This window comes from Cupriavidus necator, assembly GCF_016127575.1.
In the GTDB taxonomy this organism is placed as follows: domain Bacteria; phylum Pseudomonadota; class Gammaproteobacteria; order Burkholderiales; family Burkholderiaceae; genus Cupriavidus; species Cupriavidus necator_D.
In genome coordinates this window covers 3554812-4009535 of record NZ_CP066018.1, presented here as the reverse complement: position 1 = coordinate 4009535, position 454724 = coordinate 3554812, and the positions used below count along the sequence as shown (strand labels likewise).

The following is a 454724-nucleotide window of genomic DNA, read 5'->3' as shown; positions in this document are numbered from 1 at the left end:
AGTCTGCGCCGTGATGACGGCGGATTGCCTGCCGGTGCTGCTATGCGATGCGCAGGGGACGGTGGTGGGCGCCGCGCATGCGGGCTGGCGCGGCCTGTGCAGCGGCGTGATCGAAGCCACGCTGTCACGGATGCAGGCCGCTGCCGGTGCCGCGCGCTGGCTGGCATGGCTGGGCCCGGCCATCGGCCCCGATGCGTTCGAGGTGGGTGCCGAAGTGCGCGATGCCTTCCTGGCCCAGGCACGCGCCGATGAACAGGTCGCGGTTGCCGCAGCCTTCCGCCCTGGTGCCCCGGGCAAGTACCTTGCCGACATCTATGCGCTGGCGCGCACGCGCCTGGCGCGCGCCGGCTGTACCGAGGTCTACGGCGGCGACGCCTGCACCGTGGCCGACGCCGGTCGCTTCTACTCCTATCGGCGCGATGGCGTGACCGGCCGCATGGCCAGCCTGGTCTGGCTGGCGGACTGAGCCCGCCGCTGCCTCACTCGTCCTTGCCCCTGGCCGCCTGCGCGCGCTCGGCTTCAGCCTTGCGTCGGCGGCGGCCGGGCGTGCCCATGATGTAGAGCACCAGCGCCACCGGCGCCATGCCATACATCAGGAAGGTGGCAACGCCTGCCACCACGTTGTGCTCGGTGATCGCCATCATCAGCGCCACGTAGAGCCAGCCAATGGCCACGATGTACATCAAAAATTCATCCTTCTCGCCTATGCTCTGGGGCCTCGGCAGATGCGAGCGCTGCATACCGTCCGGTAGGTCGGGAAGCGTGCAGTGCCGAGGCGGATTCCCGCATTGACAGCGCGTGCGTTGCAAGGCAACAATGGACTCAAATGTCTCGGAATCGCTGACGATTCCCAGGTTTCTCCGGCAAGCATAGCGCATGGCGTCTCCATGCGAGAATGTCGCGCTTGCCGGATAAAAGGGGAGCCGCTATCGGAATGGACGCAAGCCACGGCCGCAGCAGGTGCGGTCGAGGGCTTCCAGCCAGTTCCAGGGCAGATGTGCCGGCAGACCCTCCCGCTTTGGGGGAGGCGCAAGCCGGGTCCATTCGGATAGCATCTCCCCATGCAAAGTGCCGGCCAGGGCAATGCCCGGAGCCGGTTCGAATAGTGACGGCAGAGAGACAATCAAATCATGGCGACCGGCAAAGGCGCGGCAGCTTCCACGCAGGAAGGCAAGTCCCAACCATTCAAGGTCACGCCGGGGCCATTCGATCCAGCCACATGGCTGGAATGGTCCCGCCAGTGGCAGGGCACTGAAGGCAACGGCCACGCGGCCGCGTCCGGCATTCCGGGCCTGGATGCGCTGGCAGGCGTCAAGATCGCGCCGGCGCAGCTGGGTGATATCCAGCAGCGCTACATGAAGGACTTCTCAGCGCTGTGGCAGGCCATGGCCGAGGGCAAGGCCGAGGCCACCGGTCCGCTGCACGACCGGCGCTTCGCCGGCGACGCATGGCGCACCAACCTCCCATATCGCTTCGCTGCCGCGTTCTACCTGCTCAATGCGCGCGCCTTGACCGAGCTGGCCGATGCCGTCGAGGCCGATGCCAAGACCCGCCAGCGCATCCGCTTCGCGATCTCGCAATGGGTCGATGCGATGTCGCCCGCCAACTTCCTTGCCACCAATCCCGAGGCGCAGCGCCTGCTGATCGAGTCGGGCGGCGAATCGCTGCGTGCCGGCGTGCGCAACATGATGGAAGACCTGACACGCGGCAAGATCTCGCAGACCGACGAGAGCGCGTTTGAGGTCGGCCGCAATGTCGCGGTGACCGAAGGCGCCGTGGTCTTCGAGAACGAGTACTTCCAGCTGTTGCAGTACAAGCCGCTGACCGACAAGGTGCACGCGCGCCCGCTGCTGATGGTGCCGCCGTGCATCAACAAGTACTACATCCTGGACCTGCAGCCGGAGAGCTCGCTGGTGCGCCATGTGGTGGAGCAGGGACATACGGTGTTTCTGGTGTCGTGGCGCAATCCGGACGCCAGCATGGCCGGCAGCACCTGGGACGACTACATCGAGCACGCGGCCATCCGCGCCATCGAAGTCGCGCGCGACATCAGCGGCCAGGACAAGATCAACGTGCTCGGCTTCTGCGTGGGCGGCACCATTGTCTCGACCGCGCTGGCGGTGCTGGCCGCGCGCGGCGAGCACCCGGCCGCCAGCGTCACGCTGCTGACCACGCTGCTGGACTTTGCCGACACGGGCATCCTCGACGTCTTTGTCGACGAGGGCCATGTGCAGTTGCGCGAGGCCACGCTGGGCGGCGGCGCCGGCGCGCCGTGCGCGCTGCTGCGCGGCCTTGAGCTGGCCAATACCTTCTCGTTCTTGCGCCCGAACGACCTGGTGTGGAACTACGTGGTCGACAACTACCTGAAGGGCAACACGCCGGTGCCGTTCGACCTGCTGTTCTGGAACGGCGACGCCACCAACCTGCCGGGGCCGTGGTACTGCTGGTACCTGCGCCACACCTACCTGCAGAACGAGCTCAAGGTACCGGGCAAGCTGACCGTGTGCGGCGTGCCGGTGGACCTGGCCAGCATCGACGTGCCGACCTATATCTACGGCTCGCGCGAAGACCATATCGTGCCGTGGACCGCGGCCTATGCCTCGACCGCGCTGCTGGCGAACAAGCTGCGCTTCGTGCTGGGTGCGTCGGGCCATATCGCCGGTGTGATCAACCCGCCGGCCAAGAACAAGCGCAGCCACTGGACTAACGATGCGCTGCCGGAGTCGCCGCAGCAATGGCTGGCCGGCGCCATCGAGCATCACGGCAGCTGGTGGCCGGACTGGACCGCATGGCTGGCCGGGCAGGCCGGCGCGAAACGCGCCGCGCCCGCCAACTATGGCAATGCGCGCTATCGCGCAATCGAACCCGCGCCTGGGCGATACGTCAAAGCCAAGGCATGACGCTTGCATGAGTGCCGGCGTGCGTCATGCACGGCGCCGGCAGGCCTGCAGGTTCCCTCCCGTTTCCATTGAAAGGACTACACAATGACTGACGTTGTCATCGTATCCGCCGCCCGCACCGCGGTCGGCAAGTTTGGCGGCTCGCTGGCCAAGATCCCGGCACCGGAACTGGGTGCCGTGGTCATCAAGGCCGCGCTGGAGCGCGCCGGCGTCAAGCCGGAGCAGGTGAGCGAAGTCATCATGGGCCAGGTGCTGACCGCCGGTTCGGGCCAGAACCCCGCACGCCAGGCCGCGATCAAGGCCGGCCTGCCGGCGATGGTGCCGGCCATGACCATCAACAAGGTGTGCGGCTCGGGCCTGAAGGCCGTGATGCTGGCCGCCAACGCGATCATGGCGGGCGACGCCGAGATCGTGGTGGCCGGCGGCCAGGAAAACATGAGCGCCGCCCCGCACGTGCTGCCGGGCTCGCGCGATGGTTTCCGCATGGGCGATGCCAAGCTGGTCGACACCATGATCGTCGACGGCCTGTGGGACGTGTACAACCAGTACCACATGGGCATCACCGCCGAGAACGTGGCCAAGGAATACGGCATCACACGCGAGGCGCAGGATGAGTTCGCCGTCGGCTCGCAGAACAAGGCCGAAGCCGCGCAGAAGGCCGGCAAGTTTGACGAAGAGATCGTCCCGGTGCTGATCCCGCAGCGCAAGGGCGACCCGGTGGCCTTCAAGACCGACGAGTTCGTGCGCCAGGGCGCCACGCTGGACAGCATGTCCGGCCTCAAGCCCGCCTTCGACAAGGCCGGCACGGTGACCGCGGCCAACGCCTCGGGCCTGAACGACGGCGCCGCCGCGGTGGTGGTGATGTCGGCGGCCAAGGCCAAGGAACTGGGCCTGACCCCGCTGGCCACGATCAAGAGCTATGCCAACGCCGGTGTCGATCCCAAGGTGATGGGCATGGGCCCGGTGCCGGCCTCCAAGCGCGCCCTGTCGCGCGCCGAGTGGACCCCGCAAGACCTGGACCTGATGGAGATCAACGAGGCCTTTGCCGCGCAGGCGCTGGCGGTGCACCAGCAGATGGGCTGGGACACCTCCAAGGTCAATGTGAACGGCGGCGCCATCGCCATCGGCCACCCGATCGGCGCGTCGGGCTGCCGTATCCTGGTGACGCTGCTGCACGAGATGAAGCGCCGTGACGCGAAGAAGGGCCTGGCCTCGCTGTGCATCGGCGGCGGCATGGGCGTGGCGCTGGCAGTCGAGCGCAAATAAGGAAGGGGTTTTCCGGGGCCGCGCGCGGTTGGCGCGGACCCGGCGACGATAACGAAGCCAATCAAGGAGTGGACATGACTCAGCGCATTGCGTATGTGACCGGCGGCATGGGTGGTATCGGAACCGCCATTTGCCAGCGGCTGGCCAAGGATGGCTTTCGTGTGGTGGCCGGTTGCGGCCCCAACTCGCCGCGCCGCGAAAAGTGGCTGGAGCAGCAGAAGGCCCTGGGCTTCGATTTCATTGCCTCGGAAGGCAATGTGGCTGACTGGGACTCGACCAAGACCGCATTCGACAAGGTCAAGTCCGAGGTCGGCGAGGTTGATGTGCTGATCAACAACGCCGGTATCACCCGCGACGTGGTGTTCCGCAAGATGACCCGCGCCGACTGGGATGCGGTGATCGACACCAACCTGACCTCGCTGTTCAACGTCACCAAGCAGGTGATCGACGGCATGGCCGACCGTGGCTGGGGCCGCATCGTCAACATCTCGTCGGTGAACGGGCAGAAGGGCCAGTTCGGCCAGACCAACTACTCCACCGCCAAGGCCGGCCTGCATGGCTTCACCATGGCACTGGCGCAGGAAGTGGCGACCAAGGGCGTGACCGTCAACACGGTCTCTCCGGGCTATATCGCCACCGACATGGTCAAGGCGATCCGCCAGGACGTGCTCGACAAGATCGTCGCGACGATCCCGGTCAAGCGCCTGGGCCTGCCGGAAGAGATCGCCTCGATCTGCGCCTGGTTGTCGTCGGAGGAGTCCGGTTTCTCGACCGGCGCCGACTTCTCGCTCAACGGCGGCCTGCATATGGGCTGACCTGCCGGCCTGGTTCAACCAGTCGGCAGCCGGCGCTGGCGCCCGCGTATTGCGGTGCAGCCAGCGCGGCGCACAAGGCGGCGGGCGTTTCGTTTCGCCGCCCGTTTCGCGGGCCGTCAAGGCCCGCGAATCGTTTCTGCCCGCGCGGCATTCCTCGCTTTTTGCGCCAATTCACCGGGTTTTCCTTAAGCCCCGTCGCTTTTCTTAGTGCCTTGTTGGGCATAGAATCAGGGCAGCGGCGCAGCCAGCACCATGTTCGTGCAGCGCGGCCCTCGCGGGGGCGAGGCTGCAGGCCGCCACGCGCAGCCATGCGCGAACGGGCCACCAGATGGCCGGCACGACAACAAGCAGATGGCGCGGGCGATACCGATTTGCGCACTGCACCCCATGCGGTGCAGCAGCGCGCAAACAGCGATGACACAAGGACAGAGCACCGATGGCCACGACCAAAAAAGGCGCAGAGCGACTGATCAAAAAGTATCCGAACCGTAGGCTCTACGACACCCAGACCAGCACCTACATCACCCTGGCCGACGTCAAGCAGCTGGTCATGGATTCAGAAGAATTCAAGGTCGTCGACGCCAAGTCTGGTGACGAACTGACCCGCAGCATCTTGCTGCAGATCATCCTGGAAGAAGAAACGGGCGGCGTGCCGATGTTCTCCAGCGCGATGCTGTCGCAGATCATCCGCTTCTACGGCCATGCCATGCAGGGCATGATGGGCACCTACCTGGAAAAGAACATCCAGGCCTTCATCGACATCCAGAACAAGCTGGCCGAGAACTCCAAGGGCCTGTATTCCGGCGAAACCTTCAGCCCCGACATGTGGTCGCAGTTCATGAACATGCAGGGCCCGATGATGCAGGGCATGATGAGCAACTACATCGAGCAGAGCAAGAACCTGTTCGTGCAGATGCAGGAGCAGATGCAAAGCCAGGCCAAAAATATGTTCGGGACGTTCCCGTTCAACCAGCCGGACAAGAAGTAAGACACTGGCAGCGGCGGGCGCTACACCCGCCGCATATCCCGCACGCTGGCTGGCACTCAGCCAGCGCTCGCATGCAGGCGGATGCCCAGCGCCCGCATCACCTTCCAGATCGTCCCGAACTCCGGATTGCCTTCGCCTGAGAGCGAGCGGTAGAGGCTTTCGCGCGAAAGGCCCGTTTCGCGGGCCAGTCGCGTCATGCCGCGCGCACGCGCCACCACCCCGAGTGCGTAGGCAATGAATCGATCGTCGTCGCCGGCCTCGGCCAGGCAGGCATCCAGGTAGGCGGCGATCTCCTGATCGTTCCTCAGATGCTCGGCGGAGTCCCAGGGGCGGGTTGGTTCCTTCATGGCTCACTCCAGATCAAGATTGGCCGCCAGACTGCGTGCTCTTTCGATATCAGCGTGCTGGGTCGACTTGTTGCCTCCGCAGAGCAGGATCACAATTACCTGGCCGCGTTGCTGAAAGTAGATGCGGTAGCCCGGGCCGTGGTCCACGCGCATTTCGCTGACTCCACCGCCAAGGGCTTTAGCGTCGCCGGGATTCCCGTTCAGTAAGCGGTCGACGCGGACCTGGATGCGAATCCTGGCGACGTGGTCGCGCAAGGCCGAATACCAGCGGTCGGAAATTTGGGTTGTCCGGATGCTGAGCATACCTTACCGTAGCCTGTGGGCTACGGTAAGAGAATCGCCGATCCCTGAAAACCGTGCTGATGCAAAGCAGGTAGAATGCGCGGTCTGCGTCCCCGGGCGCACGCAATCACGCAACTCTCTCCAGCGGCGGCTCAGTGTGGACTCGCCTTTTGTGCGCGAAAACCCATGCCCTCCGTTATCCAATATGCTCGTCCGCCCCTTAAGGCCCGGCTCTCTGCTTCGATGAAGGCTTCGCCATGAGCCGGCTGTTCCTGGCCCCCATGGAAGGGCTTGCCGACTACGTCTTGCGCGACGTGCTGACCGACACTGGCGGCTACGACGGCTGTGTGTCCGAGTTCGTCCGGGTGACCGGTTCGTTGCTTCCCGCCCGCGTCTACGAGCGCGAAACGCCCGAAATCCTCGCCGGCGGCTATACCCGCAGCGGCACGCCGATGGTGATCCAGTTGCTCGGCAGCGATCCGGAATGGCTGGCGCGCAATGCCGCCTATGCCGCGACCTTGTCGCCGCATGGCATCGACCTGAACTTCGGCTGCCCCGCCAAGGTCGTCAACCGGCATGGCGGCGGTGCCATGCTGCTGACGAATCCTGAGTTGTTGAACCGGATCGTCGCGTCCGTGCGCGCGGCGGTGCCGGCCCATATCGCCGTGACGGCAAAAATGCGGCTGGGCGTTTCCGATGCCTCGCTGGCCATTGATTGCGCCACGGCGCTGGCCGAAGGCGGCGCGGCTTCGCTCGTCGTGCATGCCCGGACGCGGGACCATGGCTACCGGCCGCCGGCCCACTGGGACTGGATCGCGCGCATTGCGGCGGCGGTGGACGTGCCGGTGATTGCCAACGGAGATGTCTGGACCGTCGCCGACTGGGAGCGTTGCCGGGCCGTCAGCGGTTGCGCCGACGTGATGATCGGGCGCGGCGCCGTGTCCGATCCTTTCCTGGCCTTGCGCATTCGCGGGCTGATGGACGGTTCGCCGTCGGACCAGGAGTGGCCGCTGGTGCTGCGCCAGATCGCCACCTACCTGAAAAAGCTGCATGCCCGTATCGCGTCGTGCCATGAGCATGGGCGCGTGAAACTGTGGCTCAGCTATCTCAAGCGGACCTGGCCACAGGCCGCCGAACTGCATGCGGCCATCCGGCGCATGCAGGACTCGCTGGAGATAGAGCGGGTCCTGGAAGGCCTGCCGGGAGCCGCGACCGCGCCGGAATGACGCAGCCTGGGCCACATGTATGGTGTCAGGCGCCGAGAATTCATGGCAAACGGTTAAAATGCGCGATTGGCTCACCGGCTGCCGGCCTTGTCCCCGCATATTCGCCGCGCCCGCCCCCACATTCGGATTGCACTGTGAAAAACCCTTCAGAATCAACGACCCAGAAAGACCATAGTCCGCGTGTGGGATTCGTTTCCCTTGGCTGCCCCAAGGCCCTGGTCGACTCCGAGCAGATCATCACCCAGCTGCGCGCCGAGGGCTATGCCATCAGCGGCACCTATGACGGCGCTGACCTGGTCGTGGTCAATACCTGCGGCTTTATCGACGAGGCCGTGCAGGAGAGCCTGGACGCCATCGGCGAGGCCCTGACCGAGAACGGCAAGGTCATCGTTACCGGCTGCCTGGGTGCGAAGAAGGATGCGGCGGGCCACGACATCGTGTCGTCGGTGCACCCCAAGGTGCTGGCCGTGACCGGCCCGCATGCGCTGGGCGAGGTGATGCAGGCGGTGCACACGCACCTGCCCAAGCCGCATGACCCGTTCACCGACCTGGTGCCGGCCGCCGGCATCAAGCTGACGCCCAAGCATTACGCCTACCTGAAGATTTCCGAGGGCTGCAACCACCGTTGCTCGTTCTGCATCATCCCGTCGATGCGCGGCGACCTGGTGTCGCGCCCGGTGGCCGAGGTCATGCTGGAGGCCGAGAACCTGTTCAAGGCCGGCGTCAAGGAGCTGCTGGTGATCTCGCAGGACACCAGTGCCTATGGCGTCGACGTCAAGTACCGCACCGGCTTCTGGAACGGCCGCCCGCTCAAGACCCGCATGACCGAGCTGGTGGCGGCGCTGGGCGAGCTGGCCGCGCAGTACGGTGCCTGGGTGCGCCTGCATTATGTCTACCCGTACCCGCACGTCGACGAGATCATCCCGCTGATGTCGCAGGGCCATGTGCTGCCGTACCTCGATGTGCCGCTGCAGCACGCGCACCCGGACGTGCTCAAGCGCATGAAGCGCCCGGCCAATGCCGAGAAGACCATGGACCGCATCCGCGCCTGGCGCGAGATCTGCCCTGAGCTGACCATCCGCAGCACCTTTATCGCCGGCTTCCCGGGCGAGACCGAGGCGGAGTTCCAGACCCTGCTCGACTTTATCGCCGAAGCCGAACTGGACCGCGTCGGCTGCTTCGCCTACTCGCCGGTGGAGGGCGCCACCGCCAATGACCTGCCGGGCGCGCTGCCCGACGAGGTGCGCGAGGAACGCCGCGCCCGCTTCATGGAAGTGGCCGAAGAGGTCTCGGCGCGCCGCCTGCAGCGCAAGGTCGGCCAGACCCTGCGCGTGCTGGTGGACGAGGTCAACCAGGATGGCGGCATCGGCCGTTCGTCCGCGGATGCGCCGGAAATCGACGGCCTCGTCTATATCGCGCCGCCGGAACGCCACGCCCAGCGCTATCGCGCCGGCGAGTTCGTCGACGTGAAGATCACCGGCGCCGATGGCCACGACCTGTGGGGCGCGGTCTGAAACGGGTTGATTAGGTAAAAGTACGCTCGTTCGATTTCGTCCGCGTCCCGCTATACTGTGCGGTGCAACATAACCTCATGGAGACAAAGTCATGACGCGTGAAGTGGTAGTGGTAAGCGGTGTCCGTACCGCGATCGGGACCTTTGGCGGCAGCCTGAAGGATGTGGCACCGGCGGAGCTGGGCGCACTGGTGGTGCGCGAGGCGCTGGCGCGCGCGCAGGTGTCGGGCGACGATGTCGGCCACGTGGTATTCGGCAACGTGATCCAGACCGAGCCGCGCGACATGTATCTGGGCCGCGTCGCGGCCGTCAACGGCGGGGTGACGATCAACGCCCCCGCGCTGACCGTGAACCGCCTGTGCGGCTCGGGCCTGCAGGCCATTGTCAGCGCCGCGCAGACCATCCTGCTGGGCGATACCGACGTCGCCATCGGCGGCGGCGCGGAAAGCATGAGCCGCGCACCGTACCTGGCGCCGGCAGCGCGCTGGGGCGCACGCATGGGCGACGCCGGCCTGGTCGACATGATGCTGGGTGCGCTGCACGATCCCTTCCATCGCATCCACATGGGCGTGACCGCCGAGAATGTCGCCAAGGAATACGACATCTCGCGCGCGCAGCAGGACGAGGCCGCGCTGGAATCGCACCGCCGCGCTTCGGCAGCGATCAAGGCCGGCTACTTCAAGGACCAGATCGTCCCGGTGGTGAGCAAGGGCCGCAAGGGCGACGTGACCTTCGACACCGACGAGCACGTGCGCCATGACGCCACCATCGACGACATGACCAAGCTCAGGCCGGTCTTCGTCAAGGAAAACGGCACGGTCACGGCCGGCAATGCCTCGGGCCTGAACGACGCCGCCGCCGCGGTGGTGATGATGGAGCGCGCCGAAGCCGAGCGCCGCGGCCTGAAGCCGCTGGCCCGCCTGGTGTCGTACGGCCATGCCGGCGTGGACCCGAAGGCCATGGGCATCGGCCCGGTGCCGGCGACGAAGATCGCGCTGGAGCGCGCCGGCCTGCAGGTGTCGGACCTGGACGTGATCGAAGCCAACGAAGCCTTTGCCGCACAGGCGTGCGCCGTGACCAAGGCGCTCGGTCTGGACCCGGCCAAGGTTAACCCGAACGGCTCGGGCATCTCGCTGGGCCACCCGATCGGCGCCACCGGTGCCCTGATCACGGTGAAGGCGCTGCATGAGCTGAACCGCGTGCAGGGCCGCTACGCGCTGGTGACGATGTGCATCGGCGGCGGGCAGGGCATTGCCGCCATCTTCGAGCGTATCTGAGGTTAGCCTTGCGCCTTGCTTCGCTGACGAAGAACCTCTGCGCGCTCGGCCTGGCCGCCGTGCTCGCGCTGGCGGGCACGGCGCAGGCAGCGCCGGCGACCGAGCTGTCGACCGGCCCGGTTAACACCGGGCCAGCCGGCGGCGAAGGCCTGGGCATCAACCAGGCCATTCGCGACGGCGAAGCCCGGCGCGGCGGCACCTCGCTTTCCACTGGCGCGCCAAAACCCCTGGCGCCGCGGCCGGAATATGCGTCGCTGCCGGTCTACGTCGGCAAGGTCGGCGACCAGCCGGTGCGGCTGCGCCTGGGCCCCAAGCCTGACGAGCGCGACAGCGTGCGTGGCGAATACGCCGGCCGTGGCGCCGGTGTGCGCCTGCTGGCAGGCGAGTGGGAGGACGGCGCCTTCCTGATGGAGGAGTCCGACGACGGCACCCGCGTATCGGGCAACTGGGAAGGCAGCATCGACGCCAGCGGCGCCGTGCGCGGCACCTGGACCGACGCGTTCAACCCGGCCATCGTGCTGCCGTTCTTTATCCGCCCTCTGGGCGTGCTGGTGATCCCCCCGTTCGACATGAGGCCCAACAGCGGCGTCACTTACGCGCCGCCGCCGCCGAAGTCCTCGATTTCCGGCTGGTAAGCCGCTTACTAGTGTCCGCCGTTGCCATCGCCGGTGGCGCGGCCGGCATTTGCTGGTAAGCTCGGAGGCTCATCGAGTCTCATTCCTGACCGTGCCACGCTTCTGCCCGGGCGATACCGCCGGGGCAGCGCGCCGTGTCCGGCCAGCAGCCAGCAAGGAAACCGCCGTGTCCGATTCGCCATCCGACAAGCCCGCGTCGCCCGCCCATTACCTGCAAACCGTTGCGGTCCAGCCCGAGCTGGAGATCGCGCCCGGCTTTGCCTCGTTCTCTCCCGCCACGCACCGCGGCTCCACCGTGGTGTTCCGCAACCTCGCCGAACTGCGCGCCCATGGCGACGGTGCCACCACCTACTGGCGCTATGGCCTGCACGCCACGCCCACCAGCGAGGCGCTGTGCCAGCACCTGGCGCTGCTGGAGGGCGCGCGCCACACGCTGCTGCAGCCGTCGGGGCTGGCGGCGATCTCGCTGGTCTACTTCGCGCTGCTCAAGAGCGGCGACGACGTGCTGGTGCCGCACAACGTCTACGGCCCCAACCGCGACCACGGCGAGTGGCTGGCACGCGAATTCGGCGTGACCGTGCGCTACTACGACCCGATGGACGCTGCTGCGATGGCGGCGATGATCCGGCCGAATACGCGCCTGATCTGGATGGAGTCGCCCGGTTCGGTGACCATGGAAGTGCCCGACAGCGACGCCATCGTCGCCGCGGCCAGGGCGCACGGCGTGCTGACCGCGATCGACAATACCTGGTCTGCCGGCATCTACTTCCGCCCGTTCGACAAGGGCATCGACATCTCGGTGCAGGCGCTGACCAAGTACCAGTCCGGCGGCAGCGACGTGCTGATGGGCGCGGTGCTGACCTGCGACGATGCGCTGCATGACCGCCTCAAGCGCACCCGCATGCTGATGGGCTGGGGTGTTTCCGCCGATGACTGCCACCTGGTGCTGCGCGGGCTGCCGAGCCTGCCGGTGCGCCTGGCCGCGCATGACCGTGCGGCCCGCGAAGTGGCGGAGTGGCTGCGCCAGCGGCCCGAGGTTGCGCGCGTGCTGCATCCTGCGCTGCCGGACTGCCCCGGCCACGCCAGCTGGCGGCGCGATTTCACCGGTGCCAGCGGGCTCTTTGCCATCATCCTGCGGGCACGCTATACACGCCAGCAGGTGGATGCCTTGGTCGAGGCGCTGCAGCTGTTTGCGATCGGCTGGTCCTGGGGCGGTGCCCACAGCCTGGCCGTGCCGTACCACGTGCAGGGCATGCGCCCGGCGGGCACCTGGCCGCCGGCCGGCTGGCAGGATGCCGGCGAACTGGTGCGGCTTTATATCGGCCTGGAAGACACGCGCGACCTGATCGCCGACCTGCGCCAGGCGCTGGAGGCTACGCTGGCCGCGTAAGCGGCCTCAGGCCGGCTGTCTCAGGGCGAGATTGAGCTGGTCGACGACCTCGGCCCAGTCGGCGTCGTCCAGCAGTTCGTCGCGCAGCAGCGTGGCCTGGGCGGGGGTCCAGAACGGTGCCTCGGCCAGCTCGACATCGTCGGGCAGCGGGGCGTGCGTGCCGATAAAGCTGCGGATGCTGGCTTCGTCGGAGGCCAGGCCGAGCTGGGCGAACAGTTCGGAAAACTGGTGGAAGGTCGATTCCATGGCGGTAGGCTCGATGTTGTTGGCCTGAGATAGTGTAGGGCAGGGGCCGGGCTGGTGCTGCCCAGGAAACAAAAACGGACGCTGCTGCGTCCGTTCTTGCGTGCGGGCGCCATGCGCTCAGGGCGTATCCGTGCTGGGCATCGCCTTGGCGCCCGCGGTGGGCCTGGCGGTCTGGGCGGCTTGGGCTGCCCGCGGCATCGCCCAGACCGACTCCGCCGGCCCACTGCGCGCGCGGCGCTGCGTGGCGCGGGCCAGGGCGACAAAGCCCGTGGCCAGCGCGATCGCGCCGATATCGAAGCCGGCGATGATCCAGTGCCCGCTGGGGATGCTGTGCAGCAGGTGGTCGCCGGTCAGGATCGCATTCGCCAGCGGCACCGTCAGCCACGCCAGCGCGGCGGCGTAGAGCAGTTCCACCGCGGCGCGCACCGGCGGGCGCAGCAGCGCCCAGGCACAGGCCAGGACAAACACCGTGAAATACGTGTAGCTCACCGCGCGCTCCGGCCACAGCAGCGCCGCCGGGAAGCACAGCGCCACGCCGATGCAGCAGCCGATGCACACGCCGACCGTGCCCTGCGCCAGCAGCCGGTGCACGCGAGGCTGCTCGGCCTGGCGCAGCTTGCGCCGTGACTCGATCCACAGCAGGTTGCCTGAATAGAACAGGAAGGCGCCGGCGAGCCCGGCCAGCAGGTAGACCAGCCGCACCGGCAGCTCGCCGAAAGTGCCGAAATGCAGTGCGTACAGCGCGCTGTAGAGCCCGTGGTTGCTGTCGCGCGTGCCGGCGGTCTGGTTGGCGGTCAGCTGGCCCGCGTTGGGCTCGCCGCTGGCGGCATGGATGCCGACCGAGCCCAGGTTGCCGAGTGCCTGCGTGCTGGTGCCGCGCACCTCCACCACGGCGTTGGCGTCGCCATAGCGCTGGAAGCGGAACGACTCGGGCGTGAATCGCTCGCCGCCGTGCTCGCGCGCGATCTGCATCAGCGTTGCCGTGGGCATGGTCGGCACCGCGCGGTTGGCCGCGGCCACTTCCGGCACGGCGGTGGTGGCGCGGGGCACCGCCTCGAACAGGCGGCCATCGAAGGTCAGTGTGTTGAACGCCATCATCAGCACCAGCGACAGGCAGAACAGCGCGCCGGTGATGGCAAAGACCAGGTGGAAAGGCAGGCTGAACAGGCCCAGCACATTGTGGGTGTCCATCCAGAAGCGCTTCAGGTTGCGCCCGGGGCGCACTGCAAACAGGTCCTTCTTCAGCCGTGGCAGGTGCAGCAGCACGCCCGATACCAGTGCCAGCCCGTACAGCACCGAGATCGCGCCCATGAAATAGATGCCGCCGACCGGGATCCCCAGCGAGTAGTGCAGGCTGTTCAGGAATGCCGACAGTTCGCCGATCACCTGGTCGCGCGAGGTGTCGCGCTGCATCGCGGCGCCGCCGGCCAGGCGGGCGTCGGTGGTCATCTGCCACTCGCCGGCCTGGTCCTGCCAGTAGGCCGCGATATTGGGCTCTCCCTCCGACGGCATGATCACGTATGAGCTGGCCGCGGCCTCGGGGTGGATCGCGACCAGCTTCTGCATGAAGCGGTCGACCGCGGCCGGGTCGGTACTGGCCTCGAACTGCGCATTGCCTTTCAGCCGCGACGGCGACTGCCAAACGTGCAGCTCATGGTGGAACACGGTGACCGCCCCGGCAAAGAAGGCGATAAACAGGGCCCAGCCGGCCATCAGGCCGACCCAGGTATGCAGCGTCTGGTACAGGCGCAGGGTTGCGGTTTTCATGATGGCGTTCTCAGGAGGCGGCCAGTGCCGTCGGCGCCAGCCTGGCCAGGCGCAGCAGCCAGAGCGCGCCGAAGCAGAGCAGGTTGGCGCCGCCCAGCCAGACCCAGGCAGTGCGGCTGGAACGGAACAGCAGGCTGGCGCTGATGATGGCCACCCACACCGGCAGGCAGGCCACCACGGCCGCGACGATGCCGGTTTCCCAGCCGCCCGGCAGCCACAGGATCAACAGCGTGCACAGCGCCACCGCCAGCGGCAGCCCGAGCAGCGCACCGGCAAGCCATTTGGTGCCCATTGCGGAGCGGTCTGCGCTCATGCCCGTTGCTCCCGTGCTGCCCGGCGCTTGCGCGCGGCATAGGTGGCGATAAAGGGCCATACCGACAGCGCGCAGGGCACGGTCACCAGGCTGGCGGCAATGGCTGCGGGCCAGCCATCGGTGTTGCTCCACAGCCAGGTGCTGACGACGACCAGGACCAGGCCCAGCCAGCCCAGCATACGCGGTTGCGTGACCCTGCCGGGCGGCAGCAGGACCTGGTTGGGCGCGGCCAGGTACAGGCACGCAGCCGCAGCCAGGCCAAGAAGGACGGCCAGAACTTGCATGGGGAAATGTCAGATAAACGAAACATTAATGGTAATGATTCGCATTTGAAGAGGCAAGCGCTAAGTAGACGTTGCGTCTCAGTGGGGATTCATCTGCACTTGGGGGAGGGACTTGCGCTGGCTGTGGCGACGAGTCGCAGGCGGCCCGCGCGGGTGGGGCCGGCCGGGCGCTTGCCGCCCGGCGCGCATTGCCGCGTTGTCTGCGGCCCGGGATCAGTGCGGGAACAGCGCCAGCAGGCCGTCCAGGCCGACGTGGTTGAACGCGACGCTGGCTTGCGTGCGCACCACCGGCTTGGCCCGGAATGCCACCGACAGGCCGGCCACGGCCATCATCTTCAGGTCGTTGGAGCCATCGCCCATGACGATGGCCTGGTCCGGCGTGGCTCCGATCCGGGCGCAGACTTCCTGCACGGTGCGGGCCTTGACGTCGGCGTTGACGATCTCGCCGACGACATTGCCGGTCAGCTTGCCGTCGACGATCTCCAGCGTATTGGCGCGGGTCACGTCGAGCTGGAGCCGTGCCTTGAGCTTCTCGGTGAAATGCACGAAGCCGCCCGACACCAGCAGCGTGCGCAGGCCCAGCGCCTGCACGGTCTGCAGCATGCGCTCGGCGCCCGGCGACAGCCGCAGGCGCTCTTCATAGACGCGGTCCAGCACGCTGGCGTCCAGGCCCTTGAGCAGGGCCACGCGGCGGCGCAGGCTTTCGTTGAAATCGGTGATCTCGCCGCGCATGGCGGCTTCGGTGATGGCCGAGACCTCGGCCTTGAGGCCGCAGAAATCTGCGATCTCGTCGATGCACTCGATCGTGATCAGGGTCGAGTCCATGTCCATCGCCACCAGGTGGAAGTCGGACAGCTTGCGCCCCGCGGGCACCACTGCCCAGTCGATCGCGCGCGGGCCGCAGAAATCGTCCAGCGCATCGCGCAGCGCCGGCGTCAGCGGCGCGCATTCCTCGGCGGCGGCGACGGTCTCGCTGCGCAGCACCAGTTCAGAGGCGCGGGCCAGGGTGCGGGCGGTGTCGAGGTCGGCTGGGGAAAGCGGGGCGGTGCTCTGGAGGATCAGGGGCATGGCGGATGAAGGTCGGGCGCTTGCCGCGCGGGGCTGCAACGCGGCAAAAGCGCTATTGTAGCCCCGCCGCAGCGCCCCGGGCGAGCCGCTCAGCGCTGCGCCATCACCATGTAGTCCACGGTCAGGCTGGACAGGGCGCGCACGCCGTTGATCAGCGCCGGCTCGTCCACATAGAACTCAGGCGAGTGGTTGGAAGGCGCCTTGGTCACATCCTGGCCCTTGGGCGTCACCCCGAGGTTGAAGAACAGGCCCGGGACCTTCTCCTGGTAGAACGAGAAGTCCTCCGACGCGGTCGCCTTGGGCGTGATCATCCAGTTGCCTTCGCCGGCCACGCGCTGCAGCGTGGGCGCCATCTTCTCGGTCAGGGCCGGCTGGTTGATGGTGGCGTTGTACAACTCCACCACGCGGAAGCTGGCCTCGGCGCCGGCGCTGGTGGCGATGGCCTCGGTGGTGCGCTTCATGCGGGCATGGATGTCCTTCTTCATGCCTTCGTCATAGGTGCGCACGGTGCCCATCATCTCGACCTTCTCCGGCACGATGTTCATGCGGTTGCCGCCGTGGATGGTGCCCACGGTAATCACCGACGGCTCCAGCATGGCGTTGACCTGGCGGCTCTGGATGGTCTGCAGGCCCATCACGATCTGCGACGCCACCACGATCGGGTCGATCCCGCCCCACGGCCGCGCGCCGTGGGTCTGGCGGCCCTTGACGTCGATCCAGAACTGGTCGGCCGCCGCCATCGAGGGGCCGCTGCGCCAGCCCAGCTTGCCCGATTCGATGCCGCTGCTCACGTGCAGGCCGAAGATCGCATCGACCTTGGGATTGTCCAGCACGCCCTCGGACACCATCTGCTTGGCGCCCCAGGTGTTGGAGCCATTCGGTTCGAAGTCGGCCGGGCTTTCCTCGGCCGGCTGGAAGATGAACTTGACCGTGCCGGGCAGCTGGTCCTTCATGCCGGCCAGCACCTCGGCGGTGGCCATCAAAATCGCCACGTGCGTGTCATGGCCGCAGGCGTGCATCACGTCCACTTCCTTGCCCAGGTACTGGCCCTTGGCCTTCGACGCGAACGGCACGTCCACGCGTTCCTTGACCGGCAGCGCATCCATGTCGGCGCGCAGCGCCACTACCGGGCCGGGCTTGCCGCCCTTGAGCACGCCGACCACGCCGGTCTTGGCCACGCCCGTCTTCACTTCCATGCCGAGCTTGCGCAGCTGGTCGGCCACGAGCTTGGCGGTGCGCGTCTCGTAGTTGCCCAGTTCCGGATGCTGGTGGATATCGCGGCGCCACGCGATGAGTTGTTTCTCGACGGCCTTGGCGCGGGTTTCGATCTGGGCGTGCAGGGTTTCGGCGCCTTGCGTCTGGGCCTGCGCGGTGTTGCAGAGCAGGCCGGTGGCGAGCGCCAGGGTGGCGAGCGCGAAGCGGGTGGTGGGACGGGATGCGGAATCACGGACAGCCATGCAAGGTCTCCTTCGTTGTTGTTGGTGTGATGCAGGCGGTGTGGCGGCGCGCGGCAAGTGCAAAGCGCCGGGAAAAGCGGATTGGTTGCTCCCCTCTCCCGCAAGCGGGAGAGGGGAGCAAAGCTCTGGCATGCCCGGCAGTCAGCTCACGCGCAAGCTGTCGACCACCTTGTGCAGGAACGCCTCGCAAGCAGCCAACTGCTCCAGCGCAACAAACTCATCCGGCTTGTGCGCCTGCTGGATATCGCCAGGCCCGCACACCACGGCCGGAATGCCGGCGCGCTGGAACAGGCCGGCCTCGGTGCCGTAGGCCACCTTGTTGGTGTCGCGGTCGGCGGTCAGCGCGCGCACCAGCTGCGTGATGGCTTCCTGTTCGGCCACGTCCAGCGACGGCGCGGCGGCGATCTTGCTCAGCGTCAGGCCGGCGTCGGCATGCTCGGCGCGCATCTTCGGCAGCAGCACGTCGTTGGCGTAGGCCTGGATGCGGGCGTAGATGGCTTCGGGATCCACGCCGGGCAGGTTGCGGAACTCGAACACGAACTCGCACAGTGCCGGGATGGTGTTCAGCGCGATGCCGCCCTGGATGGTGCCGGTCTGCGCGGTGGTGTAGGGCACGTCGAAGGCCTGGTCGTAGGGGCCGTTGGCCTTGAACTCATCGGCGATGTCGCGGATGAAGCAGATCAGGCGCGCGGCGTATTCGATCGCATTGACGCCGCGCGGCGTCAGCGACGAGTGCGCGGCCTGGCCCCTGACGCAGCAACGGTAGGCGTTGATGCCCTTGTGCGCCACGATCACGCGCATGCTGGTGGGTTCGCCGACGATGCAGCCGCCGGGCGTCACGCCGCGGTCGCGCAGTTCGGCCAGCAGGTAGGGCGCGCCCATGCAGCCGATCTCTTCGTCGAAGGACAGCGCGTAGTGGACCGGCTCGCGCAGCCTGGCCTGCAGGATGGCCGGCAGCAGCGACAGGCTGGTGCCGATAAAGCCTTTCATGTCGCAGGTGCCGCGGCCGTAGAGCTTGCCGTCGCGCACCACCGGCTTGAACGGGTCGGTGGTCCAGTCCTGGCCGTCCACCGGCACCACGTCGGTATGGCCGGAGAGCACGATGCCGCCGTTGGTATTGCCGTCGGCGGCGGGCACGGTGACGAACAGGTTGGCCTTGTCCTGCTGCGGGTTGTAGCTCAGATGCGGCTTCAGCCCCTTGGCCAGGAAATGGTCGCGCACCGACTCGATCAGGCCCAGGTTGGAGTTGCGGCTGGTGGTGTCGTACGCGACCAGCCGCTGGGTCCATTCAAGCGCGCTGCCGCGCGCGGCGGTTTCGGTGACGGGCTGACGGGAAGAAGCGGCTTGGGCGGGCATGGGGGCGTTATCGCTAACTTGTTAAGGAATCGATGCTACACCCGGCCGCGCGCCGCGTCCATGCAGGATACGCATGACCCCTACGCCAGTTGCCGCAACGTATGCTTGATGGTCTGCGCGCGGATCGCCACGTCCGGCATCTTGGCCTCGATGCGCAGCTTGTCCTGCCCGGCCAGCTTGATATGGCGGTTCTTCTGCACCAGGTCGATGATGCGCATCGCGTCGATCGGCGGGTTGGGCACGAACTGCACGCTGATGGTGGCCTCGCCCGCGTCGATCTTGCGCACGCCCAGCGGTGCCGCGGCGATGCGCAGCCGGTGGGTCTCGACCAGCGCCTGCGCCTGCGCCGGCAGTCGGCCGAAGCGGTCGATCAGCTCTTCCTGGATATCGTCCACGCGCTCGGCGGTCTCGCAGTTGGCCAGTCGCTTGTACAGCGACAGCCGCTCGTGCACGTCGGCGCAGTAGTCGTTGGGCAGCAGCGCCGGCGTGCCCAGGTTGATCTCGGTGGTCGCGGCCAGCGGCGCCATCAGGTCGGGTTCCTTGCCGGCCTTGAGCGCCTTGACCGCGGCGTTGAGCATGTCAGTGTAGAGCTGGAAGCCGATCTCGTGGATCTCGCCCGACTGCTTGTCGCCCAGCACCTCGCCCGCGCCGCGGATTTCCAGGTCATGCATGGCCAGGTAGAAGCCCGAGCCCAGTTCCTCCATCTGCTGGATCGCTTCGAGCCGGCGCTGCGCCTGCTTGGTCAGGCCCTCGACATCATGCACCAGCAGGTAGGCATAGGCCTGGTGGTGCGAGCGCCCGACCCGGCCGCGCAGCTGGTGCAGCTGCGCCAGGCCGAACTTGTCCGAGCGGTGGATCAGGATGGTGTTGGCGGTCGGCACGTCGATGCCGGTCTCGATGATGGTGGTGCACAGCAGGATGTTGTCGCGGCGCGCGACGAAGTCGCGCATCACGCGCTCCAGCTCGCGCTCATGCATCTGGCCGTGCGCGACGGCAATGCGCGCTTCGGGCACCAGCTCGGCCAGCCGCGCGCGCTTGTTCTCGATGGTCTCGACCTCGTTGTGCAGGAAGTAGACCTGGCCGCCGCGCTTGAGCTCGCGCAGGATGGCCTCGCGGATCACGCCGTCTTCCTCGCGCCGCACGAAGGTCTTGATCGCCAGCCGCTTCTGCGGCGCGGTCGCGATCACCGAGAAGTCGCGCAGGCCTTCCAGCGCCATGCCCAGCGTGCGCGGGATCGGCGTGGCGGTCAGGGTCAGCACGTCGACCTCGGCGCGCAGGGTCTTCAGCGCCTCCTTCTGGCGCACGCCGAAGCGGTGTTCCTCGTCGATGATGACCAGCCCCAGGCGCTCGAACCTGACCTGGTCGGACAGGATCTTGTGGGTGCCGATGACGATGTCGACGGTGCCTTCGTTGATCTGCCTGATGGCCGCGTCGATTTCCTTCTTGGTCTTGAAGCGCGACAGCTCGACGATGCGCACCGGCCATTCGGCGAAGCGGTCGGACAGCGTCTGGAAGTGCTGCTCGGCCAGCAGCGTGGTCGGCGCCAGCATCGCCACCTGCTTGCCGCCCAGCACCGCGACAAAGGCCGCGCGCAGCGCCACCTCGGTCTTGCCGAAGCCCACGTCGCCGCACACCAGCCGGTCCATCGGCTTGCCCGAGGTCATGTCGGCGATCACCGCGGCAATCGCGGCGGCCTGGTCCGGCGTTTCCTCGAAGCCGAAGCTTTCGGCGAAGGTCTCGTAGTCCTTGGGCGAGAGCGGGAAGGCAAAGCCCTCGCGCGCGGCGCGGCGCGCGTACAGGTTGAGCAGCTCGGCGGCGGTGTCGCGGATCTGCTGGGCTGCCTTGCGCTTGGCCTTGTCCCACTGGCCCGAGCCCAGGTGGTGCAGCGGCGCGGTATCGGGATCGGCGCCGGAATAGCGCGAGATTACATGCAACTGGTGCACCGGCACATACAGCTTGCTGCCCTTGTCGTAGTCCAGGTGCAGGAATTCCTCGTCGCCCTGGCCCATGTCGAGCGTGACCAGGCCCTGATAGCGGCCGATGCCGTGCTCGCTGTGCACCACCGGGTCGCCGATCTTCAACTCGGCCAGGTCGCGCACCATCGAGTCGACGGCGGAGGCCTGCTCCTGCTTGCGGCGGCCGGTGCGGCGCGCGGTGCCGGCGTACAGCTCGGCCTCGGTGACAAAGGCGATCTGCCCCTGCGGCAGCGCAAAGCCGCTCTGCAGCGGCGCCACCGCGATCGAGAAATGCGCTTCGCCGGCCAGGAACGCGGCAAAGTCGTCCACCGGCTGCGGGCGCAGGCCGCTTTCGGCAAAGAGCTGCAGCAGGGTCTCGCGCCGCCCGGCCGAGTCGGCGCACATCAGCACGCGGGTCTGCTGGTCGAGTAGCAGCGCTTCCAGGTTGACCAGCGGATCATCGGCGCGGCGGTTCACCGCGACGTCGGGCAGGATGGCCGAGAACGCGGCCTGGTCCGCGTTCGCTTCGGCCTGCAGCACCAGGCGCGCCATCGGCTTGGCGGCGACGAAGAACTGCTCCTCGGACAGGAACAGGTCCGCTGGCGGCAGCAGCGGGCGCTCGCGGTCGTGCCGCATGAAGTTGTAGCGCTGCGTGGTGTCGGCCCAGAAGCGGCGGATGGCCTCGTCGACATTGCCGGCGAACGCGAGCTGCGTATCGGCGGGCAGGTAGTCGAACACGGTCGCGCTCTGCTCGAAGAACAGCGGCAGGTAGTACTCGATGCCGGCCGACGGCACGCCGTTGCCGATGTCCTTGTAGATCGGCGACTTGGTTGGGTCGCCTTCGAACAGCTCGCGCCAGCGGCCGCGGAAGGCGGTGCGCGCGGCTTCGTCGAGCGGGAACTCGCGCCCGGGCAGCAGCCGCACCTCCTTGACCGGGTACAGGCTGCGCTGGGTGTCGGGGTCGAAGGCGCGGATGGTCTCGATCTCGTCGCCGAACAGGTCGATCCGGTACGGCAGCGCCGAGCCCATCGGGTACAGGTCGATCAGGCCGCCGCGCACGCTGTATTCGCCGGGGCGCATCACCGCGCTGACGTGCTCGTAGCCCGCCAGCGTGAACTGGGCCTTGAGCGCCGCTTCATCCAGCCGCTCGCCCTGCTTGAAGAAGAAGGTGTAGGCGGCCAGGAACGCGGGCGGCGCCAGCCGGTACAGCGCGGTGGTGGCCGGCACCAGCATCACGTCGCATTGCCCGGTCTGGATGTCGTGCAGCGTGGCCAGGCGCTCTGATACCAGGTCCTGGTGCGGCGAGAAGCTGTCGTAGGGCAGGGTTTCCCAGTCGGGCAGCAGGCGCACGCGCAGTTCGGGCGCGAACCAGGGGATTTCCTCGGCCAGGCGCTGGGCATCGACCGCGTGGGAGCAGACTACGGCCAGCATCGGCGCGCGCTCGCGGTGCTGCCGAGCGTACGCGGCCACAGCCAGCGCATCGGCCGAGCCGCGCAGGCCCGCCACGCTGTGGCGCAGCCCCGGCTTGACCAGCGGCAGGTTGACAAAGGGGAAGGCGGGCTTGGCGTCAGGCATGTCGGCAGCGGGGCGTTCAAAACGACGACACCCCGCCGGCATTGCGGGCGGGGGTCGGGGCAGGGGACCTCAACGGCCCGTGGCGCCTGCCGGGCACGCGTCAATGCGGAATGGCGCGGCATGGCGACGGGCAAGGGCCGTATTATAGAATGCGCACCGGTTGTCCCGCTGGCCATGCCGGCCAGCAGGCGCCCGCGCCTCTTTCACTCAACGCCGATCCTGTGCCCGCTCGCCGCTTTGCCCTGATTCCCTGTGCCGGTACCGGCAGCCGCGCCGGCGGCGCCGTTCCCAAGCAATACCAGACCGTGGCCGGCCGGCCGATGATCTGGTACGCGCTGGCGGCGTTCTCGGCGTGCGACGCCATCAACGCCACCGCGCTGGTGCTGGCGCCCGACGACATGCCGCTGGAATCGCGCTTCGGCGCGGCCGCCTTTGCCGGGCTGCGCTTCGATACCGCCTTTGTCGGCGGCGAGACCCGCCATGCCTCGGTGCTGGCCGGGCTGCACCACCTGGCGCAGCTGGGCGCGACCGACAGCGACTGGGTGCTGGTGCACGATGCCGCGCGCCCGGGCCTGACCCCGGCAATGATCCATGCGCTGGTGCGCGCGGTGGAAAGCGACGGCGACGACGACCCGGACGCCGCCATCGGCGGCATCCTGGCGGTGCCGGTGCCAGACACGCTCAAGCGCGCCCAGGACGACGCCCGTATCGGCGCCACGGTGCCGCGCGAGGGCCTGTGGCAGGCGCAGACGCCGCAGATGTTCCGCCTGGGCGTGCTGCGCCAGGCGCTGCAGGACGCCATGGCGGCCGGCGCGGTGGTGACCGACGAGGCCAGCGCGATCGAGCGTCTTGGGCTGCATCCGCGGCTGGTCAACGGCTCGCTGCGCAATTTCAAGGTGACCTACCCGGAGGACTTCGCACTGGCCGAAGTGCTGCTGGGCAACGATGGCAAAGGAGCCTGACCGCATGATGCCTTTCGATATCCGGGTGGGACAGGGCTATGACGTCCACGCGCTGGTGCCCGGCCGCAAGCTGATCCTGGGCGGGGTCGAGATTCCGCACGACCGCGGCCTGCTGGGCCATTCCGATGCGGATGCGCTGCTGCACGCGGTCACCGACGCGCTCTTCGGCGCGGCCGCGCTGGGCGATATCGGCCGCCATTTCCCCGACACCGACGCGCAGTTCGCCGGCGCCGACAGCCGCGTGCTGCTGCGCGAGGCCGCGCGCCGCGTGCGCGAGGCGGGCTATGAAATCGGCAATGTCGATGCCACCGTGATCGCGCAGGCGCCCAAGCTGGCGCCGCATATCGGGGCGATGGTGGCGAACCTGGCGGAGGACCTGGGGATTGCGCGCGGGCGTTGCAACGTCAAGGCCAAGACCAACGAGAAGCTGGGCTTCGAAGGGCGCCAGGAGGGCATCGTGGCGCAGGCCGCGGTGCTGCTCTGGCGCGCCTCGGTGGGCGACGCGCAGGACTGATCAGGGGCGCGCCGCGTCTGGCGCCGTGGCGTTTTCCGGCGGGATGGCGTAGGTATAGTCGATCAGGCGGGCCATTGCGCCGGTGCGCGCACCGGCTTCGGTGCGCTTGGTGAAGCCCATCTGCTGGCACAGCCGGATGGCCGATGCCATTTCCGGCATGGTGCGCACCACCAGCGTTGACGCGCCGATATCGCGCGCGCGCTGGATGCAGATCTGCATCAGCGTGCGGCCCAGGCCCAGGCCGCGCGCCTGCGGGCTGACCGACAGCAGCCGGGCTTCCGGCTGGGTCAGGGTGATGGTGCTGCCGTCCAGTGCCGGCAGCGTGGCGCCCGGATGGCAGAACAGCACGGCGCCCATGATGCCGTGATCGGTCTCCGCCACCCACCATTCCATATCCGGATGGCTGGTCGCCAGCACTGCCTGCATGCCGCGCTGGAACGACGCGCGGCAGTCTTCCATGATGGCCAGCTCATATTGCCCGTAGGCTTGTTGCGTGACGGCGGCGATGTCGCCCCAGTCATGCACCGCCGCGAGGCGGTAGTGGAAACGGGGGGAAGTCGGCGAAGGCAGGGTCATGGCAGCCTGAAAGTGCGTGTCCTGCCTGGATTGTAGGCTGATCGCCGCACCTGTGCAGCCCTGGCGCGGGGCGGTTGCAGGATGGGAACAGCCGGCAACTCCTGATGGGAAGCTGCCGGCTGCTGTGCTACGGCGCCCGTGGCAGGGCGCCGCGGAGGGCGCGGGGGCGCGCTGTGGCGGGGCTTATTACGCGGCGATCACGTTGGCGGCGGCCACGATCACGGCGGCAATGCGGCCGACATCGCGCAGTTGCTGCGCGGTCATGCCCTGTTCATTCTTCAGCAGCTGGTAGTGCGACTTCACGCAGAAGTGGCACTTGCCCACGATCGAGGCGGCCAGTGCGTACATCTCGAAACGGCGCTTGTCCACGCCGCCATGGGTGGCATAGGCGTTCATGCGCAGGCCGGCCGGCTGGCTGGCCAGGTCGGGATCGTCGGCCATTTCGACGTACGGGTACCAGGTGTTGTTCATGCCCATCAGCGCGGCCGCGGTCTGCGCGCCGTTGGTTTCCTCGGGCGACAGCACGCCGGCGTTGCGGATGGCATCCACCAGCACCTTGCTCTGCGCCGCAAATGCCGCCGCCAGTGCCACGCCGACCGCATCGTTGCCTTCCAGCGAAGAGCGCGCGATGGTGCCGTCCACGTTCAGGCGGATGTCCTTGGCGTAATCGGGGATGAGATTCTTAATCGTGCTGATGAATTCCATTTATTTCTCCTATCGATACGGGCCCAAAAAACCCGCGCAAGCGGGTTTTGATGCGGAGGGCAGCGCCCTCCGCGAATCGCCAAGGTGTGTCTGGCGACTGATAGCAAATTACAGCGTGGCGCCACCAACGGCACGGTTGCACGGGCACAGCTCGTCCGTTTGCAGGCCGTCCAGGATACGCAGGACTTCTTCCGGGTTGCGGCCCACGTTCAGGTTGTTCACCGACACATGCTGGATCACGTTGTCCGGGTCGACGATGAAGGTCGCGCGCAGGGCAACGCCGGCAGCGTGGTCACGCACGCCCAGCTGGTCGATCAGCGAACCGGTCACGTCGGCGAACTGCCACTGGTTCAGCTTGTTCAGGTCCTTGTGTTCGCGGCGCCATGCCAGCTTGACGAATTCGTTGTCGGTCGAGCCGCCCAGCACGATCGCGTCGCGGTCGGCGAAGTCGCCGTTCAGCTTGGCGAAGGCAACGATTTCGGTCGGGCAGACGAAGGTGAAGTCCTTCGGGTAGAAGTAGATGATCTTCCACTTGCCTTCGAACGACTTTTCGGTGATGTCTTCGAAAGCCGACTGGCCGTTCTCTTCGTGATTGTTGAAACCCGGCTTGACACCGACGACGTGGAAGGCTTCGAGCTTGTCACCAACGGTCTTCATAGACTATCTCCTGATACGGTTGCAATGAGAGCGGTGCTGCTGCCGCGCGGCTGGCGTGGGCCGGCTACGCGGCTTACCGCGACAAAACGTGATTATGCGTCATCACCAGGTGCCGGGCTAATTGATATTCTCAAAGAGCCCGATAGGCAAGCCATGTGACGCCTGGAGCGAATCCCGGCATGGGAAGCCGCGGCATCAGCCAGGCGGCTTCGATGCGGAAGGGCAAGTATGCCATGCGCGCTGGGCCCGCTTATGGCAAGTTGGTGACGATTGCGGCGAGTTCAACCAGCCGTGTTCAGGCCGGATGCATGACGGGCTCCACTCGTTGCGCCCGGAAGATCACCAGCGTGGCAACCAGTCCGCACAGCGCGGCGAACATCAGCCACAGCCCCGGCGCCGCCTTGTTGCCGGTGGCGTGGATCAGCCAGGTCGAGATTGCCGGGGTGAAGCCGCCGAACAGCGCCGTGGCCAGGCTGTAGGCCAGCGAGAAGCCGGTGGTGCGCACCGCGGGCGGCATGATCTCGGTCAGCGCCACCACCATGGCGCCGTTATAACTGCCGTACAGGAACGACAGCCACAGCTCCACCATCAGCAGCCGCGAGAACGACGGCTCGGCCACCAGCCATGACACGGCGGGGTACGCGGTCAGCAGCGTTGCCACGGTGAAGAACACCAGCAGTGGCTTGCGTCCGATGCGGTCCGACAGCGCGCCCATCAGCGGCAGCCAGATGAAGTTGGACAGGCCCACGCACATGGTGACGATCAGGTTGTCGGTGTCGTCCAGCTTCAGCACGGTCTTGCCGAAGGTCGGCGTGTATGCGGTGATCATGTAGAACGACACCGTGGTCATCACCACCATCATGCAGCCGGCCAGGATGATGCGCCAGTTGTCCAGCATCGAGCGGTAGATCTCGTCGATGGCGGGGCGGTGCTTGCGCGCCTTGAAGGCCTCGGTCTCTTCCAGCGAACGGCGGATCAGGAACAGGAACGGCACGATCAGGCAGCCCACCAGGAAGGGAATGCGCCAGCCCCATTCATCCATTTGCGCCGGAGCCAGCGTGGCGTGCAGGATCACGCCCAGCAGGCCGGCGAAGATCACCGCCACCTGCTGGCTGCCCGATTGCCACGCGACATAGAAGCCCTTGCGGCCAGGCCTGGCGATTTCCGACAGGTAGACCGAGACGCCGCCCAGCTCAACACCCGCGGAGAAGCCCTGCAGCAGGCGCCCGGCCAATACCAGCAGCGGCGCGGCCACGCCAATGGTGGCGTAGCCCGGCACGCAGGCAATCAGCAACGTGCCCATGGCCATCAGCGCCAGCGTCATGATCAGGCCCTTGCGGCGGCCATGGCGGTCGATGTAGGCGCCCAGCACGATCGCACCCAGCGGCCGCATCAGGAAGCCCGCTCCAAAGGTGGCGAGCGAAAGCATCAGCGAGGCGAACTCGTTGCCGCTGGGAAAGAAGGTCCTGGCGATGGCGGCCGCGTAGAAGCCGTACACCATGAAGTCATACATTTCCAGGAAGTTGCCGCTGACGACGCGGAACACGGTGCGGAACCCGTGCTGCCCGGCGGGGGTAGCTGCGGAGGTATCTGACATGGCTGTCTCTCAGGCACCGCCGGCGGTCCCGGCGGCATGATGGTTCGGAGAAGTCAGCCAGGCGTGCGCGGGTCACGCCGTGTGGGAAGGATTTCGCCGCGCGCCTGATGACGGGCGCCAGTGTGCGCCGCGACCCTGTCATTGCCCTGACGAATGCCTTTCAGAAGGCTATCAAATGCTGTCGAAAACCTGTCAATGCGCCGCGGATGGCGCTCAGGCCGCGCTCAGCTGACGCTCAGGCGCGCCGGAAGCAGGCGCTGACCACCAGCCCCGTGGCCGGGGCGGGGCGGTTGGCCAGCAGCAGCCGGCCGCCGTTGCGCTGCATGATGCGGTTGACGATGGACATGCCCAGCCCGGCGCCCTTGGCCTCGCTGCGCGCGGCGTCGAGCCGGTAGAAGGGCCGCGTCAGCAGCGACAGCTGGCCGTCGGGCACGCCGTTGCCGTGGTCGGCCACGGTCAGCACGGCTTCCTTGTCGTCCACGCGCGTCGAGATCTCGACCACGGCCATGCCGCTTTGCTCGTCCTTGGCATAGCGGCGCGCGTTCTCGACCAGGTTGTCCAGGATGCGCTGCACTTCCATGCGGTTGGCCACGGCCATCACCGGCTCATTGGCGCGCACGTGCACGCGCACGTCGTCGTGCGCGGCGTAGACGCCCACGGCATCGTGCACCAGCGCCGACAGGTCAACCGGTTCCACGGTTTCCAGCGGCGGGCGCGCGTAGTTGAGGAACTGTCCGATGATAGCGTCCATCTGCTCGATGTCGGCGATCATGGCGTCGCGCGTGGGGGTGTCCATCGGCGACATCTCGGTTTCCAGGCGCAGGCGCGTCAGCGGCGTGCGCAGGTCGTGCGAGATGCCGGCCAGCATCACCACGCGGTCGTCGTCGAGCTGGCGCAGGTCGCGCACCATCTGATTGAAGCTGTGGTTGGCCAGCGCCACCTCACTGGCGCCGTGCTCGGGCAGCGGCGGCGGGTCGCCGCCGGCGCCGATCGCGCGGGCGGCGTTGGCCAGCCGCTTGAGCGGGTAGTTGACGCGCGCGGTGATAAAGGCCGCGCCGATGATCGACAGCAGCAGCGCGGCAATACTCCACCACAGCCACTGGATGCCGGGCACGCGCTCGAAGCGCTCGGGGCTGATCGCCACCCAGTAGTCGTCGCCCTCGATCTCGAAGCTGACCCACACGCCGGGAATGTCGTTGACGGTGGTGGCCAGCACCGTGTCCTCGCCCAGGCGGCTGCGGATCTCCTGCTGCACCAGGGTGGTCAGGAACGGGTTGGCGGTGGGCGCGGCGAAGTCGTCGTCCTTCTCGCGCGGATAGACCTTGATGCCTTCGTTCTGCACCAGGTCGAGCAGCAGGAAGCGCCGCCGCGCGGGGTCGGAATAGAGCAGCGCGGCGCGCGTGAGCTTGACCACGCTGACCACCTGCATGGCGATCTGCTGCGCGCGCGGGGCGCGTTCGAACAGCCGGTAGCTCTGGAACCAGATGCCCAGCGAAATCGCCAGCAGCAGGGCGATAAGCATGAAGGTTCGCCAGAACAGCGAACCAAAGAACCGCGTTGCGGTTCTGCCGATAACGGTCGCCACGATGGGAACAGCGGCCGTAATCGGTTACTTCACGCCATCGGGGATGAAGACGTAGCCCAGGCCCCACACCGTCTGGATAAAACGGGGGTTGCTCGGGTCCGGCTCGATCAGCTTGCGCAGGCGCGAGATCTGCACGTCCAGGCTGCGGTCGAAGACTTCATATTCACGGCCGCGCGCCATTTCCATCAGCTTCTCGCGCGACAGCGGCTGGCGCGGATGGCGGGCGAACACCTTGAGGACCGAGAACTCGCCGGTGGTCAGCGTGATTTCCTCGTCGTTCTTGGTCAGCGTGCGCGTGGCCAGGTTCAGCACGAAGTCGCCGAAGGCGAAGGTCTCGGGCGTTTCCGACGGGGCGCCGGGCACTTCGGCCGGGCCCTTGCGGCGCAGCACCGCGTGGATGCGCGCAATCAGTTCGCGCGGGTTGAAGGGTTTGGGCAGGTAGTCGTCGGCGCCCATCTCCAGGCCGACGATGCGGTCCACGTCCTCGCCCTTGGCGGTGAGCATGATGATCGGGGTCTGGTCATTGGCCCCGCGCAGCCGGCGGCAGATCGACAGGCCGTCTTCACCCGGCATCATCAGGTCCAGCACCAGCAGGTCGAAACGCTCGCGCAGCCAGAGCTTGTTCATCGCGGTGGCGTTTTCCGCCACCAACACGGTGAAACCCTGTTCGCCCAGATAGCGGCGCAGCAAATCGCGCAGACGCGGGTCATCGTCGACGACAAGAATCTTGTGGCTGGTATTTTCCATGGCGGTATCTTAGCGACTATCGCTTTCGCTCAAAATGGCTTAACAAAACGTTACATACTTTACCCCGTGGTATGGCAGTGTGCACCAATCGTGCGATTACACTGCGCAATCCGTCTTTTTGGGCGCCATGCGCGGCAGATTTCCACGCATTTGCACCAGACGAGCCACTGCCTCGCCCAGCCTGCCTCGCCCGCGCTGGCGCGATGCTTGCAGAGGGTGCGGCGCCGGACGGGGTACCGGAATTCCCGGCTTCAGGGCAGTCCGTCCAGTCTGTCCAAAGACTGCTTTTTCCCGAAGCCAAAGATCGCCATTATCAATGAAAGTGAACCGAACCCGGCACGGGCATCCGCAGCATGGTATCGCCGGCGCCTGCCTTGCGCTGGCGCTGGCCGTGCTGGCGCTGTGCATTCCGGCCGGGACGGTGCAGGCGCAATCGGCCGGCATGGCCAACCTGCTCAAGCGCCACCCGTCGACCCAGGCCAGCGATCCCGGCAACAGCCAGCGCGAGGCGCGGGCCCGTGCCGAGCGCCATCGCGCCGAGCAGCGCGACGCCGAGCGCCGGCGCGGTGACGAACGCGGCGGCTCGCGCCTGTCGCCGGACGAGCGCCGCAAGCTGCGCAAGAACCTTTACGACTTCGGGCGCGATATCTACCAGGGCGGCTGATCCGTTCTTATCGTGCCGCGCCCTCCATGGTACGCCACTGTGGCGCTTAGCCGCGCGGCTGGAAGTGCCGCAGGAAATCCACGAAGACCTCCGCCGCCAGCTGGGCATCCTCCGCCGTGATGGTTTCCAGCGGGTTGTGGCTGATGCCGCCGTTGCCGCAACGCACGAACAGCATGGCCACGTCGGTGATGCGCTGCATCATCATGGCGTCGTGGCCGGCGCCGGAGGGCAGCTCGAAGGCCTGCAGCCCGCGCTTCTTCAGCACCGCCCCGAACTGGTCCATCAGCCAGCGCGCGCACGGCGCGTTGTTGACCGGCGGCACGCGCTCCACCTGGGCGGCCAGCCCGCGCCGTTCCGCGATCTGGCCGATGCCGGCCACGATGTCGGCGATGGCGGCCTCGCGGATGCTATCCTCGCCGGCGCGAATATCCATCGAGAAGGTGCAGGCCGCCGGGATGACATTGCTCGACCCGTTGGGCACCTGCAGCTGACCCACCGTACCGACCAGCGTCGGCGCCGCCGTGCAGCGCTGCTCCACCAGCAGGATCATCTCCGCCGCGCCCGCGGCGGCGTCGCGGCGCATGCCCATCGGCGTGGTGCCGGCGTGGCTGGCCAGGCCTTCGACCCGCACCGCAAAGCGGCTGCTGCCCGCGATCTGGGTGACCACGCCCAGCGGCAGGCCGTGGTGCAGCAGCACCGGGCCCTGCTCGATATGCACTTCGACAAAGCCCAGCAGCGACGCCGGATCGACCGCGGCGGCGCGCAGGGCCTGCAGATCGCCCGCGCCGGGCAGGTCCGATGCCGCCAGCGCCTCGCGCAGCGTGATGCCGTCCGCGTCCTGGCGCTCCAGCAGGGTGGGATCGAAGCGGCCCGCCAACACGCTGCTGGCCAGGAAGCTGGTCTTGAAGCGCAGGCCTTCCTCTTCGGCGAACCCCACCACTTCAAAGTGATAGGGCAGGCGGATGCCGGCCTGGTTGAGCGCGCCGACCACGGCGATCGGCAGCACGATGCCAAGCCGTCCGTCATAGCGCCCGCCATTGCGCACGGTGTCGAAGTGCGAGCCGGTCATCAGCACGCGCGCGTCGGGCACGGCCGGGTCGGCCGCATAGCGGCCGATGACGTTGCCGATGGCGTCGATCCGCACCTGCATGCCGGCCGCCTCCATCCACTGCGCAAGCCGGGCCTGCGCGGCGCGGTGGGCCGGGGTCAGGTAGGCGCAGGTGAGGCCGCCTTCCATGTCGGAGAAACTGGCGAGCTGGTCGGCGTGGGCAAGGATGGTGTCGCCGAGGGAGGCGGATGTCTGCGTCATGGCGGTACGGCTTGGCGGGTCGGACAGAAAAGAGAGCAGGACGCTAGCTGTTGCGCACCCAGGTCTTCCAGGCAATCCACAGCTTGCGCAGCGGGGTCAGCGCGATGCGCTGGTTCAGCACCTGGAACTGGCTGGCTTCCAGTTCGTCGAGCAGCGCGTGGTAGATCGCGCCCATCAGCAGGCCGGCACGCTGGGCGCGGCGGTCCTGCTTCGGCAGCAGCGCCAGTGCCTCATGGTACAGCGCGCGGGCACGGCCGGCGTGGTACTGCATCAGCGCGACAAAGCGCTCGGAATGCTGACCCTTCAGGATCTCGGATGCAGGCACCTGGAACTGCTGCAGGGTATTGACCGGCAGGTAGATGCGCCCGCGCCGCGCGTCCTCGCCGACGTCGCGCAGGATATTGACCAGTTGCAGCGACTGGCCAAGCCTCTCGGCAAACACCAGCGTCTGCGGGTCGGTATAGCCGAACAGCCGCGCGCTGAGCGTGCCGACCACGCCGGCCACGCAATGGCAGTAGCGGGCCAGCCCGGGCTCGTCCAGGTAGCGGGTCTGGGTCAGGTCCATTTCCATGCCTTCCAGCACTTCGGACATCTCGCCCTGGGGCAGGCCGGCGCTGCGCACATGCGGCTGCAGGGCCTTGGTGGTCGGGTGGGTCGGCTCGCCCTCGAACAGGCGGCGCAGTTCGGCGCGCCACCAGTCCAGCTGCTGGTGGGCCAGGCCTGCGTCATGGCTGTCGTCGACCACGTCGTCGACTTCGCGGCACCAGGCGTACAGCGCGGTGATGGCGCGGCGGCGCTCGGCCGGCAGGAACAGGAAGCTGTAATAGAAGCTCGAGCCGCTCTGGGCGACTTTCTCTTGGCAATACTGATCGGGCGTCACGCCGGTCTCGGGTCGAAGATGTGGGGGGAAGCGCCAGCGGCGCGGCGGATTGTAGCATCGCGCCGGGCAGGGTATGGTCGCGCATGCCGAAGCCTGTCGGCGCAGTTCACCAGCCCGGAACGGCAACTGAGTCTTCATTCCAGCGGTTTCGTCGCCTGCCGTTTGACGCACCCGGGGGTCGTCGTTATATTACTGACCGGAAAGTTATTTATTGCCGATGCCGGCTGCGCGCGGCCATTCCGCGCGCCCCGACGACTTCCCGGGCGCAGGGGATTTGCGGTCACCGGCCAGTCTTGTCAGTTGTTCCATCCGACTCGTTGCCTACCGATGCCAGTGCTTTGCCAAGTGCCGGAAGTTGCGGCTGCAGATTCTCCTGTTGTTACGATGCCGCCGCGCCACCTCGGTCGAGGCGTGACCGTAGCCGCACTTTTGATGGCCAGCCTGCTGGCCCTGACCGGCTGCGGCAAGAAGGCCGAGCCGGCGCCGGAGGTGCGCCCGGTGCGCCTGATGCAGCTGAGCCCGCACAACGGCAAGACCGCCTTCGAGTTCTCCGGCGACGTGCGCCCGCGCGTGGAGTCGCGGCTGGGCTTCCGCGTCGGGGGCAAGATCGCCGCCAGGCTGGTGGATGTGGGCGCGGTGGTCAGCAAGGGCCAGCCGCTGGCGCGCCTGGATCCCACCGACCTGTCGCTGGCCGAGGCCGGCTCACGCGCCCAGTTCGAGGCCGCGAAGACTGACCGCGACCTGGCCGCCGCCGACCTGAAGCGCTACAACGACCTGTTCGCCAAGGGCTTCATCAGCGCTGCCGAGCAGCACCGGCGCCAGGCCAACTATGACGCCGCCGAATCGCGGCTGCGCCAGGCCCAGGCCGGGCTGCGCAGCCAGTCCAACCAGACCGGCTACTCGGTCCTGCATGCCGATGCCGACGGCGTGGTCACGGCGATCGATGCCGAGGTGGGCCAGGTGGTGACGCCCGGCCAGCCGGTGGTGCGCGTGGCGCAGACGGCAGAGAAGGAAGTCGCGATCGGCCTGCCCGAAGACCAGGTCGACCTGCTGCGCGGCATTACCGACGTGACCATCCATACCTGGGCCGAGCCGCAGCGCACGCTGCCTGGCCGCGTGCGCGAGATTGCCGCGGCGGCCGACCCGGTCACCCGCACCTATGCCACCCGCGTGACGGTGCCGAACCCGCCCGCCGACCTCAAGCTCGGCATGACCGCGGTGGTGACCTTCATGCGCAGCGGCGCCACCGCGGCCATCCGGGTGCCGCTGACCGCGCTGCTGCAGGAGCAGGGCCGCAACCAGGTCTGGATCTATGACGCCGCCGCCGGCACGGTCAAGCCGGTGCCGGTGACGCTGGGCGAGGCCATCGGCAACGAGGTGGAGGTGCGCCAGGGCCTGGCCCCGGGCCAGACCATCGTCACCGCCGGGGTGCACCTGTTGCGCGCGGGCCAGAAGGTGCGCCCGCTGCAGACGGTTGCGCCTGCGGGAGGGCCTGCATCGGCCCCGGCATCGGCACCGGCCGCCACCCCGAAACAGGGGTGAGCGGATGGATCATTCCCGCTTCAACCTGTCGCGCTGGGCACTCGAGCACCAGCCGCTGACCCGCTACCTGCTGGTGGTGCTGCTGCTTGGCGGCATGCTGGCATTCTTCCAGCTGGGCCAGGACGAGGATCCGCCCTTTACCTTCCGCGTGATGGTGGTGCAGGCCTTCTGGCCCGGCGCCACCGCCGAGCAGATCGCCGTCCAGGTGACGGACAAGATCGAGCGCCAGCTGCAGGAAGTGCCCTATGCGGACAAGATCCGCAGCTTCTCCAAGCCGGGCGAGACCACGGTGATCTTCCAGCTCAAGGACACCTCGCCGGCAAAGGAGACCGCGCAGGTCTGGTACACCGCGCGCAAGAAGATCGGCGATATCCAGCAGACGCTGCCCGCGGGCGTGCGCGGGCCGTTCTTCAATGATGAGTTTGGCGACGTGTACGGCACCATCTACGCGCTCTCGGCCGACGGCTTCAACTACAAGGAGCTGCGCGAGTACGCCGACCTGGTGCGCCAGGAACTGCTGCGCGTGCCGTCGGTGGCCAAGGTGTCGCTGATCGGCCTGCAGGACGAGAAGGTCTTCATCGAGTTCAACCAGGCGCGCTTCGCCCAGCTGGGGCTGGATATCAACGCCATCGCCGACCAGATCTCGCAGCAGAACAACCTGACCGGCAGCGGCGTGCTGGTCACCCCGACCGACAACCTGCAGGTGCGCCTGTCCGGCCAGTTCGCCAGCGTGGAGGACCTGGAGAACCTGGTGCTGCGCGGGCCCAACGGCATCGCCAATATCCGCCTGGGCGACATCGCGCACGTCTACCGCGGCTATGTCGACCCGACCCAGACGCGCATGCGCTTCAACGGCAAGGACGTGATCGGGCTGGGCATTTCGATGCAGAAGGGCGGCGACATCATCGAACTGGGCAAGAACCTGCGCGCCGCGTTCGACCGGCTGCGCACGCAGTTGCCGGTGGGAATCGAGATGGACCAGGTGCAGGACCAGCCGAAGGCGGTCCAGCGTTCGGTGGGCGAGTTCGTGCACGTGCTGATCGAGGCGGTGGTGATCGTGCTGGCGGTCAGTTTCGTCTCGCTGGGGCTGCACACCAAACCGCTGCGGCTGGACGCGCGCCCGGGCCTGGTGGTGGCGCTGACGATCCCGCTGGTGCTGGCGGTGACCTTCCTGTTCATGAATATCTTCGGCATCGGGCTGCACAAGATATCGCTCGGCGCGCTGATCGTGGCGCTTGGGCTGCTGGTGGACGACGCCATCATTGCGGTCGAGATGATGGTGCGCAAGCTGGAAGAGGGCTTTTCCAAGATGGAGGCGGCCACCTTCGCCTATACCTCCACCGCGATGCCGATGCTGACCGGCACGCTGATCACCGCGGCCGGCTTCCTGCCGGTGGGCCTGGCGCGCTCGACGGTGGGCGAATACACCTTCGCGATCTTTGCGGTGACGGCGCTGGCGCTGGTGCTGTCGTGGCTGGCCGCGGTCTATTTCACGCCCTACCTGGGCTACCTGCTGCTCAAGACCCGCGGCCCCGGCGCGGGCGAGGCCCACGAGGTCTTCGACACGCCGTTCTATGCGCGCTTCCGCCGGCTGGTGGACTGGTGCGTGAGCTGGCGCAAGGTGGTGATCGCGATCACGCTGGTGGCCTTCGGGCTGGGCATCTACGCCTTCAAGTTTGTCGAGAAGCAGTTCTTCCCGGATTCCAGCCGCCCCGAGCTGATGGTGGAGCTGTGGATGCCCGAGGGCACCAGCTTCGCCCAGATGGAAACCGAGGCCAAGCGCTTCGAGCAGCTGGTCGGCAAGGACAAGGAAGTCGAGAGCCTGACCACCTTCGTCGGCACCGGCGCGCCGCGCTTCTACCTGCCGCTGGACCAGATCTTCCCGCAGACCAATGTGGCGCAGGTGATCGTGATGCCGGTCAGCACCGAGGTGCGCGATGCGCTGCGCCGCCGCATCATCAAGCTGATGGATGCCGAATTCCCGTACCTGCGAGGCCGCGTCAAGCTGTTGCCCAACGGGCCTCCGGTGGCCTATCCTGTGCAGTTCCGCGTGATCGGGCCGGACGCAGCCGGGGTACGCCAGCTGGCCGACCAGGTCAAGGCCGAGATGCGCGCCAACCCCAATACCGTCGGGGTCAACGACAACTGGAATGAGAACGTCAAGATGCTGCGCCTGGAGATCGACCAGGACAAGGCGCGCGCACTGGGCGTGACCACCAATGCCATCGCCCGCGTCACGCAGACCGTGCTCAGCGGCGTGCCGGTGGGCCAGTACCGCGACGGCGACAAGCTGATCGACATCCTGATGCGCACCCCGCGCAATGAGCGCGATGCGATCTCGGACCTGAACAACATGCTGGTGCCGACCAACACCGGGCGCATGGTGCCGCTGACGCAGGTGGCGCGCGTGACGCTGCGCTCGGAGCCGGGCGTGGTGTGGCGCGAGAACCGCGACTTCGGCGTGACCGTGCAGGCCGATGTGGTCGACGGCATCCAGGGCCCGACGGTGACCGCGCAGATCAACCCGAAGCTGGACCAGCTGCGCGCGCAGCTGCCGCCGGGCTACCGCATCACCGTGGCCGGCGCGGAGGAAGAGAGCGGCAAGGCGGGCGCCTCCATCGCGGCGCAGTTGCCGCTGTGCATCTTCATCATCTTCACGCTGCTGATGCTGCAGCTGCACAGCTTCTCGCGCGCGACCATGGTGTTCCTGACCGGCCCGCTGGGCCTGATCGGCGCCGCCGCCACGCTGTTGCTGCTGCGCGCGCCGATGGGGTTTGTGGCGCAGCTGGGCATCACCGCGCTGCTGGGCATGATCATCCGCAACTCGGTGATCCTGGTCGACCAGATCGAGCAGGACATCAGCGCCGGCGTGCCGCAGTGGACCGCCATCGTCGAGGCCGCGGTGCGCCGCTTCCGCCCGATCATCCTGACCGCCGCCGCGGCGGTGCTGGCGATGATCCCGCTGTCGCGCTCGATGTTCTGGGGGCCGATGGCGGTGGCGATCATGGGCGGGCTGATCATTGCCACGGTGCTGACGCTGCTGTTCCTGCCGGCGCTGTATGCGGCGTGGTTCCGCGTCAAGCGGCCGGGGAACGGGGTGTCGGCGCTGGCGAGTTGAGGTGCGGCGCGGTTCAGGCTGTGGCTTCGCGGAAGCCGCGGGCCGGTCCTGGCGAAACGATGCCGGCATCGACCTCGCCGTCGGCATGCCGCGTGCCCCTTGCCTTACTGGTTCACGCCTTGTGCGCCATGATCCGCTCCGCCAGTGCCACCAGGCTGCGGTCACTGCCCGCCGGCCCCAGCAGCGAGATGCCGAGCGGTGCGCCGTCGCGGCCGGCCAGCGGCAGGTTCAGCTGCGGGAAGCCGCTCAGCGGCGTCAGGCACAACGTCTGGGCGGCGAGGTTGCGGTAGGTCTCCAGGGACTCGATCGGTTCGGCGCGCAGCGGCGCGATATCGGGCATGGTCGGCAGCACCAGCACGCCGTCCGGCCCCAGCAGGCGGCCCAGGTGCGCGGTGAAGTCGCGGCGTACGGCACTGGCTTCGTCGAACTGGCTGCGGGTGACGGCCTTCGAGAAGGCGAAGCGTGCCGCGACATCGGCACCCAGCTCCAGCCCGTGTTGCTCGATCAGTTCGCCGTCGCTGCGCCACGCCTCCCAGCCCTGCACGTAGCGGAACGCCCACCACAGGTCGGACAGCGGCCGGTCGGCCACGGTGGCAGGCGCGGCCCGGCCCAGCGCGGTTTCGATCCGGGCGACAGCCGGCGCCAGCGCGTCGCGGGCCTCCGGGGTCGGCTGGGCGAACAGGTCGGTGGCAAACAGCAGCCGCGGCGCGGCCGGCAGCGGCGCCGGGTCCGCGCCGAACAGCACCTCGGCCACGCGCGCGAAGGTGCCGATGTCGCGCGCAAAGAAGCCGCAGGTGTCCAGGCTTTCGGACAGCGGCAGGCAGCGTTCCAGCGAAATGCGCCCATGCGTGGGCCGGATGCCGAACAGGCCGCAATGGCTGGCCGGCGCGCGCACCGAGCCGCCGGTGTCGGAGCCCAGCGCAAAGTCGCACAAGCCGTTCGATACCGCCGAGGCCGAGCCCGACGACGAGCCGCCGGTGATGCGCTCCGGTGCCGCGCCGTTGACCGGGCGCCCGTAGTGGGCGTTCTGGCCGTTCATGGAGAAGGCCAGCTCGTCAGTGTGGGTCTTGCCGACGAAGGCGGCGCCGGCGTCCAGCAGCCGCTGCACCGCCGGTGCGGTCGCGGCCTTGATGCCCGAGCGCGCCAGCACGTGCGGATTGCCGCCGCCGGTCGGATAGCCAGCTACGTCGAACAGGTCCTTCACGGCAAAGCTCAGGCCCCGCAGCGGGCCGCTGGCGGCGTGCGGGACGGCGATCTGTGGGTACGGCATGAAGGCACGGGCAGGATGGGTGGCAAGCGTCATGGGTGGCCTGGAATACGTTGGGGTTCTGGGATGGGGGTCATGCCGCGGTGGCGACCGCGGGCTCGGCGGCCAGCACGCAACTGACGCGGTGCCCGGTGCCGACGGTGACCGCCTGCGGCACCTCGGCCAGGCATTGCGGGCGCGCATGCGGGCAGCGCGGTGCAAAGGTGCAGCCTGGCGGCAGCGCGGCCAGGTCGGGCGGGGCGCCGCCGATGGCCTGCAGCCGCTGGCCGCGGTCCATGCCATGCTGGCGGCTCTGCAGCAGGGCGATGGTGTAGGGGTGGCGCGCCGCGCGCAGCAGGGTGCGGATCGGGCCTTCTTCGACAATGCGCCCGCCGTACATCACCGCGACGCGGTCGGCGATCTCCACCGCGGCGCCGATATCGTGGGTGACGAAGACGATGGACAGCCCCAGTTCGCGCTGCAGCTCGCGCAGCAGGATCAGCACCTGGATCTGCACGGTGGCGTCCAGCGCGGTGGTAGGCTCGTCGGCCAGCAGGATCCTGGGCCGCGCCGACAGTGCCAGCGCGATCATCGCGCGCTGGCGCATGCCGCCCGACAACTCGTGCGGATACGCTGCCATCCGCCGCTCCGGGCTGGGAATGCGCACGGACTCGAGCGCCTGCAGCGCGCGCGAGCGCGCCTCGGCGGCCGAGACCTTGTCGTGGGTGCGGATGCATTCGACGATCTGCTGGCCCACGGTGTAGACCGGGTCCAGCGCCAGCAGCGGCTCCTGGAACACCATCGCCATGGTGCCGCCGCGCAGCCGGGCCAGCGCGCGCTGGTCGAGCGCCATCACCTCGGCGCCGTCGACGCGGATCTGGCCTGCCATGCGGGTGCGGCGCGGCGGGTGCAGACGCATCAGCGCGCGCAGCGTGACGCTCTTGCCGGAGCCGGATTCGCCGATCAGGGCCACGGCCTCGCCGGCGCCCACGTCGAGCGAAACGCCGTTGACGGCGCGGATGGTCTTGCCGCCGCCGGAGAAGGTGACGTGCAGGTCCCGCACCGAGATCATCGGCGCGCCGGGTGTGCCTTGCGGGTTGGTGGACATGGTGGGCTCCTCAGGGTGCGGCGGCCAGCAGGCAGGCGACCGGATGCCCGGCCACCAGGTCGGTCAGCTGCGGCTCGCGCCGCGCGCACACGTCCTGCGCCATGGCGCAGCGCGGATGGAAGCTGCAGCCGGACGGCGGGTTGATCGGGTTGGGCGGGTCGCCCGCCAGCGGCGCGACCGCGGTGCGGCGGTCGGGGTCCATCGACGGCATCGACGCCAGCAGCGCGCGCGTGTACGGGTGCGCCGGGTGCCGATAAAGGGTCTCGGTATCCGCGATCTCCACCACCTTGCCCAGGTACATCACCATCACGCGGTCGCACAGGTAGCGGATCACGTTGAGGTCGTGGCTGATGAAGACGTAGGTCAGGTCGAACTCGGCCTTCAGGTCCAGCAGCAGGTTCAGCACCTGCGCCTCCACCGACTTGTCCAGTGCCGAGACCGCCTCGTCCAGGATCACCAGCCGCGGGCGCAGCGCCAGCGCGCGGGCAATGTTGACGCGCTGGCGCTGCCCGCCCGACAGCTCGTGCGGGTAGCGCCCGGCAAAGCGTGCCGGATCGAGCCCGACGCGCTGCAGCAGGTAGCGGGCGCGCTCGGTGGCTTCGCGCGCCGGCACGCCATGGACGCGTGGCGTGAAAGCGATCGACTCCTCGATGGTCAGGCGCGGGTTCAGCGACGAATAGCTGTCCTGGAACACCATCTGCACCTGGCTGCGGAACTGCTTCATCGGCAGCTGGGCCGAGCCCACGCCCTGCGCGTCGAAGATCAGCTCGCCGCGGTCCTGCTGCGTCAGCTGCATCAGCAGCCGCGCGGTGGTGGACTTGCCGCAGCCGGACTCGCCGACCACGCCCAGGGTCTCGCCCTTGAGCACGTCGAAGCTGACGCCATCGACCGCGCGCACGGACGCGGCGCGCGCGCGCAGGCCGGGCAGGCCGGACTTGATGGGAAAGTGCTTGACCAGCTGGTGGGCGATCACCAGCGGCTGCGCCGGGCCGCCGACATCGCGGCCGGCCTGTGGCGAAGGGGCCTGCATCAGTGCTGGCATGGTTCAGTCCTTGATTTCCATGGCCGAGCGGATGCCGTCGGCCAGCAGGTTGAACGAGACCGAGGTCAGGAAGATCATGGCGCCGGGCAGGGCGGCAACCCACGGCTGGGTGTAGATGGCCGTGCGCAGCGTGTTGAGCATCAGGCCCCACTCCGGCTCCGGCGGCTTGACGCCCAGGCCCAGGAAGGACAGCCCGGAGGCCAGGATCATCGACACCGAGATCAGGCTGGTGGCATAGACGAAGATCGGTCCAAGCACGTTGTTGAGCACATGGGCGCGCACGATGGTCAGCGACGATGCCCCGGAAGCACGCGCCGCATCGACAAACTCGCGGTTGCGCACCTGGGTGGTCACGCTCTCGGCCACGCGCACGATCTGCGGGATAAAGACGATGGTCAGCGACAGCAGCGCATTGCCCACGCCCGCGCCCAGCGTGCCCGACAGCGCGATCGCCAGCAGCACCGACGGGAAGGCGTACAGGATGTCGGTGAGCCGCATGATCACGGTGTTGGTCCAGCCGCCGGCATAGCCTGCGACGATGCCGAGTGCGCTGCCGATGACAAAGGCCAGCAGCACCGGCGTGATGCCCATGAACAGCGACAGCCGCGCGCCCAGCATCAGCCGCGACAGCATGTCGCGTCCCAGCTCGTCGGTGCCGAGCGGGAAGTGCTCGGTGCCGATCGGCTTGAGGCGCTTGAGGATCGATGCCGCGTACGGGTCCGCCGGCATCAGCACCGGGGCGAACAGCGCCATCAGCACCAGCCCCAGCAGCACCAGCGCGGCCAGCATGGCCAGCCGGTTGCGCAGCAGGCGCCGGCCCACCGTGGTCCAGTAGCCGGGCGAGCGCTGCACCGCGGCGGCGGCCGGTGATTGATCGACAGTCATGTCCATGGCGGTCTCCTCAGTTGCGCTGGATGCGCGGGTCGAACAGCGTCTGCAGCGCATCGACCAGCAGGTTGAGCAGCACGAAGAACACCGCCAGCACCAGGATGGTCCCCTGCAGCAGCGGGAAGTCGCGCTGGAAGATGGCGGAGTTGAGCAGGAAGCCGGTGCCGGGCCACGAGAACACGGTCTCGATCAGGATCGAGCCGCCCAGCAGGTAGCCCAGCTGCAGGCCCATCACCGACAGCGCGGTCGGCGCCACGTTCTTGAGCACATGGCGGAACACTGCCAGGTCGGACAGGCCGCGCGCGCGCAGGCCGACGATGAACTCGTTGGCCAGGATCTCGGCCACCAGCGCGCGCACCGTGCGTGCCACGATGCCCATCGGGATCACCGACATGGTCACCGCCGGCAGCAGCATGTACTGCATGTGCTCCCAGTCCCATGCCCAGTCGCCCGAACCGCCCGGCCCGGCGCCGGTAGCCGGCAGCCAGCCCAGCAGCACCGAGAATGCGATCACCAGCACCATGCCGAGCCAGTAGTGCGGGATGCTGACGCCCAGCACCGACAGCAGCGAAGCGGTGCGGTCGGCCACGGAGTCGCGCAGGTAGCCGGCGACAAAGCCGAACAGGCAGCCGAAGCTGAAGCCGATCAGCGTGGCCACGGTGGCCAGGCGCAGGGAATTGACCACGGCGGCGCCGACTTCGGCCATCACCGGGCGGCTGGTGGCGATGGACGTGCCCAGGTCGCCTTGCAGCGCGCGGCCCAGCCAGTGCACGAATTGCTCCAGGAAGGGCTTGTCGAAGCCATAGAGTGCGGTCAGCTGGCGGCGCAGCTCTTCCGAGGCGTCGGGCGGCAGCACCGACACCAGCGGATCGCCGGGGGCGATATGGACCAGCGAGAAGCACAGCAGCGCCACCCCGAGCAGGATGGGGATGGCATAGAGGATGCGGCGGAACAGGTATTGCATGGGAGGATCCGGCAAGTTGGGGCGTGCGTGCGCCGTGCGCGGCACGCGGGGAAGACCGGGCGGGATTGCCGGGCCGCGCGGCGGCGGGGCTGCCGCGCGGCGTCCGTCGGGCGCGGCCGGGATCAGTCCATCGACATCGTCGCGATATCGATAAACCAGCTCTGCGGCTGCACCACGCCCTTGACCTTCTTCGAAATCGCGCGCGGGCCGACGTCGTGCGCGATCAGCACGAACGGCGACTCCTCGACGATGCGGGCATGCAGCCTGGCCAGCGCCGCGTCGCGCGATTTCTCGTCAAACGAGGTGCGCGCGTTCTCGATCAGCTTGTCGAACTCGGCATTGCCGAAGTAGCCCCAGTTGTTCGAGACCGGCGGCTGGGTCTTGGTGCTGACAAAGCGCACCATGGCGAAGAACGGGTCCATTGCCGCAAAGCTGACGTTGATGGCATTGGCGCCGTGCGCGCTGGCGTCCTTGGCGCCGACGCGCCAGTTGGTGAAGAGGGTGTTCCACTCGACCACGTCGAAGTCGACGTCGATAAAGCACTCCTTCAGGTTCTGCTGCACGTATTCGTTCATCGGCAGCGGCTGCATCTGGCCGGAACCCGACGCCGACACCTGCACCTTCACCTTGACCGGTTTGGCGGCGGAGTAGCCGGCCTCCTGCATCAGCTTTTTGGCAGCGGCCGGGTCGTACTTGATATCGAACTTGGGATTGCCCCACCACGGGTTGCCGGCTTCGACGATGCCCTTGGCCTCGGCCATGTAGCCGCCCAGCAGCGTCTTCAGCCCGCTGCGGTTGACGCACAGGTTGGCGGCCTGGCGCACGCGCTTGTCCAGCCATGGCGAGCCGGGCGCGAACGACAGCTGCCACGGCCACATATGCGGCTGCGCATTGGCATAGACCTGGAAGCCGCGGCTCTTGATCTGGGCGATGGCGTCGGGTGCCGGGGCTTCGATCCAGTCGACCTGGCCCGACAGCAGCGCGGCGGTGCGCGCGTTGGCCTCGGGCATCGGCACCATCACCACCTTGTCGATCTTTGGCACGCGCTTCGTGTCCCAGTATTGCGCATTGCGCACCACTTCCAGGCGCTCGCGCGGCACGAAGCGGCTCATCCTGAACGGCCCGGTGCCGGCGGCATCGGCGGCAAACGCGACCCAGGCCTGCTTGGAGCGCTCGACCGGATCGGTGACCGAGGCCGGCACCGCAGCGAATTTCTTCTCCCACTGCGTGGGCGAGGCCATGAACAGGTTGGTCAGGTTGTAGGGCAGGAACGAATCCGGCTCGGAGGTGACCAGCTCCACGGTGAAGTCGTCGATCTTCTTGGCCGTGCGCAGCGTCGGCATGCGCGAGGCGGTCACGCCGACCTGGCTGGGATCGAACTGCCTGGCGGTCTTGTCCAGCACTTTGCCGACGTTCCAGACCACGGCATCGGCGTTGAACGGGGTGCCGTCGTGGAACTTGACGCCGGGGCGCAGCTTGAACACCCATCTGGTCTTGTCGGCGGCGTCGACCTTCCATTCGGTGGCCAGGCCCGGGATCAGCAGGCTGGGGCCGTTGCCCCGGGACAGGTCCCATTGGGTGAGGCCGTCGTACATCGGGATGCCGGAGAAGCGGTTGCCCTCGAAGCCCTGGTCGGGCTGGCCGAGCGTGCGCGGGATGTCGGCGGCGGTCATGCCGATGCGCAGCACCTTGTCGGCATGGGCGGCACCGGGCAGCGCGAGCAGCGACAGCACGGCGGCGCTCATGACCGAGGCAGCTGACTTGAGACCTTTCGCGAGAAGGGAGGGATCGTGGTGCACAGGCTTGCTCCTGGGTTGGCTTGAGGGGACGGATGTCTGCAAAGCAAGTCATGTGCCACGGTGGCAGGGCCGGGAATGCGGGCCGAAGTGCCGGCTACGGTGGTCTGCTTCTTGCTGAACCTGCTGCCGTTTCCTCTCCCTCACCCCACCCGCAACCAGACATGGACCAGCTACACCTTCCCCGCATCAATGGCGCCCGCCTGTGGCAATCGCTGATGGACCTCGCCGCGATCGGCGCCACGCCCAGGGGCGGCGTGTGCCGCATCGCGCTGACCGAAGCCGACCGCAAGGGGCGCGACCTGGTGGTGCAGTGGTGCCGCGAGGCCGGGCTCGACGTGCGCGTCGACGAGATCGGCAACGTCTTCGCGCGCCGCGCCGGCAGCGACCCCGACGCGCGCGCCGTGGCCACCGGCAGCCATATCGACACCCAGCCCTCGGGCGGCAAGTTCGACGGCAACTTCGGCGTGCTGGCCGGCCTGGAAGTCATGCGCACGCTCGACGACCTGGGCATCGTCACGCGCGCGCCGCTGGAGGTCGCGTTCTGGACCAACGAGGAGGGCACGCGCTTCACGCCGGTGATGATGGGCTCGGGCGTATTTGCCGGAGAGTTCGACGCGGCTTTTGCGCGCGCCCAGACCGATGTGGATGGCGTCAGCGTGGGCGACGCGCTGGCGGCGATCGGCTACCGCGGCGCGCAGCCGGCGGGCGCGGTGCCGGGCGGCATGTTCGCGGCCTACTTCGAGGCGCATATCGAGCAGGGGCCGGTGCTGGAGGCGGCCGGCCTGCCGATCGGCGTGGTCTCGGGCGCGCTGGGCCAGCAGTGGTACGACGTGACCGTGACCGGCATGGACGCGCACGCCGGCCCGACGCCGCTGGCGCTGCGCCACGACGCGATGCTGGCGGCCGCGCGCATGGTCGAGGCGGTCAACCGGATCGCGCGCGACGAGGCGCCGCACGGGCGCGGCACGGTCGGCTATCTGCAGGTCACGCCGAACTCGCGCAACGTGATTCCGGGCCGGGTCGATTTCTCGGTCGACTTCCGCAACCTGTCGCAGGCCGGGCTGGACCGCATGCACGCGGCCATGCAGGCGGCATTCGAAGGCATTGCTGTGGCCGCCGGCGTGGAGGTCGAGATCCGCCAGGTGGTGAAGTTCGAGCCGTGCGTGTTCGCGCCCGAATGCGTTGACAGCGTGCGGCGCGCGGCCACGGCGCTGGGCCTGCCGCATATGGACGTGGTCAGCGGCGCCGGCCACGACGCGGTCTACGTCGCGCGGCGCGCGCCCACCGGCATGATCTTCGTGCCGTGCAAGGACGGCATCAGCCATAACGAGCTGGAAGACGCGCTGCCCGAGCATGTCGAGGCGGGCGCCAACGTGCTGCTGCAGGCCATGCTGGCGCACGCGCGCTAGGCGCCCGCGCCAGATCCAGAGGCTAGTTGCAGATCGTGCCGGGAACCGGCTTGCCCGAGGCGGTCAGCCCCTGGCACGCATCGCCGCTCGCCAGGCTGGTATCCGAGGCCGCGGCCGGTGACAGCTTGAGCTTGCCTGCCACGGTGCAGCACCCGCGGGCTGGCGGCGGCGCTGGCGTGCGCTTGGTCGCCGGCAGCGGCGCCGGCCCACCGGCTTCCGCGGTTTCTTCCGCGTCAGGAAAGACGCACTGCCCTTGCTGGCAGATCCGCTCTCCTTTGCACTGCATGTCGTACTGGCATCCGGCAGCATAGGCGAGCGATGACCAGCCAGCGGCCATCGACGCTGCCAACAGCAAGGCAGGGAATTTCATATGCCCTCCGATCAGGGCTGAGGTGAAGATGCCGGAACGGCTCGGTGCCGCTCCGACACCTTCAGCATAGATCGCGGCAAGGGTCCGCGAAAGGCACTGGCACTCAGGTGTTCTACCACCCCTGCGCGAGTTGGCCGGCCTTCGCCGTGCCGGGCCTCAGTGTGCGATCGAATGCGAGATCGCCCGCGCGCATTCCATCACCAGTGGCGCCAGCTTTTTCTGCGCCTCGGCCATGCTCCAGCGGCTGGCCGGCGGCGACACGTGCACCGCGCCGACCGCAACGCCCTGGCTGTTGACGATGGGCGCGGCCAGGCCCATGTCGCCGATGAACAGTTCCTCTTCATTGCTGGCGTAGCCCAGCCGGCGGCACGCCGCCACGCGCTCGAAGATCGCATCCACGCCGGTCAGCGTCGCGGGCGTGCGCGCCACGCGTGCCGACTGCTCCAGCATCGCCAGGACCTGCTCGTCGGGCAGCGTGCTGAGGTAGGCCCGGCCGGAGCTGGTGCAATACATCGGGATGCGCATGCCCACCGGCGTCAGCACCGGCATGTGCTTGGCGGTCATCAGCTGGGCCACGTAGACCATGTCCAGCCCGACCGGCTCGGTCAGGTTGGCGGTCTCGCCGCTGGCCGCGGCCAGCTGCGACAGGTAGGGGCTGGCCACCGGGATCAGCGCATCGGCCGCCAGATAGTTGTAGCCGATCTCCATCACCCGCGGCGTCAACCGGAAGCGCCGCGTCTGCGGGTGCTTGTCGACATAGCCCAGCGCTTCCAGGGTATGGATGGTGCGCTGCGCCGAGCTCTTGTTCATGCCGGTCAGCGCGGCCAGTTCCGACAGGGTCAGCGTACGGTGGACGCCGTTGAAGGCGCGCAGGACTTCGAGGCCTTTTTCGAGCGACTGGTTGAACAGCGGGTTGTCGCGGTCGGGCGCGGGTGGCGGGACGGGTTTTGACGGCATAGTTGCGTCGCGGGCGAAGGGACCGGGCGGCACCATCCACGGGATGGCTGCACCACGATGAGTGAGTATTGCACCAATATACATATATATCGATTATCGATACGATGGCGAAATGATACCGTCACTGGCGCAGGCTGGAAAGTGCCGCGGCGCGGGGGTGCCTGCCGGAAAAAGCGTGCCGAAGGGGATTGGGAAACGGAAGTTGTCAGCCCGCCACTAGAAGGGCGGGTGGTGCGAGGGAGGGGACTCGAACCCCTACACCATTGCTGGCGTCAGGACCTAAACCTGGTGCGTCTACCAATTTCGCCACCCTCGCGGTCCTTGCGGCGCTGCCCGGGCGGGCGGCCGCGATGCTCGCTGGCTTGCGCCGGACAGGAAAGCAAAAAAGGCGGCTGGAACTGCCCGCCTTTCTTCTGTCCGCTCTGCCGGCTCTGGCCGCCGAACCGTGGTGTCGGCATGGCTTGCGCCTGTAGTGCAACGAGGCTGCGGATTGTAGCGCAAGGCGCGGGGGGAATCCAGCCCCGCCGGGGGCTCCGGTGCCTGCGGCAGGCGGCAGGGATATATTGTCGGCTTTCCAGATGACGCACACATGCCGATGATTGCCGTCCCGACCCTGACCCCGCTGCGCTGGCGCCTGCTGTTCTGGGGCTGCGCGGCCGCGGTGCTGGCGCTGTCGCTGATGCCGCCGACGCAGCCCCTGCCGACCACCGGCTGGGACAAGGCCAACCATATGCTGGCGTTCGCGGTGCTGGGCGTGCTGGGCCGGCGCGCCTACAGCGGCCGTGGCTGGGCCGTCTTGCTGGGGCTGGTGGCGTACGGCGCGCTGATCGAACTGCTGCAGGGGCAGACCGGCTACCGCGAGGCCGACTGGCTCGACCTGCTGGCCGACAGCGTCGGCCTGGCCGCGGGCATGGCGCTGGACTGGCTGGTGCGCCGCCTCAGTTCTCCTCGGCTTCGAGCGTGAACCTTGCGCCATCGTCCTGGCCGAGCAGGTCGGTCAGCACCGGCATGGCCTGCTGCAGCGATTCCTTCAGCCGCCACGGCGGATTGACGATGAACATGCCGCTGCCATGCAGGCCCAGGCCGCCCTCGACCGGATGCCTGACGGTCAGGGTCACGTGCAGCCAGCTTTTGAGCGGCAGGCCCTTGAGCTGCACCGACAGCTGCGCCGATTCGCGCCGCTGCACCTGCGGGTACCAGACCGCATAGACGCCGGTGGCAAAACGCTCCAGCCCGTCGCGGATGGTCTGCACGGTGCGGGCGTAGTCCTGCTTGTCCTCGTAGGACGGGTCGACCAGCACCAGCGCGCGGCGCGGCGGCGGAGGCAGGATGGCCTTGATGCCGCCGAAGCCGTCGCCGTCGTACAGCATGACGCGGCGCCCGGCGCCGCGGAAGTTGTCGCGCAGCACCTGGATCTCGGTGCTGTGCAGCTCGAACAGCCGCAGCCGGTCGTGCTCGCGCAGCATCTGCCAGGCCAGCCAGGGCGAGCCGGGGTAGTGGCGCAGGTTGCCGTCCGGGTTGAGCGCGCGCACCTGGTCCAGGTATTCGTCCAGCATCGCCGGCAGCTGGGTGCCGCTGGCGGCGGCACGCCACAGCGGTGCGATCCCGGTTTCGAATTCGGCCTTCTTCTGCGCGTAGGCGTGATCCAGCGCGTAAAGGCCGGCACCGGCATGGGTGTCGATATACCAGAACGCCTTGTCCTTCTGCGCCAGGTGCTCAAGCAGTTGCACCACGACGGCGTGTTTGAGGACATCGGCATGGTTGCCGGCGTGGAAGGCGTGACGGTAGCTGAGCATGTGGAGCGGGGCGCCTGGACGGCGCAAATCAAGGGGCAGGGCGATGCGGTCTGCGGGAAGGCCGCTATGCTACCATCCGGCGCGAATTACCAAGCCCGCTCCCACGCCCCGGCGAATCCGCCCGGGCATTTTGCTTTTCGCCGAATTTCCTGTCCCATGCCGCGCGCACTAGAGCCCGCCGAGCCGATCCTTTCTGCCGAAGGCATCCCGTATTCGCCCCGCTACGACGACGTCTACCACAGCACCGAAGGCGGGCTGGCGCAGGCCGCCCATGTCTTCCTGGGTGGCAACGGCCTGCCGCAGGCGTGGGCCGGTCAGCGCCAGTTCGTCATCGTCGAGACCGGCTTCGGCCTGGGGCTGAATTTCCTGGCTACCTGGCAGGCGTGGCGCGCTGATCCCCAGCGCTGCGGCACGCTGCATTTCGTCTCGATCGAAAAGCACCCGTTCACCCGCGAAGGGCTGGCGCAGTTGCACGCCGGGCTGGACGGGCTGCAGCCGCTGGCGCAGGCGCTGCAGGCGCAATGGCCGCTGGCGCTGCCGGGCCTGCACCGCCTGGCCTTCGACGGCGGGCGCGTGGTGCTGACGCTGGCACTGGGCGATATCGAGCAGATGCTGCCGCGGCTGGCGGCCGGCGCGGATGCCTTTTACCTGGACGGTTTCGCGCCGGCGCGCAATACGGAGATGTGGTCGCCGCAAGTGTTCCGCGGCCTGGCGCGGCTGGCCCGGCCAGGCGCCAGGCTGGCCACGTGGGCGGCCGCGGGCTTTGTGCGGCGCGGGCTCAAGGAGGTCGGTTTCGAAGTCAGCAGGGCGCCCGGCTTTGGCGGCAAGTGGCAAATGACCGTCGCGAGCTTCCGCCCGCAATGGAAAGCGCGCCGCCATGCGCCGCCACTGCCGGCCCAATGGGCCGAGCGCCATGCCATCGTGATCGGCGCCGGCCTGGCCGGCTGCGCCGTGACCGAACGGCTGGCCGCGCGCGGCTGGCGCGTGACACTGTTCGATGGCCACGACGGGCCGGCGCGGCAGACCTCGGCGCATCGCGCGGCGGCCATGCACGCACATTTGTCCGCCGACGACAGCCTGCTGTCGCGGCTGTCGCGCACCGGCAACCAGTACGCGCTGCGTGCCTGGGCGGAGTTGGCCGAGGCCGGCCATGCGGTCGGCTGGCATGGCTGCGGCGTGCTGCAGATCGGCGAGGACGAAGCCGAGGGCGAGGCCCAGCGCGCCGCGCTGGCGGCGATGCGCTTGCCGGAAGGGTTCGTGCGCTGGATGAGCGCTGAAGAGGCGGCAGCGGCCCACCATGCCGGCGTGCCGCGTGGCGGCCTGTGGTTCCCGCAAGGCGGCTGGGTGGCGCCGCCTGACATCTGCTCGGCGCAGCTGGCGCAAGCGGGCGCTGCGGTGACGGCACGTTTCGGCTGCCGGGTTGCTGCAATCGCGCGCGTCGACGGGCAATGGCAGGCGCTCGGGCAGGACGGCGAAGTGCTGGCATCGGCGCCGGTGCTGGTACTGGCCAACGCGCATGAGGCGCAGCAACTGCTGCCGCAGCAGCACTGGACCATGCGGCGCGTGCGCGGGCAGCTGACCACGCTGGCATCCGCGCAGGTGGATGCGCTCGGCGGCTGGCCGGATTGCGTGGTGACTGGTGCCGGCTACCTGCTGCCGCGCACCGCGGACGGCGCTGGCCGGGTCGGCTCCAGCTACGACGCCGACGAGGGCCCGCTGGTGGAGCAGCCGGCGGTCCACGCGGCCAACCTGGCGCGCCTGTCCGGCATGCTGCCGCGCCAGGCCGATGCCGTGGCCGCCATCGATCCCGCGACGCTCTCCGGCTATGTCGGCGTGCGCACGGTCACGCACAACCGGCTGCCGCTGGTCGGCCAGGTGCCTGACGAGGCCGCCGCGCTGGCGCAGGCCGCATCGCTGCGCGGCGCGCACTTGCGGGACCTGCCGCGCATGCCCGGGCTCTACGCCGCCCTTGCATATGGCTCGCGCGGCCTCACCTGGGCAGCGCTGGGCGCGGAACTGCTGGCCAGCCAGATCGAGGGCGAGCCGCTGCCGCTGGAGTCGGACCTGGCCGATGCGATGGATCCGGCACGCCTGCTGCTGCGCGCGCTGCGTCACGGGCACACGGGATAGCGCCGCGGGTCCGGCGGGCGGTTCCAGGCCCGTTCCGGGCAAAATCTGCCGGAAGCGAATGAAAACCGTGCGATAATCCTCGTTTTCCGTTTGCGCGGAGCTGCCCGTTCGCCGGTGCGCCGCCCCGGCCGTCCTGTCGTGACGGCGCCGTGGCGGTAAAGCGGGCGGTACATGCGCAAGCGGTAGCACCTACGAACACAACTACATTTTCTGGATTGGATCTACGACCATGTCGAACGTGATTGAGAACCTCGGCAAGCTGGACCGCAAGGTGACCCTGGCCATCCCCAAGGCCGAAGTGGAGAAGGAAAAGCAGGAGCGCCTGGTTCGCCTGTCGAAGACCGTGAAGATGTCGGGCTTCCGTCCGGGCAAGGTGCCGATGAAGATGGTCGAGAAGCAGTACGGCCAGCAGGTCGAGTTCGAAGTGCGCTTCGACAAGGCCGCGCGCAAGTTCTTCGACATCACCAAGGAACAGGACGTCAAGGTTGCCGGCCAGCCCAAGTTCGAGATCAAGAACGAAGGCGTGGGCGAGGACGAAGTCGCCTTCGACGCCACCTTCGAGGTGTACCCGGAAGTGACCATCGGCGACCTGTCGGCTGCCGAAGTCACCCGCACCGGCACTGAAATCACCGATGCCGAAGTCGACAAGACCATCGACATCCTGCGCAAGCAGCGCGTGCACTACCACGCCCGCGGCGAAGCCGGCGAGCATGGCGACGGCGGTGCCGACGTCGCCGCCCAGAACGGCGACCGCGTGACGCTGGACTTCGTCGGCAAGATCGACGGTGAAGAGTTCGCCGGCGGCAAGGCCGAGGACTTCCCGTTCGTGCTGGGCGAAGGCCGCATGCTGCCCGAGTTCGAGCAGGCCGCGCTGGGCCTGAAGGTCGGCGAAAGCAAGACCTTCCCGCTGGCCTTCCCGGAGGACTACCACGGCAAGGAAGTGGCCGGCAAGACCGCCGAGTTCACCGTGACGCTGAAGAAGATCGAGTGGGCGCACCTGCCGGAAGTCAATGATGCCTTCGCCAAGTCGCTGGGCATCGCCGACGGCAGCGTCGAGAAGATGCGCGCCGACATCCGCGAGAACCTCGAGCGCGAAGTGAAGCGCCGCACGCACTCCATGCTGAAGGACCAGGTCATGGAAGCGCTGCTGAAGGCCAGCGAGCTGGAGGTGCCCAAGGCCCTGATCGAGCAGGACCAGGAACGCCTGGTGGAAATGGCCCGCCGCGACCTGGAGCAGCGTGGCATGCCCAACGCCAAGGACATGCCGATCCCGGCCGAGATGTTCGCGCAGCAGGCCGAGCGCCGCGTCAAGCTGGGCCTGATCCTGGCCGAGATCGTCAAGGCCAACGGCCTGGAAGCCAAGGCTGACCAGATCAAGGCCGAGATCGAGGACTTCGCCAAGAGCTACGAAGACCCGAAGGAAGTCATGCGCTGGTACTACGGCGACCAGCAGCGCCTGGCCGAAATGGAAGCCTACGTGCTCGAAAACAACGTGGTAAATTTCGTATGCGGCAAGGCCAAGGTCACCGACAAGAAGGTGTCCTTCGAGGAACTCACCGCCGAAGGCAACCAGCAGCAAGCCTGAGGCCGGAAGTGACCCGCAGCCCCGCGCCACGGCGTGGGGCGGGGGCAGCTTCCCGAGTTACCCCGGATTGCCTTGCGATCCGACGAATCCATGGAGAACATGCATGACCCGCAATGATTTGCTTGACCGTCTCGCCACCACGCAGGCTTCGGCACTGGAAACCCAGGGCCTGGGGCTGGTGCCGATGGTCGTCGAGCAGTCCGGCCGGGGCGAGCGCGCTTATGACATCTACTCGCGCCTGCTGAAGGAGCGCGTGGTGTTCATGGTGGGCGAGGTCAACGACCAGACCGCCAACCTGGTGGTGGCCCAGCTGCTGTTCCTCGAGAGCGAGAACCCCGACAAGGACGTGTCGCTGTACATCAACTCGCCGGGCGGTTCCGTATCGGCGGGGCTGGCGATCTACGACACCATGCAGTTCATCAAGCCGGACGTGTCCACGCTGTGCATGGGCATGGCGGCAAGCATGGGCGCGTTCCTGCTGGCGGCTGGCGCCAAGGGCAAGCGTTCGGCGCTGCCCAACTCGCGCATCATGATCCACCAGCCGCTGGGCGGCGCGCGCGGCCAGGCCTCTGACATCGAGATCCAGGCGCGCGAGATCCTGTACCTGCGCGAGCGGCTCAACACCATCCTGTCCGAGGTGACGGGCCAGCCGGTCGAGAAGATTGCGCGCGATACCGATCGCGACAACTTCATGAGCGGCGACCAGGCAGTTGACTACGGCCTGATCGACAAGGTCCTCGCCCGCCGCGGCTGATGCAGCGGGCCGCCGTGGCGCAATCCGCAGCGGCGGCCGGCCAGGCTGGCACGGGCTCAAATGGCGAAGGCTACACCGGAACGAGGCCCCGTGCCTCGTTTTTTGCTTTTGCCCCACAGCCGGGGGGAACCGCCGGTGGTGCCAATTGTTTTGGCGTATGATGCGTTTGAAGCGTATCGCTGGGGAGCCTGTCGCCCCGCGGTGTGCGCCCTGCATAAGTGACTGATTCCTATGGCGGACAAAAAAGGTTCATCCAGCGAAAAGCTTCTGTACTGCTCCTTCTGCGGCAAGAGCCAGCATGAGGTCAAGAAGCTGATTGCCGGCCCGTCGGTGTTCATTTGCGACGAATGCATCGATCTGTGCAATGAGATCATTCGCGACGAGGCCACGGCATCCGAGAAAGACGCCGCCGCGGCCGCGCGCTCGGACCTCCCCACGCCCCACGAGATCCGCGAAAGCCTGGACCAGTATGTGATCGGCCAGGAACAGGCCAAGAAGATCCTGGCCGTGGCGGTCTACAACCACTACAAGCGCCTCAAGCACCTCGGCAAGAAGGACGATGTCGAGCTGTCCAAGAGCAACATCCTGCTGATCGGGCCGACCGGCTCGGGCAAGACGCTGCTCGCGCAGACGCTGGCGCGCCTGCTCAACGTGCCGTTCGTGATCGCCGACGCGACTACGCTGACCGAAGCCGGCTACGTGGGCGAGGACGTCGAGAACATCATCCAGAAGCTGCTGCAGAACTGCAACTACGAAGTCGAGAAGGCGCAGCGCGGCATCGTCTACATCGATGAGATCGACAAGATCTCGCGCAAGTCCGACAACCCGTCGATCACCCGCGACGTGTCGGGCGAGGGCGTGCAGCAGGCACTGCTCAAGCTGATCGAAGGCACCATGGCATCGGTGCCGCCGCAGGGTGGCCGCAAGCATCCGAACCAGGACTTCCTGCAGGTGGACACGACCAATATCCTGTTCATCTGCGGCGGCGCCTTCGATGGCCTGGAGAAGGTCATCATGCAGCGCTCGGACAAGACCGGCATCGGCTTTGCCGCGCAGGTCAAGAGCAAGGAAGAGCGCGACGCCAGCGAAGTGCTGCCGCAGACCGAGCCGGAAGACCTGATCAAGTTCGGCCTGATCCCCGAACTGATCGGCCGCCTGCCGGTGGTCGCCACGCTGTCCAAGCTGGACGAGGCCGCGCTGATGCAGATCCTGGTCGAGCCCAAGAACGCGCTGGTCAAGCAATACCAGAAGCTGCTGGCTATGGAAGGCGTCGAGCTGGAAATCCGCCCGGGTGCGCTGAGCGCCATCGCCCGCAAGGCGATCCGCCGCAAGACCGGCGCCCGTGGCCTGCGTTCGATCCTGGAGCAGTCGCTGATGGACGTCATGTACGACCTGCCCAACTACAAGGGCGTGCAGAAGGTGGTGATCGATGAAAATACGATCAACGGCGATGCACCTCCGCTGCTGATGTACGAAGAGCAGCAGCCCAAGGTGGCGGGGTCCAACTGACGCGAGGGCTGCCAGACGTGGTAAGTGGTCGGGACCACACCGGCAGCCGGGCGAAAAGGCCGTTCGCGTAGAAGCGAGCGGCTTTTTTTGTTTATTTCTACCGACGAGAGGGAGGAAACGCGGGTATGCTGTTTCAGAGGGGCCAGCAAGTGCAGGGAGCGGCATCTGCCTGCCTTGATGAATCGATTGGCACGTATCTTGTAATCGATTCGGGCGGCCCAATTTACGCCTTAAATGACTGACTTGGGGAAAATGATGTCCGGAACACAACTCCTCCCGGCCGAGCCGATTCGCCTCCCACTGTTGCCGCTGCGCGACGTGGTGGTGTTTCCGCACATGGTGATCCCGCTGTTCGTGGGACGCCCGAAGTCCATCAAGGCGCTTGAGACTGCGATGGAGGCGGGCAAGAGCATCATGCTCGTGGCCCAGAAGACGGCGGCCAAGGACGAGCCGACCGCCGACGACCTGTATGAGGTCGGCTGCATCGCCAATATCCTGCAAATGCTGAAACTGCCCGACGGTACCGTGAAGGTGCTGGTCGAGGGTACCCAGCGCGCGAATATCCGCGAGGTGAGCGAGGACGATGCGCACTTTATGTGCGAAGCCGTGCCCGTGCCGCCCGCACCTGGCGAAAGCGCCGAGACCGAGGCCCTGCGCCGCGCGATCGTGTCGCAGTTCGACCAGTACGTGAAGCTCAACAAGAAGATCCCGCCCGAGATCCTGACCTCGCTGTCGGGCATCGACGAGGCAGGCCGCCTGGCGGACACCATCGCCGCGCACCTGCCGATCAAGCTCGAGCAGAAGCAGAAGATCCTGGAGATGGTCAATGTGACCGAACGCCTGGAAAGCCTGCTGTCGCAGCTCGAGGGCGAGATCGACATCCTCCAGGTTGAAAAGCGCATCCGTGGCCGCGTCAAGCGCCAGATGGAGAAGAGCCAGCGCGAGTACTACCTGAACGAGCAGGTCAAGGCCATCCAGAAGGAACTCGGCGAGGGCGAAGAAGGCGCCGACCTGGAAGAACTCGACAAGCGCATCAAGGCTGCGCGGATGCCGAAGGAAGCCAAGAAGAAGGCCGACGCCGAATTCAAGAAGCTCAAGCTGATGTCGCCGATGTCGGCCGAAGCCACCGTCGTGCGCAACTACATCGACACGCTGGTGAACCTGCCATGGCGCAAGAAGAGCAAGGTCAACAACGACCTCGCCAACGCCGAGCGCGTGCTGGATGAAGACCACTACGGCCTGGAGAAGGTCAAGGAACGCATTCTCGAGTACCTCGCGGTGCAACAGCGCGTGGACAAGGTGAAGGCACCTATCCTCTGCCTGGTCGGGCCTCCCGGCGTGGGCAAGACCTCGCTCGGCCAGTCGGTGGCGCGCGCGACGAACCGCAAGTTCGTGCGCATGGCACTGGGTGGCGTGCGTGACGAGGCCGAAATCCGCGGCCACCGCAGGACCTATATCGGCTCGATGCCGGGCAAGATCCTGCAGAGCCTGTCCAAGGTCGGCGTGCGCAATCCGCTCTTCCTGCTCGACGAGATCGACAAGATGGGCATGGATTTCCGCGGCGATCCGTCGTCGGCGCTGCTCGAGGTGCTGGACCCGGAACAGAACCACACGTTCCAGGACCACTACATCGAAGTGGATTTCGACCTGTCCGACGTGATGTTCGTGGCCACGTCGAACTCGCTCAACATCCCGCCGCCGCTGCTCGATCGTATGGAGGTGATCCGCCTGTCGGGTTACACCGAGGACGAGAAGGTCAATATCGCGCAGCGCTACCTGTTGCCCAAGCAGATCAAGAACAACGGTCTGAAGGCAGGCGAGATCGAGGTTGCCGAAAGCGCGATCCGCGACATCATCCGCTACTACACACGTGAAGCGGGGGTGCGTTCGCTGGAACGCGAGGTCTCCAAGATCGCGCGCAAGGTGGTCAAGCTGCTGCTGCTGAAGAAGGAGTCGGGCACGATCAAGGTCGATTCCGAGAACCTGGACAAATTCCTCGGCGTGCGCAAGTACGATTTCGGCCTGGCCGGCAAGGAAAACCAGGTTGGCCAGGTCACCGGTCTGGCGTGGACCGAGGTGGGCGGCGATCTGCTGACCATCGAAGCCGCGATCATGCCGGGCAAGGGCAACATCACGCGTACCGGTTCGCTGGGCGATGTGATGAAGGAGTCGGTCGAGGCCGCACGTTCGGTGGTGCGTTCGCGGGCACGTCGCCTGGGTATCACGGATGAGATGTTCGAGAAGCGCGACATCCACATCCACGTGCCTGAAGGCGCCACGCCCAAGGACGGCCCGTCCGCAGGCGGTGCCATGACCACGGCGCTGGTGTCGGTGCTGACCGGCATCCCGGTGCGCGCGGATGTCGCCATGACCGGCGAGATCACGCTGCGCGGCGAGGTGCTGCCGATCGGGGGCCTCAAGGAGAAGCTGCTGGCGGCCCACCGGGGCGGCATCAAGCTGGTGCTGATCCCGGAGGAAAACGTCAAGGATCTGGCCGAGATCCCCGACAACGTGAAGAACGCCATCGAGATCGTGCCGGTCCGCTGGATCGACAAGGTGCTGGAACTGGCGCTCGAGCGCAAGCCCGAGGCGTTGCCTGAAGAAGATGCCAAGCCCGCCGAAGTGGCGGACAAGGCCACGGCCAAGGTTGAGCGTCTGCATCACTGACACAGCTTTGGCCGCATGAACGAAACGCCGCGGGGTAGCGATGCCCGGCGGCGTTTTTTTGCGCGCACAGGCCTTGGCAAACCGAAATCACCTGTATTACACTTGCGCCCTCGCAACGCAAACCACGGCAACTGCCGCGAGGTGTGGAGCGATCAGCAAGTTGCAGGCAGCCAGCCTGTGATGGTCGAGCGGGTGCTTAGCTCAGTTGGTAGAGCGGCGCCCTTACAAGGCGTAGGTCGGGGGTTCGAACCCCTCAGCACCCACCACGCTTGACTAACAAAATCAAGGACTTAGAGCGATCTAAGTCCTTTTTTGTTGGTATTTTCATCTCCCTCCGGCCGAGCCGCGCGCTAAATTGCTGTTCCGCCGTTGCTCGGCATGGCGCTCCCGGCCGGTGTTTTCCGGCGTCCCACAGATAAGCGCTATTCGCTCCCGATGTTGCGCGCGCTCTGCGCAGTTTTTTCAGGCCTGGCCCGGCACTGCACGTACGATTTCCCCGCATTCCCGCGCGAATGAGCGCATATGGGACGTGCACGGCAGCACGGCCCAGTGTCGTGAGCCTGGCGCGGAACTTGCGGAACCAGTCAGGAAATCGACTGCGGACGCCGACATGGACAGCGTGGAAGTGATCGTCGATGCGATGCGCAAGCTCGTGGGCGAAGGTGACGACCTGGCGTGGTGGCAAGGCGCCGTGCGTGCCGCCATCATCTTCGCCGGCACCTGGGCGATGCTGCGGTTGGCCGGCAGGCGGGCCTTCGCGCAAAAGACATCGTTCGACCTGTGCATCATGTTGCTGCTGGGCGCGGTGTTGTCGCGCGCCGTGGTCGGGGCCACTTCGTTCGCGGTGGCGTTTTCCGCCGGGCTGGCATTGGTGCTTCTGCACCGGGTGGTGGGCTGGCTGTCGAGCCGTTCTCCGGCATTCGACCGCGCCACTGGCGGCCACGCGCTGGACCTGCTGCGCGAGGGGGAACTGGACCGGGAGCGCGTGAGCCACGCAATGCTGACCGAGGAGGACCTCAAGGCCAACCTGCGTGCGACACTTCAGACCGACAGCTTCGACGACCTTACCCGGGTGGTGCTGGAGCGCGACGGCAAGGTGACGTTCGTGAAGGGCCGCGGCGGCGACGGCCGCGTACCCGCAGCACCGGCCACGCATGCTGTCTCGCGCAGCAACGGAGTGTCTGTGCAGGCGTCGGAGGCGCAGCGATGACGCTTGGGGAAAACGGCAGCGACAACGGCAGCATTGCGCGCTATTTGCTGCGCCACCATTTGCATGTGGTCACGGCGGAGTCCTGTACCGCGGGGCTGATCGCCTCGCGCATCGCCGAGGTGCCGGGTTGCGGAGATGTCTTGCACTGCGCCATCGTGGCGTATTCGCCCTCGGCCAAGGAACAGTTGCTGCACGTGCCGCCTGAGACCATCAGGCAACACGGACTGACCAGCGAGGCGGTCTCGCTGGCGATGGCGCTGGGCGCCATGGAGATGACCGGCGCCGACCTCGCGATCGCCAACACCGGCGTCGCCGATGATGGCGGCGATGGCGATATCCCGGCGGGCACGCAGTGCTTTGCCTGGGTGTTCCGCCGCCACGGCCATGCGGCGCGTGATGTGCTGCGGAGCACCGGGGGTATTGCCGCGTTCACGGAAACGCGGCGCTTTCCGGGGACGCGTAACGCCGTACGCGAAGCCGCTGCCGACTGGGCGCTGGCTCGCATTTGCCATTACCACGAACAGGCGCAGCGCGGGCAAGGCCACTGTGGCCCGCACGCATAAAGCGCCGGAAGACCCGGACGGCGCGCTGGCAGCCCCGGAAAGAGACCCAGCCTTGGATAGTGCCCTCCCGACTAATGGTGCCGACAAAGCGTTGCGTACGGTATTGCGCGAGGCCGGGTTGCGTTATGTCGATGACAGTATGCCGGGCATCGGGCGCCGCCGTCAGGGCGGCGGCTTTGCCTACATCGACGCCAACGGCAAGCGCGTGGACGATGCCGCCACGCTGGCACGCATTGCTGCGCTGGCGATTCCTCCTGCCTACGAGGAAGTGTGGATCTGTGCGAACCCTGCGGGCCACCTGCAGGCGACCGGGCGCGATGCGCGCGGCCGCAAGCAGTATGTCTACCACCCTGAGTGGAGCGCGCAGCGCGATTCGGACAAATACGCGCGGTTGCCGGCCTTCGGCAGCGTACTGCCCCGCTTGCGGGCGCGCGTCGCGCGCGACCTGCGCCGCAACGGCATGCCGCGCGAAAAAGTGGTCGCGGCGGTGGTGCAACTGCTCGACGCCACGCTTGTGCGCGTGGGTAGTCCGCAATATGCGCGGCAGAACCGCACCTACGGCCTCACCACGCTGCGCCGCCGCCATGTCACCGTGCGCGGCAGCCGGCTGCGTTTCCAGTTCACTGGCAAGAGCGGCATCACCCACGACGTATCGGTCAACGATCCGCGCCTGGCCCGCATCGTGCGCAATTGTGCCGACCTGCCAGGCCAGTGCCTGTTCAAGTATCGCGACAGCGACGGCGAGATCCGCGAGGTCGGATCCGCCGACGTCAACGCCTACCTGCAACAGGCGACCGGCGGCGACTTCACTGCCAAGGACTTCCGCACCTGGGCGGGCAGCGTGCATGCGCTCGCGCTGCTGCGCGCGGCCGGCGCGGACGGCGAAGCAGCGCGCAGGAAGTGCGTGGCCGAGGTCATCAAGTCAGTGGCCCAGCGCCTGCGCAACACCGTGGCGGTGTGCCGCAAGTGCTATGTCCATCCGGCGGTGATCGAGGCCTTCATCGACGACGGATTGCAGGACTGCGCGCGCGTCGCCATCGTCAGCCGCCTGCGTGCCGACGAGGCACGGCTGCTGAAGCTGCTTGCAGAACGGGCCAGGACTGCATAGGGCGTCCCGCGGTGAGCCTCGAGCGTCGAAAGGCTGACGGAAGAACCAGGGCTGGACGTCCGGCCGGAGGATGGCGACCCAGTATGAGAACGGCCCAGCAGCCACAGGACAGGGCGCTCCGATTCAGCGCTGCGAAGGAATGTTGCCGCCGTCGACGATGAGCTCGGTGCCGGTGACGTAGCTGGCCTCGTCCGACAGAAGGAAACGGACCACTCGCCCGATCTCCGCGGGGGTGCCGAGGCGGCCCAGCTGGATGCGTCGCTCGAAGGTGCCTTCGGGCAGGGCATCGATGGCAGGTTGAAGCATCGGTGTGTGGATCTGTCCGGGAGAGACGGCGTTGATGCGGATGCCGTCGCGGCCCAGGCTGTCCGCGAGCGAGCGCACCAGCGAGAGCAGGCCGCCCTTGGAGGCGGAGTAAGCCGGAATCAGGGCGTTGCCCAGCGTGGCATTGATCGACGCGATGCCGACGACTGCCGCGCCAGGTTGCGCGCGCAGGTCAGGCAGCATGGCTTGCACCAGCAGGGCCATGGCGCGCAGGTTGACATCAAGCACCGCGTCCCAGCGCGCCTGTGTAAGGCCGTCGATCCCGCTCTGGTCCACCACGCCGGCAGCATGCACCATGCCGCCCAGCGCCGGCAGGGCGGCGCGGGTGCGGACCAGCGCGTGTTCCAGGCCGGCGGGGGCGCGCAGGTCGATGCCGAGCCCGAAGGTGGGCACGTCATAACGTTCGGCGAGCGCCGCGGCGACGGCACGCGCCTTGTCCTCCTGGATATCCCAGATGGCGACCGGCCGGCCGATGGCGGACAGGGCCGCTGCACAAGCCTCGCCAATGCCGGACGCGCCGCCGGTAACCACGACCGCGCTGGCCGGCGTGTTGAGGGTCACGCGAAAATCGTCGGTGACAGGGTGTTGGGTCGTCACTGGATGTCTCTCCCGGATGTCATGGTTGGTCGCGCAGCGGCGACATGTCGGCCGATATTCGCGGCTGATAGGCGCATTGTTTCCGGTCACGCGGGGTGCGACATAGTCCAAATGGACCAAAACAACCGCGCCCGAGACGATTTTTTCGCCATGGCACCCTCCGGCCAGGGCGATGCGTCTGCTCATCGTACCGTCAGCTCGCTGAGTGGCGGTGACCCGGGCGAAGTGTGGATCCGCGGCTACACCGTCATGCGTGGGTACTTCGACGGCGAGGCCGCCACACGCGAGGCCATCGACGACGCGGGGTGGCTGCATACAGGCGACATCGGCAGCGTCGACGCCGCCGGAAACCTGTGTATCACCGGCCGGCTCAAGGACATGTTCATCGTGGGCGGCTTCAACTGCTATCCCGCGGAGATCGAGCACCTGATTGGCACGCATCCGGCGGTGGCGCAGGTCGCGGTGGTCGGCGTACCCGATACGCGCCTGGGCGAGGTTGGCCGCACCTTCGTGGTGTTGCGCGAAGGCGAGAGCATGAGCGGGGAGGTATTGCTGGAATGGTGCAAAGCCCGCCTGGCAAACTATAAGGTGCCACGTTCCGTGGCCTTCATGGCGGCCCTGCCGACCAATGCCGCGGGCAAGGTCGTCAAGCATGAGCTGATGGCGCTCCAGGCGCGCATGTGCGCCTGAGCGTGCAGGCGGAATTGGCAGCCGAGTGGCAGGCCCACGCCGTGATGCAGGCGCGGCTCGAGGCGGGGCGGGTCGAGCTGTTGCAGATCGTAAAATAGCCATATGCAACAGTGGGAACAGCAAGCGCCGGTGTCAGGCATGCGTATCAGCGCATCATCCTGGCGAAGGATCGGCCACGCGCGCTGCGGAACAGTCGACTCAATGCGGCATCGCCACTGTCTCCGGCCTTGCGCTCGCAATGTCGCCACAGATCCTGGGAAACAACCGCGTGTAGCTCCACCGCGGCAGCGAGGCAGATGATCTGACGTTCGATGTCGTCAGCCAGGATGGCATCCTGCAGCAAGGTAATGGCCTGATCCCGGTCGAGAGGGCTGACAAGAGGCTCTAAGGGTGCGGCATCGAGAATCGCCTCGCGAATTCGTGCCATCAAGTTCTGGGTCATAGCATTTCCGGATCGTATCCGCCGTCTGCAGGACCATGCGGGTTGCCCCGGAGTATTGGCGAAACCGCGTAATACGGGCAACTGAGTAATAATCAACAACTAATGCAATCTGAGTAAGCAAGACGTGGATGTGAGCCATGAGACGTAAGATTCCAAGCACGATCGCCCTGGCGGTCTTCGAGGCGGCAGCAAGGCAAGGCAGTTTTGCCCGTGCGGCAAGCGAGGTGTGCCTGACCGAGAGCGCCGTGAGCAGGCAGATCGCGACACTGGAAACATATCTGGGCGTCAAGCTCTTCACGCGGGTCCGCAAGCAGGTCGTTCTCAATGATGCCGGCCGCCTGTATCTGAAGAATATTGCGCGTAACCTTGCGGAGATAGAGGCACACACCTCCGCTCTGATGGCGCACAAGGGCGTTGGCGGCGTGCTTGAACTGGCGGTGATCCCCACGTTTGCAAACAGGTGGCTGCTGCCGCGCCTGCGCGATTTCCGTGAGCGTCATCCGGACATTATTCTCAATCTCTCAGAGCGCCCACTGCCCTTTAGCTTTGACGAAACCAACTTCGATGCGGCGCTCAATTTCGAGCATCCGGCCTGGACCAATGTGGTAAGGGTCGACCTGTTTGACGAAGAACTGGTCCCGATCGTGAGCCCCCGCTACTTTGACACCCAGCTCTTGGGTGCGCCGGCAGACTTGGCGGAACTGCCGCTCTTGCACAAGTCCACCCGGCCAGAAGCATGGCGGCACTGGTTTGCGATGGCCGCGGTGGCGGACTTTACACCGGTTTCGAGCATGCATTTCGAGTTGTACGGCATGGTCATCGAAGCTGCGCGAGCAGGGTTAGGCGCTGGCCTGGTTCCCCGCATGTATGTACAAGATGAGATCGAGCGCAACGATCTTGTCGTGCCGTTCGATCTGTCTCTTAAGCACGAGAAGCGCTATTGCCTCGTGTATCCGGAACGGAAGAAGGACTCGGCGCTCGTGCAGCTATTTCGAGACTGGGTGGTCGGGATCGAAGCGGAGTGGAAATCCCGGCTAAAGTAGGGTCGATAAGTTGCGTTCGCGTAACTTTTTGGGGGCTACTTGCGCCAGGCGCATCAGTACTGGAGAAAAACTCGTTTTACTGCCGTTCCAGGCGACACGGAGAATGACTCGCTCCCACCAAGTAGAGCGAGTTCAAGATGTTTCTGACGTCCCTTCCAATGGCTCCCAGGGATCCAATCCTTGGCCTGAACGAGCAATTTGCACACGATCCGCGTCCTGAGAAGGTGAACCTTGCGGTAGGTGTCTACCACGACGATGGTGGCCGGATTCCCCTGCTCGAATGCATTGCAAACGCTGAGGCTGACCTGGTAGCGGCGAGGCTGCCGCGCGGTTATCAGCCTATCGACGGCACTGTGGCCTTCCAGCATGCAGTTCTTCCCATCGTCTTCGGTATCGACGCGGACTCGGCGCTGGCCAGGCGCGTTGCCACGGTGCAAACGGTGGGCGGAACCAGTGCGCTGCGCCTTGGCGCAGAATTCGCGAGACGATGGGGGGCGCCTGCGCGTGCCCTGATTAGCGAGCCGACTTGGGAAAACCACCGCGGAGTACTGTCAAGGGCGGGTTACCAGGTTCATACGTATCGCTACCTTCCGCGCGATGCGGAGCAGCCAGACCTGAGCGGCATGCTGACCGACCTGTCGCATGCAAGTGCCGGGACGGTTGTGGTCTTGCATGCCTGCTGTCACAACCCGACCGGGTACGACCTGCCCCAGGATGCCTGGCCGGCGATCATCGATATCATCGCGCAGCGACGTCTGATACCACTGATTGACATGGCATATCAGGGCTTCGGGGATGGCCTCGACGCCGATGCGCGTGTGGCTCGCGCATTTGTGGAGGCAGGATTGCCATGCATGGTGGCCACGTCATTCTCAAAGAACTTCTCGCTGTACGGCGAGCGAGTCGGGGCCCTCTCTGTGGTTTGTCCGACAGAAGATGTGGCTGTGCGCGTGCGCTCGCAGTTGAAACTCCTGATCCGTACGAATTACTCGAATCCGCCATCCCATGGCGGGCGGCTGGTCACGCAGGTCCTGACCACGCCATTGCTGCGAGAGCATTGGCAGGCAGAGCTCGAAGCGATTCGCCTGCGGATCTGCCGCATGCGCACAGAGTTAAGTGAAGCGCTCAAGGCCCGAGGTGTCGATAAGGATTTCGCCTTCATCGAACGCCAGAAGGGCATGTTCAGCTATTCCGGTCTCAAACAAGCCCAAATGGAGTACTTGCGCGAAGAGTGCGCCATCTACGGGGCTGACTCGGGTCGCATCTGCATCGCTGCGCTCAACAGCCAAAACCTTGCGCGTGTGGCAGACGCGCTGGCGGCTGCATTCCGGCTGAATCTTGCGGCCTCCAGATCGTGAGAAAACCTCATCAAGTCCACAGTTCTTCTCGTTTGCCGTCGCGCGTTGTGGCCGCCAGAATATCCCCACAATACAGCGCTTTTCGCTGGCCTTACTCACCTCAGGAGACATAGATGCAGCCGCGATACCAACTCTTCATCAATAACGAATGGGTTGATCCGAGCCGAGGTCAATGGTTTGAATCGCTCGATCCGTTCACCGGCGAAGCATGGGCCGAGATTCCGCGCGGAACACGCGAAGACGTCGATCGCGCGGCTCAGGCTGCCGCCGCAGCGATGAAAGGGCCATGGTCCAAAATGTCGGCGACTAACCGCGGGATGCTGCTGTACAAGCTGGCCGGACTGATCGAAGAGAACATCGATCTGCTGACGGAAGTGGAAGCGCGTGACAATGGCAAATTGCGCAGCGAAGTACGAGGCCAGGTCGGCTATGTCGCCAAGTACTTCTATTACTATGCGGGCATGGCGGACAAGATTCAGGGCGCGGTCGTGCCGATGGACAAGCCGAAGGTGTTTAACTACACCCGACTGGAGCCGGTGGGCGTCGTTGGCACGATCACGCCGTGGAATTCTTCCCTGCTGCTGACAGCCTGGAAGGTTGCGCCTGCCCTTTGTGCGGGCAATGCGATCGTAGCCAAGCCGTCCGAGCACACCTCGGCATCCCTGCTGGAACTGGCCAGGCTGTTCGTCAAGGCGGGCTTTCCGCCGGGTGTCTTCAATGTGGTGACGGGATTCGGCAGGGATGTCGGCGAGCCGCTGGTCGAGCATCCGCTAGTGCCCATGATCGCCTTTACCGGGGGGGATGAAGGAGGCCGACGCGTCAATCTTGCCGCGGCGGCACACTTCAAGAAGGTCACCCTGGAACTTGGCGGAAAATCACCGAATATCGTCTTCGACGATGCCGACCTCACCAACGCAGCAAATGGGGTCATCACCGGGATCTTCTCGGCAGGTGGCCAGACTTGCATGGCCGGCTCGCGATTGCTGCTGCAGGAGAGCATTCACGACGAGTTCGTCGATCGGCTGGTTGCAATCACGAGCAAGGCGAAGCTCGGTGATCCCGCGCGTTCGGATGTGCAGATGGGGCCTGTGGCGACCCGTCCGCAGTTTGAGAAGGTGGTCGACTACATCCGCATTGCTCGGGAAGACGGGGCGACCTGTGCTTTCGGTGGCAAGACGCGCAGCGGCGCGGACTACGGCGCGGGTCAGTTCGTCGAGCCGACAATTTTTACCAATGTGACCAACGACATGCGCATTGCGCAGGAAGAGGTCTTTGGCCCTGTACTGTCTGTGCTTAAGTTCAAGGATGAAGACGATGCGCTGCGCATCGCGAACGATATCCGGTTCGGCCTCGCGGCCGGCGTATGGACCAAGAGTCTGCACCGAGCCATGTACATGTCTGAGCGCTTGCAAGCAGGAACGGTCTGGATCAACAACTACCGCTCCACGAGTTTCACCACGCCATTTGGCGGCTACAAGGATAGCGGTCTAGGGCGTGAGGGTGGCACAGAGGCGGTCAAGGAGTTCATGGAGACCAAGAGCGTATGGGTATCCACCGATCTCGAGATGCCGGATCCGTTTGTCCGGAAGTACTAAAAGCAAAAAAGAGGAGACGCACGATGAGCGCTGCACACAGTGCCGCCTACTACGATGTCGTCGTTATCGGTTGCGGCATCTCCGGCTTGTCGGCGGCCGTGGCTGCCGCGGGGAAGGGTGCTCGCGTGGCCGTGCTTGAGCGCGCCACGCGAGCAGAGTATGGCGGCAACACGCGATGGACCGAGGCGTACTTCCGCATGAAGAGCGATACCGAGGTCAGCGACGATTTCGATGACTTGCTGAGCGCCAATGCGGGCGACAATCTCGATCCCAACGTTGTTCGCAGCATGGCCGCACCGTATGCAGAGTGGCCCGCGTACGTGAAGGCACATGGCATGCCGGACCCCGAACTGCTGTCGACGCTTTCGTGCGAAGCTGGCCCGACGGTGCAGTGGCTCCAGACCTTTGGCATTCGCTTTGACGCGCTGCCCACTTACTTCGTCACGGCGGCGGCACCTCGGCTAATGCCGGTTGGCGGAGGCCTGGCCATGATCGAGGCATTGCATGCGCGTGCTGGCGATCTTGGCGTCAAGTTCTACTACGAGACGACAGCAAACTCGCTGTCCCGGCGCGACGCCAATGGCCAGCTTCGACTGGGTCTGGTTGGCGCCGATGGGAATGCATTCGAACTCCTCGGCCGCTCGGTTGTGATTGCGTCGGGTGGATTTGAAGGCAATCCGGAAATGCTGACGCAGTACATGGGGCCCGCGGCGCGCTATATCCGTCCTGTCGCACGCGGCGGCTACTACAACAAGGGCGAAGGAATCCGCATGGCGCTGAACCTGGGTGCGGCACCAGCCGGAGATTTCAGCTCGTTTCACGCCGAGCCGCTGGATCCCCGATCCGCACAGGTCGAAGCGCTTGTGATGAATTTTCCGTATGGGATCCTGGTGAACAAGCTCGGTCTACGCTTTACGGATGAGGCGCCGGGACCGGTCGACGTGCATTACGATCATATCTCCCGTGCGATCAAGGACCAGCCAGACGGCATCGCTTACGTCATCTTCGACGAGCGGATCAACGATGTGCCGAACTGGAGAAAAGGCATTCGCACAGATCAGCCCCCCCTCCAGGCAGGAACGCTGGCAGAGTTGGCGCAGCGTTGCGGCATTTCCGCTGAGGGCCTTGAAGGGACTGTGCGAGGGTTCAACGCGGCTTGCCCTACCGGGACTTTCATGCCGCTCGAAGAGGACCATCTTGCGACCTCAGGCATTCTCCCCAGGAAGTCCAATTGGGCACGCCCCATTGCCAGCGCACCCTACTATGCCTATCCGATCATGCCTGGCATTTGTTTCACGTTCGGAGGCATCAAGATCAATCGGGACGCTCAGGTTGTGGACGCCGACGGCAAGGCTATCCCCGGACTGTATGCCGCGGGCGAAGCATCGGGCCTTTACTACCAGGTCTACACGGGGGCTACGTCGGTAATGCGAGGCGCGGTATTCGGAAAGCTTGCCGGCGAGCATGCAGCGCAGCAGGCAGTCCACAGATGACTGCGAACCACACGATGGCACATTAGAACAGTCAGGAGACAACATGAACTTCATGGTATCAGTGGGGCGCTTTGCTGGAAGCGCCAAGGGAGGCGTTCGCCTTGTGGGCGCCGCTGCGACGCTGTTCGCCGCAATGTGGGCGGCCAATCCGGCAAACGCTCAACCGGGGTGGACGCCCACTAAACCGATTCGGCTGGTCGTTCCGTATGCGCCAGGCGGGGGAACGGATGTACTCGCCCGCCTTGTCGTGGCGGGCATTGGTAACGGACTTGGCCAACCCATCGTGGTGGAGAACCGGCCGGGTGCCAACGGCGTGATTGGTGCCAATGTCGCTTATGCATCGCCACCGGATGGGTACACGTTGCTGTTTGCGGCCGCCGACTTTATTTCAGTCGCACCGTATATTCACAAGAAGGTCGTCCAGTTTCAGCCCAATGGCTTCCGGCCCGTTGCTCCCGTAGCCAAGATGGGCTTCGTTCTGGCAAGTCGTCCAGATGCCGAGACCAGGACTGTCCAGGACATCGTCGCGAAGGCAAAAGCCAGCTCACTTTCCTATGGTCATTGGGGGCCGGGGAGCATGGCGCAAATGGGCATGGAATTGCTCAAGACCAAGGCGCACATCAACAACATGCTCGAAGTGCCGTTCGGCGGCGCTGCACCGGTCATGACAGCTGTCATGGGTGGTCAAGTTGACTATGCATTCATTCCCACACCTTTGGCGGTCGCCAACAAGACCAAACTGCGGCTTTATGCATTGGGATCTCCTGAGCGCTTCCCGTCAATCAAGGAGATTCCTACGCTCACCGAAAGTGGCTATGCCATCGACGCTGACACCTGGTTTGGCGTGCTCGCTCCGCCAAATACGCCGCAAGTGGTGGTTGATGCCATCCAGGCGCAGGTGACTCGCGCCACGTCCCAACCAGAGTTCCGTGCACGCCTCGCCGACATGGGCTATACGCCAATCACGATTGACCCCAAGAAGTTCGGTGAATTTGTCCAGGCTGAGAATCAACGATGGGGCGCGGCTGTCAAGGCGGCAAGGATACGGATTGAGGAGTAAGGAGTTTGCGCTGAACGCCACCTCATCGGGCAGAGCGGCGAGGGTACAAGGTTGAGTCATCCGGGTATTGCGCAGATGATGAACACGAGCTATAGTTCGGCCTCTTGCAGCAGGGCACGGTCGGCAAGGGAAGGTTGGTAGGCGTTGTAGGCTTATGATTTGTAAGGAAATTCGATTCCCTTGCAAGGCGTCCTCAGCACCCGCTACTCGCCATCGCAAGGGCATGTGCATCGCCAGCAGCAAGCGCCGACACAGGAGTGGTAGTTCAGTCGGTTAGAATACCGGCCTGTCACGCCGGGGGTCGCGGGTTCGAGTCCCGTCCACTCCGCCAGTTTTACGGAAACGCCCGCATTAGCGGGCGTTTTTCATTTGCTCCCCCATGTTTCCCACCCTGCACAAGGGTGCGTGCCCAGCGGCTCCTGATAGAATTGTGGAGTTTGTCTTTCGTGCCAATCCACTACCCGAATCCGCATGCTTGATTTCGTACGCAACAACCGGCGCCTGATGCTCTTGCTGCTGCTGGTGCTTGTTTTCCCGTCGTTCGTGTTCTTCGGCGTGGAAAGCTATTCGCGCTTCATGGACAGCTCGCACGATGCCGCCAAGGTCGACGGCCGCGCCATCAGCGTGCAGGAGATCGATAACGTCGTGCGCGACCAGAGCGAACGCGCGCGCCAGGTCCTGGGCGCCAGCTATGACCCGCGCCAGTTCGAAGGCCCGGACGCCCGCAAGGCCGTGCTGGACCAGCTGATCCTGCAGCGCGTGATGGCCAGTGCCGTGGCGCGTGAGCACCTGACCGTGTCCGACGCCAAGCTGCTCGAGGAAATCAGCAACCTGCCGGCGATCGCGCAGTTGCCGCGCACCAAGGACGGCAAGGTCGACGACAAGGCCTACCTGCAGCTGCTGCAGTCGCAGGGCATGACGCCCGAGCAGTTCGATGCCCGCATGCGCTTCGAGCTGGCCACGCAGCAGCTGGGCGCATCGGTCGCCGCGACGGCATTCGTGCCCAAGTCGCTGCTCGATCGCCTGATCGCCGTGCGCGATCAGCAGCGCGATGTGCAGGCGCTGCTGTTCAAGCCGGCCGGCTACACCGCCAAGGTGCAGCCCGATGCAGCCGCGCTGAAGGCCTACTACGACAGCCACCAGCAGGCCTTCTCGGTGCCGGAACAAGCCAAGGTCGAGTACCTGCTGCTGTCGGGCGAGGCCCTGGCCGCGACGCAGGCGGTCACGCCCGAAGAGCTGAAGTCCTACTACGACAGCAATATCGCGCGCTTCCGCATCGACGAGCAGCGCCGCGCCAGCCATATCCTGATCAGCGCGCCGAAGGATGCGCCGGCCGCCCAGCGCCAGGCCGCGAAGGACAAGGCCACCAAGCTGCTGGAGGACCTGCGCAAGCACCCTGACACCTTCGCCGACGTGGCGCGCAAGAACTCGCAGGACCCGGGCTCGGCCGAGAAGGGCGGCGACCTGGGCTTCATGGGCCGCGGCGCGCTGGTCAAGCCGTTCGAGGACGCCATGTACGCGCTCAAGGATGGCCAGGTCAGCGACGTGGTGGAAACCGACTACGGCTATCACATCATCAAGCTGACTGGCATCAAGCCCGCCGAGACCAAGCCGCTGGAAGCCGTGCGCACGGAACTCGAAGCTGAGCTGCGCAAGCAGTTCGCCGACAAGAAGTTTGCCGAGCAGGCCGATGCCTTCGGCAACACCGTCTATGAGCAGGCTGACAGCCTCAAGCCCGCCGCCGACAAGTTCAAGCTGACCATCCAGACCGCCGACAACGTCACGCGCCAGCCGAACCCGGCGCTGGGCGCGCAGAGCCCGCTCAACAACGACAAGCTGCTCAAGGCGCTGTTCAGCGACGACGCGATCAAGAATAAGCGCAACACCGAGGCCGTCCAGGTGGCCCCGAACACGCTGGTGGCCGCGCGCATCGTCGAGTACCGCCCGGCGGCCGTGCGCAAGTTCGAGGAAGTCGAAGCCAAGGTGCGCGAGGGCTATATCGCCCAGCAGGCGGCCGAACTGGCGCGCAAGGACGGCGAGGCCCGGCTTGCCGCACTGAAGAAGGCAGACAGCGCCGACGGCTTTGGCGCGGTGCAGACCGTGTCGCGCGCCAAGGCCGAGGGTATGCCGCCGAAGGCGGTCGAAGCGGTGCTGCGCGCCGATGCGAACAAGCTGCCCGCGGTGGTGGGTGTCGACCTGGGGGCCGAAGGCTACGCGGTCTACCGTATCACCAAGGTCAGCCAGCCGACGCAGGCCAACCCGGCGCAACGCCAGGCCGAAGCGCAGCAGCTGTCGCAGCTCGCCGGCCAGACCGACCTGCAGGCATTCTATGAAAGCCTGAAGGCACGCTCGAAGGTCAAGATGCTGACGCCGGTGGGTGCCACGCAGCCGCAAGGCGCCGAGTAAGCGCCAGATCAGCCCCGGCAGCCCCGCTGCCAGCAAGGACCCCTGCCAGGCGGCAGGGGTTTTTTTTATTCTTACTTCGCGCCGCTGCGCCTGAGCATCGGCTTGAGCTGCGGCCACACCGTATCGAGCAGCACTGGCTGTGCCGCGGCGGTCGGGTGGATGCGGTCGGGCTGGAACCAGTCCTGCCGCGCGATGACATTGTCGAGGAAGAACGGCACCAGCCGCACCTTGTACTCGCCGGCCAGCTTCGGATACAGCGAGACGAACTTCTCGGTGTAGTCCTGCCCGTAGTTGGGCGGGATGCGCATGCCGATCAGCAGCACGCCCGCGCCGGCCTTCTGTGCCATGCTGACGATGTTGCGCAGGTTGGCCTCAGTGGTCTGCAGCGGCAATCCGCGCAGCGCGTCGTTGGCGCCAAGCTCCACCACCACGATGGCCGGGCGGTGCCGCGACAGCAGCTCCGGCAGCCGCGTCTTGCCGCCGATGGTGGTCTCGCCGCTGATGCTGGCATTGACAACGCTATAATCGAAGCGCTCCTGCCGCAGGCGGTCCTGCAGCAGCGTGACCCAGCCCGCGCCGCGCGCGATGCCGTACTCGGCGGAGAGGCTGTCGCCAAGCACCAGCAGTGCCGGCGCCGCAGCCTGGGCTGAGGCCCCGGCCGATATCGTCAGTGCCATGCCGGTTGCCAGCAGCAGCCGGCGCCATTTGCCTCGGATCCCAATATCCATGTCTTCTTCCATTCTCGCTGTCGAGTCCCTCGGAAAGACCGTTGCCGACACGACCGGTTCGCTGACGATTTTGCACGACGTGACCTTTTCCGTCACGCCGGGCGAAACGCTCGCCATCGTGGGGGCGTCCGGATCGGGCAAGTCGACGCTGCTCGGGCTGCTGGCGGGGCTGGACCTGCCCAGCACGGGCACGGTACGGCTGCAGGGCCAGGACCTGTTCGCGCTGGACGAGGACCAGCGCGCCGCCGTGCGGGGCCGCCATGTCGGCTTTGTGTTCCAGTCGTTCCAGCTGGTCGGCCACCTGACCGCGCTGGAAAACGTGATGCTGCCGCTGGAGCTGCGCGGCGAAACGTCGCAGGTGCGCGAGCGCGCCCTGGACATGCTGCTGCGCGTGGGCCTGGGCGCGCGGCTGGGGCACTATCCGCGCACGCTGTCGGGCGGCGAGCAGCAGCGCGTGGCGCTGGCGCGCGCGTTCGTGGCGCGCCCGGACATCCTGTTTGCCGACGAGCCCACCGGCAGCCTCGATACCGCCACTGGCGAAGCCGTGATCGCGCTGATGTTCGAGCTTAACCGCGATGCCGGCTCAACGCTGGTGCTGGTAACGCATGACCGCTCGGTGGCGGCGCGCTGTGGCCGTATCCTGACCATCGACGCCGGCCGCGTGGCCAGCGATGAATGGATGGGCGCGGAGGTCTAGCTGGCGGCGCCCGCCTTCAGCACCGCGCGGGCGCGCTCGATCAGCGACGTGGTGGAGGCATCGTGCTGGCCGACGGCATTCCCGGTCAGCTCGGCCTCGATCGGACGGGCCAGGATCTTGCCCAGCTCGACGCCCCACTGGTCGAAGGAATTGATCTTCCAGACCACGCCCTGCACGAAGGTGCGGTGCTCATACAGCGCAATCAGCGCACCCAGCACATGCGGCGTCAGGTTTTCCATCAGCAAGGTGTTGCTGGGGCGATTGCCCTCGAACACCATATGGGCGATACGGACTTCGTCCTTCAGGCCGGCGGCACGCAGCTCATCGGCGCTGCGCCCGCGCATCAGCGCCTCGGCCTGCGCAAAGCAGTTGGCCAGCAGCTTGGCGTGATGGCCTGCCAGCCGGCGCGGCGGCACCAGCGGCGCGACAAAATCCACCGGCACCACCTGCGAGCCCTGGTGGATCTGCTGGAAATAGGCATGCTGCCCGTTGGTGCCGGCCGTGCCCCACACCACCGGCGAGGTATGCGTGCGCACGGGCTGCCCGTCAAGCTGCACCGACTTGCCGTTGCTCTCCATCTCCAGCTGCTGCAGGAAGGCGGGAAACAGCTCCAGCGAGGTGGAGTAGGGCGCCATGCAGCTGGTGGGCAAATGCCAGAAATTGCGGTACCAGATGCCCAGCATGCCCAGGACCACCGGCATGTTGCGTTCCAGCGGCGCGGTGCGGAAATGCTCGTCCATGGCGCGCGCGCCGGCCAGCAAGTCGGCGAAGGCGTTGAAGCCCACGGCCAGCGTGATCGACAGGCCGACCGACGACCACAGCGAGAAGCGTCCGCCGATCCAGTCCCAGAACTCGAACATATTGGCCGGGTCGATGCCGAACTCGCGCACCGCTTCGGTATTGGTCGAGACTGCGACGAAATGCTTGGCAAGGTCATGCTCGGCCACGCCGTTGGCGACAAACCAGGCGCGCGCGCTGCGCGCGTTGGCCATGGTTTCCAGCGTGGTGAAGGTCTTGGAGCAGACGATCACCAGCGTCCGTTGCGGGTCGAGCCGCACCAGCGTCTCGGCCAGGTCGGTGCCGTCGACATTGGAAACAAAGTGCATGCGCGGCGCGGCATTGCCATCGGCATCGGCCAGGTGCGACAGCGCGCGGCACACCATGCGCGGTCCCAGGTCGGAGCCGCCGATGCCGATATTGATGACATCGGTGATGCGCTCGCCGGTGACACCCTTCCAGGCGCCGCTGCGCACGCGTTCCGAGAAATCGCGCATGCGTACCAGCACCTTCCGGATTGCCGGCATGACCTGCTCGCCGTCGACCTTGTAGCCGGCGCCGGCAGTCGCGCGCAGCGCTACGTGCAGTGCCGCGCGGTCTTCAGTCGTATTGATATGCTCGCCCGTGAACATCGCGTCGCGGCGTCTGGTCACGCCGGCCTCGGCTGCCAGCTGTACCAGCAGGCGCATGGTTTCGGGCGTGATCCGGTTCTTCGAATAGTCGAGATAGAGCCCGGCGGCTTCCAGCGAGAATTGTGCGACGCGCTGCGCGCCTTCGCGATCGAACCCGTCGCGCATCTGGGCGTCGCGAAGGGTGTCGTGGTGCCGCAGCAGGGCGTTCCAGGCGTGAAGGTCAGTGGGCATGCAGGACAATCGAGGTTGCGCGAGCCGCGTGGCGTTGCCGGCTCACAAGACAGAGATGCAAGTATATCGTCAGCGCTGCCGGGATCCGGCCTGGCAGCGGCGTCATATCGTTACCACTTGCAACATACCAGCGTGGGCGCAGGCTAAGTATCGGACATTGTCTGACGGCGCGCGCCGCCGAGCCGGGCCGCGATGGCGCGTAGCACGGGTTCTCCCCCAGCGACGCACAAGCCTCCCAGACAGATGATGCCGATGCCGATTGCGGTGGTCCAGTCGGGCAACTGGCCGAAGGCCAGGTAGCCGATTACCGTCGCGGACAGGATCTGCAGGTAGAGGAAGGGGCTCAGGAAAGACGCATCCGCGTACTGGAAGGCCCGGATGACGAAATAATGGCCAAGTGATCCGGTGATCCCCGCGGACAACAGCAGCGCACATTGCATCGGCGTAGGCCAGGCGCTGAACCAGAAGAAGGGCACGATCAGCGTGGTCAGGCAGGCGCCGGTTACGCCGCTCTGGATCAGCGTGGTCATCGGTGTGTCGTGCGCGGCAATGCGGCGTGTCAGCATCTGCATCAGCGCGAACACCAGCGCCGACACCAGGCCCAGGCCGACACCGAGCGGACTGAGCTGGCCCCCCGGGCGCACCACCACCAGCATGCCGGCAAAGCCGACCACCACACCGGTCCAGCGCATCCAGCGGGCATGGCGCCCGGGGCGCTCGCCCAGCAGCCACGGCGATAGTGCCACCACGAACAGCGGCGCGCAGAAATTCAGCGCCGTGGCCTGCGCCAGCGGCATCAGCATCAGCACGCTGAAGAACACCAGCGTCGAGACCAGCATCAGCGCGCCCCGCAGCCACTGCAGCCCTGGCCTTGCCGCCCGCCACTGGTGCCGCCAGCCGGCGGGGCCGAGCAGCAGGAAGATCGCGACCACATGGCCGACATAGCGCACCCATGCCACGGCCACCAGCGGCAGTCCTTGCTGCGTCAGGGTCTTGCTGGTGGCATCGAGCAGGCTGAGGATCCATTGCCCGATGACCAGCAGGGCGATGCCGGTGAGCAGGTGGCGGCGGTCGGCGGGATCGCGCAGCATCGCGCCGCGCGTCATGCGCGGGCCCCGGCCAGCAACTGGTTGAAGATGGTGCGCGCGGGCGCGTACAGTTCGCTTGCGGTGACGCCGGCCGGCCCGGTGCCCTGGGCGACAAGGGCATCGGCGGCGCGTCCATGGATCCACACCGCCGCCCGGGCCGCGGCCAGCGGCGCCATGCCTTGCGCCAGCAGCGCCCCCAGCATGCCGGCCAGCACGTCGCCGGTGCCGGCGCTGGCAAGTGCGGCATTGCCGCTCGGGTTGAGCGTGCATGGGCTGCCGTCAGGCGCCGCGATCACTGTGCCCGATCCCTTCAGCACGACCACGGCCTGCCATTGCGCAGCCAGTGCTGCGGCAGCAGCGGGCCGGTCGCGCTGCACCTCGGCGACGGGAACGCCCATCAGCCGGGCGGCTTCGAGCGGGTGCGGCGTTATCACGCAGGCCGCGCCGCTGGCGGCCAGTGCCCCGGCCAGCGCCGGATCGGCAGCCAGCAGGTTCAGGGCATCGGCATCCAGCACAAGCGGCAGCGGCGCGGCTTGCAGCAGCCGCGCAAACTGCTTGTGTGCGTTGGCGTCCGTGCCCATGCCAGGACCGATCACCAGCGCCGACATGGCAGCGAGGGCCAGTGCGTCCACGGCATGCAGCATCAGCTCCGGATGCAGCGGATCGAACAGCGGTGCGGGCTGCGCCAGGAAGCCGATATGCACCTTGCCCGCGCCGAGGAACTGCGCGGCCCTGGCGCCCAGCAGCGGCGCCCCGGTCATGCCCAGGTTGCCGCCGATGAGCGCCAGCGAGCCATGCGTGCCCTTGTTGCTGGCATGGTGGCGGCGCGGCAGCGCCGTGCTGAACAGCGCCGGGCCGTTTACCAGGCAATGGGGCGTTTCGTCCGGCGGATAGTCAAGGCCGATCGGCGCGATATCGACCTCGCCGGCGCAGTCGCGCCCGTCGAGCGTCAGCAGCCCGGGCTTGGCGGCGATAAAGGTCAGCGTGCGCTGCGCGCGCACGGCCGGCGCGCCCGCGCCGGTGTCGGCGAACAGGCCGCTGGGGATGTCCAGCGCAAACACCGGCAGCGCGCTGCGGTTGATTTGTCCGATCCACCACGCCATGGTGCCGTCGGCGGGGCGGTTCAGGCCGATGCCGAGCAGGCCGTCGACGAGCGCAGCGGTGCCCGCGGGCCAGTCCGCGTCATGCGAGGCAGCGATGCCTGCGACCACGCTGACCGGGACGCCGGCTGCGTGCGCTTGCTGCCAGGCGGTCGCGGCGTCGGCGGGCAGGTGCTGCGGGTCCGCCGTCAGCCATACCTGCACGGCACGGCCGGCGCTGTGCAATTGCGTGGCGGCCACCAGCGCATCGCCGCCGTTATTGCCGGGGCCGGCCAGGAACAGCAGCGGGCCGGCGGGTGCATGGCAGGCCAGCCAGCGCGCGGCCGCGGCGCCGGCGCGCGACATCAGCGTAAAGGCGGGCAGTTGCGTGAAGGCGGCGTTCTCGATGCGGCGGATGGCGGCGACGTCGTACAGCGGAACCGGTTCGGAGGCAGCGGCATCGAGTGCAAACCAGCCGTCGCCGTTTGCGTGCGAGGTGGCGGTAGAGGCAGAGGGTGTCATGTGTGGTTATCTGGCGGGCCCCAGGCCGTAGCGGTCGGGCAGCAGGCCCTCCATGTCGATGTCCGGGCCGCCATGGGTGCCGGCGCTGGCGGCGATCTGGTCAGCGGCAATCTTGCCCGATCCGCAGCTCATCGCCCAGCCCGTCGAGCCATGGCCGAGGTTGAGGAACAGGCCGGGCACGGCTGTTGGGCCGATCAGCGGCGGCCCGTCCGGCAGCATCGGCCGCGCGCCCACCCATTGCGTGGCTTCCTGGTAGTTGCCTGCCACCGGGAACCAGTCGCGCGCGACCTTGACCAGGGTGTTCAGGGCGGCCGGCCGCAGATCAAGCTTGCGTGAGCCCAGCTCGGCCGTACCCGCCACGCGCAGGCGGTTGCCCATGCGCGTGATCGCGACCTTGTAGGACTCATCCATCAGCGCGCCCAGCGGCGCCTGCAGTTCGTCGCGGACCATCACCGTCACCGAGTAGCCCTTGACCGGATACAGCGGCATGCGCAGGCCCAGCGGGCGCAGCAGCGCGGTGCTGTCGGCGCCGGCCGCGACCAGCACGCGGTCGGCGCTCAGCACCTGGCCAGGGCGCTTCTTGTCGGAGTGCTGCAGCTCGACCTGCAGCTTGCCCGCGTTGTCGGGCCTGACGCGCGCCACCCGGGTGTCGAAGCGGAACGATACGCCTGCGGCCTCGGCATGCCGGTGCAGCGCGCGCACGAACATCGGGCAGTTGCCGGACTCGTCTTCCGGCAGGTGCAGCCCGCCAGCCAGCGGCGTGTCGGCCGCCAGGCCCGGTTCGATACGGCGGCATTCCTGCGCGCTGACCAGCCGGTGCGGCACGTTGTTCTCGCGCAGCAGGGCCACGGCGGGCGCGGCCAGGTCGAGGTCGCGCGCGGTGCGGAACAGCTGCAGGTAGCCTTGCGACTGCTCGTAGTCGATCTCCAGCTCGCTACGCAGCCGGTGCAGGCACCCGCGGCTGTAGAACGCCAGCCGCTGCATGCGCAGCTTGTTGGCGCGGTAGCGCTCCAGCCGGCATTCGCGCAGCCAGCGCGCGATCCAGCGCCACATGGCCGGGTCGGCGGAAGGGCGGAACAGGACCGGCGCCTCGCGCGCAAAGAGCGTGCGCAGGATCTTGCCGGGCATTCCCGGCGCCGCCCATGGCGTGACATAGCCGGGCGCGATCACGCCGGCATTGCCGAAGCTGGCTTCCTGCGCCGGCGCGGCGCGGCGTTCGAGCACGGTCACGTCGAAACCGGCCTGCCGCAGGTACCAGGCGGAACTGACGCCGATCGCGCCGGCGCCGATGACGATCACATGCATCGGACTGGGACCCTCCATATTGCCGGGCCGGCGGCAAATGGCCGCGGGCGGGGCCGGCCAATGCTATTTGACTTCCTGCTGCATGACAATGTCCGGCAGCCAGGTGACCACGCCCGGCCAGATCGTGACGATGGCGATCGCCACCACCATCATCATGAAAAAGGGCAGCGAGACCCTTGCTATGTAATTGCTGTCCTTGCCTGTCATGCTCTGCAGCACGAACAGGTTGAAGCCCACGGGCGGCGTCACCTCGGCGATCTCCACCAGCAGCACGATGAAGATGCCGAACCAGACCAGGTCGAAGCCGGCCGCCTGCACCATCGGCAGCACCGTCGCGGTGGTCAGCGCGATCATCGAGATGCCGTCCAGCGCCGTGCCCAGCACGATGTAGATCACTGTCAGCACGGCGATCAGCGCCCACGGCGACAGGTGCATCGCCGCCACCCATTCCGCCAGCGCGCGCGGGATGCCGGTAAAGCTCATGGTAACCGACAGGAACGAGGTCGCGCCCAGCACGAACATGATCATCGCGGTCAGCCGCGTGGCCGACATCAGGCTGTCCCAGAACGCCGCGCGCGTGAGCGAGCCGCCCGCCCACGCCAGCGCCAGCGAAGCCACCACGCCATAGGCTGCGGCTTCGGTCGCGGTGGAGTAGCCGGTCACCATGATCACGGTGATAAAGGCGATCAGCACGATGCACGGCAGCAGCTGGCGGATCGATGCCAGCCGCGCACGCCAGTTGAAGTGCTCCGACGGCGGGGTTTTGTCCGGGTTGGCCAGTGCCCAGACCACGATATAGCCGGAGAACAGCAGCATCAGCAGCAGGCCGGGTATGAAGCCCGCCAGGAACACGCGGATGATCGACACGTCCGCCGACACCGCGTACACCACCATCGTGATCGACGGCGGGATCAGGATGCCGAGCGTGCCGGCGCAGGACAGCGAGCCGAGCGTAGTGCGCTCGTCGTAGCCGCGCCGCGTGAGTTCCGGCAGCGCCGATTTGGCGATGGTGGCGCAGGTGGCCGCCGACGACCCCGACACCGAGCCAAAAATGCCGCAGCCAAGGATATTGACGTGCATCAGCCGCCCGGGCAGCCAGCTCAGCCACGGCGACAGCCCGCTGAACATCTGCTCGGACAGCTTGGTGCGGAACAGGATCTCGCCCATCCAGACAAAGAGGGGCAGCGATGCCAGCGTGTATGAGGCGCTCGACGACCACCATGCGTTGGCCAGGCTGACCAGCGCCTCGCGGTCCGAGAACACCACCAGACCGACCCATGAGGTGACCGCAATGGCCACGGGGATCCACGCGCCGATCGCCAGGAAGACGATCATCACCAGCAGCAGGATCAGTGCAACCACGACTGTGCTCATCAGACCGTCTCCCCGAAATCGCCGGCGGCGAGCTTTTCTTCATGGGCCACCTGGTAGCGCGGCTTGTGTCCGCGCACCACGCGCAGCCATTCATCGGCGACCGCCAGCAGGAAGCCGACGCAGCCAAGCACCGCGAAGCTCTGCGGAATCCACAGCGGGATCACGATCTGGCCCTGGGAGACATCGCCGATTTCCCAGCTCTGCCACGCAAAGGTGCCAAGCGCCCAGGCCGCGTAGGCGGCAAACGCCAGGCAGACGGTCAGCGAGACCAGCTCCAGCACCCGGCGCCGGCGCGGGCCCACGGCCCCCAGCAGCATCTCGACGCGCACGATGCCGCCATGCTGGAAGGTCTGGCCAAGGATCAGGAAGGCGGACGCCGCGCACAGCCAGGCGACGATGTCATCGCCACCCTTGAAGATCACCGAGGTCTCCCGCGACAGCGACATCAGGATCATGATCACGCAGACGGCGAGGATGCACAGCGCGCCGAGCACGGCAAAGAGGTCAAGCAGGCGGTCGAGCCAGCGCTTGGAGGAGGGGGCAGTTGGCATGATGGGCAGCAGTTGAGGCAAGCGGGCAGCAGGCTTGCTGACGAACATCGATCAGGCAGGTTTGCTCCCCTCTCCCGCTGAGGGGAGAGGGAGCGCACATCAGCCTACTTGCGGTAGGCGTCCAGGATAGCCTTGCCGTCCTCGCCCGCGCCCTTGGCCCAGTCATCCACCATGACCTTGCCCACCTTCTGCATGTCGGCCTTGAGCTGCGGCGAAGGCGGCTGCACCGTCATGCCGTTGCGCGACAGGGTGGCCAGGTACTCCTTGGTCTTTTGCTCCGAGACCTGCCAGCCGCGCTTCTCGGCGTCGGCGACGGCCTTGAGCAGGGCCTCCTGGGTCGGCTTGTCCAGTGCCGCGAACGCTTTCTTGCTGACCACCAGCATGTTCTTGGGCAGCCAGGCGTCCACCGTGTAGAAGTACTTCACGCTCTCCCACACCTTGGTGTCGACGCCGGTTGCGCCCGACGACATGAAGGAGTTGACCGTGCCAGTGGCCAGCGCCTGTGCCAGGTCGGCAGCCTGGATGGTCACCGGCTGGGCGCTGACCAGCTCGGCGATGCGCGAGGTGGCCGGGTTGTACGCGCGCCATTTCAGGCCCTTCATGTCCGCGGCGGAATTGATCGGCTTGTTGGCATAGATGCCCTGCGGCGGCCAGGCCACCGCGTACAGCAGCTTCATGCCCTGCTTGTCGAGCACCTTCTCGGTGACCGGGCGCGAGGCCTGCCACAGCTTGTAGGCGTCGGCATAGCTGGTGGCCAGGAACGGCACCGCATCGACGCCGAACACCGGATTCTCGTTGGCCAGCAAGGACATCAGGATCTCGCCCATCTGCACCTGGCCGGTCTGCACGCCGCGCTTGATCTCGTTGGCCTTGAGCAGCGAGCCATTGGGGTGCAGCACGATCTTGAGCTTGCCGCCGGTGGCCTTGTCCACGTCGTTGGCCATCTGTTGCAGGTTCTCGGTGTGCAGGTTGCTGGCCGGATAACCGGTCGGCAGGTCCCACTTGGTATCCGCCTGTGCCGCCACGGCGGCCAGCATCAGGCCGGCCGCAACGATTGCCTTGACTCGCATCTCGATCTCTCCTGGTGTGCGCGCGGGGGCGCGGTGGTACTGCTGGTTGCGTACTACCTGGTGCCGGTCGTGCCCGCATTGGCGGGCACGCCGGCGCAAGATCAACGGCGCGGCGGCAGGGCTCAGTCGTCGCGCTGTGAAGGTTGCACGATGCGTTCCAACGCAAGGGCCGTGCCCAGCAGGCCGGCATCGCGCATCGGGCCGTGCGACAGCATCAGGCCCACGGGCAGCTCGTCCGGCGCGTGGCAGGGCAGCGAGATCGAGCAGCCGTCAAGGAAATTGAAGGCCGAGGTATTGCGCAGCAGCAGGGCATTGACGCGGAAGAACTGCGCATCATCGGTGCGCAGCGGCGCAATCTCGGGCGCGACCATCGGCACGGTCGGGCAGACCACGGCGTCGAAGCGGGCCAGGCGCGCTTCCATGCGGGCGATCCAGTCCAGCCGGGCGCGGCCCAGGTCGATATAGTCGGCGGCGCTGACATTGGCGCCGCGGTCGATGCGCGAGGCCACGCGCGGGTCGTACAGGTCGCGCCGGGCGGCCAGCAGGTGGCGGTGGATGGCAAAGGCTTCGGCCGAGCTGAAGCCGCCCTGGGCGTTCAGGCCCGCCAGTTCGCCGAGCTCGGGCAGGTCGACATGCTCCAGTTGCACGCCGGCGGCCGACAGCCGGCCCAGCGCGCGGTCAAAGGCGCGCGCCACCACCGGGTCGAGGTCGTCCAGCAGGACCTGGCGCGGGATCGCCAGCCGCGTCGCGGCGGGGTTGGTGACGCGCGGGATCACTGCGCTGTCCGCGATCACGCTGTCCACGGCAATGCAGTCGCTGACCGTGCGCGCCATCGCGCAGGCGGTGTCGAGCGTGTAGGACAGAGGAAAGGCCCCCGTCAGCGGCACGCGCCGCGCGGTGGGCTTGAAGCCGGTGATGCCGCATAGCGCGGCGGGGATGCGGATGGAGCCGCCGGTGTCGCTGCCAAGCGCCGCGACCGCCAGCCCCAGCGCCACCGAAACGGCCGCACCCGACGACGAGCCGCCCGGGATGCGCGCCACGCCATCGGTGCCGGCTGGGTTGGCCGGCGTGCCGTAGTGGGGATTGATGCCCACGCCCGAGAACGCGAACTCCGTCATGTTGGTGCGCCCGACCAGGGCTGCCCCTGCAGCGCGCAGGCGGGCGACCACGGTGGCGTCCGCGGTGGCCGGCGCGGCATCCTTGCGCACCAGCGAGGCTGCGCTGGTGACTTCGCCGGCCACGTCGTAAAGGTCCTTGACTGAAACCGGCAGCCCCGCCAGCGGATGCAGCGCCTTGCCGGCGCGGCCGGCGGCATCGGCAGCGCGCGCGACCTGGGCCGCGGCCTCGAAGGTGCTGTGCAGGAACACGGCCTCGGCAGCCGGCGTGGCGGCAAGCGCGGCCGCCTGCTCGATGATCTGCGCACGGCTGGTGGCGCCGTCGCGCAGGCGGGTGTTCAGGGTGTCGAGGTCGGGAAGCATGGATGGCATGGGGTCTGCAAACGGGGTGCGAGGGCGGGGCGGGCACCGCCATGGTGGCGGCCGCCTGCCGGCACGGGGAAGGGCGCGGTGCACATGCGCAGGGCCAGTCGTGGCCGGCGTCCTCCCTCATGCTTTACCTGTATTTATTAGGTGTTCATGCTCATAATTCGCCAATAAACTGTCAAGCTAAAATTGCCGGGGCGCGCTCCGGGCTTATACCTAGCACGCCAGCGCCGTCCCATCGAAAGGAGTCTCCCGCATGCCACGCAAGCCAGCCGAGAGCGGGCATACCGCCGCCGCCGTGGCCGATGCCTCTGCCGTTGCCGATAAGGCAAGGCCGGCCACCGCGCTGTCGCGCGCGGCCGGGGCCAATATCGTGTCGTCCTCGCACCTGGTGTCGGTGCGCAGCCCCGAGCTGTCCGAGTTCGAGTTCGGGCTGAACACCGCCTACAATGCCTACAGCCGCTGGGTGGTGCGCTGCATGGGGGCGGCGGGGGTGCGCGACCTGACCTTCCTGGACGTGCTGGTGCTGCATCACGTGAACCATCGCGGCCGGCCCAAGCGGCTGGCCGATATCTGCTTCGTGCTGAACGTGGAAGACACCCACCTGGTGACCTACGCATTGAAGAAGCTGCAGGGGCTGGGGCTGGTGAGCGGGGAGCGGGTCGGCAAGGAGGCCACTTATTCGACCACCCCGGCCGGTGCCGAGGCCTGCGCACGCTATCGCGAGATCCGCGAACAATGCCTGACCAGCAACTTCACCGAAGGCAGCGAAGAGAATGCCGAGATCGGGGAGCTCGCCCGGCTGATGCGGGTGCTGACCGGCCTGTACGAGCAGGCCGCGCGCTCGGCGACGTCACTCTGAGCCGTCCATTCGGTAAAAGTGACGCATAAGCATTATCAGGATGGGCGGTAACACGGCCCCGTCGTGATGTCGCAGTGCAAAATCCGGGTGCCGGCAAGGTACAATAGCGGTTTCCCGCCAGTCGGCACCCCATGCAGCGGTGCCGGCTAAGCAGCAGCCCCTACCTCACCGCCTCCCGACCGCTACGATCATGGCGCATTTCTCGTGCTTCCCCGGCGCTTTGGCGCTTTCCGCCTTCCGTCAGCAACGCCTGCTCACCGCCCTGCGGCAGATCGACGCCGATATTGAATCGGTGCATGGCCAGTTCCTGCACTTTGTCGACGCACAGACGCCGCTGTCGGCCGAAGAGCAGTCCCGCGTGGCGGCGCTGCTGACCTACGGCGCACCGTTCGCCGATCAGCCCGACGGCGACCGCTTCGTGGTGATCCCGCGCTTCGGCACGATCTCGCCGTGGGCCAGCAAGGCCACCGACATCGCCCATAACTGCGGCCTCACGCATATCCACCGCATCGAGCGCGGTATCGAAATCACGGTCATCTGCAAGAAGGGCCTGCTGCGCGGCCGCAAGACGCTGGACGCGGATACCCGCGCCGCCGTCGCCGCGCACCTGTTCGACCGCATGACCGAGACCGTGGTCGCCTCGCGTGACGATGCCGCCGGCCTGTTCCAGGAACTGCCGGCCAAGCCGCTGCGCTTTATCGACATCTCGGCCGGACGCAGCGCGCTGGCCGCGGCCAACGTCGAGATGGGCCTGGCGCTGTCCGAGGACGAGATCGACTACCTGGTCGATGCCTACGGCAAGCTGGAGCGCAACCCGACCGACGTCGAGCTGATGATGTTCGCGCAGGCCAACAGCGAGCACTGCCGCCACAAGATCTTCAACGCCACCTGGACCATCGACGGCGTGCAGCAGGACAAGTCGCTGTTCGCGATGATCCGCAATACGCACCAGCTCAATCCGCAAGGCTCGATCGTGGCCTACTCGGACAACTCGGCGGTGATGGAAGGGGACGTGGCCGAGCGCTGGTTCCCGCGCGGCGATGACCACAAGTACGGCCGCCACGAGGCGCTGACCCACACGCTGATGAAGGTGGAGACGCACAACCACCCGACCGCGATCTCGCCGTTCCCGGGTGCCTCCACCGGCGCCGGCGGTGAAATCCGCGACGAGGGCGCGACCGGCCGCGGCGCCAAGCCCAAGGCCGGCCTGACCGGCTTCACGGTGTCCAACCTGATGCTGCCCGAGGCCGTCGAGTCCTGGGAAAACGACCGCGACGCCGCCCAGCCGGTGGCGCACCGCAACCCGGAAGACAAGCCCGGCGTGACCGGCAAGCCGGACCGCATCGCCTCGCCGCTGCAGATCATGATCGACGGCCCGCTCGGCGGCGCCGCCTTCAACAACGAATTCGGCCGTGCCAACCTGGGCGGCTATTTCCGCGTCTACGAGCAGAACGTCGGCGGCACCGTGCGCGGCTACCACAAGCCGATCATGATCGCGGGCGGGATCGGCAATATCGACGCCGCGCACACGCACAAGAACCCGCTGCCGGCCGGCACGCTGCTGATCCAGCTGGGCGGCCCGGGCATGCGCATCGGCATGGGCGGCGGCGCCGCCAGCTCGATGGCGACCGGCACCAACACCGCCGATCTGGACTTCGATTCGGTCCAGCGCGGCAACCCCGAGATGGAGCGCCGCGCGCAGGAAGTGATCAACGCCTGCTGGCAGCTCGGCGACGCCAACCCGATCCTGTCGATCCATGACGTCGGCGCGGGCGGCATCTCCAACGCCTTCCCCGAACTGGTGGACGGCGCCGACCGCGGGGCACGCTTCGACCTGCGCCAGGTGCACCTGGAAGAGTCCGGCCTGTCGCCGGCCGAGATCTGGTGCAACGAGTCGCAGGAACGCTATGTGCTGGCGATCGCGCCGGACAGCTTCCCGCAATTCCAGGCCATGTGCCAGCGCGAGCGCTCGCCGTTCGCGGTGGTTGGCATTGCCACGGAAGAAAAGCAGCTGCAACTGGTCGACGCCAGCGTCGACGCCGCGCTCAAGGAGCACTACGCCGTCGACATGCCGATGGACGTGCTGCTGGGCAAGCCGCCGCGCATGCATCGCGACGTCAAGCGCGTCGAGCAGGAACTGCCGGCGGTGGACGTGACCGGCATCAGTCTGGAGCAGGCCGTGCGCGACGTGCTGCGCCATCCGACCGTGGCCAGCAAGTCGTTCCTGATTTCGATCGGCGACCGTACCGTCGGCGGCATGAACGCGCGCGACCAGATGGTCGGCCCGTGGCAGGTGCCGGTTGCCGACGTGGCCGTGACCACGCTCGACTACCAGGGCAAGGCCGGCGAAGCGATGACCATGGGTGAGCGCACCCCGCTGGCCGTGATCAATGCGCCGGCCTCCGGCCGCATGGCGATCGGCGAGGCGCTGACCAACCTGGCCGCCGCGCCGGTCAAGGACCTGGGCAAGGTCAAGCTGTCGGCCAACTGGATGGCGGCCTGCGGCGTGGAAGGCGAAGACGCGAAGCTGTATGACACCGTGCACGCCGTCGGCATGGAACTGTGCCCGGCGCTTGGCATCAGCATCCCGGTGGGCAAGGATTCGCTGTCGATGCGCACCAAGTGGCAGGACGACGGCGTCAACAAGGAAGTGGTCGCGCCGGTGTCGCTGATCATCTCGGCCTTTGCCGCGGTGGACGACGTCAATCGCACGCTGACCCCGCAACTGCGCACCGACGCCGGCGACACCGTGCTGATCGCCGTCGACCTGGGCCGTGGCAAGAACCGCATGGCCGGCAGCATCCTGGCGCAGGTGACGCAGCAGGTCGGCGACAGCGCCCCCGACGTCGATAACGCCGAAGACCTGAAGAACTTCTTCAACGTGATCCAGCGCCTGAACCGCGAAGGCAAGCTGCTGGCCTATCACGACCGCTCGGATGGCGGCTTCATGGCCGCGCTGGCGGAAATGGCCTTTGCCGGCCACTGCGGCATCTCGCTCAACGTCGACATGCTGGCGCTGGACCCGCAGCAGGAGCAGGACTACGGCGACGCCAAGAACTGGGCGCAGCAGATCGCCGAGCGCCGCAACGACCAGACCTTGCGCGCGCTGTTCTCGGAAGAGCTCGGCGCGGTGGTGCAGGTGCGCATGGAAGACCGCGACACGGTCTTTGCCGTGCTGCGCGAAGCCGGCCTGTCGGCCTGCAGCCATGTGGTGGGCAAGCCCAACGCGACCGACCAGATCGAGGTCTATCGCGATGCCAAGAAGGTCTTCGGCGCCTCGCGCACCGACCTGCAGCGCAACTGGAGCGAAGTCAGCTGGCGCATCGCGCGCCTGCGCGACAACCCGGCCTGCGCCGACAGCGAATACGACCGCCTGCTCGACGCCGCCGACCCCGGCATCAGCCCGGTGCTGACCTTCGATGCGGCCGAAGACATCGCCGCGCCGTTCATCGCCACCGGCGCCCGCCCGCGCGTGGCGATCCTGCGCGAGCAGGGCGTCAACTCGCAGATCGAGATGGCGTACAGCATGGATCGCGCCGGCTTCGATACGCACGACGTGCACATGAGCGACCTGATCGCAGGCCGCGCCAATCTGGCCGACTTCAGCGGCTTTGTCGCGTGCGGCGGCTTCAGCTACGGCGACGTGCTGGGCGCGGGCGAGGGCTGGGCCAAGACCATCCTGTTCAACGCGCAGATGGCCGAGCAGTTCGCTGCCTTCTTCAACCGCCAGGACACTTTTGCGCTGGGCGTTTGCAACGGCTGCCAGATGATGAGCAACCTGGCCCCGATCATCCCGGGCGCAGGCGCCTGGCCGAAGTTCACGCGCAACCAGTCGGAGCAGTACGAGGCGCGCTTTGTCACGGTCGAGGTGCAGTCGTCGCCGTCGATCTTCTTCGCCGGCATGGAAGGCAGCCGCATTCCGATCGTGGTTGCCCACGGCGAAGGGTTTGCCGACTTCTCGCAGCAGGGCAATATCGACCAGGCCCACGTGGCGCTGCGCTTTGTCGACAACTACGGCTCGGTCACGCAGACCTATCCGCTCAACCCGAACGGCTCGCCCGACGGCATCACCTCGGTGACCACCGTCGATGGCCGCTTCACCGTGCTGATGCCGCACCCGGAGCGTGTGTTCCGTGCCGCGACCATGAGCTGGGCCCCGGACGCGTGGAAGCAGGTTGCCGATGGCGGCAGCCCGTGGATGCGGATGTTCCGCAATGCGCGGAAGTGGGTGGGGTAAGCAGCAGCCCAGGGCTTGCGCCCTTCGTCCCAAGCAAGAGCCACCGGCAGCGCCGGTGGCTTTTTAGTTTTTCGGCCAAAGCCCAAATGGCGACGGCCATTTCGCTCCGCATCTTGGAATCTTCCGCATTTCCTGCCGCTTTCGCACTGTTACTCTCGCGCTGACTCATGATCGGATGCAGGGCTGGTCCGCTTGCATCCGGGTCGCTCGAACCCGGAACGGCTGATTCGGAGATCCCACCATGAATCAGAAGGCGCAGTCGTCCCCGGCAGTCGATGCAGACTATATGTTCGCCACGGTCCCGCCCGGTGCGCGCAGGCCAACCTGGAAGCAGGTGATGGTATGGGTCGGGTTTGGCTATGTTGCCACCGGCCTGTTTATCGGCGGCACCCTGGCCGGGCCCGCGGGCGGAGCGGGCGTTTCTTTCTCCATGGCGTTGCTGGCCATCGCCATCGCCATCGGCATGGGCATGGGCATCCTGTTCGTGCTGACAGCCCTGCTCGGCATCATCGCCCAACGCACCGGCCTGAGCCTGGCGTTGTTGTGCCGCTATGCCTACGGCGCCAGGGGCATGAACGCGCAGCTCATCAATTACCTCGGCATCATGGCGCCGCCGCTGGCCGGCCCGCTGCTGGCGGATTTCTATATCCGGCACAAAGGCCGCTATGACGTTCGCGAACTCGACCGGCAGCCCGCATTCAACCGGGCCGGCATCGGCGCCGCGCTGGTCGGCATGGCACTGGGGCTCGGCCTCGAGCTGAACCGCTGGCTGCCCGAGTGGCCCAACGGGCTGGTGGCGCTGCTGGCCACGGTGCTGGTGTACCTGCTGTTGCATCCGGTCCTGAACGTGAAAGTGCAGCCGCTGGCGGAGAACGCATCATGAAGAAAGTCTTGCTGAACGAGGTTTCCACGGCCGAACTGGAGGCCAGTTTGCCGCTGGCGGCATAGACAGCGCCATCGGGAAAAGGGCAGCAAGATGCTGGACGCGCTGGTCGGACTGGTTGCCGACAGTATCAGGCAGCTCGACGAAACCGGGTGGCGCTACGACCTGCGCCGGTGAAGGCAGGTTTCAGCCGGCAAGCGGAGGGAGCAGGCGTGAACTCCACGACGCATAGGCATAAGTCAGCATCCGCCCGGCTTCAAAACCAGGGGGCGCCCTGATCTCGCCGCGAGCCTCCTTGTAAGCCACCACGGCGTGCAGGATCTTCTCGGGCGCGTAACGGTCACGCAACGGGAGATAGGGGTGGAGCTGGCGCCAGCCGGGGGCGGCGCCGTCCAGGGTCGCCCAGGCCAGTGCGCAATAGCACATGCCCCGGGACGAGAGATGCCAGAGTTGCCAGTAGCGGCCAGTCGACTCCACGCGCTGCATCCTTGAATCTTGCAGGACCGGCGGGGGCGACCGGACCGTGCCTTACTGGATCTTGGCCTTGTCCTTGAGTGACTTCATCATGGCCTGGAACTGCTCGCGCTGCCAGTTCTGGTCCCCCATCAGCATCTGCGTGAGCTGCGGTTTGACCTCTTCGAACGACGGGATCTTGGCGTCGCGCACGTCGACCAGTTCGATGATATGCCAGCCGAACTGGGTCTTGACCGGGGTATCGGTCAGCTGGCCCTTTTTCAGGCCGGTCATGGCAGCCGAGAACTCAGGGACGTAGCTGCTGCTGTTGGCCCAGTCCAGGTCGCCGCCGTTGGCGGCCGAGCCCGGGTCCTTGGACGAGGCCTTGGCCATGTCCTCGAACTTGGCGCCGCCCTTGATCTTGGCGATGATCGCCTTGGCGTCGGCTTCCTTTTCCACCAGGATATGGCGGGCGTGGTATTCCTTGCCGTTGCCGAACTGCGACTTGATCTTGTCGTACTGCTTGCGCAGCTCGGCGTCGCTGGCGCCGTGGGTCTTAACGTAGTCTTCGAACACTGCGCCGGCCAGCACGTTCAGGCGGGCCTGTTCCAGTTGTTCCTGCACGTCGTCGCGCTGGGTCAGGCCGCGCTTGTTGGCTTCCTGCACGAGCAGTTCGCGGTCGATCAGCATGTTGCGCGCGCGCGAGCGCAGCTCCGGGTTGTCGGGCTGGCCGGTGCCGGCGATCAACTTGTCCAGCTTTGCCGATGAAATGGCCTTGCCATTCACGACGGCGGCATTCTGGGCGATGGCCGGCAGGCTGCCGGCAGCAAGCACAGCCGCCAGGCTGAACGAGAGGACGGTGGTCTTCATGGAATCAGGTCTGAGAGTTGCTGGAAGAATCGCGTGATGATGCGCGGGATTGGTACTCTTGGTCGGTGAACGCAGTCACGGCAAGTGCGTGGATCTGCGCGGGGAACAGACCGCGCAGCGCATCATACACCATGCGGTGTCGCGCAACCCGGCTGTGACCCGTAAAGCGCTCGCTGACGATTGTCACGTCGTAATGTCCGCCGCCGGATGCGGCGCCGGCATGTCCGGCGTGCAGCGCGCTGTCGTCGCGCACGGCCAGGTGGCTGGGGGCGAGCGCTTCGCGCAGCATCGCCTCGATAGTGGCGGGATCGGCTGCCATCAATGGTTTCCTTCGATTCGGGGGGGCGGGGGCGGGGCCGTCAGTCCTGGCTGTTCTCGGGCATGTGGCGCGACAGCCAGACACTCTGGGCGACGATGAACACCAGCATCAGCCCCATGCTGCCGAACAACTTGAAGTTGACCCAGGCCTCGGTCGAGAACTGGTAGGCCACGTACAGGTTCAGCACGCCCATGGCGGCAAAGAAGCCGGCCCAGGCGGCGTTCAGGCGCGCCCACACCGGGTCGGGCAGGGTCACCTGTTTTTCCATCATGGCGCGGATCAGGTTCTTGCGCCAGCCGATCACCGAGCCCAGCAGCCCCACCGCGAACATCCAGTAGAGCACGGTCGGCTTCCACTTGATGAAGGTCTCGTTGTGCAGCACCAGCGTGGCACCGCCGAACACCGCGATGATCAGCAGGCTGACCCACTGCATCGGCTCGACCTTGCGGTGGCGGAACCAGACCCAGCCGATCTGCAGCACGGTGGCGCCAATGGCCACGGCGGTGGCGGTGTAGATATCAGCCAGCTTGAAGGCGGCAAAAAACAGGATGACCGGGAACAGGTCGAACAGGAATTTCATGCGGTACCAGGTTGTGTCCGGCGTGCTTGCCGGAGCATTCAGCGCTGCGGGTCGCGCCGGGGGTTGTCGTCGCTGCCGGCGGCGTGGGCATCATCCGCCGCACGCTGTGCCGGGTCGCGATCATCGAATTTTAGCGCAGCCGAGTTGATGCAATAGCGCAGGCCGGTCGGGGCGGGGCCATCCTCGAAGACATGGCCGAGATGGCTGCCGCATTCCTTGCAGCGTACCTCCACCCGCGTCATGCCGTGGCTGTGGTCGACGTGCTCGGCAATCACCTCGCCGTTGATGGCGCGGAAATAGCTGGGCCAGCCGCAGCCGGCATCGAACTTGGTGGCGGATTCGAACAGCGGCGTGCCGCAGCCCACGCAGTGGTAGATGCCGTTGTCCCAGTGGTCCCAGTAGCGGCCGGTGAACGGGCGCTCGGTGGCGGCCTCGCGGGTCACGCGGTATTCGATGTCGGAGAGTTGTTCACGCCACTCGGCGTCGGTCTTGGTGGTGGTCATGGTCTTGTCCTCGCAGGGCTTCCTCGGATGGGTTCCTCAGTTAAGGCATTGGTCGTGCGAACTGCGCGAACCTTACACCGGCAGGCGCCGGCGTGCAGGGCACGGATCACATGACGTCACGACGAGCAACTGACTTCCAGGCCGGAGGCCCAGTCCGGCGGCAGCGCCGCGTAGTGCTCTGCTTCCGGCTGCTCGTCGAAGGGGCGCGACAGCACTGCCAGCAGGCGGTCCACTTCGGTGAAGTCCTTCTCGCGTGCGTGCCGGATCGCGGTTTCGGCCAGGTGGTTGCGCAGCACGTACTTGGGGTTGACTGCCAGCATTTCCAGTTCGCGCGCGGCATCGTGCGACTGCTCGGCGCGCAGGCGCACGCGATAGTCGGCCACCCATGCGTCGAAGGCGGCGCGGTCCAGGAACAGGTCGCGCACCGGCGCGTCGCGCGAGGCATCGGTGGACGAAATGCCGCACAGCTTGCGCCAGAACAGCGTGTAGTCCACGCGCTGGCCGTGCAGCAGCTGGAACAGGCTGGTCAGCAGCGGCTCATCGCTCTTGTCATCGCCGCCGGCGGGCGGGCGCAGGCCCAGCTTGGCGCGGTAGTGGCGGAAGAATGCCGCGGCATAGCGGTCGCGGAACGGGTCAAGCGCCGCGCGCGCGGCTGCCACGGCAGCGTCGCGCGCGCCTTCCTGGTCGGCATCCTCTGGCGGCAGCCACAGCGGCAGCAGCGCCTGCGCCAGGCAGTGCAGGTTCCAGAATGCCACCTGCGGCTGCTGGCTGTAGGCGTAGCGGCCCTGCGTGTCGGAGTGGTTGCAGATATGGTTGGCGTCGAACGCGTCGAGGAAGCCAAATGGGCCGTAGTCGATGGTCAGGCCCAGGATCGACATATTGTCGGTGTTCATCACGCCGTGGCAGAAGCCCACCGCCTGCCAGTGCGCGATCAGGTCGGCGGTGCGCAGCGAGACCTCGCGCAGCAGCGCCTGGTAGGGCTGGGCGTCGTCGCGGCACGCGGGCATGAAGTTGTCGATGACGAAATCCGCCAGCTTGCGCAGCGCGGCGACGTCGTCGTGCGCGGCGAAATGCTCGAAGTGCCCGAAGCGGATAAAGGTCGGCGACAGCCTGGTCACCACCGCGGAGGTTTCGATGGTCTCGCGCCGCACCGGCGCGTCCGAGCCCATGATAGACAGCGCGCGCGTGGTCGGCACGCCCAGTGCGGCCATGGCTTCGGAGCAGAGGTACTCGCGGATCGACGAGCGCAGCACCGCGCGGCCATCGGCCATGCGCGAGTAGGGCGTCAGGCCCGCGCCCTTGAGCTGGATTTCCCACGGGCCGGTGGCGGTCTCGGCCTGCGCCAGGCGGATGGCGCGGCCGTCGCCGAGCTGGCCAGCCCAGACCCCGAACTGGTGCCCGGAATAGACCGTGGCGAGCGGGTCGGCCCAGTCCGGCACCTGGTTGCCGATAAAGGTCTCGATGAAGTCCTGCTGGCTGCCGATGCCGGCATCCCAGCCGAGCAGGGCCGCAGCGGCCGGCGCCACCCCCACCAGGTAGGGCGCTGGCAGCGGCGTCGGGCGCAGCCGCGTGAAGAACTGCGCGCCGAGTTCGGCAAAGCCGGGCGCGGTGCGCCAGGGCGCGGACAGCGTTGCCGGCGTGGCTGCGTCGGAGGGCTGCGGAGCTTGTGACTGGGGCGTGTCTGGCATCGCGTAGGGGCGCCTCGGGGCGCAAGGGGCGGTGCGAATTCCGTGCGCTCGTCCATGTGCGGCGAACCGCGTAAAAGGCGGTGCGGCGCGGCATGCCGGGGGCACGAAAATGCGGTGGTGGCTAGGGAAAACGACATGTTGAGGTGCAACATGCCACGCAGTATTGTACGTCCTCAACGGCACTCGACCGCTCGACCGAGTTAATGCCGCCATGCACCGCACGGTTATTTTCCTCCTTCAGTGCGCACATGAATCCGGTGCATGGGCTTTTCGCAGAATTGCGGCCCCGAATTCGATGGCAATGCCGGCGGCAACCCCGACGGCAATACACAACAACAGTACGGCAGTGCACAACGAGATCGGCCGGACGCCGATTTGGTGCATGGAAACGACCGACAAAAAATAGTACGGTTGTTCGTTTTCAGGCGAATCACACAAGACTTTCAGGAGGCAGGTTCATGGCATTGATGGGTCAAATGATGAGCGCGCCGCTGCTCATTTCCTCCATCATCAAACACGCCGCGCGTTATTACGGCAGCACCGAGATCGTCTCGCGGCGCACGGAGGGCGACCTGCATCGCTACACGTACCGCGATTGCGAACTGCGCGCCCGCAAGCTGGCGCAGGCGCTCGGCGCACTGGGCGTGAAGCAGGGCGAGCGCGTCGGCACGCTGGCCTGGAACGGCTACCGCCACCTCGAGATCTACTACGGCGTGTCCGGCATGGGCGCCGTCTGCCATACCATCAACCCGCGCCTGTTTCCCGAGCAGATTGCCTATATCGTCAACCATGCGGAGGACGGCTATGTCTTCTTCGACCTGACCTTCCTGCCGCTGGTGGAAGGCGTGGCGCCGCATTGCCCCAACGTCAGGGGCTGGGTGGCGATGACCGACCGCGCGCATATGCCGGCCGAATCCAAGGTGCCGCTGCTGTGCTACGAGGAGCTGGTCGACGCGCAGGACGGCGACTACGAATGGCCGCAGTTCGACGAGAATCTGGCGTCGAGCCTGTGCTACACCTCGGGCACCACCGGCAACCCCAAGGGCGCGCTGTACTCGCACCGCTCGACGGTGCTGCACTCGTACGCGTCGGCACTGCCCGACGCGCTGGGCTGCTCCGCCAGCGACGTGATCCTGCCCGTGGTGCCGATGTTCCACGTCAATGCCTGGGGCCTGCCGTACTCGGTGCCGCTGGTCGGCGCCAAGCTGGTGCTGCCCGGTGCCAAGCTGGACGGGGCGTCGATCTATGAACTGTTCGAGCAGGAGAAGGTGACCTTCTCCGCCGGCGTGCCGACGGTGTGGCTCGGCCTGCTCCAGCACGTGCAGTCGAACAAGCTGAAATTCTCCAGCTTCCGTCGCACCGTGATCGGCGGCTCGGCTGTGCCGCCCGCGATGACCCGTGCGTTCGAGGCGCTGAACGTCGAAGTGATCCATGCCTGGGGCATGACCGAGATGTCACCACTTGGCACGGCGTGCAAGCTGCTAGCCAGGCACGAAGCTCTCTCTGACGCGGATCGCCACAAAATCCAGGAAAAGCAGGGCCGCGTGATCTTCGGTGTGGACATGAAGATTGTCGACGGCGAAGGCAAGGAGCTGCCGTGGGACGGCAAGGCCTTCGGCGACCTGATGGTGCGCGGCCCATGGGTCATCGAGCAGTATTACCGCAATGGCATCAGCCCCCTGGCCGACGGCTGGTTCCCGACCGGCGACGTGGCCACCATCGACGCCGATGGCTTCATGCAGATCACCGACCGCAGCAAGGATGTGATCAAGTCCGGCGGCGAATGGATCTCGTCGATCGATATCGAGAACGTCGCCGCCGCGCACCCCGCGGTGCATATGGCGGCCTGCATCTCGGCCTACCACCCCAAGTGGGATGAACGCCCGCTGCTGGTGGTGGTGAAGAAGCCCGGCGCCGAAGTCACCCGCGAAGAACTGCTGCAGTTCTTCGATGGCAAGGTCGCCAAGTGGTGGATCCCGGACGACGTGGCCTTTGTCACCGAGATCCCGCTGACCGCCACCGGCAAGATGCAGAAGCTCAAGCTGCGCGAGCAGTTCAAGGACTACAAGCTGCCGACTGCCTGACGCCGGCACGCGCTTTCCGGTGCGCCATGCCTGCTTGCGGCATGGCGTGTTCGGGGCGGCTGCAAGGCGTGGCATGGAGGACGCCGCGCAGCCAGCCAAATTCGACGACAAGCCAACGACAAGAGTGAAGGAGACAGGTATGACCAAAATGCGTCCGCTGGTGGCCGGTGTGGCCGTGTTTGCCGCACTGGGTTCTGCGCTGGTTTCAGGTACCGCACTCGCGGATACGGTGAAGATTGCCTTCATTGACCCGCTATCGGGGCTGATGGCTCCCGTTGGGCAGAACCAGCTCAAGAGCTGGCAGTATGTCGCCGACATCGCCAACCAGAAGAACTGGGCCGGCGCGCACAAGTTCGAGGTGGTGGGTTTCGACAACAAGCTGTCGCCGCAGGAAAGCCTGACCATCCTCAAGCAGGCGGTCGACCAGGGCATCCGCTATATCGTGCAGGGCAACGGCTCGTCGGTCGGGCTGGCGCTGCAGGACGCGGTGGCCAAGCACAACGAGCGCAATCCGGGCAAGGAAATCGTCTACCTGAACTACGCCGCGGTGGACCCGGACATGACCAATTCCAAATGCAACTTCTGGCATTTCCGGCTCGACGCCAACTCGGACATGAAGATGGAGGCGCTGACCACCTTCCTGGCCAAGGACCCGAACGTCAAGAAGGTCTACCTGATCAACCAGAACTACTCGTTCGGCCACCAGGTGGCGCGCGCCGCCAAGGACTACCTGAAGCGCAAGCGCCCGGACATCCAGATCGTCGGTGAAGACCTGCACCCGCTGGCCCAGGTCAAGGACTTTGCCCCGTACGCGGCCAAGATCAAGGCCTCCGGCGCCGATACCGTGATCACCGGCAACTGGGGCAGCGACCTGGCGCTGCTGATCAAGGCGGGCAAGGATGCCGGCCTGACCACCAACTACTACACCTACTACGCCGGCACCACCGGCGTGCCCACGGCGATGGGCGCCACCGGTGCCGAGCACGTCAAGTATGTCGGCTACTACAACCCCAACAACAAGGGGTTCAAGGGGGCTGATGTCATCGAGGGCTTCAAGAAGAAGTACAACGACGACTTCTACGTGATGGCCTCCTACACCGGCATTGCCATGCTGTCCAAGGCCTTCAAGGACACCGGCTCGACCGATCCGATCAAGGTTGCCAAGGCGCTCGAGGGCATCAAGGTCGACAGCATGAACGGCACGGTCGAGATGCGCAACTCGGACCACCAGGCGCAGCAGCCGCTGGTGGTCGCCACCTGGACCAAGGTGGATGGCAAGGAAATCAAGTACGACCAGGAAAACACCGGCTACGGCTGGAAGACCAACGCGCTGATGGACCAGTACGTGTCGGCCCAGCCGACCTCCTGCCAGATGAAGCGGCCCGGCTGATCCTGTCCGTGACGGGCCGGCCACGCTGACAAAGTGGCCGCCCGATCCTGCATACTTTCAGTCTTTTTCGGTCGATACCGGGGAGCGTCCGGGGCGGGTAACCGCCCCCGGAGGGGGACGCTCACCCTCAATCCAACCGGACGGACGCCGGCATGCCCACGCATGGCGGCGCCAGCTTGAAGGACACGCTGTGGAATTCTTCGTCATCTCACTGCTGAACGGCATCAGCTACGGGCTGCTGCTGTTCATGCTGTCATCGGGCCTTACGCTGATCTTCAGCATGATGGGCGTGCTCAACTTTGCCCATGCCAGCTTCTACATGCTGGGCGCCTACTTCGCCTACACCATCGCCAGCAAGGTCGGGTTCTGGCCGGCGCTGATCTTCGCGCCGCTGCTGGTGGCCGGCGCGGGCGCGCTGGTGGAGCGCTTCGGCCTGCGCACGGTGCACAAGTACGGCCACGTGGCCGAGCTGCTGTTCACCTTCGGCCTGGCCTACCTGATGGAAGAGGGCGTCAAGCTGGTGTGGGGCCTGGCGGCGGTGCCGTACCGGATCCCCGCGGAGCTGGACGGGCCGCTGTTCACGGTGTTCACCTCGTCCTTCCCCAAGTACCGCGCCTTCATGATGCTGGTGTCGCTGGGCATGCTGGTGGCGATCTACCTGGTGCTGACGCGTACCCGCATCGGGCTGGTGATCCAGGCCGCGCTGACGCACCCGGAAATGGTCGAGGCGCTGGGCCACAACGTGCCGCGCGTGTTCATGATGGTGTTTGGCGGCGGCGCCGCGCTGGCCGGGCTGGCGGGAGTGATCGGCGGCAATGCCTTTGTCACCGAGCCATCGATGGCCGCGGCGGTCGGGTCGATCGTGTTCGTGGTGGCGGTGGTGGGCGGCATGGGATCGCTGGTGGGCGCCTTCATTGCGTCGATCCTGATCGGCGTGCTGCAGACCTTCGCGGTCACCATCGACGCCTCGCTGGCGGGCCTGATGACCAGCCTGGGGCTGGCGGTCAGCGAGGCCACGCCGTTCTATTCCTTGTGGAAGCTCACGGTCGCCCAGGTGGCGCCGGTGCTGCCGTACCTGCTGCTGGTGGTGATGCTGATCTTCCGCCCGCGTGGACTGATGGGAACCCGGGAGAGCTGACACCATGGAGCAAGCGATGCAACAACCCCGCGAGCCGGTGGTGACCGGCCGCACCCTGCGCTACCGCCCGCTGAACCTGGCGCGCTGGATCATCTGGAGCCTGACCGTGCTGGTCATGCTGGTGCTGCCGCTGATCTTCACCGGGGGCTTCGCCATCACGCTGATGTCGCAGATGGGCATCATGATCATTTTTGCGCTGTCGTACAACATGCTGCTCGGGCAGACCGGCATGCTGTCGTTCGGCCACGCGGTCTACTCCGGCCTGGGCGCGTTTATCGCCGTGCATGTGCTGAACATGGTCGGGGCGGGCAAGGTCTGGCTGCCGGTGTCGATGCTGCCGCTGGTGGGCGGCCTGGCCGGCGCCTTCTTCGGCGTGATCTTCGGCTACGTCACCACCAAGAAGTCCGGCACCACCTTTGCCATGATCACCATGGGCATCGGCGAGATGGTGTTCGCCAGCTCGCTGATGTTTCCGGAGTTCTTCGGCGGCGAGGGTGGCATCTCCACCAACCGCGTGGTCGGCGATCCGTTCCTGGGCATCACCTTCGGGCCCGGGCGCCAGGTCTACTACCTGATCGCGGCGTGGTGCCTGCTGTCGATGGTGGCGATGTACGCCTGGACGCAGACGCCGCTGGGCCGCATCGCCAACGCCGTGCGCGACAACCCCGAGCGGGTCGAGTTCATCGGCTACAACACCCAGCGCGTGCGCTACCTGGTGCTGATCCTGTCGGCATTCTTCGCCGGTATCGCCGGGGCGCTGGGCGCCATCAACTTCGAGATCGTCTCGGCCGAGAACGTCAGCGCGGTGCGCTCCGGCGGCGTGCTGCTGGCGGTGTTCATCGGTGGCGCGGGCGTGTTCTTCGGGCCCATCATCGGCGCGGTGGTGTTCGTGCTGTTCGCGGTGGCGCTGTCGGACCTGACCAAGGCCTGGCTGCTGTACCTGGGCCTGTTCTTCGTGCTGATGGTGATGTTCGTGCCGGGCGGGCTGGCCAGCCTGCTGCTGATGCAGGTGCCGCTGCTGGGCAAGGGCAAGCTGGGCCGCATGCTGCCGTCCTACGCGCGTGCCGGCGGCGCCGCCGTGGTGCTGCTGCTGGCCATGATCCTGACGGTCGAGCTGGTCTACAAGGTGCAGGTCGACAGCGCCAACGGCACCACGATGTCGCTGTTCGGCGTCGGCTTCGATGCCGCAACCTGGACGCCATGGCTGGCGGCGGCCGCGCTGTGGGCGGCTGGCCTGTTCGCGTGGCGGCTGGCGGCGGCGCGGGTGCGCAGCGCGTGGGACAAGGTACAGATGGAAATCGCAGGAGGCAGGCCATGACAGCGGCACTGGAACTGACCGATGTACGCAAGAAGTTCGGCCAGACGGAAATCATCCGCGGCGTGAACCTGAGCATCCCGAAGGGCGAGCGCCATGCGCTGATCGGGCCCAATGGCGCAGGGAAGTCGACGACCTTCAACCTGATTTCCGGCCGGTTTGCGCCGAGCAGCGGGACCGTGCGGCTCAATGGCGCGGAGATCGGCGGGCTGCAGCCGTTCGTGATCAACCGCATGGGGCTGTCGCGCAGCTTCCAGATCACCAACATCTTCCATCGGCTGTCGGTGTTCGAGAACCTGCGCTGCGCGGTGCTGTGGTCGCTCGGCTACAAGTATTCGTTCTGGCACCGGCTCAAGGGCCTGCGCGACACGCGCGAGCGCGCGGAGGAGGTGCTGGAGCTGATCGGCATGCAGCACCGCCGCGACAGCCAGGCGGGCCTGCTGACCTATGCCGAGCAGCGTGCGCTGGAGATCGGCATCACCATCGCCGGCGGCGCCGAGGTGATCCTGCTGGACGAGCCCACCGCGGGCATGAGCCGCTCCGAGTCCGATCACGCGGTGGAGCTGATCCGCAAGGTCACCGTCGGCAAGACGCTGGTGATGGTGGAGCACGACATGAGCGTGGTATTCGGCCTGGCCGACCGCATCTCTGTGCTGGTCTACGGCGAAGTGATCGCCACGGACACCCCGCAGGCCATCCGCAACAACCGCAAGGTCAAGGAAGCCTACCTGGGCACAACCCTCGACGAGGAAGCCACCGAAGGAGCGCACTGATGGGCAAGCGCATGCTGAACGTCCAGGGCCTGCACGCCTACTACGGCAAGAGCCATATCCTCCACGGCGTGGACGCGCATATCGACGAAGGCGAGATCGTCGCGCTGCTGGGCCGCAACGGGGTGGGGCGCTCGACCATGGCCAAGGCCATCCTCGGCATGGTCAAGGCCGAGGGCTCGGTGCGGTTTCGCGACGAAGAGATCCTGGGGCGGCGCACCTTCGAGATCGCGCACCTCGGGATCGGCTATGTGCCGGAGAACCGGGATATCTTTCCGACGCTGACCGTGCGGCAGAACTTGCTGCTGGGCGAGAAGCGCAACCCACGGCAGGCCAGGCCGCGCTGGACCGTCGAGGACATGTTCAACATGTTCCCGCGGCTGAAGGAGCGCGAGAACACCTCGGCCGGCGTGCTCTCCGGCGGCGAGCAGCAGATGCTGACGTTGTGCCGCACGCTGATGGGCGACCCCGACCTGGTGCTGATCGACGAACCGACCGAAGGCCTGGCGCCGATGATCGTGGCCCTGGTCGGGGACTACCTGAAGACGCTGAAGGAGCGGGGTATTTCCGTGCTGCTGATCGAGCAGAAGCTGGCGATCGCGCTGGATATTTCCCAGCGCGTCTACGTGATGGGGCACGGGCATATTGTGTTCGAGGGGACGCCCGCGGAACTGAAGGCCAACTCGCAGATCAGGAAGGAGTGGCTGGAGGTATGACTTCGGCCACTGTGCGCTCCCCTTGCCAACTGTGTGCTCCCTCTCCCGCTTGCGGGAGAGGGCCGAAAACTGCCGGCTTTGGCAAGTCAAACGGCATATCCTCATAGTCGATCAGCCGCGACTTCTTCACCGCCCGGTACCCCCACCACAGCGCCAGGAACGCCGGCACGCCGATATAGGTCGCCACGATCTCCGGCCACCGGTTCGGAATATCCGCAAACGCCTGGTAGTTCTGCCCGGCCACGATCACCACGCACAGCACCACGGTAAAAATGGGGCCGAAGGGATAGAGCGGCGAGCGGTAGGCCAGCATGCCAACGTCATAGCCCTGGTGCACCAGCCCGCGACGGAAGCGGTAATGGCTGATGGCAATGCCCAGCCAGGCAAAGAAGCCGGTCATGGCCGAGGTGTTGAGCAGCCACAGGTAGACCGCCTTGTCCCCGAACAGCGAACTGAAGAAACACAGCGCGCCCACGGCGGTGGTGGCCAGCAGCGCATTGAACGGCACGCCGCTCACGGTCAGCTTGCCGAACGCGCGCGGCGCGCGGCCGCTGACGGCGAGGCCGTAGAGGATCCGGGTCGATACATACATGCTGGAGCTGCCGGCCGAGAGCAGCGCGGTCAGCACCACCGCGTTCATCAGCCCCGCAGCAAAGGCCAGGCCGGCGTGGCGGAACACCAGTGCAAACGGACTCACGCCCACGTCGGTGACGTCGTTGCGCAGCAGGCTGGGATCGGTATAGGGAATCAGCACCCCGATGATCAGGATCGCGACCACATAGAACAGCAGGATGCGCCAGAAGGTCTGCCGGATCGCGCGCGGGATGGTCCTGGCCGGGTTCTCCGCTTCGCCGGCGGCCACGCCCACCGTTTCCGTGCCCTGGAAGGAGAAGCCCGCGATCATCGCCACGCCGATCATGGCCGGGATGCCGCCGACAAAGGGCGCGTCACCCATGGTGAAGTTGTGCCAGCCAGACTGCGGGCCGCCTTTCATGATGCCGAAGATCATCAGCAGGCCCACGCCCAGGAACACGATCACGGTCACCACCTTGATCAGCGCGAACCAGTACTCGGCCTCGCCGAAGCCGCGCACCGAGAACGCATTGAGCCCGAACATCAGCAGCAGGAACGCGGCGCTCCAGACCACGCCGGGCATTTCGGGGAACCAGTACTGCATCACCAGCTGCGCCGCGGTCAGTTCCACGGCGATGGTCACCGCCAGGCTGAACCAGTAGTTCCAGCCCAGCGCGAAGCCGAAGCCTTCGTCGACATAGAGCGCGCTGTAGGTGACGAAGGAGCCGGCCACCGGCATATGCACCGCCAGCTCGCCCAGGCTGGTCATCAGGCAATAGACCATCAGCCCGAGCAGCATATACATCAGCAGCGCGCCGCCGGGGCCGGCCTGCGCGATCGAGGCGCCCGAGGCCACGAACAGCCCGGTGCCGACCGCGCCGCCGATGGCAATCATGCTCAGGTGGCGGGCCTTGAGCCTGCGCTTGAGGTGGTCGTGCTCGACCACCGGGTGCTGGTGCTCGTGGGCGTGGGAATGTGAGGGGGAAGACATCAGGGTCGCTGGACCTTCCGCCGATCCGGCATCTTGTGGAACCCGGACGGCAAAAAACGAAAAGCCGCGAGTTTACAGGGTCGGCCCGCGCGATTTGTCCGTGTCGGCCAAATAAAGTCCGATACTGGTTTAGAGGCGGCACTCAGTCGCACTCGGCAAGTGCTTTATCCGCCATGGCGGGACGATTTGGCACCGCGTCAGGCGCCCCGCCATGCATCGCGGTCAGGGGCGGCATTAGCGCCGCGCATGTCGCCGGAAAAGTCCGAAAATTAAAATTGAACGACCGTGCTATTTTGTGTATGCTTGTTTCGCCCAGGCGCCGGAAGGCGTTGCGGGACGCGGGAAAGCGGCAGGTCGGGCGGAGGGTTTACCCGCTCATGACGGCAGCCTCCCGCAGCAGTCGCCGGCCGCTGCCGGCCGCGCCGTGCAGTAAAAATTGAATTCGAGAATTCGAATCCCGAGACAACTTTTGACACCAAAGGAACCAGCATGACAGCGCAGTATCAGGTTCAGGACGGCGTAGCCGTCATCACGCTCGACAATCCCCCTGTCAACGGCCTGGGTCACAGCACCCGGCTTGGCATCGTCGAAGGCATGACCCGTGCGCTGGACGATGCCGCCGTCAAGGCCATCGTCATCACCGGCGCTGGCAAGGCTTTCTCGGGCGGCGCCGACATCCGTGAATTCAATACGCCCAAGGCCATGCAGGAGCCGACGCTGCACTCGGTGATCCGCGTGCTGGAAGGCTCGTCCAAGCCGGTCGTGGCCGCCGTGCACTCGGTCGCCATGGGTGGCGGCCTGGAGCTGGCGCTGGGCTGCAACTACCGCGTGGCGTCCAAGGGCGCCCAGATCGCGCTGCCGGAAGTGAAGCTGGGCCTGCTGCCGGGCGCCGGCGGCACGCAGCGCCTGCCGCGCGTGATCGGCCTGGAGGCCGCGGCCAACATGATCGTGTCGGGCACCCCGGTGCTGTCCGAGAAGTTTGCCGGCACCAAGCTGTTCGATGAAATCGTCGACGGCGACGTGCTGCCCGCCGCGGTCAAGTTCGCGCAGAACGTTGGCGCCGCCACCGGCCCGCATCCGAAGGTGCGCGACCTGAAGGTGCGCCACGAGAACCCCGAAGGCTACCTGGGCTTTGCCCGCAATACCGTGGCCGCGATGGCCAAGAACTTCCCGGCGCCGCTGAAGTGCCTGGAAGCGGTGGCCGGCTCGCTCAAGCCGTTCGAACAGGGCCTGAAGCAAGAGCGCGAGGGCTTCCTCTACCTGGTTACCACGCCGGAATCGCGCGCGCTGCGCCACGCCTTCTTTGGCGAGCGTGCCGCCAGCAAGATCCCCGATGTGCCCGAAGGCACGCCGACCCGCAAGATCGAGAAGGTCGCCGTGATCGGCGCCGGCACCATGGGCGGCGGCATCAGCATGAACTTCCTCAACGCGGGCATCCCGGTCACCATCCTGGAAACCAAGCAGGAAGCGCTCGACCGCGGCGTCGGCATCATCCGCAAGAACTACGAGAACAGCGCCAAGAAGGGCAAGCTCACGCAAGAGAAGGTCGAGCAGCGCATGGGCCTGCTCAGCACCACGCTGTCCTATGACGACCTCAAGGACGCCGACCTGATCATCGAGGCCGTGTTCGAAGAGATGGGCGTCAAGGAGACCGTGTTCAAGAAGCTGGATGAAGTCGCCAAGCAAGGCGCGATCCTGGCCTCGAACACCTCCACGCTGGACGTCAACAAGATCGCCTCGTTCACCAAGCGTCCGCAGGACGTGGTCGGCATGCATTTCTTCAGCCCGGCCAATGTGATGAAGCTGCTGGAAGTGGTGCGCGGCGAGAAGACCGGCAAGGACGTGCTGGCCACGGTCATGCAGGTCGGCAAGAAGATCAAGAAGACCGCGGTGGTGTCGGGCGTTTGCGACGGCTTTATCGGCAACCGCATGATCGAGCAGTACAGCCGCCAGGCTGGCTACCTGCTGGACGAAGGCGCGCTGCCGGAGCAGGTCGACAAGGCCATCGAGAAGTTCGGCTTTGCCATGGGCCCGTTCCGCATGGGCGACCTGGCCGGCAACGACATCGGCTGGGCCATCCGCAAGCGCCGCGCGGTGGACAAGCCGGAGATCCAGTATTCCAAGACCGCGGACCTGCTGTGCGAGATGGGCCGCTTCGGCCAGAAGACCGGCGCGGGCTGGTACGACTACAAGGCGGGCGACCGCAAGCCGTACCCGAACCAGCAGGTCAACGACATGATCGTGCAGCACTCGAAGGACCTGGGCATCACGCGCCGCAAGATCTCTGACGAAGAGATCGTCGAGCGCCTGGTGTTCGCGCTGGTCAACGAAGGCGCCAGGATCCTGGAGGAAGGCATTGCTTCCAAGGCCTCGGATATCGACATGGTGTACCTGACCGGCTACGGCTTCCCGCTGTTCCGCGGCGGCCCGATGCTGTACGCGGACCAGGTCGGCCTGTACAACGTGGCGCTGTCGATGAAGCGCTACGCCAAGGGCTACCACGGTGAAGCGTGGCAGGTCGCGCCGCTGCTGCAGAAGCTGGCGGACGAAGGCAAGGGCTTCAACGGTTAATACCGCCACATGGTTCAGCCTGGAGCTGAGATGAACACCACCATCGGACCGGACGATTGCCTGCTGGTGATCGACGTGCAGAACGACTTCATGCCGGGCGGCGCGCTTGCCGTGCCCCACGGCGATGAAGTGGTGCCCGTCATCAACCGGCTGGCGCGTGCGTTCGGTCATGTGGTGCTGACGCAGGACTGGCATCCCGTCAGCCACGTCTCGTTCGCGGCCAACCATGCGGGCACGCAGCCGTTCCAGACGCTGGCGCTGCCGTATGGCGAGCAGGTGCTGTGGCCGGTGCACTGCGTGCAGGGCACGCCCGGCGCTGCGCTGCATGCGGGCTTGCACGTGCCGCATGCGCGGCTGGTGATCCGCAAGGGCCACCATGCCGACGTGGACAGCTACTCCGCCTTCCTGGAGGCGGACCGCACCACGCGCACCGGGCTGGCCGGCTACCTGCGCGAGCATGGCGTCAGGCGCGTGTTCTGCGCGGGTCTGGCGACGGACTACTGCGTGGCCTGGAGCGCGCTCGATGCACGCGCCGCGGGCTTCGCGGCCGCGGTGATCGAGGATGCCTGCCGCGCCATCGACCTGGAAGGGTCGCTGGCCAAAGCATGGCAGGACCTCGGCGCCGCCGGCGTTGCGCGCGTCACGTCCGCTGAACTGCTCAAGGGCCAGGGCTGAACCGAACCACCGAACTGAACGACACAAGAGAATCCGAGGAGCAAGACATGAACGAAGCAGTCATCGTATCCACCGCGCGGACCCCGCTGGCCAAGAGCTGGAAGGGCGCCTTCAACATGACCCACGGCGCCACGCTCGGCGGTCATGCCGTCCAGCACGCCATTGCCCGCGCCAAGATCGAGGCCGCCGAAGTGGAAGACGTGCTGATGGGCTGCGCCAACCCGGAAGGTGCCACCGGCGCCAACATCGCACGCCAGATCGCACTGCGCGCCGGCTGCCCGGTGACCGTGCCCGGCGCCACCGTCAACCGCTTCTGCTCGTCCGGCCTGCAGACCATCGCCATGGCCGCGCAGCGCGTGATCGCTGATGAGGGCGACATCTTCGTCGCCGGCGGCGTGGAAAGCATCTCGTGCGTGCAGCAGGAGATGAACCGCCATATGGTCCAGGAAAGCTGGCTGCTGAAGAACAAGCCGGAAATCTACTGGAACATGCTGCAGACCGCCGAGAACGTGGCCAAGCGCTACAACATCTCGAAGGAGCGCCAGGACGAGTACGGCGTGCGCAGCCAGCAACGCGCCGCCGCCGGGCAGGAAGCCGGCAAGTTCAAGGACGAGATCGTGCCGATGACGGTGCTGGCGGGCGTGGCCGACAAGTCGACCGGCCAGCTGGTGACCAAGGAAGTCACCGTCTCCGCCGACGAGGGCATCCGCGCCGATACCACGCTGGAAGGCGTCTCCAAGATCCGCAGCGCGGTGCCGGGTGGCGTGATCACCGCCGGCAATGCCTCGCAGTTCTCGGACGGCGCTTCGGCAGCGGTGGTGATGAATGCGCGCGTCGCCGAGGCCCGCGGCCTGCAGCCGCTGGGCGTGTTCCGCGGCTTTGCCGTGGCTGGCTGCGAGCCGGACGAGATGGGTATCGGCCCGGTCTTTGCTGTGCCCAAGCTGCTGAAGAAGGCCGGCCTGAAGGTCGACGACATCGGCCTGTGGGAGCTGAACGAAGCCTTCGCCGTGCAGGTGCTGTACTGCGCCGACACGCTCGGCATCCCGATGGACCGGCTGAACGTCAACGGCGGCGCCATCGCCGTGGGCCACCCCTACGGTGTGTCGGGCGCGCGCCTGGTCGGCCATGCGCTGATCGAAGGCAAGCGCCGCGGCGTCAAGTACGTGGTGGTGACCATGTGCATCGGCGGCGGCCAGGGCGCGGCCGGCCTGTTCGAAGTGCTCTGATGTCGGCTGCGGGCACCGCGCGGGCCACGCCCGCCGACATGCTCGCCTGGGGCCGGGAGGTGCTGGCCAGCCAGCCCTTCTCGGTCCTGGTCGGCACCGAACTGGCGGCGTTGTCGCCGGGCAAGGCTGAGTTGCGCCTGCCGATCCGTCAGGACCTGCGGCAGCAGCACGGCTTCCTGCACGGCGGCGTGGTCAGCTACCTGGCCGACAATGCGCTGACCTACGCGGGCGGCGCGGCCATGGCGGTGCCGGTCGTGACATCCGAGTACAAGATCAACTACGTGCGCCCGGCGATCGGCGAGCTGCTGGTCGCCCGCGCCGAATGCGTCAGCGCCGGCCGCCAGCAGGCGGTGGTGCGCTGCGACGTGTACGTCGTCAGGGATGGCGAGGAGAGGCTCTGCGCGGTGGCGCAGGGAACGATCGCGCGCCTTGGCGAAGGCGCCTGAGCGGCACGCAGGGAAGGGCGCGGCAGCGCCCTTTTTTGACCGCGCCCGGCGCCTCCCACGCTAGCAAAAAGAACTCGCGGCACGCCACGCAGTGCGCCGCATGGAGACACCATGTCGATGATCCTATCCCGCCGCGACCTGAATTTCGTGCTGTACGAATGGCTCAAGGTCGACGAGCTCACGCGCATCCCGCGCTATGCCGACCACTCGCGCGAGACTTTCGACGCCGCGCTGGACACCTGCGAGAAAATCGCCACCGACCTGTTCGCGCCGCACAACAAGAAGAACGACCAGCAAGAGCCGCATTTCGACGGCGAGACCGTCAGCATCATCCCCGAGGTCAGCACCGCGCTGAAGGCCTTCTGCGAGGCCGGCTTGATGGCCGCCGGCCAGGACTATGAACTGGGCGGCATGCAACTGCCGGTGGTGGTCGAGAAGGCTGGCTTTGCCTACTTCAAGGGTGCCAACGTCGGCACCAGCTCGTACCCGTTCCTGACCATCGGCAACGCCAACCTGCTGCTGACGCACGGCACGCCGGCGCAGGTCGAGACCTTCGTCAAGCCGGAGATGGACGGTCGCTTCTTCGGCACCATGTGCCTGTCCGAGCCGCAGGCGGGCTCGTCGCTGTCGGACATCACCACGCGCGCCGAGTACGAGGGCGAATCGCCGCTGGGCGCGCAGTACCGGCTGCGCGGCAACAAGATGTGGATCTCTGCCGGCGAGCACGAGCTGTCGGAAAATATCGTCCACCTGGTGCTGGCCAAGATCCCCGGCCCGGACGGCAAGCTGATCCCGGGCGTGAAGGGCATCTCGCTCTTCATCGTGCCCAAGTACCTGGTCAATGAAGACGGCTCGCTGGGCGAGCACAACGACGTGGTGCTGGCCGGCCTGAACCACAAGATGGGCTACCGCGGCACCACCAACTGCCTGCTCAACTTCGGCGAAGGCATGAAGTACCGGCCGGGCGGCAAGGCCGGCGCGATCGGCTACCTGGTGGGCGAGCCGCACAAGGGCCTGGCCTGCATGTTCCACATGATGAACGAGGCGCGCATCGGCGTGGGCCTGGGCGCGGTGATGCTGGGCTATACCGGCTACCTGCACGCGCTGGACTACGCGCGCAACCGCCCGCAAGGCCGCGCGGTCGGCCCCGGCGGCAAGGATGCGGCCAGCCCGCAGGTGAAGCTGGTCGAGCACGCCGATATCCGCCGCATGCTGCTGGCGCAGAAGAGCTATGTCGAAGGCGGCCTGGCGCTGAACCTCTATTGCGCGCGCCTGGTCGACGAGGAAGAGGCCGCTGCGGCCGCCGGCGACCAAGCCGCGCATGCGCGCCTGGCGCTATTGCTCGATATCCTGACCCCGATCGCCAAGAGCTGGCCGTCGCAATGGTGCCTGGAGGCCAACAACCTGGCGATCCAGGTGCATGGCGGCTACGGCTATACGCGCGAGTACAACGTCGAGCAGTTCTACCGCGACAACCGCCTCAACCCGATCCACGAAGGCACGCACGGCATCCAGGGCCTGGACCTGCTGGGCCGCAAGGTGGTGATGAAGGACGGCGCCGCCTTCAAGCTGCTGGGCGAGCGCGTGCAGGACACCATCACCCGCGCGCTCGCCGCCGGCAATGCCGAGTTGTCGCAGCAGGCAGGCGCCCTCGGCACCGCCACCAAGCGCCTGGCCGAGGTCACGCAGGCGCTGTGGAGCGCGGGCGACCCCAACGTGACGCTGGCCAATGCCTCGGTCTACCTGGAGGCCTTCGGGCACGTGGTGGTGGCGTGGATCTGGCTGGAACAGGCACTGCTGGCGCAAGCCGCGCTGCCGCGCGCGAACGGCAAGGAAGACGAGGACTTCTACCGCGGCAAGCTGGCCGCGGCGGCCTACTTCTTCCGCTGGGAGCTGCCCAAGGTCGGCCCGCAGCTGGCGCTGCTCGAGTCGCTCGACCGCACCACGCTCGACATGCAGGACGCGTGGTTCTGAGCGGCGCTTGCCCATCCCCGAACCCTACAGAACGAAGGAAGACAATATGCGTACCATCCAGCAACTGTTTGACCTGAAGGGCAAGACCGCGCTGATCACCGGCGGCTCGCGCGGGCTTGGCCTGCAGATTGCCGAGGCGCTGGGCGAGCAGGGCGCGCGCCTGGTGCTGTCGGCGCGCAAGGCCGACGAGCTGCAGGCGGCGCAGGCGCACCTGAAGTCGCTCGGCATCGAGGCCGACTGGATCGCCGCCGACGGCTCGCAGGAGTCGGAAATCGCGCGCCTGGCCGACGAGGCCATCGCGAAGCTGGGCCACGTCGACATCCTGGTCAACAACGCCGGCGCCACCTGGGGCGCCCCGGCCGAAGACCATCCGGTCGAAGCCTGGGACAAGGTGATGAACCTGAACATCCGCGGCCTGTTCCTGCTGAGCCAGCGCATCGGCAAGCTGTCGATGATCCCGCGCCGCTACGGCCGCATCATCAACGTGGCGTCGATCGCGGGGCTGGCCGGCAACCCGCCGGGCAGCATGGAGACCATTGCCTACAACACCTCCAAGGGTGCGGTGGTCAACTTCACGCGCACGCTGGCGGCCGAGTGGGGCGAGCACAACATCACCGTCAACGCGCTCGCGCCGGGCTTCTTCCCGTCGAAGATGACCAAGGGCTCGCTCGAGCGCATGGGCGTTGAGGCCATGTGCGCCGGCGTGCCGCTGCACCGCCTGGGCGACGACGAGGACCTGAAGGGCGCCGCGCTGCTGTTTGCCAGCGACGCCGGCAAACACATCACCGGCCAGATCCTGGCGGTGGACGGCGGCGTCAGCGCGGTCTGAGCCGGGCAGGGCGCATTCCGGGCAAGCCGCACCGTGCGGCTTGGCGGAATCCCGGATTGCCCTCAAACTTGGGGCCGGCGCAAGGCCTCGGCCTCGCCGGCACCTAATTCTCGGACTCGCAATTGCCATGAACCAGTTCAAAGGCCCCCTGACCCACATTCCCTTCCTCGCCGACCTCGGCGTGACCTGCAACCTCGCCGAAGGCGGCCGCAGCGAGATCGCACTGCCGATCGAGAAGCGCCACCAGAACAGCTGGGACATGGCCCACGGCGGCGTAATCATGACGCTGCTCGACGTGGCCATGGCGGTGGCCGGCCGCAGCAGCGACGCGGATGGCCGGGGCGTGGTCACCATCGAGATGAAGACCAGCTTCATGGCGCCGGGGCGCGGCGCGCTGACCGCGCGCGGCACCACCGTGCACCGCACCACCACCATGGTGTTCTGCGAAGCCGAGATCGTCGACGCCGACGGCAAGACCGTGGCGCGCGGCTCGGGCACCTTCAAGTACATCCGGCGCATGCCGCCGCAGCGCCCGGGTGAGACCGATACCGGTGCCGACGGCTGAGCGCCGGCACCGATGCAGCAGACGGGGCAGCGCGGCTGTCCCTTCCCGACGCAGTATTCAAGCCGTTCCATATTCCTACTGAAAGGAATCGACCATGTCCAAAACGTTCAAGCGCATCGTCCTGGCCTCGCGTCCCGAAGGCGCGGTGACGCCGGCCAATTTCCGCCTGGAAGAAGTGCCCGTGCCGCAGATCGCCGACGGCCAGGTGCTGGTGCGCAACCACTACCTGTCGCTGGACCCGTACATGCGCGGCCGCATGAACGACAGCAAGTCCTACGCCGCGCCGCAGCCGCTCGATGAGGTCATGATCGGCGGCACCGTGGGCGAAGTGGTGGAAAGCAGGAACAGCAAGTTCAAGCCAGGCGACAAGGTGGTCGGCATGTTCGGCTGGCAGGAGATGGGCGTCAGCGACGGCACCGGCCTGCAGCCGGTCGACACCACGCATATCCCGCTGTCGGCCTACCTCGGTTCGGTCGGCATGCCGGGCGTGACCGCCTGGTATGGCCTGAACAAGATCATCCTGCCCAAGCCGGGCAAGACCATCGCGGTCAGCGCTGCCTCCGGCGCAGTGGGCAGCGTGGTCGGGCAGCTGGCCAAGCTGGCCGGCTGCCGCGCGGTCGGCTTTGCCGGCGGCAAGGACAAGTGCGACTACGTGGTCAATGAGCTGGGCTTCGATGCCTGCATCGACTACAAGGCGGCCAAGGATCCCAAGGAGCTCTACAAGATGCTCAAGGAAGCCACCCCGGACGGCATCGACGGCTATTTCGAGAATGTCGGCGGCGATATCCTGGACGCCGTGCTGACGCGCATGAACGCCTTCGGCCGCATCGCCATGTGCGGCATGATCGCGGGCTATGACGGCCAGCCGCTGCCGCTGAAGAACCCGCAGCTGATCCTGGTGTCGCGCCTGACCATCGAAGGCTTTATCGTCTCCGAGCATATGGAGGTCTGGCCGCAGGCGCTGAAGGAACTGGGCACCGCCGTCGCCCAGGGCAAGCTCAAGTTCCGCGAGAGCATTGCCGAAGGCCTGGCCAGCGCGCCTGAAGCCTTTATCGGCCTGCTCAAGGGCAAGAACTTCGGCAAGCAGCTGGTCAAGCTGGTCTGACCGGCGCATGCAGGGCCGCGGCGCGCCTGCCGGGCGCGCCGCGGGCAACGGATTTCACCAAAAAGATGGAGACACCGATGAATGCCCCGCAAGCCCCGCAAATCCAGAGCGGCGACGAGATCGGCGCCGGCCTGCCCGAAGAGGTCAAGGCCCGCTACCGCAACCTGCCGCGCCCGCCGCAGTTCGCCACCGCCGCCGCAGAGCGCCTGCACCGCAAGCAGCGCCTGGCCGCGGCCTTCCGGCTGTTTTCCAGGTTCGGTTTCGACGAAGGCGTGGCCGGCCATATCACCGCGCGCGACCCGGAGTTTCCCGATACCTTCTGGGTCAATCCCTTCGGCGTCCATTTCAGCCAGGTCAAGGTCTCCAACCTGATCCGCTGCGACCACCACGGCGACGTGGTCGAGGGCGACTACCCGGTCAATGCCGCGGCCTTCGCCATCCATTCGCGCGTGCACCAGACCCGCTCCGACGCGGTCGCGGCAGCGCATTCGCACAGCACCCATGGCCGCGCGTGGTCCACGCTGGGCCGCCCGCTCGATCCGCTCACGCAGGACGTGTGCGCGTTCTACCAGGATCATGCGGTCTATGACGATTTCGGCGGCGTGGTGGTGGAGCTCGACGAAGGCCAGCGCATCGCCAATGCGCTGGGCCAGAACAAGGCCGCGATCCTGCAGAACCATGGCCTGCTGACGGTCGGCAAGACCGTGGACGAAGCCGCCTGGTGGTTCATCACCATGGAGCGCTCCTGCCAGGTCCAGCTGCTGGCCGAAGCCGCCGCGGCGCGCACCCAGGCGCCGCTCAAGCTGATCTCCGATGCGGCCGCGCGCCAGGCCTATTCGATCGTCGGCACGGCGCAGGCGGGCTGGTTCCAGTTCCAGCCGCTCTATGCCCGCATCGTCAAGGAGCAGCCGGACCTGCTGGACTGAACCGCACGGCACCCGCTGGCAAACATGGAGTTGGATCGCATGGCCGACATCATTCTTCACCAGTACGCAACTTCGCCATTCTCCGAGAAGGTCCGCCTGCTGCTGGGCGCCAAGGGACTGGCCTGGCACGCGGTGGAAATCCCCGCCATCCTGCCCAAGCCTGACCTGCTGGCGCTGACCGGCGGCTACCGCCGCACGCCGGTGCTGCAGGTCGGTGCCGATATCTACTGCGATACCGCGCTGATCTGCGAGGTGCTGGACGCGCTGGCGCCCGCGCCGGCGCTGTATCCGCCGGCCCAGGCCGCGGCGGCGCGGGTCGCGGCAGCCTGGTTCGATGCGGCGCTGTTCACGGCATCGGTGACCTATGTGTTCCAGCCGGCCGGCGTTGCCAGCATGCTGGGCCACCTGTCGCCGGCGCAGGTCCAGGCCTTCAGCGCGGACCGCAAGGCCATGCGTGGCGACACCAATGCGCTGCGCATGCCGTTGCCCGAAGCCACCGCGCTGCTGCATGAAACGTTCGGCCAACTGGAAACGCAGTTCGCTGCCGGGATCGGGCATGTGGCCGGGCCGGCGCTGTCGGTTGCCGATTTCTCGCTGTACCACAACCTCTGGTTTATCCGCCGCGCCGGCGCGCTGGCGCAGCTGCTGGAGGCTTATCCGCGCTTGCAGGCCTGGTATGCGCGCATGAACACCTTCGGCCATGGCCGGCCGCGCGTGATCGACAGCGAGGACGCGATCGGCGCCGCGCGCAGTGCCGATCCGCTGGCGCTGGATGAGGGCGTGGTCGTGGATGCCGGCCTGCAGGCCGGCGACGCCGTCACCGTCACGCCGACCGACTATGCGCGCGACCCGGTGGCCGGCGTGCTGCTGGCGCTGAGCGCGCGCCGCGTCACGCTGCGCCGCCAGGACCCGCGCGCCGGCGCGCTCAATGTGCATTTCCCGCGGCAGGGCTACCAGGTGCAGCGCGCCGCCTGAGCGCGCATGGCACACGGCCCGCCGTTTCCCAAAACGAATCACGCGACAGGACAGACGATATGAAGGACTTCTCCAACAAGGTGGCTGTCATTACCGGCGGCGCCTCGGGTTTCGGCAAGGAGTTTGCCCACATTGCCGCCGACCTCGGCATGAAGCTGGTGCTGGCGGATGTGCAGGAAGACGCGCTGGACGCGACCGTGGCGGAATTCAAGGCACGCAATGTGCCGGTGATCGGGTTGCGCACGGACGTCTCGCGTGCCGACCAGGTGCAGGCGCTGGCCGATGCCGCCATCGAGGCCTTCGGCCAGGTCAACCTGCTGTTCAATAACGCCGGCGTGGGCGCGGGCGGCCTGATCTGGGAGAACTCCGAGAAGGACTGGGAGTGGGTGCTGGGCGTCAACCTGTACGGCGTCGTGCACGGCGTGCGCATCTTCACGCCGCTGATGCTGGCCGCGGCGGAGAAGGATCCGGCCTACCAGGGCCATATCGTCAACACGGCGTCGATGGCGGGCTTGCTGAACCCGCCGGCAATGGGCGTGTACAACGTGTCCAAGCACGCGGTGGTGGCGTTGACCGAAACCCTGTACCAGGACCTGGGCCTGGTGACGGAGCAGGTGCGCTGCTCGGTGCTGTGCCCGTACTTTGTGCCCACCGGCATCAACCAGTCCCAGCGCAACCGGCCCGCCGACCTGGCCAACCAGGCGCCGCCGACGCGTTCGCAGCTGGTGTCGCAGGCCTTGTCGGACAAGGCCGTCGGCTCCGGCAAGGTGACCGCCGCCGAGGTCGCGCAGCTGACCTTCGATGCCATCCGCGACGAAAGCTTCTATATTTATTCCCACCCCCAGGCGCTCGCCCCCGTGCGCCAGCGCTTCGAGGACATCGTCGGGCAGCGCAATCCCGGCGATCCGTTTGCCGACAAGCCCGAGGTCCGCGCGGGCCTCGTTGCCGCGCTGCGCGGCTGACGCCAGCACAACGCCACAACGAGGAGGACCGCATATGGAGAACAACATGGCTGCCCCCGCCGCCGTGATCCGCCACCTGCAGTACGCCACGCTGCCCAACGGCACCCGCCTGCACTACGCCAGCGCGGGCGAGCGCGGCAAGCCGCTGATGCTGTTCGTGCACGGCTTTCCTGAATTCTGGTTCGAATGGGAGGCCCAGCTGGCCGAGTTCGGACGCACGCATTTTGCCGTGGCGCCGGACCTGCGCGGCTACAACCTGTCGAGCAAGCCCGCCGAGGTCGAGGCCTACCGGCCGCGCCATATCGTCGAAGACCTGGTGCAGCTGGTCAGCGCGCTGGGCTATGACCAGGCCGTGGTGGTGGCGCACGACTGGGGCGGGGCGATCTGCTGGAACCTGGCGATCCAGTTCCCGCAGCTGGTGCGCCAGCTCGTCATCGTCAACTCGCCGCATCCGTACCTGTTTGCGCGCGCGCTGGCCACCGATCCCGAGCAGCAGGCCGCTTCCGCCTACATGAACTGGCTGCGCAAGCCGGGCTCGGAAAAGGCGCTGGCCGCCAACGACTTCGCGCTGCTGGACCGGATGCTTGCCGATGCCGACGGCAAGCCGGCGGCATGGTACACGCCGGAGACGCGCGCCAGGTACCACGCGGCATGGTCCCAGCCGGGCGAAGGCCAGGACGCCGGCGTCCATCCGCTCACCGGCGGCGTCAATTTCTACCGCGCCTCGCCCATGCACCCGCCGGGCGAGGGCGAGCCGCCGCCCGATATCTCGCGCCTGGATCCGGCCGCGTTTGTGGTCAAGGTCCCCACGCTGGTGATCTGGGGCGAACGCGACCGCGCGCTGCCGAAGTCGCTGGTGGACGGGCTGGGCGACTTCGTGCCTGACCTGCGCCTGGAACGCATCCCCGAGGGCACGCACTGGGTGATCCATGAGCAGCCGGAACGCGTCAACCTGCTGATCCGGAGTGCGCTGCCGGGGTAGCTGCCAGATGTCGTTCGGGCCGCCAACGAAACCCCAGTCAGCAGCTTTCAGCCCCGCCTTGATGGCGGGGCTTTTTGTTGGTGCGCCATGCCTGGCGCTGTCCGGCTCGCGCTGGTGTTTCCGGAACGTCTGAAGCATTTACTGAGTAATCCGGACGACCCCTGACTTTTTATTAAGGGCTGGCTTTCATTCCATGTCTCATTGGGGAAAATATCTACGATGTCCTATTAGTTGTCCTATTGAAGCGACAATAATACTGATATATCTTTCGGTCCATGCTTCAGAGCCGATATTCCCTTGACTAATTGGCCTGAACGGGAAGTATCCGATGTCGGTGAACCGATAAATTTCAACGGGTCGAAAGATAGCAGCCGCCATTTATGGGAAACCAAAATTCGCCGATGCCGCGGTATCACCGCATTTACCTGGTGCTGCGGCAGAAAATCCTGAACGGGTTATACGACGAGAGCGGGCTGCCGGCCGAGTTCCGCTTGATGGAGCAGTATCGCGTGGCGCGGGTGACGGTGCGGCGGGCGTTAGCCGAGCTGCTCCAGGAAGGCCTGATCTACCGGCGGCCCGGGCAGGGGACATTCGTCAATATCGAGCAGGTTCGGCTGAACAGGCCACCAGCGCAGATGTGCGGCCTGCTCGACAGCCTGCTCGAAGTCGTCGCCGGCACCTCGGTGCGGGTGGTCGATTTCGGCATGCGGAGCTGCCCCACGCACGTCCGGGAGGCGCTGCGGCTGGCGGAGCGGGACGAAGCCCTGCACGTGATGCGCGTGCGCCTGCACCGGGACGAACCGGTCTCGCTGATCACGACATGGTCGCCGCCGCACGTGGCGCTGTTGCTGACACCGGGCGCGCTGCAGCAGCAGCCCATGCTGGCGCTGCTGGAAGACGGCGGGGTTCGCATCGGCCACGCCGACCAGACGCTGTCCTGCTGCCTGGCCGACGCGCAGGCCGCGGCGCTGCTGGACGAGCCGGTGGGTGCGGCGCTGCTGTCGGTGGTGCGCGTGGTGCGCGATGTCGACGGCAACCCGGTCCAGTGGCTCAGCGGCCTGTATCGCCCGCAATGCTACGACTACCGCATGGCGCTGACGCGCGCTGGCGAAGACAAGGCGCGTATCTGGCTTGCGCGCGACCTATCCACCGCGACGCGGTGATCCAAGAAATCGGGAGGAGACAGAAATGACCAAGACTTATCCGGCAAGACGCCGGTTCCTGGGCCAGGCCGCGCTGCTTGGCGCCGGTGCGCTGGCGCCGCAGATCGGACGGGCCCAGCCCAGGCCGGTGCGCATCGGCGTGCTGCATCCGGTCACCGGAGCGCTGGCGTTTTCCGGCACGCAATGCCGTGCCGGCGCGCTGCTGGCGATCGCCGACATCAACGCCGCCGGCGGTATCAAGTCGCTGGGCGGCGCCAGGCTGGAAGCGGTGCTGGGCGATGCCCAGTCGCAGCCGGAGATCGGCGCGGCCGAAGTCGAGAAGATGAACGAGGCCGGCGTCAGCGCCGTGGTCGGCGCCTATGCCAGCGCGATCTGCCTGGCCACCACGCAGGCGGCGGCGCGGCATGGCCTGGCGCATGTGGTCGACGTGGGCGTGGCCGATGCCATCGTCGAGCGCGGCCTGACCAACACGTTCCGCTTCGGCCCCGGCTACAAGGTCGCCACCGAAACCGCGATGAGCAACCTGCGCACGCTCAACCAGCTCAGCGGCAACCGCGCGCGCACGGCGATGATCATCCACGAGGAATCGCTGTTCGGCAGTGGCACGGCCAAGCTGCTGAGCCAGCGCCTGCCGGAGTTCGGTTTCGAGGTGAAGGAGGTGGTCAAGCACGCCAACCCGACGCGCGACTTCAGCAATATCGTGCTACGCATGAAGGCGGCCGATCCGGACATCGTGATCGCGGCCAACTACTACAACGAGTACGCCCTGCTGATGCGCACCATGCAGCAGCAGAAGTTCCGGCCCAAGGCGGTCTACTCGGTGCTGGGCGGCGCGGCGTCGAGCTTCAAGTTCATCAAGGAGTTCCCGGCGGCGGCGCAGCATGTGCTGGACTGCAACCACTGGTACAACCCCAGGGATCCTCGCGCCATTGCGCTGCGCAAGCGCGTTGAGGCCAGCGGCCTGTTCTTTACCTACGAGGTTTTCTGCACCTATGCGTCCACCATGCTGCTGGCCGACAGCATTGAGCGCGCCGGCTCGGCGCAGCGCGAGCGCGTGATCGAAGCGCTCGCCAGCAGCAGCTTCAGCAGCCACTTCATGCCGTACGGGCCGACGCGCTTCGTCAACGGCCAGAACACCGGCGCGCAGCCGCTGCTGACGCAGGTGGTGGATGGCGACATCAAGGTGGTCTTCCCCAACGCCTACCGGCAGGTCGACGCGGTGTTCCCGCTGCCGGCCAGCTAAGCGCTTCACGCCGGTCGCGCCGGTACGCCGTTTATCCCTAGTCGCTACGGTCGGGAAGCCCGCTTCCCGACGCTGGACTCCTGTTGCCGCGAGGAACGCATTACATGTTCGATATCCCGATACTCTGGGCCTCCTGGCTCAACGGCCTGACCACCGGGGCGATCTATGCCCTGGTCGCGCTGGGCCTGACGCTGATCTACGGCGTGCTCCATATCGTCAACTTCGCCCACGGCGCCGCGCTGATGGCGGCGCTGTATGGCGTCTATTTCCTCTTTACCCGGCTCCATGTCGATCCCTACGCGGCGCTGCTGGTGATGCTGCCGGCCATGTTCGCCGCGGGCTACCTGCTGCAGCGCCACCTGATCGCGCGGGCAAGTCGCGGCAACGAGCAGAACGTGCTGCTGGTCACGCTGGGCATCTCGATCGTGCTGGAGAACCTGGCGCTGTACCTGTTCCGCTCCGACACCTACACCATCGACACGCCCTATGCGCTGTCCACCGTCGAGCTGCTGGGTGCATCGATCGCGCTGCCCAAGGTGATCGCCTTCGCCGGCGCACTGTTGGCCTGCGGCCTGCTGATGCTGATGATCCGGCGCACCACGCTGGGCCGCGCCATCCGCGCGGTGGCCAGGGAAAAGCAGGGCGCGCGCGTGGTCGGCATCGATGTCGAGCGCGTCTATGCGCTCAGTTTCGGCATCGGCCTGGCCTGCCTGGGCGCGGCCGCCTGCTTCCTGCTGCCGGCCTACTACGTCAATCCGCGCGTCGGCGACGGCTTCGTGCTGATCGCCTTCACCGTGGTCGTGCTGGGTGGCATGGGCAGCTTCGCCGGGGCGCTGTGGGGCGGCCTGCTGATCGGCGTGGTCGAGTCACTGGGCGGCCTGTGGCTGGGCGACAGCCTGGGCCAGGTCGGCATTTTCCTGATCTTCATCCTGGTGCTGCTGTTCCGTCCGCAGGGCCTGTTCGGCGCGAAGGCGTGACTCGAGGAGCCTGACATGAATCGAATTTCTTCTCTTCCCACGCTCGGCTGGATCGCCATCGTTCTGGCCGGCTTTGCCGCGGCGCCGCTGTGGCTGTCCTCCGGCTTCGCGCTGAACCTGCTGGTGATGGTGCTGCTGATGACGCTGATGGCGCAGTCGTGGAACATCCTCGGCGGCTTTGGCGGGCAGTTCTCGTTCGGCCACGCGGCGTTCTTCGGCACCGGCGCCTATGCCATGGCGATCTTGCAGGTCGCGTTCGGCATGAATGCGTGGCTGGCGCTGGTGCTGGCGACCGGCGTCGGCGCGCTCGCCGGCGTCGGCGTGGGCGTGCTGTCGTTCCGCTACGGGCTCAAGGGTTCGTACTTCTCGCTGGCGACGCTGGCGGTGGCCGAGGTGCTGCGCATCGTGGCCAATGCGGTCGGTTTTACCGGTGCCGGTGCAGGCATGCAGTTGCCGTTGCAGCCCGGTGCCTTGCATCTCCAGTTTGCCGGCAAGGCTGGCTACCTCTGGTTCATCCTGACGTTCGTCGCCGCGGGCCTTCTCCTCTCGTGGTGGCTGCGCAGGTCGCGCTTCGGTGCCTGTCTGATGGCGGTGCGGGACAGTGAGGACGCGGCGAAGGCGCTCGGCATCGACGTGCTGCGCGTCAAGTTGGTAGCCATTGCCATGTCCGCGGCGCTGATGGCGGCGGCCGGCGTTTTTTATACGCAGTACCTGCAATACCTCGATCCGCATATCGCCTACGGTCCGGCCTTTTCGGTGGCCGCGCTGGTTGGGGCGGTGATCGGCGGCACCGCCACGGTGTTCGGCCCGCTGCTCGGCGCGCTGGCGCTGCAGCTGCTCAACGAGCTGACGCGCAATGCGCTGGGCGATGTGCCGGGCGTGAGCCTGGTGATCTACGGCGCGCTGCTGGTGCTGATGGTGATGTTCCTGCCGCAGGGCCTGGCCGGGGCGGCCGGATCGGTGCGCAAGGCGAGGGCATAAGGCAAGGGAAATGACGATGCAGACCATACTTTCGACCCACGGACTGTCGATCCGCTTCGGCGGCCTGGCGGCGGTGCAGGACGTGAACCTGTCCATTGCGCGCGGCCGCATCACCGGCCTGATCGGCCCCAACGGCGCCGGCAAGTCGACCCTGTTCGGCATGCTGTCCGGCTTCCTCGCGCCCACGCAGGGCACGGTGGAGCTGGAAGGCCGCACCCTCAACGGGCTCGCGCCTCATGTCATCTGCCGGCTCGGGCTGGCGCGCACCTTCCAGATCGTGCAGCCGTTTGCCGGGCAGACCGTGCGCGAGAACATCGCGGTCGGCGCGCACCTGCATGTGCGCGGCCGCAATGTGGCGCTGGCACACGCCGATGAAGTGGCCCGCCGGGTCGGGCTGGAAGACCAGCTGCACAAGAGCGCTTCGAGCCTGACCGTGGCCGGGCGCAAGCGCCTGGAGCTGGCGCGCGCACTGGCCACGCGGCCGCGCGTGCTGCTGCTGGACGAGGTGCTGGCCGGGCTCAACCCCGGCGAAATCGCCGCGATGATCCCGGTGGTGCGCGGCATCTGCGACGACGGCGTGACCGTCGTGATGATCGAGCACGTGATGCAGGCGGTGATGAACCTGGCGCAGGACGTATTCGTGCTGGCCGGCGGCCGGCTGATCGCGCAGGGTTCGCCCGCGCAGGTGACGCGCGACCCGCAGGTGATCGAGGCCTACCTGGGCCACGGCATGGCGCAGCGCATCGGCGCGCAGCAGGAGGCGGCCGCCCATGCCTGAGACCCTGTTGTCGGTGCAAGGGCTGCACAGCGGCTACGGCGAGGTGCAGGTGCTGCACGGCGTCAGCGTGGAGGTGAATCGCGGCGAGATCGTGGCCCTGCTGGGCGCCAACGGCGCCGGCAAATCGACGCTGATCAACACGGCCTGCCGCCTGGTGTCCGGCACCTCCGGCACGGTCCGCTTCGACGGGCGGGACGTCAGCCGGGCCCGGCCGCAGGACATCGTCGGCGCCGGACTGATCCAGGTGCCCGAAGGGCGCCGCATCTTCCCCAACCTGACCGTGCTGGAGAACCTGGAGCTGGGCGCCTGCCGCCGCGCCACGCGCCAGCTCAAGGCCAACCTGGAATGGGTGCTCGATACCTTCCCGCGCCTGCGCGAACGGCTGGGCCAGCGCGCCGGCACCATGTCCGGCGGCGAGCAGCAGATGCTGGCCATCGGCCGCGGCCTGATGGGCGATCCGCGCCTGCTGATCCTGGACGAGCCCTCGCTCGGGCTGTCGCCGCTGATGGTCGAGGAGATGTTCGGCCTGGTCCGCCGCCTGCACAAGGAAGGACTGTCGATCCTGCTGGTCGAGCAGAACGTGGCGCTGTCGCTGGAAATCGCCTCGCGGGCCTACGTGCTGGAAAACGGCGAAGTCAGGTTCTCCGGTACGCCCGGGACGCTGCTGGCAGCCCCTGAACTGCGGGCCGCTTACCTGGGCGTGTGAGCGTACCCATCCAGCAATCAGAGAAGCAAAGAACGGAGTCAAACCGATGGAATTGTCAGACAAGACCGCGCGCCAGATCTGGCAGGAGGTCAGGGCCAACCCCAGCCGGGCGCGCTTCGGCTTCGGGCGCAAGGCGGTGCTGGTCAATATCGACCTGCAGAACGCCTACACCTGCACCGACCGCTTCAAGACCGCGTACGAGACCGATCCCGCGCAGCTGGCGCATATCAACGGGCTGGCGCGGCGCTTCCGGGCGCTGGGCTGGCCGGTGGTGTGGACGCGGGTGGCGTACATGGCGTCCGGCGAGGATGCGGGCATCTGGGGCACCCGCACCGATACGCCGGATTCGCTGCAGAACATCAAGCATGGGTCGGAGCGCGCGCAGTTCGACAGCCGCGTCGACGTCGATCCGGTGCGCGACGTGGTCTATTGCAAGAAGATGCCGTCGGCGTTCTTCGAGACCCAGCTGCAGTCGTTGCTGGTGTGGCACCAGGTGGATACCGTGGTCATCACCGGCGGCTCCACCTCGGGCTGCGTGCGCGCCACGGCGGTGGATTCGCTGTCACGCGGGTATCGCACCATCGTGCCGGAGCAGTGCGTGGCCGACAAGCATGAGAGCTACCACTTCGCCAACCTGACCGACCTGATGCTGAAATACGCCGACGTGCTCGACGTGCTCGAGGTGCAGAACTGGCTCGAAGACCAGCATGCCATGCTGCACACCGCGAAGGGGGACTGACATGCGTGAAAGCCCCGGCTACTACGACTACTGGCCCTACCAGGACCGCCCCAGGATCAGCTGGCCGGGCGGGGCACGGCTGGCCTTCTGGGTCGCGCCCAACATCGAGTTCTACGAACTCGACCCGCCAGGCAATCCGCACCGGCGCGCATGGCCCCATCCGTACCCCGCGGTGCCGGGCTACTCGATCCGCGACTACGGCAACCGCGTCGGCCATCAGCGCCAGATGCGGCTGCTGGACAAGTACGGCATCCGCGGCTCGGTGTCGCTGTCGGCGGCGCTGTGCGTGCATCACCCCGAGATCGTGGCGATGTGCATGGAGCGCGAGTGGGAGTTCTTCTCGCACGGCATCTACAACACGCGCTACACCTACGGCATGTCCGAGGAACAGGAGCGCGAGATGATCCGCGAGTCGATGCAGATCATCGAGGACTGCACCGGCAGCAAGCCGGCCGGCTACCTGGCGCCAGCGCTGTCGCACAGCGAATCGACTCTGGACTTGTTCGCCGAACTGGGCGGCCGCTATACCTGCGACCTGTTCCATGACGACCAGCCCACGCCGGTGCGCGTGCGCGGCGGCCAGCGCTTTATCTCGCTGCCGTACTCGCTGGAGATGAACGACACCATCGCCTACGTGGTGAACAAGGCCGAGCCGCGCCGCTACGGGCAGATGCTGAAGGACTGCTTCGACCGGCTCTATGCGGAAGGGGCCGAGTCCGGCACCGTGATGTGCATCCCGACCCATAACTACCAGGTCAGCTGCCCGCACCGGCTGCGCGCCTTCGAGGAAGCGCTGGAATACATCACTGGCCACGCGGATGTCTGGGTCACCACCGGCCGCGAGATCGCCGATTACTACCTCGAACATTGCTACGACACGGCCGCGGCTGCGATTGCCGCAGCCAACCCGGTGCGGAGGGCGTGCTGATGCCACGCGACCATCAAGCCCCGCAATACCCGCACCGCCGCGCCGGCATGGACCACGACCGCTATGACTGGTCGATGCTGGCAAGCCGCGCGCCGGTGCGCTGGCCAGGCGGCAAGACGCTGGCCCTGTGGGTCAACGTCAGCCTGCAGTTCTTCCCGCTGAACCCGACCGGCAAACCGGTGGCGGTGCCGGGCAACATGACCATGCCGTATCCGGACCTGCGCCACTACACGCTGCGCGACTACGGCAACCGCATCGGCATCCACCGGATGCTGCGCGGCTTCGACCGCTACGGCGTGCGCCCGACCTTTGCCATCAATGCGCGGCTGGCCGAGCTGTATCCGTCGCTGCTCGCCACGGTGAGCGAGCGCGGCGACGAGATCATCGGCCATTCATGGAGCATGGACACCGCACACGCCGGCGGCCTGGATGAAGCCGTCGAGGCGGAAGTCGTCCGGCGTTCGCTGGACCGGCTGCGTACGCTCAGCGGGCAAGACGTCCGCGGCTGGCTCAGCCCCGGCAAGCTGCAGAGCGCCAATACGCCGGAGCTGCTGCGCGCCAACGGCATCGAGTACCTGTGCGACTGGGTCAACGACGACATGCCTTACCCGTTCCGCACGCGCCACGGCAAGTTGTGGGCGATGCCGCTGTCGACCGAGCTGGAGGACCGCTTCGTGCTGATGGAGAACCTGCACCCGGAAGCATCGTGGGCGCGGCAGGTGAAAGACGCCTGCGACCTGCTGCTCGACGAAGCGCGCGAACAGGGCGGGCGCATCCTCGCGCTGTCCGTGCACCCGTGGGTGCTGGGGCAGCCGCACCGGATCCGCTACCTGGAAGCCGCGCTCGAATACGTGATGGCAAGACCTGAAGTCTGGAGCGCGGGCGCGGGCGAGATTCTCGCGGCGTTCGCGGCACAGGATTCCCAACCACAGGAAAACCCATGACAGCAAACATGCAGAACATCGACGTACTGGTCAGCGAAGTCGGCCCGCGCGACGGCCTGCAGATGACCCGGCGCGTGATGGCGACCGCGGCCAAGAAGGCCTGGATCAGCGCGGAAGCCGCCGCCGGCGTGCGCGAGATCGAGGTCGGCTCGTTCGTTCCGGCCACGGTGCTGCCGCAGATGGCGGACACGGCCGAGGTGGTGGCGCACGCGCTCGGCATCGGCGGGCTCACGGTGGCGGCACTGGTGCCCAACTACGTGGGCGCCGAGCGCGCCATCGGCGCCGGCGTGCACAAGCTCACCATCCCGGTGTCGGTCAGCGAGACGCACAGCCTGCGCAACGTCAACCGCACCCATGAGCAGATGCTGCGCGAGGTCCGGCGCATTGCCGAACGCATCCGCGCCTTGCCGGCCCATGCGCGGCCGCGCTTCGAGGCGGGGCTGTCGACCGCATTCGGCTGCACGCTGGAAGGCCCGGTCGCCGAGGCGCGCGTGGTCGGGCTGGCCGAAGCGCTGATGGACGCGGGCTGCGACGAAGTCGGCTTGTCCGACACCACCGGCTACGGCAATCCGCGCCAGGTGCGCAGCCTGACGCTGGCGGTATGGCGCGCGATCGGGCAGCAGCACCTGAGCGGCATCCACCTGCACAACACGCGCGGGCAGGGGCTGGCCAATGTGCTGGCGGCGATCGACGTGGGCCTGACCACGGTCGATGCCTCGCTGGGCGGGCTCGGCGGCTGTCCGTTCGCGCCCGGCGCGAGCGGCAATGTGGTGACGGAGGACCTGGTGTTCCTGCTCGAGTCGATGGGGCTGCGCACCGGCATCGACCTGGAGGCGCTGTTCCGCGTGCGCGACATCGTCAGGGCCAACCTGGCGGACGAACCGCTTTACGGGCACACGCCGGAGGCCGGCCTGCCCAAGGGCTTCGTGCCTGCCGTCCTGGCGGCGTGGCAATGATCAGCAGGAGCGACGGATGACAACAATGGAAAGGCCGCTGGTTGGCCTGAAGGTAGTCGAATTCACCCACATGGTGATGGGGCCGGCGATCGGCATGATCCTCGCCGACATGGGCGCGGAGGTGACCAAGGTCGAGCCGCCCGGCGGCGACAACACGCGCCGGCTGGGGGGCTCGGGCGCGGGCTACTTCGCCATGTACAACCGCAACAAGCAGAGCCTGTGCGCGGACCTGAAGTCGGCAGCGGGCAGGGACGCCGTGCGCAGGCTGGTGGACAGCGCCGACGTGGTGATCGAGAACTTCCGTGCCGGGGCGATGGACGAGAACGGCTTCGGCTACGGCGTGCTGGCGGCGCACAACCCCGGCCTGATCTACTGCTCGGCCAAGGGCTTTCTTGCCGGCCCCTACGACCGGCGCGTGGCACTGGACGAAGTCACCCAGATGATGGGCGGGCTGGCCTATATGACGGGCCTGCCGGGCAAGCCGATGCGCGCCGGCGCCTCGGTGATCGACGTCACCGGCGCGATGTTCGGCGTGATCGCCATTCTCGGCGCGCTGCAGGAACGGCACCGGACCGGACGCGGGCAGCATGTGTGCAGCTCGCTGTTCGAGACCACGGCCTTCCTGGTCGGCCAGCACATGGCACAGCAGGCCGTGACGGGCACGCCCGCTCCGCCGATGACGGTGCGCAGTTCGGCGTGGGGGGTTTATGACACCTTCGAGACCATGGAAGGCGCCCCGGTCTTTGTCGGCATCGTCAGCGACACGCAGTGGCGCAAGTTCTGCGAGGCGTTTGCACTGGCCGACTTCATCGGCGACCCCACCCTGGACCGCAACGACGGACGCGTGCGGCAGCGGCCGCGCGTGCTGGGCGCGCTGGCGCCGATGTTCCGCAGCTTCGGCAAGCAGGAACTGATGGCGAAGCTGGAAGCGTGTGGCCTGCCGTTCGCGCCGATTTCCCGGCCCGAAGACCTGTTCGACGATCCGCACCTGAACGCGGGCGGCGGGCTGGTGCCGGTGACGCTGCCCTCGGGCCAGCAGGTGCGGCTGCCGGCGCTGCCGATTGCGATGGACGGGCGGCGCTTCGACGTCTACCGCGACCTGCCGCGCGCCGGCGAGCATTCGCGCACGGCACTGCTGGCCGCGGGCATGAGCGGCGACGCCATCGACACGCTGGAGAGTGAGCGCGCGATCGGAGCGCAGCGATGAGCGCCATGTCCCAGGGCCGGACCCTGTTCGACAAGATTTGGCAGGCGCATGCCATTGCCGAACTGGACGGCGCCAGCCTGCTGCATATAGACCGCGTCTTCCTGCACGAGCGCACCGGCAGCATCGCGCTGAGCTCGCTGCGCGCGGCCGGGCGGCGCGTGCGCGCGCCGGCGCTGGCGTTCTGCACCATGGACCATATCGTCGATACGCGGCCCGGGCGCAACGACAGCACGCTGATGCCGGGCGGCGAGGCCTTTATCACCAGCACGCGCGACAGCGCCAGGCGCGAGGCCATCCGGCTGTTCGATATCGGCGATCCCGGCCAGGGCATCGTCCATGTGGTGTCGCCGGAACAGGGCATTGCCTTGCCCGGCACCACCGTGGTCTGTCCCGACAGCCATACCTGCACGCAGGGCGGCCTGGGCGCGCTGGCCTGGGGCATCGGCTCGTCCGAGGCGGAACATGCGCTGGCGACGCAGACGCTGCGCGTGACGCGGCCGCGCACCATGCGGGTGTCGTTCGACGGCGCGCTGCCAGCGGGCGTCGGCGCCAAGGACCTGATGCTGTGGCTGATCGCACGCTACTCGGCGGCGGGCGCCGGCGGCCATATGCTCGAATTCGGCGGCAGCGCGGTGCGCAGCCTGCCGGTCGAGGCGCGCCTGACGCTGTGCAACCTGGCGGTGGAGTTCTCGGCGTTCTCGGGCATTGTCGCGCCCGACGACACGGTCTTCGAATACCTCGCCGGCCGGCCGTATGCGCCCGCCGGTGCGCAGTGGGAACCAGCGCTGTGGCACTGGCGCAGCCTGTACAGCGACGCCGACGCCGTGTTCGACCGCGAGCTGTCGGTGGATTGCAGGCAGCTGGCGCCGATGGTGACCTGGGGCACCAGCCCGCAGCACGGCGTGGCCGTCGACGGCGCCGTGCCCAACCCCGCCATGGCGATCGATGCCGATACGCGCCAGGCCATGGAGCGCGCACTGTCCTACATGGACCTGCGTCCCGGGCAGCGGATGGCGGACATCGCCATCGATGCCGCATTTATCGGCTCCTGCACCAACAGCCGGCTGTCGGACCTGCGCAGCGCGGCCGGTGTGCTGGCCGGGCGTAAGGTGGCGCCCGGCGTGACGGCCATCTGCGTGCCGGTTTCCAGCGCCGTCAAGCGCGCCGCCGAGGCCGAAGGGCTGGATCGCGTGTTCCGTGAAGCGGGATTCGAGTGGCGTGAATCGGGTTGCTCGATGTGCTTCTACGCCGGCGGCGAAAGCTTCGGCCACCGGCAGCGCGTGATCAGCAGCACCAACCGCAATTTTGAAAGCCGCCAGGGCCCGCAGACCCGCACCCACCTTGCCGGCCCGGCCACGGTGGCGGCATCGGCCGTGCTGGGGCGCATCGCCGACCCGCGCCGGCCGCCAGGAGCCTGAGATGGAGCCGTTTACCATGCATCGCGGCGTGGCCGCGCCGCTGCTGCGCATCAACATCGACACCGACGCCATCATCCCGTCGCGGGAAATGAAGCGCGTCTCCAGGCACGGGCTGGCCGAGGGCCTGTTCGCCGGCTGGCGCTACCTGGCGGGGACGGACCGCAGCCCCGATCCCTTGTTCGTGCTGAACCAGCCGGAGTACACCGGGGCGTCGATCCTGCTGGCCGGAAGCAATTTTGGCTGCGGCTCCTCGCGCGAGCATGCGGTGTGGGCGCTGAAGGAGTTCGGCATCCGCGCCATCGTTGCGCCCGGCTTCGGTGCCATCTTCCACAACAACTGCGTGCGCAACGGCCTGCTTCCGGTGGTGCTGCCGATGGCAACGGTGCAGGCACTCGCCGACGACTGCGCCGCAGCGCCGGCCACGCGGCAGGTGACGGTCGACCTCCGGCAGCTGGAAGTGGTGTCGCCAGCGGGCGCGCGGTACGGCTTCACGCTGGGCAGCGAGCAGCGGCAGATGCTGCTTGAAGGGCTGGACCCGATCGCGCTGACGCTGAAGCTGGCGTCAAGCATCGACGCGTTCCAGGGCGCGGACCGGTTGCGCCGGCCCTGGATCCATTTCGATGGCTAAGGCGCGGCGGCTGTCGGGCGGGACGGCCTGACGCGCATTCCTGCCTGCGTCTCGTCGTTTTCAAAACGCGCGGCGGTTCTTGGTTCTGATTTTTCCAGGGGTGGATGTTCGGCTTTGCGCCAGCGGCGCAAAGCCGTGCTCACGGCGTGAGCGGCTTTGTCACGCCCATCGCCAGCGAAACGCGGGCGGAATCCCTCAGCAGGTGTCGTTGCAGTGGTTTTCGAAGGCAGTTCCGGGAGGGCCCGCACCCAGTCGGCGCATATGCGAGGGACGCGAATCAACAGGTGCGGCAACAAATTCAAAGACGGAGGAAACAGAATGAAAAAGCAGCTTGCAGGTTTTGCATTGATCGGCGGATTCGCGCAGATGGCTTGCGCACAGGGCAGCGTGACCCTCTATGGCGTCGTCGATGAAGGCCTGACCTACAACAACAACGCCGGTGGCCATCACCAGTTTGGCCTGGTCAGCGGCGTGATCCAGGCCAGCCGCTTCGGCCTGCGCGGCAGTGAGGACCTGGGCGGTGGCATGAAGGCGCTGTTCGTGCTGGAAAACGGCTTCGACGCCAGCAGCGGCAAGCTGGGGCAGGGCGGCCTGATATTCGGGCGCCAGGCGTACGTCGGCCTGTCCGGCAACTACGGCACGGTGACCATGGGCCGCCAGTACGACTCGGTGGTGGATTTTGTCGGTCCGCTCAACATCGGCGCGCAATGGGGCGGCTTCTACAACGCCCACCCCGGCGATATCGACAACCTGAACAACTCCGCCCGGGTCAACAACGCCATCAAGTTCCGCAGCCAGAACTACGGCGGCCTGAGTTTTGGCGGGGTCTACAGCCTGGGCGGCGTGGCGGGCAGCCCGGCGCGCAACCAGATCTGGTCGCTGGGCGCGGGCTATGGCAGCGGGCCGTTGCTGCTCGGCATCGGCTACCTGAACGTCAGGAACCCCAATACCTCGTTCTACGGCACCGGTGTCACGGCCAACACCACCGGCTCGGCACCGTTGAACACGCTGACCAATATCGGCTCGCCGGTGCAGTCGGGCTACGCGTCGGCGCGCTCGCAGGAAGTCTTTGCCGCGGGCGCAGCGTACAGCTTCGGCGCGGCCACGGTCGGGACCACGTACTCCAACACGCGCTTCAAGGACCTGGGAGACCTGTCGTCCGGCCCGAATCCGTTCGGCTATCGCGGCACCGCGACCTTCAACAATGTGGAAGTCAGCTTCAAGTACCAGGTGACGCCGGCATTGCTGATGGGCGTGGCCGCGGACTATGCCAGGGGCAGCGGCATCAATGACGCCAGCTACCGGCAGTTCGTGCTGGGGGCGGACTACAGCCTGTCCAGGCGCACCGATGTCTACGCGATGGCGATCTACCAGAAGGCCTCGGGAATCGATTCCACCGGCAAGCGCGCGGTGGCCGCGATCAACGGCGTGCGTCCGTCGGCCGATGACAGCCAGGCGGTGTTGCGCGTGGGCCTGCGCCACAAGTTCTGACGCAGGCGGTGGAGATCGCGGGGCATGCCCCGCGATCCGTCTCAGGACAAGCGCTCGCGGTACAGGCGGTAGTTCTCGTCGTCGAAGCAGACGAAGGTGACCTGCTCGATCTCCGGCGCCGCGGCCAGCGCCTCGCGCACCGCGGCGATGGCGATATCCGCCGCGCGCTCGCGCGGGAAGGCGTAGATGCCGGTGCTGATATTGGGAAAGGCCAGCCTGCGCAGGTGGTGCTGCGCCGCCAGCCGGATGCTGTTGCGGTAGGCGTTGGCGAGCAGTTCGTCCTCGCCCTGGTCGCCGCCTTGCCAGACCGGCCCGACCGCGTGGATCACGTATGGCGCCGGCAGGTGGCCGCCGGTAGTGATCACCGCCTCGCCGGTGGGGCAGCCGCCCTGCGTGTCGCGGATCGCGCGGCAGGCCTCCTTGATCGCGGAGCCGCCTGCCCCGTGGATGGCCCCGTCGACGCCGCCGCCGCCCAACAGGCCGCTATTGGCCGCGTTGACGATGGCATCGACTTCCATCCGGGTGATATCGCCATGGACTACCTGCAAGTGCTCGCCGCTCATGTTGTCTCCTGCGCTGTGGAGGGAGGGCCGCCGGACAGCCGCTTGGTCGGTCTGACCGGCGGGAAGCCGCTGTGTGCTACATGGACTGCTCAAGCATACGCCGATAATCCGCGGCGCTGGCTTCTTTCGGGTTGGTCTTGTGGCAATGGTCGACCAGCGCACCGGCAATCACCTTGTCGAACATGTCCTCGGTGACACCCATCTGACGCAGCCCGGTGGGCAGGCCCAGGCGCACGGTCATGTCGTGCACGGCCTGCGCGATATCGGCGCCGTCGGGCAGGTGCATGGCGCGGCGCAGGCGTGCGTAGCGGTCGTCGCGCACCACCGTGGGCGCATCGGCGTTGAAGCGCAGCACCGCCGGCATCACCACCGCGTTGAGCGTGCCGTGGTGCAGGCCGGTGCGGCCGTCGATCTTCAGCCCGCCCAGCGGGTGCGACAGCGAATGCACGCAGCCCAGCCCCTTCTGGAACGCCATTGCGCCCTGCATCGACGCGCTCATCATGTTCAGGCGTGCGTCGCGGTCCTGACCGTCGCGGGTGGCGCGTTCGATATGGCCCCAGCCGCGCTCCAGCCCGTCCAGCGCAATGCCGTCCGCGGGCGGGTTGAAGGCGGGGGCCAGGAAGGTCTCGATGCAGTGCGCGATCGCATCCATGCCGGTGGCCGCGGTCAGCCCGGCCGGCAGCCCCAGCGTCAGTTCCGGGTCGCAGACGGCGGACTTGGGCAGCAAATGCCAGGAATGGAAGCCCAGCTTGCGGCCGTCGTCCAGGATGATGATGGCGCCGCGCGCCACCTCGCTGCCGGTGCCCGAGGTGGTGGGCACCGCGATCAGCGGCGCCGCCTTGTCGGTGATCCTGGCGCTGCCGCCTTCGATGGTGGCATAGGTGGTCAGCTCGCCCTCATGCGTGGCCAGGATGGCGATGCCCTTGGCGAGGTCGATCGACGAGCCGCCGCCCACTGCCACCAGCCCGTCGCAGCCGGCCTCGCGGTATTGTGCGGCGGCCTTGCGCACCATGGCCTCGGTCGGGTTCGACGGGGTTTCATCGAATACCGCAACCTGCAGGCCCTGCATTGCATCGATGGCACGCTGCGCCACTCCCGCGGCGACCACGCCCTTGTCGGTCACCAGCAACGGGCGGCGGATGCCGATGCGCTCGCATTCGGACTTGAGCAGGCTTACCGCGCCGAAATCCAGGTGGATGTGGGTCAGATAGTAGATAAACGCCATGTTTGCTTGTCTCCTGCCGGGATCTGCCGCCAAATTGTCTTTTGCACGGGCCTGGAGCGGATGCTCGCCAGGCCCGCTGTCTTGGGTTTCAATGGACCTGCACTACTGCGTTTCCGGAGCCCTCGGGACCGCTTCAGCCGATCATCGCGCAAAAACTTGCCGCGTGGCAGGCTGACAGCGACTTTTCGGGGTTATCTCGTACTGCCGGGCACCTGGAACATCTGGCATCATACTAAAATCGAACGATCGTTCACAATTCGAACTTGTCCCGATGCGGGCGACGCGCAGAACTTCTGCACGCCGCTGGCACCGGCTCCGGATCCGCGTCATTCCCTATGTCCGCCGCACCGTCTTCCAGCCCTGATGCGCCCGCCACGCCCGGCCTGCCGTCCAGCCCGCTCGACCCGCAGGTGGCCGCGCTGCTGGAGCTGATCGCGCGCGCCAAGCGGCCGCCGATCCACGCGATGGAGCCCGAGGACGCCAAGATCGCCTACGAGAAAAGCGCGCCGATCCTCGATATCAACCCGCCGCCCGTGTATATGGCGGAAGACCTGCTGGCGCCGGCGCGCGACGGCCACGCCATCCCGCTCAGGCTGTACACCCCGCGCGAGGCCAGCTGGACCGAGCCGCTGCCCTTGCTGGTGTATTTCCATGGCGGCGGCTTCACGGTCGGCAGCGTCGATTCGCACGATCCGCTGTGCCGGCTGCTGTGTGGCCAGGCGGACTGCATGGTGCTGTCGGTGGACTACCGGCTCGGGCCGCAATGGCGTTTCCCGACGGCGGCCAACGACGCCTTCGATGTGCTGCACTGGGTCTTCGCCGAAGCCGGCCGGCTCGGTGCCGACCCGGCGCGCATCGCCGTGGGTGGCGACAGCGCCGGCGGCACGCTGGCCGCGGCGTGTGCCGTGGAGGCCCGCAATGCGGGCCTGGCGCCCGTGCTGCAGTTGCTGATCTATCCCGGCACCTGTGCACGCCAGGACACGCCGTCGCACCGCGCGCTGGCCGATGGCTACCTGCTGACGGCGGACATGATCCGCTGGTTCTTTGCCCAGTACCTGGACCAGGAAGCCAGCCGCGACGACTGGCGTTTCGCCCCGCTGGATGGCGGCGGCGCCGGCGCCGAGGTGCGCGGCACATGCCCGGCCTGGATCGCCGTGGCCGGCTACGATCCGCTGCATGACGAGGGTGTGGCCTACGCGGAGAAGCTGCGCGCCGCCGGCGTGGCCGCCACGCTGGCGGACTACCCCGGCATGATCCATGATTTCTTCAAGCTGGGCCGGTTCGTGCCGGCGGTGGCGCAGGCACATGCCGAGGCCGTTGCCGCGCTGCGCGCCGCGTTCGGCACACCGCACAACTAGACCAGCAGCCACGGTCAGGGCCGCACCGGCCCCGGCCTTCCATTTTCAGCAGTGACTTGCAGCACAAGGAGACATAGTCAAATGCAACGCCGCCACTTCATCGCCCGCGCGGGCATCGCCGCCGCCACCGCGGCACTGGGCCTTGCCGCCATGCCCGCCCAGGCACAGGCCGACAAGTTCCCGCAGCGCCCGATCCGCCTGGTGATCGGCTACACCGCCGGCGGCTCCACGGATATCCCGTTCCGCGTGCTCGCCGACAACGCCTCCAAGATCCTGGGCCAGCCCGTGATCGTCGAGAACAAGCCCGGCGCGGGTGGCGTGCTGCCCGCGCAGATGATGCAGTCCACCGCGCCGGACGGCTACACGCTGGCCCAGGTCGCCATGCCGGTCTACCGCCTGCCGTACACCACCAAGATCAACTGGGACCCGGTCAAGGACCTGAACTACATCATCAACCTCGCCGGCTATTCGTTCGGCCTGGTGGTGCCGGCCGATTCGCCGATCAAGACGATGCAGGAGTACATTGCCTACGCCAAGGCCAATCCGGGCAAGCTGACCTACGGTTCGCCGGGCTCGATGACCACGCTGCACCTGACCATGGAAGAGCTGGCGATGAAGCAGGGCGTGCAGTTCTCGCACATCCCCTACAAGGGCAATTCCGAGTCGATGCAGGCGCTGCTGGGCGGCCACGTGATGTCGGTGGCCGACACGCCGGCATGGGCACCGTACGTTGAGCAGGGCAAGCTGCGCCTGCTGTCGACCTGGGGCGAGAAGCGCTCGGCGCGCTTCCCCAGCGTGCCGACGCTGAAGGAACTGGGCATCGGCATCGTGCAGACCTCGCCGTTCGGCCTGGTCGCGCCCAAGGGCACCGATCCGAAGATCGTGCAGAAGCTGCATGACGCCTTCAAGAAGGCCATGGACATGCCCAACTACCGCGAATCGCTGGCCAAGTTCGACATGGAGCCGTACTACATGAACAGCCAGCAATACGCGCAGTTTGCGGCCGAGACCGTCAAGAAGGAAAAGGCGATCATCGAGAAGCTGGGGCTGGCCAAGGCACAGTAAGCGCAATCAGCCTGCCGCCGCCATCATCGATCCAGGCCGCCGCGCCTGCCGGTCCTGTCCGGCGGGCCGGCGGCCTGGTGCTTTGACAAGCCACGACAAACAAGGAGACCAGGCCGATGGCCAAAGAGGATTTTCGCCACAGCATCCCGCTGCGCGTGCGCTGGGCCGAAGTCGATCCGCAGTCGATCGTCTTCAACGCGCACTACCTGACGTACTGCGATATCTGCGTGACCGAGTACTGGCGCGCGCTGGGCATCCGCTATCCGGAAGATGTGCTGCACGCGCATGGCGTGGACATCTTCGTGGTCAAGTCCACGCTGGAATACCACGCCTCGGCGCGCTTTGACGACGAGCTGGAAATCCGCGGCCGCATGTCGCGCCTGGGGCGCTCGAGCATGCTGTTCCGGGTGGAGATGTTCCGCGGCGACGAACACCTGATTACCGGTGAGATCGTCTATGTGTGCGCGGACCCGGCCACGCAGAAATCGGCGGCGATTCCGGGGCCGGTGCGGGAGATTATCGAGGGGTATGAGGTGGTGAAGCCGGCGGGGTGATTCCGTGCCGACGAGTCTTCAAATCCCGCTTGTTTGCTCCCCTCTCCCGCAAGCGGGAGAGGGGAGCGGCTCTCAGCAAATATTAGGGCCGTCGCAGCAGGGAGGCGAGATTCGCTTACTTGGCCAGCCCCGCATCTTCCATATAGGCGCGAATCACCTCATCAAAGCTCGCGTCGCTCTGGAACCCCAGCGCCAGCGCACGCTCCGCGTTCCACGCCGCCGGCCAGGTGCCGACGATGTTCTCCACGCGCGCTTCGCGCTCCCACGTCACGCGGTCCGCCACGGCATTGCCCGCCACGCGGCGCAGGGCTTCGATCATGCCGGCAGCCGTGACCGACAACCCCGGCAAGTTCACCACGCGGCGGTTGCCCAGCCGTTCGCCGGCCAGTTCGATGCCATTGACCAGTGCCGCGACGGCCGCTCGCGGCGACAGCAGCCACAGCGGCGTTTCCGGTGCCACCGGGCAGTTGGCAGCAACACCAGACAGCGGCTCACGGATGATGCCGCTGGCGAACGACGAGGCCGCCGCATTGGGTTTGCCGGGGCGCACGCTGATGGTCGGCAGGCGCAGCACGCGGCCGTCGACAAAGCCGCGGCGGCTGTAGTCCGACAGCAGCAGCTCGCCGATGGCCTTCTGCACGCCGTATGACGATTGCGGGTTCAGCGCGGTATCGTCCTGCACCACCGGCGGCAACTGGCCCCCGTAGACCGCGACCGAGCTGGTGAACAGCACGCGCGGCTGGTGGCCCAGCTCGCGGCAGGTTTCCAGCAGCGCGCGCGAGGCGTCCAGGTTGACGCGCATGCCCAGGTCGAAGTCGGCCTCGGCCTGGCCGCTGACCACGGCCGCCAGGTGGAACACGGCGCCAGTGTCGGTGTCGATGGCCTGGCGCAGCACGGCCGGGTCGGACAGGTCGCCGGTGACCACGCGCACGCGCGCATCGTCCAGGCCTTGCGGCGCCACCACGTCCAGCAGCGTCAGGCGCTTGATGGCCACGGGCTGGCCGTCCAGGTTCAGGGTGCCGCGTTGCAGCAGCAGGCGGGCGAGTTGCAGGCCGAGGAAGCCGGCGCCGCCGGTAATCAGTACGTTCATGGCAGGATGGGAGCGGTTGTTCTTGGGGTTGGTCGCGATCAGCGGCCCAGGTAGGGCTTGAGCCAGCCCAGGCCGGCCGAGGTGCCGGCGCGCGGGCGGTATTCGCAGCCGATCCAGCCGTCGTAGCCGAGCGTGTCCATGACCTCGAACAGGTAGGGATAGTTCAGCTCGCCCACGTCCGGCTCATGGCGCTCGGGCACGCCGGCGATCTGGATATGGCCGATGCCCGCGATGTCGCGCTTGAGCTTCATCGCGACATCGCCTTCGACGATCTGGCAGTGGTAGCAGTCGAACTGCACCTTCAGGTTGGCCGCGCCGACTTCCTTGCAGATAGCCTGGCCGTCGTCCTGGCGGTTCAGGAAATAGCCCGGCATGTCGCGCGTGTTGATCGGCTCGATCAGCACGGTCACGCCCTGGGCGGCGGCAGCGTTGGCAGCAAAGGCGAGGTTCTCGAGGTATGTGGCGCGGCAGCGCGCGCGGTCGGCATCGGCAGGGATCAGGCCCGCCATCACGTGGATGCGGTCATTGCCGATCACGCCGGCGTATTCCAGCGCGCGGCCGATGGTGCCGCGGAAATCCGCCTCGCGCCCGGGCAGGGCGGCCAGGCCGCGTTCGCCTGCTGCCCAGTCGCCCGGCGCCGCGTTGAACAGTGCCTGTGTGAGGCCGTTCGCGTCCAGGCGCGCGCGCAGCTCGGCGGCGGCGTGCTCGTACGGGAACAGGAACTCCACCGCCCGGAAGCCGTCGGCCGCGGCTGCGGCAAAGCGGTCCAGGAAGGCGTGCTCGTTGTACATCATCGAGAGGTTTGCGGCGAAGCGCGGCATTCGGAACTCCAAAGCGGTGGTACGGATCCGGCCCGATCGAGACTACGTCGAAAGCGGGCCGGCCAGGATCAGCGGTTGACCAGTTTAGCGGGCGTCAGCCACACCAGCACTGCGCCGACGACCAGGATCGCGGACAGCACGTACATGGGCAGCTGCGTACTTTGCGTCATGTCCTTCAGCGCGCCGACCATGTACGGCGACACGAAACCGGCCAGGTTGCCCACCGAATTCACCACGGCAATACCGGAAGCGGCGGCAATGCCCGACAGGAACGAGGTCGGCAGCGACCAGAACAGCGGCGCGCAGGTCAGCACCCCGGCGGCGGCCAGCGACAGCGCGGCGATGGCCACCGTTGTATTGTTGGTGAACGAGGCCGCAATGGCAAAGCCCGTGGCACCCATCAGCGCCGGCACGATCAGGTGCCAGCGGCGCTCGCGGCGTGCGTCGGCGCTGTGGCCCAGGATGTTCATGACGATCACGGCGCAGATGAACGGGATCGCCGACAGCAGGCCGATGTTCAGGTTGCCGGTCACGCCGCTGGCCTTCACCAGCGTCGGCATCCAGAAGGTCAGCGCGTACTGGCCGGTGACGAAGCAGAAGTAGATCAGGCACATCCACCACACGCGGCGGTCGGAGAACACCGCGCCCAGCGAGTGGCCGTGGGCCTTGCCGGCGGCGCTGGCGGCGTTATGGGCGCCGCGCTGGTCTTCCTCGATATTGCGCTTGAGCACGCGCTTTTCATCGGCGTCGAGCCACGGCGCCTTGTCGATGCCGTCGCGCAGCACGAACACCGTCACCACGCCGATCACAAGCGCGGGCAGGGCCTCGAGCAGGAACATCCATTGCCAGCCGCGCATGCCGTGCGTGCCGTTGAACGCGTCCATGATCCAGCCCGACAGCGGATTGCCGAACATGCCCGCGATGGGGATGCCCGACATGAACAGCGCGATCATCTTGCCGCGGCGGTTGGCCGGGAACCAGTAGGTCAGGTACAGGATCACGCCGGGATAGAAACCCGCTTCGGCGAGGCCGAGCAGGAAGCGCATCACGTAGAACTGGGTCGGCGTCTTCACGAACAGGAACAGCGCCGAGATGATGCCCCACGTGATCATGATGCGCGCGATCCAGATGCGCGCGCCGATACGATGCATCAGCAGGTTGCTGGGCACCTCGAACAGGAAGTAGCCGATAAAGAACAGGCCGGCGCCGAGGCCGAACACGGTTTCGGAGAAGGCCAGGTCCTGGCCCATCTGCAGCTTGGCGAAGCCGACATTGACGCGGTCCAGGTAGGCGACCACGTAGCACAGCATCAGGAACGGCATGACGCGCCAGAACACCTTGCTGTAGGCGCGTTTTTCGATCTGGGCTTCGGTGTCCAGCCGGGCGTTGCCGCCCAGGCTGTCAAGGGCGGGCACGCTTGCCGCCGGTTGGTTTGGATTCACGGTGGTCTCCGGGTATGGTGGTGGGTCTAATGCGGCGGCGCGCGGACTGCAGGCATGCGCGTCCCCCGCACGGTGGCCGCAAGGCAACCGCGCCGGGTGAAGCCGTCGTTTATCGGGGAAAAGCGGTTGTTACCAGCGCGCCTGGAAGGCGTCGCGCAGCTCAGTCAGTGCGCCGTCGGGCAGCGCAGCGCGGGCGGCGAAGCCCGGCGTGTCTTTCATCGTCATCCATAGCTTGGCGGTTTCCTCCAGTTCTTCCAGCGCGAACGCGGCGCGCGAGACGCTGGATTCCCACACTACCGGACCAAGGCGCTCCAGCAGCACGCCACGCACCTGCGCGGCCAGCGTGGCCACGCGCGCGGCCACGGCCGGATCGCCGGGGCGATGGTAGGGAATCAGCGGGATATGGCCGACCTTCATCACGTAGTAGGGCGTGAGCGGCGGCAGTACGTCGTCCGGTTGCCAGACACCGGCCAGCGTCAGGGCCACGAGGTGCGTCGAGTGCGTATGCACCACGGCGTGCGCCTCGCGGTTGTTGTCGTAGATCGCGCGATGCAGCATCAGCGTCTTGGACGGCTTGTCGCCGGAGACCCAGCTGCCATCGGTGGCCACCTTGGCGACCGCGGCCGGGTCCATCATCCCCAGGCAGGCATCGGTCGGCGTGATCAGCCAGCCGTCGTCCAGCCGCGCGCTGATATTGCCGGCCGAGCCCACGGTATAGCCGCGCTGGTACAGGCTGGCGCCGATGCGGCAGATCTCTTCGCGCAGCTTGCTTTCGGTGCTCATCAGTGACCTCCAAGCTGGCGCAGCGCTTCGTCAAAGAAATCCGGGCCGCCGAAGTTGCCCGACTTGAGCGCCAGTGCCAGCGGCTTGGCATCCAGCGTGACGGTGGCCGGCACGCCCGGTGCAATCTGCGCGCCGATACGCAAGGCGCGCACGCCCAGCGCCTGCACCACCGCGCCGGAGGTTTCGCCGCCGGCCACGACGAAGCGGCGCGTGCCGCGTGCCAGCAGCCCGGCGGCAACCGTGGCCAGGCACTGTTCGACCAGGTGTCCGGCGCGCTCGACGCCCAGTTCGGCCTGCACGGCCTTGACTTCGTCGGGGCTGGAGGTGGCGTAGATCAGCACCGGTTCGCCATGACCGGCGGCAAAGGCCAGCGCCGCGTCGGCAACGGCTTCGCCGCGTGCCAGCGCGAGCGGGTCGATGCGCAGCGCCGGGCGGCCTTGCTCCAGCCAGCGTGCTACCTGGCCATTGGTCGCGCGCGAGGCGCTGCCGGCCAGCACCACGCCCGGGCCGTCGATGGCCGGCACCGAGGCCGCGTCACCGCGCTGCGGTAGCAGGCCGGCGCGGCGGAAATTCTCGGGCAGTCCCAGCGCGATGCCGGAGCCGCCGGTGATCAGCGGCAGGTTGGCGCAGGCCTCGCCCAGCGTGAACAGGTCCGCGTCGGACACCGCATCGGCAATCGCCATGCGCACGCCGTCGCTGCGCAGCGCAGCGATGCGCTCGGCGGTGGCATGCGCGCCGCGCGCAACCGCGTCGTAGCGCAGCAGCCCGACCTTGTTCTTGCTCTGGCGCTGCAGTACGCGCACCAGGCTGGCATCGGTCATCGGCGTCAGCGGATGGTGCTCCATGCCCGATTCATTGAGCAGCGCATCGCCCACGAACAGGTGGCCGCGAAAGATGGTGCGGCCGTTTTCGGGGAAGGCCGGGCAGGCGATGGTGAAGTCGCTGTCCAGTGCCGCCAGCAGCGCCTCGGCCACCGGGCCGATATTGCCGGCATCGGTCGAGTCGAAGGTGGAGCAGTACTTGAATACGAACTGGCGGCAGCCCTGCGCGCGCAGCCATTGCAGCGCGGCCAGCGACTGGGCCACGGCCTCGACGGCCGGGATGGTGCGGGACTTGAGCGCCACCACCAGCGCATCGGCTTCGCCAATGTCCTGCACGGCGCCCACGTCGGGCAGGCCGATGGTCTGCACGGTGCGCATGCCATTGCGCACCAGCGTGTTGGCGAGGTCGGTGGCGCCGGTGAAATCGTCGGCGATGCAGCCCAACAGCGGGCGATGGGCGAGGGTGCCTGCGGTCATCTTCGCTTCTCCCTTATTCAGCCTTGCCCGGCAGTTCGATGCCCGGGAAGATCTTGATCACGGCCGAGTCGTCCTCGCCGCCATGGCCGGCGGTCGACGCCATCATGAACATCTGGTGCGCGGCGGCCGACAGCGGCAGCGGGAATTTGCTGTGGCGCGCGGTGTCGAGCACCATGCCCAGGTCCTTGACGAAGATGTCGACCGCCGACAGCGGCGTGTAGTCGCCCTTCAGGATATGGGGCACGCGGTTCTCGAACATCCACGAGTTGCCCGCGCTGTGCGTGATCACGTCATAGAGCGCATCGGGGTCCACGCCTTCGCGCAGGCCCAGCGCCATCGCTTCGGCGGCCGCGGCGATATGCACGCCGGCCAGCAGCTGGTTGATGATCTTGACCTTGGAGCCCGCGCCATGCGCGGCACCCAGGCGATACACCTTGCCGGCGATGGCGGCCAGCACGTCCTCGGCCAGCGAGTAGGCTTCGGCCGGGCCGGAAGTCATCATGGTCATTTCGCCGCTGGCGGCGCGCGCGGCGCCGCCGGAGACCGGTGCGTCCAGCATCAGCAGGCCCTGTTCCGCCAGCCGGCGGCCTAGCGCCTCGGCAAAGCCCGGCGGCACGGTGGCGCTGGCGATCACCAGCTTGCCCGGCTGCATCGCGGCCGCGGCACCGTTGGCGCCGAACAGCACGGCCTCGGTCTGCTGCGCGTTGACCACCAGCGTCAGCACCACGTCGCAACGGCTGCCCAGCTCGGCGGGCGAGGCGCACGGCACGCCGCCGGCATCGGCAAAGCGCTGCAGCACTTCGGGGCGCAGGTCGCACGCGTGCACGTTGAAGCCGGCACGCAGCAGCGACTGCGCGACACCAAAGCCCATGGCACCAAGGCCGATGACGCCGATATTCCTGGACATGAAGGGACTCCTGAAACAGATACGGATAATTCGATGGTTCGGGCTTGCGCGCGCGTCAGTTGGCGGCGCCGTGCGCTTCGCCGCTCTCGTCCGCACCCAGCTGGGCGAGACGGTGCGCGGCGTTGTACATATGGTTCTGCGCGGCATTGCGCGCGGCCAGCGGGTCGCCGGCGCGGATGGCGGCGACGATGGCCTGGTGTTCTTCACGCACCTGGCGCGAAAAGTCCGCGCGGCGCGCCTCGTTGGTGCGGGTCACGCGCGTGGCCGCTTCCAGGTACTGGCTGAGGAAGGCCAGCGTCTTCAGGAAATACGGGTTGCCGGTGGCCTCGGCGATGGCGCGGTGGAAGGCCACGTCTTCGGCCACGCCGTCGCCGCCTTGCGCAACCTCTTCGTCGAGCCGGGCCAGTGCGGCGTCGATGGCCGCCATCGACGCATCGGTGCGGCGGCGGGCGGCCTGCGCGGCCACCTCGGCCTCGATCGCGCGGCGCAGTTCGACGATCTGCAGCACCGATTCCAGCGTGCCGGTTTCGGTGTAGTCGATGCGCAGCGGCCGGATGCCGGCCTGTAGCGTCACGAACACGCCGCTGCCCTGGCGCGACTCCACCACGCCTTCGTACTTGAGCCGGGAGATGGCTTCGCGCACCACGGTGCGGCTGACGCCGAATTCCCCGGACAGCACCGCCTCGGTCGGCAGCTTGTCGCCGCGGGCAAAGGCGCCGCTCTGGATCTTGTCCAGCAGTTGTTCGGCGACATTGTCGGTGAGGGCGCGGGCAGGGACTTTCTGGAACACGGCAGCTTCCCGGGTTATTCGGTAATCAGGTCATCATACAAATTTGCTAGGACGCTGCCGACCCCGGGCAAACCCTGATATGGTGCAACTTCAAGAGCGGAGATGCGGCGAGTGATCCGCTTTGGTGCATCGACGGTCACTGCGACACTGGCGTATCATGGGCGCCCGTCCGCATCCCCTGCCCGACGCAATCGTTCTCCAAGCGCCTGATTCCACACGCCATGTCCATCACTGTCCTGATCTGCCCCTGGTCCGAAGCGCGCGAACGCGCGCGCGCCATCCGTTACACCGTCTTCGTCGAAGAGCAATGCGTGCCGGTGGAACTGGAATGGGATGAGTGGGACGAGCCGAGCTGGCACGCGCTGGCGCTGGCCGAGGATGGCACGCCGGTGGCCACCGGACGGCTGCTGCCGGATGGCCATATCGGGCGCATGGCGGTGCTGCAGTCCGTGCGTGGCACCGGTGTCGGTGCAATGGTGCTGGACGCGCTGATGCGCAAGGCTGAAGCGCTTGGCTACCCGGAACTGGTGCTCAATGCGCAGACGCACGCGGCGCCATTCTATGCGCGCGTGGGCTTTGCGCAGGTGGGGCCGGAATTCGAAGAGGCGGGCATCCCGCACGTGGAGATGCGCAAGCGGCTGGCCGGCTGAGCGCCGGAATCCTCGGTTCCAGCGGGCCTCAGCGCGGCGCTGGCACGATGCCGGTGTCGCGTTGCAGGTTCAGCTTGCCGTGGAAGTTGACGTCGCCGATGCGGCCGTCGGCGTCGAAGCTGCGCTCGCTCAGGTCGAAACGGCCATCGTGGCGCACGCGCAGCACCGTGCTGGCGCGCGTGCCGTACAGCGGCGAGCGGATGAAGGCCGACGACAGCAGCTTTTCCCATTCCGGTGCCACGCCCGTGGCAGGCAGTTCGAAATCCGCCGCCTGGCGCTCGTCGGCGAGCATTTGCAGGTAGGGCTCGGCGCTGGCGTTGGCCTGGCCGCTGTCGGCGGCCAGCACTTCGGCCAGCGCGCCCACGCGGCTGCGCACCTTGGGCCAGGGCGTGTCGAGCAGGGCGTTGGACAGGCCGTACAGCCCCGGGCGCAGCCGTTGCGGCTGGCGCGAGGCGGCGCGGTTGCTGTACCACCAGAGTTCACGCAGGTCGCTCGCCAGCAGGTTGAAGCCGTTGTAGCGGCCGTCTTCGCCGGCGAGGCCGTCCAGGTAGTCGAACGGCGCCTCGCGTCCGCGCAGGAAACCGGCCACCAGCTCGCCGCGCGAGCGCGCGTCGGTGCGTTTTTCGGACGGGGCGCGGTAGTTGGTCAGTGCCGCGAAGCGGCCGTCGGCGTTGACGCCCATCCAGGTGCCGGGCTCGCCGATGACTTCCGCCAGGTCGCGCCCGGCCAGCACCTGCGGTGCATCCTGCCACCAGTGCGCGGCCGCCGCGGGGCGGACATAGAATTCATCGCGGTTGCCGGCGACGACCAGGGCATAGTCGGGGTGGGATTGCCAGGCAACCAGGATCAGACACATCGCTTTGCTTCCTTTGCCGCCGGGGTGGCTGCAGTGGCACCCGGCGTACTTCAGTCCAACGGCATCCTGGACGCCTACAGCACGTCCAGGTCGACAAAGTGCTCGGCCCGCCGCTCGCCATCGACCCATTGGTCCAGCCCGCTCTGCCGCCACAGGCCTTCCAGCGTGGCATCGAACGCGGGCGGCACGTCGGGATAGCACTCCATCCAGGTCTGCACGCCGGCGCGGGTTTCCGGCCTGCGCATCAGCGTACCACCAATTCCGGTTGCTTCGGCGACAGTCTCCATCCAGCGGTGCCAGTGCGGCAGCGCCTCGGCGGCAACGGCTTCCGGGACGCGGAAATAGACGTAGAGGTGATCGCTCATGGCAGGTCCTGTGGGTTTCAGCCAGCGGCCTGGGCGGCCTCGCCCAGCGGCACCTCGTAGGGCAGGGTGGCCGTAGCCACTGCCGCGCCCTCGGCGCTGCCCAGGCGCAGCGCACTGGCGGCGGCATCGATCTTCAGCTCGGCCAGCCCGGCCCAGCCGCCCTGGGGCGCCGGTGCGGCGTTGACGATCATGCCGCACGGCTGGCCCGGATCTTCCGGACGGTAGATTTCAGCCGCGGGCGCCGGCACTTCGCCTTCACCCTGCACCAGCCACATGCGGCGCTTGAGCGTGCCGCGGTACTGGCTGCGCGCCACGATTTCCTGGCCGGGATAGCAGCCCTTGCGGAAATTGACCCCGCCCACCAGTTCGAAATTGATCATCTGCGGCACGAACTGCTCTTGCGTGGCCGCGACGATGCGCGGCAGGCCCGACTGCACTTCCAGCCAGTCCCACAGCGCGGGCGTCGCATCCTGCAGCGAGGCGGCAAGTGCCGCGCGCACCGCCTCGGCGCGCTCGGCCGGCAGCACCAGCTGCCAGCGCGGCTGGCCGGCGCCATCCGGCAGGCGGATCACGGTGATGCCGTCGGCTTCGGCCACGGCAAAGGCGACCTCCGGCACGGGCAGGCCCGCAGCGGCCAGGGCCTTGGCAGCGCCGGCCCCGGCGAGGCCGAGGATCGCATGGGTGGGGGTGATGTCGGACAATTTGGCCTTGGCGCGCAGCACGAACATCGACAGGCGCTTCTGCACCGGGGCCTGGATGTCGGCCGACAGCTGCAGCACGATGCCTTCGACATCGCGCCACATCAGGAAGGTGGCGAGCAGGCGCCCCTTGGGCGAGCAATAGCCCGCCAGGCGGGCCGCGCCGGCCTTCAGGTCTTCGACCGCATTGGTCAGCTGGGTGTGCAGGAAGCTGCCGGCATCGTCGCCGGCCACACGGACCAGGCCAAGCCCGGGCAGACTGCAGACGATGCCGCTGCCGCTCAAGGCTTCAAGGTTTGCGGCGAGTTCCTGGGCTTGGGCATTCATCACTGGCATTGCGTGGCAATCGTTGAGGCAATTCGGGAGAGGGAAGGCGCCGGTCGTGCGCCGTGCCGGGCGGGCCGTCAAGCGGCGCCGGCGCCGCGGCGCATGGTCGGTGCGAGGCTGCCGGTTATTATATGGGGCTATGAGATTTTCGGCCGGCGCCGGCAGCACGTGGCGGCAAGCGGTGGCGCGCAAGCCCTCCGACGGATCCGGTCAGCCGCCCCTATCCCTGATACATGAAACGATTTTTCCTTAGTCTTGGCCTGGCCATCCTGGTGTTCGCGCTGGCGGCCGCGGGCGCGTTCGCGTGGTGGGCCAATCACCCGCTGCCCCTCAGCAAGTCACCCGTGGAAGTGGTGATCAAGCCCAATTCCGGCGTCGCCAGCGTCGGCCGCCAGATCCAGCGCGGCGGCGTCGGCATGGACCCGCGGCTGTTCATGCTGCTGGTGCGCCTGACCGGCCACGGGCCTGACCTGAAGGCCGGCGGCTATGAATTCGCGACCGGCGCCACGCCGCTGTCGATCATCGGCAAGCTGGCGCGCGGCGAGGTCACGCACTATGTGGTCACGGTGATCGAGGGCTGGGAATTCCGCAAGATGCGCGCCGCCGTGGACGCCAGCCCGGCGCTGCGGCACGACACCCGGGACATGTCCGATGCGGAGCTGATGAAGGCAATCGGCGCGGCCGAGACCTCGCCCGAAGGCATGTTCTTCCCGGACACCTACCTGTTCGCGCGCGGCAGCAGCGATATCGACCTGTACAAGCACGCCTACCGTGCCATGCAGCGGCGCCTGAACGAGGCCTGGAACGCACGCTCGCCCGACCTGCCGTACAAGACCCCGTACGAGGCCCTGGTGATGGCATCGATCGTCGAGAAAGAAACCGGCCAGGCCGCCGAACGCCCGATGATCGCCGCCGTGTTCATCAACCGGCTGCGCAAGAACATGATGCTGCAGACCGACCCGACCGTGATCTACGGCCTGGGCGATGGCTTCGACGGCGACCTGCGCAAACGCGACCTGCAGGCCGACAACCCGTACAATACCTACACCCGTACCGGCCTGCCGCCCACGCCGATTGCGCTGCCGGGGCTGGCCTCGCTGGCGGCGGCCACCACGCCGGCGCCATCCGACGCACTGTACTTCGTCGCCCGCGGCGACGGCAGCAGCCATTTCTCCAACTCGCTTCCCGAACACAACCGCGCGGTCGACAAGTACCAGCGCGGCAAATAGGCATTCCATGCGCGGAAAATTCATCACGTTTGAAGGCATCGACGGCGCCGGCAAGAGCACCCATATCGACTGGGTCGCCGACCGCCTGCGCGCACGCAGCGACATTGCCGGCGTCGTCACCACCCGCGAGCCCGGCGGCACCTCGCTGGGCGAAGACCTGCGCCAGATCCTGCTGCATCGCAAGATGCACCTGGAAACCGAGGCGCTGCTGATGTTCGCGGCCCGGCGCGAACATATCGCCGAGGTCATCGCACCCGCGCTGGAGCGCGGCAAGTGGGTGATTTCCGACCGCTTCACCGACGCCACCTTCGCCTACCAGGGCGGGGGCAGGGGCCTGGCCACCGAGCGCCTGGAAGTGCTGGAAGACTGGGTGCAGGGCGGCCTGCAGCCGGACCTGACGCTGCTGTTCGACGTGCCGCTGGAAACCGCCAGCGAGCGCCTGGCCGGCGCACGCGCGCCTGACAGGTTCGAATCCGAATCGCGCGCGTTCTTCCAGCGCACCCGCGATGAATACCTGCGCCGCGCGGCCCAGTCGCCGCAGCGCTTCCGGGTGATCGACGCCACGCGCAGCATTGCCGACATTCGCGATGAACTTGAAAAAATCATCGCAACTATCTGATTTTTGGCCGATATATGGCTGACGTGATAGGTGTGAATGCCGCGCCATTGCGTAATTCGCAATCGCATGGTTATCACAGGTAAAACTTGAAGTTAGATCGCTAACCCACTGATTCACATGCTATATCCCTGGCAGAAGGAAGACTGGCAACGGCTTGGCGCGCTGCGTGAACGGCTGCCGCATGCCTTGCTGATCCATGGCCAGCAAGGCATCGGCAAGCGCGACCTGGCCCTGCATTTCGCGCAGGGGCTGTTGTGCGAGGCGCCGCTGCCGGACGGCCAGCCCTGCGGCCAGTGCGCCGCCTGCCACTGGTTCAGCCAGGGCAACCACCCGGACTTCACCGTGGTGCGGCCCGAGGCGCTGGACGCCGCGGCCGAGGCCGAGACCGACGAGGGCGGCAAGAAGAAGGCGCCCAGCAAGATCATCCGCATGGAGCAGGTGCGCGCGCTGATCGAGGCCGTGGGCGTGGGCACGCACCGGGCCGGGCTGCGCGTGGTGGTGGTCTATCCGCTCGATGCGCTGCAGACCGAGGGCGCCAACGCACTGCTGAAGACGCTGGAAGAGCCGCCGCCGTCCACCGTATTCCTGCTGGTGACCGACCGCCTCGACCGCATCCTGCCGACTATCCTGTCGCGCTGCCGCCAGTTCTCGGCCCAGCGCCCGACGCCGGAGGCCGCGCTGGCCTGGCTGCGCGGCCAGGGCGTGGCCGATGCCGAGGCCCAGCTGGCGCTGGCCGGCGGCTCGCCGCTGACCGCGCTGCATGCGGCCGAGGCCGAGGAGCAGCCGCTGCAGCGCTGGCTGGTCGGCCAGCTCGGCGCCGCCGCCGCCTTCGACGCTTCCGCGGCGGCCGAGCAACTGCAGAAGCTGCCGGTGCCTGCCGTGCTTGGCATCCTGCAGCGCTGGACGTACGATCTGCTGACGCTGCGCCTGGACGGCAGCGCCACGCCGCGGTACCTGCCCAAGGAACGGGCGGTGCTGGCGCGCTGCGCCGGGGCCACCGACGCGCACCGCCTGCAGGCCTTTGCCACCCGGTTGACCGCGCATCGCCGCAGCGAGAACCATCCGCTGGCGGCCCGGCTGGTGATGGAAGCGGTATTCCTGGAATACCGCCAGCTGTTCCGGTAGTACGCCTGGCAGTCAAAATAATGCATAACAACAAGCAGCACCGTCATTCAGGGGGTCAACCATGAACACAGCAGTCGCCGGCGCACCGCCCGCTGCGCCAACCGGCAGCGGGGCGGCATCGCGCCCCAATGTGCTGTCCTTGTCGATCAAGGACCAGGCCGGGCTGTATGCGGCCTATATGCCGTTCCTGGCGCGCGGCGGCATCTTCGTGCCGTCGAACCGGCCGTTCCGACTGGGCGAGCAGGTGTTCCTGGTGCTGTCGCTGCTGGACCGGCCGCAGAAATACCAGATCGCGGGCCATGTGGCCTGGATCACCCCGGCGGGCACGCCGATGAAGACCCCCGGCGTCGGCGTGCATTTCCCCGACGACGACAACGGGCGCAACCTGCGCCGCGCGGTGGAGGAGATCCTGGGCAAGATGCTGGAGTCCGGGCGCCCCACGCAAACTTTATGAACGTTGTGAGGTTGTTCTCACAATATATTGATTTTCAATGAATTTTTCACTTCGCATTGCCGAGCCCCGCGACCTGCCGGGCATCGTCGCCATCTATAACAGCACCGTGCCCTCGCGCATGGTCACCGCCGATACCGAACCGGTCACCGTGGCCTCGCGCCAGGCCTGGTTCGATTCCCACCAGCCTGAACGCCGCCCGCTGTGGGTGTGCGAGGATGCCGACGGCCGCATGGCCGGCTGGATGAGCTTTTCAGACTTCTACGGCCGCCCGGCCTACGGCGCCACCGCCGAGGTGTCGATCTACCTGGACGCGCAGCGCCGCGGCCAGGGGCTGGGCCGCTACCTGCTGCAACAGGCCATCGACCATGCGCCCAGGGTCGGGGTGAACACGCTGCTCGGCTTTATCTTCGGCCACAATGCGCCCAGCCTGGGCCTGTTCGCGTCGCTGGGCTTTACGCGCTGGGGCGACCTGCCGCGCGTTGCCGTGCTCGACGGTGTCGAGCGCGACCTGATCATCGTCGGCCGCCGCGTGGACTGAGCCACCCGCCAACAGAGATTCCCCATGTTTGTCGATTCCCACTGCCATATCGATTTCCCCGAGTTGGCCGCGCGCCTGCCGGAACTGCTGGAGAACATGCGCGCCAACCAGGTCACGCATGCGCTGTGCATCTCGGTCACGCTGGAAGACTTCCCGCGCGTGCTGGCGCTGGCCGAGCAGCATCCCAACCTGTACGCCTCGGTCGGCGTGCACCCGGACTACGAAGGGGGCGAGGAACCCACGCTGGAGCGCCTGGTGGAGCTGTCCGCCCACCCGCGCGTGGTCGGCACCGGCGAGACCGGGCTGGACTACTACCGCCTGAACGGCCGCAGCATCGCCGACATGGAATGGCAGCGCGAGCGCTTCCGCACCCATATCCGCGCCGCGCGCCAGACCGGCAAGCCGCTGATCATCCATACCCGCTCGTCCGCCGACGACACGCTGCGCCTGATGCGCGAAGAGAACGCGCGCGAGGCCGGCGGCGTGATGCACTGCTTCACCGAGACCTGGGACGTCGCCCGCCAGGCGCTGGATGAGGGTTTCCATATCTCGTTCTCGGGCATCGTCACCTTCAAGAGCGCGGCCGACCTGCAGGAAACCGCGCGCAAGGTGCCGCTGGAGCGCATGCTGATCGAGACCGATTCGCCCTACCTGGCGCCGGTGCCATACCGCGGCAAGACCAACGAACCTGCCTGGGTGCGCCATGTGGGCGAGTTCATCGCGCAGCTGCGCGGGATCCCTGTGGAACAGGTCGCGGAACAGACGACGGAAAATTTCTTCAAGCTATTCAAGCATATTGACAGGGAATCGCATGTTTGACATGAAGTTTGCCCGACGCGCTGCCGGCGCCCTTGCGCTGGCCGCCGCCACGCTGGCGCAGGCCGCGCCTGCCGACGACATGCGCAAGGCCGTCGAATTCGACGACGCCAACACCGTCAAGAAGCTGCTGGCCAAGGGCGTCGATCCCAATCTGGTGGACAGCCGCGGCAACCCGGCGCTGGTGCTGGCGCTGCGCGAGAAGTCGCTGAAGGCGGCCACGGTGCTGATCCGCGCCAAGGACATCGATTTCGACAAGGCCAACCCGGCCGGCGAGACCCCGCTGATGATGGCCGCGCTGCAGGGTGAGCTGGACATGGTCAAGCTGATGGTCGACGAGATGGAGGCCGAGATCAACAAGACCGGCTGGACCCCGCTGCACTATGCGGCCACCAATGGCCACAACGACGTAGTCAAGTACCTGGTCGACCATGCCGCCTATATCGACGCTGAAAGCCCCAACGGCACCACGCCGCTGATGATGGCCGCGCGCGGCGGCCATATCGAGACCGTCAAGCTGCTGCTGGACGAGGGCGCCGACATGCGCCTGAAGAACCAGCAGGGCATGACCGTGATCGACTTTGCCGAGCGCTACAACCAGGCAGAGATCGCCAAGGGCCTGAAGGCGCGCTGGCAGAAGCTGTACCCGCAGACGCCGATCGCGGCGGCGCCGCCGCTGAAGGCGCCCACCGGCGAGCCGGGCGGGCAGCGGCCTGCGGCCCAGCAACCCGCGGCGCAGCAGCCCAAGACCAAGGGCTGGTAAGCGCTGATGCCGGCGATGGCCGTCGGCGCACGCCTGCGCCAGTGGGCGCGCGGGCTCAAGGCGAGCCTGCTGATGCTGTGGTTCTGCAGCCGCCACCCCGGCACGCCGTGGAGCGCGCGGCTGCTGGCCGCGCTGGTGGTGGCCTATGCCTTCAGCCCGATCGACCTGATCCCCGATTTCATCCCGGTGCTGGGCTATGTCGATGACGTGCTGCTGGTGCCGCTGGGTATCTGGCTGACGCTGCGGATGATTCCGCCGGCGGTCAAGGATGAATGCCGCGGCCGGGCCCAGGCGTGGCAGGCCACGCATGCAAAACGGCCGCGCAATCGCGCGGCCGCCGTGGTCATCGTGCTGGTGTGGGTGTTGCTGGCCTGGCTGGCGTGGCGCTGGCTGGCGCCGGGCTAGACATCGTCCGCCAGCCGCACCCCGGTGAACTGCCAGCGCTGGTGCGGATAGAAGAAGTTGCGGTACGTCGCCCGGATATGCGATTCGGGCGTGACGCAAGACCCGCCGCGCAGCACCATCTGGCCGCTCATGAACTTGCCGTTGTACTCGCCCACCGCACCGCCGTTCGGGCGGAAGCCCGGATACGGCAGGAAGGCGCTGCCGGTCCATTCCCACACATCGCCGAACATCTGGCGCAGCACGCCCGAGGTGTTCTGCCGGTCCGGCAACGGCCGCAGCGCGCGGCCTTCAACAAAATTCCCGGTGGCCGGCAGGCTGCGCGCCGCGTGCTCCCATTCGGCCTCGGTCGGCAGCCGGCGTTCGGCCCAGCGCGCGAATGCCTCGGCCTCATAGAAGCTGACGTGGGTGACGGGGCTGTCCGGGTCGACCGGATGCATCCCGCGCAGCGTCATCTGCCACCACGTGCCTTCGCGTTCTTCCCAGTAGAGCGGGGCCAGGATGCCTTGCTCGCACACCCAGCGCCAGCCGTCGGACAACCACAGCCCCGCCGTCTGGTAGCCGCCATCCTCGATGAATTCAAACCATTGCCGGTTGCTGACCGGGTGCGAGCACAGCGTGAACGGTGCCAGGTAGGCCTTGTGCCGCGGGCTTTCACAGTCAAAGGCAAAGGTCTCGCCGCGGTGGCCGATCTCCACCAGGCCGCCGTCAAAGCCGATCCAGTCCGGCGCGGGCCGAGGGTCGGCGATCACCGGCTCGGGCAGTTCCGGGGCAAAGGCGGGGCGCAGCGGGTTCTGCGCGAACAGATGCAGGATGTCGGCCAGCAGCAGTTCCTGGTGCTGCTGTTCATGCTGCAGGCCAAGCATGATCAGCGCTGCCTCGTCATCGGTCTGGGCGCTGCCCAGCAGCGTCAGCATCGATTCGTCCACGGCCTCGCGGTAGGCCAGCACCTCGTCCAGCGAGGGGCGGGTCAGCAGCCCGCGCTGCGGCCGCGGGTGGCGCGGTCCGACCGCTTCGTAGTACGAGTTGAAGAGGTAGCGGTAGTCCGGGTCCACCAGCTCGTAGTCCGGGATCCGCGCAGCCAGCACGAATTCCTCGAAGAACCATGTGGTGTGCGCCAGGTGCCATTTTGCCGGGCTGGCGTCGTCCATGGACTGCACGGTGGCATCGGCATCGGACAGGTCGGCCACCAGGGTCTCGGTGGCCGTGCGTACGTGGCGATACTGTGAAAGCAGGGCGGGTTCGTGCGGCGGATGGAGGGCGGCGGCTGGCAACAGGGCTGAAGTCATGCGGGCTCCCGGGAGTGGATCGGTCGATGACTGCAGGCGGCACGACAGCCGCGGGCAAATAGCCGGGGCCGGCGCGCCGCCCATGGCACGCGGGGCGCCATAGCGCCCCGATCCATCATAGACCCGATCCGTCCGCGGGGCGAGCCGGCGCCGTCCTGCAGCGCCGGCCGTCCACAGGACTTCAGGCGGCCAGGCGGCTGGCGTCGTTCAGCGCCGCGATTTCGGTGCGGGCGCTGGCCAGGCCGGCTTCGCGGAACTGCGGACCCATGGCCAGGCCGTGGGCACGCACGTAGGTGATGTCGGTGATGCCCAGGAAGCGGAACACGATGTCGACGGTCTTTTCGTGCAGGTCCAGTTCATTGGCATCCTGGCGCACGCCGCCGCGCGACGACACCACGATCACGCGCTTGCCGCCGGCCAGGCCCACCGGGCCGTTCTCGGTGTACTTGAAGGTGCGGCCAGCCTGCGCGATGCGGTCGATCCAGGCCTTGAGCTGGCTGGGGATGCTGAAGTTGTACTGAGGCACGCCCACCACCAGTACGTCGGCGGCCAGGAATTCGGCCAGCCATTGCTCGGTGCGCTGCAGCTCGGCTTCCTGGATGGCGCTCAGGCCTTCCTTCGGGCCGCCCAGCACGGGCAGCAGGTTGCCGGACAGGTGTGCCGGAGCGTCCTGGTCCAGATCGCGCACGGTGACCTTGGCGTCCGGGGTGGCGGCGACCAGGTCGGCCACCACGCTGGCGGTCAGGCTGCGCGAAACGGAGTTGTCGCCAAGTACGCTGGAATCGATCTGCAGGATGTTCATGTCTATCTCCACAAGGTGTGCGGTTGCGATGGATGAAAGATAGCGGCTGGCCATTGGTATCGGTAGTGAGGCAAAATGCAAATGATTGTTCTGCCGGCGCAACGCCAGCCTGGCGGCCGCACGTGATCCCGGAGCCATCCATGCAAGACCTCAACGACTTGTCCCTGTTTGCCCAGGTGGTCGAACACGGCAGTTTTTCCGCGGCCAGCCGCGCCTCAGGCGTGCCCAAGTCGCGCCTGAGCCGGCGCATCGCCCAGCTGGAACGCGACCTGGGCGTGCAGCTGCTGCGCCGCACGACACGGCAGGTGCGCGTTACGCCGCTTGGTGAATCCTTCTACGAACGCTGCCGCGCCATGCTCAATGAGGCCAAGGCGGCCCGCGAGGTCATCGAGCAGGCGCGCGAGCAGCCTGGCGGCACGCTGCGCGTGAGCTGCCCGATCGCCATCGCCCAGATCCTGCTGGCGCCGGCCATCGGCCATTTCATGCGCGCCAACCCGGCCGTGCGGATCGAGCTGGAGACCACCAACCGGCGCGTGGACGTGATCGGCGAAGGCTTCGACCTGGCCCTGCGCGTGCGCGAGTCCATGGAGGACTCCAGCCTGGCCGTGCGCACCTTCGGTGAAAGCCAGCTGATGCTGGTGGCCAGCCCCGCGCTGCTGGACAGCATCGGCCGCCCGCGCACACCGCAGGCGCTGGATGGCATGCCCGGCGTGGGCCAGCCGCCGCACGACGGCAAGCATGTCTGGACCCTGCGCTGCAAGACCAACGACTCGATCCAGATTGCCTATGAACCGCGCCTGGTCACCGAAGACTTCGTGCTGCTGCGCGAGGCGGCGATCGCCGGCGCGGGCGTGGCCATGCTGCCGCGGATGTATTGCCGCGATGCGCTGGAAAGCGGCGAGCTGGAACTGGTGTTGCCGCAGTACGACATGCCGGTCGGCACGCTGCACGCGGTGTTCCCCTCCCGCAAGGGCGTGACGCCTGCCACCCGGCGCTTTCTCGACTTTCTGGGCGAGGTCCTGCCCGAATGCGCATACAAGGTCGGCATGCTTGAGCCGCGGCAGCCAGCGATGCACCGGGTGGTGTAGCGCAGGCCTTCCGGATACGGCATGGCGGGATTGGCGAGGTGGTGTGCCGGTCGCATCCCGGCCACCAGGCAGTCTCGTATTTGCGGCTTTACCTTCACGCCGCCTCGCACTAAGGTACAGGGGGCGAACCTTGCGCGTGAGGGTAAAGGCGCTTGGCTTCGACAACCAACTCGACAGACAACGGCAAGGAGAACGGCCATGGGTGGCTCTCAGGGTTCCCAGGACTTGGGCAAGGCGCTGCTGCGCATCGTGCTTGGCGTGTTGATCCTGATGCACGGCATCGCCAAGCTGACCGGTGCGTCCGGCATGGGCTTTGTGGGGAAGGTGGTCGCCGACGCCGGCTTGCCGGCATGGCTGGCCTACGGCGTCTACATTGGGGAAGTCGTGGCCCCGATCCTGCTGATCATCGGGCTGTGGAGCCGGCTGGCGGCGCTGATCGTTGCCATCAACATGGTGTTTGCGGTGGCGCTGGTGCATACCAAGCAGCTCGGCATGCTGTCCGATACCGGCGGCTGGGCGCTTGAGTTGCAGGGGATGTTCCTGGCCGCGGCGCTGGCGGTGGCCCTGCTGGGGGCGGGCCGGTTCAGCGTGGGCGGCATCAATGGCAAGCTGAACTAGTGCCCTGTTCCGCAAATACCTTGCCATGAAATCGCCCAGTTGGCCGCCATGCGTCGTTGCTCGTCGTTGCCATAGCTACGGCTATGGCGCCTCCTCGCGTTTAGCCTGACGATCAACTGGACGATTTCATTTTGGCAAGCCATCTGCGGAACAGGACACTAGCCCATCGGGTCAGATGGCGTACGGTGCGCCGGCGTTCCGGCGCCGGTGGCGCTTGCGCGTGGCTGCATGTGCGCGCTGCCGCGGACATCATGGAGATGTATCGTGAAACCCTTCCGGCAGCTCTTTCCCGTCGTGGCCGCGGCGCTGGTCCTGTCAGGCTGCGCCAGCGTGCCCGACATCAAGACTGACTACAATCGCAGCACTGACTTCAGTGCCTACCGCAGCTTTGGCTTCGTCGAGCATCTCGGCACCGACCGCCAGGGCTATGAAAGCCTGACCACCCAGTACTTCAAGTCTGCCGTGCAGCGGGAACTGACCGCGCGCGGCTACCGCTATGCGGCGCAGTCGCCGGACTTGCTGGTCAACTTCAATGCCCGGCTGCAGGAGAAGGTCCAGGTCAGCCCGGCGCCGACGCCGATGATGGGGTATTACGGTTATCGCGGCGGGCTGTATGCGCCGTGGCCGGGCTACGGCTTCTATAACGACGTCTATACCTACACCGAAGGCACGGTCAACATCGACCTGGTCGACCGGCGCCAGATGAAGCTGGTCTGGGAAGGCGTGGCGGTGGGCAGCGTGGACACCAGCGACAAGACCAGTGCCCAGCAGCGCATCGACAAGACCGTGGCGCAGATCTTTGCCAAGTATCCGTTCCGGGCCGCGCAGTAGGGCCAGCTCACGCCGCCGGCGTGACTGCCGCCCGGTCGATGGCATCCGCGATGAAGACCTCGGCCGGCTTGGGCGCGGACCACAGGTAGCCCTGGCCCAGCGGGCAGCGCAGCGCCAGCAGCGCTGCGCGCTGGGCGTCGGTCTCGACGCCTTCGGCCACGCACTCCAGGCCCAGCTCGCGCGCCAGGTTGATCATGTTGCGGCAGATCGCGGCACGCTGGCCATGCCCGTCGACCTCGACAACGAACGAGCGGTCGAGCTTCAACTGCGTGAAAGGCAGGTCCGCCAGCAGCCTGAGCGTGGCGATGCCAACGCCGAAATCGTCGATCGCCACGCCGTAGCCGAGCAGCCGCAAGCGGTTCAGCGCGACCGACAGCGCCAGCGTATCGGGCACCGGATAGCCCTCGGTCAATTCCACCGTCAGCGCGTGCCGCGGCACGCCGCTGGCGGTCACCAGGGCATCGAACGTCTCCAGCACACCGGGCCGGCACAGGGTTTGCGCCGAGGCATTGATGCCCAGCGTGATGTGGATGCCCGCCGCGCGCAGCCGCTGCTGCGCTGCCAGGCACTGGCGGGCCACGAAGAAGAACACCGGGTCGGCCGCGTCGAGCGCTTCGAGCCGTGGGATAAAGAGGTCGGGCTGCACCAGACCGTGTTCGGGATGGCGCCAGCGCACCAGTGCCTCGGCACCGGCCAGCCGGCCACTGGCAATCTCGTGCTGGGGCTGCAGCATGACCAGCAGGTCCGTGCCCGAGCGGGTGGCGGGGACCAGTTCTGCGTCGTCGGGCGACCACGCCGGCGTGGTGGATTCGCTAACAGGCTGGCGCACCAGCGCATCGGCCAGGATCTCTTCCACCGCATCGCGCGACAGCGGCTTGCGCAGCGCGTGCACGCGCGGGATGCCGGCGGCGTGCGCCAGGCCGCGGTTTGAATCCAGGATGTCCTCCGCCAGCGCCGTCACCCAGACCCATACCGGCGCCGTCCCGGCAAAGGCATGCTGCCCGCGCCGGTGCAGTTCGGCAATCAGCTCGGGGCCGTTGCCGCCAGGCATTTCGATGTCGCAGAACACGATGTCGAACGGTTGGCGTGCAAGGATCTCGGCCGCCTGCGTGCCGTTTTCAGCTGAAACCAGGGTCTGCACGCCCAGATACCGCAGCAGCCCCTTGGCCGCGACGCGCTGGAACGGATGGTCTTCGACGACAAGAATGCGCAGCCTGGCGTAGCGGATCGGCATGGGGGAGGGGAAGGCGGCGGGCCGCCGGAGTGCAATTCGATTGGGGGTTGCCGCATGGTAGCGCGGCGCCGCTGCGCCAACCACCGGATGGCGCAAAGTCTGGCGCCGCTGGCATGCGGAATCGCACAGGGGATCGTTGCGCAATCGCCCCGGAAACGCGCTGCGTTACGAATATTTGCGCTTTCCGATTCAATCGCCGCCTGCCATAACCGCTACAATCGCTGCCCGTAGTTTTGAACATGGCATGTCGATAATGGGTTTTGGCTGGTTCGGATTTTCGACTTTCTGGATAGTGCCGCTGGTCTGGCGGCTGGTGACGCGCTGGCTCGCCGGCGAGCGCCGGCTGGCAGGGCCCGGCTCATTGCGCGTCTGGCTCGGCACGCTCGCCGTGCTGTGCGCGAGCGCCTGCCTCGAAGCGCTGACCAGCGGCACCGATCCGGAATCGAGCGCTGGCGGTTCGGCCGGCCGCGCGCTGGCCGGCATGATGGGCAACCTGTTCGGCTGGACCGGTGCCTTGCTGTTGATGCTGGGCGTGCTGGCGCTGGCCGCGCCGATGGTGTTCGGTGAAACCTGGCGCAGCCTGTTCTCGCGCAAGCCGCGCCGCGCCGCCGCGCCTGACGCGGCGCCGGAAGAGCCGCCGGTTTCCTTTGCTGCCACCCAGCCGATGCGCGACGCAGAGCGCCGCGATGCGCCGGCGGCAGGCACCCCCGGCTGGACCGCGCCCGCCACGCGCCATCGCAGCTTTGAGGCGGTCTCGGCGCGCCGCCAGCCCGCCTGGCAACCGCCGCGCCGCACGCGTGAATCCCCGCCGCAGCCGGGCGAGATCTGGCTGCACCACGCCGAGTCGCCGGGCGCGGTCAAGCCGGCGCGCGCCGCGCCGCCCGCACCCGTGGCGGCGGCACCGGCGCCGCGTCCGGCCCAGCCGGCGGCGCGCAGGCCGGCCCCGACGGCAGCCCCTTCACCGGCTCCGGCTCCGGCGCCGCGGCCGGCGCAGTCCCTGCGCGGCACGGTCGTCAGCAGCCCGTTCCGCCAGCCGCAGCCGCTGGTGCGTTCGGCGATTACGACGCTGCCCGAGGCTTCCGGCAAGAGTATCGCCGCGGCCGCTGCTTCAGTCACCGTAGCTGCCGCCGTATCCGCGCCGGCCGAAGCCGAAGCCGAAGCCGCCGCCGCTGCGCCGGCGCCCACTGGCGCCACGCAAGCCGTGGCCGCTCCCGCGCAGCCGGCTACCAGCCCGGAACCTGAGGTAGTGGCAGTGCCCGAAGCGCCTGCCATGGAACCAGTGTCCGCAGACACCGATATCGTTGGCGATATTGCGCCGGAAGCCGTGCCGGCCGAAGCCGACGAAGCCACGCTTGCCGCGATCCGGCAGGAAGCCCTTGACCTGCTGGCCGAGTTGCAGGCGCTGGCCGGCAAGCCGGTAGTGCCGCAAGCGGCTGCGCCGCAACCGCAACAACTGGACGCGGCTGTGCCGGATTCGGCGCCGGACATTGCCGGCGACGCAGAACCGCAAGCACTGGCTACCGTCACCCTGCCAGCCGAAGCCGAAGCCGAAGCCGAAGCCGAAGCCGAAGCCGAAGCCGAAGCCGAAGCGAGGAGCGGAGATCACGCCGTTGTCATTGGGGAACCCGAAGCGCTGGCAGCAGCCGTGCCCGCACTGGATATCACCGGCGCCGAGGCAGTAGCCCAGGCCGTGGCAAGCTCCGCGATGGAAGAGGGCAGCGCTCTCGATGCCAGCACCCCGGCACCCGCGGAGGACAGCGAACCGGACGGATTGATGGACGGCAACGGCCTGATCGCCGAGGAGGCGGAACCCGATGCGGCCGAGCCTGCCGAGGCAGCAGCACTGCCTGAAGCGACCGAGGCCCCGGAAGTCCCTGAGCCCGCTGAGGCGCCTGCACTGAACCAGGCTCCGGTCCCGGCCGCCAAGCCGCGCATCGTGCTGCCCGCCGTGGTCGGCCGCACCGTGCCGCTGGCTACCGCCCAGCCTGCGCCCGTGCCGGTGCCGGTCGCGCCGCCGCCGCCGCGCCCCATCGTTGACTACCGCCTGCCACCGGCCGACCTGCTGGAGACCGGTGTCGACAGCGCCGAACAGGTGTCGGAAGAACGCCTGCGCGAAACCGGCGAGCTGATCGCCCAGCGGCTGGCCGAGTTCAAGGTGCCAGTCGCCGTGGTCGGCGCCGGCGCCGGCCCGGTGATCACCCGCTTCGAGGTCGAGCCCGCCATGGGCGTGCGCGGCGCCCAGGTGGTCGGACTGATGAAGGACCTGGCGCGCGCGCTGGGCGTGACCTCGATCCGCGTGGTCGAGACCATTCCCGGCAAGACCTGCATGGGGCTGGAGCTGCCCAATGCGCGCCGGCAGATGATCCGGCTGTCGGAGATCGTCAACGCGGCCTCGTTCCAGGCGCACCATTCGCGGCTGGTGCTGGCCATGGGCAAGGACATCACCGGCAATCCGGTGGTGACCGACCTGGCACGCGCGCCGCACCTGCTGGTGGCCGGCACCACCGGCTCGGGCAAGTCGGTGGCGGTCAATGCCATGATCCTGTCGATGCTGTACAAGGCCACGCCCGAAGATGTGCGCCTGATCATGATCGACCCCAAGATGCTGGAACTGTCGGTCTATGAGGGCATCCCCCACCTGCTGGCGCCGGTGGTCACCGACATGAAGCAGGCCGCGCACGCGCTCAACTGGTGCGTCGGCGAGATGGAAAAGCGCTACAAGCTGATGTCGGCTCTGGGCGTGCGCAACCTGGCCGGCTACAACCAGAAGATCCGCGCCGCGGAGGCCGCCGAGCGCAAAGTGCCGAACCCGTTCTCGCTGACGCCGGACGCGCCCGAGCCGCTGTCGCGCCTGCCGATGATCGTGGTGGTGATCGACGAACTGGCCGACCTGATGATGGTCGCCGGCAAGAAGATCGAGGAACTGATCGCGCGCCTGGCGCAGAAGGCGCGCGCCGCCGGCATCCACCTGATCCTGGCCACGCAGCGCCCCTCGGTGGACGTGATCACCGGCCTGATCAAGGCCAATATCCCGACGCGCGTGGCGTTCCAGGTCTCGTCCAAGATCGATTCGCGCACCATCCTTGACCAGATGGGCGCCGAGAGCCTGCTCGGCCAGGGCGACATGCTGTTCCTGCCGCCTGGCACCGGCTATCCGCAGCGCGTGCATGGCGCTTTTGTTGCCGACGACGAAGTGCACCGCGTGGTGGAACACTGGAAGCAGTTCGGCGAGCCGGACTACGATGAAACCATCCTTGCCGGCGACCCGGCCGAGGCCGGCAGCACCGACCTGTTCGGCGACAGCGGCGGCGACGGCGAGGCCGACCCGCTCTACGACGAAGCCGCCAGCTTTGTGCTGACCAGCCGCCGCGCCTCGATCTCCGCCGTGCAGCGCCAGCTGCGCATCGGCTACAACCGCGCGGCACGCCTGATCGAGCAGATGGAGGTGGCCGGATTGGTGTCGCCGATGGGCCGCAACGGCGCGCGCGACGTACTGGCGCCGGGGCCGGGTAACTGACCGGGGTCGGCAACCACGACTTCCCTTCCAGGAGGCAGCATGCAGCCTGAACACGGAAACCTGCTGGCGGACGTCCCGGCCGGCGCGGCGCAGGAACTTTTCCAGCCGCTGCTGGAACGGCCCGGGCTGCGGATCGAGCGCATCGTCTCCAACGGGCAGGCCAGTCCTGAGGGCTTCTGGTACGACAGCGCAGAGGCGGAATGGGTGCTGCTGGTCAGCGGCAGCGCCGCCATCGAGATCGAAGGCCAGTCCGGCTTGTATCCCATGAAGCCGGGGGATTGGCTGCATCTTCCGGCCCACTGCCGCCACCGGGTGGCGTGGACCGATGCCAGCCAGCCCAGTGTCTGGCTGGCGGTGCATCACAGCGCGGGCTGAGCGCCCGCGCGCATTGCGGCTGGCGCCTGACGGCTTACTCCCCGGATTGCTCCGGAAACACCGGCTCGCCCAGGTTCAGCATCAGCCGGTTCGCCCAGGCAAAGATGGCGATCGAGTGGATCAGGTCCAGGATTTCCGCATCCGTGACGCCCGCTTCCCGCAACGGCTTGAGCTGCTCGGCAGTGACTTCGGCGGGCCGCTCGGTCAGTTCGATCGAGAACTTCGCGATTGCCTGTTCGCGCGCAGTCGTGCCGGCGGTATGGGGATCGTCGAACACCTGGCGGATCACGTCGTTGCGCTTGGCCAGTTGTTCGAAGCGCTGCGCATGCACCGATGCGCAGTAGACGCAGCCATTGATGCGCGATACCACCGTGGTGGAGAGCTCGCGTTCGGCACGCGGCATGCCGCCGGGGGCGTACATGATGGCGTTGAAGGCGGTGGAGCGCTGGCGCAGGATTTCGGGCTGGTGCACCAGGAAGCGGTAGTAATCCTGGACCTTGGCCTTGGGGTGGCTCTCTTCGAGTACGGCGACCTGCTCGGGCGTGGCCTGGTCGAGTTCGACCACGTCCAGCCAGGCCTTCCAGTCGAGGACTTCATTGGTGAAGCCGTGGGATTTGATGATCTCGCTCATGCCTGGGCTCCTGCGGCGTTGTCGTTCAGTGCTTTCAGCGCATCCAAGCCGGCCACCAGCCGGACCTGGTACGACAGGAAGGCGATCAGTTGCGCCAGCGTGACCACTGCCGGGGTGCTCAGGCCGGCGGCGGGCAGGGCCTGCAGCGCGGCCTTGTCGCCCTCAACGGGCTTTTCGATCAGCTTGCGGGTGAACTCCAGCATGGCGTGCAGGCGCGTGTCGGCAATATCCTCCGGCTGGCCTTCGGCCGCGGCGCGGACCTGGCTGACATCTGCGCCGGCCTGCTCAAGGCGCGCGCGATAGTGTGCCGCCAGCGCCGTCGACGGCGTCAGGCGTGCCGCGTACAGCGCAACCAGCAGGCGCTCTGCCAGCGACAGGCCAGGCAGGGCGGGGTCGAACAGGGCGTCGTAGCTGCCTTGCGTGGCGGCCACGACCTTGTTGCGCTGGTGGCGCAGCGCGTATGTCGCGCTACCCGGCGCGAGGCCGGTGAGCTGGTCGATCAGGTCGACCGTGGAAGTCGGGGGCTGGGTCATCGGACTCTCCAGGTTCAGGTCGGGGTGGGATTCAGGCCTTGGCTGCGCGCAGCGCCGGCGGCGGGGCCGGCACCCATTCGTCGCCGAAGACTTCGGGTTCGGCATAGGCCTGCAGCGCGGCGTAGTGCAGCTCAACGTCTTCCCGGTACAGCAGCGCGGCAATGCCCTGGCCGAGCCGGCGTGCGCCGTCGCTGATCGCCGGGATGTCGCCGGACACGGTGCCGTGCGACAGCGCCGCCGGATAGCAGAAGCAGTGGATGCGCGTGACGCCGGGGCAGGCGCCGGGCGTTTTCTCCTGGAATTCGAAGGCTGCGCCGAGATCGGGAGAGTCGGACAGCTCGCGCTCTTCCTGGCCCGCGGGCGGCGCATGGCGGTCGCGCCAGAAGCGGATATGCGGGGCGAAGGCGGCGAACTCCGGCCGTGTTTCCAGCGCGATGCGGAAGCCCGTCGAGAAGATCAGGAAGTCCAGCTCGAACGTGCCCTGCGGTGTCTGCACGTGCAGGACATCGCCTTGCGCCTCGATCGCTTCCAGCGCTGCGCCCAGGTTGAAGTAGGCATTGGCATGGCGCGACACGCGCAGCGTGCTGCCGCGCGGCGGCGGCACCTGCTGGGTGTTGATGTAATGGCGCAGCCGCCATTTCCAGGCATCGGGCAGCCCGTAGTGGCCGAAGGTCAGGCCAGGGTTGCCGGCGCCCTTGCTCTTGTTGACGCGCGGAATGTCCGGGCGGCGGATCAGCATTTCGACGCTGGCGGCGCCCGCCTCCAGCGCGGTCGCGGCGCTGTCCATGCCCGAGGCGCCTGCGCCGACCACGCCCACGCGCTTGCCGCGCAGCTTGGCGTAGTCCATCTCGTCCGACGAGTGCGCCCACAGGTGGCGCGGCAGCGTGTCCGCGACCGGCGGCACGTAGGCACCGCCCAGGCCGTCACGGCCGGTGGCCAGCACCACGCGGCGCGCCAGCACGGTGTGCGGGCCGTCCGGGGTCTGCATCGACAGCGCCACCAGGCCGTCCGCGCGCGGCACGATGGCATCGACCTGGTGCTGGTTGCGGATATCCAGCGCCAGCACCTGGCGGTACCAGCGCAGGTAGTCCATCCATTGCAGGCGCGGGATCTTGTCCAGCGTTTGCCAGGCGGCCTCGCCGAACTGCGCCTCGAACCAGGCGCGGAAGGTCAGGGCCGGCAGGCCCAGCGCGGGGCCGGTCAGCTGCTTGGGCGAGCGCAGCGTCTCCATGCGCGCGGTGGTGGCCCACGGGCCTTCGAAGCCCGCCGGGGCGCGGTCAAAGGCGCGCACGCGGATGCCCAGGTGCGTCAGCGTGGCGCAGGCTGCGAGTCCCGCCATGCCGCCGCCGATGACGGCGACGTCGAGCACGTCCTGGCCATCGTGGCTGCGCGGCATGGTCCAGGCCTTGGCGGGCAGGTCCAGCCAGGACAGGTCCTGGCGCAGGCGCGCTTCAAGCGCGGCCAGGCCGGCGGCGGGGGTAAGGGCGGGGGCGGATAGGTCAGTCATGGCTTGGAAGTCCGGCATCTTGCGTGAGCGTGTCAGCGTCGTCGCTGGCATCGCCATAGAGCGATTGCAGCAGCGCGCCGTGTTCGGCGGGATCGCGCCGCACCAGGTCGGGCAACAGCGCGGCGGCGGCGTCGGCCACGGCCTGCACCAGCCCCAGCACCGCCGTGCTGGCCGGGCGGGCCTGTGGCGTGATCACGCCGAAGTAGAAAGGGATATCGGCATCGATGGGCCGCACGGCGATATCGGCCAGCGGCAGGCCGCGGGCGGTCACCGGCTCCAGCACGGCGATGCCCAGCCCGGCGCGCACCAGGGTCAGCGCGCTGATCGAGGTGTTGGTGTCGATCACGCCCGCTTCGGGCACGCCGGCGCCAGCCAGGGCCCGGTCGACGCGGCGGCGCAGCCGGTACGGGTTCTGCATGGTCACGATGCGGCGCCCGCGGCAGTCCTGCAGCGCGATCGCAGGCTGTGCGGCCAGTGCGTCGTCGGCACGCACGGCTGCGACGCACGCGGACTGGCCGATCCAGTGCACGGTCACGCCGCGGTGTTCCAGCGGCAGGCTGTTCAGACCGATGTCGGCGGCGCCGGTCAGCACCGCGTGCACCACCTGTTCGGGCGACACACTCTGCACCGCGACGCGTTCCGGCGCGCACAGCCCGCGCTCAAAGGCCAGCGCCAGCGCCGGCGGCAGCAGGCCGGCCGCCAGCGCCGGGGTCGCGGCAATGCGCAGGGGCCGGCCATCGCCGCGCGCCAGCGCCGCGGCGCGGGTGCGGATCTGCTGCATGCCGGCCAGCGTCTGCTCGACTTCGTCATAGAGCAGGAAGCCTTGCTCGGTCGGGCTGACGCGCGGGCCGCTGCGGGTGAACAGGGCAAAGCCCAGCTCGGCCTCCAGCTCCTGGATCAGCCGCGTGATGGCCGGCTGCGAGCGGCCGAGCAGGCGCCCGGCGGCGGTGACGCTGCCGGTGGTGACGACTGCGGCGAAGGCTTCCAGTTGCCGGATTTCCATGGCGGGCTGGGTCTCGGGATTAATGTATGTGTAATCCGGATTCTGATGCCTTCATCATGCAAATAGCAAATACTATTTCGGGATAAGGACATGCGGCAGCTATGATGTAGCGATGCCGGGCGCACACCGGCCCCATATCGGGACAGACGTTTTGGCTTGGATCCGCGGCAGTCGGGAGATCGGGAGAACAGGGCGCGCGTTGTGGCGGGCAGTGGCCTGGGTGCTGGCTGCCGCACTCGCGGGCGCGATGCCGGCGCGCGCGGCAGATCCGCTGCGTATCGGCTCCAAGCGCTTCACCGAGTCGTACATCCTTGGCGAACTGCTGACCCAGGCCGCGGGGCCGCCCGGCGCCGCGCAGCACCAGCCAGGGCTGGGCAATACCGCGATCGTCTTCGAGGCGCTGAAGGCCGGCGGCATCGACCTCTATCCCGACTACACCGGCACGCTCGCCGCCGAAATCCTCAAACTGCCCCCGGGGGCCGGCCTCGATGCCATCCAGCGGGCACTGGCGCCGATGGGGCTGGGCGCGGCAATTCCGCTTGGTTTCGAGAACACCTACGCGCTGGCCGTGTCCGATGCCCGCGCCGGTGCGCTGCGCCGGCTGAGCGACCTCGCCGCGCAGCCGCAGTTCAGGCTCGGCCTGTCCCACGAGTTCCTGGGGCGCGCCGACGGCTGGCCGGGGCTGGCCAGCCGCTATGGACTGCCGCAACGCCCGGTCGGGCTGGACCATGGCGTCGCCTACGAGGCCTTGGCCGCGGGGCAGGTCGATGCCATCGACATCTATTCCACCGACGCCAAGATCCGCAAGTACAAGCTGCGCGTGCTGGAAGACGACCGGCACTACTTCCCGCGCTACGACGCAGTAGTGGTCTACCGCCTTGACGTACCGCAGCGCTTCCCGCAGGCCTGGCAGGCATTGGAGCGGCTGGCCGGGCGCGTCAGCGCCGACGACATGATCGCCATGAATGCGGCGGCGGAGATCGATGGCCAGTCATTCGATGCAATCGCGCGCGCGTTCCTGGCCGGCACTGCGGGGCAAAGGGCAACGCATGACGGTGCCGAACCGCGCAGCCGGCTGGCTGCCGCGCTGTTCGGGCCCGACACCACGCGCCTGGCGCTGCGCCATGTCGGCCTGGTGGCGGGGGCGGTCGGCGCGGCAACGCTGGTCGGCGTGCCGCTGGGGATGCTGGCGGCGCGGCGGCGGCGCACCGGACAGGCTGTGCTGGGCGTGGTCAACGTGCTGCAGACGGTGCCGTCGCTGGCATTGCTGGCGATGCTGATCCCGCTGCTGGGCCGCATCGGCGTCTGGCCGGCCATGGTGGCGCTGTTTCTCTATGCCTTGCTGCCGATCGTGCGCAATACCGCGACCGGGCTGGAGCAGGTGCCGCAGGGCATGCGCGATGCGGGGCGGGCGCTCGGGCTGCGCGGCGGACAGGTGCTGCGCTATGTAGAGCTGCCGCTGGCCTTGCCGGTGCTGCTGGCCGGGGTCAAGACCGCGGCCATCATCAGCGTCGGCACGGCCACAATCGCGGCCTTTGTCGGCGCCGGTGGTTTCGGCGAGCGCATTGCCACCGGGCTGGCGCTCAACGACACAGCGCTGCTGCTGGCCGGCGCAATCCCGGCGGCCGTGCTGGCACTGGTGGTACAGGCAGCGTTCGAGACCCTGGAGTGGGCGCTGCGCCGCCATCGCGATGCGCGCTAGCTGCCTTGCTGCTGCACGATGAGCCGGCCGAGGGTGGCTACCGCAGCCTCGGCCTCATCGCTCCACAGGTGCCCGTAGTTGAGCCGGATGCAGTTGCGGTAACCCTGCCGCGCCGAGAAGATCGGACCCGGCGCCAGCCCGATGCCTGCCTCCAGTGCGGCATGGTGCAATGCCAATGCATCGAAGCCGGGCGCAAACTCGACCCACAGGAAATACCCGCCCTCCGGCCGGGACACGCGCACATCTTCCGGGAAGTGCTGGCCGATGGCATCGATCATGCGCCCCTGCTGCATCTCCAGCACATGGCGCAGCTTGCGCAGGTGCTTGTCGTAGCCGCCGTGCTGCAGGTATTCGGCCAGCGCCACCTGCGTGGGCACACCGGCAGACAGCGTGGTCATCAGCTTGAGCCGCTGGATGGCTTCGCCAAAGCGGCCCGGCGCCACCCAGCCGATGCGGAAGCCCGGCGCCAGCGTCTTCGAGAACGAACTGCAGTGCATCACCAGGCCCTGCGTATCGAAGGCCTTGGCGGGCAGCGGGCAGCGGTTGCCGAAGTAGAGCTCGCCATAGACATCGTCCTCGATCAGCGGCACCTGGTGGCGCGCCAGCAAGGCCACCAGTGCCTTCTTCTTGTCTTCCGACATGCTGGCGCCGAGCGGATTCTGGAACTGCGTCATGAACCAGCACGCCTTGACCGGGTGCCGTGACAGTGCGGTGTCGAGCGCGCCCAGGTCGATGCCTTCGGCGGGGTCGACCGGGATCTCAACGGCCTTGAGCCGCAGCCGCTCCAGTGCCTGCAGCGAGGCATAGAAGCCGGGCGATTCGATTGCCACCACGTCGCCCGGCTGCGTCACCGCCATCAGGCACAGGTTGAGCGCCTCGAGCGCGCCGTTGGTGACGATCAGGTCCTCGGCCGGCTGCGGCGCGCCCGCGCCCAGGTAGCGCAGCGCGATCTGGCGGCGCAGCGCGGTATTGCCCGGCGGCAGGTCGTTGACCGAGTACCACGGGTCGAGCGCGCGGCCGGCGCGCGCCAGCGACTTGCCCAGCCGCTCCCACGGGAACAGCTCGGGCGAGGGAAAGGCCGAGCCGAACTGCACCAGCTCGCGGTCTCGCGCGCCTTCCAGCACGGCGAAGACCAGCTTGGAGATGTCGACCTGCGTCGACACCTGGCGCGACGGCCGCGCCTGCGGCTGGGGCAGCTCGCGCCGCGCCGGTCCCGCCACGTAGTAGCCGGAGCGCTCGCGCGCCCGCACCAGCCCGCGCTCTTCCAGCCGGTAATAGGCCTGGAAGGCGGTCGAGGGGCTGACGCCATACTGGGCCACGGTCTTGCGGATCGACGGCAGGCGCGTGCCCGGCGGCAGGCTGCCGTTGCGGATATCGGCAGCCAGGGTCTCGGCAAGGGCTTCGTAGCGTTTCATGGCGGGCGGGCGGGGGCGGGGCGGGTGAGCGCATTATCTCCCGGACAGGCAAACTGATACGTAAAATTTCCTGCTATCTGATGCTGTTATGGATGGCACGGACGGCCCATAATCGGCACTGGTACACAAAGGCGTTGTGCAAGGAGATGCCATGAACCCGTTGAGGCTGTTGCGGACCGTGCTGTGGGGCTTCTTTGGCCTGCGCCAGGGGCAGGAGCACCAGCGCGACCTGGACACCTTGCGCCCGGTACCGCTGATCCTGACTGGCGTGGCCGTGGCCGCCGGGCTGGTGGTGTGCCTGGTGCTTGCGGCAAACTGGGCGGTATCGGCTGCCTGACCTGAAACTGCTCCCATGCATTTCCTGCCCCAAGGACCTGGTATCGCCACAGCCCGTGCGCTGCGCAAGCTGGCCTGCCTGACGCTGGCGGTGCTGCTGCCCGTGGGCATGGCGCTGGCCGCCACCGACACGCAACAGATCGAACGCGGCCGCTACCTGGCGCGCATCGCCAACTGCGCCGCGTGCCATACCAGCGAAGGCGGCAAGCCGTTTGCCGGCGGGCTGCCGATCCGCACGGCGGTCGGCACGGTTCATTCGACCAATATCACGCCCGATGCCGGCAGCGGCATCGGCGCCTATACGCTGGCCGAGTTCGACCGCGCCTTGCGGCACGGCGTGGCGCGCGATGGCAAGCGGCTCTATCCGGCGATGCCGTATCCCTCGTACGCGCGCATGCGTGCCGAGGACGTGGCGGCGCTGTACGCCTACCTGCGTGCCGAGGTGGCGCCGGTCACGCAGCGCAACCCCGCGCCGCAGATGCGTTGGCCGTTCAGCATGCGCAGCCTGCTGGCCGCGTGGAACGTCCTGTTCGTCGATGACGACCCGGTCCGCACCGACCCCGCGCGCGGCGCAGCCTGGAACCGCGGTGCCTACCTGGTGCAGGCGGTGGCGCACTGTGGCGCCTGCCATACGCCGCGCGGCAACCTGTTCGCCGAGAAGGGGCTGGACGAGCGCAGCCGCCATTTCCTGTCCGGGGCGAGCGTGGAGGGCTGGTCCGCCACCAACCTGACCGGTGACCAGGTCACCGGCCTGGGCGCGTGGTCGCGCGCGGATATCGCCGAGTTCCTGCGCACCGGGCGCAACGGGCACGCGACCTCGTTCGGGCCGATGTCCACGGTGATCTCCACCGCCACCCAGTACATGAGCGCGCCCGACCTCGATGCCGTGGCCGCCTACCTGAAATCCCTGCCCGGCGCGCGCGGCGAGGACAAGCCGTTCCGGCATGATGCCGCCACCGCGCAGCAACTGCGGCAGGGCCGCTTCGATGTGCCCGGTGCGCGCCAGTACGCGGTGTTCTGCATGCCTTGCCACGGCGCCGACGGCAAGGGCTTTGCCCGCGTGTTCCCGCCGCTGGCCGGCAACCCCACCGTGGCCGATCCCGACCCGGCCTCGCTGGTGAACCTGCTGCTCGACGGCGCCGTGACCGCGCGCGTGGGCACCGCACCGGCGGATTACCACATGCCCGGCTATGGCTGGACGCTGGACGACCAGGAACTGGCCAATGTGCTGACCTTTATCCGCGGCAGCTGGGGCAACCGCGCGGCGCCGGTGCCGGAAGCCGCCGTGGCGGCACGGCGCAAAGAGCTGGCCGCGCAGCACCCGGCCGCGGCAGGCGACGCATCCCGATGAGCACCCGATGACGATTACGCGCAGAGACTTCCTCAACGGAACCGCCCTGACCATTGCCGCCGGCCTTGCGCCGGTGCAGTTGCTGCACGCGCAGCAGGGCGGGGCAGGCGTGGCGTATCCGCCCGCGCTGACCGGTCTGCGCGGCAACCATGCCGGCACCTACACGCTGGCGCACAGCCTGGCGCGCGAGGGCGCGAAATACCCGGTCGTGCTGGCGCGCGAGGCTTTCGACCTGGTGGTGGTCGGCGGCGGCCTGAGCGGCCTGGCGGCGGCGTGGTTCTACCGGCGCCGTTTCGGCGCCAACCGGCGCATCCTGATCCTGGACAACCACGACGACTTCGGCGGTCATGCCAAGCGCAACGAGTTCACGGTGCGCGGCAAGCGGCTGGTGACCTATGGCGGCAGTGCAGAAATGCCGGCAGGCGCTGCCAGCGACGCCGCGGTGCGCGAACTGCTGGCGGGGATCGGGCTCGATGCCACGCGCCCGCCTGGCACTGTGCCTGCGGATCCCTATGGCGCGCTCGGCATGGGCCGCGCCGTGTTCTTCGATGCCGAGCATTTCGGGCGCGACCAGTGGGTGGCTGGCGATCCGTTCGGCGAGCTGATCGATGTTCGCAGCGGGCAGCAGGCCGGTGCCCCGGACGCGGCTGCCCTGTCGCGCTTCCTGGACAACACGCCTTTGCCTGTGGCGGACCGCGCCGCGCTGGCGCGGCTGGCCGCCGGCACCACCGATTACCTGCCGGCGCTGTCCGGCACCGAGCGCGCGGCTGCGCTGCGCTCCATGCGTTACGCCAGCTTCCTGCGTGACAAGGCCGGCATCGGCCTGGCCGGGCAGCGCTTCCTGCGCAGCCGCAGCAACGATGCCTATGCGCTCGATGTCGATGGGATTTCGGTTGCCGACGCCATCGCCATCGGCCTGCCTGCAGGCGCCAACATGCCCGCGCCGGCGGGCAATGTGCGGCTTGGCAAGTCGCCGGCATCGCGCCTGTGGTTTCCGGATGGCAATGCCTCGCTGGCACGGCTGCTGGTGCAGAGCCTGATCCCGGGCGTGGCGTCGATCGCCCGGCCGGCCGATGTGGTGTCGGCCGCGTTCGACTACAGCCGGCTGGACCGCGACGGGCAGCCGGTGCGCCTGCGCCTGAACAGCACCGCGATCGCGGTCGAGCCCGACGGCAATATCACGCGCGTGACCTACGGGTTCAGCGGCAACCTGCATCGCGTCGAGGCGCGCCACGTGGTGCTGGCCGGCTACAACATGATGATCCCGTACCTGCTGCCGTCGCTGCCGGCCAAGCAGAAAGAGGTGCTGCACAACGAGGCCAAGGCGCCGCTGGTCTACACCAAGGTGGCGCTCGACCACTGGCAGGCGTTCGCCGCGCTGCGCACGCGCCGCATCCACGCGCCGGCCATGGCCTATACCGACCTGTGGCTGGAACCGCCGGCGGGCAGGCAGCCCTCCGATCCGGCCGTGCTGCACATGCTCTATGTGCCGACCGTGCCTGACAGCGGCATGCAGGCGCGCGACCGCTTCCGCGCGGGCCGCGCCTTGCTGCTGGGCACGCCGTTCGACACGCTGGAGCGCGACATCCGCGCGCAGCTTGACCGCATGCTCGGGCACAAGGGCTTTGCTTCGAAGGACGTGATCCGCGGCATCACCGTCAACCGCTGGGCGCATGGCTACAGCTATATGCCCGACAGCCTGGCCGCTGAGAACGTGGCGCCCGACGCGGTGTGGCCCGGGCTGGCCGGCGTCGGCAATATCAGCATCGCCAACAGCGACAATGCCGGCAGCCCTTCGCTGACCGCGGCGGTGGGACAGGGGAAGCGGGCAGTCGAGCGGCTGCCCGGGTAGCAGGGCTTCAGCCTTCGCGCGGCGGCGTCAGCGCATCGATCTCGGCGTCCTTGGCTTCCCACTGGCGTGCCAGCCAGTTGTGGAATTCCGTGCGGAAGGCCTTGTCGCTGCCGTAGTCGGCCTCGCAGAAGGCCGGCGGCACCGGCAACTGCCGCATGCGCACCAGCACCGGGCCGGCGCGTCCGCAGGCCAGGTCCCAGAAGCCTGGCGCGCCTTCCGGGTACACGATGGTGACGTCGAGCAGGGAGCGGAACTTGTTGCCCATCGCATTCAGCGCCACCGCCAGCCCGCCGGCCTTGGGCTTGAGCAGATGGCGGTACGGTGAGTCCTGGGCCGCGCGCTTGGCCTCGGTGAAGCGGGTACCTTCGGCAAACACCATCACGCTGGTCGGCACCAGCGAAAACTTCGCGCAGGCGCGCTTGGCCGTTTCCTGGTCCTGGCGCCGCAACGCCGGATTGCGCCGCAGCTGCGCCTTGCCGTGTCGCTTCATGAACGGAAAGTCCAGCGCCCACCACGCCAGCCCGATAACCGGCACATAGATCAGCTGCTGCTTCAGGAAAAACTTCAGCAGCGGGATGCGCCGGTTCAGCGAGCGCTGCAGCACGAAGATATCGGCCCACGACTGGTGGTTGCAGTTGACCAGGTACCAGTCGGCATAGCGCAGTCCCTCATTGCCCTGGACGTCCCACGGCTCACGCTGGATCCACGCGAACCAGCCGGTGTTGCCGGAGATCCAGGCGGTGGCGATGCCGTTGAGCATCGGATCGATGCGCCGCCTGGCGGGGGCAAACGGCAGCACCAGCTTGAGCAGCGCGAGCGGAAACAGCAGCGCGCACCAGAACAGCGTGCTGGCAATCAGAAGCGTCCAGCTCAGGATACCAGTCAGCCACGCGAAACGGCCCCGCGGCACAAGAGCCGGGCGGCGTGCAGCCACGGAGGGGGGCGGGGGCTTGGGTTGGCCCGCGTCAGCGGCGACGGGCGGAGAAGAGGGCAGTGTGGTCATGGGCGCCAGTGTGCAGGCTTGTAATGGATCGGGGCTTGAGCCTGATCAACGCGGACGTTGGCGCGTGGATCCCTCAAGTTGACGCTGCTACCCCGTTCGGCTGACGCAGCAGGCTTAATACAGCCTACCAAATGTTTCACTGGTGCGCAGATTGCCGGTTCCCGAGAATGCAACAAAAATCCTACAAAGGAGATCACTGTGCGAGTTGCGGGACCAGGCATGCAGCACGGTGCCATCATCAAGCGGCGACGCAACCACGCCCTGCGGCCGATTGCCGCGCTGATCGCTTACTGGCTTGCGCCGGCCGGAACCATGGCCCTGGCAACGCTCGAAGTCCGCGCACAGACCGCCTGCGGCACGATTGCCAGCGGCACTTATACGGCACTGTCCTGTACGCCTGCATCGGGCAACGCCGAGATGGAGACCGTGTCAGGCACCACCTTCAATACGAACACAGGCGCGAGCCTGCGCGCGCTCGCGAGGGGGGCGAATGCCTCGGTGACCCTGACCGGGACCACCATCACGAATACCACCGCCACGGCTGCCAGTGGCGTGGCGTCACAAGTCATCACCAACCCGGGCGATGCCAGCGTGACGTTCAATGGCGGCACCAGCGCCATCACGATGCAAGGGGCCGGCATGGACGGCGTTGCCGTCACCAACAGCACGGCCGGCGGGTCGGCTATCACCGTCAATGCGGGCACGACGCTGAACCTCAACAACCTGGTTGGCGGCAACGAGCGCGACGGGTTCGATATCAATGCCACCGGGGGCGGCAACGCCAGTGCAGGACAAGCCGCGCAGCGGCTGGCTGCGCGCAGTGGGCAAGTGGGAGGGCAGCCGCAGCAAGGACGGCAACTTCCGCACCCGCACCGACAGCTTCCTGCTGCACGGCGGTGCCGAGCTGGCCAGGTGGCGTGTTGCCAGCGAGACCGACCGCCTGCATGTCGGCGTAACGGGCAGCTATGGCAACGCCAGCACCGACGCGGATGCCGCCGGCAACCCCACGCGGGCCAGGGGCAAAGTGGAAGGGTGGGCTGCGGGTGTCTACGGCGCCTGGTACCAGAACGACGAGAACAAGCTGGGCGCCTATGTCGATGCCTGGTTCCAGTATGGCTGGTTCACCAACCGCGTTGAAGGCGACCAGTTGCCGACGGTGCGATACCACGCGCAGGGACTAGGGCTGTCGGGGGAAGTCGGCTATGCCATCCCACTGCCGCGCGACTGGGTGATCGAGCCGCAGGCGCAGCTCATCTATGTCAACTACAGCGAGGACGACATTGCCGAGCCCAACGGCACGCGCGTCAGCGGGGCGGATTCCAGCGGGATCATCGCGCGGCTGGGCGTACGCACGCATCGGACCTTCGTGCGCGAGGACGGCCGCAAACTGCAGCCGTATGCGACGGTGAACTGGTGGTATTCCGATACCGACACCAATATCTCGTTCAACCAGTTGCCGATCGGCGGGCTGTATCCGCATAACCGCTTCGAACTGAAGCTGGGGCTGAACGCCGATCTCGGCAAGCGCTGGACCGGCTGGACCAATGTGTCGGGTTCCTGGGGCCAGCAATCCTTTTACCAGTACGCGCTGAGGGCAGGGGTGAAGTACACGTGGTGAGCGGGCTCACCGCGCGCGCGGCCATCAGAACACGACAGTCGCTGTCCCCATGAACGTGTTCGTGCTCTTCAGGCGGTTCTTGCCGGCAACGGTCGGCACCCAGCGCAAGCCCAGCGACAGCAGGCTCTTCGCGCCGATCTTGGTGTCGTAGGTGACGATCGGGCCCACCGCCCAGTCATGGCCGCGGAAGCCGTTCAGGCGGTCGGCCAGCGGGCCGCTGTCGTCGCCGAGCTGCTGCGTCGTGCCCGCGATCAACCCGAGGCCCGCGCCGTTGGCAAAGCGCTTGAGCAGCATGGTGTCGAGCGTGAACAGCGGTGCGTTCTGGTAGTCGGTGGCGTTGTTGCGGGTGTAGAACTGGACCCCGGCGACGGCATCGAACTCGAGCCCGTGTTCGGGGAACAGCTTGGTGTAGGCCACTTGCGGAATAAACGTCCAGTTGTTCAGGCTGGGGTTGGCCAGTGCGTTGGGATCGTACTTGCCGGTCGGCGCCCACACATTCAGGCTCAGAGCCACATGCTCGGTCTTTGAGAAATGGTAGCCCGCGATGATCGGCGCGAAGGTGATGTCGAACAGGTTCGATGCAGTGTCCTGGGTGCTGGCGCCCCGGCCGCCGGCGCTGATGTTGGCCGTGACCTTGGTCCAGACATAGGGCAGCGTGAAGCTGGAGGCAAAGTTCCAGGGGCCGGTATCGGTGTCCCATACCTTCATCACCGTTGCCAGGGTGAACGCGACCTTGCCGTCCACGCCCAGCGCCGTCTTGCCTGCGATGGGCACGTTTCGGCTGCCGCCGATCGAGCCATCCAGGTAGATCTCGCCGACATTCACGATGAGCGCGGGTTCCGGCGACACGATCCCTACATTGGGGAGCACGCTGGTGCCGGTCACGGGTCGCCCCAGGGCGCCTTCAGTCGCGTTCGCACCTGCACAGGCAAAGAGGAAGGAAGCAGCAATGGCCAGCCGGTTTGCGATGGTCGTTGACATATTCAAGGAACAAGGAATGCAAGGCCGGCCAGGCGCTTGCCGGAATGCCGGCCTCTGGCGCATGCCTGCCCGCGCCAGCTATAGTGAAATTACACAGTAAGGCAATGCCCCACCCTCATATTTTTGTGACATTGCATGCTACCAGCAAAGACCCCTGTCACTGCCAGCGCGCAAGCCGACGAAAATCTTCATCACGGCATCGCAAATATTTACTTCACAGGCCTTGAGGCGGTCTGCGATGATGGAAGCGCCGATATTCAATCGGCGGGCGTTACCAATTTCATTCAGGGCAACGATTCCAAATGAATTCAGTCATGCAGGGATTAAGGCTTGCTGCGGGCAGCGTGGCAGCAACATTGCCGGCGCTTGCCTGTGCGGCAGGGCCCTCGACGGATGACATGAATGCGTCAAATAATCCGCTGAGCCCGACCATTACCCTGAATCTGCAGGACCAGTACGTGGGACGCTATTACGGACTCGGCGACGAGGACGGAAACAGCGTCCTGCTGCGCGGCACCATTCCGCACAAGCTGTTCGGGTTGCCGCAGATCGTCGGTTCACGATGCCCGTCGTCACCACGCCGAATGTCGCGCCGGATGGCAGCAAGACCGGACTGGGCGACCTGAACCTGTTCAACCTGGTGTTGCTCAAGGGCCTGGGCATGGAATGGGGCATTGGCCCCCAACTCACCATTCCCACGGCATCGCGCGACCAGACCGGCACCGGGAAATGGCAGGCCGGCCTGGCCGGCGTGGGTATTTCCCCGCAGAAATGGGGCATGATCGGCGGGCTCGTGACCTGGCAGCATTCATTTGCCGGGGAAAGCGACCGGCCCACCCAGGACAACCTGACCGCGCAGCCGTTCGTGATCTATAACCTGCCGCAAGGCAGGTACCTGCGCAGCACCGCAACCTGGAATTTCGACCTCAAGCGTGGGAATTACTACATCCCCCTCGGTATCGGCGCGGGCAAGATCTGGAAAATCGGCAAGGAAATCTACAACCTGTTTGCCGAGCCGCAATGGACGGTGGGGCACGAGGGAGTCGGGGTGCCCAAATTCCGGGTGTTCATGGGCTTGAATATCCAGTTCCCGCTGTAGCCATAAGCAGGGACCTTTCATAACTTGCTGATGACCCGCTCCCAGGCAAGCCAGCGCATTGCATCGCTGCTAAGCGCACTGGCCTTGCTCTGGTGCGACGCCGCCTTCGGCCAGGCTGAAGCGCCGGCTGAAAAGAAACCGCTGTCGTTCTTCGATCCTGAGGACGGCAAGCTGGACATGAGCGACTTCCTGCTCAATCACAAGGGCGCGCTGCCGGTGCCGGTCGTTATCACGGAACCAGCCGTTGGCTACGGCGGCGGGCTGGGGCTGATGTTCTTCTCGGAATCCATGGCGGATGCGGCGGCCAGCGCCAAGGCCAGTGGAAAGGGGCCCGCACCGCCGAACATTACAGCCATCGGCGGTGCGTATACGGAAAACGGCACCTGGGGCGCAGGCGTGGCGCACTTCCACACGTGGGACGGCGACCGCTACCGTTATCTTGGGGGCATCGCCAAGGTCAATGCAAACCTGGACTACTTCGGCTTGCTGAACCAGCCCCGTGCCTACGAACTCAGAGGCGTGGCATTGGTGCAGCAACTGCTCGTGCGGGTTGCCGATACGCGTTGGTACGTGGGGCCGCGCTACGTGTATTTCGATTCGACCGCGACCTTCAAGGTTGGCGATGCGGGTGAAGTCGGCAGCTTCGACAAGACCCAGCGCATCGGCAAGGCCGGGTTGGTGGTCGACTACGACTCGCGCGACAACATCTTCTATCCCAGCCGCGGCAGCTATGCCGAGCTGGAGGCGCAGTTCGCGCGCGGCGGCTTCGGCAGCACGCAGTCATTCAATATGTATAACGCGCGCGGCTTCACCTGGCTGCCGCTGGCGCGCACCGTGATCCTGGGGCTGCGCGCCGATACGCGCTTTTCCACCGGCGACGTGCCGTTCTACGCGCAGCCGTTCGTGGACCTGCGCGGGGTACAGAAGGGGCGCTGCCAGGACCGCAATGCGCTGGCGGCAGAAATGGAGCTGCGCTGGGACGTGACGCCGCGCTGGTCGCTGCTGGGCTTCACCGGCTTGGGCAAGGCATATGGGCGCTGGCATGATTTTTCCGATGCATCGACCATCTACAGCGTAGGCGCGGGCTTTCGCTACATGATTGCGCGCAAGCTGGGGGTGTCGATCGGTCTCGATGTGGCCCACAGCAAGGGCCAGAACGCCTTCTATATCCAGGTGGGGAGCGCATGGCACTGAGTTGCGAGGTCCGCCCGATGTGCCGGTAGGCTGTCCGGGCGCCCACGCGCCCAACCTGCTCGCTACGCTATGGCAATCAAGAAGATCAAGGACAGGCGGGGCATGATGGCCAGGCTGTCCGCCTCCGATGAGACGTCCAGCCGGAACTACCTGCGCGAAGCGGTGCTGCTGTGCGAAACGCATCTGGCCGGGCTGCCGGATGTCTCCAAGCCTTACTTCGGCGGGCACTTCGTCTGGCAAAACCGCGTTCACTACTATGTGGCAGGCCAGGAGAACGGCGGCCGCAGCCGCTTGATCGAGGTGTTCGTGATCGACGCTGGCGAAAACCTGGAGCCGCTGCACGCCTTTCAGTATCCGCCACCGCTGGCAGCGCTGTTTCCGGCGGACTACGGCATCCTCAATGAGGGTGAGGAAGATCCGGCGGCCCTGACGAAGATGGTGCCAAGGGCAGATAGCGAGCGATGAGCAGGGCGCCAGTGGCAGTGCGCGCAAGAAAAACTTAATTCACTTGGCCCCCGAACGAGAAAAAGCTGACTTCTGATAACCGTAGCCATCTGAGATCATGGTTTGCGCTGAATCAGCATGATTTTTGTATACAAAGAGGCGGAGTGAATGAGCGGACGACGTAAAGGCAGCAATCCCGGCGCGGGCGCGGGGCGTTCCGGCTCGGTTGCGCTTGCCGCGGGACGGCGCAGCGGGCAGAGGGCACTGATCCTGGTGCTGCTGGGTCTCGGGGTCGCAGCAGGCCTCGGCGCCAGCTACTGGTACATGAAGGGGCGGACGCCAACGGCGCCCGCCATCGTCATCGGCGATGGCAAGCGCGGACCCGCTGGCATGGTGCGCGTGCCCGGCGGTGAGTTCCTGATGGGCAGCGACAGCAAGATGGCGCAGCCCAACGAAAAGCCGGCCCACAAGGTGCGCGTGCACGCCTTCTGGATGGACCAGCACCACGTCACCAACGCGGAATTCCGCAAGTTCGTCGAAGCCACGGGCTACGTCTCGACCGCGGAACGGGCACCTGACTGGGAAACCCTGCGGGTCCAGCTGCCGCCCGGCACGCCGCGCCCGCCCGACAGCGCCATGGTGGCCGGCGGCATGGTCTTCGTGGGCACGCCGCGGCCGGTGCCGCTGCAGGACTACTCGCGCTGGTGGCGTTATGTGCCCGGTGCCGACTGGCGCCATCCGACCGGTCCTGGCAGCTCGATCGAAGGCAAGGACAACCACCCGGTGGTCCAGGTCTCGTATGAAGACGCGCAGGCCTACGCCAAGTGGGCCGGCAAGCGCCTGCCCACCGAGGCGGAATGGGAGTTTGCCGCGCGCGGCGGGCTGGAGCAGGCCACCTATGCCTGGGGCGAGCAGTTCGCCCCCGACGGCAAGCAGATGGCCAATGTCTGGCAGGGCCAGCAGAACCAGCCGTTCCCGGTGGTCAGCCCCAAGGCGGGCGGGGCGCTCGGCACCAGCCCGGTTGGCACTTTCCCGCCCAACGGCTATGGCCTGGCCGACATGACCGGCAATGCCTGGCAGTGGGTGTCCGACTGGTATCGGGCCGACCAGTTCCGGCGCGAGGCCGGCAAGGCCCAGCCGATCGAAAACCCGGTCGGCCCGATGGCCTCGTGGGATCCGGCCGAGCCCGGCGTCCCGGTGAATGCGCCCAAGCGCGTCACGCGCGGCGGCTCCTTCCTCTGCAACGAGGATTTCTGCCTCAGTTACCGCCCCAGCGCGCGGCGCGGGACCGACCCGTACAACAGCATGTCGCACCTCGGTTTCCGGCTGGTGATGGACGAGGGCCGCTGGGCGGAACGGCAACGGCAGGCGCCGGTGGCCTTGGCCGGCCAGTCCGGGCAGGCGGCTCGATAGCGCTGCGCCCGCGCGAACCAAAGCACAACGACGAGCACGACAGCACGCGACAGGAGTGAACCATATGGACATCGCTGCCACCCGCGGATTCCTAGCCAGCCCCTCGCGCAGGGCCATTGCCGCGCTGGTGCTGGCCGGCCTTGCGCTTGCGGGCTGTTCGACGCCCGCCACGGCGCCCGAGTCTCAGGCCGCCGTCACCCAGGCGGCGCAGCCGGCCGCGCAGGCTTTGGCGTCGTGGCGCGACGGTGCGGCACGGCAGGCACTGCTGAAGTTTGTTGCCGACGTGACGCGCAAGGGCTCGCCGACATTCGTGCCGCCCGAGGAGCGCGTCGCAGTGTTCGACAACGACGGCACGCTGTGGAGCGAGCAGCCGCTGTACTTCCAGTTCTTCTTCCTGCTCGACCAGATCCGCGCCGCCGCGCCGCAACACCCGGAGTGGCGCAACAACCCCGCCTTCAAGGCGCTGATGGCCAACGACATGGAGGGCCTGATGCGCAACGAGAAGCAGCTGGCCGGCCTGGTCGTCACGGCCAACAGCGGCATGACCACGGACGAGTATGACCGCACCATCCGCGACTGGCTGGCGAAATCGCGGCATCCCAGGTTCAACCGGCCCTATACCGAGCTGGTCTATCAACCGCAGCTGGAACTGCTGTCCTACCTGCGCGCCAACGGCTTCAAGACCTACATCGTCTCCGGCGGCACCATCGAGTTCATGCGCCCCTGGAGCCAGGCTGTCTATGGCATTCCGCCCGAGCAGGTGATCGGCTCCTCGCAGGCCGTGCGCTACCTGGTGCGCGACGGCAAGCCGGTGCTGGTGCGCGACCCCAAGCTGGAATTCGTGGATGACGGGCCGGGCAAGCCGGTCGGCATCTACCGCCATATCGGCCGCCGGCCGATCCTCGCCGTGGGCAACTCCGACGGCGACCTGCAGATGCTGGAGTACACCACCGGCGGCGACGGTCCGCGCATGGGCGTGCTGGTGCATCACGACGATGCCGAGCGCGAGTTCGCCTATGACCGCCAGTCAAAGGTGGGCAAGCTCGACAAGGCACTGGACGCTGCCCGCGCCAAGGGCTGGACGGTGGTCAGCATGAAGCAGGACTGGCAGCAGGTTTACCCCACGGCTGGTGCGAAGTAGGCAGAAGAGGGAGCCGGCATGCCAGGCGTGCCGGACGCAGGTTGAAGCTGTTTGACTATCGGGAGCAGCAATGCAACGAATGACAGAGTCCACCCCGGCAAGGCGCGGCGCGCGCTTTGCCATGGCCGCAATGGCGATCGCCATCGCGGCGATCGCCGGCTGCAAGAAGGCAGACGAGCCCAAACAGCAGGCGCCTGCCGCGCAGCAGCCGGCGACCCCGGCCCCGGCTGCGGCGGCGCCGGACACGTCCGCGACGCCGGCACAGCCGCCGGCGCAGTCCAACCTGCCGGTTGCACCTGAAGCCGCTTCCGCGCCAGTGGCTGTCAATACGTCGGGCAAGAAGCCCAACATCCTGGTGATCTTCGGCGACGACATCGGCCAGACCAACATCAGCGCCTACAGCATGGGCGTGGTGGGCCATCGCACGCCGAACATCGACCGCATCGCCCGTGAGGGGATGATCTTCACCGACTACTACGCCGAGAACAGCTGCACGGCGGGCCGCTCGTCGTTCATCACGGGCCAGTCGCCGCTGCGCACCGGCCTGTCGAAGGTAGGCGCGCCGGGGGCGACCGTGGGCTTGCAAGCCCGCGATGTGACCATTGCCGAGGCCCTCAAGCCGCTCGGCTACGCCACCGGCCAGTTCGGCAAGAACCACCTGGGCGACCGCGACGAGTACCTGCCGACCAAGCACGGTTTCGACGAATTCTACGGCAACCTCTATCACCTGAATGCCGAAGAAGAACCGCAGCGCCCGTACTGGCCGAAGGACAAGAACGATCCATTCGTGAAGAACTTCTCGCCGCGTGGCGTGCTGCACTCCACGGCCGACGGCAAGATCGAGGATACCGGTGCACTGACTACCAAGCGCATGGAGACCATCGACGACGAGACCACCGACGCGGCGCAGAAGTTCATTACCAAGCAGGTCCAGGCCGACAAGCCGTTCTTTGTCTGGATGAACACAACCCGCATGCACGCGTTCACCCATGTGCGTCCGTCCATGCAGGGCCAGAGCGGCATGCCCGGCAACGATTACGCCGACGGCATGATCGAGCACGACGGCGACGTCGGCAAGCTGCTCAAGACGCTCGATGACCTGAAGATCGCGGACAACACCATCGTCATCTACACCACCGACAACGGCCCCAACCAGTGGTCCTGGCCTGATGCGGCAAGCACGCCGTTCCGCAGCGAGAAAAACACCAACTGGGAAGGCGCGTTCCGCGTACCGGCGATGATCCGCTGGCCGGGCAAGATCAAGGCGGGCACCGTCAGCAACGAGATGTTCTCCGGGCTTGACTGGTTCCCGACGCTGCTGGCTGCCGTTGGCGACGGCGATATCAAGGAGCGGCTGCTAAAGGGTACGTCGCTTGGCAGCAAGAACGCCAAGGTACACCTCGACGGCTACAACCAGTTGGCGTACCTGACGGGGCAGACCAACAAGGGCGCGCGCAAGGAGTTCTATTACTTCAACGACGACGGCGTGCTCGTGGCGATGCGCTATGACGACTGGAAGGTCGTCTTCTGCGAGCAGACTACACCGGGCGGGTTCCAGGTCTGGCAGGATCCGTTCAAGTGCCTGCGGGTGCCGAAGATCTTCAACCTGCGCATGGATCCGTATGAACGCGCAGACATCGTTTCTGACCAGTACAACGACTGGCTGGGCAAGAACGCGTACCTGACCGAGATCGGGACGATGAAGGCTGCGGCGTTCCTCCAGACCTTCGTCAACTACCCGCCGAGCCAGCGCCCGGCCAGCTTCAGCATCGACCAGGTGCGCGAGCAGGTCGACAAGAAGATTGAAGAATCGATGAAGAAGAAGTAATGCAGTCAGTCATCAGCGCCGTCCGCCTGTGACGGCAGTTGAAACCGGCGAAGGCCCGCGTACGCGCGGGCCTTCGCGCCAACGGTCCAGTTCATGATCGAATCTCATGCCGCCCCGGGCGGCAATGGTGGCAAGGACGGGCGCCGGGCGCGCTCCGTGAAGACCGAATATTCCGCATCCGCCTTGGCGCTGCGGGGCAACACGGCCGACCAGACGTGGCTTTGGGCGGCCGTGTTGCTGTTCATATCCGGCACGGCCGGACTGGTTTACCAGATCGTCTGGATCCGCCAGCTGTCGCTGGTGGTTGGCGTCGACGTGCACGCGGTCACCACCGCGGTCAGCGCCTTTTTTGGCGGGCTGGCCCTGGGCGGCTGGCTGTTCGGCCGCGTGGCCGACCGCCACGGCAATCCGCTGCGCCTGTATGCGTGGCTCGAAATCGGCGTCCTGGTGCTGGGCATCGGCGCCACCGTGGCGCTGGCGCATGCGGCAGCGCCGTTCGCCTGGCTGGAGCAGCGCACCGGATGGCTGGCGTGGGCCTTGCCCTTTGTGCTGGTGATCCTGCCTGCAGCCGCCATGGGCGGCACCTTGCCGGTGCTGATGCGCGTGCTGACGCCAGGTGCCGGCCGTGTGGGCGTGCATGGCGGGCGGCTGTATGCCGCCAATACGGCCGGCGCCATCGCCGGCACGCTGCTGGCTGGATTCGTGCTGGTGCCGCTGCTGGGCATCCTGGGCAGTGCGGTCACGGCAGGCATGCTCAATGGCGCCGCGGCGCTGGTGGCCTGGCTGCTGGCTGCGCGCACGCAAGCTGCGGCCGAGCCGGTTGCCGCCGCTGCCGGGCAAGGCGCCGCTGCCGGCGGCGATGCCGCCAACGGCCGGCTGGCGCTGGTGCTGTATGCCGCTGCCGGCGGCATTGCCCTCGGCTACGAAGTGGTCTGGTCGCAGGCCATCGTGCAGTTCCTCAGCACGCGTACCTTCGCCTTTACCGTGGTGTTGGCAACGTACCTTGCCGGCCTGGCTATCGGCAGCGCGCTGGCTGCGCGCCATGCCGACCGGGTGCGCGACCCCTGGGGCGCCTTCGGCCTGCTGGTGACGGGGGCGGGGCTGGTGGCGTTGCTTGAATTCGTGCTGCTGGGCGAATGGCTGCTGCGGGCGCAGGGCAGCCTGTCCGCCTGGGTGCAGGGGCTGACGTCCAGCCCGCTGGTGGCGGCCTGTGCCAGCTTTGCGCTGGCGGCGCTGTCGGTCGTGTTCGTGCCCACGCTGTTGCTGGGCGCGGCGTTCCCCTTCGTGCTCCGCGTGAGCGTCGATAGCCGGCACGTCGGCGCCGGCGTCGGCAGCGTGGTGGCGCTCAATACTCTGGGCGGCATCGCCGGCACGGCGCTGGCCGGCTTTGTGCTGGTGCCATACCTGGGGCTGGTGCATACGCTGTCTCTGCTGGCAGTGAGCGCTGGCGTGGTCGGCGTGGTGGCGGTGGCGCTGGGTAGTGGTGTGCGCCGCGTAGCGCGCTGGGCGGTGCCGATGGTCAGTGTGCTGGCCGTGATCGCCGCCGCGCTGGCGCCTGCGGACCGGCTCGCCACGCTGCTGGCGCGCGCCCGCGGCGGCGACCTGGTGTTCTACGAGGAGGGCCGCGGCGCGACCGTGGCCGTGGTGGAGCAGACCTCGTCCAGCAACCGCTTCCGACGCCTGTATATCCAGGGCGTCTCCAATTCGGGCGATGCCATGACCTCGCAGCGCTATATGCGGCTGCAGGCGCTGCTGCCGTTGATCGTGCACAACGGCACGCCCAAATCCACCCTGGTCATCGGCCTTGGCACCGGTATCACGGCCGGCGCCACGCTGGCCTGGCCTGGCCTTGAACACCGCGTGGTGGCGGAACTGCTGCCGCCGGTGGCGCGCGCCGTGCCCAACTTCGAGGGCAATTTCGGCGTGGCCACCGACAAGCGCATGGACATCCGCCTGCGCGACGGCCGGCGTGAACTGCTGCAAAGCACGCAGCAGTACGACCTGATCACCCTGGAGCCGCCGCCTCCGTCGGCGGCTGGCGTGGTCAACCTGTATTCGACCGATTTCTACCGCCTCGCGGCAGCGCGGCTGCAACCCGGCGGGCTGGTGGCGCAGTGGCTGCCGCTGCCGACGCAGAACGACGAAGACACCCGCATGCTGGTGCGCAGCTTCCTGGACGTGTTCCCGCACGCCATGCTGTGGACCACCGAGCTGCACGAGATGATGCTGGTGGGTTCGCTGTCGCCGCTGGCGCTGGATGCCGCGCGCATCCGCACGCGCTTTGAACAGCCGGAAGTTGCTGCCGCGCTGCAGGCCGTGGGCGTGCGCTCGCCGGCGGCGCTGATGGCGACCTGGGTCACCGACCGCGCCGGCCTGGACTGGTATGCGGCCGATGCGCCGGCCGTCACCGATGACCGCCCGCGCATCGAATACGCCGGCTGGGTCCGCCGCGACGCCTTCCCGGAAACCTTGTCCAGGCTGCTGTCGCTGCAAAGCGAACCCCCGCTGGCGGGCGCCGATGACGCATTCTGGCGCGACTTGCGCCGCGAGCGCGAAGTGCTGCACACCTTCTACCGCGCCGGCCTCGATGCCTACCGCGGTGACCGCGAAGCCTGGGCCAGCCATATCACGCAGGCCATGCGCGCCGATCCCGACAATCCCTACTACGCCTGGTTCGTCGGCGGCCAGTCAGCTCGCCCCGCCCGCCGCGCACCTGCTGAACCAAGGAACACGCCATGAGCGCACGCGACGACGTCCTGGCCCTGCAGCAGCGCATGGGCGAATCGATTGTGGGGCAGCAGCGCATGATCGAACGCTTGCTGCTTGGCCTGTTGGCCGATGGCCACCTGCTGGTGGAAGGGTTGCCTGGGCTGGCCAAGACGCGGGCCATCAAGATGCTGGCGCGCAACCTGGATGCGCGGCTGTCGCGGATCCAGTTCACGCCGGACCTGCTGCCCGCCGACATCACGGGTTCAGAGGTGTACTTCACCGAAGGCGGCAAGGGCGAGTTCCGATTCCAGGCCGGCCCGGTGTTCGCCAACCTGGTGCTGGCGGACGAGGTCAACCGCTCGCCGGCCAAGGTGCAGGCGGCTCTGCTGGAAGCCATGGAGGAGCGCCAGGTCACCGTCGGCGGCACCACCCACAAGCTGGAGCCGCTGTTCCTGGTGATGGCCACGCAGAACCCGATCGAGCAGGAGGGCACCTATCCGCTGCCCGAGGCCCAGATGGATCGCTTCCTGATGCATGTCAGCGTGGGCTATCCCGAGGCGGACGCCGAGGCCGACATCGTCAAGCTGGCCCGCGAGGAAGAGGCCGGCGGCGGGGCGGTGGGTGGGGCGCAGGCAGTGCGGCTGGCGCCCGAAGCGATCTTCGCCGCGCGGGCGGAGATCCATGGCATCCATGTCAGCGATGCGGTGGAGCGCTACATCGTGACGCTGGTGCAAGCCACGCGCGCCCCCAAGCCCGTGGACGACGACCTCGACAAGTGGATCCAGATCGGCGTGAGCCCGCGCGGCTCGATCGGGCTGGACAAGGTGGCGCGCGCGCACGCCTGGCTGCATGGGCGCGATTTCGTCACACCCGAGGATGTGCAGGCGGTGGTGCACGACGTGTTCCGCCACCGGCTGATCCTGTCGTACGAGGCGCATGCGGCCGGCATCGGTGCCGATGCCGCAATCGACCGCCTGGTGCAGCGGGTGGCGGTGGCTTGACGGCGCGCGAGGGCTAGCCGATGCGTCTGCCGTTCCGCGCCATGGCCCGCGCCGCGCCATCTGCGGTGCAGGCGCCGGCTGCCGCGACCGTTGCCGGCGTCAGCGTGGACGCGGCGGCGCTGGCCGCGCTGGAAGTGGCCGCGCGCGACTTCCACTTCCTGCCGCGCCAGCCGGTGCACAGCGTGCTGGCCGGCCGCCACGCCTCCAAGGTGCGCGGACGCGGACTGACCTTCGAGGAACTGCGCCTGTATCTGCCCGGCGACGATATCCGCAGCATGGACTGGCGCGTGACCGCGCGCACCGGCAAGCCGCACGTGCGCGTCTACACCGAGGAAAAGGACCGTCCCGTGCTGCTGGTGGTGGACCAGCGCATCAATATGTTCTTCGGCAGCCGGCGCGCGATGAAGTCGGTCAGCGCGGCCGAGGCGGCAGCGCTGGCCGCCTGGCGCGTGCTGGCCGAAGGCGACCGCGTCGGCGGCGTGGTGTTCGGCGACGCGAAGGCCGAGGAGTTCACCCCGCGCCGCAGCCGCGAAGCCGTGCAGCAGCTGCTGGGCGCCATCGCGCGCTTCAACCAGGCCTTGCGCGCCGATGCGCCGGCGCGGCGCGCCGCGGGGAAGCTGAACGCGGCGCTGGAGCGCGCCGCGCGCACGGCGCGCCATGACTGCCTGGTTATCGTCATCAGCGATTTCGACGGCCATGACGACCGCACCCGCGACCTGATGCTGGAAATGGCGGCGCGCAACGACGTGCTGACCATCCTGGTCCACGATCCCTTCCTGAGCGAGTTGCCGGAGTCCGGCCAACTGGTGGTCAGCGACGGCGAACTGCAGGTGGAGCTGGGCTTCGGCCACGCGGCCACGCGGCGCAGCATTGCGGAGTTTGTCGATACGCACGCCAAGGCGCTGCTGGACTGGCACCACGCCATCGGCGTGCCGCTGCTGCCGCTGTCGGCGGCAGAGGAAACGGCGCTGCAGCTGCGCCGGCTGCTGGGCCGCCCGCTGCAGCAGACGCCGGTGCGGCAACGCGCAGGAGCGGCGCGATGAGCCTCACGCACAGCACCGCAGCGGGCGTCGAAGACAGCACGGGCGTGGCTACGCTGGCCACCCTTGCCGACGTAGCCGTGCCGCCGCCCCCATCCTGGGCGCCGCAGACCATCGGCTGGCCGATCGCCGGCGCCTTGCTGCTGCTGGCGCTGGCCTGGGCAGGCTGGCGCGCGTGGCGGCGCTACCGCGCCAACCGCTACCGGCGCGAGGCGCTGGCCGAACTGGCAGGACTGCCGCTGGGCGCTGACCCCGCGCACCGCGTCGCCGCGCTGCGGCAGATGGCGGCGCTGCTCAAGCGCACGGCGCTGGCCGCGTGGCCGCGCGCCCAGGTTGCCAGCCTGGCCGGCGCCGGCTGGGCCGAATTCCTGCAGGCACACGCCGGGCGCGCACAAGACGCCGCGCCGCTGCTGGCTGCGCTGGTGCAGGACGCCGAATACCGCGACGACGCGGTGCTGGCGCAATGGCCCGAGACGCAGGTGCAGGCGGTGGCCGGCACGTGCCGGCGCTGGATCGCGGAGCACCATGTACCAGTTTGAATACCCCTGGCTCTTCGTGCTGCTGCCGCTGCCGTTGCTGCTGTGGTGGTGGCTGCCGCCGTACCGCGAGGAAAGCCCGTCGGTGCGCCTGCCGTTCTTTGGCGAGGTGGCCAGCGCCGCCGGCCTGACCCCGGCCACCGGGGCCGTGGTGTCGCGCCGCAACCGGCTGCAATGGGTGCTGGCGCCGCTGGCGTGGGCGCTGGTGGTGACGGCGCTGGCGCGGCCGCAGTTCCTGGAGGCACCGATCCAGAAGGTACAGCCGGCGCGCGACCTGCTGATCGCGCTGGACCTGTCGCAGTCGATGGACACACGCGACTTCGGCGACCCGTCCGGCGCGCTGATCCCGCGCGTGCAGGCGGTGCGGCAGGTGGTGAGCGGTTTTGTCGCCAGGCGCCCGGGCGACCGCATCGGCCTGATCGTGTTTGGCGACGCGCCGTACCCGCTGGCACCGTTCACGCTGGATCACCAGTTGGTGCAGACGCTGATCACCGGCCTGCTGCCGGGCATGGCCGGGCCGAGCACGGCGCTGGGCGATGCCATCGGGCTCGGCATCAAGATGTTCGAGCACAGCGAAGCGCCCGAGAAAGTGCTGATCGTGCTGACCGACGGCAACGACACCGCCAGCCGGATGCCGCCCGAGCGCGCGGGGGGGATCGCCAAGGAGCGCAAGGTGGTGGTACATACCATCGGCATCGGCGATCCCAATGCTTCGGGCGAGGAGAAGGTCGATCTCGGCGTACTGCAGCGGCTGGCCGCGCAGACCGGGGGGCGCTACTTCTTCGGCGCCGACCAGGCCGGGCTGGAGACCATCTACGCGACGCTGGACCGGATCACGCCGCACAACCAGAAGACCTTGTCATGGCGGCCGCGGCGCGAGCTGTTCATGTGGCCGCTGGGGGCGGCGCTGGCGCTGGTGCTGGCGTACCAGTTGCTGATGCTCGGCTACTCGGCGTGGTTGTCGCGCCGGCGTGGCACGGCCAAAGGAGCTGACGAGATCGCGAATGCCGCCGGGGAGGGGCGCTGATGCAGGCCCTCGACACGCTTGCGCACTTCCATTTCCTGCGCCCGTGGTGGCTGCTGGTGCTGGTGCCGGCCGCGCTGCTGGTGTGGGCGGTGCAGCGCCGCGGCGATGTGCGGCGGCGCTGGCGCCAGACCATCGCGCCGCACCTGCTCGACGCGCTGGTGATCGGCGAACGCCGCCGCGTGGCGCTGCGCCCGGTGCACCTGACCGCGCTGCTGCTGGCACTCGGCGCCATCGCGCTGGCAGGGCCGAGCTGGCGGCAGGAGCGCCCGCCGTTCCTGGATGACAAGGCACCGCTGGCGATCGCCGTGGACCTGTCGCGCACCATGGACGCGGTGGACGTCACGCCCACGCGGCTGGAGCGCGCCAAGCTCAAGATCAAGGCGCTGCTGGCGCGCCGCGGCGGCGGCCGCACGGCGATCTATGCCTATGCCGGCTCCACTCACCTGGTGCTGCCGCTGACGGACGACACCAACCTGCTGCAGACCTTTGTCGATGCGCTGCAGACCCGCATCATGCCGGTGCCGGGGCGCGACATGGCACAGGCGCTGCGCACCATTGACGCCGACCTGGCGCGTGAGCCGGTGCCCGGCACCATCCTGTTCCTGACCGACGGCGTGGACCCCGCCGCCGCCAGGGCCTTCCGCGCGCAGGCGGACAGCGGCCGCAGCCAGCCGGTGGTGCTGGCCATCGGCACGGAACAGGGCGGGCCGCTGCGCAATGCAGCGGGCGGCTATGTCGAACAGGACGGCGCACGTGTGTTCGCGCGGCTGGATGTCGCGGCGTTCAAGCGCTTCGGCGACGACAGCGGCACACCGCTCGCCACCTTCACGCCCGGCAGCGACGACGACGTGGCGTGGGTGCAGCGCCATGTGCAGTCGCACCTCGAACAGATGCAGGCTGGCGACCGCACGCGCTGGAAGGATGAAGGCTGGTGGCTGGTGCTGCCGGTCACGCTGCTGGCCATGCTGTGGTTCCGCAAGGGATGGACCGTGCGCTGGACCGCCGGCCTGCTGCTGGCGCTGGCGTTCGCTGCGCCGCAGCCGGGCTTGCGCGCACAGCAGGCCGATGGCGCGCGCCCGTGGCGCTTTGCCGACCTGTGGCTGACGCATGACCAGCAAGGCCGCCGCGCCTTCGAGCAGGGCGACTTCGCGCGCGCCGCGACCCTGTTCGACGATGCGATGTGGCGCGGCATCGCCCAGTATCGCGCCGGCCAGTACGCGCAGGCGGTGCAGAGCTTCGCGCTGGTCGATTCACCGCAGGCCGACTACAACCAGGGCAATGCGCTGGCGCGGCAGGGCCAGTACCAGCAAGCCGCCGCGCGCTACCGTCAGGCGCTCAGGCGCCAGCCGCAATGGCCGGCGGCCACGGCCAACCTGGCGCTGATGGAAAAGCTGCTGGCGCAGCAGAAGCCAAAAGACAAGCCAGACCCCGACGACCAGGAAGAGCCCCCCGACGTGCCGCCGGATGAAATCAAGTACGACGCCGCGAAGCCGCCGGAGCAGGGCGGCCAGTCCATGCATATCGGCCTGACGCAGGACGCCGAGATGTGGATGCGCGCGATCCGGACCACGCCGACCGACCTGTTGCAGCGCAAGTTCGCGCTGCAGCGCGGGCAGGCCGCACCGCAGCAGGGGCAGCGATGAGCGGCCGCGCCGTGTGTCAGCGCGGGTGGCTGCGGCGGCTTGCGCCGCTGGTCATCTTGCTGATGGCGGCGTTGCTGCTGCCCTTGCTCGCGCGTGCCGCCGAGCCCATCGTGCGCGTGGAAGTGGGCGCGAAGCAGCCGGTGCTGGTCGGCCAGCAGATCAGCATCGACGTCACTATCCTGGCGCCCAACTTCTTCATGTCGGCGCCGGCCTTCCCGGTGCTCCAGGTGCCGGGCGCCGTCGTCACCATGCCTGACCAGCGCGCGTTGAACTCGACCGAAACCATCGATGGGGTTGGCTACGCCGGCATCCGCAAGACCTATGCCTTTACCGCCGAGCAGGACGGCGACTTCGAGCTGCCAACCGCGACCGTGCGCTTCACTTATGCGGGCGACGACGGCGCGCCGCGCGAGGGCAGCGTGACCTTCCCGCCCACGCGGATCCGCGCGGGAGCCGGCGGCGCGGTGAAGGCCGGCGCCGGAACCGGACGGCCCTTGCTGCCGGTGGCCCGGCTCACCGTGACACAGGCGCTGGACCACGCCTCCGACGAAGGCACCGTGCGGCTGCGCGCGGGCGATGCCCTGGTGCGCACCGTCACCACCTTTGCGCCGCAGACCCAGGCCATGATGATCCATCCGCCGCACGCCGCGGCGCCGCGCGGGGTGCGTGTCTTCAGCGCCGATGCGCGGCTGTCCGATCACGCCCAGGACGCGCCCGGGCCGGGCGGCACGCGCGTGGATGCCATCACCTACGTGTTCGAGCGGACCGGTACCTACACGCTGCCGGCGGTGACAGTGGATTGGGTCGATCCGGCCACACGCAAGCCGGCAAAGTCCGAAGCGCCCGCGATCAGGGTGGTAGTGGCTGCCGCGCGCGCGGACAGCGCGCTGGCCCCGGGCGGTCCGTCTGCCGGCGCGCTGCCGGGCGAGGGCGGCTTGCCCTGGCGGACATTGCTGTGGGGGGCAGTGGGGCTGGTGGCTGTGCTGGCAGCCGGGCTGTCGTGGTGGCGTATGCGGCCGGCGCTGGCCCGGCTGCGCCAGCGGCTGGCCGAGCGCAAGCGCGCCCGCGCCGAAGGTGCCGACGCGCAGCTGGAAGCAACGCTGCAAGCCTGCCAGGCAGGCAATGCCGCTGCCGCCAGCCAGGCGCTGGGCGCATGGACGCGCGCCGCCCACGGCACCACCCCCGCAGTGTGGGCAGAGTCGGTCGGCGATGCCGCCCTTGCCGATGCCGTGACCGACCTGCAACGCCATCTCTACGGCGCGATGCCGGCCCAGGCCGCCTGGAATGGCACCCCGTTGGCCCAGGGCCTGCGCCGCCATACTGCCAGGGCGCCGGTGCGACGGCACCGGCAAGCCATGCCCGCTCTGCCTCCGCTCAATCCCTGACAATCAAGTCCCCCAAACGACGCCCCCCTATGAAATGCTCCGTTGATCTGTTTGCAGGCAACCCGTTGATGGTGCTCTTCATCACCGTGGGCCTGGGTTACTTCATCGGCAAGGCACGCGTGGGCCCGATCCAGCTAGGGGGAGTCTGCGGCACGCTGGTCGTCGCGCTGTTCATGGGGCAGACCGGTTGCCAGATGCACGGCGAGCTCAAGGACATGGCCTTCGCGTTGTTTATCTTCGCCATGGGCTACTCCGGCGGGCCGCAGTTCTTTGCCAACCTGAACCGGTCGAGCCTGCGCTATATGCTCCTGCCGGTGGTGGAAGCCATCGTCGTGCTCGCCATCGCCGTCGGTGCGGCGGCCTACCTGGGCTTCGATCCCGGCACCGCCGCCGGCCTGGCCGCGGGTGCGGCGACGGAATCGGCCGTGGTCGGCACCGCCGCCGAGGCGCTGAAGCACCTCGGCCTGGACGCCGCCACCGCGAGCCGCTACGAGGCCAATATCGCCACGGCATATACGCTGACCTACCTGGTCGGCCTGATCAGCATCGTGTTCTTCACCAGCCAGATCGCGCCGGCCTTGCTGGGCATCGATCTGCGCAAGGCCGCCAGGGAAGTCGCCGCGAAGATGGATGCCGCGTCCGAGGACGACGTCGCGACGCAACCCGCGCTGCCGCGCCTGATCGGGCGCGCTTATTCCGTGCACCAGGCCGCCGGAATGACGGTGAGCGAGCTGCAGCAACAGGTGGGTGGCCGGGCGTCTATCGTCAAGGTGCTGCGCGACGGCACCAGTATCGAGCTTGGCGATGACGACAAGGTCCAGGCCAGCGATATCCTGGCCATGGTCGGGATCCGCAGCAACCTGCTGAAGGCGGCAGCCCTGATCGGGCCCGAAGTCCTGCTGCCCGAGGCCCACACCGATGCCATCCAGCTGGTCGAAAAGCAGGTCATCGTGAACAAGCCCAGGGTCAACGGCAAGACCATCGGCGAACTGGCTCGCCTGGCCGGCGCACGCCGTCTGCGTGAAGTCTGGATCCTGCAGGTGCGGCGCTCGGGGATGTCGCTGCCGATCACGCGTTCCACGCCGCTGCAGCATGGCGATGTGGTCACCATCGTCGGCCTGGAGCCGTCGCTGTCCGAAGCCATTGCCGGAATCGGCGTGGAAGCGAAGGCAACCGAGGTCACCGACCTGGTCTTCCTGTGCGTGGGCATCCTGGCGGGCCTGCTGGTGGGAACCCTGAGCCTGAGCCCTGGCGGCATGCATATTTCGCTTGGCAGCGGGGGCGGGGCGCTGCTCAGCGGCCTGGTGTTCGGATGGATCAATTCAAGAAGGCCGTCGCTCGGCACCTTCCCGAGGTCGGTCGTGCAGATCCTGAAGGACCTGGGCCTGGCGCTCTTTGTCGCATGCGTCGGCTTGTCCGCCGGGCCGGATGCGATCTCGCTGATCCGCGAGCACGGCGCGGTGCTGCCGCTGATCGGGCTGGCCGTGTCGCTGGGGCCGGCGTGCCTGTCCTTATGGATCGGTCACAAGCTCCTGAAGATCGAAGGCCCGCTGCTGGTTGGTGCGATTGCCGGGCAGCACGTGAGCACCCCGGCGATCAGCGCCATCCTGGCCGCCAGCCACAGCTCGGTGCAGTTGCTGGGGTACACCATTACCTATGCCATTGCCAACGTGCTGCTGCCGGTGCTGGGGCCGATCATTATTTCGCTGGCGTTCAGGTTCACTTAGGGAAATGCGGCCTGCTTCTCTCACATTACGAATGCCGAGGTCTGGATTACCTGCGCCAGCTCACTGATCAGCATTTTCCTAGTGTCCGCGAGGGCGCTCCGCCGGTGCCGGATCTGGCCCAAACACACTGCCGCTATATCGTTTCGCTCAGGCGCCGCCGGTCTCCGCCGGGCGATCGCCAAGTCAGCGGACGGAAGCGCTGGCACAAGCGTTTCTGTGCGCGCCGTGGCGTCGCTCGCGAGCCACGCAATGTGAGCAAGTGTCAATGCGCGGGATTGCCGATATGCCCGCCATTAACCTGGGCGAGATTGCTCCGATTGGCCCCATAAGCGGTTCGATGCTTGCGGATCGGATGGAGCAGATTTCGCCCGGCAAGGCACTGATGCTGGCATGCAACGACCCGCTGGCGATTATCGAGGACCTGAGCATCCTGACCAATCCCAAGATGCACCCGAAGGCGAACAACGCGGTCATCTGGGATCAGTCTACGGACTTTTTGCTGGATCGTCTTGAATCGAACATCCGGGCCAGCGCCGAGGCGCAGCACACAAAAGAGGCGGAGGCCGCGGCGGCCGAGGCTGAGCGCATGAAGACCACGCCGGATGGATTTCCGGCTTACGAACTCATGTCGGTTCTGTTTAATGGAAAAGCGACGGCCGAGCGATGGAAGCGCGAAGATGCGGAGCGTGAAGCGACTCGCCTTGCGAGGAAAAAGGCAGCCGGCGATGCGGCTTGGGCGCCCTATGAAGCCGTGCTGGACAAGAGTAAGCGACACCAGCACCGCCGCGCTAATCTCTGCAGAACTAATTCTCGTTGGCACTCCGGTTTGGCCTCTCCTGGTCGTACTCTTCGCGGTGAACGTGAGGATCGCGATCCTGGACGACCCGGCCACGCTCAAATGGGCCACGCGCTGCCATTTCAGCAAGCAAGCGAATGGCGAACGCTACACCACCATGGAGAAGGAATGGGCAGAGTTTCTTCAACTTGACATTAAGGTTAGCGAGGATGCCAAGAAATGAAGCTCCCGACCAAGGATGAACGCATTCCACTTTACTTTCGCGAGAAGGGAAGACCGCCTGGAACATGGCAGTTGCAGCACCGCTTGTACATCGATAGGCCGTCCAGCGAAGTCGCCGATGAAATCGGCAACGTCTACAGCATAGGTTCGACCTGTTTGGAAATCATCGATGAGTCGCAAAAAAGAATCCAGATGATCGGTCAGAGTTGGGTCTTGGGCCTAGCTTTTGCGACGCTCAGTTTCCTCGGCTTCGCGATGATCATTTCCGGGTTCAAGAATGACTCACCAGAAGTGGTAGGACGCCCGGGGTACTGGCCTGCTATGTTGATTGGTCTCATCATGATGGCTTCGGCAACCGGCTTCTTTGGCTTCATCGCCGCTGAGTCGATGCGACGAAACCTCTTCACGTTGAAGCGGCGTCCGATCCGGCTGAACCGAAGAACCCACCGCATCTATGCCATGCGCACGAAAGGGGGGACGGTGTATGGGAGGTGCCATGGAGCAACGAAGAGTTCTTCTGCGTGGGCGTCAGCAAGATGGGTGGCTTGTCGCGTAGCTATGAGATGTATGACATACGCCATTACAAGTTGGACGCGGACGGTAATGTGGTTCGTGCCTTCGTTCTCGGGCAGCAGATGTTCATGCTGGAACAGGCCCAGCAGCAGTGGGAATACTACCGACGTTATATGCAAGACGGTCCCGCCAACCTGCCTGAACCGAAGTTTTTTTGGGCTCCACGAGAGGGCTTTTGGGAGGGCTTCAAGATCTGCAGGGGCGACCTCAGGTCTGCTGGTGATCTGATCTTCCTGCCGATGATCTTGCTGGATGCGACATTCCGATGGCTCACGCTGGTAACTTGCAGCGATCCCGTGTGGCCTCCCGAGATTGAGGCGGCGTGCAGGCCCACACCCAACGACCCTTATGCGCGTCCCCATGCCGACGAGTTCATCGGTGTGCCGAACGGCCCGGATGCCAGGCCTGGCATTGAAGACGGCAACCACCATGTCTAAGTCATGGGACGTGGAGGAAGTTGCGAATGAAGCGAAGGAAACATCAGCATCCAGTCAAAGGAACTGACAATGCGAGCCAACGAAACAAGCCCGATGGCAACGCCCTCGGATACGTCGGCACTAAGAGTCTTGCTCAGGGAGTTACCCTCACCAACCCCTGGGGGACGGATGATACTGGGATTCATGCCTGGGCGAGTGGGCTTCCCATCGACCGCCTGGAAGCCGCTGAGCTTGACTACCTCCACGAGCATGCGGGCCTCTTCGCATGGCGCGAAATACTTCATTACTTTGCCAGCAACTGGGACCAGGCGCGTTGGACCGAGCAGTGACACAAGCCTTTCACACTGCCTGCGATGTACAACGTAGCCGGTCGTTGACGCGAGTTCCGGCATGGATGTCGATGGGCAACCCGCAGCACTGCATGGGGACCGCACCCGGTGCGGTGCCACGCTAATCGGCGGTGGCAGCGCGAACGTGGCTTAGCTGGCCGGTGCCGGCCTACGCATAATCGAGCGGCAGCGCCGTGGTGTACTTGATCTGCTCCATCGCAAAGCTGGAACTGACGTCGGCCAGCTCGGCGCCCTGGATCAGCTTCTTGTAGACGCGGTCGTAGGCGGCAATATCCGGCACCACCACGCGCAGCAGGTAGTCCGTATCGCCGGCCATGCGGTAGAACTCGGTCACTTCCGGGATCGATGCCACCAGCCCGTGGAACTGCGCCAGCCATTTCACGTTGTGCTGGCTGGTGCGGACCGAGACAAAGACCGTGACCCCGGCATTGAGCTTGTCGGCGTCGAGCAGTGCCACGCGTTTGCGGATCAGGCCGGCGTCTTCCAGCCGCTGGATCCGGCGCCAGCATGGCGTCGAGGTCAGGCCGACGCGTTCGCCGATCTCTGCCACCGGCACGGTGGCGTCTTCCTGCAGGATGGCGAGAATCTGTTTGTCGTAGCGGTCCATGGCGCGTAGCGGTTCAGGTGAGGGTGGGCCGGCGCCCGCATGCGGCGCGGCTACGCGCGGCAAAACCTAGGCGTCGGCGGTCGGCACCAGCAGGTTCACGCCGGTGGCAATGTGGTCGCGGTGCACGCCATAGAGGTGCAGGGACACGGCGATCTCGTCGCTGGCATTGCCCAGCGCATGGATATGCTGCAGCCCGGCCGGCACGCTGAAGGTATCGCCGGCCGTGCGCGCGACGGTGTTGGCATGGCGCGCCTGCCGGCTGGCGGGATCCCACCGGTAGTGCTGCTCGCTTAGCGTGCCGCGCAGCACGCGGTAGGCACACCAGGTGCGATGGCCGTGCACGGGGCTGGCCTGGCCCGGGCGCCAGACCAGCACCATCGCCGAGAAGCGCTCCAGCGGGTCGGCATGGACCAGGTGGCGGGCATAGGAATCCGGCTTGCCGAGCAGGGCGCCTGGCGGCAGTGTTGCAAGCAGCGTGTCGGTGTCCGGCAGGTGCGTGGCGATGTGGCCGGCCACCATGCGCGCGCTGTGGGCGAAGGTGGCCTCGAGGTTGAGCGCCAGCTGGTCGAGCGGCGCGGCTGGCGGGGGCAGATGCGGGAGAGTTGCCGGAGGGGCGGCAGTCAGGGGAGATCCGGTCGGCATGGCAGGCACCTTGGTCTTGTTCTGGGTACGTGTCCATGATATTTGCGGGCCGGAGCACAGGCATGCGAATTGTCGTTCAATGTCGCCGGAGATTGTAATTCTATTCCTGGATTGGTTGAATTTTGAGAATCATATGCTCACATCAGGCCGGGCAGGGTGAATGGGTGCTCGCCAACGACGCCACGGCCGGGCCAGGGTGGCGTACCCCGTGCGCTGTGCAGCGAACGCATATATGCTGATATGGGCAGGCAGCCCGAGTAGCCGGGTCACGGACGACGGTGCGGCAAAGGAGCATGATCGATGCGCTCGCCAGCGAGGGACGCCACGCGCCTGGGACGCCTTGCGACCTGGGTTGTTGCCGTCATCGTCGCGCTGATCGCCGTCAGTCGCGTCACCGGCCTCGTTGTTGACTGGATGTGGTTTGCCTCGGTTGGCTACGCCGGGGTTTTCCGCACGATCTTCCTCACCCAGGCGCTGCTGTTCCTTGCCGTATTCGCCGTTTCGGCAGGCGCGCTCTGGCTATCGGGCTGGCTGGCGCACCGCAGCGCGAGCCAGGCGCAGGCCTGGAGGCCGGAGGTCCTGGGCCAGCCGGTTGGCGAGATTGCGGCGCGCGTCCCCTGGCGCGCCGCCATTGCCGGCGTCGCCGTCCTGGTGGGGCTGCTCATGGCCGTCGGTGAACTGTCGAGCTGGGCCATTGCGCTGCGCTATTTTCATCAGGTGCCTTTCGGCAAGACCGATCCGATCTTCGCCAAGGACATCGGTTTCTACTTCTTCACGCTGCCGGCGTATCTTGCACTGAGGAACTGGCTGCTTCTGCTGCTGGGCTGCAGCGCAGTGCTTGCCGGCGTGGTCTATGGCTTGCGCGGCGACATCGCGCTGGTCCGGTCGCCGCGCGGGCTTTCGCCGGCGGCCGCTACCCATGGATCGGCATTGCTCGGCTTGTTCTTCGCGCTGCAGGCGTGGTCCTACTGGCTCGACCGCTTCATGCTGCTCTACGGCGACAACGGCGTCGTGGTCGGCGCGAGCTATACCGATGTCCATGTCGGGCTGCCGGTCCTGTGGCTGCAAGTCGGCCTGGCTGCCGCGGCTGCCGCCGCTTCGTGGGCCAATATGCGCTGGCGGGACTACCGGGTGCCTGCGGCCGCGGCGCTGCTGGTGGTCGGTAGCGCAATCGTGCTCGGCACGATCTGGCCGGCACTGTTCCAGCGTTTCTATGTCAAGCCGAACGAGCTGCAACTCGAGACACCGTATCTCCAACACAATATTGCGCTGACGCGCGAGGCCTATGGCTTGACGCAGATCGAGGTAAAGCCGTTTCCGGTCGAACAGAACCTGAATCTCGCCGCGCTCCAGGCCAATCGGCCGACCATCGACAACATCCGCCTGTGGGACCTGCAGCCGCTGCGCGATACCTATGCGCAGCTGCAGGAGATCAGGACCTATTACAAGTTCCTCGCGACGGACATCGACCGCTACCAGCTCGGCGCTGGCTACCAGCAGGTCATGCTGTCGGCGCGGGAGCTTGAGCCGGCACTGATTCCGGCCAATGCCCAGACCTGGGTGAACCTGCATCTGTTGTTCACCCATGGCAATGGCGTGGTGATGTCGCCGGTCACCGAGAAATCCGCCGAAGGCCTGCCCTCGCTCTATCTGCATGACATTCCCCCGCTCTCCGACGGCGGCCCGGTCATCCAGGAGCCGCGCCTCTATTTCGGTGAAGGCGGCAAAGGCTATGTCATCGTCAAAGGCAGCGTGCCCGAGTTCGACTACCCCAAGGGCAAGGACAACGTCTATACGGCCTATCGCGGGCGCGACGGCATCGGAATCGGCGGCATTGCGCGCCGGACCCTGTTCGCCTGGCATCTCGGCGATCCCAATATCCTGCTGAGCGGCTACATCACGCAGGAAAGCCGCATCCTGCTCCATCGCAATATCCGGAACCGCGTGCGCACGATTGCGCCGTTCCTCAGCCTCGACCATGACCCCTATGTGGTCGTGAGCGATGGTCGCCTCTACTGGATCCAGGACGCCTACACTACCAGCCGCTGGTTCCCTTATTCGCAGCCCGGCACCGGTGGCGGCGCCAACTACATCCGCAACGCCGTCAAGGTCGTGATCGATGCGTACAACGGCACGGTCGACTTCTACACCAGCGACCCGGCCGATCCGATCGTGCAGGTGTACCAGCGCATCTTCCCGGGCATGTTCAGGCCGCTGGGCGCCATGTCGCAGGACCTGCAGCGGCATATCCGCTACCCTGAGGACCTGTTCCTGATCCAGGCGCGGATCTACCGCGCCTACCACATGGAAGCGGCAGAAGTCTTCTATAACCGCGAGGATCTGTGGGAGTTTCCTCGCCAGCTGACCGGCATGAGCACAGGGAACACGCCCGCCGCGCGGATGATGCCCTACTACATGATCCTGCGGCTGCCGGACGAACCGCGCGCCGAGTTCGTCCTGATGCTGCCGATGGTGCCGAGCCAGCGCGAGAACATGATCGCCTGGCTGGCTGCGCGCTCCGATCCCCCCAACTACGGCAAGCTCGTCGCCTACACCTTCCCCAAGGAAAAGCTGGTCTACGGGCCGTTCCAGATCGAGGCGCGCATCCAGCAGAATACCGAGATCTCGCAGCAGATTTCGCTGTGGAACCAGATGGGCTCGCGCGTCATCCGCGGCCATCTGCAGGTCGTGCCGATCGAGAACTCCATCCTCTATGTCTCGCCGCTCTACCTGCGTGCGGAGTCCGGCCAGTTGCCCGAACTCAAGCGGGTGATCGCCGCCTATGGCGATCGCGTGGTCATGGAGGACACCCTGGGCGCAGCGCTTGCGGCCCTGTTCAAGGAATCCGCGCCGGCGGCGATTCCGGCGCAGGGCGCAGCGAACGCCCGCGCGCGCGAAGCACTCGCGCACTATGACCGCGCCGTCGAGCGTTTGAAGGCGGGGGACTGGAGCGGCTTTGGCGCGGAGCTCGATGCCTTGCGGCCGCTGCTCGAGGCGCTCGGGGCAGGGGCTGCCGATGAGCGGAAGTGAGCGGCGTGCCGTCCTATGTCGCCAGCTCCCTGATCTTCTCGACGACCTCCGGATTGGCAAGCGTGGATACGTCGCCAGGCTCCTGGTGGTTGGAGATCGCCGCCAGCACGCGGCGCATGATCTTGCCCGAGCGTGTCTTGGGCATGTCGGGGACGATCACGACCCGATGCGGACGCGCAATCGCGCCAATCTGGGATACCACCGCGGCCGAGACCTTGTTCGCGATCTTGATGGAGGGCGACAGTCCCGGCTTGAGCGATACATAGAGATCAGGCACCTTGCCCTTGACCTCGTCGGCCACCGGCACCACCGCCGCCTCGGCGACGTCCGGCACCAGCAGTGCTGCGGATTCGATCTCCTTGGTGCCGAGGCGATGGCCGGAAACATTGATCACGTCGTCGATGCGGCCAAGGATGCGAAAGTAGCCGTCCGCCGCCTGCATTGCGCCATCGCCCGCCATATACGGCCAGTCGTGCCAGTCCTTGCTGTCGGGATTCTTGCAATAGCGCGCATAGTACTGGCGCACGTAGCGGTCCGGATCCTTCCAGACGGTCTGGAATATGCCCGGCCAGGGATTGCGGATGCAGATGTTGCCCGCCTTGCCCGAGCCGGCCGGGACCTCATTGCCTTCCTCGTCAAAGATCACCGGATGAATGCCCGGGATTCCCGGGCCAGTGCTGCCGGGCTTCATCGGGTGGATGCCCGGCAGCGTGCTGCAGAGGAAGCCGCCATTCTCGGTTTGCCACCAGGTGTCCACGATCACCGCCTCGCCTTTGCCGACTTCACGGTGGTACCACTTCCAGACTTCGGGCTCGATCGGCTCGCCCACCGTGGTCATGTGCTTGAAATGGCAGTCGTACTTCGCCGGCTCGTCGGGCCCGTTGCGCCGCAGCGCGCGGATTGCGGTGGGCGAGGTGTGGAAGATATTGACGCCAAGGCTTTCCGCAATACGCCAGGGCCGGCCGGCGTCGGGCCAGGTCGGCACGCCTTCATAGACGACAGACGAAGCGGCGAGCGCGAGCGGGCCATAGACGATGTAGGAATGCCCGGTGATCCAGCCAATATCGGCCATGCACCAGTAGACGTCCTCGGGGTGGATATCCTGGATGTACTTAGAGGTCCACGCCACATAGGACAGATAGCCGCCAGTGGAATGCTGGCAGCCCTTGGGCCGGCCCGTGGTGCCGCTCGTGTACATCAGGAACAGCGGCGCCTCCGCCGGCATCGGCTCGGGCTCGACACGCCTGCCGCGGAACCCGGCGAGCACGTCATTGAGAATGACATCGCGGCCCTTCACCAGTAGGGCGGCACTGGAATACTTGCCCGGGTAGCGCTGCCAGATCAGGACCTTCTCGACCTGCTGACCGGCGCTGGCGGCTTCTGCCACGGCGATGTCGGCCTTTTCCTTGTGATCGAGCAATTCACCGCCGCGGTGATAGGCGTCCATGGTGATCAGCAGCCGGCTCTCGGAGTCCGCGATGCGCTCGGCGCAGGCCTTGCCGCTGAAGCCGCTGAATACCTGCGAATGAATCACGCCGATGCGGGCGCAGGCGAGCATGGTGATGGGCAGTTCGGCCACCATCGGCATATGCAGCGTGACGCGGTCGCCGGCCTTCAGGCCGCAGAACTCGCGCAGCAGGGCGGCCAGCTCATTGACGCGAACGAAGAGCTCCTGGTAGGTGAGGTGATGCACCGCCTCATCCTCCGGCTCGGGCACGAAATGAATCGCGGTCTTGTTCCTGTATGCAGCGAGGTGGCGATCCACGCAATTGTGGCAGGCGTTGATCCTGCCGCCGACGAACCAGCGCCAGAAAGGCGGGTTGCTGGTATCCAGGGTCGTTTCCCAGTATTTGTACCAGTCCAGCAGGTCTGCGAACTCCTTGAAGCACTCGGGGAAACGTTCGAGGGAGAAGCGCTCGAAAATATGGGGATCGGTCAGATTGGCCTGCGCAATGAACTGGCCGGCCGGCGGGACATAGTCCTCCTCGGGCCAATGGACCGCGATTTCGGCCTCGGACACATCGGCCAATTCCTGCTGGGCAGCATGGCGTGGCGCTTTGCCTTCAGACATGACGATCCCCCTTCACTTTCATGGCATCCATCCAGGGATGGTCGGTGCCACTATCCTGCGATAGCTGCCTGAAACGACTAGTCCATATTAAGTCCGGGCACGGGGAGTTTCCAGGAATTCGCCCTGCCGCTGTCCGCCGAGCCCGGAGCTTGCCTGGCGGCCGCCATGAGCTAGATTCGTAGGAGGGCATTGGAGGAATGAGCAATGACCAACGATCTTCTCGTGGAACGCGTGGACGTGTGGGCGGCAACCATACCGGACCGTCCCGGCGGCCTCGCCGAGGTACTGGAGACCTTGCGCGATGCCGGTGCGGACCTGCAATTCGCGATTGCGCGCCGCACGCCGGAGGACCCCGGCAAGGGTGTCGTGTTCGTGACACCGCTGCAGAATGACAGGGAAATCCGTGCCGCTGCCCAGGTCGGCTTCAACGTCACGCACAGCCTGCATTCGGTGCGAATCATGGGCGGGGACCGGCCCGGCATCGTGGCGGAACTGACCCGAAAGCTGGCGGAAGGCGGAATCAACCTGCGCGGATTCTCTGCCTCCGTCATCGGGATACAGTTTGTCGCGTACGTGTCGGTGGACTCGCTCGACGATGCGAACAAGGCAATGGCAATCCTGGGCAAGGGCTGAAGCGAGGTTCAGCCATCTCCTATCATGGAATCACGCCTTGCCTCTGAACGGGCAGGCAGATGGGGCCCGGCGCGAACCGGCTGATTCATGTTGATGGCGTCTCCGACGTTCCCCTCGCGGCCGGTTGCGCCGTGGCGGTCCGTCCGTTGGCGAGACCTGGCGACTTGCGCCGAAGTTGCGCATCGCTGGCATGCAAATTGGGAGAATTCCATGGGCAACAACCAGCAACAAGCTGTCTTGGCGCTGAACCAGCTGATCGAGGCTGGCAAGGACAGCGAACTGGCCTGCATGAGCGGAGCCAGCGAAGTGCGCGATGCAGCGCTGCGCGACATTCTGACCAGCACCGCGGAATCGTACCGGGCGTCGGTGAAGGAACTGCAGTCGATGGTCAGCGCCATGGGCGGCGCGCCAGCTGACCGGGGCAGCATGAATGGCATGCTGTACCGCCGCTGGATGGCATTCCGCCACATGCTGTCGCCGAACAACGACGACGCCGTGCTGGGCATGTGCGAGCACGAGGAAGATGCCGCCAGGCGCGAGTATCAGTCCGTCATGATGAAGCCGCTGCCGCCAGAGGCCAGCGCGGCGCTGCAGCGCCAGTATGAGGCGTTGACGCAGCATCATGGCCGGATTCATGCCATGCGCGGGATGCAGATTCACTGAGGGGCCGGCTTCGCGCGATGGGAGTAAGCAATGGCAACCTACGAGTTCAAGGACAAGGATCTACAGTTCCTTGCCCAGGGCGCCGACTCCTGTTTCCCGTCCCCTGACGCTGCTTTCGTTGAGTGCGCGGACAGCCATCCGGCGTTCCTGGTGACATGGCCGGAGAGTGGACCGACGACGATGCATCTCAAGGTGCAGATTCGGGCAAGCCAGTACGCCAGTTACCTGACGGATCCGTTCAGGGGACGCGAAGTCCTGCGCAAGGCGGTTGAAGATCGCCTTGCGCTGATCCATACGGTGAAAAGCGGGCTCCTGGTCGCCCCCGACATCTAGGAGCGGATGCCGAACAAGCCGTGCCAGAACGAATCGAAGGCGCCGGCATGACGCCTGGGCCGCGTTTCCTCGTCGGGGTTTGACGCTGCCGCCCCGTCGGGCGCCTGGGCGGCCTCGGTGTCCGGCGCGTGCGCGTCCCGCGCACTTGCCCGCCGCGACTCCTGCAGCGCCCATATGCTGTCCGCGATGCGTGACGCCAGTTCCGCCTCGCAGTCGCGGCCGAGCAGCACGCCGAAGATGACGTCGCGGTTGTGGCCGTCGTCGGCAAAGCGCATCGCGATACCGAGCATTTTCTCGTAGTGTTCCTGCGCGATGCGCTGGCTCTCGCGTTGCGCCTCGCGCTCCTGCTCTTCCTGGGCCTCGCGCTCGGCCTGCCAGCGCCGCATCTCCCGCTCGAATACCTCGTCGTAGATCTGGCGCTGCCCGGCATCGGAGAGAATGGTGTAGGCGTCGCGGATTTCCTGGAATGCCGCATGCGCCTCAGTCTCGCGGCCAAGGTTGCGGTCGGGGTGCCACTTCATCGCGGCGCGGCGGTAGGCGCGCTTGATCTCGTCCAGGGTGGCGTCCGGTGCCACGCCGAGGGTTGTGTAGAGGGTGGTCATGGGCCGATTGGGCGTCTTTCTGCCGGGCGGGCATTCATCCTAGCACGGGGTGACCCGCAGCCATGGCATGCGAGATCGATCCCGGCCCCGGTTCATGGGCACGCAAGCGCCGCGGCAGCGTACAGGAGCAGCGCCAGCAGCACCACCGCGGTGAATCCGACATGGATCGCGACCAGCGTGGCAAGGACCGCCGCCACCACCGAGGCGCAGGCGTTGATGCCCCATGCCCAGGGCACCAGCGTTTCGTCGCGCGCCGCGATCCGGGCCAGGCCGAGCGGGAACGGCATTCCCATCAGAAACGCCAGCGGCGCGATCAGCAGCACTGAGACACCTATCCTGGCCGGGTCCGGCAACCCGATCAGCAGCCTGAACACCGTCGGCAGCGCCGCCAGGTAGACCAGCGCGGCCACGCAGATGCCGTTGACGGCCAGCGCCGCCTGCCGCCGGCCGCGGTCATCGCCAGCGCGCGCGGGCATGCGCTGGGCGTATCGGCTACCCAGTCCCGCAAAGCAGAGAAAGGCGCACAGCACCACCGCGACCGCGTAGAGCGGGTGGCTCAGGAACAGGATGAATTTCTGGATAAAGGCGATCTCCACGAACATGAAGCCGAGGCCGACCGCGAGGAAGTAGAAGCCGGCTCGCCATTCGGGCAAGCGCCGCACGGCTGCGCCATTGCCGCCAGGCCCCGCGGCGGGCTGCGGCCGGGGGCGCCGCCGCAGAATCCAGAGCGGGACCACGATCAGCAGCCATGCCAGGGCGGTGGCCTGCAGCAGCGTCGCCACCAGCACCGGATAGCCCCATTCCAGCAAGGGCAGGCCACCCTGCGCCTTGAGCGACAGCAGTTCAGGCAGCGTGCGCCATTTGAAGAAATGGAAGAAATACGGCCTGTCGTCGGTGGCGGGCCGCACATCGAACTTGTAGCGGGACAGGAACCGGTCGTGTTCGGGGCCGAGCAGGGCCTGCGCGGCGTCGAAGAAGTAGGGCTGGTCCAGCACGTTGTAGCGATTCGCCTGGCCGGGCTGGATGCCGGGATAGTATTCGACGTCGAAGGAACGGGCGCGGCAGAAGTCGGCGAGGGCGGCAAGGTCCGCTGCACTGAATTCCCCGTTCTTGACCACCAGCGTGGCCGTCTTCCAGCCACGGATCAGTGCCAGCCGCCGGGACGGATCGGGCACGCCCGCGCCTTCCATGGCGGCCACGGCGGTGGCGAGCAGTTTGGGTATGTCGCGCGGCGGCAGCGTGACCCAGCGCGTGATCGCAAGCAGGCCGCCGGGCCGAAGATGGCGCAGGTAGCCCTGGAAGGCCTCAACGGTATAGAGATAGCTCTCGGAGAGCGCGTACAGTCCGGCCGATGAGGTGCTGAATGAATCCAGCAGGGCCACCTGGATCAGGTCGTAGCGTGCCGTGCTGGCCGCCAGGAAGCCGCGCGCCTCGCCGGCAAAGACACGCACGCCGGCGGCACTGTACGGCTTGCCGGAAAACGCAGCGAAGCGGCCCTGCACCAGGTCGATCACCTGCGGATTCAGTTCCACGGCATCGACCGCGCTGGCCTGGTGATAGACCGCCTGCAACACGTCCGCCCCCGCACCGCTGCCCAGCACCAGCACCTTCGGATTGCGCAGCAAGTGGTAGGGCAGGGCAGAGGTCAGGTCGCCCAGGTAGGCAAGCGGTTCGCGCCGGCCGTCATGGCGATTGAGCGCACTGAGCCCGTCGCCATCGGTAAATACGGCCAGTTGTGCTGGCGGCTCCTGGCTGGCATTCAGGCTCAGCCCGGGTGCGTGCCGCAACGGGATCGAAGGGCTCTCGACCACCGTGACCAGGCCGAGGGGACTCGAGCGCTGCGCCACCACGCGCGCGTTGCCGATGCGCAGGGCCTGGCTCAACTCCTTGTACTCGGACGGCCGCAGCGCAATCCAGTCACCTGGCACGCCGGCCGGAACGATTGCCGCCAACAGCAGCAGCGCCGGCAGCCAGGGCCGGTGCCAGCGGCATTCCACGCATGCCAGCGCCGCCGCCGCCATGCCTGCCATGCCGACCAGCCGCAGCGCATCGACCGGATGCAGCGCGAACAGCGCCACGATGATGCCCAGGCAGCCCAGCCCGGCGCCAAGGATATCGAAGCTGTAGATGCGCGGAACCTGCCCGGTGAAGCGGGAAAAGCTCAGGCAGATACTGGTCGCGGCGCAAAAGAACGGCACGAACAGCAGCAGGTAGATCAGCAACAGGCGCAGCGGCTGCGATGGCTCCCACAGGATCTCCAGGGGGTTGAACGCCACGTGCTGAGCCAGGGCGAAGCAACCCATCGCGCTGACGCCGAACAGCAGGGCCCCGCCCGCGAACACTGGCACGAAATGGCGGACCAGCGTTCGCTGCGCCAGCGCCACCAGCGCACCCGCCGCGCCATAGCCCAGCAGTGCCACGCTGATCATCATGTAGGCGAAGTGATGCCACTGGATGATGGAAAGCAGCCGCATCAGCAGGATCTCGTAGCCCAGCGCGGCGGCAGAGAGCAAGGCCAGGGCGAACAGCGGGGGGCGTGGCATGGCGTCAGCTGGCCGGGCTGATGTGCCGCGCTTCAGTGCTTGCCAACCAGCGGCACGAACCTGACCGGCAGGATCTGCCTGGTGGAAACGGTGCCGTCCTCGGACTTTTCGACCAGCAGCAGGTACTGCGTCAGGAACTGGGCGCCCACCGGGATCACCATGCGCCCGCCTGGCTTCAGTTGCCGGATCAGCGGCGGCGGCACGTGGCTGGCCGCCGCGGTGACGACAATGGCGTCATAGGGCGCGTGTTCGTCCCAGCCGTAGTAGCCGTCGCCCACCTTGCACGCCACCTGCCGGTAGGCCAGCCGCTTCAGGCGGTCGCAGGCGTGCCGTCCCAGCGGCTCGATGATCTCGATGGTATAGACCGCGCGCGCCAGCCCGGTCAGCACCGCGGCCTGGTAGCCGGATCCGGTGCCGATTTCCAACACGGTGTCGCCAGGCTTGACCATCATCAGGTCGGTCATCAGGGCGACGATATACGGCTGCGAAATGGTCTGGCCATGGCCTATCGGCAGCGGCCGGTTCTCATAGGCGTGCGGCTTCTGCGCGTCCGGCACAAACTCGTGGCGAGGCACTTGCCCCATCACGGCCATGACGCGCGGGTCGATGGCATGCCTGCCGCTCTGGGCGGCGGCCGCTGCCGCGACCGCGGCGATCTCCCTGACCATGTCGGCGCGCTGCGGGGCAAGGGCGTCGTCGGCGGCGGTGATCGAGCAGGGCAAGGCCAGCGCGATGGCGGCGACCAGGATTGGGAGGAGTGGGCGGGGCGCTGATGGCTTCACGAGTGGGGCAGGCAAGGAGCCTACCGTCATCGTAGATCATCGGCCTGGCTGGCGCAGATAAGTGGCAAATGAGGCGCCTGCCAGTCGCTTCGCGCTGGTCTGCTACCCCGCGATCAACTTGAGCCCGGCGGGCAGCGCCTCCCCAAACACCCGCCCCTCGTCCGCGGTATTGAGTTCCACCACTTCGCGCACCATGGCAATCCAGCTTGGCGGCGCGTTGGCGGCTTCCAGCCGGCGCACCACGGTTGCCCGGATCTCGTCGGGCAGGTCGCGGCTGCGATCGCCGGTCATGCGCGCGATCTGCACGGCGGCGAACGCTGCCGGCTCGACCTTTTTCCAGTCGAGGGCCAGGATCGCGTCCACCCATTGGGCGGCGGTCCCGGCCGGCACCACGCTGTGCGCGCTGCCGTAGAACGGCCGGCGCGCGCCGATGCGGCCCACGGCCCACCAGCCCTGGCTGTTTTCGGATGGCTTGCGCAGCCGGGCCAGCAGCCATTCGGCCAGTTCGATCTTGGCGTCGGCGGGAATGCGCTCGAGCGAGCCGGCAAGGCGCACCATATCGGCATAGCCGCCCCTGGCGGGCCCGGCGGGCTTCTTGTAGCGGGTGCTGCCGGGTGGCTGCAGGTAGAAGGCCATGTCTTCCAGCAGGCGCAGTTGCGCGCTTTCGTCCAGCCCGCCTGCCGCGCGCCGCCACAGCGTCCACCACTCGGACCAGTTCTGGCTTTCGTTGACGTACTGGATGCCCTGGTCGTACTGCGACCAGAGTTGCCCGACGCGCCATTCGTCGAGCGGATAGCCGAATCCCGGGCGCACGCAATAGCCGGCCAGGTTCAGCCACAGGCGTTCATGGTCGGCAGTGCGCCGCCTGCGCCGGGCGCGTTCCCAGAAGGCGCCGAACAGCTCGCGCAGCACGGCGCTGTCCCATTGCTCGCGCGCACCCAGCAGCTGTTCCAGCTGCGCACGCAGGCGCTTGACCTCCTTGGGGCCGACGTCCTGCGAGCGCGCGCCAAAGGTGCGGTCAATCGCCTCCAGGGCCTGGGGCAGGGACGGGTGTGCCGTATCGGGCGCTGGTGCCGCCTGGGTGTCATTGCCACGCAACTGGAACTCAAGGCGCCATCGCTGCGAGGCATCCGCGATGTCGATGCAGTGGACCTCGAGCGTGCCGACCTCGGTCAGCGAGGCGGTGATCTGCACCGGCGTTTCCCGCGGGCCGCTGGCGCCGCGCGGCGGCACGACGGTGGCGATCGGCGGCAGGCGGATGAAGTCGCCCGCCGACAGGTCGGTCAGCTGACCGGGCTGATAGGCCGTGTCGGCGACGGAGGATGCCAGGTGGAATTGCACCGGATGGCCGAGCCGCAAGGCGAAAGTGCGGTCGCTGAGGTGAATCTCGTGGCCTTCCTCAGTGCCGCGCGGCAGCAGGCAGATCCCTTGCGGCCCCGACGCGCCATCATCGAGGACCAGAAAGTAGCTGCGCGGCGAGCCGCCGCCGATGCGCGGGGCCTGCCCGGCACGGGCCCGGGCATACGCAACCGCGCCCCGGGCCACGGCAACGTCGGGATTGTCGTTGTGCAGGACCTGCAGCGGCGCGCCGCGCCACGTGCCCAGCGTGTCGGCGATGCGGCCGGCCAGCGCCTGCGCCCTGAATACGCCGCCGTTGAGGAGCAGGGTATCGGGCATCGGCAAGGCATCGGCCGGCGCCTGTGGTGCGTCCAGTGCCGCCCGCGACTGCGCCGCGTGCTGGCTCAGGAACGCCGCAACGTGCCGGGTCACGGCGGGGTCGGACGCATACGGCAGGCCGAACTCGACAATCGCGCCCCGTGCGCGCCCCGGCCTTTCACTGGCCGGCACCTTGGGGAAGAAGCCGTCGACGATCAGCTGTTCGACCTCCTGCCGCGTCACTTCCACCGAGCGTGCGCCGCCGATCAGCCTGGCGCCCGCGCCCAGCAGCGTCACCGCGACCGAGTCCGGCGCCTGCGCGCCGAGCAGCTGTTCCTTGGCGGCGCGGCAGCGCGCGACCAGCTGCGACAGGCCGGCCGCCGACAGCCGCGGCTGCGCGGCCCCGCCGGCCCCGAGGCGCGCCTCGACCAGATGCGCCAGGCCAAGATCCATGTTGTCGCCGCCGAGCATCAGGTGGTTGCCCACGCCGATGCGGGTCAGCTGCGGCTGCCCGTCCTGCATGTCCACCCGGATCAGGGTGAGGTCGGTGGTGCCGCCGCCCACGTCGCAGATCAGCACCAGGCGGGTTTGCGCCAGGTCGGTGTCCAGGCTCTGGCGATGATGGAACAGCCAGTCGTAGAGCGCGGCTTGCGGCTCCTCGAGCAGGCGCAGCGCGGGCAGACCGGCCAGGCGCGCCGCCTCAAGCGTCAGCGCGCGCGCGCCCTCGTCGAACGAGGCGGGCACGGTGAGTACCACGTCCTGGTCCTCGATCCGCGCATCGGGAAAACGGTGGTTCCACGCCGCGCATACATAGCCCAGGTAGCTGGCGCTGGCGACGACGGGCGAGATCTTGTCGAGATCGTCATTCCCGCCCCAAGGCAGGATGGCCGCGGTGCGGTCGACCGAAGCATGCGACAGCCAGCTCTTTGCGCTGGCTACGAGCCTGCCGGGCACTTGCGCGCCGAGCGTGGCCGCCAGGCGGCCGAACACGGTCCGGCGCGCGGCGGCGCTGGCGGCGGATTGCCAGGGCAGCTGCAGGTCGTCGCCGCTGAGCTCGCCCGGTGCCGCGTGGTAGCGCACCGAGGGCAGCAGGGGACGGGCCGCGACCTCGCCCGGGCTGACCAGCTGGTCGATATCGAAGACGCGGATATCGTCGGACCCGGCCTTCGCGTAGGCGACGACGGTGTTGCTGGTGCCGAGGTCGATGCCGACGACGTATTGCTTCGTCGCCGGCCCGGCCGCTTGCTCAGGCATCGGCGCTGCCGCGCACATCGAACTCGACCTTCCAGCGCTCAGCGCTGCCGCCGGGCACGGCTTCGAGTTCCAGGGTGCCGGCCTCGGTCACCCGCGCATGCAGCCTGACCGGTACCACTTCGCCCGCGGTGCGGCCTTCGGCCGGCAGGGTCGCCTGGATTTCTTCCAGCTCCTGCAGTTCCTCCGGCCCCCAGTAGTCCAGCAGGGTGCCGACCTGGTCCTGGCGGCGCACCGACGAGCCGAAGAAGCGGAAGTGCACGGGTTCGCCCACCACCAGGCCGAATTCCTGCGGCGGCAGCGCGGCCTCGGTGCCTTCCTCCATGCCGAACGGCGCCACGCACAGGGCCTGGATCGGCGGTTCGAAGCCAGGCACGGCGGGCATCGACGATTCCACGGCGATATAGTAGGCGCGCGCGGTGCCGCCACGAATCCGCACCCCCTTGCCGCGCCGCACGTAGCCGTAATAGGCGGCGCCGCGTGCCACGGCCAGGTCCAGCTCGGCGCCGTCAAGCAGGCGGGCAGGGGCCGCGCCTTCCGCGGCGAGCCAGCCGTTCAGCGTCTGCAGGATGCGGTCCGCCAGCAGGCCGGACTTGAACACGCCGCCGTTGAACAGGACGGCGGTCGGGTGCAGCAAGGTCGCGCCTTCCGGCTGTGCGCTCTGCAAGCCTTCGATTTCGGCCAGCGCCGCCACCTGCCGGCCCAGGAACGCGGCCAGGTGCCGCGTGATGGCCGCATCCTGCGCATAGGGCAAGCCAAGCTGCGTCAGGCCGGCGCGCGCGCGGCTCACCGGGCGGGCCGAGGCCTCGACTTGCGGGAAGAAGCCTTCCAGGATGGTCTGGGTCAGCTCGGCGCGGGTCAGGTCCGTGCGGATCGAGCCGCCGATCAGCCTGGAGCCGCGGCTGGGCACGACCAGGGGCACGGTATCGGTATCCGGGTCGGTCAGCAGCGTTTCCTTGGCCGCGCGGCAGGCATAGGTCAGCGCGCGCAGTTGCCACGGATCGGCCTGCGTGCCCTGGGCCGCCAGCTTGCGCGCCACCACGTGGGCCAGCGCCAGATCCATGTTGTCGCCGCCGAGCAGGATATGGTCGCCGACCGCAATACGGTGCAGCTCAAGGTTGCCTTCGCGCTCGATCACGGCGATCAGCGAAAGGTCGGTGGTGCCGCCACCCACATCGACGACGAGGATGATGTCGCCGACCTTGACCTGCTTGCGCCATTGGCCGCCGCTTTTCTGGATCCAGCTATAGAGCGCGGCCTGGGGTTCCTCGAGCAGGGTCATGCGGGCATAGCCGGCCGCGGCGGCCGCCTCGGCCGTCAGCTCCCGTGCGGCCGGGTCGAACGATGCGGGAATCGTCACGGTGACGTCCTGCTCGCCAAACGGCGCTTCGGGGTGGGCCTGGTCCCAGGCTTCACGCAGGTGCGTGAGATAGCGCACGGAAGCCTCCAGCGGCGACACGCGCGTCACCTCGGGCGGTGCGTCGTTGGGCAGGACCGGCGCGCGGCGGTCGATGCCGGGATGGCACAGCCAGCTCTTCGCGCTCGACACCAGGCGGATCGGCGTGGCCGCGCCGCGGCTGCGCGCCAGCTCGCCCACGGCGAAGTCGCGCGCGGCGTTCCACGGCAGCGCCAGGTCGCCCGGGGCGAGTTCGCTGGCGTGTGGCAGGTACAGGAAGGAGGGCAGCAGGTCCAGGTCTTCGACGGCCCCCGGCGCGGTCAGCTGCGTGATGGGCAGGACGCGCTGGCTGGTCTTCTCGCCATCGCTGGCGGCCAGGTCGACGTAGGAGACCGCGCCATGGGTGGTGCCCAGGTCGATGCCGATGGCATAGCGTGCTTCGCTCATCAAAGCTCCACCTCGGCGGGGGCAATCACGGTGGCGTCATGGCGTTCGGCCACGCGCGGCAGGCGGACTTCCTCGACCTTCCAGCCGCGGTGGCTGATGCTGCCATGGAACGGCGCGCTGCCTACCACGTTGCCGGTCAGGCGGATGGCGGTGGCATCGAAGCCGTCGGCCAGCGTGACACGGCTGCCCTCGGCTTCCTCGCGCACCGGCCGGATGGTGAAGTGCTCGCGCAGCACCCCGCGGCAGCCATCGTGCACCAGGCGCGCGGCGGCACCGATCTCCGTGTCGGAATAGCGCGCGATATCTTCCTCGACGAAGTCGATGAAGCGTGCATCGCGCTGGAGCAGTCCGAGCAACTGCAGCGCCGCCACCGGGCTGGCTTCCTTCAGCACGGGTGCGGCAGCCTCCGCCACCGGGGCGGGAGCAGGTGCTGATACAGCCGCGGGCGCCGGCGCCGCGGCGAATCCCTCGCCGTCACGCAGGCGCTTGACACCGGCCGCGAGTTCGCGGTTGCCAAGGATGGCGAAGAAGGTGCCCATGGCAAGCGAGACCCTGCCGAAGAAAGATAGGTTCGAGTCAGTCATCCGAAAGCTCCTGTCTGCTCTGTGTCAGTCGGCCAAGCGGCTGTTGCCGGCAAGTATCAGGCGTCGCGCAGATAGGTGATCAGCTGGTCTGCCCGGCTGGGATGCCTCAGCTTCTTCATTGCCTTGCTTTCAATCTGGCGGATCCGCTCGCGCGTGACATCGAACTGCTTGCCGACTTCTTCCAGCGTGTAGTCGGTGGACATATCGATGCCAAAGCGCATCCGCAGCACCTTGGCTTCACGCGGCGTGAGCTCGTCGAGCATTTCGCGCACGACGGCGCGCAGGCCCGCCTGCAATGCGGCGTCGGCGGGCGTGGCCGTGTCCGAGTCGGCAATCATGTCGCCCAGGCTGGTATCGCCATCCTCGCCGACCGGGGTTTCCATCGAGACCGGCTCTTTCGCGATTTTCATGATCGAGCGAACCTTGTCTTCGGTCATGTCCAGGCGCTCGGCCAGCACCGCCGGATCGGGTTCCTTGCCGGTCTGCTGCATGATCTCGCGCGACAGGCGATTGAGCTTGTTGATCTGCTCGATCATGTGCACCGGGACGCGGATGGTGCGGGCCTGGTCGGCAATCGCCCGCGTCACGGCCTGGCGCACCCACCACGTCGCGTAGGTGGAGAATTTCCAGCCGCGGCGATATTCGAACTTGTCGACCGCCTTCATCAGGCCGATGTTGCCTTCCTGGATCAGATCCAGGAACAGCATCCCGCGGTTGGTGTACTTCTTGGCAATCGAGATCACCAGCCGCAGGTTGGCCTGCGTCATCTCGTGCTTGGCCTGGCGCATCTGCCGCTCGGCAGCCAGCATCTTGCGGTTGACGCCCTTCAGGTCGGGCAGCGACAGCGCCGCCCGGGCCTGGATGTCGATCAGCTTTTGCTGGTGCGCCTCGAGGTCCGGCAGGGCCCGCGCGACCGCCGCGCTGTACGGACGGGACTGGGCGACCAGCTCCTGCCCCCAGGCCAGGTTGGTTTCATTGCCGGGGAAGCGGGCGATGACCTCCTCGCGCTCCATCCCGCAGCGCTCGACCAGCAGCTGGACCACCTGGCGCTCGACCGTGCGCACCTCGTCGACCATGGCCTGGACGTTGGCGCACAGGCGCTCGATGGTCTTCGCGGTAAAGCGGATCGTGCGCAGTTCTTCGCGCACCGCATCCCTTGCGGCCAGGAAGGCTGCCGAGCCCGCGCCATTTGCGGCGCTTTCCTGGCACATCAGCTCGAATTGCGCGGTGACGCGCGCGAACCGCTTCAGGCATTCCTCACGCAGTTGGGCCAGGGCTTTTTCGTTGCTTTGCTGGGTCGAGCCTTCGTCGTCGGAGTCTTCGGAATCGTCATCGGCCTCGTCGGCACTATCGACGCTGTCGTCGGTCTCGTCAGCTGCCGCCGCCACGGCTGCTTCGGCAATACTCTCGTCGCTCAGGCCATCGACCAGGTCGTCGATGCTGATTTCATTGCTGGCGACCTTGCCCGACAGCTCGAGAATCGCGGCGATGGTGAACGGGCAGGCCGAGATGGCATGCACCATATTGTTCAGGCCTTCCTCGATGCGCTTGGCGATCTCGACTTCCTGCTTGCGCGTGAGCAGCGTTGCCGAGCTCATTTCGCGCATGTACATGCGCACCGGGTCGGTGGTCCGGCCGAACTCGGAGTCCACAGTCGCAAGCGCTACCTCGGCCTCTTCATCGGCCTGGTCGTCCGAGGCCACCACCGGGCCATCGCTCAGGAGCAGCGTCTCGGCATCCGGCGTCTGCTCATAGATCTTCACGCCCATCTCGGCGAACGTGCTGACGATGCTTTCCATCGCCGCCGTGTCAGTGAAGTTCTCCGGCAGGTGGTCGCTGATATCCGCGTGGGTCAGGTAGCCGCGCTGCCTGCCCAGCTGGATCAGCGCACGCAATTGCTGGCTACGCGCGGCGGCTTCCGTCGATGGATCAGGCTGCGCCGTCGACCCTGCGCTGGTCTGGCCAGGGTCCTTGATTGCGCCTGTTTCTCGTGTTTTAGCTGCCGTTCGTTGTACGCCGCTTGTCATTTACTACTGTTTCCTTCGTGAATCGCGTTTCGACAGCAGCGCGCACGCTGTGCGTGCGCTATCGGGCCTGCTGTCAAGGCTCGTGAGGTACCGGTGCGGCGCGGGCCGATATCGGACGCCGTGACCATTGGAATCGGGGAGGACGCGTATTCTACAGCCATTGCTGCTTCGCAGCGTCAACTCGCCGTATCCCGGTGGAGCCGGCGTACAGTTGAGGGTAGCCGGTGCGCCACAGCTGCGCGTGCTTTGCGTTCGCGCGTTGTCGTCCTACAACTGGAAGTGTGGGCCGGAAGCCACCGGGCCGCACCGGTCAAGGAGGAGCATCATGTGCCGCTGGCTGGCTTACTCGGGCAAATCCGTTCCGCTGGAAACGGTGCTGTTCCAGCCGGAACACTCGCTGATCGACCAGAGCCTGAATTCGCGGCTGGGTCATACCACGACCAATGGCGACGGGTTCGGCGTCGGGTGGTATGGACGTCACTCGGAGGTGCCGTTCCGCTACCGCTGCCTGCACCCGGCCTGGAGCGACACCAACCTGCGCGAGACCGCGCGGGCGGTGAGAGCGCCACTTTTCGTTGCCCACGTGCGCGCAGCCACCGGCACCCCGACGCAGGAGACCAACTGCCATCCGTTCCGCTTCGGCCGCTGGCTGTTCGTCCACAACGGCCTGATCCGCGAATACCCGCTGTTGCGGCGCGACCTGATGTTGGCCGTGGCGCCGCACCTGTTCCGCTGGATCGAGGGGTCGACCGACTCCGAGGTGATGTTCTTCCTGGCCCTGAGTTTCGGCCTGGAGCGCGATCCGGGCGGCGCGCTGGAACAGATGGCCGGGCTGATCGAGGACGTTGGCCACCGTTACGATGTGCAGTTTCCGCTCAACATGACCGTCTGCGTGACCGACGGCCAGCAGATCGTGGCGGTGCGCTATTCGAGCGAGACGGACTCGCGCTCGCTGTTCCACAGCACCTCGTTCCGGCAATTGCGCGCGCTTTACCCGGACGATCCGCGCATCATCGCCGCCGGCGACAACGCCTTCCTGGTGCTGTCCGAGCCGCTGATCGAGGTGCAGGGGGTATGGGAGGAAATTCCCGAGGCGACCACCCTGGTGGCCCGGGGTGGCGAGATCGAGCGCCGCCGCTTCGTGCCGCGGATGCCTTCCCAGTCGGCCTGAGGGCGTAAAGGAGCAAGGGAGCGCGGCAGGATCCGGCTCCGCAGGACAAGTCCTTACTCGTGACCCTTCACGGCCCTCTTGGTCGCGCGATAGCCCTGTTTAGTGGTATCGGCAATCGCATGGCCGGCCGCCTTCGCGCCGCGGCCAATGGCATGCGCGCCGTCGCGCACCGCATGCCCGGCCTGCTTGCCAGCCGATTTGACGCCGTTCTTGAACCCGCGCGCGTCCTCGGCCACCCCCGCGTGCGCCATCGGAGTGGCCAGGGTCACCAATACGAATGCAATGATCGAGGCTCTTGCCTTCATCGCGACAACCTCTTCGATTCTGACTGAACCGGGGTCGGGGCCTGGGAGTGATCCCGACGTGGTTCCCATGAATACATTCTAGCCGTGCCCGCGCCTGTCCCCGGAGCGCTGCCCGCCGGGCCGCGCCGGCCTGGGGAATCAGTTCCGGTCCGCGATGGACAGCCCGACCGGCGACGCAGGCAGCCCGGCGCTCATTTCGTCGTAGCGGGCCGATGCCGAGCGCCTGTGATCGATCAGCAGGACCGCGCCCATGCCAATCACCGCCGGAATGGCGATCGCGATGAAGTTCTGCTGCAGCGGGAGTTCCATGGCGACGAGTACCCCGATGACGATTGGGGCGAGGATGGCCCCGCTGCGGCCGATGCCCAGGGCCCAGCCAAGACCGGTGGAACGGATGGCGGTCGGGTAGAACTGCCCGGTGTAGGCATTGGCGACGATCTGCGTGCCGATCGTCGACGCACCGGCCAGGCCCACCACGACGAACAGCAGTTCAGTCGGCATCCTGAATCCGAGCAGCGTGATCGAGACCGCGGCCAGCGCGTACATGGCGGCGAGCACGTACTTGATGTGGTAGCGGTCGGCGAGCCAGCCGCCGCCCACGGCGCCGATCATCGCCCCGAGGTTGAGGACCAGCACGAAGGTCAGCGCGGAACCCAGGCTGTAGCCGGCGCCCGCCATCAGCCTGGTCAGCCATGAACTGAGCGCGTACACCATGAACAGGCACATGAAGAACGCGATCCAGAACATGATGGTGCTGAAGCCACGGCCCTCGTGGAACAGGTGCCGGATTGGCGCGCTGGCGGCCTTGTCCTGCGCCGGCACGGCGAAGCGGTCGGTGGCCGACCACCGTTGCTCCGGCGCAAGCCTGGAGACGATGCGCCGCAACGCTTCGTGGTCGCCCCTGGCCAGCAGGAACGGCATCGATTCTGGCAGCGACCCGAGAATGACAGGAATGAGGAGCACGGGCAGGCCGGCCGCCAGGAAGACCGACTGCCAGCCGTAGGCCTCGATCAGGCTCTTGCCGAGCAGCGCCGCCAGGACCCCGCCCACGGCATAGCCGCTGAACATCACGGTGACCAGGGTCGCCCGGATTTTCTTCGGCGCGTACTCGGTCATTTGCGCGACCACATTCGGCATCACGCCGCCGATGCCGAGCCCGGCCAGGAAGCGGGCCATGCTGAACAGCAGCGGGTCCTTGACCAGCCCGGCCGCAGCGGTGAAGACGCTGAACAGGGCGACGCAGATCGCGATCGTCCAGCGGCGGCCGATCCTGTCGGCCATGGTGCCGAGGAAGATCGCGCCGAACACCATGCCGAACAGCGCGGAGCTGACCATGAGCCCCGCCTGGGTCGGGGCGACGCCGAGGTCCTTCATGATCGAAGGCAGCGCGATGCCCACGACCGCGAGGTCATAGCCGTCGAAGATGATGATGAGTGCGCACCAGAACAGCACGAGCGCATGGAAGCGGTTGAAGCGGGCCGTGTCGGCCAGCTTGTGGATGTCGATTTGCTGCATGGGGGCTTGTCTCCGGTCGGTCTGTTCTTATGGCTGGGCTTACTGCCTGGACATCGGCACGTTCGGGTCGGCCAGGCGGCTGGCATCGACCGGCTTGCACTGCTCGATGTGGCGGCGCGCGAAGCGCAGGTCGCGCGCGGCGTTGGACCCTAGCGTGGCCTTGACCACGTCGCCGTCGAGGTAGAACAGCACGAAGCTGTCCGCGCCGGGCGTGCCGCGCGCCACCACGCGGTGCGAGGGAAGGGGGATGCCATGGATCTGCAGGTTCATGCCGTACTGGTCTGACCAGAACCAAGGCAGCGGCTGATAGTCGACCGCGAGACCGAGCGCCGCGCGCGCGGCGGCAATGCCCTGTTCCTGGGCGTTCTGCCAGGATTCCAGCCGCAGGCGCCGGCCGGCCCACGGGTTGGGCGTGACCGCGACGTCGCCCGCGGCGAAGATGTCGGGGTCGGACGTGCGGCAACCCGCGTCGACGACCACGCCGCCGTCGCACTCCAATCCGGCTTCCCAGGCAAGCTCGTCGTTCGGCACGAGACCGACACCCGCAACGATGGCGTGGCAAGCCAGCGTGCTGCCATCGGCCAGCTTCACGACGGACCGGCCGCCGGTACCGGGGGCGATGCCGGCGATATTGGCGCCGAGCATGACACGGGTGCCATGCGAGGCATGCAGCCCGAGCAGGTGCTCCGAGACTTCCGGCGGCACGGTGCGCTCGCACAGCCGGCTCTGGGCTTCGAGCACGGTGACCTCGGCACCTTTGCGGCGTGCCGTGGCGGCGACTTCGAGGCCGATCCAGCCGCCGCCGATCACCACGATGCTGCGCCCGGGCCGCAACGCCGGCGCCAGCGCCAGGGCATCGCCAATCGTGCGCAATGTATGCACGGCAGCCGTGTCGACGCCCGGAACGGTGAGCGCGCGGGCCCTGCCGCCGGTGCACAGGATCAGCTTGTCGTAAGGCAGCATCTCTCCGTTGGCTATCTCCAGGCGCTTCGCGGCCCGGTCTATGCGGGTGACGCGCGTGTCCAGCCACCACTCCAGCCCGAGCGCAGCGAACGCTTCAGGCTTGAGCAGCCACGTGCTGGCGGGTGCGGCCTCGCCGGCCAGCACGGCCTTGGATAACGGCGGCCGCTCATGCGGTGGATGGGCCTCGTCCCCGATCAGCACGAGCCGACCGGTGAAGCCCTCGTTGCGCAGCGTCTGGGCGGCCCAGCCGCCAGCCTGGCCGGCACCGACGATGACGATGGTGGCGGTTGGCGAAATGGGAGTCGCGGTGTCTGAGCGCTCGGAATCCATGGCTGTCTCCTCTGGTTGGTGACGCGACCTCTCAGCCGAGATCGAGGTACACCTTGTCGCCGTCGATCCGGACCGGGTAGGTGCGAATGTTCTCGGTCAGCGGGGCGCACTTCGCAGCGCCGTCGCGGATATCGAACCTGCCCTGGTGAAGCGGGCACTCGATCTCATGTCCCTCCAGGAAGCCTTCGCACAGGCGCGCATGACCATGGGTGCAGATGTTGTCGGTCGCGTAGACGTCGCCGTCCACGCCGTACAAGGCGATCTCCTGGCCTTGCACGGCCACGGCGATGACATCGTCCTGCGGGACGTCGGACAGCAGCGCTGCCTCGATCCAGGTTTCGGTCATGAATCACTCCTGCTAGATGGGGTAGATCAGCGAGTTGGGGATCATCTCGCTATCGAATACGCAGATGCGCGAGGCGAAGCGCAAGCCCGCCGGCGTCCGGACGACGGTGTCGAGGTAGCGGCCAACGTTGTAGACATCGGTCATCTGGTCCGGCTTGGTGCGCAGCACCGCGTAGTTGGTCTCGGCCACGATCCTGTCGCCGTCGGCCTCCCTGATCAGCGGCGCGCCGACAATGTGGCGCTGGTAGTAGGGATCGTGGAACAGGGTCTCGCGAATGCCGTAGATGCGGTCCTTGAGCATGCCCTTGCTTTCGAGCGAGAGCGTTGCCAGCGGCAGGCCACGCTCGTGGTTCTCGCGGGGCTGGACCCGGTAGAGGCAGTCTTCGGTGAAGAATTCCGGCCAGCGGTCCCAGTCGCCGTTGTCCACGGCGCCGGTGTAGTCGGCGAACAGGGAGAGCAGGGCGTAGTAGTCAGTGAAGTCCATGGCGTCAGACCTCCATCATCTTGCGCCAATAGGCGTACATGCCGCGGATCAGGGTTTCGGTCACCATGTGGTCCGTGTTCTCCGCGGTCTTGCCGCCCAGTTCGGCGAGCACGCGATGCCAGGGTTTCTGGGAGAAGCCTTCCTGCGAGCATTCGATGGCTTCGCCATCGTCGGCCGACACGAAGCCGGCGGGGCCGAAGAGATTGGCCTGGCGCAGGCGGCGCCGCGTCATCTCCTCGGTGTCGTCCTCGAAGCCGAAGTGCGTCCAGACGAAATCGAAGGAATCCGGGCCATGGGGCTGGATATGGCGCGTGGAGACCGAGTTGACCTGCTGCTGGAAGATCACGCTCGGGAACACCGTCATCATCACGGCGGTAGGCTCTCCCCACCACGGCTCGTGGACGATGTCGAGGACGCGGTCGTCGTGCAGCGCCATCTGGTCCTTGAAGCTGGATACACCGGAGGTCACGTCGCTCTTGCCGCCCTGGCCGCGGGTCGACACCATGGCGGCATGCCGGAAGTGCGGGTCCATCACCAGGCGTGCCTTGTTGTCGGCGCGCCAGAGGCCGAAGGTGACAAACCAGGTATGCAGCAGGCCGGGGTGGTAGGGGTCCTTGATGTTCTCCTGCATGAGCTTCCAGTTGCCCGGAATGCGCTGCTTGTTGTAGCCGAGGACCTTCAGCTTGCGGCCGTTGAAGAGCCGGTCGAAGTAGCCGAGGATATCCGGCCCGAGGTATTCCTCGAGTGATGGAACCTCATGGTCGAACGAGGCAAACACGACACCACCGCGTGTCGCGACCTTCAGTTGCGTGAGCCCGTGCTCCTGCGGCCTGAAGTCGGCGGGCATGCCGCCATTGACCTTGCCGTCCTGCTTGACCCCGCGACGCAGCGGCACGCCTTGCAGGTTGCCCTTCAGGTCATAGTTCCACTGGTGGTAGGGGCAGTGGAAGTCCTTCCGGTTGCCGCTGCGTTCCCGGCAGAACTTCATGCCGCGATGGGCGCACACGTTTTCGACGACGTTGATCTCGCCGTCCTGGTCGCGCACCAGGATCACGGAACGCTCGCCAAGCGTGGTGCGCTTGAAGTCACCGGGATTCGGGATCTCCGCCTCGAGCCCGACGTAGTTCCAATGACCGCGGTAGAAGCAGCGTTCGAGTTCACGCTGGTATAGCTGTGCATCCGTATACACGCGGAACGGGATGCGGCTGATGCTGTCGTCGGCCCACACCGGGCCGGCTTGCGGGGGGATTGCCATGCTTGTCTCCGGCTATGTCTCTTCGTATGGGAAGGATCATGGTGCACGGAGGAAAATTAACCAATAGAATTCTGGCTATAATGAACATTCATAAAATCAATAATAGACGGCACCATGGAGCTCAAGGACGTCGATCTGAACCTGCTGGTCGTGTTCGATAACCTGCTGCGGCAGGGCACCGTTTCCGGCGCCGCGAAGACCCTGAATCTGAGCCAGCCCGCGGTCAGCAATGCGCTGGCCCGCTTGCGCACCTTGTTCGGCGACCCGCTGTTTGTACGAAGCAGCAAGGGCATGCTGCCGACACCCCTTGCCGAGGAACTGGCGGAACCGGTTGCCTATGCGCTGGAGTCGCTGCAGACGGCGCTCAGCCACAAGGTGTCGTTCGATCCGCTGCGCAGCGTGCGCGCATTCCGGATCGCCATGACGGATATCGGCGAGGTGCACTTCATCCCGCCGCTAATGGGCGCGCTTGGCGACCGCGCCCCGGGTGTCACGGTAACGACAGTGCGTAATACGGCAGTGGACCTGGCGGCGGAGATGAGCCAGGGAAAGATCGACCTGGCGGTTGGCCATCTTCCTGAACTCGGCACGACGTTCTTTCAACGGCGGCTATTTCGCCAGCGATACGTTTGCCTGTTCCGGCCCGGTCATGCCATGGACAAGAAGACGGTCAGCATGCGCGACTTCGAGGCGGCGGAGCACATCGTGGTCACGGCGGCGGGGACGGGGCATGCCCGGGTCGACGAGATCCTCGCCCAGCACGGCGTACAGCGCAAGATCCGGCTGCGTGTCCCCCATTTCGTCGCACTGGCGGACATCATTGCCACCACCGACCTGGTCGCCACGGTGACCTTGACGTTTGCGGAGCGATGCGCCAGGTACTTCGGGCTCAGGTACGTCAAGCATCCGTTCGCGTTGCCGGAAATCCAGATCAACCTGTTCTGGCATGCCCGGTATCATCGCGATCCGGCGAATCAGTGGCTGCGCGACCAGTTCGTCGGCTTGTTTTCGGATTAGGCGCAGCACTGCTGCTGCGTGGATAAGCTCGCCTCAGCCGCGATCTGCTTGCGTAGTGTCGCGAAGCGCGCTTGCACTTCTTCCCCGAACATAGGATCAGAGCTTTCGGGAGCCGCGTCGGCAATAGCTGCCCAGTCCTCTTGTGTCAGCAACTGGGCAGCGCGCGGCATTGCCTGTCTCTCCTCGGTAGAGAGATGGTTACGGCAGTACACAAGGTACATGGCTGCGGCTGCCTCCAGCGCCGCTCGCGAACTTATAGCGTCTCCCTCCCTGGTGGAATACGCATACCTGCTCTTCCAGTAGGTCGAGCAGACGAGAGAAATTGAGGTGCTCGGCATGCCATACGGCAAGTTGGGTGGACATGGCGCGCTCCTTGGGAACGGGCAAGCACAGGGCTTGTTCGAAGGCCGATTGATCTCAGTCAGCCTTAAGCAGGACAGTAGTCTCCAATTTCCGAGTAGGTCGGATATAGCTCAAGGGATCAGTTCACGGATGCGGGTGCAGCACCTGTCTGCGCGTCATCAGGCAGCTCAGGTTCCCCGACAGGAAAGCCGCCAGCAGCAAGGCACCGGCACTCCAGGCCACGGCCGGAAGCCATGGCAGCAGGTTTGCCAGCACGGGGGTCTTGCTGGCGCCCGATGACACCAGGGCAATGCGCATGAACGCGGCAACCGCCAAAGCGGCAAATACCAGCCCGGTGTACATCCCTTCGCGGCCGACGTGACCGGCGTCGAGCGCCGCACTGGCCGTCGCGGCGAACATGATTCCCCACAGGCCGCCGGCAAGACACTGCACGGCGAGGATGGCCCCGAGCGAGCCCGCAACTGTGAAGCCGAACAACGACAGGGCGCCAAGGGCCGCGGCGGTCAACAGCAGCGTATAGGGCGGATAGCGCCGCAGCAACGACGTCGCGGGCAGCAGCGTGCCCAGCGCGAAGCTAATCCAGAACACCGGCGTCACGCGCTCCAGCTCGGCAGCCGTGACAAAGCGCAGGTACGCCGGCGCGGAGTTGACGGTGGTGTGGATCTGGAAGCCGAGCGCAAGCACCCAGACCGCGGCAAACAGCAGCCAGACGCGCTTGAGCGCAACGCCGGCTGCCGGCGCGGCGTCGGCATCGTGGCGCGCCGGGCCGGATTCGATCCATCGCAGCGCGGCCACGGCCACCACCAGCCCCACGCTTGCGGCCAGGAACGGCAGCATGGGCGACGCATCGCGCAGCCGGGCCGTCAGCAGCGGCGCCACGGCTCCGGCAAGGCCGACGCCGAGCAGCGAGCATCCCACCAGGAATGACGACGCGGTCGCCGGCAGCCGCCGGGCAATGATTACCATGGGCGGCGCCCGCAACGCCGAAGAGGTGGCTGCCCAGAGCGCGGTCAGGCCCAGCAGCAGCGCTGGTGAAGTTGCCCGGGGCAGCAGCACGAAAGCCAGTGCGGAGATGACCGACAGCCCCAGCATCCAGCCTCCCAGCCTGCGCATCGCGTTGGCGACACGGTCGGCCGCGACGCCCACCGTGAAATCCATGGCGACAAAGATCAACTGGTCCATCAGCAGGATCAAGGCGACGTGCGCGCGCGCGATGCCGGCCTGCGCGGCCAGCTGGGGCAGGAAGGCCACATAGAGGGTCCATGTCACCGCCAACAGGAACTGCACAGAGCAGAAGACCAACGCGCGCATGCCGCCCTCCCGCCTGGATTGACCAACAGCCTATTCCTGTGCTCGACGGCTGGACTGCCGCGCTGAGCCTCCCATAGCAAGGATAGGGCAGCGTCTTGCCATGGGAGTGGCGGATTGTGCAGGTGCGATTGGGCCTCGCGAGTCGCCTGCGGTCCAACAGTCCACTGGAAGTGGCGGGGCGGTACCAACACTAGACCATTTGGCGGCGCACCGGCGCCCACTGCCGCTCCCGCGGCCAAATGAGGGCGCAGTGTCATAAGCGGCCTGTAAGCTGCACTTTTGGCATGACCTGGCCAAGAACTTGCTAGGTCAATGCGTAAGGTCGCAAGCCGGCAGCCATCAGTTGGGAGGAACCATGCAGCACGCACGCATCACCGCGCACAGGGGGATTCTGGTCGTCGAGCTGTTACCTGACGAGGCAAACGACGAGGCCACCCCGACCAACAAGCTCCGCAACCTGGCCACGGTCATTCATGACACAGGGCGGCACCTGGGTGTTTCAGAGGAAGCCCTGGCGCTGCTGAAGCTGGTGAAGCGCGGCCTGGACGCCATCGGCGACTTCGCGTGGTTCAGTAGTGACGATGGAAAAGATCATTTTGCGTGGCTGGGCGGCCCGAAGCGGCTTGTGAATCCCACTGCAGTGGCGGCTGCCCGGAGCTACGCCATACTTGCGCACCGCGTCATACCGAACGAGGTGCCAGAGGGCGCCAGGAAGGCCATCGAAGCCAATTTTTGAACGTGCGGCATCGCTCCGGGCCGGGCCGATCTTTCGAGTGATCCGCGCTGCTAGAACGAGGAGAGTGTCGAGCGATACCTTTCCCAGAGCTCTTGCAGCATGGACTCCGAAGGCGGTGTGATGTCAAAACCGGCGACGTTTCCGAAAACACCGAGAATGCGCGCCCTGAACGAAGCCATATCCGTCGTCGCCTTTGGTGAGCGCTGTGCGATATCGATAATCGTATGCAGCTGCTTGCCCGAGAGTTCGGCGACAGCGGACCACAAGCTATCAGGCCTTGCGCAGGGCTGGACGGGTATGTTTCGTATCGGCGCCCGGCGGCGCTTGCTATCGGCTTGCGGGTCCATAGCTGCGCTGGTACGACGACGAGAACGTGGCCAGCGCGCGCAATGCCGCTGCCGGGTCGTGCCCGGGCTTGAGCGCAAAGCTGTTGAAGCCGCAACGTGCCAGGTAGTGCACGGTGTCGATCATCACGTCACCCACGGCGCGCAGCTCTCCGGTCCAGCCTAGCTGGTGCCGGAGCAGCTGTGCGATCGAATAGCCACGACCATCCGTGTAGACCGGGAAATCGATGGCAATCATCGCGATGCCTGTCGGATCAACGGCCGTGGCACCGGGTTCCAGCAGGGTCTGGGGCTCCGCATCCGGCGACAGGTAGACCGCGAGCGGATACTGTCGAAGCCGATACCGCTGGCGGTGGGTGGTCCAGTTCTCCAGTGTCACCAGGTAGCCGGGCTCGTCGGGGGGGCAGGTGTTGTCGGCGTCTTGCGCATCCCCGATGTGAGCGAGCCAGCTATCCGCGACCAGTTGTCCGTCACGGATGACGTTGCGCCGGTCCTGCCCGGCTAAATGGTCATGGTCAGGCATTCACCGCCTCCTGGCGAGCTCGCCGCGCGCCGCTGTCAGAGTCCGGGTACACGGCGCGCTGGAAGGGTTCTATGCCGATTCGGCCAACCACGTCGACAAAGCGTTCGGCTTCGCTGTCCCGATGCAGCAAATAGGTCTCGATCAGCCGCTCCACCACATCCGGAACCTGCTCCTGTGCAAAGGACGGCCCGATGATGCGGCCGATGGCCGCGCCGCCGGCCGCCACGCCATCGGGGCGGCCCAGGCCGTCGGCGCCGTTCTGCCGGCCGCCGATGGTGATCTGGTACCAGGCCTCGCCGGCCTTGTCGACGCCGAGGATGCCGATGTGGCCGATATGGTGGTGGCCGCAGGAGTTGATGCAGCCGGAGATGTTCAGGTCCAGTTCGCCGATGTCGTGCACATGGTCGAGGTCGTCGAAGCGCTCCTGGATGGCCTGCGCAAGCGGGATCGAGACCGCATTGGCCAGCGAGCAGAAGTCGCCCCCGGGGCAGGCGATGATGTTGGTGATCAGGCCGACGTTTGGCGTGGCCAGCCCGGCGGCGTCCAGCGCCTGCCACAAGGCGTGCAGCCCGCTGCGGCGGACATCGGCGAGGATCAGGTTCTGCTCATGCGACACGCGCAGCTCGCCGAAGCCGTGGCGCTCGGCCAGGTCGGCCATGATTTCCATCTGCTCGGCAGTGATGTCGCCGGGCGCCTGGCCCGCGGCTTTCAGCGATGCCGTGACGGCGGCGTAGCCAGGCACCCGGTGCCGGTGCACATTGCTTTTCAGCCAGAGGCGGAAGGCGCGGTCGGTCTTGGCCAGGTCGGCTGACTGGTCCGGCTCGTCGGCGGCCGCGGCTTCATACGGCGGGATCGTGAAGCGCTCGGCGATGGACGCGACAAAGCCCTCGGACACGGTGTCCGGGCCCCCGCGGATGCGTTGCCACTGCTCGTCCACCTGCGCCCGGAACACCTCCGGGGTCAGGTCCTTTACCAGGATCTTGATGCGCGCCTTGTACTTGTTGTCGCGGCGGCCGTGCAGGTTGTAGACGCGCAGTGTGGCCTGCAGGTAGGTCAGCAGGTCCTGCCAGGGGACGAAGGGGTTGATCAGCTTGCCCACCATCGGCGTGCGGCCCATGCCGCCACCGACCCAGACCTTGAAGCCGGCCTGGCCGTCCTGTTCAACCGCCTGGAGCCCGATGTCATGGACGCCGACCGCGGCCCGGTCCGTCCGCGCGCCACTGATGGCAATCTTGAACTTGCGCGGCAGGAAGGCGAACTCGGGATGCAGCATCGACCATTGCCTGACGATCTCGCACCACACCAGGGGGTTCACCAGTTCGTCGGGAGCAATGCCGGCAAAGTGGTCGGTGGTGGTATTGCGGATGCAGTTGCCGCTGGTCTGGATCGCGTGCATCTGCACCGTGGCCAGCTCGGCGAGAATGGCAGGGGCATCCTCGAGCCGCGGCCAGTTGAACTGCAGGTTCTGGCGCGTGCTGAAATGCCCGTAGCCGCGATCCCAGCGGCGCGCGATCTCCGCGAGCTTGCGCAATTGCCGGGACGCCAGCATGCCGTACGGAATCGCCACGCGCAGCATCGGCGCATGGCGCTGGATATAGAGGCCGTTCTGCAGCCGCAGCACGCGGAACTCATCCTCGGTGAGCTGGCCGCCCAGGAAGCGGCGGGTCTGGTCGGCGAACTGCACGACCCGTTCGTCGACGAGCTTCTGGTCAATGGCGTCATAGACATACATGGTGGAAAGCCTCCTTGCGCGCGAGCGCTAGTCTTTTGCCCGGGCCCGTTCGATGGACATGTCGGTCGGCATCATGTTGATATCGGCGTTGTGCATCACCCACAGCGAGCCGGCCACGACGATGACGATCAGGAAGCCGGTACAGGCAAAGATGGCGGTGTTGCCGCGCTGGCCGGGACCGGTGCCCAGGTGCAGGAAGTACACCAGCTGCACCAGCAGTTGCGCGACACAAAGGCCGACAACCAGCGCGATCGCTGCCTGCGTTGACAGGGATCCGGTCATCACTGCCGCAAACGACGCCATCGTCAGCGCGACCGACAGCAGCAGTCCGATGGTGTAGCTGCGCACGCTGCCGTGCGCGGCCGGCTGGTCCGCGTGCACGGAATGTAGATGGGACGGCTTCATCAAGCGAACTCCCGCAGGTAGACAAAGGTGAAGACACAGATCCAGACCAGGTCCAGGAAGTGCCAGAACAGGCTCAGGCAGGCCAGGCGGCGGCGCACGATGTCGTCCAGCCCGAAATGCCGGATCTGGTGGATCATCACCGCCAGCCACAGCAGGCCAGACGTGACATGCAGCCCGTGCGTGCCGACCAGCGTGAAGAAGGCCGACAGGTAGGCGCTGACGCCGGGGCCCGCGCCCTGGTGCAGCAGGTGCGCGAACTCGTAGACCTCCATGGCGATGAACAGTGCGCCGAGCGCGAAGGTCACCGCCAGCCAGCGGATCATCCGCGGCGCGTCGTCAGTGCCCTGCCTGAGCATGGCCAGGCCGAAGGTATAGCTGCTCAGCAGCAGCACCATGGTCTCGGCGAACACGAACGGCAGCTCGAACAGTTGCCGCCCGCCGGGGCCGCCGGCAGTGTTGCCGGACAGCACGCCGAAGGTGGCGAACAGCACCGCGAAGATCAGGCAGTCGCTCATCAGGTAAAGCCAGAACCCCAGCGGCGTGTGCGCGCCGGCTTCGTGATGGTGGTGCGCCGCGTCGTGGGCCGCCTCGTGCCCGGGATGATGCAGGGGGGGGGAGAGAGTCGGGTTCATGGTCAGGCAGCTTCCTGCAGTTGTGCAAAGCGCGCGCGCTCGATGCGCTCGACTTCGGCGGCCGGCACGTAATAGTCGACGTCGCGGTCATAGCTGCGCACGACGAAGGTCGCGATGGCGCCGACCAGGCCGGCGACGGCGACCAGCCACATGTGCCAGACCAGCGCGAAGCAGCACAGCAGCCCGAACGCCGACACGATGAAGCCTGCCGAGGTGTTGCGGGGCATGTGGATGTCTTCGTAGCGGGCCGGCTGGCGCCATGCGCGCCCGGCTTCCTTGTCGTCCCAGTGCTGTTCCAGCGAGGTGATATGCGGCACGTGGGCGAAGTTGTAGAACGGCGCGGGCGAGGCCGTCGACCACTCCAGGCTGCGGCCATCCCACGGATCGCCAGTCAGGTCGCGGTTCTGCTTGCGGTCGCGGATACTGACCGCGAACTGCACCAACATCGCCAGGATGCCGGCGCCGATGACGAAGGCACCGACCAGCGCCACCACCAGGTAGGGATGCCAGTCGACGTTGGCATAGTGGTTCATCCGGCGGGTCATGCCCTTGAAGCCCAGTACGTAGAGCGGCATGAAGGCCAGGAAGAAGCCGGCCAGCCAGCACCAGAACGACACCTTGCCCCAGAACTCATTGAGCGTGAAGCCGAACACCTTCGGGAACCAGAAAGTGATTGCGGCCAGGCAGCCGAAGAGCACGCCGCCGATGATGACGTTATGGAAATGCGCAACCAGGAACAGGCTGTTGTGCAGGACAAAGTCGGCCCCGGGAATGGCGAGCAGCACGCCGGTCATGCCGCCGACCGCGAACGTCACCATAAAGCCGATGGTCCACATGGTCGAGGTATGGAAGCGGATCCGGCCCCGGTACATGGTGAACAGCCAGTTGAACAGCTTGACGCCGGTGGGGATCGAGATGATCGAGGTCATGATGCCGAAGAAGGCATTGACGTTCGCGCCCGAGCCCATGGTGAAGAAGTGGTGCAGCCAGACGAAGAACGACAGCACGCCGATCGAGGAGGTGGCGTACACCATCGACTTGTAGCCGAACAGGGGCTTGCGCGAGAACGTGGCGATGATCTCGGAGAAGGCGCCGAACGCCGGCAGGATCAGCACGTAGACCTCAGGGTGGCCCCAGATCCAGATCAGGTTCACGTACATCATGGCGTTGCCGCCGAGCTCGTTGGTGAAGAAATGCATGCCGAGGTAGCGGTCGGCGGTGAGCAGGGCGAGCGTGGCGGTCAGCACGGGGAAGATCGCCACGATCAGGATGTTGGTGATCAGCGCGGTCCAGGTGAAGACCGGCATCTTCATCAGGTTCAGGCCCGGCGCGCGCATGCGCAGGATCGTGACGATGAAGTTGATGCCCGTCAGCGTGGTGCCAAGCCCGGATATCTGCAGCGACCAGATGTAGTAGTCAACCCCTGGCGTGGGGCTGTAGCCGAGCTCGGACAGCGGCGGGTAGGCGACCCAGCCGGTGGCCGCGAAGTCGCCGACGAACATCGACAGCATCACCAGCACCGCGCCCATTGCCGACATCCAGAAGCTCAGCGAATTGACGAACGGGAAGGCGACGTCGCGCGCGCCGATCTGCAGCGGCACGATCACGTTCATCAGCCCGAGCACCAGCGGCGTCGCGACAAAGAAGATCATGATCACGCCGTGCGCCGTGAAGATCTGGTCGTAGTGGTGCGGCGGCAGGTAGCCCGCGCCATCGCCATAGGCGATCGCCTGCTGGGCGCGCATCATGATGGCGTCGGCAAAGCCGCGCAGCAGCATCACCAGCGCCAGGATGATGTACATCACGCCGACCTTCTTGTGGTCGACCGAGCAGATCCATTCGTTCCACAGGTATTTCCATTTGCCGTAGTACGTAATGGCGCCCATCAGCGCGATGCCCAGCACGATTACGACGGCCAGCGTCCCCATGATGATCGGCTCATGGAGAGGGATGGCGTCCAGGTTGAGTTTTCCAAGCATTCTTATTGCTCCATGCGGCCAGCGGGCGCCGTCGGGACGCGCTGGAAGGCCTGCAGAGATTCCGGGGTGTCCGCGCGGCAGATCTGGCCGTTTTCCAGCATGTATTTGTCGACGACCTGGTCGAACAGCTTCGGCGCGACGGCGGCGTAAAGCGTCACGGGATCCTTGCTGCTGGGCAGTTCAAGCGTGCGGTAGGTCTTCAGGTCGAGCGCCTGGGACGAAGCGCGGGCAGCCTGGATCCAGGCATCGAACTCCTTGCGCGAAGTGGCCAGGGTCTTGAAGTGCATGTCCGAGAAGCCGGGGCCGCTGTAGGCAGCGGACTGGCCGAGATAGACGCCCGGCGTGTCGGCGATCAGGTGCAGGCGCGTCTGCATCCCCGCCATGGCGTAGACCATGCTGCCGAGCTGCGGGATGAAGAACGAGTTCATCATCGATTCCGCGGTCAGCCGGAAATTGACCGGCGTGCCGACCGGGATCGCAAGCTGGTTCAGCGACGCGACGCCGTATTCCGGATAAATGAACAGCCATTTCCAGTTCAGCGCGATCACATCGACCTGGACCGGCTTGACCTGCGATTCCAGCGGCCGATAGGGATCGAGCTTGTGCGTCGAATCCCAGATCAGCACGGCCAGGCAGGCCACGATGACGCAGGGAATGCCCCAGACCACGACCTCGATCCTGGTGGAGTGCGCCCATTTGGGGGCATAGGTGGCGCTCGTATTGGTTTCGCGGTAGCGCCACGCGAACCACAGCGTCAGGACGATCACGGGGATGACGACCATCAGCATGACGAACAGGGAGATCAGGATCAGTGACTTCTCCTGTTCCCCGATGCTGCCCTTGGGGTTGAGCAGTTCCAGGTTGCAGCCGCTCAGCAGCGCGCTCAGGCAGGCGCTCAGCAACAGTGTGGGAAGACGGCGCTGCGGGCCGGGGGACGGGCGGGGGAGCGGGCCTTGTCGATTCTTGTCTGCCGGCCCGGCAATAGGTTTGAGCATTTCGGACACCTTGGTTACGGATCACCGAAGGCTCCCGGCCACGCGCTCCGATTCAAGTGCTGGCTCAGCCCCGCGCGGGCGTGGTTTGTATGGATTCCCTCGGTGATGTCTGGCATGCTAATGCAAGACAAAACCCATACATCGAAGAAATCTACCGGATGAAATCCATGCAAGGAACCGATATCCGCGCCAAAGCCAGTGCCAAATGGGATCTTGAGATCACAACAGGTGGCGGCGCGCGCTACTTGCAGATCGTGGATTTCATCGAGCGGGCGATCGGCGAAGGCCGCCTGGTAGCCGGCGACCGCGTGCCGCCGCAGCGCAGCCTGGCCAAGTCCCTCCGCGTGGACCTGACCACCGTGACGCGTGCCTACAACGAGGCCAAGCGGCGGCATCTGATCGATGCCCGCGGGGCCCTCGGCACTTTCATTGCCGCGCCGCGGGCGGAGCTGGCGCGGGTGATCGACATGAGCATGAACGTGCCGCCGCCACCGGCGGGGCTGGATTTCCAGGACCTGTTGCGGCGCGGCCTGTCGCAGGTGCTGCTGCACAGCGACCCGCACCTGCTGATGACCTACCAGCTCGGCGGCGGCAGTGCTGCCGACCGGTCGGCCGGCACCCTCTGGCTCGCGCAGATATTCGGGCAGGTCGCTACTGCGCGGCTCGTGGTGTGCCCGGGCGCCCAGGCTGCGCTGGCCGCCGTGATCCTGGCCCGGACCCGGCCTGGCGATGCGATCGTGAGTGAGCCGCTGGCCTACCCAGGCATTCGCGCGGCCGCGGCACAGCTCGGGCGGCGCGTGATCATCGCGCCGGTCGACGCCGACGGGATGCTCCCCGACGCCCTCGAGGCGGTCCGTGCCGACGGTGCCACGCTGGCCTACCTCAATCCGACCGCCCAGAATCCAACTACGCACACCATGCCGGCCTCACGCCGGGAGGCTATCGCCAGGGCCGCGGCGCACTGTGATGTCACCTTGCTGGAGGATGATCCCTACTGGCTGCTGACGCCGTCAGCGCCGCCGCCGCTGTCCAGCTTCGCTCCCGAGCGCACGTACTATGTCTCGACCCTGTCCAAGACCCTCAGTCCGGGGCTGCGGACCGCGTATGTCATGCTGCCGGAGGGCAGGCGCGGCGACGATCTGCTGGCATCGCTGCGGGCCTTCGCGCTGATGGCGGCACCGATGACCGCCGCCCTGGCGACCCAATGGATCCACGATGGCTCGGCCATGCATCTGCTCGACGGCATCAGGACCGAAGCGTTGGCCAGATGCGCGCTGGCAAGCCGGTGGCTGAGCGGGATCGGCCAGCTCCCGCCCAGCGCCATCCACGCATGGCACCGCTTGCCGGAGCACTGGTCGGCGCAGCAGCTCACCCGGGCCGCGCTGGCGGAGGACCTGCGCGTGACGCCGTCCGACGCGTTCTGGGAGGGGCCCAACGCGCCGACTGCCATCCGCATCTCGCTCGGTGGCGTGGAGGACCGCGCGCAACTATCGGCCGCGCTGCGCAGGCTGGCCGCATTGCTGGAACGCCGGCCGACGCCGGGGCTGGAAATGGTGGTGTGAGTTGCGGCGTGAGTCGGCTGGCTACTTGCCCGCATCGTCCGCAGTCGCGGACTGCCTTGTCGCAAACTCGCCCGCGGCTTCCAGCAGCCACTCGCGCAGCCGCTGCATCGCCTCGCTCATCGGCCGGGTATCCGGCGAGACCAGGTGATACGCGCTCGTGGAGCGCTGCGAATGGGCGACGGGCATGACCAGCTGGCGGTTTGCCAGGTATTCCCCCACGAGGAAGCGCGGCACCAGGCCAACGCCCAGCCTGGCGCGTGCGGCGGCGATGACCATGGAATGGTGGTCGAAGCGTGCGCCGCGCATGGCGTTGACGTCGTCGATGCCGGCCGCTTCCATCCATTGCTTCCAGCCGAGAATGCGTGTGGCGAGGTGCAGCAGCGGCGACCGGGCGATGTCATGTGGGCTGATCCGCTTTCTGCCGCCGAAGAAGTCCGGATGGCAGACCGCCACCGATTCTTCGTCGAACATCCGGTCGGCACGCGCGCCGGGATAGACCGCCTCGCCAAAGTGAATCGCCGCGTCGTAGGGGGTGCCGTCGAACAGGAAGATGTCTGACTGCGCGCTGATATTGACCACGATCCCCGGATGCCGCGCATAGAAGGCCGGCAGCCGCGGAATCAGCCACTCGACCGCCAGCGTGGGCACGCAGGCCAGCTCGACGGTGCCGCCCGCGCCCTCGTGCGCCATCAGGTCGAGCGTGTCGCGCTGCAGCTTGCGCAGCAACTCCCGCACCTGTCCGCTGTAGAGCGTGCCGGCCGCCGTCAGCGTGATGCGCTGGTTGGCGCGGTGGAACAGCTGCACGCCCAGCAGCGCTTCCAGCGACGCAATCTGGCGCGACACCGCGCTCTCGGTGATAAACAGGTCCGCCGCCGCGCGGCGCAGGTTCAGGTGCAGCGCGGCGGCCTCGAAGGCGCGCAGGCTGGACAGGCTGGGAAGTCGTTGCCGCATCGGGGAAGGGCTGGGTTGATGATTTTAGGTCATCATCCTATACGGAAATCTCGCTTGAAAGCTTGGAGTTGATGAGAAATCATTCGATCCTTGCGTTGCCGCCTCCTCCCGGCATCGTCATCACGACAACCTCATAACGACAACCATCAGGTAGACAGGAGACTGCATGAAACACTTGTTCAGCGCGCTCGCCGCCGGCACCCTTGCATTCGGCGCGACCATGCCCGGCATCGCCGGCGCGCTCGAGTTCCCGGCCAAGCCGGTGCGCATCATCGTGCCGTACCCGCCGGGCGGCACCACCGACATGGTGGCCCGGCTGATCGGCGAGCAACTGGCCACGCAATGGAAGCAGTCGGTGGTGGTCGACAACCGCCCCGGCGCGGGCGGCATCGTCGGCACCGGCACGGCCGCCAAGTCCACGGCGGACGGCTACACCCTGCTGATGGGCTCGGTGGGCGAGTTCGGCATCAACCCGGCCTTGTACAAGAAGCTGCCCTATGATGCCGACGCCGACTTCGCGCCGGTCGCGATGGTGGCGCGCGTACCCAACGTGGTGGTGCTGTCGCCGGCGTTTGCGGAACGCGCGCGCGTGCAGACGCTGCCCGAGTTCATCGCCTACCTGAAAGCCAATCCCAAGCGCGTCAACATGGCGTCGGCCGGAAATGGCACGTCCACGCACCTCGCGGGCGAGCTGTTCCAGCGCATGACCAGCACGGAGATGAGCCACGTCGCCTACAAGGGCAGCAGCCCGGCCATCGCCGACCTGATGGGCGGCAGCGTCGACGTGATGTTCGACAACCTGCCGGCGTCGCTGCCGTTTATCCGCTCGGGCAAGCTCAGGCCGCTGGCCGTGACCACGCCGGCGCGCTCGTCGGCGCTTCCGAATGTGCCGACGGTCGCCGCCGCGGGCCCCGTCCCCGGCTTTGATGCCAGCCCTTGGTTCGGCCTGCTTGCGCCGCGCGGGGTGCCCACGGCGGTGGCGCAGAAGATCAGCCAGGACCTGACGCGCGTGCTCAACGAGCCAGGCGTGCAGGCGAAAATGCGCGAGCTGGGCGCGGAACCGGCGCCCAGCTCGCCGGAGGCATTTGCCGACGTGTTGAAGAAGGACCGCCAGAAGTGGGGCGAGATCGTTCGCCTGTCCGGTGCTTCGGTGGACTGAAGCACGCCCATGTCCAGCACGTTCTGCATCCGCTCATGACTTCCGACGCCGCTTATCCCTTCGTCCCCGCGCTGCGCAACCCGGCTGGCTCTCCGATCCGGGAACTGTTCAAGTACCTGTCCGACCCCGGGATGATCTCGTTCGCCGGCGGCTACCCGTCCGCCGCGCTGTTCGATGTCGACGGCATTGGCGCGGCCTCGGCGGCGGTGCTGCGCGAGCGGCCCGCCGAATGCCTGCAGTACGGCGCCACCGAAGGCGCGCCGGCGCTGCGCCAGGTGCTGGCGTCGTTGATGGCCGGGCGCGGCGCGCCCGTGGCCCAGGACGAACTGCTCGTGACCAGCGGCTCGCAGCAGGGCTTCGATTTCCTCGCGCGCGCGCTGGTCGAGCCCGGCAGCGTGGTGCTGGTCGAGGAGCCGACTTATTCCGCCACGCTGCAGGCATTGCGGCTGGCTGGCGCCGACATACGCGGCGTGCAGTCTGATCACGACGGCATGGACGTGGCTGCGCTCGAAGCCATGCTGGCCGACCCGTCGTTGCGGCCCCGGCTGATCTATACGGTGCCAACCTTCGCCAACCCCTCCGGGGCAACGCTGTCGTCCGCTCGCCGGCTGCAGCTGCTGAAGCTGGTAGCACGGCACCGCGTGGTGCTGGTCGAGGACGATCCCTACGGGGCGCTCAGCTTCGATGGCGCACCGCCGCCTTCGCTGCTGGCGCTGTGCGCGTCGGTACCCGAGGCGCGGCCGTGGCTGGTGCATCTGGCCAGCCTGTCGAAGACGCTGGCCCCCGGCCTGAGGATCGGCTGGATGGTCGCCGCGCCCGAGATCGTGCGCCGCGCGGTGATTGCCAAGCAGGTATCCGACCTGTGCACGCCGCCATGGCTCCAGCTGGCCGCGGCCCAGTATCTGGAAGCGGGCCGGCTGCCGGCACAGGTCGCGCGGGAAGTCGCAGCCTATCGCGACAAGCGCGACCAGCTGGCGGCGGCGCTGGGCCAGGCCTTTGGTGACCGCATCCGTTTCGCATTGCCGGCGGGAGGGATGTTCCTCTGGGCCGCGCTGGATGGCATCGACGATGCTGCCGCACTGCTGCCGCACGCGATCGCGGAAAAGGTGCTGTTCGTGCCGGGTGCCGGATTCTATGTGGAGCAGCGCCAGCGCGCCACATTCCGGCTGTCGTTCGCGAGCACGAACCTGGCGCAGATCGGGGAGGGCGTCGCACGGCTCGCGCGGGCGGTCGAGCGGGCCGGGTGAGGGCTTCCACAACGGAAGCGGTTCGTGGCAGCCGGCGGATGCTATCCTGCGGCGGTCGAAACCACACGGCCGAACGCGGCAGGAGGACAGTATGACCATGACGCTCTACTACAACCCCCAGAGCCGCGCCTCGGTGGCGCGCTGGATGCTGGAGGAGGTCGGGGCTGAGTACAAGCTGCAGCACATCGATTTCACCAAGGGCGAGAGCCGCGCGCCGGAGTTCCTGGCGGTCAACCCGATGGGGAAGATTCCAACGCTGGTCTTGCATGACGGCACGGTCCTGACCGAGAACGGCGCGATCATCGCCTGGCTGGGGGATGCCTTTCCGCAGGCCGGGTTGATGCCGCCTGCAGGCTCGTCCGCGCGCGGCACGGTGCTGCGGTGGCTGTTCTTCTGCGGCAGTTGCTTCGAACCCGCGCTGACTGACCGGATGATGCGCAAAGAGGCGCCGCTGCCGAAGCAGGCGGTCGGCTGGGGCGACTATGACGATGTGATCGACGCCATCGAGCAAGCCCTGACGCCCGGCCCCTTCGTGCTCGGCGCGACCTTCAGCGCGGCGGACATCTATCTCGGTGCCTCGCTGGCATGGGCGGGCCGATTCGGTGCGCCGCGCATCAGCGAGAGCGCGTGCATCCAGGACTACGTCAAGCGGATCACCGCGCGCGACGCGTTCGTGCGCGCGGCGGAGGCCCAGTGAGACGCGAGAAGTCCTGCGGCATCAGCCCAGCGCGATGTTCGCCTTGCTGATCAACTCGCCCCGGCGCTGGGTCTCGAAGCGCACCAGCCTGGCATAGTCGGCACTGGCGCCGGGCAGCGGCGACGCCCCTTGGACAGAGGCCGCCGGCGGCTCCTCAGCTCGCCCTTTGCGCGGCCTGCGCCCGCCACCGGAATATGAGACATTGGAGTCCCGGTGGCGGATTCCCGGTGCTCGACTTTCCAGGAGACACATCATGCAAAGCAAGAACACGATCTGCTTGTGGTACGACCGCGACGCCCTTGATGCCGCAAACTTCTATGCCGAGACATTCCCCGACAGCGCAGTCAGCGCCGTCCACCGTGCGCCGGGCGACTATCCCGACGGCAAGCAGGGCGATGTCCTGACGGTCGAGTTCACCGTCGCCGGCATTCCCTGCCTCGGGCTGAACGGCGGCCCGCATTTCAAGCACAACGAGGCCTTCTCTTTTCAGATTGCGACGGACGACCAGGCCGAAACCGACCGCTTGTGGAATGCGATCGTCGGCAATGGCGGCCAGGAAAGCGAATGCGGCTGGTGCAAGGACCGCTGGGGACTGTCATGGCAGATCACCCCGCGCGCGCTCAGCGCGGCGATAACCGACCCCGACCGTGCGGCGGCCAAGCGCGCATTCGACGCCATGATGACGATGAAAAAGATTGATATCGCCGCGATCGAGGCGGCACGGCAGGGCAAAAGCCCATCCTAGAATTAAGGTAGGGCGTCTCAGTGCCAACCGCAAAGGGGGCTGGGGCAGGGCCGCTCCTCCATCGACTGGGAGAGACCATCATGAGTCGTTTGCTGCTAGGCAACATCGAACCTGGCACCTCGGACGAGGAAATCGCGGCCTTCCTGGAAAAGTACGGGTTTCCTCCGTTCGACAGCCTCGAACATGAGGAGGGCGATGGCTCGCAGCCTGCCGTGCTGCTGACCTATGGCAGCCTCGACCCCATGGTGCTGGGCAAATTGCAGCAGCGTATCCACCATATGTACTGGAAGAAGCGCGAATTGACCGCCGCTATCCTGCACGACCGTTTTGCGTGAGCCGAAGATGCCGCGGGGTGGCTTACGCGGCTCACGCGCCTGGCCCATCGGCTAGAATCCCGACCGGTAGCCGTTTCCCAATGTACCTAACGTGGCACTTCAGCAGGGTTTCATCCTGACCCGACATTGGCGCGATACGCCGGCCGGCACCGAAGTCGAATTCTGGCTGGCGACCGATGATGGTCCGCGCCACCTGCACCTGTCCTGTCAGCCGTCAGTCGCGTTTATCCCCGAGTCGCAGCGCGAGCGTGCCGAGGCGCTGCTGCGCCGCGAGCGCGAGGTCGAGCTGCGCCCGCTCAAGCTCCAGGATTTCCAGCGCCGGCCCGTACTGGGCCTGTACTGCCGCCAGCATCGGCAACTGATCCAGCTCAGCCGCTCATTGCGCGACGCCGGCGTGGATGTCTACGAAGCCGATATCCGCCCGCCCGAACGCTACCTGATGGAGCGCTTCATCACCGCCCCGGTCTGGTTCGACGGCGAGCCGGACCCCGGCGGCGCGCTGCGCAATGCCCAGATGAAGCCGTCGGAGTGCTACCGGCCCAAGTTGCGCCTGGTCTCGCTCGATATCGAGACCAACGCGTTCGGCGAACTCTATTCGATTGGGCTCGAAGGCTGCGGCCAGCGCCAGGTCTACATGCTGGGTGCGGCGCCGCAAATGCCCGCCGACGTCGATTTCTCGCTCGAGTACTGCGCCACGCGGCCCGAGTTGCTGGAAAAGCTGAACCAGTGGCTGGCCGATCACGATCCCGACGCGATCATCGGCTGGAATCTGGTCCAGTTCGACCTGCGCGTGCTGCACGAGCATGCGCGCAAGTTCCAGCTTCCGCTGCGCCTCGGCCGCGGCGGTGCCGAGATGGAATGGCGCGAGCACAACGCCCAGCAGCACTATTTCGCCAGCGCACCAGGCCGGTTAATCATCGACGGCATCGAGGCGCTGCGTTCCGCCACGTGGAGCTTCCCGTCGTTCAGCCTCGAATCGGTGGCGCAGACGCTGCTGGGCGAGGGCAAGGCGGTCGACAACCCGTACGACCGCATGGACGCCATCGACCGCATGTTCGAGCAGGACAAGCCGGCGCTGGCGCGCTATAACCTGCGCGATTGCGAACTGGTCACGCGGATCTTCGAAAAGACGGAGCTGTTGCCGTTCCTGCTGGAGCGCGCCACGGTCACGGGCCTGCCGGCCGACCGGAATGGCGGCTCGGTCGCCGCCTTCACGCATCTCTACATGCCGCTGATGCACCGCCAGGGGTATGTCGCGCCCAACCTCGGCGAGAAGGCGCCCGAGGCCAGCCCGGGCGGCTTCGTCATGGACTCGCGGCCGGGGCTCTACGAATCGGTGCTTGTGCTGGACTACAAGAGCCTCTACCCGTCGATCATCCGGACCTTCCTGATCGACCCGATCGGGCTGGTCGAGGGCCTGGCGCATCCGGACGATGCCGATTCGCTGCCTGGCTTCCGCGGTGCGCGGTTTTCCCGGACGAAGCACTGCCTGCCGGCGATCGTGGCCAGAGTCTGGCAAGGCCGCGAGGCCGCCAAGCGCGACCGGAACAAGCCGCTCTCGCAGGCGCTCAAGATCATCATGAACGCGTTCTACGGCGTGCTCGGGTCCAGCGGTTGCCGGTTCTTCGACGCGCGGCTGGCGTCGTCGATCACCATGCGCGGGCACGAGATCATGCGGCAGACCCGCGCGCTGATCGAGGCCCGCGGCTATGAGGTGATCTATGGCGACACGGATTCCACATTCGTCTGGCTGCGCCGCGCGCGAACGGAAGCCGATGCCAGGCAGATCGGCCGTAGCCTGGTCGCCTACGTCAACGACTGGTGGCGCGACCACCTCTGGCAGACCTATGGACTGGAAAGCGCGCTGGAACTCCAGTTCGAAACGCACTTCCGGCGCTTCCTGATGCCGACCATCCGCGGCACGGACCTTGGCAGCAAGAAGCGCTATGCCGGCCAGGTAGAACGGCCCGACGGGAAGATCGAGATGGTGTTCAAGGGGCTTGAGACGGTGCGCACGGACTGGTCGCCGCTCGCCCAGCGTTTCCAGCAGACCCTTTACGAAAAGATCTTCAACCGCGAGCCGTACGCGGATTATGTGCGGGACATCGTGCGCCGCACCCTGGCCGGCGAGCTCGACGAGCAACTGGTCTATCGCAAGCGGCTGCGCCGCAAGCTCGATGATTACCAGCGCAACGTGCCGCCGCACGTCCGCGCCGCCCGTATCGCCGATGCCTATAACGAGCGCCAGGGACGTCCGCGCCAGTATCAGCATGGCGGCTGGATCAGCTACGTGATGACCGTTTCAGGGCCGGAGCCGCTTGAGACCCGGTCGGCGCCGGTCGACTATGGCCACTACGTCAACAAGCAGTTGCAGCCGATCGCCGATGCGATCCTGCCCTTCCTGGACGACGATTTCGAGACGCTGCTGGCTGGGCAGATGGCGCTCTTTCCGCAGTAGCATAAGCTGCTGATTCTAATGGAAAACTGTTCGATGGCTGGGGCTGCGGCAGTCGATCAGTTGCTTGTTCCCAAGCTCAAGGATCTGCCGGAACACGGGCACCCGTCACGGAGCAGTTCGACCTGCGCCGGCAGGCGGCATCAGCGCGGCATGTCCGTGTCGGGTGTTGCGCGATTGCGCCAACCACGTGCTCGCATTCGCGCTGCGGCACTTCCCGACCTAATATAGGCCATGCCATCGGCGGCACGGGGCCTTCCTATGATGATCGATCCGCCAGTCTTGCCATGTTGACGCGCAGAGCCTTCCTGCTCGGCGGTGCGGGCGCTGCCGGTGCGCTGGTGATCGGATGGGCCTGGCTGCCGCCGCGCCAGCGCCTGGCGAGCGGCGAGCCGCTGGCGGCGCGCGACGGGCAATTCGCGCTGAACGGCTGGATCAAGGTGGCGTCCGACAACACCGTCACGGTGGTCATGAACAAGGCCGAGATGGGGCAGGGCGTGCATACCGGCGCGGCGATGCTGCTGGCCGAGGAGATGGAGGCCGACTGGTCGCAGATCCGGGTCGAGCCGTCGCCCATCGACAACCTGTACAACAACATCGAGGGCGTGGTCGCCAACCTGCCGTTCCGGCCGGACGACAAGGGGTGGCCCAGGCGTGCCGCCGAATGGTTCACGCGCAAGGGCGTGCGCGAGGTGGGCCTGATGTTCACCGGCGGCTCTACCAGCATCAGGGACCTGTGGCATCCGATGCGCGAGGCCGGCGCCGCCGCCCGCATGATGCTGTGCGCGGCAGCGGCGAAGCAGTGGGACGTCAAGGCCGAAGCCTGCCGCGCGCAGGCCGGCAAGGTGGTGCATCCGTCGGGGCGCAGCGCCACCTTCGGCGAACTTGCCGCGGCTGCCGCGCGTGAGCCTTTGCCTCGCAAGGTTGAACTGAAGGATCCGGCCAGCTACAGGCTCATCGGCACCCGCGCGGCGCGCCTTGATGCCGCTGCCAAGCTCCACGGCACAGCCAGTTTCGGTATCGACGTGGTGGCGGACGCGATGGTCTACGCCAGCGTGCAGATGTGTCCGACGCTGGGCGGCACGCTGCGGGGATCCCCGCCCGACGACGTAAAGAAGTTGCCCGGCGTGCTCGACCTGGTCGCGCTGCCTCCGCTCCAGGGCGGCAGCGGCGGCGTGGCGGTGATCGCCAGCGATGCGTGGATCGCCATGCAGGCGGTGGAGAAGGTCCAGTGCAAGTGGGACGAGGGCGAAGCGGCGAAGCTGTCGAGCGACGGCATCCGCGATACGCTGGTGAAGGCGCTCGACGCCGCCGACCCACGCGTCTGGTACGAGCATGGCAACGGGCGCGCCATGAAGCAGGGCAAGCCCGCCATCCAGGTCCTGTACTCGGCGCCTTATCTCGCTCACGCCGCGCTGGAGCCGGTCAACTGCACGGTGCTGGTCCAGGAGGACCGCGCCATCGTGTGGGCTGCCACGCAGATGCCCGGGCTGGCTCGCCGCTGCGTGGCGAAGACGCTCAGGCTGGACACCGACAAGGTCGAACTGCGCCAGCAATTCATCGGCGGTGCCTTCGGGCGCCGGCTCGAAGTCGACTTCATCTGCCAGGCGGCCACCATTGCCGCCAGGCGCAAGGGCGTGCCGGTGCAGACGATCTGGTCGCGCCCCGAGGACATGCGGCATGACTTCTACCGTCCGGCCAGCGTGTCGCGCTTCGAGGCCTGGCTCGACGAAAACCGAAAGGTCATCGCCGTGCGCAATGTCTCGGCCAGCCAGTCAGTGCTGGAGGGCGTCGCGAAACGCAACTTCGGCCTGCCCGACATCTTCCTGTCGCGGCTGGACAAGTCCACGGCGGAGGGCGCCTTCGACCAGGCCTATGACTGGCCGGACGTGTGGGTCGGCCACCAGACCGTGGACCTCGCCATCCCCGTGGGCTACTGGCGCTCGGTGGGGCACTCGCACCACGCCTTCTTCATGGAGAGCTTTGTCGATGAGCTGGCGGTGGCGGTCGGGGTGGACCCGCTCGACTACCGCATGAGCCTGCTCAGGGATGAGCGCCAGCGCGCGGTGCTGGAGCAGGCAAGAAAGATGTCGGGCTGGGGCCAGCCCTTGCGCAAGCAGCCTGGCGTGGCGAAGATGGGGCGCGGCGTGGCCCTGCACGAGTCGTTCGGCAGCGTGGTGGCGCAGGTCGCCGAGGTGTCGGTAGGCAACATGGGGCAGGTCCGCGTGGATCGCGTGTTCTGCGCCATCGATTGCGGCATGCCGGTCAACCCGACCCTGATCGAGCAGCAGGTCGAGGGCGGCATTGTGTTCGGGCTGTCGGCAGCGCTGTGGCAGAAGATCACGCTGGAGCGAGGCAAGGTGAAGGAGGACTACTACACCGCCTTTCCGGCCATGCGCCTGCGAGACTGCCCGGACATCCAGGTACACGTGATGCCTTCGACGCGCCCGCCGCAGGGCGTGGGCGAGTCCACCACGCCGCCGATCGCCCCGGCGGTGGCGAACGCCTTGTTCCATGCGACCGGCGAGCGCCTGCGCGACCTGCCGCTGCTGAAGACCCTGCCGCCTTCCGGAGCCTGCGATGCCAGACCATCAGATCAGTGTCAACGGTAAGAGCGTCGAAGTCCGCTCGGACGGCTGCACGCCGCTGTTGTGGGTGCTGCGCTGCGAGCTCAAGCTGACAGGCACCAAGTTCGGCTGCGGCGTGGGGGTGTGCGGCGCCTGCGCGGTGCATGTCAACGGCAAGATGGTGTTGTCGTGCCAGCACCAGGCGAGCGAGATGGAAGGCAAGAAGATCGTCACCATCGAAGGACTCGACGGCCCCGAGGCGAGCGCGCTGCGGGCGGCCTGGCTGAAGCACGAGGTGGTGCAGTGTGGCTACTGCCAGAGCGCGCAACTGATGGCGGCGAGCGCGCTGCTCAAGCGCACCCCGAATCCGAAGGAGACGGAGATCGCCGACCAGATGAGCTGCGTGATCTGCCGGTGCGGCACGTACACACGGATCAGAAGGGCGATTGCGGAAGCGGCGGAGATGTTGAGGGGGTGAGGGCGTAGGGCCATTGGCAACGGCTGGCACTCGCGCCAGCATGCGCGAGCGCCCCGATCCTTGCGGACGAGCTGGAAGTCTTGGGGGTAAGGCGATGAAACATTCCGGGTCAGCACCAGAGTCGCCATATCCGGGTGGTTCGCAAGCTGCGGCCGATGCTGCCGGCTCCGCGACGATCGCTTCCGCGTCTGCCGCGACCGGGCGCGTGGAACTCTACACCCAAAGAACCATGGTGAACTGGCTGAGCCCGCTACAGCTGCCGTTCACTGCCATGCGGGTTGCCGTGGCGATGGCGATCGGCGCCTTTGCCGACCAGCGCATGGTGCAGGCGGCACTCACCACGCTGAATCCGAACCCGCCGCTCCCGGTGCCCGCCGACGGGCACGGCGGTGTCTGGGTCGACTATCTGGCCGACACCGGCGACGGTTGGGACTCGACCTACTCCATGGCGTTGTGCGTCAGTCACGCGGTGACGCTGCGCGAGCAAGGCGTGACGCTGCCACGGGCAAAGGTGCTGCTGCTGGGTGGCGACCAGGTGTATCCGACCCCTGCCCATGAGGGTTATCGGACACGCTTCGTCGATCCCTTCCGGGCGGCATTCCCTGCGCCGGTCGAGATCGTGCGCCCCGCATACAGCGACCAGCCGATCAAGTTGCCGGATGCGCCGTGGATGGTCGCCACGCCTGGCAATCACGACTGGTACGATGGCCTGCGTGGCTTCGCCCGCCTGTTCTGCAGCGGCAAGCCCGTGGGCGGCTGGGAGACACGCCAGCGCACTGGCTACTATGCCTTGCAGTTGCCCGGCGGCTGGTGGGTCTGGGGCCTGGACCTGCAACTGGAGTCTGAGATCGACCGGCCGCAGCGCGAGTACTTCCAGAAGATGCACACGGCGCTGCAGCCCGGTGACCGCGTCGTATTGTGCGCGCCCGAGGCGAGCTGGATTGACGAGATGGAGCGCGTGCGCCGCGGCGAGCGGCGGGCCGTACCTTCGATCGAGGCCAAGACGCCGCGCTTCCGGAGCCTGAGCGAGATCGAGGGGATGCTGGGCGACCGGCTCGCGCTGGTGCTGGCCGGCAACTCGCACCACTACGCGCATTACGTGCCGCGAGAGGGCACGGCGGGACCGCATCGCATCACCTGCGGAGGCGGCGGTGCATTTCTTCACGGCACGCACCTGCTGCCAGATCCGCCGAGGCCTATCGTCGTGGGCCCGGCCAGACAGTTCTACGAACTGAAGTCAGCGTATCCGGAAAAATCCGCTTCCCGGCAATTGCGCAATCGCGCGTGGCAACTGCCTGCGCGCAACCTCTCGTTCTGTGCGCTGGTGGCGATCCTGTACTTGCTGTTCGACTGGATCATTCAAAGCGCGAGCCTGGTATCTGTCCCCGGACGCGATCAACGCAGCTTCGTCGACAGGCTGGCCGGGCTCGAAGTGACATTCGGGAATATCGGCGAGGTGTTCCACCAACTGTTCCGGGTCATGGCGCACAGTCCGGCGTCGGTGGTGTTCGCAGCGGCCATTGTCTTTACCTGTGCTGCGCTGTCGACCAGGGATGTCAGGCGCGGCGTGCGCCTGGCGTGCGTTGTCGGCGCGTTGCACGGGCTGCTGCACCTGGCACTGGCAGTCGCGCTGCTATGGCTCGTCATGCGCCTCAACTTCCATGTCTTTGGCGCGGACAATGCGCCCCCCGTCTTGCTGTTCGTGGTCGAGGCCATGCTGCTGGGCGGCGCCCTCGGTGGCCTGCTGTTTGGCGCATGGATGGTGTTGGGCAATGCCCTTTGGCGCCTGCACCCCGAGGAAGTGTTCTCCTCCCAGCGCATCGCCGATTACAAATGCTTCCTGCGGATGCGGTTCGAGGGTGGGCAATTGACGATCTACCCGCTCAAGCTGGAGAAGGTCTGCCGTCATTGGAAGCTGGGCGAGGGCGTCAAGCGATTGACGAAGGTCCATGGCACCTGGCGCATACGCGCCCAGCCCGGCGCGACCGGCCCCCGGTTCGTGCCGGCAGACGGTCAGGTAATGCCGCCCGAGGCGGTGCGGATGATTGAGGAGAAGCCAATCATCATCCAACGATAGGGAGCGTCATGATGAGCAATGCGCTTGCCTACGATGTCGTCGTCATCGGCAGCGGCTTCGGTGGTGCAGTCTCGGCGTGCCGGCTCGCGCAGGCCGGCCGCAAGGTGCTGGTGCTGGAGCGCGGCCGGCGCTGGAGCCCCGCGACTTACCCGCGCGACGAGAGCGACCCCTGGCTGTGGAACCAGGAGCGCGCCAATCGCTTCAATGGCTGGGCCGATATCCGGACCTTCTCTGACGTATGGGTCATCGCCGGGGCCGGGGTCGGTGGCGGCTCGCTGATCTACGCCAACGTTTCCGTGGAAGCCAAGCCGGAAGCCTTCCAGCAGGGCTGGCCGAAAGAGGTTACCTATGCCGGCCTGCAGGCCCACTATGAGGAGGTCGGGCGCATGCTCGCGGTGAGCGAAGTGCCGGATAACCAGTTGAGCGAGCGAACCCGGCTGTTGCGCGAGGGGGCGGAAGCCTGCGGTTGGGGCGGGCGCTTCCGTAAATTGCCGCTGGCGGTGACATTTTCCGAGCATTGGGACCCCACACGGCAAGACGCCCGCGATGACCGTCATTCACAGACATTCATGAACCAGCACGGCAGGTTGCAGGGCACTTGTGTTCACTGCGGCAACTGTGACGTGGGGTGCCAGGTATCGGCCAGGAATACGCTGGACCTGAATTACCTGGCAGTGGCTGAGGACAATGGCGCCGAGATTCTTCCGCTGCACCTGGTAGACCGGCTCGAGCCGCTGCAGCAGGGCTGGCGCGTATGCTTCAGGAAGATCGACCCGGAAAACGAAACGACGAGCCCTGGCACAGTCACGGCCGCCAGGGTGATACTGGCCGCCGGCTCCATCGGCAGCACCGAGCTTCTGCTGCGCTGTCGGGATGAGCATCGCACACTTCCGGGGCTTTCGCCACGGTTGGGATATGGGTGGGCGCACAATGGCGACTTCGTGACGCCAGCCTACTATGACCACAGGACGATCTCTCCTTCCCATGGCGTAACCATCTCCGCAGCGATCGACCTGTTGGACCACAGCGGCCCGAACGGACAGGCGCTCTTCGTGGAGGACGGTGGAATCCCGAACCTCGCAGGCAACTTCATTCGGCGCCATATGAAGCGAACGCGTTCCCGCAAGCTGCGTGCCGTGTGGAAGGAGGTCGGAGGACTGTTTGACGACGGCGATCCGGTCGAGCAGATGATGCCCTGGTTCGGGCAGGGCGTGGACCCTGGCGATGGCCAGCTGAGACTGGGCCGCACGTGGTACGCACCGTGGCGTCGTGTGCTGCGGCTCGACTGGTCCTATCAGGCATCGGTGGCCGTCATCGAGGCCATGATTGCAGCGCATACGCAGCTCTCGGCAGCGACTGGCGGGGATCCGTGGGTACCGCTCACCTGGCGACGGTGGCACAACCTGATCACACCGCACCCGCTGGGAGGCTGCAACATGGGAACCTCCGCTGCAGACGGAGTCGTCGATGCAAGGGGCCGGGTATTTGGCTACAAGGGACTGTATGTCATGGACGGAGCGATCGTCCCGCGTCCGCTCGGCCTGAATCCTTCGCGAACCATCGCGGCGCTCGCGGAGCGCAACGTGGCGATGCTCTTGCGCGAGCAGGACTGACGCTAGCGAAAGCCAACCATGCACCATCGACACCTTCAGCCTGGCACGCTGTGGCCGGCGATCCTGCAGCGGACGGCGCATGCCTTGCAGAGCGGGGCGTTGTGCCCGATCGAAACCACCGAGGCGGCGATCGAGGACGGTGGCGTGCGGTTTCTGGTCCGCCAGGTATCGAGCCTGGCTCGCAAGGACAAGGCACGCACGACCAGCAGCGCCGGGAGCAATCCATTCCTGCCCTATGACCCGGAACTGTTTGTCGCGGATATCTCCGACACCCATGTGGCCTTGCTCAACAAGTTCAATGTCATCGAGCATCACCTGCTCATCGTCACGCGCCGCTTCGAAGCGCAGGAATCCCTGCTGACCGTGGCGGACTTTGAAGCGCTGCTGGCTTGCATGGCGGAGTTCCCGAGCCTGGGCTTCTACAACGGCGGGGCAGTCGCGGGAGCGAGCCAGGCCCACAAACACCTGCAGATCGTACCGTTGCCGTTCGCCGAGGGTGGGCCGGCGCTGCCGATTGGTCCCTTGCTGGCGTCGGCACGGATCGCCGGCGCCATCGGTGCCGTTCCCGGCCTGGCATTTGCGCATGCGTTCGCGCCGCTGGATCTGTCCGCGGCGCCGGTGGAAGAGATGGCGTGCACGGCGTGCGAGCGCTACCGCGCGTTGCTGGATGCGGTTGGCGTGCGCGCGGTCGATGTCGAGGGCGGCCTGCACCCGTCAGCGCCGTACAACCTGCTGGTCATGCCCGCGGGGCTGCTGCTGGTGCCGAGATCCATGGAGTGCGTGGAAGGCATCGCAGTCAATGCCCTGGCGTTCGCCGGCTCGCTTTTTGTCCGGGATGCGGCGCAGATGCAGGCTATTGAGAGCCTTGGCCCGATGCATCTCCTCCGGCAAGCCACGGCAGCCGCGGGGCAGGGCGGGACAGCAGGCTAGCTGCCCTATGCGGCCCGATTCGCAGCCGGGCGCCGCGCCGCCGCTTTTTGCCCGGCATGCTTGCTGCGCCTGGTAGCACGCAGCACCAGCAGCACCACCGGCAGGATCAGCACGCCCTTGATCAGTTCCGGGTCCAGCGGCAGGTGCACCGCATGCAGCGCCTTGAGCCCGGTGCCCGCCAGCGACAGCACGTAGTAGGAAATGGCCGCGACCGACAGGCCTTCGACCGCGTGCTGCAGCCGCAGCTGGCTGCGCGCGGTCTGGTCCATGCCCTCGAGCAGGCGCGTGGTGTCCTGCTCCTGCGCCAGGTTGACGCGCGTGCGCAGCAGGTCGAGCGCGCGCGCCACGCGGCCGGCAAATTGCTCGTGCCGCGCCCAGACCGACCTGCACGTCTCCATGGCAGGCGCGAAGCGGCGCTCCATGAATTCGGCAATGGTCGGTATGCCTTCGATGCGCTCTTCACGCAATTCCTGGATGCGCGCCAGCACCAGCTTCTCGTAGGCGCGCGACGCGCTGAAGCGGTTGCCGGATTCAGCCAGCGCCTCGATGCGGACCGCCAGGTGCGTCAGCCGCTCCAGCAGCTCGGCATCGTGGCGGCCGCCCTGGCTCGTGTCCATGCTGCGCATCAGCGGCGCGAGCGAGCGCTGCAGGTTGTCCACGCTGCGGCCCAGTTCACGCGCCACCGGCAAGGCCAGCAGCGCCATCATCCGGTAGGTCTCGATTTCATACAGCCGCTGCAGCAGCCGTCCGCCTTGCACTTCGCGGAAGCCGTTGTCGATGACCAGGAAGCGCGTAAAGCCATCTGGCGGGATGGTCCAGTCGCAGAACACCTCGCCGCCGCCGAGCACGTGGCTGCCCGCCAGGGTCGGGCCGTCGATCCATTCCCGCACGTGGTCGCGCGCATGGGCCGCGGCCTCGCCCGAGACCAGCTCCATGCGCAGCGCCACCAGGCGCTTGCCGGCGAAGCTGTCGAACCACTCGGCCGGGATATGGGCGGTGGCCAGGTCGGAGAAGTAGTCCGCGTCACCACGTCGCGCCACGAACGTGAAGGTGGAGAACTCGGTGTGCCGCTCCCACTTCAGTTGCTTGTGATCGCCCCAACGCCCTGAATAGTGCGTTACGCCGTCGGCCGGTACCTCCAGCCCGGTCAGCCTGCACAAGTCGGCTAGCAAGGCATGGTGGACGGCGGTATCGCCGTCGGCATAGATGGCAAAGTGCGTCAGCGAGGCGGGGCCGCCGATGCGCAGGAAGGGGCGGGCATGCAGTTCGCGCGCGAGGCTGTCGCGCAAGGGGTGGTCCATGTTCGCGTGTGGCATAGGTGGTCAACGTTTTCGACCAGTATGCCGGAGCACCGATGGTTAAGAAAAATGCGTAAAATTGATCTGTTTCTTCAGTTTTTCTGATACCAGTGAAAGCGCTTGACCTCGATGTCCTGGCCATGATGGTGGCGGTTGCCGATACCGGCAGCATTTCCCGCGCGGCGGAACTCGTGCACCGCTCACAGTCGGCGGTCAGCATGCAGATCAAGGCGCTTGAGCAAGCTTTGGGCAAGCCACTGTTCGTGCGCAGGCCGAGGAACATGATGCTGACCCCGGAAGGCGAGGTCCTGCTGAGCTTCGCGCGCCGCATGCTGGCCCTGCGCGACGAGGCCTGGGCGGCCGTGGTCCGCCCCGACGTGACCGGGCGCGTGGTGCTCGGCATGCCGGACGACTATGCCTCGTCCCTGTTGCCCGCGATCCTGAAGAAGTTTTCCGCGACCTATCCCAAGGTCGAGATCCAGGTCATTGGCCTGCCAAGCGTGGCGCTGGCGCCCATGGTCAAGGACGGATCGGTCGACCTGGTCTGCGCAACGCGAGTGAAAGGGTTGTCCGGGGAGTTCATCCGGCTGGAACCGATGGTGTGGGCCGCATCGCCGGCGGCGCACGAAATCTGGAGCGAGCGGCCGCTGCCCATTGCCGTGTTCCAGTCGGGCAGCGTCGCCCGCGACATTGCGATCCGCAGCCTGGAGCAGGCCAGGATCGCCTATCGCATGTCCTATGAAAGTCCCAGCCTGCTCGGCCTGCTCAGCATGGTCGAAGCGGGACTGGCGGTGGCGCCGCTCGCGCGATGTGCCGTTCCGGCCCGTTTCACCATCCTTGGCCAGGCCCAGGGGCTGCCCGGGCTAGCCGGGCTGGAGCTGGTGCTGGCGCGCAGCGCAAAGTCGAAGCGGCCGCCTTGTGACTTCCTCGCTGAACAGATCCTGTCCGAGTTGCAGCGCTGGCAAGCGTAATGAGGCGTTCGCCCTCGTCGGCAGGCCGTGGGTGGGCGTGGTCAAGTGACAAAGGAGGCTCATTCAAGTTCTTTTCAAAAACGCTTGCAAGGCAGGCATCCAGGCATTAAGATTCGCCCCCTCGTTCGCAAGGCACCGCGCAACGGGGGTGGGAAAAGACTTGCAAGGATTAACTCGATTCGAAAGAGTGTGCCTTCCAGAATAAAGAATTTCTCGAAAATGATTGATTAATCGCAGAAACTTCTTTATAGTCTCGTTTCTCCGCTGCAAACAAAACGCAGCAACGCAAACGGCAAAGCCGGATGCGGCCCGAAAGGGCGGGTTCTTTAACAACCAAACAACCGATAAGTGTGGGCGCTTGATAACGGATGCGGAAGACTTCGGTCTTTTAGCTTTACAAGTTATACAGTGCTCGCACAGCAAAACGTGACTGGGTCTTCGGATCTGGTCAGTCAGTTTTCTGAGAGTGAGCGACCGCTCGAAAGAGCGAGGACCTTCGGGTCCACACAGAGATTGAACTGAAGAGTTTGATCCTGGCTCAGATTGAACGCTGGCGGCATGCCTTACACATGCAAGTCGAACGGCAGCACGGGCTTCGGCCTGGTGGCGAGTGGCGAACGGGTGAGTAATACATCGGAACGTGCCCTGTAGTGGGGGATAACTAGTCGAAAGATTAGCTAATACCGCATACGACCTGAGGGTGAAAGCGGGGGACCGCAAGGCCTCGCGCTACAGGAGCGGCCGATGTCTGATTAGCTAGTTGGTGGGGTAAAAGCCTACCAAGGCGACGATCAGTAGCTGGTCTGAGAGGACGATCAGCCACACTGGGACTGAGACACGGCCCAGACTCCTACGGGAGGCAGCAGTGGGGAATTTTGGACAATGGGGGCAACCCTGATCCAGCAATGCCGCGTGTGTGAAGAAGGCCTTCGGGTTGTAAAGCACTTTTGTCCGGAAAGAAATGGCTCTGGTTAATACCCGGGGTCGATGACGGTACCGGAAGAATAAGCACCGGCTAACTACGTGCCAGCAGCCGCGGTAATACGTAGGGTGCGAGCGTTAATCGGAATTACTGGGCGTAAAGCGTGCGCAGGCGGTTTTGTAAGACAGGCGTGAAATCCCCGAGCTCAACTTGGGAATGGCGCTTGTGACTGCAAGGCTAGAGTATGTCAGAGGGGGGTAGAATTCCACGTGTAGCAGTGAAATGCGTAGAGATGTGGAGGAATACCGATGGCGAAGGCAGCCCCCTGGGACGTCACTGACGCTCATGCACGAAAGCGTGGGGAGCAAACAGGATTAGATACCCTGGTAGTCCACGCCCTAAACGATGTCAACTAGTTGTTGGGGATTCATTTCTTCAGTAACGTAGCTAACGCGTGAAGTTGACCGCCTGGGGAGTACGGTCGCAAGATTAAAACTCAAAGGAATTGACGGGGACCCGCACAAGCGGTGGATGATGTGGATTAATTCGATGCAACGCGAAAAACCTTACCTACCCTTGACATGCCACTAACGAAGCAGAGATGCATTAGGTGCCCGAAAGGGAAAGTGGACACAGGTGCTGCATGGCTGTCGTCAGCTCGTGTCGTGAGATGTTGGGTTAAGTCCCGCAACGAGCGCAACCCTTGTCTCTAGTTGCTACGAAAGGGCACTCTAGAGAGACTGCCGGTGACAAACCGGAGGAAGGTGGGGATGACGTCAAGTCCTCATGGCCCTTATGGGTAGGGCTTCACACGTCATACAATGGTGCGTACAGAGGGTTGCCAACCCGCGAGGGGGAGCTAATCCCAGAAAACGCATCGTAGTCCGGATCGTAGTCTGCAACTCGACTACGTGAAGCTGGAATCGCTAGTAATCGCGGATCAGCATGCCGCGGTGAATACGTTCCCGGGTCTTGTACACACCGCCCGTCACACCATGGGAGTGGGTTTTGCCAGAAGTAGTTAGCCTAACCGCAAGGAGGGCGATTACCACGGCAGGGTTCATGACTGGGGTGAAGTCGTAACAAGGTAGCCGTATCGGAAGGTGCGGCTGGATCACCTCCTTTCAGAGCGTGCATCCCAAGTCGAGCGTTCACACTTATCGGTTTGTTTGTGGTTAAGGCCAGGTGGCCAAATGAAAGCGCTTCGCAAGAGCGTTTCCATTTGGCATTGCCAAGCGATCGCAAGATCGGCTGTTCTTTAAAAATATGGGATGTAGTAAAGGTGTCGCGCGAGCGTTGATGAGACGCTGCAGTACAAGACGCGATACCGGGTTGTGATTGTATCAACCAAAATGTATTTAAGTGATCGAAAGATGACTTGGAATACGGCACAAATGCGAGAACTCATCCTGTAGCGAGGTTTCGAGCAATCGAGACACACTCGTTATAGGGTCAAGCGAACAAGTGCATGTGGTGGATGCCTTGGCGATCACAGGCGATGAAGGACGCGGTAGCCTGCGAAAAGCTTCGGGGAGCTGGCAAACAAGCTTTGATCCGGAGATGTCCGAATGGGGAAACCCGGCCCGAATGGGTCATCCCACACTGAATCCATAGGTGTGGGAAGCGAACGCGGCGAACTGAAACATCTAAGTAGCTGCAGGAACAGAAATCAACCGAGATTCCCAAAGTAGTGGCGAACGAAATGGGAAGAGCCTTGTACTCTTTAGCAGTGGTGTTAGCAGAACGGGATGGAAAGCCCGGCCCTAGCAGGTGATAGCCCTGTATGCGAAAACACGATTGTGGAACTAGGTGTACGACAAGTAGGGCGGGACACGTGAAATCCTGTCTGAAGATGGGGGGACCATCCTCCAAGGCTAAATACTCGTGATCGACCGATAGTGAACCAGTACCGTGAGGGAAAGGCGAAAAGAACCCCGGGAGGGGAGTGAAATAGATCCTGAAACCGCATGCATACAAACAGTCGGAGCCCCGCTTTAAGCGCTTTCGGCGATTTTTGCGACAGTAAAAATCGTCAAAAGACACCAGTGTGAAATAGCACCACTGGCGCGCAAAGCGGTTTAAGCGCGAGAGCGCTTAAAGCGGGGTGACGGCGTACCTTTTGTATAATGGGTCAGCGACTTACATTCAGTGGCAAGCTTAACCGATTAGGGAAGGCGTAGCGAAAGCGAGTCCGAACAGGGCGTTGAGTCGCTGGGTGTAGACCCGAAACCAGATGATCTATCCATGGCCAGGTTGAAGGTGCGGTAACACGTACTGGAGGACCGAACCCACTAACGTTGAAAAGTTAGGGGATGAGCTGTGGATAGGGGTGAAAGGCTAAACAAATCTGGAAATAGCTGGTTCTCTCCGAAAACTATTTAGGTAGTGCCTCGTGTCTCACCTTCGGGGGTAGAGCACTGTCATGGTTGGGGGGTCTATTGCTGATTACCCCGCCATAGCAAACTCCGAATACCGAAGAGTGCAATCACGGGAGACAGACATCGGGTGCTAACGTCCGGTGTCAAGAGGGAAACAACCCAGACCGCCAGCTAAGGTCCCCAAATATAGCTAAGTGGGAAACGAAGTGGGAAGGCTAAAACAGTCAGGAGGTTGGCTTAGAAGCAGCCACCCTTTAAAGAAAGCGTAATAGCTCACTGATCGAGTCGTCCTGCGCGGAAGATGTAACGGGGCTAAGCTATATACCGAAGCTGCGGACGCGTGCGCTCCTTTAAGTGCACCAAGCTTGTCGATGCGCAGCATCGACAAAGCACCCAAACAATGATCGTTGGGTGTCAATGCTAGTGGATTTAAAGGAGCGTACGCGTGGTAGGAGAGCGTTCTGTAAGCCTGTGAAGGTGTCTTGTAAAGGATGCTGGAGGTATCAGAAGTGCGAATGCTGACATGAGTAGCGATAAAGGGGGTGAAAGGCCCCCTCGCCGTAAGCCCAAGGTTTCCTACGCAACGTTCATCGGCGTAGGGTGAGTCGGCCCCTAAGGCGAGGCAGAGATGCGTAGCTGATGGGAAGCAGGTTAATATTCCTGCACCGTCGTATGATGCGATGGGGGGACGGATCGCGGAAGGTTGTCCGGGTGTTGGAAGTCCCGGTCCCTGCATTGGAGAAGGCGCTCAGGCAAATCCGGGCGCGGGATTCAAGGATGTGGGGCGAGCGGCCTAGTGCTGCGAAGCAATTGGAAGTGGTTCCAAGAAAAGCCTCTAAGCTTCAGTCATACGAGACCGTACCGCAAACCGACACAGGTGGGCGAGATGAGTATTCTAAGGCGCTTGAGAGAACTCGGGAGAAGGAACTCGGCAAATTGGTACCGTAACTTCGGGATAAGGTACGCCCTGGTAGCTTGACTGGCCTGCGCCAGAAGGGTGAAGGGGTTGCAATAAAATGGTGGCTGCGACTGTTTAATAAAAACACAGCACTCTGCAAACACGAAAGTGGACGTATAGGGTGTGACGCCTGCCCGGTGCCGGAAGATTAAATGATGGGGTGCAAGCTCTTGATTGAAGTCCCGGTAAACGGCGGCCGTAACTATAACGGTCCTAAGGTAGCGAAATTCCTTGTCGGGTAAGTTCCGACCTGCACGAATGGCGTAACGATGGCCACACTGTCTCCTCCCGAGACTCAGCGAAGTTGAAGTGTTTGTGATGATGCAATCTCCCCGCGGCTAGACGGAAAGACCCCATGAACCTTTACTGTAGCTTTGCATTGGACTTTGAACCGATCTGTGTAGGATAGGTGGGAGGCTTTGAAGCGTGGACGCTAGTTCACGTGGAGCCGTCCTTGAAATACCACCCTGGTTTGTTTGAGGTTCTAACCTTGACCCGTGAATCCGGGTCGGGGACAGTGCATGGTAGGCAGTTTGACTGGGGCGGTCTCCTCCCAAAGTGTAACGGAGGAGTTCGAAGGTACGCTTGGTACGGTCGGACATCGTACCTAAAGTGCAATGGCAAAAGCGTGCTTAACTGCGAGACCGACAAGTCGAGCAGGTGCGAAAGCAGGACATAGTGATCCGGTGGTTCTGAATGGAAGGGCCATCGCTCAACGGATAAAAGGTACTCTGGGGATAACAGGCTGATACCGCCCAAGAGTTCATATCGACGGCGGTGTTTGGCACCTCGATGTCGGCTCATCTCATCCTGGGGCTGTAGCCGGTCCCAAGGGTATGGCTGTTCGCCATTTAAAGAGGTACGTGAGCTGGGTTTAAAACGTCGTGAGACAGTTTGGTCCCTATCTGCCGTGGGCGTTGGAATCTTGACGGGGGCTGCTCCTAGTACGAGAGGACCGGAGTGGACGTACCGCTGGTGTACCTGTTGTCTCGCCAGAGGCATCGCAGGGTAGCTATGTACGGAAGAGATAACCGCTGAAAGCATCTAAGCGGGAAACTCGCCTGAAGATGAGGATTCCCTGGCGGCTTGACCGCCTTGAAGGGTCGTTCGAGACCAGGACGTTGATAGGCTGGGTGTGGAAGCGCAGTAATGCGTTAAGCTAACCAGTACTAATTGCCCGTAAGGCTTGATCCTATAACCAGTGTGTTTTGCCTGGTGTGTGAATCGCGACTGTGCCGAAACAGTTGACATGCACAACCCCAACTACATCCCTATACGCAGCGTTGACCTCAACCTCAGCGCTGCAACCCCTCATGCCTGGTGACCATAGCGAGCTGGAACCACCCCTTCCCATCCCGAACAGGTCCGTGAAACAGCTCCGCGCCGATGATAGTGCGGATTCCCGTGTGAAAGTAGGTCATCGCCAGGCTCTTATTCCCAAAACCCCTCGACAGCGTGTGCTGCGAGGGGTTTTGTCTTTTCCGGCTCGGAATCTTGCGGGCTCAGTAGTCCGCCAGCTTCTCGCCGTCGACTTCCAGGAGCTGGTCCAGGCGCAGGGTCTCGCCAGTCTTGAGCGTCAGATATTCGGCGCCGCCCAGGCTGTACACGTCGGTAATGGTCTCGGTGCGCTGCTGGAGCAAGCCATCGGCGTCGCGGTAGTGGATCTGCGTGGGCCTGCGCACGGTGGCGAGGTCTTCCAGGCGGTCGTGGAACTCGCAGCTGATCGGGCTGTACTGGGCGGCTGTGCTGGTCATGGCTATGGATCCTGTGTGCTGGTTCATTCGCTGTCTTTCACCGACTGGATCAGGTTGTTGCGCAGCGACGCAACTGCCTTCTGGATCCGGGCGAATTCGTCCGGGGCCAGGCCGGTCGCTCCGGCGAGGCTGGATTCCAGGCGCCGCTCGCGCAGCTTGCGGCCGGCCTTGGTCAGGCGCACACGTACCTGGCGCTCGTCTTCGGGGTCGCGCTGCCGCTCCACATAGCCCATCGCCTCCAGCTTCTTCAGGATCGGCGTCAGGGTGTTCGATTCGAGAAACAGCTTCTCTCCCAGGCTGCCGACGGTCTGGTCGTCCTGCTCCCATAGCGCAACGATGGTGATGTATTGCGTATAGGTCAGCCCCAGTTGCTCAAGGACCGGTTTGTAGGCCTTGCCGAAGGCAAGGTTCGCGGAATAGACCGCGAAGCACAGGAAGTCCGAGAGCATCGGGGTTGCGGCGGGCTTGTCGGTGGGTTTCATTTGCTGCCTCGTTGGCCAAAGACGGATGGATCGCAAGCGTCGATTATAGATCGTATGCGATTTTATCGCAGGTGCGATAACTTTCCGCGGCGGTTCCTGGAGCCCGAGGGAAGGGCGCCCGGAACCGGCAGAGAATCGTGCGCACAATCTGGCCTCCGCGGCGCTACGCGGTCTCAGGCGCGTGCGCCGTCGAGGTAAGGGTCGACCTTGCCGCGGGCGCCGTCGTAGTACGGGCTGCGCGTGCCGTGTACCGAGCGTGCGCCGTCGGTGTACGGATCGGCTGCGCTGGTGACCGAGCGAGCGCCCTCGGTGAAAGGGTCGCGCGCCGAACCGGCGGCTTGCGCGGCGGCGGCGGTCAACAGAGCGGCGGCGACAACGGTGTAGCGGGCGATGGAGATGAGCGTGGTCATGGTATGCATCCTTGTATCAGGTGATGTTTAGTCGTATCCGATTACATCGCATACGACTAATGGGAAATAACGAAAAGGTCAGGGAGTTACGACGTAAACACGTTCAGCGCCACCTCGATATTGCCGCGGGTTGCCTTCGAGTAGGGGCAGATCGCATCGGCGGCGTGAGCGAGTTGCGTAGCGACATCCTGCGGCAGGCCCGGCGCGCGCAGATTCAGGCGTGCCTGCAGGAAGTAATCCGCGCCGGTCTGGCCCAGGTCGACTTCGATGTCCACGGCCAGGTCGGACGGCAGTTCCAGCTTCATCTCCTTGGCCACGAGGCCGACCGCGGCGATGTAGCACGCCGACCAGGCACCCGCGAACAATTGTTCCGCGGTCGGGTGGGGCTGGACGGTCGTGAACACGTGCGCCGGGGTGGTGCTGTTGCCGGGCGACAGCGCGATGTCCAGCGTGCCGTTGTGGCCGCGTGAGGTAACGCCGGCGCTGCTGTGCATGGTGTGGGTCTTGCCGGTGGCGAGGACTTTTTCGATCTTGCTCATGGAATGGATCTCTGGTGGTTGTCAGTTGTATTTGAATCGCATCCGCTTAGATCGCATGCGATGGAATGCATAGTGGAACATGGGGCTTCCCTTGTCAAGGAAAAATATCGTGTGCCCGGAAGAGGGCCGGAAATGCGTCCTTGCCTACGCTTGCGCAGTGCTTTTGACATCTTAAGACGACTGGTCATATTATTCCGCCATGGCACGCACTGCAGACAAGACCGACATCCCCAACCGTTTGACGAAGGCGGGGCGCGAACTGTTTACGCGCCACGGCTACAACGCCACCGGCATCCAGCAGATCACCGACCACGCCGGCGTGCCGAAGGGGTCGTTCTACAACCATTTCGAGAGCAAGGAAGCGTTCGCGGCGGTCATCGTCGCGCAATACGCGGGTTTCCTGCAGCGGTCGTGGGAGGCGATGATCGATGAGGCGCCGTCTGCGCCAATGGCAGCGATCCGCTATGTCTTTGCCCGGATGATTGCGTACCACGAATCGAGGAAGCTGCAGGCTGGGTGTCTGATAGGTAACTTCGCGGCGGAGATTGCCTTGTCGAGCGAAGTCTGCCGGGCCGCCCTGCAATCCGCGCAACTGGCGTGGCGCGAACGCCTCGCCAGCATGATCTGCGAGGCCCAGGCGCACGGCGATATCCGTGCCGACATAGCGGCTGCCGAGCTATCCGGGCTGGCGTGGGATGCCTGGGAGGGCGCCTTGCTGCGCATGAAGCTCGAATGCTCTGTCGAGCCGCTGCGCCGCAGCGTCGACCTGATGTTTGACCACCTGTTCCAGCCGGCCGCTAACGGCGGTTCTCGCCGCAACAAGCCATAGACCAACTACGGAGTAAGTGATTCATGGGTGTACAGAACGAAGCCTTCCTCGCCGACGCGCTGTTCCAGCCAATCAAGCTGGGCAAGCTCGAACTGGCCAACCGCATGGCCATGGCGCCGCTCACGCGCAGCCGGGCCGACGACAACCTGGTGCCGACCGACATGGTGGTCGAGTACTACAGCCAGCGCGCCAGCGTAGGCCTGATCATCGCTGAAGCCACCCAGGTCTCGACCACTGCCCAGGGCTACACCAATACGCCGGGCGTCTACACCCCCGAGCAGATTGCTGCCTGGAAGAAGGTGACCGATGCGGTCCACGCTAAGGGCGGCAGGATCTTCCTGCAGATCTGGCACACCGGCCGCATGTCGCACACGCACTTCCAGCCGGACAACCAGGCCCCGGTCGCACCGTCGGCCATCGCTGCCAATGCCAAGACCTATATCAATGGCAAAGGCTACGTCGAATGCTCGGTCCCGCGCGCGCTCGAGACGGCCGAGATCGCTGGTATTGTCGACGACTTCCGCACCGCTGCAGCCAATGCCGTCCAGGCCGGCTTCGACGGTGTCGAAGTCCATGGCGCGCACGGCTACCTGCTTGACGCCTTCCTGCGCGATGGCACGAACAATCGCACCGACGCGTATGGCGGCAGCATCGAAAACCGCGCGCGCTTCCTGCTCGAAGTCATGGCTGCCGTGGTTAAGGAGATTGGTGCCGACCGGGTCGGCGTTCGCCTGGCGCCGGTCTCGCCCGTCAACGACGCGCTGGAGAGCAACCCACAGCCACTGTTCGAATATGTCGTGCGTGAACTGGAGAAGCTGCATCCGGTGTATATCCATGTCGTGGAAGGCCACACCGGCGGCCCGCGCGACAACGCCCCGTTCGACTATGAAGCGCTGCACCGCCTGTACACCGGCGTATGGATGGTCAACAACGGCTACTCCAAGGAGATGGCCGAAGAGGCGATTCGCCGTGGCAGTGCCGACATGGTCTCGTTCGGCCGCAAGATGATCACCAACCCCGACCTGCCGCGCCGCTTCCGCGAAAACAAGCCGCTGAACCGTCCGTTTGAAGACGCGTCGCTGTACGGCGGCAACGGTGCGCACGGCTACGTCGACTACCCCGAGCTGGGCTGACGCGGGCTCCGGCCAGAAAAAAAGCGCCCTTCGGAGCCGGGAGAAATACGTTCCAAAGGGCGCGTAAGCGCGTTTGACGATGGCTGCCTGCCTGAGGCAGGCTTGCTATGCACGGGCTTATGCCAAGGCGCCATCGGTATAGACGTCGAACTTGCGCGCGGGATCTGCCGATACCCCGCTGCGGTCCATGCCGGCCAGCGCGCCGTCGGTGTAGATGTCGAATTTGCGGGCAGGGTCGGCCGACACGCCACTGCGGTCGAGGCCGGAAACGGACTGCTCGTTGACGGGTGAAGCCTCAACGCGAGTACCGTCGATGAAGACGTCGAAGCGGCCGGCCCGCGCAGCTTCGCTATAGACGTCGCGCATGTCGATGCGGAAGGTGTAGCCGGACTTGTCGCCGGCAGGAGCGCTGTCGCGGGCGGCGGCATGGGCAATGCCGGCAGTGCAGGCGACTGCAATCGCGGCGGTGGCGAAGATCGTGTTGGCGAGCTGGCGGATCATGGCGGTACTCCGATTTGCGGTAAGGAGGGCAGAACGCGGCGGGCGTCCTCTCGCTTATACGCAGAAGCTGTGCCACCGGATGCGGACCGACAAAAATGGAGTCGCAGCCCCGTCATCAGCGAATTCCGCCCGGCTGGCGGAGTAAATGTTGGGCAGAAACAAACTTGCGGCGTATCAGCCGCCCACCCAAACCAACAGCTTCAGCCATCAGCCGCTTCTCGCGCCGGCATCCCCGCCTCCAACTGCTCCCGACAACGTCATGCTCGCCAGGCCAGTGCGGGCATTGCCCGCGCTGATGGACGGCGCCAACGCCATGCTCCCCCTGTAGAATCGGCTTCCACGCAACCCTGGAACGTCCCGCATGGACTCTCACGCCCCGGATCGCGGCGCGCTGGTGCCGCTTGCCTATCACGCAACGGTGGTCGACTACCTGCGCCGCCATGAGCCCGAGGTCTGGCGCTGGGCCGGCGCCCGCGCGACCGGCGCCGATCACCGCGAGGCACTGCGCTCGATGCTGCTGCGCGACACCTACCGCCTCGAGGCGGACGCACATGCCGACGTGCACGCGGCGCTGGCCGAGGCGATGGCGCGCCTCGGCATCGACGCCCCCGCGACGCTTTACCAGTCGCCGGGCCATGACATGAACGCGTCGCTGGTCTACGTGCCGGGCGAGGTCCACATCATCCTGCAGGGGCCGCTGCTGGATCGGCTGTCGCCGCCGGAGCTGCTGGCGGTGTTCGGCCACGAACTGGCCCACTACCTGCTGTGGTCGCGCGACGACGGCCAGTTCCTGGTGGCCGACCGCATCCTGAACGACGCGCTGGCCGCGCCCGGCGCCAGCGCCAGCCATCGCGAGACCTGGCGCCGCTACGCGCTGCACACCGAGCTGTTCGCCGACCGCGGCGGCGCCGTGGCCGCCCGTGCGGTGGCGCCGGCCGTGTCGACGCTGGTCAAGGTGCAGACCGGCATCGGCAGCGTGGACGCGGCCGCCTACCTGCGCCAGGCGGCCGAGATCGAGGCCCACGAAGCGGGCGCGAGCGCCGCCCACAGCCATCCCGAGACCTTTATCCGGGCGCGCGCACTGGCGCTGTGGTGGGAGGGCGCGGCCGATCTCGATCCATGGATCGAAACCCGGCTGCACGGCCCGCTGGCGCTGGAGAAGCTGGACCTGCCGGGACAGATCCGCCTGCAGGCGCTGACGCGCGGCTTCCTGGCCCACTTCCTCGCCGGCACGCCGCTGGCGAGCGAGGCAGTACTCGCGCAAGTGCGCATGATGTTCCCCGACTGGCGCGACGACGAACCAGCGATCGGCCCCGAGGGGTTGGGGCCGGACGTGGCCGACGACAGCGTGCGCGGCTACCTCAACGCGCTGATGATGGACCTGGCGCTCGCCGACCCCGACCAGCAGGACGCGGCGCTGCTGCGCGCCGGCCAGGTGGCGCAGGCGCTCGGCAGCCTGGAAGCGCTGCATGGCAACCTGCGCCGCGACGCCGGCTTCGGCAAGCGCGAGCTGGACCGCTACCAGCGCCAACTCCACCGCGAACTGGCCAGGGAGGGCCGGGCATGACTGACAGCACGACCCACGGCACCAATACCATTCCGGATATGACCGGCAGCGGGGAGCCGCGCATGCTGCGCGCCCTGATCGAGGCGCAGGCGGGCGCGGCGCTGCCCACCGACGACGTCCTGGTGCTGGTGCTGCCGCTGTTCGCGCAGGTTGCCACGCTGCACGCGCAGGGCAGGGTGGCCGCGCTCGATCGCGACAGCATCCTGGTGGACGAGGATGGGGCGCTGCGCCTGCGCCGGCCCGATGGCGAGGCGCCCGTCATGGACATCGGCGCGGTGCATCGCGTGCAGCCGCATCCGGCCTCGGGCCTGAACATCGTCGGCGCGCTGCAGCTCGGCCATGCCGACGACGGACAGCGCGACCAGGCCGACCTGGCGCTGCAGCTTGACGCTACGGCGCCCGTCGCGCGCCCGGTCTACCTGCCCGGCCCGGCCAGCTGGGAACGGCTCGTCGGCCACCACGACGAAATCGGCGACATCTTCCTGCTCGGCATGGTGCTGGCGAGCCTGGCCTGCGGCCTGGACTTCGCCGACGAGGACGACCTGCGCAGTTTCGTGGCGCATCGCCGCAACCTGTTCCTGCTGCATGAGCGCTTGCATCCGATCGTCGCCGCGGTGATCGTCGAGATGACCGAGATCAACCGCCACGACCGCGCCACCGATGTCGCCGCGCTGGCGACCCGGCTGCGCACGTGGCGCGACCAGCCACTCGGCCTGGACGTCGAGCGTGCGCTGGCCGGCACGACCGGTGCCACGCCGCGCCGCGCCGCCGTGCTCACGCACCTGCGCGACCGCCTGTTCGATCTGTCGCGGCGCAACCGCCTGCTGCATTTCCGTCCGACCGCGGTCAGCGTCAACGTCACCGTGGCCAGCGTGCCGCTGATGCTGCAGATCGAAAGCGTGCGGCCCGAGCATATCTGCACCTGGGGCGGACCGTTCGCAGCCGACCTGGTGGCGGGCAAGCCGGTGTCGCTGCAGCGCTGGCTGCGCTTCGACGACCAGCCCTACCTGCCGGCGTCGCTGGACCGCCTGATCGCCGAGACCCGCCGCGACCGCGCCGAGTATGGCTTCAGCAACCTGCGCCTGGTGGTGGCGTTCCTGCGCTGGCACAACCTGAAGGAGGCGCCGGACGAGCGCATCGTGACGCCGCTGCTGTGGCTGCCGGTGGAGCTGGTCAAACGCAAGGGCGTGCGCGACCAGTACGTGATCCAGTGCGCGGGCGGCGAGGCCGAGTTCAACCCGGTGCTGCGCCACTACCTGAGCCAGCTGTACGACATCCGGCTGGACGAGACGGTGGATCTCGGCAAGATCTCGCTCGAGGAGATCCATGCCGGCATCCTCGCGCAGATCCGCCGCTCGGAACCGTCAGTGGAGCTGCGCCTGGTCGACAAGGCCGCGGTGCGGCTGGTGCGGCAGAAGGCGCTGCAGCGGATGCAGCAGTTCCAGCGCCGCAAGCCGGGCCCGGCCGCCGCGCGCACCGGTGGCTGGCTGCCGCCGTACAGCTATGCGCAGGACGACTACCGGCCGCTGGGACGCGCGCTGTTCGAGCACTGGGTGCGGCCGAGCGAGCTGCCGCAGCGCTTCGAGGCGGGCGCCGCACCGGGCGCCGGTCCGCGCCAGCCACACATGAGCGGCCCCGCCGCCGCGGAAAGCGACGAGCGCCAGGGCTACGTGCTCGAGGAGTCCGAAGGCCACCGTTATGCCTGGGACCTGGACCTGACGCAGGTGACGCTCGCCAACTTCAACTACCGCAAGATGTCGCTGGTGCGCGACTACGCGCAGTTGCTGGACGAGCCCGGCGCCAATCCGGCATTCGACCGCGTGTTCTCGATCGATCCGCGCGACGTGGAGACGCAAGTGCCCGCGCCGCTCGCACCGGCCGAGCAGTGGAACGTGGTGGGGGCCGATGCGACGCAGAACGCCGCGGTCGGCCTCGCGCGCAGCCAGCGCAGCTTCATCATCCAGGGCCCGCCGGGCACTGGCAAGTCGCAGACCATCACCAACCTGATCGCCGACTACGCGGGCCGCGGCAAACGCGTGCTGTTCGTCTGCGAGAAGCGCGCCGCGCTCGACGTGGTGTTCCACCGGCTCAAGCAAAGCGGGCTGGACTCGCTGTGCTCCCTGATCCACGACTCGCAGACCGACAAGAAGGCCTTTATTGCCGACCTGCGTGCCTGCTACGAGCAGTGGATCGCGCAGCCGCACGATGGCGACGCGCTGGCTGCGCGCCGCACGCAGGTCGTCGAGGCGCTGGCCGCATACCAGCAGCGCATCGACGCATTCGAGTCGGCGATGGCCAGCGCGCCCGAGGCACTCGGCGACAGCGTGCGTGCGTTGCTGCGCCGCGTGGCCGCGTTGCCCGCTGTGCCCGAGGCAGGGCCTGCGCTGCGCGAGCGCCTGCCGGCGCTGGCCGCCTGGGACCGTCAGCGCGATCTCGCGCACCGCGTGCACCGCGCGATGCGCGAGCGCTTCGGTGTCGACAGCCTGGCCGCGCACCCGTTCGCGCGCCTGTCGCCGCAACTGCTGGCCGACGAGCGCGCCTATGGCCGCGCCGAGCAGCTGTGCCGTGACGCCGAGGCGCTGTTCGATGCGCTCGACCCGCTGCTCGACAGTACCGCCAGCCTGACCGGCCAGGACACCGCGCTGGAGCAGGCACGCGCAATCGCCGCCGACAGCCAGTGGCTGCTCGACACGGGCCTGGCCGCGCATCTGGACCTGCTCGACGCGGCCTCGCCGGCGCAAGCCGCGCTGCGCGAGATCCGCGCGGAGCTGGAGTCGCGCACACAGGCACTCGCCGACGCGCAAGCCGCAACGTCTAACTGGCAGGACAAGCTGAGCCCCGGCGATACCGAATCGGCGCTGGCGCTCGCGCGGCGGCTGGAGCCGTCGTTCGCGCGCTGGCTGCAGCCCGCATGGTGGCGGCTGCGCGGCGAACTGAAGCGCCGCTATGACTTCGGCAAGCACGCCGTCCATCCGGGCTACGGCAAGGTGCTGGAAGCGCTGGCCGCTGAGCACGCCGCGAGCGCCGCGCTGGCGGCGGCCGATGCCGACAGCCGCCGCCGCTACGGGGTCGGCGAGATGCGGGCTTTCCTGCGCGCGCTCGGCGAACTCGAGCGGCGCCTGCAGTCGGGCGCAGGCCCGCGCGAACTGGTCGCGCACTTGCGCCAGGCTGTCGACCCGGTCGCGGCGGCGCGCGCCGAGGCCGGTGCGCGCGAGTCGCTGGAGAAGCTCGCGCAGCGTGTACGCGACGGGCTGGCGCTGGCCGCCGATGCGCGCCTCGGCGACATCGCCGAACTGCTGCGCGACCTGCGCGAGGCGCTGGACGACCTGCCAGACCTGTTGCCGCTGTTGCGCGCGGTGCATGCGGGCGACCCCGCCTGTGCCGCCATGCTGCAGTGGCTCGATCACGCACCGGTGCAGCTCGAGGCGCTGGTCGCCGATGAGGCACTGCGCCGTCTCACGCGCGAGAACCCGGTGCTGGCGCGCTTTGGCGGCGCGGCGCTGGCGCAGGCTGCGCGCGCCGTGGCGCAAGGGCAGCGTGAACTGCTCGCGCTGAACGCGCAAGTGGTTCGCGCCACGCGGCACCGGCAGTTTGCCGAGCACGTGCGCGTGTCCTCGCTGTCGGCCACGATGCTGGACGCCGACGGCAAGGCGTTCAAGAAACAATACGCCACGGGTCGCCGCGAACTGGAGCACGAGTTCGGCAAGAGCATGCGCCACCGCTCGATCCGCGATCTCTGCGACGACGAGACCGGCCTCGTCATCAACGACCTGAAGCCGATCTGGCTGATGAGTCCATTGTCGGTGTCCGACACGCTGCCGCTGTCGCCTGATCTGTTCGACGTGGTGATCTTCGACGAGGCCAGCCAGATTCCGACCGAGGAGGCCGTGCCGGCGCTGAGCCGCGCGCGCCAGGTGGTGGTGGTCGGCGACGAGATGCAGCTGCCGCCGACAAGTTTCTTCACGGCCGGCGGTGCCGAGGGCGACGACGAGATCGTCGTGGAAGAGGAGGGCGAGCGCATCGCGATCAATCTCGATTCGGACAGCCTGCTGAACCAGGCCGCGCGCAACCTGCCCGCCACGCTGCTGGCGTGGCACTACCGCAGCCGTCACGAGTCGCTGATCAGCTTTTCCAACGCGGCGTTCTACGACGGACGCCTGGTCACCATTCCCGACCGTTTGCTGGAGCAGGCCGAGGACGAGGCGCCTGCGCTGCGTTCGGACCAGGAAGATGCCGGCATCGCGGGCGCCGACGCGCTGCTGGCGCGGCCGGTCAGCTTCCACCGGCTGGCCGACGGCGTCTACGCGGAGCGCCGCAATGCGCAGGAGGCGAACTACATCGCCCGGACCGTGCGCGAGCTGCTGCGGCGCGAGACCGGGCTGAGCCTGGGCATCGTGGCGTTTTCAGAGGCGCAGCAGGGCGCCATCGAGTCCGCGCTCGAGGCGCTGGCCGCCGAGGACGCGGACTTCGCGATGCGCCTCGAGCGCGAGTACGTGCGCGAGGACGACGACCAGTTCAACGGACTGTTCGTCAAGAACCTGGAGAACGTGCAAGGCGACGAGCGCGACGTGATCATCCTGAGCATCTGCTACGCGCCGGGGCCGGACGGCAAGATGCTGATGAACTTCGGCCCGATCAACCAGCGCGGCGGCGAGAAGCGGCTGAACGTGATCTTCAGCCGCGCGCGCCATCGGATGGCGGTGGTGTCGACGATCCAGGCCGAGGCGATCACCAACGTGCACAACGATGGCGCGGCCGCGCTGCGTGCGTTCCTGCAGTTCGCGCAGGCCAGCGCGCGCGGGCAGTTCGAACGCGCCCAGTCGGTGCTCGGCGCGCTGAACCCCGGCGCGCGCGACGCCTTCACGCGCGAGGCCACGCCGGACAGCGTCCGCGACGCACTGGCCGAGGCGCTGCGTGCGCGCGGCCACCAGGTGCACGCCAACGTCGGCCGCTCGCAGTTCCGCTGCGACCTGGCCATCGCCGATCCGTCGGGACAAGGCTACGCGCTGGCGATCCTGCTCGATGCGCCGTCCGAGCCGGTGACGGACACCGCCGAGCGCTATGTGTTCCGCCCCGGCGTCCTGCGCGGCTTCGGCTGGCTGGTGCTGGACATCCCCGGCAAGGACTGGCTCGACGATCGGGACGCGGTGCTGGCCCGCATCGAGGCCATGCTGGCCGATGGCGAGGATCGCGCGCTGGACGTGGAGGTCGAGATGCCGGTGCCGTTGGCGAAGCCGGCCGCGGCGCAGGATCCGGCGTCAACGGGCGAGGCCCGGACGGACGCGGCGACGGCATCGGCTGCGCAAGCGGAACTGGTTCGGAGCCTGCGCTTCGAACAGGGCACATCGCGCAAGTTCTGGCGTGCCAGCGTACGCGGGGCGGAGCTCTCCGTCACCTACGGCCGCATCGGCAGCACAGGGCAGACCAGCGTGAAGACCTTCGACAGCGCCGAGCGGGCACGGCGCGAGGCGGACAAGCTGGTGGCGGAGAAACTGCGCAAGGGCTACATAGAGGCGTAGCGCCTGGACAGGGCACAGGAGGCGGCACTACTAGCCGCCTTCGTCCTTGGGCCAGAAAGTAATGAGGATATTGGACGGTGCAACGCCGTTTTCGTCGCGCGGCAGCGGGTCGGATCGCTGCACCGCGCGCAGCACGGCGTTGTCCCAGGCCGCATTGCCGCTTGACTTGGCGAGCCGCGTCGACAGCACCGAGCCATCCGGCGCCATGCCCACGGCCACCACCGCCGCCGGATTGCCGCTGACGTCTTCATTGAAAATGATGTTCGGCTTGACCCGCTGCCGGACCCGCTCGGCATAACCGGACGAAGGCTTGGTGCCGGAGCCGGAGCCGACCCGTGTTCCCGAATTGCCCGCCTGCGACCGCAATCGCGCCAGTTCGCCCTGGCGCTGGGCATTGTCGGCCTGGCGCTGCGCTTCCGTCGCCTTGCGCTGCGCCTCCTTGCGGGCCGCTTCGGCACGGGCCTGGTTCTCGCGCTGCCGTGCTTGTGCCTGGTCGCGCGCGGCCTGCTCGGCCTTGCGCTGCTTTTCCTGCAGCGAGATGTCGGCGTCTTCCTCTTCGACCGGCTTCGGGCTTGGCGCCGGCGTGATTGCAGGCGCTGGCGTTGCGGCTTCCGGGATCGCCTCCCACAGTTCGGCCGCGATACCCTCCGGCGCCGCGCTGCGCCAGCGCACGCCATAGTAGAGCAGGGCACCCAGCAGCAGGTGCATGAACAAGGCCAGCAGGAAGCACCTCAGGGTGCCCCGTTCAGGCACTGGCTGATAGGGATAGGCGACGGTCTGCATGGATCGCGCGCCTTGCCGCTGCTCGTTTTGCGCTTGCTCTCCTAGGTACCGCCAGTTCCGCCGGCGGACGCATCCACGTGCCGCTCCAGTTTCAGATACGAGTCAGCCGCGACCAGGCCGAACACGATGTGGGCAATGGCGGTCACCCAGCCTCGCGCTTCGGCAAACCATGGGAAGACGGCAGTCATGCCGTGAAAATTGACCAGGTACAGGACCAGGCCGAACAGCGCCCCCACCACCGAGGCCATGCCGACGCTCGAATCGAAACGGAACGGCGCCATGATCGCTGCCAGGATCACCGCGAACACGACAGAGAGCACGAAGTGGACCACCACGGCCGCTACCAGCACGCTCATCTGGAAGGTGGCAGCTTGCGCCAGCACATCAGGGCCCAGCATGATGGCCGCGATCATGGTCAGCGGCTTCCAGACGCTGGCCCCCATCAGCATGGCCGCCAGCAAGTCGAGCACCAGGAATACCACCCCGGCGACGAGGCCCGCCAGCGCCGCCGCACGCCAGTCCGGCCACCGGTGCGCGTAGCGATGCGATTGCATATGAAGTTCCATGACATCCTCCTTTGATGCGGCAGAAACCAGAGCCGCTTTCCAAGGCGCAACTTCATTCTATGGGGTGCAACCGCATCAACCAAGCGCAGTCAACGCTGCAAAGCATCGAGCTGGCGTGGCAGGGCGCCAGTGTCTCGTCAAAGGCTCATGACAGGACACTAGCCCTTCGTAAAGATCTCCAGAAAGTGCTTGCTCGGATCCTCGAAGTAGATCCGACGGCCGCCATCGTCGGTGTTGACCTCGCCTGGGCGGCGGCGGTACGGGTCCGCCCAGTAGGTCAGGTTGCGCGCGCGGACGCGGGCAAAGCCCTGATCGAATTCGGCGTCGCTGACCAGGAAGGCATAGTGCTGCAGGGCAACATCGCCCTCCGCGTCCATGAAGTCCAGGGTCACGTCATTGTCCAGCCGCACGCCGAGAAACGGCCCGAACGGCTCGGCCGGGGGACGTCCGAGGATCTCGCAGAGGAAGTCGGCGGAGACCTTCTTGTCGTGAGAAAAGACGATGGTGTGGTTGAGCTGGATGGCCATGCCGCAATCTCCGGGAAGGATATGTGCAAGGAACGGCGAGCAAGCCGGCCGGGGACGGCCAGCCGGCCGTCACGCAGAAGCTGGCGTGCGCCACGCTTGCAGCGTAGCCAGCGCGGGCAATGACGGCAACCTTGCCTTGCAGGCCAGGCCTGGCTGGCGCATCCCTTCAGGCGTGGCGTTAGCGCCTGAAAGTCCGGCCGGGTCAGATGCATCCTGCATGGCTTCACTTCCAACCATCCGCCCCGTAGCCACCATTCGGCCATCACCAAACGCGATGGCACGCTCGCCATTTATTGCTTTACGACACCCTTCACCTCTTTCATCCTCATCGAATCACGGCTTGCTGCTTATGCTTCACAACTGGTGGCATGCCGCTTCAAAGGAGACATGAATTGAAAGGTATCAAAGGGAAGGCATTGCGTCTTCTCCGTACTGGAGGCTTGGTTCCCGCGCTAATGATAAGCGGCTCAGGCTGGGCGAGTGGGTATCCGGTGAAGCCGGTGACACTGATCGTTCCACAAGCGCCTGGTGGTGCCAACGATGCCGTGGCGAGAATCGTGGCGCAAAGACTCGGTGCGGTGCTGGGCCACCCCATTGTCGTCGACAACCGGCCGGGCGCCGGTGGCAATATCGGCATCCAGGTAGCCGCGAAGGCACCGCGCGACGGCTACACGCTACTGCTGACAGTCGGCAGTTCGTTCACCATCAACCCGTCGCTATACCGGAAGATTCCGTTTGATCCGGTCAAGGACTTCGAGCCGATTACGCTGGTGGCAACGGCGCCGTACGTGCTGGTCACGAACCCCGCAATCCAGGCCAGGTCTGTCCACGATCTGATTGGCCTGGCCAGGTCGAAGCCAGGAAAACTGGACTATGCCTCCGCGGGCAATGGCACGCTGAATCATCTGCTCGGGGAAATGCTGAAGGCAAAGGCTGGCATCGATATTACTCACGTTCCGTACAAGAGCGCAGCGGCAGCGGCTACTGACGTGGTTGCCGGCCAGGTTCCCATAACGTTCGGCAGCTTGCCAGGCGTGATGCCGTTCGTGAAAACGGGGCAACTCCGCGTACTTGGCGTGGCCACAGAGAAACGGTCAAGACTGATTCCCGAGGTGCCGGCGATAGGGGAGGCCATTCCCGGGTACAGCGCGGTCTCCTGGTATGGGTTGCTTGCGCCAGCCGGTACGCCAAAGGAAATTCTTGCCCAGCTTCATGCGGAGGCCACCAAAGTCCTGAATAGCAAGGACGTGCAGGACAAGCTGGCCGCGCAAGGAGCAGAGGCCGCATCCAATACGCCAGAGCAGTTCCGCGTTCTGATCAAGGACGATCTGGTGAAATGGGCGAAGGTCGTCAAGGACTCGGGAGCACAGGTCGATTGAGTGACGGGGGGCGAGACAGTCGGCGTGTCCATCGGGCCGGACGGCATGTCGGCCCGCCTTGCTATCCCCGCTGCCGTTTGCTGCGACATTCTTTCTGGAGCCGGGCCTGCTTTACCTCCGTGGTCGTCTCCGTTTGCGCCCGTTGATCGGGCGCTTTTTCCCGCCACAGATTGGCGCTATGCAATGCAGGTGTTCCAATGGCGAAACCCTTCAGCGGCTGCCCTATTCAATTTCCACCACATCGACAACCTGGTGCTGATTTTTGTAGCGAACTTCCTGGCGCATGACGAATCGCCGGGCGGGACAATACCAGTCGGTCATGTCGAGCACCGTCGGCTCCAGTTCGATATCCGTATCGACCAGCCGAAAGCGGCCAGGATCCACGAACTTGGTATATCGGATCGGCCAGCAGAGGAGGGTGCCGGTGGCAAGCTTCAGGCGCTGCAGCGGACCCACCGTCCGCTCAGACAAGGTCAGGCGAACATTGGAACCAACGAAATCAGAGACCGTGGTGCCGGTGCGGCGATCCACAATACGAAAGTCGTAGCGGGACGCAAACGTTTCCGCCGGGAGTACCTGGCCCTCTGTCAGCGCCGGCGGATACAGCAGCAGTCCGTTCGAGTTGGTACTCATTTCCCCGACCAGCTCGGTGTACTGGCCGTGGGCCTGAACGCGTGCATTGAGGCTGCGCACGACTGGCTGTCCCGAGCGTTCGTCAATCACGAGCCGGTGACGCTGCACGGTCTCGACGGGCGGCCCCATCAAGCGCCGGAGGGCGGACCTGGAATAGATGTCCAGATCGAACGAGCAAAGGTCGCGCTCGAAGTCGTTGACGTTGCGGAAGAAGGCAATGGTTGTCATCGGCGTCAATCCGTCCGCTTCGAAGCGGATCCGTCCGCCGTCATGGACATAGGGCGCATCGCATATCTGTCCGGCGTGCACGCGGTGCGACGCGGTCCCGAGCAGACCGCCTGCGGCGAGCCAGGCCGCGGCAAGCGAACGCCAGACTGGGGCCGCTCGTATCTTCATCACGGTTCGTTTCAGCATTCGAGTGGGAGTTCAAGTGTGTAGGCGCGGTGGAGTCATTCCGCGCCGGCAAGGCTCTATCATGCTGGATAATGAGCAAAACTGTATCCTTCATCTTCATGAAAAGAGGTGTGACAAATGATCCAGATCCTGGGAATTTCCGGCAGCCTGCGGGCACAGTCGTACAACACCGCACTGCTGCGGGCGGCGCAGGCTGAGGCGGGCACGCAGGTCCGGCTTGATATCGCCACCCTGCATGGCATTCCGCTTTACGATGCGGATCTGGAGGCGCGTGAGGGCTTGCCCGCCGCCGTGGTGGCGTTGCGCGAACAGGTCATGGCGAGCGATGGCCTGATTCTGGCCACGCCTGAATACAACAATGGCATCCCCGGGGTCTTCAAGAACGCTATCGACTGGCTCTCGCGGCCGGCCGGGGATATTCCCGTGGTCTTCGGCAATCGCCCGGTTGCGGTGCTCGGCGCCTCGGCCGGGGGCTTCGGCACGGTGCTGGCACAGAACGACTGGCTGCCGGTGCTCAAGACGCTGGGCACGCGGCACTATACCGGCAACCGGCTGCTGGTTGCGCGGGCCGGCCAGGTATTCGACGCGCAGGGCGAACTCACCGATGCCGGCATGCGTGCGCGGCTCAGGGAGTTCGTTGCCGGCTTCGCCGCGTTCGTGGAGGGCCCGCGCGCGGGCTGAGCACAATCGGGCCGGTGCATCCTTGCCGCGCGCCATGATTCGCGCTTCGCGCGAGGCTGCCAGGCCGCAAACTCATAGTGGCGCCAGCACCCGCAGGACGTCTTGCTGCCTTCCGGGCGATTTCTTGCGCCCCATTCCTTGTATGCGTTCAGCAAGACCTGCCAGCCATCACCTTGCACCAGCAGTCCGGGCCCCGCGCCGAACACGCGCTCGCGCGAATCCGCCTGGCGGATGCCGTCGATGCGGTCCTCGCCGAGCTGCGTCAGCATGTAGCGAGCGCTACCAGGCAGGCGTGATTCCTCTGCTGGCCGCAAGCCTGTTTCGCTGCCAGGTACGCTATGACGAGACCTGGGCCGGCCTGGAATTTCCGGTGGCGTACCTGGATCAGCCGCTCAAGACCGGCAATCCCCAGGTCTTTCTTGAAGCCGTAAAGCTGTGCAAGGAACAGTTTGGCAAGCTCAATCGCCAGCAGACGCTGACGGCCCGGGTCAGGCGCCTGATGCTCGAGAAGGAAGGTGGATTTCCCACGCTGCTCGCCACCGCGCGGCACCTTAACATGACGCCGCGAACGCTTCATCGCAAGCTGATGGAGGAGGGGGCCTCCTATCGTGAAATTCTGGACGATATCCGCCGCCGGCTGGCAATTGTGCACCTGAAGGCGAATCGGCTGACTATCCAGGAGATCGCATTCACGCTCGGCTTCAGTGACCTGGCGAATTTCAGACGTGCCTTCAGGCGCTGGGAGGGGATGGCGCCTTCCGATTACCAACGGCAAGTCCCCGGGATCGCCGCAACACCATCGGAACATCGACGGCCCTGACCGTTGCGCGCATGGCGCAGCGATCCGGCGCCAGCCCTTGCGCTACAAGCTACCGATCCAGCTATTACGATAAGTATCCTTATCGTAATAGATACATCGATGCGCTAAACTGGCGTATATGAAAACTCGCTTGACCCTGACCCCGCCGGAACCGGCCCCGCCATCCGGCTTCCCCGATGCCACCTCACTCGCCGCGCTGCGCGCCTGGCATGCCGGGCTGACGACGCGCGAAGCCGTCGCACGATATCTGGGCGAGGAGCGGGCGCAGGGCCAGTCGTCGCGCGGCATCCTCGGGCGCATCCGCCGCCAGCTTGCCGCATACGCCCGCAGCCGCCAGCGCGAGGACCTGGCTGCGCTGTTTGAAATTTCCGCGGCCGAGCGGGCGGAGAAGGGCAGGGCAGCGGACCATGCCATCGAGACGCTGCGTACGCTGCCGCCGCCGGCACCGGCAATCAGCGACGACATCGGCTTGTGGCTGGCGCCGCGCACGGTCGCCGCGCTGCGCGCGCAGGGCATCGACACGCTGGCGGCACTGACCGTTCGGGTGCCGCGCCGGCGCCGCTGGTGGGCCGCGATCCCCGGCCTGGGCGCGGCCGGGGCCCGACAGGTCGAAGCCTTCTTTGCCCGGCACCCCCAACTGACCGAGCGCGCCCGGGCGCTGCTCGCGCAGGCGCCGCGGGGCATGGTCGTGCCATGGGAGCAACTGCGGCTGCCGCATGAAGTGGATGGGTCGCGGGGGAAGTTCCGCGCGCCGCGCGCGACCTGCGCCCTCAATGCGGACAACGATTACGCGGCGATCCAGGCGTGGCTGGCCTTGCATGAGTCGCCAGCGACGCAGCGCACCTATCGCAAAGAGGCCGAGCGGCTGATCCTGTGGGCGATTGTCGAGCGCGAACGGCCGTTGTCGTCGCTGACCACTGAGGATGCGACGGCCTATCGCAGCTTCGTGCGGCGACCGGCGCCCCGGGAACGCTGGGTAGGGCCAGCGAGACCACGTACCTCGCCCGACTGGCGTCCGTTCACCGGCAGCCTCTCGGCGCGCTCCACCGCCCATGCCTTGTCTGTACTGGGGGCGATGTTCCGCTGGCTGATCCAGCAGCGCTATGTGCTGGCCAATCCGTTCGCCGGGATCAAGGTGCGCGGAGGAGGGCGGTCGGTGGCGCTGGACAGCTCGCACGCGTTCACGGAAGGCGAATGGCTGCTGATCCGCACCATTGCTGACGGCCTCGAATGGTCCTATGGCTGGGACGGCCCGGCGGCCCAGCGCCTGCGCTTTGTGCTGGACTTCGGCTACGCCACCGGACTGCGCGCCAGCGAACTCGTCGGTGCGACGCTCGGCGACGTTGAAAGCGATCCCCATGGCGACCATTGGCTCAAGCTGGTTGGCAAAGGAGCCAAGGCTGGCAAGGTGGCACTGCCACCGTTGGCGCGCCTGGCGCTCGACAGCTATCTGGTGGAACGAGGCCTGCCAGTCACGCCAGCGCGATGGGACCCGCATACCCCACTGATCGGCGGCCTTGGCCAGGATCCGGCCAGTGGCATCACCGGCACGCGCCTGTGGGGCGTGTTGCGGCGCTTCTTCAGGCAAGTGGCGGACTTGATCCAGGCGGATCACCCTTCCGCCGCCGACAAGCTGCGGCAGGCGAGCCCGCACTGGATGCGGCACACTCATGCGACTCATGCACTGGCGCGCGGCGCGGAATTGACGACAGTGAGGGACAACCTGCGTCACGCCTCGATCTCGACCACCTCGATCTACCTGCACGGCGACGAGATGAAACGGGCACGGCAAATCGGCGCGGCGTTTTCCGCGCCCTAGTGGCTTAGTGCGATGGCCCGGAGAGCAGCCGGGGAGTGGAGGGCGCTCGAGCCGGTCGAACGCCATTAGCCGGAATCGCGATCTGCAACGGCTATATTGATTTCCTTATCGCCGCATACCTTTCAAGGGTCTGTTTCCGCGCAACTTCGTGCTGCACGATCGGGGGTGGATAGTTCTCTCCAAGCTTCACCCCCGCTGTAGCCAGTACATTCACAGGCGCCGTCCATGGCGCATGGATGTACTGGTCCGGCATCTGTGCCAGCACCGGCAAGTACTTGCGAATAAATCGCCCCTGTGGATCAAATTTCTCCGATTGCTTGACCGGATTGAAGATACGGAAGTACGGCTGTGCATCGCAGCCCGTTGACGCAGCCCACTGCCACCCGCCGTTGTTGGCCGAGAAATCGAAATCATTGAGCTGGTCGGCGAAATATTGCTCGCCGCGTCGCCAGTCGACGCCGAGATCCTTGACGAGAAAGCTCGCAGTCACCATCCGTAGACGATTATGCATGTAGCCGCTCTGGCGGATCTGCAGCATCGCGGCATCGACCAGCGGATAGCCGGTCTGAGCGTCGCACCATGCCTGAAAGTATTTGTCACCCGTGACAGAGTCGACCCACTGCAGCGCATCGTATTCGGGGCGGAAAGACTTGCCGTCGGCCACGCGGGGATGGTGGTGGAGGATCATGAAATAGAAGTCGCGCCAGATCAGTTCGGATAGCCAGACGGCCGCGCCGGCGCTTTCGCTGCCGCCGCGCAGTACGGCGTCAAGCGCGGCTCGCGCCAGCGTGCGGATCGAGATCGTGCCGAAGCGCAGGTGTACCGATAGGTAGCTCGGGCCGCGCAGCGAGGGGAAATCTCGCCGGTAGCCATAATCGCCGATGCGGTCGATGAATTCATCGAACAGTGCACGGGCGCCATCACTGCCCGTGGGCATTGCAATCTCGGCAAGATTGCTGGCAGCGAAGCCGAGATCGTGCAGCATCGGCGAAGCCTTTTGATACTGACGGGGCACCGGTGCCAGCGCGCCCAGATACTGGTCGACTGGATACGGTCGAAGGTCGAACGGCTGCACTGCGCGTAACCACGCATTCTTGTACGGCGCGAAGACGCTGAAGGGCTGGCCTTGGCCGGTCAAGAGCTCGTCAGCCTCGAAGATAACCTGGTCCTTGAATGTGAACAGCACTCGGGAGTCGGAAGCCAGTGCCTGACGCACGGCCGTGTCACGCCGCTTCGCGGCAGGTTCGTAGTCGTGGTTCGTGAAGACGGCATCGGCATCGAGTTCGGCCGCCAGCCTGGGAATGGCATCGCGCGCGATATCGTCAAGCACGATCAGGCCGCCGCCCGCATCGGTCAGCGTCCTGCGTAACGGCTCTAACGACCTCAGGATGAACTCTACACGTCGATCGACCTTGCGTCCGCGTGCAATCAGCGGGTCAAGGATTTCGCGATCGAAGACAAACACGCACCACACTTGGCGGCAGTGCTTGAGGGCATAGTGCAGCGCTGCATGGTCGTCGGCGCGCAGGTCGCGCCGGAACCAGACCAGGCCACGCGCGAACTCCAGGTCGATTCGGTATGGCAGGCGTCCGGTGCCGGCTGTTTCAGAAGCAGGAGAAAGGGGTTTCGGCATTGCCGTAATTTAGTCCCATGCAGCGTTGTCGCACAGCCCCATTTGCGGGTATTGCCTGCACCGCAGCTTGGCAGGATCAGCGTGACCCCAGAAACCGGGCTGCCTTCTGATGGATCCTGGAAGCTGAGCCGTACGTCGAATTGACCGGCGATAGCCTGCATATTCCGCACGGATTCGTGCCCGTTCCCACCCGACATACCGGATGCCAGCAGATTGGTGGATTTCCGGCGGCTTTGGATGCGCTGCGAAGATCTCGCCGACGCGATGATCGCCTCGATTGGCTAGCGCGCGGTTGGCCGCAGCATGTGGGGGAAAGTGAGGCCGGCGCTACCGTAAGGTGGAGATAGGGTTTGGCAGAAGATTTGTGTCTGGAGGTGCCAACCGCCTGTTTGACCGAGCGCCGCTTCAATTCTTGAACTTGTGCGGCGCATCGTATATTTTCGAGGGGCATTCCGGTGGTTGCCGCCGTGCCGGCCGGTGCCTGTCACGATGATCGGGTTCATGCAAGCCGCACTCGATAACGCATGCCCGGAAAACGGTTGTCAACCCCGTCCGCGCAGTGCGCGCGTGACCCTGCGCAGTTGCTTATCGCTGCCCCCCTTGCTCCTGCCCATCAGAAAGGAGCTGCCATGGATGCAGTCCGGACATTGCTCGAAACCCAGCCGCTGCTCACGCTGTTCCTCACGGTTGCACTGGGCTATGTCTTCGGCGAGATCAATATCAAGGGCGTGTCGCTCGGTTCGGGCGCGGTGCTGTTCGTGGGGCTGGCGATCGGCGGGTTCGCGCCGAAGTCCGCGCCGCCTGCCATCCTTGGCACCCTAGGGCTGCTGCTCTTTCTCTATGGCATTGGGATCCAGTACGGGGAGCAGTTCTTTAAGGGTCTGACCAGCCCCGATGGCATCAAGGCCAACGCCGCTGCGGTCCTCGGCGTGGTTGGCTCCGGACTGCTCGCGGTTGCGTTGGTGCCGCTGGTCGGCGTGAAGCTAGACGAGTCGCTAGGCATGTTCGCCGGCGCGGGCACCAGCACGGCAAGCCTGCAGGCCGCGATGGCGGCGATGAAGAGCGACGGCGCCGCGGTGGGCTACAGCGTCGCATACCCAGTCGGCGTGGCAGGGCCGATCCTGTTTCTGTATGCGCTCACCGCGCTGCTCAAGCCGAATATCGTGCGGCCGCCGCCAAAGCTGATCGAGACCGCCGAGATTGCGCTGACGAACCCGGCGTTTATCGGCGCGCGGCTGTCGGAGGTGGTAGCGCGCCTACCGGACGGGGTGGCGATTGCCGCCGTGCGTCGCGCCCACCACAACCACCCCTCCGCCGACGACCTGGTCCTGCAGGCCAACGACGTGCTGCTCGCGACCGCCACTGACCCGGCCGTGCTGCGTGAAGCCACCTCGCTGTGCGGGGAACTGCAGCCGGGCCGCATGACAAGCCATCGCGAAGACCTGGACTATATGCGCGTGTTCGCCTCTAGCCGGCTCGTGGTCGGACACACGCTGCGCGATATCCGCTTTCCCGAAGGCATGGTCTGCTCGATCGCCCATGTGCGGCGCGGTGATGCGGACCTGATGCCCCGGGATGACCTCACCCTCGAGTTCGGTGACCGCGTCGGCCTGCTGGTCAATCGCGCCCACATGAAGCCGATTCGCGCGCTGTTCGGCGACTCCATCAAGGGCACCGCCGAGCTGAGCTTTATCTCGATCGGCATCGGCGCGGCCCTCGGGCTGCTGGTGGGGCTGATCCCGGTGCCGATTCCGGGCGTCGGCACGCTGGCGCTGGGGCTGGCGGCGCTGCTGCTGGTCGCCCTCATGCTCGGCCGGGTGCGCCGTCTCGGGCCGTTCGTCTGGACCATGCCGCTGTCGGCCAACCTGGTCCTGCGCAACTTCGGGCTGACCATCTTCCTGGCACAGGTGGGCATTGCATCCGGGCCGAAGTTCTTCGCCACCATCGGCGTAACCGGGGTGTCCTTCCTGATCTATGGCGTGGTGATTCTGCTTGCCCTGCTGCTGATTACTGCGATTTTCTGCCTCTGGGTCTTCAGGCTGCCGTTCGACCTGGCGGTGGGCGTGATCTGCGGCGCGACCGGCAATCCCGCCATCCTTGCCTTTGCCAACCGCGTCGCGCCCACCGACCGGCCCGACCTCGGCTACTCGATGATCTTCCCGTCAATGACCATCGTGAAAATCCTGTTCGTACAGGTCGCCGCCACACTGGCTGGCGGATAGTGCAGGGCAACCTGGGCGAAGCGCGCCATGCGATTCGCCGCGGAGACACATCATGGAAATCGCCGTCTTCAGCGCAAAGTCCTATGATCGTCAACATCTCGATGCCGCGAATGCGGCCGAAGGCCATCAGCTCAAGTACTTCGAAGTTCCCTTGGACAATGAGACGGTGGGCCTCGCCGCGGGCCACGGCGCAGTGTGCATCTTCGTCAATGACCGGGCCGATGCGACCGTGCTGGAAGCGCTCGGACGCGGCGGCACCAAGCTGGTCGCGCTGCGCTGCACGGGGTTCAACAACGTCGACCTGAAAGCCGCGCAGGCGCTCGGGATCAAGGTGGTGCGCGTTGTCGACTACTCGCCCAACGCGGTCGCCGAGCACGCGGCGGCCCTGCTGATGGCGGTCAACCGCAAGATCCACCGGGCCTACAATCGCACGCGGGACTTCAATTTCTCGCTCGAAGGCCTGATGGGCTTCGACCTGTGCGGCAAGACCGTGGCCGTGATCGGCACCGGCAAGATCGGGCGCGTGTTTGCGAAAATCATGGTCGGGTTCGGTTGCAACGTGATCGGCTACGACAAGTACCCGTCCCCGGAATTCGAGGCCCTTGGTGGACGCTACGCGGACGAGGGAGAAATCGGCGCAAGCGCGGACTGCATCTCGCTGCATTGCCCGCTCACGCCCGAGACCCATCACATCATCAATGCCGAAACGCTGTCGCGCGCCAAGCCGGGGGCCTTGCTCATCAACACCAGCCGCGGCGGGCTGATCGACACGGAAGCAGTCATCGGAGCGCTCCGGAGCGGGCAACTCGGCGGGCTGGCGATCGACGTGTACGAGCAGGAGGCGGGCCTGTTCTTCCGCGACCTGTCCGGCATCATCGTCGACGACTCCGTGCTGCAGCAGCTAATCACGTTTCCTAACGTGATCGTGACCGGGCACCAAGCCTTCCTCACGCGTGAGGCCGTGACGACCATTTGCGAAACAACCTTGCGCAGCGTGACGGAGTTCGAAAGCGGCAAGCCGCTCACGAACGAAGTCGGTGCCGGTTGAACACGGCTGTTGGCCTCAAATCGTGCCGCGCTAATGGCTTAAACCGCTCCCCGAAAAGCCCACGGTCGGGAGCAGGGCGCATGAAGAAGACTTCGGGAAATTCAAGCCGCTCGAAGGGAATAGGGCAGCAAGGTCAAGGAAGCCAAAGCCGCGATGACCCTGGCGTGGTGGAAATTCTTGCATCGACATCAACGTTGCGAGCCGTCCTCCGTGGTTCCGCAATGCGCCTGGCTGCCCGCTCCGGCGAATGAACTTGCGAGCGAGCTACTACAAGGCAATTTGCATCAGCGTCCCGACATCGGCTGGGGGACGGTTGAGTTCCTGCGAGCGCATTACGGCAGGCGGCAGGTCAGAAAGGTTGATTGGCGCGAAGCCGAGGCGCGCGAAATAGCCGGATGCGGTCTTGGTCTGCAACACTATTGATGCGACCCCTTGCAGCCGGACGTCTGCCACGATTGCGGAAAGCAGAAGCTCGCCGAGACCTGCAGACCTTGCGCGCTGCGCAACAGCCAGTCCTCGAAGAAGTCCTGTTTCCCCATAGCGCTCCACGCCGGCACATATCTTCCCGTCAATGACCATCGTGAAAATCCTGTTCGTACAGGTCGCCGCCACACTGGCTGGCGGATAGTGCAGGGCAACCTGGGCGAAGCGCGCCATGCGATTCGCCGCGGAGACACATCATGGAAATCGCCGTCTTCAGCGCAAAGTCCTATGATCGTCAACATCTCGATGCCGCGAATGCGGCCGAAGGCCATCAGCTCAAGTACTTCGAAGTTCCCTTGGACAATGAGACGGTGGGCCTCGCCGCGGGCCACGGCGCAGTGTGCATCTTCGTCAATGACCGGGCCGATGCGACCGTGCTGGAAGCGCTCGGACGCGGCGGCACCAAGCTGGTCGCGCTGCGCTGCACGGGGTTCAACAACGTCGACCTGAAAGCCGCGCAGGCGCTCGGGATCAAGGTGGTGCGCGTTGTCGACTACTCGCCCAACGCGGTCGCCGAGCACGCGGCGGCCCTGCTGATGGCGGTCAACCGCAAGATCCACCGGGCCTACAATCGCACGCGGGACTTCAATTTCTCGCTCGAAGGCCTGATGGGCTTCGACCTGTGCGGCAAGACCGTGGCCGTGATCGGCACCGGCAAGATCGGGCGCGTGTTTGCGAAAATCATGGTCGGGTTCGGTTGCAACGTGATCGGCTACGACAAGTACCCGTCCCCGGAATTCGAGGCCCTTGGTGGACGCTACGCGGACGAGGGAGAAATCGGCGCAAGCGCGGACTGCATCTCGCTGCATTGCCCGCTCACGCCCGAGACCCATCACATCATCAATGCCGAAACGCTGTCGCGCGCCAAGCCGGGGGCCTTGCTCATCAACACCAGCCGCGGCGGGCTGATCGACACGGAAGCAGTCATCGGAGCGCTCCGGAGCGGGCAACTCGGCGGGCTGGCGATCGACGTGTACGAGCAGGAGGCGGGCCTGTTCTTCCGCGACCTGTCCGGCATCATCGTCGACGACTCCGTGCTGCAGCAGCTAATCACGTTTCCTAACGTGATCGTGACCGGGCACCAAGCCTTCCTCACGCGTGAGGCCGTGACGACCATTTGCGAAACAACCTTGCGCAGCGTGACGGAGTTCGAAAGCGGCAAGCCGCTCACGAACGAAGTCGGTGCCGGTTGAACACGGCTGTTGGCCTCAAATCGTGCCGCGCTAATGGCTTAAACCGCTCCCCGAAAAGCCCACGGTCGGGAGCAGGGCGCATGAAGAAGACTTCGGGAAATTCAAGCCGCTCGAAGGGAATAGGGCAGCAAGGTCAAGGAAGCCAAAGCCGCGATGACCCTGGCGTGGTGGAAATTCTTGCATCGACATCAACGTTGCGAGCCGTCCTCCGTGGTTCCGCAATGCGCCTGGCTGCCCGCTCCGGCGAATGAACTTGCGAGCGAGCTACTACAAGGCAATTTGCATCAGCGTCCCGACATCGGCTGGGGGACGGTTGAGTTCCTGCGAGCGCATTACGGCAGGCGGCAGGTCAGAAAGGTTGATTGGCGCGAAGCCGAGGCGCGCGAAATAGCCGGATGCGGTCTTGGTCTGCAACACTATTGATGCGACCCCTTGCAGCCGGACGTCTGCCACGATTGCGGAAAGCAGAAGCTCGCCGAGACCTGCAGACCTTGCGCGCTGCGCAACAGCCAGTCCTCGAAGAAGTCCTGTTTCCCCATAGCGCTCCACGCCGGCACATCCGAGGAGCCCGGCATTGTCGCGGACCATGATGAAATGGGTGATATGTTCGCGTACCCCCTCGACGCAAAGTGAGGAAGCACGCAGGAGGGCCTCAACCTCAGGCCAATCCTTCTCAGTCGCATAGCGGGGACGCATGACATATTCCTTCATGCAAAGTTCGTCCCGTCATCCTACTTTTGCCGGGATGCTTCCGCCCGTAGGGATTCTTCTTAAGTAGATTTGCTATCTCCCGGAAGCAGTCTGGCCGGCATGCCGGGAAGACAACATTTTTGCTCTTCAGCGGAGTTCTTTTGCGATGGCATGCGAGCGCGAAGTCCCTTGCCTGCGTCAGCCGGTGGCCCGACATGCGAGATGCCGCCCAACGTATCGCTGTTGGGACAGCATGAACTGGCTAGTTCCAGATGAGCGTGGCTTCTTGCAGCAAGTGACCAGGCAGGATGTAGTCGCCGTGCTTGATAGCGAGTGCCTCGAGTTCGCACAGACAGTCCTCGGATAATGCCGTCATGTCGAACCGGCAGTAGAGGTGTCGCTGTCGGAATGTGAGTTTTTCTCCGCGGAGCCCTCTGGCTAGCGCATCTGCAGACTCCACACAGACATGTTCGATGGTTCGGAACTGTACGACGATGCCGCGCTGTTGCCCAAGTCGTCCGAGTTCGAACGCGTCTTCCCACGCGGTTTCATAGTCTAGATCGACAGTACTATCTATGCGCGAACTGATGTGCTCAAGCGCGCTTGCTCGATCACGTGCGACGTATACGCTCATAGGGGAGTCTCCCCGATGGGGTCTTTGTGGAGAAAAATATATTCCGAAATCGGGGGCTGGGCAACCCCAATCGTACATGCCTTCGCAGCCCAGTTATATCCCGCGCACGTACGGTCGACCTGAGTCGGTTGGGCCGCAGCAGCCGGGCGGCTCGGCGCAGTGTCAGGGCCCGCACTGGGTGGCTACCTCCTGAGCCAGCAGTTTCCTAACACGTTCAACTTCATGGTGTTTGCCATCCCCGGCGTGGTGGCCGCGATCGCGGTCTTCCTAATCTCGGATCACGGCAAGAGGGAGTCAGGCGTCGTGCGGGTTCTGGCCGGCTCTGCCAATTGATGACGCTGGCGATATTCCTACAGTATTTGCGGAGACATTAATGACCAATAGCAATTCATGCGCATGGGAAGGGCGGATCTTCTCGAACGGTTGGGTGCCTGGCACTGGCAGCGTTGCGGACGTCGTCGAGCCGTCGACGGGGAAGATCCTGGCGACGATCGGAATCGGCCTTGCGGATGATATCGACCGGGCAGCTAATGCCGCGCAGCGTGCGCAGCCAGGATGGGCGTCCACAAGCTTCGATAAACGCGCTGAAATCCTCCGCGAAGCCGCGCGCCTATTGAAGGCGCGGGCCGACGAGATCAACGGATGGAACGTCCGCGAGTATGGCTCGACGGCGGCGAAGGCAGAATGGGAGCTGCACGCTACCTACGAGCAGCTGCTCATGGCGGCGGCAATGCCGATGCAACCCGAAGGCGCGCTGTACGCATCGGCGATGCCTGGCCGCATGAATATCCCACAGGCCCAGGATGTCGCGCGTGCCATCCGGCAGCACGCCCAAGGCCAGGTTGACGGCCTTGTTACGTACCACGCCGTCCTCACGCATCTTGACACGGTGGCGTGGGATATCGACCCGCAGTGGACCGTCCTCGGTCAGGACAGTCTACTCCGCCCAGGGCGCGCTCAATCAGGGCCTTTTTGAATGCCATCGAGGCGTCTTGAACCGCCTCGGCAGGCATCGGACCCATTTACGAAATGGGCAATCAGGTCCTCGGGAATGGGGCGGCGGTTCACGGTTGGCAGCCTGACTGGTCGTGGTTTTTAGTGGCATACATGCTCCTTGGTGACATGTTATGCCTAAACACAAAATTTCTGACGGATCCATCGGTTGCCCTAGTGATGTGACGCACTTTCGCTTTCAGGAAGACCCAGCCCTTGGTACTGTCGGTAGGACCACCAGGCGAGAAGCACGGATACCAACAAGCACACCAAAAGCGGAGCCAGACACAACGATCAGGCCAGTCTGGCAACCAATCGTGCAGACGCCGCTCGCAAAGCTACAGACGGCAGCGACGATAAAGGAAATCTGTCCGCGTATGTAAGACCACGGCCTTGAGCATGGCGATGAGGATTGCAACGAAGCGCGAGCTGGCGATTGCGAGGGTGTTGCGTCCGCTTGGGACGGCTCCCCTCACGCTTAAGCAAGCTGAGACTGCTGGCAAATTGCTTGGAATCCATTGGGCCACGGTTTATCACTTGCGCCGGCGCTTTCTCGCGGATCCTGTGGCGAGCGCATTGATACCTTATGACCGAGGCCCAAAAGTGGGAAAGCCGCGTCTACCAGCGACCATCGAGGAAATCGTGAATGAGGTCCTGACCGATTGGCTGCCGCGACAGCCTCATCTCGCTCATCCGCTCTTCGAGCTCGACGTCGAAATTCGGAAGCGATGCGCAGGGGCAAGTGTTAGTCCGCCAAGCAGATCTACCATTTCGCGACGATGGGCCGCCCATCGGAAAGAGGACGCCCTTCGGCTCGCAACGCAGCCGGGCTCTGAGATTCCACCAGGTCATCTTGTGGCGCGCTGTCCGATGGATATTGTGCAGATTGATCACACGCTGGCCGATCTGATCCTGGTTGATGATGCGAGCCGACGCCCAATTGGCCGGCCATGGCTAAGCATAGCCCTCGACGTTTCGACAAGATGCGTCGTCGGCGTATATGTCGGGATGGATCGCCCTAACGCCATGGTGACGTTCGGCGCACTTTTGTCCCATCCCGCTCACATACGTAAAGTAGTCACCGCTTGCACCTAATGTTGTCGCTGCTCACGGCCATGCCGCATGGGCTCAGACCACTTCAAACCGGGCGATAGCGAAGCAGGGAGGACCGTAATTCCATAATTGCTGCCCGGGGCGTTTCGCTCACTGCCTGAATCCGCCCTTTGCACAGGCGCGCGACAAACGTGCCGCCGCCTTCCCGGAAAATCCAAAACCTCGCGCCGCCATCTGGCTCGCCGAGCAGGCGCCGCCTGCGGATATCGGCGCTGGCCGGGGCGAGGGCGGCAGCGACCGTTCAGCCGCTCTCAGCCGAGTACGTCAGCCCTGGCCCTTGCGCGTGCCATTGCGCAACGATGCCTGGCCAGCAGGCCATGGGCGTTACCCTGCAGCCACTGATGGAACTGCGACAGCAGCGGCACGGCCTCGGCCTGGCGCACCGCCAGCTTGTGCTCCGGTGACCTGTACTTGATGCCGGCTTCGATGGCATACAGCTTGGCGATCCACGCCAATGCCCCCGCGCGGCCAGCCCTGGCGTCTTCTGGGCCTTGGCGATCTCGAAGAAGCGTCGGCGGCAATGCGCCCAGCATCCGCCCTCGATGATCCGGCCGGTACGGCAAAGCGCATCGTGGCCGCTGTAGGCAGCCGCCTGCAGGTAGCCATGATAGTCGCGCAGGAAGTTCAGGGGATGGGCGCCGGCGCGGGATTCCGCGAACTCGAACAGCACCGCTGGCTGGTGGTCGACCCATAATCCGTTCTCCTGCCGCAGCCCGGCCACGAGGTAGCCCCATAGATGGGCCTGCCGCGTGGTGGCGCGCCTGCGCTCGAGTAGTGGCAGCGTGGTGTCGTCCAGATGCAGGCGCGGCGCCTGCTGGACGTGGTTGCGCAAAGGCGGCAGCAGCTTTGCCAGCAGCTCGGCAGAAGCCAGCTTCCATTCGCACAGAGTGGCCCCTTGGCAGGTGCACGCCCAGGCGCGCATAGCGCGTCTCCTGCCGATTGATCGGCAGGTGGACCACGAAGGTGTCGACCTGGATGCTGGCCAGCACCCCTGCGCTGGCGTTGCTCTTGGGCAGCGGCGAGGGCTGCGCGGCAGCGGTCACGATGGTGGACTCGCCGTCCGTCGTGTCCGCTACTGCCATCTCGATGTTCGGCCATCGCTTCACTCCTTATACCGTGAAGCCGCTACCCTTCTCATCGCTGCTCCTGCCTCACCAGATGGTTTCCGCTGACGCTTACGCTTCACCATGCTGGATGGACATAGAGCTGTCGGCGTACGGCGTCGTGCAGGCGAAGAAAATCGGCGATCAGATGCACGCGCTGTCGTTGCGATTCGATCCGGCTCTCACGTCGGTGCTGCGCCGTGCAGGGCATTGGATCTGATCGATCGCGGGTCGCTTGCCGTTTCAGACTGGTGGCGCAGCACATCCTGTTCCAGAAAAGAAAGGGCGTCCCAGTTCCTGAAATCGGCTTGGGCGACTTGGGTCTCGAACTACTGTAGCAATTGGTTTCCGTCATTTCGGACCGCGCCACTGTCGCTCTGGATTCTGGCGGCGAGGCCATGGCCCCGGAAGAACCGGTCTTGGGGTGCACGGTCTGATTCCTGTCCCATCAAGCTCAGTTGCACATGCGAGGGATGCTGCACGGAACGGCGCATCCCACCTCTGCCACGCTCACAAGGAAGTGAGATGGGTCCAATTGTTCAACGGTGCGCCATTGTGTAGCGCCCCTGTCGGTTATGGACCTGAATTCGGTGAAGAGGCGGGAGAAGGCCACTGTGAATGACGATCTGAAGTTCGGCTTGACGGTGCTTGCTGTGCTAGGGGTCGTAATCTTTGCGACCACCCAAGCCATAAGTATGGACATGAGCATTGCCGATCTGGTTGTGCAACTGGTGCAACATGCCATTGATCTGCTGCGCCATCTGTTCATACAGGTGCGCGCGGAGAATCCACCTCACAACTTGGCTTAGCGGTCATGGGCCTCTTCTCCAGGATATTTGCGCCAAGTCCCAGCAGGTGCATGGCCTTTCAGTAATTGTCGCGCTCAGGATCATTAGGCTGACGCCCGACCACTTCCAGCGGTTGCCACTGCCCGCCTGCAATAGCCACTCGGGGAACTTCGCCGCGGGCGATTGGACGCCAAGAACGGGAATACATCGGCTGTCGCTCGACACGGCTTGGCTTGAGAGGGCTGACGAGTCGCTCGATTTTCCGGACGGCGACGACCCGGACTCAAACGCGTCGTAACCGCCGTAGCACCCTTTCGACTGCCGACAGGTGCTCCGGCGATGCGTGGGCAATGGCCTGGAATGCGGCCGCCATGTCCATATGCACGCGCAGATCGATATGCCCGGCCATCGCGCAGCAGGCGCTTGACCATGCGGATCGCATTGGCAGGATGTCGGCGATGGCGTGGGCGAGTGCATTTGCATCCCGCATCAGGTTGTCGCCCTCGGCAACTGCGGAAACCAGGCCGATCCGTAGCGCCTCGCTGGCGTCGATTGGCGCGGCGGTGAAGGTCATCTCCATCGCCTTGGACAGGCCGAGCAATTTCGGCAGGCCCCATGAACCGCCATCGCCGGAGACGATCCCGAATTGGGCGAACGTCACGCAGAAGGTGGCATGCGGGCTGGCGAAACGGATGTCGCAGTAGGTGGGGATGTCGGCTTGCTGCAAGGCCAGCGGCACCGCTGTACGGTATCGCGATATCGCAACTGCACGTCTTCGGGCGTGCCTGCGGAAAAGCCTTCGCGCCGGGCCATCTGGCCCAGGTCGCCGCCGGCGCAGTAATGAACATTCCTACCGCGATAGGGAATGAGGTAAAGCGTCAAGGTCTCGACATTGGCGGAAATAGCGATCCGCAACACTTGCGCGGCGCAGCGCATGACAGGAAACGTTGTAGAGCAATCATTAGTGATGGCGCCATCGCAGAATACGATGGCGGACCTCCGCACTTCGATATATATAGGGAAGGACGGTCGGTCGAGCGTAAGTTTCCAAGATTCCCACCTTGAGTTGCTCGAAGTGAGCATGCATCTTCCCCATGAAGGTTCTCGTGGGGACGACGAGCTACCGGGGGGAGCTGCCAGCAACTATGCGTATTGCTACAAAACCGCTCAACGCATATGCAATCAGTGGTGCTAGCGGACACTTTGCGCCGTGCTTCAGAAGCCCTCGCATTTCGTGGCGATGGCACGCCCGGGACCGGCCAGCCGCGCAGAACGCCCGCCAGAGGTTGACGGAGAGCTATTAGGGACATACAAATTTGCAAGTATTGCCAGCCGTACCCGCAGTGCAGCAGGTATGACCAAGCGTGTTTGGGCCGTGCAAATTCTTGTACCCGGACGCGCATCTACGAGGAGCCCAAGATGAGCAAGACCTACAAGCGTCTGGACAAAAGCCAGGCGGCGGTATTGATGGTGGATCATCAGGCCGGCCTGCTGTCGCTGGTGCGCGACATTGAGCCGGACAAGTTCAAGAACAACGTCCTCGCGCTGGCGGATCTGGCGAAATACTTCAAGCTGCCGACGATCCTGACCACCAGCTTCGAAGACGGCCCTAACGGCCCGCTGGTGCCGGAACTGAAGACGATGTTCCCCGACGCGCCGTTCATTCCACGCCCTGGCCAGATCAATGCCTGGGACAATGAGGACTTCGTGAAGGCTGTCAAGGCAACGGGCAAGAAGCAGTTGTTGATCGCCGGAGTGGTGACCGAAGTCTGCGTGGCGTTTCCCGCGCTATCTGCGATCGAAGAAGGATACGATGTGTTCGTCGTGACCGATGCGTCAGGGACATTCAATGAAGTGACGCGCGAATCGGCATGGCACCGCATGGCCGAAGCCGGTGCACAACTGATGACCTGGTTCGGCGTCGCTTGCGAACTGCATCGCGACTGGCGCAACGACATCGAAGGGCTGGGAACCTTGTTCTCGAATCATATTCCGGATTATCGGAACTTGATTACGGCATATACGACCGCGAAGGGCGGAAGATAACGCAATCCGCCCACGATCAGCCATCAAAGAAGAACGCGATCAGGCCACGCGAGCCTTTGACAGGCGACGAGATTCGAGCGACCGTTGGCGTTGGTAGATAACCCGGTCAGCTTCATCGCTGACCACAACCACACTGTTGTTCGAGTGCAGGTCGATTCCACTAAACTTGTTCATGCCGGCCTCCTGTGCGTCACGTCGGTATTCGCAATTCGACTCTACGCCAGCCGTTCGACCCGAACGGAGGGAGGCTGGCTATATGATTATCAGAACCTCTTCTCGCCCCGCTGGAAACGAGAATGGCTGAGTCCGTCGGCCGACGGTCTGCGAGGTTCACGACCGCCGCCTCGAGACCATCCCTTCGTCCACAGCGGCAATCTCAATGCTGTGATCAGTCGGATCGGGCGAGGAGCGGTCCGGCGTCGCGAACGCTACCAACACCTTGCCGACACGCCACGGTCGCGGAGTTAGTGGCCGCCAGTCATAGAATTAGCGGTCCTCAACAGCAATGTTGGCGAGGGAAGGAACAGCCAGCGGCTTCATGGCAACGACAGGACCGAAAGCCGACACAATAGCTTTCTGCGCCATTGAACGGCGGTCGTCTGCACCCGCTCACGCCACCTCAGGGAGCGACGGTGCGTCAGCCCGCCTGCGCCGTTGCGAGCTCCGGCACCACGCCACTCGTCTGCAGCAACGTCTTGCGGAAGATCTCCACCAGCGGCCGCAGGTTGACCTTGTGCCAGGCCGCCCACAAGGGCGTGCGATAGCTGAACCACGACAGCTCGTGCAGCACCACGCCCGGTGGCGCCTGGTGGCGCAGGCTTTGCTGGATCGTGGTCACGCCGAGTCCCGCGGCCACGAGTCCCAGGGCGGCTAGCGGTTCGGTCGCCTCCATGGTGATCGTCGGCGTGAAGCCGGCTCTGGCGCAAGCCGCGATGAACGTGTCGTGCCGCAGCGCGGTTTCTTGGTGCATCACGCCGATCCATTTTTGCGCAGCCAGGTCATCCGGGCTGAGCTGCTCCGCTTTGGCAAGCGGGTGCCCTTCGGGCAGCGCCAGCAGCATCGGATCATTGAGCACCTGGGCAGCCTCGAGGTCTGGATCGTCAGGTGGCGGCGGCTCGCAGACGAGTGCGATGTCGAGGCTGCGCTGGCGCAGCCCCTCCAGTTGAACGTCCGACTGCTGGTTGTACAGCGCGATATGCACCGCAGGCCGGCTGTCGCGCAGTTCGCGCAAGGCATTCGGCAGCACGCCCGAGTGCATCGCGTATTCCAGGTAGCCGATGCACAGCCCGCCTTCGTCGCCGCGGCCAAGCCGTCGCGCCAGCGATTCGAGCCGGTTGGCATGCGTGAGGAATGCGCGGGTTTCGGCCAGGAACGTGCGGCCGTCGCGTGTGAGCCGGATGCGTTGCTGGGAGCGCTCGAACAACACCAGCCCGAGCTTTTCCTCGAGCTGGGCAATCTGCCGGCTAAGTGGCGATTGGGAGATATGGAGCCGTTCGGCGGCGCGTCCGACGTGCTCGTCTTCGGCCACGGCCACGAAATAGTGAAGTTGGCGGATATCTAGCATGTCCAGTCCTGAATTCAGACCTCTAAGGAATCAAGTCTTTCAAATTCTGTCTTGGACAGACTTAATTGGCAACCCTAGACTGCCTTCACCCCAACTTAATTTGTGGAGCAGTCATGAGCATCAAGGACAAACTGGCCGGTAACGTACTCGGCTTTGGTACCGCCCCGCTGGGCAATATGTTCCGCGACATCCCGGAAGCGGAGGCGCAGGCCACCGTGGACGCGGCCTGGGCGCAAGGCGTGCGCTACTACGACACCGCGCCGTTCTACGGCGCGGGCCTGGCCGAAATCCGGCTGGGCGAAGCGCTGTCCCGGCACCCGCGTGACGAATACGTGCTCAGCACCAAGGTCGGCCGCCTGATCCTGGACGAAGTCGAAGACGCCAGCGCGCGGGCGCTGGGCGAGAAAAGTGGCCTGTTCGCCGCCGGCCGCCCGAACAAGCTGGTCAACGACTACTCGGCGGACGCCACGCTGCGCTCGATCGAGGACAGCCTCAAGCGGATGAAGGCCGACCGCCTCGACATCGTGTGGGTCCACGACATCGCCCAGGACTTCTACGGCGACGAGTGGCTGGCCTATTTCGAGACCGCCCGCAAAGGCGCTTTCAAGGTGCTGACCCGGCTGCGCGAAGAGGGCGTGATCAAGGCCTGGGGCCTGGGCGTGAACCGCGTCGAGCCGATCGAACTGACGCTGGACCTGACTGAAGCGCAGCCGGACGGCTTCCTGCTGGCGGGCCGCTATTCGCTGCTCGACCATGAGCGCGCGCTGCAGCGCCTGATGCCCAAGGCCGCGGAGCGCAAGACCGAGATCGTGGTCGGCGGCCCGTACAGCTCGGGCATCCTGGCCGGCGGCTCGCACTTCGAGTACCAGAAGGCGCCGCCCGAGATCATCAGCAAGGTCGAGCGCATCAAGGCGATCGCGCAACGCCACGGCGTCAGCATCAAGGCCGCCGCGCTGCAGTTCGTGCTGGCCAACCCGGCGGTCGCCGCCGTGATCCCGGGTGCAAGCCGGCCCGAGCGCATCGCCGAGGACACCGCCGCGCTGAAGGCGGTCATTCCCGCCGATTTCTGGCGCGAGCTGCGCGAGCAGCACCTGGTCGCGGCAAATGCGCCGCTGCCTGGCGACAGCAACTGATCCGGGACCACATTCGATTCAAGGAGTCCACCATGGCACAAGCTTCTGCAACGATCACGCTGCCGGTTGCACCGGACCGCGTCTGGCAACTGATTGGAGGCTTCGATTCGCTGCCCGACTGGCTGCCGTATATCCCCAAGAGCGAACTGAGCGAGGGCGGCCGCGTGCGCAGCCTCGTCAATCCGGACGGCGACGCCATCGTCGAACGTCTCGAGGCCTTCGACAACAGCGCGCGCAGCTACACGTACTCGATCCTGCAGGCGCCGTTCCCGGTCACCGGCTACCGCTCCACGCTGCGCGTGGTCGGCATCGACGGGGACCAGGCATCGCGCGTCGAATGGTCCGGCCAGTTCACGCCGGCCGGCGTGAGCGATGACGAGGCATCGCGGCTGTTCGAGGGCATCTATCGGGACGGCCTCAAGGCACTGGAGGCAACGCTGGCCGGGGCGGCATCATGAAAGGGCTGATGGCCTTGTCGCTGGCTTTCGCGCTCATGTTAGGAGCGTTGGGACCGGCGCAGGCGGCTGTTGGCGTGCCTGGCGAAGGGCGCCTTCTGTTCCAGTACGGCGAGTAAATCCGTGGGATGGCGCGCCGCCGCGCCACCTGCGCTGCACCCCGTTAGCCGGAATCCGGCTGACGGGGTGCAGTGCCATTACGACGGTATCTTCATCAGGCCGTTATCGATGGAAATCCGGTTCGCATCGATGGCGCGGGGCTGCAGGGACAATTCTGCTGGTTTGCTCCCCTCTCCCGCCCGCGGGAGAGGGGCCGGGGGTGAGGGCCGGCGCCTCAACGAAGTCAGGGCCCCTCCCACCCCAATCCCGCAGATTCCCTATGCAGCAGGCCCCGTGGATTCCCGGCGCACAAGCTTGATGGGCAGGATATCGTGGACAGGCGGCGTCAGTGCTCCCGCCCCAATGCGCTCTATCATGCGGCGCGCCGCCGTCCGGGCCATGGCCTCGACGGGTTGCTGGATCGACGTCAGCCCCACCAATGGCGATCCGGCGAGCGGCATGTCGTCGAAGCCAATGATGGACAACTGCCCCGGGACTTCGATGCCTTGCCGCTTTGCGGCCTCCAGCACACCCAGGGCAATCGTGTCATTGCCGGCAACAATGGCCGTGACCCGGTCCGGCCCATCGAGTATTCCCATCGCGCTGGAGTAGCCCGACTCGCTGGTGTAATCCCCCCACACGAGCGCGATACGGTTCGCATCCACGCCCGCATCCGCCAGCCACCTGAGTGCGCCTTGTGCCCGATCGCGGCTGGTCGAGGTGTTCTGCGGCCCCATGAGCAGGCCGATGCGCCGATGGCCAAGCTGGAACAGATGCTCGACGGCGACCGCGCCGGCGTGGATGTTGTCGATCTCGACAATGTCGGTCCTGACCCTGTCCACGGACCGCACGACGAGAACCAGCGGCACGCCTCGGGCCTGCATTTCCGCAACGACGGGCGAATCCAGCGTCGCGGTGGCGAAGATCAGCCCATCCAGGTATCCGTCGATCAAGGGCCGGAACGCCAGGAGATTGCGGGCATCGTTCATCGAATCGATCATCAACGTGATCTGATAGCCGTACTCCTGCAAGGCATCGTGCAGATGCGTCAGGAACAGCGTCATGAAGCGGTTATGCAGCGCCCCGACGACGACGCCAATCAGCTTCGTCGATGTCTTCTTGGCGCGCCGCCCCTCCGTTGGCACGCGGTAGCCCATGTCTGCTGCCACCGCCATCACCGCGTCACGCGTTTGCATGCTGATGGCAGGGTGCCCGGCCAATGCCCGGGACACTGTCGAAACGGATACGCCAAGCCGTTGCGCGACCGCGTCCAGCGTGACCTTGTTCGTCGGCTTGTCGCCTCGCTTGATGTTTTCTGGCTGCATGATTTGCATTCGTTTGCGTGAATGCTAATGCCTGTTGGGCCGGATGCTGGTGCCAGATAGGGAAATTCTTGAGGTTTTGCACCAGCCTTGCATGCAAATCTGCGCGTACATTGCATTTCACTGCGCTTGCCGCATCACAGGGCAAGTTTCCTTTCCCACCTCAGGAACAGCAAATGGCAATCCAGCACCTCAAGCATGGCCGCAGCGCCAACGCGTCGTCGCAGGACGCAGCGAAAGTACGCGACACCGTGACCGCGATTCTCGCGGATGTCGCCGAACGTGGCGACGCAGCGGTCGCGGAACTGTCCGCGAAGTTCGATGACTGGCAGCCGGCAAGCTTCCGTCTGTCCGAAGACGAGATCGCAGCCTGCGTGCGTTCCCTGTCGCCGGGGCAGCTCGATGACATCAGGTTCGCCCAGGCACAGGTGCGCAACTTTGCCCAGGCGCAGCGCGAATCGCTGCGCGATATCGAAGTGGAAACGCTCCCCGGTGTAGTCCTCGGCCACAAGAACATGCCGGTCGACAGCGTGGCCTGCTATGTGCCGGGCGGCAAGTTTCCCCTGGTGGCTTCTGCCCATATGGGTGTCGTGACGGCCAAGGTGGCAGGCGTGTCCCGCATCATCACCGCTTCTCCGCCGGTTCAAGGCAGGCCGAATCCCGCAGTCGTCGCGGCCATGCATCTCGGCGGTGCGGACGAGATCTACACCTTCGGCGGGGTGCAGGCCATCGCTGCCATGGCATTGGGCACGCAAACCATCGATCCGGTATCGATGGTGGTAGGCCCCGGCAACGCGTTTGTCGCGGAAGCGAAGCGCCAGCTCTTCGGGCGGATCGGCATCGATCTGATTGCCGGGCCCTCCGAAACGCTCGTCATTGCCGACGACAGCGTGGATGCCGAACTGTGCGCGACGGACCTGTTGGGCCAGGCCGAGCATGGCTTCAATACGCCGGCCGTGCTGCTGACGAACTCGCTCAAGCTGGCGCAAGAGACCATGGCCGAGGTCGAGAGAATCCTGAACATTCTGCCGACGGCCAACACCGCCGGCGTGTCCTGGCGCGACTATGGCGAGGTCATCGTCGTCGATACGCTGGAAGAGATGGTCAGCGAGGCGGACCGCATTGCATCCGAGCACGTGCAGGTGATGACGCGCGACCCGGACTACTTCCTGAAGCACATGAAGCACTACGGCGCGCTGTTCCTCGGTCCGCGCACGAACGTCGCTTACGGAGACAAGGTCATCGGCACGAACCACACGCTTCCCACCGGAAAGGCGGCCCGCTACTCGGGCGGCTTGTGGGTCGGCAAATTCATCAAGACCTGCACCTACCAGAAGGTGCTGACCGATGAAGCCAGCGCCATGATCGGGTCGTATTGCTCGCGGCTGTGCGCCATCGAGGGCATGACCGCGCACGGCGAGCAGGCCAACATCCGCGTACGGCGCTATGGGCACAAGGACGTTCCGTACGGATCGGCGGTTCCCGCCTGAGTCAGGCTTCTCAGTGAGAGGCAAGCGGGCACTCGTCACCGGCGCGGGACGCCTGCTCTCTCACTGGATTGGTGCGAGACGCGTGGGCGCCGACACAGCGCTCACGAAGCGACCAGGGCGCGCCTGTCTGCCCGGCTGAGCCACACCACCAGGAATCCCGCCGCAGCCAGCAGGCCGCCAGCGACTGGCACCGCACTGTAGCCGAGGTCCAGGCTGATGACACCGCCACCGAGCGCTGCGCCCAGGGCATTGCCGAGATTGAACGCGCCGACGTTGATCGACGAGGCGAGTCCCGGTGCTTCCGCCGCGGCTTCCATCACCCGCATCTGCACCGGCGGGACGACCGCGAAGGTCGCGGCTCCCCAGGCCAGTAGTCCAAGGGCCGCGGTGACGTGGTGGGAGAGGGCGAAGGGGAGCACCAGCATGATGATGGCGAGCGCCGAAAGGACGATCTTCGTCGCGCCATCGAGCGACCAGTCCGCGAGCCGTCCCCCCACGTGATTGCCGACCGTGAAACCAATGCCGATCAGCACGAGCGAGACGGTGACGAAGGTGTCGGATGCGCCGGTGAGATCGGCAAGCACCGGCGCGATATAGGTGTAGAGCGTGAACATGGCGCCCGCGCCCAGCACCGTTGTCGCCATCGCCAGCAACACCGGCGGGCGGGTGAGCACGGCCAGTTCCCGGCGCACATTGGGCGGGGTGCCGCGCTCGCCCTGCGGCAACGCCAGCCAAAGCGCGGCAATGGCGACCAGCCCCAGCACCGCGGTGCCGGCGAACGCCAGGCGCCAGCCGACCTGCTGCCCGATCCAGGTTGCCGCCGGCACGCCGCCGATGTTGGCGATGGTCAGTCCCATGAACATCGTTGCCACGGCGCTGGCCTGCTTCTCCTTCGGCACCACGCTCGCGGCCACCACGGCGCCAAGGCCGAAGAAGGCGCCATGGTTGAGGCTGGTGACCAGGCGCGACGCCAGCAGCGTGGCGTATCCCGGCGCCAGCGCCGACAGCAGGTTGCCAACGGTGAAGATGGCCATCAGCGCCATCAGTGCGGCGCGCTTGCCGAAGCGGCTGAACAGCAGGGTCATCACCGGCGCGCCGACCATCACCCCAACCGCGTACGCGGTAATCAGCATCCCCGCGGTGGGGATGCTGACGTCGACGCCTTCGGCGATCACGGGGAGCAACCCCATCGGGGCAAATTCGGTGGTGCCGATGCCGAAGGCGCCGATGGCGAGCGCTAGCAGTGCGGTATTGGATTTCATCGTGGCAGATCCTGGCAGGTGCCTTACGCCGCGGCCTTGCCGTCGTAGGCGGGATAGTCGGTGTAGCCTTCGGCGCCGCCGCCATAGTGGAGCGCGCGATCGGACATGGCCAGGGGCCAGTCGTTCGCGAGGCGCGCGACCAGGTCGGGGTTGGCAATGAACGGCTCGCCGAATGCGGCAATGTCGATCAGGCCATCGGCGATGAGGTCCTCGGCGCGTGCGCGCGTCATGCCTCCGGCAAGGATCAGCACGCCCGTGAATCGGCTGCGGAACTTTGCAAGGAAGTCACCTGGCGTGGCCGAACTGCCGCGCGTGCTCTGATCCATCAGGTGGACGTAAGCGATATTGCGCCTGGAGAGTTCATCGGCGAGATGGAGATACGTTTCCTCGAGCTCCGCGTAGGCGGCCATGTCGCCGAGGCCGCCATAAGGCGACAAACGGATGGCCGTGCGTTGCGCACCGATCCGCGCCGCGACCGCATCGATGGCTGCCAGGGCGAAACGGGTGCGGCTTTCCAGGATGTCGCCGCGGAATTCATCGGTGCGATCGTTTACCGCCGGGTTCAGGAACTGCTCGATCAGGTAACCATTGGCGCCGTGCAGCTCGACGCCGTCAAAGCCGGCCTCCATCGCATTGGCGGCGGCCTCGGCAAAATCGGCGATCACGCCATAGACCTCGCCGGTCGTCAGTACGCGGGGCGCGGACACATCGACCGCACCCGGCGTGCCATCGGCGGTGTAACCCCAGGCCTTGGTGTTCTTCGCGGTCTGGCCGGTGGCACTGACCGGCTGTATGCCACCGGGCTGGATCGAAACATGGCTCACACGGCCGACATGCCAGAGCTGGGTGAAGATCGTGCCGCCCTTGGCGTGGACGGCGTCAGTGACCTTGCGCCAGCCATCGACCTGTTGTGGTGTGTACAGGCCAGGGTTGAACAGGAAGCCCTGGGCGCTGGGCGATATCACCGTGCCCTCGGTCACGATCAGGCCGGCGTCAGCGCGTTGGCTGTAGTAGAGCGCGTTGAGGTCGTTGGGAACCCCGTCCGGATTGCGGGAACGGGTCAGCGGCGCCATGGCGATCCGGTTAGCGAGCTGGCGCTCGCCCATGGTAAAGGGCTTGAACAGTAGACTCATTTTGGGACCTTGATCAGGGAGGGTGCGGCCACCGGGGGTACGTGGCCGCGGGCTCGGGAAGTTCGTCGATGGACCGCAGTTTGCGCGGTTTATATTTGTTGATTAAGCCGTGTATGGGTCAAATACTTTTGATTTCATATCAAATGTCAGGACCCGTCGTGCCGGGAGGGCAGGGCAGCAGCGGAGGCCGCCGCGCAGACCAGGCACGGGTGACCGCGATGACCCGGCGCTTATGCCGAAAAGTGCTCACCGGACCCATTGGCGCCGCGAGCGCCTTCTGAATAGGGATCGCGCGGGCTGTTGCCGCGTGCGCCATCCAGGTACGGGTCTGCCTGGCGCGCAGGACTGGCCGAGACACCGGTGCGGTCGAGTCCGGCAACCACTTGCAGGTCGGGATGCGAATCGGCTGCGTTGGCGCCGTCGTAGAACGGGTTGCGACGGTCATTGCCGCGCGCACCGTCCAGGTAGGGGTCGACCTTGCGGGTGGCAATGTAGCCATCCCGATTGGTGATCCTGGCACCATCGGTGTAGCCATCCCGGTTGCTGATGCGGGCGCCGTCGGTGTAGGCGTCACGAGGCGTGCTCACGCGGAATGCGCTGCCGGCGGTTTCCGGCTGAGCGGCTGCGTGGGCCACGCCGGCGGTCAGGGCGGCGGCCAATGTGATAGCCGTGAGGATGGTCTTTGCTTGCATGATGCTCTCCTGTTTAGTCCGATCGGCCGGGGCAACCTTTGGGTTTGGTCGCAGGGCCAGTCTGTCATCGAGATGGCAGCCTTTAAGTGATGCTATCTACTGGTAGATAGATCGGCGGATCAAAAAAAAAGACTGCCGGGTTTCACTGTTAAGAATCCCGGCATTGCCCGGGGGTGACTGGAGTCTAGGTAGGAGCGGTATGTCTGTCCAAGACGGAATGCGTCGAACTTAAGACCTTCCAGGTCTTGCGGGTGCTCCCCTCTCCCGCTCGCGGGAGAGGGGCCGGGGGGAGGGCCGGCGCCTCAGCGAAGTCCGGGCCGCCACCCCGCAGCTCAGCAGTGCCCCCTACTTTTCTACAAGACGGCCCAGCGTCTCCGGCACGATCGTAGCGCCCACCAGATAGACCAGCGTGACGGCCGCGAGGAATACACCAAGGATCACCGGCAGGTCGGCGGGCGTGCCGGCGGCGAGCGAGGCCAGCGTCGGCATCATCCCGCCGATGGCGAAGCCGATGTTCCACGACAAGCCCGTGCCGGAGGCGCGGATGCTGGTGGGAAACCGCTCGTTCAGGAAGATGAGGATCGGCGCGAAGCCGGCGCACCCGAGCATGCTGAGCGCCACCGCGTAGACGCCGCGCAAGGTGGCGGTTGGCGCGGCCGGCATCCACTGGTAGAGCAGGGGCATCAGCACCAGGCTGAGGGCGCCGATCAGCAGGAAGGCGCGCTTGCGCCCGACCAGCGTGCTGAAATGCCCCGCTGCCACCGATGCGACGATCACACCGAGGCTGCTCAGCATCAGGATGGCCGAGGACTCGCCGGGGGATGCCTTGACCACGACCTTCAGAAAAGTGGGAAGGTAGCCGGAAGTCAGGTAGTAGGCGCTGCCCGCGCCCACGGTCAGCAGGATGTTGACCAGCAGGATGCCACGATACTCGCGCGAGAACAGCGTGCGCAGCGGATGCGCTTGCGGCTTGGCGTGGCCGCTGGCGGCCTTTGCCGCCTGCAGCTGCTTCCACAGCGGCGACTCCTCCAGCGAGTTGAAGATGACCAGCCCCAGCACCGAGCTGACGATGCCGGCAAAGAACATGCAGCGCCATCCCCAGACCTCGAAGGCGTCGCCGGGAAACAGCGCCGTCATTGCCATGTAAGTGATCGACGCCAGCAGCGCGCCGATGCCCGCGCCGCCGCCGCCCACCAGGCCGGAAACCGCGCCGCGCCACGACGGCGGCACCGATTCCGTGCCTATGGTATGCGTCGAAGCGACCACGCCGCCGACGAACACGCCCTGCACCAGCCGCAGCAGGATGAACAGCGCCGGCGCGAAGAGGCCGACCTGGGCGACCGTCGGCAGCAGCCCGAACGCCGCAGTCGACAGGCCGACGCCGGTGACGGCCACCACCATGGCACCCTTGCGCCCGTGCCGGTCCGCGTACGCGCCGAAGATGGCCGAGCCGAGCGGGCGCATCAGCAGCGTCACCGCGAATGACGCGTACACGGCCGCCAGCGACAGCATCGCGTGCTCGGACGGAAAGAACAGCTTGCCGATCACCGGCGCCACGAACAGCAGGATAAACAGGTCGAACAGGTCGAGCGCCCATCCCATGCACGAAGCCGTCACCGCGCCCAGCACCTGCCGGTTGTTCGCGGCCACGGGCGCCGCGCTCTGCGCGCCGCTGGTCGGCACCTTGTCATTTGCCAGCACTTCCATCGTTGTCTCCATATATTTTTGAATGAACGGCTCCCCGCGATGCCCGCCAGGGGCATCGTCGATGGGTCCGTATGCGTCCGTATCTCCGGCGCGGCAGGCGGGTCAGCCCCGCCCGCGCTCAGCTGCCGCGGAAATCGGGATTGCGCTTCGCGTGGAACGCTTCCACGCCTTCGCGGAAGTCGTCCGAGCTGCGCAGGCGGCTGTAGCAGTGCCCTTCGAGTTCGATGGCGGTCGACAGCGGTGCGTCCTCGGTGTCGTTGAGCAGCTTCTTGGCGGTGCGCTGGGCCAGCGGGGAGAAGGCACGCAGTTCGTCGACCAGCGCATCGGTGGCGGCTTCCAGCTCGGCGTCAGCGACGCAATCCACGGCGATGCCCCACTCGTACGCCTGGCGCCCCGGGATGCGGCGCGAGCGCATGACGATGTCCTTGGTGCGGCCCACGCCCACCATCTTCTGCAAGCGCGCCGAGCCGCCGGATCCCGGAATCTGGCCGAGCTTCTGCTCGGGCAGCGCGTATTCCGTGGTGGCGGTGGCGATGCGGAAGTCGCATGCCAGCGACAGTTCGAAGCCCACGCCGAAGCAGTAGCCCTGGTTGGCCGCGATCACCGGCTTGCTGCAGCGCGCCGGCGCCGCCACGTTCCACGCGAGCTTCGACACATGCTCCGGCGACGCTTCCAGGAAGCCGCGGATGTCGCCGCCGCTGGAGAAATGCTTGCCCTGCGCGCGCAGCACGATGACGCGCAGGCGGTCATCGGCGTCCAGCGCCTCGAACACGGCACGCAACTGGTCGCGGGCCGCCATCGAGATCACGTTGTAAGGCGGGCGGTGCAGGATGATGTCCGCGCGCTCGCGGGCCGGGTCGATCTCCACGGAAAAACCGTCGAGGTCCTGCAGGCGCTGCTGGTCGGGATGGGTCAGTGCGAAGGCCTGGGTCATGTCGTTACTCCTTGATGGGGTCGCTGTGGGGAAGAGAGGAAAGTGCGCTGTATTCGCCCGCAGACAGCTTGCGGCGCAGGATCTTGCCGACCGGCGATTTCGGGATGTCGGCGACAAACACGTAGTCGCGCGGGCGTTTGAAGTTGACGAGGTCGGAGCCGCGGCAGTAGTCGTCGAGCGCGCCCGCGTCGACACAGCCGCGCGGCTTGACGAAGGCCACCACCTTCTGGCCCCAGCGGGCGTCGGGCACGCCGGCCACCGCCACCTCGTCCACGGCGGGGTGCAGGGACAGCACCGATTCGATATCGGCGGGCGAGATGTTTTCGCCGCCGCTGATGATCATGTCGTCGACCCGCCCGGTGACGAACAGGTCGCCGTCAGCGTCGAGGTAGCCGATGTCGCCGGTGAAGTACCAGCCGTCGCGCAGGGACTTGGCATTGGCGTCGTCGCGGTTCCAGTAGCCCTCGAAGGCCTCGTCGCCGCGCAGGTCGGCGATGATCTGGCCTTCCTCGCCGGGCGCGGCCAGCTCGTCGGGCGAGGCCGCGTCAAGCCGCGCCACGCGCAGCCGCGTGTTGAGGCCGGCGCGGCCCGCGCTGCCGGGTTTGCGTGCCGCGTGCTGGTCGACGCTGAAGGTGTAGACCTCGGACGAGCCGTAGTGGTTGACGAACAACTCCGGTCGGAACGCGTGCTCCAGGCGGGTCAGCAGGCCATCGTTCATGGCGGCGCCGGCGAAGCCGAGCTTGGTGACGGTGCGCACATCGTTGCTGTCGAAACCGGGCTCGGCCAGCAGGTCATGGTAGAGCGTGGGCACGAGATAGAGGCAGCTGACACGATGGCCGGCGATGGCCTGCAGCGCCTGCGACGCGCTCCAGCGCCGCACGCAGACGAATAGGCCGTCCACCAGCGCCATGGCCAGCAGGGACCGCACGCCCATGGTGTGGTACAGCGGCATTACGCCCAGCGTCCGTTCGCCGCGCCGGTACAGGTTCTGCGCAACATGCGCCAGCGCGGCTGCGCGTTCCTGCCGGTGGCGGCGTGGAACACCTTTTGGCTTGCCGGTGGTGCCGGAGGTGTACAGCATGAGCGAGATGTCGCCGGCTTCAGCCTGCGTGCTGTCCCGGCGGGGCGTGGCACGGAGCAGGGTGTCGAACGACAGCGAGCCGCCCGGCGCGCCGTCCAGCGCGATGCAGGGGATTTCCTGCGCGGCGGGGCTGTCCAGCACCGCGTCGGCGCTGACCGGCTCGAACACCAGCGCCTTCACGCCGGCGTCGCGCACGCAGTAGTCCAGTTCGTCCGGCTTGGCGCGCCAGTTCAGCGGGACGATGACCAGGCCGGCGAACTGGCAGGCCCAGTGCAGGGTCGCCATCTCCCAGCGGTTCTGCAGGATGGCGAGCACGCGGTCGCCCGGCTGCAGGCCCAGGTCGAGCAAGCCGGCGGCCACGCCGCGAATGCGCGCAAGCCATTGCTCGTAGGTCAGCAGCAGGTCGCCGTCGACGATGGCGGGGGCGTGGGGGCTGCGCTCCACGCTTTGTAGGAAGGTGCGGCCGAGATCAAGCATCGCAGTGCTCCTCGGCAAGGGGTGCCGCAATCCGGCGCAAGCGCGCGCGGCTGGCGGCCACGTCGAGGACGGCGGCGACGATCGGCGTGTAGCCCGTGCAGCGGCACAGGTGGCCGGACAGCATGTCGCGCACCTGCGCCTCGGTCGGCTCGGGCACCCGCTCCAGGTAGTCCGCGCACGACATCAGGATGCCGGCCGTGCAGAAGCCGCACTGCAGCGCATGGTGGCGGCGGAAGGCTTCCTGCAGGTCGCCCAGGCCTTCGCGCGGGGCCAGTCCTTCGACGGTATCGATGGCGCGGCCATCGGCCTGCACCGCCAGCATCAGGCAGGAACGCGCGGCGACGCCGTCCACCCGCACCGTGCATGCGCCGCAGACACCGTGCTCGCAGCCGACGTGGGTGCCGGTGGCGCCGAGCTCATGGCGCAGGAAGTCGGACAGCAGCTCGCGCGGCGCGCATAGGCCGCTGCGTTCGGTGCCGTTCAGGGTCAGGGTGATGCGCTGGCGCTCATCGCGCCGCATCACCGGGGGCGCACCCAAAGGTGCGCCGTGGGGGGTCTTGCTCATCTTGCCTCCTCGATTACGCGCATGCCCAGTTGCCGCACCAGGTGGCGGCGGTACTGCGCGCTGACATGGGCGTCGCCCTGCGCGCCCAGCTTCCAGCTGAAATCGTTGATTGCCTCGGCCAGCGCCTTGCCCTGCAGGCGTGGCCAGGTCTCGAGCACCGGCCGGTCAGCCACGCCGCCCACGGCCAGCGCAATGGCGTCGTCCGTGACGATGGCGGCGCACGCCGCCAGCGCGAAGTCGCCATGCCGGGCCGAGAACTCCGCAAAGCCGTAGCGCGCGCCGGGGCGCCGAAGCGGGAAGCGCACCGCTTCCACCAGCTCGTCGGGCTCGCGCGCCGTCATCAGCATGCCGCGGAAGAACTCGGCGGCCGGCAGCACGCGGCGCCGGCGCAGCGAGCGCAGCACCACCTCGCCGCCGAGCGCGGTGAGCACCAGCGGCAGCTCGGCGCTCGGATCGGCGTGGGCGATGGAGCCGCACACGGTGCCGCGGTTGCGGATCTGGAAATGCGAGATATGAGGGAAGGCGAGCGCGAGCAGCGGCACCTCGCTGGCCAATGACGGGCGCCATTCCACGCTGCCTTGCGTGGCGGCAGCGCCCACCACCAGATGGCCGTCTTCCACGCGCACGGTATCCAGGTCAGGGGTGCGCGAGATGTCGACCAGCAGTTGCGGCTGCGCGAGGCGCATGTTCAGCACGGCCATCAGCGACTGGCCGCCGGCCAGCACGCGGGCACCCTCGCCGGCATGGGCCAGCGCTTCCAGCGCATGCTGCGCGGATTCGGCGCGCAGGTAGTCGAATGCGGCGGGTTTCATCGACGGACTCCCAGGAGCGCCAGCAGGCGCGCGATCCAGCCCGGCTTGCGCGCGGGCTTGCCCCCGGCCTGGCGGCCGAGCGATTCGAACAGCTGGCGCAGCACCACCTTGGCCGCGCCTTCGAGCATGCGGCCGCCGACCGCGGCGACCTTGCCGGACACCTCGGCCTCGTAGTCATAGGTGAGACGGGTGCCGGCACCGTGCGGGGCCAGTTCGACCAGGCCCGCGCCGCGCGCGCTGCCGAGCGACGACAGGCCCGCGCCCGCGAGCCGCAACCGATGCGGCGGCTCCAGGTCGGACAGCGCGATCTCGGCTTCGTAGCGGGCCTTGATCATGCCCACGCCCACGGTCACGTCGGCGCGATAGCGGTTGTCGCCGATGGGCACGAGCGCGTGGCAGCCCGGCACGACCTTGGCCAGCGCCTGCGGGTCGAGCAGGACGGCGAAGACGGCCTCGGGCGTGGCGTCCAGGTCGACGGTGCCGCGCGCGCTCAGGGCCTTGCCGCCCTTGCCGCCGCTCTTGTTGTTTGCCGAGGCCTCTCTTGCTGCCTCGGCCAGTTCCGGACGCGATGGCGGCGGGTCGTCGAAGCCGATCATCGCCATCACCCTGGCGGGCGTGAGCGGCAGGCGGATGTCGCGCACGCCGAGCGCATCGGCCACCGCGTTGGCGACGCATGGCGGCGTGCTCATGTTGTTGCCCTCGCCGAGGCCCTTGGCACCGAGCGGCGTGAACGGGCTCGGCGTCTCCAGGTGGACGATGAGCGGGTCGGGCACCTCGCACGTGGTCGGCATCAGGTAGTCCGCCAGCGTGCCGGACTGGAAGCTGCCGTCCGGGCCGTAGCGGAACTCCTCCATCAGCGCCGCGCCCAGCCCCTGCGCGAAGGCGCCGCGGATCTGGCCGTCGGCCAGCGCCGGGTTGAGCAGCTTGCCGGCGTCGTGCGCGGTTACGTACCGGTCGATGCGCACGCGTCCGGTGGCACGGTCGATCTCGACGCCGCACAGGTCGAAGGCAAAGCCGTAGCAGGCGGAGGTGTTGACGCGGTCCTGCTCGTCCGGAGCGTCGAGGTTGGGGGGCGACCAGAACACGGTTTCGCGCAGGCCGGGCTCCTCACCGGCCGGCAGCAGCTGCGGCGACCAATGCGGCGCGTTACTGGCCGCGCGCGCAAAGGGCAGGGCGGTATCGGGCGCGCCCCGGCGCACGATGCGGCCATCCGCGAAGACCAGTTCGGCCGGGTCGCAGCCCAGGTGCGAGGCCACGATGCGCGCCAGCTTGTCGCGCACGCGCGTGGCGGCCAGGTGCACGGTGCCGGCCACGGCGCCGGCGAAGCGGCTGGAATAGTTGCCGGCGGCCACGGACCACGCATCCTTGTGCGTGTCGAACTCGACGTTGACCACGACGTCGCCCGGATCGATGCCGAGCACGTCGGCCACGACCTGCGCCGACACGGTCATGTGGCCCTGTCCCGCCGGCGTGGACGCGATGGTCACCACCACGCCGCCGAGCAGGTCCACGCTGACCGTGGCGCTGGCGATGGCGCCGTTCTTCGGGCCCGCCTTGCGGCGTGCCTCGGCCGGCGTCGCGGTGGTGATATAGCCCATGTTCGACACCGAGGGCTCGACGATGGCCGCGAAGCCGATGCCGTACAGCCTGCCCTCGGCGCGCGCGGCGTCGCGGCGGCGAGTGAGTTCACCGTAGTCGCCCGCTTCCAGCGCGCGCGACAGCGCCAGCTGGTAGTTGCCGGAGTCGAGCAGCGCGCCCGCCGCCGCGCGATAGGGAAAGGCATCGGCGGGCACGAAGTTGCGGCGGTAGACGTCGAGCGGATCCAGGCCCAGCTCCACCGCGATCCGCTGCACCAGCCGCTCCAGCGCGAAGTACACCTGCGGCCCGCCGAAACCGCGCACGAGGCCGGTCGGTGTCTTGTTGGTCAGCACCACGCGGTTGCGCACCAACAGGTTCGGGATCGAGTAGGCACCGGTCAGCAGGCCATGCATGCGGTAGAAGGTGGCGGGCTCCGGCGCACGCAGGTAGCCGCCGCAATCCTCGAGCTGGTCGTACGAGAGCGCGACGATGCGGCCGTCCGCCTCGACCGCGGCTTCCAGGGTGGAAAGCCGCGCGGTGGCAGACGTGGCGGCGCTCAGGTGCTCGAGCCGGTCTTCCACCCACTTCACCGGCGCGCCCGCCTTGCGCGAGGCAAGGCACATCAGCACCACGTAGGGGAACACCGCCTGCTTGACGCCGAAGCTGCCGCCCGAGTCGCGCGGCGCGACATGGCGCAGGCGGTTGGCCGGGACCTGCAGCGCCATCGCCATCACGGCATGCAGCGAGAACGGCCCCATGAAGTTGGAAGTGACCTGGTAGCCCTCGTTGCCCGGCAAGTGCTCGGCAACCACCACGCCACACTCGATCGGCGTGCATGTGTTGCGCGGGTAATGGGCGGTCAGCGCCACGCGGTGCGGCGCGGCGGCAAAGGCGGCCTCGGGGTCGCCGTAGCGGAAATGGCGGTCGCTGGCCACGTTGCTGCCGAGACCGGGATGCAGCACGCTCGCGTCGTCGGCGATGGCGGCCTCGATCGACACCACCGGCGGCAACACGCGGTACTCCACCCGCATGAGATCGAGCGCATCCTCCGCCAGTGCGCGGCTCTCGGCCACCACCACGGCCACCGGCTCGCCCACGTAGCGCACGCGCTCCATGGCCAGTGCCCACTGTTCCATCGGCGCCTTCACGCCCACCACGAAGGGCTTCGACCAGGAAGGCAGGTCGGCCCCCGTCAGCACGGCACGCACGCCCGGCGCCTGCAACGCGGCGGCGCAGTCGATGGCGCCGAGTTCGGCATGCGCGTGCGGCGAGCGCAGGATGGCGGCGTGCAGGGTGCCGGGCCTGACGCCGAGGTCGTCGGCGTAGCGGCCGCGGCCGGTCAGGATGGCGGCGTCCTCGACGCGCGGCATCGGGCGGCCGACATGTGGCGCCGGCCGGGTCTGCTGTGTCTCCACCGTGCTGGTCGTTTCGCCAGCATCGAATCTTTTCATTCGCGACTCCGTGTTGCGAGACGGTTTCGGGCCGGGAGGCCAGCGGAACCGTTCAACGTCAAACAGAGATTAGGGAGATTTAGATATAACGACTAATATTGTTTTTTGATCTATGCAATCAAATATTATGATGTGGCGATAGCTAGACTTGCACCCCTTGATGACACCGGATGGCGAGAAAACAACCTGTTTTATTGCGACGCCAGCGTTTGCGGTCGCCATCAAGGAAATTGATATAGTTGCCGTACTTATATTGATATCTGCCTGCACATGGACCTCAAGCAAATCCAATACTTCATCGCGCTGTTCGAGGACGGCTCCGTCACGCGAGCGGCCAAGCGGCTGAACATCGTGCAGCCGGCGCTCAGCATGCAGATCGCACGGCTGGAAGAGGAATTCGGTCAGAAGCTGTTCGAGCGCATCCCGCACGGCATGGTGCCGACTGCTGCAGGTCGCATGATGTACCGTCTGTTCCTGCCCATCGTGCGTGACATCGCCGGCGCTCGGCAGCAGATGATGCAGCGAGAAGAGCAGATGGCCGGCCGCATCACGCTTGGCATGGTGGCGTCCGAGACGGAGAGCGTGCTGGTGGATTCGCTGGCGCGTTTCAACGCGCGCTATCCGAACGTAGAGGTATCGGTCGCGGACGGCTTCAGTACGGCTCTGATCGATCTGGTTTCCGCCGGCCAGCTTGACGCGGCGGTGGTTCATCGCCAGCGTGGCCGGCTGGCGCTGCAGGTGCAGCCGATGCACGACGAGGAGATGGTGCTGGTGACCAGCGCAGAGCACGGCCCGGACCTTCCGGAATCCGTGGAGATGGCAAAGCTACCGGCACTGGAGTTGGTGCTGCCGACCAAGCGCCATGGCCTGCGCGTCGTGCTGGACACGGCCACGCAGGCGCAGGACGTCACGCTTGCGCCGAAGTTCGAGATCGACATCCTCGGCACCATCGTGCGGTTCGTGCAAGCCACGCGCTTTGTCACGGTGCTGCCGCGCATCGTGGTGCAGCGCGCAGTGGAAGATGGCAGGCTGCGCATGCATACCATTGTCGCGCCGCGTATCGTTCGGCATCTGGTCTGCGTGAGCCATCCGCAGCGGCCGTTAAGCACGGCAACTGAGGCGTTGATCGCCATCGTGACCGAGGAAATCAGGCGGGTTTCTGGGATGGAACAGGTTCCGATCGAAGGCGGTAGCCTGACCTAGCGCTCCGTTCCCAAGCCGATCCGGTGTCGCTCCTGCGTGGCATTATGCCGCGCATCCTCTTCGCTATGCAGATAGCCGCTCGTGTCGACAGCGAGCTGTAAGCCCGAAGTTTGTCGCGCGCAAAGCGCAGGTCAACCTGCTGGTCGGCCATGTGCGAGCCGGCGGTGTGGCGCAGCCAGTGCGCCGAGGCGCTGGCCAGCCCCGCAGCCTGACCCTCCCACTCGGGCCCGCGCGCGCAGGCGAGCGGCTGCCATGGCGAACACTTCCTTCAGCACCAGGTGCGGCGCCCCGCGTGACAGGGCCTGGTTGTCGTTCCGACGGCCGATGACGGGCAGCACCAGCGGGCGCGTCTCCCCAGGCTGCGGAGTAGGCGGCAGGCCGTGGGCGCGGCGGTAGCGCGCCAGTTCGGCGATCAGCTCGTCGGTGGCCGGCACCAGGCGTAGAACAATGCAATCCTTTCTTCTACGACGACGGCAAGGTCCTCCACGCGAGTTCGCCGTCTTCATACAAATTGCGGAAAACCCAACTTCCCTTTGTTCTACGCGTGATCAACGGTGACCTCGTCGAGAGACTCGCTAGGTATGAGCCACCAACGGAACCCAGGTCAAGGGAAGTAGTTGAGTTCCTGGAGCAACTCGGGCTCTCGGAGTTTGAACCCCAAGGTTTTTAACGCTCCCCGATTGCAGTGGCACTTTTGCTTTCACTTGGATCGAAGGTAAAAGTGTCATTTCGCACGCAGTCCGCATGAAGTTTGCCACTTCGCATCCTAGACTTCGAGAGCTGAGAGCTGAGAGCTGAGAGCTGAGAGCTGAGAGCTGAGAGCTGAGAGCTGAGAGCTGAGAGCTGAGAGCTGAGAGCTGAGAGCTGAGAGCTGAGAGCTGAGAGCTGAGAGCTGAGAGCTGTCCGTTCGTTCTTGATCTGATGGAAAATTTTCCGCATTTCACGGGAACCGGTCGCGCTTGCTTGACCGTCTGGCGCACACCCATTGGAAGCCTTTCCCGAGGCTGGGACGACGATTGACGGGTCGGGAAGCTGCGCGCTCCCGAAATTGCCTCAAGCAAAAAGGGGAACCTAAAATGCGCCATTTCGCTGTACTGGGTTGTCTGACGGCTGTCGCTTTGTCCATTCAGGCCGCGCCGCTGCCCGACTCGAACCGGGCGGCACCCGGCACGGAGGCAGCGCGTTCGGCCCGCCTAGTCGACCGTGACGGCGACCGGATCTCCGATGATCTGCAGGCGCGGATCGCAGCGGCACGGCCAGGTGACCTCGTCCGTGTCGTCGTCACGTTCAGCGGCCCGGGCACTGCGGCCACGGCGCGGCAGGCGGTCGGTGCTTTCACGCTGGACCGCGAATTCAGGATCATCCGCGGATTCTCCGCCACCATGACGACCGCCCAGATAAGGGCGCTGGCGCAGCAGCCTGGCGTGCGGCGGATCGAGGAGGACTTCACCGTTTCGACCAAGCTCAACGCCGCCCGCGCCGACTTCGGCACGGACGCGACACGCACCAGCTTCGGGGTTGACGGCGCCGGCATCAAGGGTTGCATCGTCGACACGGGCGTCGATTCGAACCACGAGCAGCTTGACGCGCGACCGATCCCGTTCTTTGATGCCATCAATGGACGGACTAGTGCATATGATGACCACGGCCACGGCACCCACGTCGCGTCGATCGCCTTCGGCGACGGCACGGGCGGCTCGGGCGCCGCCACCTACAAGGGCGTGGCGCCCGGCGCAGCGATCTACGCGGCCAAGGTGCTCGACCAGTCCGGCTCCGGACTCGAGAGCCAGGTCATCGCCGGCATCGACTGGTGCGTGTCCCAAGGGGTGCGGATCATTTCCATGAGTCTGGGCTCCAGCGCGCCGTCAGACGGACAGGACTCCCTGAGCCAGGCCGTCGATGCAGCGGTGAGCAGCGGTGCTGTCGTGGTGGTGGCGGCCGGAAATTCGGGCGACGAACCAGGGACGGTCGGCTCGCCCGGGGCCGCAGCGCAAGCCATCACCGTGGCGGCATGCGCGGAGTGGTCCGCTCCCGCCGGCGCGCCCAACCATTCGGACGGCATCTACGTGACGCCGTTTTCGAGCCGGGGACCGACGCTGGATAACCGTGTCAAGCCGGACATCTGTGCACCCGGACTGACCATCACGGCTGCAAAGGCCGGCACGGTCAGCGGTTATGTAACCTACAGTGGCACCTCCATGGCCACGCCGTTCGTCTCCGGCATAGTCGCCCTGGCGCTACAGGCGAATCCGATCCTGTCGCCAGCGGACCTGCGGCAGAAGCTCGAAGTCACGGCGCAGGACCGCGGCCCCGCCGGCAAGGACAATGATATCGGCGCCGGACTCCTTGACGGCTACGCGCTGGTGGCCAGCGCCAAGGGGGGCACCAGCTACCAGCCGACCGTCTTTCCGACGTATCGCAGGGTCACCGGCAGCGTGGCCAATCATGGTCAGTGGAGCTACACGTTCTCCATCGCCCAGGCTGACCTCGGTGTTCCCATCGGTGCCACGGTCACCATTAACGGCCAGGCGAAATGCATCCTGCCGCTATTGGGCGGCTGCTTCGCCGCGCAGTGGGATCCCGATCTCGACGCCCGGCTGCTGGACCCCAACGGCGTCGTGCTGTCCGAGAGCCTGTGCATGGCCGGCGTCGAATGCGGTGGCATCGGCCGTCAGGAAACACTGCACGCACTGCCAACCGTGGCCGGGACGTACACTATCCAGGTGTCCCCGTCCGAGGACAGCGTGAACCTGGGCAAGGGCGGCAGCTTCGCCCTGGACCTGTCGAGCGGCCCTCGAGCCGGCATCGCGAGTCTGCCCGTGGTGCACGTGGGCGGCCTGAGCGCCAGCAGCACCGGAAACAAGACGGGATGGACCACCACCGTCACGGTCACGGTGCACGATGCCAGCCACAACCCGGTGCCGAACGCAACCGTGAGCGGAACCTGGAGCGGCGGCTACAGCGGGAGCTCGGCCTGCACCACGGGCGCCGGCGGACAGTGCATGGTCACGAGCGGAACGATCTCCAAGCGAAAGAACAGCGTGACCTTCGCCGTGACCAACATCACCGGCACGCTCACCTACCAGGCCAGCAGCAACGACATGACAAGCGTCACGGCGACAAAGCCGTGATGCGTTCGCGCGCGGCTGCGACCGGCATCGCTTCGATCTCAGCCCTGACCGCGTTCCACAGGTCGTGGCTCAGGTAGCGCGTGATCCGCGGCCGGGTCGGGGGCGCCCCGGCGAGCGAGCGCGAGCGGATTGCCGGCCAGGTAGCCGGCTTCGGTCAGCCACGCGAACACTCGTTAAGGATAGCCAGCGCCTGGCGCACGCAGGGGGGCGCGAGCTTGCCTTGGCTCGTTTCCCAGGGATTGGCCAGAACGATGCCGACTCCTTCGAAGTCTTTGCTGTTACGCGTGGCCAGCGCGGCGGCGTGGTGCAGGCAAATAGCTGCAATCTGCGCATCCGCCATGCTAATCGGACGACCCGCGTGCTCTCGCCGGGATACGAGCGCGGCGTAGTGAACGGCGGCGTCCTCGTCGAAAGGAAGCACCCGGCCGGCGAATTCCTCATCGAGCATCTGCAGCGCGGCTTCCTCTAGTCCGGTTTTGCGGCGCCCGTCCGGCAAACGCGCTATTCCATACAAGAGTTCGGCAACCGTCACGGCGGTTATGGCTAGCGATTCTTGTTCCTGCCGGTCCAGCCAATCGACGACGGCTGGCTCCGCCTAGGCCCGCATGAGCTCCGACAGGACATTGGTGTCGAGGACGATCATTCAGGCAAATCCGCCGACCGCGGTCGCTCCACGCGCAAGGGAAGATCCAACCCCGGATCGGCTAGTGTTACAAATCGCTGATGCAACCGGCTTCCCAGGCCGCCCGGGGGCCCGGTCGCTTGTTGAGCGCGCGCCGCAGAATCTCGCGCACCTCTTCCTCCATGGAGCGGCCGTGCTGCGCGGCTTCGATGCGCAGGCGTGCTTTCAGCTCGTGGTCAATGTTTCGAATGGTCAGCGTGGCCATGATACGAGCCTGCAGCGGGCCTTACGCACGGCGAAATCGAAAGCCTCAGTGGACTGATCCGGGACCTTGCCGCACGTCACATGACGATGATTCTTGTCGAGCACCATGTGGACATGATCATGGCTGTTTCGGACCATGTGACCGTCCTGGATTACGGAAAAGTAATCGCGTCGGGGCCGGTGGCCGAAGTCCGAAACAATCCTGCCGTGATTGAAGCCTATTTTGGCTCAAGCAAGTCACAGGAAGATCCTGAGCCTGCGCTGGAGGTGCGGTCATGAGCAACCCCTTATTGAAACTTGATGGCGTATCCGTGAACTATGGACGGATCGAAGCGGCACGTGCGGTTTCCCTCGAAGTTCACGAGGGCGAGTTCGTCAGCATCATCGGATCAAATGGCGCTGGAAAGAGCTCAACTCTCAAGGCCATCGCGGGGGTCGTGAAGCCGGTTGCCGGCGCCATTACTTATGCAGGGAAGCAGGTGCATGGCCGTGGTCCGCACGAAATGGTTGCGTGCGGAATCGCGATGGTACCAGAGGGGCGTTACGTTTTCGCGGATCAGACCGTGGAAGACAATCTCATCCTCGGTGGCTACATACACGCTCAGCGAAAGGGCGTCGCGTCCCTGCGGGGAGATATCGACAGGATCTACGACCTCTTTTCACGCTTGAAGGAACGGCGATTGCAAGCTGCAGGTTCCCTCTCGGGTGGCGAGCAGCAAATGCTTGCGATTGGTCGGGGGCTATTGTCCAAGCCCAGGTTGTTGATGATCGACGAAGTATCTCTCGGTCTAGCGCCCAAGGTCCTCGATTTTCTATTTCCGGTCTTGAAAGAGTTGAACCGGCAGGGCTTGGCAATTCTGCTCGTCGAACAACTGGCCGTGCAGGCACTTTCCGTAACCACTCGTGCTTACGTGATGGAGAACGGTCGCATCACCATGAGTGGTCCGTCGGCACAACTTGCCGGAAACCCGGCGGTGATGGAGGCATACCTGGGAAAGGCAGCTTGAAGTCTGTCGCCCTATTGGTCCTATTGGATTGTCGAATCACCGCTGTATCGGCCGACCGGTCGGTAAGAGGAATTCACGTGTTTTCACTGAGAGTAAGAAAGGAGAAGGGAAATGCCACAACGTATCGTTGACCTGACGCTGTCTGACAACATGCCGGCGCACAAGCTGTTCCAGCGTCCGATCGTCACGCCGCATCTGACGCATCAAAAGACACAGTCCTTTGGCTTGGTCGTGCCGGAAGACAAGATGACGTTCGCCACGACGTTCATCGCTACGATCGACCATATCGCGACGCACGTGGATGCGTTCTATCACACCAATCCGGACGGCTTGCCCGTGGACGAAAGCCTCCTTGACGATCCGGGAGTTTGAGCGGTGGCTAGTTCTCGAGATTGCCGAACGCTAGCTTTGCCACTTGAGCAGCGGCGTGACTTCGTAGCTCATGTAGCCGCCGACATAGTGCTTGGCAACGTTACGGATTTTGCCGGTCAACAACGACGTAAAATCGTACGCGGCCGGGCTGACCTTCATTCCGATGGCCTTCTCCGCGTTGGGTGGTCTTGCGGCATTGCTCACACCTCTTCAACAGCGACGAATACAGCACAAGCGAAAAACGAACTTGCATGATGATAGTGACTACCCTAGACTGACTTTCATATCGATAGCAAGCAGTCTCTCAAGGAAGCCAATCATGCAGAAGAAGCCACTTGGCGAAACGCCGTGTCCGATTGCTCGCACCGCGGCCCGCGTCGCCGACAGCTGGAGCGTATTGATCCTGCGCGAAGCCTTTTACGGCGTGACCCGGTTCGACGAGTTCCAGCAAAACCTGGCTATCGCGCCCAATATGCTCACGCGTCGCCTGAACTCGCTTGTCGAAGAAGGCATGCTTGAGCGTCGCCAGTACTGCGACCGCCCGCCCCGCTCCGAGTACATCCTGACCGCGCGCGGGCGCGATTTCCGCCAGGTGCTGCTGGCGATGCTGGCCTGGGGCAACAAGCATCTCGCGCCTGAAGGCGAAAGCGTGCAGTTGACGAACCGGCGCACCGGCGTGCGCGTGGAACCTGTGCTGGTCGACGCCGCCAACGGGCGCCCGGTCACCGATGCCGACTATCACCTTGCACCCGGCCCCGCCGCCAGTGACCGCGTGCGCCAGCGGTTGTCGCGCTCGGCGGAAGCCTGAGCCGGATTTCCCGCGCAGCCAATTCTTGTTGCAACCTTCAAGACCCGGCTACCGGGCGCATACCGCATGGAGTGCGTGCGGCCGATTGAAACTGATTGTTTGGTAGGGAGAATGCGATGCATGCAAGAGATGTCGTGCTGTGCCAGCCGGTGCGCACCGCCATTGGCGCCTACAACGGCTCACTGAAGGCCGTTCCGGCGGTTGATCTCGGCGCCGCAGCGATACGGGCAACCGTGGCACGGGCGGGAATCGATCCAGGCGAGGTCGGCAGCGTGGTGTTCGGAAATGTGATCCAGGCCGGCAACCGCATGAACCCGGCCCGGCAGGCTGCCATTGGGGCAGGGCTGCCGGTTTCGGTTCCGGCGATGACCGTCAACCGCGTTTGCGGCTCGGGGGCCCAGGCCATCGCCACGGCAGCGGACGAGGTACGGCTCGGCTATGTAGATATCGCCATCGCCGGCGGCATGGAAAACATGGATCGCGCGCCATACCTGATGCCGTCCGGCCGCTGGGGTCAACGCATGGGCGATTCCGTCCTGTACGACAGCATGCTGCACGACGGCCTGTTTGACGCCTTCTCCGGTGAGCACTCCGGATGGCATACCGAGGACCTTGTCGCCCGCTACGCGCTGACCCGCGAGGCCCAAGACCGCTGGGCCGAGCGTTCGCAGCGGAATTTCGCGCTGGCGCAGGCGAACGGGCGATTCACCGGCCAGATTGCCGGGGTGGCGACCAAAGGGAAGGGCGGTACGGCCATGTTCGAAGTGGACGAAGCCAACCGCCCTGATACCAGCCTCGATACGCTCGGCCGGCTCAAGCCGGCGTTTCGCCCGGACGGCACGATTACCGCCGGCAATGCGCCCGGGCTCAACAGCGGCGCAGCGGCCATGATCATTGCCGAACGTGCGCTGGCTGAAGCCAGGGGGCTGCAGCCGTTGGGACGATTGGCCGCTTACGGTGTCGGGGCCGTGGAGCCCGGCATGTTCGGGCTGGGCCCGGTCCCGGCGGTGCGGCAGGCGCTGCAACGCGCCGGCTGGGAGCTGGGCGACATTGAACGCATCGAGATCAATGAAGCATTTGCCGCGGTGCCGCTGGCTGTCGCGGTGGAGCTCGGATTGCCGCACGACATCATCAACGTCGACGGTGGCGCCATTGCCCACGGCCATCCGATCGGTGCGACCGGCGCGGTGCTGACGACGCGGCTGCTGCATGCCATGCGCGCCGACGGCATACGGCGCGGCATCGTCACGCTGTGCATCGGCGGCGGACAAGGGATTGCGCTGGCGCTCGAGACGCTGGCCTGATCCGTCTGTTCTCGTAGCGGGCATGCATTGATGCAAAGTTCAGCACAAACCATCTGGAGGAGAAAATGAACATTCAATACATCGAGGATCTCGCGGCGGGCCAACGATACGGTTCGGGGCGGCTGACCGTCGCGCCTGAACGGATCAAGGCCTTTGCTGCCGAGTTCGACCCGCAGCCCTTCCATCTCGATGAAGCCGCCGCCCGCGACACACTATTTCGTGGACTGGCTGCGAGCGGTTGGCATACCGCTGCGCTGACGATGCGCCTGCTGGTCGACGGCGAATTCCGGCCCGCGGGCGGCATCGTCGGCGCGGGCTTCGAGGAGCTGCGCTGGCCAAGGCCGGTTCGCCCTGGCGATGAACTGCATATCGAGAGCGAGATACTTGAAGTGCGGATTTCGAAATCGCGCCCCGACCAGGGCGTGGTGAAGGTGCGTACCACAACCTTCAACCAGGCCGACGAGCCAGTGCAGGTTTTCACCGGCAACCTGATCGTCCAGTGCCGCCCCGCAGCCGCCGCGCAGGCAGAGGCGTCATGAAGATTCTTGTACTCGGTGCCGGGGGCATGGGCGGCTACTATGGCGCGCGCCTGATCGAGGCAGGCGCGGATGTCACCTTCATGTTGCGGCCCGGCCGCGCGCGGGCGCTGGAACGGGTTGGCCTGGCCGTGCGTAGCGAACTTGGCGACTTCCATCGCCCGGTAAAGATGGTCCTGGCCGGTCAGGTCGGCGCGCAGTTCGACGTGGTACTGCTGGCATGCAAGGCCTACGACCTTGCCGACGCGATCCGGGCCATCAGCCCGGCCGTTGGCCGGGACACTGCGGTATTGCCTCTGCTCAACGGCCTTGACGCCTATGACCGGCTCGACCAGTGCTTTGGCAGGCAACGCGTGCTGGGTGGAGTCGCATACATAGCGACAACGCTGGCGGCGGATGGAACCGTCGTGCACGCCGGCCGCATGGACCGGCTGGTAGTCGGCCCGCGCGCCGCGCAGGGGTCGGCATTGGCCGCGGATTTCCATGCGCTGGTGTCCAGGGCGGCCGGTACGCGTGAGCTATCGGGCGCCATCGGGCAGGAGCTGTGGAACAAGTGGGCCATGATTGCCGCCGGCGCAGTGATGACATGCCTGATGCGCGGGACCGTGGCGGACATCATGAAGACCCAGGATGGCCGTCGCCTGATGCTTGACGCGATTGCGGAGTGCCGCACGGTGGCGCAACTGTACGGCCATGCCATCCCTGAACCCGTTGTCGCTGCCATGCAGGCCCGACTGCTGGACGAAGCATCGACCTGGGCTGCCTCGATGATGCGGGATATAGCGCGGGGCGCCCCACGCATAGAAGCCGACGCCATCGTCGGCGATCTCATCAAGCGCGCAGCCGGGTACGGGCATGAGCTTCCGTTGAGCCGTGCGGCATATTGCCACCTGCAGGTCTATCAGCGCCAGCGCGCTGCGCACCAGACGGCTGGTTGAGCAGCCTTCGCCCATTCATGGAAATCACCAATCACGACATGACTACCTTTTCCTCCCTGTTGCAGCGCACGGAAGGCAGCGTGCTGGTCCTTGCCATCAACAATCCGGGCAAACGCAACGCCATCGCGGCGGATCTCTATGACAATATCCGCGCCGCACTGGCCAATGCAGCAGAGGATCCGGCGATTGGCGCGATCGTGCTGACGGGGGCCGGCGACTATTTCTGTGCGGGCGGCGACCTGGAATTGATCAGCAAGCGGCGCGAACTGACCTACGAGGAGCGCATCGAGAAGCTGGGGCATCTGCACGACGTGGTGTGCAAGCTGCGCGACTTTCCCAAGCCGATCGTCGCAGCGGTCGAAGGCGGTGCGGCAGGTGCGGGCTTCTCGCTGGCACTAGCCTGCGATTTGCTGGTGGCTTCCGCCGGCACAGCGTTCTCGATTGCCTATGTGAAGGTGGGGCTGACACCGGATGGCGGCATCACCGGCCTGCTGGCGCAGAGCCTCTCGCGGCAGGTGCTGACGCAGTTGGCGTTGACTGGCGACCGCATCACGGCCGAGCAGCTGCAGCACTTCGGCGTCGTCAATCAACTGGTTAAGGCGGGCCAGGCCGGCGCGGCGGCGATCGCGCTGGCGGCGCGGCTTGCCCAGGGCCCGCAGCAGGCGCTGGGATCAATCAAGGCGCTGTGCCGCCATGCGCACGAGCGCTCGCTCGATGAGCAACTCGAGGCTGAACGGGGCGCGATGGCCGTGGCCCAGGGCAGCGCCGAAGCCGCGGAGGGCATTGCCGCTTTCCTGGGGAAACGTCCTGCGGATTTTGCCAGCTTGCGCCGCGGCGATCCGGCATAGCCGCGGCACAGGCGGGCTGACCGCATTACCACCGGGTCTTATTGCCCGGCCAGCCTGAGGCTCTTGGCAATGCGGGTCAGCTTGGCGTGTTCGTTGCTCAGGAAGGCTTGCGCCTGGGCCATGGTCATCGGCTCGATCGCGCGCTGGAGATTGACGGCGCGCCGGGTACGGTTTTCCGGGCTGCCCACCCACGCATTCATGGCCTCCACCACCCGTGCCGTCACGGCATCCGGTGTATTCGGCGGGGCCAGCACGCCCGCCCACTGGCTGTACTCGAAGTCGGCCAGGTCCTTGTATTCCGACAGCGCCGGCACATCGGGCAACGACGGATGCCGGGCCTTGCTGGCGACACCGATCGGCCGGAAGCGGCCGGCCTTGATCATCCCGTAAGTCGGACCTCCCATGGGAATGAAGGTCAGGTCTACCTGCGCACCGGCAATGTCGCTGGTGACCGGCGCCGCGCCCTTGTAGGGGACTTCCAGGAAGCGTGCGCCGGTGCGGGCCTGGAAGTCGGCCCCGACCAGGTGGGGTCCCGAGCCAGGGCCCCAATGCGCCAGCGACAGCGGGCGGTTCTTCGGGTTCTTCGCGTAGGCAATGACTTCGTCGACGTTCTTGAACTGCAACGAGGGATTCGACACCAGGATGAAGTCCGAAATCCCGCTGAAGCCTGCCAGCCTGAACTTCTCCGGCGAATACTTCGCCGATGCGATGGTAAGTGGCGCGACCAGGAAGTCGATGCCGGTCGTGCCCAGCAAGGTGTAGCCATCGTTGGCACCGCGCAGCACGTTCATGGCGCAGATCGATCCGCTTGCGCCGGGAAGGTTGTCGGCAAGAACGTTCTGCCCCAGGCTCCTTTTCATCACGACGGCTGCCGCGCGGATCGATTCGTCCGCCGGACCCCCAGCGGGAAATGCGACCTTGACGACGATCGGGTTGCCCGGATAGGGCGCTTCAGCCCGCAGCAAGGACGGCACAAGCATTGCCGGCACGGCGCCGCACGCCGCCTGCAGCAGGCGCCGGCGCGAAAGCTGGATAGTCATGGTTGTCTCCATTATTGGTTCTGCAATCCGGCAGCTCATACCCGTGGTGACGGATACGTCGGGGTGAGGCGCTGCCGGCCAGCACTGCCTCTGGCGAGGCCCTGCTTCGGTGAACGGGCTATTCGTAGACCACCGCGTATTTGATGGTCAGCGTCGAGAACGCCTTGCCGATGGTTGCCACCGCGATCTCCCGGTCTTCGTTGCTCAGGGTGGCGGGCAGCACCAGCGTGGACAGGATGCCCTGGTCGCCCCGGTCTTCGATGCGGATATCAACCAGGGGCACCGGCGTATCCGCGTTGACCTCGGCAAGCATCTGCCGCTGCGCCCGCAGTACTGCGTCGCTGCGCAGCGTGTTCTTCTGGATCTTGCCGACGGCAGTCTTGGGGATGGCGTCGACCAGGTAGAACTGCTTGGGCACGGCGGCGCGTTCCGGGATCACCTCGTAGGCGTAGTGCTTGATGCGGCCGAGCGGGAAGGTGCTGCCCGGCTTGAGCGCGATGTACGCGACCGGCAGTTCACCGGCATGCGCGTCAGGCAGGCCGACCGCGGCGGCATCGAATACCTCGGGGTGCCGATACAGCGCCTCTTCGATCATGCGCGGATCGATATTGTTGCCGCCGCGGATGATCAGGTCCTTGGCCCGGCCGGTCAGCCAGAAGTAGCCATCCTCGTCCACATAGCCCAGGTCGCCAGTATTGAACCAGCCGCCTTCGAACCAGATGCTCTTGTTCTGCTCGGGATTCAGGTAGCCGGAGAAGACATTGGGACCGCGCACCACCACGATGCCAGGTTCGCCCGGCTCGCATTCGCGCTGGATGTGTCCAGCGGCGACCTTGACGACCTTCATCTCCTGGTAGGCCATGGGCAGGCCGATGGAGCCGATGCGCCGCTGGCCATAGCGCGGGTTGGTTGCACTGAGCGCGGTGCCTTCAGTCAGCCCATATCCCTCGAAGATCATCGCGCCGGTCTTTTGCTCGAACGCCTCGGCGACGGCCACCGACAGCGGCGCCGTACCGCAGCTGGCCGCCTTGAGGGAGCTGATGTCGGCGTCGCCGATCGGAATATTCAGCGCCATGTTGACCACGCTGGGGACCATGCCCAGCGCGGTGACCCCGAAGTGATCGACGATCTGCCAAAGATTGCGGATCACCGAGGGATCACGCCAGCCGCTGGACGTCAGCAGCACCACCGATGCGCCGCGGGCCAGCGGCATCAGGCAATTGGTCAGCACCCCTGTCACGTGGAACATCGGCACCCCGCAGACGCGTACGTCCTCGGGCTGCACGTCGATCTGCATGGCGCTGACCCATGCCATCGACACTTCGTTGCCATGCGTGTGCAGCGCCAGCTTGGGCGTGCCGGTGGTGCCCCCGGTATGGAACATCGAAGCCGTATCCTGCGGCGAGAACACCCGTCCGCTGTCAAGCGCCTCGTCATCGAAACGGTCAACGCTGGCGTCGAGGTCGAAGATGCCTTCCTCGCTTGCCTTACCGCCGCCGGCCTTGATCCAGTGCTTCACGTCATGCAGTTCACGCCGCACCAGCATGGCCTTGTTCCAGGCTTCGATATCCGGGTCGGGGCCATAGGCGATCACCGCCTTGGCTCCGGCATTGCGCAGCAACGCCGCGATAATCTCGGGCTCCAGCATCCAGTTGACCGGGCAGGCGATGCCGGTCGCTTCGCTGCCCCAGATCGCGTACTGGGACTCTGGCGTCACGGGCATCAGCACCCCGATGACGTCATCCGGCCCCAGGCCAAGCGAGTGCAGCAGGTTGGCGGTTTGCGTGATGCGTCCGAACATCTGCGCATGGGTGATGGTGACCGACCTGGCCAACTCGTCGCCGGAGGTGAAGTAATGCAGCGCCGGCGCCTCGGGCGCACGATCGCGCGCCAGGCGCAGCAACTCGTAAGTGCTGTCGGGCAGGCGCCGGTCCGAAAGCGGTGTCTGCTCGAAGCGCCGGATATCGGCAAGCGCGGTCACTGTCAGCCGGGGGCGGTAGGGGTCTGGTTGCGCGAGGGTGGTCGCAGCCTGCACACGTGTGTTGAGCTGGGTCATGGTCAGACTCCGCGGTAGACCGGACGGCGCTTGTCGAGGAACGCTGCGCCGCCTTCGTGCATGTCTTCCGTGCTGAAGAGCGTGGCAAAGGCCAGCTGTTCCAGCATCAGCGCCATATCGAGCGTGGCATCCTGGCCGTTGTTGATCATCAGCTTGGCCATCGCGATCGAGTGCGGGGACTTCTCGGCAATACGGTGCACATAGGCCTTCGCCTCTGCCAGCAATTCGCCCGCAGGCACCACCTTGTTGACAAGGCCGATGCGGTAAGCCTCGTCCGGCTTGATGATTTCGCCGGTAAAGATCATTTCCTTGGCGCGCGTCGCGCCAACCAGCCGGGTTAGCCGCTGGGTACCCCCGCGTCCCGGTATCAGGCCAACGTTGGTTTCGGTCTGCCCGAGCAGGGCGTTGTCCGCAGCCACGCGCAGGTCGCACGCCATCGCAAGCTCGAGGCCACCGCCAAAGCAAGGCCCGGCAATGGCGGCGATCACGGGGATGGTGCTGTGGTGGATCAGCGCCCACAGGTCGGGCGCGCCGCTGGTCGGGACGAAGGCTTCAATCGGACGGCGCGCCAGCATTTCAGGGATATCGCCGCCGGCCACGAAGGCCTTGGTGCCACCCCAGAGAACGATCCCTCGGACCGTCCGCTCGGTCATCAGCGACGACAGCGCCGCGTAAAGGTCGGTGCGCAACCCGGTGTTGAGCGCGTTGTACTTTTCCAGCCGGTTCATGGTGACGACGGCGCAGGGACCGTCGCGGTCGATAAACACGGTGTCGTATTCGGTGATGTCGGTCATCGGTGTCTCCGTTGTCTCTCTTGGATGCTTAGTGGATGAACTCGAACAGGCCTGCCGCGCCCATGCCGCCGGCGGCACACATGGTCACGACGCCATACTTGGCTTTCCGGCGACGTCCTTCCAGCAAGATGTGGCCGGCCTGGCGCGCGCCCGTCATGCCATACGGGTGACCGACGGCAATCGCGCCGCCGTTGACGTTGACGCGCTCCAGCGGCAAGCCAAGCTGGTCAATGCAATACAGCGCCTGGCAGGCAAAGGCTTCGTTGAGTTCCCACAGGTCGATGTCATCGATGGAAAGCTCGTTGCGTTCGAGCAGGCGCGGGACTGCGCGGACCGGGCCGACGCCCATTTCGTCCGGCTCCACCCCAGCGGTGGCCAGGCTGACGAAGTAGCCCAGCGGTTCCAGGCCACGCCGTTCGGCCTCGCGTTCGGACATCACCACCAGCGCCGCGGCCCCGTCAGACAACTGGCTCGAATTGCCGGCCGTCACCTGGTAACCCTCGCCCTTCACGGCAGGCAGAACGCTCAGTCCTTCCAGCGTGGTGTCGGCACGGACACCTTCGTCCGCCTCGAGCAGGAACTCCGCCGTCGACGTCTCTCCGGTCACCTTGTCCTTCACCGACTTGACCGTTGCCAGCGGAACGATTTCCTCCGCGAAGCGGCCGGCCTTCTGAGCTGCCACAGTAAGTTGCTGGCTGCGCAGCGCGAACGCGTCGGAGCGCTGCCGCGACATGCCGTAGCGCTCGGCGAGGATTTCGGCCGTATCGATCATGTGCAGGTAAACATCGGGGCGATTCTTGGCCAGCCACGCTTCCTGCTGGGCAACCTTCAGCGTGACCGGTTGTGACAGGCTGATCGATTCGACGCCACCCGCCACCATTACCGGCACCTTGTCGATCAGCACACGCTGTGCGGCAAAGGCGACTGCCTGCAAGCCGGATGCGCAGAAGCGGGTCAGCGTCGTGCCGCTGACGGACACCGGCAGGCCCGCGCGGATGCCGCCTTGCCGGGCGACGTTGCCACCGGTGGCGGCGATGGGCTGGCCGCAGCCGAAGATGATGTCCTCGACTTCCGCGCCGTCAATCCCCGCACGCTGGACGGCATGCTGAATGGCATGGCCCGCCATGGTGGCGCCATGGGTCATGTTGAAGGCGCCTCGGGTGGCTTTGCCGATCGGGGTGCGGGCAAATGAAACGATCACTGCACGAGACATGGGTTCTCCTTTGGCGTGGATGGGGCCGGCGTTCGAAGTCGGCCGTATCGAATATAGACAGTGGATACATTGGGGCGTGCGCCGGGGACTGGAACGAAGGTGGGCAGGGTTGAAAGGGCTGGACGCCTGGCCTGCCTTGCTGCGCTAGTCGCGTTCGGCGCTGGTGCTCGGTGTATCCACTGTCTACATCCTAGGATTGCGGTCTTGGCCGCGTCAAGAAGTCTTTGGGCAGTTTCGGGTTTACCAGCCTGTTCCTTTACGGGCACTGCAGTGCCAGCCAGATGAGCGAAAGGGCTTTCGTTGCTAGGGTTACCACTAGGCGTAAATGGCTTCCCGTTCCTTGACGCTCGCCGACGCGCTCCCTACGATATAGACGCTGGATAGATTGGCGTTCGGCCATGCGGTGACGAAGCGGCGCAGACGTTCGCGGTTCCGGGCCGGCCGCTGTGACGGAAGTAGCAGAAACCGAAAGGGGAAAACATTGGAATTCACTGGCGCACAGGTAATCAAGGCTTCCAGGGCAGAGGTCTGGAAACGGTTGAACGATCCGGCGACATTCCAGCGGTGTTTGCCGGGATGTGAGCAATACCAGCAGGGAGATGACGGAGACTATGACGCAGTCATCGTAGCGGCCGTCGGACCGATCAAGGCACGCTTCAAGGGCACGGCCCGATTTACCGGCCACCAGGAGGGCATCGGCTATCACATCGAAGGCAGCGGCAGCGGTGGCGTCGCGGGATTCGGCAAGCTGGGCGCCGATATCCGTCTGGAAGACGTCGAGGGCGGCACTTCCCTGCACTACGTGGCCGCAGCGCAGATGGGAGGAAAGCTCGCACAGATCGGGTCCCGTCTGGTGGGATCAGTGGCGAACAAGTTCCTGGCGGAGTTCTTTTCCCGCTTTGAAAAGCTGGTAAGCCAGGAGGCAAGTCCGGGTGGTTCGCTGGCAACTTCCGCTGAATGAGCTCGGCGGTTCTGGGAAGAACACCGGAATTTTTTTTGCCCCTTTAGTATGACGATCGTAATACTATAGGCACCACGGGTGCCGATGCTGAAGGTGCTAACGGAGACACAGAGGCGACTGTGAAAATTGAAAACACCATCAATGGCGTAACAGGTACCACCGAGATAGAGCCAAGGCGGCTGCTGGTGCACTTGTTGCGGGACCAGAAACGCCTGACCGGCGTTCACATCGGTTGCGACACCTCCCAGTGCGGAGCCTGCACGGTGCTTGTCGACGGGACGAACGTGAAGTCGTGCACCGTACTTGCCGCCCAGACTGACGGCTGCGAGCTTCACACGATTGAAGGCATGGAGCACGACCACACGACAGCCGTGCTCAAGCAAGCCTTCAACGAACTTCATGGCTTGCAGTGTGGCTTCTGTACGCCAGGAATGCTGCTTGCGGCACGAGCGCTGCTTGCGCACCAGCCTGCGCCGGCCGAAAGCGATGTCAGGGAAGCGCTGCACGGCAACCTGTGCCGCTGCACCGGGTATCAGAACATCGTCGATGCTGTTCTTCTTGCCGTGACCAGGCTGCAGCGAACGCCGTCCGTCACACATGAGGAGGCCTGAGATGAGCGAAGCACTGAGCGGAAGTGCAACGAAGTACATTGGCAAATCGGTCAGGCGTCGTGAGGACAAGCGGCTGATGAGCGGCCAGGGCAGGTTTACGGATGACCACCAGTTCCCGGGCATGGTCTTCGCGGCCTTCGTCAGGTCGCCCTATGCCCATGCCGTTGTCAGCGAGATCGATAGCTCGGCCGCACGCGCGCTTCCCGGCGTGATCGGGGTTCTGACCTATGCGGACATCCAGGGCAAGGTTGGCGACATCCGGCCGAACTGGGTCGTGGGTAATTCGAAGGTGCCGCCGCACCCTCCGCTTGCGGCCGGGCGGGTGCGGTACGTAGGGGAAGCCGTGGCGATGGTGGTGGCCCAGACCCGCGAGATTGCCGCGGACGCTGCGGAACTGGTCGCAGTCGGTTACGAAGCGTTGCCACCTGTCGTCGATGCGGAAGCAGCACTGTCAGACACCGCGCCCCAGCTTCACGATAACGTGCCCGGCAATCGCATCGGCGTATTCCGGCTCAAGGGCGGCAGCTACGAGGATGCATTGAAACGGGCCGACCGGGTAGTCTCGATCCGGCTGGTCAACCAGCGGCTGATTCCAAGCCCGCTCGAACCGCGCGCCTTGTGCGCGAGCTTCGACCCGGTCGACGAGCGCCTGACGTTTATCGTCCCGACCCAGGTTCCGCATATGTCGAGACGCTGGCTGGCGGAGACCCTGCGCTGGCCCGAGCACCGGGTCCGGATCGTGGCGCCCGATATCGGTGGCGGATTCGGCGCAAAGATGCACTTCTATGCGGAAGAGGTGCTGGTGGCGTTCGCCTCCAGGCATTTCGGGCTTCCGGTGAGCTGGACGGAGACGCGCAGCGAGAACTTCGTCGCGACCACCCATGGCCGCGCGCATACCGAGTATGTGGAGGCGCCCGTCACCAACGACGGCAAAGTGCTGGGGATCCGCTTGCGGTCGTTCGCCAACCTCGGCGCCTACCTGTCGAATATGGCGACGGGGATCCCTACCATCAATACGGTCAACTACATCACGGGCAACTACCAGATAACGTCAGTCGACGCGGAAGTGAATCTGGTGACAACCAATACCACGCCGGTTGATGCCTATCGCGGCGCCGGACGGCCAGAAGCCGCATACATCATCGAGCGGCTGATGGACGCTGTAGCGGGGGAGCTGGACATGGATCCGGTCGAGTTGCGGCGCCGCAACCTGGTGCAGCCCGATCAGTTTCCCTATTTGCCGCATGACGGCGCGCGCGGCAAATGGGACTCCGGCGACTACGAAGCCTGCCTGAACAAGGCGACCGAGCTGATCGGCTACCGGCGCTGGCGTGAGGAGCAGGTGGCGCTGCGCGAACAGGGCAAATACATCGGCATCGGGGTGACCTGCTATCTGGAGCTGGTCGGCATGGGCATTTCGCCGATGCTGGAAAAGGTCGGGTTCAACCGCGGCGGCTGGGAGAGCGCGCATATCCGCGTGCATTCCGACGGCAAGGTCACGCTGTTCAGCGGCTCGATGCCGCAAGGCCACGGCCATGCCACCAGCTTCGCGCAGATCGTTGCGGAAGCCTTGCAACTGCCGATGGAAGATATCGATGTCGTGCAGGGTGACACCGACCGCGTGCTGGCGGGTCATGGCACGTTCAATTCACGCTCCATGCCCGTAGGCGGCAGCGCTGCCTATGTGGCAGCGGGCAAGATTCTCGCCAGGGCAAGTCGGATCGCCGCCTTCATGCTCGAAATCCCGGAAGAGGACGTGCACTATGCAGATGGCCATTTCTCGAGCACGGCAAATCCGACCGTCATCCCGTTCTCGCAGGTCGCAAGGATGGCATACCTTGCGCACAAGCTGCCCCGGGATTTCGAAGCAGGGCTGGATGAGCGCGTCTTCTATGAGCCGGCCGCCCTGGGAGCGCCGAATGGCTGCCATGCCGTGGTCGTGGAGGTCGATGCGGAGACCGGGGTGGTGACGATCCTGGACTATGTGGCAGTCGACGACGTGGGCGTGATGATCAACCCGATGCTTTGCCATGGCCAGATGCACGGTGGCATCGCACAGGGCATCGGCCAGGCCCTGTTCGAAGAAGCCGTGTACGACGACTCCGGGCAACTGCTGTCCGGCTCGCTGCTTGACTACGGCTTTCCGCGTATCGAACAGATCCCCCGCATGCGCACCGGCTTTCATGTCTCTCCGGCGCCGTCGAATCCGCTCGGCGTCAAAGGCATCGGGGAGGCGGGCTGCGTCGGTGCGCCGCCCGCGGTCGTCGCGGCGGTATGCGATGCACTGAAGCCATTTGGCATATCCCATCTCGATATGCCGCTGACGCCGCCGAAAGTCTGGCGAGCCATCCAAGAGAGCCGGAGCGCGACATGATTCCGTACGAAGTCGAATACCTCAGGGCGAGCAGTGTGCAACAGGCACTTTCCATCCTTGCCCAAAACCCCGAGGCGAAGATCCTGGCCGGGGGGCATACGCTATTGCCGATGATGAAGCTGAGGCTGGCGAGGCCTGGACTGCTGGTGGATATCGGTCGCCTGCCTGAACTTCGTGGCATCGTGGTCCATGAGGACTCCGTTTCCATCGGCAGCGCCACGACCCACGCCGAACTGGAGGCGAGCGCGGAACTGAAGCGGCTGGCCCCGCTGTTCCCACTCGCCGCCACGGTGATTGCCGACCCGACAGTCAGGAACCGTGGCACGATCGGTGGCGCGCTGGTGCACGCCGATCCGTCGGCCGACTGGCCGGCGGTCGCGCTTGCGATGGATGCCGAAATGGAAGTGGCAGGCGGGCAAGGCAGCAGGCGCATTCCCGCGCACGAGTTCTTTGCCGGCTTCATGTCCACAGCCGTTGAGCCGGACGAGGTCCTTACGCGCATCCATGTGCCATTGCCGGCACCGGGCCGGGTTGCATACCGCAAGTTCCGTCATCCGTCGTCGGGCTATGCGGTGGCTGCGGCGGCCGTTGCCATCAACGTTGCCAAAGATGGCTATAGCTGGGGACGGATTGCCATCACTGGCGTTGCGGATGCGGCATTCCGCGCCTGGGAGGCGGGGGCTTTGCTGGAAGGCAGCTTCGCCGACCTGCCGGACAAGGTCGATGCCATTGTCGAAGCCGCGTTCACCAACGTGACGCCGCTGGAGGACAACTTCGCCGATGGGGCATACCGGTTGCAGCTTGGCCGGGTGATGCTGAAGCGGGCGCTGGTCGATGCGCTGGAGCCGCGCCGCGGAGACTGAAACTCCGGGGGAGGCTTACGCCTACGCTGCGCTGCGTGACCTCGCCTTCGGCTTGCTTGCGGCGGCACCGGCCGCCGCGGCCTTGTTCTGGCCTGCTGCCAACAGGCCGGTCAGCACGAATTGCTGTACGCTCTGCCGCCATTGGGCCAGCGCGACGCGTGGGCGCGGGCTGGGTCCGGTCGGCTTGGCACTGAAGAACATGCTCACACCGTGCATAGCCGACCACGCGCAGCGCACCATCATGTCGTCGAACTGCTCGGCAAGATTGTTTTCCCGGAAATAGTCCTGGACTGCACCCGACAGGAGCTGGTAAGACGCGCTGCCCGCCTCCAGCAGTTCGGGGTACCTCTCCTTGTCCTCGATCTGCGGCCCGAACATCAGGTAGAAAAGCGCGGGATGCTTGACGGCGAACTCGATATAGCCGTCCATGATCGTGAGCAGCCGCGCCTCGGCGCTCATCTCCGGCGAGAGCCGGGCCCGCCGCACCGCGACCAGTTCACGGAATCCTTCGGCGGCGATGGCGGCAAGCAGGCCCTCCTTGTCGGCAAACTGATTGCGCGGCGCGCCGTGCGAGACCCCGGCCAGCTTTGCGGCGGAGCGAAGGGTCAGTCCATGGACGCCCTTGATGGCCAGGATTTCCCGGCCACAGCGGATCATTTCTTCCCGCAGGTTGCCATGGTGATAGCTTTGGCGGGCCGGGCGCGTGGTGGAGGTGGTCATGAAATGGCGGGTCGCGATGTCGTCAGGCCTCCATATTAGCGCTAACCCATCCGGTGACCCGCGGACGGCAACTGGCAGCTACCGCACCTGGGCGTCGATGACCTGGACGTCTTCGAAGGGGATCGGCGATCCATCGGGGCGCGTCAATGGTGGCGCCACGATCTCGTTTCCCGTGTGCTTGTCCACGAAAAGCTTGGCGCGCCGCTTCGGTTCCGCCACCCATCGCTCTGCCCACGCCTTGAGGCTCAGGTAGGTCGGCAGGAAATCGCGTGCGCTGTCGCTCAGGAAGTAGGCGCAGCGTGTGCTGCCTTCGATCGGCCTGCGTATCAGCAGGCCATGATCGGTCATTGCCTGAAGCCTGGCGCTCAGGATGTTGGAAGCAATGCCGAGCTGGCGCTCGAACTCCTCGAATCGCGTCGCCCCGTAATACGCTTCACGCAGGATTAGGATGACCCAGCGCTCGCCCAGCACCGCCGAGGCATGTGCAACGGGACATGGCATCTTGAGAAAGCGGGATTGGCTCATATCGGCTCCGGCGCTGGTGCAAGGGCGGCCGCACTACAGGGACGTCTGGAGTGCGTCCAGTATCTCGGTGGATAGCGCTTCCGAGCGCACGGAGCGCGCCAGCACCATGCCGCCGACCATGGCCGCCAGCGTGACAATGGCGTCCTTGCGTGCTGTCTCATCATCGCCCCCTGCAATGGCTTCGATGAGCGATGTCACGCGCGCCTCGAAGCGCCGCCGCGTCTTGGTATCCAGGCGCGACACATCGGCACCGAGCGCCGCGATGGCGCAACCCGATCCGGGATGGTCGCGGTGCCTTTTGTTCACATACGCCTGCACGACGGCTTGCCGGCGCTGCCTAGGCGATGCCACCGACGTCGCTTCTTGCAGGAGTTCCATGGTCTGGTCGAAAGCTGCGTCGATGGCCTCGGCAACCAGGGCGTCCTTGGACTCGAAGTGCGCGTAAAACCCCCCATGGGTCAGGCCGGCGCTCTTCATCAACTGGGCTACGCCGATGCCGTTGACACCGTGCTTGCGGAATTGCGTCGAGGCAGCCTTGACGATGTGCTTGTGGGTTTCAGCCTTTTGGTCGAGTGAGTAGCGCATGATCAGGTGACAGGAAGAGTCGGGCGTGTGTGTCTCTGCAATATATAACATTACGATCATCATTGCATCAGGGGCTTGCCGCGGGGTTGTTGGTCGCGTCGTTACATGTGGGGGCCAATGGGCGGGCGCGCGCCACGCGGTTCACTAGGGATAGCACCAAGGCAGCAGCAGCGTGTTCCTCCTTGACCATGCCGGTCCGCCTGACTAGCATGTAGACGCTGGATATATCGGTGGGTGTGGCAAACGCTTGACTGGGAGCGGCATGGGAGCGTCATGGCCACTGCGGCCGTTCGCCATGTGATATGACGACCATCATTTCATGGGCGCTGCCTTGAAAGGGAGGGAGAGGAACGCGAGGGCGGCGCGCAAGGTTCACGAGCAGAGAAGACCATCAACGACATGGAGCCACGTGCTCAGATAATGGAGACAAAGCGCATGAAACCACAGCAATCCAGCTCGCCGGGGACCATAGATGTCCAGGCATTCATCGACAACCAGAGATTCTCGCCCTATCAATGGATGCTCCTCATCGTTTGCTTTCTGGTGGTGGCGGCGGATGGCTTCGACACGGCTGCGATCGGCTATGTGGCGCCATCGTTGACCACGGAGTGGGGCGTTTCGAAGCTGGTGCTGGGCAATGTGCTGAGCGCTTCGCTGGTTGGCCTTGCGCTCGGCGCGCTGGTCGCCGGACCCTGTGCGGACCGGTTCGGACGCAAGCCTGTGCTCATCGTATCGGTGGCGGCCTTTGGTCTGTTCAGCCTCGCCACTGCGTCCGCTATATCCGCTGCAGAGCTGTCCTGCTGGCGCTTCCTGACGGGTATGGGGCTAGGCGCCGCGATTCCCAACGCGACCACGCTGCTGGCCGAGTATGCCCCCGCCAGGCGTCGGGCCTTCCTGGTGAACAGCATGTTTTGCGGCTTTACGCTTGGCGCCGCGGGCGGTGGCTTCCTGGCGGCGGTCATCATTCCCGCTTTCGGATGGCGCAGCGTGTTCATCGTCGGCGGAATAGTCCCCCTGGTCCTTGCCATCATTGCACTTGCACTGCCGGAATCGATCCGGTTCATGGTGCTGCGCGATTGGCCGGCGCAGAAGATCAAAACGGTGTTGAGACTGCTGGCAGGTTCCGCGGAAGTCCACGCGTCGCGGTTTACCTTGCCGGATGATCAGGCCGACAAGTTGCGCTCGCCGCTCGGGCTCATCCTGTCGCCAGAGTATCGGATGGGAACGTTCATGCTCTGGACCACCTATTTCATGGGTGTACTAGTCTTCTACCTGGTCACCAGCTGGATGCCGACCCTTGTCAGGGAAGCCGGTGCGACCCTGGCCGAGGCCTCTTTGATCGCTGCGCTGTTCCCGCTCGGCGGCACGCTGGGCGCCATGGCTTGCGGCTGGCTGATGGATCGCATCAATCCCCATTGCGTCATCGGCTTCGCCTATTTCTTCACCGCCGTATTCACGCTGGCGATGGGACACGCGACCAGTGGTGCATACCTGGTGCTGCTGACGCCGATCGCCGGGCTGTTCATGGGGGCCGGCCTGGTATCCATGCCCGCGCTGGCGGCTTCGTTCTATCCGACCCAGGGCCGTGCCTGCGGGGTAGGTTGGATGCTTGGAATGGGGCGTTTCGGTGGTGTCCTCGGAGCCGTTTCCGGTGGCACGCTGCTGCAATTTGGCCTGGGCATGAGCTCGATCCTCAGCATCCTCGCCGTGCCATCCTTGCTTGCGGCCATCGCGGTCGCCGCGAAGGGAAGGGCGGGCGCGGCGAAGCCGTCGGAGCAAGCAACCGTTGCCAGCGAAGCGTGATCTGGCGCCTGGCCCCGGGTTATTGACTGGACCTCAGCTTGCTACGCTTGACCCGGGGCAGCGGATGCAGGCTGGACGGCAGGAAGAATCATGGAAAGCGTGGATCTCGAAGTCTTGAGAAGCAGTGTTCGCTGGGACGAGCAAGGACACCGTTGCCTGTTGTTGACGGTCGTCCATACCTGGGGTTCGTCGCCACGGCCGGCCGGCGCGATGCTGGCCGTGCGCGACGACAGCCTGGTAGTGGGTTCGGTGTCGGGCGGCTGCATTGAGGACGACATCATTGACCGAACCCGCCGCGAAGGCATTCGCTGCGGTAGTCCCGAGGTGATCCGGTACGGCGTCAGCGCCGAGGAAGCACACCGGTTTGGCTTACCCTGTGGCGGAACCATCGAATTGGTGGCGGAGCCGGTATCTGCGGCGAGCGGATTGCGCGAACTGCTGCAGGCGGTGGAGGGCGGCCGACTGGTGACACGTACGCTCGATATCGCCACCGGCATTGCGACGCTTGGGCCGGCGGCGGCCGCTGACGGCCTGACCTTTGACGGCAAGTCGCTGTCAACCATCCATGGGCCACGCTATCGCATGCTGGTGATTGGCGCCGGGCAGCTTTCGAAGTATCTCTGCGAGATCGCCGTCGGGCTCGGCTTCGATGTGACGGTGTGCGATCCGCGCGAAGAATATACCGAGTCCTGGGCCGTTCCCGGCATTGCCATGGTGCGCACCATGCCGGATGACACGGTGGTGGAGATGGCCTTGGACGAACGCAGTGCGGTGGTTGCGCTGACACACGACCCCAAGCTCGACGACCTTGCGCTGATGGAGGCGCTGCGCACCCGGGCCTTCTACGTCGGTGCGCTGGGCTCGCGTCGCAACAACCAGGCGCGGCGCGAACGCTTGAAGGAATTCGACCTGACCAGCCAGCAACTGGCCCGTATGCATGGCCCGGCCGGCATCTATATCGGCAGCCGTACGCCGCCGGAAATCGCCATTTCGATCCTTGCCGAGGTGGTGGCAGCGCGCAACCGCGTCCGCTTGCCCGATGACCTGAGGGTCGAACGTTCCAAGTCCGTACGGGAGGCGCCGGCAGATACCAGCGGCGCATGTGGAATATCGGTCAATGGGTAACGGCGCCCCGGCGCCTCGCATGCAGTTGTGGGGGTAGCGCCCACACTGCTTTTTGTCGCCACCAACCGGCCGCGGCCTCGCGCTGACGGCCGCGGCCTGTCGGATCAAGTGGTGGCCGCGGGCGTGTTCGCGCCGCTGTCGTTCAAATCCGCGGGCGTCATCTCGTTCGCATCGGCAGGCATCGTGATCCGGTACCAGATGGCATACATCGCTGGCAGGAACACCAGCGTCAGCACCGTGCCGGCGAAGGTGCCGCCGATCAGCGTGTAAGCCAGCGTTCCCCAGAAGACTGAATGCGTCAACGGAATAAAGGCCAGGATAGCCGCCAGCGCGGTCAGGATCACTGGCCGGGCACGTTGCACCGTGGCTTCGACAACAGCGCAGTGTTCGTAGGCACGGCGCACGCGGGGGAAAGGGGCGAGGCTGAACGCCGCACGCTGCGCATTGGCGACTTGCGGAACCAGGCAGCAGTCGGCCAGGGTGGGCGCGTTGCCGACACACCAGCCACCGTCCGCGGGCAGCCACGGCTCCAAGGCGCCGAAGCCGGCCGTGAGCCAGTGTGCGACCCATTCGGCTTTGTCAGCGTCGGCAACACCAAGGCGGGCACTGAGATACTTCTGCACGCGCATATTGTTCAACGGGTGCAAGTCACAGGCGATGGTCAGCGCGAACTCCAGTACACGTATGCGAGCAGGACCATCGGCGGGAATCAGCCGGCACAGGCCATTTGCGATCGAGATGGTCGATGATCGCCAGTGATTGCGGCTGTGTATTGCTATGTATCAGGAACGGCAAGCGATACTTGCCCATACAACATCACCACAACGGGCGGTTGGCGTGTGATGAAATGTGGAGACTATCCTCGCGATCGCTCTGCCTGGCCCGCGTATCGAGGCAGCCCATCTATGAAAAAGGACAATGTCATGCGCCACAACCTGAAGTACTTTTCGGCGGTCGCCATTGCGGCGACATTCTGTATAAGCGCATCCGCGCAAACAGCACAGGATGCTGTTCGGCCACCTGCCATTCTTCCACTCAACGGCGAGCCAGCGCCTAAGCTGATAGCGTACCCGGCACTTGCCGAGCCGCTTGCGCGCGGTGTAGTCATCGTCCAATTCCGGACGGAGAACTTCCGCGTCATGCCCGTATTTGGCAAGCAGGCAGTTGATATCTCGCCACGCATCGGGCATTTGCACGTAACAACGGACGACGTTCGTGGCACTTGGGCACATACGAGTGAAGACCCGATCATCGTCGTCGGGCTCACGCCGGGGCCGCACAAGCTTCGGCTCGAGCTGGCTGACCCGAGTCACAAGATCCTGGCTACCGAGGTGGTTGCCGTCACTGTCCCAGATCTGAGAGTTTCGAAACCACATGAGCATTGATGTATTGTGCACCCGCCTGTCTCAGGCGGGTGCACGGACTGCTTCAATGACGAATCTGCTCCAATTCGCCCAACGTAAACTCGCACGGTACCTGGAAGGGTTGCTTGCTAACGAGCGATGTTAATCTGTGCCTTGGTGGTGCGGGCTGCCGGCGCTTTCCGCGAGCTCTATCTCCATTCTTCTGAAGCCGCTCAGGCCGAGGCCGCCCCAGAGCCTAATACAACGAGGATGTTTACGGTTTGCCAAGCCATGCATCGCGCTTTAGAGGGCGCCCGTGAGCCCGACTGAGTGGATTTTCCCTGGGTCTCCGGACACGGACACCCCTTTGGTTGATAACCCCATTCTGCGCCTGAACTCTCTCGGTGGGCGGTAACGCACTGTGGGGGTGCTGCTCGTTGTAATGCTCAAAAGACTTTCGTACACCGTGCCAAAAGTGCCACGACGGCGACAATAAAGCTGTGATCCCGCCACGTGCTGCCTGGATAGTGGCTGCTACGGTTGCGACGTCGTGTTGACGATTGATCCTGCCCATACCGGTGGCCGCCGTTCGCGCCAAGGACATGCCGCTTCCAATTGTGCGGCCAGACGGAACAGCGTGTGCTCCCGCCCGAAGCCAGACATAAAATGCGAGCCGATTGGCAGATCCGATTGAGGGTCGATGGAAAGCGGCACTGACATTGCTGGCGTTCCCGTCACGTTCGATAACGCGGTAAACGGTGACTGGCTAAGAACGTGCGCAATCCAGTCAAGCCCATCGACGGATGTTCCTATCCGGTTGTATTCACCAATCCGAGGCGGAAGTCTGGGTAACGTCGGTGTCAGCAGAATGTCGTAGTTTCCGAAGAACCGCCCCAGCGCCCGTGTGACGGTATTCCTGACCTGCAATGCCGACAGGAGCTCTACGGCGCCAACCTCAATGCCGTATCGATAGAGCGCGAGCGTTGCCGGTTCGAGGTGCTTTTCATCCACTGTTCGTCCCGTGGCTGCGGCAATGTCGTTGATCCGGAGCGCTGCGTTGGCAGCCCAGATTTTCGCATTGCATTGCACAAATGCGTCCCAGCTCACACCTAAGTCTGGCGCTACTTCATGGACATGATGACCCAGGGACTCGAGTGTCCTGGCCACCTTGCTCAAGGCATCCGCAACCCCCGTGTCAGTACGCGCGGCACTGAATGGATTCATCATGAACCCGATCTTCAGATTTCCCGGCTGCTGTCGGATCTCCGACAGATAGCTGTCTTTGGGTGGGGCAATGTAGTAGGGCTCGCCCACGCCGCCGCCGTGGATGCCATCAAGCAGCGCTGCACTATCGCGCACCGTTCGGCTCACGGCAAAATGCACGCCCAGCCCGTTCCATACTTCGTCCACGTGGGGCCCGTTCGACACGCGTCCCCTGGTCGGCTTCAGACCGAACAGCCCGTTGCAGGCGGCCGGCACCCGTATCGATCCGCCGCCGTCCGTCGCATGCGCAATCGGAACGATACCGGCGGCCACCGCCGCTCCCGCACCGCCGCTCGATCCGCCCGCGCCATGCTGCAGACTCCAGGGATTTCTCGTCGGGCCGTACAGCACGGGTTCCGTCGTCGTGCTAACCGCCAGTTCTGGCATGGTTGTTCGCCCGAGCGTAATCAGGCCTGCCTGACGGAAGCTCGTCATTACGTACGAGTCTTCCTTTGCGACGGTTCCCATCGCCAGGCGACTGCACATTTCGCTCCTGCGTCCCTGCATGGTGACGCCGAGATCCTTGAGGAGAAATGGCACGCCACCTAGGGGTCTCGGATCGACACTCACGATGCCAGCTGACTGTATCTCCACCTCTTCGGGCCAGTAATCGAGCACAGCATTTACTTGGGGATTGACGGCCTCGATGGCAGCCAATGCGGCTAGCGCCACTTCCATTGCGGTCACTTCTCGCGTGGCGATGAGGTGATGCAGCCCCATGCCGTCAAGGGCGGTGTATTCGGCGAGTTTCATGTGACGTTCTCTTTCAGGGAGACATCGGGAGAGCGCGCATCGCAAGGGTTGCGTGTCTGACCGCAGGCAATGAAGGAGGTTGTCCCGCATCGCCCCCCGGCTGCTTCATAGTCGATTGCCTAGTGGCAGGCGGATCACTAGCCATAGGAATTTACTTCGCTTGACGCACGCTGGCCGGCATGGGCGACTCGTGGCGAGGCGCAGTATCGCCCCTGGGCTTCAGGCGCAGGAACATGATGATGAATGCACACATCAGCAACATCGCCGCCATCAGCAGGAACCCGGGGTAGATGCTGCCGCTCACGGATTTCGACCAACCGATGATGGTTGGGCCGAAGAAGCCGCCAGACAGGCCAATCGTATTGATCAGGGCAATGGCTCCTGCTCGTGCGTTGCCCTTGATGTACGCGGGCGGAATCGCCCAAAAGACGATGTTGGCCATCCACATCAGGCCGGTAGCGACGGTAACGCATACCAGTGTCACTGCGAGATTGCCGTCGGCGAGGTACCAGGCAATGAAGCAAAGACTGCTTATGGCAGCCGGCACGGCGATGTGGATTCGACGCTCTTGACGCCTGTCGGAGCTGCGGCCGCCGAAGAAGATGGCAAACGCCGCTGCCACATAAGGAATCGCCGCATACCAACCGAGGGTCTGTGTGCTGGTGACGCCGGCGGATTTGATGATCGTCGGCAGCCAGAAGCTCAAGGCGTAGATCGGCGCGATGATGCACAGATAGGCTACCGCGAGGATGTACACCTTGGGATCACGCAGTACCATGAGAAACGATTCGTGCCGCCGGTCTGTAGCCGTGTTCGTTTCCGCGGCTAGCGCGCGCTTCTCCGTGTCGTTGAGCCATTTCGCGTTGGATGGGTCATCGACGAGCAGGAAGTAGGCCGCGACGCCAAGCACGAGGGTTGGGGCGCCTTCAATGAGAAACATCCATTGCCAACCTGCGAGGCTGGCCGTACCGGCGAAGGCCGTCATGATCCACGCCGACAGCGGCCCGCCCACAATTCCGCTGAAAGGACCCGCAAGCCAAACCATCGAAATTGCGCCGGCGATGCGGCTCGGACCATACCAGCGCGACAGGTAGAACAGGACGCCCGGCGCGAAGCCGGCTTCGAAGACGCCCAGCAGAAAGCGCAGGGCGTAGAACACCGGGACGCTTTTGACGAACACCATGCACATCGAGGTAATACCCCAGAGCACCATGATTCGGCTGAAGGTAAGCCGGGCGCCAACCTTGGGCAGCAAGAGATTGCTTGGTACCTCGAACAGGACATAGCCCACGAAAAATATTCCTGCCCCGATGCCGTAGGCGGCGTCGGAGAAGCCGAGGTCGCTCTGCATCTGAAGCTTTGCAAAGCCTACGTTGACTCTGTCCAGATAGGCGAACATGAAGCCGATGAACAGCAGTGGCAGCAGGCGCATATCTACTTTTCGATCGAGGGACGCACGGTCGGCCCCGCTCCCCGAATTTTGGTCCTTTTGAGACACAGACCTCTCCTTTGATTGGTGTGTATGGCGTCGCCACGGTGCGCAGCGGCGCCGGCATCCGTGGCCGAAATGGTTCTGGCGTCATCGCCTGGCAACTTCGCTTCGTGTCGACAAACACTTCACGGTGGCCGTGTGTCCGATGGCTGCCAGTGTGCGGCGTGCCGGGGTCGATATGGACGTTGGAACGGGTTATAGTTGTTCCGACATGATCGCGAGGATGGCGTCGCAGAGAACTTGCGCCCCAGCCGCGACATCGACTTCGCGCGCGTTCTCGGCCTCGTTGTGGCTGATACCCTTTTCGCAAGGCACGAAAATCATCCCAGTGGGAATATGTTGTGCGGTGTACTTGGCGTCGTGAGTCGCGCCGGAAACGATGTTCAGGAATTTCATGGCCCGACCGCCTGCGGCCCTGCGCACGGTTGCCACCACGCGGTCGTCGAACGTTACCGGCGTGGACCTCAACAGAACCTTCGCTGACACCGGGCAGCCTTCGATCTCGCCAGCGCAAAGTTGAAGGATCGTCTCGCCGGCACGCCGGAGGGAATCGGGGTCGGGATGCCGCAGATCGATATTGAATGTCACCCTGCCTGGCACGGTGTTGGGTGATCCCGGATAAACCTCCAGCCTTCCGACGGTGAAGCGCAGAATATCCTCGGGGTCGTCTATCGCGGCGCGAATGTATCCGATGAGCTTGGTCGCGGCCACCAATGCATCCTTGCGATGCCGCAGCGGTGTCGTGCCCGCGTGGGCCTCGGCGCCTAGCAGTTGGATCTCGTAGGCATGAAGTCCTTGAATGCCCGTGACAATGCCCACATCGCATGCCTGGTTTTCAAGGACGGGGCCCTGCTCGATGTGGGCTTCGATATAGGCAAAGCCGCTCATACCAAGCGGGCGCTCCTCCAGAACCGGAAACTCGGCGATCTGGGCCTTCAATGCGCGTTCCACATCGATCCCGCTGACGTCCTTGATGGCCAATGCGTCGGCCAGCGGCAGCGCGCCGGCCGCAACGGCGGAGCCCATCGTGGGGGGGGGGAACCTTGATCCCTCCTCGTTCATCCACACAACGAGCTCGATCTGGCGTTCGGTCTCAATGCCGTGATCGTCAAGCGTCTCGAGTACCTCGAAACCGGCAAGCACGCCGTAGACACCGTCGAATCTGCCTCCGGTCGGCTGGGAGTCAAGATGTGAACCCGTCAATACCGGACTGAGGCCCGGATTCCTTCCGGGGCGGCGGATGAACAGATTGCCGATCGGGTCAATCGACGTCTGATAGCCTCGCCTGGATGCCCACTGGAGCAATAACATCTTGCCCTGGGTGTCTTCCGCGGTGAGCGCCTGGCGGTTGACACCGCCTTTGGCCGTGGCGCCGATCCTTGCCATGGCGCAGACATGTTCCCAGAGCCGCTCGCTGTTGATGCGGGGACCGACGGGGGTAAGAGAGGAGGACGGAGTGGGGGCGTTCATCTGGCTGCTTGCCTGGTTGTGTGGCTTCGGGTGTGCACTGGTTACCGCGCTGAAGAACCTTGAGAGTTCATCTGCACGCGATGTTTGATTTGATCTGATGCCTCAGTCCAGTTCGACGCAGACTTCGATCTCCACGCAGGCTCCCAGCGGAATCTGTGCGACACCAAATGCCGACCGTGCATGTTTGCCGGCATCGCCGAACACGTCGACGAACAGCTCCGATGCGCCGTTGGTGACCAGATGCTGCTCGGTGAAGTCGGGCGTTGAATTGACCAGGCTCATGACCTTGACGATGCGTTTGACGCGATTCAGGTCGCCGGTGTGGGCCTGTAGCGTCGACAGCAGATCGATCGCGACCGCGCGGGCCGCTGCGCGCCCCTCGTCCGCCGACATCGTGGCGCCGAGCTTGCCAACCCACACGTTGCCGTTCTTCTTCGCAATGTGGCCGGAGAGGTAGACAAGGTTGCCGCTCTGCGCGCTCATGACGTACGCGGCAGCCGGCGCGCCTGCGGGGGACAGCTCGATATCGAGTGCTTTTAGTCTTTGGTGGATATCGTGTGATTGCATGATGCTTGTCGATGGAGGGCAAGATGACTGGCGCCACGGGGAGTCATCGCGAGTCATGTGGCGCCGGCGGGCCGGTTTCAGTCCGGCATCGGTTCGCGGCCGAAGGCCTCGAGTTCCCGCACCAGGGACTGCGCGGCCAGTTCGACCAGTGCGCGGCCTTTCTCGCGCGTTGCCAGGCCTGGATCGGAACCGATGCGTCCGTCCGGGAAGCGGGCCCGGAAGTCGAGGGCTTCGCGGATCGGGCCGGTCGGCGCAATGGGCGGGGCATAGTCGGCCGACTTGACCGAATCGGGAAAGGCGTACTGCGTGATCGCAATTTCCGAAGGTGTGGCATGTGAGCCGTGGCCGGTCGGGAACTGGTCTCGTGCCAGTTCGCCCACACCTTCGAGATCCCACCAGTTGCAGACTTTCAGTGCGAAGCCGGCACGACGACGCGCAAAGCTTGCTTCGGCGTACAGCTCGGAGAACGCGGCATCAATCGACGAGACATTGCCGCCATGGCCGTTCAGGAACAGGATCTTTTCGAAACCATGCACCACCAGCGAGCGGGTCCAGTCGCCGATCGCGGCGATGAACGTCGACGGGCGCAGCGAGATGGTGCCGGGAAAGCCGAGGTGATGCTGTGCCATGCCGATGTTAAACGTGGGGGCCACGAGGATATCGGCGGATTTTTCCGATTCACGCGCAATGATTTCGGGACACAGCCAGTCCGTACCCAGCAGCCCTGTGGGACCGTGCTGTTCGTTGGAGCCGATCGGCACGACGATCGTGCGGCTGCGCTTGAGGAACTGCTCGATTTCGGACCAGGTGGAGAGATGTAGAAGCATGACGACTCCTTGTTACCGCTTCGCGGGCAGCTTGTTGGCAAGGATGATCAGTGCGGCGATGATTGGCAGCGCGGCCAGGATCAGCACACCGAGGTGAAGGTTGCCGGTGGCGGTCTTGGCCCATCCAATGATGGCCGGGCCCCAGAAGCCGCCCGATAGCCCGATCGTGTTGATCAGTGCGATGCCGCCTGCGGCCGCCGGGCCCTTGATGTATTCGGAAGGCATGGCCCAGAACACCGTGTAGGTCATCCACAGCGCGCAGGTACCGAGCGTGAGCAACATCAGCGATGCCGCAAGATTGCCGTCGACGAGGATGGACGCGGCGAGCAGCAATCCGCCGACGGTTGCGGGCACGGCACTGTGGAAACGGCGCTCCCCGACCCGGTCCGAGCGCCGGCCCATGTAGTACATGCCGAAGGCCGCGGCGACATAGGGCAGGGCCGAGTACCAGCCGAGTTGCACGGTGTCGTTCACGCCCTGGGCCTTGATGAAGGTCGGCAGCCAGAAGCTGATCGCATAGATCGCGGCGATGATGCAGAAGTACGCCAGGGCCAGCACATAGACCCGGACATCGCGAGCCACGGCCAGGAAGGAATGATTGTGCGCCGCGCTGGATCCGATTTCGTTGGCGAGCAGGCGCTTTTCCTGCTCGGTGAGCCAGGCGGCGTCGGCGGGACGGTTCGGCACGAAATACAGGGCGAGCACGCCGAGCAGGACGCAGGGCAGGCCTTCGACCAGGAACATCCATTGCCAGCCGGCCAGGCCACCGGTGCCTGAGAGCGCGGTGATTAGCCATGCCGAGACCGGGCCGCCGACAATGCCGCCGAGCGGGCCGGCAAGGAACACGATCGCAATGGCGCGCGCCATGCGCTGCGGCCCGTACCAGCAGGACAGGTAGTAGATCATGCCCGGTGCAAAGCCTGCTTCGAAGATGCCGAGCAGGAAACGCATGGCGTAGAACATCGGCACGTTGCGCACGAACAGCATGCAGGCCGAGGTGATGCCCCAGAGTACGAGGATGCGGCTGAAGGTCTTGCGTGCGCCAATGCGCGGCAGCACCAGGTTGCTCGGTATCTCGAACAGCACGTAGCCGATAAAGAAGATCCCCGCGCCCACGCCATATGCGGCATCGGAGAAACCGAGGTCGCCTTGCATCTGAAGCTTCGCAAAGCCGATGTTGACGCGATCGAGGTAGGCGAACAGGTAGCAGATCAGCAGGAATGGCATTAGCCGCCAGTTGATCTTGTTGTAGAGGGCAGAGGTGCCGTCTACTGCGCTTTCTCTCGGGATCGCCAGCACGCCAGTCTCCAATGTCTTTTATGTGTACCGCGTTGATGGATCGGATAGTGCCAGCGACAATGGCAATCTCCAACAGCAACCATGTCCACACTTCGTTGCCTTCAGGGCAACGCATCGGTATGGTGTAAAGTCTGTCATCGACCAAGTGGATGGTTCGACATGCGTGAAATCAATCAGCAGCGGCTGCGCTACTTCCGCGAAGTGCTCGAGCAAGGCACCATTCGAGGCGCTGCGGAGAATCTCAACACATCGCCATCGGTGATCACCCGGCAGATCCGGCTGCTCGAGGACGAACTTGGCACGACGCTGTTCGAGCGAGAGGCGCGTGGCGTCAGGCCGACCGAGGCCGCCGCGCATCTGCTTGAGTTCTGGCGCGACTACCGGTCACATCAGGAGAAGCTTGAGGACCAGCTCCATGCCCTCAAGGGTCTGCGGCAGGGGCAGGTCCAGGTGGTCCTGAGCGAGGGGTACGTCGATGCACTGGTCAATGAGGTGCTAGCGCCGTTCTGTGCGCAGTACCCGCTGCTCGACATCGGCATGGAGATCCTCGGCGTGGATCAGGTGCTCGACGCCGTGGCCGAAAGTCGCGCGCACATCGGACTTGCCTTCAATCCGCCACCACATCCGCGCATCGAGTATCTGGCGAGTTCGTCGCAGCCGGTCGGCCTGCTGGTGCGGCCCGACCATCCCTTGGCATTGCGTGGCGGCGCGGCCAGCGCCAAGGACATCTTGTCCTGGCCGCTGGCCATGATGCCGGCGTCATTCGGCGTCGGGCACGCCGCCAAGATGCTCGAATTCGCGGAGAACATTAGGATCCGGCCGACGCTGGTCACCAATTCACTGACGGCGCTCAAGCAGTTTGTTACCTACGAAAACTACATGACGCTGATCGGCGGCGAGTTCGCCGCGTATCGCGAAATCGCTGCCGGAACGCTCACGGTGGTGCCCATCGATCATCCGCTGTTCAGGGGCACCCAGGCGCGCGTGCTGGCCAAGGCCGGGCGGCCGCTACCGGCGGCGGCGCTCAAGCTGCTCGAACATATCCTGCGGGACATGCCGATGTTTGCGCAGGGCGGCCAGTAGCCGCCCGCTACGGCTCGCGCGACACCTCGACCAGGCAGCTCATCGCATGCCGTCCTTGTGTCAGATCCGACGTGCCTACAATCCGACGACCTGTTATTGCTCGACCGCGGCTACCCCATCAGTTCCTTGCGCAATAACTGTGGCCACGCCTCGATCGCCACCACCAGCGGCGTGCCTACGTTGAAGTTGCAGATGGTGCAGGACGGCCGGGTTACCCCGGTGCGACGCGGACTCAAAGGCAGCCTCCGCGTCGGTCTCGAAGACGATGTCCTCGAGACCGTCGATCAGCGCACGGTAGTCGTGGAGGGGCGGGATCGGGCCAACGCCGGGGCGCGGCACCGCGGCGGCGGCAGGCCGGCGCGGCGCGCGCCGGTTGGTGGCCGCGGCCTCCCTGGCGATCGGCAACTTCCGGCGCATGCAGGCAGGGCGCCGGGTAGCGCTGATCGAGGAGCGCACGGCCATGGCGCGCGAACTGCACGACTCGCTGGCGCAGTCGCTGTCCTAGGTCAGCCGCCTGCAGACCCTGGCCGACCGAGGGGACGCGCACGAGGGCCTGGAGGCGACCGCGGAAGAACTGCGCGACGGCCTGAACGGCGCCTATCGCAAGCTGCGCGAACTGATCACGACGTTCCGCACGCAGATCAATGTGCAGGGCCTGGCCGCGGCGCTGGAGGAGGCCCTTGATGAGTATGGCGCGCGCAGCAGCGTGGCCATGACGCTGGACAACCGGCTCAAGGGCTGCCAGCTCAGTGCCAACGAAGAGTTCCATATCGTGCAGATCGTGCGCGAGGCCCTCTCCAATGTCGTGCGCCACGCGGTCGCACGGCGGTAAATGACCTTCACAGTGTCCAGTGGAATATCCATGATATTCCTTATTCCTCGGCCTTTGCTGGCGCGTCAGGCGAGCTATTTTGGTGCATTGGCTCCTCCTCTGCCGGCAGCGTCGCAGCAATTCGGTCACAAGTGCGATGGCTGGCTAGCCCCAACATGCGGCTGACCTCATCACGTGAGCTGCCTGCCAGGAGATGGCGCCGGCAGAAGGTATTGCGCAACGTGCGGGGGCTTGGCTCTGCACCGGAGAACCCCATTGCGGCAAGTGCGGTGGCCACGATCCGACCGAAGCTCATGTCGCTGATCGGTCGACCATCGGGGGTGAGCGTGAAAAGTAGGTCGCCCTCGACGGGGAGGATCGAGCGGCGGGCACACCAAGTCCGCAGTACAGGTATCGCGAAGTCGGCGAGGTGAACCGTGCGCGCATCCCGTGCGCCGACACAAAAAATAGGGCGGGTTCGCATCTGCGATCAGATCTCTCAACGCGCTGCTCGCGCTTCCCCCGCTGTAATACCCGTTGCGAGGAATGCCGCGACGATTGCGCGGCTGCGCAAGCCGGCCAGATCCTCGGCAGGCGATAGAAGATAGGCCCACCTTGGTCGAGCGTCAGACGAGGTTTGTGATGCTGGTGAAGGTCGCCAGCAAAGACAGCGAGACAGTCGTCAATGCACTCATCAAGCATGTGCGCAAACTGCCCCAGGAGCTCTACAAATCGCTGACGTGGGATCACGGAAAAGAGATGGCCGATCACAAGCGCTTTACCGTGGCCACGGATATCCAGGTCTACTTCTGTGACCCTCGGGCCGCGAAGCCATTCAGGTCCGCGTCGACTTTGATCCGGGCGCCTTCGCGCCGAAGCACTCGCACCCCGGCGAAGAGATCGCCCACGTGCTGAAGGGAACCCTTGAGTACCAGCTTGGCGACCAGAAGCCGGTCACGCTGAAGGCGGGGGATTCGCTTTTCATTCCGGCAGGCACGCCGCATTCGGCCAGGAATGTTGGAAGCGGCGAGGCTTCGGAACTCGCGTCTTATATCGTCACGAAGGGCGCCCCTCTCGTGGTGCCGGGCAAGTAGGGCAGGGGAAGCCAGCTGGCCGGCCGGGCCGTCGTGAATTCGTTGACAGGTACTTCAGCACGTAGCAATTCCCTTCCGCAAGCCGGAACGCGCCATTTGCGCGGGTTCTGGCAGCGCCGCGACAAGCGATGCGTGATCGGGTTTACTTGCCGAGAATGGACTTGTTGCGGGCGTCGATGATCTCAGCCGTTCGCTCGGTCGCGCCGTCGCCGGGTTCCAGGCGGACGTCGCGCAAGCCCAGCGTGCGGGGACCCACGCGCAATGCGACCGGTTCGACCGGTTCGCCGGTGCTGTCCTCGACGAGGCGGATGGGCGTGCGTTGGGTGCACCATTTATCGCCCCATTGCATCAACCCCGCGATGACAGGATAGAGCGCCTCGCCCTTTTCCGTCAGCCGGTACTCGGTGCGCCGTTCCGCGCCCTCGGCGATCACCTTCGCCAGCACCCCGTGCTCAATTAGGGTGTTCAGCCGCGTGGCGAGCACATTTCGAGCGATACCCAGGCGCTGCTGGAAGTCGTCAAAGCGCGTAGTGCCCATCATGCACTCTCGCACGATGAGCAGGCTCCACCATTCGCCGACCTGCTCCAGCGCGCCAGCCACGGAGCAGTTCATCCCTGTGAAAGTCTTGCGGTGCATAAGCGGACGTCTTGCGTTACATAACACTCATCCTAGACGAGAAAGTTGCATGAAGCAACTCAATGAGCTATCGTAAGTTTCATCAAGAAACTTTTGTGGGATGCGTCCCGTCACGATTTCCCAACGCGCGGCTCGATGTGCCGCAGAGGACATTCACATGGATAAACGTCTGATCGTTCTGGCCAGCGGCATGTTCGCGATTGGCACGGACAGCTTCGTGGTGGCTGGCGTGCTGTCGCAGGTTTCGGCTTCGCTTGGCGTATCGGTGGCGCTGGCCGGCCAGATGGTGACGCTGTACGCGATCAGCTATGCGCTGCTGTCACCGGTCATCGCTGCGGCGGCAGCGAACTGGCCACGCAAGCGGTTGCTGCTCACGGGGCTTGCGGTGTTCGTGGTGGGTAACGTGGTGACCGCTGTGGCGCCGAATATCGAGCTCGTGCTGGCCAGCCGGCTCATCGCGGGCCTTGGCGCCGCCATGTTCAGCCCGACCGCGACGGCCACTGGCGCGTCGCTGGTGCCGCCGGAGCAGCGCGGGCGCGCGCTGGCCATCGTGATCGGCGGTCTGTCCAGTGCAACGGCGCTGGGTGCGCCGCTGGGCACCTTCATCGGCGGCGCGCTGGACTGGCGCGCGACGATGTGGTTCGTGGCCGCCGTCGGCACGCTGGCCGGGCTGGGCGTAGCGTGGCGCCTGCCGGAGATCCCGACGCCGCCGGCCATCAGCCTGTCGCGCCGCCTTGCACCGCTGGCGGACACTCGCGTGCTGTTGACGCTGCTGACGACCTGGATGATCTATGCGGGCCTCTTCCTCGTCTACACCTACATCGGCCTGAGCTTCGACCGTGCCACTGGCGGTGACCCGCTCGTGCTGGCGGCCTTGCTGCTGCTGTGGGGCGTGGCGGCCACCGTCGGCAATCTTGCCGCGGGCGGCCTGACCGACCGCTACGGCAGCCGCCGCATCATCAACGCGGCCATCGCCGTGCTGGTCATCGACTTCGCCCTGTTGCCGCTGACGTCGGCATCGCTGGTGACCGCGGTCCCCGCGCTGATCGTCTGGGGCGTGTGCGGCTGGGGCGTGCTGGTCCCGCAGCAGCACCGGCTTATCAGCATCACGCCGGCTGCCTCGCCGCTGCTGTTGGGGCTGAACTCGGCGGCGATCTACGTTGGCGTATCGATGTCAGGCGTCATCGGCGGCGCGGCTATCGCCTCGTTCGACCGTCATGCCCTTGGTCTCGTGGGTGCGGTCTTTCTGGCGGTGGCACTGTTTGTCGCCGAATGGGCGCGGCAGCGGATCGCGCGGCCGCAAGCGGGACCGGCCGGCGTGGTCGCCGCCACACCCGGTTCGGCCAACTGAAGCCGAGCAGGGAATCCCGGCAGGCGCGCGACGCGCTGCCGGACGAATCACCGATGAACTAATGGACGGATTGGGCAGCAGAGCATGGCAGACAGACAGAACGGCCGGGCCGGCAGGCGGCGATGGCTATTGGCAGGTGGGGTACTGGTCGTGACGACTGGCACGCTGGTGACAACGATGGCATTGAAGGACACGCGTGCGGCAACAGCTCCGGCAGCGCCTCAGGTGTTCCAGCAGTTCCTTCTTCAGCGCACCGCGGGCCTGTATGTAGAGGCTACGATAGATCGTCTCGTGTGACACCTGGTAGCCCTTGTTGACCGCATATGCGTGCTTGAGCCAGCCTGCAACTTGCTCAGGCGACCACTGCAACTGAAGCTTGCTTGCCACAACCTGTGCAAGTATCCGATTCCTGACGAGCTTACATGTCTTTGGACGCCGGCCGGCTACGGTGTGCAGGTTGTCCAATGGCTGTCGGATCGTGCGGCGCGACTCGAACGCGCATTCGAGCCGGTAGGGTATTCCCCCATTTCTAGCGGTCGCTGGAAGTAGAGGCTAGGCCAAGTTGGCCGATCGTTGTTTCGGTGTGATGCGACCAAGCGCCATATTCGGGCGTTCGTGATTGTAGGACCATAGCCATTTGTCGCGTACTCCCGGACCTCGGCGACGGTTTCGAACAGGAAATGCGCCAGCCAGTCATACCGCACGGTCCGGTTGTACCGCTCGATATAGGCGTTCTGTTGAGGCTTGCCCGGCTGGACGAACTGCAACCGGATTCCCCGCTTGTCTGCCCAGTCCTTCAGCGCTTCGCTGACATACTCCGGGCCGTTGTCGCACCGAATCGCCTGCGGCGGCCCTCGCCACTCGATGACCTGATCCAGGGCGCGGATCACTCGTGGTGACGGCAGCGGGAAGTCCTCGTCGATGCACAGACCCTCTCGGTTGAAGTTGTCAATGACATTGAACAGCCGGATGCTGCGGCCAGTCGGCCAACTGGTCGTGCATGAAGTCCATCGACCAGCTTTCGTTCAGCGCCAATGGCACTGCCAACGGTTCGGGCTGCTCACGCACCAGCCGCTTTCGGGGCTTGATGCGCAGGTTCAACTCCAACTGCCGGTAGATGCGATAGACGAAGGCTTGTGGTTCCAGCCGAAGCCTTTGACGTTGCGCAGGTAGAGGAAGCACAGACCGAAGCCCCAATTACGCTGGTTGTGCGTCAGCTTGACCAGCCAATCGGCGATGACCTCGTCCTCCGCCGAGCTCTTGGCCTGATACCGGTAGCACGTCTCGCTCACGCCGAAAGCTGCGAGAGGCTGTCTTGACCGTCAGAGCGCGTTCTCGCACTGCACGCATGGCCATCTCATGTCGGTGAGATGGCCTTACCACTTTTTCTCGATGGCTTCCTTCAGGACATCCGCCTTCAGGCGCTCCTCGGCATACATCTTCTTGAGGCGGGCATTCTCGGCTTCCAGTTCCTTCATCCGGGTCATTAGCGCTGCATCCATGCCGCCATACTTGGCTCGTCATTTGTAAAAACTGGCGCTACTCATGCCATGTTCCCGACAGAGCTCCGGAACCGGCGTACCGGCTTCGGTCTGTTTCAAGATGGCGATGATCTGGCTGTCCGTGAATCGGGGGGTCTTCATGCAAAATTTCCTAAGGTACCGCTGCTAGAAAATTCTACTTCCCGCGAGGCTTACTTTACGGGGGGAATACCACCGGACGCGATGCCGCGCACAGCGGATCGACGACATGCTCGCGCGTGGCCAGCCCTTGCCGATGGAGTTCCGCAATCGCATGATCTACTACGTCGGGCCCGCCGATCCTGTGCGTGACGAGGTAGTAGGCCCTTGCGGCCCGACCACATCCACACGGATGGACAAGTTTGCCGGGCGCATGCTGGCTTCCACCGGCTTGCTCGGCATGATCGGCAATGCCGAGCGCGGGCCGGAGGCGATCAGCGCGATCGTGAAGAACGGCTGCGTCTATCTGGCAGCAACCGGTGGGGCTGCCTATCTGATCTCCAAGGCGGTCAGGTTCTCGCGTGTCCTTGCGTTTGGCGATCTCGGCATGGAAGCCATCTACGAGTTCGATGTGGAGAACCTGCCCGTGGTTGTCGCCGTGGATGCCGGCGGCAACAGTGTCCACGAAAGCGGGCCGCGTACCTGGCGCATCGTGCCGGCAGGATGCTGACGCGGTCGCGCTTGGACACTACCCCGCATCTGCAGGACCGCGGCAAACCGTGGAAGCGATTCGCACCGGCACTCTGCGAGCCGCTTGCTTCGCAGGCCTGCCTTCGCGCTCACGGCCCCCGTTTCTGTCACACGCTGCTGGCTTCGTATGAAAATCAGCGTGCTAGTGGGGAAATGCAGCATCGCGCGCGTCCTGTTGCGGCTTCCCCAGCTCCCTGCGGTAGCGGTTCAGGTCCTGCACGCTTTCAAAGGTGCGCTCGAACAGCAGCGACATATTGTGCAGGATCCGTTCGATGACCTTCTTCTCCCAGCCTTCGTCGAAGCGGATCTGCTCGTCCAGCCATTTTCCCAGCCAGTCCGGGTCGGGCAGGCGCGACTGCACGGTGTCGTTGGGGAACAGCGCCTTGTTGACGTGCAGGCTGGTCGGGTGCAGCGGTTTTTCGGTGCGCCGCGCCGATGCCATCAACACGCCGATCTTGGCAAACGCGGCGCGCGCGGTGTCGCCGAACTGGGCCAGGTATTTCTTCATGTAGCGCAGGTAGGCGCCGCCGTGGCGGGCTTCGTCCTGCGACAGGGTACGGTAGATATGCTTGATCACCGGTTCCGAGTGCCATTCGGCGGCACGGCGGTACCAGTGGTTCAGGCGGATCTCGCCGCAAAAATGCAGCATCAGCGTTTCCAGCGGCGGCGCCGGGTCGAATTCGAAGCGCACCGCATGCAGCTCTTCCTCGGTCGGCACCAGGTCCGGGCGGAAACGGTGCAGGTACTCCATCAGCACCAGCGAGTGCTTCTGCTCCTCGAAGAACCAGATGCTCATGAACGCCGAAAAGTCGGAATCGTGGCGGTTGTCGCGCAGGAACATCTCGGTGGCGGGCAGGGCCGACCATTCCGTGATCGCGTTCATGCGGATGGTCTTGGCCTGGTCGTCTGTCAGCAGGCTGGCGTCGAAGGTGTCCCAGGGGATGTCCTTGTCCATGTGCCAGCGGACCGCTTCCAACGATTTGAACAGTTCGGGGTAGAGCATGCCAATAGCTTGAAAATGGTAGTGAAAGTGGCGTCTCAAAATCTGCGTCGGCGAAGCAGGGCCAGCGAGCTGGCCCTGTCCCGCGACCGACGGCCCGGTCATGCGTCGCCCTGGCCCTCGACTTGCGGCGCACGGCGGAAGCTGATGGCGAGGCGGTTGAATGCATTCATCAGACTGATCGCCATGGTCAGGTCAGCGAGTTCCTTTTCACTGAAGACGGCAGAGGCCGCTCCAAATGCGTCGTCCGGGACATGTGTCTCGGAAACGCGGGTCACGGTCTCGGCCCACGCCAGTGCGGCCTTCTCGCGGTCACTGAAGAGGGCGCCCGCTTCGTGCCAGACCTGCACGAGCGCGAGCTTGCCGACCGACACGCCCCTCTTCACCAGGTCTCGCGTGTGCATGTCAAGGCAGTAGGCGCAGCCGTTGATCTGGCTGACACGCAGGTAGACCAGCTCCACCAGGACATCATCGAGTCCGGACTGCATGACGTAGCCGTAGACACTGCCGAATGCCTTCACGCCACCCGGGGCGGCCTTTGTGTAGTCCAGTCTCATTTCGCGCTCCTTTCGTAAGTGGTCAGGTCCTTTTCGCCGCTGTCCACGATAAACACGGCCAGCAGCTTGGCGGGCTTTGACTTGCTCGCGTTGCGGCTGACGGCATGGTGCGAGCCCGGCTCTTCATGGAAGCTCTCGCCCGCCTTGTAGACCCGTTCCGGCCCGTCATCGACCTTGCTGGCGATGCTGCCCGAGACGACATAGGCATAGATGAATGCCGACTTGGCGTGGTAGTGAGGCAAGGACGAGGCGCCGGGTGCGTAATCCACTTCCAGCGCGATAAGTGACTTACCGGGTATGTTGGGGATGGCCCGGGAGAAGTTCTCCTTGACCGTGTCACCGGTTCCATGTGCGGCTGCGGCGACGGGAAATGCCATCACGGTGGCGGCGAGAAAGGGCAAAAGAAGGTGTTGGGCTTTCATGTCTGTTTCCTTGGCAAAACGCGTGAAGCGGGTAGTGTGGATGCCGGTCTGCGGCTTTCAGTCCCGGGACGCCTTTCCGTTATGGGAGGCACAGCCTCAGGCGAGCCGAGGCAGCGATTTGTTGGGCGGCCCCGAAGCCTTGCTGGCTTCATCCCCCGCGCCGGTCTCGCCGGCGCGGCTTGGCGTAGCGGAAACGCCGCTCAGGTCCTGGCCGGCGATCAGCGTATCGCGGAGGCTGCGGGTGTGACCCGGTTGCGTCGATACGCCTTTCAGGTCGTGGCCGGCAGTCATGGGGCGGCTGGTCGCCCAGGCCAGGTCGGAAGCGGATGCCCATGCGGTCACGCCGGTGGACAGGATCGCGGTGGCGCCAAGTGCGCTGATCCAGTGGATCGGTTTCATAGTGAACTCCGGTTGCTTTAACTACGATCATTATAGTCGTAGTAACGATAGTCGATCGTCCATCGAAGTGCAAGCGAGCACATGGACTGCGCCGAGACAAGCATCGGGAAAAGATCTTGCAGCTCTGTTTCCCGTCAAGTGCCAGACATGAACAGCCCATGGTTTGCCCTGAAGTCTCCGCGATAACTAAGACTTGTAAAGTCGTAGTTATCGCCTATGCTGGTTTTCACCGAATTCCTTAACGGAGACTTGCCGTGACCGCCACGCAACATGACGAAATCGCATTGACAATTGATCCACGGGACGACGACCCTCAGGAGACAGCCGAATGGCTGGAAGCCCTGGAGGGCGTCCTCGGCAACGTCGGGCCGGCACGTGCGCACTATCTCATCGAGCGGCAGATTGCCCATGCGCGGCTGCGCGGGCAATTGCAGCCGCACTCTGGCGGCACGCCTTACGTCAATACCATTGCCGTCGACCAGCAACCACGCATGCCAGGCGACCGCGAGATTGAGCGACGCATTCGCTCCTATACCCGGTGGAATGCCATGGCGATGGTGGTGCGGGCCGGCAAGACTTCGAATGTCGGCGGGCATATCGCCTCGTTTGCCTCCGCGGCCACGCTCTATGACGTGGGCTTCAGCCATTTCTGGCGCGCGCCCACAGCGGATCACGGCGGCGACCTTGTCTTCGTGCAAGGCCACGTGGCGCCCGGCATCTACGCGCGCGCGTTCCTGCTCGGCCGGCTGGATGCCAAGCAACTCGACAACTACCGGCGCGAAGTCGGCGGGGAAGGGCTGTCCTCCTACCCCCACCCGTGGCTGATGCCCGATTTCTGGCAGTTTCCCACCGTTTCGATGGGGCTCGGCCCGTTGATGGCGATCTACCAGACCCGTTTCATGAAGTACCTGCAGGCGCGCGGCATCGCGAAGACCGATGACCGGAAGGTATGGGTATTCCTTGGCGACGGCGAAATGGACGAGCCCGAGTCCCTGGGCGCGATCGGCATGGCGGCCAGGGAGCGCCTGGGCAACCTTGTGTTCGTCGTCAACGCCAATCTTCAGCGCCTGGACGGGCCGGTGCGCGGCAACGGCAAGATCGTGCAGGAACTGGAAAGCATCTTCCTGGGCGCTGGCTGGCGGGTGATCAAGGTGCTATGGGGTGGCCGCTGGGACGACCTGTTCGCACGCGACAAGAGTGGGGCGCTGGCACGGCGCATGATGGAGGTCGTCGACGGCGAATACCAGACCTACCGTTCGAAATCCGGGGCATACCTGCGCGAGCATTTCTTCAATACGCCTGAGCTGAAGGCGCTGGTGGCCGACTACACCGACGATGACCTCTGGAGCCTGGACCGCGGCGGCCACGATCCGGTGAAGGTCTTTACCGCATTCGCTGAGGCCGCGCGCGGCAGCGACGTGCCGACCGTGATCCTGGCCAAGACCATCAAGGGCTATGGCATGGGCGACCAGGGCCAGGCCTCCAACGTCAACCACCAGCAGAAGAAGGTGCAGCGGGAGGCCCTGCTGGCCTTGCGCGACAAGTATGCATTGCCCGTTGCGGATGCGGAAATCGAAGACGTCCCGTATATCAGCTTGCCCGAGGGATCGAAAGAGCTCACCTACATGCGCGGACGCCGCGAGGCGCTGGGCGGCTACCTGCCCGCGCGGCGCCAGAAAGCCGCATCGCTGCCGGCGCCCGCCTTGTCGGCATTCGACGCGCTGCTCAGGGCCACGCCCGAAGGGCGGGGCATGTCGACCACGATGGCCTTCGTTCGCATCCTGGGCACGCTGCTGCGGGACAAGGAACTGGGCCGGCGCATCGTGCCGATCGTACCGGACGAGTCCCGCACGTTTGGCATGGAAGGACTGTTCCGGCAGATCGGCATCTGGAACCAGGACGGCCAGCGCTACACCCCGCAGGATGCCGAGACGCTGACATCCTACAAGGAGTCGACGACCGGCCAATTCCTGCAGGAGGGCATCAATGAAGCGGGGGGCATGGCCGACTGGATCGCTGCCGCGACATCGTACTCCACGCATGGCGAGCCCATGGTGCCGTTCTATATCTTCTACTCCATGTTCGGCTTCCAGCGCGTGGGCGATCTCGCCTGGGCGGCGGCCGATATGCGGGCGCGCGGCTTCCTGCTGGGCGGAATCTCCGGACGGACCACGATCAACGGCGAAGGCCTGCAGCACGAGGATGGACATTCGCTGCTGTGGGCATCGTCGGTGCCGAACTGCATCAGCTATGACCCGTCGTTTGCGTACGAGTTGGCTGTGATCGTACAGGACGGCCTGCGCCGCATGGTGCAGGAGCAGGAAGACGTCTACTACTACATCACCGTCATGAACGAGACCTATGCGCAGCCGGCCATGCCGGCCGGCCCGAGCGTCGCGCAGGATATCCTCAAGGGCATGTACGCCTTCAGCAAGGCAGAATCTGCCGAATCCTGTCCGCGCGTGCAACTGATGGGCGCCGGCACCATCTTCAATGAGGTCATCGCCGCAGCTGCATTGCTGCAGCAGGACTGGGGCGTCGCTGCGGATGTGTGGGGCGTGCCGGGCCTGACGGAACTGGCACGCGACGGCCGTGCGGCCGAACGGCACAACCTGCTGCATCCCGAGGCGCCGCCGCGCGTTCCGCACGTGACCCGGCGGCTGCAGGATGCGCCGGGGCCGGTCATTGTCGCGACCGACTATATCCGTGCGCTCGCGGACCAGATCCGCGCCTATGTGCCGCAGAAATTCGTCGTGCTGGGCACTGACGGGTTCGGCCGCTCCGATACCCGCGCGGCGCTGCGCCACTTCTTCGAGGTGGATCGCCACTGGATCGCGATCGCGGCATTGAAGGCGCTGGCGGATGAGGGGACCATCCCCGGCACTCGCGTCTCGGAAGCGATTCACAAGTACGGGATCGATCCGGAGAAGCCGAACCCGCTGCATGCCTGAACGATGGGCCATCGGGCAGGGCAGCCGCAAGTTCGGCTGGGACCGGCGCGATCCGAGGCCGGGTTCGATGACGGCCGGCACCGAGATCGTCGGCTACGGCATGGCGGTGTGCAACTGGGACGCCTGGCGCTCGCCAGCCGAGGCTCGTGTCCTCCTGCGCAGCGATGGCACCGCCGCGGTGATCTGCGCAATCCAGGACATCGGCACGGGCATGTACACCATCGTTGCGCAAACGGTCAGCGAACTGACCGAGCTGCCATTTGAAAAGATCGATGTCAGGCTGGGCGATTCGGCGTTTCCGGCGGCTCCGGTAGCCGGCGGTTCGTGGGCGACGGCCAGCGTGCTCCCGGCCGTTGCCGAGGCCACGCGCAACGCGATCGGTCAGCTGCGCACGTTCGCGACGCAGAATGGCCGCCTGACCGACGGCAAGCGCGCCGTCGATCATGCCTCGATCCTCAATGCTCAGCGTTTTGCCAGCGCGGAGGGCTTTGCCCGGACCGGCGGCACACCGACCGACAAGCTGTCCTGCACGTCTTTCGGCGCCCACTTCGTTGAGGTGCGCTGGGATCCCGGCATTTCACGGTTGCGCGTCGCCAGGGTCGTGAGCGCGATCGATGTGGGGCGGGTCATCAACCCGGTCACTGCGCGCAACCAGGTGGAAGGCGCGATCGTGATGGGCGTCGGCATGGCTTTGTTCGAAGCCACCGAGTATGACGGACGCGACGGCATGCCGGGCAACAACAACTATGCTGAGTATGCCGTTCCGGTCCATGCAGACCAGCCGGGGATCGACGTGATCCTGCTCAACCATCCCGACCTCGAATTCAATGAATTCGGCGCGTGCGGCATTGGGGAGATCGGGATTACCGGCCTTGCCGCCGCTGTCGCCAATGCGGTATACCACGCCACCGGCAAGAGGATTCGGGATCTCCCCATCACGAAGGAGAAGCTGATGGCGTAAGCGTGTCACGGACGGACACTCTCCGACCGCTCCATGGAGTTCGCTATGCGCCACGTAGCCCTAGCCCTGTATCCAGGCTTCCAGGCATTGAACCTGGCGGTCTCGACGGTGCTGGAATTTGCCAACCGCTCGCTCGCACAGCCGATGTACGAGGTTCACCTCTGTCCGAACATGGCGGGTTGGTGCCGAGTTCAGGGGGGTTTTTCGGTCAGCACCGAGCCGTTCGGCAGGCGCCGCTTCGATACGGTGCTGGTAGTGGGAGATAACGACGTCCTGCCCGCGCCGCCCGCACTGGTGATATTCCTGCGGCGCGCTGCGCGGACCTCGCGGCGCATTGGCGCCACCTGCACCGGCGCCTTCAACCTGGCGGAGGCTGGGCTGCTGGACGGCCGCCGCGCCACTACGCACTGGTACTACGCGGAGCAGTTGCGCCGGCGCTTCCCGGAAGTCGGGGTGGAGGAAGACCGCATCTTCATCATCGACGGCCCGGTCTGGACCTCGGCCGGCATGTCGGCCTGCATCGACCTAGCGCTGGCGCTTGTGGAGAAAGATGCCGGGGGCGCCGTTGCGCGCGATGTCGTCAGGAAGCTCGTCGTGTATCACCGCCGGGCCCGGCGGGCAGTCGCAGTTCTCGGCGCTGCTGGACCTGGAACCGCGCTCTGACCGCATCCGTGCCGCGCTGGACTTTGCGCGGCAGAACCTGCAGCGGGAGCTCTCGGTGGATCAACTTGCCTAAGCGGCGCACCTGAGCCCGCGCCAGTTTGCCCGCGCATTCCGGGATGAGACCGGGCAGACCCCGGCCAAGGCCGTGGAGCACCTGCGCGTGGAAGCGGCCCGGCTGATGATGGAAAGCGGCCGCCACGCCATTGACGTGGTCGCGCGGGATACCGGCTTCGGCGACCGCGAGCGCATGCGGCGGGCATTCCTGCGGGCATTCGGGACAGCCGCCGCAGGCAATCCGGCGCATGGCGCGCGGCGATGCGTTGCAGGTCGCGTAGCCGTCGTATTCCGCGACGTACTGGCGGAAAATGCCGGCCATGCGCGGAAATACCGTTCAGTAAAGGTATCAACCACCACGGTCATTACCGCGAAGGCGGGACAATGCGCACAGCGCATTGGACGTCCAAGGGACTGCCCGAAGGGCGAACGTAGCGAGCAATCCAGCGTCTTTCACGTCCCCTTCGGGGATGAAGTCACTGGGTTCCCGCCTACGCGGGAACGACGGTGGTTCGCTGAACGGCATTAGGCCATGCGCGGACCGTTCAGGTTACCTGGGAACTACCGCGCAACGCCGTACCGGGCCGCGGGCTGGTCGCGCGACAGGCTGGGGCCGAGCGCGGCACGTGCAGCCTCGAACGCTTTCCAGTCGGCTTCGTCAGGCAACGATGGCACGGTAATCACTTCACCCAGGTCGAGCCCGGCCAGCGCGGCATCGACCAGGTCGTCGCCGCTCATCACGATGCCTTGCGGCAGGTTCTCGACCGGCTGGCCCGCAATGTCCCAGAACTCGGTCCGCGTCGCGCCGGGAAGCACGGCCTGCACGCGTACCCCCTTGCCGGCGAGCTCATGCTGCAACGACTGGGTAAAGGCCAGCACGAACGCCTTGGAGCCGCCATAGGCGCCATTCAGGATCTCGGGCGCCACCGCGACGACCGACGCGATATTGATGATGGCGCCTTCGCCGCGCGCCACGAATGCCGGCGCAGCGGCATAGGTCAGGCGAGTCAGAGCCGTGACGTTGAGCTCGATCATCGCCTGCATCTTGTCGACATCCGACACCAGCAACGGTGCCGCGGCGCCAATGCCGGCATTGTTGACCAGCGTAGTGATGCTGGCATCGGTGCGCAGCAGGTCTTCGATGCGCCGGACATCGGCAGGCTGGCCCAGGTCAGCGGTCACGATCTCGACCGAGCGGCCAGTGTCGTCGGCGATCCGGCGGGCCAGCGCCTCGAGCCGGGATCGGTTGCGTGCCACCAGGGTCGTGGCCGCGGCGGGCGAGGCGGTCTGCATAAATGGCGCCGATGCCGGAAGATGCGCCGGTGATGAGGGCGGTGCCGGCGTGGATGTCAGTCGTCATGTCAAAGCTCCTGGTTCTCTGGAGGGAAGTCTCACCGGCTGGCCGGCTGCGTGAGTTCAAGATTAGGTGCGCAAGGTCATGGCGCCAATGTCATAGATACCACCTTTCCTGCCACCACCGCCGAGGGTGCTTTCACGGGAAGGAAGGGGTCCACATGACCCGCGCGCGGTATCCACCGACGATGGCGGTGTCCCGTGAGTAAATAAATATGTATCGGACTGTGGCGTTTGCTGTACCGGATACAGTGCGATACACGGAGAATCGCCGGCACTCATACAATGGCGTCGACGCAGACTGGCGGTTCACCGTACTTTTCCGAGGGGATAGAGATGGATGCACACGTCGACCATATCTTGGTTGTCGATGACGACCGGGAAATCCGGGAGCTGGTATCGACCTATCTGGCCAAGAATGGGCTGCGCGTGACCGTTGCGCAGGATGGCAGGCAAATGTGCGCGATCCTGGAGGCCAATGCCGTCGACCTGATCGTGCTGGACGTGATGATGCCGGGCGATGATGGCCTGATGCTGTGCCGTGAACTGCGGGCCGGCAAGCACAAGACCACCCCGGTCCTGATGCTGACCGCGCGCAGCGACGAGACCGATCGCATCCTCGGCCTTGAAATGGGTGCCGACGACTATCTCCCCAAGCCTTTCGCCGCGCGCGAGCTACTGGCCCACATCATCGTCGCGCTGAGTGGCGCGGAATACCGCTTGCTGCGCGTGTTTGTCGACCATCCGCAGCGCGTGCTCAACCGTGACCAGCTGCTCAGCCTCACGCAGGGCCGCGAAGCGGAAATGTTCGAGCGATCGGTCGACCTGCTGGTCAGCCGGTTGCGCCAGCATCTCAAGGACGATGCGCGCGAGCCCCGCTACATCAAGACCGTGCGCAGCGAGGGCTACGTGTTCTCGATGCCGGTAGCGATCCGGGAGGCGCAGCAGTGAACCTCCGGGCCTTGCCGTGGCCCCGCACGCTGGGCGCGCGGCTATTCCTGATCCTGCTGGCCGGGCTCGTGGTGGCCCATGGCCTGTCGTTCGGCGTGCTGTTTGCGGAGCGCTACATCACCGCGCGCCAGGTTATGCTCGGCACGCTGGAAACCGACGTATCAACGTCGATCGCGATTCTCGACCGCGTGCCGGCGGCGGAGCGGCCGCAGTGGCTGCGGCATGTCAACCGCGGCAACTACCAGTATGTGCTCGGGCCGGGCCTGCCGGGCGTGCCGGAGATGAGCGCGCAGGCCCAGGAGATCGCCGACCGCATTACCGAAGCGAGCGGCGGCCGCTTCCCCGTCAGGGTCGAATCGATCCCGGGGCAGGGCAAACGCTTGCAGGCGCACCTCACCCTCAGCGATGGCAGCCCGCTGACCATCGACGTGCATCCGAAGCCGCCCGCGATCGCGCAATGGCTGCCCTATGTGCTGGTGCTGCAGCTGTTGCTGCTGGTGCTGTGCTGCTGGCTGGCGGTACGGCTGTCGCTGCGCCCGGTGGTGGCGCTGGCCAATGCCGCCGACGCGCTCGACCCGAACGCCGCGAGCGAGCCGCTGGCCGAGACCGGTCCGACTGAACTGGTGCGTGCCGCGCGCGCGTTCAACGCCATGCGCGAGCGCATTGCACGCTTTGTCGAGGAGCGCGTGCAGATCCTGGCGGCAATCTCGCACGACCTGCAGACGCCGATCACGCGCATGAAGCTGCGCGCCGAGATGGCGGAGGATTCCGAAGACAAGCGCAAGCTGGTGCACGACCTTGCCGAGATCGAGACGCTGGTCAAGGAGGGGCTGACCTATGCGCGCGCCATGCATGGCGACGGCGAAAAGGCATCGCGGATCGATATCGGGTCCTTCGTCGAGAGCCTGGTCTACGATTACCAGGACACCGGCAAGGCCGTCACTATCCGGCAGAATACCGGCGGCGCCATCCTGACGCGCCCGCACGCTCTGCGCCGCATCCTGACCAACCTGACTGACAACGCCATCAAGTTCGGCGGGGCGGCGGAACTGAGAGTGCGCCGCGACGGCGCCGCGGTGGTGATCGGCGTGCTTGATCGCGGGCCCGGCATCCCGGCAGAGAAGCTCGAATCCGTGATACAGCCGTTTGTCCGGCTCGAAGCGTCGCGCAACCGTGAGACCGGCGGCACGGGCCTGGGCCTGGCCATCGCGCACCAGCTGGCGCTGGCGATCGGCGGTTCGCTGACGCTGCACAACCGGGAGGGCGGTGGGCTGGAGGCGCAGCTCAGGCTTGGCTGAGGGGACAAGCCTCGCTCAGGGCGCTTGGCCGGCTCATCCTCGCGCGGCCTGATGGTGAAATGCAGGACAGGCCGGGAAAGCCCGTGAAAATTGACGCTGTTCTGTGACATCGCGAAATCCCACGCGGTTGTCTATGCTTGGGCGTGAGCCAGGTACGATTGCTGCCCGATCCCCAGCGCGAATGCGCCGCTGCGCGTGGTGAGTGCAGCGGGCATGGCACAAGCCAGGGAGAGCGCGATGGCCCAGGGATTCGACGCGATCATCATCGGCACCGGACAAGCCGGCCCCGCGCTTGCCGCGCGGCTGTCCGGCTCCGGCATGAAAGTGGCAGTCATCGAGCGCGCGCATTTTGGCGGCACTTGCGTGAACACCGGCCGCATTCCTACCAAGACCCTGATCGCGAGCGCGTATGCGGCCCATCTTGCGCGGCGGGCGGGCGACTATGGCGTGACGATTGGCGGGCCGGTCGCTGTCGACATGAGGCAGGTGAAGGCGCGCAAGGACGACATCGCCGGGCGCTCCGCCAGCGGCGTGGAACAGTGGATGCGCGGCCTGGCCAACGGCACGGTCTACCAGTGGCACGCCCGCTTGGAAAGCGCGCACGGTGTGCGCGTCAATGGCGAACTACTGCAAGCCGATCGCATCTTTATTAACGTCGGCGCCCGGGCCCTCGTTCCGCCGATGCCCGGGCTCGACACGGTGGCGTACCTGACCAATTCGGGCATGATGGACGTGGACTACCTGCCGGAGCATCTGGTCATCATTGGCGGCAGCTACATCGGCCTGGAGTTTGCCCAGATGTACCGGCGCTTTGGCGCAAGGGTCACCGTGGTGGAAAAATGGCCCGCGCCTGATCCAGCGCGAAGACGAAGACGTGTCTGCGGGAGATCCTGGAGCGCGAGGGGGGGGGAATCCGCCTCGATGCCAACTGCCTGACCGCGCGCCGGGCCGGGGAGGGCATCGCCGTCGGGCTCGATTGCGCAACGGGATCGCGCGATGTGCACGGCTCGCACCTGCTGCTGGCGTGGGGAAAGTGCCCAACACGGAAGACCTGGGACTCGACAAGGCAGGCGTCGAAACCGACGAGCGCGGCAATATCAAGGTGGATGAACAGCTGCGCACCAGCGATAAGTGGAATGCGTGGATGGAAACCGGCGTCAGCCGAAGGTGAAGGCATAGGCCTGCGCACCGGGATCCAGGAAGCGGATCTCGAAGGTGTGCTCGCCCACCTTGCCCGCCTGGCGCACCAGCTGATAGAGCCGCGTCTGCGTGACCGCACCGTTGCCGGCGGCATCGATGTCGGCGCCATGGCTGTCGCCAGGGGGCTTGCCGTCGATCGTCACCAGGAAGCGCACCGCCCGGCCGTCGGGCGCCGGGCCCAGTACCAGGTGCAGGTCGCGTGCATGGAAACGATGGACGATGCTGCCATCGGCCTTGTCGAGGGCAGCCCGCTCGGCGCCTACGGTCCATTGACCGGCCAGGCCCCACTGATTGAGCCGGAGCTTGCCGACGCTGTACCGCTGTGGAGCATCCTGCCGCATGCCGCCCGGCGAGGCGAAGTTGGCCGCCTGCAGATAGCCGAGGTAGGTTTCGCCGGAGCGGAGGTTGGACAGGTCCGGTGCCGCCTGAGCGCCTTCCGCAAGCGGGGCGACGACATCGCGCGCCGTGGACGGACGGCCGGCTTCCGCCAGCAGCGCCTGGATCACGCGTTCCGAGTTGGCGTAGTCACCTTCGCCGAACTGGTGGTGGCGGATATTGCCGTGGGCATCGACAAAATAAGCAGCGGGCCAGTAGCTGTTCTGGAAGGCGCGCCAGATGCGGTAGTTGCTGTCGACGGCTACCGGGAAGCCGATGCGGAAGTTCGCGACTGCGCGCTGCACGTTGTCCGGTGACTTCTCGAAAGCGAACTCGGGCGTGTGCACGCCGATCACCGTCAGGCCCTGCTCCTTGTACTTGTCCGCCCACGCGCGCAAATAGGGCAGGGTGCGGATGCAGTTGATGCAGGAGTATGTCCAGAAGTAGACCAGCGTGACTTTGCCCCGCAGGTGATCGCGCGTGAGCGGTGCCGAGTTGATCCATTGCACGGCGCCATCGAGTGCCGGCATGCGGCCCTCCACCGGCAGGCGGTCCGGCATGGCCACCGGCATGTCATTCGCGGCCAGCAGCATGCCGGTGCCGGGCTGTGCCGCCGCATGCGCGGCCTGGGGCGCAGGGCGCGCCTTGTGCAGCACGTCGACCAGCGCCTGCTCGATCCGCACCGGCCCGCTCGCGGACAGGCGGGCCAGCAGGCCGGTGTCGGCGCCCAGCCCGATGGCAAGCACGCCGCCAAGCACGCCGGCGCCCAGCCCCCGGCGCACCCATTCACTGGCACCCATCGACCGCTTCATGGCTGCAAACATGTGTGCGCCGATGCCGAGCGCGGCCGCCAGCGAGGTCGCTGCGCCCGCGGCATAGGCGGCGAGCGCCAGGGAGGTCGAGACGCTCGCGCCCTGCAGCGCCGCAGCAGTCAGCACTATGCCGAGGATCGGCCCCGCGCAGGGTGCCCATAGCATCCCGGTGGCGATGCCGAGCAGCAGCGATCCCCATGGCGAAGGTGACGCTGCCTGGGTCGAGGCGGCAGGGTTGCCGGTCAGGCGGTTGCCAAGCGCCACCAGGGGCCGCGCCAGCGTATCCGCCACCTGTGGCAGGAGCAGGGAGAGCCCGAACAGTGCCAGCAGCGCCAGGGCGGCCAGGCGCCCGTAGGCGTTGGCCTGCACAGCCCAGGCGCCGCCGGCCGACGCCAGCGTGGCGACGGCGGCAAAAGTCAGCGCCATGCCGGCCAGCATCGGCAGCTTGCCGCGCAGGAACGGCTGGCCGGTGCGGCTTAGCACAAAAGGCAGGACCGGCAGGATGCAGGGGCTCAGGATGGTCAGTATCCCTCCGAGGTAGGCGAGTATCAGCAGGCTCATGATCAGTGTTTTCTCACAGGGCTTGGCTTCCCCGTATCAGACACCGTCCGCGTAGCCGGATTGTGTCGTGGATCGGCGCCTGTGTACCGGATTGTCAAGCCTGTGCCGCCAGATACATTGCCATACAAAAGCCTGCCGCGGCACGCACCGGGCCGGGCAAAAGCGGCCCGCCCGGTCTTTGCAGAACTTCGAGAGCGTCGCGCGTCGTATTGGCCCGCTCTCGCTGCGCGGGACGGTCCGGGCGACGTACCGACTTTGTACGCCTTTGTATCAAGACGACCTTCCGACACGTCCGGCGACAAAAGTGCCGTCCACCCGCTAAGGGCCAGATACATCGGTCGCCTTCAATGCAATCCGTGGCACGGCGGCGAAATGCAAGGCAAGCAATCCCGGTGGGCCGCAACCCCGATGACCATTTACTGGGAGCTGATCATGACTGCCAACACTGCAAATACTGTCAATACTGCCAAGAGTTTTGTCTTCGCCATCGCCCTGCTGGCCGCCGCCGCTGGCGCGCAGGCCGCGTCGTCCGGCTTCGGTGCGCGCGACCCGTACACCGACGGCGCCCGCTCGGTGCAGTTGCCGCGCAGCCCGTACAGCGACGGCGCCCGCTATGTCGATCCGTTCGCGGACGGCGCGCGTTCGCTGGCCGGCATGGATCGCACCGGCGTATCGGCAGAGCCGTCGCGCAGCGTCGACCCGTACCTGGACGGTGCCCACGCCTGACGCCATGCAACCTGGGTGGCCAGGGCCGCGTAAGGTGCTGACCGCGCCGATCCCTCGCTCCGGCCGAGGCCAGGGCGGACGGGCCCCCAGGGGTATCCGCTTCCATCACAATTCTGCACGGGCCAGCATCATGCGCACGAAGTTATACCGCCTCGTACCGATAGGGCTGCTGATCGCGGCAGTCGGCATTGCCGTTTTCGGCCAGCGAGGCCTCGCCCCGACCGTTGGCGATCAGGGCCGCGCGCCCGAGTTCACGGGGATCCATCAGTGGCTGAACTCGCCGCCGCTGTCCATGGAGGGCCTGCGCGGTAAAGTCGTGCTGGTCGACTTCTGGACCTATGCCTGCGGCAACTGCATCAACACGCTGCCATACGTGAAGCAGTGGCACGACAAGTACAAGGATCAGGGCCTGGTCGTGGTGGGCGTCCACACGCCAGAATTCCCGTTCGAGAAATCGACCGCCAACGTGCAGGCGGCGATCAGGCGCTTCGATATCCGCTATCCGGTCGCCCAGGACAATGCCTATGCGACCTGGTCGGCCTTTAGCAACCAGTACTGGCCCGCCCTCTACCTGATCGATGCCAATGGCCGCATCGTGTACAAACACTATGGCGAGGGCAGCTACGCCGAAACCGAGGACACCATCCGCAAGCTGCTAGCGCAACGCAAGTAGGCGCCTCGCGCGCAGAGATTCCCGGGATCGGCCCGATCACGGCCAGTGCCCTTGTTGCTTCGATCGGGGATGGCAAGTGCTTCAGCAACGCTCGGCAATTGACGGCATGGCTAGGCTTGGTGCCGAGGCAGCATTCGAGCGGAGGCAAACCGTTGCTGCTCGGCATTACCAAGCGCGGTGACACGTACTTGCGCACGCTGATGGTCCACGGAGCACGAGCCAACCTCCGGCTGGCGTCATTCGCGTGATGCCAAGCCTTGATCTGCATCTCGAGCTCTTCGACCTGTCGATCGAGTTCCTTTAGATGATCGATCAAGCGCTGTACCAACAAACGGAACGAGCCTGGCAGTTCATTTGTGGCGTCTTCGATGAGCTGCGGCACATGTTGGGCAATGCTCGTGATACCCCGTGGGATCACGAGACTGAATTCCCCGAGCAGCCCGCGAATCTGATTCGCCTGCGCAGTGCGGGCCCGCACGAACCCCTGACGGGCGCGGTGTAGCGCAAGAACCGCTTGCTGGTCGACGTTCTTGATGGGCACGAACCGCATATTCGGCCGCGCCACGGCTTCGCAAATCGCTTCCGCATCGGCCATGTCGTTCTTATTCGTCTTCACATAGGGCTTGACGAACTGGGGAGCCATGAGCCGCACCGTGTGGCCGAGCGCCTGCAGCTTGCGTGCCCAGAAGTGGGCCCCACCGCAGGCTTCCATGCCAACCAGACTCGGCGGAAGGGTTTGCAAAGAACGTCGCCATCTGATGTCGCTTTAGCTGCTTCTTCGATACGGACTTGCCGTGCTCGTTCACGCCGTGGACCTGGGAGATATTCTTGGCGAGGTCAATGCCCTATGTAGTAACGCTCATGGTGACGCCTCCTTCGATGATGGTTGTGCTTCGACGCACTTACCACTTTGGCACATCGATGCCGTTTCGGACGGGGGCGTCCATTCCATTACCACCCGGCATGCGGGTCCGCACCGGGCGGTTCGAGAGGTTGAGGTAAAGTGAGGGGGCAGGCCCAGTTGGTCGAAGAAGGGCGTTGTTGCAAAAGTCGGATCTGAAGGCGTTGGTATTTCCGTGAACACCAAGTCAGCCAACGCGCACGGATTGCGGGCGAGCGAGGGCCGCCATGCGGTTGAGCACATCTACACGGATGGCCCCTCCGTGGCCTGGGAGCCGGTCTCGCGCGCCCACAGGCAAGGACCAGTGAGTGTCTTGAGTCGGTACATCAGGTTCGAGAAGCTGCCCGCAACGAGACAGGTAGTCCTACATGTGCGTTGGCAGGGCGGTACCTGTACCGACACCACCGTGACTTTGCCCAAGCCGGTCACCGACGCGATGCGCTATCCCACTGCGACCGTCGAGCACGTACGCAGGCTGTCGCAACATCTGTCCGACCCACAAATCGTTGCGCACCTCAATCAGGAAGGCCGGCGCAGCCCAACTGGCAAATCGTTCACGCTCTCCATGGTCAAGTGGATCCGCGACCGGTACGGGATTGCGCCGACCAGCCTCCAGTGGCCTGACGAACTCACGGTACAACAACTCGCTCACCGACTGGGCATCAGTCCACACGTCGTGTATTACTGGATTGAGCGCCAGGTGGTCCACGCTCGTAAGCTCGACGGGCGGGGCCATGGTGGATCACCCTGGATACTACCCAGGTTATCTCGCGTCAGCGCCGCTGCAAGCGGCGCCGACCCTGTGCTCTCTGGTTCGCGTCGCAGGCCGCAGGCTTCGTCGCAAGCGAGTTCCCGGCCGGTTTCACCGTCCGTTTCCTTCGCTCGCCCCGCTCGCGCGGGCTTCTGACGCGATGCCTGCTGCATCGACACGGCTTCGAACACTCCCTTTCGCTCGGTCCTTCATCGGCGGTCTTGAGCCCTACCCCTCCGACTACTTCGACCTCTGCCGACTTCTCGCTCCGGCTCGACGCCGTTGCCCGTTCAGGCATGAGGCGAGATCTCCCCAGGTAAGAACGTACTCCTTCACTGCACAACCGCCGGATATACGCCGCCTCCCCTTGATCGCGAGAACTTCGCGAAGCTTTGCCCGCTCGTTCTGGTCGGCACCGCCTTCTATCCGGTTCGTGTTCCTCGGCTCGCAGCTTCGCTCGCGCTCCTCCCCACGATCGGTCACCCTTTCGCAGTTGCGCTTCGCTTCGTCCGCTGTGATCAACTTACGGTGGGACTTACACCCACGAGAGTGCGCCCATGCTGGGCGTACAAAGGCAGAGAGGGCGATCCCGCGGATCGCCCCCTTGCCTTTTTGCCTCGCGCCCTCAGGCCACGACGATGAACCGTGGGTCAGCCAAGGCAAGCGCTTCTTCACGATTCGCGCTCGGAGGATAGATCCACTCGGTATTGATCCGCGTCTTCAGCGCCTTGGCGACGCCGCCCGTCATCTTCACCTGGCGGTTCCAGCCTTCCGTGTAGACAGCGCCCCAGGGCCCCAGGTCCAGGCAGGTCACGTACTTCGGCTGGCTGTAAGGGATTGGCGCCGCGCCCACCAGGTCTGCTGCCACGTTGTGGCCGGCCGAGCGGCCCAGATTCATGGCGTGCTGGCAAGACATGGTGGCGAAGTTGCCTTCGTCATCGGTCGCGGCATAGGCGCAGTCGCCGGTGGCGAACACCGCCTCGACCCCCTTGACCTTCAGGTTGCGGTCAACATGCAGCCGGCCAAAGTTGTCCCGCTCTGCCGGAATCTGTGCGGTGAGTTCGTTGGCCCGGGCGCCCGCCGTCCAGATCACGGTGTCTGCCTCGATGCGCTCCCCATTCTCGAGCATGACGCCTTTCGCATCGACAGCCGCGACACCCGAGCCGAGCTTCCATGTCACCCCAAGCTCGGCCAGCGCCTGCGTGATGACCGGCCGCGGACCCTCGCCCAGGTCAGGGCCGATCGCGGCATTTCGCTCGACCATGATCACGCTCACGGCAGCGTCCTCGCCCAGGACTTCGCGGAGGCGAGCCGGCATTTCGGCAGCCGTCTCGATACCGGTAAAGCCGGCACCCGCGATTACCACCGTATTGCGGCCGGCGCTCTCCCGGCGGTCGGCCAGTCCATGGATATGGGCTTCAAGCTCCGCGGCGTCAGCGACCTGGTCGACATTGAAGGCATGCTGGTCCAGCCCTGGGATCTGCGGCCGGAACAGGCGGCTTCCTGCAGCAAGCACCAGACGGTCATAGCTGATGCGCTGGCGCGGCGTATCAGCGCCAACGCCCGCAACGCTCACCGTCTGGTTTGCGACATCGATGTGCTCCACCTTGCCCTGGATGAACCTGACGCCAACGGCCTGGAAGATGTCCTGCAACGGCGCCTTCATCCCGTTCGGATTCTGCTCGTAGAGGCGAGGGCGGATGTGCAGTTCCGGCTTCGGTGCGACAAGGGCGATCTCCACATCGGTGCGCCCAACCTGGTCAAGCAAACGGGCCGAAGCCAGCGCGCTCCACATGCCGGCAAAGCCGGCGCCAATGACAAGAATCCGTTTGGACATCTTTCATACTCCTGAACCAAATCTCAAGTAACAGGCCGACTCCGCCGCGGCGTAGCGCGCCCGATCGAAACAGCGAGCGCTCGTTCGCATCGCTTAACTGCGATCATAGTAGTCGTAGTTAAGCGATGCAAGTTTTTTTTTACCAACTGCTACCAGCTGACCTGCACGAGTGGCTTGCACTTCAGCGATCAATCCACAATTGTTACTGAGACTACATGAATCGCAGTTAAGCGCCGGCCCACCAGGGACAGAATCTCTGTAACGAGAACCGGCTGGATGCACCCGGGTGCCTGAGGGAACCGGCATGCCTATGTCGTCTCTGGCAGCCTTGCGAGCAAGGTCGACAATGGGCCGGAACGCATCTGCAAGGCGGGCGAGAGCTTCCATGAGGAGCCGGGATCGCACCATGCAGTTAGCCGCAACGCGAGCAAGTCAAAGCCCGCCAAGCTGCTGGCCGTGTTTGTCGTGGACAGCGATGAGGGGTAGTCGTCCTAGGCCCTCGAGCAGCTTGGCGATGTCCTCCAACCGTTCTTCGGCCGTGCGGCGGGTATCGTCAACCAGAGCCTTGATCTTGATCATTTGCTGCCGGTATTCGATCGCCAAGCGCGCTTGCTTCGTCGTGGCCTGCTGTAGGCCTGCCGGGGTCGGAGACGCGCCGCCCGGTTTGGTAGAGCATCGCGTCCGTCAGCTCCAGCAATGTCACACGCAGGAAAAGCACCAGCTCAATATACTACGATTACAATAGTCGTAGTAAAGATAGTCGATACATGATTGAAGTGCAAGGCGCAGGTGAAAAGCGCACGAGATGGCACAAGAGAATGTCGCGACCTTGGCGTCGCGGAAAAATCTTGCCCACCGTAACTACGACTATTACAATCGTAGTTACGGTGGGCGCCGCCTGGCTGATCAGGCTGATACGCCAACTGTGGAGTTCGCCGGTCACGCGAAACCGAGCATTGATTCAGGAGCATGAAGCATGTCGAAACGTATTGTTGTTATTGGTGCCGGCTTCGCCGGCATGTGGAGCGCGCTGGGTTCGGCCCGCCTTCTGGATGAAGTGGGGCGCACTGACGTGGAGATCGTACTGGTCGCGCCGGAGCCCGAGCTGCACGTGCGTCCGCGTCTTTATGAGAAGAACCCAGGCGGCATGAGGGCGCCGCTGCAGGAAATCTTTCAGGCTGTGGGCGTCAGGTTCATCCAGGGCCTGGTCGAACGCATTGATGTGGTAAGCCAGAAAGTGGAACTTGTGGGGCTGGGTGGCGATACGTCGCGCCGTAAGCTCGGCTATGACCGCCTGGTCCTTGCCGCTGGTAGCCGCCTGTTCCGGCCGCAGATTCCGGGTCTCGAGCAGCATTCGTTCAATGTAGACCAGGTGGCTGATGCCGCAGCGCTTGATGCGCATCTCGCCAGCCTGGCGCGTCGTCCCGAAAGCGTAGCGCGCAACACGGTAGTGATCGCCGGTGCCGGCTTCACCGGTATCGAGACCGCAGCGGAAATGCCTGCCCGTCTACGCGAGGTGTTCGGCAAGGACGCTGCCGTGAACGTGATTATGGTTGAGCGCAACAGCGACGTTGGCCCGGATCTGGGTCCCGGCCCGCGTCCGGTGATTACCGAGGCGCTGACTGAGCTCGGTGTGACATGGAAGCTCGGCTCCGGCGTCGCGGCGGTCGATGCGAACGGCGTTACGCTCGAGAACGGTCAGCGCATCGAGACAGACACGGTAATCTGGACCGCCGGCGCGCGCGCCAGTGCGCTGACGTCGCAGATTCCTGCGCAGCGCGACAACTTCGGGCGGCTCCATGTCGATCGCAACCTGAAGGTCAAAGGCATCGATACGGTCTACGCTACTGGTGACGTTGCCTACGCGTCCACCGATGAGGAAGGCAACCACGCCGCGATGTCCTGTCAGCACGCGATGAAGCTGGGCCGGATTGCAGGACATAATGTGGCGGCGGACCTCCTGGGGGCAACGCCGATTCCTTACAGCCAGCCGAAATATGTCACCTGCTTGGATCTCGGGTCGTGGGGGGCTGTATACACCGAAGGCTGGGATCGTCAGGTGAAGCTGGTGGGCGCAGAAGCCAAGGCACTGAAGACGCAGATCAACACCGAGTGGATCTATCCGCCAAGTGCTGACCGTGCCGAGGCGCTGGCTTGGGCCGATCCGCACTATGTGGTAGTGGCCTGACAGCGCTAGCAATCATGAACGAGGGCGATCCTGATGGATCGCCCTCGTTGCTTCAACCACATGCGATGCACGGGCCACTACTCGCCAGGAGATTCGCCGAACAGTTCCTGGGTGATCGCCCGCAGCCAGCGATTGCCCGGGTCGTCATGCTGGCAACGGTGCCAATGCTGCCTGAGATCGAAAGCGGGGATCGGGAACGGTGGCTCAAGGACCTGTACATCCGCGATGCGCGCGAACAGCTCGCCGACCGGCAGCGGCACCGTGACGACCAGATCCGACGATGCGATCACGAGCGGAATGCTGAGGAAATGCGGAGAACGCAGCATCTCGCGGCGTGCGATACCGTGCTGGCGCAGATACGCCTCGACCAGCTCCTGGCTGCGGCTTTCGTTCTGGATCATCGCATGAGGCGGTTCCCGGAACTGTTGCGCCGTCATGCGTCCGCGTGCGACTGGGTGATTCTTGCGCGCCAGGCACACGAAGCCATGCCGGAACAGGCGCTGCTGGAATACGTCCGAACCGCCCAGATCCGGATAGTAGCCAATGGCCAGGTCGATCCTGCCGCGTTCGAGCTGATCCATGATGTCCGTGTGCCGTGCCGACACCGTACGCACGTCCACATGCGGCGCCTCTTTCATGAGCCGGGCCAGCAGGCGCGGCAGGAATGCCGCTTCTCCAACATCAGACAGGGCCAGCGTAAAGGTCCGCCGAGCCTGCGCGGGATCGAAGCGCGGCGCCGTCGCTGACGGACCCGACAGCGCATGGCGGCAGCGCGGACGATGCGTTTCATCTCGTGATTCCGTCGGTTCCCGGCTTCGGCTTCTCACAGAAGCCCACGGACACTGGCTGGCACCCGGGCCGCATCGCCCGCGCGTGGGACGTGCTGATGAAGCGGCTCGGATATGCGCGCTACGTTTCGCAGGGAGGCGACTGGGGCGCAATCATCTCCGACGCTCTTGGCAGTCTGGCGCCTGAAGGGCTGCTTGGCATCCACGTCAACCGCATCGAGCGCGCCACCACGTTGCCACCGGCGATAGCCATGGCGCTGAAAAGCGGGGACCCTGCGCCGTCAATCCTGACCCCTGAAGAAAGGCAAGTGTTCGACGACGCGAGGGATTTTCTCAACCGGGGATTCGGTTACGCGGCCATCATGCAAACGCGGCCGCAAACCATTGCCTTTGGCCTGGCCGATTCGCCAGTGGGGCTGACAGCGTGGATCTATGACAAGCAGGCCGACTGGGTATTCACGCGTGGCGATCCGGAGCGAGCACTCGGCCGTAATGCGATCCTTGACAACATCTCGCTCTCTTGGCTCACAAATACAGGCGAGTCGAGCGGACGGATCTACTGGGAAGCCAGTAGCGCCCCGGCAATGAATTCTCCCATCACCGTTCCGGTGGCAGTGACGGTTTTCCCTGGCGAGGTCTACCGGCCGCCAAAACAGTGGTTGGAGCGAGCCTATCAAAACCTGATCTACTATCGCCGCGTCGAGAAGGGCGGTCACTTTGCCGCCTGGGAGGAGCCAGAGCTATTCAGTGCCGAATTGCGCTCCGGGTTCCGGTCGCTACGCAACGCGTAAGCATCCGCGCAACCTCCGAAGCCGCTTCGCCAGATCCGGCGTGATGGGCTGGACGCGCGCACCGGCCCCGGTCGGCCGCAGAAAGACGACGCGGAGGTTGTCGGCTCAACTTCATACAACGCCCGCGACACGATCTCACCGCTGCACATGCAGGTGGACAACGTTGCTCGATCAAGAAATATCTTGCGACCCATAACTACGACTAATATAATCGTAGTTATGGGTCGCCGATATGCCAAGATGCGCTGCACGGGGGTAAGACTCGACTCTGGAATCTCAAAGATGTATGGAGTGAAGAAAGATGAATCGCAAGTCTCGACACACACTGCTCGCCATTGCCTTCGTGGCAATCCTGGGGGCCGGCGTGGCAGCCTCGGTACTGCGTCCCTGGCACGGCGGGGAAGCACAGGCGACCATGCCGCCGCCGACCCCGGCGGTGGAAGTGGCGGCAGTGGTGGGCCAGACCATCATCACCGAATGGGATGAATTCTCGGGCCGCATCGAGGCTGTGGATCGTGTTGAGATCCGTCCACGTGTGTCCGGCGCGATCGAAACGGTGCATTTCCGCGATGGCTCGATCGTGACGAAGGGCGACCCGCTGTTCACGATCGATCCGCGCTCGTATGCGGCCGAAGTGGCGCGCGCCGAGGCGGTACTGGCAGCGGCGCAGGTACGTGCATCGCATGCACAGACCGAGAAGGCGCGCGCGCAACGCCTGCTCGACGATAACGCGATCTCGCGCCGCGAGTTCGATGAGCGCATCAACGCGGCCAGCGAGACGTCGGCCGACGTCCGTGGTGCGCAGGCGGCGCTGGAGGTGGCGAAGCTGAACCTGGGCTACACGCGCGTCGTTGCACCGGTCACGGGCCGGGTGTCGCGTGCCGAGATCACGGTGGGAAACCTTGTGGCGGCCGGCGCGGCATCGCCGCCGCTGACCACGGTGGTATCGGTCTCGCCGGTGTACGCGAGCTTCGATGTCGACGAGCAGAGCTACCTGCGCTACACGACGCCGGGCGCTGGTGGCGGCAAGGGAGACCTGCCGGTATTCCTGGGCCTGGCCAACGAGGATGGCAATCCGCACAAGGGCCGGATTCATTCGATCGACAACCGGCTCGACACGCGCAGCGGTACGATCCGCGTGCGCGCCGTCTTCGACAATGAGGACCGCCGCCTGCTGCCGGGCCTGTACGCGAAGGTCAAGCTCGGCGGCGGCTCGCCATATCCCGCCGCGCTGGTCAACGATCGCGCCATAGGCACCGACCAGGGCAAGAAGTTCGTGCTCCTGGTGGAAAAGGCCAACAAGCTCGCGTACCGCGAAGTCGAACTGGGGCCGACGTACGAAGGGCTGCGTGTGATCCGCAAGGGTCTGCGACCGGGCGAGAACATCGTCGTGAATGGCCTGACGCGCGTGCGCCCCGGCGACACCGTGACCCCGAAGCCGGTAGCGATGGCCTACCGCAGCGAACTGGAGTCGCGTGGCAGCACGACGGATCGCAAGCAGGCCGCAGCTGACGCGAAGGCCGGAAAGGCCAGGATGAGCTGAGTCCCACCCTCCGCCACAGACCGAACTGGAATTCTCCCCTGAGATTGCACTGGCGTCCGCTCCGGCGGACCGCCAGCGGGGACTGCTTTCGCCGAGACCAAGATGAATTTCTCGAAATTTTTTGTCGACCGCCCGATCTTCGCGGGCGTGCTGTCGGTGCTGATCTTCCTGATCGGCGCCATCTCGATGTTCAATTTGCCGGTCTCGGAGTACCCGGAAGTGGTGCCGCCGTCAGTGGTGGTGCGCGCGCAGTTCCCGGGCGCCAACCCTAAGGTGATCGCCGAAACCGTGGCCACGCCGCTGGAAGAGCAGATCAACGGCGTCGAGGACATGCTCTACATGAACTCGCAGGCGAATACCGACGGCACGCTGACGCTGACGGTGACCTTCAAGCTGGGCACCGATCCGGACAAGGCCCAGCAGCTCGTGCAGAACCGTGTCTCGCAGGCCGAGCCGCGCCTGCCGGAAGATGTGCGCCGCCTGGGCATCACCACGGTCAAGAGTTCGCCCGACCTGACCATGGTGGTGCACCTGGTCTCGCCCAACGACCGCTATGACACGACCTATCTGCGCAACTACGCGCTGATCAACGTGAAGGACCGCATCGCGCGGATCCAGGGCGTCGGCCAGGTGCGGTTGTTCGGCGCGGGTGACTACTCGATGCGAGTGTGGCTGAATCCGGAGAAGATCGCCGAGCGCGGGCTCGCCGCGTCGGACGTGGTGCGCGCCATCCGCGAGCAGAACGTGCAGGTGGCGGCAGGCGTGCTCGGCCAGTCGCCGACGCTGCCGGGCACCGACCTGCAGCTGTCGGTGAACGCGCAGGGCCGGCTGCAGACCGTGGAAGAGTTCGGCGACATCATCGCCAAGACCTCGCCTGACGGTGTGGTCACGTACCTGAAGGACATTGCGCGCATCGAACTGGGTGCTTCGGAATACGCGCTGCGTTCGCAGCTGGACAACAAGTCCGCCCTGTCACTGCTGATCTTCCAGTCACCGGGGGCGAACGCGATCGAGATCTCGAACGAGGTGCGCAAGACCATGGCCGAGCTGAAGCAGAACATGCCGGAAGGCGTGGCCTACAGCATCGTCTATGACCCCACGCAGTTCGTGCGCCACAGCATCGAGGCGGTGGTCCACACGCTGTTCGAGGCGATCGTGCTGGTGGTGCTGGTGGTGATCCTGTTCCTGCAGACGTGGCGCGCGTCGATCATCCCGCTGCTGGCGGTGCCGGTGTCGATTGTCGGTACCTTCGGGCTGATGCATGCGTTCGGCTTCTCGATCAATGCGCTGTCGCTATTTGGGCTGGTGCTGGCCATCGGTATCGTGGTCGACGATGCCATCGTGGTGGTCGAGAACGTCGAGCGGAACATCGAAGAGGGGCTGACGCCGAAGGAGGCCACCTACAAGGCCATGCGCGAAGTCAGCGGCCCCATCATCGCCATCGCGCTGACGCTGATCGCTGTGTTCGTGCCGCTGGCCTTCATGACGGGCCTGACCGGCCAGTTCTACAAGCAGTTCGCGCTGACCATCTCGATCTCGACCATCATCTCGGCCTTCAACTCGCTGACGCTGTCTCCCGCGCTGTCGGCCCTGCTGCTCAAGAGCCATGACGCGCCCAAGGACTGGCTGACGCGTGGCATGGACAAGGTCCTCGGCAAGTTCTTCGTCCGCTTCAACCGCTTCTTCGGCCGCAGCTCCGAAAGCTATGGCCGTGGCGTGAAGGGTGTGATCCGCCGCAAGGGCTCGGTATTTGGCGTCTACGCCGTGATGCTGGTGGCCGCCTGGGGCGTGTTCCAGCTCGTGCCGAAGGGCTTCGTGCCGGCGCAGGACAAGCAGTACCTGGTGAGCTTTGCCAAGCTGCCCGACGGCGCTACGTTGGATCGCACCGAGGACGTGACGCGCCGCATGTCGGAGATCGCGCTCAAGCATCCGGGCGTGGAATCGGCCGTTGCCTACCCGGGCCTGTCGATCAACGGCTTCACCAACAGCCCGAGCGCCGGCATCGTCTTTGTCACGCTTGACCCGTTCGAGAAGCGCAAGAGCAAGGAGCTGTCGGGCAAGGCCATTGCCGCGGACCTGAACAAGGAGTATGGCGCGATCCAGGACGCGTTCATTGCCGTGTTCCCGCCGCCGCCGGTGCAGGACCTGGGCACGATCGGCGGTTTCAAGCTGATGATCGAGGACCGCGCCGCACTGGGCTATGACGCCCTGTTCGACGCCACCAACTCGTTCATGACCAAGGCGCGCGCCACGCCTGAGCTTGCCGGCATCTTCAGCAACTACCAGGTGAACGTGCCGCAGCTTGATGTGCAGCTCGACCGTACCAAGGCCAAGCAGCTCGGCGTGCCGGTGACCGATGTGTTCGATACGCTGCAGACCTACCTGGGTTCGGCCTACGTCAACGACTTCAACAAGTTTGGCCGTACCTACCAGGTCAAGGTGCAGGCAGATGCGCAGTACCGCCAGCATGCCGAGGATATCCTGCAGCTGAAGGCGCGCAGCGCCAGCGGCGAGATGGTGCCGCTGTCGTCGCTGGTGCAGGTCAAGCAAGGCTTTGGCCCGGACAGCGTGATCCGCTACAACGGCTTCACTGCCGCCGACCTGAATGGCGGCCCGGCGCTGGGCTTCTCGTCGGGCCAGGCGCAGGCTGCCGCCGAGCGCATCGCTGCCGAAACCCTGCCGAAGGGCATCGGCTTCGAATGGACCGAGCTGACCTACCAGGACATCCTGGCCGGCAACGCGGGTGTGTGGATCTTCCCGCTGTGCGTGCTGCTGGTGTTCCTGGTGCTGGCTGCCCAGTATGAGAGCCTGACGCTGCCGCTGGCCGTGATCCTGATCGTGCCGACGAGCCTGCTGGCTGCCATGACGGGCGTATGGCTGACGCAAGGGGACAACAACATCTTCACGCAGATCGGCTTCATCGTGCTGGTGGGGCTATCGGCCAAGAACGCGATCCTGATCGTCGAGTTCGCGCGCGAGCTGGAGCATCACGGCCGCACCGTGGTCGAGGCCGCGATCGAGGCCAGCCGCCTGCGCTTGCGTCCGATCCTGATGACCTCGTTCGCCTTCATCATGGGCGTGGTGCCGTTGGTGGTGTCGAGCGGCGCCGGCGCGGAAATGCGCCAGGCCATGGGGGTGGCGGTGTTCGCGGGGATGCTCGGCGTGACCTTCTTCGGACTGTTCCTGACGCCGGTGTTCTATGTGGCGTTGCGCCTGCTGGCCACGCGCGGCCAGCGCCGCGCGGCGGTGTCGACGGATGCAAAGGTCGCGCACGCCGTGGCGTCCGCAGAGTAATGGTGAAAGACATGCATAACATTAGCGATGCGACGAAGCGGAACGTGCCAAGGCTTGCGGCCATGGCGGCCGCGCTGCTCCTGGCCGGCTGCTCGCTGGCGCCGACCTACAAGGTGCCGGAGACACCCAGTGCCTCCACGTTCAAGGAAGCCGAGGCCGCCGCGGCCGAGAGCGCGCAATGGAAGACCGCCACGCCGGACGAAGGCCAGCAGCGCGGTGAGTGGTGGAAGCTGTTTGGTGATGCCGATCTGGACCGGCTGATCGATGCAGCCAACGTTCACAACCAGGAGCTGGCCGCGGCGGCGGCGCGCCTGAAGCAGGCGCGTGCGTTCACCGGCGCCACCGAGGCGGCGCGGTATCCGCAACTGAGCGTGGGCCTGGACCCGACTCGCTCGCAGCCGTCGGCCGCCTCGCAGGGGCTGCCCGATGGCGCGCGCGTGGCGCCCCAGACGGTGCTCAAGGCCCGCGCATTCGCCAGCTACGAACTCGACCTATTCGGCCGCGTGGCCAGCAGCGTGGACGCCGCGCGCGCCGACGAGCGGGGTGCCGAGGAACTGTACCGGTCCGTGCAGCTGGCGCTGCAGGCCGACGTGGCGCAGGCCTACTTCGCGCTGCGCACCCTGGACAGTGACCGCGAGCTGCTCAATGCGACGATCAGGCTGCGTGAGGGCGCGCTGTCGCTGCTGCGCACGCGGTACGAAGCAGGGGAGGCCACCGACCTGGATCCGGCCCGCGCCGAAAGCGAACTAGGCGCGGCGCGCTCCGGCCTGGCCAGCATCGAGCGCCGCCGCGCCAACCAGGAACATGCACTGGCCGTACTGACCGGCGTGGCGCCCGCGCAGTTCGGACTCGCCGCCCGGCCGTTCGATACCGCTCCGGTGGCCGTGCCGGCGGGGCTGCCGTCGGAACTGCTCGAGCGCCGGCCCGATATTGCGGCGGCGGAACGCCAGATGGCGGCGGCCAATGCGCGCATCGGCATCGCCCGCGCGGTGTTTTTCCCGCGCATCTCGCTCACGGCGCTGTTCGGCTTCGAGTCGTCGGACCTGTCGAACCTGTTCAAGTGGTCGTCGCGCACATGGCTGCTGGGTCCGCTGGTCGGTTCGACGGTGGCGCAGACCGTGTTCGACGGTGGCCGCAACCGATCAAGCCTTGCTGGCGCCCGCGCCGCGCACGAGGAGAGCGTGGCGCGCTACCGGCAGACAGTGCTGTCGGCATTCCGTGAGGTGGAGGACGGCCTGGCCGATGTGCGCTGGCTCAGCCAGCAGGCCACGGCGCTCGACGGCGCCCTGGCCGGCGCGAAACGGGCCCAGGGCATCTCGCGCAGCCGCTACGATGCCGGTGCCGTCGACTACCTGACCGTGATCGACGCCGATCGCACCGTGCTGCAGTCGCAGCGCGATGCCAATGCGGTGGCAGGCTTGCGTGCCGCGGCGACGGTGTCGCTGGTGCGCAGCCTCGGCGGCGGATGGGGGCAGCGGAAACCATCCTGACGGCGTGCCTGCTGCCGGGTGTGTTTCAGTGCGTATCAGGAGGCTTGTCGCTCACACCAGCCAGGCACCGGGCGCCGGGCGACCGGAAGCCGGTTATCGGTCCGGTTGCCGTGACTGCCAACGGCATGTCCTTTGCCTTGCGGACCCCACGGAAGTTGTATAGCATTGCAACTACGATACACAAAGTCCTAGTATGCCATGTCCCAAATCAGTACAGGCGTTGAATACAGCCTCCACTGCCTGCTGTACCTGACGCATTCGCAGTCGGCCGTGGAAGAAGCGAGTGTCCGTGATCTGGCTGAGCTTCAGGGCGTTCCACACGATTTCCTGGCCAAGCTGTTCACCAAGTTGGCCAAGGCTAAGCTGGTAGTTGCCACTGAGGGCATCAAGGGCGGATTCCGGCTTGCGCGGCCCGCCAACCACATTACCGTTCACGATGTCGTGGTCGCGATCGATGGCGAGAAGCCGCTGTTCGACTGCCTCGAGATCCGCGGGCGCTGTGCCGTCTTCAATGATGACGCACCGGGTTGGGCGACGCGTGGCGTCTGCTCGATTCAGGCTGTCATGCAGGCTGCAGAGAAGGCTATGCGAGCGGAACTGAAACGGCATACCCTGGCCGACCTTTCTCAGCGCGTCAATGACAAGACGCCGGCCAGCTACGGGGTGCAGGTTGTCAACTGGCTGTCGGATCGTGCGGCCAACCGGCGGGGCGAAAGGGCTGCGCCTACGCGCGCGGGCTCACGCAAGAGCGTTTGAGGTCCGCGCTCGATTCTCCCGCGCATTTCATGGGGATCGAAGCGTGGAGGCGATCTTGTGAATCGCCGGCTTTAGTTGCTCGGACCACCGTCATGCGGTGAGGATCGTGCGCGACTGCGCGCGGGAAGGAGTGTTCCTGCGCGTCATTCGGCACACCACAACACCGCAGGAATGGGGTTTTCATGAATCTCACGCATTCCCCCGGCTTGCTCGACAAGAGCATCTGGACTGACCAGCTCTTTACCGGGCGCTGGCAGGCCGGCAGCTTCGCGACCGGCGTGATCGAGCCCGCTACTGGCCGGGAACTGGGGCGTATCGGCATGGCCGATGCTTCGATGATTGCCAGTTCGGCCGAGGCCGCGGCGAAGGCATTGCCGGGCTGGGCCAACCTGCACTATGAAGAACGAGCAGGTGTGCTGCGCAGGGCTGTGCGAGTTGCCGAGACGCATTTCGATGAGATCGTCGGCTGGATCGTGCGCGAAGGCGGCTCCACGCGAGCGAAGGCGGCGTTCGAGACCACGATCACCATCAAGGTCCTGCAGGAAGCCGCAGGGCTGCCATCGCGCTCCGCCGGGGAGGTATTGCCTTCCGTGCCCGGGCGGCTGTCGCTGGCACGCCGGCGCCCGCTTGGCGTAGTCGGCGTGATCTCGCCGTTCAATTTCCCGCTCTACCTGGCGATGCGGGCCGCTGCGCTGGCGCTGGCGCTGGGCAACGCGGTGGTGCTCAAGCCCGATCACCGCACGGCGGTATGCGGTGGCTTCGTGGTCGCGCGGCTGTTTGAACTCGCCGGCCTGCCGGCTTGCGCGCTGCACGTGCTGCCGGGCGATGGTGCCGCCGGTGCTGCGCTGACGGCCGATCCAAATGTGGCGATGATTCAGTTCACTGGCTCCACGGCTGCTGGCCGCAAGGTCGGGGAGGCCGCGGGCCGGCACCTGAAGAAGGTTTCGCTGGAGCTGGGCGGCAAGAATTCGCTGATTATCCTCGATGATGCCGATCTCGATCTCGCGGTTGCAAACACCGCCTGGGGTAGCTTCCTGCACCAGGGCCAGATCTGCATGGCCACCGACCGTGTGCTGGTACAGCGTGCCATTCACGACCGGTTCGTCGAGAAGCTGGCCGCCAAGGCCGCGAGCCTGACGGTCGGGGATCCCGTTGAAGGTGACGTCGCGCTCGGGCCGTTGATCAATGAAGGCCAGCGCGACAATGTTGCCAGGATCGTTGCGACGTGACACCGGATAGCCCGGCCTTCAGCGAAGAGATATTCGGGCCGGTGGCCGTGGTGGTGCCGTCGACACGGATGAAGAAGCGATTGCGCTGGCCAACCGTACCGAGTACGGGCTGTCGATGGGCATTGTTTCCAGCAATGTCGGTCGGGCATTGCGCATTGGGGAACGCCTGCGTACCGGCATGCTGCATATCAACGACCAGACCGTCAACGACGAGGTCATCAACCCGGTCGGCGGCGTCGGCGCGTCTGGCAATGGCACCAGCATTGGCGGAGCGGCCAACTGGGAGGAATTTCCCAGTGGCAATGGATGACCATTCAGGGCGGAGCGCCACAGTACCCGATTTAAGTCTCCCAGCATTTTCCGAGGCGCAACCGAACTGTCTCAATTGCCTCTCAATCTCGGGTTCAATGAAGAGTTTGTCGTCCTGTGGCTGCGCTCCTGGGGCATCGGCTTCGTGCTTATTGCTCCCGTCATGCTGCTGGCCGGCAAGAACAGATCGATCGCCTTATCCACTGAACCGGCGGACATGCAGCGACGCATCAAAACCACGAAAAGCCCGCCGGAACTTCAAGCGATCAATGCTTGTGCGCCGCCGGCGCCTTCGGATCAGGCAAGGTAAAGGCGACGCTCTCCGTGGCCAGGATCTTGTGACTGGGATCGGCCAGTTCGAGCCGAAGCTTGTGTGCGCCCGGCGGCAGCCCCACTACGATGACGGGATCCTCGCTGGTGTGTGCCCAGGTAATGTGCGAGTCGTCGACAGTTACATGAAGATGCCCAATGCGCGGCGATATCTGGACGGCGGTCTTGCCGAACACAGGCATGACACGGAAGTGTTGGGTCCGGAACTGCACGATGACGACACCGCGGGCCAACGGTTCGGCCAGCGGCGGATACGAGACCAGCTTTGGTGCCTGTTCCGATTCGAGTGGAAGGATTGCCGGAGGGCGGATGGGATCCGGTGCGCTTTGTGCCAAAGCCGTCATACAGAGTGCCATGACGGCCGAGGCGACTGACACATGTCTCAGGGGGAAGCGCATGATTTTTTTCCTTCCATTTTTGAGAAGGGTTTAGTCGACGCACGAGGCAGTGTCGGTTCATGCGTAAGTACAGAGTAGTCCCTGGCACAGCCTGCGACGGTACTTGCGCGGCACGCCGCGATCAGTTGAATCCGCATTCGGAATCAGTTGCCACCCACACGCTGACGAGATGTCGTCCGCTGCCGAAATCCGCTTGGGTCCACACCATGCTGTTTGTGGAACGCCTGCGAGAAATTGCTGCGGCTGGAGAAACCAACGGCGTGCGCCACCTGGGAAATCTGCAAGGTTGTAGTCGCCAGCAATTCCGCGGCCTTGTGCAGCCGCACCGCTCGCAGCATGGCCATCGGCGTCTGGCCGAACGCACGTTCGAAGTGCGCAGCGAACGCTGAACGGCTCATTCCAGCCAGATCGGCCAATCGCTGCACGGAAAGTGGCACTTCGGGATGTTCAAAGAGTTTTTCCAACGCGAGAAGCAGCCTGGGATCGGCAACGGCCGCCGTCCACGACAGCTCCGCGTCATCGCTCTCCATCTGACGCCGCAGCAGCATGACCAGGCATTGCTTCAGCAATGCCTCGATCAGCACCCGCGATCCCAGTCCGGGCTGCGCGGATTCCGCCAACAGCATGACGAACTGGTCTTTCAGTCCAGCCGGCCCGTCGAACCGCGTCACGATTGGATGCCGCAGCATCCTGAAGGGATCGGCGGTACTCGTCGCAAAGCGCAGCTCCCCACACGCCATCTCAACTCCCGCTGCCGCCTCGCCCACCTTCACCGTCGGCGCCGTTTCGCGCGCGGACCATGAGCCAAGCCTTGCCCGATCCACCGACATAGTCGGCGACTCGAACGCGCTTTCCAGCCGATAGGAAACGCCTGGCGGCATCAGGACAAAACTGTGCGGCTGCAACGCGATGCGGTGGCCATTGCCTGCGTCGAGCGTTCCGCAGCCGTCCAGGCAGTAGTGCAGGCTGGCCGTTTCGCACGCATCGAAGCGCACGCTCCACCCATCGCGAATGTCGCACCGTGTGATGTGCGTGACACCAATGTCGAGTGTGGCAAGGAAATGCTCGAGCACACGATGTGCAGAAGGGGCGGATGCCATCATTGGACGAATTGAAACCAAACTAAGACCAAGTGGAACCTTGCCATTCCTATCATACCTACTCCAACCCAACCTTGATGGAGTTTTCCATGTTCGATATGAAGGATCTTGCCCGTTTGAGGAAGCTGGACGAAAACGCTCCTGAAGCGATGAAGAGCTTCCGTGCCTTTGATCAGGCAGCTTTTGCAGACGGCGCGCTTTCGGTGCAGCAGAAACAGATTATTGCGGTGGCAGTGGCGCTGACGACGCAGTGCCCATATTGCATTGCCCTGCATACCAAGGCCGCCCACGATGCCGGCGCCACCAATGCCCAACTCGCGGAGGCCGCGCTCGTGGCCGCCGCAATCCGGGCGGGCGGTGCCGTAACGCATGCCACGCACTTGTTCCGCGACTGAAAGCCGTCCAACGCACCTTACCGCGTGACGGGAGCCCCGAAGTCCGTGGGGCGATTTCATTACGGTAATGGACGCGCCTGATACGTCTCTGGAACAAAGATTTATTCGATTCGCCGGTTCTGGCACAGCTGGAGCCGGCCGCGCCGGAACGCGCGCATGCGCGTCGTCGCAATGACAGGAAAGGAGTCTGCGCCACCGGGGCGTGCTCCTCCACCACACCACACATCCGTTGAGGAGTAAGTATGCAACCCATCACATCCTTCGCTATAACGCGCACCAGCGAGGCCATCAACAACCACGAGGCGTTGCTGCGCTGGTCCCTGGTTGTCGTCTTTCTCTGGTTCGGCGGGATGAAGTTTACCGGCTACGAAGCCCACGGTATTGCGCCGTTCATCGAGAATAGCCCCTTCATGGCCTGGCTCATCGACGCATTCGGTGTTCGTGGCGCCAGCGCTGTCATTGGCGTGCTGGAACTGTCCACCGCGGTGACACTGACCGTCGGTGCATTCCATCGTGGGGTGTCGGTACTCGGTGCAGCCATGTCATGCGCGACTTACGCCATCACGCTGACGTTCTTTGTCACCACCCCTGGTGTTGCAGAGCCGACTGCTGGTGGGTTCCCGGCGATCTCCGCGCCGATCGGTCAGTTCCTGCTGAAGGACCTCGTGCTGTTGGCAGCGTCCGCTTCTCTGCTGCGCACGGCGCTGGCACGTTGGCAAGCGGCGCGTTCCTGATTCCACAGGAGCACTGCCTGTCGATCGGCATTTCGCGCCAAACGCTCGCCAAGATTTGCCGTTGTTTAACGGAGCGGCGCCCTGAGTATCGCTGCTTGATCCTTGGGGCAACCGGCCAGGATCTCCTCAAGAGACCCTCATTGCACTGCCCCGTTCCCGTTTTGGCATGACCTATATTGGTCTCATAAATCAGGCCACAAACGTCGTTGTGCCGGTTCCGGTATCGGTTCCGGCAACTGGGTCACGCTTCCGACGAAATTCAGCGCCGACCTAATAAGCGATTCCGCTCAGGCTTGCTCGCGCGACGGGAGAGTACGATGACGGAGAGAATCGATTTGCCACGCCGAGGCATGCTTGGCACGGCCGCCCTGACAGTCGCTGCTGCACAGCTCGGGATGTTGACTTCCGCCCAAGCCCAGCAGTCAAAGCCGGCCCCATTGCCTTCGAGCAGGCCCGGCACCCATACAGCCTTCGCGCCGATCAAGCAGATCAATGCCGGGTTGCTCAACGTCGGTTACGCGGAGGCGGGTCCTGCCGACGGGCCGGCGGTCCTCCTGTTGCATGGCTGGCCCTACGATATCCATAGCTTCGTCGACGTCGCGCCTCTGCTGGCGTCGCGCGGGTATCGTGTGATCGTTCCGTATCTACGCGGCTATGGCTCGACGACCTTCTTGTCTGGCGACACGATGCGCAACGGACAACCGGCGGCCGTCGCCCTGGACATCATCGCACTGATGGATGCGCTCAACATCCAAAAACCCATCCTCGGGGCGTTCGATTGGGGCGCACGCACGGCCTGCATCATCGCTGCACTGTGGCCGGAGCGTTGCAACGGCCTGGTTTCCGTCAGTGGCTACCTGATTGGCAGTCAGGCGGCCGGAAAAATGCCGTTGTCGCCTGAGGCGGAGTTTCGGTGGTGGTACCAGTTCTATTTGGCAACGGACCGCGGCCGCGCTGGCTATCAGAAATACACGCACGACTTTACCAAACTGATCTGGCGGCAAGCTTCGCCAAAATGGAGATTCGACGACGCCACCTTCGACCGCAGCGCCGCTGCTTTCAAGAATCCCGATCACCTCGACATTACCGTTCACAACTATCGCTGGCGGCAGGGCCTTGCCGAGGGTGAGCCGAAGTACGATGAGTTTGAGCAGCGGCTCGCGTCGGCGCCCACCATAGGCGTGCGCACAATCACCATGGAAAGCGATGCCAACGGCGCCCCACATCCGGCACCCAGTTCCTATGCAAGCAAATTCACCGGCAAATACGCGCATCGGGACGTTAAGGGAGGTATCGGCCATAACTTGCCGCAGGAAGCACCGCGAGAATTCGCTCAGGCGGTGGTCGACGTCGACAAGTTCTAGAGGCCGTCCTCACGCTTTGATGCTTTGATGGCGCGGCGAAGTTATGGTAGGAGAATCGCCATGAGCAAGGACTCAGCTCTGGGAGCTAGGGGGGTCAGCCGGCCGGCAGCAAGTACGTGCGAAAGCAGCGCTATCGAAGAAGACGCAAGCGTACGCGAGCATCCGCGTTACCAGCAAATGTTTCCCGTCCTCACGGATGAGGAGGTCGCCAGAGTGTGTCGCTTTGGGAACCCCTGCCATTACGTCAAAGGCGATTTTCTTTATCGCGCTGGAAGCATATGCCCGGGTGTGTTCATCATTTTGTCGGGGAAGGTGCGGATAGTGATTCGCGATGGTCTGTCGCAACAGCGAATTCTTCACACCTATACAATGCGCGGTGAGTTCACGTCAGATATCACGCAGCTCTCAAGTAAACCTGCAGTCGTTGACGCACATGTGATTGAGGATGTCGAAGCGGTGCTACTGCGTCCAGACGAGCTCAGCGCCATGATTGTCAACGAGGCTGGTCCTGGCGACAAGATCATGCGCGCGCTGATCCTGAGGCGTGTCCTGGCCATTGAACGCGGGCGTGGAGTCGTCTTCGTCGCTGCCCCCGGAAACGCGAGGCTCCTTGAGTTGCAAAATTTCCTGCGTCGCAACGCATTTCCGAATCTGACACTTGACGCGGAGGAGGACGCCGAAGCGATCGCTTTGCTTCAGCGCCTGACGCCGCAGCCCGATGACTTTCCGCTGGTTGTTTGTCCCGATGGCACCGTCTTGCGAAACCCGGACGTGGGGCAGCTCGCATCCTGCCTGGGACTGATCCCGGACTTCAATCCGGCTCACGTGTACGATGTGGCGATTATCGGTGCTGGCCCAGGGGGGCTTGCGGCAGCCGTTTACGCATCATCCGATGGCTTGTCCGCCGCGGTATTCGACTGTCGTGCACCTGGGGGGCAGGCAGGTACGAGTGCCCGCATTGAGAACTATTTGGGGTTCCCCACTGGCATCACAGGGCAGGATCTCGCGAGCCGCGCGTTCATCCAAGCACAGAAGTTCGGTGCCCATATTGGCATTCCGTGCGAGGTGAAGGCCTTGTATTGCGACCGCCACCCGCTTGCCGTCGAGCTTGCCGACCACCGTCGTATCTCCGCACGGACCGTTGTCATTGCCAGCGGCGCTGAGTATCGCCGGCCTGTTGTCGACGGACTCGAGCGCTTCGAGCGCTGTGGCGTCTACTATTGGGCCACGCCGATCGAAGCTCGACTATGCCGCAACGAGCCGGTGTTGCTGCTCGGTGGAGGTAACTCGGCGGGCCAGGCGGCGGTGTTTCTTGCATCGCATGCTGAGCACGTGCACATGTTCATTCGCGGATCGAGGCTTGCCGATAGCATGTCGCGCTACCTGATCGAACGTATCGGCTCACTTGAAAATTTGACACTCCACACGGGAACCGAACTGACTGCGCTCGAGGGCGGTGTGCGGCTTGAGCGCGTGCACTATCGCGGCGCAGGTGGCATAGAAGGAAGCATGACCACACATCATCTGTTTGTGTTCATCGGCGCACTGCCGAATACAGACTGGCTCAGGAGATGCGGCGTGGTGCTCGATGGAAACGGCTTCGTGTTGACTGGCGCCGATGTTTCGGAAGCATCGCTGCTGCCACTACAGACTAGTGTAGATGGCGTCTTTGCGATCGGTGACGTTCGCTCGGGATCTACAAAGAGAGTCGCATCGGCGGTCGGCGAAGGTGCGGCCGTGGTCGCCCAGATACATCAGTTCTTGTCTCCGGTACGGCCGGCGCAGCGGGAGCGAACTTAGTGAGCGAGCTAGATGAGGGACGCGCATTTTGTGGTTGTGGCGTCTCCATCGTCTCTGCAGCGGAGTCGACCTCACCGCTGCAGCTAGGAATTGCCTGCAACGCGCCGCCGATGGGACCGGCCTCCTCTACGACGAGGTGCCCAACCGCGCCACCATCCCGGATCGATCGATATCAGCCGGCTTCCGGGACCATCCGTGTCACCTTCTTTTGCCCGCTGGAGGCGCTTGACCGCATGGGCATTGGTGACCTAGCTGAACTGAGACATCGTCAGGCAGGCGTCTGACGATGTCCGCCACAATCGCCGCCGTGCGGCTAGTAGGGTGCGACTAGCCTTCTGCTAGCGCCGTCCCGCCCAAAATTCCGTATGCTTCCTACGCATGTGGCATTACTGGCTAACGTGTTCCTCCACTATGTGTTCGACTGGTGGATGCAGAAGCATCATCCGGACGTGCCATGGCATCGTGCAGACGGTTGCGATTTTGCTTCCGGCGACCTGGCAGTCGTGCCGATGAACATGCGTTGCTGGCGCCATTCAGGCCGTGCACGGAATCAGGCGACCTCGACGATCAGTTCGATTTCCAGGCAGGCGCCGAGGGGCAACTGCGATACGCCGAACGCGCTGCGCGCGTGCTGGCCGCGCGTGCCAAACACCTCGGCGAACAGAGCGCTGGCACCATTAGTCACGAAGTGCTGCTCGGTGAAGTCCGCTGTCGACTGGACGAGGCTGGTGAGCTTGACGATTCGCACGATCGAATCGAGGTCTCCGGTGGCGGCGTGCAGCGTCGCGAGCAAGTCGATGGCAACCAGGCGGGCCGCCGCGACACCGTCGGCGGTGCGCAGGTCCTCGCCAAAGCGGCCGGTCCGAACCTGGCCATCGACGCGCGAGAGATGGCCGGACACGTGGATCAGCTTGCCGGACCGCACGCTCGGCACATAGGCCGCCGCCGGGCCCGAAGCCTTGGGCAGTTCGATGCCGAGCTGCGTAAGCTTGTCGTAGATTCGCGGCACCGGCGCGAACGCCGGACCATTCGGTTTCAGGCGCATGCCGGACGTGAGATGCTGCCATGGCAGGTCCGCCGGATCGGCGATGAACGGACCGGGCGCACGCACCACGAAAATGTCTTCCGCGATCGGGGCGAAGTCGGCGCGGAAATGCACCGAGCTCTTGTTCACGAGAATCTTCATTTCCGCCGGTTCGATGCCGACCGCGCGGTACATGTTGCGGTCGAGCAGTTGTGCCTTGGTCGAGCTGACGGCAATGAGTACGCCGTCGAGCCGCAGCCGCGCCATTGGTCCCATGTCGGCAGCCTTGCCATGCATCATCGGTCCGCCGTAGACGAACTTGCCATCGGACAGTGCCTCCACCTCGAAGGTCGCCCGCAGCGGGGCATCCTCGCTCACCTGTGGGCAGCCGCCAAGCGCGATATCGATCCTCGCGCCAACTCCAGCCTGGTGCGCGGCCGCGGCCGCCGCTGGATCGCAGATGATCCCGATCGCGGCGTCCTGCGCGCCGGCCTTGAGAAGCGCACGCAGCATGCCCATGGTGTTGCCATCGCCGCCGACGCCCGGGTTGTCCTGCGTGTCCGCAAGGATCACTGGCCGGGTGGCTGTTTGCGCGATCCGCATGGCACGTTGCACCGCTGCATCAGGCTCCTCGAACTGCACGGCCCACTGGCTCTCGGGTTCACAGATGCGCGCGAGCAGTGCCTCGACGGCCCGCTCGACGCTGGCCTTATCAAAGCCATACCCCCAAACGACGGGGCCGCACTCGGCGAAGTCGGCCGCGGGAAAGCCCGGTGTGAACGACAGCGACAGCACGCCTTGTTGCTCCAGCTCTTCGAGCAGGCCGTAGATGCCTTGAGCGGGCTGCATCATCGTAGACATGCTGTTGACCGGTATCAGGAACGGCACGCGTTTTGCCACCAGGTGCGCACGCGTCTCCCGCCTGCGCAATTCAAGCAGCATCTCGGCTGCCCGCTTGCCGGTGGCGGCCATGTCCACGTGCGGATAGGTGCGATACGCCACCACCCCGTCCGCCAGCGCGAGCATCCGTTCGGTGACGTTGGCATGCAGATCCAGCGAGACCACGATCTTCATGTCCGGCCCGGTCGCGGCACGGATGCGCGCCAGCAACTCGCCCTCGCCGTCGTCGAGGTGCTGGGCCACCATGGCGCCATGCAGGTCGAGATAGATCGTGTCGTACGAGGCCGTCGCCACCGCCTCCACGATCTCGCCGGCGATGCGCTCGTAGGCATCGGTCGTGACATGGGCCGAAGCACCGGCTGCTGCCCAGATCACCGGCGTGACGGTGTGGCCGTGCTCGCGAACGTGGTGGATGAAGCCGCTGATCGGCACATTCACGTCCAGCAGGTCGTAGATCGCCTCGCCGCGCACCATGGCGGGGAAGTCCTCGCCACGGACGAAGCTCTCGTAGGTGGCCATGGTTGGCGCGAACGTATTGGTTTCGTGCTGGAAACCGGCAACTAGGATATTCAAGGAGAACCTTCCTGGAATGGGATGCTGGAACGAGGCGGGGCCAGCGACACGAGCGTGGGCGCCCCCAATGCCGGGAGGGGGGTATTACTGCGGCGTCAGCTTGATCGAGGCGGCCATCTTCCTGAATTTCTCGGTCTCGTCGACGTAGAACTTCGCGGAGGCCTCGAGCGTTTGTGGCTTCATCGGCTGCACGCCGGAGAGATCAAGCGCCTTGATCAGTTCGGGCGACCGCAGCGCTTGCTGCGAGGCATCCATCAATACGCGGGCACGCTCCGCCGGGACGCCGGCCTTGCTCATGACGCCCAGCCAGATCGAATACACGAACTCGGATTTGCGCGCGACGCTGGTTTCGGAGATCGCAGGCACATCGGGCAGGTTTCGCATGCGCTGTGTGTCCAGCACTGCGACCGCCTTGATCTTGTGCGTTTCGAGCAACTGCGTGGAGGCACCGAGGTTTGGCAGAATCGTCATGTCAATCTGGCGACCGGTCAGGTCTGCCAGCATCGGCGTGGCGCCCTTGTACGGCACCTGCAGCATCTTGGCGCCGGTCAGCTGAGCCATGTATTCGGCGACGATGTGGTACATGGTGCCGTAGCCCGGATTGCCGAAGGTCAGGCTCTTGCCACCTGCCGACTTGCTGGCCGTGATGATCTGTTCAAGCGAATTGTATGGCAGGTCGCTGCGCGTCATCACGACGAGCGGGTGGTTCGAGACCGGCGCCAGCAGGGCCAGTTCCTCCGACTTGTACTTGGCGCTGGCGAGCGCCAGCGGCGTCAGGATAGCCTCATTGGGCGAGCCCATGATCAGCGTGTAGCCGTCGGCCGGACGGCTGAGCAGCCGCTGCACTGCCAGCGCACCGCCGGCGCCGGGCAGATTCTCGATGACCACGGGCTGGCCGAGCGCCTTGGCCATCGCCGGCTGCATGGCCCGCGCCAGAACATCGGCGGGCCCCCCCGGAGGGAATGCCACCAGCATCGATATCGGCTTGGAGGGAAAGGCGTCGGCGGCGGACGTTGGTGCGCTGGTCAGTGTCATCCCCAGGATGGCGGCACTCAGCGCCATCCAGCGCTTGACGGGGGGTAGTCCTCGGTATTGCATGTCGTCCTCTACTTTCTTAGACCTTCTCGCATATCTACGAGAACCGGTTGTGAGGCGGATTGTTGGCTGAAAAATTCGTTCGAGGAACAGCAATCTTTACACGAGATCGTTGCCCTGTGGGCAACGCGGAGTTTTCAGCGTCGAGGTGCGTGCGGCTTTCCGGGCACTGCATTGAGCGGGAAGTGCCGCGTAATGTGCAAGCATCCGGGTCAAACTCTGCCGAGGGCACGAAGATCCGCTCAATGGCGCACGGGGGATGATGCTGAAGCGGACCACACCCTCCGCAGCAGTCATCTCATCGGCCAAGCCCGCCGGCGACACGGGATGTTCGTGGAGACCGTGGATGCGAAGGGCTTTTCTGCCGCGGGGCGCCGCCTGAACCTGGCCACATCGTCGGTCACGCGCGCGCTGGACGGGCTCGAGGCTTCGCTCGGGGCGGTGCTGCTGAACCGCTCCACGCGGCTGATTACCGTCACGGAGGCGGGCGCCGCCTACTATCAGCGGGCCCGCAGGATCCTGGACGCGGTCGAGGAGGCCGACGCGCTGATCGCGGATCGGGGCGAGGAGCCGGTCGGGCAACTGCGCGTGTCGTTGCCGGTGGCATTCGGCCGGCGGTGCATCGCGCCTTATCTGGGTAGGTGGCTGGCAAAGCATCCCCAGCTCGAGGTCGAAGTGACGCTGACCGACGATATCGTCGACTTGCTGGGGCCAGCGCATCGACCTTTCCGTGCGGCTGGGCAGCCCGGCATCCTATGACAATGTCGTCGCGCGGGAAATCGGGCGCTTTCGCCGCCGTGTCGTTGCCAGCCCGGCCTACCTGCAAAGCAATGCCAGTCCCGATGATCCGGTCGACCTCGTCAATCACCGCTGCCTTCGGTTCAGCTATGGCGCGCGGGATCAGGTGTGGACCTTCCGGCACGGCGACAGCGAGACCAAGGTACCCGTCAGCGGCCACTTCCGCAGCAACAACGCGGAGATCCTGCGCGAAGTCGCGCTGGCCGGCGGGGGGATCGGACTGCTGCCCGACTGGCTGGTCGACGACGACATCGCTGCCGGGCAGCTGACGGCCTTGTTCGACGACTGTTCCGTCAATCCGAACCAGGCAAGCTCCGCTATCTCCGCGCTGTATCTTCCGAACCAGCGCGGTTCGCGCAGAATCGGCGCATTCCTGGAGTTCCTGGCGGCGCTGCCCGGGCCGACCCGCCGCCGGGACTGACGCCAGGCAGCCGGTCCTCGCCGCGAATGCACCGCCCGGCGCGCTGCTGATGCGTGTGCGGTCACGCTACGGGCTGGGGTGGTGCCATCAGCTCCGCCAGTGCCTCGCGGAAACGCTCCGGCTTGCCGAAATACCGGCCCAGATGGATGCGCGATAGCATGCCGTCCCGTTCGATCGCCAGGGTCGGATAGCCCTGCCCGCCCAGTGCGTCGAGCAGTGCCTGGGTATTCCTGAAGTGCATGCCGATCTCGCGCAGGGCCTGGTCATAGGCTGTCGAGAACGCGTGTGCGTCCAGGCCCAGTTCGACGGCGATGTGGACCAGTTCGGCGCGCTCGGCAATGTGCCGGCCCTCGACATAGTACGCGGTCTGGAGCCGTTTCAGCATGCGCACACCCGCATCGGCCACCCATTCCGCAGCCAGCATCGCTGCCGTGGGCGGCGCGGAATCCAGCTTTACGTCATAGTTGAACTGGGTGCCCTCCTGGTACGGCGTGCCGAACGTCTGTCCGCTGAGCGCGGTAATGCGCGCTTCATGGGGCCGGACGAACTCGCGCCATTCCCCGGACATCATCTGTGCGCGCTCGCCGGCCAGCATGCCGCCACCATGCGCGACGACCTTCAGTCCTTCGGTCTCTTCGGCTACCGAAATCAGCGGCGCCAGGCCGTAGCACCAGCCGCAGTAGGGATCGTACACATAGTGAAGAGTGGCTTGATTTTCCATGTCGCTTCTCCTTGTTCAACGCGATGCGTCGGGGATGCAGGAAGGTTAGGCGCGATCGCCGCCAGCATGAATGGCATATCCGTGCAATCCAGCGTTGCATCTCGCGCAAGGCCGCGGCTGCAGCGGCGGGGCCGCCGCCTGCCGCCGCCGGTCGTTGCTGTTGCCGCAAAGCGCTCTTGCTTTGCCGTCCCATTCAGCGATCACGCACGGCCCTCTACCATGGCTGCATCGGATCGCACATCGGACCGCATATTGGAGCCAGACATGGAAGGCAATCTTTCCCTTGATGCAGAACCATCGGCATCTGTCGCGCCGGACCCGGCGGCACTGGCGCGCCCGCCCAGGGCACTCGTCATCGGCGGCTCGCTCGGCGGCTTGTTCGCGGCAACCGCGCTGCGCGCGGTCGGTTGGAATGTGGAGGTGTTCGAGCGTTCGCCCTCCGCGCTGAGCAGCCGCGGTGGCGGGATCGTGCTTCAGCCCGAGGTGATACGCGCCTTTGCCTTTGCCGGCGTCGTCCCGGGCGGCGCGCTTGGCGTGCGCTCGCACGACCGGCTGTACCTGGATTCCCGCGGCACGGTTCGCGACCGGCAGCATTCGCCCCAGACTCAGACGTCGTGGAACACGTTGTACGCGGCATTGCTGCGCAGCTTCCCGGCCGAGCACTATCATCGCGGAGCGCGGCTGACCGGCGTCGGGCAGGACGGCTTCGGCGTGCATGCCACGTTTGCCGATGGCCGGCAGGCGCAAGGCGACTTGCTGGTCGGCGCCGACGGGGCCGGCTCCACGGTCCGATCGCTCGTGCTGCCGGGTATCTCGCCGACCTATGCCGGCTATGTGGTCTGGCGCGGACTGGTCGAGGAGGAACGCCTGCCCGATAGCGCCAGGCCGCTGCTCTACGAGAACTTCGTGTTCCAGCACGAACCTGGCTCGATGATGCTGCAGTACATGGTGCCGGGGGTCGACGGTTCGACCGAGCCGGGTCACCGCCGCTTCAACTGGCTGTGGTACCTGAAGGCGGAGCCTGGCACCAAGCTCGAGCAGGTCCTGACGGACCGCAACGGCACGTTGCGCAACCAGTCCGTGCCTCCGGGTTCGCTGGGGCCCGGGCAGGAGCGCTGGATTCGCCGGATGGGCGCCGCGCATGCAAACCCTGCGTTCCAGGCGTTGATCGAGAACACCACGGAAATCTTCGTCCAGAAGATCCAGGACCTGCAGGTGCCCGGCATGCGGTTCGGCCGCGTCGTGCTGACAGGCGACGCGGCCTTTGTGCCGCGGCCGCACACCGCGGGCAGCACGGCAAAGGCGGCCGGCGACGCCGTGGCTCTCGCGCTTGCCGTCGCGCAGGCGCGTGGGCAGGATCTGGACGCCGCGCTGTCGGCCTGGCAGCAGGACCGCCTGGCGGAGGGCGCGAGAATGACGGCGTGGGGCATTGGCATGGGCAACCGGATCATGGGTATCGCGCACGCCTGAGCACGGCTGGCGACCGTGGCGGTGTTGTCCGTTCGATGCGGCAGCCCCGGCCGCTGCCGTTCAGGCCGACGGCGCTGTTCCGGCGAATGCGTCTTCCAGCAGCTGGCGGATCCCCTCGCGTTCGAGCGGACGCGGATTCGGATACTGGTCGCGCAGCGCCAGCTCGCAGGCGCGATCGAGGTCTTCCGACGACAGTCCCAGTTCACGCAGCGACGTGGGCGCACCGAGCTTCGCCGCCAGTTCGAACACGGCGAGCGGACCGCTGCCGTGCCCGGCACCCAGTGCCTGTGCAATGGCGGCCATTGCCTCCGGCGCGGCAGGCGCGTTGTACGCCAGCGCATGGGGGAGCACCACCGTGTGGACCTCGGCGTGCGGCAGGTTGAAGGTCCCGCCCAGTGTGTGGCAAAGCTTGTGATGCAGACCGGCCGTCACGCTGCCGAGCACGGCCCCGCACAGCCAGGCGCCGTAGAGCGCGTCGCTGCGGGCTTCGCGCCGCGCCTCGTCGGTGTGCTGCTCCGCTGCGGCAATGACCGGCAGTGCCCGGCCGAACGCTGCAATGCCTTCGCGTGACATCCACTGGCTCACCGGGTTGCGGTCGGAGGCATAGAGCCCCTCCGCCGCATGGGCGATGGCATTCATACCACTGGTCACGCTGATCGGGACGGGCAGGCCCAGCGAGAGGTCCGGATCGTAGAGGATGGTTCGTGGCAGCACGCGCGGGTCGCGCCCCGTGCGCTTCAGGCCGGCATCGGTCAGACCATAGATCGGCGTCATTTCCGACCCGGCGTAGGTCGTCGGCACAGCGATGACCGGCAGTTCCGACTCCAGTGCGATGGCCTTTGCCAGCCCGATGGTCGAGCCGCCGCCAATGGCGACAGCGCAGTCGGCACCAAGCCGCGCGGCGTGCTCGTGCGCCAGGCGCGCTTGCTCGATCGGCACGTGCATCACGGCGCCGTCGAAAATCCCGGCGCTGCGCGTGCCCAGCACCGCCACCGCGCGTTCGGCAAGCTTGCGCTGGCCGGGCGTGCACAGCACCAGCGCGCTGCGCGCGCCGAGGGCATCGGCTTCCTCGCCAAGCCGCGCCAGGCTGCCGGGGCCGAAGACGACACGTTGCGGACGGGTCTGGTAGGCGAAAGGAACCATCGCGAAATGCCTGTCAGGAAGTTGATAAAGGGTTTAGGCCAGCAGCGCGCGCTCAGTCGACCGCGATGTTGCGCGCCTTGATTAGCCGGCCCCAGCGTGCCGATTCGTCCTGGATCAGCTTGTTGGTCTGTTGTGCGTCGCCGGCCACCACGTCGAAGCCGCCGTCGGTCAGCAGTTTCGCGATCGCCGGATTGCGCAGCGTCGACGTCATGGCGGTGGTCAGTTTCCCCAGCACTTCCGGCGGGGTCTTGGCCGGCGCGATCATCCCGACCCACGAATAGGCCTCGAAGCCCTTGTAGGACTCGGCTACCGCGGGGACAGCCGGCAGCCTCGCGTCACGCTGGCGCGAGGTCACGGCCAGCGCGCGCAGCTTGCCCGACTGCACATAGGGCAGCACCAGCGGCAGGCTCGCGATCATCGAGTCGACGTGGCCGCCGAGCAGGTCATTGATGGCCGGGCCGCCGCCCTTGTAGGGGGTATGGATGCCGCTGGTGCCGGCGGCCTCGTGGAAGGCTTCGGCCACGAGCTGGTTCGAGCTGCCGTTGCCCACCGATGCGTAGGACACCTTGTTCGGCACGCGTGCCGCCGTCACGTAGTCCTGCACGGTCTTGTAGGGCGAGGCGGCGGGTACGACCAGCACCATCGGCGAGCGCACCATATAGGAAACGCCTGTCAGGTCGCGGTGCGAGGCATAGGGCAGCTTCGGGTAGAAATGCGGCTCGGTGGCAAAGCTGTCGAACACCATGCCGACGGTGTAGCCGTCCGGCGCGCTGCGCGCGATCTGCCCCGTGCCGATGGTGCCGCCCGCGCCTGCGCGGTTGTCGATCACCACCGTCTGCGCCAGCTGCTTGCGCAGGCCCTCCTGGACCTGCCGCGCGACCTTGTCGACGGTGCCGCCCGCGGCATAGGGGACGACGATCGTGACCGGCTTGGCGGGCCATGCTTCCGCCCGCGCGAAGCCCGGCGCCAGCGTGCAGGCAAGCGTCAGCACCAGCGCGGCGGATGTTTGCGCGCGCGCCCGCGCCGCATGGAAAAGGGGGGCCAGGGCAGTAGTCATCTTGGAACTTATCTCCATGGTCGGTACCTTTATGATCGTTCGTGTCGGCTTGTCGGTTTAGCAAATGACATGATGCTTCTGCTTTGCATTTCCTGCAAAAAGCCTTGCACCGCAGCGCATCGTCCCGATACTATGCGCTGGTTGTTGCAACGGGAAGCCTTTGCTTCCGCGCAACGCCTTTGCGGGAAATGCACAAATGGAATTTGTCCGTTTTGCCGAGAACCTGGCCACCTTCGTCGACGTGGCGCGCGCCGGCAGCTTTTCGGCGGTCGCCAGGCGCAAGGGACAGGTGGCGTCGTCGGTAGCGCGCCAGATCGATGCCCTCGAGCGCGAAATGGGCGTTGCGCTGTTCACGCGCTCCACGCGCGCGCTGGTGCGCACCGAGGCCGGAGACCTGCTGTTCGAGCGCGCCACGCGCATCCTGCAGGAACTGAACGAAACGCGCGACGCCGTGACGGCGCTGGAACAGGGCGTCAGTGGCAGGCTGCGGGTTGCCTGCCTGCCGGCCTTCGCGCGACGCCATGTGGTGCCGCATCTTGGCAGCCTGTATGCGCAGTATCCGGGGCTGACCGTGGAGCTGGAGCTGACCGACCGCGTCGTGGATCCGGTGCTGGAGCGCTTCGACGTGGTCATCCGCGTCGGACAGCAGGCCGACAGCAGCCTGATTGCCCGGCGCATCGCCAGCCAGCGCTATATCGTCTGTGCAACGCCGGCCTATCTCCAGGCGCACGGCCGTCCCTTGCATGCCGAAGAGCTCGCCCATCACCGTCTGATCGACCGCGCCCACAGTACCAGCATGCGTGGGTGGCGAGAAGTACTCAGGCCGGCTCATGCCGCGAGTGCCGCGTTCGCCATGGAGTGTGATGATTGCGATGCGCGCCGGCTGTCGGTGTTGCAGGGGCTCGGGATTGCGCTGATGCCGGACTGGTCGGTCGGCGAGGATATCGGTGCGGGCCGCCTGGTGGAACTGCTGCTGGAGGGCGTGTTACCGCAGGCGCAAGGCGGCATCCATCTGGTGCGGGCCGCGCCGCGTCCGCCGGCCAAGCTCAAGGCATTTTCCGCGCACCTGCTCCAGAGCATCGGCTCCCCGCCCCGCTGGCAGGTGGCGATGACGCGCGCCGGTGGTCCTGCCGGGCGCGATGCCGCCTGAGATGTCATTGCCGGGCGCCGCATGGCTGGCAGCAGCAAAGCCGGACCCGGTAAGGCCTGGCGTTGCCGCGGTCTGGCTCAGGCCAGCGCCGGATAGTCGGTGTAGCCGACAGCCGTGCCACCGAAGAACGTGGCGGCATCCGGCGCGTTCAGCGATGCCTGGACCCTGAGGCGACGGGGCAGGTCAGGATTGGCGATGAACGGTCGGCCGAACGCGATGATGTCGGCGCGGCCGTCGGCGATCGCCTGCTCCGCGGACTTGCCATCGTACCCGCCTGCCAGCATCAGGACGCCGCGGTATGCCGCCCGCATCGCGAGAATCATGCCGTCCCAGCGCGGATCAGCGGCCTCGTCCTTGACGGTCCCGACCATGGCCGGCTCGACCAGGTGCAAGTACGCCAGCGGCCAGTCATTGAGGCGTTGCGCGATGTAGCCAAAGGTGGCCTCCGGCGTGTCATCGCCCATGCCCATGAAGCGTCCCATCGGTGTGAGGCGTACGCCCACGCGCTCCGCCCCGATTTCCTCGGCCGCGGCGTCCACCACCACCAGCAGGAAGCGGGCGCGGTTCTCGATGCTGCCGCCATAGGCGTCGGTGCGGTGGTTGCTTTCCGAATTGATGAACTGGTCCAGCAGGTAGCCGTTGCCCGCATGGATCTCGACGCCATCCACGCCCGCGTCGATCGCATTGCGCGCGGCCCGCCGGTAGTCCTGCACGATGGCCGCAATCGCTGCCGCACTCAATGCCTGCGGTGTCGGGATCTCGCTCCACACGCCGTTGCCGTCCGCGTCGACGATGAAGGTCTTGCCCGGCACGGGCAGCGCGCTCGGCGCCACGGGCAGGGCGCCGCCGGGCTGGAACGACGGGTGCGAAACGCGGCCGACATGCCAGAGCTGCAGGAAGATCCGGCCGCCTTCGGCATGCACGGCCTCCGCCACTGCGCGCCAGCCCTCGATCTGCTCGGCGCTATGGATGCCGGGCGTCCAGGCATAGCCTTGCCCCTGTTGGGAAACCTGCGAGGCCTCGGTAATGATCAGCGCTGCCGACGCACGTTGCCGGTAGTACTCCACATTCATGGCGCTGGGCACGTTGCCCGGCTGGCCGGCGCGCGAGCGCGTCAGGGGCGCCATGGCCACGCGGTGGTTCAGTTGCAGGGCCCCGATGGTGATGGGAGCGAACAGATGGGATGTCATGACAGCGACTCCTGTTGACGGATTTCGAAGAGACACGGTCTCAGCGGCGCGAAGCCAGTTCCAGCGCCGCCAGCGAGACCAGGCCAAGACCACTGCCGGCGGCGACGATGCCGGACCAGCCGAGATGCGTGTAGAGCGTGCTGGCCAGTGCGGAGCCCACCGCGCCGCCGGCACGCGCTCAATGCCGCCAGCCGCGGACGCCTGAACGCGTAGCACGATGTTGCGGCTCGCGGCGCGGCAGTGTCGTGACGATGATCGCCACCGTGGCCAGCGTCATCGCGGCGGCGATGTAGAAGACGGCGCGCCAGCCGAAGAGAACAGCCCGACGGCATAGCCGATCTGTGTCAGCGACACGATCACGCTGGCGCTCTGGGCGGACAGGCCGACCGCCGGGGCAATCAGCTCGATGATCGGCTGAGCGTAGTAGAGATTGGCGACCAGCACGCCGGCGCACAGCGCAAACAGGGCGACCAGCGCGCCGGACATCGGCGCGGTCGCATGGGCGGGGCCATGCTGGGTGGGGGAGGCTGTGGTTTCCATGGCTTTGGGTGTCAGGTTGCGGTGTCCAAAGATTAGGGGCCGCCGGGGGCAATTTGAATCACGGCAGCAAGCAAGTCAGCGTTGCGCGGCGCGCAACGCCTTCATTTCGGGGGTGGCGTTTAATGATCATTGGATAATCAACGGGCAGACGGCGCGCGGCGCAATCGCCACGGCGGCAGCCTGAATCAACAACCGGAAGCTACCTGGCAGCTCATTGGTGGCGTCTTCGATGAGTTCGCGCACACGGCCGAGAACGTGGGTCAGGCCCTGCGGCACGACGAGACCGAACTCGGCCAGCAGGCCGCGGATGTGGTTGGCCTGGGCGGTGCGTGCACCGACGAAGCCCTGGCGCACCCGATGCAGCGCCAGCACGGCCTGCTGCTCGACGTTCTTAAGAGGCACGAAGCGCATGTTGGGCCGCGCGACCGCTTCGCAGATCGCCTCGGCATCGGCCGCGTCGTTCTTATTGGTCTTGACGTAGGGCTTGACGAACTGTGGCGCCATCAGCTTGACGGTGTGACTAAATGCCTGCAGCTTGCGCGCCCAGTGGTGGGCTCCGCCGCAAGCTTCCATGCCAATCAGGCACGGAGGCAAATTGGCGAAGAAGGGAATGGAAAGGGCACCGATGGCGCCGGCCCCGGCAGCCCGCGCCGCAGGCAATGGCCGGTGCCCACGCGACTAACTCTATTCGACCGTTGGCCCCGGATAAAGGCATCGGCAAGAACAACAATTGGTACTGCCAGGAACAAATCCACTGCCTGGCAGCCTTTTGTATCCCTTTGTATCGGCAAGCCTGCGGGATACGTACATATGCAAATCCGCACTCTGCACGCCACAGCCCGGATACATGAGTCGCCTTAAATCCATGGATCCCGCCGCAGGGGCGCGCGGGATGCAACTTCCATCAGTCTTCTGGAGCCAACCATGACCCAATCCGGACAAACCCTCTATACCGGCAAGACGCACACCACCGGCGGACGCGACGGCGCCGCCCGCAGCGATGACGGCCGACTGGACGTAAGACTGTCGTCACCTGGCAGCAGCGGCAGCGGCACCAACCCCGAGCAGCTGTTCGCCGCAGGTTGGTCCGCCTGCTTCATCAGTGCGATCGGCTTCGCGGCCCGCGCCAGCAAGATCGCACTGCCGCCGGATCTGGCGGTCGACGCCGAAGTCGACCTGGCCAACAGTGAGGGCGCCTACTTCCTGCGCGCCCGGCTCAACGTGAGCCTGCCGGGCGTGGACACGGAGACCGCCCGGGCGCTGGTGGACACCGCGCATCTGAACTGCCCTTACTCCAAGGTCACGCGCGGCAACCTCGACGTCGAGATCAACCTGGTCTGACCCAGGCACCTGATCCGGGTCCGGGCGGCCGGCGGGCGGCCCGGACCCCACCCTCGATACGGGCCGAAGGCACTGGCGGATAGTGTCAGGACGCCCTCGTGCCAGGCGATTGTTGCCATGGCGGACCAACAGTGGTTGCCGCCGTTGTGTTCCTTACCGGGGCCGGTATGTCCGGCGCGAACATTAAGAGACCGTTTCAAAAAGACGGCTCAGCGCGCCTGAAGATGTTCCAGCAGACGAGAGAGCAGCCGAGTTTGAGGAGGGTCCTCATGAATGTCAGCTCGACGTTCGAAGCGAATGCGAAGACGACGGAAGTTGTGAAGTCACGCAGGAGTACGTTCGACAACCCAGCGGAATTTGCCCAGTCCACTGCCATGTTCTGTGCGGCGCTTGGCGATTACTGGTTTGACGCCGCGCTCACGCAGCCGCTGACGATGCGGTTCGGAGTCGTAGCCGCGGTCGGCGTACGCCGCGAATCGGCGGAATGGCATGACGAGCGGCAGCAATTGGCTGACGTCGTTGCGGTTCGCGCCGGTCAGGATTGCACTGATGGGGACGCCATTCGCATCGACGAGGATGTGATGCTTGGAACCGGGTCGCGAGCGATCCGTGGGGTTCGGGCCAGTTTTTCGCCCGCCCCAACGGCTCGCACCAACGATGAATCGACGGCTGCTCGTGAGAAATCGAGTTGGCCGGTCTCGTGTAACTTCGCGAGCCCAGCTTGTGCAGTCGGTCCCACACGCCGGCCTTCTGCCAGTCGCGCAAGCGCCGCCAGCAGGTCGAACCAGAGCCAAATCCCAACTTGGTCGACAGGTCGCACCAGCGTATTCCGGTCTTGAACACGAACAGGATGCCATTCAGCGCCGCCCGATTCGAAACCGGGCGCCGCCTGGATATTTCTCGCGTCGCGGTTTCGACGGCGGCAGCAAAGGCTCGATCAGTGCCCACAGCTTGTCGTCAATGATCGGCGCGCTCATCCCCTCGGTTCCGGTTGTTCAGATGGCCAAGGCTAACAGCCCCCTGGGGTCTTTAGCGAAATGGTCTCTTAGGCTTCGTCGCCAAACGACTTCAGCCAGCTGTACCGGCTAGCGGCTTCCGACCCTCGGGCCATCACCGTTCCCCGCCATCCGCACGCTTGCGTTGAACGGGCCTTGCCCGCGCCGCCATCGCCTCACCGACCGCGTCCCGCACGCATTCCGCCAGCGACTCCGAAGCCCGCGTCCGGGTCGTGGCACTCGCCCGCGCGATCACCAGCGGCTGCCGCACCGTCTCCTCCAGAATCGGCCGCTCCGCCACGCTTGCGCCCTGGCCTGACGCTGGCGCCTGCGTAATCAGCAGCGCCACTCCCAGCCCATTCGCCACCATGCTCCGCGCCAGCTCCAGCGACGTCACGCGGTAGCGCACCTCTGGCTGCAGTCCAAATTGCCAGAACGGCGCCATCAGGAATTCACGGCTGTGCGGCAGATCGATCAGGATCAGCGGCTCCCGCGCCAGTTCGTGCAACGATATCCCACCCTTGTGCCGCGCCAGTCGTGAACCGGCAGGCACCAGCCCGTAGGGCCTGAGTTCCGCCATGACCTCGCGGTCGATTTCATTGGGCAGGCCGACGTCGTAGGTTAGCGCCAGCTTGATCTGCCCGCCGTGCAGCCAGTCTTCAAGCTGGGCCAGGTCGCCCTCGACGAAGCGCACCGAAAAGCCAGGGATAGCGCTCGCGCGCGATGCGCAGCACCAGCGGCAGGTAGGTCGGCGCCAGCGTGCGGAAGACGCCGATCCGGACCTCGCCGGCGGTGGCATCGCCGCTCTTGTCGACTTCGAACGCCATGGCCGCGCCGAGGATGTGGCGCGCTTCGGCGAGCTTGCGCACGCCGAAGTGGGTCAGGGTCATCTTCGCGCCCGCGTCGCGCGGAAACAGCGCTTCCTCGAACAGCGTCTCCAGTTCGCGGATGGCGACGGAGATGGAGGGCTGGGAGACGTTCAACTGCCGCACCGCCGCCGTGGTGCTGAACGATTCCGCGGTCGCGACGAAGTAGCGCAACAGCCGCAGCGAGGTGCGCATTAAGAAATATGCCGCACAGAATCGTGTCACCGCAACGCAATCCGGGCGCCCCTGCAGGGTACGGCGCCGCCAGGCCTGCAGGCCGAGGTGAACGGGCTGCTGGGCGCGGCGGGCATTCCGGTTGCGCCCATCCGCAATGTGAAGGAGGCACTAGAAAGCGAGCATGCCGCCCATCGCGGCCTGCTGACCGAAGTGCGCGAGCCGGACGGTGGCACCGTGCGGCTGCCATCGCAGCCGGTGAAGTTCTCAGGCTATGGCGCCAACCGCGTGACGCCTGCGCCGGCGTTGAGGCAGCACACCGAGGCCATCCTGGGCGAACTGGGTATCGCCTCTGCGCAGGCCGGGCAATTGTGGGCCAGCGGCGCGCTGGGTGCCGCGGCGATGGCCGCCGAAACATTGCAAACGCATATTTTCAACACGGAGAAGCAACATGCATAGGCGCTTGGGTGTCGAGCCGGGCGATCTGGAAATCGCGGACGCGATCAGCCGTTTCGCACAGAGCGAACTGGCGCCGAAGGCGGCCGAAGTGGATCGCGACGAAACCTCCACCACCCGCTACGTTCCCCAGCTCGCCGAACTCGGCCTGATGGGCATGAACCTGCCTGAGCGTTGGGGCGGGACCGAAACCTCGCCGGTCGCCTGATCCTGTCGCTGGCCGAGGTCGCCAGGGCCTGCGCCTCGACCTCGTCGATGATCGGCGCGCACTACCTGGCCACCGATTCCATCCTGATCGGCGGCGACGACGGGCTGCGCGAGCACTACCTGCCGGAAACGGCGTCGGGCACGAAGCTGGGCGCCTTCGCGCTGACCGAGCCGCGCGCCGGCTCCAACCCCGCCGACATGGCCACGCGCGCCACGCCGGAGGGCGACGGTTATCGCCTGCGCGGCGTCAAGCACTTCATCTCCAACGCGGACGCGGCGGACTTCATCGTGGTCTACGCCAAGACGGATCCGGCCGCCGGCACGCGGGCATCAGCGCCTTCGTGCTGGCCGCCAACCGGCTGGGACCGGAAGGCAGCGGCTTCCGCACGGCAATGAAGGTGCTCGACAACAGCCGCCTGGACGTGGCCGAGCGGCTGGTGCGCGATGCCCGCATGCTGCGCATCTACGAGGGCTCGTCCGAGATCCAGCGCACCGTGATCGCGCGCGCCGTGCTGGGGTGAGCGCCGCGCTCAGCGCAGGGACCGGAACGCGGCGCGCACCTCGGCGCTGAACAGCCCCGGCTCTTCCCAGGCCGCGAAGTGGCCGCCCTTGTCTACGCGGTTGTAGTAGACCAGGTTGCGATAGGTCCGTGCTGCCCAGTGCTTCGGCGGCCTGTAGACCTCGCCGGGGAAGATTGTTACGGCAGCGGGGATCGAGATGCCGGTCCCGCTGGCCGCGCCAGGATTACTCTCCGCGTAGATGCGCCCGCTCGACGGCCCGGTGTTGGTCAGCCAGTAGAGCGTGATGTTGTCGAGCAGTTCGTCGCGGGTCAGCGCGCGCTCCGGGTCGCCTCGGGTGTAGACCCAGTCGGCGATCTTGTCATAGATCCACGCCGCCAGTCCCACGGGCGAGTCAGAGAGGCTGTAGCCCAGTGTTTGCGGGCGCGTCCCCATGATGGCGGCGTAGCCGAAGCCTTTGTTGAGGAACTCCCGCGCTTGGTCGAATACCGCCTGATCTTCGGCAGTCAGGCCCTCCGGGGCAGGATCGCCGCTCTTGAGCGCCCTGGCAATTTCCGGCGGGAGCGTGGTCGCGCGCTCGATCCGGTTGACGTGGATACCGAGCAGGCCCGCAGGCGCCTGGCGGCCCATGGCATCGGAAATGATGGCGCCCCAGTCGCCGCCTTGCGAGACGTAGCGCGAATATCCCAGGCGCTTCATCAGGACGCCCCAGGCGCGGCCGATCCGGTCCGGATTCCAGCCGGTGCCCTTGGGCTTCTCCGAAAAGCCGAAGCCAGGCAGGGAAGGCAGCACCAGGTGGAAGGCATCGTCGGCAGTGCCGCCGTGCGCCGTCGGATCGGTCAGCGGACCGATCACCTTCAGCAACTCGAACACCGAACCCGGCCAGCCGTGGGTCATGATCAGCGGCAATGCGTTGGGATGACGGGAGCGCACGTGGATGAAATGAATATCCAAGCCGTCGATATTGGTCAGGAACTGCGGCAAGGCATTTAGCTTCGCCTCGGCCTTGCGCCAGTCGTAGCCCGTCTGCCAGTAGCGCACAAGCGGCTGGAGCTTCGTGAGCTGCACGCCATGGGAGCGATCACTGACCGTCTCGGCGTCGGGCCACCGCGTCGCGGCCAGGCGGCGGCGCAGGTCGGTAAGCGCGGCTTGCGGAACATTGACGCGGAACGGGCGGATGGCATCTGCGGCAGCGGCCTGTGCCCCGGCGGCCTGCGCCGCATCGGACCGGGTAGCAGCCGTTACCGGACGAAATGCCGCAAGGGCGGCCGCCGCCACGCCGCTCAGCAACAAGGCCCGGCGGGACAGGACGGTAGCGTTGGGAGATTCCGATGCACTCATGGTCGCACTTCTTGAGCTCTGGTTTTCAATATCGCGGTGCATTCAGGTCGCGCTCACTTGCTCGGTACGGCCAGCGGAGCCCCTTTCTTGACAATATAGGTAGCGAGTTCCGCCGCCTTGCCGGTGCCGACATTCCTTGCCGAGTGAGCCGTTCCCGAAGGGATGAACAAGCTGTCGCCGGCCTTGAGCGTGACCGGCGGCTGGTCCCCGAGCTGGTACTCCAGCGTGCCTTCGAGAACAAAGGCGACTTCTTCGCCCGGATGAGAGTGCTTCGGGGCAAACGCGCCCGAATCGAAGTCGACTCGCACCTGGACGGCCTCGCGTCCGGGCACGCTGATGTCCTGCTTCAGCAGGTCCGTGCGATGGATACCCACGGCCTGCGCCTGGGCCGCTTGCATCGCGATGCTGCTACCGACGACCAGCAACGCCGTCGCCATGAATCGAGTCGTTTTCATTTGGAAGTCCTTTCATGCCCGGGAGCATGCGTAAGTGAGCTGATGCGTGACAGGGCGATTACCGGCATCCGGTAACGCCATTTGAGCAGCGTGACGTGTTAGCGATGTATCGGCCAGGCGGGGTTTTCGTAAGCGCATGTGTTCGCGCTAACGGCTGACACATTGCGATACAAAACGGGCGCCACGAAGGCAGTGCTCGCCTCATTTTTGGTTCTTCGAAGAATTCCGGGGACTGAATTGCCACATTCCGTATCCTAATGGCCGTTAAGACGGCGATTAGGGAACGGGATGCTGGATCGGAAAACGCTACAGGCGTTGGGCTGCTGGGATGGCTACAAGCTGGAACGGGTGGTGTGGCCTGAAGGGGAAAGCCGACGCTAGCGCTGTACCTCAAGCCGGTCAGCAAAGTCATGTACTGCGAGGAATGCGGGTCGAAGTGCCGGCAGGTCCATGAGACGGTGGTGCGGCGCGTGCGGGATCTTCCGCTGTTCGAGTACCGGGTCGTGCTGCACGTTCCCCGGCGCCGGGTGTGGTGCGACCAATGCGGTGGCCCGCGCCTGGAACGCTTGGAATGGCTTGGCCGCTACCAGCGTGTCACGGCCCGTCTAGCTCAGGCTTGCGGTCAGCTACTGCGTACCTGGCCATGGACGAATTCGCGCTGCACAAGGGCCATCGCTATGCCACGGTCGTCGTCGATCCGATCGGGCGGCAAGTGCTCTGGATCGGTCAGGGCCGCTCGCGCGAGACAGCACGGGCCTTCTTTGAGCAGCTCCCGGCGGGAGTAGCCAAGCGCATCGAAGCCGTTGCCATCGACATGACAACTGCCTATGAACTGGAGATCCGGGAGCATCGCCCGCAGGCTGAGGTGGTCTTCGACCTCTTCCACGTGGTAGCCAAGTATGGGCGCGAGGTGATCGACCGGGTCCGTGTGGACCAAGCCAATCGCCTGCGGCACGACCGTCCAGCCAGACGGGTACTCAAATCCACGCGCTGGCTGCTGCTGCGCAACAAGGAAAACCTGAGCGACACTCAAGCCGTGCATTTGAATGACGTGCTGCAGGCCAATCAACCGTTGCTGACCGTCTACATCCTGAAGGACGAACTCAAGCGGCTGTGGTTCTACCGCCGTCCCGCATGGGCCCAGAAGGCTTGGGAGCATTGGTGCGCCCAGGCAAGGCAGAGCCGGATTCCAGCCCTGCAGTTGTTCGCGCAGCGCTTGCAGACCTATTGGTACGGCATCATCGCTCGATGCCGGCACCCGCTGAACACAAGCGTCGTTGAGGGCATCAACAACACCATCAAAGTCATCAAGCGCCGAGCCTACGGCTACCGTGACGAGGAATACTTCTTCCTAAAGATCAAGGCGGCGTTCCCCGGAATTCCTCGTTGAACCTTTTTTTTCCAGGCTGTTGTTGTCCACGCTGACCTCCCCATCGAGGAGGTGGTGCGTCAGCGCCGCCCAGTTCTTGAGGCTGTAGTCGAGCGCCTTGGCCGTGATGCCACCATCGGGTACACGTGACCGCTCCAGCTGCAGCCAGGCATGCAGTTCCTCCCACAACGGCTTGGCGTCGCTGTACCTTCTGACCAGACGTTGTTCGCTGCTGAGGGAGGCGAGCTCGCGCTCAAGGCGGTAGATCTGCGCAATGCGACGCAGCGCCTCTGGCGCGACCGTGCTGCCGCGCTGGTTCCGTAGCAGCTCGTCGTACCGACGCCTATGAGCCTGGGCTGCGCCGAAGACCTGCACCACGCGGGCCAGCAACCGCTCGCTTCCGGCACGCATGTCGATGGGCTCGACCGCCAACCATGGCGCGTCAATGCGGATCATCGCAACCAGTCCCGAAGCAGTTGGGCAAACTGCTGGGCCGCTGACAGAGGCCAGTGCACAACCAGCGTGCCGCCTGCGTGCTGTATCTCCATGCGGATGGTCTCGGGCGTTGCCGCCGCCGGCGTCTTACACGGTAGCACCTCCCCCGTGACAGGGGACAGAGCGTTCATCTGTAGCGGAACAAACGCGTGGCCCTCGCTCAGCGCCGTCAGCATCTGCCGCTGACGGTCCTCGCGCATCCATCGGTGCACCATGTTCGGGTTCAGCGCGTGGCTGAGCGCGACCCCCGCCATCGAAGCACCTGGCTGGCGAACCTGCTCCAGAACCATGGCCTTGAATTCGGCGCTGTACTCCCGCCGGTGCGGCCGCTCAACTGTCGACACTTGATCCATCGTATCCACGATCCTCCTTCGTGGGGACGATGCTTCATCGCTTCAATCGATTCAAGATGGGGCAACTGGCCGCTTACTTGGATACAGCGCAACGATCTCGAATCGGCCCAGCCTGGCGAGTTGTGGATCGCCGATCGCAACTTCAGCACCCGGGCGATCCTTGCCGGCTGGCAGCAACGTGGCAGCGCGTGCGGCTTCATCCTGTAGTGACAAACTTTCACCACCAACCGTGATTGTCACACTACGGCTTGCAGACGACTGCTTTGGATTGGTTGCGGCTATCGCTCTCTGTTGCATCGGACGACCGCTCATCGGCCATTCTGTCATCGGCGATCGGAGACCGGTTGAATCCACAGCCGGCTACTGCCGTTGCGCATCCGCCATTCCTGTCAGTAACCGTTGCCTTGGCACGGGGGTCAGAAAGAACATGAGGCCGGCGAGTCGGGACGTTGCGATAGGGCACGATAACGCGCAGTTATTATTACGCCTAAGAACCGGTTGTTTCCAAAGTAGGGGGACCTCACACATTTCGCGTCAGGACCAGGTCGTAAAATTGCCGTTCTCAGACCCGCGAGCGGCGACGGAGTCCCCTGACAAGTCCTGACGAATTCCCGGGCACCACCAAGTGTTGCTGTGAGGAACCGGAAATAGCTGGACTGCAATGCAGGCGCCGTTTTGCGCACTTCTCGTTGCAAGGATTCAACCCGGTTGTCAGTGGCTCTTGCCGACCCCGAACAGCCCTTCGATCCGAGTCTGCCTCTGCGCATTCGGGCGGAGCGCTTCTGCACTTATGTCCCCGTGCAGCAGGCCCCACCGGTGATGCTCCCTATTTCCAAAAAAACGCCGCCACCTTGTGCCGGCATTACCGGACAACAGCGCGAAGCGATTTACTTCGGCGCAACGACCTAGCGGGCATTCTTCATGGCTTCGGGCGTCATGCTTTCCGTCGAGACGATGGTCAAGGATTGCGCTGAACCAGCGACCGTCTTCTCCGAAACATTCAACGTCGCGTTGACGGAATCCGGGAACGAATACATAGCACCTGTAGCCGGGTCAACGGCCAGCAAGCCAATTACGCCGCCAAACAGAATGTTCCCGATGTACCAGCCGTTGACTGTGCTGACGATGTCCAATTGCCCCCGGCTCGTAACCTTAGCGTGCCGACTCACGCCCAGTGACTTCCACCGGCGCACTCTGGTCCTCGTCACCATTGGATGCCCAGCTCGGGCACGGTGAAAGACTCCAGGTCGTCGAGGAAATCGGTGGCGTACCGGGCTTCGGCGGTGCCAATCACCGCGGGGTGCCGGCCTGGTACGTCATGTGCGAGTACCGCTGCTGCATGACCCCATTCGGGAACCGTACCGCAAACGTCGCTCTTCATTGCCGCGCCGAAAGTGGATGATGGGGCGCCTCGTTGTTTTGATCCTTTTGGGCATTTTATTGAGCAAAGGTAGTCTCGAAATCGGTATCGGGTACGCCTAAAGTGGAGGCTCCTAACCACCTGATGAAAGGGTCGCACCATGAGCCGTATCGCTATTCCCGCCATCGAGTCCGCCACCGGCGCCACCGCTATGCCCAACGAAACTACCAAAACCAATGCTGTCATCGAATGTATCTTGAGCCGCAGCGCCGCCAAGTATTACGACCCTGCCGCCATCTTGAATGACGACCAAATCCGCGAGCTGGTGCGAATCGGCACCGCCGCGCCGACATCCTTCCACTTGCAGAACTGGCGCTTCATCGCCGTGCGCACACGTGAAGCCAAGGCTCGGCTGAGTCCGATCGCCTGGAATCAACCTGCGATCACCGATGCCGCCGTTACCTTCATCGTCTGCGGCCAATTGGCCGATTCCAGCGTAATACCGGAGCGCCTGGCTCCGTTGGTTGAAGCAGGCGTTATGCCGGAAACGATGGTGGCTGAATGGGAAATCCCCGCACGCGATCTGTACATGCACTACCCGCAGCGCCAGCGCGACGAGGCCGTACGCACTGGCACCTTCGGCGCGGCGGCGATGATCTATGCGGCCCGCTCGCTGGGCCTGGGTTCGACGCCGATGATCGGTTTCGATGCCGAAGCGGTGCACCGCGAGTTCGGACTGGCTGCAAACGAAGTGCCAGTCATGCTGTTGTCCATCGGGGCAGAGCGCCCGGGAAACTGGGCGCAGAAGCCGCGCCGTCCGGTGGACGATGTGTTGGATTTGGTATAGGTGCGTCCCGGCGGCAGTGATCGCGCCGAACGACTAAGCGACCTTCAAGTGAGAGGCGGCCGCAAGGTACCTCCTACTTGAAGGCATGACCAGCTTCGACCCAAGACTTGGGTACGAAGTAAGCCGAGGAATGGTTCCCACATGGACTTTCCCCAATTAGCAAAACGTGTAACTCACGGAGATTATGATGGCAAGAACTGTAGCTCTAAAGCCGGAGCAGGTACCGGCCGATTCGAAACCGACTCTCGATGCGTTCACCAAGAACATTGGGTTCACCCCAAACATGATGGCGAGCTTCGCGCAGAGCCCGATTGCGTTCAACGCATGGGCCACTCTGCTCGGCTCCTTGAGCAAGGCGCTCGACGTGAAGACGCGTGACGGCATCGGCCTCGCTGTCTCCGAAGTGAATGGCTGCAACTACTGCCTGACAGTTCACAGCTTTACGGCCGAGCATATGGCCAAGCTGTCGGCCGAGGAAATCATTCTCGCTCGGAAGGGTCACGCCAGCGACCCGAAGCGCGACGCCGCCCTCCAGTTTGCGCGCAAAGTCATCGAGGCCCGGGGCAACGTCAGCGATGCCGATCTGAAAGCCGTCCGCGATGCCGGCTACACGGATGCGAACGTCATGGAGATCGTCGCGCTGGTGGCCATGTACTCCCTGACGAATTTTTTCAACAACGTGTTCGACCCCGAGAAGGACTTTCCTGCCGTCACGCCGGCTGGCTCGATCTGAACTTTATCCGGCCGCATCGACCCTCTCCGAGGGTCCTGGAAGGTGTCATCTGATGCGAGCGTAACGCCAGAGCCTGGACGCACCCAAGAAAGAATCTTGGAAACGTGTCCAGGCTCTTCGTATGTACCGACGAGTCTAGGAGGAAGAAAGTGACACTCAATCATCCAATTTTCACGCGCTGGCCGGTGCAGTACCCCGATCGGCTCCAGCTCTTTTCCTTACCGACGCCCAACGGAGTGAAGGTCGGCATCATGCTGGAGGAGACAGGCCTCGCCTATGAGGCGCACCGCATCGACATCATGGCGAATGAGAACCACGATTCGGCCTTCCTCGCGCTCAACCCCAATGGCAAGATTCCTGCGATCTACGATCCTCACGGTCCGAGCGGACGGCCGCTGGCCTTGTTCGAATCGGGAGCGATCCTGATCTATCTCGCCGACAAGACGGGGCAGTTCCTCTCCACCGATCCCCGCACGCGCTACGAAACGATCCAGTGGCTGATGTGGCAGATGGGCGGTGTCGGACCGATGTTCGGCCAGGTTGGCTTCTTCAACAAATTCGCCGGCAAAGCCTATGAGGACAAGCGCCCGCGCGACCGCTACGCAAACGAATCCGCGCGGCTGCTCGGTGTCCTCGACGAACGGCTCGCGGGCCGCGACTGGGTGATGGGCGCTGACTATAGCATCGCCGACATTTCGCTGCTTGGTTGGGTGCGTAACCTGATCGGCTTTTACGAAGCGCGCGAGATTGTTGGCTTCGACCGCTTTCTTCATGTGCAGATGTGGCTCGATCGCGGCCTCGCGCGTCCGGCGGTGCAGCGCGGGCTGGAAGTGACGGCGGCCTAGCCAGAAGCCCGGCGAGGGAAGGTCTCTGCGGCCCCACGAGCTGCGTAGACGTTGCAGCGAACGGTAGTTACCAATATGCACGGGCCAAAGACGGGCGCAACATTCACGCAGCGACTACTGCCCGCCAGAGATGACGGCCAGTGCATGAATGCACATCTTTTATTTCTGGAATATTCTATGCAATCAGTCGAGATCAAAGCCGTTGATAACTACGATTTTGATATGTGGCTTCCGCTGTGGAAAGGCTATCAGCGATTTTACGAAGTGGATATCCCCGAGTCCGTGACGCTCAATACCTGGAGGCGCTTCTTGGACCCAGGCGAACCGATGCATGCAGCGCTTGCCATGGTGGGCGAACAACCATTGGGGCTGGTGCATTCAATCTACCATCGATCTGCCTGGACGACGGGCGACTACTGCTATCTTCAAGACCTGTTTGTTGCTGACAATGCGCGTGGCGGCGGCATCGGTCGCTCGCTGATCGAGCATGTCTATGCGGAAGCGAAACGTCGCGGGGCGTCCCGTGTGCACTGGCTGACACACGAATCCAACCATAACGGCATGCAGCTTTACGACCGCATCGCTGATCGCTCCGGTTTCATCCAGTACCGAAAGCTATTAGCCTAACCCGCTGAGCGGGTACTGTCCTCAGGTCTCGTTCGGCGCATCGCTATCGTTCGTGATCCGGGCTAGGTCGCGATAGATGGTTGCAATCGAGCAGCCCGCCCGGTGCGCAACGTGTCCGATCAGCTCTTGCACTGGGGCCATGTGGTGCGTACAACCGGTGTGCAACCGCAATAAGACGCTTGAGCGTTTCAAGTTCCCGAGGTCCTATGTCCCAAGTCGACTGGCTGAGCCATCTCCTGCAAATGATCAACATCACTGGCCGGCTGGAGGTCCGCTGCGTCTACGGTGCGCCATGGCGTGTGGCCTGGGATCAGTCCGCGGCGCACGAGATTCCCTACCACGTCGTGCTCAAGGGCCGGGCCATTATTGAGGATCCGGAGACGGGGAAGGTCAGGGAGCTAGTTGGTGGAGATATCGTGCTGTTGCCTCACGGGTCGGCGCACGTGCTGCACGATGGCAGCGGACATGCGCCGGGTCTTACCTACAATCGTCAAGGTTCTGCAGGATGGACGCTCAGCGAGAATGATGGCCAGGGCGAGCATCTGGACATGTTGTGCGGGCGATTTTTCATCGGGCCGCCCCATGATCGGCTGATTCGCGATTATCTACCCACGACTCTCGTGGTACAGGCCATGGACCGCCGTGGTGAAGAGGGCATCGTGTCCGCTTCGAACCACCTGGCCAGTCTCGTGGGTCTGATGCGCATGGAGTCCACCGGCGACAAACCGGGCGGATACGCCATGCTCAACGCGCTTAGCTTCGCGCTGTTCACACTGGTACTGCGCGCGGCGAGCGAATCCGAACAGGCCCCGGCAGGCTTGTTGGCGCTTGCCGGCCATCCACGACTGGCCCCGGCCATTTCAGCCATGTTCGCCGATCCGGCGCGACCCTGGAACCTGTCTGATCTGGCCGACTTGTGCAGCATGTCACGCGCCACCTTCATGCGGCACTTTCAGGCCAATCTGGGGCGCTCGGCCAACGAACTGCTGACCGATATCCGGATGAGCCTGGCCGCCAACGAGCTGAAGAAGCCGGCGATGACCACTGAGGCCGTGGCCGACTTAGTCGGGTATCGATCCGTATCGGCATTCCGGCGTGTGTTCACCGACAAGATGGGGATGACGCCGGGGCAATGGCGCCGCCTGGCGCGCGAAGCTGAGTAATGCGCTTCGCTTTCCGTGTGCAGCTTCGATGTGGCGCTAGACGCGCCGGCGCAAGGCAGGCCATTCCTTCGAGCGGAGCTCGTTCGCGTCTGGCTTTAGCAATGACGCGCGGTCCGACATGCACGCCCAGTAGCGACTATCCCAGAGCCGTGGCGAACTGGAATGTCGTTGTCGTTGCGTTTCGTTCGGGCAGACAATCCACGAAGCGCTTGCCTATATCTGCAAGTACCTGAACCTCGATCTCGACGAGACGATTTGCGGCGTGCTGCGCTGTGCCGCCGTTTTTGGGATGGATTGCCTCGTTATTTTGATCCTTGTGGGCATTTTATTGAGCAAAGGTAGTCTCGAGATCGATATCTGGTGGGCCTACAGTGGAGGCTCCTAACCACCCGATGAACAACTTGAATGGGAAACCCCAATGACCACTCGTGCAAATCAGTTTCGTCTACAAATCGCTGAAAAGAGCGTTGGATCGCTCTCTCTTCAGGCCCTACTCAGATGGGCGCTGGTCGTCATCTTTCTTTGGTTCGGTGGAATGAAATTCACCGCTTACGAAGCCAACGGCATCGCTCCGTTCATCGCCAACAGCCCCATCATGAGCTGGTTGCACGCCCTATTCGGAGTTCAAGGGACAAGTTACGTTATAGGTGTACTTGAGCTGTCGACCGCAGCGGCTCTGATTCTCGGAGCCTTCCAGCCCATTTTCTCCGCATTGGGAGCGGCGATGTCGGCTGCGACCTATCTGATCACGCTCACGTTTTTCTTGACTACCCCCGGCGTAGCAGAAGCGACGGCGGGTGGATTTCCGGCCATTTCAGCTATGCCTGGCCAGTTCCTTCTTAAGGATCTCGTTCTGCTGGCTGCATCGCTTTCTCTCCTTCTGGCATCTGTCCAGGGCTCATGGCCCAACGCTCAGAAGTCATGAGGTGAACAAATGGCCCGGACATCCGGGCCGGCTTATTCAACAGGAGATCAGATATGACCAACACGACGGCGTTGAATGGCAAAGAGGCTGCCTATCACGGTGTGCCGGCGGAAGACGACTACGGCTATGCACAGGCAATCAAGATCGGAAACATGATCTATGTGTCCGGCCAGCTCAGCCACGACGACAAGGGCGTCATGATCGCGCCTGCTGCGCTCGATGGAACCGGCAAGCCAGCCGACTTCTCGATGATGGCGGAGCAGATGCGGGTGACCTATGCAAACGCTGCAACGATCCTCGCACAGTTCGGAGCCACGCTCGACCACGTGGTGGAAGAGACGCTCTATGTCCTCGATGTCGATGAGGCGTTTGCAGTAGCGGGCAAGGTGCGCAAAGAAGCCTACGCCATGGCGCGGCCTCAGTGCGCCAGCAATCTGATCGGCGTATCGAGGCTGGCCTTTCCGGAGCAGCTTATTGAGATCGTCTTCAAGGCGGTGCTTGCCGACGTGCACGAGCGGCACCCCGTCGAACCAGCTTGATGAACGGCACGACAGGCCAGCGATACGCAGGTCATGGGGTCGCTTCAGAAAACGGAAAATTTTGCACGCTAAGCGATCGCTAGCGCCTGCCGGGCGCTAACTACCGGGCAACGAACCTGACCCATAGAATTCGGAGATAGTCCCTTCACTTCCGAGCCAGCTGAGACATCGGCATCGCCTTCGACGCCACTTCCGCTGGCGCGCATGCGCGCAACAACGCGCTGCTGCAGGAGCGCGGCGTGCGCGTGATCGACCTGACACCAGCGGCCATCGGTCCCTATGTCATCCCAGTCGTCAACCTTGACGCGCATCTGGATGCCCCGAACATCAACATGGTCACCTGCGGCGGGCAGGCGACCATCCCGATGGTGCGCGCTGTCTCCCGCGTCGCCCCGGTCCATTACGCGGAGATTGTTGCGTCCATTGCCAGCAAGTCGGCCGGTCCCGGTACGCGCGCCAACATCGACGAGTTCACCGAGACGACTTCCCGGGCCATCGTCGAAGTCGGCGGAGCGCGCCACGGCAAGGCCATCATCGTGCTGAACCCGGCCGAGCCGCCGCTCATCATGCGCGACACGGTCTACTGCCTGGCCGAGCTCGACGCCGACCAGGACGCGATCCGTGACTCGGTGCGCGACATGGCGGCCAGCGTAGCCGAGTACGTGCCGGGCTACCGCCTGAAGCAGGCCGTACAGTTCGAGCGCTATGAGGTGGAGCGGGCGCTGAACCTGCCGGGCATCGGTCGGCAGGCCGGCCTGAAGGTGTCGATCTTCCTGGAGGTCGAAGGCGCGGCGCACTACCTCCCGGCCTATGCCGGCAATCTCGACATCATGACCAGCGCGGCGCTGGCGGCCGCGGACCGGCTGGCCGCCGCGAGGCTCGGCCTGTGATCCCCGGAGGAATTCCCATGTTCGACAAGACCAAGAAGATCTACGTCTCCGACGTCACGCTGCGCGACGGCATGCACGCCATCCGCCATCAGTACTCGCTGGAACAGGCCGTGCGCATTGCGCGTGCGCTGGATGTCGCCGGCGTCGACAGCATCGAAGTCGCCCACGGCGACGGCCTGCAGGGTTCAAGCTTCAACTATGGCTTCGGCGCCCACACCGACCTCGAATGGATCGCGGCGGTGGCTGATGTGCTGAAGCACGCGAAAGTGGCCACGCTGCTGCTCCCAGGCATCGGCACCATCCATGACCTGAAGCAGGCCTACGAAGCTGGCGCCCGCATCGTGCGGGTGGCCACGCACTGCACCGAAGCCGACATCTCGAAGCAGCACATTGAGTACGCGCGTCACCTGGGCATGGACACCGTCGGCTTCCTGATGATGAGTCACATGACCACGCCACGGCACTTGGCCGAACAGGCAATGCGCATGGAGAGCTATGGGGCGCAATGCGTGTACGTGGTGGACTCCGGCGGCGCGCTGAACATGTACGACGTTGCCGACCGCTTCAAGGCATTCAGGGATGTGCTGAAGCCCGAGACGCAGACGGGCATGCACGCCCACCACAACCTGTCGCTCGGCGTGGCCAACTCGATCGTGGCGCTCGAGCATGGCTGCGACCGCATCGACGCCAGCCTGACCGGCATGGGCGCGGGCGCGGGCAACGCGCCGCTGGAGGTGTTCATCGCCACGGCGGATCGCATGGGACTGAACCACGGCTGCGACGTCAAGACGCTGATCGATGCGGCGGAGGACATCGTGCGTCCACTGCAGGAACGCCCGGTGCGGGTGGACCGCGAGACGCTGGCGCTTGGCTATGCGGGCGTGTATTCGAGCTTCCTGCGCCATACCGAAGTTGCCGCGCAGAGGTATGGGCTGTCGGCGTTCGACATCCTGATCGAGCTGGGCAAGCGGCGCATGGTAGGCGGGCAGGAGGATATGATCGTTGATGTGGCGCTGGATTTGCTGCAGCGGCGCGATGCTCGCGGTGCCGGAGCGCATTGAGCCGACGACGTTCCGGAATCAGGAGGTGACAACAGTAAAAGGTGCAGTCATTCTGCTGGCGGGTGTGCTGGCGACTAGCATCCTCAGCGTGGCGTCCGCGGCGGACTCGGCTCCGCGCGGTGCGGACCAGCGGCCGAATATCCTGCTGATCTTGGCCGATGACCTCGGGTATTCCGACATCTGGGCCTTTGGCGGGGAAATCCATACGCCTAACCTCGACGCGCTGGCACGTCAGGGCGTGCGCATGACGCAGTTCTACGTCGCACCGACCTGCTCGCCCACCCGTGCCATGCTAATGTCCGGCGTGGACAGCCACCGCGCCGGCCTCGGCGCCATGGCCGAGACCATGGTACCCGAGCAGCGCGGCAAGCCGGGCTACGAAGGCTACCTGAACCAGAACTTGGTGGCGTTCCCGGAGCTGTTGCGCGATGCCGGTTATTACACCTACATGACCGGCAAGTGGCACCTAGGCCAGAAGGAAGAGCAGAGCCCGGCGGCGCGGGGCTTCGAACAGTCCTACGGGCTTTGTCGCAATATGCCTCCGATAGAATGAGCCGGTATCGAACTCAGGCAATGTGGGCAGCGATGATAAACGCGGAGATTGCGAAGGTATTGAAGCGCCTGCACTATCCGCTGGAGGTGATGCTGACCTGCATGCGCTGGTATGTCGCCTATCCGCTGAGCCTGCGTCATCTCGAGGAGATGATGGCCGAGCGTGGCATCTCGGTTGACCAATCGACCGTGCACCGCTGGGCGCTGAAGATGCTGCTGCCGGCGCTAAACAAAATCTTTCGCCGCTCCAAGCGCCCGGTGGGGAAAAGCTGGCGCATGGACGAAACCTATATCCTGGTACGCGGCAAGTGGAAGTATCTGTACCGGGCGGTCGACAAGGGGGGGCAATACCATCGACTTCCTGCTGCGCGCCCAGCCTGACAAGGCCGCAGCACGGCGGTTTTTCGAGAAAGCCATCGCGCAGCACGGCCAGCCTGACACGGTGACCATCGACGGCAGCGCATCTAACCTAGCGGCCCTGCATGACGTTAACGCCGAACGAGAAACTCCCGTCACCATCCGGCAGGTCAAGTACCTGAATAACATTGTCGAGCAGGACCATCGAGCCATCAAACGCTTGACTCGATCAATGCTGGGAAAGGACTTTCGCTGCGCGCGCATCCTGCTGGGCGGTATCGAGCTCATGCACATGATTGCCAAGGGCCAGATGCAGGCCCACGAAGAGCGCAATCCGTCCGCTGCAGAGCAATTCTATTCACTGGCAGCATAAGTCAGTTGTGCCCTCTGGGGTCTTCTCGTCCTTGCTCCCTTACAGCTACAGAGCCCTTTGTCGAGATAAATGGTGATCGCCACTGGCTGCCAACGGGGGATCACCGAGAGTTCATGAAAGTGAATGCCACGCGGCAAGAGTTGCCAGCGCTGACATACAGCAGGACACTACAAATCAATTAGGCATCCGATGAAAGTGCCAGGGCCACCAGCTGCATCGTGCCGCTTACGCCGCCTACAGACTGCTGGGGAAGGACGTGCTTCTCGCCAAGATAGCCCTGCACGCGAGCCCGCTGATAGCTGGCTCGCGTGGTGAGGCCTCGCGTCCCCTGGATCTTGTTCTGCTTCTCAAGCTTGGCCGCAAGATTGACCGTGTCACCAATCACCGTGTACTCAAGGCGGCTGCCATGCCCGAGTATGCCGAACAGCACCGGCCCGCTTGCCATCCCAGCGCCAACGTCAGGTGCAGGCTGACCGCTGGACTGCCGCCGAACCCGCCATTGGTCAACCGCTTCCAGGATGGCATCGATGGCACGCAAGGCATTTGCCGCATGGCAATCGTCGGCAGTGACGGCGCCAAAGCTGGCAAGGATGCCGTCGCCCATGAATTTGTCTATGCTGCCGCCATGCGCTTTGACAATCGGCACAACCAGGCTTTGGTATTCGCCCAGTAATTGGATCAGTGCGGAGGGCTGCAGCATGGCAGACGCCTGAGTGAAGCCGCGCATGTCGAGGAACACGACCGACGCCTCGCGCAGCTCGGCGTGGCCGACCATGACGCTTGCTTCGGAGTCGGTGATGCGATGGGCCACGGAATCGTCAAAGAATAGCGACAGGTCCGCGACCGCCAGTTGGCCCTTGACGGCCTTGACCACAAAGCCGCGCGCCCTGGCCAGGGCCAATGCCAGCGTGGCGCTGACGATCAGGATGGAAAGCAGCTTGTCGAACTCCGCTCCGTAGTGGATCTGGGTCGAGCGCAATGCGGTGACATAGTCCCAGGTGACAGGGTTGCCGCTCGCGTGTGTCAGCGCGTAGTGCAGCAACAGCAGCCAGCCCAAGGTCGCTGTGAGGCCCGACAGCGCCACCCAGAGCGGTTCGAAGCGCAGGGCACGCAAGGCGATTAAGCCGAAGATATAGGCGAATTCGGTGGTTTTCAGGTACATCTGGGCTGGCTGCTCGTACTGCAGGTGGTAGGCCCAGATGACGAAGATCAGGACTGCCATTTCGGCCACCACGCTCAGTCCCACCATCCAGTTGGCCAGTTGCCGGGTCATGGCAAGGTAGAGCCGGACCAACGCCAGCACCGCGAACAGCGAGATGCCGAGCGGTACCGCGCGTACGGGCGCGTCGGGTGAAAAGCCCGGGGGCGTTCCGAGATAAAGGACCGCGAACAGGAGCAGCACCAGCAGTTGCAGTGAGGTCACCAGCAACTCGCTCAGATACTGTTCACGCTCCAGCTCCCGCCGTACTCGTGGCGGCAACTGCATGCCCTGGCCCAACGCGGCGAGCTTCGCTGCTAGCCCCGCAGCGATTTTCCGTGCCATGCTTGCCGCAATACGTTCCGACTTCTGCCGGTGCGGTGCCGTCAGTGTCTGTCCTTCCTCTTTCATCGCGCGGTCCCGCAGCCACCGCTCAGGGTGCGGCAGACCTGAGGCTGCCACCCGCGATCCGGGCGCAGGTGCCGGCGGGCAGCATCAGCCATTCATCGCCGGCGGCGTCGTGGCGGGCGCGGCCCGCGCAAGCGTGCAGCGCGGTGCCGCAGTCGTTCCTGCCTGCCCTGGCTACGCCGAAGCACCGTTCACGGTCCAGGGCAAAGTGTGCCGGGGAACTGGCCAGCAGATGCGTGTTCTGCTTGATCGCAAGCCCGACGGCAGCGAGCGCGGTCGCGATCACCAGCGCGTTCCCGATACGGTGGCTCATGCTTACTCCTTCAGACTGTCAGCAGTGCAACACGACTGGTCCTGCTAGTCTTGCCTAGGATTGCGGGGCGCCCGGAGTCGTAGCGGTCTGGCCAAGCCGACGCTGAAGCCATTGCGCGAGCGCGATGGTGACGCACATCGTGCCGAATGCGACCCATGCATACGGCCACAGCAGGGGCATGCCGACCAGCAGCAGTCCATCGTTGCCGCCCGGAATCAGCATGCCGCCCCAGCCCATGATGGCACCGCCTGTGAAGCACCGGAGACACTGCGCACTGGAAGTCGCGGGACCTTCGCGGCGGCCAGCGCTCATCCCGCCGAGGATGGCACCAGCGAGCAGCCCCAGCGACAGCAATGCCCGTGCCGGCAGCATGGCAGCGCTGCCACGTGCCAGTTCGGCCAGCACCTCGGTGTATGACCACGCGCCTGCCAGCAACAGGAGCAGCAAGAAGGTGACACCGATCACCGTGGTGGCATGGTGCGGTGACCAGATCCGGGCGGCAACGCGTGCATGCCACGTTTGCTCCAAGGGTGCAGGAGCGCCATGGCGTCGCGCCCGCTGCCACAGACGGAGCAGCCGCCATCCGACGAACAGAAGGAAAAGCACTGTCAGCAGCGGCGCAGCACCCCATACCGGCGAGGTGGCTGAGAGCGCCGGGCGCTCGGCTTGCGGCCACAGCGCAAGCAGCCCCACGCAGCCTGCGTAGTATCCGAGGGGTGTGGCAGCATACGCCCATTGCCCGCTGCCCAGCCGGGCGATGGCGCCGAATACGCATGCGCCATTGATGAAGGCGCCCAGCCCGAGCAGGGCGCCTCCCAGGACGGTCAGGCCATCGACCGGATAGCCGGACGGCATGGCCGGAAGCAGATGCAACCGCTGCGCGATCAGCAGTCCGCCACACACGTACAGCGACGCTTCTGCCATGGCACGGAGGTGCGAGCAACTGCGCGATGACGTGATCTCGCTGACCGCGGCGACCGCACAGGTTGCGCCGCGCTGGATGGCGAATCCCATCACGGCGGCGCAAAGCAGGGCGCCCGCAAAGGACAGACTCAGCAGCATGAGTTTCATGGGCGCATCATCCTCGGGCATGCGCAGGTAGCCGTCCCCGCAACTGTTCACATAGTATGCGGGTCCATCTTCATTTCGACCGGGAAGAGATCGGACGACAGCAAGACTGCGGGGCTGCCGCCTTCATTCTTCCACCAGTGGGAAGTCCCGTTCCTCTCCGCGGTCACGTCGCCGGCGCGGTGTACGATCGGAACCGCGCAGTTGCTCGCATACTCCACGATCTCGCCGGAGACGATATAGATGATTGCCGGGCGGTTGTTGTGGCTGTGCCATGGCACGATGCCACCGGGCTGCACGTCGAGCTGGCGCAGCCGCAGCAGGCGTCCCGCTACGGCTGCCGGCTCCTTCGAAAGGTCGGTCGAGGCGCGCACTGTATCGGTGACGCCCTTGGGTTCTGTCGCGCCAGGCCGCTGCCCCTGGCCATCCGCGACGCGCTTGTCGGCGGGGCACTGGCCGGCGTAGGCCATCACTGAGACGAGGGACAGGGTGACGGTGACGATCGCGCCGCGCATCGCGCGATGCCAGACGGGTACGGCTTGCTTGGTGGTAGTCATGGTCCTAAACTCCGTGGGTTGAGGAATCCGCGCCGACCGCTTCGGTGGCGCTACGTGGTGGATCAAAGAAATTCCTGGTGCAAGTCGACGCTGCACCGTTCACCGATTGCGCTGTAGTTCTGCTGCAACCAGCGCCCGGCCTCGTCCCGGCCCTGATCGCGCAGATAGCAAAGGAAGTCCCAGTCGGCATTGAGCTTGCTGGAGACGCCGAGCGCCATCATGGTCTGGTCCGAGCGGATCGAGTGGATCAGCATCTCCTTCATTTCCCCGCGGTTGACCTTGCCATCCTGGATGAGCCTGGTGACGAAGCTGATGGCGCGCAGTTCGCGGATCAACGAGGAGTTGAAGCTGACCTCGTTGATGCGATTGAGGATCTCCGCGGCGGTCTTCGGCACACCCTTGCGCACGATAGGATTGATATGGACGATCACCACATCCCGCGCGCCACAGTTGTAGATCAACGGGAAAATGGCGGGGTTGCCGACATAGCCGCCGTCCCAGTAGTGTTCGCCGCCAATTTCCACCGCCTGGAACAGGAACGGCAGGCAGGCAGAAGCCAGCACAGCCTTCAGGCTGATGTCGTCGCGCGAGAACACGCGTACCTTGCCGGTCTCGACATTGGTCGCACACAGGTAAAGGTGGATCGGGCAGTGCTGGTTAAGCGCGTCAAAGTCGACATGGCGGGCCAGCACGTCGCGCAGCGGGTTGAAGTTGAGCGGGTTGAACTGGTAGGGCGACAGCACACGCAGCATCATGTCCGTCAGCAGGTACATCGGCGAGTAATCGAGCCCGTAGCCGTTGTGCAGCAAGGTCTCCCATGGCAGCTTGCGGAACGGGTTGCTGGCGCGCGCGGCGTTGGCAACGTCGCGCCAGAAGTCGTGCAGGGCGGTGCGGGCGCGTGGCGGCCCGCCCTGGAGCAGGCCGTACGCGAGCACCGCGGCATTCATCGCGCCGGCGCTGGTGGCGCTGACGCCCTCGATTGCAAGCCGGCCGTCTTCGAGCAGGCGGTCCAGCACGCCCCAGGCAAAGGCACCATGGGCACCCCCGCCTTGCAGCGCCAGCGTGATCGGCTTCACGGCTTGGCCGGTTTCTCCGGCATCTCGCGTTCCAGGATTGGTCGACATGGCTCGCCCTCAGTGCTGGGTCCAGCCACCATCCATTGCGAGCGCAGTGGCGGTCATCGAGGCTGAATTGTCCGAGGCCAAGAACAGGGCCAGGACAGCAAGTTCGTCAATCCGCACGAACTCCTTGCGCGCCTGGTGCACCAGCAGGACATCGCGCACGACGTCGGCGGGCGAGATCCGGTGCGCGCGCGCCTGGTCGGCGATCTGCTGTTCCACCAGCGGCGTCTTGACATAGCCGGGGCAGATCGTATTGCTGGTAATGCCAAACTCGGCCGTCTCCAGCGCCACAGCCTTGGACAGGCCGATCAGCCCGTGCTTGGCGGCGACATAGGGCGCCTTGAACGGCGAAGCCACCAGGCCATGGGCGGAGGCGATATTGATGATGCGGCCCCAGCGCCTGGCCTTCATGCCGGGCAGGACGGCCTTGATCAGGTGGAACGCCGAGGACAGGTTGATGGCAACGATGGCGTCCCACTTGTCGTCCGGCATCTCTTCGGTCGGGGCAACATGCTGGATGCCCGCGTTATTCACGATGACGTCAACCTTGCCGAACTCGGATGCAGCAAATTCGGCCATTTCGCGAACCTGGCAAGGTTGGCTCATATCCGCCGGCGAATAGCGCACGCGCACGCCATACTCGCCCTCCAGCCCTGCACGCGTGGCTTCAATTTGCTCGGCATCGCCGAAGCCGTTCAGCAGTACATCGGCGCCATGGGCGGCAAAGGCGCGCGCAATGCCAAGCCCGATACCGCTGCTGGAGCCGGTAACGATGGCTGATTTTCCTTCAAGCATGTTGATCTCCTGTTAGCGTGGGGGCGGCGGGGGTGGCGTAGGGCGTCCGCGGTATCCCGGAAAAGTCATGCGTTGCAATGCGGGTTGCCGATGCACCCGGCGCTTGTGGGCGGTGGGGTGGCAGCCCATCGGGTGGCGATTCGTCTGCCTCGCTGGTGCGTGTAAAGCGCAGGTGGGTGATGTCAGTCGGGAAGAACATGGACAACGTCCATTCCGCCCAGAGGCGCAGCTTGCGCCCGAGCGTCGGCATGCGCATCAGGTACAGCGCACGCCAGGCCAGCCAGGCCGGCAAGCCCGAGAAGCTGAAGCCATACACCTGGGCAACGCCCTTCATATGCCCGATGCTGGCCATCGCGCCCTTGCTCTGGTACGAAAACGGTTTGCTTTCACGCTGTTCCAGGTGGCCGGCGAGGTTATGGGCAAGCTGGCGCGCCTGAGCCACGGCGAACTGCGCGGTTGGCAGCGAATCCTCGTCGGTGGCGGCGTTGGCCACCCGTGCGCAATCGCCGATGGCCCACAGTCCGGGCATGCCGCGCACCGACATATCCGGGTTGGTCTCGATGCGTCCGCGCCGGGTGGCTAGTGCGAGATTGCGCTCCAGGGTGGCGACCAGCGGATTCGGCCTGGTGCCGACGGTGCAGACCACCGTTGCACCTTCGATCATTTCGCCGTCAGCCAGCACCACCGTGTCGGCTTCGAAGCGGAGGGCCCGGGTACCGAGCCTGAGCCGGATGCCGCGCGCGGCCATATGGCGTGCCGCGGCCATGCCAAGCGAGGCGGGCAACTCGGAAAGCAGTTGCCCGGTGTCATGGAGCAGCGTCACCGCCAGCTCTTCGCGCTGCACGCGCGGGTAGAAGCGCCGGATGCTGCAAAGATAATCGGCGAGTTCCCCGGCAACCTCCACGCCCGAAAAGCCCCCGCCCACCACGATGAAATGGCCCAGCCGGCGGCGCAGGACCGGGTCCGACTCCAGTTCCATGCGGGCCAGCTGGCGCAACACGCGGTTGCGGATAAACAGGGCGTCACCCACAAGCTTCAGGGGCAGGGCGTGCTCGGCCATGCCTGGCACCAGGTCGAGATTCGCTCGAGTGCCGAAGGCAAACACCAGGTGGTCGAAGGGAATCTCGCGCAGGCCCGCCAGGGTCGTGCAGGACAGCTTGCCCTGGGCGTAGTTGACGTCCTGCACGGTGCCCATGATGAACTGGGTGCGCCTGAGCATCTGGCGGATCGGCACGATCACGTGTTCAGGGAAGACCGAGGCACCCACCACCTCGGCCAGCATCGGGTTGAAGGTGGTGTAGCTTTCGTCGCTGACGAGGATCAGCCGGTGAGTCGTCGGCAGCAGCTTCTCCAGCGCCTGGGCCAGCGTGGTGCCGGCGAATCCACCACCGATGATGACGATGTTGTTCTCTGCAAGCATGACGGTTCCTTTCGCCCTGGCACGCCGCCTGGGCTTTCGAGCTAATGGCTGCCCTTGCCGCGCAGCAGGAAGCGGTCGATCAGGTGGTCCAGCGACAGCCGGCCCGGGCCGTGCAGCAGCGTGACCAGCAGCAGGAGCCCCCAGTACTGGTGGTCCTTCAGGCCAACCTCGCCCAATCCCGGATACGAGATCACCGCGACTATGTTGAAGACGAACAAGGCCAGCGCGGCTGCCCGCGTACCGAGCCCGAGCACGAGCAGCACCGGCAGGCACAGCTCCGCGGCGGTACCAAGATAGGCGGCCAGGGTCGGGCTCAGCAGCGGCACGGCGTACTCGCTTTCGAACAACGCCAGCGTGGTGGACCAGCTGGCGAGCTTGGTCAGCCCGGACTGGAAGAACACCAGGCCGATCAGTACGCGAATGCCGAGATCGAGCACGGGAGCCAGCATTTCCAGCAGGCGGATCGCCGCCTGCCCGGCTCCGATGAGGCGCGAAGGCTTTGCGTCGGCCACATCCAGCGGCGTGGACGACAGGGGGGTCGTGCATTTCATTTGGGCTACCTCGCGAAGCGGTCAGGGAGTTGGGGACGCCGGTCAGCCGTGACGCGGCACGTGTCACGGCGTTTCGCTGCAGGCTCGGGACCGCTCAGGCCGGGTGGGCCGCCTTGGCGGCCGGGCTGAGTTCGCCGCTCTTGCCACCTGGCTTGGCAAACTGGGACGTCTGCAGCCGACCTCCGGCGATCTTTTCGCAAGTGCCCGCGGGAACCAGGATCCAGGCTTCCGCGTCGCGGTCCATTTTGGCCGTGGCGGCACAGGAACTCTTGCTGGTGCCACAGTCGTTCTTGCCGGCCTTGGCAATGCCCGCGCATTTTTCATTGCTGCCTGCCGCTGCCATGGCCTGAGAGGTAGCGCCGGCAATGCCAAGCGCCAGCATGCCTGCAATCGCGCCGCGGATAATTTGATCACTGTTCATGATGCGCACTCCGTATTTGCTTGGGTTCAGGACAGGAGAAATCCCTGTCTCTGGACTGCAGTATGGAAAGCCGAACTCACGCTTGTTTCGCTCAATTTTCAAATTTTCTTCACGGCGCCTGGGTGCTGGCGGGCCCCAATCTTGGCCACGCCGGCGGAGGGCTTTCCATCCTTGAAATGCGTTCTAGAATGGTTCAGTGGCTCCCACGCCGCAATCCAGGCGGCAAGGAAGGTCATGCCGGTATCCCGCAGGTTTCAAGATGAGGTAAAGCCATGTCGCGCCAGGTTCTGGTGATCGAGGACGACGCAGATATCGCCGAACTGGTACGGCTGCAGGTGAGCGGGCTGTCTTGCGACGTGAAGGTGATCAACCACGGCAGGGCGGGACTGGAAGAGGCGCTGAGTCGTCCCTATGACCTGGTCATCCTGGACCTGATGCTGCCGGGCGCCGACGGGCTGGAAATCTGTCGGCGCCTGCGCGCGGAACCGCGCTATACCCCCATCCTCATGCTCACGGCGCGCTCGACTGAACTGGACCGGGTGCTGGGACTGGAGATGGGCGCCGACGACTACCTGACCAAGCCGTTCAGCGTCCTTGAGCTGACCGCGCGGGTCAAGGCGATCTTCCGGCTGGTCGACACCCTGGCCAACCCGCCATCCGATGGTCCCAGGACGGTGCAGGTCAAGGCCCTGCACATCGATATCGACAAGCGTGAAGTGAGCGTGCGCGGCACGCCGATCTGCCTCACCGCCAAGGAATTCCAGCTGCTGCTCTACTTTGCCAGCAATCCGGGGCGCGTCTTCAGCCGCGCCCAGTTGCTGGACCAGGTCTGGGGCTATAGCCACAGTGGCTACGAGCACACGGTAAGTTCGCATATCAACCGGCTGCGCGCCAAGATCGAACTCGACCCCAACGAGCCGGAGTACATCCAGACCGTCTGGGGCGTGGGCTACAAGTTCTGCAATACGTAATAGGGCGCAATAGGGGAAGGGAAAGGGGATTCCATGATCCGCACCCTTTACGGCAGGCTGGCGGTGGTGCTGATGGCGGTGTTCATTACCATCGGCGCGCTGATGATCCTGGCCTCCCAGAAGATGATCGAGACGCAGCGCCTGATCGAACTGGCGACCGACCTCATTATCGGTACGGTGGCCTTCAGCCTGGTGGCGGCGCTGATCGTGTTTCGGCTGTTGACGGTACGGCTGCGCGTGCTGTCGGAGGCCATCGAGGCATTCCGGGCTGGCGGTTTTTCCACGCCGGTGCGACTGGCGCGAGACGGCCGTGCGGACGACGAGATCCAGAAGCTCAGCACGGCGTTCGAGGAGATGTCCGAGCGGATTGTCACGCAGCTCGCCCAGCTGTCACAGGTGGACCAGCAACGGCGCGAGCTGCTTGCCAATGTCTCCCACGACCTGCGTACGCCGCTCGCATCGATGCAGGGTTACCTGGAAATGCTGCTGCTGAAAGCCGAAGAGATGACGCCCGAGGACCGCAATCGCTACCTGCAGGTGGCGACCAGGCATTGCGAACGGCTCGGCAAGCTGGTGCAGGACCTGTTTGACCTGACCAAGCTCGAAGCGCGGGAGGTCCAGCCGCGGCTGGAGAGCTTCCCGTTGTCGGAACTGGCGCAGGACGTGGTCCAGAAGTTCGCCCTGGCGGCAAACAAGCGCGGGCTGGCCCTGCTGGCGACGTCAGGTCCCGGTTGTCCGCCGGTGAGCGCCGATATCGGCATGATCGAGCGGGTGCTGGAGAACCTGATCGAGAACGCCATGCGCTATACGCCTGCCGGCGGAGAAATCAGCGTCGACGTCCAGGCCGCCGGGGAGCGCGTCGAACTGACCGTGCGCGATACCGGCCAGGGCATAGACACGAGCCAGGTGCAGGGTGTGTTCGACCGTTACTACCGAGTGGAGCGTACGGAGTCTGACAATGGCAGCAACGTCGGTCTCGGGCTGGCCATCAGCCGGCGCATCGTGCAGTTGCACGGCGGCGAGATCCGTGTGCGCAGCGCGCTCGGCAAGGGCACTGCCTTTACGATCGACCTGGCGCGGGGATAAGGCCAGCAGCGCAGGCGTCGAAATCAATGATCGTCGCGTCTAGGATGCGTCGCTGGATAAAGTCGGCCAGTGCGAAGCCGGGCGCAGCCTGCAGCGCCCGCTGATACGCCGGCTCGAGCGCGGCACCGCCATCCAGTGCGTCGAGCATGGCGTATTCGCCGACATTCAGGGACTGCACTTCGACCACAAAGCCGCTGCGCCTGACCAGCAGCCAGTCGCCGCCGCTGTCGGCGTCGATCTCGATAGCGTCCGCATGATCTGGCTGGTTCGCCTGCCAGATATGCAGCACCGGAAATGGGGACGCGAGTAAGCGGCAGGCCGGGTTCAGCTTCAGGCGCAGGCATGCGGCATCAGCCTCGGCGAGCGCGCCCAGGCGCTTCAGCGCGAGCGGCTCGGCGTCTGCCGCATGGAAAACCTCATGCGTCAGCCATTCGAGCCTTGCCACATCGGGCAGGTAGCGCACGCCCGCAGCCGGTCCGAATTGCGCGAGGAAGTCCGGAAAGCTCTTGCCGAAGCGCTGGATGTCGCCGCTGGTGGATGGGCAGGCCCGGATATACCGGCCCGCCGTGGCATCGAAGAACGGCTCGCCCACCAGGCGCTCGATCACGGGGAATACGGCGCGCAGCGCCTCGCACAAGTTGTGGCGCACGTTGCCGGCGTAAATGCCGAGGCTCCGCTGCGCGTCCATGGCGCCGCCGACGATGTGGTCGAACAGTGCAGCCGGGTCCTGCTCGAGCACCGCCCGGGCAAAACGACACTGGATCTCATGCAATGAAGGCATCGTCGGTCTCCAGCATCTGGTCTGCCCTGCGGGCTTCGTCGAGCAGTACCTCGAGCGGGGGAATGTCGGTATCCCACTCGATCAGGGTCGGAACCGGGCCAAAGCGGGCGAGCGCATGCCGATAGAGTCTCCATACCGGCTCTGCCACGCGCTGGCCGTGGGTGTCGATCAGCATGCCGCCGCTGTGGTCAAAGCCAGCCAGGTGGATCTCCTTCACCGCGCCCACGGGGATCGCATCGATATAGCCCGATGCATCGGTGTCGTGGTTGACCGCGTTGACGTAGATGTTATTGACGTCAAGGAGGATGCCGCAACCGGTTCGCGCCACCAGCGCGGCGATGAACTCGGGCTCGGCAATCGTCGAGTGGCTGAACCGGAGATAGCTGGTGATGTTCTCCACCAACAACTGCTGTTGCAGGTAGTCCTGTACTTCCTGCACGTGTTCGCACACGACGGCGAGCGATTCCTCCGTGTAGGGCAGCGGCAGCAGGTCGTTGAGGTAGCGGTCTCCAATGCGGCCCCAGCTCAGATGTTCGGATACCAGCCCTGGCTGGAAGCGCCGGAGCAGGGCAGCCAGCCGCTGCAGGTGCGCGCGATCCGGCCGGTCCGTAGCGCCCAGGCACAGGCCGACGCCGTGCAGGCTCAGCGGGTGGGCGGCCCGCACCTGTGCAAGGTAGTGCAGGGGCTGACCTCCATCACCGAAGTAGTTTTCACTATGGACTTCGAACCACCCTGTCGCGGGCGTTTCCGCCAGGACCTGGCGATAGTGTGGGGCGCGCAAGCCGATCCCGGCCCGGGGCGGGATGGCGGCTCCCATATTGGGGTGGAGGCTGGTGGATAGCATCGGAAGTCCTGTCGGTGGCGGTTTCCTTCAGCCCCACTCTGGCCGACAAAGATCACGAAACTCTCACGCGGCCTTCAATTAAGTCCTCCGATCAGCGCTATGGGCAGGGTGCGGGCGTGATTCCGCGGTACTGGTTGGTGACGGGATCGTGGGCTATGTTAGGAAGGGCTCGCGCCGGCGTGTCACGCGAGGGTGGTGCGGACGTGGCATGCCTCCACAGAACCGCGCAAGCTGTAAAGCAAAAGGCACCTGTTGTGATGCGCGTCTGTAGCGACGGGGGCGGAACAGAAAGAGAATCATGATGGGCCTGAGAGCAAAGCTGCTGCTGCCGCCGGCATTGATCAGCCTGCTGCTGATTGCCTACCTCCTGCTCGGCTGGGTGCCCGGCGCGGGCCCGCCCGGCACGCGCACGGGCATCGCACTGGTGGCGGCGGCCGGGCTGGCGTTGCTGCTTGGCGTGCTCGCCCTTGCTATTCACGCCTTCTGGGGACGTCCGCTTAGCGCGCTGCTGCGCAGTTGCGCCGCATCCCAGGTATCACGCAACGATGGCGCCGGCCGCGGCAAGCCCCCTGATGAATTCGAGCAGATTCGCCAGGTCGTCACGGACTTGCGCGCGTGCGTCGAGTCGTCGCAAAGCACATTGGCGTTGTCGATGGAACAGCGCCGACAGCAGGAAATCGCGCTGCGTTCCAGCGAAGAACGCTATACCCTGGCCATGCGCAGCGCCGATGACGGCCAGTGGGAATGGAATTTCCAGACCAACGAATTCCACCTGTCGCAACGCTGGAAGGCCATGCTCGGCTTTGAAGAAGACGAACTGCCGGATAGCCTGCAGGCCTGGAAAGAACGGGTACATCCCGCCGACCTGCTCGCGGTCGAGCAGGCGATGGCACGCCACCTCGAGGGTGCCAGCCCGCGCTATCAGCAGCAGTGCCGCTTGCTGCACAAGGACGGGTACTACCGGTGGGTCAATTCGCTGGGCAGCGCCATTCGCCATGCCAACGGCAAGGCATTGCGGCTGGTCGGCCTGGATACCGATGTGACCCGTATCAGGCGCGTCGAAGAGATTCTCAAGCACATCGTCGAGGGCACCTCCGGCACCTGTGGCGACGAATTTTTCCGCGCACTGGTCCGCCACTTCGCTGGCGCACTGGACGTCCCCTGCGCCTTCGTTACGGAATGTACCAGGTGGCCGCCACGGCGTGTCCACACGCTGGCCTTCTGGTTCAAGGATGACTTTCGCGACAACGTCGAGTACGACCTGGCCGGCACGCCTTGCGAGGCGGTTTTCGACCATGGCTTGCCGGTGTTCTACCCGGAGGGGATTGGCAAGTTGTTTCCGCGAGAGCAGGGCTTCGAATCCTATTACGGCTTGCCCATCCAGGACAGTCAGGGCAAGGTGATCGGGCACATGGCCTTCCTCAACATTCGAAAGATGAAGGAGGAAGAAGTCCTGATGGACTACGTGTACCGCATCTTTACCGCGCGTGCCGCCGCCGAGATAGAGCGCAAAGCCGTCCTTGAACACCTGACCCGGGCACAGGCAGCGCCCGGTGCCGGATAACGCAGCGACGGGCGGCGCGGGAACGCCGCTTGTCGGCCACGCCATGTGTCGCCGCCTGACGCGTCATGGTCCGATGCGCGGCGCCAGCAGATCAGACACCCCCCCGATGTAGCGTTTCCACGCACGCGATCGAGCATGGCAATGCCCACATAAGGAATCTCGAATCCGTCCTTGCCACCGTCCCGCTCTTACGTCGCATGACAGCGTAACCGGTTTGCTGCTTGACCAGTTGCTCGATGGGGTGGCTTTAACCATCAGAGCGTGACGCGGCTAGCTTCATCGCTTCTGCATGGATAGCCGATAGAGGGGACAAATAGGCGCTCAATGGTGCGCCGTGACGGAAATTTGATCTTTAACGGATAAAGGCGTGAGTTCCGTTGCGCACACTACATACCAAGGACAGACAATCAGTCTGTCCGAGTTTAAACCCGTCGCGGACCGTCATGAAAATGTCGAAGTGCGCTTGCGCCGGCCCGGCTCAACCCCTCTTAATGCCTAGGAAACAGGACCTGGACCAACATGAAACCCATCACGATCTCTTCCCTCGCCGCTGCCCTGCTCTTCTCGACGCTCGCTGTCGCGGCACATGCCGCCAACGCCAGCGGTGCGGCCCTTCCCCTGACGCGCGCCGAAGTGCGTGCCGACCTTGAAGCCTGGACACGCGCAGGCCTGGCCGAGTACTGGCACGGCGATAGCGGCCCCGATGTCAACAGCGCGGAATATCAACGGCGATTTGCCGTCTATGAAAGCCTGCGGGCGGCCCAGAGAGAGGCCGCCGCACGCTGATCCGGCAAGAATGACGAGTGCCCACAGCAACTGCGCCACCCGGGGCGATGCCGTTCAGATAACCACTGTCGTTCCCGCGAAGGCAGGAACCCAGTGACTTTAAAAAGACGCTGGATTCCCGCCTGCGCGGGAATGTCATCCCGAATCGTCTACTCAACTGCTTAAGCTACAGTGCGCAAATCATATTGAATGGAACCATGTAACCGCCTGAAAAGGAGGTGGAAAATGCTAAAGAAAGTCTTATTGCTCGTTGCGGCGAGTGCCGCGCTCGGTGTCGGGGTTGCTGATGCCGGCATCGGGATGCGCGATGTCTATACCGATGGCGCTGTGATGGGGCCGCGAGACCCCTATACCAATGGTGGCAGAGCAACCACCGATAGACGGGATGTGTTTACGGATGGCGCGAGAATCACCAACCGCGATGGGTACGTCGAAGAGGGCTCACAAAAGTAAGGGCTTGAAGAAGTACCCCAAGTGATGGGCGCGCCCTCTATGCGTCCATTTGCGAGTCGCCCGCCCCCGGAGGATACCCTTGCGGGGGTGTTTCTTTTTTGAAGGCCACAGTGCATCGGGTACAGTAAGGCGCGCTTGACGACGCCGTCGCGCACATGGCCAGTGTAGCTGCTACTGATGCCTGTTGAGGCTGCGCGCAGACGACACCAGATCGATGCTACTGGGATCTCGACGCTGAGGCCATTCCCGAGGAGGCCAAGCTCCTCGGCAAGCTCGAGGAGTTCATCGTCTATCTGGATAACAGCCGGCACTTCATCGTGAACTGCGGTGACCGCTTCCGCCACGGGGAGCACGTTGCATCGGGTTTCGTCGAATCGGCCGTCAACCAGGTGATCAGCAAGCGATTCGTCAAACGGCAACAGATGGCCTGGCGACTGCAGCACGCGCACGCACTGCTACAGATCCGGACGGCCGTGCTCAATGACCAGCCCCGCATTCTGAACGATGGTATCCCTCCATCGCCGATGAAAACGACCACCGCTTTGCCGCTTAATCAGCCCCGGTTTGGCGCGGTCTCAAGCCGAGGCGGCGGCGCTCGCCGATCGGCTCGTGGTCGCCGAGCAGGCGCAGCGCCGAACCGCCTGTGACTTGGACGCCGATCTTAGCCTCGGCAACAAGGCCTGAATGGGCCCGGGGCGTCAGTCGCGACGACGCCATGAACGACCGGCGGGTCGGCGACATTGGGGCAGCGTATCGCAACGGTCCTACATTTTTATGAATCAACGGCTTAGTCGAATAGGCCACCGGAAAGGTCATGCTCTAGGGAGAGCGATCATTGAAGCCGGCTGCAAGCAGCGCATGGGCTGGCCGGCTGTTCCACCAAACTGACAGCAGGGAGCTCAGCACGCGGAGTATGCGCATGGGGTGGATGGCGCATTGGCGGACCTGCTCGCTGCGGGCTTCGCCATACAGGCACCAGGTACAGAAGTGTTCGCAGTTGTTGCTCAGCAGGCGATAGCGGTTCTCGCCCAAGCGCGAGCGTGCCCGCCTGACCACTTGGTCGCTGGTAAAACGCGGCAGCGACTCGGTTCTTACCTCGATGCCATGGCCGGCGCCGAAGTGTTCCAGGCTCAGCTCTTCCACCGGCCCGGTGTGCAGCCCACGGCAAAGGCCCGCATAGTGCAGCACGCGGCCGTTGCCCACATATATGCCGTGGTGGCTGTAGCCGCGACGCTGCGTGACCAAGTGTGCGCCAAGCGGCGGCTCGCCTGCCGCTTCGCACTGCGCGACCGGCGCCTGCCAGCCTGCCTCGCTACCCTTCATAGCTTGCTCGCCGTCGCCTCGCGCGGCAAGTACCTGCGTGGCAGCGTCGGCGATGCACTGCGCGAGCATGGTTGCATTGGCACCGCGGCTGATCTGTTCTCTCTTCATGATTCATACCCCGACATCAGATTTGGATGGACAGTAGGGGTAGCTGTCTCTGTGCTGCAGTATGAGAAACAGGGCTCACGCTTGCGTCGCACAAACCTCAAATTTTCTTCACGATGCCCACGGACGGCGGCAACCGCGGCGTGGGCGACTCTAGCGGTTTCGGCGCAGCGGTACTTGCGGGCGGCAAGGGAAACGCTTTCCATCCAGCCAATGCGCGGGGATCAGGCGGCGAGCGTGAACCGTTCCGCTGCCGACGAGCAGTTTCCTCGCGAGAGGTGGCCTTGCCCCTTGCGTGGCTGTGTTGCAGTAAGCCTTCGGTAGAATGGCCCGGGAGAGATTCCACTCGGGGCAACACTCAAGCCCTCTCTCTCCATCTTTCAGATAGCGCCACAGGGCGATCGCCAAACGGCGCGCGAGGGTCACTATGCCGACAGGGATCGCAGGTTTGGATCGAGCGCGCCTGGCGCCTCGACCGCCTGCCGCCCAAAGACAAGAACAAGCTGTACGCGCTGCATGCGCCGGAGGTTGAATGCATCGGCAAGTCTGCCTGACGATCACCGCCAGGCAGGGATGGATCGTGGGGCGCGCGCAGCTTCCCCGGCAACCCGTATGGCGGTCATCGCTCTATGCAGAACAACGCCGTTGGCTCAAACGTCGCCAGACTGTTGAGCCTCATCGGCCATACAACCACGGCATGCGCAGGTGCTGGCTGAAGGGCAAATCGGCGACGCGCTGCGCCCAGTGCTCTGTGCGGTGGGATTCAATATCCGCTGGCTGCTGCGTGCCATTACCCGTGGTGGAATTCCGACGCGATGTGGATCGCCGACCTGCTGGCGCATGGCCTGATCCGCGCCAGCTTCGTGCCGCCCGCAGCGACACAGGAATTGCGCGACCTCACGCGCACGCGCAAACAGCTCGTGCACGAGATCGCCCAGCCCGCTTCGCTCCGGCGAACGAGTCTCCGTCACTGGGCTCGCTCATGACCAGCTGTGCCGCGTCTCCATCTTTGTTCAAATGCAGCACAACCAGCGCGAGATCGTCGTGTCCCTTGCCCAACTCGTCCCGGTTCGCGCCGGCCAGAGTACGCGACTTGCTGTCTCAGACTGGCACTACCGGTGCGACCAAGGTTACAACTTCTGAGCTTCTCACTGTCGCCGGCTGCGTCCTCCGACTGAGTTCCCCCGAACAATACAGGCTCGATGGCCGGGAAGGGCTCGTTCGGCCCACTTTCAAGATCAATCGCACCCCGCAAAGCCTTGCCTGTTAAGGGCTGGCGGGAGATTTCCAGTTTTCGGGGAACGGGCAAAAATAGCCTTCTACATCCAGGTTGGCTGCGCCTGACATTAGTCCAGTGCGTCAGGCCCTAGGGCGCGCCGCGCTCGACGATGCGATATACCCTGCCGCTCGTGCCGGACGCAAGGGTATCGGCCAGCACGTAGAGTTCGCCCTGCGCATCTGCGCCGAACGAGAACACGCTGCCCGGGATGGCAACGCCCCAGTCCAGTTGCTCGGCCGCCGCGTCCCGGTAGGCAAAGCTGCGCAGCCAGCCGCTGCACAGGTCCGAATAGAGGTAGCGTCCGCGCAGTGCCGGCATGGCGCTGCCGCGGTAGACGTAGCCGCCCACCACCGCGCATCCGCCAGCGGCGTCGTGGCCGTATTCCAGCAGGGGCAGGACAAAGCCCTGTGGGCTGCATGGCACGGACGCCAAGCACAACGAGCCTTCGGTCAGGTTCCAGCCGTAGTTCAGGCCGGCGCTGGCCAATGGCGCCACATCGATTTCCTCGCGCTGGTTCTGTCCCACATCGGCAATATAGAGACTGGCTTCGGCGGGATCGAAGGCAAAGCGCCAGGGATTGCGCAGGCCCATGGCCCAGATCTCGCCGCGCAGGCCGGCCTGGGCGGCGAAGGGATTGTCGGGCGGGATGGCATACGGCTGGCTGCCGGCGCGGCTGACATCGATCCGCAGCAGCTTGCCCAGCAGGGAGCCGGTGTCCTGCGCGTGTCCGGACGGATCGCCTGCGCCGCCGCCGTCCCCGATGCCAAGGTAGAGCATCCCGTCGGGGCCGAAGGCCAGCAGCCCGCCGTTGTGGTTGTTGAAGTTCGGATGCGCGATGCTCAGCACGATGGTCCCAGCCGTGTCCGCCACGTTGGGATTTGCCGCGGACACCTGGTAGCGGGCGATCGTGATATCGCCTGCGGTGTCGGTGTAATAGACGTAGAAGCGACCGTTGGCGGCATATGCCGGATCGAACGCCAGCGAGAGCAAGCCGCGCTCGCCGTCCGTCGTGGTCAGGTTCGAGATATCCAGGAACGGCGTCGCCAGCAGCACACCGTTCTGCACGATGCGTATGCGCCCGGCGCGCTCGGCCACGAACAGCCGCGTGTCATTGGCCGGCGCGGTCAGGAAGACTGGCCCAGCCAGCCCGGAAGCCACCTCCCGCAGCGCGAGGCTGAAGGACTGGGCGGCCGTATAGGTCACCGTGGCTGTCGCGGTTGTGCTGCCTACGGCCACCTGCTGGGTGCTGGGCTGCGGAGTCAGCGTCGTGCTGCCGGTCAGCACTGCTGCAGCCTTCACCGTGTAAGCCCCGCTTGCCAGATTGGTCAGCGTGGCGGATGCGCCCAGGCGCTGGCGGAAGCCGCCAGCGCCGGTCACGGTCACATCGCCGCTCGTGCCGGCGGGCAATCCCAAGATCACCACCGAGAGCGCGCCGCGTGACGACCCGCCGCTAGTGATGACAACGTCCACGCTGCCGCCACAGGCTGCCAGGATGAATCCAGCCAGGAGCAGGATGATGCTGCGGATGACGTTTCGCGCGTGTATCATCGATCCAGTCTCGCAGATTGGCCTCGGGGACTAGCGCCGTGCGCACCGGTGCGCCGCCGCTGAAAGGTCACCCTTAAAAGCCTAGCGAGCCGAAGCCGACGTGCCAAGGCATGGCACCACCCCGCATCTCAGGAATCTAGGTCGCCGCCAGCGCCGGCGGCCGCCGGCGCGAGGCCGCGGCGAATGCGATTTGTGCCAGCCCGGCGGCCACGTCCAGCCCGACGCCGGCCTGCCAGGCCACCATATAGAAGCCGAGCGCGTCATATCATATACCAGCCCGCCGCCGAAGGCGTCGGCGAGCTGCCGATCTGGTGGCTGAAGAAGGGAGAGTAATGGGTGCCATTCGGCCCCAAATCGGGTTCAAACCACTCCCACTCTCCCGAATTGTGAAAGTCGGATGTCAAACAAGCGCTGACGCTCCGCTCAGCGGCTATTGATCAGCGATTCCCGCAGGCCATGAGCGATGCCCCGCGCTTGCGGATCGCGCATGGGCCGATGGTCAACGTCGAGTCGCACTTGCCGGCGGACGTGATCGCCACTCTGCGCGAACGGCGCCACAACCTCGTGGTCGCCCGGCGACTGGCGACACTTTCGCAATTTCCGAGTTCATGACCGCTATCCACACGTGCTAAGTTCGACACCGGGCCATGCTATCGGAGGTTTACAGCGAAGACACCCCGGTTTGTCAATTCGCCTTATGGCGAATTGAAATTGCCAGTTCGGTTTCTAAGCTGTGAAGTCCATGCGTAACGCATTGATTTTGTGGAATATGGTTTTCGGTTGCCTGGGCCCTTGAAAAAAAGAGAACCTTGATGACGCTGCAACTCAGATCAGGAAAGCCGGAAGACGCCGCGCGATGCGGCGCCATCTGTTTCAGCGCCTTCGCGGCGATTGCCCAGGCACATGCCTTCCCGCCGGATTTTCCCTCGCCCGATGTAGCGGTTGGCCTGATGGCCGACTTGTTCTCGCGCGAGGATGTCTTCTCGGTCGTAGCCGAAATCGACGGCGACGTCATCGGCAGCAATTTTCTGTGGGAAGGTGGGCCAATCGTCGGCATTGGCCCCATCACCATCGACCCCTCGGTTCAAGACAGGAAAGTTGGACACGCCCTGATGGAGCACGTACTGCAGCGCGGCCGCAGCAGGAATGCCGCCGGCATTCGACTCGTCCAGGCGGCATATCACAATCGCTCGTTGTCGCTTTACGCCCGTCTTGGCTTCGAAGCGCGGGAACCGCTTTCAGTACTGCAGGGCAGCGCAGTGAATGCAAAAGTCCCTGGCTACCCAGTGCGGGCGGCTGTACCATCAGACCTCGACGCCTGCAACCGCCTCTGCCTGCAGGTTCACGGACATGAGCGCGCAGGCGAACTGCGCGATGCAATCGACCAGGGAACGGCGAGTGTGGCTGCACACGACGGACGCATTGTGGCCTATGCGACCGCCATCGGATTCTTCGGGCACGCCGTCGCTGAAAACAACACGGGCATGAAAGCGCTGATCGGCGCCGCCCCCGCCTTTGCCGGCCCCGGATTCCTTCTGCCCACGCGCAATGGGGAGTTGCTGCGCTGGTGCCTGGAACGCGGGCTGCGCATTGTGCAGCCGATGACCTTGATGAGCATCGGGCTATACCAGCAGCCGGAAGGTTCGTTCCTGCCGTCGGTCTTGTATTAAGGCGAGAACGCCTACCGCCGCAGCAGCCAAACCAAAAGCCTGATCACACCTCCGGCCACTACAGGCCACTACGGGGGGCGCTTTCAACTTGCCGATAGCGAGACAAGGCAGTGGCACGCAGGTGCACCGCACAAAAAGGAGACCGCTTTGGCGCGGTCTCCGACCGACGCCGCGCTGCAAACCGACCTGGCTGAGCTGCGCAGCCGCTTTCCCGAGACCCGCGCGCTCTACCGCGAGGTCTGCGGCCTGCTGTTCTTCCGCTACGGCGTCACGCCCACCGCCAACAAGCTCTACAGCCTGGTGCGCAAGGGCAGCATGGGCACGCCGGCCGAGGTGCTGCAGGCGTTCTGGCAGGAGCTGCGCGGCCGCACGCGCGTCACCATCGACCATCCCGACTTGCCGGAGGCGTTGAAGGACATCGCGGCCGGGGCGGTCCAGACCATCTGGCAGGCGGCCAACGAGGCCGCCACCGGCGAGCTGGCCACGCTGCGCGCAGAGGCGCGCGCCGCCGCCAGCGCTGCTGAAGCCGAGCGCCAACCCATCGAGGAGGGTCAGGGGACGCTGGCCGCGGAGCGGCAGGCGCACGCGGCGACCCAAGCTCGGCTGGAAGCGGGGCGGGCGGAACTGGAGGCCGGGGGCGGCAACTGGCGGAACTGCGTACCCAATTCTCGACCGAGCTGGAGCGTGCCCGCGAGGCGGTGACCCTTGCCCAGGAGCGGGTCCGAAGCCAGCGAGCGACGGGCCTTGCGCGAACTGGACGCGGAGCGTACCGCGCGCCAGCAGAGCGAGCGCACGGCCGAAGCACTGCGCGGCGAGCTGGTGGCGGCGCGCAGCGAGGCGCGCGACGCGGCGGTGGCACAGGCCGAAGTCCGGGCCCGGCTCGAGGCCCAGGCCGCGGCGCTCGCCGATCGGCTCGCGGCCGCCGAGCAGTCGCAGCGCAAAGCGGCGAACGACCTGGACGCGGTGCAGGCGGAGCTGGGCGCGGCGCAGCGCCGCGCGGAGCGCGCTGAGGCCGAAGCGGCGCTGGCGCGGCAGCTGCTGGCAAAATTGCGGGGGGCGCATCTGGGGCGGGGCGAGGGTGGTGGCGGACGGCGGCGCAAGGCCGGCGGCCCGGCGCCGAACGACGAGGCGGTGCCAAGCGAAACACGGGACGAACAGCAAGACGACAAGCAGGGCGCGCCAGCGGCCGCCTCCAAGCCGGATGACGGCAGCGGACAGCAGTGACGACAGCGATGACAGCAAAAACTGAGCGGGCGGCGGCGATCCGCTGGATCCAGGCGGAGATGGCCGACTACGGGCTGACCTTGGGTACCGGTGCTGAAAATTTCAGCCAAATCGGAGGCTTGCCGAGGGATGTGGCGGATTTTTAGATACCGGACACCCATCCCCAACCGAAGCCACTGAAAGGAGCCCTCGTTGTCGAGGATTGCTACGCATCGATCTTCTTCATAATTTTTGCAGAAAACTTTGCGCTTGAGGATTACATGCAAGCCCAACGTAAAGTGAATCAACGATGGACGAGTTCAGATTTTTATATATGCTGCGTCATTCCAATCTAAAAGAATTTAAGATCGGAATAGCAAGAGATGTTTGGCATCGCTCTTTGCGTGTCGGCAGCCTATAGATCACGAGTCATCCATTATTTACAGGGGGACTTCGCGCTCCTGTCGCGCAGCAGAAAAGGGTCCTGCACGAACTGCTATATAAACATCGCTAAAACCGTTGCCAGGATCGGGTGGTACAGAGTGGTTTCACATCAGGACGTGGGATCACGCGCGGAAATTGATAAGAGACCGTTTCAAAATGACTGCTCCGTACGCCTGAAGATGTTCCAGCAGACAAGGGACCAACCGAGTTTGAGGAATGCTTCGTGAATGTCGGCCCTACGCTCAAAGCGAATGCGAAGCCGGAAGACCTCGACCTGATGCGCGAGCAGATCGCCGCCGTCAATGCCCGTCCCGACGTGCTGGTGCTGCGCATCGAGACTCGGGGCCTGCATTCTGCAGCGGCTTCAATATCGGAAAGGTCGGCAGTAGCGACGCCGGCGAGCGCTTCGAAGCGCTGGCCAACGCGCTGGAAGCGGCGCGGCCCGTCACCATCGCTTTGATCCAGGGCGGCCTGTACGGCGGCGCTACCGATCTCGCGCTAGCCTGCGATTTCCGGCTTGGCGCGCATGGCGTCGACATGTTCATGCCGGCGGCGCGGCTGGGGCTGCTGTTCTACCGCGGCGGGCTGGAGCGCTACGTGTCTCGGCTCGGCCTGGCCACCGCCAAACGCGTACTGCTGGCCGTCGATAAGCTCGATGCCGCGCAGATGCTGGCATGCGGCTTCCTTGACCGCGTGGCCGGCGACCCGGATGCGCTGCAGACGCAGGCCGCTGAGTTGAGCGAAAGCTGGCCGGCATAACGCCGCTGGCCCTGCTCGGGATGAAGAAGCACCTGAACTGCTGATGGGGGAGGACTGGGAATGACATCATTGGATATGAACTTGGACAACTACTTCGCCAGGATGCAGCGCGGACAGGTGCCGCCCCCCCCCATCTGCTCGTTGCTTGGTGGAAGAATCGGTGCGGTCGACCTGAAAGCGGGAACGCTGGAATCCGCCTACCACGCCACGCCGGCCTTCCTGAACCCGGCAGGCCAGGTCCAGCGCGGCATGCTGGGAGCGATGCTGGATGACGTGACCGCCATGCTGGTGACAGCTAGCCGGACCCAGATCTCTGACTTACCCATTCTGGATCTCTCGCCATGACACACGCCACGCCCCCTCCCCACACCCCCCTCACGATAGTCGCGCACGCGCAACGCGTGGTGGATTGGCTCGATCGCATGCCATACACAATCCTGGCCATTCCGTTGCGGCTCGCGGTTGCCACCGTCTTCTGGAATTCAGCCATGGCCAAGCTGGCGAACTGGGCAACGGCGGTGGAACTGTTCCGGGGGGAATACCGGCTGCCGCTACTGCCGCCCGAACTGGCCGCTACCTGGCGGTATCCGTTGAGCTGACAACGCCAGTACTGCTGGTGCTCGGCCTGGCAGCCCGCCCCGTGGCGCTGATACTGCTTGGCATGATCACGGTGATCCAGCTGTTCGTCTATCCGCTGGCATGGCCCACGCATATCCAGTGGGCGGCGATGCTGCTGGTACTGCTGGCACGGGGGGGCGGGGCGCTCTCGGTTGACTGGCTGATTCACCGGCGTCTCATGGACGCTTCGGAGCACTGAGCCATGTGGACGGGAAGCGCGGGCGATCTGTCTGATCTTCAACGACGATAGCGCGATGCACGACGTCATCCTCGAATCAGTCGTGACCTGTCCACATTGCGGGTGGGCGCAGCGGGAGACCATGCCTATGGATGCGTGCGTGTTCTTCTATGAGTGTCGGCATTGCAGAGTGCTGCTGAAACCCAAGTCGGGAGACTGCTGCGTGTTCTGCTCATTTGGCTCGGTCCGATGTCCGCAGGTGCAGCAAGGACAGTGTTGTGAGCGGTCGCGATTTGAGTGATGTCTTATACCGCCTTGACGCATGGCCCGCCATTGCCCGCGAAGGCCGCCGAATATCTCCAGCAGCGGGAGGCCGTCAACCGCTTTCGCGAGGAGGCATATTCTGGCCTTTCTTCCACGCAATTCGTGTACTGGCGTGGAAGCGAGCCGCTTGAAGGTCGCCAATTCCGTTGGGGTTGGAGAATGTCGAATGTCCGGTAGATTGAGCGAAGCCGACGGGTGGGTATCCGTTTTTTTGACTTCGCGCGACCACCGCTCGGTCAAACGGCGTGTCACCGCGTATGATTTCAGTCATAGAGCGAGCCGGATACCGGCACTAGACTGTGAGCATACTTTCGATTGAAGTGATCCATGAAACGCCATTCAGCCACTGTAATCGCGGCATCGACCGCCATCCTGCTTGGTGCCGCTGCGCTGTCGTCGTCCGCCATCGCCGAAGTCACGGCGCGCCAGAAGGACGTTGGGCAACACGGCGCGGAGGTGATGCCGTTCACCCTTGCGGCTACGACCCACATCTTTACGAAGACGGCGGACGGTGGGAACCAACAGGTCGTCACAAAGCATCACGACCCGAAGCAGGTTACGCTGATCCGCGGGCATCTGACCGCGATCGCTCGGCAGTTCTCGGCGGGTGACTTCGAGGCGCCGGAGCAGATCCACGGCAACAGTATGCCGGGCCTAGCCGCGCTGCGTGCAGCACAGCCGGGAGAACTGAAGATCCACTATCGCGACTTGCCCGATGGAGGCGAAATCGAATTTCACACGGACGAGCCTCGCCTCGTCGCCGCGCTGCACGTCTGGTTCGATGCCCAATTGTCCGATCATGGCCACGACGCGATGGCAGGGCACGCCCCTGGCATGATGCATCATCGTCCGGCGAACGCCTCGACAGCGGAATAAGCCGCGCATACGACCAGGATGCCAGTCGACGATTTGCCAGATTCGTCCCCCGCTCCGGCGGTGGCGGCCCTGCCGGCGTGGCCTGCCGCGCTGCGCGAATCGGCTCGCTTGCGCCGGTACGATCCTGACACGTACGTATTCAATCGCGGACAGCGGGTCGAGTCGATCTACCAGGTGCAGACAGGGCAGGTGCTATTGCGACGTGACGGAGCGGACGGCGAACCCCTCACGCTGCAGACTGCAGGCCCCGGCGATTTCGTGGCCGAAGCAAGCCTCTTCAGCTCCCACTACCACTGCGACGCATTTTGCGGGAGAGCGAGCGAATTGTTTGCCTTTCCTGCGAGGACGTTGCTCGCGTGTCTGCAGGGCGATCCATCGTTCGCGGTGGAATGGGTACGGCTCCTGTCGCGGCAACTCATGCGCAGCCGTGCACGCGAGGAACGCCTGACGCTACGCTCGCCGCGCGACCGCATCCTGCATTGTCTGCAGCTCGAGCACGATGCTTACGGACGGTTCACACCGCCCGGAACGCTCATGCAATGGGCGGGCACGCTTGGGATCGCGCATGAAACCTTGTATCGCGCGCTGGCACAGATGGAACAGGAGGGCCTGATTGTGCGCGACGGGATCCAAATTGTCCTCTCCGAGATTCAACGAAAAAATGCCGCACGATCACGTCGGCCGCAATGCCGCTGATCGTCGCGTGAGGAGTTGGGTGTACCGCACGGCGTGCGATCCCGCACAGACCGACCAGCTCGTTTGCACTAGATTTCCCTTCAAAGGGCTTGTTGGCCCGGAACTACTGGAGGAGGAAATGAGACTCTTCTCGAGAGCATTACTCGTTATCTCGTTCGCACTTTGCGCTTGCTTTGGCCCGGCAGTATTGGCGCAACAGGTCGGCGCACAGGCATCACTTTATGATCGATTAGGGGGGCTGAAGGGGATCACGATCGTGGTCGACGACTTTATCGACAGGCTCGTCACGAATAAGACACTAAACAGGAATCCTGCCATCAACGCCGGCCGAAAGAGTTCTCCGCCACCCTATCTTAAGTTCCAGGTTGCACAATTGGTCTGTGAGGCAAGCGGGGGACCATGCAAGTACACCGGAAAGCCGATGAAGGAGTCGCATGCTCATCTGAACATCAGCGAGCGAGAGTGGGACGTGATGGCCGAGGAGTTCAAGAAGTCCCTGAACAAGTTCAAGGTTCCGGCTGCTGAGCAAAAGGAATTGTTTGATATTGTCGGCAAGACGAAGGCGGATATCGTCGTCAGGAAATGAGCCTTGACACGCAGGACATTGGGCGTGCGGAGGTCGGAAGGCCGCTGGGCGGTTATGCCCAGTGGCATGGCCATCCCTCGACTTCAAGGCAGCGCCGCCTGCAATCATGCAATGACAATGGGCCGTTGGACTACCGCGGAAAGGAGCGCACCATGTCTGCATACCTGATTGCCGATGTCGATATCAGAGACCCGGCCCTTTTTGAAGAGTTCAAACGAGAAGTCCCGGCTACTGAGGCGCGCTACGGTGGAAGATATTTAGGCCGCGGTGGTCGAACCAAGGTTCTCGAAGGCGACTAGCAGCCGCATCGGCTCGTCATTGTCGAGTTCCCGGAAAAGGATTCCCAGGAGCGACCCGTCGCCTTCGTAGTTCAGGTCTTGATTCGCACCTGACGCTCAAATCAGCGCAGCACGCGATAGGTCGACTGCACCAAGCCGGACGGAAACAGCCGGCTCGACTCGAGCGCCAGACTCACGTCCCGCGGCAGGGCTCCGAACAATGATCTTCCTGCCCCGATCAACACCGGCACAGTAGTGACGACCAGGTCGGCGATCAATCCCTCGCGCAGGAATGACTGGACCAACTGGCCGCCATCGACGTATACCCTGCGCATGCCTGCGGCCTCCAGTTGCGACATCGTCTCCGTGGGCGTGCAATCCGAGAAACGCACCTTTCCCTGTAGCCCCTCTGGCACTGGCGTGCCGGCCAGCTTTCGGGACAGCACCAGCACTGGCCTGTCGTAAGCCCATTCGCCCATCGTGAGGACCTTTTCATAGCAGCCCCGGCCCATGACGATCGCGTCCTTGTCGGCGATGAAGGCCGGATAGCCATGGTCTTCGGCCGGGTCATCCCGCTCCAGAAGCCAGCCGATGTCGCCATCGGGCCGGGCGATAAAGCCGTCGAGGCTGGTGGCAATGAAGACGTGTCCTGTGATCATTGTTAGTCCTCAAGAAGTGCTCGGCGTGAATGATGGCACCGTGTGCCAGAAGAACCTGTGGCATGCGGTCAACAGAACAACCGTTCGCTCCTCGGCGCCAAATTTCTCTTGAAAGAGAGGATCGGTCGGACGCCAAAAGAAATCGTCCGATTCCAGACCGCGCGCATGGGTTGCGAAGCCGACTGAGTGCGCTAGCGTTGACGTACTGGAGCCTGCTGCGCCCGTGATCAGGATATGCATTGCGAGCGTTGAGAGTGCGAATAGAACAGCGAAGTCTACCAAGCCGACGAACGGGCGAACAGCAGCTCGCAGATCTGCCTCTTAGCGACCCTTCTGAGACGTCCGAGCGCTTCGAGCCGAGTGGCTGGTTCACCGAAAGGCGGTCATCCGAGACAAGAGAAGGAGAGGGGGCCATACCGACCCTTCCTACTCCGTCGGGATACCAGCTGGGGGATTTGGACTGCCTACGTCGCGACAAAACCCCCAGGCAAGCGCCTGTCCGACAGCGTCACCGCCATGGCGCATCGTTTGCCCGAGAGCAGGGAGGCCATCAGCCACTGCGCGAAGTCATTGAACTGCTCGCTCTTGTTGGTCGCGGCATGAATACCTGCCGGCCGTCCTTCGTGCCTGCACATAAAGGTTCGCGCCGTAAAACCCAACGAACTCGTCACCGTAGACCCCTTCGAAGGTGAGGGCGACTCGCTATAGCGCCTCGACCAGCCGCTCAGGCGTCACCGGCCCGGCAATCTTGACTCTCATATCCGCGTTTCCTAGATCATGGCATCCGTGTGCGGCAATATGGTACCCGCCCACTCAAGCAGATAGCGAGATATCTGAAGAATCACGTTGGATCTCATAGCTGATCGTGACACCTGCCTCGGGCAGGGGCTCGAACACGCGCGGATCGAACATCGGCGCCACCCGGGGCAGCAGCGGCTTGGGTTCGAGCAGCTGAAAGTATTCGAGACAGAAGTCGACATCCCAAGTCGCTAGCCACTGGAATAGGGCGCGCGCCGCAAGCACATTGTGGGGCTGCTGCAGCGCCGCCCAGCTACCGGCTTGCAGCCACGGGCGCCATTGCGAGGCAGCTTCGCCGGCGTCCGGCGTCTCGTTGATGTCACGAAACCACTCGGGCGCGGCGAAGCCAGCCGCCCCCACGGCCTCACGTGCGGCGGCCAGGCTGTTGCGCTTTCTGGCCCCAACAAGGCCGGCCGCCAAGGTGTCGAACCGGACGCTGAACGCCAGCGTTTGCTCGTAGCCGCCGCGCGGAGCGCCGGGGCTTAGCGCCACCTGGGCGGCCAGGGGCGTCGGTGGCGCTTCCGGGTCGGCCTGCCCCGGCGCTGCGCCAAGATTTCTGCCGCCTCCTCCCAGGAGATTCCTCGGGCGACCAGCTGCTCTCGCAACCGTTCGCGGCCGAATGCGCCGAATCGCTATCATGCCGAGATCACTCTATGGTGAGGGAATCCCAAAATCCAGCGATCCGAGCCGAAGCGCACTAGCGCCCGCTCATAGGGCGACGGCCCCGACCAGCCTCGGGCCTACGCTGGGCGTGGGCGGCTCCGCGAGGCAAGGACCAATCGCGATCGAACGCCTCGGCCATCTCCAGGCTGCGCGCGAGCTGGCGCAGCCGCTCGGCCAATCTGCGCGCCGAGGTGCCTCGGGTCGGCGGCGATGGTCCGTAGGGTGCCGGCGGCGACATCGAACAACAGGCCGTAGATCACGGCCTTGTTGTATCTGATCGCTCCGGGGAGTGCGGTGGGGATCGTCTTTCAGGCATTACGCCATGTCGGACCTGTGCGTGCCGCCGACGTTGCACAGATTGCGGCCCATCGCCTGTCGGCCAGCGACAAGAAGACTCTCGCATCCACAGCGTACCAAGCGCCGGCCAGGATGCGCCCGACGCTGACCTCGATCGCCAACACGGCGTCGGTTGAAATCGATGGATAAGGTTGCCCGACTTCCCGCAGAAGATCGGGCGGCCCTATTTGGTGAGAGCGGCGCCAACCGAGGGATCGCGAATACGATCATCGAAAAAGACTTTTGGGTCTGCTGGACCTTGAAGCGCCTCTTTGGCCTAAGGGAAGGGGAGGCCGCCACGAGTGGTCGCTTGAGATCGACTCCAACGATGCCCAGACGGTGAACTTCCACTATCCGACGGCATTGCCCGAAACCGAATATATGGGCATGACGTACATCACTCCGCGGGTGAAGCTCGAGTTGGGAGCGCGCGGCGATCCCTGGCCTACAGAGGAAAAGATTGGCTCTTTTGAAAAATGAGTGGGTTATGCGGCATGCGGGTTGATCGCGGAGAAGTCGAGCTTTCCGGCGATCAGGAAGATCACGGTGCGCATGGTTTTGAAGCTCACATAACCGCGGGCCTTGCGCTTGGCGGCTTGGAACAGGCCGTTGAGCGCCTCCAGGAAGCCATTGGTCTGGCGCGTCTGGGTCCATGCAACGATACCGTCGAAATGCTTGCGGATCATGCGCGCGACCTCCTTCATTGGCTCGACCTTGGATCGCATGACGTTCGTGCACCACTGCTCGAGCATTGCGGAAACAACGTTGATCTGCTTGCGCTCAAGGATTTCGCGCAACTGCTCGCGATACAGCCAGGCACGGGCAGTGCGTTTGGTCGTGACGTTGGCGATCAACGCGTCGAGATCGGCACGCTGCGCGGCTGGCAACCCGTCGCGATCCTTGAGCAGCGTCCAGCGCAGGCCTTTGAGGCTTGGATCGGTCTTCTGTTCGATACGCCGGGTCTTGTCCACGGCTGCAGAAGCGTGAGCCACGACATGGAACTTGTCGAAGGTGATGCGCGCGTTGGGCAAATGCTCGCTGACGCCCTTGATGAACGCCGGCGACATGTCGATACTGACCACCCCGATCTGCTCAGGCGCAGCGTTGTTCTCGCGCAGATGTGCAGCGAACTTGCCAACCGTGGCAGCATCCTTGCCTTCGGTCACAAACACGACCTTACGCGCGTCGGCATCAGCGACAAGCGTCAGGTAGTTGTGACCGCGCCTGTAGGACGTTTCGTCAACGGCGGCAGCGGTCACGCCGGCCAGATCGAGTTCGGCCACCGCGAGGTCGACATAGCGCTCGCAGATAGCGTACACGCGATGCCACGACTCACCCACCGTTCTGGCTACAGCAGAAAACGGCATCTGCTGCGCAAGCGCCACCACCATGGCTTCAAACAGCAACGTGAAGCCAGAGAGCTTGCCAGCCCAGTCCGGCTCGACCAACACCACGCGGCCGTCGGGAAGCTTCACGCGTGGCGTGCGGACTTCCAGATAGCAGTCGTGCTCGAAGAAGTTCAGGTGCCGATAGCGTTTGGTCACCGTGTCGTGAACCGGGTGCCCACCGGCGACCTCCGGGTGGGAAAAGCGGCTGCCGGCGACAAAGTCAATCTGGATCGTCAACGTCTTGGTTTGCGCGTTGAAGTCGACTTCCCGGACGAACCACGGATCGCTTATGCCAAGGGCTGCTTCAAACAGTTTGCTATGCATCGCTCTTGTTGCTCTTTACCTGAAACCCGCCACGATACCACCCACTTGAAATTCAAAAGAGGCAAAAGATTATTCGCCCTTACGCGGCTGAAGACTATCCCGACTTCTTCGAAGACCCCGACTGCACCGTGACCGTCCCGTCAGCGCAGCGTACCTTTTGGGAAAAGGCCACGGCCTTACATGCGGAAGCACACCGTCCGGCCGAATCGCCAACACCTCAGTATTTCTCTCGGCATTACTACGACCTGGCCATGCTTCTCGGCACCAACGAAGGGCAAGCTGCCGCCACTAACTTCGGCCTTCTGGCACAAGTGGCGAAGCACAAGGCGGCCATCTTCTTCCGATCGGCCTGGTCCAGTTACGGTACCGCGCGGCCGGGGACGCTGCGTCTGATGCCGAACGAAGCACGGGTCAAAGACCTGCGAATGGATTACAGGGAGATGGCGCCCATGATGTTCGATGAAGAGCCGGTCGCCTTCGACGATATCTTGCCAAGATCAAAAAGCTCGAAACAGCCATCTATAGCTAGCACAAGAGGACACGAGCAGTCCGTCGCGACTAGCGATTGGCCTACGCGAAACTGATATTTTTGTTATGCGTCATAATAATTTAACATAATATACATTATGCGCTTTTTGCATGTCAGGGCCAAATAGAATTGTCGTACCTGAGCCAATTAGAGTCCTCTAACGTAAAGTTGTCCGGTAACTCGACGTAAAGGTGTCATGCATTGATCTATGAGACGCTTTTTATCTTTTCCGTACTGCTTTACGTCGCGGTTTAGCTGCCCGACTTGGGTTCGGGCGCGGCTTATCTTCCCGCTCGGGAAGAAATCCTCGGCTTTGAGTCCCTGGGCGGCTTGGTTTTGGCCATCTCACGTTGGATGGCAGCGCTCTGGCGACTACGTGTAGTTCCCACTGAGGTCACTTCGGCCAACATTCTGACTCGCCCACTGGAATCCGCTTTACCATCACAGATGGGAACGGAACGGCGTCTTAGCCAGATCTGCTATGTCACTGCAACAGAAAATGCGGCTTTTGTCGGCCTGGCTGCCGGCCGGGCTTCCTTACGTCGAGACTGAAGTCGGCTCCTACCTTTACCTGCACGACGTCCCGTACGAATTGGAGAGCATCCTTGCTCGTTGGCTACTGCTCCGGCCTGAGCTTACAGACAGAGATCTCTCAACCTGCGTTCTGGTCGAGGGTGGCAAGGGTTTAGCCATTACTCGGGAAGGATGGGAAAGTTTCCTCTGCTGGCTCGTCGAAACACTTCGAGCCAAGCTTGACGACATGGAGCAAGCCCAGTAGCAACGCCTTCGCGCCCCCTTTTTTGGCCGCCTTCAGTGTCACGACGGAAGGCACGGCGCATAAAGGTGTCCATCCGGTGAACCAATCAAGCAAGGAACCACTATGTTGCGGGTACGCATTGAACTGCGGTGATGCGATGCTCCGCAAACAGGCGGTCGAGCAGCGCGCGGTCGCGCACATCACCTTTGACAAAATGCGGGGTTTTTCCCGAAATTGCGGCAATTCGCTCGACCACTATCTGATTGCTGTTGCACAGATTATCCAGGCCGATGACATCGGCCCCGCCGTCAAGCAGCGCCACCCACATATGCGATGCGATATATCCGGTGGCGCCAGTCAGCAGCAGTGACTCAGACATGAGGATTTTTCAGGTTGAAGAAGATGGGTTAAGGAAGCCTCATACAGCCCTTGCTATCGGCGCAGGTGCGCAAGCCTGCCATGTTCAATGGGCAAGCACATACTCAGAAGGGCAGCCGCGCATCCGGCTTCTCGGCCAGGATCATACGTTTGAATTCAGCCTGGATCCTCGCCAGCGCGGCGTCGTTGTCCGCCTCGAACCGCATCACCACCACCGGGGTGGTATTGGACGGACGGGCCAGACCGAAGCCATCGGCGTACTCGACACGCACGCCGTCGATGGTGATGACCTCACGAGCGCCCTCAAACTTCGCGTTGGCCCTGATCTTGTCCAGCAGCGTGAACGGCTCGCCCTCGGCGCACTTGAGCTGGAGCTCTGGCGTATTGTTGGCGTTCGGCAGCGCATTCAGCATGGCGCTGGGGTCAGCATGACGCGACAGGATTTCCAGCAGGCGCGCGCCCGTGTACAAGCCGTCATCAAAACCGTACCAGCGATCCTTGAAGAACACGTGCCCGCTCATCTCGCCGGCGATCGGTGCGCCGGTTTCCTTGAGCTTGGCCTTCACCAGCGAATGGCCGGTCTTCCACATTAGCGGCTCGCCGCCATGCTGGCGAATCCACGGGGCCAGCTTGCCCGTGCACTTGACGTCGTAGATCACCTGCGCGCCGGGGTTGCGCGACAGGATCTCCTCGGCAAACAGCATCAGCTGGCGATCCGGGAAGATCACCTGGCCGTCCTTGGTCACCACGCCGAGGCGGTCGCCGTCGCCATCAAAGGCCAGGCCCAGCTCGCAATCGGTCTCGCGCAGGCACTTCATCAGGTCCTGCAGATTCTCGACGTGGGCCGGGTCCGGATGGTGGTTGGGGAAATGGCCGTCGACCTCACAGAACAGCTCGGTCACCTCGCAGCCCAGGCCACGAAACAGGTCGCCCACGAAGGCGCCGGCGACACCGTTGCCGGCGTCCAGCGCGATCTTCATGGGGCGTGCCAGCTTCACGTCGCCGATGATGCGGTCGAGGTACTGCTGACGCACATCCACTTCCCGGTAGGAGCCGGCCCCGCTCGCGAAGGCGCCGGCCTTGATCCGCTGGCGCAGCGCCTGAATCTGCTCGCCGTAGATCGCCTTGCCCGCCAGGACCATCTTGAAGCCGTTGTAGTCGGGTGGGTTGTGGCTGCCGGTGACCATGATTCCGGAAGTGGCTTTCACGCTATTCAGCTCGACATTGGTCCCGAAGTAGACCATCGGGGTGGCGACCATGCCCAGGTCGATCACGTCCATGCCGGCGGCACGGAGGCCTCCGACCAGGCCGCCGATGAGGTCGGGGCCGGAGAGGCGGCCGTCGCGGCCGACTACGACGGCCTTTTCGCCGGCTTCCGCAGCAGCCGAACCGAACGACAGGCCGATCTGGCGGGCCACGTCGCGGGCGAGGGTTTCGCCGACGATGCCGCGGATGTCATAGGCTTTGAAGATGGAAGGGCTAACTTGCATGGGATATGTCTCGTTAAGATCGGTTGAAGCCTCGCCGGCCGCTCGTCTCCGAAATCGAAGTCATCTGCCGCTTCTGAGTTCCCTACGCAAACAGTTCAGCATGTCCGATTGGTCTCGCGGCGGCATCTTTGGCGGCGAGGACAGGTTCGCCATGGATCGGCCAGTCGATGCCTACTCGCGTATCGTTCCAGAGCAAGCTACGCTCATGCTCCGGATACCAATAGTCCGTCGTTTTATAGAGAAACTCCGCATATTCAGATATCACTACAAATCCATGGGCGAAGCCTTCTGGCACCCACAGCTCGCGCTTGTTCTCTGCGGATAGCATGACACCAACCCACTTGCCAAAATTTGGCGAGCTCATGCGCAGGTCCACTGCGGCATCAAACACCTGGCCCACCACCACCCGCACCAGCTTGCCTTGGGGATGTTTGATCTGATAGTGAAGCCCGCGCAATACATTGCGTGTGGAGCGCGAATGATTGTCTTGCACAAAGGTTCGTTTGACACCGGTTGCCTCCTCAAACAAGCGCCCATTGAAGCTCTCATAAAAGAAGCCGCGATCATCGCCGAACACCTTTGGTTCGATGATCAAAACCTCGGGAATGTCAGTTTGAATAACGTTCAAGCTCATTTGACAGGCTCCATTGAGATGATCAGGATGTCGCGAATCCCTGCCAGCATCAGAGTGGGCAGCGGATAACAGACCATCGGCTTGTCGGAGACCGGCAGCAATTGCTTCGATACCGATCGTGTAATCGGATAGCGCCGGGTGCCGGAACGGCCGGGATAATGCCTTTGCGCATGGTAAGCAGGCTCAGGAAATAATCTGGTCCAGTAGGAAATGCACGCCCTGCTGCCAGTCTGGAAGGTGGATATCGAAAGTCTGGCGCAGCTTGCTGGTGTCCAGGCGCGAGTTGGCCGGGCGTGGCGCCGGCAGAGGATAAGCCGTGGCGGGAATCGGCTCGATACACCCCGGATCGACCTTCAACTCGATACCATGGGCGGCGGCATAGCGCAGCACTTCTGTTGCGTAGGCGTGCCAAGTGGTTTCACCGGCAGCGGCCAGGTGATAGAGGCCGGAGGGGAACGACATGCGGTCGCCACACAGCCAGCGTCGTCCCACGATCTGCGCGGTCACGTCGGCAATCAGCGTTGCAGTGGTGGGTGCGCCAAACTGGTCGGCAATCACGCGTAGGCTCTCGCGCTCACGGCCCAGGCGAAGCATTGTCTTGGCGAAATTGCCGCCATGGGCGCCTGCCGCCCAGCAGGTCCGCAGGATTAACGACTGTGCACCGGTGGCGGTAATGGCCTGTTCACCGGCGAGCTTGCTCTTGCCGTACACCGACAGTGGATTGACCAGGTCGGTTTCAATATAGGTCCCGTTTTTGGTGCCGTCGAAGACATAATCCGTAGAATAGTGGACCAGCAGGCTCCCGAGCGCCTTGGCTTCTTCTGCCAGAATTCCGGCAGCCGTGCCATTGATGGCGAAGGCCAGATCGGGTTCGGTTTCCGCCTCGTCCACCGCGGTATAGGCGCCCGGGTTGACAATCACGTCGGGCCGGTACTCGCGCACCATGCGGCGGATTTCGTCCGGGCATGACAGGTCGCAGCCGGTTCGATCCAATGCTACGACACGGCCCAGCGGGGCCAGGCTACGACGCAGTTCGAAGCCGACCTGGCCATTGCTGCCGGTCACCAAGAACGTGGGGACGCTGATCGCTTTATTCGGCATATTGGTTCGCCATCCAGTTCCGGTAGTCGCCGGACGTCGCGTTCCGCACCCAGGCTTGGTTGTCCAGGTACCACTGCACGGTCTTGCGCAGGCCGGTTTCTAAAGTCTCGGCGGGCTTCCAGCCCAGCTCGCGCTCGAGCTTGTGGGCATCGATCGCGTAGCGGCGGTCGTGGCCCGGGCGATCCTTGACGAAGGTGATCTGGTCGCGATAGGAGCCGATAGCCTTGCGGCGGAGCTCATCCAGCAAGTCGCACAGGGTGTGGACCACGTCGAGGTTAGTCTTCTCGTTCCAGCCGCCCACGTTATAGGTCTCACCCACGCGGCCTCGTGCCAGCACTGCGCAGATTGCGGCGCAGTGGTCACCCACGTAGAGCCAGTCGCGCACATTGAGGCCATCGCCGTAGATGGGCAGCGACCTTCCAGCCAAGGCGTTGGTCATCATCAGCGGGATCAGCTTTTCGGGAAAGTGATAGGGACCGTAATTGTTCGAGCAGTGGGTCGTCAGCACCGGCAGCCCGTAAGTGTGGTGATAGGCCCGGACCAAGTGGTCTGACGCAGCCTTGGAGGCCGAATACGGACTATTCGGCCGATATGCGGTGGTTTCCGAGAATTGCGGATCGCCGGGGCCCAGCGATCCGAACACTTCGTCGGTGGAGACGTGCAGGAAGCGGAAGGCAGCCTTGGCGGCGGCGTCCAGACCTCCCCAATAAGTGCGCGCGGCTTCGAGCAAGTTGAAGGTGCCGACGATATTGGTCTGGATGAACTCCGCCGGGTCATGGATGGAGCGGTCGACGTGGCTTTCGGCGGCAAAGTGAACCACCGCGCGCGGCTGATGGGCGGCGAACAGCTTGTCCAGGGCGGCGCGATCGCAGATATCAGTCTGCGAGAAGATGTGGCGGGCGTTACCTCCGAGGGAGGCCAGGGTGTTGCGGTTGCCGGCGTAGGTCAGCTTGTCGACATTGATGATACCGTCCGTGCCATCCTGGCTCAGCCAATTCAGGACAAAGTTGGCGCCGATGAAGCCGGCACCGCCGGTGACGAGCATATATGACGTGCTCTTGCCCCCGTCAGCGCGGTGCGGCCTTGTGATAGCGGCTTGGCCGTATCGTGGCATGATCCCTCCATCGCAAGATTTGCGGCCCCCGCTATCGCCCGACAATCCGCTTGGCCAACGCTTTCGCATAAGGCGGCGTAATGCCATGCAGGATGTCCCGTGCGGTTAAGCCGTACCGCTCGCCCGGCCGCGTCTGGAAGCGTGTGGAATGCTCATCGGCAGCATCCGGCTCGGGCCGGCCGTTGGAGTAGTAGTAGAGCGCGATTGACCGTCGCGTGACGCCTCGCGGGCACGCAAGGGGTTCGGGATGCCCGTGCCATGAGCACTCATTGGTATTGAAGACGACCAGCCGGTTTCCGATCGGCGCGATCTTCCGCACGCAGCGCTGGACCTCGTTGTCCCACAGTTGCAGATGGCCGGCCCAACTGTCCTCCCACTTGTCATTGAGATACAGCAGCACATTGAGCCGCCGGTCAAGCTTCCATTCGAGATGGTAGTTGTAGTCGATATGCAGGCCCAGGTGGCCTCCAGGCAGCGTCTGGTGCAAGCCGCCGCCATGGAGGTGAGGGTCCGGCACCAGCCCCTGGATGCCGGACAGCGTCTCCAGGAAGCGGGTGAATCCGGGCGCATTGAACTCCATGATCAGCGCCCGCAGCGCAGGCGGGATGGCGTAAAAGTCCTGGCTTTGCAGCTTCAGGTTCTCGGTGGCCGAGTGAAACTTGAACCAGACGCGCTCCGTGGCGCCTGGAAACGCATCGCTGGCTTTCCGATAAACGTCTTCGTCAAGAAAGTTGTCGATGCAGATATGGGGAAACGGGTCGGCGCAACGGTAGGTTTCCGACAATTCACGCGACATCCACTCAAGTTTCGCGACATCCAGCAGGTCGTGGCGCATGCTCAGATCTCCCCCAGTAGCTAGGTTGTCTCGCACTGCTTTGTCTTGCCCTGATTGCGGTACGCCGTGGGCGACAGCGAGAAGCGCTTGCGGAAAATCTTGGCGAGCCGGTCTCCGTTTCCCATCCCGCAGCGCCGCGCTATTTTGTCGACCGGCAGGTCCGTTTCCATCAGCAGCCGACAAATCATGTCTAGCCGCGCGCGAAGCAAGTACTCCGACGGCGTCACGCCCAAGGCCCACTTGAAGCGCCGCAGGTAGTTGCGCTCGCTCATGGCGGCAACGCGCGCCGCGTCGGCCACCGAGATCGCCTCCGTGTAATGCTCCGCGATCCACCGTGCCGACGCGCGAATCTTTTCGTTGGTTTCGGACGATGCGATGTCGGGCGCGTCGCCAGCTTCCTCGGCATCCGGGCGCACCATCGGCATGTCCCGTTGCGGCGCGAGCTGCCTTGCAACTTCCCGGGCCATGACGAAGCCAAGGTCCGACTCGATCTGTGCCAGAGCCATATCGACGGCCGAGGGCATGACGTCCGGAGCGGAGTCCACGCCTCCCCGGCACCAGAATACGGAAGGCGCGGCATGGCTGGTGCCGACGACGTTGTCCCTCTCGGCGATACGCAGCGGATGTGCCCGGGAGACGCGGGGCAGGATCGGCTCCCGTCCCGCGCGGGAGCGCTCCAGCACCATTGCGCTGATCTCGAGCATGGCGGTCATGAGCCGCGCATCGCGCTCAACGACCGGCTCGCGCTCGCTGCAGGCAATAAAGATCGCATTGAAGCCTCGCTGACCCAGCGCGTCCAGGCTCTGCGTCCAGATCCGGATGGAAGAGGAGCACGCGACATTGCCGCCGCGGTAAGACAAGAGGGAGAGCTGGTAGACAGGTCGCCTGCGACGCAGGAGTTCGAGTTCGTTGGCCACGCGGAAGGCTTCCGCGATGATGCCGGCAGTCAGCAGCGAGCAGCCTTCAAACAACAGCAACCCGATGCGCTGAATTTCCCGTTGGCCGGCTACCGGTAGCGGACCGAGGGACCGGACCGGCGGCGGCATATCGACAAGGTGCTCCATGGCATCACTACCCCCTTGCGTCCAATCCAAAAATCAAATCTGTTGCATTGCATCATAACGGCAATTGGACGCCGCGCAGGGTCGACTGGCTGAAAGTTCCGCTATGTTGGCGGATCATTACTTGGCACTAGTTGGTTTTCTGCAAAAATGCGGCGTGCCAATCATGTGATGTATCTGATTTGAGCCACTTTCCCTAATTCTGGGATTTTAAATTCGGCAAAGATAATGACTGAATGTCCAATAGAGTGGCCCCTGCACTGGGATTGGGCAAGTCGTTACAGAAAGTAACGGATCGCCAGAATTATGGGCATTGCGACCGAATTCCAAGTGGCGCCGTTGCCATTCCATATATTTCAGCATTTTCTCCCGTAGCTATAGGTGGCTCGCGCATTACTTTTGATAATGGATTTTCAGGTTAATCGGCCAATCATTCTGCATTTTCCGCCAGTCCGCTTCTGAGGCTTTTCGGCGCGTCTATGCTTCGCTGCAACAAAGACGGCTTCCCCGTTTCCTTGCTGCAGCCCACGCCGGACAGGAGCAGATCATGCGCACAACGGACCCGCTGGATGTAGTGGATGACACCGCCACCGATGCGCTCGCCGGGCAGGACCGGGCATCGCCGCCCGCCCTGGGCATGCGGCTTGCGGCGGTGGTGCT

General features: G+C 65.5%; 403 protein-coding genes, 3 tRNA genes, 3 rRNA genes and 39 pseudogenes (2 of these 448 only partly in view). 243 read left to right on the top strand and 205 right to left on the bottom strand.

Features of this window, described 5'->3' with window-relative positions; all coding sequences use genetic code 11:
* Window positions 1–466: the 3' portion of a peptidoglycan editing factor PgeF gene (gene pgeF, locus I6H87_RS18855; RefSeq protein WP_041687280.1), read on the top strand. It extends 332 nt beyond the left edge of the window; only the last 466 of its 798 coding nucleotides appear in the window; the start codon falls outside the window, past its left edge; its stop codon occupies window positions 464–466.
* A 13-nt stretch (window positions 467–479) separates the two neighbouring features.
* On the opposite strand, the gene I6H87_RS18850 is transcribed toward pgeF, so the two are convergent.
* Window positions 480–683 carry a hypothetical protein gene (locus I6H87_RS18850; protein ID WP_010810134.1) on the bottom strand — a complete coding sequence of 68 codons (204 nt, stop codon included), beginning with the start codon at window positions 681–683 and terminating at the stop codon, window positions 480–482.
* Between the two features lie 447 nt (window positions 684–1130).
* Between I6H87_RS18850 and I6H87_RS18845 the strand changes: the two genes are divergently transcribed.
* From I6H87_RS18845 to phaR, 4 genes are all read left to right on the top strand, one after another.
* Complete coding sequence (locus I6H87_RS18845) at window positions 1131–2900, top strand: class I poly(R)-hydroxyalkanoic acid synthase (RefSeq protein ID WP_011615085.1); 1770 nt, start codon at window positions 1131–1133, stop codon at window positions 2898–2900.
* A gap of 84 nt (window positions 2901–2984) precedes the next feature.
* Window positions 2985–4166, top strand: coding sequence for an acetyl-CoA C-acetyltransferase (locus I6H87_RS18840; protein ID WP_010810132.1), 1182 nt, complete (start codon window positions 2985–2987; stop codon window positions 4164–4166).
* Between the two features lie 74 nt (window positions 4167–4240).
* Window positions 4241–4981, top strand: coding sequence for a 3-ketoacyl-ACP reductase (locus I6H87_RS18835; protein WP_010810131.1), 741 nt, complete (start codon window positions 4241–4243; stop codon window positions 4979–4981).
* Between the two features lie 436 nt (window positions 4982–5417).
* A complete protein-coding gene (gene phaR / locus I6H87_RS18830) occupies window positions 5418–5969 on the top strand; it encodes a polyhydroxyalkanoate synthesis repressor PhaR (protein ID WP_010810130.1) in 552 nt (183 codons plus the stop codon).
* A 56-nt stretch (window positions 5970–6025) separates the two neighbouring features.
* Here phaR and I6H87_RS18825 read toward each other — a convergent pair whose 3' ends face one another.
* Both I6H87_RS18825 and I6H87_RS18820 read right to left on the bottom strand, forming a co-directional pair.
* Window positions 6026–6316, bottom strand: a complete 291-nt coding sequence (locus I6H87_RS18825; RefSeq protein WP_010810129.1) for an addiction module antidote protein — start codon at window positions 6314–6316, stop codon at window positions 6026–6028.
* A 3-nt stretch (window positions 6317–6319) separates the two neighbouring features.
* Window positions 6320–6619 (bottom strand): type II toxin-antitoxin system RelE/ParE family toxin, encoded by a 300-nt coding sequence (locus tag I6H87_RS18820; RefSeq protein WP_011615086.1) that lies wholly within the window; start codon window positions 6617–6619, stop codon window positions 6320–6322.
* Between the two features lie 236 nt (window positions 6620–6855).
* Between I6H87_RS18820 and I6H87_RS18815 the strand changes: the two genes are divergently transcribed.
* From I6H87_RS18815 to I6H87_RS18795, 5 genes are all read left to right on the top strand, one after another.
* Window positions 6856–7824, top strand: a complete 969-nt coding sequence (locus I6H87_RS18815) for a tRNA dihydrouridine synthase (RefSeq protein WP_011615087.1) — start codon at window positions 6856–6858, stop codon at window positions 7822–7824.
* Between the two features lie 134 nt (window positions 7825–7958).
* Complete coding sequence (rimO, locus tag I6H87_RS18810; RefSeq protein ID WP_041687282.1) at window positions 7959–9338, top strand: 30S ribosomal protein S12 methylthiotransferase RimO; 1380 nt, start codon at window positions 7959–7961, stop codon at window positions 9336–9338.
* Window positions 9339–9429: 91 nt separating this feature from the next.
* Entirely contained in the window at window positions 9430–10614 is a 1185-nt protein-coding gene (bktB, locus tag I6H87_RS18805) for a beta-ketothiolase BktB (RefSeq protein WP_011615089.1), read from the top strand.
* A gap of 8 nt (window positions 10615–10622) precedes the next feature.
* Window positions 10623–11249: a hypothetical protein gene (locus tag I6H87_RS18800; protein WP_010810124.1), complete on the top strand. Its 627-nt coding sequence runs from the start codon at window positions 10623–10625 to the stop codon at window positions 11247–11249.
* 166 nt (window positions 11250–11415) lie between these two features.
* Window positions 11416–12639: a cystathionine beta-lyase gene (locus tag I6H87_RS18795; RefSeq protein WP_011615090.1), complete on the top strand. Its 1224-nt coding sequence runs from the start codon at window positions 11416–11418 to the stop codon at window positions 12637–12639.
* A 6-nt stretch (window positions 12640–12645) separates the two neighbouring features.
* Here I6H87_RS18795 and I6H87_RS18790 read toward each other — a convergent pair whose 3' ends face one another.
* The 8 genes from I6H87_RS18790 to mfd all read right to left on the bottom strand — a co-directional run bounded on the left by I6H87_RS18790 (window position 12646) and on the right by mfd (window position 22660).
* Window positions 12646–12885 carry a DUF2789 domain-containing protein gene (locus tag I6H87_RS18790; protein WP_010810122.1) on the bottom strand — a complete coding sequence of 80 codons (240 nt, stop codon included), beginning with the start codon at window positions 12883–12885 and terminating at the stop codon, window positions 12646–12648.
* Window positions 12886–13002: 117 nt separating this feature from the next.
* The gene (locus I6H87_RS18785; protein WP_011615091.1) at window positions 13003–14652 is read right to left on the bottom strand and encodes a PepSY-associated TM helix domain-containing protein; all 1650 of its coding nucleotides are present in this window, start codon (window positions 14650–14652) and stop codon (window positions 13003–13005) included.
* Window positions 14653–14662: 10 nt separating this feature from the next.
* The gene (locus I6H87_RS18780; RefSeq protein ID WP_011615092.1) at window positions 14663–14965 is read right to left on the bottom strand and encodes a hypothetical protein; all 303 of its coding nucleotides are present in this window, start codon (window positions 14963–14965) and stop codon (window positions 14663–14665) included.
* Window positions 14962–15249: a hypothetical protein gene (locus I6H87_RS18775; RefSeq protein WP_011615093.1), complete on the bottom strand. Its 288-nt coding sequence runs from the start codon at window positions 15247–15249 to the stop codon at window positions 14962–14964. Before I6H87_RS18775 ends, I6H87_RS18780 begins: the two co-directional genes overlap by 4 nt.
* Window positions 15250–15462: 213 nt before the next feature.
* Window positions 15463–16317 (bottom strand): phosphoserine phosphatase SerB, encoded by an 855-nt coding sequence (gene serB / locus I6H87_RS18770; protein WP_010810118.1) that lies wholly within the window; start codon window positions 16315–16317, stop codon window positions 15463–15465.
* 89 nt (window positions 16318–16406) lie between these two features.
* Window positions 16407–17774, bottom strand: coding sequence for an amidohydrolase (locus tag I6H87_RS18765; protein WP_011615094.1), 1368 nt, complete (start codon window positions 17772–17774; stop codon window positions 16407–16409).
* A gap of 141 nt (window positions 17775–17915) precedes the next feature.
* Window positions 17916–19130, bottom strand: a complete 1215-nt coding sequence (argE, locus tag I6H87_RS18760) for an acetylornithine deacetylase (protein ID WP_010810116.1) — start codon at window positions 19128–19130, stop codon at window positions 17916–17918.
* An 80-nt stretch (window positions 19131–19210) separates the two neighbouring features.
* Window positions 19211–22660, bottom strand: coding sequence for a transcription-repair coupling factor (gene mfd, locus I6H87_RS18755; protein WP_011615095.1), 3450 nt, complete (start codon window positions 22658–22660; stop codon window positions 19211–19213).
* Window positions 22661–22809: 149 nt separating this feature from the next.
* On the opposite strand from mfd, the gene ispD reads away from it, so the two are divergent.
* Window positions 22810–23622, top strand: a complete 813-nt coding sequence (gene ispD / locus I6H87_RS18750) for a 2-C-methyl-D-erythritol 4-phosphate cytidylyltransferase (RefSeq protein ID WP_010810114.1) — start codon at window positions 22810–22812, stop codon at window positions 23620–23622.
* 4 nt (window positions 23623–23626) lie between these two features.
* Window positions 23627–24136 (top strand): 2-C-methyl-D-erythritol 2,4-cyclodiphosphate synthase, encoded by a 510-nt coding sequence (gene ispF, locus I6H87_RS18745; RefSeq protein ID WP_010810113.1) that lies wholly within the window; start codon window positions 23627–23629, stop codon window positions 24134–24136.
* Here the strand turns inward: ispF and I6H87_RS18740 are convergent, their stop codons facing one another.
* The 6 genes from I6H87_RS18740 to ompR all read right to left on the bottom strand — a co-directional run bounded on the left by I6H87_RS18740 (window position 24137) and on the right by ompR (window position 30003).
* Window positions 24137–24712 (bottom strand): GNAT family N-acetyltransferase, encoded by a 576-nt coding sequence (locus I6H87_RS18740; protein WP_010810112.1) that lies wholly within the window; start codon window positions 24710–24712, stop codon window positions 24137–24139. It lies immediately after the preceding gene.
* Between the two features lie 186 nt (window positions 24713–24898).
* The gene (locus I6H87_RS18735) at window positions 24899–25417 is read right to left on the bottom strand and encodes a carboxymuconolactone decarboxylase family protein (protein ID WP_011615096.1); all 519 of its coding nucleotides are present in this window, start codon (window positions 25415–25417) and stop codon (window positions 24899–24901) included.
* A 108-nt stretch (window positions 25418–25525) separates the two neighbouring features.
* Window positions 25526–26074: a peroxiredoxin gene (locus tag I6H87_RS18730; RefSeq protein WP_010810110.1), complete on the bottom strand. Its 549-nt coding sequence runs from the start codon at window positions 26072–26074 to the stop codon at window positions 25526–25528.
* Window positions 26075–26369: 295 nt separating this feature from the next.
* Window positions 26370–27671 (bottom strand): MFS transporter, encoded by a 1302-nt coding sequence (gene tcuC, locus I6H87_RS18725; protein WP_010810109.1) that lies wholly within the window; start codon window positions 27669–27671, stop codon window positions 26370–26372.
* Between the two features lie 235 nt (window positions 27672–27906).
* On the bottom strand, window positions 27907–29256 hold the full coding sequence (locus I6H87_RS18720) for an ATP-binding protein (RefSeq protein ID WP_011615097.1): 1350 nt from the start codon (window positions 29254–29256) through the stop codon (window positions 27907–27909).
* Between the two features lie 24 nt (window positions 29257–29280).
* Window positions 29281–30003 (bottom strand): osmolarity response regulator transcription factor OmpR, encoded by a 723-nt coding sequence (gene ompR / locus I6H87_RS18715; protein WP_010810107.1) that lies wholly within the window; start codon window positions 30001–30003, stop codon window positions 29281–29283.
* Window positions 30004–30319: 316 nt separating this feature from the next.
* Between ompR and I6H87_RS18710 the strand changes: the two genes are divergently transcribed.
* Window positions 30320–30667: a hypothetical protein gene (locus tag I6H87_RS18710; RefSeq protein ID WP_010810106.1), complete on the top strand. Its 348-nt coding sequence runs from the start codon at window positions 30320–30322 to the stop codon at window positions 30665–30667.
* 46 nt (window positions 30668–30713) lie between these two features.
* On the opposite strand, the gene I6H87_RS18705 is transcribed toward I6H87_RS18710, so the two are convergent.
* Together I6H87_RS18705 and hpnD are read right to left on the bottom strand one after the other, a co-directional pair.
* The gene (locus I6H87_RS18705; protein ID WP_011615098.1) at window positions 30714–31976 is read right to left on the bottom strand and encodes a Zn-dependent hydrolase; all 1263 of its coding nucleotides are present in this window, start codon (window positions 31974–31976) and stop codon (window positions 30714–30716) included.
* A gap of 43 nt (window positions 31977–32019) precedes the next feature.
* Entirely contained in the window at window positions 32020–32856 is an 837-nt protein-coding gene (hpnD, locus tag I6H87_RS18700; protein WP_041687285.1) for a presqualene diphosphate synthase HpnD, read from the bottom strand.
* Between the two features lie 327 nt (window positions 32857–33183).
* Between hpnD and I6H87_RS18695 the strand changes: the two genes are divergently transcribed.
* Both I6H87_RS18695 and I6H87_RS18690 read left to right on the top strand, forming a co-directional pair.
* Complete coding sequence (locus I6H87_RS18695; RefSeq protein ID WP_037023310.1) at window positions 33184–34398, top strand: efflux RND transporter periplasmic adaptor subunit; 1215 nt, start codon at window positions 33184–33186, stop codon at window positions 34396–34398.
* Between the two features lie 4 nt (window positions 34399–34402).
* A complete protein-coding gene (locus I6H87_RS18690) occupies window positions 34403–37516 on the top strand; it encodes an efflux RND transporter permease subunit (protein WP_011615100.1) in 3114 nt (1037 codons plus the stop codon).
* Window positions 37517–37628: 112 nt separating this feature from the next.
* Here I6H87_RS18690 and I6H87_RS18685 read toward each other — a convergent pair whose 3' ends face one another.
* The 6 genes from I6H87_RS18685 to I6H87_RS18660 form a co-directional block, all read right to left on the bottom strand.
* Window positions 37629–38819, bottom strand: coding sequence for an amidase (locus I6H87_RS18685; RefSeq protein WP_010810101.1), 1191 nt, complete (start codon window positions 38817–38819; stop codon window positions 37629–37631).
* Between the two features lie 37 nt (window positions 38820–38856).
* Entirely contained in the window at window positions 38857–39870 is a 1014-nt protein-coding gene (locus I6H87_RS18680) for an ABC transporter ATP-binding protein (protein WP_010810100.1), read from the bottom strand.
* Between the two features lie 10 nt (window positions 39871–39880).
* On the bottom strand, window positions 39881–40912 hold the full coding sequence (locus I6H87_RS18675) for an ABC transporter ATP-binding protein (protein WP_010810099.1): 1032 nt from the start codon (window positions 40910–40912) through the stop codon (window positions 39881–39883).
* A 3-nt stretch (window positions 40913–40915) separates the two neighbouring features.
* Window positions 40916–41803: an ABC transporter permease gene (locus tag I6H87_RS18670; protein WP_010810098.1), complete on the bottom strand. Its 888-nt coding sequence runs from the start codon at window positions 41801–41803 to the stop codon at window positions 40916–40918.
* Between the two features lie 10 nt (window positions 41804–41813).
* A complete protein-coding gene (locus tag I6H87_RS18665) occupies window positions 41814–42764 on the bottom strand; it encodes an ABC transporter permease (RefSeq protein WP_010810097.1) in 951 nt (316 codons plus the stop codon).
* A gap of 122 nt (window positions 42765–42886) precedes the next feature.
* A complete protein-coding gene (locus tag I6H87_RS18660; RefSeq protein WP_010810096.1) occupies window positions 42887–44509 on the bottom strand; it encodes an ABC transporter substrate-binding protein in 1623 nt (540 codons plus the stop codon).
* 215 nt (window positions 44510–44724) lie between these two features.
* Here I6H87_RS18660 and I6H87_RS18655 point away from each other — a divergent pair, with 215 nt between their 5' ends.
* A complete protein-coding gene (locus I6H87_RS18655) occupies window positions 44725–45972 on the top strand; it encodes a Zn-dependent hydrolase (RefSeq protein WP_010810095.1) in 1248 nt (415 codons plus the stop codon).
* A 22-nt stretch (window positions 45973–45994) separates the two neighbouring features.
* Here I6H87_RS18655 and I6H87_RS18650 read toward each other — a convergent pair whose 3' ends face one another.
* From I6H87_RS18650 to I6H87_RS18640, 3 genes are all read right to left on the bottom strand, one after another.
* Window positions 45995–46342, bottom strand: a complete 348-nt coding sequence (locus I6H87_RS18650) for a hypothetical protein (protein ID WP_011615103.1) — start codon at window positions 46340–46342, stop codon at window positions 45995–45997.
* A 156-nt stretch (window positions 46343–46498) separates the two neighbouring features.
* Window positions 46499–47299 carry an IclR family transcriptional regulator gene (locus tag I6H87_RS18645; protein ID WP_011615104.1) on the bottom strand — a complete coding sequence of 267 codons (801 nt, stop codon included), beginning with the start codon at window positions 47297–47299 and terminating at the stop codon, window positions 46499–46501.
* Between the two features lie 229 nt (window positions 47300–47528).
* A tRNA-Leu gene (locus I6H87_RS18640) sits at window positions 47529–47615 on the bottom strand.
* Between the two features lie 273 nt (window positions 47616–47888).
* On the opposite strand from I6H87_RS18640, the gene I6H87_RS18635 reads away from it, so the two are divergent.
* Window positions 47889–48263 carry a VanZ family protein gene (locus I6H87_RS18635; protein WP_010810092.1) on the top strand — a complete coding sequence of 125 codons (375 nt, stop codon included), beginning with the start codon at window positions 47889–47891 and terminating at the stop codon, window positions 48261–48263.
* Here the strand turns inward: I6H87_RS18635 and I6H87_RS18630 are convergent.
* Window positions 48238–49095: a 23S rRNA (adenine(2030)-N(6))-methyltransferase RlmJ gene (locus tag I6H87_RS18630; RefSeq protein ID WP_011615105.1), complete on the bottom strand. Its 858-nt coding sequence runs from the start codon at window positions 49093–49095 to the stop codon at window positions 48238–48240. The two genes, I6H87_RS18635 and I6H87_RS18630, sit on opposite strands and share 26 nt — an antisense overlap.
* 156 nt (window positions 49096–49251) lie before the next feature.
* Here I6H87_RS18630 and mnmC point away from each other — a divergent pair, with 156 nt between their 5' ends.
* From mnmC to I6H87_RS18585, 9 genes are all read left to right on the top strand, one after another.
* Complete coding sequence (gene mnmC / locus I6H87_RS18625) at window positions 49252–51225, top strand: bifunctional tRNA (5-methylaminomethyl-2-thiouridine)(34)-methyltransferase MnmC2/FAD-dependent 5-carboxymethylaminomethyl-2-thiouridine(34) oxidoreductase MnmC1 (protein ID WP_011615106.1); 1974 nt, start codon at window positions 49252–49254, stop codon at window positions 51223–51225.
* A gap of 229 nt (window positions 51226–51454) precedes the next feature.
* Window positions 51455–52810, top strand: coding sequence for a trigger factor (gene tig, locus I6H87_RS18620; protein ID WP_011615107.1), 1356 nt, complete (start codon window positions 51455–51457; stop codon window positions 52808–52810).
* 103 nt (window positions 52811–52913) lie between these two features.
* Window positions 52914–53564, top strand: coding sequence for an ATP-dependent Clp endopeptidase proteolytic subunit ClpP (gene clpP, locus I6H87_RS18615; protein WP_011615108.1), 651 nt, complete (start codon window positions 52914–52916; stop codon window positions 53562–53564).
* A 231-nt stretch (window positions 53565–53795) separates the two neighbouring features.
* Window positions 53796–55073, top strand: a complete 1278-nt coding sequence (gene clpX / locus I6H87_RS18610; protein ID WP_010810087.1) for an ATP-dependent Clp protease ATP-binding subunit ClpX — start codon at window positions 53796–53798, stop codon at window positions 55071–55073.
* 255 nt (window positions 55074–55328) lie between these two features.
* Window positions 55329–57740: an endopeptidase La gene (gene lon / locus I6H87_RS18605; RefSeq protein ID WP_010810086.1), complete on the top strand. Its 2412-nt coding sequence runs from the start codon at window positions 55329–55331 to the stop codon at window positions 57738–57740.
* A gap of 190 nt (window positions 57741–57930) precedes the next feature.
* Window positions 57931–58006, top strand: a tRNA-Val gene (locus I6H87_RS18600).
* A gap of 344 nt (window positions 58007–58350) precedes the next feature.
* Entirely contained in the window at window positions 58351–58950 is a 600-nt protein-coding gene (locus tag I6H87_RS18595) for a DUF421 domain-containing protein (RefSeq protein ID WP_011615110.1), read from the top strand.
* The gene (locus tag I6H87_RS18590; RefSeq protein ID WP_010810084.1) at window positions 58947–59513 is read left to right on the top strand and encodes a CinA family protein; all 567 of its coding nucleotides are present in this window, start codon (window positions 58947–58949) and stop codon (window positions 59511–59513) included. The genes I6H87_RS18595 and I6H87_RS18590 overlap by 4 nt, the downstream gene beginning before the upstream one ends.
* Before the next feature lie 52 nt (window positions 59514–59565).
* Window positions 59566–60621, top strand: coding sequence for a DNA topoisomerase IB (locus I6H87_RS18585; RefSeq protein WP_062804582.1), 1056 nt, complete (start codon window positions 59566–59568; stop codon window positions 60619–60621).
* A gap of 123 nt (window positions 60622–60744) precedes the next feature.
* On the opposite strand, the gene I6H87_RS18580 is transcribed toward I6H87_RS18585, so the two are convergent.
* On the bottom strand, window positions 60745–61728 hold the full coding sequence (locus tag I6H87_RS18580) for an SDR family NAD(P)-dependent oxidoreductase (protein ID WP_231881395.1): 984 nt from the start codon (window positions 61726–61728) through the stop codon (window positions 60745–60747).
* 21 nt (window positions 61729–61749) lie between these two features.
* Here I6H87_RS18580 and I6H87_RS18575 point away from each other — a divergent pair.
* A pseudogene (locus I6H87_RS18575) lies at window positions 61750–62232 on the top strand (AMP-binding enzyme); the annotation flags it as partial.
* A gap of 145 nt (window positions 62233–62377) precedes the next feature.
* Here I6H87_RS18575 and I6H87_RS18570 read toward each other — a convergent pair.
* Entirely contained in the window at window positions 62378–62674 is a 297-nt protein-coding gene (locus I6H87_RS18570; RefSeq protein ID WP_041687290.1) for a hypothetical protein, read from the bottom strand.
* A 137-nt stretch (window positions 62675–62811) separates the two neighbouring features.
* On the opposite strand from I6H87_RS18570, the gene I6H87_RS18565 reads away from it, so the two are divergent.
* The 7 genes from I6H87_RS18565 (at window position 62812) to I6H87_RS18535 (ending at window position 71629) form a co-directional block, all read left to right on the top strand.
* Window positions 62812–63717, top strand: a complete 906-nt coding sequence (locus tag I6H87_RS18565; protein ID WP_011615115.1) for a LysR family transcriptional regulator — start codon at window positions 62812–62814, stop codon at window positions 63715–63717.
* A gap of 137 nt (window positions 63718–63854) precedes the next feature.
* Complete coding sequence (locus I6H87_RS18560; RefSeq protein ID WP_011615116.1) at window positions 63855–65075, top strand: amino acid aminotransferase; 1221 nt, start codon at window positions 63855–63857, stop codon at window positions 65073–65075.
* Between the two features lie 113 nt (window positions 65076–65188).
* Window positions 65189–66670 carry an aldehyde dehydrogenase gene (locus I6H87_RS18555; protein WP_011615117.1) on the top strand — a complete coding sequence of 494 codons (1482 nt, stop codon included), beginning with the start codon at window positions 65189–65191 and terminating at the stop codon, window positions 66668–66670.
* A 23-nt stretch (window positions 66671–66693) separates the two neighbouring features.
* Entirely contained in the window at window positions 66694–68163 is a 1470-nt protein-coding gene (locus I6H87_RS18550; protein ID WP_011615118.1) for an FAD-dependent oxidoreductase, read from the top strand.
* Between the two features lie 43 nt (window positions 68164–68206).
* On the top strand, window positions 68207–69223 hold the full coding sequence (locus tag I6H87_RS18545; protein ID WP_011615119.1) for a Bug family tripartite tricarboxylate transporter substrate binding protein: 1017 nt from the start codon (window positions 68207–68209) through the stop codon (window positions 69221–69223).
* Window positions 69224–69477: 254 nt separating this feature from the next.
* Window positions 69478–69554: transfer RNA gene (locus I6H87_RS18540), tRNA-Asp, on the top strand.
* Window positions 69555–69694: 140 nt separating this feature from the next.
* Complete coding sequence (locus tag I6H87_RS18535) at window positions 69695–71629, top strand: SurA N-terminal domain-containing protein (RefSeq protein WP_011615120.1); 1935 nt, start codon at window positions 69695–69697, stop codon at window positions 71627–71629.
* Window positions 71630–71700: 71 nt separating this feature from the next.
* On the opposite strand, the gene I6H87_RS18530 is transcribed toward I6H87_RS18535, so the two are convergent.
* Window positions 71701–72357 (bottom strand): arylesterase, encoded by a 657-nt coding sequence (locus I6H87_RS18530; RefSeq protein WP_011615121.1) that lies wholly within the window; start codon window positions 72355–72357, stop codon window positions 71701–71703.
* Here I6H87_RS18530 and I6H87_RS18525 point away from each other — a divergent pair.
* Window positions 72356–73054, top strand: coding sequence for an ABC transporter ATP-binding protein (locus tag I6H87_RS18525; protein ID WP_010810072.1), 699 nt, complete (start codon window positions 72356–72358; stop codon window positions 73052–73054). The two genes, I6H87_RS18530 and I6H87_RS18525, sit on opposite strands and share 2 nt — an antisense overlap.
* Here the strand turns inward: I6H87_RS18525 and pgi are convergent.
* The 8 genes from pgi to I6H87_RS18485 all read right to left on the bottom strand — a co-directional run bounded on the left by pgi (window position 73051) and on the right by I6H87_RS18485 (window position 83170).
* Window positions 73051–74694, bottom strand: a complete 1644-nt coding sequence (pgi, locus tag I6H87_RS18520; RefSeq protein WP_011615122.1) for a glucose-6-phosphate isomerase — start codon at window positions 74692–74694, stop codon at window positions 73051–73053. The genes I6H87_RS18525 and pgi overlap by 4 nt on opposite strands.
* Window positions 74695–74837: 143 nt before the next feature.
* A complete protein-coding gene (locus tag I6H87_RS18515) occupies window positions 74838–75800 on the bottom strand; it encodes a DMT family transporter (protein ID WP_011615123.1) in 963 nt (320 codons plus the stop codon).
* On the bottom strand, window positions 75797–77383 hold the full coding sequence (locus I6H87_RS18510) for a bifunctional ADP-dependent NAD(P)H-hydrate dehydratase/NAD(P)H-hydrate epimerase (RefSeq protein ID WP_011615124.1): 1587 nt from the start codon (window positions 77381–77383) through the stop codon (window positions 75797–75799). The genes I6H87_RS18515 and I6H87_RS18510 overlap by 4 nt, the downstream gene beginning before the upstream one ends.
* 6 nt (window positions 77384–77389) lie before the next feature.
* Window positions 77390–78688, bottom strand: a complete 1299-nt coding sequence (locus I6H87_RS18505) for a D-amino acid dehydrogenase (protein ID WP_011615125.1) — start codon at window positions 78686–78688, stop codon at window positions 77390–77392.
* Between the two features lie 63 nt (window positions 78689–78751).
* On the bottom strand, window positions 78752–80062 hold the full coding sequence (locus I6H87_RS18500) for a TRAP transporter large permease (protein ID WP_010810067.1): 1311 nt from the start codon (window positions 80060–80062) through the stop codon (window positions 78752–78754).
* On the bottom strand, window positions 80062–80613 hold the full coding sequence (locus I6H87_RS18495) for a TRAP transporter small permease subunit (RefSeq protein WP_037023387.1): 552 nt from the start codon (window positions 80611–80613) through the stop codon (window positions 80062–80064). The genes I6H87_RS18500 and I6H87_RS18495 overlap by 1 nt, the downstream gene beginning before the upstream one ends.
* A 104-nt stretch (window positions 80614–80717) precedes the next feature.
* Window positions 80718–81683 carry a TRAP transporter substrate-binding protein gene (locus tag I6H87_RS18490; RefSeq protein WP_010810065.1) on the bottom strand — a complete coding sequence of 322 codons (966 nt, stop codon included), beginning with the start codon at window positions 81681–81683 and terminating at the stop codon, window positions 80718–80720.
* A gap of 122 nt (window positions 81684–81805) precedes the next feature.
* Window positions 81806–83170 (bottom strand): amidase, encoded by a 1365-nt coding sequence (locus I6H87_RS18485; protein WP_010810064.1) that lies wholly within the window; start codon window positions 83168–83170, stop codon window positions 81806–81808.
* Between the two features lie 250 nt (window positions 83171–83420).
* On the opposite strand from I6H87_RS18485, the gene I6H87_RS18480 reads away from it, so the two are divergent.
* The 3 genes from I6H87_RS18480 to I6H87_RS18470 all read left to right on the top strand — a co-directional run bounded on the left by I6H87_RS18480 (window position 83421) and on the right by I6H87_RS18470 (window position 89146).
* The gene (locus I6H87_RS18480; protein ID WP_010810063.1) at window positions 83421–84026 is read left to right on the top strand and encodes a winged helix DNA-binding protein; all 606 of its coding nucleotides are present in this window, start codon (window positions 83421–83423) and stop codon (window positions 84024–84026) included.
* A gap of 190 nt (window positions 84027–84216) precedes the next feature.
* On the top strand, window positions 84217–88263 hold the full coding sequence (gene purL / locus I6H87_RS18475; protein ID WP_011615127.1) for a phosphoribosylformylglycinamidine synthase: 4047 nt from the start codon (window positions 84217–84219) through the stop codon (window positions 88261–88263).
* A 241-nt stretch (window positions 88264–88504) separates the two neighbouring features.
* Window positions 88505–89146 (top strand): SLC5/6 family protein, encoded by a 642-nt coding sequence (locus I6H87_RS18470; protein WP_011615128.1) that lies wholly within the window; start codon window positions 88505–88507, stop codon window positions 89144–89146.
* A 186-nt stretch (window positions 89147–89332) separates the two neighbouring features.
* Here the strand turns inward: I6H87_RS18470 and I6H87_RS18465 are convergent, their stop codons facing one another.
* From I6H87_RS18465 to I6H87_RS18440, 6 genes are all read right to left on the bottom strand, one after another.
* Complete coding sequence (locus tag I6H87_RS18465; protein ID WP_010810059.1) at window positions 89333–89632, bottom strand: hypothetical protein; 300 nt, start codon at window positions 89630–89632, stop codon at window positions 89333–89335.
* Window positions 89633–89674: 42 nt separating this feature from the next.
* Window positions 89675–90469, bottom strand: coding sequence for a peptidylprolyl isomerase (locus tag I6H87_RS18460; RefSeq protein ID WP_010810058.1), 795 nt, complete (start codon window positions 90467–90469; stop codon window positions 89675–89677).
* Window positions 90470–90473: 4 nt separating this feature from the next.
* Complete coding sequence (locus tag I6H87_RS18455) at window positions 90474–90788, bottom strand: BolA family protein (protein ID WP_010810057.1); 315 nt, start codon at window positions 90786–90788, stop codon at window positions 90474–90476.
* Window positions 90789–90828: 40 nt separating this feature from the next.
* Entirely contained in the window at window positions 90829–91368 is a 540-nt protein-coding gene (locus I6H87_RS18450) for a septation protein A (protein ID WP_010810056.1), read from the bottom strand.
* Window positions 91369–91406: 38 nt separating this feature from the next.
* Window positions 91407–91871, bottom strand: coding sequence for a peptide-methionine (R)-S-oxide reductase MsrB (gene msrB / locus I6H87_RS18445; RefSeq protein WP_010810055.1), 465 nt, complete (start codon window positions 91869–91871; stop codon window positions 91407–91409).
* Window positions 91872–91987: 116 nt separating this feature from the next.
* Entirely contained in the window at window positions 91988–93559 is a 1572-nt protein-coding gene (locus tag I6H87_RS18440; protein WP_011615130.1) for a protein adenylyltransferase SelO, read from the bottom strand.
* A gap of 458 nt (window positions 93560–94017) precedes the next feature.
* On the opposite strand from I6H87_RS18440, the gene I6H87_RS18435 reads away from it, so the two are divergent.
* The 6 genes from I6H87_RS18435 to I6H87_RS18410 all read left to right on the top strand — a co-directional run bounded on the left by I6H87_RS18435 (window position 94018) and on the right by I6H87_RS18410 (window position 100972).
* Entirely contained in the window at window positions 94018–95643 is a 1626-nt protein-coding gene (locus I6H87_RS18435; RefSeq protein ID WP_011615131.1) for a 3-(methylthio)propionyl-CoA ligase, read from the top strand.
* Between the two features lie 139 nt (window positions 95644–95782).
* Window positions 95783–97033 carry a branched-chain amino acid ABC transporter substrate-binding protein gene (locus tag I6H87_RS18430; protein ID WP_010810052.1) on the top strand — a complete coding sequence of 417 codons (1251 nt, stop codon included), beginning with the start codon at window positions 95783–95785 and terminating at the stop codon, window positions 97031–97033.
* Between the two features lie 190 nt (window positions 97034–97223).
* Window positions 97224–98171, top strand: a complete 948-nt coding sequence (locus I6H87_RS18425; RefSeq protein ID WP_010810051.1) for a branched-chain amino acid ABC transporter permease — start codon at window positions 97224–97226, stop codon at window positions 98169–98171.
* Between the two features lie 4 nt (window positions 98172–98175).
* Window positions 98176–99489: a branched-chain amino acid ABC transporter permease gene (locus I6H87_RS18420; RefSeq protein WP_010810050.1), complete on the top strand. Its 1314-nt coding sequence runs from the start codon at window positions 98176–98178 to the stop codon at window positions 99487–99489.
* On the top strand, window positions 99486–100259 hold the full coding sequence (locus tag I6H87_RS18415; protein ID WP_010810049.1) for an ABC transporter ATP-binding protein: 774 nt from the start codon (window positions 99486–99488) through the stop codon (window positions 100257–100259). Before I6H87_RS18420 ends, I6H87_RS18415 begins: the two co-directional genes overlap by 4 nt.
* Window positions 100259–100972 carry an ABC transporter ATP-binding protein gene (locus I6H87_RS18410; RefSeq protein ID WP_011615132.1) on the top strand — a complete coding sequence of 238 codons (714 nt, stop codon included), beginning with the start codon at window positions 100259–100261 and terminating at the stop codon, window positions 100970–100972. Before I6H87_RS18415 ends, I6H87_RS18410 begins: the two co-directional genes overlap by 1 nt.
* Here the strand turns inward: I6H87_RS18410 and I6H87_RS18405 are convergent.
* Window positions 100947–102536 carry an amino acid permease gene (locus tag I6H87_RS18405; RefSeq protein WP_011615133.1) on the bottom strand — a complete coding sequence of 530 codons (1590 nt, stop codon included), beginning with the start codon at window positions 102534–102536 and terminating at the stop codon, window positions 100947–100949. The two genes, I6H87_RS18410 and I6H87_RS18405, sit on opposite strands and share 26 nt — an antisense overlap.
* A gap of 489 nt (window positions 102537–103025) precedes the next feature.
* Here I6H87_RS18405 and I6H87_RS18400 point away from each other — a divergent pair, with 489 nt between their 5' ends.
* From I6H87_RS18400 to I6H87_RS18275, 26 genes are all read left to right on the top strand, one after another.
* On the top strand, window positions 103026–105107 hold the full coding sequence (locus tag I6H87_RS18400) for a 3-hydroxyacyl-CoA dehydrogenase NAD-binding domain-containing protein (RefSeq protein ID WP_010810046.1): 2082 nt from the start codon (window positions 103026–103028) through the stop codon (window positions 105105–105107).
* A gap of 30 nt (window positions 105108–105137) precedes the next feature.
* Window positions 105138–105782, top strand: a complete 645-nt coding sequence (gene pncA / locus I6H87_RS18395; RefSeq protein ID WP_011615134.1) for a bifunctional nicotinamidase/pyrazinamidase — start codon at window positions 105138–105140, stop codon at window positions 105780–105782.
* A 47-nt stretch (window positions 105783–105829) separates the two neighbouring features.
* On the top strand, window positions 105830–107008 hold the full coding sequence (locus I6H87_RS18390; RefSeq protein ID WP_010810044.1) for an acetyl-CoA C-acyltransferase: 1179 nt from the start codon (window positions 105830–105832) through the stop codon (window positions 107006–107008).
* Window positions 107008–107454, top strand: coding sequence for a PaaI family thioesterase (locus tag I6H87_RS18385; RefSeq protein ID WP_010810043.1), 447 nt, complete (start codon window positions 107008–107010; stop codon window positions 107452–107454). Before I6H87_RS18390 ends, I6H87_RS18385 begins: the two co-directional genes overlap by 1 nt.
* Window positions 107455–107565: 111 nt before the next feature.
* Window positions 107566–109428: an acyl-CoA dehydrogenase gene (locus tag I6H87_RS18380; RefSeq protein ID WP_011615135.1), complete on the top strand. Its 1863-nt coding sequence runs from the start codon at window positions 107566–107568 to the stop codon at window positions 109426–109428.
* Window positions 109429–109474: 46 nt separating this feature from the next.
* Window positions 109475–110257 (top strand): SDR family oxidoreductase, encoded by a 783-nt coding sequence (locus I6H87_RS18375; RefSeq protein WP_010810041.1) that lies wholly within the window; start codon window positions 109475–109477, stop codon window positions 110255–110257.
* Window positions 110258–110384: 127 nt separating this feature from the next.
* Window positions 110385–110822, top strand: a complete 438-nt coding sequence (locus I6H87_RS18370; RefSeq protein ID WP_010810040.1) for a PaaI family thioesterase — start codon at window positions 110385–110387, stop codon at window positions 110820–110822.
* A gap of 94 nt (window positions 110823–110916) precedes the next feature.
* On the top strand, window positions 110917–111927 hold the full coding sequence (locus I6H87_RS18365; protein WP_011615136.1) for an NADP-dependent oxidoreductase: 1011 nt from the start codon (window positions 110917–110919) through the stop codon (window positions 111925–111927).
* A 77-nt stretch (window positions 111928–112004) separates the two neighbouring features.
* Window positions 112005–112853, top strand: a complete 849-nt coding sequence (locus I6H87_RS18360) for a class II aldolase/adducin family protein (protein WP_010810038.1) — start codon at window positions 112005–112007, stop codon at window positions 112851–112853.
* 39 nt (window positions 112854–112892) lie between these two features.
* On the top strand, window positions 112893–113828 hold the full coding sequence (locus I6H87_RS18355; RefSeq protein ID WP_010810037.1) for a glutathione S-transferase family protein: 936 nt from the start codon (window positions 112893–112895) through the stop codon (window positions 113826–113828).
* 59 nt (window positions 113829–113887) lie between these two features.
* The gene (locus I6H87_RS18350) at window positions 113888–114790 is read left to right on the top strand and encodes an SDR family oxidoreductase (RefSeq protein WP_010810036.1); all 903 of its coding nucleotides are present in this window, start codon (window positions 113888–113890) and stop codon (window positions 114788–114790) included.
* 34 nt (window positions 114791–114824) lie between these two features.
* Entirely contained in the window at window positions 114825–115772 is a 948-nt protein-coding gene (locus tag I6H87_RS18345) for an alpha/beta fold hydrolase (RefSeq protein ID WP_010810035.1), read from the top strand.
* A gap of 380 nt (window positions 115773–116152) precedes the next feature.
* The gene (locus I6H87_RS18340; protein WP_011615138.1) at window positions 116153–116935 is read left to right on the top strand and encodes a GntR family transcriptional regulator; all 783 of its coding nucleotides are present in this window, start codon (window positions 116153–116155) and stop codon (window positions 116933–116935) included.
* A 25-nt stretch (window positions 116936–116960) separates the two neighbouring features.
* Entirely contained in the window at window positions 116961–118178 is a 1218-nt protein-coding gene (locus I6H87_RS18335) for an ABC transporter substrate-binding protein (RefSeq protein ID WP_011615139.1), read from the top strand.
* 104 nt (window positions 118179–118282) lie between these two features.
* The gene (locus tag I6H87_RS18330; RefSeq protein ID WP_011615140.1) at window positions 118283–119155 is read left to right on the top strand and encodes a branched-chain amino acid ABC transporter permease; all 873 of its coding nucleotides are present in this window, start codon (window positions 118283–118285) and stop codon (window positions 119153–119155) included.
* 15 nt (window positions 119156–119170) lie between these two features.
* Window positions 119171–120136, top strand: a complete 966-nt coding sequence (locus I6H87_RS18325; RefSeq protein WP_010810031.1) for a branched-chain amino acid ABC transporter permease — start codon at window positions 119171–119173, stop codon at window positions 120134–120136.
* 10 nt (window positions 120137–120146) lie between these two features.
* On the top strand, window positions 120147–120914 hold the full coding sequence (locus I6H87_RS18320) for an ABC transporter ATP-binding protein (protein ID WP_011615141.1): 768 nt from the start codon (window positions 120147–120149) through the stop codon (window positions 120912–120914).
* Complete coding sequence (locus I6H87_RS18315; RefSeq protein ID WP_011615142.1) at window positions 120907–121620, top strand: ABC transporter ATP-binding protein; 714 nt, start codon at window positions 120907–120909, stop codon at window positions 121618–121620. Before I6H87_RS18320 ends, I6H87_RS18315 begins: the two co-directional genes overlap by 8 nt.
* Window positions 121621–121666: 46 nt before the next feature.
* Window positions 121667–122359: an isochorismatase family protein gene (locus tag I6H87_RS18310; protein ID WP_010810028.1), complete on the top strand. Its 693-nt coding sequence runs from the start codon at window positions 121667–121669 to the stop codon at window positions 122357–122359.
* Window position 122360: 1 nt separating this feature from the next.
* Complete coding sequence (locus I6H87_RS18305; RefSeq protein ID WP_011615143.1) at window positions 122361–123287, top strand: polysaccharide deacetylase family protein; 927 nt, start codon at window positions 122361–122363, stop codon at window positions 123285–123287.
* The gene (locus I6H87_RS18300; protein WP_010810026.1) at window positions 123287–124231 is read left to right on the top strand and encodes a polysaccharide deacetylase family protein; all 945 of its coding nucleotides are present in this window, start codon (window positions 123287–123289) and stop codon (window positions 124229–124231) included. The genes I6H87_RS18305 and I6H87_RS18300 overlap by 1 nt, the downstream gene beginning before the upstream one ends.
* Window positions 124228–125187: a hydroxymethylglutaryl-CoA lyase gene (locus tag I6H87_RS18295; RefSeq protein WP_011615144.1), complete on the top strand. Its 960-nt coding sequence runs from the start codon at window positions 124228–124230 to the stop codon at window positions 125185–125187. Before I6H87_RS18300 ends, I6H87_RS18295 begins: the two co-directional genes overlap by 4 nt.
* 16 nt (window positions 125188–125203) lie before the next feature.
* Window positions 125204–126394, top strand: a complete 1191-nt coding sequence (locus I6H87_RS18290) for a CaiB/BaiF CoA transferase family protein (RefSeq protein WP_011615145.1) — start codon at window positions 125204–125206, stop codon at window positions 126392–126394.
* Window positions 126391–127812 (top strand): 3-isopropylmalate dehydratase large subunit, encoded by a 1422-nt coding sequence (locus tag I6H87_RS18285; protein ID WP_011615146.1) that lies wholly within the window; start codon window positions 126391–126393, stop codon window positions 127810–127812. The genes I6H87_RS18290 and I6H87_RS18285 overlap by 4 nt, the downstream gene beginning before the upstream one ends.
* A 1-nt stretch (window position 127813) precedes the next feature.
* A complete protein-coding gene (gene leuD / locus I6H87_RS18280) occupies window positions 127814–128440 on the top strand; it encodes a 3-isopropylmalate dehydratase small subunit (RefSeq protein ID WP_010810022.1) in 627 nt (208 codons plus the stop codon).
* Between the two features lie 318 nt (window positions 128441–128758).
* Window positions 128759–129931, top strand: coding sequence for a porin (locus I6H87_RS18275; RefSeq protein WP_011615147.1), 1173 nt, complete (start codon window positions 128759–128761; stop codon window positions 129929–129931).
* A 41-nt stretch (window positions 129932–129972) separates the two neighbouring features.
* Here I6H87_RS18275 and I6H87_RS18270 read toward each other — a convergent pair whose 3' ends face one another.
* Both I6H87_RS18270 and I6H87_RS18265 read right to left on the bottom strand, forming a co-directional pair.
* On the bottom strand, window positions 129973–130494 hold the full coding sequence (locus tag I6H87_RS18270) for an O-acetyl-ADP-ribose deacetylase (protein ID WP_010810020.1): 522 nt from the start codon (window positions 130492–130494) through the stop codon (window positions 129973–129975).
* 76 nt (window positions 130495–130570) lie between these two features.
* The gene (locus I6H87_RS18265) at window positions 130571–131719 is read right to left on the bottom strand and encodes an iron-containing alcohol dehydrogenase (RefSeq protein ID WP_010810019.1); all 1149 of its coding nucleotides are present in this window, start codon (window positions 131717–131719) and stop codon (window positions 130571–130573) included.
* A 335-nt stretch (window positions 131720–132054) separates the two neighbouring features.
* Between I6H87_RS18265 and I6H87_RS18260 the strand changes: the two genes are divergently transcribed.
* The 3 genes from I6H87_RS18260 (at window position 132055) to I6H87_RS18250 (ending at window position 134696) form a co-directional block, all read left to right on the top strand.
* Window positions 132055–133077 carry an alpha/beta hydrolase gene (locus tag I6H87_RS18260; protein ID WP_011615148.1) on the top strand — a complete coding sequence of 341 codons (1023 nt, stop codon included), beginning with the start codon at window positions 132055–132057 and terminating at the stop codon, window positions 133075–133077.
* Window positions 133078–133158: 81 nt separating this feature from the next.
* Window positions 133159–134142: a tripartite tricarboxylate transporter substrate binding protein gene (locus tag I6H87_RS18255; RefSeq protein WP_011615149.1), complete on the top strand. Its 984-nt coding sequence runs from the start codon at window positions 133159–133161 to the stop codon at window positions 134140–134142.
* 116 nt (window positions 134143–134258) lie between these two features.
* Complete coding sequence (locus I6H87_RS18250; RefSeq protein WP_010810016.1) at window positions 134259–134696, top strand: YbgC/FadM family acyl-CoA thioesterase; 438 nt, start codon at window positions 134259–134261, stop codon at window positions 134694–134696.
* A 115-nt stretch (window positions 134697–134811) separates the two neighbouring features.
* Here I6H87_RS18250 and denD read toward each other — a convergent pair whose 3' ends face one another.
* The 7 genes from denD to I6H87_RS18215 all read right to left on the bottom strand — a co-directional run bounded on the left by denD (window position 134812) and on the right by I6H87_RS18215 (window position 141827).
* The gene (gene denD / locus I6H87_RS18245) at window positions 134812–135786 is read right to left on the bottom strand and encodes a D-erythronate dehydrogenase (protein ID WP_011615150.1); all 975 of its coding nucleotides are present in this window, start codon (window positions 135784–135786) and stop codon (window positions 134812–134814) included.
* A 38-nt stretch (window positions 135787–135824) separates the two neighbouring features.
* Window positions 135825–136607: a 2-oxo-tetronate isomerase gene (gene otnI / locus I6H87_RS18240; protein ID WP_010810014.1), complete on the bottom strand. Its 783-nt coding sequence runs from the start codon at window positions 136605–136607 to the stop codon at window positions 135825–135827.
* A gap of 68 nt (window positions 136608–136675) precedes the next feature.
* Window positions 136676–138049 (bottom strand): MFS transporter, encoded by a 1374-nt coding sequence (locus I6H87_RS18235; RefSeq protein WP_010810013.1) that lies wholly within the window; start codon window positions 138047–138049, stop codon window positions 136676–136678.
* A 129-nt stretch (window positions 138050–138178) separates the two neighbouring features.
* Window positions 138179–138832 carry a 3-oxo-tetronate 4-phosphate decarboxylase gene (gene otnC / locus I6H87_RS18230; protein WP_010810012.1) on the bottom strand — a complete coding sequence of 218 codons (654 nt, stop codon included), beginning with the start codon at window positions 138830–138832 and terminating at the stop codon, window positions 138179–138181.
* The gene (gene otnK, locus I6H87_RS18225) at window positions 138832–140130 is read right to left on the bottom strand and encodes a 3-oxo-tetronate kinase (protein WP_011615151.1); all 1299 of its coding nucleotides are present in this window, start codon (window positions 140128–140130) and stop codon (window positions 138832–138834) included. Before otnK ends, otnC begins: the two co-directional genes overlap by 1 nt.
* 13 nt (window positions 140131–140143) lie before the next feature.
* A complete protein-coding gene (gene ltnD / locus I6H87_RS18220; protein ID WP_011615152.1) occupies window positions 140144–141037 on the bottom strand; it encodes an L-threonate dehydrogenase in 894 nt (297 codons plus the stop codon).
* Window positions 141038–141092: 55 nt separating this feature from the next.
* Complete coding sequence (locus I6H87_RS18215) at window positions 141093–141827, bottom strand: FadR/GntR family transcriptional regulator (RefSeq protein WP_010810009.1); 735 nt, start codon at window positions 141825–141827, stop codon at window positions 141093–141095.
* 221 nt (window positions 141828–142048) lie between these two features.
* Between I6H87_RS18215 and I6H87_RS18210 the strand changes: the two genes are divergently transcribed.
* Entirely contained in the window at window positions 142049–142477 is a 429-nt protein-coding gene (locus tag I6H87_RS18210; RefSeq protein WP_010810008.1) for a GNAT family N-acetyltransferase, read from the top strand.
* Window positions 142478–142505: 28 nt separating this feature from the next.
* Here I6H87_RS18210 and I6H87_RS18205 read toward each other — a convergent pair whose 3' ends face one another.
* The 3 genes from I6H87_RS18205 to ygfZ form a co-directional block, all read right to left on the bottom strand.
* Window positions 142506–143333 (bottom strand): NRDE family protein, encoded by an 828-nt coding sequence (locus I6H87_RS18205; RefSeq protein ID WP_010810007.1) that lies wholly within the window; start codon window positions 143331–143333, stop codon window positions 142506–142508.
* Between the two features lie 74 nt (window positions 143334–143407).
* Window positions 143408–143698: a DUF4936 family protein gene (locus I6H87_RS18200; protein WP_010810006.1), complete on the bottom strand. Its 291-nt coding sequence runs from the start codon at window positions 143696–143698 to the stop codon at window positions 143408–143410.
* 17 nt (window positions 143699–143715) lie between these two features.
* Window positions 143716–144732 (bottom strand): CAF17-like 4Fe-4S cluster assembly/insertion protein YgfZ, encoded by a 1017-nt coding sequence (gene ygfZ / locus I6H87_RS18195; RefSeq protein WP_011615153.1) that lies wholly within the window; start codon window positions 144730–144732, stop codon window positions 143716–143718.
* Window positions 144733–144956: 224 nt separating this feature from the next.
* On the opposite strand from ygfZ, the gene mltG reads away from it, so the two are divergent.
* The 8 genes from mltG to I6H87_RS18155 all read left to right on the top strand — a co-directional run bounded on the left by mltG (window position 144957) and on the right by I6H87_RS18155 (window position 150672).
* Window positions 144957–145952 carry an endolytic transglycosylase MltG gene (gene mltG, locus I6H87_RS18190; protein WP_011615154.1) on the top strand — a complete coding sequence of 332 codons (996 nt, stop codon included), beginning with the start codon at window positions 144957–144959 and terminating at the stop codon, window positions 145950–145952.
* A 7-nt stretch (window positions 145953–145959) separates the two neighbouring features.
* Entirely contained in the window at window positions 145960–146571 is a 612-nt protein-coding gene (tmk, locus tag I6H87_RS18185; protein WP_010810003.1) for a dTMP kinase, read from the top strand.
* Between the two features lie 117 nt (window positions 146572–146688).
* Window positions 146689–147696 carry a DNA polymerase III subunit delta' gene (locus I6H87_RS18180; RefSeq protein WP_010810002.1) on the top strand — a complete coding sequence of 336 codons (1008 nt, stop codon included), beginning with the start codon at window positions 146689–146691 and terminating at the stop codon, window positions 147694–147696.
* 61 nt (window positions 147697–147757) lie between these two features.
* The gene (locus I6H87_RS18175) at window positions 147758–148150 is read left to right on the top strand and encodes a PilZ domain-containing protein (protein ID WP_010810001.1); all 393 of its coding nucleotides are present in this window, start codon (window positions 147758–147760) and stop codon (window positions 148148–148150) included.
* Window positions 148151–148187: 37 nt separating this feature from the next.
* On the top strand, window positions 148188–148688 hold the full coding sequence (locus I6H87_RS18170) for a GNAT family N-acetyltransferase (RefSeq protein WP_011615155.1): 501 nt from the start codon (window positions 148188–148190) through the stop codon (window positions 148686–148688).
* A gap of 24 nt (window positions 148689–148712) precedes the next feature.
* Window positions 148713–149507, top strand: coding sequence for a TatD family hydrolase (locus I6H87_RS18165; protein ID WP_011615156.1), 795 nt, complete (start codon window positions 148713–148715; stop codon window positions 149505–149507).
* Window positions 149500–150267 carry an ankyrin repeat domain-containing protein gene (locus I6H87_RS18160; RefSeq protein ID WP_011615157.1) on the top strand — a complete coding sequence of 256 codons (768 nt, stop codon included), beginning with the start codon at window positions 149500–149502 and terminating at the stop codon, window positions 150265–150267. Before I6H87_RS18165 ends, I6H87_RS18160 begins: the two co-directional genes overlap by 8 nt.
* Window positions 150268–150282: 15 nt before the next feature.
* Entirely contained in the window at window positions 150283–150672 is a 390-nt protein-coding gene (locus I6H87_RS18155) for a YkvA family protein (protein ID WP_041687712.1), read from the top strand.
* Here I6H87_RS18155 and egtB read toward each other — a convergent pair.
* Together egtB and I6H87_RS18145 are read right to left on the bottom strand one after the other, a co-directional pair.
* On the bottom strand, window positions 150669–151958 hold the full coding sequence (gene egtB, locus I6H87_RS18150) for an ergothioneine biosynthesis protein EgtB (protein ID WP_010809996.1): 1290 nt from the start codon (window positions 151956–151958) through the stop codon (window positions 150669–150671). The two genes, I6H87_RS18155 and egtB, sit on opposite strands and share 4 nt — an antisense overlap.
* Before the next feature lie 181 nt (window positions 151959–152139).
* Window positions 152140–152760 (bottom strand): FMN-dependent NADH-azoreductase, encoded by a 621-nt coding sequence (locus tag I6H87_RS18145; protein WP_010809995.1) that lies wholly within the window; start codon window positions 152758–152760, stop codon window positions 152140–152142.
* Between the two features lie 140 nt (window positions 152761–152900).
* Here I6H87_RS18145 and I6H87_RS18140 point away from each other — a divergent pair, with 140 nt between their 5' ends.
* The 3 genes from I6H87_RS18140 to I6H87_RS18130 all read left to right on the top strand — a co-directional run bounded on the left by I6H87_RS18140 (window position 152901) and on the right by I6H87_RS18130 (window position 155297).
* Complete coding sequence (locus I6H87_RS18140) at window positions 152901–153848, top strand: LysR family transcriptional regulator (RefSeq protein ID WP_010809994.1); 948 nt, start codon at window positions 152901–152903, stop codon at window positions 153846–153848.
* A 198-nt stretch (window positions 153849–154046) separates the two neighbouring features.
* A complete protein-coding gene (locus tag I6H87_RS18135; RefSeq protein WP_010809993.1) occupies window positions 154047–154466 on the top strand; it encodes a DoxX family protein in 420 nt (139 codons plus the stop codon).
* A gap of 264 nt (window positions 154467–154730) precedes the next feature.
* A complete protein-coding gene (locus I6H87_RS18130; RefSeq protein WP_011615159.1) occupies window positions 154731–155297 on the top strand; it encodes a DUF4136 domain-containing protein in 567 nt (188 codons plus the stop codon).
* Window positions 155298–155304: 7 nt separating this feature from the next.
* On the opposite strand, the gene I6H87_RS18125 is transcribed toward I6H87_RS18130, so the two are convergent.
* Window positions 155305–156531, bottom strand: a complete 1227-nt coding sequence (locus tag I6H87_RS18125) for an EAL domain-containing response regulator (protein ID WP_011615160.1) — start codon at window positions 156529–156531, stop codon at window positions 155305–155307.
* Window positions 156532–156784: 253 nt separating this feature from the next.
* Between I6H87_RS18125 and I6H87_RS18120 the strand changes: the two genes are divergently transcribed.
* Both I6H87_RS18120 and I6H87_RS18115 read left to right on the top strand, forming a co-directional pair.
* Entirely contained in the window at window positions 156785–160048 is a 3264-nt protein-coding gene (locus I6H87_RS18120) for an FtsK/SpoIIIE family DNA translocase (RefSeq protein ID WP_198489264.1), read from the top strand.
* A 39-nt stretch (window positions 160049–160087) separates the two neighbouring features.
* Entirely contained in the window at window positions 160088–160423 is a 336-nt protein-coding gene (locus I6H87_RS18115) for a cupin domain-containing protein (RefSeq protein ID WP_010811545.1), read from the top strand.
* Window positions 160424–160457: 34 nt separating this feature from the next.
* Here the strand turns inward: I6H87_RS18115 and I6H87_RS18110 are convergent, their stop codons facing one another.
* Genes I6H87_RS18110 through I6H87_RS18095 form a run of 4 tightly spaced genes read right to left on the bottom strand, consistent with a single transcriptional unit; the run spans window position 160458 to window position 164097 of the window.
* Complete coding sequence (locus I6H87_RS18110) at window positions 160458–161054, bottom strand: peroxidase-related enzyme (protein ID WP_010811546.1); 597 nt, start codon at window positions 161052–161054, stop codon at window positions 160458–160460.
* Window positions 161051–161587, bottom strand: coding sequence for a CMD domain protein (locus I6H87_RS18105; RefSeq protein WP_011615162.1), 537 nt, complete (start codon window positions 161585–161587; stop codon window positions 161051–161053). Before I6H87_RS18105 ends, I6H87_RS18110 begins: the two co-directional genes overlap by 4 nt.
* Window positions 161588–161618: 31 nt before the next feature.
* Window positions 161619–163094 carry an FAD-dependent oxidoreductase gene (locus I6H87_RS18100; RefSeq protein WP_011615163.1) on the bottom strand — a complete coding sequence of 492 codons (1476 nt, stop codon included), beginning with the start codon at window positions 163092–163094 and terminating at the stop codon, window positions 161619–161621.
* Window positions 163087–164097, bottom strand: a complete 1011-nt coding sequence (locus I6H87_RS18095; protein WP_011615164.1) for a LysR family transcriptional regulator — start codon at window positions 164095–164097, stop codon at window positions 163087–163089. The genes I6H87_RS18100 and I6H87_RS18095 overlap by 8 nt, the downstream gene beginning before the upstream one ends.
* Window positions 164098–164317: 220 nt before the next feature.
* On the opposite strand from I6H87_RS18095, the gene I6H87_RS18090 reads away from it, so the two are divergent.
* The gene (locus I6H87_RS18090; RefSeq protein WP_011615165.1) at window positions 164318–165799 is read left to right on the top strand and encodes a glycine betaine ABC transporter substrate-binding protein; all 1482 of its coding nucleotides are present in this window, start codon (window positions 164318–164320) and stop codon (window positions 165797–165799) included.
* Here I6H87_RS18090 and I6H87_RS18085 read toward each other — a convergent pair.
* The gene (locus I6H87_RS18085; RefSeq protein WP_011615166.1) at window positions 165796–167214 is read right to left on the bottom strand and encodes an aminotransferase-like domain-containing protein; all 1419 of its coding nucleotides are present in this window, start codon (window positions 167212–167214) and stop codon (window positions 165796–165798) included. The two genes, I6H87_RS18090 and I6H87_RS18085, sit on opposite strands and share 4 nt — an antisense overlap.
* 151 nt (window positions 167215–167365) lie before the next feature.
* Here I6H87_RS18085 and I6H87_RS18080 point away from each other — a divergent pair, with 151 nt between their 5' ends.
* The 3 genes from I6H87_RS18080 to I6H87_RS18070 are packed head-to-tail and all read left to right on the top strand — an operon-like array spanning window position 167366 to window position 170753.
* The gene (locus tag I6H87_RS18080) at window positions 167366–167551 is read left to right on the top strand and encodes a DUF2970 domain-containing protein (RefSeq protein WP_010811552.1); all 186 of its coding nucleotides are present in this window, start codon (window positions 167366–167368) and stop codon (window positions 167549–167551) included.
* A gap of 15 nt (window positions 167552–167566) precedes the next feature.
* Window positions 167567–168901: a cytochrome c gene (locus I6H87_RS18075; protein WP_011615167.1), complete on the top strand. Its 1335-nt coding sequence runs from the start codon at window positions 167567–167569 to the stop codon at window positions 168899–168901.
* A 7-nt stretch (window positions 168902–168908) separates the two neighbouring features.
* Window positions 168909–170753 carry an NAD(P)/FAD-dependent oxidoreductase gene (locus I6H87_RS18070; protein WP_011615168.1) on the top strand — a complete coding sequence of 615 codons (1845 nt, stop codon included), beginning with the start codon at window positions 168909–168911 and terminating at the stop codon, window positions 170751–170753.
* A gap of 7 nt (window positions 170754–170760) precedes the next feature.
* On the opposite strand, the gene I6H87_RS18065 is transcribed toward I6H87_RS18070, so the two are convergent.
* Together I6H87_RS18065 and I6H87_RS18060 are read right to left on the bottom strand one after the other, a co-directional pair.
* Entirely contained in the window at window positions 170761–171663 is a 903-nt protein-coding gene (locus I6H87_RS18065) for a 1-acylglycerol-3-phosphate O-acyltransferase, YihG family (RefSeq protein WP_010811555.1), read from the bottom strand.
* Window positions 171664–172130: 467 nt separating this feature from the next.
* On the bottom strand, window positions 172131–172460 hold the full coding sequence (locus I6H87_RS18060; protein ID WP_155737085.1) for a hypothetical protein: 330 nt from the start codon (window positions 172458–172460) through the stop codon (window positions 172131–172133).
* Window positions 172461–172540: 80 nt separating this feature from the next.
* On the opposite strand from I6H87_RS18060, the gene I6H87_RS18055 reads away from it, so the two are divergent.
* The gene (locus tag I6H87_RS18055; RefSeq protein ID WP_010811557.1) at window positions 172541–173374 is read left to right on the top strand and encodes an autotransporter family protein; all 834 of its coding nucleotides are present in this window, start codon (window positions 172541–172543) and stop codon (window positions 173372–173374) included.
* A 24-nt stretch (window positions 173375–173398) separates the two neighbouring features.
* On the opposite strand, the gene I6H87_RS18050 is transcribed toward I6H87_RS18055, so the two are convergent.
* Entirely contained in the window at window positions 173399–174355 is a 957-nt protein-coding gene (locus tag I6H87_RS18050; protein ID WP_041687301.1) for a SphA family protein, read from the bottom strand.
* A 135-nt stretch (window positions 174356–174490) separates the two neighbouring features.
* On the opposite strand from I6H87_RS18050, the gene I6H87_RS18045 reads away from it, so the two are divergent.
* The 20 genes from I6H87_RS18045 (at window position 174491) to I6H87_RS34915 (ending at window position 195053) form a co-directional block, all read left to right on the top strand.
* The gene (locus I6H87_RS18045) at window positions 174491–174661 is read left to right on the top strand and encodes a hypothetical protein (protein ID WP_155737086.1); all 171 of its coding nucleotides are present in this window, start codon (window positions 174491–174493) and stop codon (window positions 174659–174661) included.
* Window positions 174658–174981, top strand: a complete 324-nt coding sequence (locus tag I6H87_RS34410; protein ID WP_231881396.1) for a hypothetical protein — start codon at window positions 174658–174660, stop codon at window positions 174979–174981. The genes I6H87_RS18045 and I6H87_RS34410 overlap by 4 nt, the downstream gene beginning before the upstream one ends.
* Window positions 174918–175454: a hypothetical protein gene (locus I6H87_RS18040; protein WP_011615172.1), complete on the top strand. Its 537-nt coding sequence runs from the start codon at window positions 174918–174920 to the stop codon at window positions 175452–175454. The genes I6H87_RS34410 and I6H87_RS18040 overlap by 64 nt, the downstream gene beginning before the upstream one ends.
* Window positions 175455–175484: 30 nt before the next feature.
* Complete coding sequence (locus I6H87_RS18035) at window positions 175485–176648, top strand: BamA/TamA family outer membrane protein (protein ID WP_011615173.1); 1164 nt, start codon at window positions 175485–175487, stop codon at window positions 176646–176648.
* Between the two features lie 69 nt (window positions 176649–176717).
* Complete coding sequence (locus tag I6H87_RS18030; RefSeq protein WP_011615174.1) at window positions 176718–177113, top strand: hypothetical protein; 396 nt, start codon at window positions 176718–176720, stop codon at window positions 177111–177113.
* Between the two features lie 147 nt (window positions 177114–177260).
* A complete protein-coding gene (locus tag I6H87_RS18025) occupies window positions 177261–178505 on the top strand; it encodes a formylglycine-generating enzyme family protein (protein WP_011615175.1) in 1245 nt (414 codons plus the stop codon).
* Window positions 178506–178569: 64 nt separating this feature from the next.
* Window positions 178570–179646 (top strand): HAD family hydrolase, encoded by a 1077-nt coding sequence (locus I6H87_RS18020; RefSeq protein ID WP_011615176.1) that lies wholly within the window; start codon window positions 178570–178572, stop codon window positions 179644–179646.
* A gap of 70 nt (window positions 179647–179716) precedes the next feature.
* Window positions 179717–181474, top strand: coding sequence for an arylsulfatase (locus I6H87_RS18015; protein ID WP_011615177.1), 1758 nt, complete (start codon window positions 179717–179719; stop codon window positions 181472–181474).
* Window positions 181475–181567: 93 nt separating this feature from the next.
* Complete coding sequence (locus tag I6H87_RS18010; RefSeq protein WP_011615178.1) at window positions 181568–184213, top strand: fused MFS/spermidine synthase; 2646 nt, start codon at window positions 181568–181570, stop codon at window positions 184211–184213.
* Window positions 184210–185184: an AAA family ATPase gene (locus I6H87_RS18005; RefSeq protein ID WP_011615179.1), complete on the top strand. Its 975-nt coding sequence runs from the start codon at window positions 184210–184212 to the stop codon at window positions 185182–185184. Before I6H87_RS18010 ends, I6H87_RS18005 begins: the two co-directional genes overlap by 4 nt.
* Before the next feature lie 20 nt (window positions 185185–185204).
* Window positions 185205–186227 (top strand): DUF58 domain-containing protein, encoded by a 1023-nt coding sequence (locus tag I6H87_RS18000; protein ID WP_011615180.1) that lies wholly within the window; start codon window positions 185205–185207, stop codon window positions 186225–186227.
* The gene (locus I6H87_RS17995; RefSeq protein ID WP_011615181.1) at window positions 186224–186763 is read left to right on the top strand and encodes a DUF4381 domain-containing protein; all 540 of its coding nucleotides are present in this window, start codon (window positions 186224–186226) and stop codon (window positions 186761–186763) included. Before I6H87_RS18000 ends, I6H87_RS17995 begins: the two co-directional genes overlap by 4 nt.
* Window positions 186750–187787, top strand: coding sequence for a vWA domain-containing protein (locus I6H87_RS17990; protein WP_011615182.1), 1038 nt, complete (start codon window positions 186750–186752; stop codon window positions 187785–187787). Before I6H87_RS17995 ends, I6H87_RS17990 begins: the two co-directional genes overlap by 14 nt.
* A complete protein-coding gene (locus I6H87_RS17985) occupies window positions 187787–189430 on the top strand; it encodes a VWA domain-containing protein (RefSeq protein WP_062804624.1) in 1644 nt (547 codons plus the stop codon). The genes I6H87_RS17990 and I6H87_RS17985 overlap by 1 nt, the downstream gene beginning before the upstream one ends.
* Entirely contained in the window at window positions 189427–190815 is a 1389-nt protein-coding gene (locus I6H87_RS17980) for a BatD family protein (protein WP_011615184.1), read from the top strand. The genes I6H87_RS17985 and I6H87_RS17980 overlap by 4 nt, the downstream gene beginning before the upstream one ends.
* 29 nt (window positions 190816–190844) lie before the next feature.
* On the top strand, window positions 190845–192542 hold the full coding sequence (gene aspT, locus I6H87_RS17975) for an aspartate-alanine antiporter (RefSeq protein ID WP_011615185.1): 1698 nt from the start codon (window positions 190845–190847) through the stop codon (window positions 192540–192542).
* A 265-nt stretch (window positions 192543–192807) separates the two neighbouring features.
* Window positions 192808–193530: a hypothetical protein gene (locus I6H87_RS34405; RefSeq protein ID WP_011615186.1), complete on the top strand. Its 723-nt coding sequence runs from the start codon at window positions 192808–192810 to the stop codon at window positions 193528–193530.
* Between the two features lie 521 nt (window positions 193531–194051).
* Window positions 194052–194570 (top strand): DUF6708 domain-containing protein, encoded by a 519-nt coding sequence (locus I6H87_RS17965; RefSeq protein ID WP_011615187.1) that lies wholly within the window; start codon window positions 194052–194054, stop codon window positions 194568–194570.
* 26 nt (window positions 194571–194596) lie between these two features.
* Window positions 194597–194899 (top strand): hypothetical protein, encoded by a 303-nt coding sequence (locus tag I6H87_RS17960; RefSeq protein WP_136227758.1) that lies wholly within the window; start codon window positions 194597–194599, stop codon window positions 194897–194899.
* A 61-nt stretch (window positions 194900–194960) separates the two neighbouring features.
* A complete protein-coding gene (locus I6H87_RS34915) occupies window positions 194961–195053 on the top strand; it encodes a PAAR domain-containing protein (protein ID WP_081050194.1) in 93 nt (30 codons plus the stop codon).
* Between the two features lie 15 nt (window positions 195054–195068).
* Here the strand turns inward: I6H87_RS34915 and I6H87_RS17950 are convergent, their stop codons facing one another.
* Window positions 195069–195527: an Lrp/AsnC family transcriptional regulator gene (locus I6H87_RS17950; RefSeq protein WP_010811575.1), complete on the bottom strand. Its 459-nt coding sequence runs from the start codon at window positions 195525–195527 to the stop codon at window positions 195069–195071.
* A gap of 66 nt (window positions 195528–195593) precedes the next feature.
* Window positions 195594–196169, bottom strand: a complete 576-nt coding sequence (locus I6H87_RS17945) for a cysteine dioxygenase family protein (RefSeq protein ID WP_011615188.1) — start codon at window positions 196167–196169, stop codon at window positions 195594–195596.
* Window positions 196170–196469: 300 nt separating this feature from the next.
* On the opposite strand from I6H87_RS17945, the gene I6H87_RS17940 reads away from it, so the two are divergent.
* Window positions 196470–199199 (top strand): UPF0182 family membrane protein, encoded by a 2730-nt coding sequence (locus tag I6H87_RS17940; RefSeq protein ID WP_011615189.1) that lies wholly within the window; start codon window positions 196470–196472, stop codon window positions 199197–199199.
* Between the two features lie 13 nt (window positions 199200–199212).
* On the opposite strand, the gene acs is transcribed toward I6H87_RS17940, so the two are convergent.
* Entirely contained in the window at window positions 199213–201270 is a 2058-nt protein-coding gene (gene acs / locus I6H87_RS17935) for an acetate--CoA ligase (RefSeq protein WP_010811578.1), read from the bottom strand.
* 204 nt (window positions 201271–201474) lie between these two features.
* On the opposite strand from acs, the gene I6H87_RS17930 reads away from it, so the two are divergent.
* The 3 genes from I6H87_RS17930 to I6H87_RS17920 all read left to right on the top strand — a co-directional run bounded on the left by I6H87_RS17930 (window position 201475) and on the right by I6H87_RS17920 (window position 202899).
* Window positions 201475–201903, top strand: a complete 429-nt coding sequence (locus I6H87_RS17930; RefSeq protein WP_010811579.1) for an ACT domain-containing protein — start codon at window positions 201475–201477, stop codon at window positions 201901–201903.
* A 210-nt stretch (window positions 201904–202113) separates the two neighbouring features.
* Entirely contained in the window at window positions 202114–202566 is a 453-nt protein-coding gene (locus I6H87_RS17925) for a PA2169 family four-helix-bundle protein (protein WP_011615190.1), read from the top strand.
* A 30-nt stretch (window positions 202567–202596) separates the two neighbouring features.
* Window positions 202597–202899, top strand: a complete 303-nt coding sequence (locus I6H87_RS17920) for a hypothetical protein (RefSeq protein ID WP_010811581.1) — start codon at window positions 202597–202599, stop codon at window positions 202897–202899.
* Here I6H87_RS17920 and I6H87_RS17915 read toward each other — a convergent pair.
* From I6H87_RS17915 to rpoD, 7 genes are all read right to left on the bottom strand, one after another.
* Window positions 202896–203501, bottom strand: a complete 606-nt coding sequence (locus I6H87_RS17915; protein WP_010811582.1) for a J domain-containing protein — start codon at window positions 203499–203501, stop codon at window positions 202896–202898. The genes I6H87_RS17920 and I6H87_RS17915 overlap by 4 nt on opposite strands.
* A 92-nt stretch (window positions 203502–203593) precedes the next feature.
* The gene (locus I6H87_RS17910; RefSeq protein WP_011615191.1) at window positions 203594–206044 is read right to left on the bottom strand and encodes a spermine/spermidine synthase domain-containing protein; all 2451 of its coding nucleotides are present in this window, start codon (window positions 206042–206044) and stop codon (window positions 203594–203596) included.
* Window positions 206045–206076: 32 nt separating this feature from the next.
* Window positions 206077–206856 carry a protein-L-isoaspartate(D-aspartate) O-methyltransferase gene (locus I6H87_RS17905; RefSeq protein WP_011615192.1) on the bottom strand — a complete coding sequence of 260 codons (780 nt, stop codon included), beginning with the start codon at window positions 206854–206856 and terminating at the stop codon, window positions 206077–206079.
* Window positions 206857–206928: 72 nt separating this feature from the next.
* Window positions 206929–209754: an Hsp70 family protein gene (locus I6H87_RS17900; protein WP_011615193.1), complete on the bottom strand. Its 2826-nt coding sequence runs from the start codon at window positions 209752–209754 to the stop codon at window positions 206929–206931.
* Window positions 209729–211576, bottom strand: a complete 1848-nt coding sequence (locus I6H87_RS17895) for an Hsp70 family protein (protein ID WP_011615194.1) — start codon at window positions 211574–211576, stop codon at window positions 209729–209731. The genes I6H87_RS17900 and I6H87_RS17895 overlap by 26 nt, the downstream gene beginning before the upstream one ends.
* Window positions 211576–212160: a DUF2760 domain-containing protein gene (locus tag I6H87_RS17890; RefSeq protein ID WP_011615195.1), complete on the bottom strand. Its 585-nt coding sequence runs from the start codon at window positions 212158–212160 to the stop codon at window positions 211576–211578. The genes I6H87_RS17895 and I6H87_RS17890 overlap by 1 nt, the downstream gene beginning before the upstream one ends.
* A gap of 56 nt (window positions 212161–212216) precedes the next feature.
* The gene (rpoD, locus tag I6H87_RS17885) at window positions 212217–214187 is read right to left on the bottom strand and encodes an RNA polymerase sigma factor RpoD (protein ID WP_011615196.1); all 1971 of its coding nucleotides are present in this window, start codon (window positions 214185–214187) and stop codon (window positions 212217–212219) included.
* 325 nt (window positions 214188–214512) lie between these two features.
* On the opposite strand from rpoD, the gene I6H87_RS17880 reads away from it, so the two are divergent.
* A complete protein-coding gene (locus I6H87_RS17880; RefSeq protein WP_010811589.1) occupies window positions 214513–215358 on the top strand; it encodes a class II glutamine amidotransferase in 846 nt (281 codons plus the stop codon).
* 53 nt (window positions 215359–215411) lie between these two features.
* Here the strand turns inward: I6H87_RS17880 and I6H87_RS17875 are convergent, their stop codons facing one another.
* The 6 genes from I6H87_RS17875 to I6H87_RS17850 all read right to left on the bottom strand — a co-directional run bounded on the left by I6H87_RS17875 (window position 215412) and on the right by I6H87_RS17850 (window position 220555).
* Entirely contained in the window at window positions 215412–215663 is a 252-nt protein-coding gene (locus I6H87_RS17875) for a hypothetical protein (RefSeq protein WP_010811590.1), read from the bottom strand.
* A gap of 138 nt (window positions 215664–215801) precedes the next feature.
* Complete coding sequence (locus I6H87_RS17870) at window positions 215802–217178, bottom strand: MFS transporter (RefSeq protein WP_010811591.1); 1377 nt, start codon at window positions 217176–217178, stop codon at window positions 215802–215804.
* A gap of 39 nt (window positions 217179–217217) precedes the next feature.
* Complete coding sequence (locus I6H87_RS17865; protein WP_011615197.1) at window positions 217218–218471, bottom strand: NAD(P)/FAD-dependent oxidoreductase; 1254 nt, start codon at window positions 218469–218471, stop codon at window positions 217218–217220.
* Window positions 218472–218502: 31 nt separating this feature from the next.
* On the bottom strand, window positions 218503–218817 hold the full coding sequence (locus tag I6H87_RS17860) for a non-heme iron oxygenase ferredoxin subunit (RefSeq protein ID WP_010811593.1): 315 nt from the start codon (window positions 218815–218817) through the stop codon (window positions 218503–218505).
* Between the two features lie 12 nt (window positions 218818–218829).
* Window positions 218830–219300, bottom strand: a complete 471-nt coding sequence (locus tag I6H87_RS17855; protein WP_011615198.1) for an aromatic-ring-hydroxylating dioxygenase subunit beta — start codon at window positions 219298–219300, stop codon at window positions 218830–218832.
* A gap of 4 nt (window positions 219301–219304) precedes the next feature.
* Window positions 219305–220555 (bottom strand): aromatic ring-hydroxylating dioxygenase subunit alpha, encoded by a 1251-nt coding sequence (locus I6H87_RS17850; protein WP_041687310.1) that lies wholly within the window; start codon window positions 220553–220555, stop codon window positions 219305–219307.
* Window positions 220556–220669: 114 nt separating this feature from the next.
* Between I6H87_RS17850 and I6H87_RS17845 the strand changes: the two genes are divergently transcribed.
* Window positions 220670–221572 carry a LysR family transcriptional regulator gene (locus I6H87_RS17845; RefSeq protein WP_011615200.1) on the top strand — a complete coding sequence of 301 codons (903 nt, stop codon included), beginning with the start codon at window positions 220670–220672 and terminating at the stop codon, window positions 221570–221572.
* Here the strand turns inward: I6H87_RS17845 and I6H87_RS34400 are convergent.
* Together I6H87_RS34400 and I6H87_RS17835 are read right to left on the bottom strand one after the other, a co-directional pair.
* Complete coding sequence (locus I6H87_RS34400) at window positions 221569–221742, bottom strand: hypothetical protein (protein ID WP_231881398.1); 174 nt, start codon at window positions 221740–221742, stop codon at window positions 221569–221571. The genes I6H87_RS17845 and I6H87_RS34400 overlap by 4 nt on opposite strands.
* A gap of 316 nt (window positions 221743–222058) precedes the next feature.
* Window positions 222059–223246, bottom strand: coding sequence for an MFS transporter (locus I6H87_RS17835; protein WP_010811598.1), 1188 nt, complete (start codon window positions 223244–223246; stop codon window positions 222059–222061).
* Between the two features lie 355 nt (window positions 223247–223601).
* On the opposite strand from I6H87_RS17835, the gene I6H87_RS17830 reads away from it, so the two are divergent.
* The gene (locus tag I6H87_RS17830) at window positions 223602–223982 is read left to right on the top strand and encodes a hypothetical protein (protein ID WP_011615202.1); all 381 of its coding nucleotides are present in this window, start codon (window positions 223602–223604) and stop codon (window positions 223980–223982) included.
* A 327-nt stretch (window positions 223983–224309) separates the two neighbouring features.
* Here the strand turns inward: I6H87_RS17830 and I6H87_RS17825 are convergent, their stop codons facing one another.
* Genes I6H87_RS17825 through cyoA form a run of 6 tightly spaced genes read right to left on the bottom strand, consistent with a single transcriptional unit; the run spans window position 224310 to window position 230592 of the window.
* Window positions 224310–224849 (bottom strand): DUF934 domain-containing protein, encoded by a 540-nt coding sequence (locus tag I6H87_RS17825; protein ID WP_010811601.1) that lies wholly within the window; start codon window positions 224847–224849, stop codon window positions 224310–224312.
* Entirely contained in the window at window positions 224842–226581 is a 1740-nt protein-coding gene (locus tag I6H87_RS17820) for a nitrite/sulfite reductase (protein ID WP_011615203.1), read from the bottom strand. The genes I6H87_RS17825 and I6H87_RS17820 overlap by 8 nt, the downstream gene beginning before the upstream one ends.
* 27 nt (window positions 226582–226608) lie before the next feature.
* Window positions 226609–226986, bottom strand: a complete 378-nt coding sequence (gene cyoD / locus I6H87_RS17815) for a cytochrome o ubiquinol oxidase subunit IV (protein WP_010811603.1) — start codon at window positions 226984–226986, stop codon at window positions 226609–226611.
* Window positions 226986–227618: a cytochrome o ubiquinol oxidase subunit III gene (cyoC, locus tag I6H87_RS17810; protein WP_011615204.1), complete on the bottom strand. Its 633-nt coding sequence runs from the start codon at window positions 227616–227618 to the stop codon at window positions 226986–226988. Before cyoC ends, cyoD begins: the two co-directional genes overlap by 1 nt.
* Before the next feature lie 2 nt (window positions 227619–227620).
* Window positions 227621–229597, bottom strand: coding sequence for a cytochrome o ubiquinol oxidase subunit I (cyoB, locus tag I6H87_RS17805; RefSeq protein ID WP_011615205.1), 1977 nt, complete (start codon window positions 229595–229597; stop codon window positions 227621–227623).
* A 2-nt stretch (window positions 229598–229599) separates the two neighbouring features.
* Window positions 229600–230592 carry a ubiquinol oxidase subunit II gene (gene cyoA / locus I6H87_RS17800; RefSeq protein WP_011615206.1) on the bottom strand — a complete coding sequence of 331 codons (993 nt, stop codon included), beginning with the start codon at window positions 230590–230592 and terminating at the stop codon, window positions 229600–229602.
* 158 nt (window positions 230593–230750) lie between these two features.
* Between cyoA and I6H87_RS17795 the strand changes: the two genes are divergently transcribed.
* Entirely contained in the window at window positions 230751–232154 is a 1404-nt protein-coding gene (locus I6H87_RS17795) for an aminotransferase-like domain-containing protein (RefSeq protein ID WP_041687312.1), read from the top strand.
* A gap of 21 nt (window positions 232155–232175) precedes the next feature.
* Here the strand turns inward: I6H87_RS17795 and I6H87_RS17790 are convergent, their stop codons facing one another.
* Window positions 232176–233105 carry a LysR substrate-binding domain-containing protein gene (locus tag I6H87_RS17790; protein ID WP_010811608.1) on the bottom strand — a complete coding sequence of 310 codons (930 nt, stop codon included), beginning with the start codon at window positions 233103–233105 and terminating at the stop codon, window positions 232176–232178.
* Window positions 233106–233271: 166 nt separating this feature from the next.
* On the opposite strand from I6H87_RS17790, the gene I6H87_RS17785 reads away from it, so the two are divergent.
* The 11 genes from I6H87_RS17785 to I6H87_RS17735 all read left to right on the top strand — a co-directional run bounded on the left by I6H87_RS17785 (window position 233272) and on the right by I6H87_RS17735 (window position 247408).
* Window positions 233272–234264, top strand: coding sequence for a Bug family tripartite tricarboxylate transporter substrate binding protein (locus tag I6H87_RS17785; RefSeq protein ID WP_010811609.1), 993 nt, complete (start codon window positions 233272–233274; stop codon window positions 234262–234264).
* 35 nt (window positions 234265–234299) lie between these two features.
* Window positions 234300–235511 (top strand): aminotransferase-like domain-containing protein, encoded by a 1212-nt coding sequence (locus I6H87_RS17780; protein ID WP_011615208.1) that lies wholly within the window; start codon window positions 234300–234302, stop codon window positions 235509–235511.
* 97 nt (window positions 235512–235608) lie between these two features.
* The gene (locus I6H87_RS17775) at window positions 235609–236208 is read left to right on the top strand and encodes a glutathione S-transferase family protein (RefSeq protein WP_231881399.1); all 600 of its coding nucleotides are present in this window, start codon (window positions 235609–235611) and stop codon (window positions 236206–236208) included.
* Window positions 236209–236461: 253 nt separating this feature from the next.
* The gene (locus tag I6H87_RS17770) at window positions 236462–236953 is read left to right on the top strand and encodes a VOC family protein (RefSeq protein WP_010811612.1); all 492 of its coding nucleotides are present in this window, start codon (window positions 236462–236464) and stop codon (window positions 236951–236953) included.
* An 80-nt stretch (window positions 236954–237033) separates the two neighbouring features.
* The gene (locus tag I6H87_RS17765; protein WP_010811613.1) at window positions 237034–237288 is read left to right on the top strand and encodes a hypothetical protein; all 255 of its coding nucleotides are present in this window, start codon (window positions 237034–237036) and stop codon (window positions 237286–237288) included.
* 91 nt (window positions 237289–237379) lie between these two features.
* The gene (locus I6H87_RS17760) at window positions 237380–239746 is read left to right on the top strand and encodes a DNA polymerase II (protein ID WP_011615210.1); all 2367 of its coding nucleotides are present in this window, start codon (window positions 237380–237382) and stop codon (window positions 239744–239746) included.
* 284 nt (window positions 239747–240030) lie between these two features.
* Window positions 240031–242355: a xanthine dehydrogenase family protein molybdopterin-binding subunit gene (locus I6H87_RS17755; RefSeq protein ID WP_041687316.1), complete on the top strand. Its 2325-nt coding sequence runs from the start codon at window positions 240031–240033 to the stop codon at window positions 242353–242355.
* Entirely contained in the window at window positions 242324–242788 is a 465-nt protein-coding gene (locus tag I6H87_RS17750; RefSeq protein ID WP_011615212.1) for a (2Fe-2S)-binding protein, read from the top strand. Before I6H87_RS17755 ends, I6H87_RS17750 begins: the two co-directional genes overlap by 32 nt.
* Window positions 242789–242993: 205 nt before the next feature.
* Window positions 242994–244865, top strand: coding sequence for a preprotein translocase subunit YajC (locus I6H87_RS17745; RefSeq protein ID WP_231881400.1), 1872 nt, complete (start codon window positions 242994–242996; stop codon window positions 244863–244865).
* A gap of 8 nt (window positions 244866–244873) precedes the next feature.
* On the top strand, window positions 244874–246478 hold the full coding sequence (locus I6H87_RS17740) for a GMC oxidoreductase (protein ID WP_041687318.1): 1605 nt from the start codon (window positions 244874–244876) through the stop codon (window positions 246476–246478).
* Window positions 246479–246496: 18 nt separating this feature from the next.
* The gene (locus I6H87_RS17735) at window positions 246497–247408 is read left to right on the top strand and encodes an ATP adenylyltransferase family protein (protein WP_010811619.1); all 912 of its coding nucleotides are present in this window, start codon (window positions 246497–246499) and stop codon (window positions 247406–247408) included.
* 5 nt (window positions 247409–247413) lie between these two features.
* On the opposite strand, the gene I6H87_RS17730 is transcribed toward I6H87_RS17735, so the two are convergent.
* Window positions 247414–248709: a DUF3422 family protein gene (locus I6H87_RS17730; RefSeq protein WP_136227759.1), complete on the bottom strand. Its 1296-nt coding sequence runs from the start codon at window positions 248707–248709 to the stop codon at window positions 247414–247416.
* A 107-nt stretch (window positions 248710–248816) separates the two neighbouring features.
* Here I6H87_RS17730 and I6H87_RS17725 point away from each other — a divergent pair, with 107 nt between their 5' ends.
* The 4 genes from I6H87_RS17725 (at window position 248817) to rrf (ending at window position 255364) form a co-directional block, all read left to right on the top strand.
* Complete coding sequence (locus tag I6H87_RS17725) at window positions 248817–249677, top strand: LysR family transcriptional regulator (protein WP_011615216.1); 861 nt, start codon at window positions 248817–248819, stop codon at window positions 249675–249677.
* A gap of 515 nt (window positions 249678–250192) precedes the next feature.
* Window positions 250193–251724 (top strand): 16S ribosomal RNA (locus I6H87_RS17720).
* A gap of 325 nt (window positions 251725–252049) precedes the next feature.
* Window positions 252050–255129: ribosomal RNA gene (locus tag I6H87_RS17715) — 23S ribosomal RNA — on the top strand.
* 122 nt (window positions 255130–255251) lie between these two features.
* Window positions 255252–255364: ribosomal RNA gene (rrf, locus tag I6H87_RS17710) — 5S ribosomal RNA — on the top strand.
* Together the 16S, 23S and 5S rRNA genes form the textbook arrangement of a ribosomal RNA operon.
* Window positions 255365–255437: 73 nt before the next feature.
* On the opposite strand, the gene I6H87_RS17705 is transcribed toward rrf, so the two are convergent.
* The 4 genes from I6H87_RS17705 to I6H87_RS17690 all read right to left on the bottom strand — a co-directional run bounded on the left by I6H87_RS17705 (window position 255438) and on the right by I6H87_RS17690 (window position 257120).
* On the bottom strand, window positions 255438–255689 hold the full coding sequence (locus tag I6H87_RS17705) for a hypothetical protein (protein ID WP_010811758.1): 252 nt from the start codon (window positions 255687–255689) through the stop codon (window positions 255438–255440).
* Between the two features lie 23 nt (window positions 255690–255712).
* Window positions 255713–256171, bottom strand: a complete 459-nt coding sequence (locus I6H87_RS17700; RefSeq protein WP_010811759.1) for a MarR family winged helix-turn-helix transcriptional regulator — start codon at window positions 256169–256171, stop codon at window positions 255713–255715.
* 173 nt (window positions 256172–256344) lie between these two features.
* The gene (locus I6H87_RS17695) at window positions 256345–256581 is read right to left on the bottom strand and encodes a hypothetical protein (protein ID WP_011615217.1); all 237 of its coding nucleotides are present in this window, start codon (window positions 256579–256581) and stop codon (window positions 256345–256347) included.
* 86 nt (window positions 256582–256667) lie between these two features.
* Window positions 256668–257120: an Ohr family peroxiredoxin gene (locus tag I6H87_RS17690; RefSeq protein ID WP_010811761.1), complete on the bottom strand. Its 453-nt coding sequence runs from the start codon at window positions 257118–257120 to the stop codon at window positions 256668–256670.
* A 199-nt stretch (window positions 257121–257319) separates the two neighbouring features.
* Between I6H87_RS17690 and I6H87_RS17685 the strand changes: the two genes are divergently transcribed.
* Both I6H87_RS17685 and I6H87_RS17680 read left to right on the top strand, forming a co-directional pair.
* A complete protein-coding gene (locus tag I6H87_RS17685) occupies window positions 257320–257949 on the top strand; it encodes a TetR/AcrR family transcriptional regulator (protein WP_010811762.1) in 630 nt (209 codons plus the stop codon).
* Window positions 257950–257972: 23 nt separating this feature from the next.
* Window positions 257973–259082: an alkene reductase gene (locus I6H87_RS17680; protein WP_011615218.1), complete on the top strand. Its 1110-nt coding sequence runs from the start codon at window positions 257973–257975 to the stop codon at window positions 259080–259082.
* A gap of 117 nt (window positions 259083–259199) precedes the next feature.
* On the opposite strand, the gene I6H87_RS17675 is transcribed toward I6H87_RS17680, so the two are convergent.
* Window positions 259200–259583 carry a hypothetical protein gene (locus I6H87_RS17675; RefSeq protein ID WP_011615219.1) on the bottom strand — a complete coding sequence of 128 codons (384 nt, stop codon included), beginning with the start codon at window positions 259581–259583 and terminating at the stop codon, window positions 259200–259202.
* Window positions 259584–259944: 361 nt separating this feature from the next.
* Here I6H87_RS17675 and I6H87_RS17670 point away from each other — a divergent pair, with 361 nt between their 5' ends.
* On the top strand, window positions 259945–261150 hold the full coding sequence (locus I6H87_RS17670; RefSeq protein WP_011615220.1) for a M48 family metalloprotease: 1206 nt from the start codon (window positions 259945–259947) through the stop codon (window positions 261148–261150).
* Window positions 261147–266669: an AAA domain-containing protein gene (locus I6H87_RS17665; protein ID WP_011615221.1), complete on the top strand. Its 5523-nt coding sequence runs from the start codon at window positions 261147–261149 to the stop codon at window positions 266667–266669. The genes I6H87_RS17670 and I6H87_RS17665 overlap by 4 nt, the downstream gene beginning before the upstream one ends.
* A 30-nt stretch (window positions 266670–266699) precedes the next feature.
* On the opposite strand, the gene tolA is transcribed toward I6H87_RS17665, so the two are convergent.
* The 3 genes from tolA to I6H87_RS17650 all read right to left on the bottom strand — a co-directional run bounded on the left by tolA (window position 266700) and on the right by I6H87_RS17650 (window position 268545).
* Window positions 266700–267452, bottom strand: a complete 753-nt coding sequence (gene tolA / locus I6H87_RS17660) for a cell envelope integrity protein TolA (protein ID WP_010811767.1) — start codon at window positions 267450–267452, stop codon at window positions 266700–266702.
* A gap of 41 nt (window positions 267453–267493) precedes the next feature.
* Window positions 267494–268018, bottom strand: a complete 525-nt coding sequence (locus I6H87_RS17655) for a hypothetical protein (RefSeq protein WP_011615222.1) — start codon at window positions 268016–268018, stop codon at window positions 267494–267496.
* Between the two features lie 158 nt (window positions 268019–268176).
* Window positions 268177–268545, bottom strand: coding sequence for a VOC family protein (locus I6H87_RS17650; protein ID WP_010811769.1), 369 nt, complete (start codon window positions 268543–268545; stop codon window positions 268177–268179).
* A 392-nt stretch (window positions 268546–268937) separates the two neighbouring features.
* Here I6H87_RS17650 and I6H87_RS17645 point away from each other — a divergent pair, with 392 nt between their 5' ends.
* Window positions 268938–269924 (top strand): tripartite tricarboxylate transporter substrate binding protein, encoded by a 987-nt coding sequence (locus I6H87_RS17645; RefSeq protein WP_037024407.1) that lies wholly within the window; start codon window positions 268938–268940, stop codon window positions 269922–269924.
* A 222-nt stretch (window positions 269925–270146) separates the two neighbouring features.
* Here I6H87_RS17645 and I6H87_RS34395 read toward each other — a convergent pair whose 3' ends face one another.
* Entirely contained in the window at window positions 270147–270971 is an 825-nt protein-coding gene (locus tag I6H87_RS34395; RefSeq protein WP_231881401.1) for a hypothetical protein, read from the bottom strand.
* Between the two features lie 117 nt (window positions 270972–271088).
* On the opposite strand from I6H87_RS34395, the gene I6H87_RS17635 reads away from it, so the two are divergent.
* A complete protein-coding gene (locus I6H87_RS17635; RefSeq protein ID WP_010811772.1) occupies window positions 271089–271652 on the top strand; it encodes an NADPH-dependent FMN reductase in 564 nt (187 codons plus the stop codon).
* A gap of 158 nt (window positions 271653–271810) precedes the next feature.
* Here I6H87_RS17635 and I6H87_RS34390 read toward each other — a convergent pair.
* Window positions 271811–271921 (bottom strand): annotated as a pseudogene (locus I6H87_RS34390) (SphA family protein); the annotation flags it as partial.
* Window positions 271922–271944: 23 nt separating this feature from the next.
* Between I6H87_RS34390 and I6H87_RS17625 the strand changes: the two are divergent.
* Together I6H87_RS17625 and I6H87_RS17620 are read left to right on the top strand one after the other, a co-directional pair.
* On the top strand, window positions 271945–272472 hold the full coding sequence (locus I6H87_RS17625) for a helix-turn-helix transcriptional regulator (protein WP_011615225.1): 528 nt from the start codon (window positions 271945–271947) through the stop codon (window positions 272470–272472).
* Between the two features lie 118 nt (window positions 272473–272590).
* Window positions 272591–274291 (top strand): site-specific integrase, encoded by a 1701-nt coding sequence (locus tag I6H87_RS17620; protein WP_011615226.1) that lies wholly within the window; start codon window positions 272591–272593, stop codon window positions 274289–274291.
* A gap of 91 nt (window positions 274292–274382) precedes the next feature.
* Here I6H87_RS17620 and I6H87_RS17615 read toward each other — a convergent pair whose 3' ends face one another.
* Window positions 274383–275924 (bottom strand): cryptochrome/photolyase family protein, encoded by a 1542-nt coding sequence (locus I6H87_RS17615; RefSeq protein WP_011615227.1) that lies wholly within the window; start codon window positions 275922–275924, stop codon window positions 274383–274385.
* Between the two features lie 629 nt (window positions 275925–276553).
* Between I6H87_RS17615 and I6H87_RS17610 the strand changes: the two genes are divergently transcribed.
* Together I6H87_RS17610 and I6H87_RS17605 are read left to right on the top strand one after the other, a co-directional pair.
* Window positions 276554–278146 (top strand): aspartate:alanine exchanger family transporter, encoded by a 1593-nt coding sequence (locus I6H87_RS17610; protein ID WP_011615228.1) that lies wholly within the window; start codon window positions 276554–276556, stop codon window positions 278144–278146.
* A 52-nt stretch (window positions 278147–278198) separates the two neighbouring features.
* Window positions 278199–279194 (top strand): 2-hydroxyacid dehydrogenase, encoded by a 996-nt coding sequence (locus tag I6H87_RS17605; RefSeq protein WP_011615229.1) that lies wholly within the window; start codon window positions 278199–278201, stop codon window positions 279192–279194.
* A gap of 267 nt (window positions 279195–279461) precedes the next feature.
* Here the strand turns inward: I6H87_RS17605 and I6H87_RS17600 are convergent, their stop codons facing one another.
* Window positions 279462–279851, bottom strand: a complete 390-nt coding sequence (locus I6H87_RS17600) for a GNAT family N-acetyltransferase (protein ID WP_051398472.1) — start codon at window positions 279849–279851, stop codon at window positions 279462–279464.
* Window positions 279852–279874: 23 nt separating this feature from the next.
* Here I6H87_RS17600 and I6H87_RS17595 point away from each other — a divergent pair, with 23 nt between their 5' ends.
* Window positions 279875–280870, top strand: coding sequence for a 2-hydroxyacid dehydrogenase (locus tag I6H87_RS17595; protein ID WP_011615229.1), 996 nt, complete (start codon window positions 279875–279877; stop codon window positions 280868–280870).
* Between the two features lie 267 nt (window positions 280871–281137).
* Here the strand turns inward: I6H87_RS17595 and I6H87_RS17590 are convergent, their stop codons facing one another.
* Together I6H87_RS17590 and I6H87_RS17585 are read right to left on the bottom strand one after the other, a co-directional pair.
* On the bottom strand, window positions 281138–281581 hold the full coding sequence (locus I6H87_RS17590) for a GNAT family N-acetyltransferase (protein ID WP_011615230.1): 444 nt from the start codon (window positions 281579–281581) through the stop codon (window positions 281138–281140).
* Window positions 281582–281822: 241 nt separating this feature from the next.
* On the bottom strand, window positions 281823–282194 hold the full coding sequence (locus I6H87_RS17585; RefSeq protein ID WP_011615231.1) for a hypothetical protein: 372 nt from the start codon (window positions 282192–282194) through the stop codon (window positions 281823–281825).
* Window positions 282195–282567: 373 nt separating this feature from the next.
* Here I6H87_RS17585 and I6H87_RS17580 point away from each other — a divergent pair.
* Window positions 282568–282921 (top strand): annotated as a pseudogene (locus I6H87_RS17580) (aldehyde dehydrogenase family protein); the annotation flags it as partial.
* A gap of 63 nt (window positions 282922–282984) precedes the next feature.
* On the opposite strand, the pseudogene I6H87_RS17575 reads toward I6H87_RS17580, so the two are convergent.
* The 3 genes and pseudogenes from I6H87_RS17575 to I6H87_RS34910 form a co-directional block, all read right to left on the bottom strand.
* Window positions 282985–283299 (bottom strand): annotated as a pseudogene (locus I6H87_RS17575) (transposase); the annotation flags it as partial.
* Window positions 283300–284551: 1252 nt separating this feature from the next.
* Window positions 284552–284755, bottom strand: coding sequence for an IS66 family transposase (locus I6H87_RS34725; protein WP_051398473.1), 204 nt, complete (start codon window positions 284753–284755; stop codon window positions 284552–284554).
* Window positions 284756–284838: 83 nt separating this feature from the next.
* Window positions 284839–285222: pseudogene (locus tag I6H87_RS34910) on the bottom strand (IS66 family transposase); the annotation flags it as partial.
* 53 nt (window positions 285223–285275) lie between these two features.
* Here I6H87_RS34910 and I6H87_RS17555 point away from each other — a divergent pair.
* Window positions 285276–285623 (top strand): hypothetical protein, encoded by a 348-nt coding sequence (locus I6H87_RS17555; protein WP_136227761.1) that lies wholly within the window; start codon window positions 285276–285278, stop codon window positions 285621–285623.
* A gap of 394 nt (window positions 285624–286017) precedes the next feature.
* On the top strand, window positions 286018–286212 hold the full coding sequence (locus tag I6H87_RS17550; RefSeq protein ID WP_081050336.1) for a hypothetical protein: 195 nt from the start codon (window positions 286018–286020) through the stop codon (window positions 286210–286212).
* A 262-nt stretch (window positions 286213–286474) separates the two neighbouring features.
* Here I6H87_RS17550 and I6H87_RS17545 read toward each other — a convergent pair whose 3' ends face one another.
* Window positions 286475–286918 carry an enoyl-CoA hydratase/isomerase family protein gene (locus I6H87_RS17545; protein WP_231881402.1) on the bottom strand — a complete coding sequence of 148 codons (444 nt, stop codon included), beginning with the start codon at window positions 286916–286918 and terminating at the stop codon, window positions 286475–286477.
* A gap of 692 nt (window positions 286919–287610) precedes the next feature.
* Here I6H87_RS17545 and ycaC point away from each other — a divergent pair.
* Window positions 287611–288237, top strand: a complete 627-nt coding sequence (gene ycaC, locus I6H87_RS17540) for an isochorismate family cysteine hydrolase YcaC (RefSeq protein ID WP_010811785.1) — start codon at window positions 287611–287613, stop codon at window positions 288235–288237.
* 39 nt (window positions 288238–288276) lie between these two features.
* Here the strand turns inward: ycaC and I6H87_RS34715 are convergent, their stop codons facing one another.
* Window positions 288277–288411: a hypothetical protein gene (locus I6H87_RS34715; protein WP_255266305.1), complete on the bottom strand. Its 135-nt coding sequence runs from the start codon at window positions 288409–288411 to the stop codon at window positions 288277–288279.
* Between the two features lie 463 nt (window positions 288412–288874).
* Window positions 288875–289801, bottom strand: a complete 927-nt coding sequence (locus tag I6H87_RS17535) for a LysR substrate-binding domain-containing protein (RefSeq protein ID WP_011615232.1) — start codon at window positions 289799–289801, stop codon at window positions 288875–288877.
* A gap of 113 nt (window positions 289802–289914) precedes the next feature.
* Between I6H87_RS17535 and I6H87_RS17530 the strand changes: the two genes are divergently transcribed.
* Both I6H87_RS17530 and I6H87_RS17525 read left to right on the top strand, forming a co-directional pair.
* Window positions 289915–290934 carry an aldo/keto reductase gene (locus tag I6H87_RS17530; RefSeq protein ID WP_010811787.1) on the top strand — a complete coding sequence of 340 codons (1020 nt, stop codon included), beginning with the start codon at window positions 289915–289917 and terminating at the stop codon, window positions 290932–290934.
* 32 nt (window positions 290935–290966) lie between these two features.
* Complete coding sequence (locus I6H87_RS17525; protein WP_011615233.1) at window positions 290967–291392, top strand: SRPBCC family protein; 426 nt, start codon at window positions 290967–290969, stop codon at window positions 291390–291392.
* 374 nt (window positions 291393–291766) lie between these two features.
* Here I6H87_RS17525 and I6H87_RS17520 read toward each other — a convergent pair whose 3' ends face one another.
* Window positions 291767–292822: a LacI family DNA-binding transcriptional regulator gene (locus I6H87_RS17520; protein ID WP_231881403.1), complete on the bottom strand. Its 1056-nt coding sequence runs from the start codon at window positions 292820–292822 to the stop codon at window positions 291767–291769.
* A gap of 164 nt (window positions 292823–292986) precedes the next feature.
* Here I6H87_RS17520 and hisD point away from each other — a divergent pair, with 164 nt between their 5' ends.
* Window positions 292987–294300, top strand: coding sequence for a histidinol dehydrogenase (gene hisD / locus I6H87_RS17515; RefSeq protein WP_011615235.1), 1314 nt, complete (start codon window positions 292987–292989; stop codon window positions 294298–294300).
* A 101-nt stretch (window positions 294301–294401) separates the two neighbouring features.
* Here hisD and I6H87_RS17510 read toward each other — a convergent pair whose 3' ends face one another.
* The 9 genes from I6H87_RS17510 to I6H87_RS17470 form a co-directional block, all read right to left on the bottom strand.
* The gene (locus I6H87_RS17510; RefSeq protein ID WP_011615236.1) at window positions 294402–295562 is read right to left on the bottom strand and encodes an MFS transporter; all 1161 of its coding nucleotides are present in this window, start codon (window positions 295560–295562) and stop codon (window positions 294402–294404) included.
* Window positions 295563–295585: 23 nt separating this feature from the next.
* The gene (locus I6H87_RS17505) at window positions 295586–296695 is read right to left on the bottom strand and encodes an alkene reductase (RefSeq protein WP_011615237.1); all 1110 of its coding nucleotides are present in this window, start codon (window positions 296693–296695) and stop codon (window positions 295586–295588) included.
* A 230-nt stretch (window positions 296696–296925) separates the two neighbouring features.
* Window positions 296926–297387 carry a hypothetical protein gene (locus I6H87_RS17500; protein ID WP_011615238.1) on the bottom strand — a complete coding sequence of 154 codons (462 nt, stop codon included), beginning with the start codon at window positions 297385–297387 and terminating at the stop codon, window positions 296926–296928.
* Between the two features lie 345 nt (window positions 297388–297732).
* Complete coding sequence (locus I6H87_RS17495; protein WP_010811794.1) at window positions 297733–299094, bottom strand: MFS transporter; 1362 nt, start codon at window positions 299092–299094, stop codon at window positions 297733–297735.
* Between the two features lie 118 nt (window positions 299095–299212).
* Entirely contained in the window at window positions 299213–300028 is an 816-nt protein-coding gene (locus I6H87_RS17490; protein WP_011615239.1) for an enoyl-CoA hydratase/isomerase family protein, read from the bottom strand.
* Window positions 300029–300032: 4 nt separating this feature from the next.
* Window positions 300033–301586: an AMP-binding protein gene (locus I6H87_RS17485; protein ID WP_011615240.1), complete on the bottom strand. Its 1554-nt coding sequence runs from the start codon at window positions 301584–301586 to the stop codon at window positions 300033–300035.
* On the bottom strand, window positions 301579–302151 hold the full coding sequence (locus I6H87_RS17480; protein ID WP_010811797.1) for a (2Fe-2S)-binding protein: 573 nt from the start codon (window positions 302149–302151) through the stop codon (window positions 301579–301581). The genes I6H87_RS17485 and I6H87_RS17480 overlap by 8 nt, the downstream gene beginning before the upstream one ends.
* Window positions 302148–302963 (bottom strand): FAD binding domain-containing protein, encoded by an 816-nt coding sequence (locus I6H87_RS17475; protein ID WP_011615241.1) that lies wholly within the window; start codon window positions 302961–302963, stop codon window positions 302148–302150. Before I6H87_RS17475 ends, I6H87_RS17480 begins: the two co-directional genes overlap by 4 nt.
* Complete coding sequence (locus I6H87_RS17470; protein ID WP_010811799.1) at window positions 302960–305992, bottom strand: xanthine dehydrogenase family protein molybdopterin-binding subunit; 3033 nt, start codon at window positions 305990–305992, stop codon at window positions 302960–302962. The genes I6H87_RS17475 and I6H87_RS17470 overlap by 4 nt, the downstream gene beginning before the upstream one ends.
* Before the next feature lie 270 nt (window positions 305993–306262).
* Here I6H87_RS17470 and I6H87_RS17465 point away from each other — a divergent pair, with 270 nt between their 5' ends.
* Window positions 306263–307195, top strand: coding sequence for a LysR family transcriptional regulator (locus tag I6H87_RS17465; RefSeq protein WP_011615242.1), 933 nt, complete (start codon window positions 306263–306265; stop codon window positions 307193–307195).
* Here the strand turns inward: I6H87_RS17465 and I6H87_RS34380 are convergent.
* Window positions 307192–307635 (bottom strand): annotated as a pseudogene (locus I6H87_RS34380) (tyrosine-type recombinase/integrase); the annotation flags it as partial. The gene I6H87_RS17465 and the pseudogene I6H87_RS34380 overlap by 4 nt on opposite strands.
* Window positions 307636–308271: 636 nt before the next feature.
* Here I6H87_RS34380 and I6H87_RS17460 point away from each other — a divergent pair.
* Window positions 308272–310326: a S8 family serine peptidase gene (locus tag I6H87_RS17460; RefSeq protein WP_011615243.1), complete on the top strand. Its 2055-nt coding sequence runs from the start codon at window positions 308272–308274 to the stop codon at window positions 310324–310326.
* 154 nt (window positions 310327–310480) lie between these two features.
* On the opposite strand, the gene I6H87_RS34905 is transcribed toward I6H87_RS17460, so the two are convergent.
* Together I6H87_RS34905 and I6H87_RS17445 are read right to left on the bottom strand one after the other, a co-directional pair.
* Window positions 310481–310858 (bottom strand): type II toxin-antitoxin system VapC family toxin, encoded by a 378-nt coding sequence (locus tag I6H87_RS34905; RefSeq protein ID WP_413227079.1) that lies wholly within the window; start codon window positions 310856–310858, stop codon window positions 310481–310483.
* 107 nt (window positions 310859–310965) lie between these two features.
* A pseudogene (locus tag I6H87_RS17445) lies at window positions 310966–311213 on the bottom strand (FitA-like ribbon-helix-helix domain-containing protein).
* An 80-nt stretch (window positions 311214–311293) separates the two neighbouring features.
* Between I6H87_RS17445 and I6H87_RS17440 the strand changes: the two are divergent.
* The 3 genes from I6H87_RS17440 to I6H87_RS17430 all read left to right on the top strand — a co-directional run bounded on the left by I6H87_RS17440 (window position 311294) and on the right by I6H87_RS17430 (window position 312591).
* A complete protein-coding gene (locus I6H87_RS17440) occupies window positions 311294–311491 on the top strand; it encodes an ABC transporter ATP-binding protein C-terminal domain-containing protein (RefSeq protein ID WP_041687326.1) in 198 nt (65 codons plus the stop codon).
* A complete protein-coding gene (locus I6H87_RS17435) occupies window positions 311488–312219 on the top strand; it encodes an ABC transporter ATP-binding protein (protein WP_011615246.1) in 732 nt (243 codons plus the stop codon). The genes I6H87_RS17440 and I6H87_RS17435 overlap by 4 nt, the downstream gene beginning before the upstream one ends.
* A gap of 111 nt (window positions 312220–312330) precedes the next feature.
* Window positions 312331–312591, top strand: coding sequence for a cyclase family protein (locus tag I6H87_RS17430; protein ID WP_011615247.1), 261 nt, complete (start codon window positions 312331–312333; stop codon window positions 312589–312591).
* A gap of 30 nt (window positions 312592–312621) precedes the next feature.
* On the opposite strand, the gene I6H87_RS17425 is transcribed toward I6H87_RS17430, so the two are convergent.
* On the bottom strand, window positions 312622–312795 hold the full coding sequence (locus I6H87_RS17425) for a hypothetical protein (RefSeq protein WP_155737094.1): 174 nt from the start codon (window positions 312793–312795) through the stop codon (window positions 312622–312624).
* Window positions 312796–312910: 115 nt separating this feature from the next.
* Between I6H87_RS17425 and I6H87_RS17420 the strand changes: the two genes are divergently transcribed.
* The 5 genes from I6H87_RS17420 to I6H87_RS17400 all read left to right on the top strand — a co-directional run bounded on the left by I6H87_RS17420 (window position 312911) and on the right by I6H87_RS17400 (window position 317025).
* The gene (locus tag I6H87_RS17420; protein ID WP_011615249.1) at window positions 312911–313399 is read left to right on the top strand and encodes a winged helix-turn-helix transcriptional regulator; all 489 of its coding nucleotides are present in this window, start codon (window positions 312911–312913) and stop codon (window positions 313397–313399) included.
* 116 nt (window positions 313400–313515) lie between these two features.
* On the top strand, window positions 313516–314703 hold the full coding sequence (locus tag I6H87_RS17415; protein ID WP_011615250.1) for a thiolase family protein: 1188 nt from the start codon (window positions 313516–313518) through the stop codon (window positions 314701–314703).
* Between the two features lie 65 nt (window positions 314704–314768).
* Window positions 314769–315242, top strand: a complete 474-nt coding sequence (locus tag I6H87_RS17410; protein WP_010810246.1) for a MaoC family dehydratase — start codon at window positions 314769–314771, stop codon at window positions 315240–315242.
* Entirely contained in the window at window positions 315239–316177 is a 939-nt protein-coding gene (locus tag I6H87_RS17405; protein ID WP_011615251.1) for a 2-dehydropantoate 2-reductase, read from the top strand. Before I6H87_RS17410 ends, I6H87_RS17405 begins: the two co-directional genes overlap by 4 nt.
* 38 nt (window positions 316178–316215) lie before the next feature.
* On the top strand, window positions 316216–317025 hold the full coding sequence (locus tag I6H87_RS17400; protein ID WP_041687741.1) for an oxepin-CoA hydrolase, alternative type: 810 nt from the start codon (window positions 316216–316218) through the stop codon (window positions 317023–317025).
* Between the two features lie 38 nt (window positions 317026–317063).
* Here I6H87_RS17400 and I6H87_RS17395 read toward each other — a convergent pair whose 3' ends face one another.
* From I6H87_RS17395 to I6H87_RS17380, 4 genes are all read right to left on the bottom strand, one after another.
* Window positions 317064–318065, bottom strand: a complete 1002-nt coding sequence (locus I6H87_RS17395) for a tripartite tricarboxylate transporter substrate binding protein (protein WP_011615253.1) — start codon at window positions 318063–318065, stop codon at window positions 317064–317066.
* A gap of 118 nt (window positions 318066–318183) precedes the next feature.
* Window positions 318184–320121 (bottom strand): acyl-CoA synthetase, encoded by a 1938-nt coding sequence (locus I6H87_RS17390; protein WP_011615254.1) that lies wholly within the window; start codon window positions 320119–320121, stop codon window positions 318184–318186.
* Window positions 320122–320123: 2 nt separating this feature from the next.
* Window positions 320124–320915, bottom strand: coding sequence for an enoyl-CoA hydratase/isomerase family protein (locus I6H87_RS17385; RefSeq protein WP_011615255.1), 792 nt, complete (start codon window positions 320913–320915; stop codon window positions 320124–320126).
* A gap of 28 nt (window positions 320916–320943) precedes the next feature.
* A complete protein-coding gene (locus tag I6H87_RS17380) occupies window positions 320944–322128 on the bottom strand; it encodes an acetyl-CoA C-acyltransferase (protein ID WP_011615256.1) in 1185 nt (394 codons plus the stop codon).
* Between the two features lie 481 nt (window positions 322129–322609).
* Between I6H87_RS17380 and I6H87_RS17375 the strand changes: the two genes are divergently transcribed.
* The 4 genes from I6H87_RS17375 to I6H87_RS17360 all read left to right on the top strand — a co-directional run bounded on the left by I6H87_RS17375 (window position 322610) and on the right by I6H87_RS17360 (window position 326937).
* Complete coding sequence (locus tag I6H87_RS17375) at window positions 322610–323089, top strand: SRPBCC family protein (protein WP_011615257.1); 480 nt, start codon at window positions 322610–322612, stop codon at window positions 323087–323089.
* A 119-nt stretch (window positions 323090–323208) separates the two neighbouring features.
* The gene (locus I6H87_RS17370; protein WP_011615258.1) at window positions 323209–323700 is read left to right on the top strand and encodes a (2Fe-2S)-binding protein; all 492 of its coding nucleotides are present in this window, start codon (window positions 323209–323211) and stop codon (window positions 323698–323700) included.
* A gap of 1 nt (window position 323701) precedes the next feature.
* On the top strand, window positions 323702–326074 hold the full coding sequence (locus I6H87_RS17365) for a xanthine dehydrogenase family protein molybdopterin-binding subunit (protein WP_011615259.1): 2373 nt from the start codon (window positions 323702–323704) through the stop codon (window positions 326072–326074).
* Window positions 326071–326937 (top strand): FAD binding domain-containing protein, encoded by an 867-nt coding sequence (locus tag I6H87_RS17360; protein WP_011615260.1) that lies wholly within the window; start codon window positions 326071–326073, stop codon window positions 326935–326937. The genes I6H87_RS17365 and I6H87_RS17360 overlap by 4 nt, the downstream gene beginning before the upstream one ends.
* A 21-nt stretch (window positions 326938–326958) precedes the next feature.
* Here I6H87_RS17360 and I6H87_RS17355 read toward each other — a convergent pair whose 3' ends face one another.
* The 3 genes from I6H87_RS17355 to I6H87_RS17345 form a co-directional block, all read right to left on the bottom strand.
* Complete coding sequence (locus tag I6H87_RS17355; RefSeq protein ID WP_011615261.1) at window positions 326959–327657, bottom strand: TetR/AcrR family transcriptional regulator; 699 nt, start codon at window positions 327655–327657, stop codon at window positions 326959–326961.
* A 78-nt stretch (window positions 327658–327735) separates the two neighbouring features.
* Window positions 327736–328182, bottom strand: a complete 447-nt coding sequence (locus I6H87_RS17350) for a winged helix-turn-helix transcriptional regulator (protein WP_011615262.1) — start codon at window positions 328180–328182, stop codon at window positions 327736–327738.
* 33 nt (window positions 328183–328215) lie between these two features.
* The gene (locus I6H87_RS17345) at window positions 328216–328767 is read right to left on the bottom strand and encodes a TetR/AcrR family transcriptional regulator (protein ID WP_035818789.1); all 552 of its coding nucleotides are present in this window, start codon (window positions 328765–328767) and stop codon (window positions 328216–328218) included.
* A 435-nt stretch (window positions 328768–329202) separates the two neighbouring features.
* On the opposite strand from I6H87_RS17345, the gene I6H87_RS17340 reads away from it, so the two are divergent.
* Both I6H87_RS17340 and I6H87_RS17335 read left to right on the top strand, forming a co-directional pair.
* Window positions 329203–330570, top strand: a complete 1368-nt coding sequence (locus I6H87_RS17340; RefSeq protein ID WP_011615264.1) for an MFS transporter — start codon at window positions 329203–329205, stop codon at window positions 330568–330570.
* A gap of 90 nt (window positions 330571–330660) precedes the next feature.
* Window positions 330661–331695 (top strand): XdhC family protein, encoded by a 1035-nt coding sequence (locus tag I6H87_RS17335; protein ID WP_011615265.1) that lies wholly within the window; start codon window positions 330661–330663, stop codon window positions 331693–331695.
* Window positions 331696–331799: 104 nt separating this feature from the next.
* Here the strand turns inward: I6H87_RS17335 and I6H87_RS17330 are convergent, their stop codons facing one another.
* A complete protein-coding gene (locus I6H87_RS17330) occupies window positions 331800–332324 on the bottom strand; it encodes an efflux RND transporter permease subunit (protein WP_011615266.1) in 525 nt (174 codons plus the stop codon).
* Between the two features lie 294 nt (window positions 332325–332618).
* Here I6H87_RS17330 and I6H87_RS17325 point away from each other — a divergent pair, with 294 nt between their 5' ends.
* Window positions 332619–333080, top strand: a complete 462-nt coding sequence (locus tag I6H87_RS17325) for a DUF6130 family protein (protein WP_011615267.1) — start codon at window positions 332619–332621, stop codon at window positions 333078–333080.
* A gap of 492 nt (window positions 333081–333572) precedes the next feature.
* On the opposite strand, the gene I6H87_RS17320 is transcribed toward I6H87_RS17325, so the two are convergent.
* The 6 genes from I6H87_RS17320 to I6H87_RS17295 all read right to left on the bottom strand — a co-directional run bounded on the left by I6H87_RS17320 (window position 333573) and on the right by I6H87_RS17295 (window position 340709).
* A complete protein-coding gene (locus I6H87_RS17320) occupies window positions 333573–335054 on the bottom strand; it encodes an amidase (RefSeq protein ID WP_011615268.1) in 1482 nt (493 codons plus the stop codon).
* 151 nt (window positions 335055–335205) lie between these two features.
* Complete coding sequence (locus I6H87_RS17315) at window positions 335206–336552, bottom strand: MFS transporter (protein ID WP_041687332.1); 1347 nt, start codon at window positions 336550–336552, stop codon at window positions 335206–335208.
* Window positions 336553–336741: 189 nt separating this feature from the next.
* Entirely contained in the window at window positions 336742–338016 is a 1275-nt protein-coding gene (locus I6H87_RS17310; RefSeq protein ID WP_011615270.1) for a M20 family metallo-hydrolase, read from the bottom strand.
* Window positions 338017–338118: 102 nt separating this feature from the next.
* Complete coding sequence (locus tag I6H87_RS17305) at window positions 338119–338583, bottom strand: RidA family protein (RefSeq protein WP_011615271.1); 465 nt, start codon at window positions 338581–338583, stop codon at window positions 338119–338121.
* Between the two features lie 77 nt (window positions 338584–338660).
* Complete coding sequence (locus I6H87_RS17300) at window positions 338661–339410, bottom strand: creatininase family protein (RefSeq protein WP_011615272.1); 750 nt, start codon at window positions 339408–339410, stop codon at window positions 338661–338663.
* Between the two features lie 12 nt (window positions 339411–339422).
* Window positions 339423–340709, bottom strand: a complete 1287-nt coding sequence (locus I6H87_RS17295) for an MFS transporter (RefSeq protein WP_011615273.1) — start codon at window positions 340707–340709, stop codon at window positions 339423–339425.
* 159 nt (window positions 340710–340868) lie between these two features.
* On the opposite strand from I6H87_RS17295, the gene I6H87_RS17290 reads away from it, so the two are divergent.
* Window positions 340869–341792 carry a LysR family transcriptional regulator gene (locus I6H87_RS17290; protein ID WP_011615274.1) on the top strand — a complete coding sequence of 308 codons (924 nt, stop codon included), beginning with the start codon at window positions 340869–340871 and terminating at the stop codon, window positions 341790–341792.
* Window positions 341793–341902: 110 nt separating this feature from the next.
* Here the strand turns inward: I6H87_RS17290 and I6H87_RS34710 are convergent, their stop codons facing one another.
* A complete protein-coding gene (locus tag I6H87_RS34710; protein ID WP_255266293.1) occupies window positions 341903–342028 on the bottom strand; it encodes a hypothetical protein in 126 nt (41 codons plus the stop codon).
* A 140-nt stretch (window positions 342029–342168) separates the two neighbouring features.
* Between I6H87_RS34710 and I6H87_RS34810 the strand changes: the two genes are divergently transcribed.
* A complete protein-coding gene (locus I6H87_RS34810; RefSeq protein ID WP_269446661.1) occupies window positions 342169–342297 on the top strand; it encodes a histidine kinase in 129 nt (42 codons plus the stop codon).
* Between the two features lie 141 nt (window positions 342298–342438).
* Window positions 342439–342624 carry a hypothetical protein gene (locus I6H87_RS34805; RefSeq protein WP_041687336.1) on the top strand — a complete coding sequence of 62 codons (186 nt, stop codon included), beginning with the start codon at window positions 342439–342441 and terminating at the stop codon, window positions 342622–342624.
* Between the two features lie 40 nt (window positions 342625–342664).
* On the opposite strand, the gene I6H87_RS17280 is transcribed toward I6H87_RS34805, so the two are convergent.
* Window positions 342665–343087: a tyrosine-type recombinase/integrase gene (locus tag I6H87_RS17280; protein WP_231881405.1), complete on the bottom strand. Its 423-nt coding sequence runs from the start codon at window positions 343085–343087 to the stop codon at window positions 342665–342667.
* Between the two features lie 128 nt (window positions 343088–343215).
* Between I6H87_RS17280 and I6H87_RS17275 the strand changes: the two are divergent.
* Both I6H87_RS17275 and I6H87_RS17270 read left to right on the top strand, forming a co-directional pair.
* A pseudogene (locus tag I6H87_RS17275) lies at window positions 343216–343428 on the top strand (IS30 family transposase); the annotation flags it as partial.
* 8 nt (window positions 343429–343436) lie between these two features.
* Window positions 343437–343697, top strand: coding sequence for a cupin domain-containing protein (locus I6H87_RS17270; RefSeq protein WP_081225799.1), 261 nt, complete (start codon window positions 343437–343439; stop codon window positions 343695–343697).
* A 142-nt stretch (window positions 343698–343839) separates the two neighbouring features.
* On the opposite strand, the gene I6H87_RS17265 is transcribed toward I6H87_RS17270, so the two are convergent.
* Window positions 343840–344334 (bottom strand): winged helix-turn-helix transcriptional regulator, encoded by a 495-nt coding sequence (locus I6H87_RS17265; RefSeq protein ID WP_041687341.1) that lies wholly within the window; start codon window positions 344332–344334, stop codon window positions 343840–343842.
* Window positions 344335–344491: 157 nt separating this feature from the next.
* On the opposite strand from I6H87_RS17265, the gene I6H87_RS17260 reads away from it, so the two are divergent.
* Complete coding sequence (locus I6H87_RS17260; RefSeq protein ID WP_011615276.1) at window positions 344492–345685, top strand: MFS transporter; 1194 nt, start codon at window positions 344492–344494, stop codon at window positions 345683–345685.
* 210 nt (window positions 345686–345895) lie between these two features.
* Here the strand turns inward: I6H87_RS17260 and I6H87_RS17255 are convergent.
* Window positions 345896–346216 (bottom strand): annotated as a pseudogene (locus I6H87_RS17255) (IS30 family transposase); the annotation flags it as partial.
* Between the two features lie 21 nt (window positions 346217–346237).
* Window positions 346238–347328 (bottom strand): annotated as a pseudogene (locus tag I6H87_RS17250) (IS3 family transposase).
* Between the two features lie 50 nt (window positions 347329–347378).
* Here I6H87_RS17250 and I6H87_RS17245 point away from each other — a divergent pair.
* A pseudogene (locus tag I6H87_RS17245) lies at window positions 347379–347875 on the top strand (fumarate hydratase C-terminal domain-containing protein); the annotation flags it as partial.
* Between the two features lie 162 nt (window positions 347876–348037).
* Here the strand turns inward: I6H87_RS17245 and I6H87_RS17240 are convergent.
* From I6H87_RS17240 to I6H87_RS17225, 4 genes are all read right to left on the bottom strand, one after another.
* Window positions 348038–348898: a ferritin family protein gene (locus I6H87_RS17240; protein WP_051398476.1), complete on the bottom strand. Its 861-nt coding sequence runs from the start codon at window positions 348896–348898 to the stop codon at window positions 348038–348040.
* A gap of 98 nt (window positions 348899–348996) precedes the next feature.
* Window positions 348997–349452, bottom strand: coding sequence for a carboxymuconolactone decarboxylase family protein (locus tag I6H87_RS17235; RefSeq protein WP_011615279.1), 456 nt, complete (start codon window positions 349450–349452; stop codon window positions 348997–348999).
* Entirely contained in the window at window positions 349449–349874 is a 426-nt protein-coding gene (locus tag I6H87_RS17230; RefSeq protein WP_011615280.1) for a cupin domain-containing protein, read from the bottom strand. The genes I6H87_RS17235 and I6H87_RS17230 overlap by 4 nt, the downstream gene beginning before the upstream one ends.
* A gap of 96 nt (window positions 349875–349970) precedes the next feature.
* Complete coding sequence (locus tag I6H87_RS17225) at window positions 349971–350273, bottom strand: hypothetical protein (protein WP_011615281.1); 303 nt, start codon at window positions 350271–350273, stop codon at window positions 349971–349973.
* A gap of 254 nt (window positions 350274–350527) precedes the next feature.
* Here I6H87_RS17225 and aceE point away from each other — a divergent pair, with 254 nt between their 5' ends.
* The 3 genes and pseudogenes from aceE (at window position 350528) to I6H87_RS17210 (ending at window position 355183) form a co-directional block, all read left to right on the top strand.
* Window positions 350528–353224 (top strand): pyruvate dehydrogenase (acetyl-transferring), homodimeric type, encoded by a 2697-nt coding sequence (gene aceE / locus I6H87_RS17220; protein ID WP_011615282.1) that lies wholly within the window; start codon window positions 350528–350530, stop codon window positions 353222–353224.
* Window positions 353225–353291: 67 nt separating this feature from the next.
* The gene (locus I6H87_RS17215) at window positions 353292–354185 is read left to right on the top strand and encodes a xanthine dehydrogenase family protein molybdopterin-binding subunit (RefSeq protein WP_231881406.1); all 894 of its coding nucleotides are present in this window, start codon (window positions 353292–353294) and stop codon (window positions 354183–354185) included.
* Between the two features lie 45 nt (window positions 354186–354230).
* Window positions 354231–355183, top strand: a pseudogene (locus tag I6H87_RS17210) (GlxA family transcriptional regulator).
* 280 nt (window positions 355184–355463) lie between these two features.
* Here the strand turns inward: I6H87_RS17210 and I6H87_RS17205 are convergent.
* Window positions 355464–356262 (bottom strand): annotated as a pseudogene (locus I6H87_RS17205) (SDR family NAD(P)-dependent oxidoreductase).
* A 329-nt stretch (window positions 356263–356591) separates the two neighbouring features.
* On the opposite strand from I6H87_RS17205, the gene I6H87_RS17200 reads away from it, so the two are divergent.
* The 3 genes and pseudogenes from I6H87_RS17200 to I6H87_RS17190 all read left to right on the top strand — a co-directional run.
* Entirely contained in the window at window positions 356592–357206 is a 615-nt protein-coding gene (locus I6H87_RS17200; protein WP_011615284.1) for a response regulator, read from the top strand.
* Window positions 357203–358504 (top strand): sensor histidine kinase, encoded by a 1302-nt coding sequence (locus I6H87_RS17195; protein ID WP_011615285.1) that lies wholly within the window; start codon window positions 357203–357205, stop codon window positions 358502–358504. The genes I6H87_RS17200 and I6H87_RS17195 overlap by 4 nt, the downstream gene beginning before the upstream one ends.
* Before the next feature lie 237 nt (window positions 358505–358741).
* A pseudogene (locus I6H87_RS17190) lies at window positions 358742–359630 on the top strand (FAD-dependent oxidoreductase); the annotation flags it as partial.
* Window positions 359631–359661: 31 nt separating this feature from the next.
* Here the strand turns inward: I6H87_RS17190 and I6H87_RS17185 are convergent.
* Window positions 359662–361452: a cytochrome c biogenesis protein DipZ gene (locus I6H87_RS17185; protein ID WP_011615286.1), complete on the bottom strand. Its 1791-nt coding sequence runs from the start codon at window positions 361450–361452 to the stop codon at window positions 359662–359664.
* A 432-nt stretch (window positions 361453–361884) separates the two neighbouring features.
* Between I6H87_RS17185 and I6H87_RS17180 the strand changes: the two genes are divergently transcribed.
* From I6H87_RS17180 to I6H87_RS17170, 3 genes and pseudogenes are all read left to right on the top strand, one after another.
* Entirely contained in the window at window positions 361885–362178 is a 294-nt protein-coding gene (locus tag I6H87_RS17180; protein ID WP_041687751.1) for a hypothetical protein, read from the top strand.
* 130 nt (window positions 362179–362308) lie between these two features.
* Complete coding sequence (locus tag I6H87_RS17175; protein WP_136227763.1) at window positions 362309–362851, top strand: thioredoxin family protein; 543 nt, start codon at window positions 362309–362311, stop codon at window positions 362849–362851.
* Window positions 362852–362868: 17 nt separating this feature from the next.
* Window positions 362869–363081 (top strand): annotated as a pseudogene (locus I6H87_RS17170) (transposase); the annotation flags it as partial.
* Here the strand turns inward: I6H87_RS17170 and I6H87_RS17165 are convergent.
* The 3 genes and pseudogenes from I6H87_RS17165 to I6H87_RS17155 all read right to left on the bottom strand — a co-directional run.
* Window positions 363060–363693 (bottom strand): annotated as a pseudogene (locus I6H87_RS17165) (IS110 family RNA-guided transposase); the annotation flags it as partial. The pseudogenes I6H87_RS17170 and I6H87_RS17165 sit on opposite strands and share 22 nt — an antisense overlap.
* A 246-nt stretch (window positions 363694–363939) precedes the next feature.
* Window positions 363940–364085 (bottom strand): annotated as a pseudogene (locus tag I6H87_RS17160) (IS5/IS1182 family transposase); the annotation flags it as partial.
* A gap of 1043 nt (window positions 364086–365128) precedes the next feature.
* Window positions 365129–366340, bottom strand: coding sequence for an NAD(P)/FAD-dependent oxidoreductase (locus tag I6H87_RS17155; protein WP_011615289.1), 1212 nt, complete (start codon window positions 366338–366340; stop codon window positions 365129–365131).
* A gap of 303 nt (window positions 366341–366643) precedes the next feature.
* On the opposite strand from I6H87_RS17155, the pseudogene I6H87_RS17150 reads away from it, so the two are divergent.
* Window positions 366644–366826: pseudogene (locus I6H87_RS17150) on the top strand (cupin domain-containing protein); the annotation flags it as partial.
* Here the strand turns inward: I6H87_RS17150 and I6H87_RS34970 are convergent.
* Window positions 366821–367067, bottom strand: a pseudogene (locus I6H87_RS34970) (hypothetical protein); the annotation flags it as partial. The pseudogenes I6H87_RS17150 and I6H87_RS34970 overlap by 6 nt on opposite strands.
* 249 nt (window positions 367068–367316) lie before the next feature.
* On the opposite strand from I6H87_RS34970, the gene I6H87_RS17140 reads away from it, so the two are divergent.
* Window positions 367317–368528, top strand: a complete 1212-nt coding sequence (locus I6H87_RS17140; protein WP_011615290.1) for an NAD(P)/FAD-dependent oxidoreductase — start codon at window positions 367317–367319, stop codon at window positions 368526–368528.
* 77 nt (window positions 368529–368605) lie between these two features.
* Here the strand turns inward: I6H87_RS17140 and I6H87_RS17135 are convergent, their stop codons facing one another.
* Window positions 368606–369355 (bottom strand): LysR substrate-binding domain-containing protein, encoded by a 750-nt coding sequence (locus I6H87_RS17135; protein ID WP_011615291.1) that lies wholly within the window; start codon window positions 369353–369355, stop codon window positions 368606–368608.
* On the opposite strand from I6H87_RS17135, the gene I6H87_RS17130 reads away from it, so the two are divergent.
* From I6H87_RS17130 to I6H87_RS17100, 7 genes and pseudogenes are all read left to right on the top strand, one after another.
* Window positions 369322–370107, top strand: coding sequence for an epoxide hydrolase (locus I6H87_RS17130; protein ID WP_011615292.1), 786 nt, complete (start codon window positions 369322–369324; stop codon window positions 370105–370107). The genes I6H87_RS17135 and I6H87_RS17130 overlap by 34 nt on opposite strands.
* Window positions 370108–370408: 301 nt before the next feature.
* Entirely contained in the window at window positions 370409–371650 is a 1242-nt protein-coding gene (locus tag I6H87_RS17125; RefSeq protein ID WP_011615293.1) for an efflux RND transporter periplasmic adaptor subunit, read from the top strand.
* A 102-nt stretch (window positions 371651–371752) separates the two neighbouring features.
* Window positions 371753–374944 (top strand): efflux RND transporter permease subunit, encoded by a 3192-nt coding sequence (locus I6H87_RS17120; RefSeq protein WP_011615294.1) that lies wholly within the window; start codon window positions 371753–371755, stop codon window positions 374942–374944.
* Between the two features lie 11 nt (window positions 374945–374955).
* Window positions 374956–376434 (top strand): efflux transporter outer membrane subunit, encoded by a 1479-nt coding sequence (locus I6H87_RS17115; RefSeq protein ID WP_041687755.1) that lies wholly within the window; start codon window positions 374956–374958, stop codon window positions 376432–376434.
* Window positions 376435–376632: 198 nt separating this feature from the next.
* Window positions 376633–377190, top strand: coding sequence for an RrF2 family transcriptional regulator (locus I6H87_RS17110; protein WP_011615296.1), 558 nt, complete (start codon window positions 376633–376635; stop codon window positions 377188–377190).
* A 182-nt stretch (window positions 377191–377372) separates the two neighbouring features.
* Window positions 377373–378764 (top strand): annotated as a pseudogene (locus I6H87_RS17105) (aldehyde dehydrogenase family protein).
* A 40-nt stretch (window positions 378765–378804) separates the two neighbouring features.
* The gene (locus tag I6H87_RS17100; protein ID WP_157886285.1) at window positions 378805–379038 is read left to right on the top strand and encodes a DUF2798 domain-containing protein; all 234 of its coding nucleotides are present in this window, start codon (window positions 378805–378807) and stop codon (window positions 379036–379038) included.
* Here I6H87_RS17100 and I6H87_RS17095 read toward each other — a convergent pair.
* Together I6H87_RS17095 and I6H87_RS17090 are read right to left on the bottom strand one after the other, a co-directional pair.
* The gene (locus tag I6H87_RS17095) at window positions 378995–379456 is read right to left on the bottom strand and encodes a DUF6130 family protein (protein ID WP_011615298.1); all 462 of its coding nucleotides are present in this window, start codon (window positions 379454–379456) and stop codon (window positions 378995–378997) included. The two genes, I6H87_RS17100 and I6H87_RS17095, sit on opposite strands and share 44 nt — an antisense overlap.
* A gap of 143 nt (window positions 379457–379599) precedes the next feature.
* Window positions 379600–380559 carry an AraC family transcriptional regulator gene (locus I6H87_RS17090; RefSeq protein ID WP_011615299.1) on the bottom strand — a complete coding sequence of 320 codons (960 nt, stop codon included), beginning with the start codon at window positions 380557–380559 and terminating at the stop codon, window positions 379600–379602.
* A gap of 86 nt (window positions 380560–380645) precedes the next feature.
* Here I6H87_RS17090 and I6H87_RS17085 point away from each other — a divergent pair, with 86 nt between their 5' ends.
* The 4 genes from I6H87_RS17085 (at window position 380646) to I6H87_RS17070 (ending at window position 384849) form a co-directional block, all read left to right on the top strand.
* Complete coding sequence (locus tag I6H87_RS17085) at window positions 380646–380951, top strand: carboxymuconolactone decarboxylase family protein (RefSeq protein WP_011615300.1); 306 nt, start codon at window positions 380646–380648, stop codon at window positions 380949–380951.
* 242 nt (window positions 380952–381193) lie between these two features.
* Window positions 381194–381685, top strand: a complete 492-nt coding sequence (locus I6H87_RS17080; RefSeq protein WP_011615301.1) for a YkgB family protein — start codon at window positions 381194–381196, stop codon at window positions 381683–381685.
* A 317-nt stretch (window positions 381686–382002) separates the two neighbouring features.
* Window positions 382003–383049, top strand: a complete 1047-nt coding sequence (locus I6H87_RS17075) for an alpha/beta fold hydrolase (RefSeq protein WP_011615302.1) — start codon at window positions 382003–382005, stop codon at window positions 383047–383049.
* A gap of 60 nt (window positions 383050–383109) precedes the next feature.
* Window positions 383110–384849, top strand: coding sequence for an FAD-dependent oxidoreductase (locus I6H87_RS17070; RefSeq protein WP_011615303.1), 1740 nt, complete (start codon window positions 383110–383112; stop codon window positions 384847–384849).
* 550 nt (window positions 384850–385399) lie between these two features.
* Here I6H87_RS17070 and I6H87_RS17065 read toward each other — a convergent pair.
* Window positions 385400–387346 (bottom strand): Atu1372/SO_1960 family protein, encoded by a 1947-nt coding sequence (locus tag I6H87_RS17065; RefSeq protein ID WP_011615304.1) that lies wholly within the window; start codon window positions 387344–387346, stop codon window positions 385400–385402.
* A gap of 84 nt (window positions 387347–387430) precedes the next feature.
* Window positions 387431–388537 carry a tripartite tricarboxylate transporter substrate binding protein gene (locus tag I6H87_RS17060; RefSeq protein ID WP_136227764.1) on the bottom strand — a complete coding sequence of 369 codons (1107 nt, stop codon included), beginning with the start codon at window positions 388535–388537 and terminating at the stop codon, window positions 387431–387433.
* 231 nt (window positions 388538–388768) lie between these two features.
* Here I6H87_RS17060 and I6H87_RS17055 point away from each other — a divergent pair.
* Window positions 388769–389660: pseudogene (locus I6H87_RS17055) on the top strand (LysR family transcriptional regulator).
* Window positions 389661–389721: 61 nt separating this feature from the next.
* Here I6H87_RS17055 and I6H87_RS17050 read toward each other — a convergent pair.
* A complete protein-coding gene (locus tag I6H87_RS17050; protein ID WP_011615306.1) occupies window positions 389722–390381 on the bottom strand; it encodes a DsbA family protein in 660 nt (219 codons plus the stop codon).
* A gap of 264 nt (window positions 390382–390645) precedes the next feature.
* Here I6H87_RS17050 and I6H87_RS17045 point away from each other — a divergent pair, with 264 nt between their 5' ends.
* Window positions 390646–391851, top strand: a complete 1206-nt coding sequence (locus I6H87_RS17045; RefSeq protein ID WP_011615307.1) for an FAD binding domain-containing protein — start codon at window positions 390646–390648, stop codon at window positions 391849–391851.
* A gap of 60 nt (window positions 391852–391911) precedes the next feature.
* On the opposite strand, the gene I6H87_RS17040 is transcribed toward I6H87_RS17045, so the two are convergent.
* Together I6H87_RS17040 and I6H87_RS17035 are read right to left on the bottom strand one after the other, a co-directional pair.
* Window positions 391912–392994 (bottom strand): maleylacetate reductase, encoded by a 1083-nt coding sequence (locus I6H87_RS17040; protein WP_011615308.1) that lies wholly within the window; start codon window positions 392992–392994, stop codon window positions 391912–391914.
* A gap of 52 nt (window positions 392995–393046) precedes the next feature.
* A complete protein-coding gene (locus tag I6H87_RS17035) occupies window positions 393047–394051 on the bottom strand; it encodes a tripartite tricarboxylate transporter substrate-binding protein (RefSeq protein WP_041687352.1) in 1005 nt (334 codons plus the stop codon).
* A gap of 196 nt (window positions 394052–394247) precedes the next feature.
* On the opposite strand from I6H87_RS17035, the gene I6H87_RS17030 reads away from it, so the two are divergent.
* Window positions 394248–395201, top strand: coding sequence for a LysR family transcriptional regulator (locus I6H87_RS17030; RefSeq protein WP_011615310.1), 954 nt, complete (start codon window positions 394248–394250; stop codon window positions 395199–395201).
* A gap of 77 nt (window positions 395202–395278) precedes the next feature.
* Here the strand turns inward: I6H87_RS17030 and I6H87_RS17025 are convergent, their stop codons facing one another.
* The 3 genes and pseudogenes from I6H87_RS17025 to I6H87_RS17015 form a co-directional block, all read right to left on the bottom strand.
* A complete protein-coding gene (locus I6H87_RS17025) occupies window positions 395279–396391 on the bottom strand; it encodes an alkene reductase (protein WP_011615311.1) in 1113 nt (370 codons plus the stop codon).
* A gap of 315 nt (window positions 396392–396706) precedes the next feature.
* Window positions 396707–396877, bottom strand: a pseudogene (locus I6H87_RS34370) (MFS transporter); the annotation flags it as partial.
* A gap of 237 nt (window positions 396878–397114) precedes the next feature.
* A pseudogene (locus I6H87_RS17015) lies at window positions 397115–397543 on the bottom strand (IS110 family RNA-guided transposase); the annotation flags it as partial.
* 312 nt (window positions 397544–397855) lie between these two features.
* On the opposite strand from I6H87_RS17015, the gene I6H87_RS17010 reads away from it, so the two are divergent.
* On the top strand, window positions 397856–398272 hold the full coding sequence (locus tag I6H87_RS17010; RefSeq protein ID WP_011615312.1) for an organic hydroperoxide resistance protein: 417 nt from the start codon (window positions 397856–397858) through the stop codon (window positions 398270–398272).
* Between the two features lie 196 nt (window positions 398273–398468).
* Here I6H87_RS17010 and I6H87_RS17005 read toward each other — a convergent pair.
* Both I6H87_RS17005 and I6H87_RS17000 read right to left on the bottom strand, forming a co-directional pair.
* Window positions 398469–399249: pseudogene (locus I6H87_RS17005) on the bottom strand (IS5 family transposase).
* Between the two features lie 133 nt (window positions 399250–399382).
* Window positions 399383–400328, bottom strand: a pseudogene (locus I6H87_RS17000) (LysR substrate-binding domain-containing protein).
* Window positions 400329–400334: 6 nt separating this feature from the next.
* On the opposite strand from I6H87_RS17000, the gene I6H87_RS16995 reads away from it, so the two are divergent.
* Entirely contained in the window at window positions 400335–400766 is a 432-nt protein-coding gene (locus I6H87_RS16995; RefSeq protein ID WP_307163891.1) for a CoA transferase, read from the top strand.
* Window positions 400759–401491 (top strand): annotated as a pseudogene (locus tag I6H87_RS16990) (acyl-CoA dehydrogenase family protein). Before I6H87_RS16995 ends, I6H87_RS16990 begins: the two are co-directional and overlap by 8 nt.
* Before the next feature lie 9 nt (window positions 401492–401500).
* Here I6H87_RS16990 and I6H87_RS16985 read toward each other — a convergent pair.
* A complete protein-coding gene (locus I6H87_RS16985) occupies window positions 401501–402829 on the bottom strand; it encodes an epoxide hydrolase family protein (protein WP_041687356.1) in 1329 nt (442 codons plus the stop codon).
* A gap of 53 nt (window positions 402830–402882) precedes the next feature.
* Window positions 402883–403284 (bottom strand): cupin domain-containing protein, encoded by a 402-nt coding sequence (locus I6H87_RS16980; RefSeq protein ID WP_011615314.1) that lies wholly within the window; start codon window positions 403282–403284, stop codon window positions 402883–402885.
* A 288-nt stretch (window positions 403285–403572) separates the two neighbouring features.
* On the opposite strand from I6H87_RS16980, the pseudogene I6H87_RS16975 reads away from it, so the two are divergent.
* Window positions 403573–404674, top strand: a pseudogene (locus I6H87_RS16975) (ISL3 family transposase).
* Here the strand turns inward: I6H87_RS16975 and I6H87_RS16970 are convergent.
* From I6H87_RS16970 to I6H87_RS16955, 4 genes are all read right to left on the bottom strand, one after another.
* Entirely contained in the window at window positions 404636–405109 is a 474-nt protein-coding gene (locus I6H87_RS16970; protein WP_051398479.1) for an IS66 family transposase, read from the bottom strand. The pseudogene I6H87_RS16975 and the gene I6H87_RS16970 overlap by 39 nt on opposite strands.
* Window positions 405106–405501, bottom strand: a complete 396-nt coding sequence (gene tnpA, locus I6H87_RS16965; RefSeq protein WP_041687358.1) for an IS66-like element accessory protein TnpA — start codon at window positions 405499–405501, stop codon at window positions 405106–405108. Before tnpA ends, I6H87_RS16970 begins: the two co-directional genes overlap by 4 nt.
* Before the next feature lie 905 nt (window positions 405502–406406).
* Window positions 406407–406634: a hypothetical protein gene (locus I6H87_RS16960; RefSeq protein WP_136227766.1), complete on the bottom strand. Its 228-nt coding sequence runs from the start codon at window positions 406632–406634 to the stop codon at window positions 406407–406409.
* A gap of 71 nt (window positions 406635–406705) precedes the next feature.
* Window positions 406706–406882 (bottom strand): hypothetical protein, encoded by a 177-nt coding sequence (locus I6H87_RS16955; protein ID WP_155737081.1) that lies wholly within the window; start codon window positions 406880–406882, stop codon window positions 406706–406708.
* 190 nt (window positions 406883–407072) lie between these two features.
* Between I6H87_RS16955 and I6H87_RS16950 the strand changes: the two genes are divergently transcribed.
* The 11 genes and pseudogenes from I6H87_RS16950 to I6H87_RS16900 all read left to right on the top strand — a co-directional run bounded on the left by I6H87_RS16950 (window position 407073) and on the right by I6H87_RS16900 (window position 415773).
* Entirely contained in the window at window positions 407073–407708 is a 636-nt protein-coding gene (locus tag I6H87_RS16950) for a nitroreductase family protein (RefSeq protein ID WP_041687771.1), read from the top strand.
* 187 nt (window positions 407709–407895) lie between these two features.
* On the top strand, window positions 407896–408441 hold the full coding sequence (locus I6H87_RS16945) for a carboxymuconolactone decarboxylase family protein (protein WP_011615317.1): 546 nt from the start codon (window positions 407896–407898) through the stop codon (window positions 408439–408441).
* A 149-nt stretch (window positions 408442–408590) separates the two neighbouring features.
* The gene (locus I6H87_RS16940) at window positions 408591–409286 is read left to right on the top strand and encodes a glutathione S-transferase N-terminal domain-containing protein (protein ID WP_011615318.1); all 696 of its coding nucleotides are present in this window, start codon (window positions 408591–408593) and stop codon (window positions 409284–409286) included.
* Between the two features lie 177 nt (window positions 409287–409463).
* A complete protein-coding gene (locus tag I6H87_RS16935; RefSeq protein ID WP_011615319.1) occupies window positions 409464–409913 on the top strand; it encodes a GNAT family N-acetyltransferase in 450 nt (149 codons plus the stop codon).
* Window positions 409914–410119: 206 nt separating this feature from the next.
* Window positions 410120–411076, top strand: coding sequence for an AraC family transcriptional regulator (locus I6H87_RS16930; RefSeq protein ID WP_011615320.1), 957 nt, complete (start codon window positions 410120–410122; stop codon window positions 411074–411076).
* Window positions 411077–411494: 418 nt separating this feature from the next.
* Window positions 411495–412001 carry a YkgB family protein gene (locus I6H87_RS16925; protein ID WP_011615321.1) on the top strand — a complete coding sequence of 169 codons (507 nt, stop codon included), beginning with the start codon at window positions 411495–411497 and terminating at the stop codon, window positions 411999–412001.
* 53 nt (window positions 412002–412054) lie between these two features.
* Window positions 412055–412540, top strand: coding sequence for a Rid family hydrolase (locus I6H87_RS16920; protein WP_011615322.1), 486 nt, complete (start codon window positions 412055–412057; stop codon window positions 412538–412540).
* Between the two features lie 164 nt (window positions 412541–412704).
* Window positions 412705–413430, top strand: a pseudogene (locus I6H87_RS16915) (acetaldehyde dehydrogenase (acetylating)); the annotation flags it as partial.
* A 17-nt stretch (window positions 413431–413447) separates the two neighbouring features.
* On the top strand, window positions 413448–414491 hold the full coding sequence (dmpG, locus tag I6H87_RS16910; protein ID WP_010812008.1) for a 4-hydroxy-2-oxovalerate aldolase: 1044 nt from the start codon (window positions 413448–413450) through the stop codon (window positions 414489–414491).
* A complete protein-coding gene (locus I6H87_RS16905; protein WP_269446662.1) occupies window positions 414436–415044 on the top strand; it encodes a sulfatase-like hydrolase/transferase in 609 nt (202 codons plus the stop codon). Before dmpG ends, I6H87_RS16905 begins: the two co-directional genes overlap by 56 nt.
* 32 nt (window positions 415045–415076) lie before the next feature.
* A protein-coding gene (locus tag I6H87_RS16900; RefSeq protein WP_136227816.1) for an IS6 family transposase occupies window positions 415077–415773 on the top strand; the annotation gives its coding sequence in 2 pieces (ribosomal slippage) (window positions 415077–415382 and window positions 415384–415773; 696 coding nt in all).
* A 178-nt stretch (window positions 415774–415951) separates the two neighbouring features.
* Here I6H87_RS16900 and I6H87_RS16895 read toward each other — a convergent pair.
* The 10 genes from I6H87_RS16895 to I6H87_RS16850 all read right to left on the bottom strand — a co-directional run bounded on the left by I6H87_RS16895 (window position 415952) and on the right by I6H87_RS16850 (window position 423861).
* Window positions 415952–417382 carry an adenylate/guanylate cyclase domain-containing protein gene (locus I6H87_RS16895; RefSeq protein ID WP_011615324.1) on the bottom strand — a complete coding sequence of 477 codons (1431 nt, stop codon included), beginning with the start codon at window positions 417380–417382 and terminating at the stop codon, window positions 415952–415954.
* A 22-nt stretch (window positions 417383–417404) separates the two neighbouring features.
* Window positions 417405–417692, bottom strand: a complete 288-nt coding sequence (locus I6H87_RS16890) for a BufA1 family periplasmic bufferin-type metallophore (RefSeq protein WP_010812012.1) — start codon at window positions 417690–417692, stop codon at window positions 417405–417407.
* A gap of 54 nt (window positions 417693–417746) precedes the next feature.
* A complete protein-coding gene (locus I6H87_RS16885) occupies window positions 417747–418763 on the bottom strand; it encodes a YeeE/YedE thiosulfate transporter family protein (protein ID WP_011615325.1) in 1017 nt (338 codons plus the stop codon).
* Between the two features lie 47 nt (window positions 418764–418810).
* Window positions 418811–419317 (bottom strand): cupin domain-containing protein, encoded by a 507-nt coding sequence (locus I6H87_RS16880; RefSeq protein ID WP_011615326.1) that lies wholly within the window; start codon window positions 419315–419317, stop codon window positions 418811–418813.
* Between the two features lie 62 nt (window positions 419318–419379).
* Window positions 419380–420441: a patatin-like phospholipase family protein gene (locus tag I6H87_RS16875; protein WP_011615327.1), complete on the bottom strand. Its 1062-nt coding sequence runs from the start codon at window positions 420439–420441 to the stop codon at window positions 419380–419382.
* A 9-nt stretch (window positions 420442–420450) separates the two neighbouring features.
* Window positions 420451–421233 carry a 3-hydroxybutyrate dehydrogenase gene (locus I6H87_RS16870; protein WP_011615328.1) on the bottom strand — a complete coding sequence of 261 codons (783 nt, stop codon included), beginning with the start codon at window positions 421231–421233 and terminating at the stop codon, window positions 420451–420453.
* Window positions 421226–422653, bottom strand: coding sequence for an NAD(P)/FAD-dependent oxidoreductase (locus tag I6H87_RS16865; RefSeq protein WP_011615329.1), 1428 nt, complete (start codon window positions 422651–422653; stop codon window positions 421226–421228). The genes I6H87_RS16870 and I6H87_RS16865 overlap by 8 nt, the downstream gene beginning before the upstream one ends.
* 41 nt (window positions 422654–422694) lie before the next feature.
* Window positions 422695–423204, bottom strand: coding sequence for a DoxX family protein (locus tag I6H87_RS16860; RefSeq protein ID WP_011615330.1), 510 nt, complete (start codon window positions 423202–423204; stop codon window positions 422695–422697).
* Between the two features lie 94 nt (window positions 423205–423298).
* The gene (locus tag I6H87_RS16855; RefSeq protein ID WP_231881408.1) at window positions 423299–423727 is read right to left on the bottom strand and encodes a BufA1 family periplasmic bufferin-type metallophore; all 429 of its coding nucleotides are present in this window, start codon (window positions 423725–423727) and stop codon (window positions 423299–423301) included.
* Complete coding sequence (locus tag I6H87_RS16850; protein ID WP_155737082.1) at window positions 423724–423861, bottom strand: hypothetical protein; 138 nt, start codon at window positions 423859–423861, stop codon at window positions 423724–423726. Before I6H87_RS16850 ends, I6H87_RS16855 begins: the two co-directional genes overlap by 4 nt.
* Before the next feature lie 36 nt (window positions 423862–423897).
* On the opposite strand from I6H87_RS16850, the gene I6H87_RS16845 reads away from it, so the two are divergent.
* Window positions 423898–424596: a response regulator transcription factor gene (locus I6H87_RS16845; protein WP_011615332.1), complete on the top strand. Its 699-nt coding sequence runs from the start codon at window positions 423898–423900 to the stop codon at window positions 424594–424596.
* 33 nt (window positions 424597–424629) lie between these two features.
* Complete coding sequence (locus tag I6H87_RS16840) at window positions 424630–425682, top strand: sensor histidine kinase (protein WP_010812021.1); 1053 nt, start codon at window positions 424630–424632, stop codon at window positions 425680–425682.
* Here I6H87_RS16840 and I6H87_RS16835 read toward each other — a convergent pair.
* Entirely contained in the window at window positions 425657–426463 is an 807-nt protein-coding gene (locus tag I6H87_RS16835) for an HvfC/BufC N-terminal domain-containing protein (RefSeq protein WP_011615333.1), read from the bottom strand. The genes I6H87_RS16840 and I6H87_RS16835 overlap by 26 nt on opposite strands.
* The gene (bufB, locus tag I6H87_RS16830; protein ID WP_010812023.1) at window positions 426447–427307 is read right to left on the bottom strand and encodes an MNIO family bufferin maturase; all 861 of its coding nucleotides are present in this window, start codon (window positions 427305–427307) and stop codon (window positions 426447–426449) included. Before bufB ends, I6H87_RS16835 begins: the two co-directional genes overlap by 17 nt.
* Before the next feature lie 298 nt (window positions 427308–427605).
* Here bufB and I6H87_RS16825 point away from each other — a divergent pair, with 298 nt between their 5' ends.
* From I6H87_RS16825 to I6H87_RS34365, 4 genes and pseudogenes are all read left to right on the top strand, one after another.
* Window positions 427606–428871: a PAS domain-containing protein gene (locus I6H87_RS16825; protein WP_231881409.1), complete on the top strand. Its 1266-nt coding sequence runs from the start codon at window positions 427606–427608 to the stop codon at window positions 428869–428871.
* Between the two features lie 519 nt (window positions 428872–429390).
* Complete coding sequence (locus I6H87_RS16820) at window positions 429391–429657, top strand: DUF4148 domain-containing protein (protein ID WP_010812025.1); 267 nt, start codon at window positions 429391–429393, stop codon at window positions 429655–429657.
* A gap of 225 nt (window positions 429658–429882) precedes the next feature.
* On the top strand, window positions 429883–430110 hold the full coding sequence (locus I6H87_RS16815) for a hypothetical protein (RefSeq protein WP_011615335.1): 228 nt from the start codon (window positions 429883–429885) through the stop codon (window positions 430108–430110).
* 221 nt (window positions 430111–430331) lie between these two features.
* Window positions 430332–430663, top strand: a pseudogene (locus tag I6H87_RS34365) (ISKra4-like element ISBte1 family transposase); the annotation flags it as partial.
* 266 nt (window positions 430664–430929) lie between these two features.
* On the opposite strand, the gene I6H87_RS16810 reads toward I6H87_RS34365, so the two are convergent.
* On the bottom strand, window positions 430930–431541 hold the full coding sequence (locus I6H87_RS16810) for a lecithin retinol acyltransferase family protein (protein WP_011615336.1): 612 nt from the start codon (window positions 431539–431541) through the stop codon (window positions 430930–430932).
* Window positions 431542–431972: 431 nt separating this feature from the next.
* Between I6H87_RS16810 and I6H87_RS34360 the strand changes: the two are divergent.
* The 3 pseudogenes from I6H87_RS34360 to I6H87_RS16795 all read left to right on the top strand — a co-directional run.
* A pseudogene (locus I6H87_RS34360) lies at window positions 431973–432330 on the top strand (IS5/IS1182 family transposase); the annotation flags it as partial.
* A 14-nt stretch (window positions 432331–432344) separates the two neighbouring features.
* A pseudogene (locus I6H87_RS16800) lies at window positions 432345–432467 on the top strand (IS110 family transposase); the annotation flags it as partial.
* Window positions 432468–432510: 43 nt separating this feature from the next.
* Window positions 432511–432681, top strand: a pseudogene (locus tag I6H87_RS16795) (calcium-binding protein); the annotation flags it as partial.
* Window positions 432682–432904: 223 nt separating this feature from the next.
* On the opposite strand, the gene I6H87_RS16790 reads toward I6H87_RS16795, so the two are convergent.
* On the bottom strand, window positions 432905–434365 hold the full coding sequence (locus tag I6H87_RS16790) for a PQQ-dependent sugar dehydrogenase (protein WP_011615337.1): 1461 nt from the start codon (window positions 434363–434365) through the stop codon (window positions 432905–432907).
* A 136-nt stretch (window positions 434366–434501) separates the two neighbouring features.
* Window positions 434502–434688, bottom strand: a pseudogene (locus I6H87_RS34355) (MFS transporter); the annotation flags it as partial.
* 133 nt (window positions 434689–434821) lie between these two features.
* Between I6H87_RS34355 and I6H87_RS16785 the strand changes: the two are divergent.
* The 4 genes and pseudogenes from I6H87_RS16785 to I6H87_RS16770 form a co-directional block, all read left to right on the top strand.
* Window positions 434822–434977, top strand: coding sequence for a hypothetical protein (locus I6H87_RS16785; protein ID WP_155737083.1), 156 nt, complete (start codon window positions 434822–434824; stop codon window positions 434975–434977).
* Window positions 434978–435177: 200 nt separating this feature from the next.
* A complete protein-coding gene (locus I6H87_RS16780; RefSeq protein WP_010812031.1) occupies window positions 435178–436035 on the top strand; it encodes a GNAT family N-acetyltransferase in 858 nt (285 codons plus the stop codon).
* Window positions 436036–436221: 186 nt separating this feature from the next.
* Window positions 436222–437284: pseudogene (locus I6H87_RS16775) on the top strand (DNA-binding protein).
* Window positions 437268–437342 (top strand): annotated as a pseudogene (locus I6H87_RS16770) (H-NS histone family protein); the annotation flags it as partial. The pseudogenes I6H87_RS16775 and I6H87_RS16770, both read left to right, overlap by 17 nt.
* Window positions 437343–437833: 491 nt before the next feature.
* Here the strand turns inward: I6H87_RS16770 and I6H87_RS16765 are convergent.
* Window positions 437834–437944 (bottom strand): annotated as a pseudogene (locus I6H87_RS16765) (IS5/IS1182 family transposase); the annotation flags it as partial.
* Between I6H87_RS16765 and I6H87_RS16760 the strand changes: the two are divergent.
* The 8 genes and pseudogenes from I6H87_RS16760 (at window position 437899) to I6H87_RS16730 (ending at window position 442018) form a co-directional block, all read left to right on the top strand.
* Entirely contained in the window at window positions 437899–438441 is a 543-nt protein-coding gene (locus I6H87_RS16760) for an enoyl-CoA hydratase/isomerase family protein (protein WP_011615340.1), read from the top strand. The pseudogene I6H87_RS16765 and the gene I6H87_RS16760 overlap by 46 nt on opposite strands.
* A gap of 81 nt (window positions 438442–438522) precedes the next feature.
* Window positions 438523–438786 (top strand): hypothetical protein, encoded by a 264-nt coding sequence (locus tag I6H87_RS16755; protein WP_174549471.1) that lies wholly within the window; start codon window positions 438523–438525, stop codon window positions 438784–438786.
* Window positions 438783–439258: pseudogene (locus I6H87_RS16750) on the top strand (DoxX family protein). Before I6H87_RS16755 ends, I6H87_RS16750 begins: the two are co-directional and overlap by 4 nt.
* A 55-nt stretch (window positions 439259–439313) precedes the next feature.
* The gene (locus I6H87_RS34350; protein WP_011615343.1) at window positions 439314–439538 is read left to right on the top strand and encodes a GDCCVxC domain-containing (seleno)protein; all 225 of its coding nucleotides are present in this window, start codon (window positions 439314–439316) and stop codon (window positions 439536–439538) included.
* Window positions 439539–439888: 350 nt separating this feature from the next.
* On the top strand, window positions 439889–440437 hold the full coding sequence (locus tag I6H87_RS16745) for a hypothetical protein (RefSeq protein ID WP_011615345.1): 549 nt from the start codon (window positions 439889–439891) through the stop codon (window positions 440435–440437).
* A gap of 18 nt (window positions 440438–440455) precedes the next feature.
* Window positions 440456–441133: a Crp/Fnr family transcriptional regulator gene (locus I6H87_RS16740; protein WP_011615346.1), complete on the top strand. Its 678-nt coding sequence runs from the start codon at window positions 440456–440458 to the stop codon at window positions 441131–441133.
* Window positions 441134–441251: 118 nt separating this feature from the next.
* Window positions 441252–441719 carry a group I truncated hemoglobin gene (locus tag I6H87_RS16735; RefSeq protein ID WP_011615347.1) on the top strand — a complete coding sequence of 156 codons (468 nt, stop codon included), beginning with the start codon at window positions 441252–441254 and terminating at the stop codon, window positions 441717–441719.
* Between the two features lie 152 nt (window positions 441720–441871).
* Window positions 441872–442018: a DUF1330 domain-containing protein gene (locus I6H87_RS16730; RefSeq protein ID WP_081225809.1), complete on the top strand. Its 147-nt coding sequence runs from the start codon at window positions 441872–441874 to the stop codon at window positions 442016–442018.
* Window positions 442019–442119: 101 nt separating this feature from the next.
* Here I6H87_RS16730 and I6H87_RS16725 read toward each other — a convergent pair whose 3' ends face one another.
* Both I6H87_RS16725 and I6H87_RS16720 read right to left on the bottom strand, forming a co-directional pair.
* Window positions 442120–442656, bottom strand: a complete 537-nt coding sequence (locus I6H87_RS16725; RefSeq protein ID WP_011615348.1) for a dihydrofolate reductase family protein — start codon at window positions 442654–442656, stop codon at window positions 442120–442122.
* A gap of 813 nt (window positions 442657–443469) precedes the next feature.
* Entirely contained in the window at window positions 443470–443946 is a 477-nt protein-coding gene (locus tag I6H87_RS16720) for a hypothetical protein (protein ID WP_010812042.1), read from the bottom strand.
* A 435-nt stretch (window positions 443947–444381) separates the two neighbouring features.
* Between I6H87_RS16720 and I6H87_RS16715 the strand changes: the two genes are divergently transcribed.
* Window positions 444382–444603, top strand: a complete 222-nt coding sequence (locus I6H87_RS16715; RefSeq protein ID WP_011615351.1) for a hypothetical protein — start codon at window positions 444382–444384, stop codon at window positions 444601–444603.
* Between the two features lie 93 nt (window positions 444604–444696).
* Window positions 444697–444933, top strand: a complete 237-nt coding sequence (locus I6H87_RS16710; RefSeq protein ID WP_041687367.1) for a hypothetical protein — start codon at window positions 444697–444699, stop codon at window positions 444931–444933.
* A gap of 5 nt (window positions 444934–444938) precedes the next feature.
* Here the strand turns inward: I6H87_RS16710 and I6H87_RS16705 are convergent, their stop codons facing one another.
* Window positions 444939–446165, bottom strand: coding sequence for an ISL3-like element ISAe1 family transposase (locus I6H87_RS16705; protein WP_011153965.1), 1227 nt, complete (start codon window positions 446163–446165; stop codon window positions 444939–444941).
* Window positions 446166–446215: 50 nt separating this feature from the next.
* On the opposite strand from I6H87_RS16705, the gene I6H87_RS16700 reads away from it, so the two are divergent.
* Together I6H87_RS16700 and I6H87_RS16695 are read left to right on the top strand one after the other, a co-directional pair.
* Entirely contained in the window at window positions 446216–446749 is a 534-nt protein-coding gene (locus I6H87_RS16700) for a nucleotidyl transferase AbiEii/AbiGii toxin family protein (RefSeq protein WP_197540016.1), read from the top strand.
* A 426-nt stretch (window positions 446750–447175) separates the two neighbouring features.
* Window positions 447176–447472: a hypothetical protein gene (locus I6H87_RS16695; RefSeq protein WP_010812047.1), complete on the top strand. Its 297-nt coding sequence runs from the start codon at window positions 447176–447178 to the stop codon at window positions 447470–447472.
* 121 nt (window positions 447473–447593) lie between these two features.
* On the opposite strand, the pseudogene I6H87_RS16690 reads toward I6H87_RS16695, so the two are convergent.
* The 8 genes and pseudogenes from I6H87_RS16690 to I6H87_RS16655 all read right to left on the bottom strand — a co-directional run.
* A pseudogene (locus tag I6H87_RS16690) lies at window positions 447594–447830 on the bottom strand (NAD-dependent epimerase/dehydratase family protein); the annotation flags it as partial.
* 103 nt (window positions 447831–447933) lie between these two features.
* Window positions 447934–449319: a phosphomannomutase/phosphoglucomutase gene (locus I6H87_RS16685; protein ID WP_010812049.1), complete on the bottom strand. Its 1386-nt coding sequence runs from the start codon at window positions 449317–449319 to the stop codon at window positions 447934–447936.
* Between the two features lie 82 nt (window positions 449320–449401).
* A complete protein-coding gene (gene rfbC, locus I6H87_RS16680) occupies window positions 449402–449953 on the bottom strand; it encodes a dTDP-4-dehydrorhamnose 3,5-epimerase (protein WP_011615353.1) in 552 nt (183 codons plus the stop codon).
* A 14-nt stretch (window positions 449954–449967) separates the two neighbouring features.
* Window positions 449968–450198: pseudogene (locus tag I6H87_RS16675) on the bottom strand (sugar phosphate nucleotidyltransferase); the annotation flags it as partial.
* Window positions 450137–451054 (bottom strand): dTDP-4-dehydrorhamnose reductase, encoded by a 918-nt coding sequence (rfbD, locus tag I6H87_RS16670; protein WP_011615355.1) that lies wholly within the window; start codon window positions 451052–451054, stop codon window positions 450137–450139. The pseudogene I6H87_RS16675 and the gene rfbD, both read right to left, overlap by 62 nt.
* Window positions 451044–452099 carry a dTDP-glucose 4,6-dehydratase gene (gene rfbB / locus I6H87_RS16665; protein WP_010812052.1) on the bottom strand — a complete coding sequence of 352 codons (1056 nt, stop codon included), beginning with the start codon at window positions 452097–452099 and terminating at the stop codon, window positions 451044–451046. The genes rfbD and rfbB overlap by 11 nt, the downstream gene beginning before the upstream one ends.
* A 100-nt stretch (window positions 452100–452199) precedes the next feature.
* Window positions 452200–453003 carry a 2OG-Fe(II) oxygenase gene (locus tag I6H87_RS16660; RefSeq protein ID WP_011615356.1) on the bottom strand — a complete coding sequence of 268 codons (804 nt, stop codon included), beginning with the start codon at window positions 453001–453003 and terminating at the stop codon, window positions 452200–452202.
* Between the two features lie 20 nt (window positions 453004–453023).
* Window positions 453024–454067: a GlxA family transcriptional regulator gene (locus I6H87_RS16655; RefSeq protein ID WP_010812054.1), complete on the bottom strand. Its 1044-nt coding sequence runs from the start codon at window positions 454065–454067 to the stop codon at window positions 453024–453026.
* A 544-nt stretch (window positions 454068–454611) separates the two neighbouring features.
* Here I6H87_RS16655 and I6H87_RS16650 point away from each other — a divergent pair.
* A protein-coding gene (locus I6H87_RS16650; RefSeq protein WP_010812055.1) for a mannose-1-phosphate guanylyltransferase/mannose-6-phosphate isomerase crosses the window boundary here: on the top strand, window positions 454612–454724 show its start. The gene runs 1417 nt beyond the window's last position; 113 of the gene's 1530 nt are visible here — the first part of the coding sequence; it begins with the start codon at window positions 454612–454614; its stop codon lies beyond the right edge, outside the window.

Bases quoted from the DNA above. Each gene is read 5' to 3' on its own strand.
- I6H87_RS17895 (WP_011615194.1), bottom strand. From the start codon at position 211,576: ATGAGCGAAGCACGCTATGCCATCGGCATCGACCTGGGCACCACCCAT.
- I6H87_RS16815 (WP_011615335.1), top strand. From the start codon at position 429,883: ATGCTAAAGAAAGTCTTATTGCTCGTTGCGGCGAGTGCCGCGCTCGGT.
- I6H87_RS18305 (WP_011615143.1), top strand. From the start codon at position 122,361: ATGCGTGAAAGCCCCGGCTACTACGACTACTGGCCCTACCAGGACCGC.
- I6H87_RS17830 (WP_011615202.1), top strand. From the start codon at position 223,602: ATGCAGCACGCACGCATCACCGCGCACAGGGGGATTCTGGTCGTCGAG.
- I6H87_RS18205 (WP_010810007.1), bottom strand. From the start codon at position 143,333: ATGTGTCTGATCCTGGTTGCCTGGCAATCCCACCCCGACTATGCCCTG.
- I6H87_RS16745 (WP_011615345.1), top strand. From the start codon at position 439,889: ATGAAACGCCATTCAGCCACTGTAATCGCGGCATCGACCGCCATCCTG.
- cyoB (WP_011615205.1), bottom strand. From the start codon at position 229,597: ATGCTTGGAAAACTCAACCTGGACGCCATCCCTCTCCATGAGCCGATC.
- I6H87_RS16980 (WP_011615314.1), bottom strand. From the start codon at position 403,284: ATGAAAACGACTCGATTCATGGCGACGGCGTTGCTGGTCGTCGGTAGC.
- I6H87_RS18050 (WP_041687301.1), bottom strand. From the start codon at position 174,355: ATGTCAACGACCATCGCAAACCGGCTGGCCATTGCTGCTTCCTTCCTC.
- I6H87_RS18565 (WP_011615115.1), top strand. From the start codon at position 62,812: ATGAGACGTAAGATTCCAAGCACGATCGCCCTGGCGGTCTTCGAGGCG.
- I6H87_RS18635 (WP_010810092.1), top strand. From the start codon at position 47,889: ATGCCGATGATTGCCGTCCCGACCCTGACCCCGCTGCGCTGGCGCCTG.
- I6H87_RS16730 (WP_081225809.1), top strand. From the start codon at position 441,872: ATGTCTGCATACCTGATTGCCGATGTCGATATCAGAGACCCGGCCCTT.
- I6H87_RS16685 (WP_010812049.1), bottom strand. From the start codon at position 449,319: ATGCAAGTTAGCCCTTCCATCTTCAAAGCCTATGACATCCGCGGCATC.
- I6H87_RS17685 (WP_010811762.1), top strand. From the start codon at position 257,320: ATGGCACGCACTGCAGACAAGACCGACATCCCCAACCGTTTGACGAAG.
- I6H87_RS18835 (WP_010810131.1), top strand. From the start codon at position 4,241: ATGACTCAGCGCATTGCGTATGTGACCGGCGGCATGGGTGGTATCGGA.
- tig (WP_011615107.1), top strand. From the start codon at position 51,455: ATGTCGAACGTGATTGAGAACCTCGGCAAGCTGGACCGCAAGGTGACC.
- I6H87_RS17755 (WP_041687316.1), top strand. From the start codon at position 240,031: ATGTTGACGCGCAGAGCCTTCCTGCTCGGCGGTGCGGGCGCTGCCGGT.
- I6H87_RS18330 (WP_011615140.1), top strand. From the start codon at position 118,283: ATGTTCGATATCCCGATACTCTGGGCCTCCTGGCTCAACGGCCTGACC.
- I6H87_RS17495 (WP_010811794.1), bottom strand. From the start codon at position 299,094: ATGGAAGTGCTGGCAAATGACAAGGTGCCGACCAGCGGCGCGCAGAGC.
- cyoC (WP_011615204.1), bottom strand. From the start codon at position 227,618: ATGAACCCGACTCTCTCCCCCCCCCTGCATCATCCCGGGCACGAGGCG.
- I6H87_RS18595 (WP_011615110.1), top strand. From the start codon at position 58,351: ATGGACAGCGTGGAAGTGATCGTCGATGCGATGCGCAAGCTCGTGGGC.
- I6H87_RS17505 (WP_011615237.1), bottom strand. From the start codon at position 296,695: ATGAGTCTACTGTTCAAGCCCTTTACCATGGGCGAGCGCCAGCTCGCT.
- I6H87_RS17175 (WP_136227763.1), top strand. From the start codon at position 362,309: ATGCGCACGAAGTTATACCGCCTCGTACCGATAGGGCTGCTGATCGCG.
- cyoD (WP_010811603.1), bottom strand. From the start codon at position 226,986: ATGAAGCCGTCCCATCTACATTCCGTGCACGCGGACCAGCCGGCCGCG.
- I6H87_RS18340 (WP_011615138.1), top strand. From the start codon at position 116,153: ATGGGAAACCAAAATTCGCCGATGCCGCGGTATCACCGCATTTACCTG.
- I6H87_RS18285 (WP_011615146.1), top strand. From the start codon at position 126,391: ATGAGCGCCATGTCCCAGGGCCGGACCCTGTTCGACAAGATTTGGCAG.
- I6H87_RS18365 (WP_011615136.1), top strand. From the start codon at position 110,917: ATGTCCAAAACGTTCAAGCGCATCGTCCTGGCCTCGCGTCCCGAAGGC.
- I6H87_RS18270 (WP_010810020.1), bottom strand. From the start codon at position 130,494: ATGAGCGGCGAGCACTTGCAGGTAGTCCATGGCGATATCACCCGGATG.
- I6H87_RS17335 (WP_011615265.1), top strand. From the start codon at position 330,661: ATGGAAAGCGTGGATCTCGAAGTCTTGAGAAGCAGTGTTCGCTGGGAC.
- I6H87_RS18405 (WP_011615133.1), bottom strand. From the start codon at position 102,536: ATGTCTTCCCCCTCACATTCCCACGCCCACGAGCACCAGCACCCGGTG.
- I6H87_RS18410 (WP_011615132.1), top strand. From the start codon at position 100,259: ATGGGCAAGCGCATGCTGAACGTCCAGGGCCTGCACGCCTACTACGGC.
- leuD (WP_010810022.1), top strand. From the start codon at position 127,814: ATGGAGCCGTTTACCATGCATCGCGGCGTGGCCGCGCCGCTGCTGCGC.
- I6H87_RS18350 (WP_010810036.1), top strand. From the start codon at position 113,888: ATGAAGGACTTCTCCAACAAGGTGGCTGTCATTACCGGCGGCGCCTCG.
- I6H87_RS17875 (WP_010811590.1), bottom strand. From the start codon at position 215,663: ATGAAGGCAAGAGCCTCGATCATTGCATTCGTATTGGTGACCCTGGCC.
- I6H87_RS16905 (WP_269446662.1), top strand. From the start codon at position 414,436: ATGTGGCGCTGGATTTGCTGCAGCGGCGCGATGCTCGCGGTGCCGGAG.
- clpX (WP_010810087.1), top strand. From the start codon at position 53,796: ATGGCGGACAAAAAAGGTTCATCCAGCGAAAAGCTTCTGTACTGCTCC.
- I6H87_RS17610 (WP_011615228.1), top strand. From the start codon at position 276,554: ATGGATGCAGTCCGGACATTGCTCGAAACCCAGCCGCTGCTCACGCTG.
- I6H87_RS17835 (WP_010811598.1), bottom strand. From the start codon at position 223,246: ATGCGCGCGTTGGTCTTCTGCTCTGTGCAGTTCCTGTTGGCGGTGACA.
- I6H87_RS18570 (WP_041687290.1), bottom strand. From the start codon at position 62,674: ATGACCCAGAACTTGATGGCACGAATTCGCGAGGCGATTCTCGATGCC.
- I6H87_RS17940 (WP_011615189.1), top strand. From the start codon at position 196,470: ATGCGCTCGCCAGCGAGGGACGCCACGCGCCTGGGACGCCTTGCGACC.
- I6H87_RS17650 (WP_010811769.1), bottom strand. From the start codon at position 268,545: ATGGCCATCCAGCTCAACCACACCATCGTCTTTTCTCACGACAAGAAG.
- I6H87_RS17075 (WP_011615302.1), top strand. From the start codon at position 382,003: ATGACGGAGAGAATCGATTTGCCACGCCGAGGCATGCTTGGCACGGCC.
- ltnD (WP_011615152.1), bottom strand. From the start codon at position 141,037: ATGTCCAGGAATATCGGCGTCATCGGCCTTGGTGCCATGGGCTTTGGT.
- I6H87_RS18345 (WP_010810035.1), top strand. From the start codon at position 114,825: ATGGAGAACAACATGGCTGCCCCCGCCGCCGTGATCCGCCACCTGCAG.
- I6H87_RS17920 (WP_010811581.1), top strand. From the start codon at position 202,597: ATGGCAACCTACGAGTTCAAGGACAAGGATCTACAGTTCCTTGCCCAG.
- I6H87_RS17795 (WP_041687312.1), top strand. From the start codon at position 230,751: ATGAAATCCATGCAAGGAACCGATATCCGCGCCAAAGCCAGTGCCAAA.
- I6H87_RS17670 (WP_011615220.1), top strand. From the start codon at position 259,945: ATGGACTCTCACGCCCCGGATCGCGGCGCGCTGGTGCCGCTTGCCTAT.
- I6H87_RS17470 (WP_010811799.1), bottom strand. From the start codon at position 305,992: ATGAAAAGATTCGATGCTGGCGAAACGACCAGCACGGTGGAGACACAG.
- ycaC (WP_010811785.1), top strand. From the start codon at position 287,611: ATGAGCAAGACCTACAAGCGTCTGGACAAAAGCCAGGCGGCGGTATTG.
- I6H87_RS17825 (WP_010811601.1), bottom strand. From the start codon at position 224,849: ATGCCTGACCATGACCATTTAGCCGGGCAGGACCGGCGCAACGTCATC.
- I6H87_RS18440 (WP_011615130.1), bottom strand. From the start codon at position 93,559: ATGCCAGACACGCCCCAGTCACAAGCTCCGCAGCCCTCCGACGCAGCC.
- I6H87_RS18765 (WP_011615094.1), bottom strand. From the start codon at position 17,774: ATGGCTGTCCGTGATTCCGCATCCCGTCCCACCACCCGCTTCGCGCTC.
- I6H87_RS18455 (WP_010810057.1), bottom strand. From the start codon at position 90,788: ATGGCAGCCGATCCCGCCACTATCGAGGCGATGCTGCGCGAAGCGCTC.
- I6H87_RS18110 (WP_010811546.1), bottom strand. From the start codon at position 161,054: ATGAGCGAGATCATCAAATCCCACGGCTTCACCAATGAAGTCCTCGAC.
- I6H87_RS17930 (WP_010811579.1), top strand. From the start codon at position 201,475: ATGACCAACGATCTTCTCGTGGAACGCGTGGACGTGTGGGCGGCAACC.
- I6H87_RS16895 (WP_011615324.1), bottom strand. From the start codon at position 417,382: ATGAAAGAGGAAGGACAGACACTGACGGCACCGCACCGGCAGAAGTCG.
- I6H87_RS18775 (WP_011615093.1), bottom strand. From the start codon at position 15,249: ATGCAAGTTCTGGCCGTCCTTCTTGGCCTGGCTGCGGCTGCGTGCCTG.
- I6H87_RS17095 (WP_011615298.1), bottom strand. From the start codon at position 379,456: ATGCGCTTCCCCCTGAGACATGTGTCAGTCGCCTCGGCCGTCATGGCA.
- I6H87_RS17635 (WP_010811772.1), top strand. From the start codon at position 271,089: ATGATCCAGATCCTGGGAATTTCCGGCAGCCTGCGGGCACAGTCGTAC.
- I6H87_RS17090 (WP_011615299.1), bottom strand. From the start codon at position 380,559: ATGATGGCATCCGCCCCTTCTGCACATCGTGTGCTCGAGCATTTCCTT.
- I6H87_RS17125 (WP_011615293.1), top strand. From the start codon at position 370,409: ATGAATCGCAAGTCTCGACACACACTGCTCGCCATTGCCTTCGTGGCA.
- I6H87_RS17050 (WP_011615306.1), bottom strand. From the start codon at position 390,381: ATGGAAAATCAAGCCACTCTTCACTATGTGTACGATCCCTACTGCGGC.
- I6H87_RS18390 (WP_010810044.1), top strand. From the start codon at position 105,830: ATGAACGAAGCAGTCATCGTATCCACCGCGCGGACCCCGCTGGCCAAG.
- I6H87_RS17865 (WP_011615197.1), bottom strand. From the start codon at position 218,471: ATGGATTCCGAGCGCTCAGACACCGCGACTCCCATTTCGCCAACCGCC.
- I6H87_RS18790 (WP_010810122.1), bottom strand. From the start codon at position 12,885: ATGGAATCGACCTTCCACCAGTTTTCCGAACTGTTCGCCCAGCTCGGC.
- I6H87_RS18075 (WP_011615167.1), top strand. From the start codon at position 167,567: ATGCATTTCCTGCCCCAAGGACCTGGTATCGCCACAGCCCGTGCGCTG.
- I6H87_RS17775 (WP_231881399.1), top strand. From the start codon at position 235,609: ATGACGCTCTACTACAACCCCCAGAGCCGCGCCTCGGTGGCGCGCTGG.
- I6H87_RS17030 (WP_011615310.1), top strand. From the start codon at position 394,248: ATGGAATTTGTCCGTTTTGCCGAGAACCTGGCCACCTTCGTCGACGTG.
- I6H87_RS34405 (WP_011615186.1), top strand. From the start codon at position 192,808: ATGCGCGGGATTGCCGATATGCCCGCCATTAACCTGGGCGAGATTGCT.
- I6H87_RS16655 (WP_010812054.1), bottom strand. From the start codon at position 454,067: ATGGAGCACCTTGTCGATATGCCGCCGCCGGTCCGGTCCCTCGGTCCG.
- I6H87_RS16985 (WP_041687356.1), bottom strand. From the start codon at position 402,829: ATGAGTGCATCGGAATCTCCCAACGCTACCGTCCTGTCCCGCCGGGCC.
- I6H87_RS18000 (WP_011615180.1), top strand. From the start codon at position 185,205: ATGCGTCTGCCGTTCCGCGCCATGGCCCGCGCCGCGCCATCTGCGGTG.
- I6H87_RS18250 (WP_010810016.1), top strand. From the start codon at position 134,259: ATGGCCAAAGAGGATTTTCGCCACAGCATCCCGCTGCGCGTGCGCTGG.
- otnK (WP_011615151.1), bottom strand. From the start codon at position 140,130: ATGACCGCAGGCACCCTCGCCCATCGCCCGCTGTTGGGCTGCATCGCC.
- I6H87_RS16925 (WP_011615321.1), top strand. From the start codon at position 411,495: ATGACCACTCGTGCAAATCAGTTTCGTCTACAAATCGCTGAAAAGAGC.
- I6H87_RS18265 (WP_010810019.1), bottom strand. From the start codon at position 131,719: ATGGCGTTTATCTACTATCTGACCCACATCCACCTGGATTTCGGCGCG.
- I6H87_RS17615 (WP_011615227.1), bottom strand. From the start codon at position 275,924: ATGCCGAAACCCCTTTCTCCTGCTTCTGAAACAGCCGGCACCGGACGC.
- aspT (WP_011615185.1), top strand. From the start codon at position 190,845: ATGAAATGCTCCGTTGATCTGTTTGCAGGCAACCCGTTGATGGTGCTC.
- I6H87_RS18465 (WP_010810059.1), bottom strand. From the start codon at position 89,632: ATGCAGCGCGTGGAGTCGACTGGCCGCTACTGGCAACTCTGGCATCTC.
- I6H87_RS18460 (WP_010810058.1), bottom strand. From the start codon at position 90,469: ATGAAGACCACCGTCCTCTCGTTCAGCCTGGCGGCTGTGCTTGCTGCC.
- I6H87_RS17600 (WP_051398472.1), bottom strand. From the start codon at position 279,851: ATGGCGCGCTTCGCCCAGGTTGCCCTGCACTATCCGCCAGCCAGTGTG.
- I6H87_RS18335 (WP_011615139.1), top strand. From the start codon at position 116,961: ATGACCAAGACTTATCCGGCAAGACGCCGGTTCCTGGGCCAGGCCGCG.
- I6H87_RS34350 (WP_011615343.1), top strand. From the start codon at position 439,314: ATGCACGACGTCATCCTCGAATCAGTCGTGACCTGTCCACATTGCGGG.
- I6H87_RS18470 (WP_011615128.1), top strand. From the start codon at position 88,505: ATGAATCAGAAGGCGCAGTCGTCCCCGGCAGTCGATGCAGACTATATG.
- I6H87_RS18825 (WP_010810129.1), bottom strand. From the start codon at position 6,316: ATGAAGGAACCAACCCGCCCCTGGGACTCCGCCGAGCATCTGAGGAAC.
- I6H87_RS18555 (WP_011615117.1), top strand. From the start codon at position 65,189: ATGCAGCCGCGATACCAACTCTTCATCAATAACGAATGGGTTGATCCG.
- I6H87_RS16935 (WP_011615319.1), top strand. From the start codon at position 409,464: ATGCAATCAGTCGAGATCAAAGCCGTTGATAACTACGATTTTGATATG.
- I6H87_RS18260 (WP_011615148.1), top strand. From the start codon at position 132,055: ATGTCCGCCGCACCGTCTTCCAGCCCTGATGCGCCCGCCACGCCCGGC.
- I6H87_RS17390 (WP_011615254.1), bottom strand. From the start codon at position 320,121: ATGACCCAGCTCAACACACGTGTGCAGGCTGCGACCACCCTCGCGCAA.
- I6H87_RS17320 (WP_011615268.1), bottom strand. From the start codon at position 335,054: ATGAAACTCGCCGAATACACCGCCCTTGACGGCATGGGGCTGCATCAC.
- mfd (WP_011615095.1), bottom strand. From the start codon at position 22,660: ATGCCTGACGCCAAGCCCGCCTTCCCCTTTGTCAACCTGCCGCTGGTC.
- I6H87_RS17595 (WP_011615229.1), top strand. From the start codon at position 279,875: ATGGAAATCGCCGTCTTCAGCGCAAAGTCCTATGATCGTCAACATCTC.
- purL (WP_011615127.1), top strand. From the start codon at position 84,217: ATGGCGCATTTCTCGTGCTTCCCCGGCGCTTTGGCGCTTTCCGCCTTC.
- phaR (WP_010810130.1), top strand. From the start codon at position 5,418: ATGGCCACGACCAAAAAAGGCGCAGAGCGACTGATCAAAAAGTATCCG.
- I6H87_RS17415 (WP_011615250.1), top strand. From the start codon at position 313,516: ATGCATGCAAGAGATGTCGTGCTGTGCCAGCCGGTGCGCACCGCCATT.
- I6H87_RS18485 (WP_010810064.1), bottom strand. From the start codon at position 83,170: ATGCCATCCATGCTTCCCGACCTCGACACCCTGAACACCCGCCTGCGC.
- I6H87_RS18525 (WP_010810072.1), top strand. From the start codon at position 72,356: ATGTCTTCTTCCATTCTCGCTGTCGAGTCCCTCGGAAAGACCGTTGCC.
- I6H87_RS17995 (WP_011615181.1), top strand. From the start codon at position 186,224: ATGAGCCTCACGCACAGCACCGCAGCGGGCGTCGAAGACAGCACGGGC.
- I6H87_RS17085 (WP_011615300.1), top strand. From the start codon at position 380,646: ATGTTCGATATGAAGGATCTTGCCCGTTTGAGGAAGCTGGACGAAAAC.
- I6H87_RS17680 (WP_011615218.1), top strand. From the start codon at position 257,973: ATGGGTGTACAGAACGAAGCCTTCCTCGCCGACGCGCTGTTCCAGCCA.
- ompR (WP_010810107.1), bottom strand. From the start codon at position 30,003: ATGGAAAATACCAGCCACAAGATTCTTGTCGTCGACGATGACCCGCGT.
- tmk (WP_010810003.1), top strand. From the start codon at position 145,960: ATGCGCGGAAAATTCATCACGTTTGAAGGCATCGACGGCGCCGGCAAG.
- I6H87_RS18040 (WP_011615172.1), top strand. From the start codon at position 174,918: ATGCCCGTCGTCACCACGCCGAATGTCGCGCCGGATGGCAGCAAGACC.
- I6H87_RS17915 (WP_010811582.1), bottom strand. From the start codon at position 203,501: ATGACCACCCTCTACACAACCCTCGGCGTGGCACCGGACGCCACCCTG.
- I6H87_RS17240 (WP_051398476.1), bottom strand. From the start codon at position 348,898: ATGCTCTACCCCGAACTGTTCAAATCGTTGGAAGCGGTCCGCTGGCAC.
- I6H87_RS17945 (WP_011615188.1), bottom strand. From the start codon at position 196,169: ATGCCGACCGGATCTCCCCTGACTGCCGCCCCTCCGGCAACTCTCCCG.
- rfbD (WP_011615355.1), bottom strand. From the start codon at position 451,054: ATGCCGAATAAAGCGATCAGCGTCCCCACGTTCTTGGTGACCGGCAGC.
- I6H87_RS17500 (WP_011615238.1), bottom strand. From the start codon at position 297,387: ATGCAAGCAAAGACCATCCTCACGGCTATCACATTGGCCGCCGCCCTG.
- I6H87_RS34715 (WP_255266305.1), bottom strand. From the start codon at position 288,411: ATGAACAAGTTTAGTGGAATCGACCTGCACTCGAACAACAGTGTGGTT.
- I6H87_RS17420 (WP_011615249.1), top strand. From the start codon at position 312,911: ATGCAGAAGAAGCCACTTGGCGAAACGCCGTGTCCGATTGCTCGCACC.
- I6H87_RS17555 (WP_136227761.1), top strand. From the start codon at position 285,276: ATGCTGGCCAGCACCCCTGCGCTGGCGTTGCTCTTGGGCAGCGGCGAG.
- I6H87_RS17480 (WP_010811797.1), bottom strand. From the start codon at position 302,151: ATGAGCAAGACCCCCCACGGCGCACCTTTGGGTGCGCCCCCGGTGATG.
- tolA (WP_010811767.1), bottom strand. From the start codon at position 267,452: ATGCAGACCGTCGCCTATCCCTATCAGCCAGTGCCTGAACGGGGCACC.
- I6H87_RS18025 (WP_011615175.1), top strand. From the start codon at position 177,261: ATGAGCGGACGACGTAAAGGCAGCAATCCCGGCGCGGGCGCGGGGCGT.
- hisD (WP_011615235.1), top strand. From the start codon at position 292,987: ATGGCAATCCAGCACCTCAAGCATGGCCGCAGCGCCAACGCGTCGTCG.
- I6H87_RS18295 (WP_011615144.1), top strand. From the start codon at position 124,228: ATGACAGCAAACATGCAGAACATCGACGTACTGGTCAGCGAAGTCGGC.
- I6H87_RS17385 (WP_011615255.1), bottom strand. From the start codon at position 320,915: ATGACCGACATCACCGAATACGACACCGTGTTTATCGACCGCGACGGT.
- egtB (WP_010809996.1), bottom strand. From the start codon at position 151,958: ATGACTTCAGCCCTGTTGCCAGCCGCCGCCCTCCATCCGCCGCACGAA.
- I6H87_RS17785 (WP_010811609.1), top strand. From the start codon at position 233,272: ATGAAACACTTGTTCAGCGCGCTCGCCGCCGGCACCCTTGCATTCGGC.
- I6H87_RS18080 (WP_010811552.1), top strand. From the start codon at position 167,366: ATGAACCCGTTGAGGCTGTTGCGGACCGTGCTGTGGGGCTTCTTTGGC.
- I6H87_RS17180 (WP_041687751.1), top strand. From the start codon at position 361,885: ATGACTGCCAACACTGCAAATACTGTCAATACTGCCAAGAGTTTTGTC.
- I6H87_RS16850 (WP_155737082.1), bottom strand. From the start codon at position 423,861: ATGACCTTCCTTGCCGCCTGGATTGCGGCGTGGGAGCCACTGAACCAT.
- I6H87_RS17365 (WP_011615259.1), top strand. From the start codon at position 323,702: ATGAGCGAAGCACTGAGCGGAAGTGCAACGAAGTACATTGGCAAATCG.
- I6H87_RS17325 (WP_011615267.1), top strand. From the start codon at position 332,619: ATGCGCCACAACCTGAAGTACTTTTCGGCGGTCGCCATTGCGGCGACA.
- I6H87_RS17910 (WP_011615191.1), bottom strand. From the start codon at position 206,044: ATGCCACGCCCCCCGCTGTTCGCCCTGGCCTTGCTCTCTGCCGCCGCG.
- I6H87_RS17860 (WP_010811593.1), bottom strand. From the start codon at position 218,817: ATGACCGAAACCTGGATCGAGGCAGCGCTGCTGTCCGACGTCCCGCAG.
- I6H87_RS18160 (WP_011615157.1), top strand. From the start codon at position 149,500: ATGTTTGACATGAAGTTTGCCCGACGCGCTGCCGGCGCCCTTGCGCTG.
- I6H87_RS17345 (WP_035818789.1), bottom strand. From the start codon at position 328,767: ATGCGCTACTCACTCGACCAAAAGGCTGAAACCCACAAGCACATCGTC.
- I6H87_RS16870 (WP_011615328.1), bottom strand. From the start codon at position 421,233: ATGCTTGAAGGAAAATCAGCCATCGTTACCGGCTCCAGCAGCGGTATC.
- I6H87_RS34400 (WP_231881398.1), bottom strand. From the start codon at position 221,742: ATGCCGCGCGCTGCCCAGTTGCTGACACAAGAGGACTGGGCAGCTATT.
- serB (WP_010810118.1), bottom strand. From the start codon at position 16,317: ATGCCCCTGATCCTCCAGAGCACCGCCCCGCTTTCCCCAGCCGACCTC.
- I6H87_RS18580 (WP_231881395.1), bottom strand. From the start codon at position 61,728: ATGAGCAGACGCATCGCCCTGGCCGGAGGGTGCCATGGCGAAAAAATC.
- I6H87_RS17780 (WP_011615208.1), top strand. From the start codon at position 234,300: ATGACTTCCGACGCCGCTTATCCCTTCGTCCCCGCGCTGCGCAACCCG.
- I6H87_RS18645 (WP_011615104.1), bottom strand. From the start codon at position 47,299: ATGCCGTCAAAACCCGTCCCGCCACCCGCGCCCGACCGCGACAACCCG.
- I6H87_RS18290 (WP_011615145.1), top strand. From the start codon at position 125,204: ATGACAACAATGGAAAGGCCGCTGGTTGGCCTGAAGGTAGTCGAATTC.
- I6H87_RS18010 (WP_011615178.1), top strand. From the start codon at position 181,568: ATGATCGAATCTCATGCCGCCCCGGGCGGCAATGGTGGCAAGGACGGG.
- I6H87_RS18255 (WP_011615149.1), top strand. From the start codon at position 133,159: ATGCAACGCCGCCACTTCATCGCCCGCGCGGGCATCGCCGCCGCCACC.
- I6H87_RS17770 (WP_010811612.1), top strand. From the start codon at position 236,462: ATGCAAAGCAAGAACACGATCTGCTTGTGGTACGACCGCGACGCCCTT.
- tnpA (WP_041687358.1), bottom strand. From the start codon at position 405,501: ATGGATCAAGTGTCGACAGTTGAGCGGCCGCACCGGCGGGAGTACAGC.
- I6H87_RS17225 (WP_011615281.1), bottom strand. From the start codon at position 350,273: ATGAAACCGATCCACTGGATCAGCGCACTTGGCGCCACCGCGATCCTG.
- I6H87_RS17230 (WP_011615280.1), bottom strand. From the start codon at position 349,874: ATGAAAGCCCAACACCTTCTTTTGCCCTTTCTCGCCGCCACCGTGATG.
- I6H87_RS18020 (WP_011615176.1), top strand. From the start codon at position 178,570: ATGGACATCGCTGCCACCCGCGGATTCCTAGCCAGCCCCTCGCGCAGG.
- I6H87_RS18180 (WP_010810002.1), top strand. From the start codon at position 146,689: ATGCTATATCCCTGGCAGAAGGAAGACTGGCAACGGCTTGGCGCGCTG.
- I6H87_RS17330 (WP_011615266.1), bottom strand. From the start codon at position 332,324: ATGCGCGTGCAGAAGTATCTCAGTGCCCGCCTTGGTGTTGCCGACGCT.
- dmpG (WP_010812008.1), top strand. From the start codon at position 413,448: ATGTTCGACAAGACCAAGAAGATCTACGTCTCCGACGTCACGCTGCGC.
- I6H87_RS18650 (WP_011615103.1), bottom strand. From the start codon at position 46,342: ATGAAATTCCCTGCCTTGCTGTTGGCAGCGTCGATGGCCGCTGGCTGG.
- I6H87_RS18560 (WP_011615116.1), top strand. From the start codon at position 63,855: ATGTTTCTGACGTCCCTTCCAATGGCTCCCAGGGATCCAATCCTTGGC.
- I6H87_RS18780 (WP_011615092.1), bottom strand. From the start codon at position 14,965: ATGAGCGCAGACCGCTCCGCAATGGGCACCAAATGGCTTGCCGGTGCG.
- I6H87_RS17950 (WP_010811575.1), bottom strand. From the start codon at position 195,527: ATGGACCGCTACGACAAACAGATTCTCGCCATCCTGCAGGAAGACGCC.
- I6H87_RS18430 (WP_010810052.1), top strand. From the start codon at position 95,783: ATGACCAAAATGCGTCCGCTGGTGGCCGGTGTGGCCGTGTTTGCCGCA.
- I6H87_RS18655 (WP_010810095.1), top strand. From the start codon at position 44,725: ATGGACCAGCTACACCTTCCCCGCATCAATGGCGCCCGCCTGTGGCAA.
- I6H87_RS16930 (WP_011615320.1), top strand. From the start codon at position 410,120: ATGTCCCAAGTCGACTGGCTGAGCCATCTCCTGCAAATGATCAACATC.
- I6H87_RS18120 (WP_198489264.1), top strand. From the start codon at position 156,785: ATGGGTTTTGGCTGGTTCGGATTTTCGACTTTCTGGATAGTGCCGCTG.
- I6H87_RS17010 (WP_011615312.1), top strand. From the start codon at position 397,856: ATGACCCAATCCGGACAAACCCTCTATACCGGCAAGACGCACACCACC.
- pncA (WP_011615134.1), top strand. From the start codon at position 105,138: ATGAACACCACCATCGGACCGGACGATTGCCTGCTGGTGATCGACGTG.
- I6H87_RS18355 (WP_010810037.1), top strand. From the start codon at position 112,893: ATGGCCGACATCATTCTTCACCAGTACGCAACTTCGCCATTCTCCGAG.
- I6H87_RS18030 (WP_011615174.1), top strand. From the start codon at position 176,718: ATGGCAATCAAGAAGATCAAGGACAGGCGGGGCATGATGGCCAGGCTG.
- argE (WP_010810116.1), bottom strand. From the start codon at position 19,130: ATGCCCGCCCAAGCCGCTTCTTCCCGTCAGCCCGTCACCGAAACCGCC.
- I6H87_RS17040 (WP_011615308.1), bottom strand. From the start codon at position 392,994: ATGGTTCCTTTCGCCTACCAGACCCGTCCGCAACGTGTCGTCTTCGGC.
- I6H87_RS17880 (WP_010811589.1), top strand. From the start codon at position 214,513: ATGTGCCGCTGGCTGGCTTACTCGGGCAAATCCGTTCCGCTGGAAACG.
- I6H87_RS18415 (WP_010810049.1), top strand. From the start codon at position 99,486: ATGACAGCGGCACTGGAACTGACCGATGTACGCAAGAAGTTCGGCCAG.
- I6H87_RS18275 (WP_011615147.1), top strand. From the start codon at position 128,759: ATGAAAAAGCAGCTTGCAGGTTTTGCATTGATCGGCGGATTCGCGCAG.
- I6H87_RS16880 (WP_011615326.1), bottom strand. From the start codon at position 419,317: ATGACTACCACCAAGCAAGCCGTACCCGTCTGGCATCGCGCGATGCGC.
- I6H87_RS17265 (WP_041687341.1), bottom strand. From the start codon at position 344,334: ATGCACCGCAAGACTTTCACAGGGATGAACTGCTCCGTGGCTGGCGCG.
- I6H87_RS17980 (WP_011615184.1), top strand. From the start codon at position 189,427: ATGAGCGGCCGCGCCGTGTGTCAGCGCGGGTGGCTGCGGCGGCTTGCG.
- I6H87_RS17655 (WP_011615222.1), bottom strand. From the start codon at position 268,018: ATGGAACTTCATATGCAATCGCATCGCTACGCGCACCGGTGGCCGGAC.
- I6H87_RS17070 (WP_011615303.1), top strand. From the start codon at position 383,110: ATGAGCAAGGACTCAGCTCTGGGAGCTAGGGGGGTCAGCCGGCCGGCA.
- I6H87_RS17530 (WP_010811787.1), top strand. From the start codon at position 289,915: ATGAGCATCAAGGACAAACTGGCCGGTAACGTACTCGGCTTTGGTACC.
- I6H87_RS17730 (WP_136227759.1), bottom strand. From the start codon at position 248,709: ATGGACCACCCCTTGCGCGACAGCCTCGCGCGCGAACTGCATGCCCGC.
- I6H87_RS18695 (WP_037023310.1), top strand. From the start codon at position 33,184: ATGCCAGTGCTTTGCCAAGTGCCGGAAGTTGCGGCTGCAGATTCTCCT.
- I6H87_RS17305 (WP_011615271.1), bottom strand. From the start codon at position 338,583: ATGCAATCACACGATATCCACCAAAGACTAAAAGCACTCGATATCGAG.
- I6H87_RS17855 (WP_011615198.1), bottom strand. From the start codon at position 219,300: ATGGACTTCACTGACTACTACGCCCTGCTCTCCCTGTTCGCCGACTAC.
- I6H87_RS17820 (WP_011615203.1), bottom strand. From the start codon at position 226,581: ATGTATGTCTATGACGCCATTGACCAGAAGCTCGTCGACGAACGGGTC.
- I6H87_RS16785 (WP_155737083.1), top strand. From the start codon at position 434,822: ATGAGCGATGCCCCGCGCTTGCGGATCGCGCATGGGCCGATGGTCAAC.
- I6H87_RS18735 (WP_011615096.1), bottom strand. From the start codon at position 25,417: ATGGAATTCATCAGCACGATTAAGAATCTCATCCCCGATTACGCCAAG.
- I6H87_RS16840 (WP_010812021.1), top strand. From the start codon at position 424,630: ATGATCCGCACCCTTTACGGCAGGCTGGCGGTGGTGCTGATGGCGGTG.
- I6H87_RS17185 (WP_011615286.1), bottom strand. From the start codon at position 361,452: ATGAGCCTGCTGATACTCGCCTACCTCGGAGGGATACTGACCATCCTG.
- acs (WP_010811578.1), bottom strand. From the start codon at position 201,270: ATGTCTGAAGGCAAAGCGCCACGCCATGCTGCCCAGCAGGAATTGGCC.
- I6H87_RS18685 (WP_010810101.1), bottom strand. From the start codon at position 38,819: ATGACGCTTGCCACCCATCCTGCCCGTGCCTTCATGCCGTACCCACAG.
- I6H87_RS18045 (WP_155737086.1), top strand. From the start codon at position 174,491: ATGCTACCAGCAAAGACCCCTGTCACTGCCAGCGCGCAAGCCGACGAA.
- I6H87_RS17025 (WP_011615311.1), bottom strand. From the start codon at position 396,391: ATGACATCCCATCTGTTCGCTCCCATCACCATCGGGGCCCTGCAACTG.
- I6H87_RS18450 (WP_010810056.1), bottom strand. From the start codon at position 91,368: ATGAAATTCCTGTTCGACCTGTTCCCGGTCATCCTGTTTTTTGCCGCC.
- I6H87_RS17960 (WP_136227758.1), top strand. From the start codon at position 194,597: ATGAAGCGAAGGAAACATCAGCATCCAGTCAAAGGAACTGACAATGCG.
- I6H87_RS17525 (WP_011615233.1), top strand. From the start codon at position 290,967: ATGGCACAAGCTTCTGCAACGATCACGCTGCCGGTTGCACCGGACCGC.
- I6H87_RS17850 (WP_041687310.1), bottom strand. From the start codon at position 220,555: ATGGCAATCCCCCCGCAAGCCGGCCCGGTGTGGGCCGACGACAGCATC.
- I6H87_RS17870 (WP_010811591.1), bottom strand. From the start codon at position 217,178: ATGCAGCAAATCGACATCCACAAGCTGGCCGACACGGCCCGCTTCAAC.
- I6H87_RS18310 (WP_010810028.1), top strand. From the start codon at position 121,667: ATGGAATTGTCAGACAAGACCGCGCGCCAGATCTGGCAGGAGGTCAGG.
- I6H87_RS17475 (WP_011615241.1), bottom strand. From the start codon at position 302,963: ATGAAACCCGCCGCATTCGACTACCTGCGCGCCGAATCCGCGCAGCAT.
- I6H87_RS16950 (WP_041687771.1), top strand. From the start codon at position 407,073: ATGCCCAACGAAACTACCAAAACCAATGCTGTCATCGAATGTATCTTG.
- I6H87_RS18005 (WP_011615179.1), top strand. From the start codon at position 184,210: ATGAGCGCACGCGACGACGTCCTGGCCCTGCAGCAGCGCATGGGCGAA.
- I6H87_RS17120 (WP_011615294.1), top strand. From the start codon at position 371,753: ATGAATTTCTCGAAATTTTTTGTCGACCGCCCGATCTTCGCGGGCGTG.
- I6H87_RS17355 (WP_011615261.1), bottom strand. From the start codon at position 327,657: ATGACCACCTCCACCACGCGCCCGGCCCGCCAAAGCTATCACCATGGC.
- I6H87_RS17340 (WP_011615264.1), top strand. From the start codon at position 329,203: ATGAAACCACAGCAATCCAGCTCGCCGGGGACCATAGATGTCCAGGCA.
- I6H87_RS18105 (WP_011615162.1), bottom strand. From the start codon at position 161,587: ATGACCCAGCCCCCGACTTCCACGGTCGACCTGATCGACCAGCTCACC.
- I6H87_RS18385 (WP_010810043.1), top strand. From the start codon at position 107,008: ATGTCGGCTGCGGGCACCGCGCGGGCCACGCCCGCCGACATGCTCGCC.
- I6H87_RS18660 (WP_010810096.1), bottom strand. From the start codon at position 44,509: ATGAGCGCCGCCGTGCTGTCGCTGCTCGCGCTGCCCGGTGCCGCCCAT.
- I6H87_RS17750 (WP_011615212.1), top strand. From the start codon at position 242,324: ATGCCAGACCATCAGATCAGTGTCAACGGTAAGAGCGTCGAAGTCCGC.
- I6H87_RS16810 (WP_011615336.1), bottom strand. From the start codon at position 431,541: ATGAAGAGAGAACAGATCAGCCGCGGTGCCAATGCAACCATGCTCGCG.
- I6H87_RS16860 (WP_011615330.1), bottom strand. From the start codon at position 423,204: ATGAAATGCACGACCCCCCTGTCGTCCACGCCGCTGGATGTGGCCGAC.
- I6H87_RS18705 (WP_011615098.1), bottom strand. From the start codon at position 31,976: ATGACGCAGACATCCGCCTCCCTCGGCGACACCATCCTTGCCCACGCC.
- I6H87_RS17155 (WP_011615289.1), bottom strand. From the start codon at position 366,340: ATGTCCAAACGGATTCTTGTCATTGGCGCCGGCTTTGCCGGCATGTGG.
- I6H87_RS17280 (WP_231881405.1), bottom strand. From the start codon at position 343,087: ATGCGAACCCGCCCTATTTTTTGTGTCGGCGCACGGGATGCGCGCACG.
- I6H87_RS16780 (WP_010812031.1), top strand. From the start codon at position 435,178: ATGACGCTGCAACTCAGATCAGGAAAGCCGGAAGACGCCGCGCGATGC.
- I6H87_RS18370 (WP_010810040.1), top strand. From the start codon at position 110,385: ATGAACCAGTTCAAAGGCCCCCTGACCCACATTCCCTTCCTCGCCGAC.
- I6H87_RS16955 (WP_155737081.1), bottom strand. From the start codon at position 406,882: ATGAAGAGCGACGTTTGCGGTACGGTTCCCGAATGGGGTCATGCAGCA.
- I6H87_RS17490 (WP_011615239.1), bottom strand. From the start codon at position 300,028: ATGACCCAGGCCTTCGCACTGACCCATCCCGACCAGCAGCGCCTGCAG.
- I6H87_RS16945 (WP_011615317.1), top strand. From the start codon at position 407,896: ATGGCAAGAACTGTAGCTCTAAAGCCGGAGCAGGTACCGGCCGATTCG.
- I6H87_RS17690 (WP_010811761.1), bottom strand. From the start codon at position 257,120: ATGAGCAAGATCGAAAAAGTCCTCGCCACCGGCAAGACCCACACCATG.
- I6H87_RS17790 (WP_010811608.1), bottom strand. From the start codon at position 233,105: ATGCGGCAACGACTTCCCAGCCTGTCCAGCCTGCGCGCCTTCGAGGCC.
- I6H87_RS18125 (WP_011615160.1), bottom strand. From the start codon at position 156,531: ATGCCGATCCGCTACGCCAGGCTGCGCATTCTTGTCGTCGAAGACCAT.
- I6H87_RS17765 (WP_010811613.1), top strand. From the start codon at position 237,034: ATGAGTCGTTTGCTGCTAGGCAACATCGAACCTGGCACCTCGGACGAG.
- I6H87_RS18015 (WP_011615177.1), top strand. From the start codon at position 179,717: ATGCAACGAATGACAGAGTCCACCCCGGCAAGGCGCGGCGCGCGCTTT.
- I6H87_RS18515 (WP_011615123.1), bottom strand. From the start codon at position 75,800: ATGACGCGCGGCGCGATGCTGCGCGATCCCGCCGACCGCCGCCACCTG.
- I6H87_RS18165 (WP_011615156.1), top strand. From the start codon at position 148,713: ATGTTTGTCGATTCCCACTGCCATATCGATTTCCCCGAGTTGGCCGCG.
- I6H87_RS17585 (WP_011615231.1), bottom strand. From the start codon at position 282,194: ATGAGCGTATACGTCGCACGTGATCGAGCAAGCGCGCTTGAGCACATC.
- I6H87_RS34915 (WP_081050194.1), top strand. From the start codon at position 194,961: ATGGATGTCGATGGGCAACCCGCAGCACTGCATGGGGACCGCACCCGG.
- I6H87_RS18505 (WP_011615125.1), bottom strand. From the start codon at position 78,688: ATGCATGTGATCGTCATCGGCGCCGGCGCGATCGGCGTCAGTTCCGCC.
- I6H87_RS16865 (WP_011615329.1), bottom strand. From the start codon at position 422,653: ATGCTTGCAGAGAACAACATCGTCATCATCGGTGGTGGATTCGCCGGC.
- I6H87_RS17115 (WP_041687755.1), top strand. From the start codon at position 374,956: ATGCATAACATTAGCGATGCGACGAAGCGGAACGTGCCAAGGCTTGCG.
- I6H87_RS18535 (WP_011615120.1), top strand. From the start codon at position 69,695: ATGCTTGATTTCGTACGCAACAACCGGCGCCTGATGCTCTTGCTGCTG.
- I6H87_RS16740 (WP_011615346.1), top strand. From the start codon at position 440,456: ATGCCAGTCGACGATTTGCCAGATTCGTCCCCCGCTCCGGCGGTGGCG.
- I6H87_RS16845 (WP_011615332.1), top strand. From the start codon at position 423,898: ATGTCGCGCCAGGTTCTGGTGATCGAGGACGACGCAGATATCGCCGAA.
- I6H87_RS18690 (WP_011615100.1), top strand. From the start codon at position 34,403: ATGGATCATTCCCGCTTCAACCTGTCGCGCTGGGCACTCGAGCACCAG.
- I6H87_RS17460 (WP_011615243.1), top strand. From the start codon at position 308,272: ATGCGCCATTTCGCTGTACTGGGTTGTCTGACGGCTGTCGCTTTGTCC.
- I6H87_RS18530 (WP_011615121.1), bottom strand. From the start codon at position 72,357: ATGGATATTGGGATCCGAGGCAAATGGCGCCGGCTGCTGCTGGCAACC.
- ygfZ (WP_011615153.1), bottom strand. From the start codon at position 144,732: ATGCCAGTGATGAATGCCCAAGCCCAGGAACTCGCCGCAAACCTTGAA.
- I6H87_RS17700 (WP_010811759.1), bottom strand. From the start codon at position 256,171: ATGAAACCCACCGACAAGCCCGCCGCAACCCCGATGCTCTCGGACTTC.
- I6H87_RS18115 (WP_010811545.1), top strand. From the start codon at position 160,088: ATGCAGCCTGAACACGGAAACCTGCTGGCGGACGTCCCGGCCGGCGCG.
- I6H87_RS18675 (WP_010810099.1), bottom strand. From the start codon at position 40,912: ATGCCAGCACTGATGCAGGCCCCTTCGCCACAGGCCGGCCGCGATGTC.
- I6H87_RS18845 (WP_011615085.1), top strand. From the start codon at position 1,131: ATGGCGACCGGCAAAGGCGCGGCAGCTTCCACGCAGGAAGGCAAGTCC.
- I6H87_RS16820 (WP_010812025.1), top strand. From the start codon at position 429,391: ATGAAACCCATCACGATCTCTTCCCTCGCCGCTGCCCTGCTCTTCTCG.
- rfbB (WP_010812052.1), bottom strand. From the start codon at position 452,099: ATGCTCGTCACCGGCGGTGCCGGCTTCATCGGCGCCAACTTTGTCCTG.
- I6H87_RS18145 (WP_010809995.1), bottom strand. From the start codon at position 152,760: ATGAACATCCTGCAGATCGATTCCAGCGTACTTGGCGACAACTCCGTT.
- I6H87_RS17465 (WP_011615242.1), top strand. From the start codon at position 306,263: ATGGACCTCAAGCAAATCCAATACTTCATCGCGCTGTTCGAGGACGGC.
- mnmC (WP_011615106.1), top strand. From the start codon at position 49,252: ATGCCGCGCGCACTAGAGCCCGCCGAGCCGATCCTTTCTGCCGAAGGC.
- I6H87_RS17395 (WP_011615253.1), bottom strand. From the start codon at position 318,065: ATGACTATCCAGCTTTCGCGCCGGCGCCTGCTGCAGGCGGCGTGCGGC.
- bufB (WP_010812023.1), bottom strand. From the start codon at position 427,307: ATGCTATCCACCAGCCTCCACCCCAATATGGGAGCCGCCATCCCGCCC.
- I6H87_RS17430 (WP_011615247.1), top strand. From the start codon at position 312,331: ATGCCACAACGTATCGTTGACCTGACGCTGTCTGACAACATGCCGGCG.
- I6H87_RS17200 (WP_011615284.1), top strand. From the start codon at position 356,592: ATGGATGCACACGTCGACCATATCTTGGTTGTCGATGACGACCGGGAA.
- I6H87_RS17235 (WP_011615279.1), bottom strand. From the start codon at position 349,452: ATGAGACTGGACTACACAAAGGCCGCCCCGGGTGGCGTGAAGGCATTC.
- clpP (WP_011615108.1), top strand. From the start codon at position 52,914: ATGACCCGCAATGATTTGCTTGACCGTCTCGCCACCACGCAGGCTTCG.
- otnC (WP_010810012.1), bottom strand. From the start codon at position 138,832: ATGAGCACCGAAAGCAAGCTGCGCGAAGAGATCTGCCGCATCGGCGCC.
- I6H87_RS18500 (WP_010810067.1), bottom strand. From the start codon at position 80,062: ATGAGCACAGTCGTGGTTGCACTGATCCTGCTGCTGGTGATGATCGTC.
- I6H87_RS16885 (WP_011615325.1), bottom strand. From the start codon at position 418,763: ATGAAACTCATGCTGCTGAGTCTGTCCTTTGCGGGCGCCCTGCTTTGC.
- I6H87_RS17510 (WP_011615236.1), bottom strand. From the start codon at position 295,562: ATGAAATCCAATACCGCACTGCTAGCGCTCGCCATCGGCGCCTTCGGC.
- I6H87_RS18785 (WP_011615091.1), bottom strand. From the start codon at position 14,652: ATGAAAACCGCAACCCTGCGCCTGTACCAGACGCTGCATACCTGGGTC.
- I6H87_RS18630 (WP_011615105.1), bottom strand. From the start codon at position 49,095: ATGCTCAGCTACCGTCACGCCTTCCACGCCGGCAACCATGCCGATGTC.
- pgi (WP_011615122.1), bottom strand. From the start codon at position 74,694: ATGCCCACTGACCTTCACGCCTGGAACGCCCTGCTGCGGCACCACGAC.
- I6H87_RS17590 (WP_011615230.1), bottom strand. From the start codon at position 281,581: ATGAAGGAATATGTCATGCGTCCCCGCTATGCGACTGAGAAGGATTGG.
- rfbC (WP_011615353.1), bottom strand. From the start codon at position 449,953: ATGAGCTTGAACGTTATTCAAACTGACATTCCCGAGGTTTTGATCATC.
- I6H87_RS17985 (WP_062804624.1), top strand. From the start codon at position 187,787: ATGCAGGCCCTCGACACGCTTGCGCACTTCCATTTCCTGCGCCCGTGG.
- I6H87_RS18155 (WP_041687712.1), top strand. From the start codon at position 150,283: ATGGCCGTCGGCGCACGCCTGCGCCAGTGGGCGCGCGGGCTCAAGGCG.
- I6H87_RS17110 (WP_011615296.1), top strand. From the start codon at position 376,633: ATGTCCCAAATCAGTACAGGCGTTGAATACAGCCTCCACTGCCTGCTG.
- I6H87_RS18510 (WP_011615124.1), bottom strand. From the start codon at position 77,383: ATGACACCCTCTGCCTCTACCGCCACCTCGCACGCAAACGGCGACGGC.
- I6H87_RS18070 (WP_011615168.1), top strand. From the start codon at position 168,909: ATGACGATTACGCGCAGAGACTTCCTCAACGGAACCGCCCTGACCATT.
- I6H87_RS17665 (WP_011615221.1), top strand. From the start codon at position 261,147: ATGACTGACAGCACGACCCACGGCACCAATACCATTCCGGATATGACC.
- I6H87_RS18815 (WP_011615087.1), top strand. From the start codon at position 6,856: ATGAGCCGGCTGTTCCTGGCCCCCATGGAAGGGCTTGCCGACTACGTC.
- I6H87_RS17215 (WP_231881406.1), top strand. From the start codon at position 353,292: ATGACGGCCGGCACCGAGATCGTCGGCTACGGCATGGCGGTGTGCAAC.
- I6H87_RS16660 (WP_011615356.1), bottom strand. From the start codon at position 453,003: ATGCGCCACGACCTGCTGGATGTCGCGAAACTTGAGTGGATGTCGCGT.
- I6H87_RS18665 (WP_010810097.1), bottom strand. From the start codon at position 42,764: ATGCAATACCTGTTCCGCCGCATCCTCTATGCCATCCCCATCCTGCTC.
- rpoD (WP_011615196.1), bottom strand. From the start codon at position 214,187: ATGACAAGCGGCGTACAACGAACGGCAGCTAAAACACGAGAAACAGGC.
- I6H87_RS18325 (WP_010810031.1), top strand. From the start codon at position 119,171: ATGAATCGAATTTCTTCTCTTCCCACGCTCGGCTGGATCGCCATCGTT.
- I6H87_RS18490 (WP_010810065.1), bottom strand. From the start codon at position 81,683: ATGCGAGTCAAGGCAATCGTTGCGGCCGGCCTGATGCTGGCCGCCGTG.
- denD (WP_011615150.1), bottom strand. From the start codon at position 135,786: ATGAACGTACTGATTACCGGCGGCGCCGGCTTCCTCGGCCTGCAACTC.
- I6H87_RS16760 (WP_011615340.1), top strand. From the start codon at position 437,899: ATGCTTCGTGAATGTCGGCCCTACGCTCAAAGCGAATGCGAAGCCGGA.
- I6H87_RS18170 (WP_011615155.1), top strand. From the start codon at position 148,188: ATGAATTTTTCACTTCGCATTGCCGAGCCCCGCGACCTGCCGGGCATC.
- I6H87_RS18850 (WP_010810134.1), bottom strand. From the start codon at position 683: ATGTACATCGTGGCCATTGGCTGGCTCTACGTGGCGCTGATGATGGCG.
- lon (WP_010810086.1), top strand. From the start codon at position 55,329: ATGTCCGGAACACAACTCCTCCCGGCCGAGCCGATTCGCCTCCCACTG.
- I6H87_RS17380 (WP_011615256.1), bottom strand. From the start codon at position 322,128: ATGTCTCGTGCAGTGATCGTTTCATTTGCCCGCACCCCGATCGGCAAA.
- I6H87_RS34395 (WP_231881401.1), bottom strand. From the start codon at position 270,971: ATGCTGAAACGAACCGTGATGAAGATACGAGCGGCCCCAGTCTGGCGT.
- I6H87_RS17435 (WP_011615246.1), top strand. From the start codon at position 311,488: ATGAGCAACCCCTTATTGAAACTTGATGGCGTATCCGTGAACTATGGA.
- cyoA (WP_011615206.1), bottom strand. From the start codon at position 230,592: ATGCTCAAACCTATTGCCGGGCCGGCAGACAAGAATCGACAAGGCCCG.
- I6H87_RS16835 (WP_011615333.1), bottom strand. From the start codon at position 426,463: ATGCCTTCATTGCATGAGATCCAGTGTCGTTTTGCCCGGGCGGTGCTC.
- I6H87_RS18100 (WP_011615163.1), bottom strand. From the start codon at position 163,094: ATGACTGACCTATCCGCCCCCGCCCTTACCCCCGCCGCCGGCCTGGCC.
- I6H87_RS16725 (WP_011615348.1), bottom strand. From the start codon at position 442,656: ATGATCACAGGACACGTCTTCATTGCCACCAGCCTCGACGGCTTTATC.
- I6H87_RS17260 (WP_011615276.1), top strand. From the start codon at position 344,492: ATGGATAAACGTCTGATCGTTCTGGCCAGCGGCATGTTCGCGATTGGC.
- I6H87_RS17405 (WP_011615251.1), top strand. From the start codon at position 315,239: ATGAAGATTCTTGTACTCGGTGCCGGGGGCATGGGCGGCTACTATGGC.
- I6H87_RS18095 (WP_011615164.1), bottom strand. From the start codon at position 164,097: ATGGAAATCCGGCAACTGGAAGCCTTCGCCGCAGTCGTCACCACCGGC.
- I6H87_RS34410 (WP_231881396.1), top strand. From the start codon at position 174,658: ATGAATTCAGTCATGCAGGGATTAAGGCTTGCTGCGGGCAGCGTGGCA.
- I6H87_RS18730 (WP_010810110.1), bottom strand. From the start codon at position 26,074: ATGAAGACCGTTGGTGACAAGCTCGAAGCCTTCCACGTCGTCGGTGTC.
- I6H87_RS18035 (WP_011615173.1), top strand. From the start codon at position 175,485: ATGACCCGCTCCCAGGCAAGCCAGCGCATTGCATCGCTGCTAAGCGCA.
- I6H87_RS16695 (WP_010812047.1), top strand. From the start codon at position 447,176: ATGTCACTGCAACAGAAAATGCGGCTTTTGTCGGCCTGGCTGCCGGCC.
- I6H87_RS17905 (WP_011615192.1), bottom strand. From the start codon at position 206,856: ATGACGGTAGGCTCCTTGCCTGCCCCACTCGTGAAGCCATCAGCGCCC.
- I6H87_RS17740 (WP_041687318.1), top strand. From the start codon at position 244,874: ATGATGAGCAATGCGCTTGCCTACGATGTCGTCGTCATCGGCAGCGGC.
- msrB (WP_010810055.1), bottom strand. From the start codon at position 91,871: ATGACCACCACCAAGACCGACGCCGAGTGGCGTGAACAACTCTCCGAC.
- I6H87_RS17890 (WP_011615195.1), bottom strand. From the start codon at position 212,160: ATGACTGACTCGAACCTATCTTTCTTCGGCAGGGTCTCGCTTGCCATG.
- I6H87_RS18200 (WP_010810006.1), bottom strand. From the start codon at position 143,698: ATGAGCGATCACCTCTACGTCTATTTCCGCGTCCCGGAAGCCGTTGCC.
- I6H87_RS17310 (WP_011615270.1), bottom strand. From the start codon at position 338,016: ATGAACGCCCCCACTCCGTCCTCCTCTCTTACCCCCGTCGGTCCCCGC.
- I6H87_RS17360 (WP_011615260.1), top strand. From the start codon at position 326,071: ATGATTCCGTACGAAGTCGAATACCTCAGGGCGAGCAGTGTGCAACAG.
- ispF (WP_010810113.1), top strand. From the start codon at position 23,627: ATGATGCCTTTCGATATCCGGGTGGGACAGGGCTATGACGTCCACGCG.
- I6H87_RS18590 (WP_010810084.1), top strand. From the start codon at position 58,947: ATGACGCTTGGGGAAAACGGCAGCGACAACGGCAGCATTGCGCGCTAT.
- I6H87_RS17620 (WP_011615226.1), top strand. From the start codon at position 272,591: ATGAAAACTCGCTTGACCCTGACCCCGCCGGAACCGGCCCCGCCATCC.
- I6H87_RS18320 (WP_011615141.1), top strand. From the start codon at position 120,147: ATGACGATGCAGACCATACTTTCGACCCACGGACTGTCGATCCGCTTC.
- bktB (WP_011615089.1), top strand. From the start codon at position 9,430: ATGACGCGTGAAGTGGTAGTGGTAAGCGGTGTCCGTACCGCGATCGGG.
- I6H87_RS18135 (WP_010809993.1), top strand. From the start codon at position 154,047: ATGGGTGGCTCTCAGGGTTCCCAGGACTTGGGCAAGGCGCTGCTGCGC.
- I6H87_RS17520 (WP_231881403.1), bottom strand. From the start codon at position 292,822: ATGCAAATCATGCAGCCAGAAAACATCAAGCGAGGCGACAAGCCGACG.
- ispD (WP_010810114.1), top strand. From the start codon at position 22,810: ATGCGCACCGGTTGTCCCGCTGGCCATGCCGGCCAGCAGGCGCCCGCG.
- I6H87_RS17695 (WP_011615217.1), bottom strand. From the start codon at position 256,581: ATGACCACGCTCATCTCCATCGCCCGCTACACCGTTGTCGCCGCCGCT.
- I6H87_RS17535 (WP_011615232.1), bottom strand. From the start codon at position 289,801: ATGCTAGATATCCGCCAACTTCACTATTTCGTGGCCGTGGCCGAAGAC.
- I6H87_RS18140 (WP_010809994.1), top strand. From the start codon at position 152,901: ATGCAAGACCTCAACGACTTGTCCCTGTTTGCCCAGGTGGTCGAACAC.
- I6H87_RS18840 (WP_010810132.1), top strand. From the start codon at position 2,985: ATGACTGACGTTGTCATCGTATCCGCCGCCCGCACCGCGGTCGGCAAG.
- I6H87_RS18380 (WP_011615135.1), top strand. From the start codon at position 107,566: ATGTCGATGATCCTATCCCGCCGCGACCTGAATTTCGTGCTGTACGAA.
- I6H87_RS18550 (WP_011615118.1), top strand. From the start codon at position 66,694: ATGAGCGCTGCACACAGTGCCGCCTACTACGATGTCGTCGTTATCGGT.
- I6H87_RS18680 (WP_010810100.1), bottom strand. From the start codon at position 39,870: ATGTCCACCAACCCGCAAGGCACACCCGGCGCGCCGATGATCTCGGTG.
- I6H87_RS18480 (WP_010810063.1), top strand. From the start codon at position 83,421: ATGCCACGCAAGCCAGCCGAGAGCGGGCATACCGCCGCCGCCGTGGCC.
- I6H87_RS18085 (WP_011615166.1), bottom strand. From the start codon at position 167,214: ATGAAACGCTACGAAGCCCTTGCCGAGACCCTGGCTGCCGATATCCGC.
- I6H87_RS18670 (WP_010810098.1), bottom strand. From the start codon at position 41,803: ATGGACATGACTGTCGATCAATCACCGGCCGCCGCCGCGGTGCAGCGC.
- I6H87_RS18360 (WP_010810038.1), top strand. From the start codon at position 112,005: ATGAATGCCCCGCAAGCCCCGCAAATCCAGAGCGGCGACGAGATCGGC.
- I6H87_RS17045 (WP_011615307.1), top strand. From the start codon at position 390,646: ATGGAAGGCAATCTTTCCCTTGATGCAGAACCATCGGCATCTGTCGCG.
- I6H87_RS16790 (WP_011615337.1), bottom strand. From the start codon at position 434,365: ATGATACACGCGCGAAACGTCATCCGCAGCATCATCCTGCTCCTGGCT.
- I6H87_RS18300 (WP_010810026.1), top strand. From the start codon at position 123,287: ATGCCACGCGACCATCAAGCCCCGCAATACCCGCACCGCCGCGCCGGC.
- I6H87_RS17675 (WP_011615219.1), bottom strand. From the start codon at position 259,583: ATGATCCGCCAGCTCGCCAACACGATCTTCGCCACCGCCGCGATTGCA.
- tcuC (WP_010810109.1), bottom strand. From the start codon at position 27,671: ATGTCAGATACCTCCGCAGCTACCCCCGCCGGGCAGCACGGGTTCCGC.
- I6H87_RS17925 (WP_011615190.1), top strand. From the start codon at position 202,114: ATGGGCAACAACCAGCAACAAGCTGTCTTGGCGCTGAACCAGCTGATC.
- I6H87_RS17735 (WP_010811619.1), top strand. From the start codon at position 246,497: ATGCACCATCGACACCTTCAGCCTGGCACGCTGTGGCCGGCGATCCTG.
- I6H87_RS17300 (WP_011615272.1), bottom strand. From the start codon at position 339,410: ATGCTTCTACATCTCTCCACCTGGTCCGAAATCGAGCAGTTCCTCAAG.
- I6H87_RS18175 (WP_010810001.1), top strand. From the start codon at position 147,758: ATGAACACAGCAGTCGCCGGCGCACCGCCCGCTGCGCCAACCGGCAGC.
- otnI (WP_010810014.1), bottom strand. From the start codon at position 136,607: ATGCCGCGCTTCGCCGCAAACCTCTCGATGATGTACAACGAGCACGCC.
- I6H87_RS17400 (WP_041687741.1), top strand. From the start codon at position 316,216: ATGACTACCTTTTCCTCCCTGTTGCAGCGCACGGAAGGCAGCGTGCTG.
- I6H87_RS18545 (WP_011615119.1), top strand. From the start codon at position 68,207: ATGAACTTCATGGTATCAGTGGGGCGCTTTGCTGGAAGCGCCAAGGGA.
- I6H87_RS17410 (WP_010810246.1), top strand. From the start codon at position 314,769: ATGAACATTCAATACATCGAGGATCTCGCGGCGGGCCAACGATACGGT.
- I6H87_RS18710 (WP_010810106.1), top strand. From the start codon at position 30,320: ATGAAAGTGAACCGAACCCGGCACGGGCATCCGCAGCATGGTATCGCC.
- I6H87_RS18740 (WP_010810112.1), bottom strand. From the start codon at position 24,712: ATGACCCTGCCTTCGCCGACTTCCCCCCGTTTCCACTACCGCCTCGCG.
- I6H87_RS17605 (WP_011615229.1), top strand. From the start codon at position 278,199: ATGGAAATCGCCGTCTTCAGCGCAAAGTCCTATGATCGTCAACATCTC.
- I6H87_RS18435 (WP_011615131.1), top strand. From the start codon at position 94,018: ATGGCATTGATGGGTCAAATGATGAGCGCGCCGCTGCTCATTTCCTCC.
- I6H87_RS18375 (WP_010810041.1), top strand. From the start codon at position 109,475: ATGCGTACCATCCAGCAACTGTTTGACCTGAAGGGCAAGACCGCGCTG.
- I6H87_RS16735 (WP_011615347.1), top strand. From the start codon at position 441,252: ATGAGACTCTTCTCGAGAGCATTACTCGTTATCTCGTTCGCACTTTGC.
- I6H87_RS17080 (WP_011615301.1), top strand. From the start codon at position 381,194: ATGCAACCCATCACATCCTTCGCTATAACGCGCACCAGCGAGGCCATC.
- mltG (WP_011615154.1), top strand. From the start codon at position 144,957: ATGAAACGATTTTTCCTTAGTCTTGGCCTGGCCATCCTGGTGTTCGCG.
- I6H87_RS17440 (WP_041687326.1), top strand. From the start codon at position 311,294: ATGACGATGATTCTTGTCGAGCACCATGTGGACATGATCATGGCTGTT.
- I6H87_RS17845 (WP_011615200.1), top strand. From the start codon at position 220,670: ATGGAGCTCAAGGACGTCGATCTGAACCTGCTGGTCGTGTTCGATAAC.
- I6H87_RS17035 (WP_041687352.1), bottom strand. From the start codon at position 394,051: ATGACTACTGCCCTGGCCCCCCTTTTCCATGCGGCGCGGGCGCGCGCG.
- I6H87_RS17705 (WP_010811758.1), bottom strand. From the start codon at position 255,689: ATGACCAGCACAGCCGCCCAGTACAGCCCGATCAGCTGCGAGTTCCAC.
- I6H87_RS18420 (WP_010810050.1), top strand. From the start codon at position 98,176: ATGGAGCAAGCGATGCAACAACCCCGCGAGCCGGTGGTGACCGGCCGC.
- I6H87_RS16920 (WP_011615322.1), top strand. From the start codon at position 412,055: ATGACCAACACGACGGCGTTGAATGGCAAAGAGGCTGCCTATCACGGT.
- I6H87_RS18820 (WP_011615086.1), bottom strand. From the start codon at position 6,619: ATGCTCAGCATCCGGACAACCCAAATTTCCGACCGCTGGTATTCGGCC.
- I6H87_RS16875 (WP_011615327.1), bottom strand. From the start codon at position 420,441: ATGTCGACCAATCCTGGAACGCGAGATGCCGGAGAAACCGGCCAAGCC.
- I6H87_RS17485 (WP_011615240.1), bottom strand. From the start codon at position 301,586: ATGCTTGATCTCGGCCGCACCTTCCTACAAAGCGTGGAGCGCAGCCCC.
- I6H87_RS16890 (WP_010812012.1), bottom strand. From the start codon at position 417,692: ATGAGCCACCGTATCGGGAACGCGCTGGTGATCGCGACCGCGCTCGCT.
- I6H87_RS18495 (WP_037023387.1), bottom strand. From the start codon at position 80,613: ATGCCAACTGCCCCCTCCTCCAAGCGCTGGCTCGACCGCCTGCTTGAC.
- I6H87_RS16970 (WP_051398479.1), bottom strand. From the start codon at position 405,109: ATGATCCGCATTGACGCGCCATGGTTGGCGGTCGAGCCCATCGACATG.
- I6H87_RS18400 (WP_010810046.1), top strand. From the start codon at position 103,026: ATGACAGCGCAGTATCAGGTTCAGGACGGCGTAGCCGTCATCACGCTC.
- I6H87_RS18315 (WP_011615142.1), top strand. From the start codon at position 120,907: ATGCCTGAGACCCTGTTGTCGGTGCAAGGGCTGCACAGCGGCTACGGC.
- I6H87_RS16705 (WP_011153965.1), bottom strand. From the start codon at position 446,165: ATGCATAGCAAACTGTTTGAAGCAGCCCTTGGCATAAGCGATCCGTGG.
- I6H87_RS17350 (WP_011615262.1), bottom strand. From the start codon at position 328,182: ATGAGCCAATCCCGCTTTCTCAAGATGCCATGTCCCGTTGCACATGCC.
- I6H87_RS16825 (WP_231881409.1), top strand. From the start codon at position 427,606: ATGATGGGCCTGAGAGCAAAGCTGCTGCTGCCGCCGGCATTGATCAGC.
- I6H87_RS17900 (WP_011615193.1), bottom strand. From the start codon at position 209,754: ATGTGCGCGGCAGCGCCGATGCCTGAGCAAGCGGCCGGGCCGGCGACG.
- I6H87_RS17140 (WP_011615290.1), top strand. From the start codon at position 367,317: ATGTCGAAACGTATTGTTGTTATTGGTGCCGGCTTCGCCGGCATGTGG.
- I6H87_RS17990 (WP_011615182.1), top strand. From the start codon at position 186,750: ATGTACCAGTTTGAATACCCCTGGCTCTTCGTGCTGCTGCCGCTGCCG.
- I6H87_RS18210 (WP_010810008.1), top strand. From the start codon at position 142,049: ATGTCCATCACTGTCCTGATCTGCCCCTGGTCCGAAGCGCGCGAACGC.
- I6H87_RS17290 (WP_011615274.1), top strand. From the start codon at position 340,869: ATGCGTGAAATCAATCAGCAGCGGCTGCGCTACTTCCGCGAAGTGCTC.